Genomic DNA, 355,272 nt, shown 5'->3' on the forward strand with positions numbered 1-355,272 from the left:
GATAAAATTATCCCGGATATTAATTTCTCAAATGATGTGTGGCCAAAGAATATTTACAATAATTAATTTTTGTTTGTCCGTAAAGTATCCTAAACTGAAAAATGATGTCATTCTGAACTTGTTTCAGAATCTCATTTCAATGCGAATCACTGCATTATTGAGACCCTGAAATAAATTCAGGGTGACGAAAGAAATTATAGGAGAGAAAAAGGATATACATGTTTATTTTGATTAAAAACTAAAAACCGGCAAATTAAAGCCGGTTTTTTTATTCCTTTTTCCTGAACATATTGTATTCTTTAATAAGCCTGGCAGTATCTTCAGCTACGGCATTTTCCCATCCTGGCTGGCCTTCTCTTATCATTTCAAATACTTTCCTGGAATTAATCTCGAGAATGTGAGGATCGTAACCTTCTATGTCAACCACCCGGCCGTTATCCTTAAAAAAGCGATAAAGTTCTTTCATCCGTGGTTCAACTTCAAGGTTTTCACTGGTAATTATTTCTCCGGTTTTGGCGTTTTTCTGAGGCTGTAGATAAATCTTAAGGCTTTTAAAGAATAATTTGCCAAATGCTTCCAGAATTCCACCGCTTAAATGGTTATAATATTCCTCTTTAAAAACTTCAATAAAAGTACTAACGCCCATAGTTAGTCCCATACGCTCCCGGGTAAACGAGGAAAAATACTCCACCACCTTGTAATATTCCTGAAAATTGGAAATCATTACCGTCTGTCCCAGGGAGCAGAGTAAATCTGCACGATCCAGGAAATCTTTTTCATCTATTTCGCCCTCATTTTTAAGGTTGAAAAGGGTGATCTCAAAAATTGCCAGAATCCGCTCTTCATCTACTTTATTTTCTTTTTTGAATAGTTCCAGGGATTGCTCAAACATGTTGAGGTTTACCTTTGTAACAGGCCTGAAACTTCCCCTAAGTGTAAGGATATTCTTTTTATAGAGTAAATCTGCCGGCAGTACATTGTTGCCATCCGGGGCAAACATTACAGCATCCGTTTTTCCGGTTTTTACCAGATGAAGGCTCATAAGGCGATTATCCACATCTTTAAAAGCAGGTCCCGTAAAATTGATCATATCGATTTCAATTTTATGGGAGTTCAGGTGGTCATACAACCGGTTAACCAGGTGCACGGGGTCATCATGAAAATAATATGCCCCATAAATAAGATTTACCCCTAATATACCAAGGCTTATCTGTTGTTTGGCTGCATTATTTTCATGAAGCTGTACATGGATTATAATTTCACTATAATCCTCTTTTGGTTTGGTCTGGAATCTGATACCTAACCAACCGTGGCCTTTATATTTTTTGGCGAAATCTATGGTTGCCACGGTATTGGCATAGCTAAAAAAGAGTTTGTTCGGATGGCGATTACGGGTAATACGTTGCTCTATTAATCCCGTTTCATAAGCAAGCATGTTTTTTAATCTTGCTTCAGTAACATACCTTTTATTCTCTCCAATCCCGTAAATGGCATCGCTAAAATCTTTATCATAGGCACTTAGGGTTTTTGCAATGGTGCCGGAAGGATTTTTGGCCCGGAAGAAGTTCCTTACTGTTTCCTGGCCTGCACCAATTTCAGCAAAAGTGCCATATATATTTTCATTAAGATTTAATCTTAAGGCTTTATTTTCAACAGAAACGGTATCCCTGAATTCTCTTTCTTTATCAACGTCTACAGCCATATTTTTTCTTTCTCATAAAAGTAGGAATAATATTTTTTAATAGGTAGTTATGCCTATTAAGGATTTACTAATGTCTTTTGAGGTTTTAAATAACTGAAATTTCCCTGACGGGCTTATCATTTTCTATCTTTAAAGAAATGTTCAATTAATACCAGATCAAATTTATGAATGATAAGAAATTCAAGTTAAAAAAGGACCATGATGCTATAATTGTTAAAAACCTGGATATTTCAACGGAATTTTATTCAGAAATACTTCAGCTGAGGGAGATCCCGAATGGTGGGCTTCCAAAGCATATCACGTGGTTTCAGCTGGATAACAAGGTGCAGATTCATCTTATTGAAGGAAAAGAAGAGGTTGATAAGAACAAAGGGGTACATTTTGCCCTGAATACCACCAATTTGAAGAAGTTTATGAATTTTCTGAAATCCAGAGATATTCATTTTGAGAACTGGGCAGGAGAAGCCGGCACCACCAATACCAGGCCAGATGGCGTGAAACAGATTTATCTTCAGGATCCCGATGGTTATTGGATTGAAGTAAATGATGGTGGTTTAAAGTAAAACAAATGTTTGCCTTAATCTTCAATTATTTTTCAATTCACACCTCCGGCTCTCCCGGTGTTCTTGACATTTTAAAAAATTAATGTATCTTTTGGTTTTCAGTTAGTAAAACATATATATTTTTATTGAAAATGGAACAAATGATTTCAAAAGCTAAAGGTTTGTTGGCTTATACAAGCCTGTTTATTATCACATTATTTATTTTTAGTTGTGGAGAAGAAAAAGAGGACGATACTCCCTGGGTAAATCTTTTTGACGGGGAAGGCCTGGAGGGCTGGACCAAAAAAGGAGGTGAAGCCAATTATGAGGTGAAGGACGGAGCCATCGTGGGTTCCACGGTTAGAAATACTCCAAATACTTTCCTTACAACAAATAAGATGTACGATGACTTTATCATGGAAGTGGATTTTAAAGTAGATTCTACCATGAATTCCGGCATCCAAATTAGAAGCAATAGTTTTCCCTATTATCAAAATGGGCGCGTACATGGCTATCAAATAGAAATAGATCCCTCACCACGTGCTTACAGTGCAGGAATTTATGATGAAGCCAGGCGCGGCTGGTTAAATACATTGGAAAATAATCCTGAGGCCCAGCAAGCTTTTAATCAAAATGAATGGAATACCTATCGTGTAGAAGCAATAGGCGATACCATAAAGACCTGGATAAACGAAGTGCCTGCTTCTCATCTTATCGATGATGAAACCGGCGAAGGTTTTATTGCACTTCAGGTGCACAGCATTGGAGATGAAGAGGAAGAGGGAAAAGAAGTGATGTGGAAAAACATCAGGATTTTAACCGACAGTCTTTCAAAATATTCGAAAGATACTCCCCTGGAACCTGTGGTCACAAGGAACAATCTTACCATGGATGAAAGGAATAATGGCTGGGAGATGCTTTGGGATGGAGAAACCACTTCAGGATGGAGAGGTGCGAGATTGGATGAATTCCCTGAGCAGGGCTGGGAAATAGAAGACGGTAACCTGGTTGTTCTGGCTTCCGGAGGAGAGGAGTCTGCTGCGGGAGGAGATATTGTGACCAAAGAAGTTTACGGCGATTTTGAATTGAAGGCAGATTTTAAAATCACTGAAGGTGCCAACAGTGGGATAAAATATTATGTGGATACTGATATTAATAAAGGCCCGGGCTCTTCTATTGGGCTGGAATATCAGATACTTGATGATGAGCGCCATCCTGATGCAAAGTTGGGAAACCATGAAGGCAGCCGAACTGTTGCTTCCCTTTATGATCTTATTGAAGCAAGCCCGGATAAACCTATAAATCCTGTTGGGGAATGGAATACTGCACGTATTGTTTCCAAAGATAACCATGTAGAGCACTGGCTTAATGGTGTAAAGGTGCTGGAATATGAAAGAAAAAGCGAGAATTACAGAAAACTGGTATCCGAAAGTAAATATGATAAATGGCCAAACTTCGGGGAAGCTGAAGAAGGACACATTCTGCTTCAGGATCATGGAAATCGCGTTGCTTTCAGAAATATTAAAATCAAATCGCTGTAAATTCCAAAGATGACAACAAGAAGAAATTTTATTAAAAAAGCAGGTCTTGGAGGGGTAGGATTAACTGTTGCCGGTTCTGCAATGAATATGTCTGCACAAAGCTATCGCCGCATAATTGGTGCGAATGAAAGATTAAGAGTGGGTATTGCAGGACTTGGGCGCCGTTTGGGCGCATATTACGATCCCATTGCCAGGAATGAAAGCAATGTAGAACTTGCTTACCTGTGTGATGTGATGGAAAGCCAGCGTATAAAAGCACTACAGAATTTTAAAGAGGTAATTGATTATACTCCCAAACTAGAAAATGATATTAGAAAAGTTATAGATAATCCCGATGTTGATATCTTAATTAATGCCACTCCGGATCATTGGCATACCCCCGGCTCGATTATGGCTATAAAAGCCGGCAAGCATGTATATGTGGAAAAGCCCAGCAGCCATAATATGGAGGAAAACGAAATGCTGGTGAAAGCTGCAGATAAATATAAGCGTGTGGTCCAGATGGGAAATCAGCAGCGGTCCTCTACGCATACCATAGAAATAATAAATGAAATCCATAATGGAATTATTGGCCGGCCTTATAAAGCAGTTGCCTTTTATACCAATAGCCGGGGAGAAGTTCCGGTTCAGCAAAAAGCACCTGTTCCCGCAGGTCTGGATTGGGAATTATGGCAGGGACCTGCGCCAAGGAGGGAATATACTTCTGAAACATGGGATTATAACTGGCACTGGTATGGCTGGAATTATGGAACTGCAGAGACAGGCAATAATGCAACACATGAGCTGGATATTGCCCGGTGGGCGCTGCAGGTAGATTTTCCTAATTATGCAAGAACAGAGGCCGCAAAAAGGCATTTTTTAGAAGATGGATGGGAAATGTACGATACTATGGAAGCCACTTTTAATTTTCCTGAAGAAAAAGTAATTCAATGGGATGGCAAGAGCCGTAATGGATATGATACCTACGGCGGAGGCCGGGGCACCATAATTTACGGAAGTAACGGCACTGTTTTTATTGATCGCGAAAAATATGTTTTAACAGACAGGAGCGGCAATGTAGTGCGCGAAAGAAACTCTGCATCTAATGAAGCCGGTACTGCCCTTGGTGGCGGTGGAGATATGTCTACTACCCATATGATGAATTTTTTTGATGCCGTTCGCGGCAAGGAAAAACTCAATGCGCCTATTGATGATGCCAATGTAAGCATGGCCATGGTCCATTATGCAAATATTGCTTCCCGTATAGGAAAAGGTTTTGAAATTGATGAAAATACAGGCCGCATGTATAACCGTGATGCCATGAAGTTTTGGGGCAGGGAATATGCGAATGGATGGAAGCCTGAAGTTTGAAAACCCTGAGCTTTCTGTATTTGTAGAAAATTCGGTTTGCTCAAAAAATAGTTGGTCATTCGAGCGAAATCGGGAACTTCAAAGGAGACTTCTGACTCCGCTCGAGGTGACAACTATGGATTATGGCAATTTAATCACCCGCTCTAAAATTTACAATTTATCTACTGCAACTTTGTAGTGTGGATCTTCTAATACGTTTACTTCAATGATGGCATCTGCATTTTCCAGAAGTTGTCGGCAATCTTCACTCAGATGCCTTAGATGCAGTTTTTTGCCTTGCTTCAGATATCTTTCAGTTAACTTATTTACAGCTTCTATCCCAGACATATCTACAATCCTGCTTTCAGAAAAATCGATAATTACCTCTTTAGGGTCATTAAGAATATCAAATTTTTCATTGAAGGCGGCCACAGATCCGAAGAAAAGCGGACCGTAAATTTCATAATGTTTTACACCGTTTTCATCTACACGCTTTCTGGCACGAATACGTTTTGCATTGTCCCAGGCAAATACCAGTGCTGAAATGATTACGCCGACTAACACAGCCAATGCCAGGTTGTGAAGGAAGATAGTTACCAGCGTTACCAGGACCATCACCAAAACATCAGATTTTGGCATTCTCCTGAAGGTCTTTAAACTGGCCCATTCAAAAGTTCCTACGGCTACCATAATCATTACTCCGGTAAGCGCGGCCATAGGAAGTTTTTCGATAAGATCGGCGCCAAACATGATAAAAACCAGCAGCATTACCGCAGCCACAATACCAGATAATCTTGCCCTGGCTCCTGAAGAAACGTTGATAAGGCTTTGGCCAAGCATGGCGCAACCTCCCATCCCGGAAAAAAGCCCTGAAAGCATATTTGCCGTGCCCTGGGCCACACATTCTTTATTGCCACGGCCACGGGTTTCGGTGATTTCATCTATAATATTAAGCGTTAATAGGCTTTCAATTAAACCCACTCCGGCCATAATGGCGGCATAAGGGAATATAAGTTGAAGCGTATCCCAGGAAAATGGAACTTCGGGAAGGTGAAAAGGAGGAAAACCACCGCTTATCGAAGCCATATCTCCCACGCTTTTAGTATCTACGCCTAAAGCCACTACAATTCCAAAGACTACTAAAATTGCCGCTAAGGAAGAAGGAAATACCTTGGTAAGCTTCGGCAGTCCCCAAATAATAACCATTGCGGTTAATACAAGACCCAGGAATGTCCAAAGCGGCGGGCCCGTCATCCATACCATTTCTCCGGCAGCATTAAGCGTTTTAAACTGGGCCAGCTGTGACATAAAAATAATAATGGCTAACCCATTTACAAAACCAAAAATCACGGAATGTGGGACAAGCCGAATAAGTTTACCAAGACGAAGCACCCCCGCCAGAATTTGAATCATTCCTGCCAGGATAACGGTTGCGAAAATATATTCGGGACCATGAGTAACAGAAAGTCCAACAATAACTACTGCCACTGCTCCTGTAGCACCGGAAATCATCCCGGGGCGGCCTCCTAAAATTGAAGTTATCAATCCCATTACAAAAGCCGCATATAAACCTGTAAGTGGGGAGAGCCCGGCAATAAAGGCAAAGGCAACAGCTTCAGGAATAAGTGCCAGGGCAACGGTTAATCCGGCGAGAATTTCTGTCTTATAATCTACTTTTTGTTTAAAATCGAAAAGATTAAAAATCTTTGTCATAATGAACTATTTAAAATGGTGGTGTAAAAGAAAAATTTCTTTCAACTAAAATTCTGAAATTGAAGGATAGGCGGTTGAGTTCCGGTTTTTATGGCGGAGTAACAGGAGATGATATTAAAGTTCTTCTGTTTTTCATAAGAGCCGGCAAAATTAGATAATTTTATTTAATAGCAAAGCCCCGGCGCAGTTACCTGTTTATTTTTAGCACATTAACGAAAAACTGAGGTCTGCTTTAATGGTTTGATAATCAATTAGCTTAAGATTTTTTAAATTTACGGAAACTGTAATTAACCGTAAGTTTTGAAGATTAAAAATGTTAGGAAGGCGGAATTAAATAAAATACCTTTGTAGAAAATTTCAGTTATGGCACATAAAGCCGGTTTTGTAAATATCATCGGGAATCCAAATGTGGGTAAATCCACCCTGATGAATGCATTTGTAGGGGAAAGGCTATCCATTATTACTTCCAAGGCGCAAACTACCCGTCACCGGATTCTGGGAATTGTTAATGGAGAAGACTTTCAGGTGATTTTGAGCGATACTCCCGGAATTATCAAACCTGCGTACCAACTGCAGCAATCGATGATGGATTTTGTAAAATCTGCTTTTGAAGATGCCGATGTACTTGTCTATATGGTGGAAATTGGAGAGCAGGCTCTTAAAGATGAGGCATTCTTCAATAAAATTATTCATGCTGAAATTCCTGTTCTATTGCTGCTGAACAAAATAGATACTTCCAATCAGGAGCAGCTGGAAGAACAGGTGCAATTGTGGAAGGAAAAAGTACCCAATGCTGAAATATATCCAATATCAGCATTACAGGGCTTTAATGTTTCCGAAGTATTCAGCCGTATTATAGAACTACTGCCAGAAGGTCCTTCATTTTATCCAAAGGATGCACTTACAGATAAGCCGGAACGTTTTTTTGTAAACGAGATCATCAGGGAAAAAATCCTGATGCATTACAAAAAGGAAATCCCTTACAGTGTAGAAATCGACACCCAGGAATTTTTTGAAGAAGAAGAGATTATCAGGATGCGCAGTGTGATCATGGTGGAGCGGGAAACTCAAAAAGGAATTATTATTGGGCATAAAGGTTCTGCTTTAAAAAGAGTGGGCGTGGAGGCACGTAAAGACCTGGAAAAATTCTTTGGAAAGCAGGTACATGTTGAGCTTTATGTAAAAGTGAACAAGAACTGGCGTAGTAACAGCAGTCAGTTAAAAAGATTCGGCTATAGCAAAGATTAGGTGTAGGCTTTTATTAAACACTTATAACTTTACATAGCATCAAAAAGTTTCCTGAAGATGATTATTTGAAGTTGTGCTGTATTTCTGAGTCTGCTTTTGATATTCTTTTAAACTTTTTCAGATGGATAACTCAAAAATATTGATGATCATCAGTTTGTTTGGATCAAATCTTTATTCGTATTTCTTGCAGCAAAGCGGTTTTAATTTTTAACCGGCCGATAATGATTTTAAATTAGATAATTTTTTTTTGAGGCAGGATTGTTTTAAAACCCTTAATTTTGCCATTTTAAAATAATTGATATGGGTAATATTGTAGCCATTGTGGGAAGGCCTAACGTAGGAAAGTCTACTTTTTTTAATCGGTTAATCCAGCGCAGGGAAGCTATTGTAGATGCTGTGAGCGGAGTTACGCGTGACCGCCACTATGGTAAATCCGACTGGAACGGGCGAAATTTTTCCCTCATCGATACCGGTGGCTATGCCAAAGGGAGTGAAGATGTTTTTGAAGATGAAATAGACCGGCAGGTAGAATTGGCCATAGATGAGGCCGATGCCATTATCTTTATGGTAGATGTGGAAACCGGGATAACTCCTATGGATGATGATGTTGCCTCTCTTCTGCGAAAGGTGGAAAAACCGGTATTTTTGGCGGTAAATAAAGTTGATAATAATAAGCGTCTGGCTAATGCCGTGGAATTCTACAATCTGGGCCTGGGGGAATATTTTCCTATAGCAAGTACTAATGGGAGCGGGACGGGAGATTTGCTTGATGCTCTTGTAGCTGCCCTGCCTGAAACTGAAGCTGAAGAAGAAAATGAACTGCCAAGGTTTGCCGTAGTGGGAAGGCCAAATGCCGGAAAATCTTCTTTTATTAATGCTCTTATTGGGGAGGAAAGGTATATAGTTACTGATGTTGCCGGAACTACAAGGGATTCTATAGACACCCGCTATAACAGGTTTGGGTTTGAATTTAACCTGGTTGATACAGCCGGAATTCGTAGAAAATCGAAGGTAAAGGAAGACCTGGAATTTTATTCCGTAATGCGTTCAGTAAGGGCAATAGAGAATTGTGATGTTTGCCTGGTGGTTTTGGATGCGCAGCGGGGATTTGACGGGCAGGTGCAGAATATTTTCTGGCTGGCACACCGTAACCGGAAAGGAATAGTAATCTTAGTGAATAAATGGGATCTTATGGAAAAAGAGACCAATACGCTTAAAGAATACGAGGCTCACATCAGGAGAGAAATTGAACCTTTTACAGATGTACCGATAGTGTTTATTTCGGTGCTTACAAAGCAGAGGGTTTTTAAAGCTATTGAAACTGCGGTAAAAGTTTTTGAAAATAGGAGTCAAAAGATAAAAACACGGGAACTCAATGATATAATGTTACCAATAATTGAAAATAATCCGCCACCGGCTTACAAGGGCAAATATGTAAAAATTAAATTCTGTACCCAATTACCAACTCCACAGCCGCAATTTGCTTTTTTTTGTAACCTGCCACAGTACGTAAGAGATCCTTATAAACGCTTTATAGAGAATAAACTTCGTAAGGAATTTGATTTAAAAGGAGTGCCAATTACAATTTATTTCAGAAAAAAATAACTTTTCTTTAAACTTTTAAGGTTTTGATTAGTCATAAGGATACCGGGAATACCGAAAACTTCCCGAATTCGTTAATCAACCATCAGTTAAATGAAATTTTATCTTAGTCTCGCCCTGATTTTTGTATCAGGTTTTGCATTCTCCCAACAATTTGAAGTTACAGGAAAAGTAGTAGATGAAGAAGGACAACCTTTGGAGGCAGCTACTGTATATCTCGAAAAAGCAGCAGATAGCAGTCTTGTTACCTATACCATTTCAGAAAAAGACGGAGGTTTCCAACTTACCGGAAGAACATCGGGTGCTACCAGAACCAATCTTATAATATCTTTTGCTGGTTATCAACCTTACCGTCAATCGCTGGAACTTCAATCAGGAAACCTTGAGCTGCCGCAAATTAATATGGAAATCCAGGATAATGAACTGGATGAGGTAATGATTACCGCTACCAGTCCTCCTATTAGCGTTAAAAGGGATACACTAGAATTTAATGCAGATTCATTTACCACCCGCCAGGATGCAAATCTGGAAGAATTAATGAAGAAACTTCCGGGGGTGGAAGTGGATAATGAAGGAAATATCACCGTGAATGGTAAGCCAGTGTCGCGGATACTTGTAAACGGAGAAGAATTCTTCGGAAATGATCCTAAGATTGCTACAAAAAACCTTCCGAAGGAAATTATTAGTAAAATTCAGGTGGTTAATACTAAAACTAAATCTGAAGAATTCACCGGGAAAGCTGGAGATCCCGATAATAAAACTGTAAATATCACCATTAAAGAAGATAAGAATCAAGGCTACTTTGCCAGGGCAACTGCCGGCGGAGGAACAGATGATCGTTACGAATTGAGCGGCATAGGTAATTATTATAAAGATGATCTCCGTTTAACCGTTCTTGGAGCTTCCAATAACATCAATACATCAGGTTTTAGCTATGATGAGGTTTTTGGTATGATGGGTAGGACTGCCGGAAGAAATATCTTTGGTGGCGGAGGTGGAGGAATCACAAAAGCAGAAACTGCCGCATTAAATTTTGTAAACAAATGGAAGGAAGAAAAGGAAATTGAACTATCTGCAGATTATTTATTTGAAAGAGGAGATACAGAGACCCGTACCGTAGTGGCCCGGGAAAACATTCTTCCCGATTCCCGTTATTTCACTAATTCAGAGCAGAGCAGCAATGTACTAAATGACGAGCATAATGCCAATATAGGCTTTGAAATTGAATTTGACACACTTACCAGGCTTTCAGTCCAGCCGCGAATGAATATTAACACGGGGCAGAACAATCGCAGCAGGATAGCGGAATCTCTGGATGAGAATCAGGATCTTATTAACAGTACAGAAACCTCAGATAATGAAGAGTTTAATAATGTGGATTTTAGTAATGACATAGATTTTATAAAACGTTTTGGTAGCCGTGGTTCCTACTTACAGTTAGAATTTTCCAATGACCATAACCGCCGGGAAAATGACAATTTTTACTATTCTGAAAGTATGTTTTATGAAAATGGGGAAGCTGTGACTGAGATTCAGGATCAATATATAGATGAAGATGCAAAACAAAACAGCTATTCTTTTGAGGTGAGTAAAAGAAGTGTTCTGGCCGATCAATTCTTTCTGGATATTTCCTACGACTTCGATTATGAGAATTCCACTAATAAAAGGTACGTTTATGAAGGTGATGATGCCGATGAAAGTTTTGATCAGCTAAACGAACTTTTAAGTAGTGACTTTGAGGTGACCAGCAGGAGACATACTCCTAATGTTGGATTAAATTATGAAGGGGATGTATGGCGGGTTAATACTGAAGTGGGCCTGTTAAATACAAGTCTGGAAAATAGTAATTATCTGGAGAAAACTTCATTTGATAATACTTATAATAACTTATTTCTGGAAGCAAGGGTACGTTATGAGATTGAACGTTCCAAAAGTTTTTCCATCCGATATGATACCGATGTAGATATTCCTTCCATCCAACAGTTGCAACCTGTTGTTGACAGGACGAATCCATTAAATATTGTGGTGGGTAACCCGGAACTGGAGCCTACATACCGCCAAAGTATTAACATAGATTACCGTAATTTTGACTTTGCTACACGTAGCGGAGTTTTTAGCTGGTTGAATTTTGACTTTACCAATAACAATGTTGTTTCGGTAACTACGGTAGATGAAGATCTTGTAAGGACCACTACTTTTACTAATGTAGACGGAGCCATGGGGGCCAACATGGGAGTTTTCTATAACAAGCAATATAAAAAAGAAGCCAGAACGTTCAGGTACAATGTTGGGGTTAGTGGGAATTACAGCAAAAATGTTGGGTTTACAAATGCTGTAAAATTTAATTCGGAACGTTACAGTGTCAGCCCCAGGGTACGTTTAAGTTATGAGATAGAAGAATTACTCAATATAGAGCCTAACTACGAGCTTACATTTAATAAAACTGAATATGGTGCTAATCCAGACCGGAATGAAGATTTTCTCAATCACCGGATAGGTTTCGAAACTACTACCTACTGGCCTGAAAATGTGGTTTTCGGAAATGATATTTCTTATAATTACTCCGGAAATGTCTCCCCCGGGTTTGATAACACCTCTATTTTATGGAATATGAGCCTCGGTTATGAGTTCCTGGATGACAATGCAATTATTAAGGTCAAAGTTTATGATCTCCTGGATCAGAATATTGATACCAGAAGGATAATAGGAGATGATTATATACAAGATGTGAGCAGCCTTATCCTTACCAGGTATGCCATGCTTAGCTTTACTTATAAAATCAGCAATTTTGGAGGAAATTCCGGCCCGGGAAGAGGGGCGCCGGGAGGAAGGAGGTAATCTTTAAGAATTGCTATCAGTTGTGGGATACTAACAATTTATCGGATGATCTGCTGCAGATAAAGATCCGGTCTCCTGTCTGTTTAAAAAGGATAATCTTCCATTTATCGTTTTTGGCTGTTGTGATTATAGTTGATTCTCTTTCAGGCAGTTGAATTCAATTTCCTGATCCTTATTTTTTATTTTATATCGCCTTTTCCAATTGCAGTTGACTGTTTTAGACTTAGGTTTTCCTGTTAAAAATTGTTCGTGATTTCTTGATTCTCGGATCCTTGTCTCTTGATTCCATTGAACATTCTTCATTTCCAATGGTCAATTGAACTACCAGCTTCCGCCAGCGCCGCCTCCGCCAAAGCCTCCGCCGCCAAAGCCTCCGCCGCCAAAGCCACCGCCTCCTCCAAAGCCGCCACCTCCGCCGCTGCCAAAGCCACCGCCACCACCAAAGGTGCCGCGGCCCAGTGAACTTAGAATAACTGCATCAAAAAGGGTGCTTCTGCCGCTTCTGCGGCCGCCGTTTCTCCCGCCACCTCTTTTCTTGCTCAGGGCTACCAGAATAACGATAAATACAATAAAGAAAATAATTGTTCTGATAGGAGTTCCCTGAGAATTGTTTCCACGGTTTGGTGTGCCTTCAAAAGTACCGCTAAGTACTTCAAATACTGCGTTGGTTCCCTTATTTAGGCCTGCGTAATAATCATTTTGTCTAAATTCCGGCAGGATAATATTTTCAATAATATCTTTAGTATTGGCATCGGTAAGATATTCTTCCAGACCATATCCGGTAGTGATCCAGACTTTACGATCATCTTCAGCTAGAAGAATCAATAAGCCATTATCATTTTTGCTTTGCCCAATTCCCCATTCCTGTGCCCAGTGCGCAGCGTAAGTGCCGGCATATTCCCCGTTAAGGGATTGAATAGTCGCCACAACAATTTGTGTGGAAGTGGTATCGGCATAATTAACAAGTTTCTGCTCCAACCTTTGTTCATCAGAAGAAGATAACATATCTGCTTCGTCATAGACGCTGGTTTCTTCTGAAGGCTTTGGCGGGATATCCCGTTGCGCAAGAAGAATACCGGTAAAGGCAAAAAGAAATAATAGTGTTAGGTTAAGCTTTTTAGAAAGTATAAGCATCTATCCTTTAGAGATTTTATCAGAAAGTTCGTTTACATCATTTTCTTTCCAGGGGAAGTGTTTTTGCAATTCTTTTCCGGCTTTTAAAACACCGTCAACCAGCCCCTGCTTAAACTTTCCTTGTTTAAATTGCGCTACAATAGCGTCTTTGGTACTTTCCCAGAAATCATTTTCAACCACATCATTTATACCCTTGTCACCATAAATCACAAAATTGCGATCTTCTACGGCAACATATATAAGTACACCATTGTCCTGTTTGGTGTTATCCATCTTGAGCATGTGAAAAACCTCCATGGCACGATCAAAAATATCTTTGCCACCGGTGGATTTCTCAAGATGCACCCGGATTTCTCCCGAAGTATTCTTCTCGGAAGTACGGATTGCTTCTACAATTTCTTCCTCTTCAGTTTTAGTTAGAAATTCTTCAGGTTTACTCATATCTCGTTATTAAAATTCTACTTCAGGGGCGTTTTCTGCTCCGGCTTCTGCTGCAAAAGGCGGTTTTCTCTCAAACCCGAACATCCCTGTAAAAATGTTGTTTGGGAATTTACGAATGTAAGTATTATATTCTCTAACCGATTCATTATATCGGGTTCTGGCGACACTTATACGATTTTCCGTTCCCTCTAATTGTGATTGTAATTGCTGAAAATTCTGATTGGCCCGCAATTGAGGATATCTTTCCACGGTTACCAAAAGCCTGGAAAGAGCTGAGCTTACCCCGCCTTGTGCCTGTTGAAATTGCTGAATTTGTTGCGGGTCCAGGTCATCGGCGTTAACGTTTACCGAAGTTGCTTTGGCGCGGGCTTCAATAACATCTGTTAAAGCACCCCGCTCAAAGTCGGCTGCCCCTTTAACGGTATTCACAAGATTTGGAATAAGATCACTTCTTCTCTGATAAGAAGTTTCTACATTGGCCCAGGTTTGCTTAACGCCTTCTTCAAGTTCCACGGCGGTATTGTTAACACCTGCAGTAAGGCTGTAAATTATAATTGCCACAACAACAATAATAACTGTGGGGATAAGCCATTTCTTCATAATTATAACTGATTTTTGATGTTTGTTAAGGTCGCTTTTATTCGCTCTAACTTACGAATAATTTCAAAATTGTTAAGGGTTTCCTGCTTTTCTTCTTTAAGATGAATCTTGGCACCTTCAAGGGTAAATCCACGCTCTTTTACCAGATGGAATATGAGCTCGAGATTTTTAATATCTTCCTGGGTAAATTTCCTATTGCCTTTGGCATTTTTTTTAGGTTTGATCACGTCAAACTCCTTCTCCCAAAACCTAATTAAGGAGGTATTAACCTTGAAAGCTTCGGCAACTTCGCCAATGCTGTAATAGCGTTTTTCAGGAAGATTGATGTGCATTAATCCAGAGATTGATTTTCTTGTTGTGCTTTTTCCAGAATTTGATCAAACTCTTCAGGAGAAAGGTTGCCGTAGTAAAAATTTATAGGATTTATCCTGTCGTCATCTTTAAAGATTTCGTAGTGCAGGTGTGGCGCTTCAGAACGGCCTGTGCTTCCCACAAATCCAATTACATCCCCGCGCTTCACCCTTTGGCCTGGTCTTACATTATATTTGTAAAGATGTCCATAAAGGCTGGTATAGCCATAGCCATGGTCTATTCTAATATGGTTTCCATACCCGGTTGAGCGGTTATCTGCTCTTTTTATCCGGCCGTCGCCCGTGGCGTAGACAGGAGTCCCCCGGGGAGCACTGAAATCCATGCCGTAATGAAATTTTTTCACTTTGGTAAAAGGATCGGTTCTCCAGCCGTATCCGGAGGCAATTTTCTTTAAATCTTCATTTTTTACCGGTTGAATAGCAGGAATTGCCGCCAGTAAACTTTCTTTTTCTTTTGCCAGTTCCGCAATTTCATCTAAAGATTTAGACTGTACCACCAGCTGCTTGGTAAGTATGTCCATACGTTTGCTGGTTTGGATAATGAGTTTGGAATTATCAAAACCCTCCAGGTCTTTATACCTGTTTATCCCTCCAAAACCTGCTTTTCTTTGCTCTTCGGGAATAGGGTTCGCTTCAAAATAAAGTCTGTAAATGTTGTTGTCCCGGTCTTCCACATTAGCTAAAACGTCCTGGATCTGGTCCATCTTCTTGTTCAGTAGCCCGTATTGCAGTTTCATGTTTTGCAATTCTCTTTTTAGCGCCTTTTCCTGCGGGGTTTCAATCTGGGGAATGTTCAGGTAAATTACCAGCAGGATAAAACCAGCCAGGAATGAACTAAGGATACTCAACAGGATAATTCCTAATTTCCGGCCTTTGCGGCGCTCGATTTTTTTATAGGAAAGGGTCTCGCTATCGTAAAAATATTTAACCTTCGACATGAGTTAAATTTATGCTATTTTTGCCATTCAATACTGCACAATTACTGTGCAAATTTAAACGGTAAACGAACAAATATAACAATTGTTTTATCGCCGTCATAATTTTGTAAAATCAGAACAGAAAAGCTTCATGAAATCGCAGGATATCCGAAACCAGTTTCTCGAATTTTTTAAAAGCAAAGAACATTCCGTAGTGCCATCGGCACCCATGGTTATTAAAGATGATCCAACGTTGATGTTTACCAATGCCGGGATGAATCAGTTTAAAGAATTCTTTTTGGGAAATTCCAAACCTAAAAACTCCCGTGTTACCGATACTCAAAAATGTTTGCGGGTTAGCGGGAAACATAATGACCTGGAAGAGGTGGGCCATGATACCTACCACCATACCATGTTTGAGATGCTTGGGAACTGGAGCTTTGGTGATTATTTCAAAAAAGAAGCCATTCATTGGGCCTGGGAGTTGCTAACAAAGGTTTATAAAATAAATCCTGAAAATCTCTATGTATCGGTTTTTGAGGGAAGTAAAGTTACTGATAAGCTGGAGCTGGATACCGAGGCACTGGAACTTTGGAAAGCTATTGTTCCTGAAGAAAGAATCATCTACGGCAATAAAAAAGACAATTTTTGGGAAATGGGAGATCAGGGGCCTTGCGGACCCTGTTCAGAAATTCATATCGATATTCGTTCTGAAGCAGAAAAAGCTGAAAAACCCGGCCGCGACCTGGTTAACGCAGACCATCCGCAGGTGGTGGAAATCTGGAACCTGGTTTTTATGCAATATAATCGCAAAGCTGATGGTTCCCTGGAAGATTTGCCTGCAAAACATATAGACACAGGGATGGGCTTTGAGCGCCTTTGTATGGTCTTGCAAGGGAAACAGTCCAATTATGAAACCGATGTTTTTACACCGTTAATCCATGAAATTGAAGCGGTAACCAACAGTAAATACGGTACTTCAGAAAAAACAAATATTGCCATTCGTGTAATTGCAGATCATGTGCGGGCAGTAACTTTTTCTATTGCAGACGGGCAATTGCCGAGCAATACCGGCGCCGGGTACGTGATAAGAAGGATTTTAAGAAGGGCGATTCGCTACGGATTTACTTTTCTTGATACCAAAGAACCATTTATCTACAAGCTCGTGGATACTTTAAGCCGGCAAATGGGCGATGCCTTTCCTGAACTGAAATCTCAGAAACAGCTGTGCGAAAATGTGATCAAGGAAGAAGAACATTCTTTCCTGAGAACTTTAGACCAGGGACTGGTGCTGCTGGAAAATATTATTGAAGAGGCTGAAGGAAAAAAGATTTCAGGAAAGAAGGCGTTTGAGCTTTATGACACTTATGGTTTTCCTATAGATTTGACAGCGCTAATTCTAAGAGAGCGCGGTTATGATCTTAATGAAGAGGAATTTGAAGCAGAGCTGAAAAAGCAAAAAGACCGTTCCCGCGCAGCTACACAAATTACCGCCGGGGATTGGGTAGAGCTGAATGACATTGAAAAAGAATCTTTTGTAGGTTATGACCATTTGGAAGCCGAAGTTAAAATTGCCAAATATCGTAAAGTGGAAACCAAAAAGCAGGGAGAGCTATTCCAGATCGTGCTGAATAAAACACCGTTTTATCCTGAAGGCGGGGGGCAGGTAGGCGATAAAGGTTACCTGGAAGCAGCCAACGGAAATGTTACCTACATCATCAATACTAAAAAGGAAAATAACCAGATCATCCATTTTGCCAAAACGCTGCCTGAAGATCCCCAAGCTGGTTTTACAGCAATTGTAGATGCAGAACAGCGTGCCCGCACGGCGGCCAACCATACCGCCACCCATTTGCTGCACCAGGCACTTAGAAATATCCTGGGTGAACATGTGGAGCAAAAAGGCTCTATGGTGCAAAGCGGCTACTTGAGGTTTGATTTTTCCCATTTCAGTAAAGTTTCTAAAGAAAAGCTGGAAGAAGTGGAAGCTTTTGTGAATACAAGAATAAAGGAAAATCATGAACTTTTAGAGCAGCGTGACCTGGTATACCAGGAAGCTATAGATCAGGGTGCTATAGCATTATTTGGGGAGAAATATGGAGATTCGGTAAGGGCCATTCGCTTTGGCGATTCCATGGAGCTTTGCGGTGGAACCCACGTGCAGAAAACTTCACATATCTGGTATTTTAAAATTGTTGGAGAAAGCGCTGTGGCTTCAGGAATTAGAAGAATTGAAGCCATAACCGGAGATGCCGTAAAAGACTATTTTGCCAATCAGGACAAAACTTTGCAGGAGGTAAAATTACTTCTGAAGAACTCAAAGGATCCTGTGAAATCCATAAGCAGCATCCAAGAGGAAAATTCAGAATTAAAAAGGCAGGTGGAAAGTCTGCTGAAGGATAAGGCAAAAGCTTTAAAATCTGACCTTAAAAATGAAGTCAAAGAAATAAATGGCATTAACTTTTTGGCAAAACTGGTAGATCTGGATGCAAGTGGAATAAAAGATTTGGCTTTTCAGCTTGACAATGAAATGGAAAACCTTTTTCTTGTCTTCGGCACCGAGCAGAACGGCAAGGCTTTACTTTCCTGCTATATTTCTAAAAACCTGGTTACCGAAAAAGATTTAAACGCCGGGAATGTTGTGCGGGAGCTCGGAAAATATATCCAGGGCGGCGGCGGCGGACAGCCTTTCTTTGCCACGGCCGGAGGAAAAAATCCTTCAGGCTTAAATGAAGCCCTGCAAAAGGCAAAAGACTTTGTGAAATAAACTTTTTTGCCGCATAAGTTCAATGTTTGGTGCCTTTATCCAAAAGCAAAAGAATACATGAAATTCAGAACAATAATACCTGCAGAGGAACAGCAGCCAAAAATAAATTACCATTCTAAAATTTTTATGCTGGGTTCCTGTTTTACCGGGAACATTGGAGAAAAACTGGATTATTTTAAATTTCAGAATTACCGTAATCCTTTCGGTATATTTTTTCATCCATTGGCTATTGAAAATTTTCTGGAACGCCTGGTTTCCAAATATAAATTTAAAGACGAGGATGTTTTCAGGCAAAACGAGCAATGGCATTGTTTTGAAGCACATTCTGAATTAAGTAGCAGTAATAAGAAAAATCTGCTGCAGGATCTGAATTCAGGTTTAAGAAATTCAGATAAATTCCTGAAATCGGCTACTCATATAGTCATCACTTTGGGAACCGGGTGGGGATATTATCATAAAGATCTTGGTATAACGGTTGCCAACTGCCATAAGGTTCCACAGCAGGAATTTGAAAAACGGCTTATGACGGTAGATGAGATAAGGCAGAGTCTGCTGCAGATTTTATCTTCTATTCACCTGATTAATCCCAATGCCTCAGTTATATTTAATATCTCGCCGGTAAGGCACCTAAAAGATGGATTTGTAGATAATCAGTGGTCTAAGGCTAATCTTATAGCTGCATTGCAACAGTGCCTGGCCGAATTTTCCCAAAATGAGGAATGGAACAGGACCCTCTCTTATTTTCCCAGTTATGAAATTATGATGGATGAATTACGGGATTACAGGTTTTATGCGGAAGATATGCTTCACCCTAATAAAACTGCAGTGGAATATATCTGGAATCATTTTTATGAAGTATGGGTTTCTTCTGACGCTGAGGGAACAATGAAGGAAGTTGAGAAGATTCAGAAAAGCCTTTCACACCGTTCTTTTAACAGCAAATCCAGGGCTCATCAAAAATTCCAGAAACAACTTCAGGATAGGATTAATGACCTGCGGTCACAGTTTTCACATATCAGGTTTTAACATGTTACTCAACTAGCATTTAGGTAGATATAACCTTAATTTAAATTCCAAATTGATTTGGGATTTTAAATAAACTGTATTTTTACATTGCAGATCCTGAAAGTTATACATTTAGTAAAGAATGCGCATTCTTTACTGCTAACTATTGAGGTTTGTAAATCTAAAATTTGTTGGGGTAGATTTTAGTAAGTTAATCTAATGGACGGGTGGGGCCGCCCATTAGTGCTTTATGAAACGAACCTAATTCCTCTTTGAAGCCTTACATAAATGCGTTTCTTACATTTATTACTCCTGAAGGAATTTTCTTTGTATTTTACTCCAAAATTATAATATGAAAAAAGTCCTGTTGGGAGTCCTGGGAATTTTACTTCTTTTCTTTGCATATAAATACTATCAAAATCAAAAAAATGAGCGTGAAAGGCTCCATGAAAATACTTCATTAATACAGGAACAGATCCGCAACGTTGGAAAACTGGTAGTAACCGAAGGCACTTTTTCACAAGTTTATTCCTATAAAGATTCAAAAAAGTTTTATCTGGATATATTTTCTGCCCGCAAAAAAGCGCTAATTATTGTAAACGCGGAAGTAAGCGTAGCATATGATTTAAGTAAGCTGCAGGTTGAGGTGAATGAAGATGAAAAAATTGTGAATATTATCTCTATTCCTGAAGAAGAAATAAATATAAATCCGGATATTCAATATTACGATGTTACCCAGGATTATCTAAATAAGTTTGATGCTTCAGATTATAATAAAATAAAAGAGCGCATCAATAAGTCCATCCGAAGGAAAGTCGAAAACTCCAATTTAAAATCAAATGCAAAAAACCGGCTTATAAGCGAGCTTCAGAAAATATACATTCTCACCAGTTCCATGGGATGGAAGCTAACCTATAATGAAAATCCAATTCAGAATTCAGAAGAACTGGAAGAAATCAAAATGTAGATTAGCTTACCAGCTGTGCATTGACCATGCGTATTCCATCTTCAATTAAATGAGCAGTTTTCGGTCTTTTGGATTTAAGGTTTTCCAGGTGGTCCAGTACTTCATTTGCAAGTTTCTGATCTTTGTAAACAGCAAGCTCATAAATTTCTACGGAAAGCAGCCAGTCCTTTGGGTGATGTTTCTTCAGGATATCAAAAGCAGCATTCAGGGAAAATTTTGTGTTTTTTCCTTCTCGTATATGCCTTACCGCTTCGTAAAGATTTTCCAACTCTTCCCGCTCCGGCGTCTTCTTACTTTTTATGGTTGTGGAAGAAGTTTTGTGAGTAATCAGATCAAATGAATAATTATCGGCTGGTCCAGCAAAAGCCGATATTATTTCTTTTCCAACAGCCATATCAAATCTTCCCCATTCCGGTCTAAATAGAATCTTTTCTCCATTTGTTACAGTGCAATTTTTAAAGCTGATAAGGATGATTTTTCCCTGCAGGTTTCGGGTGCCGGTAATTATTTCTCCTTTTACCACAATGCCACCTTCAAATTCCAGTTTTACATCTTCACCTTCATAAATATCATAAGCCCTTAGATCACGGGGACTCATATCTTCAATAGCAAGATTAATCCCCTTTAGTTTACCAATAGGAGAACCAAAACCATCAGGATGATTTTCGGTGCCATGACCCACCAGTTCCTTTTCCCGGTAAGACAATGCCGTTTTTCCTTTGGTTTTAATGTAAACCGGTTTCCCGTCTTTTTCAATTACATCAGTAAAATCTCCAGATATTTGTAAGCCGGTACTTAATTCAATGGTTCCAATATTTTTAGAGTCTATCAGCTTCTGAATACCTTCCAGTCCACCTTTACGTAATGCCATAGAATTTGCAAATTCTTCCAGCACCAGGCTTAGGTGAGCAAAATCTGGTGTGACATAAAGCTGGGGCTGAGGTTTGGTAATATCAAAATCCTGCTTAACAGCTTCAATAGTGTAGGGCAGTTTTGCTACTTTATCGGTCATGCACCAGGTGCTTTCTCCAATGGAAGATAAAAGTCCGGCACCGTAAATTTTCGGATTTTCAGGCGTGCCTATTAAACCATATTCCACCGTCCACCAGTGCAAATTTCGTATTTGCGCCATTTCACTGGTTGTTTCTATGTTGTTCTGTAGAAAATCCACTTTTTCTTCAGCTGCTTTAATTTCCTCTTCGGGGGTATCTTCAGCTTCTTTTAAGATACTGAGCAGGCGTATGGCTTCATAGATTTCATAATCCCGGGAACTGGAAATTGCCTTACAACCAATTTCACCAAACCTCCTCAGGTATTCAGCATATTCAGGATTGGCAATAATTGGAGCGTGGCCGGCACCTTCGTGGATAATATCTGGTGCGGGGGTATATTCAATATGCTCGAGTTGTCTGATGTCACTGGCGATCACCAGTACGTTAAAGGCCTGAAATTCCATAAATGCAGCTGGCGGAATAAAACCGTCCACAGCAACCGCTGCCCAGCCAATTTCCTTTAAAATTCTGTTCATCCCGTACATATTAGGAATATGGTCTATGGAAATTCCTGTTTTCTTCAATCCTTCCAGATAAGAGGAATGGGCCACTCTACTAAGATATTGCACATTTTTGCGCATTACATAACGCCACACCGCCTGGTTAACGGGCGTATAATTGTCGTAATTCTGCGGTTTTATATATTGCTGAAGGTGTGCCGGCAGCCGGTCCAGTATTTCGTTGGATTGAATTTTATCAAGCATAATTGTGTGGTTTGAACTAAAGGTAAGCAATTTGCAGTTCAAAATGATGTTTCCGGAACGGCTGAAAATTAAAAAAGCCCCTCTAAAGGGGCCGGATAAAGATCTATTCATTTGATCCCGGAGGATATTTTTCTAAAATTTTACTTACAATTTCATTAATTCGCTCCTGTTTCCTTTCAACTTTCTCTGCCAGGGCAGCAGTTCCCATTCCCTGCCAAACCAGTTCCATATCTTCAGAGTCAATGAGGTCCAAATATAAAGTTCCTTCACTTGTACGGTTTACGGTATTATAACCAGATCCCCAGTACCATGGGCTCCATCCCCAACCATATCCCCAGCCGGGCATATTGTTTTGATAAATATTAATATTTTCATTCGTTTTTGTAAAAATGCTTACCAAAAGATCGGGGTTTTCAGATTTTGTAAAGCCTTTTTTGTTCATTTCCTGCTCAATAGCTCTCAGGATCCTTTTTTTATCAAGGTCTGAAATTTCAGCTTTATCAATTCCCGGCTTAAAAAAAGCATAGGTATTATAAGAACCAAAATTGGCTTCGCGGTCATAATCGGAAGCAACCTGTACAGTGCTGCAGGAAGTTATTAAAACTGTGGCAAGCAACAGAAATGGTGTAAATTTTAATATTTTCATTTTCATAAAATTTTAATCGGCCGTTAAACCTCCCTTAGTACTGGTTGCTATTGGCCTTTGTTATCTGCCCGCTAAAGGGCTTATAATTTAAGTTAAAGTTGATATACATCTAATCTTTTAGAAGCGCCTCATCCACCAAATTAGGAATGGTTAATTTTAATCCCGGCTCCATTTGCATAGCTCGCTTTGCCGTAAAGATTGCTCCTTTATTTCTCGCCCAGGAGCGCCTCGCAATGCCATTATTTACATCCCAAAAAAGCATGGACTTTAGTCGCTCTTCAGATAAAGAATTACCCTCAAGAATCATGCCGAATCCACCATTTATTACCTCTCCCCAGCCTATTCCGCCGCCATTGTGAATGCTTACCCAGGTAGCACCTCTAAAGCTGTCCCCAATTACATTTTGTATGGCCATATCTGCCGTAAAGCCGGAGCCATCGTAAATATTACTGGTTTCTCGATAGGGAGAATCTGTGCCGGAAACATCATGATGATCCCTTCCTAAAACTACAGGTCCTATTTCATTTTTTGCAATAGCATCATTAAATGCTTTGGCAATTGCTATACGTCCTATCGCATCAGCATAAAGAATCCTGGCCTGTGAGCCTACCACGAGTTTATTCTCTTGTGCACCTTTAATCCAATTGATATTATCTGCCATTTGCTGCTGAATTTCTTCCGGGGCGTCTTCTTTTAATTCCTGAAGCACTTCCGTGGCGATTTTATCAGTTTTTAGCAGGTCTTCTTCTTTTCCTGAAGTACAAACCCAGCGGAAAGGCCCAAAGCCATAATCAAAACACATGGGACCCATAATATCCTGCACATAACTGGGGTATTTAAACTGCTGCCCGTCTTCAGCCATAATATCGGCCCCGGCACGGGAAGCTTCCAGTAAAAATGCATTTCCATAGTCGAAGAAATAGGTGCCGCGGGCGGTATGTTTATTTATAGCCGCGGTTTGCCGTCTTAAACTTTCCTGTACTTTCTCTTTAAAGGCTTCAGGATCTGCAGACATTAATTGTTGTGCTTCTTCAAAAGTCAGGCCTGCAGGATAATACCCACCGGACCAGGGGTTGTGCAGCGAAGTCTGGTCACTTCCCAGGTCAATAAATATATTCTCTTTATCAAAATATTCCCATACTTTCACAATATTGCCGTGGTAAGCAATGGAAACAACTTCTTTTCCTTCTTTTGCTTTTTTAACTCTTTCAGCTAATTCCGCTAAATCATTAATAACTTCATCTATCCAACCCTGGCTGTGCCTGGTTTCAATGGCTTTTAGGTTCACTTCAGCACAAACGGTGATACAGCCGGCGATATTTCCCGCTTTTGGCTGGGCACCGCTCATGCCTCCCAGACCGGAGGTAACAAATAATTTTCCGCTAAGGTCTTCACCGTTTTTGGCAATTTTCCTGCCTGCATTTAAAATGGTGATGGTGGTGCCGTGAACAATCCCCTGCGGACCAATGTACATATAACTTCCCGCTGTCATTTGCCCGTACTGTGTTACGCCAAGGGCATTATATTTCTCTAAATCATCAGGTTTTGAATAATTGGGAATCATCATACCGTTGGTCACCACTACACGTGGGGCGTATTTATTGGAAGGGAACAGGCCCATGGGATGGCCGGAATAAACAGCCAGTGTTTGGTCTTCTTCCATTTCAGCCAGGTATTTCATGGTAAGCAGGTATTGCGCCCAATTTTGGAAAACCGAGCCATTGCCTCCGTAGGTAATCAATTCTTCCGGATGTTGGGCTACCTGTGGATCCAGGTTGTTCTGGATCATGAGCATGATTCCTTTTGCCTGCAGGCATTTCCCGGGATATTCTTCAATTGGCCGGGCATATATTTCGTAATCAGGCTTAAAACGGTACATATAAATACGGCCGAACTTCTCCAGCTCTCCCTTAAACTCCGGTAGTAAAATTTCATGGTGCCTGGGTTCAAAATACCGTAAGGCATTTTCCAGCGCCAGTTTTTTCTCTTCCGCAGTTAAAATATCTTTGCGTTTTGGCGCATGATTTGCCTCCTCGTTGTAAGGCTTCTTTTCTGGCAATTCTGAAGGAATTCCCTGTAGTACCTGCTTTTTATAATTCATTTTCCCAATTTTAGATTCATACTATAATTCACTTGGCATTTTGGAGAAATAGAAGCTGCATTTTTGCAGGATCGGGAGAAGTTTATTCCTGCCGGTTTGTTTTTTTGTTATAGCCGTAGGGGCAGTGCCGGCAACCGCTTTCGCAGCAATAACCTCTTTTTAGATGATATTGTTCGGTAAAACATTTATAACCTTCCGGTGTAAGATAGTAATCTCCTTCTTCCAACGGAATTCTTTTCTTAGAAAAACTCATAGCACAAAATTACAAATTCTTATCTTGAAAGAATGATAGTGGTGGTGAACAAATATTTACTGGCAAAAGGCTTTAAAGGGGTGAGTTTGTGGCCTTTTATTATCGTGAAATATTCCGGTTATAAAGGAGATGAAATTTTTATTAATCATGAGAAAATTCATCTGCGACAACAGCTTGAGTTGCTTATAATTCCTTTCTACCTCTGGTATACTGCGGAATTTCTTATCCGTTGCCTTCAGTATAAAAATGCTTATAAGGCTTACCGGAACATCAGTTTTGAGAAAGAAGCATATCAGCAGGAAAAGGATTTCTCCTATTTAAGTCGAAGAAATATCTGGTCTTTTCTGAAATATCTCTAGCATTTCATTGTGAGGCAGGAGCGGCTTTTTAATCTTTGTATTATGGCCGATTTTCTTAATGCTGAAATCACCGCAGTCCCGAACCAGTTCATTACAAACTTCGGAACTATTTCGCTTTATCTGAAGCGGGAAGACCTGCTGCATCCTGAAGTTTCCGGCAACAAGTTTAGAAAATTAAAATACAACATCGCTGAAGCAAAAAAGCAGGGAAAGCTCAAAATTCTGACTTTTGGAGGAGCATTTTCCAACCATATCTCCGCAACGGCGGTTGCGGGAAAAATATCAGGCCTAAAAACAATAGGAATTATTAGAGGAGAGGAATTGGGGCATGACCTGCCGAAAACTTTAAAATTTAATGACACGCTTAAATTTGCCAATTCTTGTGGGATGCAACTTAAATTCATTTCCCGGGAAAAATACCGACACAAAGAAGATGCTGTTTTTATTGAAGAATTAAAAAAGGAATTTGGTGATTTTTATCTGGTTTCGGAAGGCGGAACAAATGCTTTAGCAATTAAAGGCTGCGAAGAAATAATCACTTCGGCAGATGAGGAATTTGATTATATCTGTACTTCAGTGGGAACCGGCGGCACGTTTTCTGGAATCATCAATGCCTCCTGTAGCCATCATAAGGTGTTGGGGTTTTCAGCATTAAAAGGAGATTTTCTTACTTCCGAAGTAAAAGAGAGCGTAAATAAAGAAAACTGGAAAATTATTACAGATTACCATTTTGGTGGTTATGCAAAGGTAAATGCTGAATTGATCAATTTCATCAATCAGTTTAAAGAAGAATATAATATTCTGCTGGATCCTGTTTACACGGGCAAATTACTTTTTGGTATTTTTGCGATGATCGAAAAAGGTCAATTTCCGAAGAATTCAAAAATTCTTGCCGTCCATACGGGAGGAATACAGGGAATTGCCGGAATGAACAAACGATTGAAAAAGAAAAATCTGCCCTTAATCCATTTATAAATATGAAGGTTAAACAACTTGTTTTATTATGTATGCTGAGTGTTTTTCTTTTTTCCTGCGGAAGTAAGAAAAAAGCAGCGAACAGGCGTGGTTCCAACAGGGAAATGGTGAGCAGGAGGGTAGTACCTGCTGAAGTGGAAAATAATGTACGTAAAAACAGTGGCCCCGTGACTTATGCCGTAAGTGTGGAACATTACATCCAGCTTTTTGCGCCAATTGCTATGGAAGAAATGAAACTATATAAAATCCCGGCCAGTATTACGCTGGCGCAGGGCATTCTTGAATCTGGAGCTGGCCGTGGCGAACTTTCCAGAAGGGCAAACAATCATTTCGGGATAAAATGCCATGACTGGAAGGGCGCAAAAGTTTATCATGATGACGACCGCCGGCAGGAGTGTTTCAGGAAATATAACGATCCAAAATATTCCTATCGGGACCATTCTCTTTTTTTAGCAAAAAGAGGGCGGTATGCAGATTTGTTTACGCTTGATGCCGATGATTATAAAGGTTGGGCGAGAGGCCTCAAAAAAGCGGGTTATGCAACAGACAGGAGATATCCCGATAAACTTATTGACCTGGTTGAAAAATACCAATTATATAAATTTGATGAAGAGGTGTTGGGGAGACCTTCCCGAAATTATGCTGAACTGGCCGAGGGTAATGATACTTCTACTTCTACCTATGTGGTGAAAAAGGGAGATACCCTTTATTCTATCTCAAAAAGATATAATACAACAGTTGCTGAAATCCAGCGTTCCAATAATCTCGACGGTACCTCCATTTCTATAGGGCAGGTGTTGTACATTAATTAAAGAAAACGAAAGTTATGATTTATAAAAGAAGCAGCGAATTATTCGCTTCAGCTCAAAAAGTAATTCCCGGAGGAGTAAACTCACCCGTGCGTGCATTTAAAGCCGTTGGGGGAGATCCGGTATTTATTAAAGAGGCCAAAGGAGCCTATCTTTATGATGAAGACGGAAATCAGCTTGTTGATTATATCAATTCCTGGGGGCCGCTTATTTTAGGTCATGCACATCAGCCCGTAATTGATGCTTTAGTGGAAAGGGCTAAAAAGGGAACTTCTTTTGGAACTCCTACCGAGCTCGAAACAAAAATCGCAGACCTGGCGGTACAAATGGTGCCGAATATCGATAAAATCAGGATGGTAAATTCCGGAACTGAGGCCTGTATGAGTGCGGTACGCCTTGCCCGCGGATTTTCAGGGAAAGAGAAAATTATCAAATTTGCTGGTTGTTATCATGGCCATAGCGATAGTTTTCTTATCCAGGCGGGCAGTGGAGCCGTAACTTTTGGTACTCCCAACAGCCCGGGTGTGACGCAGGGAACTGCGAAAGACACTTTGCTGGCAACTTATAATAACCTGGAAAGCGTGCAGCAACTGATAGATGCCAATAAAGGTGAAATTGCCTGCCTTATTATTGAACCGGTTCCCGGTAACATGGGTTGCATTCCTCCTAAAGAAGGTTTTTTAGAAGGCCTTAGGGAATTATGTGATGCCAATGATATTTTGCTGATTTTTGATGAGGTAATGACCGGTTTCAGACTGGCCCAGGGTGGTGTCCAGCAGCGTTTAGATGTGAATGCCGATATTGTATGCTTCGGAAAAGTGATTGGCGGCGGCTTGCCCGTTGGTGCTTTTGCTGCCCGAAATGAAATCATGGATTATCTGGCGCCTGTTGGGCCGGTGTACCAGGCCGGTACTTTAAGCGGAAACCCTCTTGCCATGGCAGCCGGTTTGGCAATGCTTGAAGAGCTGAGTGAGCGGTCCGAAATCTATGATTCTATAGAAGAAAAGACCGAATATTTGCACAAAGGAATGGAGAAGGCGCTGAAGGCGAACGATGTAGTGCATACTATTAACAGGATGGGTTCTATGATTTCAGTCCATTTTGCTGAAGAGCCCGTTGTGAATTTTGATTCTGCCGCAGCTGCGGCATCAAACGGGAAGTTCAATAAATTCTTCCACGGATTGCTGGAGAATGGAATTTATATAGCACCCAGTGCTTTTGAAACCTGGTTTATTACTGAAGCTTTATCTTACAGCGATTTGGATAAGACCATAGCCGCGGTAGAAAATGTAGCGAAAGATTTATAATTAAGGCTAAAAAAGATTGAAACCTCACAAGTTTTTAAAACCTGTGGGGTTTTTGTATTAATTTCGAGAAATAAGGTAATAGGAATCGACTGAAAATTAACGAGTAAGTTACTATTTAATATTTTTTAGGTCAAGAAGTTCAACCAGCCCTCCATTGATTTCGTTTAATTCCAACTCATTCAATTGGCCCAATCTACCCAATACCAATTCTTTGCTTATAGTCACCAACTTGCTCAATCTAACCAAAGAGGTAAAAGAAACGGTAATGTCTTCAACAGTTTCAACTAAAATTAGAGCCGGTCTATTTTTTGCTCCCGTGAAATCGGTAAACGGAAAGGGATTAATATAATGTCTCCCTTTTTCATTTATAAACATCCTTCAGGTCTTTGGTAGAATAAAGTTCTTCCTCATCTTTCAGAAATTTATAAGATGTAGAGTTTGTTGCTAAAGTTCTGATGCCTTCAGTCAAATTTTTATCTTCAATTTTTTTCAACAAAAATTCAGCAAAATCAGATACTTCTTCTATTTTGATATCCGGAAGCTTCTCTAACTTGTCCAACGCGTTTTCTATTAAATTTTGTCTTGTCATTATTCCCGGTTTCTTCTAAGATAAGAAATACTGAAATTAGCTATGCAGTTTTTTAATTATTTTCTTGTCTAACTTCCCACTCTTTGCCTTTTACATCATTTCCAGCAATTCTTCCAGGTATTTTCTGGAATTGGAAAGTCGCGGAATTTTATGCTGTCCCCCTAATTTGTCATTTTTCTTAAGCCAGTCATAAAAAAGATTTTCACGAGCGCTATGAATAACGGGCATATTCAGCGTCATATTATTATAACGTTTGGCCTCATAATCGCTGTTAATTTCCTGAAGGGATTTATCCAGTTGTATTTTAAAATTCTCAAAATCCCTGGGTGGAGTTTTGAATTCCACTATCCATTCATGTGATCCTTTTTCTCTGCCTTCCATAAAAACAGGGGCAACGGTATAATCTTTAATTTCACAATTTGTTACCAGAGAGACTTTTTTAAGTGCTTCTTCAGCATTTTCAATAATCAGCTCTTCTCCAAAAACATTAATATGATGTTTGGTCCTGCCGGAAACCTTTATGCGATAAGGATTGGTTGAAGTAAACCTCACCGTATCGCCTATTTTATATCGCCACAACCCTGCGTTTGTAGTGATAACCACGGCGTAATTTTTACCAATTTCAACTTCCCCCAGGGGAATTACCTTTTCTTCAGATGTATTATAAGTGTCCATGGGAATAAATTCATAAAAAATTCCGTAGTCCAGCATCAGCAGTAAATCTTTAGAGTCATTTTGGTCCTGGCAGGCGAAAAATCCTTCACTTGCGTTATAGATTTCGTAAAATCTGAAATCTTCATTAGGAAGAATTTTTTGATATTGCGGCGCATAAGGATTAAAGCTTACTCCCCCGTGAAAATATACTTCCAGGTGTGGCCATACTTCAAAAAGATTTTCTTTGCCGGAGGTTTCCAGAACGTTATTCAGTAAAACCAGCATCCATGAAGGTACGCCGGCGAGACTGGTCACTCTTTCCTTTATGGTTTCATCTACAATCGCCTGCATTTTCACTTCCCAGTCGTGCATAAGGGAAACTTCATTGCTGGGTGTGCTGCTGAATTCTGCCCAAAACGGCATATTATCTATAAGTATAGCCGAAAGATCTCCGTAAGCTGTTCCTTTATCCCTGTAAATTTCCTTGCTCCCGCCCAGCCGGAGATTTTTTCCGGTGAACATTTGCGACTGTGGATTATTGTTCAGGTACATGCATAGCATATCTTTTCCTGCTGAAAAATGGCAGGTTTCAAGAGAATCATCACTTACCGGGATAAATTTGCTTTTGGCATTTGTTGTACCACTGGATTTGGCGAACCATTTTATTGGTGTAGGCCAGAAAATATTATTTTCGCCGCGCCTGCTTCTTTCTATGCAGGCTTCATAATCTTCATATTTTTTTATAGGAAGGCGTTCCGCAAAAGTTTCATAATTCTTTATAGAATCGAAATCATATTTTCTGCCAATTTCAGTATTTTTTGCTTTTGAAATAAGGGTTTTAAGAAGCTCATTCTGAACTTCCTCAGGATATTTCATGAACAGCTCCATCTGATGGATCCTCTTTTTCAAAAACCAGGATGCGACGGAATTTACTAAGGGAATTGGCATTATTTATTTTTATCTTTATGCCCTTTAATTCTTGGGACAATTTTGGTTGTGCGGCTAAAAATAATCTAAACTTTGAAGCCGGCAAAAATTTCGTTTCAACTAAATTTAAGCAAATTTTATGAGGTACGAAGGAGTGCTTACAAAAATGAAGACGGAGCTCACCGATACCGTTCAATATTATCTGATTTTTGAATCTGATTTTATCAATATGAATCAGCTGCTAAATAAGAAGATCAGCATTAATTTTCTCAAATTTCAATGTCTTAACTGCGGAAGGCAAAAGAAAGTTTTTCGCACAGGATTTTGTTACGACTGCTGGAGCAGTATTCCGCAGGCGGGAGACTGGATTATGCGACCTGAATTAAGCAAAGCGCACCTGGGCCAGGAAGATCGGGACCTGGAATTTGAGAAAAATTCTCAATTGCGACCGCACGTGGTATATTTGGCAAATTCCAGTAATGTAAAGGTAGGTGTTACCCGTGCCAGCCAAAGCCTTACCCGGTGGATAGACCAGGGTGCACATGAAGCCATAGAGATAGTAGAAGTGCCTAATCGATATCTTGCCGGTATTACCGAAGTGGCGCTGAAAGACCATGTTTCTGACAAGACTAACTGGCGTAAAATGCTCACCAATGAATTACTGGATTTGAATTTAGCCGAAGAAAGGGATAAACTGAAAGATTTTATTCCTGAAGAAGCTAAACCTTACTTCCTGGCGAACAATAGGGAAACAGAAATTACATTTCCGGTTTTAGAATTTCCGAAGAAAATTAAAACCCTGCCACTTAAGAAAAATCCTTTTTATGAAGGTGTGCTAAAAGGAATAAAAGGCCAGTATCTTATTTTTGAAGACGGCACCGCATTCAATGTTCGTGCGCATGAAGGTTATGTGGTAGAGCTGAAAGTTTTCTAAAATCAGCTTCATCTTTCTTATTTCACTATAAAATTTGATTATCCATAATTTGTAATAATGGTAATCGGCGTTATTCTTAGCTGGACTTTGAATCTCATACTATTTTGGAAAAAACATCTTCTAATTAGACCCTGAATCAAGTTCAGGGTGACGATGTAATAATGACTGATTTCGGATATTCAAATAATATTAAACCTCACAGGTTTTAAAACCTGTGAGGTTTTTATTCTCAGATGTCTCAAATCTCACATCTGATATCTCAATCCTAATTAGTTGTATCTTTCTTTTTCTGAGTATTTTTTAAAATTCCCCCCAAAATATTCCGGGCTGCTTCCTGTACCTGTTTTTCAGGAGCCGGTGTGTTATTACTATTATTTGGAGTTGCTGTACTGTCTGTTGCAGTGGAATCCTGTGGGGTCGTTTCCTGGTTTTGACTTTTTTTCCCGGTAAGTATACCTTTAACCGCATCAATTCCCTTCTGCTGCAGTTTTCCTTTTTGATTTTGGGCTACCTTTTGTGTAAGATTTGTAATAGCCTGCTGCATGTTCAGGTTAATCTGTGGCCTACCGAAACTTCCGGTAAGGTTTATGGGTAAAGCAACAGTGGTATTTTGAATATTTTCACCACTTAATTGTGTAAGGGCACCGCCAACTTCATTGCCCAAATACCTGGCTGGAACATCCAACACTACATCATAATTCATATCCATATCAAAACCGTGACTTCCGCCAACCTGCACATTTACTCCTTCCACGTTAAAATTAAATGGCTCAATTTCTACCATTCCCTCATTAAAGGTAAGATTGGTTTTTACATTGTCCAGGTTGATGTTGTTCAAATCAAAAAAGTTAAGTTGCTGATCCAGTTTTGATAACAAAGGCATTTTGGCGGGATCAACTTCAGCCGTTAGAATTTGTGCCAGAGCGTTCCCGGCGAGCGTGGAAAGATCTGGAGCAAAATTATTGTCCAGGTTTCCGCGCAGGTTCAGGGAAGTTTGTAGTTCCCCCTCCAGAGCATTGGCTATAGGCGCCAGGCCTTGCAATAAATCCATTCCGTTAAATGACTGGGCGATGTTCAATTTATTCAGGTTAAGGTCCATCTGGAATGTAGGCGTGGAATTTTTGGTTGAAACATTCCCATTAAGGGCAATGCTTCCGCCGAAAATATTTGTAGTTACATTTTGCAGGGTAGCGGTTTCATCCCTTAGAATCAGGGTTCCCGAAGCATTTCGCAACTCGAGGTTATCATATAAAACTCTGTTTGCCCTAAAGCTCAATTCAGTATCAAGAAAAGAAGGAATTTTTATCGCTTCTTCGCCGGTAGTCGCCGGGGTATCTTCTTCGGAAGCGGCTTCGCCTTCAGCTGAAGCTGTTTCCTGAGTTTCAGCAACTTTAAAATCATTTACCGCAAAAGTATCGGAATTAACCTGAAAATTTCCCTTTAAAACCTGATTGGTAAACAGAAAGCCCATAAGGTTTTCAATATTTCCTGAAGCAGTAATATCGGTTTGACCTGTAGTAAGCTTCAATTCAGGAACACGAACAGTGCCCTGGTTGAAATTCATTTGGGCATTGGAAATCTGGATCACCTTCGGAATTTCAGGAGATTTATAACTAAAATTCCTGATGTTGGCTGTTCCCCGGGAATTCACGTTTTGATACTGCTCATTTTCAATGGAATTCATGTCAAAACTTGTGGTAAGATCGGCGGTGAGGATTCCATTTAAATCCAGATCCATGTCCAGCGGATATGCCTGCTCAATATTTGCCAGATTTATGGAGCCGTTTACCGTCATATTTATCAGCATATTTTCCATAAGGTTTCGAACACTTCCATTGGCGGCAAAACGGTCTTCATCTATGCGGAAAGTTACATTGTCAAAAGTAATATAGGTATCGTCCATAAAGCCGGTTTCATTAATTACTTGGAGGTCCAGGTTAATATCCTGCACGGCTTTTGGCAAATCCGGATATTTAAAGGATGCACTGTTAGAACTCACCTTTATATCCATCATTGGGATATGCTCTTCATCTATAGCCCCGTTTACCTTACCGTCAATAATAAAATCCCCGCTGGTTTGGACATCCTCAATATTCCTGGCATATGTTTCAGGAATAACCTGCAGGAAATTTTTAAAGTCTGAAGACGGGGTTTTGAAGGTGAGGCTAACTTCGTTATTATTATCATTTATATCCACAAAACCGTCAAAAGTAAGTGGCAGCTGATTGATAAGGGCCTGGTTTTCAAGAAAAGAATATTTCATCTCTTGCAGGTCCATCTGGATAACAGCATCCAGGGCTATTTTATTTCGGTTTAAATAATTAACGCTGTCCAGTTCAAAGGTCACAAGTGCGTTGGTTTCTGTATCAAGTTCGCTCTGGTCTAAAGAAAAATCTCCTGTCCCCTGGTGGTTTAAATCTTCAATATCAAGAAAAATTTTGGCGCTTTCATCTAAATATTTAAGCCTGGAATTGTTAATCTCATAGTGTTCCAGGTCAAAACTGAGACCTGTGGAAGCTGTATCTGTGGTAGCGGTTGCTGCTGTAGTGTCTTCTACAGCAATGTCATAATTGGCATTTCCAAGGGAGTCTACTTTTATGTTAACATAAGCATTATTAAGGCGGAACTCATTAATGCTCTTTGGCTCTTCGCTGCCTTTAAATAGTTCTTTAATAGACATTTCCAATAGCACCTCTTCGCTTAATGCCAGTGTGTCCCCGGCAAAAGGCTCTTTATTGATCACGCTTACATTGTTTAATACAACAGTTGCCTGCGGAAAGCCCCGGAACAGGCTTAGATCAATATCTGTAAATTCCACCTGGGCATTTACATTTTTATTGATGGTTTTTTTTACAAAATTTTCAATTTGCGTTTCAAAAACCAGGGGTGCTGCTATTAATATAACAAGCACTACTAACACAAAAATTCCAACAATTTTAAGCGCTTTTTTCATAATAATAATTATTTAATTTTTAATTGGGGCTTCTAATTTCAATTCTTCCCCTTTATGCAATCTGAACCTTTTTCTTAAGGCATAAACAGCAAGGTATAGAAAGGGCGTATCTATTACGGCAACAATTACCTTAAACAAGAATCCGCTTAGCAGCAAGCTGCCAAACAGCTTCCATTCTATCTTATTAAAACTACAAAGCAAAAACAAGACCGAAAAAGTATCTACAAACTGTGACAGGAAAGTGGAAAAATTATTCCTTATCCAGAGATGTTTGCCTTTGGTAAGTTTTTTCCAGAAATGAAATAACTGTATATCGATGTATTGTGCCAGCAGATAGGCAGCCATAGAGGCAAATACTGCTATTGCAGTGGCGCCGAATACAGTTTTAAACATTTCATTGCCAATTGGAGACCATTGTGTTGCCGGAGCGGCATCGGCGGTAAAAACAATCAGTAAAGAAAAGAACGAAGCAAAAATTCCTGCGGTCACTACTTCATTTGCTTTCTGTTTCCCATAGATTTCGCTAATAATATCGGTAATTAAGAAAGTAACGGGATAGGGTAAAATCCCCACTGAAATCTCAAAAGTGTAGATTCCAAAAAAATCCCAGTAAAAGAATTTTTGAAAAATAAGGTTGGAAACAACAAGTGAAGCAATGAACAAGGCTGCAAGAATTAAGTAGATTCTTTGAGCAGCAATTTTATCTTTAAGATTAAGTCTGGTCAAATTATTTTATTAAAGACTTGCGGCAAAATTAAGGTATGTGATTTTGTTTTGCTTAATTTGCTGTGAAATTTTTCACCCGTCCTATAAATTTTCTTTTTAAGTTGAATCCCCCTAAAATAGTACATATTGCGCTGGGAAGCAATGTTGGCGACCGATTTGTAATTCTACAACGAGCTGTAAACCGTCTTTATGAAAAAGTTGGTGATATCTTAATTATTTCTGGAATTTATAAAACTCCCGCCTGGGGTTTTGAAGGGAATGAATTCTTAAATACCTGTGTTGCTGTTTCCACGCGTTTTTCTGCCGAAGAAGTGCTGCGGAAATTGCTGCAGATAGAAACTGAATTGGGCCGAAATCGAAGCGGTTCCACAAACTATCAAAACCGTACACTGGATCTTGATATTGTGCTTTTTGAAGATGAGGTTATTCAAACCGAAAATCTCGAAATTCCGCATCCCGAAATGCAAAACCGAAGATTTGTACTTCAGCCTTTGCAGGATATTGCGGCCAGGGAAATTCATCCTGTCATAAAAAAGAGCATTGCTCAATTATTGAAAGAAACCAATGATATTTCTGGAATTAATCGAATTACTGAAGCGTTAGTGGTGCCTCGCAAAGGTTATAAATTTAAAAACTGCAGTTATATAGCGGTTGAAGGAAATATTGGTGCGGGAAAGACCAGTTTCTCCACTATGGTTTCGCAGGATTTTAATGCCAAACTTATTTTAGAGCGGTTTAAGGATAACCCGTTTTTGCCAAAATTTTACGAGAATAAGGAGCGTTATGCTTTTCCGCTGGAAATGTCTTTTTTAGCAGATCGTTATCAGCAACTTTCTGATGACCTTGCGCAGTACGATCTTTTCAAGGATTTTGTAATTTCAGATTACGATGTTTTTAAGTCGCTGATTTTTGCAAATATCACCCTGCAGGAAGATGAATATTTACTTTACCATAAGCTGTTCCATTTAATGTATAAAGAGCTGGTAAAACCGGAATTATATATTTACCTCTACCAGAATACAGGAAGACTGCTTGAAAATATTAAAAAGCGCGGCCGTGAGTATGAACAAAATATACAGGCGGAATATTTAATGGAAATCAATCAGTCTTATCTTAACTTTATTAAATCTCAAACCGGGATGAAGGTGCAGATTATCGATATTTCAGATAAAGATTTTGTGAATAACCGTAAAGATTATTTGCAGCTTTTAGATGAAGTGGATAAAGCCGTCATAATATAGTATTTTAATGGGAAAAGTATGAATTTCGTGAAGTATGGGAAGAAATCTTTACGAATAAATCCCATAAAATCACTCCCGTGCTTACGGCAATATTAAGAGAATGTTTGCTGCCCAGTTGCGGAATTTCAATAATCCCGTCACTGGCAGAGACTACTTCCTGTTGTACACCTTTCACCTCATTTCCAAAAACCACCGCACAGGTTTCTCCTTTTTCGGGTTGAAAATCATTTAACATCACAGCACCTTCAGCCTGCTCAACAGAAAAAACCTTTACTCTGTCTTCCTGTAATTTCCGGATAACTTCCAGGGTATTTTCAGTATATTTCCAGTCTACAGTTTCTGTTGCTCCCAAAGCCGTTTTCTGAATGTCTTTATGAGGTGGTTTTGCAGTAATTCCGCAGAGATAGATTTTCTGAATCAAAAAAGCATCGGCAGTTCTAAAAACCGAACCAATATTGTTCAGACTTCTTATATTATCCAGAATAACGATAATTGGCGTTTTTTGGGCCTCTTTAAATTCTTCTACAGATTTACGCTCCAGTTCACTGTTTTTAAGTTTCCTGTTTTCCATAGCACAAAAATAGGATTTTCTTAATCGCAGGTCGAAAATTATTACAGGTATTGCAGTTTTCAGAATAATTTCTGAAACATTGGTATTCCTTCTATCTTCATCAATTTTTTAGCATCTTTGGGTACTCTTTTTAAAGCCGAATTACTAATCTTCTTTTTATTACATGAAAAATATATTTACCACGCTGTTCATTATTTTAAGTACGGCCACGCTATGGTCCCAGGTAACCCCAAAATGGATACGTTGTCAATCCATTTCTCCCAACGGGCAAACTATTGTATTTACCTATAAAGGCAATCTTTACCGAGTGCCTTCTGCCGGGGGCGAGGCCAGGCAACTCACTTTTCATGATGCGCATGATTATATGCCGGTTTGGAGCAACAACGGTGATAAAATAGCTTTCGCATCCAACCGTTATGGCAATTTTGATATTTTTCTAATGGATGCCCTGGGTGGTCCGGCCGAGCGGCTTACTTTTCACAGTAATGATGAAAATCCTTATAGTTTTTCAGTAGATGATAAAAATGTGATTCTTGGTGCGGTGCGCCAGGATCTTGCCAGCCACAGGCAATTTCCCAGCGGTTCCCAGCCGGAGCTATATAAGGTGCCTGTGAAAGGAGGAAGGGTAGATCAAATGCTCACTGTTCCTGCGGAAGACGTGCAGGTAAGCAAAGATGGTTCTTTCCTGGTTTATCACGATAAAAAAGGAGGTGAAAACGAATGGCGAAAACATCACGTTTCAGCTATTACCCGCGATATCTGGCGGTATGATATAAAAGCCGACACTCATAAAATGCTCAGCAGTTTTAATGGAGAAGACCGGCAGCCGGTTTTTTCCGAAGATGAAAAATCGCTATATTATCTAAGTGAACAAAGCGGAAACTTTAATGTTCACAAAATGTCTATTGATAATCCTGAAAAGCAGGAACAATTAACCAGTTTTGATACTCATCCCGTTCGTTTTTTAAGTTATGCAAACGGAATCCTTTCCTTTGGCTACGATGGTGAACTTTACACTATGGAGGAAGGGAAACAACCTGAAAAAGTAAATGTAAGTCTACGAACCCAGGAACAGAATAATCCGGATAAATACATCAGCATAAATGGAGACGTTGATGAAATGGCAGTTTCTCCAAATGGAAAAGAAATAGCTTTTATTGCCAGGGGAGAAGTTTTTGTGACTTCTGTTGATGGCTCCCTTACTAAAAGGATAACCAACACACCGGAACAGGAAAGGTTTCTGGCATTTACGCCAGATGGTAATGGGATGGTTTACGCAAGCGAGCGTGAGGGAAAATGGAACATTTATAAATCGACAAAAACCAGAAAAGAAGAGCCTTTCTTTTATGCCGCCACCCTTTTAGATGAAGAAGTGCTGGTGAATAATGAAACGGATAGCTACCTGCCCTCTTTTTCCCCTGATGGTAAAAAACTGGCTTTTATTGCAGATCGCAGAATCTTGAGGGTAAAAGACATACAGTCCGGAAAAACCACCGATCTGCTTAACGCTGAAGATCTCTTTACCATGAGGGACGGGGACAAGTATTTTACCTGGAGCCCGGATAGCAAATGGCTGCTGGTGGATTGGAACAAACTGCTTAATAACAGTGAAGTTTTGCTGTTGGCTGCAGACGGCAGCAGGAGAGTGAACCTGACTGAAAGCGGGTATTACGATTCCCATCCTAAATGGACTAATGATGGTAAGCAAATGATTTGGTTTAGCGATCGCAATGGATTAAAAAGTTATGCCACCAGCGGCAGGACAGAAGAAGATGTTTATTCTATGTTTTTTACCCAGGATGCGTGGGATAAATTCAATATGGGCGAAGAGGAATATAAACTGCTGAAGGAAATTGAAAAAGCAAACAGCCCGGACAGTACTTCAGAAAAGGCAAAAAAGAAAAAAGCAAAAGAAAAAGAGCAGCTTGTGGAAATTGACTGGAATGGCCTTAAAGATAGAAAAGCGCGCCTTACTATTCATTCCAGTTCTCTTAGTGACGCCGTTTTGTCCAAAGACGACGAAAAACTTTATTATCTGGCAGAATTTGAGGATAAAATGAACTTGTGGGAAACCGATCTTCGCAGCCGTGAAACGAAAATGATTATTAAGCTGAATACCCGTGGCGGAAGGTTAAGCTGGGATAAAGAAAAGGAAAATCTTTACCTGTTGAGTGAGGGCGAAATTTCAAAATTGAACCCCGGGGAAGGTGAGTCGGAAAATATTAAAATTTCAGGGGAGATGACTTATGATGAAGTCGCCGAGCGCCAAAATATGTTTGATCATGTTTACAACCGCACCAAAAATGTATTTTATGAGCCTACGTTTCATGGCAACAATTTGGATACACTGTATAAAGAATACAAAAAATATCTGCCTCATATTGGCAATTCTTATGAATTTGCCGAAATGCTTTCTGAAATGTTAGGTGAGTTGAATGTATCGCATTCCGGAGCAAGATATAGCAGCGATAAAGAAAATGGTGATGAAACAGCTTCCCTGGGCATTTTTAAGGATTTTCACCATACAGGAAATGGGATTCTTATTGAAGAAGTGTTGGATGGAGGTCCTTTAGACAAAGCTGCCTTTAATGTAGAGCCGGGGATGATTATAGAAAGTATAGATGGGGAAACCATAGCTGCAGATAAAGATGTGGCAGGCTATCTTAACCGAAAAGCCGACCGTTTTGTGCTTCTCGGGATCTATAACCCTGAAAACAAAGAGAGGAAACAAATTACTGTTAGACCTGTTTCCTTAAATGAAGAAAGGAAATTGCTTTATGATCGTTTTGTGAAAATTAATGAGGAAGAAGTTGAAGAAAAAAGTAACGGGCAGTTAGGTTATGTACATATTCCGGGAATGAGTGATGGCCCCTATCGTTCAATTTTTGAAGATATGCTGGGCAAGTATCTGGATAAAAAAGCGGTTATAATTGATACCCGTTTTAACGGCGGAGGAGATCTTGTTGCAGATCTGGCTATGTTCTTTACAGGTACTCCCTTTATAACCTATGCAACTGCAGCTAAGGAGGTGGGAGGAGAGCCTACTTCCCGCTGGACTAAACCCACGCTTTCGCTGTATAATGAGAGTATGTATTCAGACGGGCATTGTTATGCCAACAGCTATGAGGCCCTTAATATTGGTACAACGGTAGGTATGCCCGTTCCCGGTACCTGTAGCTTTGCCGGCTGGGAAAGCCTGGCCGATGGCACTCGCTGGGGGATAGTTCCTGTTAGTGCCCGGGATTTTAATGGTGAATGGATGGAAAATAATCAAACTGAACCGGATATAATTGTCAAAAATATGCCGGGGGTAATTTCTGAAGGAAGAGACCAGCAGCTGGAAAGAGGAATAGAAGAACTGCTGAAAGAGGTTTCCGGAGAAGAAGAGGTGAAAAAATAACAATTTTGCTAAACCGAATTATAAGACCATGAAAATATCAGGATTTAAGAAGCTGTCAGGATGGACATTTTTGTGCCTGTTAACCTTTACTCTTTCTTGTGAAGATGATAAAAAAGAAAACTATGATTTACTGATTTCCAATGTTAATATTATAGATGTGGAATCTGGTAATGTGGCAAAAAATCAGCTTATTTTTATAAATGGCGATAGCATTAGTAGGATTGATGATGCTTCAAATATGGATAAATATGAAGCTGGACAAAAACTTGATGCCAATGGAAAATATGTGATGCCTGGCCTGTGGGATATGCATGTGCACTTCAGAGGTGGGGATAGTTTAATTGAGGAAAATAAAAACCTGCTGCCGTTGTTTCTTTCCTACGGAGTAACTACAATACGTGACGCCGGTGGCGATATGACCCCGGAAGTTTTGAAATGGCGGGCGGCAATTGAAAAGAAAGAGATGGATGGCCCGCGTATTTTTACTTCCGGTCCAAAACTTGACGGGGATAATCCTGCCTGGCCCGGTTCTATTTCGGTAACCAGTCAGGAGGAAATTAATGCAGCTTTAGATTCCTTGCAGGTACTGGGGGTGGATTATGTAAAAATGTACGATGGTAGTCTTACTCCTGAAGCATATTATGGAATTATACAGGAGGCCGAAAAAAGAGGTTTAAAAACCACAGGCCATATGCCATTGGCCGCAGATTTTATGAAAGCCGTTAATTTTGGCTTAGATGGGGCAGAGCATATGTATTATCCTTTAAAAGCTACTTCTCCTGTAGCCGATAGTCTTTCAGAATTGAATATGGGCTACGGGATGATGGATGAAATAATCAATACTTATGATCCTGTTTTAGCTGAAAAGGTCTTTTCAGAAATGAGCCGCAACGAAGTATTTATTACACCTACATTACATATTGGAACCACGCTGGCCGAAATTCTGGAGGTAGATCATACTAAAGATACGGTGCTTCCTTTTGTTGGGAAGGGTATTCAGAGAACCTATAAAGGCAGAATTGAAGGGGCAAAAAGAGCGAAGGCTTCGGGTAGTACGATGCGGGAAAAAATGGAAGAAAAAAGTGCGGAAATGATCCGGCCAATGCAGGATGCGGGGATGAAAATTGTGGCAGGTTCAGATAGTGGGGCATTTAATTCTTTCGTCTATCCGGGCGAATCACTTCAAAAAGAAATCTATGCGTTGGTGGAAGCAGGTCTTAGTCCGCAGGAAGCCTTGCAAACTTCGGTAATAAATGGGCCTGAATTCTTTGATATTTTGAATAAATACGGGGCGGTATCTGATGGAAAAACAGCAGATTTACTCTTGCTGAACAATAATCCGCTTGAGGATATTAATAATCTAAACGACATCTTTGCAGTTATAAAAGCCGGAAAAGTTTACACCCGGAAAGAACTTCAGGAAATGCTGAATAATGCTTCAGGCAATTAAAAAAGATCTGAATTTATTGTCAGCAGCTCCATTACCATCGATATCAATACTAAGACTGAAGCCGAATTTATTGCTTTATGAAGTAAGCCATTATAAAAGTATTGGTAATCGTAATCAATTTGAAAAGCCCGAAGTACTTGTTGAAGGGCATGGATTATCACTCAAAAATTCTCCTTCAATTACTCCGTTTTCAGGGGAATTAAATGTAATCTCCCCGGAAACTGTGGAGCAATTTTCCCCCGTTTCCAGATTTTTTTTGTAACGGTGGAATCCCGTCCAGGTAACAGGAGCATTGTTTCCATAAATTCCGTTGGAAAATTCACAAACGGTATATTCTCCCACAGTATTGCAGCTCTGCTGTAAAACAACCTCCGTGTCAATTAGAATTTCCAATACTGCTTGTATGGACATACTGTTGTTTCCATCTTTAGAAGTGAGCAGCATGTTAAAAGTTCTTTCGTCGTTATTAAGGGAGGTGCCATTTATAGAATCTTTCTCTTCGCAATTGGTACATTGATATGTTCCGGTAACCGGGGTAACAGTTTTATCTTCAGTCTCTTCCGAAGCTATTATAGCTCCAGATTCATTTTTAAAAACCACATCACTTATCACCGGCTCATCATTCACGTCCAGTGAGAAGATAAAGGAGAAATCGGCTGAATCAAATGTGAGTTTGAAATTACTGCTTTTGCTTACTTCTTCTGCCCTTATAAGATTTGCACTAAAAACTTCTCCCGTTGGAAGAGTAAGGTTTGCTTCAGCAAAATAATCTGACTTTTCGTATTCAAAAGTAGATTCCGAAATTTCCAGGTCAAAGATTCCACGGTACCTGGAATCTTGTGTTGTAAAAACTCCGCGGTAAATTGCGCTGGGCCCGTAATCATTATCTGCAGATGATCCTGTTGCAAATACTCCTTCATCTGGTGTACAGGAAAAGGAAAGAATACCAAAAGCAAGTACTGCAATAAGTTGCAAAGATCTTGTAATTAATCGCGGTAGTGTTAAATTTTCCATAAGCAAATCCAAATTTCAAACAACATTTATATGTTTAATTAACAGCTTCTTATCAGGTTCAAAGTCTTTTGTAAAACAATAGCTTCTTTTCATTTTATGAAGACTAAAATGGTTTTATCTAATTTTCAGTAAAATAGACTCTGAAATCTGGTGCAAGTAGCTATAATATTAGTTTAAATGCAAATTTAATCGATGAAATACATGTTAAAATTTTAAGATTACTTATCTGTAAGAAAACATGCTTAGTTGTACCTGCCAGGTAAGGGAAAGAAAAAATCGAATTACAGAACTTCTACAATTATTATATTAGCTTCTCTTATTGATAATCCACTGGAAGCAGATTCAATTTTCCTCCTTAACTTGCCAAAAAATCAGCTTTTGCCACGAAAAAAGAAATCTATAGAACCTAACAAAATCAATCTTAGGGAAAGTTTTGCCTCACTGAAATTTGTACCAAGGTTTTTTAAAGAAATCAGGAAAGTTAATCCCTTGCTGTTTCACTCTAATGTGATATGCAGAGTCATTAATGCCAGTTTGCCGGTACTTATTTTGTATGTGGGAAAGCTTATTATAGATGAAGTGGTGGTGCAAATTGCCGCCGAAGAAAAAAACCTTGATCATTTATGGATATTGGTGGCGGCTGAATTTGGATTGGCAATTTTATCAGATTTGATCAGCCGCGGGATTAGCCTTAGTGATGCGCTGCTGGGAGACCAGTATTCTATTGATACCTCTGTTAGGATTATAAAGAAAACTTCAGAATTAAACCTGGACCAGTTGGAGGATTCCGAATTTTATGATAAGCTGGAGAGGGCAAGGCAGCAAACCACTGGCCGGGTAGCATTAATGTCCAATATTTTTACCCAGGGCGAGGATGTGGTGGTAATCCTCTCGCTTCTTGGCGGGGTAGTGGCTTATGAACCCTGCCTTATCATATTGTTGTTGGTGTCTATAATTCCTACTATTATAAATGAAATAAAATTTAGTGGCACCAGCTATTCACTGGCACGAAGCTGGACGCAGGAAAGGCGGGAGCTGGATTATTTGCGTTATGCCGGTGCAAGTGATGTTACCGCCAAAGAGGTGAAATTATTCGGCCTTTCCGGGTATCTGGCGCAGCGTTTTAAAAGCTTGTCAGATAAATACTATACCCAAAGCAGGAAACTTGCCAGGCAACGTGCCGGCTGGGGCTCTTTTTTTAATATTATCGGCACCTCCGCTTATTACGGTGCCTATATTTATATTATTTTCAGGACGGTTGCAGGAGTGTTTTCTATTGGTACGCTGGTTTTTTTATCAGGAGCCTTTAACCGGTTAAGGTCTAAACTGCAGGGTTTTTTCACAAGATTTACCGCAATTACCGAAAGCGCTTTATACCTTCAGGATTATTTTGAATTTATTGATCTATCTTTTGCTGAAAATGCTTCCGCAGAATGTCTGCCTTTGCCGGATAAAGTAAGTAGCGGATTCGAATTTAAGAATGTAGGCTTTAAATATCCTAAATCTGAAAAATGGGTGGTCAGAAACATCAATTTTAAACTGAAGGCGGGGGAAAAGCTTGCTTTTGTTGGGGAGAATGGTGCCGGAAAAACAACGCTTATCAAACTATTGCTTCGGTTTTATGAACCTACTGAAGGAGAAATTTTGTTGGATGGGATTCCCGTGAAGCAGTACAAACCAAGCGAATATCAGCAGTATTTTGGAGTGATTTTTCAGGATTTTGTAAAATTTGAATTAACGCTGCGTGAAAATATTGCTATGGGTGAAATTGAAGAAATTAAGAATCAGAAGAGAATCGATAGTGCAGCGCAAAAAAGCCTGGCGCAGGAAGTTGTCTCCGAATTGCCGCTGGGATATAATCAGCAGCTGGGGAAAAGGTTTAAAAACGGAAAGGACCTTTCAGGTGGCCAATGGCAAAAAATCGCTATTGCCAGGGCATATATGAAAGATGCTGAAGTTTTAATCCTGGACGAGCCTACTTCCGCACTGGATGCGCGGGCTGAAACCGAAGCTTTCCAAAGATTTATTCAGCTTACGGAAGGAAAAACAGCGGTGATTATTTCCCATCGTTTCAGTACAGTTAGGATAGCCGATAGGATAATGGTATTAAAAGACGGTGCCGTTCTGGAAATAGGAACTCATGAAGAGTTGATGCAAAATGATAAGCTTTATGCAGAATTGTTTAATTTACAGGCAGCGGGTTATAAATGAATAATGGATAATGGATAATGGATAATTTAAATCAGGAGATAAGAGCTAAGAAACAAGAATAGGAATGGAAAATTTGCAATTGTTTGCCGCAAAAAAATTGCAGTAAGTCTCCAGATTGGAGAATAACTTTTTCTCACAGGAGGTGAGCCTCAAAATATTCCGCAACAAACAACAAACAACCGCTACCCACAACTAAAAATAATGAAAAAACATATTCACTTCTTTATATTCGTATTAGTAACAACTACATCAATTATGGCACAAGACCACACGCTTCCTCTATGGCCGAATAGTATTCCGAACAGCCAGCCTTCTGAAGAAAAAGAAAAAGCGGATAAGGGTGATATCTTATGGATAAGCAAGGTACAGGAACCGGAAATCCAGGTGTTCCTGCCGCCAAAAAACATTTCTACGGGCCAGGCGGTAATCATTTGCCCGGGCGGTGGTTACGAAGGTCTTGCTTTTGATTGGGAAGGAACACAAATTTCAAAATGGCTGAATACCAAAGGAATCGCCGGGATTGTCCTGAAATACCGCCTGCCGTCTTCAGCTTCCGTAAAAGTCAGCCATGAGGCGCCATTGCAGGATGCACAAAAAGCGATGCAGCTGGTACGGGAAAATGCCGATTCCTGGAATATAAATAAAGACAAAGTAGGTATAATAGGATTTTCTGCCGGGGGGCACCTAGCTTCTACATTAGGGACGCATTTGAATAAGGAGGATTCGGTAAATTCAAGGCCAGATTTTATGGCGCTAATCTATCCTGTTATTAGTATGAAAAACGGAATTACCCACCAGGGTTCCCGAAATGCCTTATTGGGAGATAACCCTGATAAAGAACTTGTAGAGCAATTCTCTAACGAAACCAGGGTTTCAAAGGAAACACCGCCAACTTTTATTTTGCACGCAACAGATGATGAATCGGTGCCGGTAGAAAATTCCATTCTTTTCTATAAAGCCTTAAAAGAAAATAATATTTATGCCGAAATGCATATTTATCCTGAAGGCGGGCATGGTTTTTCACTCGGCAACGGCAATCCTGTTTTGGAAAGTTGGCCAAAATTATTTTGCAACTGGTTAAAAAATATTTATTCCGAAGACAGGCAAAAATAGTAATCTTTCAAAATAAAGTTAATCCTCAAAAATATTGATTTGAAGCATTTCGGAATTTATGGATACGGTTTTCCAGTAGATGAGCATTGGCTAAAAAATCCTGTAGTAAAGAACAGCATTTTGGAACTACAAAATTTGCCTTTAGGAGAAGCAGCGGTATTTTCTGAAAAAGTGCTTGCGCGATTTATAGAAGAAGATCAGCGGCATGGCAATTCCCGGCTTTTGGATGCTGGGAACAGGTCTTTACGAAGTTTTTCCAGCGGGGAAAAGCGAAAGGTATTGCTGAATTATTTATTGCAACAAAATCCTGATATTTTGATTGTTGATAGTCCTTTTGATAATCTGGACCGGCAATCTGTTGAAGAACTAAAAATCACGCTGAAGGATATTTCAAAAGGAACCTCAATTATCCAGTTTTTTAAGCGGAAAGAAGATTTGCTTCCTATTATAGATAAGGTAATTAGGATTGAAAATGAAAAGATCGGCAAGGTTTATACTACTGAAGAGTTTATAGCCGAATCTGCTTCCGAAGAAATACGTGATCAGCTTAAGAGCATTCCTCCAGCCCCTGGTGAATTTAAAAACATCCCGAAATCCTTGATGAAACTGGAAGATGTTTCGGTTAAATATGAAGATCGGCCAATTTTAACCAATATCAGCTGGGAAGTTATAAAAGGAGAATTCTGGAAACTAACCGGTCCAAACGGCTCAGGAAAAACCACAATTTTGAGTATGATCTACGGCGATAATCCCAAAGCTTACGGAGAGAATGTTTTTCTCTTTGGAAATAGAAAAGGCAGCGGGGAAACGGTGTGGGAAATCAAGAAGAAAATCGGTTATTTTTCGCCTGCGTTAACTGAACTTTTCAGCAGAAGAAATACCGCACTGGAAATGCTGATTTCGGGATTGGTGGATAGCATTGGTCTATATCAAAGACCTACCGATAAACAAGTGGCACTGGCCAAACAATGGCTAAAAACTTTAAACCTGGAACACAGGCAAAATAAGATTTTCATCAAATTGCCTTTGCTGGAACAACGGCTGCTACTTATAGGGCGCGCCATGATAAAACACCCACCCTTGTTAATTTTAGATGAGCCCACAACGGCGCTTGATGATGAAAGTGCAATGAAAATCATAAACCTTATTAATTTAATTGCAGCCGAAAGTAATTCCGCAGTAATTTATGTATCGCACAGAAAAGAAAAAGGTTTAAAGCCAGATTTCCATTTTGAATTGATTCCTTCAGATAAGGGTTCTGTAGGAAAAATAGAGGCCTCTGGACTGCGCTCGGGGTAAGCGTGTCTTTGTGGTTGTTGCCTGGAAGCTTCCATCTTTTTTAAGAAGGGGAGGCCGTCATTCGTGGCGATTAGATTGATTTGATATATCATAATTCAAAATATAAATTTGGCAAAAATATCTCTAATATAAGCTAGCTGGCCTAATTAGTAATTGGGATAAAACCTGTGGATAAAAATAAATAACTTCTAAGGCTTCTTTTCCATTAAAAAAACACGATTCTTTACTTTAGCATAAATTTAAACTTCCGGATTTTGGCAGCCAAAAAAGCACAACAGGTGACCCCTTTGATGAAGCAGTATAATGCCATAAAGGCAAAATATCCCGATGCTATGCTGCTATTTAGGGTTGGAGATTTTTATGAGACTTTCGGGGAAGATGCTGTGAAAGCGGCACGTATATTAAATATTGTGCTTACCAACAGGAATAATGGCGGAGAACGCAGTGAACTGGCCGGGTTTCCGCACCACTCTTTAAATACATATCTTCCAAAACTTGTAAAGGCAGGGCAGCGGGTAGCTATTTGTGACCAGCTGGAAGATCCGAAAATGACCAAAAAAATAGTGAAACGCGGTGTGACAGAATTAGTTACTCCCGGCGTTGCACTAAGCGATGAGGTGTTGAGCAGCAAATCCAATAATTTTCTTTGTGCCCTCCACTTCGGAAAGAAAAATACAGGAATTGCTTTTCTGGATGTTTCCACCGGAGAATTTCTTACTTCCCAGGGCACTTCGGAATATATTGATAAACTGCTTCAAAATTTTGGGCCCAGTGAGGTACTGATTCAAAAAAAATATAAGAAAGATTTTGCGAAGGAATTTGGAGATGATTTCCACACATTTTACATGGAAGACTGGGTTTTTAAACAGGATTTTGCGACCGAAGCTCTAAATTCCCATTTTCAGACTAAATCTCTAAAGGGTTTTGGGGTGGAGCACCTGGAAGAGGGGGTGATCGCTTCCGGAGCAATTTTAAATTATTTAGCCGAAACCCAGCATCATAAACTTCAGCATATTACTGCAATTAGCCGTATTGCTGAAGAGGAATATGTTTGGATGGATCGTTTTACAATCAGGAACCTCGAACTTTACCATTCTGCCGCCATGAACGCGGTGACGCTGCTGGATGTAATCGATAAAACAATTTCTCCCATGGGAGGAAGGCTTTTGAAGCGTTGGCTGGCCCTGCCGCTAAAAAATGCCGAGAAAATCAGGAAACGGCATGAAGTAGTAGAGTTCCTGATCCAAAATTCTTCAGTTTTAGCTGAAATTCAGCAGCATATTAAGGAAATTAGCGATCTGGAAAGGTTAATCTCTAAAGTGGCTACGGGCAAGGTGACTCCGCGGGAGGTGAATCAGTTAAAAAGTTCCCTGGATGCGGTGATTCCTATTAAAAAAACAGCTTCAGAATGTGAGAATGAGGCGCTCAAAGTGATTGGGGATAATCTGCAGGGTTGTGATTTGATGAGGTCCAAAATTAAGGAAAGTCTTACGGAAGATGCGCCGGTAAATGTGCAGAAGGGGAGTGTAATTGCTAAAGGTTTTTCTTCGGAACTGGACGAGCTGCGGAAAATTGCTTTTTCGGGCAAAGATTACCTGGATAATATGCTGGAGCGTGAATGTGCAGCCACGGGAATCACTTCGTTAAAGATTGGCAGCAACAACGTTTACGGTTACTATATTGAAGTGCGTAACTCTCATAAAGATAAAGTGCCTGAAGGTTGGACCAGAAAACAGACTTTGGTTAATGCCGAAAGGTATATTACCGAAGAACTGAAGGAATATGAAGCGAAAATACTTGGTGCCGAAGAGAAAATTCTCCAGCTGGAACAGGAAATTTTTAATAAACTGGTGCTTTGGATGAACGATTATATACAGCCGGTACAGCAAAATGCGCAGCTTATCGCTCAACTGGACTGCCTTGGTTCCTTTGCGCAGCAGGCAAAAATGGAGGAATACTGCAGGCCGCAGATTGAAGAAGAGTATGAACTGGATATTCAGGAAGGGCGGCATCCTGTAATAGAAAAGCAGCTGCCGATTGGTGAAAGTTATGTGGCAAATAATGTGCAGCTGGACCGGGAGAACCACCAAATTATCATGATTACAGGGCCTAACATGAGTGGTAAATCAGCTATTTTAAGGCAGACTGCTCTTATTGTACTTATGGCGCAAATGGGAAGTTTTGTGCCAGCAAAAGCTGCCAACATTGGACTGGTAGATAAAATTTTTACCCGGGTAGGGGCCAGCGACAATATTTCTATGGGCGAATCTACTTTTATGGTAGAAATGAACGAAACAGCCAATATCCTGAACAATATTTCCAAAAGAAGCCTTGTACTTTTAGATGAAATTGGCCGCGGAACTAGTACCTATGACGGGATTTCTATCGCCTGGGCCATTAGCGAATATCTGCATGAACATCCTGCCCGGCCAAAAACGCTTTTTGCCACGCATTATCATGAGCTGAATGAAATGGGCGACACCTTTACCCGAATAAAGAATTTTAATGTTTCGGTAAAGGAGTTAAAGGACAATGTGCTTTTTCTACGGAAACTGGTACCGGGAGGGAGCGAGCACAGTTTCGGGATCCATGTGGCAAAAATGGCCGGTATGCCTCAGCAGGTATTGCATCGCGCCAATAAGATCCTGCAGAAACTGGAAAAATCCCATGCCATGGAAGATTCGGGTGAAGTTTTAAAAAAATCAGCTGAGGATGAAATGCAACTGAGTTTCTTTAACCTGGATGACCCTCTGCTAGAAGAGTTGCGGGATGAGCTGCTGCATATTGATATAGACACGCTTACACCGGTGGAAGCTTTAATGAAGCTGAACGAGATCAAACGTATGCTGGCCAGTAAGCAGAAAGCGTGAGCAAGAGAAAATTTTTAATGAATAATAAATTGATGGTTGAATATGGACAGGAAGAATTTGTTAATGTTTCTGGCGTAAGGCGAAAATTGATAATTTAAGCTTTAAATTTATTAAACTTTGTTTTCCTTATTTTTTTAAAAAGTTCTTTGCTGTTATTTAAAATGTATTAAATTTGCATCCGCAATACAGATTTGTGGCCCTTGGAAGCAGGGGGAAGTTCATTAAAAATGCGAAAATAGCTCAGTTGGTAGAGCGCCACCTTGCCAAGGTGGAGGTCGCGGGTTCGAATCCCGTTTTTCGCTCAGGATTATTTAAAATGAACCCTGAGTTATTGGGGTTTTATTTTTCGCTCGGATGGTGGAATTGGTAGACACGTTGGACTTAAAATCCAATGACCAGCAACGGTCGTGCGGGTTCAAGTCCCGCTCCGAGTACCAAAAACCCTCTTAATCTTCTGATTTTGAGGGTTTTTTGTTTTTATGTCCTTGGTTTTCTCCGTAGTTTCTTTTCTTTTTAACAATCCGCATACAACATGGTACTCCTGGGATGATGGATAGGAGTGTTCTTATCATTAATATCATATTTTAGGGCATTTGTGAATTACTGATCAGTGGAGATAAATGGAATCAAAATGCCTACAATTCCTCATCAAAGATTTTTGGCTATATTTTTGTGGTGCATCTTCAAATCTTAAGATCATGATAAAATATACTTGTGTTGCCATTATTGTTGCGATCCTCTTAACTTCCTGTTATTCCACTAAAGCACCTGCCATAAAAATAGGAATGTCTGTAGAAGAGTTTAAGAAATTAGCCAAATATGAACAATTAGTAGCCATGGATCAGGAATCGTGTGTGTATAGGGTTATATATGGTATAGGAGCTAACAGGGCCGGATATTATTATTTTGAAGATAATAAGTTTGTGCGAATGGATAGTGAAGAAGATCATGAGGATTATAGAATCAGCATTGACAGAAGGTAGTTTATCAATTCTCAGAAAACCCGAATAGCATGGAAGTTCCTGCCTATGAATCCATCCGTTTAAGCAATTTTCACTTGAGCCTGCCTCTATGGAACCAGCCAGTTTCTACTATAGCTTTCATAAAATTTAGCGCCCTTTTTATTTTTTCTCTATAAAACCCTTATTTTAACAGAATCGAAAAAATGAGGTATGCAAAAAAGGGTAATAATTATTGGCGGTGGTTTTGCCGGAATAAACCTGGCGAAATGTCTGGCCGGGGATTCACAATTTAAAGTCACGCTGGTAGATAAAAATAACTATAATTTTTTTCCTCCTTTGCTTTACCAGGTTTCTACAGGATATCTTGATCCATCTTCCATTACTTATCCCATTCGTAATTTGTTCCGTGGAAAGAAAAATTTCCATTTTTGGATGGGAGATTTACAGGAGGTTGTTCCGCAGCAGAAAAAGGTGATTTTAGATAACGGGGAATTGCCATACGATTATCTGATCATGGCAACCGGGACACAGACTAATTTTTTTGGACTGGAACAGCTGAAAAATCATGCCATTCCCATGAAGACTCTTGAAGATGCCCTTAGCATGCGTAACGTACTTTTGCAGCGCCTGGAAGCAGCTTCGCGTATTAAAGACAGGTCTGAACGATTGCCCTGGCTTACCATGGTAATTGGTGGCGGAGGTCCTACCGGGGTGGAAATTTCGGGGATGTTCGCCGAGCTGAGGAATAATACTATCAGAAAAGAATTTCCTGAACTTCAGGATGCGGGGGCCAGAATTTACCTGGTTAACGGTGGTAATGAACTGCTTTCCCCTATGAGTAAAAAGAGTCAGGAATACGCCTTGAAAAGCCTTCAGGAAATGGGGGTGGAGGTAATGCTGAATACTCGGATTATTGATTATGATGGGGAAAAAGTAAGCCTTAAAAACGGAAAATACATAAGGAGTAAAAACCTTATCTGGGCAACGGGTGTAACGGGCATAATATTTAAAGGAATCCCTTCTGAAGCCTATGCTAGAGGAAACCGGTTAAAGGTGAACGAGATAAATAAAGTGGAAGGAGTTGATAGCATTTTTTCCATAGGTGATAGCTGTATTCAGTACACAGATCCTGCTTTTCCTGAGGGGCATCCGCAGCTGGCGCAGGTTGCAATTCAACAGGGGAAAAATCTGGCGAAGAATTTTAAGAAAATTGAAAAAGGAGAACACCCTAAAGCATTCAGGTATAATGACAAAGGGTCTATGGCAATTATTGGAAGTATTAAAGCAGTGGCCGATATTCCAAAACCTAAATTACATTTAAGCGGCTTTATTGCCTGGTTTATATGGTTGTTTATACACTTGTTCTCGCTCATTAATTATCGCAACAGGATTCGTACTTTCTATAACTGGTCTATTGAATATTTTACCAAAAATCAGGATCTAAGGTTAATCATCAGGCCGTCAAAAAGTGTTGCCAGGCAGGAGATTCATGAAACCAAGAGTGAAAAAGAACATTCCCGAATCTAGTAAAGTATCTTTAAAAACTCTTTAAGGCACAACATCACGGGTTGAATTTGAAGGTATAGAGTTATAGTACTTACTTAGTGAAAACTGAAATTCTAAACATGGTGGTGTGATTTTGAAGGATTGCAGACTTTTCAATTAATAAAAAAGCGAAATCCCTGAACTACTGTTCCGGATTTCGCTTTGGAAAAAGCAATTTGCTACATGTTACTTTTTAGATCTTCTTGAAAGCAGCAATATAGCTGCTGTAGTTAATGCAGCTGCAGTGGCTGCTTTTATAACAAAATTTTTGCGGTTGTACTTCCATTCAGAATTCCATCCTCTTTCCTTATAGATATTAGGGATATGCCCGTGTTTGAGGTCATCTAAAACGCCTTCCACCATTCCCACACGATCTGCGAGCACCAGTGGCAGCCATCGCCCATAACTGGATTCGCTTTTAGTATATGCATACCTTCTAATCATCCCACTAAGGCCGGAAGGCGGTGCGGCTGTACCAAATACAGATGTAATATTGGGTCTCTCAATAGAATGAAGAACTTCAATATTGGATTGCTGTTGTTCTGGACGTTCCCATGAATAACCTTTTATTTCTTCATCTGTTCGTTTTTTTACAGGATAGGTGGGGTCATTCTTTGGATCTGCATCTATTCCCCATCCTTTGATGTGGCTATGGTCTCCCCCTCTCTTATTTTTAAAATCTTCATTTTTGGTTTCGTCTGTCATGATCTTCAAAATTTTGAATTTTTATTAAAGCTTTCCTTCTTAATTTATGCGGAAGGAGGGATAAGTACAGGTTTAATACAATTGTCCAGTTTTCTTGAAAAGATATGATAGCCTTCTGCAACTTCTTCCAGCGGAATACGATGGGTGATCATAGCCTTTGGGTCTATTACGCCAGATTCCACATGTTTAATCAATCTTGGCAGAAGCCTTTTTACTGAAGCCTGGTTGGCGCGGATGGTAATTCCTTTGTTCAGCACATTACCAATAGGTACAAGTGCATCTGTTGGCCCGTAAACTCCAACAATAGAAACTATTCCTCCTTTTTTTACCGAATTGATCGCCCAATGCAGCGCTGTGGTAGAGCCTCCCTGTAGAAGTAGTTTTCTACCCATTAAAGAATTCATTTTGTTTCCGGCTGCTTCAGCCCCCACGGCATCTATACAAACATCGGCCCCAAGGGAATCAGTTTGTTTTTTAATGAAAACAACCGGGTCCTCCAGCATTTTAAAATTATACACTTCACACTGGGCATAATTTTCAGCAAATTCCAGACGGTAATCCAATTGATCAATAACAATTACACGGCCTGCACCAAAAAGCCATGCACATTTTGCAGCCATAATTCCAATTGGGCCGGCACCAAATACTACTACAGTATCCCCTTCCTGTATACCGCCCATTTCGGCTGCCTGGTAGCCTGTTGGAACAACATCTGTAAGAAGTACTGCATCATCGGGGTCCATCCAATCCGGGATTACTGTAGGCCCCACATCGGCGTAAGGTACCCGCACATATTCTGCCTGACCGCCGTTATATCCTCCCGCGGTATGGGAATATCCAAAAATTCCTCCTGCTGCGGTAGATTGTGCGTTTGCTTCATGACAGTTTCCATATAATTCCTGTTTGCAAAATGCACATTTTCCGCAGGCAATATTAAAGGGTACCATTACTTTATCGCCCACTTTTACATTTTGAACAGAAGAACCAGTTTCTACTATTTCTCCTACAAATTCATGCCCAAAGGTAGAACCCACGCGCGTATCGGGCACCAGTCCATGATAAAGATGCAGGTCTGAGCCACAAATGCAGGAACGAAGCACTCTAACAATTGCATCTCCAGGATGCTCTATTTCTGGGTAAGGCTGGTCGTAATCGGCACGGACTCGAAATGGCCCGCGAAAATTCATTGCTAACATAATGATTGGTTTATAATTCTTAATTCGGCTAACCAGGTATGGGGAGAAAAACCTGTTTTCAGGTAAATTACAAAATCAAACTGCTGGTGGAAATAATTTAACGATACTTTAATCCCACTATGATTGCCTATGTCCCGAATCTTGCTTCAATCCTTACAAATAATTTTTCCGGTTTACACCTTATGATCTTGCTTCAGGATTATTATTGTTTGAGAATATTACAGCACTTTATAAGATGCAACATCAATTTCCGGAGTTACAGGAATTGCGTAAATTCATCTTAAAAATAGGAGAATGGAAGATGAAGCTTTAGAATTTGCACAAAAAGCCCATGGAGATCAACAGCGAAAATATACAAAAGAGCTGTATATGGAGCATCCGAAGCGGGTGGCAGAAATTGTGAGAACTGTTCCCCATTCTTCCGAAATGATATGCGCGGCATATCTTCATGATGTGGTAGAAGATACAGGGGTTTCGCTTCAGGATATACAAAGAAAGTTTGGCAGGAAGATAGCCGGGCTTGTTCATGAACTAACCGATGAGTTCACAAAAGAAAATTATCAGCATTTAAACCGCAGGCAGCGGAAAAACAAGGAAGTAGAGCGACAGGCGAATATTAGTGCGGAAGCGAAAACCATTAAACTTGCAGATGTTGTTGACAATACCCGGGACATTGTAAAAAATAATCCCGGTTTTGCCCGGCGTTATGTTCCTGAAATGTTCGCGCTTACCAAAGCTTTGCAGGGCGGGAATTTTGAATTGCTGATGAGGGCATGCTATGAGGTGCAGCGGGCAAAATTTATCTTGCAGGGCAGGTTGAAGGAGTAAGTGCTTATAGCATAAAGAGTATGGCGAATTCAAAAATTAATATCTGTAGCTCCTGTACCGTGATTTTTGAATTATACAGCGATAATCTGCTATTTTCCTTTCGTATTTTTGGCAATCCTTCAAATTAGGCGGGTAGCTGGGGACTTAACAGATTAGTACGCTCTATTTTTAGTATGTTTGTCTCTCTCCATATATAAAAATAAGAAAAAGATGATTAAAAAATTGACTGTCGTTGGACTTATGGCTGCTGTTGGACTAGGCTGCCAGAGCCCGGGGCAAATTTTCAATAAAAACGAAAAACAAGAAGCCGGGGAAGCTTCAGGAAAAACTTCTTATAATAAGTTTATCAATTCTACTACGAAAAGCGATGAGGGCCTTTTTACCACTCATTTTGCAGATAATAAATTGTTTTTTGAAGTCCCGGTGGATCTGCTGGAAAAGGATATACTTTGGGTAAGCAGGATTGCAAAGGTTCCCTCTGGATACGGGGGAGGTTATGTTAACGCCGGCTCTAAAGTGAACGAGCAGGTGGTGCGCTGGTCTAAAAGGGGAAATTTTATAGACGTGAAAGTGGTGAGTTTTAAGAATGAAAGTGAAGTAGATTCTCCAATATATAATTCTGTTCTTGCCAATAATTTTTCTCCTATTCTTTATTCTGCAGAAATTAAAAATTACACTCCGGATTCCACTAGTGTTGTAATTGGTGTGAGCAGTTTATTTGAAAATGAAGTAAATGCCATTAACGGACTTTCATCTTCATTGCGCAAGCGTTATAAGGTAAAAAAATTAGATAAAAGCAGGTCTTATATAGAATCTGCCCAATCTTATCCTGAAAATGTGGAAGTTAAGCATGTGATGACTTACGAAGCTGAAGAACCACCGGAAAGGGGACAGGCCGGAACCATTACCATGCTTATGAACCAGTCTATGGTACTGCTGCCTCATGATAAGATGCAACCAAGGCTGGCTGACGATCGCGTAGGCTGGTTTAGTGTAGAAAAGTATAATTATAATTCGGATGAACTTAAATCTGATGAATATGAACTTATTAGAAAATGGAGGTTGGTTCCAAAAGATATAGAAGCCTATAAACAAGGTGAACTTGTGGAGCCGGTAGATCCTATTATTTATTATTTAGACCCCGCAACTCCGGAAAAATGGAGGCCGTACTTTAAGCAGGGAATAGAAGACTGGAATGTGGCGTTTGAAGAAGCGGGCTTTAAAAATGCAATTATCGCCAAAGATCCGCCAACTCCTGAAGAAGACCCGGAATTTAGCCCGGAAGATGTAAGGTATTCTGTGGTAAGATATGTAGCCAGCACTACCCGGAATGCAATTGGACCTTCGGTTATAGATCCGCGTACCGGTGAAATAATAGAGAGTGATATCATCTGGTATCATAATCACTTGCGTTCTTACCGTAACCGGTTCATGATAGAAGCAGGAGCTCAAAATCCTGCCGCAAGAACTTTAAATACTCCTGAAGCTGAAATAGGAGAAATGATGAGGATGGTTATAGCGCATGAGGTAGGGCATGCATTAGGCTTACCTCATAATATGAAAGCCAGTGCTGCGTATCCTACCGATTCTTTACGTTCAGCCAGCTTTACTCAAAAATATGGCCTTACACCATCTATTATGGATTATGCACGGGTAAACTATGTTGCGCAACCGGGAGATGATGGGGTACGTTTTATAAGGATGATGGGTCCTTATGATTTATATGCGATAAACTGGGGGTACCGTTATTTGCCTGAAGCACAAAATCCTGAAGATGAAAAAACAACCTTGGATAGCTGGATCATGGAAAAAGCAGGAGACCCGGTTTATGAATTTGGAAATGGCTATGGAGCAGTAGATCCGCAGGCACAGCGCGAAAGTCTGGGCGCTGACCAGGTGAAGGCAAGTGAGTACGGGCTTGCCAATCTAAAAAAAGTAGTTCCTAATCTTGTGGAATGGACTTCCAGAGAAGGCAGCGGTTACGATGAGCTTGATGAGGTATATTCAGAATTGATTAACATGTGGCGCGGCTATATTAATCACGTGGTGACCAATGTAGGCGGGGTTTATGAAACCCGAAAAACTTCAGATCAGGAAGGCGTGGTTTATAAAGCAGTTCCCAGGGAAAAACAAAAGTCGGCAATAAATTTTATAAATACTCATGCTTTTAATACACCGCAATGGCTTCTAAATGATGAAATTCTTGACAGGATTGCATCCTCAGGAGCAGTAGAGAAAGTTCAGAATTTGCAGGCAAGGGCTCTTAATTATCTTCTGGATGAAGAAAGGCTGAACCGAATGTTTGAAAATGAACAACGAACTTCTGAAGATGTTTATTCTACTGTAGAATTGATGGGAGATTTACGGCAGGGAATTTTCAAAGAGTTGTATAATTCAGAAGAAGTGGATGTTTACCGCAGAAATCTTCAAAGAGCCTACGTGGATGCGGCTGTGGATTATGTAGAGGAATTAAAAGCTGATGGAGAAGAAGAGATAGCTTCAACAGATATTGTAGCGCTAATGAGGGGAGAACTTCAAAATTTGAAAACTGACCTTAATCAAAGAAAAAATCGAACAGGTGATACCATTAGTCGTTACCACTGGCAGGATTTAATTGCCCGGATAGAGGCCGGATTAAATCCACAGGCGTAACTTTGCTTAAGAAATATAGAAAGGGATCTGAAAAAAACCTGATTTATTTTTGACTGAAATTCATCCCGGTAATTTTAAGTACCGGGATGTATTTTTAAAAAGAGCTGAAAATAATTTCAGCATAATATTCAATGTTTTTGAGGTGCCCGTTTCTTATTTTCTTAATCACAAGGAGTGGTTTCAGAAATGGTATGGAGGAATATGTCCTGAGCATCCCTTCGGTCAATATTGATAAGTTCTACATCCTGAACATTTTCATCTAAATCTATATCTCCCGCACAATTCTGGCCATTGTTATCGGAATCCCATTGAATAGTAATATAAAAACGGGCATTACTGTTTTCTTCAAGATTTTCAATTTTAGCATAAGGATTTGCCGGAATATCCATCCTGATTATAAAGGGGAATTCCTTAGCACTAAAATTCTGACTGGTTATCAGGTTGGCCCCGGTATCAGCAATAGTATCATTATGCCCGTATAAGCTAATTTCAAACTCCGGATTCTCATAATCCAGGTTTTCATCAGTCTGCATTTCCAGAAGAATAAAATTATTATCAAAATCATCACGATCTTTATCGCAGGAAAGCAACAAGATAAATAAAAAGTTGAAAAGTAGGATTCCAGTTTTCTTCATAGGTTTTTTAATTAGAACGGTTGGCGGGGTATTTTCTGTATAAAATTTAGGAAAAATTAATTTCCTCTAAAAACTTCTGATATATATTTTTTGCTATTTGTTATCTGTAATTATTAGAAAAAGAGATTCTCTCATGCTGAACCTTTAAGACGGCAGGCTGGGAGCGGGGATTACTGTGGACGTTTAGCTAAAATTCATTATAATATAGGAAAAAATCCACAAATTTAGAATTTTATTGGATTATTTCCTAAATTAGCTTAATTATGAAAACACCATCAACAATAGAGATCAAGCACTTCAAGGAAGTAAGAGAAGAAAACAATTTTACCCAAGCCGAATTTGCCGAACTTTTGGGCATTAAAAATTCCACGGCAGATATTGAGAGGGGAAGAACAAAGCTTTCAGGAAAAGTGGTAGCAGAATTGCTGCGGCAATTTGGTATAAATCCTTTATGGCTTTTTGGAGACAGCGGGCAGAAATATTTGCAAATTACCCGGGGTGATGTGAGTCCAAAGGTGGTTACGGTGAACAGTGCCGATAATGAAAATATTGTAATGGTAAATCAAAAGGCTGCTGCAGGATATCCTCATAATGTACAGGATGTGGAATGGTATAATCAGTTGCCCGCTTTTGATATTCCTTTGCCGGAGTTTAGAAACGCCACTTACAGAGGTTTTCAAATAGAAGGTGATAGTATGCTGCCAAATTATCGTCCCGGTGAATGGGTAATGGCGAAAGCTATAGGAGGAATTGATGAGATGAACAATAATAAAATTTATGTGGTGGTGCTTTATGATTCTGTGCTGGTAAAGAAACTCCAGAAATTACCAGATCCTTCTAAACTTTTACTTGTTTCCCTGAATGAAGAATATTTGCCTATTGAAGTAAAATTGAACGATATACAGGAGCTTTGGCAGGTAAACAGTAAACTTACGTTTAACCTGGACAATCCTTCAGAAAATGGCCTTTTTCAACAACTGCAGCAATCTATGGAAGAATTGAAACAGGAACTCAGAACGTTTAAAGGTGAAAAAGGAATTTCCTGAGGTAAATCCTTTTCTGCCTCTAAATACGAGTATTAAAATAAGAAAGGCCCCGAATTTTCGGGGCCTTTTCTTTGGTTGGTAAGTTGGAACTATCAATTAGTTCATAATTGTAAATTCACTTCTACGGTTTTTGGCATATTGCGCTGCTGTACAACCTGTGGGTTGAGTACAATCGTTCAACGGCATGCTTTCACCATAGCCCTGTGAGCTCAACCTGTCTCTTGAGATTCCTTGCTCTACAAGATATTCAAGGGTTGAGGCCGCACGTCTTTCAGAAAGGTCCATGTTGTATTGATCACTACCTCTTGCATCTGCATGAGATCCAATTTCAATTTCAAGAGTTGGGTATTTATTCATGATAGATACCACTTTATCAAGAGTTGCCTCAGATTCCTTTTTAATCGTGGCTTTATCAAAATCAAAGTAAATGTTACCCACATCACGAAGTTGTTGTCTTCCTGTTTCAAGATTAGTTTCCCTGTCCTCAAAATCAACCACAGGAGGAACATAATCTTCTCTTACAAAAGTGTAAAGATTATCAGACCCTCTCCTGTTAGATGCGAAAAATCCTTCTTCCTGGCCTTCTTTAATTACAAAAGCAAAATCATCACGATTACTGTTTATGGAAGAACCAAGATTTTGAACTTCAGAAAAATCGCCTTCACTTCTAAAGATATCAAGGTTTCCAAAACCAAGATGCCCATCTGAAGCAAAATAAAGTACGTCATCTTCTCCTATAAATGGAAACTGTTCACGATTGGGAGTGTTAACCCCAGCTCCCAGATTTTGAGGGGTACCAAAAGAACCGTCTTCATTTACATCTACCGAGTAGATATCAAAAGATCCTCCGGTAGAACCAGGCATATCGCTTGCAAAATAAAGTTTGGTGCCGTCCTGGCTAAGGCTTGGGTGCTCTACAGAATATTCTTCGCTACTAAATGGAAGTTTCTCTACATTGGTCCATTCACCATCTACCATTTCAGCTTTGTAGATACTTATATGGGCTACTCTGATGCCACTGGTATCCTTCACTCTCTTTTCATTAGTACGGTCAAAATACATGGTTTGACCATCCTGGGTAAAAGTAGCTGAACTTTCGTGCTCATCAGTATTAATATCATCTGAAAAAAGTACAATATCATCCAATTCACCTTCGTCAGAAATAGAAGCGCTGTAAAGATCTAAAGTAGGCTTTTTATTCCATGGATAAATAGGACGCTCCTGGTTACGGGTAGAAGCAAAGGCTATTTTATCCCCGAAATAAGAAATACCAAAATCAGCCGAAGCACTATTACTCATAACCTGATTTGTGGTATAGGTATGCGGAACAGCAGTATCAAGTTGCTTCTCAAATTCAGAAAAATCTACCTGCTCTCCTTTGTAATTGCTCAGGTATTCATTGGCCTGGTCATATTGGTCCATTCCCATAAGAGTATGAGCATATCTAAATTGATATTCAGGAGCAATATTCCCTTCGTGTCTAAGGAAAAGCAGCCTGTAAACTTCAGTAGCGTTCTCCAGCTGATTTGTGAAGAAGTAAGCGTCTCCCAGGTTTTGCAATACCTGCTGATCTTTATCTGCCACATCTTCGTAAGCATCTGCGGCATCAACGTAGGCTCTTTGAACAAAAAGTTTATTAGCCTTTTTGATTTGCGAACTTTGTCCAAAAGCAGAAAAGCTTACAAGTGTTAATAAAAGTATTTTATATATATTTTTCATGTTATCCATTTTTTAGAAGAATCGAGGTGATTTGTCATATCCTTTAGTCAGGCCGAATAGATCAATATCAAACAGCACCATGATTTCATGAGTGCCACCAATATCAAAACCGGCATAATCTGAAGTGTAATGATCATAGGCATATCCCACACGTAGTTGGGGAGTAATTTTGAAGTTTACCAATCCGGTAAGGGTTTCATTAAACCTATAGCCTATCCCAGCTTCTAATCTATCGTATAAAAGTACGTTTGCAGTTGCATCTACTGTAACAGGTGAATCCTGCACACCTCTAACCATAAAGGCAGGTTTTAATCGCACATCTTCACTAAGATCGAAAACATACCCACCGGTAAGGTAGTAATGAATATTTTCTTCACCCACGGCTTGAACACCATTAAAATTTTCGAGATGTTTTGTGGTGAAAAGGTTAGGTGCAGAAAGTCCTAAATAATAATTATCTCCAAACCAAAAAGCACCAACTCCAAAAACAGGAAAAACTTCATTTAGATTCTGGAATGCTAAATCAGGGCCTTGATTTTGGTCAACACCATTAATACCGGCAGTATTAGAGTCAAAAGTACTAAGCCCCGCCTTGGCTCCGAATGATATTTTACTATTGTTGCTTACCGGTAGAACATATGCAAAATCTGCAGTAATATTATTTTCCTTTATCCAGTCGCCAATTTCATCATGAACAACAGTAAGTCCCAGTTCCACGCGCTCATTAATAGGAGTGTGGGCAAAGAAGTTGGCGGTGCTTGGTGCACCGTCAACATTCTGCCATTGGGATCTGTAAATACCCCCCAGGTTTAACATGCCAGGATCATCTGTGGCATAAGCAGGGTTTATTACACTCATGTTATACATATATTGAGTGAATAAAGGGTCTTGTTGAGACATTCCTTTTACAGAGAAAAGGATAATGCCTGTAAATATTAGATATTTAAATATAGATTTTTTCATTTCTTTCTAGTTTATCCTTTAGACTATCGGCTTAGGTAAATTTTACCTTGTTTTGGAGCTCTTTCCCCATCATTGAAATCAATCACATAGAAGTAAACTCCTACCGGTAACACATCATCCCCAAGATTTCCTGATTGGTTTGACGTTCCATCCCAGGCGTTGCTTTGTGATGCTTTTCCTTTATAAACAGTATTGCCCCACCTGTTGAATATGGTAATTGAGTGATCTGGATAATCAATATCAATTCCATCCACATACCAGGTTTCGTTCATTGAATCTCCATTTGGAGAAATACCCTCAGGAAATACAAGTTCACATGTTTCTAACTGAACTGTTACAGCTAATCTCTCTGAGCTTTCACATTCGGAATCTTCAGTTAATAAACCTGCATAGTAGGTAGTGCCATCTTCAAGTACTGTGTTCTCGCTTAAAACGTCGTCACCTTCTGCAGAAGTATACCAGGTAATATCTCCTGTTTCATTAATGTTCTCCCGTAGATCTGAAAGTCTCAAATCATCAGATTCACATAATTCCTCTGTAAGAGTGATTGTTGGAGCATCGGTATCATTGATAGTGACATTAATCACGGCTGCATCAGATTCACACTCACCTTCAAGTGTTTGAGTAATATAATAATCACCAGCTTCAAGGAAATCATCAACTTCTACCATCATCGTCATTGCCTCGTCAGAATAATAAGTAAGTCCATCCTGAGTAAAGCCAAGGTCAGCAACTGTTGGGGCATCGATAGCACAGAATGTTTGATCTGTTACTTCCGGAGCATCAGAAGGAGCGCTTACAGTAACTGTAAACTCTGCTGTATCCTCACCACAATCACTGATAGCTGGAACAGTATATATAACTGTATAAGTTCCGGCTTCAAAATCGGCTGGATTCATCGTAGCGTCAGCAATAACTTCTCCATCAAGGCTGAATTCGCCATCTTGATTTGCTTCTTCAGAAATGAAATCAGACAAGTTTTGCACTCCGTCGTTTGAACATACGCTAATGTTCATATCCATACCGGCATTGGCGCTTTGAAAGACTTCAACTGTAAGAACAACTGAATCTTCACAATCTCCACTACCTACAGTGTAAGTAGTACTAAAAGTTCCAATTTGATTGTCAAGGTAGCTTTCACGAATTTCCTGAATGCCAGGTGAAAAAGTACCATTTGTTGCTAAACCGTCCTCTAGTAATCCTATAAAATAATCTCTAACTGTACTTGTTGACGGGTTACTATTAAGGTTAGCGGAGCAAGCTGTAATATTAACATCTTCACCTGCATCAAAAGCTTCAGTTGTAACATTAATGGTAAACGAAGCGGTAGCTTCCCCAACGATACAATCTGCGTCTTCTGAACTTACGGTATAAGTGAAATTATAACTACCCTCTTCTACACTTGTAGCATCAAAAGTGCTTCCTTCATAAGCTTCACCATTAAGGAAGAAAGAACCTCCTCTTGTGCTGTTTTCAGTTAATGCAGTGAATAAATCATAAGAAGTTTCACTAGTGCACACGTTAATTTGGGCATCTGTAGCTTCAGCTACTGCGTCCTCGGAATCAATTACTGTAATAGTGAAAGAAGTTGAATCTTCAGTTCCTTCATTAACACAATCCGCAGAATCATCTACGGTATAAGTAATTGTATATTCTCCAACTCCTGTTGAAGGATCGAACTGTCCATCAGCAACATTGTCACCGGAGAAAGTTCCTCCTGTAGTTGCAGTAAGGTAATCGGAAAGGTCAACAATTCCCTGAGTCAGACAAACTGTTTGATCAGCGATGTCGCCTGCCTCTGCATCTTCTGTTGGAGTAACAGTTACAGAAACTTCAACTGAACTACCACAATCTTCATCACCTGGTACAGTGTAAGTAGTAGTAAAGGTGCCTATGGGATTTGCCTGATAATCTGCAAAGATTTCTGCCGGAGTTGGATCAAAAGTTCCTCCCTGTGGAAGGTTATCCACCAATCCGTTATAATATTCTTCAACACCCTCAGCATTGAGGTTTGGATCAATATCAGCGGCACATAATGTAGTGGCGATTTCCTCTCCAAGATCTAAGCTTTCCGTTACGGTTATCACAAAAGAAGTAGAATCTTCAGTTCCTTCAGTCACACAATCAGCAGAATCGTCTACCGTATAACTGATTATATACTCTCCAACTCCTGTTGAAGGATCGAACTGTCCATCAGCAACATTGTCACCGGAGAAAGTTCCTCCTGTAGTTGCATCAGCAGTTAGGTAATCGGAAAGGTCAACAATTCCCTGAGTCAGACAAATAGTTTGATCAGCGATGTCGCCTGCCTCTGCATCTTCTGTTGGTGTAACTGTAATGGTGAAAGAAGTAGAATCTTGAGTTCCTTCAGTCACACAGTCAGCAGAATCGTCTACAGTATAAGTGATTGTATATTCTCCAACTCCTGTTGAAGGATCAAACTGGCCATCAGCAACATTGTCACCGGAGAAAGTTCCTCCTGTAGTTGCATCAGCAGTTAGGTAATCGGAAAGGTCAACAATTCCCTGAGTTAAACAAATTGTTTGATCAGCAATGTCGCCTGCATTAGCATCCTCTAATGGATTAATAGTTACCGAAACTTCAACTGAACCGCCACAATCTTCATCACCTCCTGGTACAGTGTAAGTAGTAGTAAAGGTTCCGATAGGATTACTTTGGTAATCTGCTAATAGTTCAGCAGGAGTCGGGTTAAAGGTACCTCCCTGTGGCAGGTCAGCAATTAATCCGGTGTAATAAGCTTCCACTCCGGCAGCATCTAAGCCAGGCTCTACTTCAGAAACACATAATATACTGGTAATAGGATCTATAGAATCCAGCCCTTCTGTTACGGTAATGGTAAATGTAGCCGTATCCTCAGTACCTTCTGTTGTACATTCGGCAGAATCGTCAACTGAGTAGGTAATGGTGTAAGTTCCTTCACCTCTTGTTGACGGGCTAAAAGTACCATCTTCAATCTCGCCATTTTCATCAGAAAAAGTTCCGCCTGTAGTTGCGTCATCATTTAAAAGGCTTGAAAGGACAATATCTTCATTACTGAAACACACAGTTTGATCAGCGATGTCGCCTGCATTAGCATCCTCTAATGGATTAATAGTTACCGAAACTTCAACTGAACCGCCACAATCTTCATCACCTCCTGGTACAGTGTAAGTAGTAGTAAAGGTTCCGATAGGATTACTTTGATAATCTGCTAATAGTTCAGCAGGAGTCGGGTTAAAGGTACCTCCCTGTGGCAGGTCAGCAATTAATCCGGTGTAATAAGCTTCCACTCCTTCAGCATCTAAGCCAGGTTCTACTTCAGAAATACATAATGTACTGGTAATAGGATCTATAGCATCGATTCCATCTGTTACGGTAATGGTAAATGTAGCCGTATCCTCAGTACCTTCTGTTGTACATTCGGCAGAATCGTCAACTGAGTAGGTAATGGTGTAAGTTCCTTCACCTCTTGTTGATGGGCTGAAGACTCCATTTTCAATCTCGCCATTTTCATCAGAGAAAGTACCCGTGGTAGAGGCGTCATCACTTAAAAGGCTTGAAAGGACAATATCTTCATTACTGAAACACACAGTTTGATCAGCGATGTCGCCTGCATTAGCATCCTCTAATGGATTAATAGTTACCGAAACTTCAACTGAACCGCCACAATCTTCATCACCTCCTGGTACAGTGTAAGTAGTAGTAAAGGTTCCGATAGGATTACTTTGGTAATCTGCTAATAGTTCAGCAGGAGTCGGGTTAAAGGTACCTCCCTGTGGCAGGTCAGCAATTAATCCGGTGTAATAAGCTTCCACTCCGGCAGCATCTAAGCCAGGCTCTACTTCAGAAACACATAATATACTGGTAATAGGATCTATAGAATCCAGCCCTTCTGTTACGGTAATGGTAAATGTAGCCGTAGCCTCAGTTCCTTCTGTTGTACATTCGGCAGAATCGTCAACAGTATAAGTTAAAGTATATGTTCCTTCACCTCTTGTTGAAGGGCTAAAAGTACCATCTTCAATCTCGCCATTTTCATCAGAGAAAGTACCCCCAGTAGAGGCATCATCACTTAAAAGACTTGAAAGGACAATATCGTCATTACTGAAACATACCGTTTGATCAGCAATCTCACCTGCATTAGCATCCTCTAGCGGATTAATGATTACAGAAACTTCAACTGAACCGCCACAATCTTCATCACCTCCTGGTACAGTGTAGGTAGTAGTAAAAGTTCCGATAGGATTACTTTGGTAATCTGCTAATAGTTCAGCAGGAGTTGGATTAAAAGTACCCCCCTGCGGCAGGTCAGCAATTAATCCGGTATAATAAGCTTCCACTCCGGCAGCATCTAAGCCAGGCTCTACTTCAGAAACACATAAAATACTGGTAATAGGATCTATAGAATCCAGCCCTTCTGTTACGGTAATGTTTATTTCGGAACTATCTTCACATTCGGTTCCGGCACCCACAGTGTAAGTAGTAGAAGCTGTAAATGGAAAATCATTATTTTGAACAGCGATGAAATATTGTGTAGCAATTTCCTGTACAGAACTGTTGTTAAATTCGCCATCAGTATCTACATCCTCTCCTATTTGCTCAATAAGCAAAGCTTGAGCTGCATCAGGATCTGTAAGAGCTAATTGAATTATTTCTTCTATTTGGGACTGGCATAATTCTAAACTTGTGTCTTCTCCGGCATTAGCATCCTCTGAAACAGTTATAGACAAAACCACACTATCTGTACATCCCAAATCATTGGTAATGGTATATGTGGTAGTAAAGGTCTGAATAGGATTGTTATTAAAAGCAGCAGAAATTTCAGCAATAGAATCATCTGCAAAAGTTCCATCTGTAGGGACTTCCGGTGCCAACAATCCAAGGAAAAGTTGTTCAGGAGTTGCTCCATCTGCTAATCTATCCTGAATTTCAGATAAACAATATTGTCCGTCACCAACCTGTTCGCCAGCGTCAATCTCGTCCAGTTCAACCAATACAGCAGTTCTTTCTTCACTTTCGCAAGGAGGAAATGGGCTGTCTCTGTCGTTTACAACCTGACTGGCATAATAGGTTTCCCCGTCTAAAAGAACTGTTTCCTCTGGTAAAGGAGAATTGGCAGTTTCAGATCTATACCATCTAATGGCCTGGGTATTAGGATAAGTGGCAGTAGCCTCCAGATCTGCAACAGTAGATCCTTCACAAAAAATTTGCGTAGCTTCCGCAACAGGAGCGTCGGGATCGTTAGGATCATATCCTACGGCTGCTCTTATAGAAGGGCAACCGGCACCTGAAGAAGGTGTTTGACCAATAAAATAGCTCGCGCCGGGAACTAATTCTCCTTCAGCAGTAGCATCTCCAAATTCTGTAGCGTAAACTTCAACTTCATAACCGGATTCTGTAGCAGCAAAATATCCGGCCAAATCATCTGCCGTAAAATTTGTGGCAGAACAAGGGCTTATTGAAAAGCTGTTGCTGTTTGGGAAGATAGTGTTAGTGGGAGCAGGGACAGTATTAACTGTAACACTCACAGGTACTCTTTCACAATCTCCTGAAGTAGTACCAACGAAATAAGTTGCTCCGTCAGTTAAAACTTCGTCCCCGGGTATAGGTTGTGTGTCATTTAAATTATCACTGGTCTGATAAACCGCAGTTTCAGAACCATCACTGGTAATTTGACTTACCGTATCCAGGTAGCAGAACTCCTGGGTGTTGTCCGTCCCATCCTCGGTGGGACAAGTTTGCCCGAACGAGGGGAAACTTCCGATAAATAAAATAAAGGTAAAAATGGATAAATAATTCCATTTTTTACCTAAAGTAAAATTGTGCATAGGCTAGGTGTTAAATTCAACTTTTAATTTTAGGTTTAAATTCATTTAAAAAGTATCGCAAATATTAAAATAATTTTTAACATAAGGGATCGAAATATACTGGTTTTTAACAATTTTTAAAAAATTCCTGGGTCTGGCAACTAATTGTTAATAACTCATGCCTGAACTTCATCACATTATAGTACATTTTAACAAATGTTTTAGAAAAGTTACTCAAATTAGGTATTTCGTCTGGAAATAAATAACTTTAGACGAACTAATTCTCTGTCAATTTGGTTTTATGATCTGGATGAAAAAATGTTAATCACAGGTTGAAGATTAAATCAATATCTAACTTCTGAAGCTTAAATGTGAAAATGCGGACAGGGAAATTCCTTACTGTTGGAACCTAAGGTATGGCATCTTCTAAAGGTTATGATATGGCTTCTTATCTTCTGTCCTTAAATAGTTATATTTGCCAAAAATTTAGCTTTATGAAACTTCATTTTATAGCTATAGGCGGAAGTGCAATGCATGCCTTGGCTATAGCCCTACAGCAAAAAGGATATGAAATAACCGGCAGTGATGATGCCATTTTTGAGCCTTCCCGTTCCAGGCTGAGAAGTTTTGATATTTTACCTGTGGAAGCTGGTTGGTTTCCCGATAAAATTTCAGGAGAAGTGGATGCTGTGATTCTTGGGATGCATGCTAAAGCCGATAATCCTGAATTAGCGAGAGCTAAGGAATTAGGAATTCCGGTTTATTCATATCCCGAATTTTTATATGAACAATCTAAAAATAAAACCCGCGTGGTTATAGGTGGTTCCCATGGCAAAACGAGTATAACTTCCATGATTCTTCATGTGATGAACTACCACGGGAAAGCGGTTGATTTTATGGTGGGAGCTGCTCTGGAGGGTTACACGAATTCTGTTCATCTTACTGAAGAAAATGATTTTATAGTTATTGAAGGAGACGAATATTTGTCGTCTGCATTAGACCGGCGACCCAAGTTTCATTTATATCAGCCTAATATTGCGCTTTTAAGTGGCATAGCCTGGGATCATATTAATGTTTTTCCCAGATATGAAAATTATGTGGAACAGTTTGAAATTTTTGTGAATTCAATCGTGAACGGAGGGATCCTTGTATATAATGAGGAAGACCCTGAAGTTAAAAATATTGCTGAAGGAACTGCAAATCCCATTAGAAAACATCCGTATCATACTCCTGAGTATGATATTGAGGGAGAGCAAACGCTTCTTACAACTCCTGAAGGAGATTTGCCTCTTGAAATTTTTGGGCATCATAATCTTAGTAACGTAGCTGGTGCTAAATGGATTTGCCAGCACATGGGAATAGATGAAGATGATTTTTATGAAGCTATTGCCACCTTCAAAGGTGCCTCTAAAAGGCTGGAAAAGGTTGCCGAATCATCTTCGGCTGTAATTTTTAAAGATTTTGCTCATAGTCCTTCCAAAGTGAAAGCTACCACAGCGGCAGTAAAGGAGCAGTTTAAAAACAGAAATTTAATAGTATGTTTTGAATTGCACACCTATAGCAGTTTAAATGGAGAATTTTTGAAATACTATGCCGATAGCCTGAAGGAAGCTGATAAAGCTTTTGTTTTTTATTCTCCTGATGCCGTAAAACTTAAAAATCTTGATAACATTTCTGCGGAACAAATTTTTTCGGCTTTTAAAAAAGAGAATCTGCAGGTGTTTACCAACCCACAGGACCTGCACCAAACCCTTAGAAATTTGGACCTTAGTAATTCTGCTTTGCTCTTTATGAGCAGCGGGAATTATGGAGGACTGGACTTTGAAGAAGTAAAATCATGGCTTAATCCCTAATTGATGGTTTAGGGTTTTACCTGAAATTTTGAAGTTGTTATTATTCATATCCCATGGGCTTGCTCCGGAATTTTAATTTAAGTTTTTCATATTGGTTTTTTTGTGCATTGTGTAAAAGGGTTTTATATCTTTAGCATAATGGAAAAAGAGCGGGTAACCTTCAGTATTAAAAATTGGGCAGAAGATGACCGCCCCCGGGAAAAGCTATTGCAAAAGGGTAGGACCAGCTTAAGTGATTCAGAACTTATTGCTATCTTGATTGGTTCGGGAAACCGGGAAGAAAGTGCTGTGGAATTAAGTAAACGCATTCTTGCTTCTACGCATAACAACCTCAGTGAACTTGGCCGCCTATCCATTAACCAGCTTTGCACATTTAAGGGAATTGGGGAAGCCAAAGCTGTTAGTATTGTGGCTGCATTAGAACTTGGCCGCAGGAGAAGGGTAGAGGAGGCGTTGGAGAAGAAAAAAATCACTTCCAGTCATTCTGTTTTTGAACTTATGCAACCTGTAATAGGTGAACTTCCTCATGAGGAATTCTGGATTATCTACCTCAATAATTCAAATAAAGTGCTGGAGCAGATTCAATTAAGCAAAGGTGGTATTACAGGAACCCTGGTGGATGTACGAATCACCCTTAAAAAAGCTCTGGAATTAGGTGCTACGGCCCTTATTCTTACTCATAATCATCCCTCAGGAACCCTTAAACCCAGCGAGGCAGATAAACAACTTACTTCTAAATTAAAAACCGCTTCAGAAAGTCTGGACATTAAAGTGCTGGATCATATTATTGTAACTGAAAAATCATATTTTAGCTTTGCAGACGAAGGTATCCTTTAATTTTTCCTGAATGTTACTTATCTATACCCAGAAAATTACACCCAGAATTATCTATATTTTTAAACATTTATGTACGGGGATTCTAGGTATTTCCATAAAATTCACCACAAAGATTGAGGAATTTATCGCTCATGACGGCATGAAACTTTCTTATGGAAAGCAGCCTTTGGGAAAGGAACTTTTTTTTCAGAAAATAGATCTTCTTACTGAACAGGGCTTTTCTGAAGTTGAAATAAAAGTACAGCCCTGGGAAGACAGCGTTTGCTTTTTTCCCGTTCCGGAAGCCAGTGCATTACCTTTTGATATTTTTGCAGCATCCTTCTATTTGCTTAGCAGATACGAAGAATATGCTCCGCATGTAAAAGATGAAGCTGAACGTTTTCCTGTTTCAGAAAGTCTGGCTTATCAGGAAGGCTTTCTTTCTTCTCCGGTTGTAGATAAATGGGCTCTTAAATTCAGAAATGTTTTAGCTGAACGTTTTCCGGATATTAAACTTCAGGAAAGGTTTTTCGAGGCAAATGCCGTGATGGCTGTTGAAAATATTTTCGCCTATAAAAATAAGGGAGTTCTGAGAAGTTTTTCGGGAATGCAGAGGGATTTTTTTCAATTGAATTTTAATAAAGTTTTTGATCGGCTACAAGTGGGTTTCAGGATAAAAAAAGACCCGTTTAATATTTTTGAAGATTTAATAGAGCTTATAAAAAAATACAAGCTGGAAATGTATTTTATGTTTCAGCTAAGTAACTTCAGTATCCACGACCGAAACATAAATTATAACAGGATTCCGGGTAGATCGGTGATAAAATCTGTTGGAGATTATGCCAGGGTGGGACTGCTGCAGGGATATTACGCTGCAAAAGACATGAAGACCCTTAGAACAGAAAAGCTTCGTATGGAAAATATCGTACATAGTTCACTGGATCATGTACTTAATTCCCGGCATGATCTTGGGCTACCTGAAAACTATAATAATCTGGTGGAGCTGGAAGTTCACAATGATTTCTCGATGGGTTACCCTGATGCTATGGGTTTTAGGGCAGGTACCTGTACTCCTTTTTTATTCTATGATATTAACATGGAAGTAACCACCCCTTTAATGTTGCACCCTTATGTTTTTAATTCTGGTATATATGAAAATGTGAAAGCAGAGCAGGTTCATCAGGAGGTAGCTAAAGCATTAAGGCAGGTGCAGGAAGTAGGAGGTAAGTTTAGGGCTGTGTTTAAAAATCAGGATTTTTCAAGTTATTCTAATAAGGTGATGTTCTACAGTGTACTGAAGCAAATTTATGAAATTAAAGATTTTTGAGGATGTTTTATTAACCTGGAACATTGAATTCCGGATTATTGATAGATTGGGAACGGGATATTTATGAGATTTTAAAAGAAGCACCTTGCTCGAGGATGTGCAATTTCCTGCAGTAAAAATTTATTCTTAAATACATTTGTCGAATAGCTGAACCTGATTCGAAATGGATACTCACTGCCTAAAACCTATAAAGTAAGAAAATTACTACATAATTATTTGTGAAACTTTTCGATTTTATTGCTACTTCAGAAGAAGCTCAAATGAATATGGTCAATGCATTAAATTTAGAAAAGTTCTCATTAAACATTTGTAAGATGCTGAAAACCCGGTTATGACAGGGGCTAATTATAAAATTAATATTTTTCGATCAGAAAATCAGGAGATGTGCTCCTACATTAGTTATTTCTGTGCCCGCAAAAAAGAACGGTGTAAGACAAATTAAAACGTTAAAATAACTTCTAAAATTTTTATAAATTTTAAGTTTTACTAATTTCGCCAATATAATAGTAATCTCTAAGTCAGATATCTATGTGCGAGCGTTTAACATTTTTTAAAAGGTTTCTTGTAATCCTGTTGGTGGTGATTTGTGCGGGCTGTGTAAAAGATGTAGACCTGAACCAGGCAAAGGATATTACCCTGAGTCCGGACCTTCAGACCAATTTAGTGCTGTATGAGGTAGGGGAAACAGATTTTGTTGATCCTGATACTAAGCGAATGCGTACGGTAATAAGGGACACTGTTCGACTGGAATTTCTGGATGACGATTATATTCAGAATGATTTGGAATCTGTAGAGTTTTATTTTAGAAATATTAATACCTTCCCTCAGGTCTTTTTAAATAAAGTACATTTTTTATCAGCCTCGGGCAGGAAACAATTTAGCGTAAATTATCTCGTTTCTCCTGGAAGCGAAGATGATCCGGTTACAACTGAAAGAATTGAAGTGATGGGGAAAGAACGGGTAACACAGGTTAAAAATTCAATTTTCATGGTAATCGAACTTGAAGTCCAGCCAAATGAAGAAGATTTTAAAGGCGATCTTGAATTTGCTTCAAAAGGACTTTTCAAGTTTGAATTTTAGCTATGCAGCGACTTTTTGTTGTTTTTTTTCTGATTTTTTCTAAAATTTCCATTTCTCAGAATAAACCTTTACTATATAATGTAGATGCTCTTCCACAAACGCTTTTAAGCAATCCGGGAGCCGAAATTAATTTCAGAGGGCACATTGGGATGCCCTTTTTTTCGCAATTCCATATTTCTGCGGGTTTTACCGGTGTTACACTTTTTGATATTTTTGATGATTCCAATCCAAACGTCAACTTGCGGGTGCGAAATGCTATTCGCAATTTAACCCCGCAGGATTATTTTTCAATTAACGAGCAGTGGGAAATTTTCTCTTTTGGATGGAAACTCAATCGCAGGGATTATCTTTCTATAGGTGTTTATCAGGAAACCGATGTTTTTTCTTATTTCCCTAAAGATCTGGCAATTCTTATAAATGAGGGTAACAGCAGTTACATTGGTCAGCCATTTGATTTTTCCCAGGCTGCTTTTACGGCAGAAGTACTTGCTGTTTATCACATGGGGCTTACCAGGCAAATCAATGATAAGCTAATAGTGGGGGTGAGGGGGAAACTCTATTCCGGTATTTTTAATGTTGAAAGCACTAATAATCAAGGCACATTTACCACCACGCTTAACAACCAGGGAGCAACCGGCATTTATACTCAAACTGCATCTAATATTGATGTACTTATAAAGACTTCAGGTTTTGCACCTTTAAATAATGCAGAAGGAAATACTGTAGAACAAGCCGCGGCCGATGTGTTGAAGCGGTCCCTTTTTGGTGGCAATGTTGGAGTAGGGCTTGATATTGGTGCTACTTATGAAGTTAATGAGCAATTTAAGGTGACCGGAGCCGTTCGGGATATTGGTATAATGTTTCAGCGTACCGATGTGGAAAATTACCGGTATTATGGCGATTATCAAACAGAGGGGCTTGAACCCTTATTTCCCGAATTGGATGAAGATGAAGAAGCTATTCCTTACTGGGATTTGTTTGAGGATGAAGTTGACGAAAATTTGCAGGACGAGACACTTTATGATTCCTATACTACCTGGAGACCGGTAAAATTTAATACGTCTATGGAATTTGGGTTTGGAAGAGCCCTGGTTCCCTGTAATTATCGTCTTAGGGAAGAAGTAAGATACTTAAATGCCGTAGGTATGCTTCTTTCCGGTGTAAAACGTCCAAAGGGAATTACACTTGCATTTTCGGCATATTACGACAAATTAGTGACTGAAAAATTTGGCTTTAGGGCAATGTACAGTATAGATGATTATTCTTTTACCAATATTGGGGCGATGGTGCACCGTACTTTCGGCAACTTTAATGTGTACATGGCAGCTAATAATTTGTTAGCTTTTCCTAATTTAGCGAAAGCCAACGGAACTTCAGTTCAATTAGGATTGCAGTTTATTTTTGACAGAAGGCTGGGCTATTATTAAGATTTATGTTATAGTTCAAGATATTTAAAAATCATACTAAAAATGAAGAAATTATTATCTGTATTTTTGCTGATATGCTCTTTTGCATCAGCAAATGCTCAGGACCTTAATGATTATCAATATGTAATTGTTCCGGAAAGTTTTGAATTTTCTGACTCTAAAAATGAATATCAGTTAAACGCCCTCACCAAATTTTTACTGGAGAAATATGGGTTCAAAACTGTTATGAAATCAGCAGATAAGTCAGCTGTGCTTCAGGGAGATCCCTGCCGGGCTTTATATGCAGATGTATCAAATGATTCCGGTCTTTTTGTTACTAAATTGAAGCTTGTCTTAAAGGATTGCTACGATAAAGTAGTTTATGAGTCACCGGAAGGCAGGAGCCGGGAGAAGGATTTTAAAGTTGCATATCAGGAAGCATTGAGGAATGCTTTTTCTTCATTGGAAGAACAGGGGTATGAGTATAATAATTCTGTAAAAACACAAGAGACAGAAGATATGAATGGTGAAGTAGCTGTAGAAACGCCTGAAAGTGAGCAGGAAGTTGTGCCGCAAGAGCAGGAAGACCGGGAGGTGGAAATTAAAAAAGAAGTTTCGGCTGATTTTGTAGCAGGTAAATACTTTGTTTTAGACAATGCTGAATATTATCTCGAGAAAACCGGGGAGGGCTACTCTTTTCATCAGAAAGGTATGGCAGAACCTTTCGCTGCTTTAATAAAATCTGAAAAAGATAATTCATTTATATATTCTTCAGTAACCAAACAGGGTCTGGCTTACTTTGACAATGCAGGAAATTTGGTAGTGGAATATTTTGATAGAAATCAAAATAAAACGGTAAAGTCAGTGTACGCACTTCAGGATTGATCCTTCAATTTTGAAGGCTTGTTACTATTGAACTCCAATGTTGAAAGCTTTAATTTTCAGAAAAATATTTAATAGGGGTATTTATTTTTCCAACGCTTTTTTAAAAATTCACGCTGGGCATTTTCCCTTTGGTTATGTCCCGGATTGTAAAGAATGGTATTCTTTATCTCTTCGGGTAAAAATTCTTCCTGGGTAAAATTTCCCTCATAGTTATGGGCATACTTGTAGCTATCTCCATAGCCAAGATCTTTCATTAATTTGGTAGGCGCATTTCTTATAGCTAAAGGGACAGGTAAGTTGCCTGTTTTTTTAACCAGGCTTACAGCATTGTTAATAGCCATGTAAGCAGCATTACTTTTTGCAGAAGTCGCCAGATAAGTAGTACACTGGCTCAGGATAATTCGTGCTTCGGGATAACCTATGGTATTAACAGCCTGGAAGGTGTTATTAGCAATTACCAGGGCAGTGGGATTGGCATTTCCAATATCTTCGCTTGCTAATATGAGCAGTCTTCGGGCAATGAATTTTACATCTTCTCCGCCTTCTATCATTCTGGCCAGCCAATAAACCGCAGCATTGGGATCGCTGCCCCGAATAGATTTAATAAAAGCAGAAATAATGTCGTAATGTTGCTCTCCTGTTTTGTCATACAAGACAGTATTCTGCTGTACCTTTTCAAAAACCAGATCATTGGTAATTTCTACTCCTTCTTCAGAAGAAGTTACCAGTAATTCAAAAATGTTAAGAAGTTTACGGGCATCTCCGCCACTAAGCCGTAGAAGTGCTTCGGTTTCCTTTAGTTGAATTTTCTTTGCTGCAATGGTATTGTCTTCAGCAATGGCACGGTTTAACAGAGCAATAAGGTCTTCTTTGGTAAACGGCTTTAAAACATATACCTGGCTCCGGGAAAGGAGTGCAGAAATGACCTCAAAACTAGGATTTTCAGTTGTTGCTCCAATTAATGTCACCCATCCTTTTTCTACTGCACCCAATAAAGAATCCTGTTGTGATTTGCTAAAGCGATGAATTTCATCAATAAATAAAATAGGACTTTTGGTGGTAAAAAGTCCGTCACTTTTTCTGGCTTTTTCAATTATTTCCCTAACGTCTTTTACACCGCTGCTAACTGCGCTGAGTGTAAAAAAAGGACGTTCAGATTCAGTAGCAATAATATTTGCCAAAGTGGTTTTACCTACCCCGGGAGGGCCCCAGAAAATCATGGAAGGAATTATTCCCTGCTTTAACTGCTGCCGTAATGCTCCTTTTGGGCCTATAAGGTGTTGCTGACTTAAATAATCTTCCAGTTTCTTTGGCCTTAAACGCTCTGCTAATGGTTCATTCATGCTGCAAAATTAGTAATTATGATGACAAAATATCATCAAGTCTGTGTTTGGTTGCTTTTTTGATATATTGGATTGAGATGAAACAAAAACCTGATCATTCCAGTCCATTTATTTTTTCCCCAGGTGTGGTGGCCTATCCTGTTATTTTTGTTTTGACAATATGGATCGTTTTCTGGTTTGAAATAAAGTTTGGGTATGATTTTAACAATTTTGGAGTTTATCCCAGGACATTTGAGGGTTTAAGAGGAATTCTTTTTTCTCCTTTTATTCATGGTAGTATGAAGCATTTGTTTAATAATACCATCCCGCTTTTTGTATTATCAATGGCTTTGTTCTATTTCTATAGGAAAATAAGCTGGCAAATTTTAATTTACGGGCTGTTGCTTTCCGGATTAATGACCTGGATTATTGGACGGCCCTCGAACCATATTGGAGCCAGCGGATTAATTTATGTATTGGCCGCATTTCTTTTTTTTAAGGGAATTTTTTCAAAACATTATCGCTTAATTGCCTTATCACTTATTGTTGTTTTTCTCTATGGCGGAATGTTATGGTATGTAACCCCTATTGATCCAGAAATTTCCTGGGAAGGACATCTTTCCGGATTGGTAGCCGGATTATTCCTTTCTATTGTTTATAGGAAGAACATAGTGAAGGTTCCAAAATATGAATGGGAGAGACCTGAGTTTAAGGAAGAGGACGATGAGTTTATGCGGCATTTTGATGAGAACGGGAATTTTATTGAGAAATTACCAGGTGAAGAAAAGGAGGAGCCGGAGGAAGAGTTATTTTATCGGTATACCTATAGAAGTAATACTGAAGGAGAAGATTAAAGTCTTTGTCTTACCGCCTCGTACAATACAGCACCACAGGCTACGGAAACATTCAGTGACTCTGTTTTTCCCAGTAGGGGTAGTTTAGCTTTATAATTCACAGTTTTTAATATAGAATTGCTTACTCCTTTAGCCTCATTTCCCATCACTAAAGCTGTAGGTTTCCTGAAATTTATCTCGTAAATAGTAATATTTGTCTTTTCTGTAGCAGCCACTAATTGGACCTGAGAGGTCTGTAGGTAAAATAATGCATCTTTAATATGATTTACTTTGCAGATAGGAATATTAAAAGCAGCTCCGGCTGAAGTTTTAACTGCATCGGCGTTAAGAGGCGCTCCTCCTTTTTCAGGAATAATTATTCCGTTAACGCCACAGCATTCTGCAGTTCTTATAATCGCTCCGAAGTTGCGTACATCGGTAAGCTGGTCCAAAAGTAGGAAGAGGGGAGTGGAGGTAAGGCTGAAAGCTTTTTCAACCATCTCTTCAATAGATTGGAAAGCGATAGGAGAGATAGTGGCTACCACTCCCTGATGGTTTCCTTTACTGAGTTTATTTAGCTTTTCTACAGGAACGTAGGAAATATTGTATTCTTCTTTTTTTATCTTTTGTTCCAGCTCCTTAATAAGGCTTCCGGAAAGATCCTTTTGAAGATAAATTTTATCGATATTTTTCCCGCTGTCGATAGCTTCTATAACTGTACGTATTCCAAATATTCTTGTTGTCTCGCTCATATGGCAAAGTTAGGATTAAAATTGATTTCCAAAAGGCAGCAATAAAAAAACCACCCGGGTTGGGTGGTTTTATATTCTTAAGAAGAAAATGGAATTATTCTGTTGTATCTTCTCCTTCTCCTTCTCCTTCTCCTTCTCCTTCAGCTTCTTCTTCTTCTTCAGTATCTGTGTCTTCATTTGAATCTGTTCCTTCTTCCTGAACTTTTTCAAAAATGATTCTAAAGGATCCAAAAGACCCAGCATTAACAGTATAAGCTGATGTAATATCTAGGTTACCAATACAATTTCCAGGTGAAGCACTTGATGTTCCGCTACCTTCCCAGCTCAAATCACCATATTGGGTTCCACCTAAATTATTGTAGTTAAATGCTACCTGTTTAGGGATTGTTAAATTCCCTGTGTTTGGATCCACATCTACTACAACGTCATATCCCGGGGAGTGACCTGCAACATTTTGCAAGGTAATTTGATTGTCACCAGGCCCGGCAACTACTTCAAATGGTACAGGATCTCCTGAATAAATTCCAAATTGATCAGTTGTAGCTATATAAGTACCTGCGTAGTCAGATATATTGAAAGGGCATGCATAAGCTAAATTTACAGCAAGCTCTTCATTTTTACCATTTATTACCACATTGGCATCAGAAGAAATTTCTGTTATTGTTAAATTCAAAACGGGAGTTTCATCTAACGGGGCCTCTAACCCATCAGTAATGATTGTAATTGGTAAATCCTTTGGTAAATCGTCCCCGGGAGAGATAGTCATTGTGGTTGACTCTAGCCGGTAATGAACTCCTTCAATAGCCGTTGAACTAGGGTCTACACTAATTTCTACAGTTACAGGTTCCTGTATCTCATCATAGGTAGGTCCTATTATGTCAACAGGTATTCCTCTTTGAAATTCCTCCCCATTAGTTTCTGCACCAAGTATTATACTTTCGTCAGTAAAACTAACAAGATTTGGACCCTCACCATAAGAGTCACTTATAACGCTATCGTCTACCAGACAGGATGTTAAGGACATGCTTAACAATCCTGCTAATAGGAAATAAATATTTAATTTTTTCATCTTTATCTTTTTTAATTTGCCCAAAATATTTTATCGGAGAAAGCATCTGGTTGTGCAGGTACGTTACTTGCATTAATAGATCTTTCAGACGAAGGGTAGGATAATCTTACCGGCCTGTTGTCTCCAGGGGCTAACCTTGAAATTGGTAAATCATCTGGATATCCTGTTCTATTAAACTCTATCCAGGCTTCAAATCCATTAATCCCATTTAAAGCGATCCATTTCTGAGTGATGATAGCTTCTAGTTTATCGCTTGAAGCGGTCCATCCAACATTTTCAATATTCTGTGAATAATAGTCTGCAGGATCTGCTTCCAGTAGTTCCTCAGGTGTAGAAGGATCATTATCACTGTCAACTAAGTCCATTGTTTCCAGATATTCGAATGAGGCGGCTATACCAGATTCATATAAGGCCTGAGCATCATCGTTTAGATATCCTTTTAAAGCCGCTTCAGATTGAAGAAAATAACTTTCTGCAGCAGTTAGAATAGGAGCATCCTGTTCTGGAGATTTTAGTAATCCAGGCCCTAAATTGGAAACAAATTCAGAAGTAAATTCATCTGGATAAGCCTGTAATCCCTGAGTTACTCCTTTATGACCTGAATCTGGTTCTTCGTATATATAATTTATACGGGGATCGTTAGTATTGCTTAACATATCCAAAACAAAAGGGGTGGCTGTTGTCGCCTGAAAATTATTTTGAGTATTTCCGGCAACAGTAAGTCCAAAGCTTCTCCAGAAAGGATTTTGTTTTCCTTCCTCATTTTGATAGCCAGGATTTACAGATGCATTTTCAGTGATGAAACCGGACCCTTGATCTATAATTTGGTTAATCTCTTCCTGGATATAGGCTTGTTTATCGCTTAAGCCAGATTCTCTTATAAGAATCCTTAACTTAACTGTATTGGCCAATCTTTTCCACGCTTCCATATCTCCCTGATACATAACATCGGCTGCGCCTGGGTTTAAAACATTTTCTACATTATCGGCTTCGTCAATCAAATCAATAGCATCTGATAGATCTACAATTAAACTATCATATACTGCCTGTGCATCATCGTATGCCGGGGTGGTATTATTACCTCTCTGGAGAGCTTCTGTATAAGGAATATCGCCATAAGCATCTACCAGCATCTGGAAGTGGTAAGACATCATTACTTTGGCAATGGCTTTGTAATTGTTATATGTAGGGCCTTCATAATTTAGAAGTTCCTGATAATTCCTAAGAGATTGGTTATAGGAATCATCCCAAATTTGATCATAAAAATTTGCATTGGCGAGATATTGGAATTCATCATAATACCAGGAATAGCCATCGGCCTGGCTCCAGTTGTAAACCATTAAATTACCCAGTGTATTGGCATGCCGGGCTCCGGCAGCATCATAGAATATAAGATTGGCAGAATATGATTGGGCAACCGGAAGTATTAAATCCGGGCTGACTGACGTTGGATTATTTGGATCATCATTCATGTCCAGATAATCGTCGCTGCATGAGGTGACACCTAATGCAGCCACAAGCAGGATGAAATATATACTGAAATTTTTCATTTTCTAAATTTTTTAAAATTCGATATTAACATTAAATCCATAGGACCTTGTTGGCGGAGACTGAAGATAACCACTGATTCCCTGAGTGTTGGTGTTAGCAAAAGAGTTGTTAAATTCAGGGTCAGAAAATCTATTTTCTTCAGGCAACCACGTAACGAGATTCCTTCCTACCAAACCTATAGATATTTTAGAAATTGCTGTATTTTGAAATAAAGAATTTGGTACTCTGTAATTCAAAGCAACTTCCCTTAGCTTCAATGCTGTAGCATCTCTTACATAATTTTCTTTAATAACATTATACTGGTCAGTCCAATAGGTCTGTAGTCCTCCATTAACAGGAATATTATTGTTTTCCACATAAACTGGATCACCGTCAGCATCAGTTCCATTTTGATAAACCGTATTAGGAACAACAAAATCACGGCGGTTGGCAGATACGCTTTCCTGAGATCTTCCTGTAAACTCCATTAAATCGGCTAACTGAGAGTAGAATACGTGGCCGGTACGATAATCGAGTGTTGCAGCTAAGCTAAAACCTTTATACCGAAAAGTGTTAACCAGTCCCACTGTATAGTCAGGTGTAGTTTTTCCGAATGCTCTTTCTTCACCACTACTAACAGGATATCCTGTATTAGGGTCTATTACTATTCTTCCCTGTGGATCTCTCTCATAAGCTATCGCTTTAACTTGTGGGAAGGCCATCCCTTCTATAGCATGAATTCCGTAACCTCCGGAATAGGATGCGATTGAAATTTCAGTAGCATCAGGATTGTTAGGGTCCACATCTACAACCGTAGTTTCAAAATGCGTAAAGTTTGCATCTATATTCCATGAGAAATCATTACTCTGTACCAATCGTGCCCCCAAAGAAAATTCATAACCTTCATTCTTAAGTTCTCCTAAATTTGTGGCAAGGGTATAACTACCGGCAGATGGCGCGGTAGAAGTCCGAGTAATTAGATCCTCGATTTTAGTATTAAAGTAAGAAGCGTTTAAGGTTATCCTGTTGTTAAGGAAACCAAAATTGGCGCCTAGCTCTATACTGCTAACCTTTTCCTGCTTAATGTTAGGGTCTACAGCAGTATTCCCTACGGTAAAACCATTAATATTGCCATATGGGAATGAAAGATCGTCATAAGCAGTTTGCCCTGGACCCGGCTGTATAAAAATTTCATTTGTCTGATAAGGATCAAGATCATTATATACAATAGATCCATTAGCTGTTAATTTTAAATAATTTAGAGCATTTCCTTTAATTGCTGGAATGGCTTCTGTAGCGATAAAAGATAGACCAGCAGCAGGATAAAAATAACTGTTGGCGTTGTCTTCAAAAGGTAGTGTTGATGTCCAGTCGTTTCTACCTGAAATATCTAGGAATACGAATTCCCTAAAACCTAACGTGAAATCACCATATACCCCGTAGTAACGCTCGTTTTCTTCATTTACATTTCCTACAAGGGCTCCTGTTCCATTTGAAATGTCATAAAAACCTGGAATACTTAAATTGTTAGCTCTAACAGATTGGAAGCTATACTTGCTAGTGAAATTTGAAGCTCCCAGAATTGCTCTCAGGCTAAAATCTTCTGACAGATCAAATTCACCTGTTAACAAAAGGTCACTGGTGTACTGAAGAGATCTGTACTGACTTTCTTCAACAAATGAAGATACAGGATCAGGCCTTGTATATGCCGTAGTATAATTTTGTTCTGCTCTCCATTCTTGGCCTAGCCCTGTGGTAGAGTTAACACCTAATCTTCCTGTTAAATTCAGCCATTCATTTATATCCCAGGATGCCTGTAAGTTGGAAACGAACCTTTGAGTTTCATCATTATCCCTGTTGGTATCTACTGCCCAATAAGGATTTTGATAATATCCGTTATAGTATCCATCAGGAGAGGCATATAAATCATTCTGCCAGTCTCTATAGTTACTTAAAGGTATATTATTGGGAGTATTTAGAACAAACCAGTAAAGAGGCCTTTCCTGAGATCCTATGTCATCTCCAACAACGCTTGTATTATCACGGAAATATGTAGAATTTAGATTTAATTCCAGGTTACCAACTTTTTGGCTCGCATTAACCCTGAAAGTTTGTCTTTCATATTCATCTCCGGGTACAATACCCTTAGTAGTCTGGTCTCCTATTGAGGCATAAAAACTGCTGTTTTCACCACCACCGGATGCATATACAGTGTTTTGTAATGTAATACCGGTGTCATAAAAATCTTTTAAGTTGTCTTCTACCGCGGAATATGGAAGCTCCTGAAAAGATCCATCCTCAAAAGTAGGTCCTACCTGTCTTACCGTCCCGTCAAATCTAGGGCCCCAGTTAGTGTTTTCTATTGGTTCATAAGCACCCTGCCATCCTGTACCATACTCATTTTGAAAATCAGGCATATAAGCTACTTCCTGAAATGTGGATGTAGTAGTTACTCCAACGGTAAAGCGATCATTAAAAACACCTCTTTTCGTATTGATAATAATAGCCCCATTTGCAGCCTGAGAACCATAAAGAGCTGCTGCGGTTGCACCTTTAAGGATGTTCATATCCTGAATATCATTAGGATTCAAATCATTAAAAGCTCCTGAGGTGGCTATAGCTCCATCAATTACATACAAAGGAGTACTTCCCTGGGAAATTGAGCGAAAACCACGAAGATTAATTTGGGTATCAGGGTTAACACCATTGTTTTGAATATTAACCGCCATACCTGCAACTTTACCTACTAAACCTTCAGTTGCAGTAGTGGGTTGGGAGATGTTAAGCATTTCATTGTCCACCTGTTCTGTTTGGTAGGCAATTTCTTTTTGTTCTCTCTCAATCCCCAGAGCAGTTACAACAACTTCGTCTAACTGTGCCGCATCTGTTGAAAGAGTGGCATTAATTTGATTGTTGTTACCTACAGTGTATTCTGCTGTTTCCATTCCTATAAACGAAAAAACCAGAACATCTCCCATCGAGGCTTCAATGGCATAGTTTCCATCAAAATCTGTCTGTACACCTGTTGATGTTCCCTGAATTATAACATTTACCCCCGGTAGCGGTAAACCGTCTTCATCAGTTACCGTCCCCGTGACGGTCTGTTGTTGTGCAAATGTTAGCTGCACAACAAACGCCAGTAATAGCGTTAAAATACTACTTAACTTTGTTTTCATTTTAAAATTTATTTGAATTAGCCAACGCCAAAAGTGGTAATAAATGGTTAATTAAGCAAGTAATTATTTTTAAATGTTTTAGCAGTATCAATAATTTGTTAATTTTTAATGCTATATAGTTAATTTACAGTTTCTAAGCACAGAATTGTAATTTGTTAAATTATTAGGCGAGGGTTTAAAAACAGAAATATTTTTAGTGGAAAATCGGTGAAATGCAAGATTTGTTAGAAAAAATTTAGGCTTTAGCTCGCTTCTTTTAATTTTCTTTAAGTGATTTTAGATGAATGTAGGGGCAGATAAATGATTAAGTGGAGAATTAGCTTCTTGAAAATTAATAATTTATCATTTGAATTATTCGGTTTTATTTCTACCTTTGCAAACCTTTAAAAAAGGGAGGTAAAATTTAATTAATAATTAGGTAAGAGAAATTATGCCAACAATTTCACAATTAGTACGAAAAGGAAGAGCTAAAATAACCAAGAAGAGTAAATCGGCTGCTTTGGATTCGTGTCCTCAAAGGAGAGGTGTTTGCACGAGAGTGTATACCACTACTCCTAAAAAACCTAACTCGGCAATGAGAAAAGTTGCCAGGGTGAGGTTAACAAACGGAAAAGAGGTGAATGCCTACATTCCGGGAGAGGGTCACAATTTGCAAGAGCACTCGATAGTATTGGTTAGAGGTGGAAGGGTGAAAGATTTGCCTGGAGTTAGGTACCACATCGTGCGTGGAGCTTTAGATACCGCTGGTGTTGAAGGTAGAACGCAACGTAGGTCTAAGTACGGAGCAAAACGCCCTAAGAAGTAAAAATCAGTTAAAAGCTGCTTGTTCAGGCAGGGGTTGAAAGTTAATAGTGGAAACATTATTAATATTAGACATTAACAATTAACTCAAAAAGAAGAAATGAGAAAAAGACAGGCCAAGAAAAGACCACTTTTACCAGATCCTAAATTTAATGATCAGTTAGTTACGCGTTTCGTTAACATGATGATGTGGGATGGTAAGAAATCGGTTGCCTTTAAGATTTTCTACGACGCTATTGAAGTTGTAGAGCAAAAGAAACAAGACGAGGAGAAAACCGGATTGGAAATCTGGAAAGATGCACTTTCTAATGTTATGCCTCATGTAGAGGTTAGAAGTAGGCGTGTTGGTGGTGCTACCTTCCAGATCCCGATGCAAATCAGGCCGGATCGTAAAGTGTCAACGGCTATGAAGTGGTTGATTAGCTTTGCCCGTAAAAGAAATGAAAAATCTATGGCGCAGAAACTAGCTGCAGAAGTTCTTGCTGCTGCCAAAGAAGAGGGTGCTGCAGTTAAGAGAAGAGTAGATACTCATAAGATGGCGGAAGCTAACAAAGCATTCTCTCACTTTAGATTCTAAAAATACAACATGGCACAAAGAGATTTAAAATTTACTAGAAATATCGGGATTGCAGCTCATATTGATGCGGGTAAAACTACCACTACAGAGCGAATTCTTTATTATACAGGTATAAGTCATAAAATAGGTGAGGTGCACGATGGTGCGGCTACCATGGACTGGATGGAGCAGGAGCAGGAGCGAGGTATTACTATTACTTCTGCGGCTACTCATTGTACCTGGCCTTACAGAGATCAAGATTATACAGTTAATATTATTGATACTCCCGGGCACGTTGACTTTACCGTTGAGGTAGAGCGTTCTTTACGTGTGTTAGACGGGGTGGTGGCTTTGTTTTCAGCGGTAGATGGGGTTGAGCCTCAGTCAGAAACTGTATGGAGGCAGGCAGATAAATATCGTGTTCCACGTCTTGGCTTTGTTAATAAAATGGACCGTCAGGGAGCTGACTTCTTTAATGTTTGCCGTCAGGTAAAAGAAATGCTTGGTGGTAATCCGGTTCCTCTTCAGGTTCCAATTGGAGATGAAGTTGACTTTAAAGGGGTGGTTGATCTTATTTCAAAGAAAGCTATTATCTGGAATGATGAGGATCATGGGATGACTTATGATACTATTGATATTCCGGAAGAGCTTCAGGAAGATGTAAATAAATATCGTACAGAGCTTGTAGAGGCTGTTGCTGAATATGATGAAGCGTTGATGGAAAAATTCTTCGAGGATGAAAATTCTATCACCGAAGATGAAATTATAGCTGCGCTTCGTGCTGCAACTATAGATATGTCCATTATCCCAATGATGTGTGGTTCAGCATTTAAAAATAAGGGTGTGCAGGCAATGCTTGATGCAGTTATGCGTTATTTGCCTTCCCCGGTAGATGTTGAGGCTATTACAGGTACAAATCCTGATAGTGGTGAGGAAGAAAGCCGTAAGCCTAATGTGGATTCACCTTTTTCTGCGCTTGCGTTTAAAATTGCAACCGATCCTTTTGTGGGTCGTTTAGCATTCTTCCGTGCTTACTCAGGTACTCTTGAAGCTGGGTCTTATGTGTTAAATGTCCGTTCAGGTAAAAAAGAGCGTATTTCCAGAATCTATCAGATGCACTCTAATAAGCAAGAGCCTATTGATAAGATTGAGGCTGGTGATATTGGAGCTGCTGTAGGCTTTAAGGATATTAAAACAGGTGATACGCTTACAGATATGAATAATCCTATTATTCTGGAATCCATGACTTTCCCTGCACCTGTAATAGGTATTGCAGTTGAGCCTAAAACTAAGGCTGATGTTGAGAAAATGGGAATGGCACTTGGAAAACTTGCTGAAGAGGATCCTACTTTTACTGTTAAAACTGATGAGAATTCTGGTCAGACAATAATTTCCGGTATGGGTGAACTTCACCTGGAGATAATTATCGACCGTATGAAACGGGAATTTAAAGTAGAGGTTAATGTCGGTGAGCCTCAGGTAGAGTACAAAGAGGCTGTTCGCAGAGATGCAGATCAAAGAGAGGTTTATAAAAAACAATCTGGTGGACGTGGTAAGTTTGCTGATATTGTTTTCACTATGGGGCCAGTAGATGAAGATTTTGAAGGTGAAGGTCTTCAGTTTATTGATTCTATTAAAGGTGGACGTATACCTAAAGAATTTATTCCTTCTGTAGAGAAAGGTTTCCGGGAAGCAATGAGAAACGGGCCGTTAGCTGGTTTTACTATGGATACGCTTAAGGTCGAGCTTAAGGATGGATCTTTCCACCCAGTGGATTCCGATCAACTTTCATTCGAATTGGCCGCAAAAATGGGTTATAAGGCCGCTGCTAAACAGGCAGGTGCTGTTATTCTTGAGCCAATAATGAAAGTGGAGGTTGTAACTCCGGAAGAAAATATGGGTGATATAGTTGGGGATCTTAACAGAAGAAGAGGTCAGGTTAATAATATGTCAGACAGATCTGGAGCAAAGGTGATTAAAGCCGAAGTTCCACTTTCAGAAATGTTTGGATATGTTACTACTTTAAGAACACTTTCTTCAGGTAGGGCAACATCAACTATGGAATTTTCTCACTATGCTGAAACTCCTTCAAATATTTCTGAAGAAGTAATGAAAGCAGCAAAAGGAGCAGCTAACGAATAATTTTAGGAAAATGAGTCAGAAAATCAGAATAAAATTAAAATCTTACGATCATAACCTGGTGGATAAATCAGCAGAAAAGATCGTAAAAACCGTAAAAACTACGGGTGCTGTTGTTACCGGCCCAATTCCGTTGCCAACGCATAAGAAAATATTTACAGTTTTACGTTCTCCTCACGTAAACAAGAAATCCAGGGAGCAGTTTCAGTTAAGCTCTTATAAAAGACTTCTTGATATCTATAGTTCATCATCAAAAACTATTGATGCTTTGATGAAGCTGGAGTTGCCAAGTGGTGTTGAGGTAGAGATTAAAGTGTGATAAAAAATTCCGTACACTGTGATGTGCGGTTAACATGTCCGGCGCGTTTCGCAATGGAAAAACGGAGAAAAATATAATCAGGGCGATGGTATTTTTCTGCCCTGATTTTTTTTGAATTAAAACAATTAATAATAAATAGTAATTATGTCTGGGTTAATAGGAAAGAAAATTGGCATGACCAGCATTTTTGACGAGAACGGGAAAAATATTCCCTGTACCGTTATAGAAGCAGGTCCATGCGTAATTACCCAAGTCAGAACCAGTGAGGTTGACGGGTATGAAGCACTTCAACTTGGTTTCGATGACGCAAGGACTGCAAACAAAGCTGCTACAGGGCATGCTAAAAAAGCAGGAGTCGCTGCAAAGCGCAAAGTCGCCGAATTCCAGGGATTTGAAGGGGATTTTAAATTAGGTGACTCTGTGACTGTAGAGCATTTCAGAGAAGGTGAATTTGTGGATATCGCAGGTACATCTAAAGGGAAAGGCTTCCAGGGAGTTGTAAAAAGACACGGTTTTGGTGGTGTGGGTCAATCTACTCACGGCCAGCATAACCGTTTAAGAGCTCCGGGTTCTATTGGTGCTGCGTCTTATCCTGCGAGAGTTTTTAAAGGAATGAAGATGGCCGGTAGAATGGGTGGAGAAAAAGTAAAAGTTGAAAACCTGAGAGTTTTAAAAGTTGTTGCAGATAAGAATCTTTTAGTGGTAAAAGGAGCTGTTCCGGGACACAAAAACTCATACGTAATCATTAGCAAGTAATGGAAGTAGCAGTTTTAGATATTAAAGGAAAAGAAACAGGAAGAAAGGCTAACCTTTCTGATGCTGTTTTTGCTATAGAACCGAATGACCATGCTGTTTATCTTGATGTTAAGCAGTATTTGGCCAATCAGCGGCAGGGAACTCATGCTGCCAAAGAGCGTGCTGAAATTTCCGGAAGTACCCGTAAGATCAAAAAGCAAAAAGGTACCGGTACAGCTCGTGCAGGTAGTATCAAGTCTCCTATTTTTAGAGGGGGAGGCCGTGTTTTTGGGCCGAGACCAAGAAACTACGGGTTCAAATTGAATAAAAACCTTAAACGTTTGGCGAGAAAATCTGCTTTATCTATAAAAGCAAATGATAAGGCTATTATCGTTGTGGAAGATTTTCAATTTGATCTGCCAAAGACTAAGAATTTCAAAGATATTTTGAAAGCCCTAGGTATTCAGAGTAAAAAATCCCTTATAGTGTTGGGAGAGTCAAATAAAAATGTATATTTGTCATCACGAAATTTGGAAACCTCCGAAGTTGTAAATAGCTCAGAATTAAGCACTTACAAAATTTTAAACGCTAATAATATTGTGTTTTTAGAGGGGTCTCTGGAAGGAATTGAGTCGAATTTAAGTAAATAAGCGATATGAGTGTCTTAACAAAACCTATTATTACAGAGAAAGCTACGGCTGATAGTGAGTTGAATAACTGCTATTCTTTTGTGGTAAGTAATAAGGCGAATAAGATTGAAATTAAAGACGCGGTTGAGTCTGCTTATGGAGTTTCAGTTACTAAAGTTCGCACGATTAATGTCCGCCCTAATAGAAAAACCAGATATACAAAATCTGGGATGATCACTGGTAAAACTAGTGCTTATAAAAAAGCAATGGTACAGGTGGCGGAAGGTGAAACTATTGATTTATACAGTAATCTTTAAGATTAAAAAATGTCAGTTAGAAAATTAAAACCAATCACCCCTGGTCAGCGTTTTAGAGTAGTTAACGGGTTTGACTCCGTTACTACTGACAAGCCGGAGAAAAGTTTGTTAGCTCCGATAAAAAAATCAGGTGGTAGAAACAGTCAGGGAAAAATGACCATGCGCTATAAAGGTGGTGGTCATAAAAGACGTTATAGAGTTGTGGACTTTAAGCGTGATAAGCAGGGTATTCCAGCCACTGTTGCAAGTATACAATATGACCCAAACAGAACAGCCTTTATCGCATTGCTGAATTATCAGGATGGTGAGAAAAGGTATATCATTGCTCAAAACGGCCTTCAGGTTGGTCAAAATATTGTTTCCAGAAACGAAGCTGCGGCCCCTGAAATTGGAAATGCGATGCCTTTGGCTAATATTCCTCTTGGTACAGTTATTTCCTGTATCGAATTAAGAGCGGGGCAGGGAGCTGTTATGGCTCGTAGTGCCGGTGCTTTTGCTCAATTATTGGCAAGAGAAGGTAAATATGCTACCATTAAACTTCCTTCCGGAGAGATTAGAAGGATACTTTCTACATGTATGGCTACTATTGGTGCTGTTTCAAACAGTGATCATCAGCTGCAAATTTCTGGTAAGGCCGGTAGAAAACGTTGGTTGGGTATAAGGCCAAGAACCAGGCCTGTGGTAATGAACCCGGTAGATCACCCTATGGGTGGTGGTGAAGGTAGAGCTTCAGGTGGGCACCCACGTTCAAGAAAAGGTTTGCCTGCTAAAGGTTTTAAAACCCGTTCCAGAACAAAAGCGAGTAATAAATATATTGTAGAACGTAGAAAGAAATAATAAGATATGGCACGTTCATTAAAAAAAGGACCTTACGTTCACTATAAGTTAGATAGAAAAGTTACTGAAAATGTTGAGTCTGGAAAGAAAGCGGTTATCAAAACCTGGTCTCGCGCTTCCATGATTACTCCGGACTTTGTTGGGCAAACTATCGCAGTTCATAATGGGAAGCAATTTGTTCCTGTTTATGTGACAGAAAATATGGTGGGTCATAAATTAGGAGAATTTTCGCCAACACGTTCCTTTAGAGGGCATGCTGGTGCAAAAAATAAAGGTAAAAGATAATTGAAGCTATGGGAGTTCGTAAAAGAGAAAGAGCAGAGCAAAGAAAAGAAGCTAAGAAACAGGTAGCTTTTGCAAAGTTGAATAACTGCCCTACTTCGCCAAGAAAGATGCGTTTAGTTGCGGATCTTGTTCGTGGAGAGAAAGTGGAAAAAGCGCTTCAGATATTAAAGTTCAGTCAAAAAGAAGCATCAGGGCGTGTAGAGAAGCTTTTGCTTTCAGCAATTGCTAACTGGCAATCTAAGAATGAGGATGCAAATCTTGAGGAGGCTGAATTATTTGTGAAAGAGATTCGTGTAGATGGGGGAAGTATGCTGAAAAGACTTCGTCCTGCTCCACAGGGTCGTGCACACCGAATTAGAAAGAGGTCCAATCACGTTACATTGGTGCTTGGAGCAAACAATAATACACAAAGCTAAGAAGAGTATGGGACAGAAAACAAATCCAATCGGGAATCGCCTTGGTATTATCAGAGGATGGGAGTCCAACTGGTACGGAGGAAATGACTACGGCGATAAACTAGCCGAAGACGATAAGATTAGAAAGTATATCCATGCTCGCCTCTCGAAAGCGAGTGTATCCAGGGTTATTATTGAGCGTACCCTTAAGCTTGTAACCGTTACTATCACCACCGCCCGTCCAGGTATTATTATTGGTAAAGGCGGCCAGGAGGTAGACAAGCTAAAAGAAGAGCTTAAGAAGATTACCGATAAAGAGGTTCAAATTAACATCTTTGAAATTAAAAGGCCAGAGCTTGACGCACATTTAGTGGCATCCAGCGTTGCTAGACAAATTGAAAATCGTATTTCTTACCGTCGTGCAATTAAAATGGCTGTTGCGGCTGCAATGAGGATGAATGCTGAAGGAATCAAGATTCAGATTTCCGGGCGTTTGAACGGTGCTGAAATGGCACGTGATGAATCCTATAAAGATGGTAGAATTCCTTTGTCAACTTTTAGGGCCGATATTGATTATGCTTTAGTTGAAGCTCATACTACTTATGGTAGACTGGGTGTTAAAGTGTGGATCATGAAAGGTGAAGTGTACGGAAAAAGAGAACTTTCCCCGCTTGTTGGTCTTGCAAAGAAACAAGGAGGTAAAGGAGGATCCGGACGAGGTGGTAATAAATCACGTCGTAGAAAGTAATTTTTTAAAGTAAAGAAAAATGTTACAACCTAAAAGAACAAAATATCGTAAGCAACAAAAGGGCCGCATGAAAGGAAATGCCGGAAGAGGGCATAGACTTTCAAATGGAACTTTCGGTATCAAGTCTCTTGATTCCAGTTTCATTACATCGCGTCAAATAGAGGCTGCGCGTATTGCTGCTACCCGTTATATGAAAAGGGAAGGGTCTATCTGGATTAAAATTTTTCCCGATAAGCCAATTACAAAGAAACCTCTTGAAGTACGTATGGGTAAAGGTAAAGGTGCCGTCGAGTATTGGGCAGCTGTTGTAAAACCGGGAAGAATTATGTTTGAAATTGGCGGTGTGCCAATGGATGTTGCAAAAGAGGCATTGCGTCTTGCAGCTCAAAAACTTCCAGTTAAAACCAAATTTGTTGTAGCTAGAGATTATCAGGCTTAATATATATAATTATGAAACAATCAGAAGTAAGAGAACTGTCTGTGGCAGAATTACAGGAAGAGCTTGGGAAATCCAGAAAAGCATATTCAGATTTAAAAATGGCTCACGCGGTTTCGCCATTAGAGAACCCAATACAGTTGAGAACTGTACGAAGAAGCATAGCGAGACTTGCTACAGAGTTAACTAAAAGAGAACAACAATAATTGTTATTCTGCTGAAAGATGGAAAAAAGAAATTTAAGAAAAGAGCGTATAGGTGTTGTTACCAGTAATAAAATGCAGAAATCTATTGTGGTTTCTGAAGTAAAAAAGGTAAAGCATCCTATGTACGGAAAGTTCGTTTTAAAAACTAAGAAGTACGTAGCTCACGACGAGACAAACAACTGCAACGAAGGAGATACAGTAAGGATCATGGAAACACGGCCTTTAAGTAAATCTAAATGTTGGAGATTAGTAGAAATAATTGAAAGAGCGAAGTAACCATGGTACAACAAGAGTCCAGACTAAAAGTAGCAGATAATACCGGCGCTAAAGAAGTTTTAGCGATACGTGTATTAGGAGGTACAAAGAAAAGATACGCTTCTGTTGGGGACAAAATAGTTGTCAGCGTTAAAGAAGCTACACCTAACGGGAATATCAAGAAGGGTGCGGTTTCAACAGCAGTTGTTGTGCGTACCAGGAAAGAAGTACGCAGGCCGGACGGATCTTATATCCGTTTTGATGATAACGCCTGTGTTCTTTTAAACCCTACCGGGGAGATGCGCGGAACACGTGTATTTGGACCGGTTGCAAGAGAACTTCGTGATAAGCAATTCATGAAAATTGTATCATTGGCACCTGAAGTGCTTTAATACATTAAGAAAATGACAAAGCTTAAGATAAAATCGGGAGATACGGTTCGTGTTACAGCCGGAGAGCATAAAGGGCAGGAAGGTAAGGTGCAGAAGGTACTTCTTGAAAAAAATAAAGCTATTGTGGAGGGTGTAAACGAGATTTCTAAACATGAGAAACCAAGTGCAGCCAATCCACAAGGTGGTATTAAAAAGAAAGAAGCTCCAATTCATATTTCTAACCTGGCACTTATCGATAAAAATGGTAATACCACCAGGGTAGGGTATAGAGTGGAGGATGGAAAAAAAGTAAGATTTTCCAAAAAATCTAATGAAGTAATATAGTTATGGCATACGTACCAAGACTTAGACAAGAGTATAAAGACAGAGTAAAGTCTGCTCTTACAGAAGAATTCAGCTATTCCAATATAATGGAAGTGCCAAAGCTTGAAAAGATCGTTATAAGCCGTGGAGTAGGTGGAGCTGTTGCAGATAAGAAACTAATTGATTATGCTGTTGATGAGTTAACAGCTATTAGTGGTCAAAAAGCAGTCTCTACAATATCTAAAAAAGATGTTGCTTCATTTAAGTTACGTAAAGGGATGCCTATTGGTGCTAAAGTCACTTTACGTGGATATAAAATGTATGAATTCCTGGACAGGCTTATTACCACCGCCTTACCACGTGTACGTGATTTTAATGGTATTAAGGCTAACGGTTTTGATGGTAGGGGTAACTACAACCTTGGGATAACGGAACAAATCATTTTTCCTGAGATCGATATTGATGCGGTAAACAGAATTGCCGGTATGGATATCACTTTCGTTACCACTGCTGCTACCGATAAGGAAGCGAAATCATTGTTAACCGAACTAGGATTACCATTTAAAAAGAGTTAATTATGGCTAAAGAATCAATGAAAGCCCGTGAGGTGAAAAGACAAAAACTGGTAAAGAAGTATGCTGAAAAGCGTCAGGCTCTTAAAGAGGCTGGTGACTGGGAAGGACTTCAAAAGTTACCAAAAAACTCTTCACCTGTACGTTTACACAACAGATGTAAGCTAACTGGCAGGCCTAAAGGATATATGAGACAATTTGGTCTTTCCCGGGTTATGTTCAGGGAAATGGCTAATAATGGATTAATTCCCGGCGTAAGAAAAGCTAGTTGGTAAAATATGAACTGGAGGAAGGTTCTTTTATTAGAAAACCACTTCCGCAAATAAATATAAATGAATACAGATCCAATTGCAGATTACTTAACAAGAATTAGAAATGCCGTTGCTGCCAACCACAGGGTTGTTGAAATTCCGGCTTCTAATCTTAAGAAGGAGATTACAAAAATACTATTCGACCAGGGATATGTGCTTAGTTATAAGTTTGATGACAGTACCGCTCAGGGAATTATCAAAATAGCTCTTAAGTACGATAAAAGTACAAAGGATTCAGTAATTAAAGATATCCAGAGAATAAGTAGACCTGGTTTACGTAAGTATGCCGGTGCCAATGAATTGCCAAGGATTTTAAATGGCTTGGGGATAGCTATTGTGTCTACTTCTCATGGGGTAATGACAGGAAAGCAGGCGCAGGCTGAGAAAGTTGGTGGTGAAGTGCTGTGTTACGTTTACTAATACTTAAAAGACTTAAACAATGTCAAGAATAGGTAAAAGCCCAATTACAATTCCCGAAGGTGTTGATGTAAAAACTGAAGGAAAAGTAATTACGGTAAAAGGAAAATTAGGAGAGCTAAAGCAGGAAATAAATGATATCAACTTTAAAGTTGAGGAAGGAGTAATTTATTTTGACCGCTCTTCTGAAAAAAGTGACCAGAAAGCAAAACATGGTTTATACCGTGCTTTGGTAGACAATATGATTGCCGGTGTCACTGAAGGATATACTAAACAACTGGAACTTGTAGGTGTTGGTTATAGAGCATCTAAACAGGGGCAGAAATTGGATTTGGCAGTTGGGTATTCCCACAATATTGTGCTAAATTTGGCGCCGGAAATTAAAGTGGAAACTATTTCTGAGAAAGGAAAGAATCCTATCGTGAAGCTTACTTCTTACGATAAACAACTGGTAGGGCAGGTAGCTGCTAAAATCCGTTCGTTTAGAGCACCGGAACCATATAAAGGTAAAGGGATTAAGTTTGTTGGAGAACAATTAAGAAGAAAAGCAGGTAAATCAGCTTAATAAAGTTTAGATATGGCATTTTCAAAAGAAAAGAGAAGACAAAAAATAAAGAAGCGTATCCGTCAGGATATTACGGGAACTGAAAGCCGTCCGAGATTATCTGTTTTTAGAAGTAATAAAGAAATTTATGCTCAGATTATAGATGATGTTGCCGGTAAAACTTTAGTGGCAGCTTCTTCAAGAGATAAAGAAATTTCAAATGCAGCTGAAAGCAAAACAGAACTCGCTGCTTTGGTAGGTAAAACTATTGCTGAAAAAGCTAAAGATGCTGGAATTGATACCATTTCTTTTGATAGAGGTGGTTACTTGTATCACGGTAGAGTTAAATCATTAGCAGAAGGTGCTCGCGAAGGAGGACTAAAATTCTAAGAAATTATGTATCAAGATTATAAAAACGTAGAGCACGTAAAACCGGGAGGACTTGAATTAAAAGATCGTCTTGTAGGGGTACAACGTGTAACGAAAGTTACAAAAGGAGGTAGAGCATTTGGTTTCTCTGCTATTGTAGTTGTTGGAGATGAAAATGGTGTTGTTGGACAGGGTCTGGGAAAATCAAAAGAAGTTGCCGACGCTATTTCCAAAGCCGTAGAAGATGCTAAAAAGAATTTAGTACGAATTCCTTTAAATAAAGGTACTTTACCTCACGAGCAAAAAGGTAAATATGGCGGTGCAAGGGTATTATTGCTACCGGCCGCTACCGGTACAGGTATTATCGCCGGTGGTCCTATACGTGCTGTATTGGAATCGGTTGGAGTACATGATGTACTTTCCAAAAATCAGGGATCTTCGAATCCTCATAATGTAGTGAAAGCAACATTTGATGCTTTATTGCAATTGCGTAGTGCAGAGACTGTTGCAAAGCAAAGAGGTATTTCCCTGGAAAAAGTTTTTAAAGGATAAATCAAGGACAGAGATGGGAAATATTAAAGTTACAAAAGTAAAAAGTGCTATTAACCGTTCCAAGAATCAAAAACTTGTTCTTGAGTCTTTGGGGCTTAAGAAAATTGGGCAAACGGTAGAGCATCAGGACACGCCAAATATCCTTGGTATGGTAAATAAAGTTAAACATTTAGTTTCTGTAGAGGAAACAAAATAATAATATACATGGATTTAAGTAACTTAAGACCTGCAGAAGGTTCAGTTAAAAGTAACAGTAAGCGTGTAGGTCGCGGAGAAGGATCCGGAAAAGGAGGTACAGCTACCAGAGGACACAAAGGGGCAAAATCCCGTTCTGGTTACTCTAAAAAAATTGGATTTGAAGGTGGTCAGATGCCACTTCAGCGTCGTGTTCCTAAATTCGGTTTTAGTAATAGAAACCGTAAAGTATATCAGGGCATTAACCTGGATACACTTCAATCTCTCGTAGATGAAGGTAGAATTAAGGATACGGTAGATATGGATGTGCTTGTAGAAAATGGCCTGGCCGGAAAAAACGAGCTTGTTAAGATATTAGGTAGAGGTGAATTAAAGGCAAAGTTGAAAGTATCTGTTCATAAATTTACTGCCTCAGCGAAAGAAGCTATTGAAGCTGCCGGAGGTGAAGTTGTTACTTTATAATAGATAATCACATGAAATTCATCAATACTATTAAGAATATCTGGAAAATCGAGGAGCTAAAAAATAGAATTTTAGTAACCCTCGGTTTACTTCTTGTATATCGCTTTGGAGCACAAATTGTACTTCCCGGAATAGACGCCTCTCAATTGTCAAATTTGGCAAATCAAACCGATAGTGGTTTGCTGGGGCTTCTTAATGCATTTACAGGAGGGGCTTTTTCTAATGCTTCTGTTTTTGCATTGGGGATTATGCCATATATTTCAGCTTCGATTGTAGTTCAATTGATGGGAATCGCTATTCCTTATCTTCAAAAGCTGCAAAAAGAAGGTGAGAGTGGTAGAAGAAAGATCAATCAAATTACCCGTTGGTTAACTATAGCTATTACCCTGGTTCAGGGTCCTGGTTATATCTATAATCTGTTTGCCACCCTTCCGCAGGGTGCTTTCCTGTTAGGGGATACAATAACCTTTGTGGCTTCGTCGGTGGTTATACTTACCACCGGTACAATATTTGCCATGTGGCTTGGAGAGAAAATTACAGATAAAGGTATTGGGAATGGTATTTCATTGTTGATTATGGTTGGAATTATTGCAAGATTGCCGTTGGCCTTTATGCAGGAATTTGCTTCCAGGGTTTTTGAATCGAACGGAGGCCTTATCATGATCCTCATTGAATTGGTTATTTGGTTTGCAATAATTATGGCATCTGTTATGCTTGTAATGGCGGTAAGACAAATTCCAGTTCAGTATGCCAGAAGAAGTGCTTCCGGAGGATATGAAAAAAATGTTTTCGGATCACGTCAATATATACCTCTAAAACTGAATGCATCTGGAGTTATGCCTATCATTTTTGCTCAGGCAATAATGTTTATTCCTATGGCAGTGGTGGGGCTCTCAGACTCGGATACCGCCCAGGGAATAGCAACAGCTTTTAGTGATATATTCGGATTTTGGTACAATGTTGTGTTTGCTTTATTAATTATTATTTTCACATATTTCTACACAGCAATCACAGTACCTACAAATAAGATGGCAGATGATCTAAAAAGAAGTGGAGGTTTTATTCCGGGTATTCGTCCGGGATCCGAAACTGCTGAATTTCTGGACAGGGTAATGTCTCAGATCACTTTACCGGGATCTATATTTCTTGCCCTTATTGCTGTGTTTCCGGCAATTGTAGTGTCATTATTAGGTGTTCAGCAAGGATGGGCATTATTTTTTGGAGGTACCTCCCTTTTGATTATGGTTGGAGTTGCAATTGATACTATGCAACAGGTGAATTCGTATTTGCTTAACAGGCATTACGATGGATTAATGAAATCAGGTAAAAACAGAAAGGCAGTAGCTTAAGATGTGAGAATTTGGAAGTTAGAGAATTCACTATTATATTCTAACAACTGAAGACGAACTACTAAAAACTAATAAATGGCAAAGCAACCGGCAATAGAACAGGATGGAACTATAATAGAAGCATTATCCAATGCAATGTTCCGCGTAGAATTAGAAAATGGTCATGTTGTGACTGCACATATCTCTGGTAAAATGCGTATGCATTACATTAAATTATTGCCTGGAGATAAGGTGAAACTCGAAATGAGCCCTTACGATTTAACTAAGGCGCGAATTACATATAGATACTAAACTCAAATTTTTAGCTATTTAATATATTTTCAGTACTTTTGCAACCTGAAAAAAATATGTAGCCGAACATTATTGGATATAGAGTTACGATTTTATGTCCGGTAAACATAAAAACTGAAGAGATGAAAGTTAGAGCATCAATAAAGAAAAGAAGTGCCGACTGCAAAATAGTACGCAGAAAAGGGCGCCTTTACGTAATTAACAAAAAGAATCCTAGATTTAAACAAAGACAAGGCTAATTATGGCAAGAATTGCAGGGGTTGATATACCTAAACAAAAGCGGGGAGTTATAGCATTGACCTATATCTTCGGAATTGGCAAAAGCAGGGCTCAGGAGATCCTTCAAGCTGCCAAAGTAGATGAGAGTAAAAAGGTTTCCGATTGGGACGATGATGAAATTGGCCGTATTCGTGAAGCTGTAGGTGACTTTACAATCGAAGGAGAATTACGTACTGAGGTTCAGTTGAGTATCAAACGTCTCATGGATATCGGATGTTACAGAGGGATCAGGCACAGATCTGGTTTGCCTTTGAGAGGTCAAAGAACCAAGAATAACTCAAGAACCAGAAAAGGTAGAAGAAAAACAGTTGCTAACAAGAAAAAGGCAACTAAATAGTAAGTAATATGGCAAAGGCAACTAAAAAAACTGTTCAGAAGAAACGTAAAGTTAACGTTGAGGCTAATGGAGAGGCTCATGTTACTGCTTCTTTTAACAACATTATAATATCTTTGACGAATAAAAAAGGAGATGTTGTTTCCTGGTCTTCAGCCGGAAAAATGGGCTTTAGAGGTTCCAAAAAGAACACACCTTATGCAGCTCAATTAGCAGCGGAAGATGCGTCTAAAGTAGCACACGAGGCGGGCTTACGTAAAGTTAAAGTTTATGTAAGAGGACCTGGAAATGGTAGGGAATCTGCTATCCGTTCTATTCATAACAGCGGAATTGAAGTAACTGAAATCGTTGATGTTACTCCGCTTCCACACAACGGGTGTCGTCCTCCTAAGAGACGTAGAGTTTAATTAACAAGTATAATAACGGGGAAAGGAAATTACGATTATCGAAGGAAAGTGACCTTAATTCATAATCCCTTTCTTATAATTTGAAATTTAATGGCAAGATATACTGGTCCAAAGACTAAAATAGCCCGTAAATTCGGTGAAGCTATTTTTGGAGATGACAAATCTTTTGAAAAAAGAAATTATCCTCCGGGACAACACGGTAATAACCGTCGTCGTGGCAAGAAATCTGAGTATGCTATCCAGTTAATGGAAAAGCAAAAAGCAAAGTATACTTATGGTGTTCTTGAACGTCAATTTAGGAACATGTTTGAAAAAGCTACCAGATCAAACGGTATTACCGGTGAGGTGCTTTTACAATTATGTGAATCACGTTTGGATAACGTGGTATATAGGATGGGTGTTGCACCTTCCAGAAGGGCTGCAAGACAATTAGTGTCGCACAGGCACATAACCGTAAATGGGGAGTTAGTTAATATTCCTTCTTACCATTTGAAGGCTGGAGATGTTGTAGGCGTAAGAGAAAAGTCTAAATCTTTACAGGCAATTCAGGATTCATTAGCTAATTCAAGCAGTGTATACGAGTGGATTACCTGGAATAGCGAAACTAAAGAAGGAACTTTCGTTTCTGTACCGGGAAGGGTTCAGATTCCGGAAAATATAAATGAACAATTCATCGTCGAATTATATTCGAAATAATAATTCACAGAAGTCGTAATATGGCAATACTAAATTTTCAGAAGCCCGATAAAGTTATAATGATTGATTCTACAGATTTCGAGGGGAAATTTGAATTTCGCCCCTTAGAACCTGGTTATGGATTAACTGTTGGTAACGCTTTAAGAAGAGTACTGTTATCTTCACTGGAAGGATTCGCGATCACTTCAGTTCGTATTGAAGGTGTTGAGCACGAATTCTCTACTATCCCGGGAGTGGTAGAAGATGTAACAGAAATTATATTGAACCTGAAGCAGGTGAGGTTTAAGAGGCAAATTGATGAAATAGATAACGAAGCCGTTACAATTTCTGTTTCTGGTGAGGATCAGCTTACTGCCGGTCATTTCCAAAAATTTATTTCGGGATTTCAGATTTTAAATCCTGACCTTGTAATTTGTCATCTGGACAAAAAGGTTAACATTAACATGGAGGTTACTATCGAAAAGGGTAGGGGCTATGTTCCGGCTGAAGAAAATAAAAAGTCTAATGCACCTCTGGGTACTATTTTTACCGATTCTATTTATACTCCTATTAAAAATGTAAAGTATAGTATTGAAAATTATCGTGTAGAGCAAAAAACCGATTATGAAAAACTGGTTTTTGAAATTATAAGCGATGGTTCAATTCACCCTAAAGATGCTTTAACTGAAGCTGCCAAGACTTTAATCCATCACTTTATGTTATTCTCTGATGAGCGTATAACACTGGAAGCTGATGAAATTGCCCAAACTGAAACTTATGATGAAGAATCCCTTCATATGAGACAGTTACTGAAAACCAAACTTGTAGATATGGATCTTTCAGTTAGGGCACTAAATTGTCTAAAAGCGGCTGAAGTTGATACCCTTGGCGACCTTGTATCTTATAACAAGAATGATCTTATGAAATTTAGGAATTTCGGAAAGAAATCTCTAACCGAATTGGAAGAGCTTGTGAATAATAAGGGGCTTAACTTTGGGATGGACCTTTCAAAATATAAATTAGATAAAGACTAAAATTTAGACGTGAGAGATTAGAAAAGGGATGTGAGACTTCTTTCAAGCATTAAACATCTAATATCTAAACATCTAACATCTAACATCTTATAAAATGAGACACGGAAAGAAAATAAATCATTTAGGAAGGAAAACAGCGCATCGTAAGTCTATGTTGGCTAATATGGCATGTTCCCTAATTGAGCATAAGCGAATAAATACCACCGTAGCCAAGGCTAAAGCTTTAAGAGTATTTGTAGAGCCTTTGGTGACAAAATCTAAGGAAGATACTACACATAATAGAAGGATTGTATTTCGTAAGCTTCGTAGTAAAGAATCAGTGAGTGAATTGTTTCGTGATGTAGCGCCTAAAGTTGGTGAGCGCCCCGGAGGATATACCAGGATTATAAAACTTGGTAACCGACTAGGAGATAATGCAGATATGGCTATGATCGAGCTTGTGGATTATAATGAAATTTATAATCTTGATAAGCCTGAGAAGAAAAAGTCTACTCGTAGAGCTGGTAAAAGAAAAGGTACCACTTCTACTTCTGAAACTGAGCCAACTGTGCCACAGGAAGAAACAAAATCTGAAGAAACAAATTCAGAACCTAAAGAGGATAAAAAAGAAGAATAGAAATGATTCTTTTAAATCATCAATAATTTTAAAAAGGATAAGCTCTGTGAGTTTATCCTTTTTTTATATTTATATATCAAAACTATTTTTTGTGAATACGAAAGTGGTTATAATGTATATTTTGTTATCCTGAAGTGGAAGGCTTATTTCAGGATCTGTTTAAATCAGTAGAATCTTATTTAACATAATCAACACAACAACAAGTTAAGTAGCAGCAATGAAATACCAGGCAAGAAAAAAAGCGATTATCTTATTGGCAGATGGCACTATTTTCCATGGCAAAGCAGTGGGAGATAAAGACGGTAGTGCCGTGGGAGAGGTATGTTTTAATACCGGGATGACCGGCTATCAGGAAATTTTTACAGATCCTTCCTATTTTGGTCAAATTATGGTTACTACCAATGCCCACATCGGGAACTATGGAACGAACGAAGAGGAGGAGGAGGCCGATACGGCCCAAATTTCAGGATTAGTATGTAAAAATTTTAGTTATTACCATTCCAGGCCTGCAGCTGATATGCCGCTTAAGGATTTTTTGGATAAAAGTGACCTCTTCGCAATTTCAGATGTGGATACACGGGCGCTGGTAACCTATATTCGGGAGAATGGTGCCATGAACGCCATCATTTCTACAGATGTTGATAATATTGAAGGCTTGAAAAAGCAATTGGATGAAGTGCCGGACATGAACGGACTGGAACTGGCTTCAAGGGTTTCTACAAAAGAGCCTTATTTCTTTGGAAAAGAGGATGCGGCGTACAAAGTTGCCGTGTTGGATGTTGGGGTAAAAAGGAGCATTATTAAGCATCTGGCAAACAGGAATGTTTACTGTAAAGTTTTCCCTTACAATGCCAGTTTTAACGAAATGAAAGAATGGGCTCCAGATGGCTACCTGCTTTCCAACGGGCCGGGTGATCCACAACCACTTGATAATGCCATACAGGTGGCTAAAGATATCATGGCCGAAGATAAACCTCTATTTGGAATTTGTCTTGGACATCAGATTATTGCTCTTGCAAATGGAATTGGAACGTATAAAATGCACCAGGGCCACCGCGGAATTAACCATCCTATTCTTAACCTGCAAACCGGTAAAGGGGAAATTACTTCACAAAATCACGGATTTTCAGTTAACAAAGAAGAAACAGAAGCGCATCCGGATGTTGAAGTTACCCATACGCACTTAAATGATCAAACAGTGGCTGGTCTAAAAATGAAAAATAAGAACTGTTTTTCCGTACAATACCATCCTGAAGCAAGTCCGGGGCCAAATGATGCCCATTATTTGTTTGATGAGTTTATGCAGCGCTTGCAGGGGGCAAAGGCATAAGTAAATATAAGCTTTGATTGAAAGGCCGGAATTGTACAATTCCGGCTCTTTTATTTTCACTCTTTCCTCCAAAATACATTTGTTGTTGTTGATTATTGCTCTAGTTTTAGGACTTCAAAATATTTATCAAACCAACAATGAAAAAACTATTACTTGTTTTTGCCCTTTTTGCAGGGCTCAGCTCTTTTGGGCAACAAACCACCAATCAATTTTCTTTAAATTTTTTAACGCCTTCAGCCGAATATGAATTAGCTGTGGGAGATAATGCTTCTGTAGATTTTATTGGAGGTGTCGCTTTTGCCTACCGCCATGTCTTCGATGAATCTGACTATGGTGTTTTTCCTCAGTTTATGGGGCAATACCGGTATTATTATAACTTTAAAAAGAGGATAAAAAAGAATAAGAATGTCTCAAATAATAGCGGGAATTATATTGCGGCAGTAGCTTTGCTTTCCAGCGGGAATTCGGTGCTTGGGGACCTGGACCTTAGCAGTAATTATGATGGGTTTGTAGGACCTGCCTGGGGACTGCAAAGAGTATATGGTAAAACATTCAAACTTAACCTAAATTTGGGTCTGGGCTACGGTTTTAACGATGTTGATTATTATTTGGCGCCGCTGGTTGGCTTACAGTTAGGTTTTAAATTGGGTAAAAATTAATCTACTGGAAAACAAGGCCGGGAAATACTGCCAAAGGAATTTGCGCCTTTCATTGCCTTTACTGTTTTTAATGCTGTGCTTTGGCAGCATAGCGCAAAATCATCCTGTTTTTTATGCCGGCCTGGACCTTTACCGGAATACCAGTTTTAAAGATAATGTTTACGGCAGCTTTAATGTGGGGGCGCAGGTATATCAAATTGGTTTTTTTGCTCCTGAAGTAGGTTATAATTACTATGCGGGATGGCTGCCTGACCGGGAAATTAATAAGTCTAATCAAAATCGTTTTCAGTATCCTGATGCCATTTTTGAACAGGAGTTTAGTTCTTCGGTATTAACCTTAACTCCAAAGCTTAAATTTGGAAAGGAAGATGCTTTCCTGGTAATTTCTCCAAAATATCATATAGGAAATCTTAGTACACGGGCTTCTTATTTTGTTAATGATAATGGCGACGGGAAGTTTCCTTTGACGAAATTCCAGGAATCAAAATCCCACATTTCCTACTGGAGCTTCGCTATTGGTTTTGAAGGCCTGCAGATTTCTTCAAAATATTGGTTCGCCCTAAGTCTTAATTATAATGCTGCCAGAATCGATGATAACTGGAAAGCACTTGATTTTTCATCATATAATCTTAAGGCACGAGCAGCCGGGATTGCATGCCTCGGTTTTGGGATAAGATTTTATTACGATCCTTTTGCTTCCGAAAACGATTAAGTAAAAAGATGTTAGCCAATTCTTTATTACTGCGCGTTTTAGTGTCAATTTTAGCAGTCAATTTGTATCTTGCAAATAAATCAATTAACCAATTTAAACTAAAAATATGAGTGTTATAATAGATATTCATGCACGGCAGATTTTTGACTCAAGAGGAAATCCAACGGTTGAAGTAGACGTAATTACAGAAAACGGAATTCTTGGAAGGGCAGCGGTTCCTTCAGGAGCTTCAACCGGGGAGCATGAGGCTGTGGAGCTTCGCGATGGCGGAAACGATTTTATGGGCAAAGGTGTTACTCAGGCAGTTGAAAATGTGAACAAGAACATTTCTGAAAAATTGCTTGGGTATTCTGTTTTTGAACAAAATCTTATTGATCAGGCAATGATTGATCTTGATGGTACGCCTAATAAATCAAATCTTGGTGCAAATGCTATTTTAGGTGTTTCTCTCGCGGCTGCAAAAGCTGCTGCCAACGAGCTTGGGCTTCCGCTTTATCGTTATGTAGGTGGGGTGAGTGCTAATACGCTACCTGTTCCTATGATGAATATCATTAACGGTGGCTCTCATAGTGATGCTCCTATTGCTTTTCAGGAGTTTATGATTATGCCGGTAAAGGCTAAAAATTTCAGTCACGCCCTAAAAATGGGAACTGAAATTTTTCATAACCTGAAAAAAGTATTGCATGACAGGGGCCTTAGTACCGCAGTTGGAGATGAAGGTGGTTTTGCGCCTACTCTAGACGGAACTGAAGATGCATTGGACACTATTCTTAAAGCTATTGAAAAAGCAGGCTATAAAGGTGGTGATGATGTAATGATTGCCCTTGATTGTGCTGCAGCTGAATTCTTCGAAGACGGAAAATACAACTACAAGAAATTTGAAGGTGATTCCGGAAAAGTGAGAAGCAGCGAAGAGCAGGCTGAATATCTTGCTGAACTTTCTTCAAAATATCCCATTATTTCTATTGAAGACGGTATGGATGAGAATGACTGGGAAGGCTGGCAAGCCTTAACCGGAAAAATTGGAGATAAAGTACAATTGGTTGGTGATGATCTTTTTGTAACTAATGTGGAGAGGCTTTCCAGGGGAATAAATGAAAAAATAGCCAATTCCATACTTATAAAGGTAAATCAAATTGGTACTTTAACCGAAACAATTGCGGCAGTTAACATGGCACATAACGCCGGTTATACTTCTGTAATGTCTCACCGTTCCGGGGAAACTGAAGATAATACTATTGCCGATCTTGCCGTGGCACTTAATACCGGGCAAATTAAAACAGGTTCTGCATCGCGTAGTGACCGTATGGCAAAATATAATCAGCTACTAAGAATAGAAGAAGAACTTAAGGATGTTGCCTATTATCCACAAGAGAAAGCATTCAAAATTAAATAATTTTGACTTAGATATAGTTCTAACCCCTCCATTTGAGAGGGGTTTTTTTATGATTATTTCTATATTTTTAGTTAAAAATTAACAATAGAATAATTAACTTCTCCTTCTAAAACAATGTTAAGTTCTATATGAACAATTTTCTTTTTGTAGCTGCTGAAAATGATGCTATACACCGTTGTAAGGCAGGAGGAATGGGGGATGTGGTTAGGGATGTGCCACGCAAAATAGCTGAGAAAGGGGACAAAGTACAAGTTATTGTTCCTTCATATTCCCGTCTTCATACTGATGCTATTTTAAAAACACATCTTAACTTCGAACTACGGGGAGAAACTTATAATGCCGGCCTTTATGAAGTCCGGCCAAAAAAAGAGGTTGAGAATATTTATCATTATGTAATTCATCACCCTGAAATCCAAGCTGGGGATATTGCCCATATTTATCATAACGATCTAACCGAGCCGTTCTATACCGACGGGATAAAATTTTTTATTTTCTGTACCGCGGTTGCCGAGGCCATAAAATGTGAGGCTTTTGGGAAGCTGGACGTGATTCACCTGCACGATTGGCATGCCAGCCTTATTTTATTTCTTAGAAGGTTTCATCCTGTCTATGAGATGCTGAAAAAAATTAGAATTATTTATACAATTCATAATCTGGCAATTCAGGGAATTCGTCCCTTTTCAGGTAGTTACTCTTCTGTAAATAGTTGGTTCCCCAACCTGGAACTTAATTATGAAGAATTACAGGACCGCAGATATCCAGATTGTATAAATTTAATGGCAATAGGAATTCGTTTTGCCGATGCGGTACAAACCGTATCGCCTTCTTATAAGGAAGATATTTTAAAGCCCAGCGAACCACCGGCATTTATTGGCGGAGAGGGGCTGGAAGAAGATCTGAAAAACGCCGATAATGAGGGACGTTTATTTGGAATTCTTAATGGAGCATCATATTCAAATGTTGAAAAGGTAGAAAAAGGTATTTTGTTCAGGCAGTGCATCAGAAGGTTGTTCAGGTGGTTGCAGGAGGAAAAGAAAGATTATAAAGCTCATTATCTGGCACACACGGGTGAAAAAATTACCAGATTCCAGCAGGACAAGCCAGCTTTTATCTGTGCCAGTATCGCACGGCTTACTGAGCAAAAATTCTTTTTTTTCCAGCAGGACCCTAATCTTTTGCCAAAGCTTATGGAAAAGCTAAATGAGACTAATGGTGTTTTTGTCCTTCTGGGGACCGGCGCACCGGAATATGAATCTATCTTTAGGGCGGCCAGCTATCAGCATAAAAACTTTATTTTCATAAATGCACAATCAGAAAGTATTATAGATATGCTTTATCAGGAATCTGATCTTTATTTGATGCCAAGTTTATTTGAGCCTTGTGGAATTAGTCAAATGTTAGCCATGAGAAATGGTCAGCCATGTTTGGTTCATCATACGGGAGGTTTAAAAGATACTGTAGTTCATAAGAAAACTGGTTTTAGTTTTAAAGGAGATACAATCGAAGAAAAAAAAGAGAATTTTATAAAAGTTTTTTCTGAAACAGTAGATCTATTTTTTAATGATAAAAAAGAATGGAAGAAAATCTCAGCCAACGCCAAAAAGCAGAAGTTCACATGGAAAAAATCTGTGGATGAGTATTACAAATATCTTTATGCACTGAATGTTGATGTATAAAACTGAGCCCAAAGACGCGTCTTCAGGAATTTGAAACGAGCCGCAACATTGCTTTGAATTGAAGTATCAGATGCTAAACCACATCAAGAATCATTAATTATACAATACTAATAATATAAATAATAGTCGGAGTTTTTCTATTACAAGAATTTTTTGAAACCCGCTGTTAATAATACCTTAAATAGATTTTAACAATTGATATCCTTGTTAGTTTTTCTTAAATTCGTGGTCATATAAATTATAACGTAAATATTTAAAATGTCAGATAAAGCCTCACTAGAATATCAAGGAAAAAAATATGAATTTCCGGTTGTTAAGGGGACCGAAAATGAAATTGGAATAGATATTAAAAAACTTCGTTCTGAAGCTGGAATTATTACGCTGGATCGCGGTTACAAGAATACCGGAAGTTGTGAAAGTGCAATTACTTTTCTAGATGGAGAGAAGGGAGTTCTTAGATATCGTGGTTATGCTATAGAGGATCTGGCAGAAAAAGCTGATTTTCTAGAGGTAGCTTATTTACTGATTTTTGGTGAACTACCTACAAAAGAACAACTCGATAAATTTTATTCAGATATTAAAGAAGAGTCTGAAGTAGATGAGGAAATGAAGAAAATCCTTGATGGTTTTCCAAAATCGGCTCATCCAATGGGCGTACTTTCTTCGCTAACCAGTGCTCTTATTGCATTTAACCCATCTTCAGTAGATGTTTCTTCTGAAGCTGATATGTATAAGGCAATTGTTAAGATTCTAGGTAAATTTCCAGTGCTTGCTGCATGGACGCTTCGCAAAAAGAAAAGTGACCCGTTAAATTATGGAGACGATTCTCTTGGTTACGTAGAGAATCTGCATAAAATGATGTTTGAAAAGCCGGGCAAAAAATATAATGTAGATAAAGCAGTTATAAATGCATTGGATAAACTTCTTATCCTTCACGCAGATCATGAGCAAAACTGTTCTACTTCTACCGTAAGAATGGTTGGATCTTCACATGCAGGTCTTTTTGCATCAATTTCAGCTGGTATTTCAGCTTTATGGGGGCCACTTCACGGAGGTGCAAACCAGGCGGTTATCGAAATGCTGGAAAGAATTAAAGAGGACGGAGGCGATACTAAAAAATTCATGGCCAAGGCCAAAGATAAAGAAGATCCTTTCAGGCTTATGGGCTTTGGACACAGGGTCTATAAAAATTTCGACCCTCGGGCTAAAATCATCAAAAAATCTGCAGATGAGGTGCTTGGCCAGTTAGGAGTAAATGATCCTGTATTGGATATTGCAAAGGGGCTTGAAAAAGAAGCTCTGGAAGATGATTATTTCGTAAAAAGAAAACTATATCCAAATGTAGACTTCTATTCCGGAATTATATATCGTGCCCTGGGTATTCCTGTAGAAATGTTTACAGTAATGTTTGCCCTTGGCCGTTTACCCGGCTGGATTGCACAATGGAGGGAAATGAGATTAATGAAAGAACCTATTGGACGTCCAAGACAAATTTATATTGGCGAAGGCCACAGGGAGTTTAAATCCCTTGATAAGAGGTAGATAAATAACACCCTTTATAATTTAAGAAAAAGCTTCATCATGGTATGAGGCTTTTTCTATATTTGCCAAAAATTAGCGGGATGAAATTGCATATTAATAATGAAACTTCGCGGCTTAAAGCCGTAGTACTTGGAACTGCCGAAAGTGCAGGTGGGATCCCTAATATTTCAGAAGCATACGATCCTAAATCTATTGAGCATATCAAGATGGGCACTTATCCCAAAGAAGAGGATATGGTAAGGGAAATAGAGTCTGTTTCAGACGTATTGAAGAAACATAATGTAGAGGTTTACAGGCCAAAACTGATTAAAGATTACAATCAGATATTTGCCAGGGACATCGCATTTGTGATTGAAGATAAATTTATAATGGCCAATATTTTGCCGCACAGGGAGCAGGAAATAGAAGCTATTAGCCATGTCATAAACCAGATTCCTTCAGAGGATGTGGTTCAGTTGCCTGAAAATGCACATATAGAAGGAGGAGATGTAATGCCTTTCGGCGATTATATTTTAGTTGGAACCTATACCAAAGAAGACTATAAAAGTTTTATAACGGCAAGGACCAATAAGGAAGCAGTACAGGCCATAAAAGATCTTTTTCCGCAGAAAAAAGTTGTGTCTTTTAATCTTAAAAAATCTAATGTAGAACCCAGGGATAATGCATTGCACCTGGATTGCTGTTTTCAGCCTGTAGGAAAAGATAAAGCTATTATCTACAAAGGTGGATTTTTAGAGGAGAAAGATTATGAATGGCTGGTGAATCTCTTCGGAAAAGAAAATATTTTTGAGATTACCCGTGATGAAATGTATAATATGTTTTCCAATGTATTTTCCATATCGGAAGACGTGGTCATTTCAGAGAGAAGTTTTAAGAGACTGAATAACTGGCTCAGAGAGCAAAATATACAGGTTGAAGAAGTGCCGTATGCCGAAATTGCCAAACAGGAAGGTTTATTGCGCTGTTCAACATTACCTTTAATAAGAGAATAACAGAATTTTAATGAAGCAGATAACAGATACTTTGTTAATGGTGAGACCTGTAGGTTTCAGAATGAATGAGCAAACCGCTGTAAATAACTATTTTCAGGAAGATATACAAAATGCCGATGTAAACAGGCAGGCCCGGAAAGAATTTGATGATTTTGTAGATAAGTTGAATGGAGTGGGAGTGCAAACCATTGTTGTAGATGATGTTTTAGAGGACAATACACCAGATTCTATTTTCCCTAACAACTGGGTCTCGTTTCATGAAGACGGAAATATTGCGCTTTACCCAATGTTCGCTCCAAACAGAAGAAAAGAACGCCGGCTGGAGTATTTCGCACGCCTTGAAGAAGAAGGTTTCAAAATCAATAATATTGTGGATTATACTTCTGCAGAAGAGGATGACATTTTTCTTGAGGGCACCGGCAGCATGATCCTGGATAGGGTAAATCAAAAAGCTTATTGTGCAATCTCTCCCCGGGCCGATGAGGAGCTGTTCATAGAATTTTGTGAAGATTTCGAATTTACCCCGGTTATATTTAATGCCAATCAAAGTGTAGGCGGTAAAAGAAAGCCAATATATCATACCAATGTAATGATGTGCCTTGCTGAAGAATTTGCCGTTATTTGTCTTGACAGCATAGACAGTGCGAAAGAACGCAAGAATGTTCTTAAACATCTAAAGGAGGACAGGAAAGAAGTAATCGCAATTTCTGAAGCACAAATGCATGAATTTGCCGGAAATATGCTTCAGGTACAGGGCGATTTTAATAAAAAATATTTGGTAATGAGTGCTCGTGCCCATGCCGGCCTTAACGAATCTCAGATTTCAAAAATCCAAAAGCACTGTGAAATTTTAAGCAGTGAACTTCATATGATTGAAACCTGTGGCGGCGGCAGTGCACGTTGCATGATGGCCGAAATTTTTCTTCCGAAGGCTTAACCTATTGAGGCTTTTGGTATAGATTGAACAGGAAAAGAATCAGCATTCCTCCTGTAAAAAGTGCAAACGGGAGGGAGCTGATAATCAGGAATTTTTGCATTGCGCTTAGTACATCACTTTCAGGTTTAATATTTCCAAGAACTATTATTGCTTCGGAAAAAAATAAGATAAGAATAGCCCATATTAGGCGAAACTTCTTTTTTGGCTCCTCTTTGCCTTTATCGCTAAACATGCTCAATACAAAGATTGCAGAATCAACTGAAGTAACCAGAAAACTAATCAGCAACAAAATCACTGCAATATTGGTAAGTTGTGAAAAAGGAAGATTGGCGAAAAACACAAACATTGATGTGAAAACATTTCCAAATTCTCCGTTGTAGGTTTCCAGGCCATCTACTATTTGAAAAGCTGAAGTGCCAAACACGCTAAACCAGAAGAAACTTCCCAGAGAAGGAATTAGTAAAACGCCCAATATCATCTCTCTTAAACTCCGGCCTTTTGAAATCCTTGCGATAAAAATTCCCGTAAAAGGTGCCCATGCTAACCAGAAAGCCCAGTAATAATAAGTCCAGTTGGTTAAAAACTGTTTCCCGGGATTATATTCTCCCCAGGCGAGGCTTAACGGAATAAAATCCACCACGTAACGATATAAGGAGGTCAGGAAATTTGAAAGTATAGTAGAGAAATCATTTAAAAAAAGCACAAAAATCATCAGTACAACCGTTACATAAATATTCCAGTTTGAAATTATTCTTATCCCTTTTTGCACCCCGGCATAAGCGGAAACAAAAGCCAAAAGGCAAATAAGAAATACCATCCCCATTATCGGCATTAAATTGCCGGGAGAATTTCCCGATAAATGGCTTATTCCACCTTCAATTTGTGTAGTCCCTAATCCAACAGCTGCTACAAGGCCAAATACCGTTGTAAGGATGGTAAGAAGATCGGTGATTTGTGGAAGAAATTTAATTTTGCGGAAGGCTCCTAGACCTGAGCTTAACCTTACATCTGTTTTTTCTACGAATATGGAGTAACCTATAACAATAGCGAAAACTCCATAGAAAGCCCACGCTGTAAAACCCCATTGGTAAAACGTGTATTCCAGAGCAATTACTTCATTAGAACCAGAGGTGGAAATGGGAGTATTAAGGTACATGAAAACTGGTTCCTGAACCGCGCGTAGTAAAATACCGGCTCCCATTCCCGCGCTGTAAAGCATTGCAATCCATGAAAGTCTGTTGAACTCCGGCGGGGAATTTCCCAATCTTATTTTTCCAAATTTGGAAAAAGCAATAAATAGTAGAAAGAGTACACAAATAAGTCCCAGCCATAAATAAAATCCTCCAAAAATTTCCCTTACCCAAATGGATCCTTTTTCAATTAATGCATAAAAATATTTTGTAAAGAAGAAAATGAAAAAGGAGAAAGCAACCAGGATCACCGTGGATAAATAAAAAAGCGGATTTTTGGCTATGTAGTTTTTAAAGTTTCTCAAGGATCAGGCAATACTTTTCTGTGGTTCTCCCTTAGCTATTTTATTAAGCATTCCCTCGAATATAAAATAGTGGAAGGGGTACATGGAATACCAATACAACCTGCCCCAGATTCCTTTTGGACGGAAGGTGGCGGTTTGATGTAAAACATTGTTTTCATCAATTTTAAATTCCAGCCAGGCCTCACCAGGTACTCTCATTTCAGCGAACAGCAGTAAGCGCTTTTCCTCCCTGTCGGCCAGTAGCACTCTCCAGAAATCAAGGGAATCTCCACTGGTAATCATAGTGGGATGCGTTCTGCCCCTGCGTAATCCAACCCCGCCAAACAATTTGTCAATATAACCACGGAATTTCCAAAGCCAGTTCCCGTAGTACCAGCCATTCAAGCCGCCAATAGCCCAAATACGATCCAGAACTTCCTCTGTATTTTCTACTTTTGCAGATTGTTCATCGGTTAGGCAGCCATATTGTGGTACCTGAATATATTTGTTAAGTTCCTTTTTAAACCGGCCGCTGCTAAGAGAATCTTTCCAGCTGGAAACTACCTGGTTTTGCTCAATTTTGTAGAAAGCCAGTTTTATAGCTTCATTGTAATGTAGAGGTTCAATCCCCAGAAGTTCCTGCAGGCGGGTATCTTTGGTTACTACTTCCACCTTCATACTATCCACCAGGTTTCGGGCCAGGGTGTAAGAAGTAGAAGTTATAAAATATAACCAATAAGAAGATAGTTTAGGAGACATTACCGGCATACTCCAAATTGCTAATTTAAGGTCACGCACTTTTGCATACTGCTCCATCATTTCCTGATAGCTTAAAACATCCGGCCCCCCAACATCAAAAGATTTATTATAACATTCCTCTTTTCCAATAACACCGGTTAAAAACTGGATTACATCTCTAATGGCCAGGGGCTGGCATTTTGTTCTTACCCATTGCGGCGTAATCATTATCGGCAATTTTTCGCATAAATCCCTCAGGATTTCAAACGAGGAGCTACCGGAACCTATTATAATTGCAGCTCTCAAAACCGTAGTGTGAAAATCACCTTCATGTAAAATCTCTTCCACTTTCTTCCGGGAAGCGAGGTGTTTCGAAAGCTTATCTTCATTAATTATTCCGCTGAGGTAAATAACCTGATTTACCGATGTTTCTGCCATCATTTTATTAAAATTCTGCGCAGCTGTCATTTCATGCTCGTCAAAATCTTTGGTGGAAGCAGACATGGAATGAATAAGATAGTAAGCAACATCGATATCTTTAATTTTCTGAGGTGCTTCTTTATCTTTTAAAAAATCAATTTCTACCAATTCAACCTGTTCCCGTAGTTCTTTTGAAGAGGAAAACCGGCTTTTATTCCTTACTGCACAAACCACCTCGTGGCCCTGCTCTAAAAGTTCGGGGAGCAGGCGCATCCCTATATAACCATTTGCACCAGTAAGGAGAATTCGCATGTGAGGAGTTTATGTGATAAATTAAGAATTAAATTAGTACTTTCCCCCTGCATTAGTAAAATTTTATAAAATGAAAAACGTGCTAAAGGTAGTGTTGCTTCTCATTGGAATTGGCCTTATAGCTTATGGCCTTTATGCGCTAATTAATCCGGAATTTGCTATTAATTCAGGACCGGTAAAGGTGGAGGGGCAGGGTGATAATACTCAATCTTATGCCATGATTGGCTTCGGGATTTTATCGCTTATAGCCGGACTTGCCTTCCGCAAAAGATAATCTGCGCAGGTCAAGCAGGAAAATTGCCGGCTAGAGGTCTTCAATATTAGTGGGTGCATTATCTGCTTTATAATCAATTATTTTTCTGAAGAATTTATGAATAGCCGGTTTGTCTGCTTTTACCTTAATAAAATAGTTATCCCGGTAAATAGAATATTCCTCAGCCTTGCCTTTGTATAGAGTCAATTTGTGGTAAGGAATAATAAGGGCGTAAGTTTCCAGTAAACTTCTGAACATTACAATAATTCCGTTTGGCCGCATCTCCACATTACATGTGTTGGTATATTTGTCCAATATCAGTAAATTATGAATATCTATACTTGCTGCGGTGATATGAAGTTTAGGCGAGCCGGTGCCGTTAAGTTTCATACGTTCCAACAAGGTGAAAGTCTTCCCCACTTCAGTATTAATCTTTCTCTTTATTGCGGGGCGATTGTATGAAATATTCTGCAGCATATTTAAAGATTTTTGTTCGTTATTTGTTGTTTGTGGTTGAATTACCAATGGGAGTTGTTGTTTTCTTTCTCAAGTCAACGCGGTGCGTTTCACTACTTCCCATAAAATGAAAAAAATGCACTGCTATAAAACTTTAGGGAATATGCTTTTTAGCTTTTAAAAAATCCGAACTCCAAACTTTCCACTTTCCTAAGAAATTAAAGATAGGCATTTGAGTCTAAAGCCTGTCCGCATACTTCTAAATTCTCTTATCTTTGCAATTCTTAAACCGAATAAATACAGGATAAAAATGGCAATTCAGAGTATTCTCGCAACTCATGTAAAAGAAGCTGTAAATAAGATTCATAATGTTGAAATTGAGCAGGTGGAATTTCAGCCCACCCGTAAAGATTTTGAAGGCGATATTACGTTAGTCACTTTTCCTATGTTGCGCCAGGTAAAGACCAACCCTGTAAAATTGGGGCAGGAAATTGGTGAATATCTGGAAAAAAATGTCGCTGAGGTTTCTCATTTCAACGTCGTACAGGGGTTTTTGAATATTGTAATGAATAATTCATTTTATCTGGATTTTTTCGGAAGCATGAAAAACCACGAAGATTTCGGAATTGTGCCGCCGGCTTCAAACGCGCAGGGAATTATGGTAGAATATTCTTCTCCAAACACCAATAAGCCTTTGCACCTTGGTCATATCCGGAATAATTTACTGGGTTATTCGGTTTCTGAAATTTTAAAGGCCGCGGGAAATAAAGTCTATAAAACACAAATTATTAATGACCGTGGAATCCACATTTGTAAATCTATGCTTGCCTGGCAACGTTTTGGAAACGGAGAAACTCCACAGTCTACAGGAATAAAAGGGGACAAGCTGGTTGGAAAATATTATGTAAAATTTGACCAGGAATATAAAAAGGAAATTGCTGAACTAAAAGAAAAAGGTATTTCTGAGGAAGCAGCAAAGGCCGAAGCTCCTATTCTTTTTGAAGCAAAGCAAATGCTGTTAAAGTGGGAAGCAGGAGATCCGGAAGTGGTGGCGCTTTGGGAAAAAATGAACCAATGGGTTTATAATGGCTTTGCAAAAACCTACGATGCTCTGGGCGTGGATTTTGATAAAAATTATTACGAAAGCAGTACATATCTTCTAGGAAAAGATGTGGTAGCACAGGGGCTGGAGAAAAGCATTTTTTATAAAAAAGAAGATGGCAGCGTTTGGATAGACCTTACAGATGAAGGTCTGGATGAAAAAATTGTACTTAGAAGTGACGGCACCGCCGTATATATGACCCAGGATATAGGTACAGCTATTCAACGGGTTAAGGATTTTGATATTAACGGAATGGTTTATACCGTTGGGAACGAGCAGGATTACCATTTCAAGGTGCTGTTTCTAATTCTGAAGAAATTAGGATTTGACTGGGCAGATTATCTTTATCATCTTAGTTACGGAATGGTTGATCTACCTGGCGGAAAAATGAAAAGTCGTGAAGGAACCGTGGTGGATGCCGATGATTTAATTGAAGAAATGAAAGAGACTGCCCGTGCTATTTCTGAAGAATTGGGCAAACTGGAAGCTTATTCCGAAGAAGAAAAAGAAGAGCTTTACCGAACCATTGGACTCGGCGCTTTAAAATATTATATTCTGAAGGTAGATCCAAAAAAACGGATTTTATTTGATCCAAAAGAATCGGTAGACTTTCAGGGAAATACCGGTCCGTTTATTCAATACACTTATGCCCGTATCCAGTCTATTCTTAGAAAAGCCAATTTTGACTATAGCAGGGAAATTCCGGCAGATTATCAACTACATCAAAAAGAGAAAGAACTTATAAAGCAACTTCAGCTTTATCCTGAAACTGTACAATTGGCCGCTGAAAATCATAGTCCGGCGTTAATTGCCAATTATACTTACGAACTTGTAAAGGAATTCAATTCCTTTTACCAAAACGTTACTATTCTGGGAGCTGATGAGCTTCAGGAGAAAATCTTACGGGTGCAGTTGTCACAATCTGTTGGGAATGTGATAAAATCATCTTTTGCCCTTTTAGGAATTCAGGTGCCGGAGCGAATGTAGTTTTTGATGTATAAAAATTTAAACACAAAGTTAAGCCTCCCACTGAAATCATCAATTTTGAAGCTTTAGCTTCTTTGCGTGCAGAAGTAAACTATTTGGATAATATCATTTTACCAATCTGAAGAATTCCCACCGGGAAAAGAAGCAGGTGTGTAAGAAGCAGGATGCTAAAAATAGGTTGGTGTACACTAAGCAGGATAAGAAGTGTAACAGGCAGGAAAATTTGGTAATATTCATTCATAAAAAGGCAATAATCCGGTCTTGTATATCTAAACGGGATAATTTCAGTATAAAATTTCCAGCGTCTCATTAAAAGATAGCCCCAGTACAAAAAAAGGCTGATAAAACACCAATATTGTCCGGAAAACATTGTAATTCCGGCAAGTGCAATTATTTCAAAGGTCATTAGCACGTAACCTGCAATTGTGCTCTTTCTGTCACTTAAGTTTTGGGCGAAGGTGGAAATTCCACTTTTTATGTCATTCTCCAGGTCATGAAACTGGTGCCAGAGGATTCCTCTTAACCCAAAACAAGCGGCCCATATCACAATAAGTATAATTTGAGTATTGCTAATCTCATGGCCAGTGCTGCCCAGAACAAGGAAAGTAGCATAAAGGCTGGGGAAAACCTGGGAACCAAAAGCGTCGGCCAATATTCCCCATATTCCCTTTTCTTTTAGCCGGAAGGGTTTAACAGAGTATAAAACAAAAGAGAAGCCGCACAATAGGTAGGAGAACATGGCTAGAGGTTCTGTTCTAATATACCATGATATACCTAAACCAACTATAAATGGAAGCAGCAGAAAAATGCTTCTCTTTAATCTGCCTAATTTTTGCATACGGTTGACTTTACCCGCTTTCTCATCCATTTTAAGATCTGTAAGATCATTAAGTACACTTACAAAAATGCCTCCGGGAACGAGGGACAATAATATAAAAATGAATAGCCAGCATGAGGTTGGGAAACTTAGATCAAGCTGAATAAACAGAAGGTAAACCACCATAAGAACAGGAGTGAATTTGTATTCCCACCATTCAGATGCCCGTATGTACGTTACTAATTTCAATTAAATTGGAAAGAACGCTTTTTAAAATTTTTGATTTTCCTGATAACCGAAAGGAAAGCGAATGAACCTGCTTTCTTGTTAGCTAAAAAAGAGAGAAATGAATATTTAATGCTGCTCTTCAGCCTTTTTTTCATTCTTAATTCATAATATGAATGTTGTAAATAGTTTCGGGAAAGGGTGAGCTTTATTCTTTCTGTTTCTTCTTTTGTAAATTTGGCTTTAAATCTGGAGAACAGTTTGCTCATATCGTGAACCCATAAATCCCGCATAACTTCCATCCTGTCTTTTCCATCATAGATATTTTTTCCATCCCTGTTCTTTGTCCATAAAACTTTCTGCGTAAAGCCGGCTTTACAGGGGCGGGTATAAATCATATCCATAAGAAGGCACCAGTCGTCAGCAATTTTAAATTCTGAACTCCAGTTTGAGCGCAAGCTTTTACGGTTTATCAATAAAGAAGAGGAAGGAGAGGGGCATCCGGTTAAGTATAGTTGTCTTAGCTGCATATTATCAAGTAGAACAGTATCTTCGGTATTTTGTGCCAGAACATCTTTTAATACTTTACACATTGAAAAGCGTTCAATATTCTCATTGGTTTCATTTTTTTCCATCCAGTTGGTAAAAACGAAATCTAATTCGTTTTTACCAATAATTTCAAAACACCTTTCCAGAAATTGTGGTTCCCAGGTATCATCTGAATCAAGGGATGCTATAAATTCTCCTCTTGCAAATTTAAGTCCTTCGTTTCTTGCGTGGGCCTGCCCCCCATGAGCCAGTTTTAGATAGTTTACCTGTGGGTACTTGTCACATATTGCTGAAGTTTCATCGGTAGAACCGTCATCTGCAACAATTATTTGGACAAACGGATAAGTTTGTGCCAAAACGCTGGTAATAGCCTTTTCTACCATAGCGGCACGGTTGTAGGTAGGGATAATTACAGATATCAGTTTTTCATTGCACAGGCTGTCCAGTGACTGTGCGAATTTAAGTTCAGGCAACGGTGGGACTTTTTCTTGTAGAAAATCACAGGCATCGCTACCCATTTGTTTCCAGTCATGCCGTCTATCCCATGCTCTTTCCATAGCCTCATCAAAGGATTTTACTGTGGGCTCTCCAAGAAAGCCTGTATGGCCGTCGCAGATCAATTCAGAAATTCCTCCTGCGTTTGAAGCTATGGCAGTTCTACCGCAGGCCATTGCTTCTAAAAGTGCCAGGGGGGAACCCTCAAAGCGGGATGGTAGTATAAGAGCATGAAAATTGTCCCATATATCTTCAATGTTTTGCTGATATCCTAAAAATTCAGCATTTTCAAGATTACAGAATTTTGCCAGTTCTTTTAACCCCAGTTCATCAATTCCTGCTCCGATAAAACTTATGCTTAAAGGGCGGTGTTTCCATTTTTGTTGAGATAAAATCCTAATGAGAATATCCTGTCCCTTATCCAGTAGAAAATATCTGCCCACGCAGGCAAGGCGAAAACCATCCTGCGTGCCGGGATATGCTCTCGGGTATCGTTTAACTTTAACCGGATTGCAGACTATTTCTGTATTTCTTAAATGAATACTAAATTGTTCTTCGGTTAAGTGACAATTATGCTTTGATACAAAATAGGCTTTTTTTGCATTTAAGTAAACATTTCGCATAGCCGCGCGGTCTATATGTGAAGGCCAATGGATTTCAGCAGCTTTTTGAGCCAACAGGGCATAAGGTACGTTCTCTGCAAGGCAAATATTTCCATATCCCAAACCGTCAAAATTAATACCCTGTGCAATGACGGCCAAAGATACCTCATGCTGTTTTAAATAAGCCAACAGGCCTAATTCGTAGGTTCGGTCATAATCTTCAGAATCTTTTTCCTGCGGAGTATTTCTCAAACTTTTAAAAATCTGTACAGACCTTTTGAAAGGTTCTGTGATACTCTGGCGGCTGCGTTTTGCGTATTTCCCAAGGTCTACAAGTTCAACGTCCAGGTTCATTAGCTTAATGAATTCAGGATGCTCAAAATTGATAGTAGCCTTGCATACCGCTATATTATAATTCATTTTTAGCAGGTGGGGGATTGTTCTGCACCATAATTCTTCACTTCCGCCCCAATCCTCATTCATAGTGGAAACAAACAATATTTTTTTTACAGAATTCATAGCGTTTCGGGATCAGGCGGTTAGAATTTCTTCATTATAGCTTTTCTTATAAAGAGAAGCGTAGGTACCATTACAGCAGATTAGCTCCTCATGGGTGCCACTTTCTACTATTTTTTTATCAGACATTACATAGATATAATCTGCCTGTTTTATTGTAGACAATCGGTGGCTTATAACAAGTGCTGATCTCCTGCCAATCCTTGATCTGAAATTGTTAAAGAGTTCAGTTTCAGCTATAGCATCCAAAGCACTGGTTGCTTCATCAAAGATGAGCAGGTTTGAGTTACCGTAAAATGCCCTAGCAATGGCTATTTTTTGCCACTGGCCTTCACTTAGCTCATGGCCTTCATTAAATATTCTTCCGAGTACCGTATCATATTTCTGCGGAAGTTTTTCTATAAAACTTTCAGCTCCGGCATTTCGGGCAGCTTCTTTTATCCTTTCTTCTGAAACCTGTAAATCCAGATCTCCAAACCTAATGTTTTCTCTTACGGTTAAATTGTACTTTACAAAATCCTGAAATACCACGCTCACCTGCTTTCTGAAATTTGAAGAATTATAATTTTTAATATTCCTGCCTCCAAAGAAAATATTTCCATTATCAGGTTCATATAATTTGCAGAGTAATTTAATGAGACTGGTTTTGCCGGCCCCATTAGTGCCTACTACGGCTATAATTTTACCCTGAGGAATGCAAAGGCTAATGTTTTCAAGAGCATTTTCTTCAGCGTTCGGATATTTAAAGAAGACATTCTGAATTTCAAAATCGCCATTAAACATCGGAAGTCCGGAGGTGCTTTTCTCAATCTTTGGCCTGAATTTAAAAAGTTCAAAAATAAGGGCAACATATCTGGTGTCCCTGTATAGAATGCTGATAGATCCAACCAAAGATTGCATAATCATAAAAGACTGCGGAAAAATCACCAAAAAAAGAGCAATGTCACCCACGCTACTGTTGCCGCTTAATGTACCAAAGACAATATAAGCAGTCACCCCAAAGAAGGCTGTGGTCGCCACTCCGGTGGTAAGTAACTCGTTTAAGGCTCTCTGTTTGCTCAGGCCCAGCTGTTCCGAAATGAGGTGTTCCCTCAATTTTGAGTATTTTGAAAGCATAAAATTCCCAAGGGAAAAGGCTCGTATTTCTTTGGCCGCCTGTTCTCCGGTTAAAAGAGAGCTAAGGTATCCCGCCTCTCTTTCCATAGCTGTATTTTTCAGGTAAAGCTGGAATCCACGATCGGAAAAAATGATTCTTCCTACAAGTATGGGGATTACAAATAATGCAAGTAAGGGAAGCAAAATCCAATCTATTGATATAAGAATATAGCCAACAGAGGAGATCATTATGAAGTTTTTCAAAATGGCGAACAAGTTGCTTACCACCGAAAAAGGTTTATCAATTCCTGCTTCTCTCGCCCTTTTCAGAACATCAAAATATTCAGGGTTTTCATAAAATCTGTAGTCTAATTTTACAATATGGGAATGTATTTTCTGGTCCAGACAATGATTAACCTTTGCTGCCTGAATTTCGCTGTAATAAGATGATATACTTTTAATACAGGCGTATGCGATAGAAATAACTCCGGTTAAAATAACAGCAGTTCTAAGATTTTCAGTTTGTTCGGCAGGGGTTCCGGCAGCAATATTTACGAGTTCTTTTAACATGTACATAGAACCAAGCCAGGCAATATTTTCGAGTAATAAAAGGCTTATCACAATAATTGTGAGCCTTGGGGAAACGGACCAGGTAAGGCTAATGGTGTCCTTTATATGAAGTTCCTGGAGAACTTTTTTCCAATTATATTTTTTTACCTTGCTCAAATTCATCAAGAAAAGCCGTTAATTTTCAGCGGAGAAAAGAAATCTGCAGAAGAGATCGGAGGTGATATTTTACCATTTAATGGCTCCCTTTTTAAAAAAATCCTGGTGCAGCTCCTATTTGTAATCTAAAGTAATTGATTTGTAGTTATTTGAAAGGAGGTAATCCGGCGTTTTCGCTATAGGTGTAAGATTTTTCGTTCTTATTGAGAGTGGGGAAGTTTTTACGACCTACATGAAGGTTTTTACTTACAAAATTTTAAAATGTGAATACGATATCCCTATTGGTAATTTCCTCTTTGGGTTTGATTGCGCGAGACTTACCTTATTTTCCTGAATGAAAAGCAAGAAATAGAATAGCTGAATAATTAACTGTACCTTTGCCGCTTATATAAAAATGGCATCACTTTTGAGAATTGTCATTTTTTAAACAATTTTTATGTCATTTAATGCTTTGGGTTTGTCTGAACCCCTGCTGAAAGCTATCAGTAAAAAAGGACACACTAAGCCTTCAACTATTCAAGAAAAGGCTATCCCATTTATTTTAGAAAGAAGAGATGTGCTGGCATCGGCACAAACCGGAACAGGAAAAACAGCCGGTTTTACTTTGCCAATGCTTCAAATATTATCTGAAGGTGAAACTTTAGGGAAAAGACCGGTGCGGGCTTTGGTATTAACTCCCACACGAGAACTTGCCGCACAGGTGCTGGAAGATGTAAGGAGCTATAGTACTTTTCTGAATTTACGTTCTAATGTTATTTTTGGCGGAGTGAGTGCTGCACCACAAATAAGGAGCCTGCGTAATGGTGTTGATATTTTAGTTGCAACGCCTGGCCGCTTGCTGGATCTGCACCAGCAAAAAGCACTTTCACTGGCCAACATTGAAATCCTGATTTTAGATGAAGCAGACAGGATGCTGGACATGGGGTTTTTGAGGGATATTAAAAAAATTCTTGCTCTAATGCCGGAGAAACGGCAGAATTTGCTTTTTTCAGCAACTTTTTCAAAAGAGATCAAGAAGCTGGCCAATACATTTTTAAATAAACCGGTGTTGGTTGAAGCTACTCCGGAAAATACCACGGCCGAGAAAGTAGACCAGAAAATTTACAAGACCAATAAATCTAAGAAAACTGCCTTGATAACAAAGTTGATTTCAGATGGAGATTGGGAGCAGGTGCTGGTATTTACAAGAACTAAACATGGTGCCAACCGGCTAAGTCAGAAACTGGAAAAGAGCGGAATTACCTCCGCAGCTATCCACGGAAATAAGAGCCAGGCTTCAAGAACAAAATCACTCGATGGGTTCAAGAAAGGAAAACTTCGGGTTTTAGTAGCAACAGATATTGCTGCCCGTGGATTGGATATTCCCTTATTGCCACATGTAATTAATTACGAGCTCCCCAATGTGCCGGAAGATTATGTACATAGAATTGGTAGAACAGGCAGGGCAGGAGCCAGCGGGGAAGCTATTTCCCTGGTGAGCGTAGATGAGAATGAGCACGTACGCGGAATTGAGAAGTTGCTGGGTGAAACTTTGGAAAAAGAAGTACTTAGTGGCTTTGAACCTACTGAAAATCTTCAGGAGGTGCTGGAAAAGAAAGCTGAAAATAAAGCCCGGCATAACAGGGGAAGCAGAAAAAATAAGCCTAAATCTAAAGGTGGGTTTAATAAAAGGAGAAATTAAATCATCATTCTAATTCCTTATTGAGGGTGTAACTCCCCAAGGTTTCGGATCAATTTTAAAACCACTGTGCAACTGTATGGTGGTTTTTTATTATTCAAACATTTTAATCTTCAATCTTTTCCGTTGTACTGTCTTTGTAACTAAACAACCAATCCTTATCTTTGGCATTCTTAAAAAAGGAGCAAGATTATGTTTGATAATTTAAGCGATAAGTTAGATAATGCCTTTCATGTCTTAAAAGGACATGGACAGATTACCGAAATAAACGTTGCCGAAACTCTAAAGGAGGTGAGGCGAGCTTTGGTAGATGCCGATGTTAATTATAAAATTGCCAAGGAATTCACCAATACGGTCAAGGAAAAAGCATTAGGGCAGGATGTTCTTACCGCTTTAAAACCGGGACAAATGTTGGTAAAGCTCGTTAAAGATGAGCTTACAGAATTGATGGGTGGCGAAGCTGCGGGGGTGAACCTTAGCGGGGATCCGTCGGTAATTTTAATGTCTGGTCTACAGGGTAGTGGTAAGACCACTTTTTCCGGTAAACTTGCAAATTTTCTTAAAAATAAAAAAACCAAGAAGCCACTTTTAGTAGCTTGTGATGTTTACAGGCCTGCAGCTATAAACCAGTTACATGTTGTTGGAGAGCAAATTGGGATCGAGGTTTATTCTGAAGAAGGAAATCAGGATCCTGTGGCTATTTCAAAAGCAGCTATTGCTTATGCCAGAGAAAACGGGCATAATGTTGTAATTATAGATACCGCTGGTCGTTTAGCAATAGATGAAGCCATGATGACTGAAATCGCAGATATTCACCGGGCAATTGAACCACAGGAAACTTTGTTTGTGGTTGATTCTATGACCGGGCAGGATGCGGTTAATACAGCCAAAACCTTTAATGAGCGCCTTAATTTTGATGGGGTGATTCTTACCAAACTTGATGGTGATACCCGTGGCGGTGCGGCAATTTCAATAAAATCTGTTGTAAATAAACCAATTAAATTTATTGGTACCGGCGAAAAAATGGAAGCCATAGATGTGTTTTATCCTTCTCGTATGGCTGACAGGATTTTGGGAATGGGGGATGTAGTGTCACTTGTGGAGCGCGCCCAGGAGCAGTATGATGAAGAGGAAGCGAGGAAACTTCAGAAGAAAATTGCCAAAAACAAATTTGGGTTTGATGATTTTCTTACTCAGCTTCATCAAATTAAGAAGATGGGATCTATGAAGGATCTTCTTGGAATGATACCTGGTGCAGGAAAAATGCTGAAAGACGTAGATATAGATGACGATGCTTTTAAAGGAATTGAAGCAATTATCTACTCCATGACACCAGAGGAAAGAAGCAACCCGAAAATTATAAATTCCAGCAGAAAGAAAAGAATTGGCAAAGGCTCAGGAACTTCTGTTCAGGAAGTAAACCAACTGTTGAAGCAATTCAACCAGATGGGGAAAATGATGAAGATGATGCAGGGTGGTGGTGGCCAGCAGATGATGAATATGATGAAGGGAATGAAATAATCCCTAAAGCCTGTGCAATGGTGAAATGCTTAAAGAAATTAAGGGATAAATCATGTTTTTTCTTCGCTTTAAAGAGTCCGGGAGAGGTTTAGATAAATATTATGACAATATTAGACGGTAAAAAAATCAGCAATGAAATTAAAAGTGAAATTGCTGAAGAGGTTTCGAAAATTAAAAAACGCGGAGAAAAAGTCCCGCATCTGGCAGCAATAATTATAGGTAATGACGGCGCCAGTATGACTTATGTAAACAGTAAAGTGAAATCCTGTAAGGAAGTTGGCTTTGAATCTTCACTTTACCGGATGTCTTCCACTATTAGTGAACTGGAATTATTGGATAAAATTGAAGAACTCAACCAGAATGACGATATAGATGGGTTTATCGTTCAGCTGCCTTTACCAAAACAAATAGATACTCAAAAAGTACTATTGGCCGTAGACCCCGATAAAGATGTGGATGGTTTCCACCCTACCAATTTTGGAAAAATGGCTTTTGATATGACTTCCTTTATTCCGGCTACTCCTTTTGGAATTCTGGAATTACTGGAACGGTATGATATTCCTACCAAAGGAAAGCACACTGTAGTAATTGGTCGTAGTTATATTGTTGGAAGGCCTATGAGTATTCTAATGGGAAGAAGTGGTTTTCCGGGAAATTCTACGGTTACGCTTACTCATGAATTTACCAAAAATATCACCCAGATTACTTCCCAGGCAGATATTATTATTATTGCCGTGGGTATTCCTAACTTCCTGAAGGGCGAGATGATCAAGGACGACGCGGTAATTATTGATGTTGGAATTACCCGTGTTCCCGATGAAAATGCCAAAAGAGGCTATGTGATTAAAGGGGATGTGGATTTTGATAATGTTAGCAAAAGAGCATCTTATATTACTCCTGTTCCCGGAGGTGTCGGGCCTATGACAGTTTCTATGTTGCTTAAAAACACTCTTCTTGCAAGGGAAAGGCATAGAAGCAGAGAAAAAGCTTAATCGAAAGTGACATTTAAATATTTAAACATATGTAGTACTTCTTTAGTTCTACATTCTTCAATCTGCCTTCATTCCGTACTTACTTTAGATTAGAGACAGGCGCAGTCAGGAATTCTTTTTAAAGTAACTCCACACTCCGCCTGTAGTTATAACACATGTTTTACTGTGTTTAAAACCTCTTCTATTTTTCTTTAAGTTTCCAATCCAGATATTTATGCAGATCGGTTTCCATAAATCTTAAACCGATTGTCATAATGGCAAAATCATCTACATAACCAAGACCCGGAATAAAGTCAGGAATAATATCCAGCGGGTTCAGAATATAAAGTACTGTAAAGGTAATGGCTGCTATGCTAAACCATGGAATATTTCTATATACACCTTTACGATAATCCTGAAGCATCCCGAACATTAGTTTAATAATTTCGGAATATTTTTTTAGCATGCCTGAGTTTAGGATCTTTTCGGAAACTTCTTTCTGGCTGTTGGCTGCTATCTCTACATCTCCTTCCTTTATCTGTGCTACGCCGCTTTTTACGTATTCTTCGTCAATTTTATCAATCTTCTCTTTGAACATGTTTATAGTTTTTAAGAAATTATAATTTACAATCTGTCATGGGAATTCCCATATTCTTTTTTATAAATTTTTAGAATTAAAAGAAACAGGGAAATCAAAATAGGGCCAAATATCAATCCTATAAAACCAAAAAGCGGAACCCCTACAACCACTCCAAAAAGAGTAATTAGAGGATGCACACTAGCCAGTCTTTCCAGCACATAAAGCCTTATGATATTGTCTGTGGCTCCCACAACCACAAAACCATAAATTAGGATAGCGATGGCCTGCCAGTTATCGCCCTGTGCAAACAGGAGAATGGTAACCGGTAGAATACCTATTGCGGTACCTATAAAAGGGATCATAGAGCCAACTGCAGTAATTACAAACCAGAAAAATGGATCTGGCACTCCTACAATAAGAAAACCTATTAAAGCGATTATTCCCTGGCACAGCGCCACCAGTGGTATACCCAGAGCATTGGATTTTACCAGTTGATTGCTTTCCTCTCCAATTATGGTGATATTTTCCTTCCCGAGGGGAATGTATGTTATTAGGGAATCCCGAAGCGTCTGCCTGTTAATTAGCATATAATAAAGCATAAAATACATGATGCCAATAGCAATTAACGCATCAAATGTACCGCCTGCCAGGCTTTGCAGGTTAGAAGAAACCCAGGTGGTAACAGAGGATGTGTCTATACTACTGCTAATATTGTAGCCTAAATATTCTTCAATATAATTGGTTTGATCTTTTACCGCCCTAATAACCCTTTCTGAATTGGCTACTGCCTTACCTATTTTAGAAGTAAGCATAAGAACTATTAAAGAAACCGGTACAAGTATGCCCACAAAGGAACCCATCATTAGCAGGACTGCAGCAAGGGGAGGTTTCCAGCCTCTGGCCAGCAGTTTTCGCATCCAGTTAATCAAAAGGGCATAAAGGGTTATTGCTCCCAGTACACCGGATAGGTAAGGAATAATTTCCCTGAAAATTAAAACCGTGAGGAATAAAATTAGCAGGAGCACGAAGATTTGCCGTACTAATGCCGGTTTTAATGTGTTCATATGTTAGGGTTAGTTGTTGTTAACTGGCAAAAAGCTGATCCATATTTTTAAAAGCTTTAAACTCTAAAGCATTTCCGCACGGATCTTTAAAGAACATAGTAGCCTGTTCTCCCACTTCCCCTTCAAACCTTATGTAAGGTTCAATAACAAAATTGACTCCTTTCGCCTTCAGTAATTTTGAAAATTCCTGAAAAACATCCCATTTAAGAACTACACCAAAATGAGGTACCGGCACATCTTTTCCATCAACGGGATTTGAATGAGCAGAGGGATTATCTTCCGGAGCTTTATAATGGATAACCAGCTGATGTCCGAAAAAATTAAAATCCACCCAATGCTCACTGCTTCTGCCTTCGCCACATCCGAGGGTTTCTTTGTAAAATTTTCGACATTGTTCCAGGTCAGAGACCGGAATGGCAAGGTGGAAAGGTTGTATCTTCATGATTGGCTGATTTGAAATAATTAAAACTTAACCTTTAAAATATGGAAAATCGTAATTTCTCTAAAATTAGAAAGATAAGTTAACATGCAGCCGGAACAGTGAGCTAATTATGTGTTAAGATTTGTCTTTACGCGTCCTTCTTTTTCTATTGCTATTCTTCGGGAAAGAGTTTGATGTATCCTTGTTCTTTCCCGTTTTGGTCCTGGAAGCTTCTTCTGTCTTTACAGATTCATCAACCATTTTATTAATGGTTTCAAGTTCTTCAGCAGTTAAATCCCTCCATTCTCCGGTGGGAACGTCCAGTTGCACATTCATTATTCGTATGCGTTTAAGCGAGCTTACTTCATATCCCAGAAATTCACACATCCTGCGGATTTGCCTGTTAAGGCCCTGGGTAAGCACAATCCTGAATTCATATTTTCCCAACTGTTCCACCTCGCAATTGCGGGTAATAGTATTTAAAATAGGGATTCCCGAACCCATCCTCGATAAAAAATCAGGAGTAATAGGCTTGTTCACGCTTACTATATATTCCTTTTCATGATTATTGCGGGCCCGAAGAATCTTATTTACAATATCGCCGTCATTGGTAAGAAAAATTAATCCTTCACTGGGTTTGTCCAGGCGGCCAATAGGGAAAATCCGTTTTGGATAGTTAATGTAATCAATAATATTATCTTTTTCAACGCGGGTATCTGTAGTACAAACAATACCAACAGGTTTATTAAAAGCCAGGTAAACGTTGGGTTCTTTTAATTCCTGTTTGGAAACAAGCTTACCATCAACTCTTACCTCATCTCCCGGGGCTATTTTAGTTCCCATTTCAGGAATTTCTCCGTTTAAAGTTATTCGTCCCTGGTCAATTAGTTTATCGGCTTCCCGGCGGGAGCAAAATCCAATTTCGCTCAGGAATTTATTTATTCTGGTAAGTTTTTGTTCAGACATAAAAAAGATTCTGCTACAAAGATACGAGTTTTGGAATCCCTTTGCACAGGCATTGGTGTTCCATTTTTTCGGTATATCCTGAGATTAAAAATAGGCAAATAAGAAATTTCAATAAAAATAAAAGTGGGCAGGCAACCTTTTGTAACTTTTCCGCGTCTATGTAAATAGAAGGCCTTTAATAACTGAAAACAGGTGAAAGTAATTCAACTTTTTAAAAATGAAACGCAACTAATAAAGCGTGCGGCCAAAAATAACCGCGAGGCACAGCAGCGTTTGTATGAGATACACTCCGGAAAAATGTTAAGCGTTTGCCGGCAGTACATAAAGGATATGCACCATGCTGAAGAAGTAATGCTGAATGGTTTTTTTAAGGTTTTTACCAATATAGGATCCTTTAAAGGAGAAGGAAGTTTTGAAGGCTGGATAAGGAAAATTATGGTTCGGGAGGCGATATCCTTTTTAAGGGCAAATAAAAATGTAGAATTTCAGCAGGAGGAAATAACAAATTATTCTGAAAGTGGGAATAATATAAATTCTGAACTGGAAGTAGCCCATATTCAGCAGATGATAGACGACCTTCCCGAGGGTTACAAAATGGTTTTTGTGATGTATGCAGTAGAAGGGTATAAGCATAGTGAAATAGCGAAAATGCTTGATATTTCTGAAGGGACTTCAAAATCACAATTATTTAAGGCAAGAAAGATGCTGCAGGAGCAGCTAAAATCACAAAACGAAACAGGTTATGGCACCAATTAAATTTGAAGAGCATATAAAAGAGCAGCTCGAAAAAAGGCAAATTTCGCCTTCTGAAGCCAGTTGGGATAAGCTTGAAGCCCGGCTTGATGCTGCCGAAAATAAAGATAGAAGAAATTCCAAATGGTGGATAGGTGTAGCGGCTGCGGTAGTAGCGGTACTGGTAATTGCAGGCTCTGTTTTTACTGCAGAAGATGTTACCAACACGCCACAAATTGTAGAGCAGCCGGTAGAGAAAACTTCTTCCCCCTCTGTTAAAGAAGAATTGAAACCTGAAACTCATATTGCTTCGGAAGAAGTGGAAAAAGAACTTTTTGTTGAGGAAGATTCAGAAAAAACATCAGGTTTCCGGAAGCCACAGGAGAATATGAAAACTGAGGTGGCACAAACTGAAACTGTAAATCAACTGAAAGAAAAAGGAATAACAGATTCTACTTCAGTTAATCCTGCGATTCAAAATCAACCGGAAGAAGCGGTTTTCAGAAGTAAACTGGAAGAGATTATTGCGGCGGTAAATTCCGCAGAAAGGGAAAAGGGGAACATTAAGAATGCTGAGGTTAATTCCCTTCTTGCCGAGGCTGCAAAGGAGATTAGCCGTGAAGCCGGAATGGCAAATGCTACTGAAGTAGTAGATGCCAATGCCTTGTTGAGAGCTGTTGAAGGCGAACTGGACGAATCTTTCAGGCAGAAGGTTTTTGAAATGCTTAAGGAAGGCGTAATAAAAGCCAGAACAGCGGTAGTAACAAGGAACAATTAAACTAATAATAATCATCACAATCCTGAAGAGGGTTATTCATCAATCAATGAAGTGCAGAGGTACTTCAGCTAAAAATCAACATCATGAAAACAATTATTTCTTACGTAGTATTTAGTCTTTTTAATTTAGCGGTTGCTAATGCTCAAATGGTTAGCATACATAATGGCAATGAAGATATGTCTAATTCAGAAAAAATAGAAGATCTCGAAAAACGGAAGGAGAATATAGTCGCAAATGAAAAAGAAGCTCTAAAGAAGGAGGCTGAAAAAATTAATCAGCAGGCCGAAAATGGAGAAATCACCTGGGACGAAGCAGAAGAACTTAAAAAAGAAGCCGCAAAAAAGCATGCCCTTAATATTGAAAATAGGGTTGCAATTATAGATAATCGTCTTGAACTGCTTTCCCGTGGGGAAGATTGGCATGAAGGAACAAGTACCTATGTACAGGTGGGCAGGAATGAAGATAGTGAAGATTATTATGCCAGGACGGTTTCTGAACTGGTCATTGCCGCGGGTTTAAATAATGCTCTTCTGGAAGGGCAGTCTATCGAGGATTCTGATTTTAAAATTGGTGGCAGCAGGTTTTTTGAAATCGGTTGGGCCTGGAAAACCCGCGTTTTCAAAAAAAGCAACTGGCTGAGGTTAAAATACGGACTTTCTTTTCAATTTAATGGATTGAAGCCTACAGATAACCGCTATTATGTAGAAGACGGGGATGAGACTTACCTGGTTGAATTTGAGGAAGACCTGGATAAGTCAAAATTTAGAATGGATAATCTTGTTGTTCCGGTACATTTTGAATTTGGCCCATCCAAACGCTATGAGTCGGCAAAAGGGGTGAAGTTTGTGACTGGTAAAATGTTTAAAGTTGGATTGGGGGGATATGCCGGTTTTAACATAGGAGAGCGCCAGAAACTAAAGTATGAAATAGATGGAGATAATAAAAAGGAGAAGCTTAAGAACGATTACAATACTAATGATGTTATATATGGGCTTAGCGGATATATAGGCTGGGGAGACACTTCGCTCTATGCAAAGTATGACATCAATACTATTTTTTCCGATGCTAATCCAGAGTTGAATAATATTTCCTTAGGTATACGATTCGATTTAGATTAGCCGAACTATAATTTTTGTAATTTTGTTTTAAAATGAAAAAGCCTCACAGGTTTTCAAACCCTGTGAGGTTTAAATATTTTAGAATCTTCAAAATTTGATCTCAAAAACTACCATAGACAATGTTTTTGAAACTTCCCGGGTGGAGGAGGTGATTGGGGATTTTGTGCAGCTAAAAAAATCTGGCAGCAATCTTAAAGGACTAAGTCCGTTTAGTGATGAACGTACGCCAAGCTTTATGGTCTCGCCCGTAAAGCAAATATGGAAAGATTTTTCCAGCGGGAAAGGCGGCAATGTAATTGCTTTCCTTATGGAGCATGAACATTTTACCTATCCCGAAGCAATTAAATATCTGGCGAAAAAGTACGGGATAGAAATTGAAGAAACCGAGCAAACAGACGAGCAGAAGCAGCAGGCCGATGAGAAGGAAAGTATGTATCTGGTTTCTGAATTTGCCGCTAAATATTTTCAAAAAATCCTTCATAAAACCGATGCCGGTAATGCTATTGGTTTAAGCTATTTTAAGGAGAGAGGTTTTACCGCAGAAACTATCGAAAAGTTTGACCTTGGATATTGCCTGGACGATTGGGATACATTCACCAAAGAAGCTTTGGGTAGTGGGTATAAACTGGAATACCTGGAAAAGACCGGACTTACTATTGTTAAAGGCGAAAAACAATTTGACCGTTTTAAGGGCCGCGTGATGTTCCCTATCCACTCCATGTCCGGAAGGGTTCTTGGGTTTGGAGGCCGGATTCTCACCAACGATAAAAAAACTGCTAAATATCTTAATTCTCCGGAGAGCGATATTTATCATAAAAGCAAGGTCCTTTATGGAATCTATTATGCCAAACAAGCTATTGCCAAAGAGGATAATTGTTTTTTAGTTGAAGGCTATACCGATGTTATTCAGTTTAACCAGACAGGGATTGAAAATGTGGTTTCTTCTTCCGGAACGGCTTTAACTTCAGAGCAAATACGTCTTATAAACCGGCTAACCCGCAATATTACTGTTCTTTTTGATGGGGATGCAGCGGGAACGCGGGCTTCTTTACGCGGAATAGACCTTATCCTGGAGCAGGGCATGAATGTAAAAGTCTGTACTTTTCCCGAAGGTGAAGATCCTGATAGTTTTGCCAGGAAATACAATGAAGAAGAGCTGAAGCTATATTTAGCTGAAAATTCTAAAGATTTTATTACTTATAAGGCATCATTACTGGTGAATGAAGCCAAAAATGACCCTGTGAAAAAAGCGGAGGTCATAAGGGATATGGTGGGCAGTATTGCAAAAATTCCCGATAATATTCAGCAGGAAATTTATGTTCAGGAATGTTCCCGTTTAATGGATATTTCTGAAGATGTTCTTTTCACCACCCTTGCACAGCTGAATTCAAAAGGATCCGGCAGGACGCCCGGGAAAAAGCGGCCGAAAAAATCTATGGATGTGGTTCGCGAAGATGCCGGTGCGAAGCCTAAAGTAAAAGTAAATGAATTATATGAGCTGGAGAGAAAAATCATCAGTCTTTTGCTGTTGTACGGAAAGCGTGAGGAGGAATTTGAAGATCTTGTCCTGAAGCAAACTGAGAACGGCGAATTAAGCCTGGAACCTGAAAAACAAAACACCCGGGTTTTTGAAAAGATTTTTCTTGATTTACAGGAAGATGAAATTGCTTTTGCTAACCCGCATTTCAGGGAAATTTATAACTTTTTAATTCAGAAACTGAACGGTGAGGAAGAGTTTGCTATAGAGAATTTTATAAATGAAGTGCCGGCGGAAGAAGCTTCAGAAATTACCAGCATCCTAATGGAGGAGGAGCAATATCAACTTCATGACTGGGAGCGGAATGATATTTTTGTAAAAGACAAAAAGGAAGGGGTTTCACGCCTGGTGAGTGAAACTATTCTTAACCTTCGCCGCTACCTTGTTTCACAGAAAATTGAAGAACTCAAACAGCAAATAATGCATGCTGCACAGGAGGATAACTCTGTTACGTTACAGGACGTAATGGATTACCTGAGCCTGAATAAGGTTCTTTCAAATAAGCTAAACCGCGTTATGTGATATTAAGCTGAAGAAGTCTGGATTGCGTAATAAGATCAGCTACATTATCTACCTTTAGTTTTTTAAGTAACCTGGTTTTATAAGTACTTACCGTTTTTTCATTAATATCAAGTGCTTCGGCAATGTCCTTATTTCGCTTTCCTGAGGATAAAAGGTTAAGGACTTCAGTTTCCCTGGTGGACAGGCGCTTAAATTTAGCTACCAAACTTTTATTTTGGGAAATTCCTGAATTAAGACGTTCCGTAATTTTTTTGTTGAGGTAGATCCCTCCACGTGCCACCTGATAGATAGCTTTTTCCAGGGTTTCGGGATCGGTGGTCTTAGATATATATCCGGCTGCACCAGCCTTGATTGTACTTAAGGCATACATCTCTTCAGGATGCGTGCTAAAAATTAACATTCTTGTCCCGGGATAATCCTGCTTGATTTTCCGAAGAGCATTAATGCCATTTATTTGAGGTAAATCAAGTTCAATAATAAGAACGTCCGGAACCCCGTTCTGAAGATATTTAAACAATTCTTCCCCACTGGTGATATTGCCAATAATTTCCAGGGCCGGATTGTTTTGTAGGATACAACCGATCCCTCGGCTAATCACTGGATGATGGTCTGCAACTAATACTTTATACATAATTTTAGGCTGATATAGATACGTATCGAACCGGGGAGCATTTTTAGATACATGATAATTATCTAAAAATAGAGTATAAAACCTTCATATAGCAGTCCTGAAAAGTATTTTCGATAAAATGTTTATTTCTTTAGATGAAGAGGTATTTCGCAAATGGGGACAGGGATCATCTTATGCTTATTCTTAGAATTTAGATTTTGGTATATGTGGATAATCTCTGCTTCCCTTCCGGTAAAATCAGCTTCAGATTTGCCTGCTTCTTTCATTTCCATTGCCCATTCCAGCTCATCATAGCTTGCACCCAATTGTTCTTCATCGCTACGGCTATCTCCAAATAGTCCGTCACTTGGTTTAGCATTTATTATTGAATCTGAAATTTGTAAATAACTACCCAGTTCATATACCTCGCTTTTCATAAGATCAGCAATAGGGCTTACGTCAACTCCGCCATCACCATATTTTGTATAAAATCCAACTCCAAAATCTTCCACTTTATTTCCTGTGCCGGCTACCAGGTAAAGATGTAACCCGGCAAAATAATAGAGTGTTGTCATTCTTAACCTGGCTCTGGAATTAGCCAGGCTAAGGTCCAGTAGTTCATTATTCTGGCTATCTGGCAATACGTTTTTAAATTCTTCAAATACCGAAGTTAGATTAGTGCTTACGCTGGTAACATTTGCAAAATTACGCTTAAGTTCTTCAATGTGTTTCTGCGCCCGTGTGACATGGTCGGGGTTTTGATGAATGGGCATTTCCACGCAAAGTGTTCTGAGGCCCGTTTTGGCACATAGAGTAGAGGCAACGGCAGAGTCCACACCTCCGCTTATTCCTATTACAAAACCTTTCATGTTGGCTTTGGTGGCATATTCTTTCAGCCATTCTATTATATGGTTTGCTACCTTTTCCGTCTGCATAATATTGGGTGCTTTAGTTTGTAAATGATACCTTTGTACACAAATCTACTATTTAAACATAATTTATAAAAGAGGCCGGCGTTAAAGCCTTCACAATTATAGGAGTAGTGAGGAAATTTATCTTTTTTATAGGGCTATTAGCCTTTTTTGCCTGTGAGGAGAAATCCGGCAGGGAAAAGGAAATTGAGAAGACTGAAGTTGATTTTCAGCTGGTAAGGTTTGACAGGCAATTTGCTGAAGCCACAATCCATAATCTTGATTCCCTAAAGACTGAATATCCTTTTTTTTTCCCTTCCCAATACCCGGACAGTGTGTGGGTAAATAAACTTTCTGATACCATTCAGCAGGAAATTGATACTGAAGTGGCCGCTGTTTTCCCGGAATTTTCAGAAGAAACCAATAATTTGTACAGTCTCTTTCAGCATATAAAATATGATTTTCCGGCTTTTAATGCGCCTGATGTTTATACGGTAACTTCAGAAGTTGACTACAGGAATAAGGTAATTTACACCGGGGATAAATTATTTATTTCGCTGGATACTTATCTGGGGGAAGACCATCCTTTTTATATAAGCATGCAGGAATTTCTAAAGAAAAATTTTAGAAAAGAACAAATAGTTCCCGATGCAGCCGGTACGATTGCCGAAGATTTTGTGCCCCGGCCTGATTCCCGCACATATCTTTCCCATATGTTGTACTACGGAAAAGTGCAGTACCTTAAAGATATTTGGCTTCCTGCGGAATCTGATGCTGAAATAATGGGATATACTGAAGATGAAATGAAATGGGCCAGAAATAATGAGGCACAGGCATGGCGATATTTTGTGGAAAATGAAGTTATTTTTGATACCGATTCTGAATTATACAGCCGGTTCCTTTATCCTGCACCTTTTTCAAAATTCTACTTATTGCTGGATAGCGAATCTCCGGACAGAATGGGGCAGTATATCGGCTGGCAGATTATAAGGCAGTATATGGAAGGAAAAGATATAAGAGTTCAGGAAATGCTTAATACAGATGCTGAAAAGATTTTTAATGAGGCCAATTTTAAACCGGCTAAACCTTCCTGAAAATTTTAAAACAAAAATTAAACTGAAAAATTAAAAATGGCAGAATACAAAAAATCCGAGATCAATATAGAAGTAGTAACCGATGCAAACCATGTTCCGGAAGAACTGTATTGGTCTGCAGAAGACGGGAATATTTATAAAGAAGAGGCAAAAGCTTTAATGTTATCGGTGTGGGATAGTAAAGCTCAGGAAACTTTAAGAATTGACCTATGGACAAAAGACATGCCTGTGGATGAGATGAAAAAATTTTTCCACCAAACTCTGGTAGCCATGAGCAATACATTTAATAAAGCCACCCAGGATGAAAAAATGACTGCTACCATGCAGGACTTTTGTGACTACTTTGCTGAAAAGATGAATCTTAAGAAAGAATAATCTGTTGGTTGAAAAGCTTATTTTAGTATATAATGCGCAATCGGGTAAAATAAGTGGTGTGATGGATGCGCTTCATAAAATTCTTAGCCCCCAAACTTATAATTGCAGCCTGTGTAAGATTACTCATGCTGCTTTTGGGGAGAAATCCCGGTGGAAAGAGTATAGGAGACATTCTGGAATCACAATGGAATTTCTTTATGCAGATGAGTTTCGGAAGCAGTATGCTTCTAAATTTGGTCATAAATTCGATTTTCCTGTTGTGCTTGCTGAAGGAGAGAATGGACTGGAAATTTTTATTTCTAAAAATGAGTTAATGCAAATTGGTTCAGAAAAAGAACTTATAGCTCTTATTGAAAACAGGAGAAATTAGAATGCTTTGGCGAGGCCTTTATTTGTTTCTTCAATATAATCAAGTACCTCGTCTTTTCCTGAAGCAGAATTAGAGGAAGTCACAAAATATTGCGGCATCTCCACCCATGTCTGGAGCATTTCCCCTTCGTAAACTTCAAGATTCCGTTGTAATTCTTTAGATTTTAATTTATCGGCTTTAGTGAAAATTATACAAAATGGAATCTGATGTTCCCCCAGCCACTTCATAAATTCCATATCGATTTTTTGAGGAGTATGGCGGGAATCAATTAAAACAAATGCACAAACCATTTGATCCCGTTTTTCAAAGTATGCCGTAATAAACTTCTGAAAGGTGTTTTTTGTAGATTTTGAAACTTTAGCGTAACCATAGCCGGGCAAATCTACAAGATGCCAGTTATTATTGATGAGGAAATGGTTGATTAGCTGAGTTTTTCCAGGGGTTGAAGAAGTCTTGGCCAAAGATTTTCTTCCGGTAAGCATGTTGATTAAAGAAGACTTGCCCACATTACTTCTTCCTATAAAGGCGTATTCTGGCAGTTGACTTTTAGGGCATTGGGCAACACTGCTGTTGCTCACCACAAATTCAGCATTCTTAATTTCCATAAATTCAAAATTTTAAAACCGGAAAAGTTTTTAAAAATGTCTCTCTTTCAGCCAGGAATGAAGCAGTTTATTAAAAAGCTCCGGATGTTCCATCATAGCTGCGTGCCCGCACTTGTCTATCCAGTAAAGACTGGAATCGGGCAGTAGGCGGTCAAAATCTTCTGCGACTTCAGGTGGGGTGACATTATCGTTTTTACCCCAGATAATGCAGGTGGGGGTAAGCATTTTGGGTAAATCCTTTGCCATGTTGTGTCTAATGGCGCTTTTTGCGATGGCCAGAGTTTTTACCAGTTTATTTCGGTCACCTACGGTTTCATAAACTTCATCTACAATTTCCTTGGTGGCCACTTCAGGATCATAAAATACATTTTGAGCCTTTTTTTTGATAAACTCATAATCACCACGGCGGGGGTAGCTTTCCCCCATTGCGTTTTCATATAGTCCTGAACTACCGGTAATTACAAGCCCCTTCACCAGTTGAGGATAAAGCTTTGTTGCCACCAGGGCAATATGGCCTCCCAGGGAATTTCCCAATAGGATAACTTCCTTAAAACCTTTCATTTCAATGAATTCCTTCAGGTATTTTGCAAAAGTTGCCACACTGGTTTTAAGTAACGACATAGAGTATAATGGCAATTCAGGAATCAGCACTTTGTAGCCATGTGAAGGGAAATATTCTATTACTCCGTCAAAATTACTAAGGCCTCCCATTAGACCGTGCAAAATAACTATTGGAGCACCTTCCCCTTCTTCCAAGTATGTGAACTTTCCTTCTTGCTTTAAGTGATTTTTCATTGATACTCTTTGCAGTTTGCAATCGCAAATATAGCGATTTCAATACAAGTATAATCATTTTTGGCTAAAGGCAAAGAGTTTTTAAGTAAAGCTTTCCTCCCGTAATCAGGGCATTTTAAGGTGTTTTTCTGAGAAAAAACTCCCACCGTGACCAACCTTCTGAATCAGAAGGAAATATGGCTATTTTAAAGGCTTTCAAGTAAATACGGTGGTAAAACTTATCAACAATGTGGTAGAAAGTGGTAAAAAGTGGATTTTTTTTCAATATATTTGAATCTACAAACTCAGGAGTGGTAAATCTAATTGGAACATACGAATGCAAGGTGGATGCGAAGGGCCGGTTAATGGTTCCTTCAGCATTAAAAAAGCAGCTTGCTCCTATGCTTCAGGAAGGTTTTGTGCTGAAACGTGCAGTTTTTCAGCCCTGTCTGGAATTATATCCAATGGAACAGTGGAATGAAATGATGCAGAAAATCAACAAGCTTAACCGCTTCAAGAAAAAGAATAACGACTTTATCCGGAGGTTTACCGCAGGAGTGAAAACTGTTGAGGTAGATACCAACGGGAGGTTATTAATTCCGAAGGATCTGGTGGGGTTTGCGGGAATAGGGAAAGAAATTGTGCTTTCTTCCGCTATTAACATCATTGAAATTTGGGATAAGGAGAAATATGAAAATGCTATCGAAGCCGCTTCAGATGATTTTGCAGATCTGGCGGAAGAGGTAATGGGAAATGACGATTTTGATGAAATACCATAATCCTGTACTGCTTGAGGAAACCGTGCGCGGGCTTAATATAAAGCCGGGCGGGGTATATGTGGATGTGACATTTGGGGGTGGCGGGCACTCCCGGGAAATATTAAATCAGCTTGGGCCTGAGGGACGGCTTTTCGCATTTGATCAGGATAAGGATGCTCTGGAAAACAAATTTGAAGATGAGCGTTTCACCCTTATTAATGAAAATTTCCGGTATTTAAAACGCTTTTTAAGGTTCTACGGAATAAAAAAGGTAGACGGGATTTTAGGAGATTTTGGGGTTTCCTCTCATCAGTTTAATAAAGCTGAAAGGGGTTTTTCTACCCGGTTTGATGCGAAACTGGATATGAGGATGAACCAGGGCAGTAAAGTGAGTGCAAACGAAGTAATTAATGATTACGATGAAAAGCAATTAAAGGAGCTTTTCTACGAGTATGCCGATTTAAAAAATGCTCCAAAACTGGCCAGGATGATTGTGGAAGAGCGGGCCAAAAGGCCAATTGTGAGCAGTGAACAATTAAATGAATTATTGAAACCTGCCCTTTTTAAAGGAAAGGAAAATAAAATTCTGGCGCAGATTTATCAGGCTATTCGTATTGAGGTGAATCAGGAAATTGAAGCTTTAAAAGAATTTCTTTTACAAACAGAAGATATGCTGGAGCCGGGAGGGCGGCTAAGTTTGATTTCCTATCATTCTCTGGAGGACCGCCTGGTAAAAAGATATATAAGAAGTGGCCTCTTTGAGGGGGAGCCGGAGAAAGATTTCTACGGAAATATTTCAGTTCCTTTTAAAAAAGTAAATGGATTGATTGTTCCTTCAAAAAAGGAAATTTCAGAGAATAACCGTGCAAGAAGCGCAAAACTTCGGGTTGCCGAAAAGTTATAATCAATGGCTCTCTTTAGAGCTGGTTGGTTGAAAATGTTATAACAATGAAGCAGGGAATTTATAACATATTAAAAGCGAATTTTTTAATTAACAGTGATGCTGTTAATAACTGGCGCTTTATTGTTTTTTGTACTCTTCTAGCTATTATCATGATTGCCAGTTCCCATAGTGCTGAGCGTAAAGTGCACCAGATAGCAGGGCTTAATAACGAGGTAAGGGAATTAAGAAGTGAGTTTGTAGACAGGCGTTCCGCACTTATGCGTATTAAAATGGAATCTACATTAATTGACCAACTAAGTGGAACGGGAATAGCACCTTCCGAAACGCCGCCGTTTAAAATCAGAGTTAATATTAAAGAGTAAGGCTGGAATGGCAACTACTGAAAAAAACATATTAAACCGACTGTATTTTATTGCAGGATGCCTTTTCATCTTCGCAATGGCTGTCGCGTTTAAATTGATGGATATTCAGTTTGTAGACGGGGAGCATTATAAAGAGCTTGCTGAGGAAAGAACTTACCGGAATTTTAAAATTCCTGCCAATCGAGGGAATCTCTACGATGCCAATGGCAGTTTGCTGGCCACCTCCGTTCCAAAGTATGACATAAGGTTTGATGCGGTTACTGTTTCTGATAAGAACTTCGAAAAAAATATAGGACCGCTTTCCGAAGAACTATCAAAATATTTTGGGAAATCTGCCACTTACTATTCTCAGAAACTTCGTGCTGCCAGGGTAAATCATCAACGTTATCTTTTAATTGCCAAAAACCTGGGATATTCTGATTATTTGAAGTTTAAAAATTTTCCCATGTTCCAGCTTGGAGCTTATAAAGGTGGCCTTATTGTGGAGCAAAGGACCGTAAGGGAACATCCGTTAGGTAAAATGGGGGAACGTACTGTGGGTTATGAGCGTAAAGATGAAGAAGGCTATTTTACCCGCGTAGGGCTTGAAGGGGCTTTTGGAGAATATCTTAGAGGTACAGACGGCCGGCGCCTAAAGCAAAAAATTGCCAAAGGCCAGTGGAAGCCTATTAGTGATAATAATGAGGTAGAGCCCAGAGATGGTTATGATGTGATTTCTACCATAGATGTGAATATTCAGGATATCGCGCATCACGCTTTGCTGAAGCAGCTTGAATATTTTGAAGCCGATCATGGTACTGTTGTGGTAATGGAAACTGCTACCGGGGAGATTAAGGCCATGGCCAATCTTGGCCGCACTTCAGAAGGTACTTATTTTGAAAAAAGAAATTATGCTGTGTACGAAGCCAGCGAACCTGGTTCCACCTTCAAATTGATGGCTATGGTGGCTGCACTGGAAGACAACGTGGTGGATACCGCCCAGGTGTTGGATACCGAGAACGGAGTGGTGCGCTTCTATGGCCGTGCAGTGCGGGATTCGCATCATGGGGGCTACGGGAAAATCTCGGCGGCACGGGCTTTTGAACTTTCTTCAAATACCGCCTTTACCAAACTTATTACTCAGGGTTATGAAAATAATCCCGCCAGGTTTGTGAACACGCTTTATGATATGGGTCTCAATCAAAAGATTGGGCTTGATATTAACGGGGAAGGCCAGCCCAGGATTCCACATCCTGGCGATAAAAACTGGAGCGGCCTTAGTTTGCCCTGGATGGCTTTTGGCTATGGGGTTTCCCTAACTCCGTTACAAACATTAAGCTTTTATAATGCCATTGCCAATAATGGCGTAATGGTGAAACCACGCTTTATAAAAGAGGTAAAAGAATGGGATAAGACTATTGTAAAAGTTGAAAAAGAAATTATGAATCCTGAGGTATGTTCTCCTGAAACGGCTAAAAAAGTAAGGCAAATGATGGAGAATGTGGTTCGGCGTGGGACTGCGGCCAATATTTATACCCCTAATTTCTCTATGGCCGGAAAAACAGGAACATGCCAGACGGAGTACTGGATTGAGCCAGGAAGATATATCTCCTCGTTTTCAGGATATTTTCCCGCAGATGATCCTAAATATTCCTGTATCGTGGTAATTCATAAGCCAAAGCGCAGTAAGGGGTATTATGGGAATATTGTTGCGGCTCCCGTCTTTAAAAGTATCGCTCAGAAGATTTATACCGATACTCCTATTATGGATGAACTGCCCGGACTGGAAATAAAAAATGAAAAAGTAGAAAAAGATTTTCAAAAATATTACAGTAAGGTTCAAAATGAGAAAATTTTGATGCCCGATGTAACCGGAATGCCTGCCATGGATGCAATTTCTCTTCTGGAAAACCTGGGTTTTGAAGTAGATATGGATGGGAAAGGCAGGGTGAAGAAGCAGTCTATAGCGGCGGGCCGTGAAATAATTCAGAAAGAAGAACTAAAAGTAAAATTGATATTAAGTTGATCGTTTTAAAGGATATTCTTTACAAAGTTAGAATGGAGGCCGTGGTTGGAAATACCGGCGTTACCATTAATAATTTACATTTCGATTCCCGCAAAGTGGAGTTGAATGATGTTTTTATTGCTGTTAGAGGTACACTTTCCAACGGGCATGATTATATCAAAATGGCCGTAAATAAAGATGCCCTTGTAGTGGTATGTGAAGAGTTACCCACAGATATTGTTAACGGTGTAACTTATGTCCAGGTAGAGGATTCTAAAATGGCGCTGGCACATATGGCATCCAATTACTACGGTAATCCTTCAGAGAAACTGAAACTTGTTGGAGTTACCGGTACTAACGGGAAAACTACAATTGCCACCCTGCTTTATAACCTTTTTACCAAAGCCGGATTTAAGGTTGGTTTACTTTCCACGGTTAAAGTGATGGTGGCTGATAAAGAGTATTCTGCAGTAAGAACTACGCCGGATTCCATAACTATAAATTCTTATTTAAAAGATATGAATAGTGAAGGTGTGGAATTTTGTTTCATGGAGGTGAGTTCTCATGGAATTGCACAGCACAGAACGACTGCTTTGGAATTTGCCGGCGGGATTTTTACAAATCTGTCTCACGATCATCTGGATTATCATAAAAATTTTGCAGAATATCGTGATGTTAAAAAGCGCTTTTTTGATGAATTGCCTGCTTCGTCTTTCGCCCTGGTGAATGCCGATGATAAGAACGGGCCGGTGATGCTTCAGAACACAAAAGCCAAAAAATATACCTACGCTTTAAAATCTTATGCCGATTACCAGGCGCAGATCCTGGAAAATCAATTCACAGGATTGCTGCTGAAGGTGAATGATCAGGACGTATGGTCTAAGCTTATCGGGAATTTTAACGCTTATAATATTCTCGCGATTTATGCTGTTTCAGAATTGCTTGGGCTGGAGACTCTGGAAAGCCTGAAGATTATCAGTGAACTGAATTCGGTAAACGGGAGATTTCAGTATGTGGTTTCTCCAAATGATAAAATAACGGCAATCGTAGACTATGCCCATACGCCCGATGCACTTAAGAATGTGCTGGAAACCATCAATGTTATCCGGACAAAAAATGAAGAATTAATTACTGTGGTAGGTTGTGGCGGAGATAGGGATACATCCAAAAGACCTAAAATGGGGCATATTGCTTCAGCTTTAAGTACCAGGGTGATATTTACCAGCGATAATCCGAGAACTGAAGATCCTGAAAAAATTATTGAAGAGGTAGAAGCAGGAGTGGAACCTCAGAATTATAATAAAACCATGTCTATTACCAACAGAAAACAGGCGATTAAAACCGCCTGCCAAATGGCCGGTAAGAATGATATTATCCTTATAGCCGGTAAAGGCCATGAAACCTATCAGGAAGTAAATGGTGAACGTTTCGATTTTGATGATTTTAAAATCGTGAATGAATTTTTAAAAAAACTGAACAAGTAAAGGGAACATTTCCTTGGGAAATGAAGAAATAGCGAATGTTATACTACTTATTTAAATATTTAGAATCAGAATATGAGTTTCCCGGGGCACAGCTGTTTGGATATTTATCCTTCAGGTCGGCCATGGCCATTATTTTTTCACTTGCTATTTCTACCATTTACGGTAAAAAAATCATCGATTACCTGCTTACCAAACAGGTTGGTGAAAGTGTGCGGGAACTTGGACTTAAGGGGCAAAGTGAAAAAGCCGGTACACCAACAATGGGAGGGATTATTATTATTGTTGCCACTCTTATCCCCGTGCTGTTGTTCGCGAAACTGGAAAACATTTACGTAATCCTGCTGATTGTGACTACCATCTGGATGGGGACTATCGGGTTTATAGATGATTATATTAAAATTTTTAAAAAAGATAAGGAAGGCCTTAAAGGTATTTTTAAAGTTATAGGCCAGGTGGGACTGGGCCTGATCATTGGGGGAACTATGTATTTCCATCCGGGAATTACCGTTAAGGAGGAAGCGAATAATGCGGTGCCGGGTAAGGAGCTGAATGAAGTTGGGAATATTCGTGAAATGGGGCCTGAAGAGAAAAGTACAATTACTACCATTCCTTTCGTAAAAAACAACGAATTTGAGTACTCCAGCCTTATTACCTGGATTGATGCTGACTATGCCAAATATGCCTGGCTGGTATTTATTCCTATTGTTATTTTTATTGTGACTGCTGTTTCCAACGGTGCTAATCTTACCGATGGGATAGATGGTTTGGCGGCGGGCTCTTCAGCAATTATTGTCCTTACACTAGGTATTTTTGCCTGGGTTTCAGGGAACATTATTTTTTCAGACTATCTCAACATCATGTACATCCCCAAATCGGGGGAAATGACTATTTATATTACTGCTTTTGCCGGAGCACTGGTAGGTTTTTTATGGTACAATACTTTTCCTGCACAGGTTTTTATGGGGGATACGGGAAGTTTAACTATTGGTGGTATAATTGCCGTTTTGGCCATAGCTACCCGAAAAGAATTGCTTATTCCTCTTCTCTGCGGAATTTTTCTGATGGAAAACCTGTCGGTAGTAATGCAGGTTTTCTGGTTCAAACTTACCAAACGCAGGTACGGTGAAGGGAGAAGAATTTTCCTGATGTCACCTTTGCATCATCATTATCAGAAAAAGGGGCATCATGAAAGTAAGATTGTAGTGAGGTTCTGGATTGTAGGGATTTTTCTGGCCATTGTAACTGTAGTAACGCTTAAGCTGAGATAGTATGGCGAAAAAAATTGCAATCCTGGGAGGAGGAGAAAGTGGCGTGGGTACAGCGATTTTAGCCAAAAAAGAAGGCTTTAAAATTTTTCTTTCTGATAAAGGAAAGATCAAAGATAAATATAAAGACGTTCTTAAAAATCTTGAGATTGAATGGGAAGAATTACAGCATTCTGAAGAAAAAATTCTCAATGCAGATGTGGTGATGAAAAGCCCCGGGATTCCGGAAACCACACCTTTGGTTTTGAAGCTAAAGGACAACAATATTCCGGTGATTTCTGAAATTGAATTTGCTTCCGAATTTACTTCAGCAGAAACAATAGGGATTACAGGGAGCAATGGGAAAACAACCACTACAAAATTTATTCACCATATCCTGAAGGACGGGAAAATTTCAGCAGGAATGGCGGGAAACGTGGGTGATAGTTTTGCCAGGCAGGTCGCTGAAAATGAATTTGCCTGGTATGTGCTGGAATTAAGCAGTTTTCAGCTGGATGGGATTATAAATTTTAGGCCTAAGATTGCTGTTTTAACCAATATTACACCAGACCATCTGGATAGGTACGAGCACAGCCTGGAAAAATATATAGCTTCCAAATTTAGAATTACGTTAAATCAAACAAAGGCAGATTATTTTATTTACGATGCCGATGATAAAAATATTTCAGACTGGCTGAAGAAGAATCCCATTGAAGCCCAAAAACTGCCTTTTTCATTAGAAAAAAAATTTGAAAACGGCGCATACCTTGAAAATGAACAAATAATTGTAAAAATAAATAACACCAAGTTTTATATGCCAACAACAGATCTTAGCCTTCAGGGCAAGCACAATACAAAAAACGCGATGGCGGCCGCTACTGTGGCGCAACTTTTACGTATAAGGAAGCAGACTATTCGTGAAAGTATGGAAAATTTTCAGGGAGTGGAGCATCGTTTGGAAAAGGTGCTTAAGATTAATAACGTGATGTACATCAACGATTCCAAGGCAACAAATGTAAATGCCACATTTTACGCTTTGGAGAGTATGGAAAGCGCAACCGTTTGGATTGTTGGAGGAGTAGATAAGGGCAATGTTTATAGTGATTTACTGCCTTTGGTAAATGAAAAGGTGAAAGCCATCATCTGCCTGGGTGTGGATAATGCTAAAATTACAAATGCCTTTGGGAACTGCGTAGATATAATGGTTGAAACTCAATCTATGGACGAAGCAGTAAAAATAGCCTATAAGATTGCTGAAAAAAATGAGGCTGTTTTATTGTCTCCTGCCTGTGCAAGTTTTGATTTATTTGAAAATTATGAAGACAGGGGAAGACAGTTTAAAGAAGCAGTCAGGAATTTATAAAAAATGTGAAGTCATCCTGAACTTGTTTCAGGATCTCTATTTGTAAGAAGCTGAAATATGTTCAGCTTAAGGAAAAAAAGGAAAAGGAGCTAAACTAGATGAGCAATATTTTTTCAAATCTTAAAGGAGACAAGGTGATCTGGGCCACTGCGGGATTGTTGGCAATATTTTCGTTCCTGCCGGTGTATAGTGCCAGTAGCAACCTTGCTTATTTGCACGGTGATGGTAGTACCTTTAATTACCTGGTTGTTCATTTTTTCCATTTGCTCCTGGGGTTTTGCCTGCTCTTTGCAGTACATCGTATACCCTATAATTACTTTCGTGGCTTATCTATTTTGATGCTGCCGGTGATTATCGTGCTTTTAATTTACACCGTTGCCCAGGGAACCTTTATTGGAGGCGCTTATGCCAGCAGATGGGTGCAAATTCCCGTATTGGGGGTCACCTTTCAAACCTCTACGCTGGCTTCGGTAGTGCTAATGGTTTATGTGGCACGTTATCTTTCAAAAATCACCGATAAGGCCATCGAATTTAAAGAGACAATTTTTCCTTTGTGGGTGCCGGTATTTCTCATTTTAGCCTTAATTTTGCCGGCCAACTTTTCAACGGCATTCATCATTTTTGCAATGACGCTGGTGTTGATGTTCTTAGGCGGCTATCCAATTAAATATCTCGCCGCTATCGTGGCAGCCGGATTTTTAATGTTAACAATATTTATTCTCACGGCAAAGGCCTTCCCGGGAGTTTTACCCAGCCGGGTAGATACCTGGGCGAGCAGGATAGATAGTTTTACCAACGATGAAGATACTGAAGCCGATTACCAGATTGAAAAAGCAAAAATTGCCATAGCCCGTGGAGGAATAGCCGGTACCGGAATAGGAAAATCGGTGCAGCGGAATTTTTTACCACAGTCTTCTTCAGATTTTATTTATGCGATTATTGTTGAAGAAATGGGCTTGATAGGCGCTTTCGGAGTGATGGCTGCATACCTGATGTTACTTTTCAGGATAGTAATTGTGGCCACAAAAGCAAATACCATATTTGGGAAATTAGTGGTTATGGGTGTGGGAATACCCATCGTTTTTCAGGCGCTGGTAAACATGGCGGTTGCGGTGGAATTATTCCCGGTTACAGGCCAAACCCTGCCGCTAATCAGTAGCGGGGGAACATCTATCTGGATGACCTGTATGGCGCTGGGTATTATTTTGAGCGTAAGTGCTAAAAGAGAAGAAATTAAAGAAGCGGAAGCTCATGAAGATGGTGAGGACAATCCGCTGGATATATTAAGTGAAGCGATTTAAGTGAAAGGGAATTTAAAAGTCATATTATCAGGAGGCGGTACCGGTGGACATATCTACCCGGCCATTGCTATTGCCGATGAAATTCGCAGGCGGAATCCTGCGGCTGAAATTCTTTTTGTAGGTGCCAGGGATCGCATGGAAATGGAAAAAGTGCCACAGGCAGGATATGAAATTGAAGGTTTGTGGATAAGCGGAATTCAAAGAAAGGTATCTCTAAAAAACCTGATGTTTCCGTTCAAGTTAGTGAGTAGTCTGAGCAAAAGCCGGAAAATTATACGAAAATTTCAGCCTGATGTGGTAATTGGTACGGGAGGTTTTGCCAGTGGTCCGTTATTGAGAGTGGCGGTATCGCAAAAGATACCCACGCTTATCCAGGAGCAGAATTCCTTCCCGGGAATTACCAACAGGATTTTGTCTAAACAGGCAAATAAAATTTGCGCGGCTTATGAGGAGGTATTCAGGTTTTTTCCAAAGGAAAAGACCGTTATCACCGGAAATCCCGTACGGTCAGATTTGCTGAAGGTGAATGAAAAGAGGGAGGAAGCACAGCGATTTTTTCATCTGGACAGGAAAAAGAAAACTGTACTAGTGCTCGGTGGAAGTTTAGGTGCAAGAAGAATAAACCAGCTCATTGAGACCTGGGTGCCCAAATTTGAAAAAGAGAACATTCAGTTAATCTGGCAAACCGGAAAGCTGTATTACGATGAGTATAAAAAGTACAATAGCGACCTGGTGCAGACGTATGAATTTTTAAACAGGATGGATTGGGCTTATGCCGCGGCAGATATTATTATAAGTAGGGCGGGAGCGGGAAGTGTATCTGAATTATGTGTGGTGGGCAAACCGGTGCTTTTTATACCGTCACCAAACGTTGCTGAAGACCATCAGGCGAAAAATGCCATGTCTTTAACCAAAAACGAGGCAGCACTTACATTAACAGAGGAGCAGCTGGAACAAAATTTTGAAAAGGAATTCTTCGGATTGGTTAATTCCGAAGTAAAACAAAAAGAACTGAGTGAAAATATAAAAAAAATGGCCCTGCCCGATGCTACCGCAAGAATCGTGGACGAGGTGGAGAACCTGGTAGGGAAATAACCATTACGGGATCTGCAATGTTTTAAAACCTTGTTGGTCGTAGTTTAAAAGGAATAAAAAATAAACAAAGATAAGAATCAGCAAAAATTTGAACGAATCTAATAACATACAAAACTTATATTTTATCGGCATTGGCGGGATAGGCATGAGTGCTCTGGCAAGGTATTTTAATGCCAAAGGCAAAAATGTTTCCGGCTATGATAAAACGTCTACTTCCCTTACAAGAAAACTGGAGGAAGAAGGAGTTACTGTTATTTATAAAGATGAAATAGGGCAAATTCCGCAGCACATTTTAGAAGATAAAAACTCTCTAATTGTCTATACTCCGGCGATTCCCAGCGGGCATAAGCAATATAATTACTTTCTAAGCGAGAATTACAGCCTTAAAAAACGTTCGGTAGTTCTTGGTTTGGTAACCAGGAATAAATTAACACTGGCTGTGGCAGGAACTCACGGGAAGACTACCACCACCGCTATTTTAGCTCATATTTTAAAAGAAACAGGAGCCAAAATAACCGCTTTTTTAGGAGGAATAAGTGAAGATATCCAGAACAATCTCATTATGCAGGGCGATGATGTAATTGTAGCCGAAGCTGATGAATTTGACCGCTCGTTCTTACAATTATCCCCAAATATAGCGGCAATCACTTCTATGGATGCCGATCATTTAGATATTTACGGCGAAAATGAGCAGCTTCAGGAATCTTTTAGAAGATTTGCTTCGCTTGTTCCTGCAAATGGTAAGCTATTTGTGCGTAATGGGCTGCCATTGGAAGGCGCTACAGTAGGAGTAGACGATAAGGCTGATTTTTCAGCGATTAATATAAAAATAGAAAAAGGAGCTTATCATTTCGATTTTAAAACTCCGCAGGAGACCCTAAGGAATTTAAAATTTTATCTACCCGGCAAACATAATTTGCTGAATGCTGTAACCGCTCTGGCAATGGCTGTTGAATATGGTGCTCCTACTAACATGGTAGCCGGGGCTTTATCCAGTTTTAAAGGAGTAAAACGCAGATTTTCCTATAAAATAAATTCTGAAAAACTGGTGCTAATAGACGATTATGCACATCATCCCGCAGAAATTTCTGCGGTACACCAGGCGGTAAGGGAAATGCACCCGGGCAAAAATGTACTGGCGGTTTTTCAGCCGCATTTATTCAGCAGAACAAAAGATTTTGCTGATGAATTTGCGGAAAGCCTTGGTAAATTCGATCAGGTAATGCTACTGGATATTTATCCTGCCAGGGAACTTCCGGTAGAAGGAATCACTTCAGCATGGCTTCTGGATAAAATAAACAATCCTAAAAAAGCATTAGTTCAGAAGGAAAATCTTTCCGCAGAAATTAAAGCAGCAAATGCGGAAGTTGTGGTGATGATGGGCGCCGGAGACATAGGAGAAGAAGTTGAAAAAGTTAAACTTGCATTACAATGATGGGAGGTTTAGGATACATAAAGGCGTTTTTGCTTATTGCGTTGGTGGTGTTCCTTTTTGGCTTTGCTGAAAAGCGCCAGAAATCCCGTAAGATCAGTGAAGTGGCGGTAAATTTTACCGATACGGAGAACCTGTATGTAACGGAAGAAGCGGTTAATAAATTGTTGATACAAAATAAAGTGGCTTCCTCGGGCATAGGCAAAGAAACTTTAGATTTGAATAGGGTAGAGGGACTTCTGAATAAACATGAAATGATTGAAAATGCTGAAGTTTACGTAACTCTTGACGGTAAACTTGAGGCAAACGTGAGCCAGCGAAAACCTATTGGTAGATTAGTGGGCAATTCTTCGTTTTATCTGGACAGAAACGGAGAGCTTATGCCGCTCTCTGAATACTATTCAGCCCGGGTGCCGTTGTTGTTCGGGTTTGACGGTGCTACGGTAAAAGAAGTTTATCCGCTGCTAAAATATATTAAAAATGATGAGTTTTTAACGCAGCATATTACGCAAATAAGTCGAGTAAATACAAACCGGTTTGATCTGCAAATGAGAAAAATGGATTTTACCGTCTATTTCGGGAATGCCGAAAATATTGAGCTGAAGTTCAACAATTTTAAGGCGTTTTATAAAAAAGCGCTAAAGGATAATAAGTTAGATGCCTACAGGAAAGTGAACTTGCAATTTGGTAATCAGGTTGTTTGCACTAAAAAATAATTTATGGAACAGAAGGATATAGCAGTAGGATTAGATATAGGAACCACTAAGATTGTGGCTATGATTGGGCGTAAGAACGAATACGGCAAGGTAGAAATTGTCGGGATCGGGAAGTCTAAAAGTCTTGGTGTGCACAGAGGGGTGGTAAATAATATTACCCAGACTATCCAGTCTATTCAACAGGCTATACAGGAAGCTGAAGCAGATTCAGGATTAAAAATTGAAGATGTGGTGGTAGGTATTGCGGGGCAGCATATAAGGAGTTTGCAGCACAGCGATTACATCACCAGGCCCAACCCTGAAGAGGTTATTGATAATGATGATATTCATACCCTTTGCAACCAGGTACATAAACTGGTAATGTTACCGGGAGAAGAGATTATTCATGTGCTGCCACAGGAATTTAAGGTAGACGGCCAAGCTGAAATTAAAGAACCCATCGGGATGTACGGTGGCAGGCTGGAAGCTAATTTTCATGTAGTGGTAGGACAGGTTTCTTCCATCAGGAATATTGGGAGGTGTGTAAAAAGTGCCGGACTGGAACTTTCGGCCGTAACTTTGGAGCCACTGGCTTCAGCAAATGCCGTTTTAAGCCAGGAAGAGAAAGAAGCCGGAGTGGCTTTAATAGATATAGGTGGCGGTACTACAGATTTGGCAATTTTTAAGGATGGGATCATCAGGCACACCGCTGTTATTCCTTTTGGCGGAAATGTAATTACTGAAGATATTAAAGAAGGTTGCTCAATTATTGAAAAGCAGGCCGAATTATTGAAAATTAAGTTTGGATCTGCATGGCCGGGAGAGAATAAGGATAATGAAATTGTTTCTATTCCGGGTTTACGCGGAAGGGAGCCGAAAGAGATTACCTTAAAAAACCTTTCTAAAATTATCCACGCCAGGGTTGTGGAAATTATTGAGCAGGTGTACCTGGAGATCAAAAATTATGGTCACGAAGAACAGAAGAAAAAACTAATTGCCGGGATGGTATTAACAGGAGGCGGTGCCCAGCTGAAACACCTAAAGCAATTGGCAGAATATATTACCGGAATGGATACCCGTATTGGTTATCCCAATGAGCATCTTGCCGGTACTAATGATTCTGAAACCACCAGTCCCGTATATGCTACGGCAGTAGGCCTGGTTATGAACAGCCTTGAACAAAGCAAAAGTCGTTTTCAGGAAGAAGTGGTTCTTAAAAAAGAAGATGACGCACACGAGCCGGGAGAAGAACTTTCTGATGAGCCTGAAGATCAGATCTCTTCAGAAGAAAATGTTCAATCCCGGGAAAAACAGCCCAGAAAAAGCATTTTTGACAAATGGGCCGAGAAGTTTAAAGATTTTTTAGATAACGCAGAGTAATAGAGATACAACCAGTAAAATTGAATTTATGAGCAGTACAGAATTTGGAGACATTTCATTCGATTTACCAAAAAATCAATCAAACGTCATAAAAGTTATTGGCGTAGGAGGTGGTGGTAGCAATGCCATTAACCATATGTTTCAGTTAGGAATAAAAGGTGTGGATTTCGTTGTTTGTAATACCGATGCGCAGGCATTGGATAACAGTGCGGTTCCCAATAAAATCCAGCTGGGGGTTAGCCTTACCGAAGGGCTTGGTGCAGGGGCAAATCCCAGTATAGGGGAGCAGGCTGCAGTAGAGAGTTTTGACGAGATTAAGCAGATGCTGGATGTAAATACTAAAATGGTATTTATCACTGCCGGGATGGGCGGTGGTACCGGTACAGGTGCTGCTCCGGTAATCGCAAAGCAGGCTAAAGATATGGATATTCTTACTGTTGGGATTGTTACCATTCCTTTTCAGTTTGAAGGGAAGATGCGTAACGAACAGGCCCAGCTGGGGGTTGAAAAACTGCGTTCTCATGTTGATTCATTAATTGTAATAAATAATAATAAACTTAGGGAGGTTTATGGTAATCTCGGTTTTAAAGCCGGTTTTTCAAAAGCCGATGAAGTTCTGGCAACCGCCTCAAGAGGTATTGCTGAAGTTATTACCCATCACTATACCCAAAATATTGACTTGCGTGATGCCAAGACTGTTCTGAGCAATAGTGGTACTGCTATTATGGGTTCTGCGAGTGCTTCAGGGGCAGACAGGGCTAACGATGCCATTCGCAAGGCGCTGGATTCTCCTTTGCTTAATGACAATAAAATTACCGGTGCTCAAAATGTTTTACTGCTAATTGTTTCCGGTGCCGAAGAAATTACAATAGACGAAATTGGTGAAATTAACGACCATATCCAGGCGGAAGCCGGTCATAGTGCAAACATCATTATGGGGGTTGGAGAAGATGACGCTCTGGATGATGCTATAGCAGTAACAATTATTGCCACGGGTTTTAATGTAGAGCAGCAGGATGAAATTGTTAATACCGAAACAAAAAAAATTATCCACACTCTTGAGGATGAACAAAAAGCAGAACATGAACTAAGTACCAAAAAGACGGGTTATTATTCCCCTGCTTTGGAAGAAGGGGCAGAAACTGCACATGAGGAGCCAAAAGAGAACAAAATTGTCCATACGCTGGATGACACAGTTGAAGAAGTAGATGAAGTTGGAAATATTTCCCCTAAAAAACAGGAAGAGAAGAAAGAAAATCCACTGCATACACCTCCATTTGCCAAAAAAATGGACGTGGTTTATGAAGAAATAGATACGGAAGATTTTATTATCAATGATACTTCTGAAGAGGATCAGGAAACTAATATGAATGAACAGGAAGATGAATCTTCAGAAAATGAAGATCAGATCATGTTCACTTTCGATTTTCCTATAAATGAAGAAAAAAAAGAAAGTAATACCGAAACGCCCCAGCAGGAAAGGAAAGAGGAAGGAAGAAAAGAAGATAGCAGGAGCTCAGAAACAAGAAATATTGAGGTGAACGAGCCCGTTGAAATTGTTCCGGTGACTGAAAATTCCCAAAAAGGAGTAAAGCGGTACAGCCTGGATGATTATATGGAATTTGAGCAGAAGCTTGAAAATTCCAAACCTGCAAAGAAGGAAGAGCCTAAGGATGAAACAGTAGCTTTCGAAAAAAAAACGATAGCTCCCCAACCAGAAAAAAGGGAAAATCCAGATGATGAGGATCCTTTTAACAGCCCCATTTCAGACATGTTGATTGAGCGTGCTGCAGAGCGCAGAGCAAAGATGAAGGAATTTAATTATAAGTTCCGTAGCAATGCTGCCCAGATTGATGAGATAGAGAAGCAGCCTGCCTACAAAAGGCAGGGTGTGGATTTAGACCAGAATAAACCGGGAGAAGGCAAACTTTCCAGAACGAGTATAGGGAAGGATGATAACGATGACCTTCAGTTCAGGAGAAATAATTCTTTTCTACATGATAATGTAGATTAAAAAGAATAAGGATTTAAAAGAAAAGGTTCCGGATGTTTCCGGGACCTTTTTTTATACATGAGGGAAAAAATCAGCTTTATTTTTAAGGACTAACTTTCTTTATCGCTTCTTCTTTTTATAAGGGATATGCCGGCAAAAAAGAAAATTACTCCAAGAATAGTCAATGCCCAGGGGCTGAACATCAAAGCTATACTATCAAAAATTCCCAGCACTCCAAATACCAGAGCAATAGCACCTCCAATAGTCATAATTAATCCTATTATCCTAATCATAATGTTAAATAGTTGGTTATGAGGTAAAGTTAGGGAATCATCTGTAATCACCTGTAGGCTTAACAATTTTTGGCATTTATTCTAATTCCAGTAAATCATAAAGTACTTTATCCTTGCTTCATCAGGAATTTGTGAAGCCCGGATCTTGGCTTCGGTGTCATATCTAAGGCTGGATGGTAATTCTTTTTTGTCTATAGTTACATAAGCGTTTATATCATCTAAAAAAATCACCGCAGAAGTCATCGTATTTTCAATCCTGGAAATATTATAGTGGGTGACAATGTCTTTAAAAGTGCTGCTCACATTAAGACCTTCTTTGGTTTCATATCGTGAATCCATAACCCTTATATAACCAATAGTGCTGGTGGAATCAAATTCCTGCAGCGGTTCAAGATACAGTAGCGGCTGCCCGCCTTTTTCATAAACCCTTATTTCATCTGTAGACCTCAGTTGTTCTGCTCCACTGGTTTGGCTAGTGATGGAATCTTCCTTAAAAATTGAATCCAACTGATTGAGCTGAGTTTCTCTTTTCAGTTTTCCTATTTGTGTGTTTGTAATTAAATAAGGGTCATTTTCATCATTATTGCATGAAAACAGTATTGCACCGGATAAAAATAATAGTAGCAGGTTTTTTTTCATCATTAATTATTTCAGTAGAAATTATAAAAATGGCAGATGTTAAAGTTTAAATTTTATTACCTAACGTTGCTTCTCTGATTATTGTATTCTGTTCCCAAAATAAATTCTATATCACTGCGGGAGCGAGCAATCTAATGCTGCCTTTTTCAGCATCAATTTCGGCTTCTATGCCATTTGGAATAGTAACATTATCATCAATATGTCCAATCATGGCGCCGGTAAATGCCGGAATATTTAAAGGTTCTATGTAGGAATCCAGAACTTCTTCCAGGGTTAGTGAGCCGTAACCACTGCCACCGGGATCACAATCGGTGCATTTTCCAAATATAAATCCGCTGATTTGCTTAAGGACTCCGGCTAAACGTAATTGCGACATCATACGGTCTATGGCATAAACCTTCTCACCAACATCTTCTATATAAAGAACTTTGCCTTTCCAGTCCTGCGGAAAATAATCTGTTCCTACTATTCCTGTTAAAACAGAAAGGTTACCGCCCAACAGTTTGCCTTTTGTTATTCCAGGAGTTATAGTGCGAATACGGTTTCTGGTTTGCACTAATTCATCTCCTTTATCTGAAGGGTTCACCAGTGTAGGCATTTCTTTATTAAAAAGAATGTTTCTTAAATGCCCTGAGCTGAAGGAATTCCAGGTAGAAACTGCTACGGGAGCATGAAAAGTTACCAAACCTGTCATTTTATAAATTGCCAGGTGTAAAGCCGTAATATCGCTGTAGCCAATAAAGATTTTAGGATTTTTTTTGATGAGGTCGTAATCCAGTCCATCCAGAATTCGCGAAGAACCCGAACCGCCCCTAAGAGCGATAATTGCTTTTACTGAATCATCGGCAAACATATTATTAAGCTCAGAAGCGCGTTCCTCATCTGTGCCGGCGAGATGCCCATACCTGCTTTTGGTAAATTCTCCAAACTTTACCTTCAAACCCATGGCTTCAAAAGATTCACGGGCAATATCATAAGGTTCAGACTCAAAAATTGCGCTGGCAGGGCTTACAATCCCTATTGTATCTCCCTCTTTAAGTGCCTGCGGACGAATAATTTCTTCGGAAGTGTAAAAATTAAAATTGCTATTGAAAGAACTAAGCGGAATAGCCATTCCTGCTGTTCCTATATTTCTGATAAAGTTTCTTCTTTTCATTTTACGGCATTCAGGTATACCGAAAATAGGCATTTTAGGGCCTTTTTAAAGAATTTATTCTCAATAATTATTTCTAATAATCTTTAGGATACGTTCCATTTCCTGCTTAAGCAGCGAAGTAGAAACCGTGTAATTGCTGTTCATAAAGCTGAAAATAAGGATTTTGCCGCTGTTGGTTTTAATATACCCGCTAAGGCTATGATTGTATTTTAAAGTGCCCGTTTTTGCAAAAATATATGGATGTTCAGCTTTAAAATAATTTTTGAGAGTGCCGGATTTTCCACCTGTAGCCATTATACTGAAAAGTTTTTCCTGTGGGACTTCAGCAAGAATTTTCTCAAGAAGCTTTACCATTGTCCTGGGAGTAAAAAGATTATAACGGGAAAGGCCGGAACCATCATACCACATGGGTTCATCTGGTAAATCAGCCAAATAATGCTCTTTCATATAATCTATGGCAATATCAGATTTTAATGTGTCTGAAATTATTCCTGCAGACATAATAAGGATTTGTTCTGCAATAAAATTGTCGCTCACTTCAAGCATACGTTTATATAAGCTATCACTGGAAATGCTGTAAAGCGTTTTATTTAATCTTTTATTTATATCCAAATTTTCAAGCCTTATAACCGGCTTGTGAAGAGTGTCACTTAGGAGATTAGTAAGAATTTCAGGTGAATATTTAAAAGGTACCGATTGAGCAAACTCTGAATTTTTGAACTGATTGTTGAATTCAAAGCTATTCTTAAAGATTTTTCTTTCTATCCTGCTTGATACCAGATTGTCTTTTATATTCACCAAAGAATCACTGAAAATTGATGGTGAAACTACCGGTAATTTTTTATTTTTTTGGAATTGGAAGCTTACCATATTTCCATAAACGGGAAATGGGGTTCTTTCAGCCGAATAGTATGCATTGTAATCTCCCCAGGACCATCCCGGTCCCTGATGTGTTTCAGTATAAGATGGGGGTATATATACAAGTTTTTCATTACTATTTTTAAGAAAATAAAAAACCTCCGATTCTGGTAAATTTCTATTTAAAAAAGAAGGATCTCCCGTGGCTTTAAAATAAAGCGTATCATTTTCAATCAGATACTTAAGCGCAGGCACCGAATCTCCTAAAATTTTTAGACCGGTGTAAAAGGTAAAGAGCTTGGTATTGGAAGCCGGTGTAAAATATTTTTTAGCGTTATAGCTGTAGATGGTCTTATTTTCCTGAGGATCATATAATGCAAGACCAGCAAATCCCTGGTCAAAAACGGGAGAACCGGTAAAAATGTTATTTATTGGTCTGCTGATTTTTTTTGTAGTGGAACAAGAACCCAGCATTAGAAAAATTAAGGATAGTATTAGAAATTTTAGAGGAGACATAGAACGGTACAGGTTTTTCGCCATTATAAAATTATAAATAGAAACTGATAATTTTAAAAATTTACTTCAAAGTTAAATTAATATTGAAGAAGTTAATAAAAGTTTAATTTTTAAGTCAACTAATTTGTTCGGGTTTATTCTATTTACATATATTAAACTTTTTTATTATGAAATTTTAACATAAAAAGAATGAGAAACAAATTTACAATTTTGGCCTTAATGGCATTTTTCCAAATTACCGGAACTCTTGCTCAACAGTTGGAGGTAAGTGGGACGGTTACTGTTGCTACCGATGGAATGACATTGCCTGGGGTGAATGTCATCGTAAAAGGCACCAGTAATGGAACTGTTACCAATATGGAAGGGTACTATTCTATTGAGGTAGATCAAGACGCGGTTTTGATATTTTCTTCCCTTGGATTTGAAAGTCAGGAACAATCTGTAGATGGCAGAGATGTGATTGATGTTATTATGACTGAAGATCTTGAAGGCCTTGATGAGGTAGTAGTTACTGCCCTGGGAATTTCCCGTGATAGAAAATCTTTGGGTTACGCCACCCAGGAAGTAGAGGGAGAGAATTTTACTCTTACCAATGAGCAGAACGTGCTAGGTTCACTCTCCGGACGTGTGGCAGGGGTTCAGGTTACAGGAGCTTCCGGCTCAAGTATGGGGGGTACCCAGAAAATCAAAATCAGGGGAATTAATTCCCTGAGTGGAGGTGGAGAACCTTTACTTGTAATAGATGGTACACCTATATCTAATGCAAACTTCGCCGAAAGTTCCGGGGCCGATTATGGTAACCTTGGGCAGGATATAAACCCCAATGATATTGAATCGGTTAACGTTTTAAAAGGCCCTACAGCATCAGCTTTGTATGGAATTAGAGGACAATACGGGGTGATAATGATAACCACCAAAGATGGTGCTAAAGGAGTGGAAGATACACGGGTTCAGTTAAGTTCCAGTGTGTCTATAGAAGTTGCCGGTAATTTTATGCCGGTACAAAATATGTATGGGGCCGGCTCTTCTCAAAGTTTTAATACCTTACCCAATGGAGATCCATACGTAGCCGTGGGGGTTGATGAAAGTTGGGGACCAAGGATGGACGGGACTCCTGTAAGGCATGCGTGGAGTTTTTATCCGCAGGATCCAGGCTATGGAGAACTAGCACCATTTAGCCCGCACCCCGATAATATTAAGAATTTCTACGAAACGGGACATAATATCAATAACAACATAAGCATTAGTGGAGGTAGCGAAAATACTTCTTATAGATTGAGTGTAAATGACACCCGAATTGAAGGTGTTGAACCCAATACTTATTTAAAGAGAAACAACATTGGACTGAACACCAGTTTGGATATTAATGATAAGATTACGGTTAATTCTAATATAAACTATGCTCGTAATGATGCACAGCGCCCGCAACAGGGATCTGAATATGGTACCGGTTATTTTGTACAGTGGTTTCAGCGAAATATAGATATGAATAAACTGGAGAACTACCAGTATCCCGATGGAACTTTTCAACACTGGAATTTACGTTCCCCTAGTTCAACTACGGGTGAAATCACTGATTTAAGTCCGCTCTACTGGAATAACCCTTATTTTGAAGCTTATGAAAATACCAATAATGATAGGAGAGACCGCTTTTTCGGAAATATTGGTGTGACTTATGAAGTATTGCCGGAGTTAGAACTTAGCGCCAATGTACGTTCAGATATGTACACCCAAAATATTGAAACCCGAAGAGGTTTTGGAGGAACCGGAATTCCGGGTTACACTGTTGGAAAATATCAGAACAAAGAGATGAACTACGAGTTATTGGCTCAGTACAACAAGGAGTTTGGTGATTTTTCTATAAATGGGACATTAGGAGGAAATATATTCGACAGGAGATATTCATATGTTTACCAGGAAACAGAGGGAGGATTGACCACGCCGGGGTTTTATAACATAGAAGCCTCTATAGATAGGCCAACTACTGAATCTTATTTGCTTAGAAAACAAATTAGAAGTGGATTTGCCATGGCATCGCTTGGTTATCTAGACACTTATTTTGTAGAAGCCAGTATAAGAAATGACAATTCTTCAACTTTACCCGAAGAAAATAATTCTTACTGGTATCCGTCAATTTCAGGAAGTATGGTGTTTAGTGAATTTACAAATTGGGAGCTGCTTAGCTTTGGTAAATTACGGGCAAGTTATGCCCAGGCAGGCTCAGATTTATCACCATATCAAACCAGTAATTTTTATAATGTGGGGACGGTATATAATAATATAAATACCTTAACAGTGCCAAATTCTTTACCTAATCCAAATATTCTCCCTGCTTTTGCACATTCTTATGAAGTAGGTGTAGACCTTAGGTTTTTTAGTAACAGGTTAGGTCTTGATGTTACCTATTATGAGCAAAGAAATATAGATCAAATTATAGATTTAGATATTTCGGGAGCAACGGGTTATAGTTCCAGGATATTAAATGCGGGTGAGATTACAAACAATGGTGTAGAATTATCCCTTACCGGAACCCCGGTCAAGACAGATAACTTTAGGTGGGATGCTACTCTGAATCTAAATCGAAACAGAAGTGAAGTGGTAGAACTTCACCCGGATATTGATGTTTATCAATATGGTTCTACTACCTATTCTTCAGTAAATAGCTATTTAAATTCTTATGAAGGAGAGCCGTTCGGAAGTTTGGTAGGACAGGCTTATCAACGAGATGAAGCTACAGGGCAAATTTTGCTGGATGCCAATAATATGCCTTTGTACACAGATGCCACGCATAATTTTGGAAGTGTATTGCCAGATCTAACAGGTGGTTTTCAAAATAATATCCAGTTTGGAAACTTTAACCTTGCTGCTATGATAGACTTCCAAAAAGGTGGGCAGTTCTTTAGCCGGTCTAAAATGCTGGCAGTAAGAACCGGACAGGACCCATTAACCGTTGCAACAAATTCTAACGGAGCAAATGTAAGGGATCCCCTGGAAGAAGGTGGTGGAGTTGAAGTAAACGGGATATCGGCAGAAACCGGAGAGGAAGTGAACGCATTTGTAGATGCCAGATCTTATTACAGGAATGTTGTAGGTAGAAGGATTTATGAAGAATGGCTATATGATGCTTCTTATATCAAGTTAAGAGAAGTGAGGTTAGGCTACACCTTTGGGTCTAATATTATGGAGAGACTTCCTTTTGAAGCAGTAAATCTTGCTTTTATAGCCCGTAATCCTGCGATGTTGTGGCAAAATGCTCCCGATGGTATTGATCCATCAGAGATTTCTACCGGTAGCCAGGATATTAGCTGGTATGAGTCCGGGCAGTTAATTTCGGTTAGGTCTTATGGCTTAAACCTAAATATTACATTCTAAATAGAAAACGATGAAAAGATTTTATATCATATTATTCAGCAGTTTATTTATTTTAAGCTGTAACAAGTTTGACGACGAGATAAATACTAATCCAAACCTTCCAAGTGAAGCTTCAGGTACCCAGTTAATTGCCAGTGCTCAATTATCACTTCCCGGTTTAAGCTCATCTCCCAAGGGAGCTTTTATGGCGCAGTATCTAGCAGAAACGCAATATGTAGGTCAGTCCCTTTATCCGCAAGAAAGTACTAGTTTTTACTCCTTATATCAAAGTCCATTAATTAATTTACAGACTGTAATAGATTCTGAAGATTTAAACGGAAACGACGGCCCTGTAGCCAATCAAAAAGCTGTAGCTAAGATTCTAAAAGCATATTTTTTCTGGAATATTACCGATAGATGGGGAGATGTGCCTTATTTTGATGCCCTTCAGGGAGGCGATAATTACACCCCGGTTTATGATTCTCAAGAGGAAATTTACAATGATCTTTTTGAGGAACTAAAAGAAGCCGGCGATATGATCGTATCAGGAAATATCAATAACGATATTGTTTATGGGGGCGATATGTCTAAATGGGAGAAACTTGCCAATACCGTAAGGATGCTTATGGCATTAAGACTTTCAGAAGTTGACCCCCAAAAGGGAAGTGCTGAATTTAATGCAGCAATTAGCGCAGGAGTTTTTGAATCCAACAGCGATAATCTTGTGTACCAACATTTGGCAGATGCCAATAATCAAAATTACTGGTTTGACCAGGTGGTAAATCAAAACCGGGAGTGGTGGGCGCTTACCGAAACTTTAGTAGAAGAAATGAAGCCTGTTAATGATCCGCGTTTAGCAGTATATGGAGATCCAACAAGAAGTACCGGTGAATATATTGGTCTTGAATTTGGAGTAGAAGAGGTAACCGGTACTGAAACCGAGGAGTTTTCTTTATTAGGTTCAGATATCTATGAACAAGATGCACCTGTTTATTTGGTTACCTATGCTCAGGTTCTATTTGCTATGGCCGAAGCTACGGAACGAGGTTGGATTACAGGAGATGTTGAAGAATATTACAATATGGCGATTGAAGTTTCTATAGAGCAATGGACCGGTACTACTGAAGGTGTTGAGGATTTTCTAGATAATCCGGAAATAGCTTTTGATGCGAATAATGCTATTGAAAGTATTTCCAACCAGCGTTGGGTACACCTTTATATGTTTGGATATGAAGCCTGGTCTGAATGGAGAAGAACAGGATATCCAAACGATTTGGTAGAACCAAACGGTATGGCAGTTCCAACTCGTTTAAGTTATCCCGATAATGAAGCCTTTAATAATGAAGATAATTATTACGAAGCGATAGAAAGGCAATTTGGTGGCGAGGATAGTATTTATGGCAAAGTCTGGTGGGATCAATAATTGTAGAAATAAGAGGCCGGCATTAACCGGCCTTTTTTAAGTTTTAAATCATATGAAAAGTAGAATAGGCATAAGCTTTCTTTTTCTGTTTTTGTTTCAGCTAAATGTTTTTGCTCAGAAAATAGTAGATAAACCAATAAATTTTAATGAAAAACGAAAAGAACTCACTCTTCAGTATTTAAAAGAACATTATGGGCTGGATCAAAAAACGCCAAATATCGATCCCAAGATGGTGGTGCTCCACTGGACGGCAATTCCAACTTTTGAAGCTTCTTTTAATGCATTTGTAAATCCGGAATTGCCAACTTCCCGCACAGAAATTTCAGGAGCAGGCAGCCTTAATGTATCGGCACATTTTCTTGTGGACAGGGACGGCACAATTTACCGATTGATGCCCGAAACTATTATGGCCAGGCACGTAATTGGCCTGAATCATACGGCAATTGGAGTGGAAAACGTGGGCGGGACTAAAGAAACTCCGCTTACCAGTGCGCAATTAGAAGCGAATATCGATTTGGTAAATTATTTAAGTGAAAGATATAATATAGAATATCTGTTAGGGCATTACGAATATCCACAGTTTGAAGGGCATAAATTATGGCTGGAGAAAGACGAGGGCTATCGAACTCAAAAAACCGATCCTGGAAAAGAATTTATGCAAAAAGTACGTGAAAAAACTACAAGTCATAATTTTAAGCCGGTTCCTAAAAACGATGATTAAATGATGAATTTTAAGAATAAATATTTCCTATATTTTTTAAGCGGTATTTTTGGCATTTTTATTAGTTCAGCGCAAGAAAAAAAGCTTTATGAGGAATTGTATAATTCCTATGAGGATTTTAAAGAAACGTCAATTGAAAAGCGGCGGTTTTCTCAGTCTAAAATTCAACCTTTGATTGATGATTTTAAGCGAAAGGAGAACTTTCAGGTGAGAAAGGTTGGTGAATCTATAGAAGGCAGACCGCTTCAGTTAATTTCGATGGGTAAAGGTGATATAGATATCTTCCTTTGGTCCCAAATGCATGGCGATGAATCTACTGCGACCATGGCTATTTTTGATATCCTCAATTTTTTAGATTCTGAATATTTTTCAGAAGAAAAGGAAACAATGTTGGAAAATGTAAAACTTCACTTTTTACCAATGTTAAATCCCGATGGCGCGCAGCGTTTTCAGCGTAGAAATTTTTTAGGGGTGGATATTAATCGTGATGCTTTGCGTTTACAGTCGCCGGAAAGTAAAACTTTAAAAAAGCTTCGCGACAGCCTGGAAGCTGATTTTGGCTTTAATCTACATGATCAAAGTACATATTATAATGCAGAAAGAACATCAAAACCGGCAACAATTTCCTATTTGGCACCTGCCTTTAACTACAAAAAATCGATTAATGACGTTCGCGGCGCGGCAATGCAGGTAATTGTGCAGATGAACGAGATTCTTCAGGATTATGCTCCCGGGCAGGTTGGACGCTATAATGATGATTTTGAGCCGCGTGCTTTTGGAGATAATATCCAAAAATGGGGTACCAGTACCATTTTAATTGAATCTGGCGGTTACCCAAACGATCCCGAAAAGCAGGAGATCAGAAAATTAAATTTTGTTTCTATTCTCACCGCTGTATTTTCTATTGCTGAGGGAGATTATAAAAATGCTGATATTTCCAAATATGAAGAAATCCCCAATAACGACCGGAAGCTTTATGATTTAAAACTTACCGGGCTTACTTATAAGTTATTGGGGAAAGAATTTATTTTAGATTTGGGAATTAATCGTCGCGAAGTGCAGTACGGAGAAATGGATTATTATTACGATGCATATATTACAGACCGGGGAGACCTTTCTACGTTTTTTGGCTATAAAGAATTGGATGCTTCAGGTTATAAATTAATAGATGGTAAGGTTTATCCGGAGACTTTTCAAAATCTGGCTGAGCTTCAGCAGAAAAATATTTCCGGAATACTGAAAGAAGGTTATGCTTATGTAACTTTAAGTGAACTGCCGGATGAAGATTTTACCGAATTACCCATTAATCTTGTAGCTGAAGAATTCGAAATTCCGGAAAATTTACAACCTGATTTCTTCCTTCAGAAGGATGGAGAATTAGAGTATGCAGTGATAAATGGGTTTTTAGTAGATTTTTCACAAGAAAATAATACCGTGCAAAATGCACTTATTATAGATTAGTCAAATTAGGTGGGAAGTACGGCTTAAAAATATGAAATTCTGTATCTTTGCATGCTATGATTACAAAAGAGACACAGGCATTGGTTGATGAAGGTATTATGCTTCCGTTGATGGAAGATTTTTATACCATTCAGGGAGAAGGATTTTATAAAGGAACGGCGGCCTATTTTATAAGAATAGGAGGCTGTGATGTTGGCTGTCACTGGTGTGATGTAAAGGAAAGCTGGAATGCTGAGCTTCATCCGCCTACCCATATTGGTGAAATTGTGGAAAAAGCGAGTTCCTTAAGCAAAACGGTGGTAATTACCGGGGGAGAACCGCTCACGTGGGATATGACTAAAATTACTGAAGCCTTAAAAGCTAAAGATTGCAATACTCATATAGAAACTTCAGGAGCATATAAATTAACAGGTATATGGGACTGGATTTGCCTTTCTCCGAAGAAAATTAAATTGCCTACTGAAGAAATTTATGAAGTGGCGAATGAGTTGAAGGTAATCATCTTCAATAAACACGATTTTAAATTTGCCGAAGAACAGGCAGAAAAAGTTAATAAAGATTGTATCCTTTATCTTCAGCCGGAATGGAGTAACCGGGATAAGATGATGCCGATTATTGTGGATTATGTAATGCAGAATCCAAAATGGAAGGTCTCGCTGCAAACTCATAAATATTTAAATATCCCATAAAAAAGCGGCTGTCTAAAAGGCTGATTTTCGTCAAGCTGAAGTTGTTTCAACTTCTTAAAATCAGGAATTAATTTCAGGATGACGATTTTCAACTTTTTTGACAGCCGCTTAGCTTTAAAAGAATACTATTTACATAGTCTCTTTAAAAGGAATTTTCACATAACGATCGTCCCAGCCTATTAAAAGGTTGGCACCGTTATCTATCTGTTCAAAAGCCATGGACAAAGCTTCTATATTATTTGGAGCTTTTCTTGCCGGCACACTAATTCTTACAAAATCCTGTTCACTTGAATATTCATAAGCTCCCCACGTATGTGTTTTTTTGTTCAGGATTACAGTCCATTCATTTTCTTTTGGAATTGTGTATAGAGTGTAAGTTCCTTGTGGTACAGTTTCCCCGGCTACCTGCAGATCTTTGTATAGGGTAAGTTCGGTAGCTTCATTGGCACCTGTACGCCATACTTCGCCATACGGCACTAATTTCCCAAATACTTCTCTATCTCTTCTTTGAGGACGGCTGTAAATTACTCTTGCTATAGGTTCATTGTCCGGATTCCTGTAGAGCGCCAAATCCATGGGACTGGCATCTAGTTTAGAAAAGTTAGGTGTTTCAGAAGTGCTGTTCTGAGCCTGCGCGGTGGTAAGTCCGGTGCTTAGCATTATTCCTATTACTGCTATTAAAACTTTTTTCATTACGGTGTGATTATGTTTAATTTCAAAATTTCTATAAAGATACACAGGTGTATCGGCATTATTGTTAAAATACTATTTAGGTGCTGTTAAAATTCAGAAATTTTACATCTGTTAATTTTATACAGAGAAAAGCATATAATGATTTTAATATTAGTGTAAATATCATATTTAATGTTGTCGTTTGAAACCAATGTATCTGGTTGTGTTTAATTAGTGTAACCTTCCGTCCATATTTGTATCAAATTAATAAAGCAAACGACATGTGTGGAATTTTAGCAGTAATCGGAGATCGATTAAGTGAAGAGAAAGTAAGTAGTCTTTCTAAAAGAATGTCTCACAGGGGGCCAGACGAGAGCGATGTGCATGTAACCAAAGAAGGTTATATTCTTAGTCACGAAAGACTTTCTATTGTAGATTTAGAAACAGGTAAACAACCTATCCAGGGAACTTCAGATGCCTGGATGATACATAATGGGGAAATATATAATCACCAGTCACTTCGTGATAATGAGTTAAAAGATCATACTTTCAGGACCACGGGAGATTCAGAGGTTATCGTTCATTTATATGAAGAATATGGTTACGATTTTCTTGATAAACTGGACGGGGTGTTTTCTTTTGTAGTGGTACGCGGTAAAGATTTTATTGTAGCACGCGATCCAATTGGAGTTAAACCTCTTTATTACGGAACAGATGATGATGGTGCCATATGGTTTGCCAGTGAAATGAAAGCTCTTGCAGATCAATGTTCCAGCTTTGCAGCTTTTCCTCCGGGACACTATTATACTCCGGAAACAGGCTTTGTGGAATATTACACTCCCGATTGGTACGATTATAAAAAAGGAAATAAAGCACTGGATTTGTCAAAAATCAGGGAAAGCTTAATAGAGGCAACAAAAAAACGTTTAATGGCAGATGTGCCCCTTGGAGTGCTACTAAGCGGAGGTTTGGATTCTTCTTTAACATCATCTATTGCAGCACGTTTAATGGAAGGATCTGGGCAGAAATTACATTCCTTCTCTATTGGGCTGGATGAAAATGCTCCCGATTTAATAGCGGCGAGAAAAGTAGCCGACTTCCTGGGTACAGAGCATTCAGAACTATACTTTACTGTTGAAGAGGGTATAGAAATTCTTAAAAAACTGGTATGGCACCTGGAAACATACGATGTGACTTCTATAAGAGCAAGTACACCTATGTACTTTCTTTCAAAAGGGATTACAGATAAAGGGGTGAAAGTGGTGCTTTCAGGTGAAGGTGCTGATGAGATCTTTGGGGGTTACCTTTATTTTAAAAATGCTCCATCTCCTGAAGAGTTTCAGAAAGAAACAATTCGCAGGGTACAACGGCTTGCCACGGCAGATTGTTTAAGGGCAGATAAATCTACCATGGCTCACGGGCTTGAGGCGCGTGTTCCATTCCTGGATAAAGGATTTCTTAAGGTAGCCATGGAAACAGAGCCTTCTGAAAAAATGCCAAAGACATATGATGGTGTGGAAAAATTTATACTGCGTAAGGCATTTGATACTCCGGAGCGCCCATTTTTACCAGATGAGGTACTGTGGAGACAAAAAGAACAATTTAGCGATGGTGTGGGTTACAACTGGATAGATGAACTTATTGCCCATGCTTCAGCACAAATAAGTGATGCGCAGTTGGCGGCAGCAGAAGAAAAATATCCATTTAATACTCCTGCAACTAAAGAAGCCTATTTTTACAGGGAAATCTTTCACAGCCATTTTCCACAGGAAAGTGCTGCAAAAACAGTGAAAAAGTGGGTTCCAAAATGGCAGGCAGATTTAGACCCCAGTGGAAGAGCAAACACTTCTCACGTAGCTTCAACAGCTAAAAAACAATTAGAAGAATTAGCCAAAGTTTAGGCAAAAAGTTTCGTGTGGTTTGTTAACCCGTGGTGGTCCGGTTTTTTAACCGGTTCGCTACGGGTTTTTTCCACATAAATTGTTAATAACTTCAGGCCTTTAAGCTTCGCACTTTCAGTCTAAAAAGGCCGGTTTTGTTATATTTGTTCGTTACCAAAATTACACGAATTTAATTTACAAAATACATGAGCGAAGAAGCCAAGAAAAAACTCTACTCGGCAGACAGTATACAGGCCCTGGAGGGTATGGAGCATGTGCGCATGCGCCCTTCAATGTATATTGGAGATACCGGGATAAGAGGTCTCCATCATTTGGTTTACGAAGTAGTAGACAATTCTATTGACGAAGCCCTGGCTGGTCATTGTGATACCATTAAAGTAGTTATAAACGAAGATAATTCTGTAACTACTGAAGATAACGGCAGGGGTATTCCTATTGATCTTCATAAAAAGGAAGGTGTTTCCGCTCTTGAGGTCGTAATGACAAAAATTGGTGCCGGTGGTAAATTTGATAAGGATTCTTATAAAGTTTCCGGAGGTCTGCACGGAGTAGGGGTAAGTTGTGTGAACGCACTTTCTGCCTCACTTAAGGCCACGGTTTACAGGGATGGGCAAATTTGGGAGCAGGCATATGAACTGGGCAAGCCTCTTTATCCCGTGAAACCTGTTGGTGAAACAGAGCTAAGCGGAACTATAGTTACTTTTAAGCCCGATTCAAGTATTTTTCAGCAAACCACTGAATATAATTATGACACCCTTGCCAGCAGAATGCGGGAGCTTGCTTTCTTAAACAAGGGACTTACCATCATTCTTACTGATAAAAGATCTACTGATGAAAAAGGTGAATTTATAACTGAAACTTTCTTTTCGGAGGAGGGATTAAAGGAATTTGTACGATTTTTAGACGGTAACCGTGAGCCTATTATTGGAGAGGTTATCTCTATGGAAGGTGAGAAGAATGATATTCCTGTGGAAGTAGCTATGGTTTATAATACTTCTTTTAATGAAAACCTGCACTCCTACGTAAACAATATCAATACTCACGAAGGTGGAACTCACCTTTCCGGTTTCCGCAGAGGTTTAACATCCACCCTTAAGAAGTATGCCGATGCTTCAGGAATGCTGGATAAATTAAAATTTGAAATTACGGGGGATGATTTTAGGGAAGGTCTTACTGCAATTATTTCAGTAAAAGTAGGGGAGCCACAGTTTGAAGGGCAAACCAAAACCAAGCTGGGGAACAGGGAAGTGACTTCTGCAGTCTCCCAGGCGGTTTCAGAAATGCTTGAAAATTATCTGGAAGAAAACCCCAATGACGCTAAAACTATAGTTCAGAAAGTAATTCTTGCAGCTCAGGCTAGGAACGCGGCCAAGAAAGCGCGGGAAATGGTTCAGCGTAAAACTGCCATGAGTATTGGTGGTTTGCCCGGGAAACTATCTGACTGCTCAGAGCAGGATCCTGCGCAATGCGAAGTATTTCTTGTAGAGGGTGATTCTGCAGGGGGTACCGCAAAACAGGGAAGAGACAGGAAATTTCAGGCTATTCTTCCTCTAAGGGGTAAAATCCTGAATGTAGAAAAGGCAATGACACACCGCGTTTTTGATAACGAGGAAATTAAAAATATCTATACTGCCCTTGGTGTAACTATTGGGACCGAAGAGGATAGTAAAGCTTTAAATTTATCTAAGTTGCGCTATCACAAGATTGTGATAATGTGTGATGCCGATGTTGATGGTAGTCATATTGAAACACTTATTCTTACCTTCTTTTACCGTTATATGAAGGAATTAATTGAGGGTGGGCATATTTATATTGCCACTCCGCCATTATATCTTGTAAAGAAAGGAAGTAAAAAACAATATGCCTGGTCTGAAGAAGCACGTGATGAAATTGCACAAAGCTACAGCGGAGGAATTCAAATTCAGCGTTATAAAGGTCTGGGAGAGATGAATGCAGAACAACTATGGGATACAACAATGGATCCCGAACGCCGGAAACTTAGACAGGTTACTATTGATAATAGCAGTGAAGCAGACAGGATTTTCTCTATGCTAATGGGTGATGAAGTGCCTCCCCGTAGAGAATTTATAGAGAAAAATGCGAAATATGCCAATATTGATGCATAAAAACATGTAATATATTCTATTGTGACAGGCCTGCAAATTTGCAGGCCTGTTTATTTTATGAATTTCTGTAGCAAGCTGAAAATTTATTATTTTTACGGTCAACCCAAATTTAACGACCTATGAAAATAATTTACAAATCTGTTTTTTTATTAAGCTTTTTATTTTCTTTTAATTGTTATTCCCAGGATAATCAGGATCTTATCGTGGCAGACTTACTTCGTATCGCTGATGGCTTTGCAGACCCTGCGGCTAATAGTGTTGCCTATCAGGCAAATGGAGGCTGGTTTTCTTCTGCCCAATCAATGGATCCCTGGCAATTTGAAGTCTCTGTTCACGGAAATGCTGTGTTTGTTCCCAATAGTCGAAAAAATTATATTATTGATAACCTGGAGGTGCTTACAATAAGAGGAGATGAATCCAGGGCAGTAGTGCCTACTGCTTTTGGCTCTTCTTCCGAAGTTGTCTTTGAAGGAGTTTATGAATCAGCTCTGGGGGATTTTCCATTTGATTTTGAGGCTATAGAAGGGATAGATAAAAGCCTTGTAGGGCATCCTTTTGCCCAGATTACTGTTGGTTTGCCTGCAGAAACAGAATTCGCTGTAAGGCTAATGCCTGCAATTACCGTAGGCGATGTAAAGGTTAATACTTATGGAGCAGGAGTAAAACATAATTTCAGCCAGTATCTAAGGTTTAACGAACCTGAAGATTTTCAATTTTCGGCCTTTGTTGCATATAGTTTGTTTGATATCCAGTATGAATTCACTCCTCTTGATCTTCAACCTCTGGTGGAACTGAATGCCATAGAAGTTGATGCCGATGTGTGGGTTGCAGAACTACTGGGTTCAAAAAGATATGCCGATTTTGAAATTTTCGGCGCCTTAGGAGTAGCCAGTTCAAATTTTGCCTATATGATGGAAGGAAGTGGAGCGGCCTTATCAGATATAAATTCAGCTCTTGGCTCCTTAGGGGATTCTGAAGCGCAATTTAAAGGAGATATCGGTTTCAATATTTATTTAAACCGGTTCAAAATCAGCACAATGGCGACTGCGGGAAGATTTTTCAATCTTAATTTAGGTTTACATTTTAGGATATAAGACCGGGGACTTTAACCATTCATTATTATAAAAGCATTAACATTATTTGTATTTTAGTGCCAGTTACTAATCGATAAATAATATTAAAGAATGAAAGTTACAATAGTAGGAGCAGGTGCAGTAGGTGCCAGTTGTGCAGAATATGTTGCCATCAAGAATTTCGCTTCAGAAGTTGTTTTAGTAGATATCAAAGAGGGGTATGCTGAAGGTAAAGCAATGGACCTTATGCAAACAGCTTCCCTTAATGGATTTGATACTAAAATTACCGGAAGTACCAATGATTATTCCAAAACTGCGGGAAGTGATGTTGCCGTTATTACAAGTGGTATTCCCAGGAAACCAGGAATGACCAGGGAAGAATTAATAGGTATAAATGCGGGAATTGTAAAAGAAGTGGCTTCAAACCTTATAAAGCACTCGCCCGATGTAACTCTTATAGTTGTGAGTAATCCAATGGATACCATGACTTACCTTGTTCATAAAACCACAAAACTTCCTAAGAATAAAATTATAGGAATGGGAGGGGCTCTGGACAGTGCACGGTTTAAATATAGATTAAGTGAAGCTCTGGAATGTCCTCCTTCAGATGTTGATGGAATGGTGATTGGCGGTCATAGTGATACCGGAATGGTACCGCTTACCAGGCTGGCTACCCGCAATAGTGTGCCGGTTACTGCATTTTTATCAGAAGAAAGGCTAAATCAGGTTTCTGAAGATACCAAAGTGGGAGGAGCTACATTAACCAAATTATTGGGTACAAGCGCCTGGTATGCACCGGGTGCCGCAGTATCAGGATTGGTGCAGGCAATTGCGTGCGATCAGAAAAAATTATTCCCATGTTCTGCCCTTCTGGAGGGAGAATATGGGCTCAATGACCTTTGTATAGGAGTGCCTGCAATATTAGGGAAAAACGGGCTTGAGAAAATTGTGGAAATTGAGCTGAATGATGCTGAAATGAATAAAATGACAGAAAGTGCAGAAGGCGTGAAGAAAACCAACGGTTTACTTGAGGTTTAAAAGCCTATTATAAGCTGAAATAATAATGAAAAAGACCACTTTGCGGTGGTCTTTTTTTATGCTGAAAAAGTTAAAATATTCAAAAAGAAAATATTGGGATTTCATTTTCGAAACCCTATATTTGTCCGTTTTTAAAAATGACCTATTTAATTATAATTTAAGGAATAATGCAGAACAAGGGACTCATTAAAGTTTTTGCAATTTTATTTGGATTAGTATGTCTTTATCAGTTGTCTTTTACCTTCATTACCGCCGAGGTTGAAGAAGAAGCTGAAGAATTTGCTGTTCAGGAAGTTGGAGAAGGGGTAGAAGATTACTCCGATGTTAGGGATATTAGAGAGCAGAGGTATCTCGATTCTATTGGAAATGAAGAAGTAATTGCAGGGATCACCTATAATGAAGCTAAGGAAAAGGAACTTAACAAAGGGCTTGACCTTAAGGGAGGAATTAACGTAATTCTTCAAATTTCGGTTAGGGATATTTTAAGGGGACTTGCCGATAATACCAATGATCCTGCATTTAACCAGGCTATTGCCCAGGCCGATGAGGCTCAAACCGACAGTCAGGAGGACTATATTGATCTGTTTTTCGAAGAATTTAATAGTATTCCCGATGCAAGTCTTGCCTCGCCGGATGTATTTTTCAATAAAGCTTTAAGTGATGAAATTAATCCTGATATGTCTAATCAGGAAGTAGAGGGAGTCATCAGGGAAAGAGTTGATGAATCTATAACTTCTGCTTTTGAAGTTTTGAGGAAGCGTATTGATAAATTTGGAGTTACCCAGCCTAATATCCAGAGATTGGGGAATTCAGGAAGAATTCTTGTGGAGCTTCCCGGTGCTAAAGATGTAACCAGGATCAAAAATCTTTTGCAAAGTACAGCTCAGCTTGAATTCTGGCATGTTTATAAAAATACTGAACTTGGTAATTTTCTTTATGAAGCAAACACGGTTTTAGCCGATGTTGTTGGAAATCAGGCAGAGGAAACAACCGCTGCTGAAACGGATACCACTCAAACTGCCGCTGAAGATGATGATTTAAGTGAACTTTTAGCTGATGCTGAAGATACTACTGATGTTGCAGCAGGCAATAATCCACTTTTTGAATTGATTAAATCCCCTGGATTTCAGGGAAGTCCTGTATTGGCCACTTTTGCAGTTGCAGATACTGCTAAAGTGAATGAATATTTAAGTGAGTCGCAGGTTCGTTCCTTACTTCCTGCAGAGCATCGTTATGCTAAATTTGTTTGGGGAGTTCCTGACGAAGAAACGGGAACAGTTGGGCTATACGCCCTTAAAGGCAACCGCAATATGGAGCCACCACTTAGCGGAAGTGTTATTACCGATGCGCAGCAGACTTACGACCAATTAGGCAGGGTGGCTGTTTCTATGCAAATGGATGGAAGAGGAGCCAGGATGTGGGAAGAAATGACCGGACAGGCTTCCAGCCAGCAAAGCAATATTGCTATAGTGCTTGATAATATAGTATATTCTGCCCCGGGTGTTTCCACCGGGCCTATTGCAGGAGGAAGAAGTGAAATTACGGGAGATTTTTCTATAACTGAAGGTCAGGATTTGGCCAATGTACTTCGTGCAGGTAAACTTCCTGCTTCCGCAGAAATAATTCAGAGTGAAATTGTAGGTCCGTCTTTAGGACAGGAAGCAATCAACAGCGGTATAAATTCATTTCTAATTGCGCTTGTTTTTGTGCTAATATGGATGATTTTTTACTACGGTAAAGCGGGTTGGTTTGCAGATATTGCACTTGTAGTAAACATCCTCTTTATCTTCGGAATACTTGCCGGACTTGGAGCTGTACTTACATTACCCGGTATTGCAGGTATTGTTTTAACTATTGGTATGTCTGTAGATGCTAACGTACTTATTTTTGAAAGGATTAAAGAAGAGCTTGCAAAAGGTAAAAGCCAGGCTGAAGCTATTAAAGATGGTTTCAGCAATGCTTTGTCTTCTATTCTTGATGCCAATATTACCACAGGACTTACCGGGTTTATATTGTTAATTTTAGGAACAGGACCTATTAAAGGTTTTGCGACTACTTTGCTTATTGGTATTGCAACTTCTTTGTTTACCGCAATTTTTATTACCAGGTTGTTTATTGATGGCTATGGTAAGAACGGTAAATCTTTACCGTTTTCTACAGGAGTAACTAAAAATTTGCTTACCAACATCAATATTGATTTTCTCAAAAAGAGAAAAATAGCTTACATCGTCTCTGGTCTTTTTATTATTATTAGCATAGGATCTCTTTTTGTTCAGAATTTGAACTTGGGAGTAGATTTTGTTGGAGGTAGAACTTATACCGTGAGGTTTGATCAGGATGTAAATCCTACTGAAGTGGAAGGAGATCTTGTTAATGTATTTGGTAATGCCGAAGCAAAAACTTTCGGACCTAATAATCAGTTAAAAATTACCACTAACTACAGGGTAGAGGATGAAGGCTCCCAGGTAGATGAAGAAATTCAGCAGACACTTTTTGAGGCTTTGCAGTCTTATCTTCCTGCTGATATAACTTATGAAGATTTTACTGATGGTTCCGATCAGAAAGAGGTGGGTATCATGCAGTCTATGAAAGTTGGTCCCACCATTGCCGATGATATTAAAAGTGCTTCATTCTGGGCGGTACTTGGATCGCTTATAGTGGTGTTTCTTTATATCCTACTAAGATTCAGAAAATGGCAATTTAGTTTGGGAGCTGTTGCGGCTGTTTTCCATGACGTTTTAATAGTTTTAGGTATATTTTCGTTGCTTTACAGGATTATGCCTTTTAGTATGGAAATTAATCAGGCATTCATCGCTGCAATTCTAACTGTTATTGGTTATTCTCTTAACGATACCGTGGTGGTATTTGACAGGATTAGGGAATTTGTACAGGAGCACGCCACCTGGCCTTTAGGCAAAACGGTGAACAGCGCCCTGAACAGTACATTAAGCCGTACGTTAAACACCTCTCTTACCACATTAATAGTGCTGCTTGCCATCTTTATTTTTGGAGGAGAAAGCATCAGAGGATTTATGTTTGCTCTTATAATAGGTGTAATTGTAGGTACTTATTCTTCGATTTTTATAGCAACTCCTGTAATGTTTGACAGTGTTACGGATAAATCAAAAATCGAAAAAAAGAAGAAAACAGAAGAAGCTGAAACTACAACAGCTTAATTAAATTATTCACAATTATTAAAAGGCTCTCCGCAAGGGGAGCCTTTTTTATTTTCTGCAGGTCCTTAGGATTTATTCATCTAAATGGAAGTTCTGATGGCTAAAATATAGGGGTGCGATGAAGAGCATCGGAAGGAATATGAAGAACTACGGCATAATTTTTTCTGTAAATTATCTATGGTTTCTAATCCAGCATATAATTTTCTTTCGCCCATTCAATTGTTGGTTCAATCCATTCTTTCAAAGGTTTGAATAAAAACCCATGTCCCATTGCTGTATTTAGTTCTACTTCTTTAAAATGCTTGATTTCGCAGTTTGAAGTTGCTTTTCTTTCAATTGCCGAAACTCCAAATGGATCGGATTTTTCATAAATAGTTAAAATATTACCGCAATAGTTGATTTCTGGTATATTTTGGATATCACCATTTCTAAAACTCCCAATAAATACAAAATTCAGATCGGGATTATTAGCTAGTGTTGAGACATATTGAGCTATATATCCACCTTTTGACGTTCCAACAACAGTTATTTTCTGAGGTTCAACTCCGTGTCTAATCAGGCTATCGATATCAGTTAGAACTGTAAAGGCATAATCTCTTGCATTAACATTTCCGTTTCTCTTTTCGCTAATTACAGTAAATCCACTTTTTGTAAACCTGGAAATAATCTCCTGATATTCAACCAGGCCAAAGTCCGGATGAGCTTCATTTAAGGCATGAGTTTCCAGAAATCTGTTATGAAGGAAAAAGATATGCCGATCGCTATTTTCCTGTCCGGAAGTATATAGCACTGAACAAAAAAATCCAATGATAAGGTTTATTTTCATTAATTGCAGTATTTTAAATTAGCAGGAACACCTGTATTACCGCAGAAAATTAACCTGTGATTAGCTTTTAGATGAAGTTATCCTAAGGAATTCTTACTGCGGAAAACCTATCGCCGGTTTCAATATTCCACTTTTCAACCAGTCCGGCATTAATCTCCAGGATAAATTGAGCCGGTTTTCCTGAAGGCAGGTTTTTTTCATTAAGTGGTTCTGCATTCTCCTGAAGGCTCACCACGGTACTATCGGACCCATAGAAGATGAGGTCCAGCGGAATATAAGTGTTTTTCATGTAGAAATTGTGGAGAGTCGCATTATTATAAACAAAGAGCATTCCTCTGTTCTCGGCCATTTCAGTACGGTACATAAGCCCTGTCTCCCTTTCATAATCATTGTCGGCAATTTCTATGTCAAGCTTTTGAATAGTGTCTCCTTCGGCTTTTATAAGATAAAGTTCGCCTTCACTGGTAAATTCAACAGGGTCTTCTATAGGTTCATTTTCGTCTGAAGAATTTTTACAGGAAGCAAGAATTGATCCCGCTAAGATTATAATCAATAGGTGATTTTTTCTGATCATGCTGTTCTTCTTTGCTTTCCGGGGCGATACATAAAATAAAAGCCAGCAAGAATAAAAGGAACGCTAAGCCATTGGCCGGTATTCAGCAGCCATGTAGCTCTTTCTTCTACCTGAGCTTCTTTTATAAATTCAATAAAGAAGCGTACCGTCCATAACAGCACCAGGAACATCCCGAAAATATACCCAATTTTAAATCTTTTTTCAGTTTTCCAGTATAGGTACCATAGAAATACAAAAATTAAAACATAACAGGCAGACTCATATAATTGAGCAGGATGTCTGGGAAAATTTTCACCTAATTTCGCGAAAATAACCCCGTAATCACTATGTGTGGGCTTGCCTATTATTTCAGAATTCATGAAGTTTCCTATTCTTACAAATATTCCTCCACAGGCTACAGGAATAACAACACGGTCTAAAGTCCATAAAACCGGCTTATCCAGCACCCTTTTTTTATACAGAAACATAGCGGTAATAATTCCTATAGCAGCGCCATGGCTGGCAAGGCCTCTGAATCCCGTGAACTGGAATTCCGGTTCAAATCTTACCGGAAGAAAAATTTCCAGAAGATGATGCTGAAAATAATCCCAATCATAGAAAATAACGTGTCCTAGCCTTGCTCCAATCAATGTGGCGAGTACGGTATAAATAAAGAGAGAATCCAGTTTTTCAATTTCTATGCCCTCTCTTACATAGATGCTTTTCATTATATACCAACCAAGGCCAAAGGCAATAAGGAACATCAAACTGTAGTAATGAAGCGTGAAAAATCCCAGATCAAAACCTTCTGAGGGATTCCAGTGTATAGCATTAAATAGCATTAGAGGTACTTTAAGATTGGAAAAGTAAAGATACATATTTGAGCGTTTCCACCATGTTATTTCCCTTCAGATTTTGTAGGCACGGGATCGTAGCCTGAGCCTCCCCAGGGATTACAACTTAGAATCCTTTTTATTCCCAGCCATGTGCCTCTAATAAACCCGAAGCGTTGCAATGCCGTTAGCGTATATTGGGAACAGGTAGGGGAATAGCGGCAGGTGGCAGGTGTGATTGGTGATATAAACTTTTGATAAAGCCTAACCAGATAAATAAAAGGATATGCCAGTATTTTATTGATCATTGGTCATATCCTTTTCATATTAATTTAAAGAAAATGTAGTACCGTCTTTACCGTCTTTAAGCTGAATACCCATTTCCTGCAGTTGGTCACGAATTTTATCACTGGTTGAAAAATCTTTATTGGCCCTTGCTTCGGCTCTTAATCCAATTAAAAGTTCAACAGTACCCGAAAGCTTATCACCCCCTTTATTAGCTTTCTCTTCACCTTCCTTCAGCCCAAGAACATCAAACATAAATGCCGACATGCTTTGAGTAAGATTTGCTTTATCTTCCAGGGTAATTTGTTCGTTACCTTCTTTGATATTATTGATGATTCTAACCGCATCAAAAAGTTTTGCAATTAAAATCGGACTATTAAAGTCATCATTCATGGCTTCGTAGCAGGACTGCTTCCATTCTTCAAAAGAAAACGAAGAAGTCTTACCTGCCGGTAGTTCTTGAATGGAACGATAAGCCTCCATAAGCCGGTTAAAGCCTTTTTCGCTGGCAGAAAGTGCTTCATTTGAAAAGTCAAGAATACTTCTGTAATGTGCCTGAAGAATAAAAAATCTCGTCACATTTGGAGAAAATGCTTTATCTAGTACATCATTGTTTCCGCTAAATATTTCATTTGGAAGAATATTATTGCCGGTACTTTTTGCCATTTTCTTGCCATTGAGGGTAAGCATATTGGCGTGCATCCAGTAATTCACCGGATTTAATCCTGTTGCTGCTTCTCCCTGGGCAATTTCACATTCATGATGCGGAAATTTCAAATCCATTCCGCCTCCGTGAATATCGAATTCTTCTCCCAAATATTTTGTGCTCATCACTGTACATTCCAGGTGCCATCCAGGAAAGCCATCGCTCCATGGGGAAGGCCAGCGCATAATATGCTGTGGTTCCGCTTTTTTCCAAAGGGCGAAATCCTGCGGATTTTTTTTGTCGCTTTGTGCTGCAAGTTCCCTTGTATTTGCAATCATGTCTTCAATAGACCTGCCGCTAAGTCTCCCGTAGTTATGCTCTTTATTAAATTTAAGAACATCAAAATATACAGATCCATTGGCCTCGTAGCCAAAACCTTTATCGATAATGGTTTTAATTATTTCGATTTGTTCTACAATATGTCCTGTAGCTGTGGGCTCGATGCTTGGAGGAAGGTTGTTGAATTTCTCAAGGATATTATGAAAATCTATGGTGTAACGCTGTACCACTTCCATAGGTTCAATTTGTTCCAGGCGTGCTTTTTTGGCAATCCTGTCTTCTCCTGTTTCAGCGTCGTTTTCAAGGTGTCCCGCATCAGTAATATTCCTAACGTAACGCACCTTATATCCCAAATGCCTGAGATATCTGAAAACAAGGTCGAAAGAAATAAATGTGCGGCAGTTCCCGAGGTGTACATTACTGTAAACCGTGGGGCCGCAAACATACATTCCTACATTGCCTTCATTAATAGGGGTAAAAGTTTCTTTTTCACCCGTCATGGAATTATAAATCTTTAAGCTTTGTTCCTGGTAAAGCGCCATAGATACTTTAAAATTTAAAAATGAATACGTGTTTTAGAAAGTGGTATCTAATTTAATGTAATCCAAAAATTCCCGCTTTACTTCTTTTTTACTAAAAGCCCCGCCGAATTCGCTGGTCACTGTACTGCTTTCAATATCTCTAATTCCGCGGCTGTTTACGCAAAGGTGCTTGGCATCTATAACACAGGCAACATCTTTGGTGCCCAGTACACGTTGTAATTCCTGTACAATTTGCATGGTAAGCCGCTCCTGTACCTGTGGTCGTTTTGCATAATAATCTACAATCCTATTCATTTTAGATAAACCAACTACAGAACCATTGGAGATATAGGCCACGTGCGCCTTGCCTACAATTGGCAATAAATGGTGCTCACAGGTAGAGTAAACGGTGATATTCTTCTCTACCAGCATCTCACCATATTTATATTTATTGGCAAATGTGGAGGCTTTTGGTTTTCTTTTAGGATCCAGGCCGGAGAAGATTTCATTTACAAACATCTTGGCCACTCTTTGTGGGGTGCCTTTTAAGCTGTCGTCGGTAAGGTCCAGTCCAAGGGTTTGCATAATCCGGTTTACATCCTGTTTTATAAGTTCGATCTTTTCAAGATCACTTTTTTCAAAAGCATCTTCACGAAGGGGAGTTTCTGCGCTGTTGCTCGCGTGCGCCTCTCCCAATTCATCTATTTCATCCAAAATCTTATCTATTTTCATCTACTTTTACAATAATAGTCGTAAACTGATAGTTTAGCTTGCAAAGATACATATTTATCAGGTTTCTGAAGGATAGTTAATTAAAAGCATTCCCAATCATTTTTAGATTAAATTCTTTATTTTGCGCTAAGAGGAATATTTTGATGAAGAGGGGGCTTTTTATATTTTTAAGTATTGTTTTCGCAATTGCAGGGGGAGATAATTTACGTGCGCAGGGTGGATTTTGTGACGATATAGAACCTTTTTGTGCCGGAGATGAAAAACTGGTATTCGAGAATTCTAATGCCTTTGATGGAGGAGTCACCAATGGCCAGATGGGGCCCGACTACGGTTGCCTGCTTACACAGCCATATCCCGCATGGTTTTTTCTTCAGATAGAAGAATCAGGGAATTTAAACTTCACCATATCACAATTTCAGAATGAAAATGGTACAGGAGCCCAGTTAGATGTAGATTATGTAGTTTGGGGGCCTTTCGAGAACGCTGATGATTATTGCAATAACGCATCTTTAAATGAAGAAAACATTATAGCCTGTAGTTATTCCGAAGCAGCCAGGGAAAATCTTAGCATCACTAATGCACAGGCCGGAAATCTTTATGTGGTTGTAATTACAAATTTCTCCAGGTCGCGGGGTTATATAAGTTTACAGCAAACCAATCCCAACCAGGCCGGGGCAGGTGCTACAGATTGCAGTATTCTTGAAAGTACCCTTGGAGAAGATCGTATAATTTGTGAAGAAAACAGCGTAATCTTAGATGGTACTACTGAAGATGCTACAAATTACGAATGGTATATTTATGATGAAGTCAATGATAGTTATAATGTGCTTCCCGGTGAAACAAACCCTACCCTCGAAGTTTCCGTGACTGGAAATTACCGGGTGGTAGTATCTAATTCCGGGGATGGTAGTACAGATGAGGATGATGTAACGGTGAGTTTCTATGATAAACCAGTGGCCTCTTTGCCTAAAGATTTTGTAGCCTGTGCTATGGAAGAGGAAACTGTGAATTTAACACAGGCTTCTGCTGAAATTCTTGATGAAAATACTTCGGGGGAGAATTATCAGGTTTTTTATTACGCATCTGAAGAAGCAGCCGAAGAGGACCGCGCAATAACTAATCCTCAAACATATGACTGGAGCAATAATACTGAAGTTTTTGCAAACGTAGTGGGGCAGGAAAGTGGTTGTAAGTCTGAAACTATTGCTTTTGAAATTACCACTACCACTTTTAATGATCCCGGGATTGAAGCTATTACTCCTGCATGTTTAGATGAGCAGGGCAACCTTCTCCAAAATATCAATATAGGTTCAGATGTTGGTGAAGAATACTCTTACGAGTGGTATGAAGGGAATAATGTGGTTTCCACTAATCCCGTTTTAACGTTCAATAACACTCCTTCTTCCCGTGATTTCAGGCTTGTCCTTACCGATACTACCACGGGATGTTCCCGTGCTTACGAAACAACAATTGAGTATTTCTCGGCTCCTGCCGGGGTGCTTTTTGAAATTGAAGGGAGCGATTTTACGGGTGGTTACAGGGTAAATGCGGAAGCAGTCCCTGGCCCTGGAAGTGATACTGGATATGAATACCGGATGGATAATGGCTCTTGGCAATCTGGTGCTGTTTTTAAAAATGTACAGCCCGGATCGCATGTTGTATATGCAAGAGAAATAAATGGCTGCGGAATAAAAGCTTCGGAAAGTTTTGACCTGGTAGGTTATAAACGTTTTTTTACCCCTAATGGTGACGGTTACAATGATACCTGGGGTTTAATTTTTGCAGATGAAATGGAAGTGAGGGCACTGTATATATTTGACAGGTATGGAAAACTTTTAAAGCAGATTTCGCCTTACGGCCCGGGTTGGGACGGTACTTTAAATGGAACGAATGCTCCTGCCCGGGATTACTGGTTTAAATTAGAATACTTAGACGAAACAACCGGAATTTTTAGGGAATTCAGCGGGCATTTCAGTTTAGTAAGGTAATAAATAAAAAAGGCTGAATACCTATTGTAAACATAGTATCCAGCCTTTTTGTTTTTTATTTAGGTCTTATTACAAACCAAAGCTCAGGGTTAAGATAATATTAGACAGATTTCTGTCTATTTCAGGAGCATCGGTAAGTCCTACATTAAATAATGGAGTTGCAGTAGAATATTCTGCCCGGCTATAAGCAAGGTCCAGTTTTACTGTTCCGAAATTAAAACCTACACCTCCTGAATACCCGGTAAGATCGCTAACTGTGGTTTCATTTTCATAAGGGCTTTGTTCAAACCTATATCCGGCGCGAAGACTAAAATTTTGTATACGATATTCTCCACCAACTCTGTACGATGAAGCTGCTCTGAAGTCATTCTCAATATTGGCATTTTCAATTTCAAAATCGATGTTGTTTTCGGGGCGAAACTCCATATCTGTATAATCTTTATAAGAATAATCAAAGCTAATTAAACCACTCCCGCCGAATAATACTGCTGCACTTCCGGTAATCTTCCCGGGGGTTTGTAAGGTATAGTCGGGATAAACATTTATTATATTGGGGTCTACAACTGAAGTTCCTTCTGTAGCATGATCAGTTTCCAGGGATTGGGATGCTTCTTCTCTAATATTATACCAGGTGGGAGATTCATAAGCAGCGCCAAGTCTCAACTTTTCTCCAACTTTTGCAATGGCGCCAACCTGAAAGGAAAATCCGTCTCCGGCTGTATTCAGGCGATTTCGAAATTCTACATAATCTACATCACTTGCCGTATTATTATTTGTTTCAATAAAAACACTGCTATTTTCATAATTTAAAAAATGACTGTTTAAATTAATACCCAAATAAAGAAAATCCTGATATTGAGTGGCAAAATTGAAGGACAATTTTCCATTTAATCCTGTTGAAGCAAAAGAATAGCGCTGGTCAAAAGCACTCCCAGCGATAGCTGAAGTATAAGAAGTATTTTCAAGATCGGTACTTACAGGATTAATGATGTATCCCTGGTACCCAAGCAAAGCTTGTTGTTCACCATAGCCATAACTCTCACCAAGATAAGAATAAAGTTCGGCTACAGATTCTCCTTCAACGGTTTCCAACAGGTCCAGCGGAACTCCCTCTGCATATCCCAGAAAATAATTATCAATTGAGTTGTTATTTACACCCTGTGCTATAAAACTGTCATCATAATTATTAGTTTCAGCATAATTTACTCCAAGAGTAAATTTTCTCCAGTTGCTGTCATTGCTCCCATTAAAGACAAGTATACCGCCAGCCTGGGAAAAATTATAATTTGAATCTTCATTAGAAGTATATTCATTGAAGTAGTTTACTTCGTTTTCAGAACTCCTTCTGTCCATAGTGAAACTGGCAAAGCTGTTTAAGAAAACTGCCGATCCCGCTGGGTTAACATTTAAAGCAGAAAGATCTCCTCCCAGGGCACCGAAAGCCCCACTCATAGCCTGAAACCTTGCCGTTCCTGTTAGTTCTTCTGAAGAATAGCGGTAGGCATCGAGAGAGGTTTGGGCTGAAGCCGATAAAGCACCAACCATTATAATGGTAAATATCAAGAGTAGCTTTTTCATAGCATGTATTTTAAAGTAGTTTGTTTCTGATTTTTGATAAAAGACCTTACAGTTTTGGCTGTAAGGTCGGTTATAGGTTTTAGAATTTTTAGGAAATCTGGTTGCTTATCCCCGACCTCCACGGGAAGAAGAGCGTCCCCCTCCTGAGCTGCGTGTTCCTGAACTGCTCCTTGTGGATCCGCCAGAACTTCTTACTGTTCCACTGCTTCTGGTGCTTCTGGATGGTGTGTAAGATCTGGTATTAGAACTTCTGGTGCTACTTCTTCTGGTGTTGCTCCTTCTGGTGCTGGGCTCATAAGAAGAATTACTTCTGGTACGGCTCATGCTTTCTCTCACCGGCGCAGAACGTCGGCTGCTTCTACTGTAAACATTGGAGTTATCATCAGAAGATCTTACAGATCTGCTTCTGGAGTTATTATTGTCCGCTGTCCTGTTACTTCTTATTTCTCTTATACTTCTGGAATAAGAAGAATTTCTTCCGCGGCTGGCATCAGAATAGCTTCTGCTATCTCTGTTGCTTCTGGTAGAGTAGGAAGAAGTTGCATTTCTACGGCTTGCGCTATATGCTACATCATTTCGATTATACCTGTTATATCCTCCAACATAATATGGATAACCATATCCGTTGAATGTATAAGGATTGAAGAAACCGTTGTAACCATAGCTATAAGCAAAGGAAGGACCCCAAAATGGATTACCAAATCCTATTCTCCATGATGGTCCCCAAAAATTGTTATAATATGGGGATCCCCAATAGCCACCATAACCATATCCGTATCCAAATCCAGGAAAACCGTAACCCCCGCCCCAACGGTAGGGATTATAAAATCCGTAGCCAAAATTATTGTTATAAAAATTAATCGTGTATTCGTCCGGGTCTTCTCCCCATGGAGCATAGCTGCCGGTATATGCTATAGAATCATCATAATATGCGCCTTCCTCACCTTCGGTAGAAGAGTAGGTTTCAACATCTGTAAAAATCGCACCGTCCAGGGCATCCTGGTACATCTGGGATTTTTCATTGAATAAGTTTTTATAATAGACGCTGTTATTGTCCTCTTTTTCTGCATATTGATCCAACCGGTTCTCTGTTCTTCTGTTGTTACGGTCTTGTGAATTTGTGTCTCCGTAAATGCCGTCATTTCCATAGCTGGAATATTCATAGGAACCGCAGGATGCTAACAATAGCAAAAATACAGGAGCCAGAAAAATATAGATCTTTCGATATGATTTGTTATTGCGTATCATTAGCTTGTATTTTATTGTTGAACATTACAAAAATAGTTAGTTTTGCCCTAACTAACAGTGTATTTAACCTGTGTTAACTAATTCACAAGTTTTATGCCAAATAAATTAAAATGGGGAAGAAACTAACCACGAGAGCAGAGGACTACTCTAAATGGTATAATGAGTTAGTGGTAAAGGCCGATTTAGCTGAAAATTCGGCTGTTCGCGGATGTATGGTAATTAAACCGTACGGTTATGCCATCTGGGAAAAAATGCAGGCCGAGCTGGATAGAATGTTCAAAGAAACAGGGCATCAAAATGCTTATTTTCCGCTGTTTGTTCCTAAAAACCTTTTTGAAGCTGAAGAAAAAAATGCTGAAGGTTTTGCCAAGGAATGTGCAGTAGTAACACATTACCGTCTAAAAAATAATCCTGATGATCCCGGAAAACTGGTTGTGGACCCTGAAGCAAAACTGGAAGAAGAACTGGTAGTAAGGCCAACTTCTGAAGCAATTATATGGAATACTTATAAAAACTGGGTACAGTCTTACCGGGATTTGCCTTTACTAATCAATCAGTGGGCAAACGTGGTAAGGTGGGAAATGAGAACACGTTTGTTCCTGCGTACTGCGGAATTTCTCTGGCAGGAAGGCCATACGGCTCATGCTACAAAACAGGAAGCTTTGGATGAAGCGATGCAGATGAATGATATTTATGCTACTTTTGCTGAAGATTTCATGGCTATTCCGGTAATTAAAGGAAGCAAAACCGAAAATGAACGTTTTGCAGGAGCTGAAGAAACCTATTGTATTGAAGCTTTAATGCAGGATGGCAAAGCGCTTCAGGCAGGTACTTCTCATTTCCTGGGACAAAATTTTGCAAAAGCCTTTGATGTTAAGTTTGCTTCAAAAGAAGGAAATCTTGAACATGTATGGGCTACTTCCTGGGGAGTATCCACCAGGTTAATGGGTGCTCTTATTATGACCCATAGTGATGACAACGGACTTGTTTTGCCTCCAAATTTAGCGCCTGTTCAGGTGGTGATTGTTCCTATATATAAGGGAGATGACCAGTTGGAACAGATTTCTGAGGTTGCCAATCAACTGGCTGCAGATTTAAGAGCGAAGGGAATTTCAGTAAAATATGATGACCGCGATACACAAAAACCGGGATGGAAATTTGCCCAATATGAGTTACAGGGGGTGCCGGTACGTTTGGCTATTGGTCCTAAAGATTTGGAAAAAGGAACAGTTGAGCTGGCCAGAAGAGATACTTTAACCAAAGAGTTTGTAGAAAGGGATAAAGTAGTGGAAAAGGTAGATGCTTTAATGACTGAAATGCAGCAGAGCTTATTTAATAAAGCCAGAGATTACCGGGATAGCCATATTACATCAGTAGATAGTTTTGATGAGTTTAAAAAAGTACTGAAGGAAAAAAATGGATTTATTTCTGCACATTGGGACGGCACATCTGAAACCGAAAATAAAATAAAAGATCTTACAAAAGCCACAATTCGCTGTATACCATTTAATCAGGAGCAGGAAAGTGGAAGCTGTGTGCTTACAGGTAAACCATCCTCTCAAAGGGTGCTGTTTGCAAAGGCATATTAAATTTTAATTTTTTTTGTTTGACATTTGCAGCATTCAAAAATAGTTGTATTTTTGCATCCGCAATTAAACAAAAAATGGTCCGTTCGTCTAGGGGTTAGGACGCCAGGTTTTCATCCTGGTAACAGGGGTTCGATTCCCCTACGGACTACAGAAAGTACATATTGATTTTGTACAGTCGTTAAGCAATAGAAGCTTAAATTTGAAATATTTTATGGTCCGTTCGTCTAGGGGTTAGGACGCCAGGTTTTCATCCTGGTAACAGGGGTTCGATTCCCCTACGGACTACTTTTAAAAAATAATTAAAAAGAATTTGTAATGGCAAATCATAAGTCATCCTTAAAGAGAATCCGTAGTAATGAGACTAAACGTCTTAGAAACCGTTACCAGCATAAAACTACAAGAAATGCAATTAAGAAACTGAAGGAAGCCGGTAAGGATGAAGCTGAGACTTTATTGCCTTCTGTGGTTTCTATGGTAGACAAATTAGCAAAGAAAAATATTATTCATGATAATAAAGCCTCTAACCTGAAGTCAAAACTGACCAAGCATGTAGCAGCGCTTTAATATAAATAGTGTTCAATTTATAGAAAATGCTTTCTGTGAAAACAGAGAGCATTTTTTATTTAATATAATTCATGTTATGTAAGAATCAAAGAACCCGGTAACATTCAAGAACATCATAAAATACTTGCTCAGGATTAGGTGTTTTTGAAGCCCTTTTAAAATACCGATACGCCGGTTAGTGTAGTTAATTTTTCCAGGGCTTTCATACCAAGTTCAGAATTTCCCTTTTCATTCAGGATGGGGCTCCACACAGCTACCGAATATCTTTCGGGATGTATTGCAACAATTCCTCCGCCCACACCACTCTTGCCCGGCAGTCCTACTTCAAAACTAAATTCTCCGGCTTCATCATAGAATCCGCAGGTTTGCATTAAAGCATTTATACGCTTTACAATTTCCGGCCTCATAATTTTTTCCCCGTTTTCCAGTACTTTTCCTTTATTTGCAAATATCATAAAAGCTTTGGCTAATTGTCTACAGGACATTCTAAGGGAACATTGATGAAAGTAGAAGTCTATAATTGGCTCTACTTCACATTTGATATTTCCAAGGGCTTTCATATAATTCACCAGCGCAATATTTCGAAAACCGGTTGATTTTTCTGAAGAGGCTACGGTCTCATCATATTCTATGTCTGCGTCCCCGGTGATTTGACGTACAAAAGATAATAATTCTTCTTTCGGATTTTCAAGATGATCCACCAGGATATCAGATATCACCAACGCCCCGGCATTGATAAAAGGGTTTCTGGGGATCCCGTTTTCCTGTTCCAGCTGGGTAAGTGAATTAAAAGGATTTCCTGAAGGTTCAACATCTACCCTTTCCCACAGGTCTTCTCCCATTATATTCATTGCCATGCATAATGAGAAGACTTTAGAAATACTCTGAATGGAAAACTTCTCTTCACTATCTCCAAAGCCGTAATGTTGATTCTCACCACAGTAAAGATGCATTCCAAATTTACGTGGATCTATTTTGGCCAGTTCGGGAATATAAGACGCTACTTTGCCACCTACATCGCGGTAGCTCATTTCGCTGTGAATAGTATCAAGAATCTTCTGGTAATTCATTTAATTTAAGTCTGAGATATCGGTTTCTGCATCAATTTCGAAAGGTACCTTATCCTTTTTAAAGATGCGTGCACTAAGACTTCCTTTTAACGATATTTTATTATCCTTTACCTGAAGCCAGCTGCCTTCTCTTAAGCCTACCACAGGTTGGGAATTGATTGAGTGAAATTCCCTAATACGGGTTTCCCTTGTTTCTCCTTTATGGGTGGAGCTGTTATCAGGATCCAGATAATGCGGGTTAATATTAAAAGGAACAATGCCCAGGGTTTTAAAACCTGGTGGATAGACTATAGGCATATCATTGGTGGTTTGCATAGTAAGGCCACCAATGTTTGTCCCTGCGCTCGTACCCAGGTAAGCTGCACCGCGTGAAATACTCTCTCTAAGGGGCAACATAAGATTGTTACGGTAAAGTTCAGAAACAAGCAGGAAGGTATTGCCGCCACCGGTAAAAATCCCACCTGTATTCCTAAGCGCTTCCACGGGAGAAGAATATTCATGTATTCCCTTCAGTTTCTTATTTACCTTTTGGAATGCTTCTGCTGCTTTGGTGGTATATTCATTATGAGTGATTCCTCCCGGCCTTGCAAAAGGAATAAAAATAATTTCTGAAGTGTTCCAGTAAAGTTCTTCTATTACCGGGAGAAGATATTCCAGGTAACCCTGCCCGTGTAAAGTTGAGGTACTGGCTAATATAGCATTGGTCATAATCCTTTTTTGTAAATGTAGCGAAATAGGTTTTTTAACAAAAATTTCCTGCTCCTGAAGTAAAAATTAAAGCAGATAATTGTTTTCTTTATTCAATGAAGAATTTTCTACCAATTATTTGCATTTTGTTTCTCCTGGGAAATTCCAACTTCTGTTTTTCTCAAACCGGAAGGAGCATTATCAACGGTAATGTTCTTGTTCCACCGGGTGACGAGGCAGGAGGGATTACTATTTTTAATAAAAATGCCCGCCGCGGAACAGTTACCGATTACTCCGGAGATTTTCAGATGATGGTGAGAGCGGGGGATAGCCTCGTGTTTTCAGCAGTACAATTTGAAGATTTCACCGTAGTTGTTTCTGAAAGGCTGATAGCCCTGGGAACTATGACAATTAATTTGAATACCGCAGTTAATGATTTGCCCGAGGTTCGTCTTTCAGATCTTAGTGGTATAGTAGAAGTGGATGTAAAAAGACTCTCTGTGGTGGATACCAAAATGAAGGTGGTTTCTAATATTGAGATGCGGAATCTGGCAAATATGCCGCAGCGCTACAGGGCAAACTACGTACGTAACGATGCAATGGGAAATAAAACTGCCAGTGATTACCAGGGGCTTAACTTTGTGAATATCTTTAAATCGGTTTTTGGACTTTTTGGGGAAAATGAAGAAAAAAGCAGGAAGCTTTCCCGGGAAGAACTGGCTGATGAAATCTGGTACAGGCTTGGGGAAGATTTCTTTACAGAAACATTAAAAATAGAGAGGGAATATACGAGCGGCTTTATTTTTTACGTTATTGATAATGGTCTTACGCAGGAAATGATTGAAAATAAAAATGAACTGGAACTAATGCAGTTCCTGCTTGAACAAAAAGAGCAGTACAATCCGGCTGCCCAATAAATTTTCACTTAACTAAATTCATGCTGAAAAAGTTAATTTTAGCCTCAATATTTATTCTCTCACTTTCAGCTTTCTCTCAGGAAACTATTAAACTTAAAGGAAAAATCACCAACGATTCCCTCGAAGGCTCTTTTATAAATATCATCAATAAAACATTGAATACAGGAACCATAAATTCTTCTTCGGGAGAATTTGAGATAAGCGTTAGGCAAAATGATACACTTGTATTTTCCTCAATTCAATATGAAAAGCAGGAAATTCCAATTACTTCTTTAATTTACGAAGCAGGTTTTTTACGGGTTAAACTGGTGCCGGGAATCAATCAACTGGAAGAGGTTAGAATCAATAATATAAGTCTTACCGGGGACTTAAACCGGGATACTGGTAACATGGATAACTACAGCATGTCCGGCTTCGGAATTCCTAATTTAAATCGTGAACCCATAAGCGCAGCCGAGCGACGTCTTTCTACGGCATCTTCATGGAATCCTTCTACCATGGGGGGAGGTGGTGGAGCGGTTGGACTGGATCCTCTTCTTAATGCGCTTTCGGGCCGTACAAAAAAGTTAAAGAAAATAGTGGCAAATGAAAAACTTCAGTCTATGATGCAGCAGGGTGTTGATGCATTTCCTGTGAGCTTTTATGTGGAAGAATTAAAAATTCCGGAAGAGGAAATTACTAATTTTGTTTATTATTGTGCTGAAAATCATCAGTTAAAGTACTTGCTGGAGGATGAGAAGAGATTGGATTTACTGGAATTTTATAAAAAATACGCCGTGGAATTTCTTGAATTTCGTACTTCAGAATAAAATTTTATGCAGAGAAATTTCCCCATATGCATGTTCTTGATTAGATTTTTTTCTGTTAAAGCACTTAAAAGCATCCTGATTGTTGTTCTGTTTCTAACAGTAGGGTCAGTATCCGGACAGGAGAGTATCTTGCTAAAAGGAAAGATTTTGAATGATTCTCTTGACGAAAGTTTTATTAATATTATTAATAAAAGCACTCATACCGGTACCATAAATTCTTCAGATGGAGAATTTGAAATTAGAGTGAGAGAAGGTGATACGCTGGAGTTTTCTTCTATTCAATATGAAAAACTGAAAGTTGAAATTTCTGAATTGCTTTTTGAAACTGCTTACCTGGAGGTGATGCTTGTGCCCGGGCTCACCCAACTTGATGAAGTGAAAATCAGCAATATTTCGCTATCAGGTAACCTGGCAGGTGATATTGGGAATATTGAAGTAAATGCCCTCCCGAACTTTGGAATTGCAAGGCGGAATATGCCGGAGAGAACAATAATTGAAAGAAAAATGACTGCCTACGGTGGATCTCCGGTAGACCTTCTTCTGGGATATTTAAACGGAGATATAAAAATGTTGAAGAAAGCCAGGAAAAACGAAAAGCTGTTTTCCCTGGTGGAGAAGGCGAAAAAAATAGTGCCCGGTTCTTATTATTCCGAAGAACTCAATATTAAAGAAGACAGTATTATGAACTTTCTTTACTATTGTGCTGAAAAATACAATATAAGGCCGCTGCTTCAGGAGGGGATGGAGCTTGAATTTGTAAAGTTTTTAAAGAAACATGCTAGTGAATTTCTGGAACTTCAGGAAATGGACTGAAGTTTGATTAATTTTACAAAAAAATATGGATGAAGAAATTTGCAGTACTCCTGTTATGTTTTCTGGTATTCTCTTCTTTTAGGGCAAAAAAGCATGAATTCTACGTTAGTGTTACCGAAATTGAATATAAAGAGGATCCGGGGACGCTTCAAATAATTACCCGCGTTTTTATTGATGATATGCAGAAGGTGCTCAATAAAAGATATGGTACACAGCTGAGCCTTTCACATGAGAAAGAGGAGGGTAGAGTTAAGGAAACTATAGAAAAATACCTGTCCCAAAAATTGAAGCTTTCAATAGATGGAAATAACATGCAGCTACATTATCTTGGAAAAGAGTATGAAGAAGACCGCTTACTACTTTATATAGAAGTTACAAATGTGTCTTCCTTTAACACAATTAGCGTAACCAATGCAATTTTGACCGACCTGTACAGGGAACAAAAAAATGTAGTACATGTAGAGGTAGGAGATCAGATTAAAAGTTTACTTCTGGAAAAAGACAGGGAAGAAGGGACCATAAATTTTCACGGATAGTTTCGGGAAAGACTGAAATTGGTTAATTTTAGCAATCTTTAAAAATTAAAATTTAATGAAAACAATGAAATTAGTGTCTTTAGCACTTTTTATATTCTTATTTGTTGGTGTTTATGCTCAGGAAGAAGGAGAGGAAGCCCAAGAGCAAACAAGACAGGAAGGTCATATAAATGAGAACAAATTCAGGCAAATGTATATGGAGTTTGCAACTCCTAATCAATACAGGACAGCTTCAGGGGCCCCTGGCCCAGCCTATTATCAAAATGAGGCCGATTATAAAATAAATGTAGTTCTGGATGATGAAAACTCTGTTTTAACAGGAGAGGAAACCATCACTTATCATAATAACTCTCCACAGGATTTGGAATATCTGTGGGTTCAGCTGGATCAGAACATCCGAAAAAAAGATTCTCCTTCTCTTCAGAAAGATAGTCAGGGGCTGGCTCCGGTTGCCACTCCCGCTAGATTTTCAGAAGAATATCTTCAGAAACCATTTGATGGCGGCTTTAATATAATGGAAGTTTCTAAAAACGGTAATGCGTTAAATTATACTATTAATCAAACGATGATGCGTGTAGATTTACCGGAACCATTAAAGTCTGGCGAAGACTATAGCTTTAATATTAACTGGAGCTACAAAATTAACAATCATGTAACCAACAGGGCCCGTTCCGGATATGAGTATTTTCCTGAAGATGGAAATAAAGCTTATGTAATTGCCCAGTTTTTCCCTAGAATGGCGGTTTATAACGATGTTGAAGGATGGCAGAATATGCAGTTTTGGGGTAGTGGGGAGTTTGCTTTGCCTTTTGGTTCTTATGATGTAAGTATTACTGTACCTGCAGACCATATTATGGAAGCTACAGGTTCTCTTCAGAATAGAAAAGAGGTTTATTCAAAAGAGATGATGGGGCGTTATGAGCAGGCAAGGAATTCTTATGATAAGCCTGTTTTGATTGTTACCCCTGAAGAAGCTGAAAAAGCAGAAAAGGGATCTTCCAACAAAACCAGAACCTGGCATTATAAAGCCGATATGGTTCGTGATTTCGCTTTTTCTACTTCCAGGAAATTTATCCTGGACATGATGGCTACAGATGTTATGGGTAAAAAAGTAATGGCCGTTTCTCTTTATCCAAAAGAAGGAAATCCACTTTGGGAAGACTGGTCTACCCGGGTGGTGGCAAGTACTTTAAAAAGTTATTCAAACCATACGTTCCAATATCCTTATCCAAAAGCAGTCTCTGTACATGCCAAAAATCAGGGAATGGAATATCCAATGATTTGCTGGAACTACGGCCGTCCCGATGAAAATGGGGAATTTAGCGACCGCGTTAAGTTCGGGATGATGAGTGTGATTATTCACGAAGTGGGGCATAACTTTTTTCCTATGATTGTAAATAGTGATGAGCGCCAGTGGGGCTGGATGGATGAAGGGATAAATACTTTTGTACAGTATATGGCAGAGCAGGAATTTGGAGAAACTTATCCTGAAGCTATTGCGCCATTGGAAAGTTATCCTTCCAGAAGGGGGCAGCCGCATAAAATTGTGCCTTATATGAAGGGAAACCAGGAATTTATCGCACCAATTATGTCTAATCCTGAAGAGGTTTATCAGTTAGGGAACAATGCCTACGGAAAACCTGCCACAGCCCTGAATATTCTTAGGGAAACTGTAATGGGGCGTGAATTGTTTGATCACGCTTTTAGCATCTATTCACACAGATGGATGTTTAAGCATCCCACTCCCGAAGATTTCTTCAGGACCATGGAAGATGCTTCGGCTACAGATTTGGACTGGTTCTGGAGAGGATGGTTCTATTCTACAGATAATGTAGATCTAGGTATACAGGAAGTAAACAAATATTATATTACAGATAGACCTACTGAAGCCGGTAAGGAAATGCTTGAGCGTTATTATAGTGCCTCGCCGGAAGAAGTGGAAGCATTGTACGTAGTGAAAGAGGAAGATCCTGAATTTAGCGAAGAACTTAAGGAAAAGACAATGCTGGAGAGTTCTTCAACTTTACAGGAGTTTGTAATGGACAATTTTAGTGAAGAAGAAAGAAGAAATCTAAATGCTCCAAAATTTTTCTATCAGGTAACTTTTGAAAAGCCTGGAGGTTTAATCATGCCGCTTATAGTAGAAATTACTTATGCTGATGGAACTTCAGAGAAAATAACTTATCCTGTTCAAATCTGGAGAAGGAATAATAATCAGGTAAGTAAAGTAATCCCAACCAGTAAAGAAATTACCAAAATTGTTGTGGATCCCGATCTGGAAACTGCAGATGTGGATGTGAGCAATAATGCATGGCCTAAAACGGAAACAAAAAATCAATTTGAAGAGTTTAAAGCCAACGCAGAAAACTAAACATAATTTAAGCCGACTTTAACGAGTCGGCTTCTTTTTTTTTCGTGATATTTGTATATATATTTGTAAAGCTATGTTAATACTTCCATTATTTATCAGCGGGGCAGAGATTGCTTTTATAATGTTCATTTTAGTAATGGTGTTTGGTGCTGATAAAATTCCTGAAATTGCCCGTGGACTTGGGAAGGGAATGAAAACGCTCCGGAATGCCTCCAATGATATTAAAGGTGAAATCCAGCGAAGTGCCGAAAAACAAGGGATTGATAAAAATCTATCCAACGATATTAAAGGTGAGGTTGATAAGGTGAAAGAGGATATTGATGAAATCACCGGATCGGTAAAGCGCAGACTTTAAGCCGGGGTTAAATGTGGGATCAGTTAAAACAATGGGATAGGCAATTATTTATCTATCTGAATAGCCTGGGAATAGAATCTCATGACGATTTCTGGATCTTTGTAACTCAACCTGAACATTGGATACCGCTTCATATTCTGTTTTTTGCTCTCTTCTTTATTTCTTTTCACTGGAGAAAAGCACTGCTAACTTCCCTATTCTTACTTGCAGCAGTTTTCACCACCTGGGGGTTTACCAATTTGGTAAAGGGACTGGTTCTCAGGCTGCGTCCAAACAATAACCCTAACCTGATAGAAATTATACGGATTCTCCAGGAGCCGACCAATTACAGTTTCTTTTCGGGACATGCTTCTACATCTTTTGCAGCAGTCACATTTATTGTTTTGGCCTTAAAGGAAAAATCTAATTGGATCTTCCTGGCCTATATCTGGCCAATTATATTTGTGCTTAGCAGGATTTTTGTGGGGGTACACTATCCGGGTGATATAATGGTTGGAGCATTGGTAGGCATAATCATGGCTTATATATTTTTCTGGCTCTATATAAAATCGGGTAAACGTTTTTACGTCTAGTTTATTTTTTTCGGCTTAATGTGAGGCCGTCTCTTATTGGAAGAATAACAGTTTCTATACGGTCATCAGTCGCCAGCAATTTATTATACTTCAGTAATGCCCGGGTAGATTCATCATCTGGGCTTACATCTTTCACAATTTTTCCACTCCATAAAACATTATCAGACAAAATTACTCCGCCCGGATTAAGTTTATCAATAATTATGTTGAAATACTCAGGGTAATTAGGCTTATCGGCATCTATAAAAACAAGGTCGAAGCAACTTTCAATGGTGGGAATTATCTCCAAAGCATTACCCACGTATTGCTTGATATTTGCTTTATAAGGAGAAGCGTTAAAGTATTTTTGCTGAAAATCAAAAAGTTCTTCATTAACATCTATGGTGTGCAGAATTCCATCTTCAGTAAGGCCTTCTGCAAGGCATAATGCCGAGTAACCCGTATAAGTACCAATTTCCAGAATATTTTCAGGCCGGATAATTTTTGATAATAGACTAAGAACACGGCCCTGATAGTGTCCGCTAAGCATCCGGGGTTGCAGAATCTTTTGATGGGTTTCCCGGTTAAGCCGGGATAAAAGTTCCGGTTCCTGCTGGGAATGTTTAACAATATAATTATCTATATCATCTGGCAGAAAATCCATTGATCTAATTTTTTTACAAAGCTACACAAATTGGATGTTCAATTTCAACCAGTAATTTATTTGTGAAATTGTATTTTTACCAAAAACCACAAAGCATGAAATTTGAAAACAGTCTGGAATTTGCCCGAAAATTAGATTCTGAAGATAAAATTGCCAAATACAGGAATGAGTTTATTTTCCCTAAAGTTGATGGGAAGGAAGTAATTTATTTTGTTGGAAATTCGTTAGGGCTTCAGCCAAAAACTGCCAGGGATTATGTAGATGAAATTATGCAGGATTGGGCAAATTTAGGAGTGGAAGGTCATTTTTATTCTGAAAAGCCCTGGTGGGATTATCATGAACGTTTTGCAGAAAAACTGGCAAAAATTGTAGGGGCAAATCCTTCGGAAGTCACCGTGATGAATACCTTAACGGTTAACCTTCATTTATTGATGATTTCCTTCTACCGTCCTTCAGGTAAAAGATTTAAGATTATTTGTGAAGAAAAAGCTTTCCCCAGTGACCAGTATATGATCGCAAGCCAGGTGAGAGTTCACGGTTTTGATCCTTCAGAAGCTATTATTGAAATAAAGAAGAGAGACGGTGAAAATATATTTCGTACCGGGGATGTCTTGAAGAAAATAAGCGAAGTAGGAGAGGAGTGTGCTCTGGTTTTAATTGGCGGAGTAAATTATTATTCGGGGCAGGTTTTTGATATGGAAAAGATAACCAGTGCCGGCCATGAGGTTGGAGCCATGGTGGGATGGGATTTAGCTCATGCTGCCGGGAATGTGGAATTAAAGTTAAGCGAATGGAATGTTGATTTTGCAGCCTGGTGTAGCTATAAATACATGAATTCGGGTCCGGGAAATGCTTCAGGCTGTTTTATAAATAGAAAATATCATAATAAAAAGGATTTACCACGGCTGGAAGGCTGGTGGGGCCATAATAAAGAGAGGCGGTTCCTTATGGAGCCGGAATTTCTTCCGGAACCAAATGCCAATGCCTGGCAAATAAGTAATGCTCCTGTGCTGGCACTTGCCCCGTACCTTGCATCTTTGGAGATGTTTGATGAAGTAGGTATGCCTGCTTTAATTGAGAAAAGAAATAAAATTGTAACCTATCTGGAGTTTATACTGCAGGATATTGATAAACAGATTGACAGTACTTTTGAAGTGATAACTCCCTCAAAACAAGAGGAAAGGGGTACACAGCTTTCTGTTTTTTTACATGGTAAAGGTAGAGAGGTTTTTAATTATCTCATGAAAAATGGGGTTTATATAGATTGGCGGGAACCAAATGTGATACGGCTGGCACCTGCACCTTTTTACTGCTCGTATGAGGATATCTATAATTTTGGACAGATAATGAAAAAGGCCATTTTAAATAGCTGATAGAGGATCAGAAAAAGTGTTTTCTTCATTTATTGCAAGGATACATCACTAAAGAAAAGCTCAAAATTGCCATCTGCAGACTTATGGCTTTTGGCAATTTTCACGCCGTTAAAATCCTGATAATCTTCCCATGTGGTAGCCATTTCCCTGTTGCCGTCTGCAGCTTTATAAACCCATTCCTGGAGCATTAGATCATCATTATAATAAATGTCGTAGGAATCACCGGGAGTATAACCACCTTCATCGGTGTAGGCTACAGTAAGTTTATCCATTTGTTTACCGCTAATTGGGGTTGTAGCATTTTTTTCTTCCGAAATTTCTGCGTTAGACCATACTAACTGGTAAGGAAACAGAAGCCAGTAAGTATCATTTATAAATTTTTGATCTATTTTCTTTTCATCTTCAGAAAGGTCCCCGTCTCTGGTGTAGGTTTGGGAAATATCATTTTCGGTAAGCCTTATTTCGTTAGTTTGCGGGTTCCATTGCCAGCTTCTTTGTGATCTTATAGTATCCTGAACCCTTACGTTAAAGGTAAAATCCACTTCTTTCATCTCCTTAAAATTTTCCAGGCCGTTAGCTTTGGCAATTTCTTCTGCAATTGAAGCGTTTTCTGAAGATGCTGAAGAACTGGTTTTAGTACTGTTTTCATTTTTACAGCTGGTCACCAGTATTATCAGAAAAGAAAGGATAATAAGATTTTTCATAAGTATAGTTTTTAGCTTTGCCTTTGGCCGGTGCTTTATTAAAGATATAAAATTAAGTTTATTAAATAGCATTGATGCTCATTCCGCCATCAGCAACAATATTTTGTCCGGTGATATAAGAAGATTTGTCCATAGCCAGAAATGCTATAACAGCAGCCATTTCTTCAGCTTTGGCAACTCTTTTGAGCGGCGTACGCCGGAGGATAGGCTCAATTTTTTCCTGTTGAGCAAGGTAGGTTTTTGTTAGCGGGGTTTCAGTGAACCATGGGGACATAGCATTTACTCTAATTCCTTCCTGTGCCCATTCTACAGCAAGGCTCCGGCTTTGCTGGAGTAAGCCTGATTTGGACATGGCATATGGTGTGCCTGTTCCTACATCCTGTATGGCTGCAGAGGAGGCAACATTTACTATAGATGCATTTCCGGAATTCTTCAGGAAAGGGTATAGTTTTCGGCTTAATTCAAAAGGGGCAATAAGATTTACTTCCAGGACCTTCCGGTACTCTTCTTCATTATAATCTGCCGCTGTTTTTCTAATATTGATTCCGGCATTGTTTACCAGAATATGCGCCTCTCCCCAATTCTTTTTTATCCATGAACATAATTTAAGCTGGTCTTCTTTAAGGCAGCAATCTGAAACTATGCCCTTAGCAGGTAAACCCTGTGCTTTTAGTTCTTCTTCAAAGATTTTCACTTCATCTTTATTTCTTGCGGTGAAAAGCACTTCTGCTTCCAAATTAAGAAATTCAAGCACGGCTGCCCTGCCAATGCCTTTAGTTCCGCCAGTAATAACAGCTTTTTTCCCTTTCAGGTTCCACATAACTTTTTAAATGAAGATAAGGTTTCTTTTAGAAAGTAAAAACCCTCTGAAAAGCAGAGGGTTTTATTAAAATATCTTAGAGCCTGCGCCCTGTTAGCAATTTATATAAAATAAGAATTACGGCTACCACAATTAAGATGTGGATAATGGAACCTAGATCAGGGAAGGCAAAATAGCCTACAAGCCATCCAATAATTAATAATACGATAATAAGCCAGATTAGATCTCTCATAATAAAGGGAATTAGGCAACTTTTTGTTGCATGTTGGTTAATAATTCAAGTCTTCTGCAGCTTCAAAAACAAAAGCTAGGTAACAGATGTTAAGGAAGTTGTATGACGAAGTTATGGAAGTAATTTTCGGGAAGACCCGATTTTAACGCGTGTTTAACTATGCTGCTAAAAATGGTCAGGGTTTTGAATAACTTCAAAAGCACGGTTTCTAATCTCCTCCATTTCCTTTACAGGCTTCTTATTCAGGAGGCTCATCATCATTTTCATTCTTTTATTTTCACGAAAATATTCTTTCTTCTCATCAAGAAAATTCCAGTAGAGGCTGTTAAAAGGGCAGGAATTTTCTCCTGTTTTTTTCTTAACATCATAATGACAATTTTTACAATAATTGCTCATTTTGTTTATATAGCTTCCGCTAGAAATATAAGGTTTGGTAGCAACCAGTCCTCCGTCGGCAAATTGGCTCATACCGCGTGTATTGGTTATTTCTACCCATTGAATAGCATCAATATAAATCCCGAGGTACCAGGCATCAACTTCATCCGGGTTACAGTGGGTGAGTAAGGCAAAATTGCCGGTAATCATTAGACGTTGAATGTGATGAGCATAAGCCTTTTCCAGGCTTTGTTTTATTGCATGGTGCAAACAACTCATTTTGGTGTTGGCAGTCCAGTAGAATTGTGGCAGGGAATTCCTGTTGTTTAATTTGTTTTTCCGGCTGTAATCCGGCATTTCTTTCCAGTAAACACCACGCATATATTCCCGCCATCCCAAAATTTGCCGAACAAATCCTTCTACCTGGGAAATATCAATTTCATCATAATGATCATGCCAGTAACTCAAAACCGAATTTATTACCTCCCGGGGGCTGATCATCTTACTGTTCATGGCGAATGAAAGCCTGGAATGAAACAGAAATGCTTCCTCCGTGTGCATGGCATCCTGATAATCCCCAAAATGGATGAGCAGGTTCTTACAGAAATAATTCAGCGCGGAAAGGCCATCTTCCCGGCTGGTGGGCCAGTTGAAATTTTTTGCTTCAATGCTTCCCATGGTTTTAATTCCGGCAGCTTTAATTTCTTCCACAATATCGGCAACATCTTTTCTAAAGCCTCTCTCATGCGGAATAATGTCTTTGCCTGTCCATTTCTGCCTGTTGGATTTGTCAAAATTCCACTTTCCACCTTCGGGATCTTTGGCATTGAGCATCAGGATTCCATATTTTTTCCGCATATACCGGTAAAAATATTCCATGGTCAATTCCTTTTTTCCCTGGTAGTATTTTGTCAATTCTGTCCTGCTGGTAAAGAAATGTTCTGTATCAAATGCTTCGGAAGGAATAGAAAGATTTTTACAAATCCTGTTTAGCTGTTCATCCAGGCGGTATTCGTCCGGTAATTGATATTCAAACTTTTCGATGTTGTGCTTTTCTAAAAGGAAATGCAAATTGGATTCTAAATCCTGTTTATTATCGGGGTCATTTATTTGTAAATAAATAACCTCATAGTCCCGCTCTTTAAGATATTGTGAGAAATTACGCATTGATTGGAAAAATGCCGTAATTTTCTGAATATGATGAACCACATAATCAGTTTCCTGCCGCATTTCCATAAACAAATAGATATTATTTTCCTGCTCCTCCTTATACCAGCTATGATTATGGTTTAGCTGATCTCCCAGGATTAATCTCAGTGTTTTACTGGTTTTGGGCATAAGTTGATAAAAGGGAATGAAATTTTAACTGAAATTTTTACCTGAATTTTTCTTTTTGAAGAATGATCTTATTTCCTGTCCGGGCCTGGCATAATGGAAACGATCAAGAAGAGTAGGGAGGGCATAACCATCCAGGCCATTAACGGCCACGGTGCCGGCATCATCCAAACGTAGCCAGCCATCTGGCGCCTGAATTTCTTCATCAAAATAAATATGTTCAATAGCCCCAATAATCATTGTGGTACTATTTTCTTTTATTTCATATTCATTTAAATATTTACAGCCCAGTTTTACCGTGGATTGTTTAACGTAAGGAGCAAAAAATTCATCAAGATATTCTTCTTCCAGTCCGGTTTTTTGAAACTCTGAAATATCTGCGTCATATTTTGCAGCTGTTTGATGCGCACTCTCAATCATGTTTTCCTGAACGTGGTTAACCGTAAAACAGGAACTTTCCCTGATATTTTTATAAGTATTTCCTGAAACATGAGTTGGGCGGGTAATAAAACCCAGAAGGGCGGGATCACTTCCTAAATGTATAACAGAGCTGAATACTGCCACGTTTAAACCATTATTGCGGGATTTGGTGGCAATAAGATTTGCAGATTTATAACCTGTGCAACTATTAATAAGGTTAAGACGGAAAATTTTCTCCATCTCCTTAATTTCACTGGAAGTTATATGTTTCATGAAAAAGGTTCAATATTAATTCAACCTCAAGTTAGTGATCCCTCACAAATTTAATTGTTAATGCTTTTTTAATTTAGTCCTGGTTTTCAAGTTTGTTCATGTTCATTTCAAAATCATCCATAGCCTGCTTAACTTCATCTACATTGTCTGAAGCTTTTTGATGTGCTGCATTCATCGCTTTTTCCAGATCCTTATTGGGATTTTCAAAAAGGTCGGTAATTACGTGGTTTATTTTATCAATAATGCTTTCTTGGCTGTTCTTTATGTCTTCCAGTTTACTAAGAGTGGAGCGCATTTGCTCCAGTTTTTGTTGATCCATATTTATTTTTTTGAATTTTGATAATATAAGCATTATTACCTGATAAACATTTATAAGCAGTACTTAATTTGCTAAATGTAATTTACGGAGGAACAACCTTGGCTTATTTGGAGATATTGGAGTATGACGGCCTGGAAGGAGCATATCATAATTAATGAGTACTTTCGCATTGAGTTAAACTTATGCTTAGACAAAAAAGCAAATGCAGGAACAAAAAAATATTGCACTGGTTGGGTCCGGACTTGTAGGTTCGCTACTCGCCCTATATTTAAAGAAGGCGGGACATATGGTGACTGTTTTTGACCGTCGCCCCGATGTGCGAAAAGTAGAATTTTCCGGAAGATCCATAAATCTGGCAATGTCTAATCGTGGATGGAAAGCTCTTGGAATGGTGGGAATAGAGGAGGAGATCCGTAAGTTGGCACTGCCGTTGAATAAGAGAGCAATGCATGTAAATAATAAACCGCTTTATTTTCAGAAATATGGAAAAGAAGGGGAAGCGATCTTTTCTATTTCCCGTGGCGTTTTAAATCGAAAAATGATAGACCTGGCTGAAAATGCCGGGGTTAAATTTCGTTTTGAGGAAAAAGTCTGGGATATAGATATGCCCGAAGCAAGACTTTATACCGGGGAGACTGAAAAAAGTGTATGGAAAGAGTATAATTTTGACCTGATTTTTGGGGCAGATGGGGCTTTTTCGCGTATTCGACATAAAATGCAAAGGCAAAGCCGCTTTAATTACTCCCAGCATTTTATTGATGTGGGTTATAAGGAGCTAATTATTCCCGCTAATGAAGATGGCAGCCATAAACTTGATAATGCTTCTTTCCATATCTGGCCCCGGGGAAAATTTATGTTGATTGCCATGCCTAATCTCGATGGTAGCTTTACCTGTACGCTTTTTATGCCATTTGAAGGAGAGATTTCATTTGAATCCATCACAACAGAAGAAAAAGCAGATAAATTTTTCGAGAGATTCTTCCCCGACATTAAAGCTGAAATTTCTAATTTAAAGCGTGATTTTTTCAAGAATCCTACCAGTGCCATGGTAACTATTAAATGTTTTCCCTGGACGTTCAATGACAAAATTGCCCTGGTAGGAGATTCGGCTCATGCCATTGTTCCTTTTTACGGGCAGGGAATGAACGCCGGTTTCGAAGATATTTCTGTTTTATTTGAAAAGATGAATCAACATCAAGATAACTGGGAAAAGATTTTTCAGGAATATCAAATGGAAAGAAAACCAAATGCTGATGCCATTGCAGAATTAAGTTACCAGAATTTTATTGAAATGAGCCGTAAAACTGCCGATCCTGATTTTCTTCTTAGGAAGAAGATCGAAAAAAGGTTTGAAGAGCAGCATCCTGAGAGTTGGGTTCCACTATATTCCAGGGTGACTTTTTCAGACAGGCCTTATGCCGAAGCTCTTGCCATAGGGGAACGACAGGGAAAAATAATGGATGAGGTAATGAAAACTGATGATATCAGTAAAAAATGGGATCAACCGGAAATTGAAGAAAAAATCTTAAAGCTTCTCTCTGTAAAATAATTAAACTCTTCGGCTAAAATTAATGAGCTTCTTCTTTTAAAAGCTCCGGAAATTTATTCTTAAACCGGTTAATTCGTGGAATTGATACGTTCTGAATGTATGGATTTTCAGGATGACTTTCTTCATAGTTCTGATGATAAGCTTCAGCTTCCCAGAATTTTTGAAAAGGAAGAACTTCTGCAGCGATGGGAGCATTATAATTTTTAGCTACCTCAGCCTTTACTTCCTCAATAGCTTTTTTTTGTTCATTGTTTTGATAAAATATAAGAGATCGGTATTGGGAGCCAATATCAGGTCCCTGCCCGTTTACCTGTGTGGGGTCCTGGGATCCAAAATATACTTTAACGAGTGTTTTAAAATCTATAACATCGGGATTATAAATTACTTCAACAGCCTCTGCATGGCCGGTACGGCCGGTATTACTTTCTTCGTAAGTTGGATTTTTAGTGTGGCCGCCGGCATATCCAGAGATAACTTCCTCCACCCCTTCAACACTTTCATAAACTGCCTCCACACACCAGAAACAGCCACTGGCAAAATAAGCTCTTTTCATGCCATTCTGTTCCGGAACTTCCACGGGGGTAGCATTGGCAATTTCAGGTTTGGTTGCAGTATTATTTTGTCCGTTACCGCAGGACATAAATAAGAGTAGAATAATACTCAAAATAGTTTTCATAGCCTTTTATTTGTGCAGTTATTTTTTCTCGTAAGTGCCTTCAAGATTTTTTTTGCCGAAAATAGCATAATCAACGGCTAATTCTCCGTTTATGCTAAAGCCTTTCCAGTCTAGGTGTATCTGGCCATTTGGTTGTGGTTCCAGAACAGCAATTGGTTTATCCTTATCAAATTTATCCCAGGGTAAGTCTGAATTTTTATTCTCTTCTGAAGTACTATTATAAAAAACATTGATACGATCTCCGTCTCTTTCGAAAGTTGAAGTAATATACATCTCATTTTCAACCAGGCATAAATTAGAAGTTTCTGAAAGACTAATATTCAGGCAATAGCATTGGCAATTCTGACCGGTTTTATGCCCTGTTTTAATATAATTGCCTGCCTGTATCTCGGGAGAAGTGTTATTCCTGTCTACGGATTCATTATTACTGGCATCTTCTTCAACAGGAATACCGGGGCCAACGGCATTATACTCGTTATTGGTGCCGTTATCCTCTATTTCTACATTTTCATTATCCGCACCGTTTTTGCAGGAAAGCAGAATAAAAAAGAATGCCAGGCTGTATAGCTTTAATTTCATAGTGGATAATTTAGTATTATTAAAGGTAGCCTTTTAAGCAAAAAAATGTGCAAAAGTCTTGTTAATCCCTTAGTTTAAGGAATAGCAGGAATTTTTATTAGGAGATTGTAATACTAATTAAGGTGATGGTGGTTGTACTAATCCTGTATAGGGAGGATAGAGGTTGATTCCAGGGTTTTAACCCGGTAGCGGGAGCAAAAGGTGTCGCTTCAAAAATTGATTTTAGCAAACGTAAAAATCAGGAATATTAAAAAATAGGGTATAAAAAAACTGCCTGAAAAATTTTGCTTCAGATCGTTAGATCCTACTGTTATTTTCAGACAGTTAGTATTTTAGAGAACTCTCTTAAAATTTTTTGAAAAGAGCATCCATTTTCTCCTGTTCTTCCCTTGCTAGATCTTCGTCAACAAGAATTCGTCCACTGTGCTCATCGGTAATCACCTTTTTGCGGCCGGCGATTTCCATGATAATCTGTGGAGGAATTGTAAAGTAAGAACCACCTGAAGCTCCACGTTCAACGGGAACGATAGCCAGGCCATTTTTTACATTACTTCTTATTCTTTTATAAGCTTTTACCAGGCGTTCCTCTATATTTTGTTCATATTCCGCAGATTTATCTATAAGAGCCTGCTCTTCTTTTTCGGTTTCGGCAAGAATTTCATCCAGTTCATTTTTTTTATGATCAAGATGTTTTTTTCTCTCATCCACGCGCTCCTGTGTTTGCGAAATAACTTCTTTCTTTTGCTCAATTTGAGCGCGGTATTCTTTTATATGCTTTTCGGCAAGTTCTATTTCCAGTTCCTGAAATTCAATTTCCTTGCTCAGGGCATTGAATTCGCGGTTATTGCGCACATTTTTTTGCTGGTCAGAATATTTTTTTATTGTAGTCTTGGCTTCATCAATAAGGTTCTTCTTATTTTTAATGTCATTCTCTACAACTTCAATATCTGCCTCTAACTTTTCCAAACGTGTGTTCAATCCTGCTACTTCGTCTTCTAAATCTTCAACCTCCAAAGGAAGCTCGCCCCTTACGTTTCTAATCTCGTCAATTCTTGAATCGACTAACTGAAGATCGTACAGCGCTCTTAACTTCTCTTCTACAGTAACATCGTTTTTTTTTGCCATAGTTAAATATACTTGATTGGATTGGTGTTTGTGTCTCCTAAAATAAGTGCAAAATTACTAATTTTTTTGCTAAGAAAAGAATATAGTAAATCTTTTGTGAATTGCTCACTTTCATAGTGCCCAATATCAGCTAAAACAATTTTTCCTTCTGTTTTATAGAAATCATGGTATTTAAGATCTGCCGTTATAAACACGTCAGCTCCGGCATTTTTCGCGTTATCAATTGCAAAGCTGCCGCTCCCGCCCAAAACAGCAACTTTTTTTACAGTTTTGCCACGTACGGCCGAATGTCTTACCACCCCTGTGTTAAAAACAGTCTTTAGGGATTTAAGAAATTCTTCTTCTGAAGTTTCCTGCTCCAGTTCCCCAATCATACCCATTCCCAAATGTTGGTGCCGGTTTTCAAGAGTAGTGATTTCATAAGCAACTTCTTCATAAGGGTGACTGTTGAAAAGTGCCTGAAGCACCTTTGGTTCCAGATGGGAAGGAAAAGTGATTCCCAGCTGCATTTCTTCTTCAAAATGTACTTTTCCTTTTTCGCCAATGGCAGGATTAGCATCCTTATTTGGTCGGAAACTTCCGCTGCCCTTAAGATTAAAACTACAATTGTCGTAGTTTCCTATGCTTCCCGCACCTGCATTAAAAAGGGCATTTCTCACCTTTTCAGTATTTTCAACGGGAACAAACGTGGTTAGTTTTTTAATGTTTCCTTTTTTTGGAATGAGGATTTCCCGGTTCTTAAGCTGTAGCTTTTCAGCAATCATATCGTTCACACCTTTGTACTGGTTGTCTAGAGCAGTGTGAATGGCATAAATAGCAATATTATGCTGAATGGCTTTTATCACCGCTCGCTCAACATAATTTTTCCCGGTGAGTTTTTTAAGTCCGGAGAAAATAATGGGATGAAAACTGATAATCAGGTTACAGTTTTTTTCGACTGCTTCGTCCACCACGCTCTCAAGCGTGTCCAAAGTAATCAGTGCACCCGTGGCTTTTGTATCTTCATTTCCTACCAGAAGGCCTACATTATCAAAATCTTCAGCGTAATTTAGCGGGGCGAATTCCTCTATATGGTGCATGACTTCCTTTATAATCATATTTTTCCTTTTTTCGTATGTTGATTCGGCACTTTCAAAGATAATATTCTAGATTTATTATACATTGCTGCCCATGGCGATACTTAGAAAAATACTGTTTCCATTTTCTCTGCTGTACGGGGGAATTACTCTGGTTAGAAATTTCCTTTACAACTGCGGAGTCTTAAGATCTCAGAATTACCAGTTTCCGGTAATTTGTGTAGGTAATCTTAATACAGGAGGTACAGGTAAATCTCCCATGATAGAATTTTTGCTGAAAATGTTACTGCCAGATTATAAAGTAGCAAGTTTATCAAGAGGTTATAAACGAAAGAGCAAAGGCTATTTTCTACTTACCGGAAAAGAATCTGCGGAAGAAGTAGGGGATGAGCCCCTGCAGTTTAAATCCAAATATCCTAATGCGCTTATAGCAGTAGATGAGGATAGAAGAAACGGGATCTCTTGTTTATCTGAAGAAGGCGCAGAAGTGGTTCTTCTGGACGATGCTTTCCAGCACCGGAAGGTAAAAGCCGGATTTAATATTTTACTTACGGCGTATCATGATTTATATGTGGATGACGTGATGCTGCCAACGGGAAATCTTAGAGAGCCTTCAGGCGGTGCCGATAGGGCTAATGTAATTATTGTGACTAAATGTCCGTTAAGCCTTGGTGTGGAAAAAATGGAGCATATAAGGGCGAAATTGAACCCGCGAAATTATCAGAAATTATTCTTTAGCTATATTGCTTATGCTGAAGAAATTGTTGGAGCAGGAGTTATTAAACCACTCTCAGACCTTAAAGAATTTAATTTCACCCTGGTTACCGGGATTGCAAATCCTGTCCCGCTTGTAAAATTTCTAGAGGATAAGAACTTATCATTCCGGCATTTAAATTTTCCAGATCACCATAACTTTTCTTCTGCTGAAATTGAAGGAATCTCAACAGAAAAATTAATCCTGACTACAGAAAAAGATTATATGAGGTTAAAGCAACAAATGTCTGTAGATAAGCTTTGGTACCTTCCTATAACTACAGAATTTATAGCCAATGGAGAGGAATTTAACAGCGAATTGGAAACTTTTATAAAAACAAAATGAGGCGCAAAAGCACCTCATTCTTTTTGGCTAATTCAAATTATATATTTTCTATACAATTTTTACTATGTATTAAAATGCAAAGCTTATGCCAGATGCTTAAACGGTTTCCCGTGCAGCAAGATGCTTGTTGATTTTGGTAAAGAACTCTTCAGTTTTGTACGGTTTAGGGATGATGTCATTAAAACCGTTGAGGTAAAATTCATCCAGGTTTTCATCAAGTGTAACCGCCGTTAAAGCAATAACAGGAATTTCTTTATTAAATTTTCTAATTTCAACTGTGGCTTCTATTCCGCTGATGCCAGGCATATGAATATCCATTAAAATAAGATCAAAATCACTGTTTTTAATTTTATCTATAGCGATTGTACCGTTATCGGCTACATCACAATTTACTTTATTCTTTTCCAAAATCTTTCTGGTGATCATCTGGTTGATTTTATTATCCTCTACAATCAGGATTTTCTTATCAATCATAATATCATTGGAAGGAGCTTCTATTTTCTCTTCCTCTTGTTTTTTTGGTCCTGTGGCTGTAGCTGTTTCCAGCACTTCAAATTGAAGTTTAAAAGTGAATTTTGAGCCATTGCCTAATTCACTTTCCAGATTAATTTCGCTATTTAGAAGGCTTAATAAATTTTTAACAATGGAAAGACCCAGGCCTGTACCCCCAAACTTTCGATTGATTTGAGTTGAACCCTGGGTAAAATTCTCAAAGATGGCTTTCTGTTTTTCTTTACTAATTCCTTCACCGTTATCTCTTATCTCAAAACCAAGGCTAGCATATTTATCATTCTGTTCAAGTTTGGTAATATTAATCCAGATATCCCCGTTTTCAGTAAATTTAATTGAGTTGCCAATGAGGTTTATTAAGATTTGCGAAATTTTAAGCGGATCACCTTTTAATTTATTCGGAATTGAATTGTCAAAATTGAAGTGGATTTTAGTCCCTTTTTCATCTGCAGAATTTTTAAGTGCAATGAGTACATCAGAAATTCTTCTTTTCAGGTTGAAAGTAGTTTCCATTAATTCTACTTTATTCGCCTCCAGTTTGTTCAAATCAAGAATATTATTAATAAGAGAGAGAAGATATTCCCCTGAAAATTTTAAAGAATTGAGGTGTTCCTTTTGATTCTCTGTAGGGCTTTCTTCCAGCAAGAGGTGAGTTAACCCGGTTACCGCATAAAGGGGGGTACGGAGCTCGTGGGTAATAGTACTTAAAAACTGGGCCTTTGCCAAAGATGCTTTCTCCGCATTTTCCTTTGCCAGTGTTAATTCGGTATTTTTTTTCTGAAGTAAATCATTAGCTCTTGCTCTAAGGTTGTTGTTTTTGTAGAGCGAAAGTGTTAATAAGGATAGTATTGTTATAAGGGCAACACTTAAAATAGTGGTGAGTTTATTTACTTTAAGGGATTTTTCCTGTTCAGCGTTTTGTAATGTGAGGGAACTAAGTGTATTTTTTAAAGCATCATGTCCATACCTGCTGTTAGCTTCATTAGCCAACTCTTCTTCATTCATATTATAAATAGAGTCCTTCAAAGCAAAACTGGCCTGAAGATGAGCAAGGGCAGAATCCGGCTGCTTCTTTATTTCAAAGATTTCGCTAAGCTTTTTGTTGCCGCTAACAATCATTCCGCCAAAGCTGTGCTGGTGGCTAATCTCCAGGGATTTTCGAATATTCTTTTCAGCTTCATCCAGATTGTTGAGGCTGATGTTGGCTGAGGCCTTAAAATAATTAAGTCGGCTTTTCTCATAAGCATTATCACTTGCGCTTAAATGGACTTCAGCATTATGAAAATTATCAAGGGCTGCTTTATAATCTAAATTTTCATGTATCTGAAGAATTCCACGGTTAAGTGCTACCAGCCCAAGTTGTTCCCTGTTATCATTCTTTTGGTAAATATCTTCAGCAAGAGACAAATATTCCTTTGCTTTTCCAAATTCTCCCTTCATGTCAAGAATTTTGGCGTACTGAATGTAACTGTAAGCCAGGCCAATATTATCACCTGTTTTCTCCTGAAGTGAAATGGCCTCCTTTATAGATTTAGTGCCCGCATCAAAATCATGTTGGATGTATTGGAGGTTGGCTAGGATACTATTGGATAGCGCCAGATAGCGTTCATGATTTATACTTTTAGACAGGGCAATGGAAGAGTCCAGTTTTTTAATGGCACCGTCAAAGTTGTAACGAAGGATTGAAGATTCTGCATCATTTAGCAAACGTTGAATTTTTTCGCCCGTTTCGTCTTCATTTTTAGCCTTGCTGTTCTGGAAGGCAAAAGCATAAAAATAAACAAGGCAAAAAAACAGGGAGAGGGTTAAGTTCTTCATTTAAATTCTAACAACTTAAGGTCGCTAAATATAGCTATTTCTTATTTATGATTGAAATTAAATCGATAAGTCTACTGGAATAACCAATCTCATTATCATACCAGCCTATAAGTTTTACGAGTTTACCACCAATAACCGAGGTCATTTGCGCATCAAAAACACAGCTGGAGGTTTGGTCCAGAATATCTACGGATACTACAGGATCTTCTGTGTAACTTAGAATCCCATTTAGATAAGTATTAGAGGCTTCTTTGAAGAAATGGTTTACTTCTTCAATAGAAGTTTCTTTTTCAACATTTAAAGTCATGTCCGTAAGGGAGCCGTTGGGAACAGGTACTCTTATCCCACAGCCACCAATCACATTGCTCAAATCGGGGAAAATACTTGTTAAAGCTTTGGCAGCACCTGTGGTAGTAGGGATAATTGACTGGGCGGCTGCACGGCTTCTTCTTAAATCCTTATGAGGTTTGTCGTGAAGGCTTTGATCTGAAGTATAAGAATGAACGGTGGTAATATAGGCCTGGCTCACTTTCAGGTTATCATGGATCACCTTAAGCATGGGAGCAGCATTATTTGTAGTGCAGGAGGCATTGGAAATTATTTTTTCTGAACCATCTAACAGGTGCTCATTAACTCCCAACACCACCATTTTTATTAAATCATCTTCAGGAGGAACCGAGAGAATTATTTTTTGTACTCCTTTCTTTAGATGATGTTGCAGATCTTCCGTTTTTTTAAATTTCCCGGAACATTCTATTACATAGTGAACATCATACTTATTCCACGGAATGTCTTTTGGATGAGAATGATTTAATACGGCTGTAGACCTCCCTTCAATGCTTATGCTGAAATTTTCTATCAGGATTTCCTTATTCAGCCTGCCGTGGATGCTGTCGTACTTAAGTAAATGAGTTAGCGTTTCTACATTAGCGATATCATTAATTGCCACTACGTTAACTGCAGGATTATTCACCAGCAGCCTGAACAGGCTGCGCCCAATTCGCCCAAACCCATTAATGGCAATATTAATCGGGGAATTCATAAGAAATGAAATATTAGTTGATATGCTTCTGCGCCTTGTAAGAAGAACGTACCAGTGCACTGCTTTCTACATGGCGAAAACCAAGATCCAAACCAATTGCTTTATACTTATCAAACTGGTCTGGGGTGATAAATTGCTTTACTGGCAGGTGCTTTTTGCTTGGTTGCAGGTATTGGCCAATGGTTACCACATCTACGCCTGCATTGCGAAGGTCGTGAAGGGTTTCAATCACTTCTTCTTCCTGTTCACCAAGGCCAAGCATAATTCCCGATTTTGTACGGTTAATTCCCTGCTGCTTCAAATATCTTAAAACTTCAAGGCTACGTTCATATTTTGCCTGGATTCGTACTTCCCGGGTAAGTCTTTTTACGGTTTCCATATTATGGGAAACCACTTCCGGCATTACTTCCACAATACGGTCTATATTTCGCTCATTGCCCTGAAAATCGGGAATAAGTGTTTCCAGTGTGGTTTCAGGGTTCATACGGCGGATAGCTTTTACAGTTTCTGCCCAAATAATTGAACCCATGTCCTTAAGGTCATCACGGTCCACACTGGTAACTACCGCATGTTTAATTTTCATCAGTTTTATAGAACGGGCCACTTTTTCAGGCTCATCCCATTCCACAGTCTCAGGCCTTCCGGTTTTCACCCCACAAAATCCGCAGGAACGTGTACAAACATTTCCTAAAATCATAAATGTTGCGGTGCCTTCGCTCCAGCATTCACCCATATTAGGGCAGCTTCCGGAAGTGCAGATGGTGTGAAGATCATATTTATCAACCAGGCTCCTGAGTTCGGTGTATTTCTTCCCTGTTGGAAGCTTTACTCTCAGCCATTTTGGTTTTCCCTGAGGTTTGTTTTTTACGGGTGCGATAGTGTCTGTACTCATAGCAAAATTCTGTTGTTCAAAGATACAATATTATAACGAACTGCATAAAGTTAGACACGGGAGTATGGGAAACCTTACTAATGTTTCCGGTCTTCTATTATACCAGCTAAAAGTTTCTTGGCCCTAAGTAGTTTTACCTTCACATTATTCATTGGCTCGTCAAGGTTTTCTGCGATTTCCTTATAAGATTTCTCCTGAAAATACCTTAGGTTGATTACTTCCTGATAATGTGGTTTGAGCTGCTTTATGTCGGTTAAAAGCTGGGCAAGATTTTGTTCACTTATAAGTTTGTCTTCTATTGAAGGAGTTTCGTCTGCAATGGTATAAACCTTATCTTCATCATGATTGGTGGTATGCGATCTTATGGAAGAATTTTTTTTCCGCAGCATATCCACGTGTATATTTTTTGAAATGGCGATAAGCCATGTGCTGAAAGAATAATTTTCATCAAAAGTTTCAATTCGATTGAATGCTTTTGAAAAAGTTTGAATGCTTATGTCTTCAGCCTCATATTCGTTCCGGGTTTTCTTCAGCTGAAATCCGTAAACATCGTTCCAGAAGGTATCTAAAAGGTAATTAAATGCAGTCTGGCTGCCATTTTTTGCTTCCTTTATTTTTTTCAGAAGCTTTTCTGGATTTATTTCCAATGAGTAGGTTTTGAAATAATATTTGCAATAAAGATACCGAATTGGGTAGTGATTAAAAATAATTCCATAATTGGAAATAACCACACCACATCTTTTTCATCAAGTTTTTCTGCAGCTTTAAAATATAGAATACCTTTTATGATGAGTACAACGGCAAAAACAATTAGTGAGAACTGCCAAAAACGGGTAAATGCTAAAAGAGCAAAAAGAAACCATAAAAGCACTTGAGAAATATAAAATAAACCCAGGAGTACTTTGTGCTTTTTCCGGTAATTACCTGCAACTGATACGTGTCTTCTTTTTTGAATAATCCATCTTGTAAAACTCTTTTTGGGTACACTTCGCGTAACTCCCTTGTGCTCATAACAAATGGCAGTGTTCTCCTCAGTGGCACCTTCATTTACAAAAAGATCATCGTCCCCCGATCGTAGATGAAGATGTGTGGCAAAACCATTTTGTTGGTAAAATTGTTTTGAAGTATAAGCAAGGTTCCGGCCTACCCCCATATATGGCATTCCCAGCTTTGCGTATGAAAAATATTGTATTGCTGTAAGCAATGTTTCAAATCTAATAAGCTTGTTTAGTAATGAAGATTTGTTTTTAAAATAGCCTCCATAACCCAGAACAATAGATTTCTCATCATGGAATTTTCCTGACATTTCATGTATCCAGTGTTTGGATTGTGGTACACAATCGGCATCGGTAAAAAGCAGATGTTGATATCTGGCTTTTTTTATACCAAGGGTAAGGGCATACTTCTTATTTGCCCAAAATGTCTCATTGTTCTCTACATTTACAATTTGGATTCTGCCATCAATGCGCTGGAATTTTTCCATGACTTCCAGAGTTTCATCTACGGAAGCATCATTGATCAGAATTACTTCAAAATCCTGATACTCCTGCTCCAGGATGGACGGCAGGAAATTGTTAAGATTTTGAGCTTCATTCTTAGCACAAATAATTATTGAAACAGGTATAGCTGAGGCTGTGGCAGGAGGATTATTTCCCGAAGCAAACCTGAAAAATAGAAGAAAGTAGGTGAGGTTAATTGCTGCAAAAACAAGAAATACAGCCAACAGAATTGTTGTCATTCAATCTAGTTAGCCTTTTTTGCGTCTGAACAATTTCCAATTTCGTCAGGCATTTTTCCGCAGTAACTGCAGGCATCGCCTTCTTTGTTTAAAAATGGACTCTGACTGGCGCATGTTCCTGCAAATTTGCCGTCCTTCTTCCCCCAGATTTTAATTGCAATACCTGCAAAAGCCAGGGCTATTAATATGAAGCTTATTATAAATAGTTTCATGTCTCTTTTTTCTAATTACAAAAATAAGAATAAAAATACCTTTGGAGAAACAAGGCTAAAAAATATGAAAATCTTTATACTATTAATCTCAATTTTTAAGCCACGATCGCTAAAAAAGAAAATTTCTAGAAAATATTGACTTCCGGCTCAAGTTTCACCCCGAATTTCGAATGGACTTCCTGCTGAACTTTTTGCGATAAATGTAAAATTTCCCTCCCGGTGGCACTTCCATAGTTAACCAATACCAGCGCCTGATTTTTATGCACTCCGGCATCACCTTCCCTGTAACCTTTAAGGCCGGTTTTTTCTATAAGCCAGCCCGCCGGAATTTTTACCTTCCCGGAGTTAACAGGATAAGAAGGAATTTCAGGGAATTTTATCTGAAGCTTTTCAAATTCCTCCCGGGAAATTACTGGGTTCTTAAAAAAACTTCCGCTGTTTCCAAGTAGTTTTGGATCTGGTAATTTCTCCTGCCTAATTGAAATCACCGCATCGGAAACATCTTTTATTTTTGCTGAAATTATCTTTCTTTGCTCCAGGGCATTTTTTATGGCGCCGTAATCGGTGCGCAAAACATGATTGCTTTTAGTTAGCCTGAAGGTGACGCTGGTAATGATATATTGTCCTTTCAAAGACTTTTTAAAAACAGAATTGCGGTAATCAAATTCGCTGGCCCGATTGTTGAAAACTTTTTGCTCCAGGGTTTGAATATTTACCGCCTCGCATTCTTCAAAAACATCTTTCAATTCCACACCGTAAGCGCCAATATTCTGAATAGGAGCAGTACCAACATTACCTGGAATAAGTGATAAATTTTCAATTCCACCAAAATCCTGTTTTAACGTCCAGAGAACAAAATCATGCCAGTTTTCTCCCGCGCAGGCTTTTACCAACACCTCATTTTCGGATTCAGAAAGAATTTCTTTCCCTTTAAGGTTTATGTGAAGCACGGTTTTATCAACATTGGCAGTGAGTAACATATTGCTGCCGCCACCCAGTATAAATAATTCTTGGGCATAAGCCTGTTTCAGTACTTCCTTTAACTCATCAACAGTATCAACAGAAATAAGCTTTTTCGCCTTTACATCAATACCAAAAGTGTTGAATCTCTTTAAAGAAGCGTTTTCCGAAACCTGCATTGTTATCTGTTTTTATATTGCGTTAAGGCTTTTTCGAGAATTTCTATAGCACGTTCCAGATTTTCCTTTTTTAAGACGTACGCTATTCTTACCTGATTCATTCCCGTATTTGGGGTAGAATAGAAGCCCGCTGCGGGTGCCACCATAATAGTTTCATTGTTTAGCTGGAAGTTTTCCAGTAACCATTTTGCAAAATCTTCAGCATCTTCTATAGGTAATTCTGCTATACAATAAAAAGCTCCTTTAGGTTTTGCTACTTTTACACCTTCAATTTTTTCCAGCCCTTCAATAAGAATATTTCTTCTAAGGGTATATTCTTCTATCACTTCGTCAAAATATTCCTGCGGAGTATCCAGAGCGGCCTCGCTGGCTATTTGTGCAAATGTTGGGGGGCTTAGCCTTGCCTGGGCAAATTTCATTGCGGCACTAATTACTGCTTTGTTCTTAGAAACAAGGCAACCTATGCGGGCTCCACACATGCTGTAACGTTTTGAAACCGAATCTACCATAATTGCGTGCTGCTCAAGCCCGGGAATACTCATAATGGAATGGTGTGTAATCCCGTCATATGCAAACTCCCTGTAAACTTCATCGGCTACTACAAAGAGGTCGTGTTTTTTTGCCAGATCAGCAATTTGCTGAATTTCTTCTTTTGTATAAAGATATCCTGTAGGATTTCCGGGATTGCAAAGAAGAATAGCTTTGGTTTTCTCGGTAATAAGTCTTTCAAATTCTGAAATGGCCGGTAGGGCAAAGTCATCTTCAAAAGCAGCCTGGATAGGTACAACTTTTACGCCTGAAGCGGTAGCAAATCCATTATAATTTGCGTAGAAAGGTTCAGGAATTATTACTTCATCTCCTGGATCGGTAATGCTTCCCATGGTAAACAGTAAAGCTTCCGAACCACCGGTGGTAATAATAATCTCATCGCTGTTAACGGGAATATCATGTTTGCTGTAATATTGGGCGAGCTTGTTACGGTAACTCTGAAATCCGGCAGAGTGGCTATAAGATAATACTTCCAGATTATTGTTCTTTATCGCGTCCAGAGCTACTTCAGGGGTTTTAATATCTGGCTGGCCAATGTTTAATTGATATATGGTTTTTCCCTTTGCAATAGCTGCTTCCGCATAAGGAACAAGTTTACGGATTGGGGATTCAGGCATTTGAGAGCCCTTTTGAGATATATTAGGCATAACTGTTTGTTTTACGAAGTGCAAAAGTGCAAAATTATTGGAAGAATAATAATTATAAATACAATAAATAGGCGGTGAAAAACCCTTAATCTAAGGGACGGGGAAAGTAGAAATATTTTGATAAAGCATAAAAAAACCTCCCGCTAATGTCAGGAGGTTTAAATTATATAGCAATGAATAAGAAATTAGCTTTGGTTTTCTTCTTCCACAACAGTTCCTTTAATCTTCAGAGCTTTGGTAGACTCCTCAGTATTAGAATAAACGGTTACCGTTTTTCTAATGGGCCCAACTCTTTTTGTGTCGTATTTTACCTCTATCTGGCCTTTTTTACCAGGTTGGATTGGGTCTTTCGGTTTCTTTGGAATAGTACAGCCACAACTTGATTTCACCTCTTCTATTACAAGGGGTGCATCTCCTGTATTTGTAAATTCAAATACACGCACGCCGTCGCTTCCTTTTTTAATAGTTCCGTAATCTATTGTCTCAGATTTGAATTCCATTTTTGCCTGGGCAGTTGCTGTTGCTATTCCGGCCAGAACAAAAATTGCAATCATTGTAATTTTTTTCATAATTCTTAGGTTTAAGATAGATTTTATAAATATACTCTGAAATAGAAAATACACCAAATTATATTCAATTCAACTTCTTTCAAAATCCTTCAGTAATAATTACTTTTGCCATTATTTTCAAAAATCAGACCAAATTATGGCAATTGCTTCCCAATACAATGCAAAACAAGTAGAAGATAAGTGGTATAAATACTGGATGGAAAATAACTATTTTCATTCTGAAGTAGATGAGCGTGAGCCATATACCATTGTAATTCCGCCTCCAAATGTTACGGGCGTATTGCACATGGGACATATGCTGAACAATACTATCCAGGATGTGCTGGTAAGGCGCGCCAGATTAAAAGGTTTCAATGCCTGTTGGGTACCTGGAACCGATCATGCTTCTATTGCTACCGAAGCAAAAGTGGTTGCCAAGCTTAAAGCTGAAGGGATTAATAAAAACGATCTTAGCCGGGAGGAATTCCTGGAACATGCATGGGAGTGGACGCATAAACACGGCGGTATAATCCTGGAACAGCTTAAAAAATTAGGTGCTTCCTGTGATTGGGAAAGGACAAAATTTACGATGGATGAAAAAATGTCTGCTTCCGTAATTAAAGTTTTTGTTGATTTATACGAAAAGGGACTTATTTACCGCGGCTACCGTATGGTAAACTGGGATCCCGAGGCCAAAACCACACTTTCTGATGAAGAAGTAATTTACCAGGAAAAGCAGGGGAACCTTTACTATCTAAATTATAAAATTGAAGGAAGCGAGGAAACTTTAACAATAGCTACCACCAGGCCTGAGACTATCCTGGGAGATACCGCAATTTGTGTTAATCCCAATGATGAAAGGTTTTCGCACCTAAAGGGCAAAAAAGCAATTGTCCCTATTAATAACCGTGTAATTCCAATTATTGAAGATGAATATGTAGATGTGGAGTTTGGTACAGGTTGCCTGAAAGTGACTCCTGCGCATGATGAAAATGATAAAATGCTGGGGGAAAAACATAACCTGAAGGTGATCGATATTTTTAATGATGACGCCACCCTTAATTCCTACGGCCTCCATTACGAAGGAAAAGACAGGTTTACCGTGCGGAAGGAAATCACTAAAGAGCTGGAAGAGCTTGGGGTGCTGCAGAAAATTGAAGAACACACCAATAAAGTAGGAACGAGTGAACGTACCGGTGCGGTAATAGAACCAAAACTGAGTGACCAGTGGTTTTTGAAGATGAAAGATCTGGCAGAACCTGCCATAAAAGCGGTGGTTGGGGATGATATTAATCTGGTTCCAGATAAATTCCTGAATACCTATAAGCATTGGATGGAAAATGTGCGGGATTGGAATGTTTCTCGTCAATTATGGTGGGGACAGCAAATTCCGGCTTACTATTATGGGGATGGAAAAGAAGATTTTGTGGTTGCTGAAACTATAGAATCAGCTTTGGAAAAAGCGAAAGAAAAAACCGGTAATCAAGATTTACAAATTTCAAGCCTTATTCAGGATAAGGATGCACTGGATACCTGGTTTTCTTCCTGGCTTTGGCCAATGAGTGTCTTCAATGGAATCCTGGAGCCGGAAAATAAGGAAATCCAGTATTATTATCCTACCAATGATTTGGTTACCGCGCCTGAAATACTCTTTTTCTGGGTGGCACGTATGATTATGGCAGGGTATGAATACCGTGGAGAACGTCCCTTTAAAAATGTTTATCTAACCGGGATAGTAAGAGATAAGCAACGGCGAAAAATGTCTAAATCACTTGGGAATTCCCCAGATCCTCTTGGTTTGATTGAGCAATATGGAGCTGATGGTGTGAGAGTGGGAATGCTTTTAAGCTCGCCTGCAGGGAATGACCTTATGTTTGATGAAGACCTTTGTAAGCAGGGTAGTGCCTTTACAAACAAAATATGGAATGCCTTCAGGCTGGTAAAAGGATGGGATGTTTCCGAAGAAAAAGAACAGCCCGGAACGGCAAAAATTGCTTTAAAATGGTACAGGGCAAGATTTCAGAAAACCTTGCGGGAGATTGAAGATCATTTTGATAAATACAGAATAAGCGATGCCCTTATGGCCACTTACAAGCTGGTGTGGGATGATTACTGTTCCTGGTTTCTGGAAATGATAAAACCTGGTTTTGAAGAACCAGTTGATGCCGTGACATTTAAAGAAGTAATTTCGATTCTTGAAGATAATTTAAAGATATTACATCCTTTTATTCCTTTTGCTTCAGAAGAAATCTGGCAGGAAATTACCGAAAGAACTCCCGAAGAAGCATTAATTGTTGCTAAATGGCCGGAGACAGAATCTTTTGATGAAAATATTATTGCGGAATTTGCCGTGGCTTCTGAAGTAATTACCGGAATAAGAAAGATAAGGAAAGAGAAGAATATCTCCTTTAAAAATGAAGTTGAGTTCAAAGTCTTGAACAATGAAAAAACTTCAACTTATTTTGATCCGGTAATTATTAAAATGGGAAATCTGTCAGCTTTGGAATATGTAGAAAAACAGGTGGAAGGGGCGTTGTCTTTCCGGGTAAAGTCAAATGATTATTTTATTCCGGTGACCGGGGCCATAGATATGGATGCCGAAATTGAAAAGCTGCAGGAAGAGCTTAATTACACTGTGGGCTTCCTGAAATCTGTAGATAAAAAGCTTTCGAATGAGCGATTTGTAAACAACGCGCCTGAAAAAGTTGTAGCAGTTGAAAAATCGAAAAAGGCAGATGCCGAAGCGAAAATTGAAGCGCTTAAGGCCAGCCTGGCAAGTTTAAAATAAGGAAGTGAAATTTAATTATTGGCAGGCCTACTCCGGTATCCTGCCAATATGTTCTTCTACCAGTTCAATATATTTTATTTGTGCTTCTTCTTTAGTAAGGTCTTTTACCTGTACTAGGGCATTAACCTTAAAAGCAGAACGAAGATCACCATCGCTTGTAGGCGGGATATAGTATCCGTTTTTCTCGGTAGCGCGCTTGTAATAAGCGTAAAAATGGAGTAAAACATCAGGGGGGAATTTCTGTTCTGTTTGATTGGCCAGCTTAAAGGCCTTTTGAAATTTCGAATTGATATCCTCCGGCATAATTTAATTCTGTATTGTTCCAATAACGCTTAATCCGCCTTTTACTTTCTGATTAAGCTCTACATCAATAGGGGTGCCAAGGGGCATAAAGACATCTACGCGGGATCCAAATTTAATGAACCCGCTGTCACTGCCCTGGATTACTTCCTGCCCTTCTTCAGCATAATTAACAATACGCTTGGCCATGGCTCCGGCAATCTGCCTGTAAAGAATTTCTCCTGCCACCCCATTTTCTACAACTACCGTAGTACGTTCATTTTCTTCACTGGACTTTGGGTGCCATGCCACAAGAAATTTACCGGGATGATATTTACTAAATTTCACCTTACCTCCTACAGGATGTCTGGTAACATGTACATTAATTGGAGACATGAAAATCGAAACCTGTAAGCGCTTATCTTTAAAATATTCTTTTTCGTAAACTTCTTCAATTACCACCACTTTTCCATCAACAGGAGCAACAACAGTATTATCATTAATTTCTGTTCTTCTTTTAGGATTTCTAAAAAACTGAATAATCAGCAAAAACAGGATGATAGAAACAACCAGTATGGAAAAACTAATCCAGTATGTGTTAATAAATGTATAGCTTATAATATTTATCGCAATTAGTAAAATTGCGGTAAGTATCATTATCTTGTAACCTTCCTTATGAAACATAATCTAGTGCGTATAAATAAGCATAAACAAATGGACTTGCAAAGATGATACTGTCCAGCCGGTCAAAAAGGCCGCCGTGCCCCGGCATCAATTTTCCGCTGTCTTTAACCCCGGCCTGCCTTTTAAATTTCGATTGTATTAAATCACCCAGCGTACCAAAAATACTTAATATTATGGCTAATCCCAACCATATGGGCAAAGTTAAAAATTGAGTATAATAATAAATAAAGTAGCTGGCAACACAGCTAAAAACCAATCCTCCTAAAAATCCTTCAATCGTTTTATTAGGGGAGATGCGTTCAAAAAGTTTTCTCCGGCCAAAATTCTTACCAACAATAAAAGCAAAAGTATCGTTGGTCCAGATGAGCATGAAAATACCAACCACAAGCTTAGGAATAAAAACACCTTCTATGGTGGGGATAAGCGTTAAAAAAATTACGGAGGAAATGAGGTAAAATATAATAATTATATATTTCTTTTTTTCGAAAACGGGGATTTTATTCACCACCAACAGGTCTTTTACAAGGAACAGGTTTACAAAAATCGTAATAAGAAGTAGCAATACCGTTGCATCCTGATTGAATTTTAAATAGCTAAAAAGATAGAATAGTAATGCCTGTACAGCATACAAAGCATAACTTTTTAGGCGCAGTAATTTTTGCATTTCCACAAGGCATACAAGTCCTAAAATATAAAAAAGCGTGATGAAAATAAATTCCGAAGAAAGAATGGAAGCTACCAAAATGGATATATACAGTAATCCCGAGACGGTTCTGATTATGGCTTCCCTCATAAATTAAAGATCTTCCAGAAGTAGTAGATAGAGATTTTTAGTGCTGCTTCCATAGCTCATAAAATCTCCTTCTTTCTGGGTTTCAAAGTTTTTAATGGTAGTAATATTGGAGGGAATATGTTGTTTATTTCTGAATTTTATTCCTCTTAAACCTTCTCCTATAGTGTCGGTAAGCTGACTTGTGGAAGCTAGAATAACAAAATTAGCCGGTAAATCATGAAGCTTACTTTCTTTAATCTGATTTGAAGAGATTAGAATGGAGCCATCATTAGCGATAAGATATTCACAGGTAGAAAGGAAAAAGGCTGCGGCAGAAGAACGATTAAAATTCAGGTTAAAACCACTGAATTTTTCCTGCAAATTTTGATCGAAGCAGAAACATTCCTTTTCATACCAGTCATTTTCCAGTAAAATATTATCGAAAGCTTCCAGTATTTCCTCCTGATTTTCACAATAGAGAAATTTTCCACCGTTATTTCTGAAGTTAAGCATAAACCTCTCATCTGTAGGTAATTTTACCTCAGGCATATACTTACCCCTATCAGCGTTTTCAGGTTTATCCTGGCTTTTGTCCGATTTAGATTTAGGGTTTAGGAATCTTCTAAATAGACTCATAGAAAATTAGGTGTGGTTCTCAATCTCATTTCTACCAAAGGTAAAAAATCTTAATTTAACCTTGGGTCAAATTAAGATTTTTTACAAGTAGTAGAAAAACTTATTTATTTATAGAATTGTTTTCTTCTAAACCGGCTTCTCCCGTGTTGTTCATGGGGGAAGTGGCTTCAGGATCTCTTCTTTCAGGAGGCGATTTTCTAACCGGTGTCCCTTCCTTATTTTCTTCTTTTACCTGGTAAGGCCTGTCGCCGAATATTCTTTGAAGATCATCCTTGAAAATAACTTCTTTGTCCAAAAGGATGTCGGCAAGTTGGGAAAGTTTGTCCTTGTGTTCGGTTAAAAGATCTTTCGCACGTTGATATTGGTTTTCAATAAGATTTGAAATCTCCTTATCTATTAATTCTGATGTGCGTTCGCTATAAGGTTTAGTGAAATTATATTCATTTTGTCCTGAAGAATCATAGTAAGTTAAATTACCCACTGCATCATTAAGTCCGTAAATGGTAACCATGGCTCTTGCCTGCTTGGTCACTTTTTCTAGGTCACTCAAAGCTCCGGTAGATATTTTATCAAAAATAACCTTTTCGGCTGCCCGGCCTCCCAGTGCCGCACACATTTCGTCCAGCATTTGTTCAGGTCTTACAATCAACCTTTCTTCGGGTAAATACCAGGCTGCTCCCAACGATTGTCCACGTGGAACAATCGTTACTTTTACAAGTGGGGCGGCATGCTCCAGCATCCAACTTACAGTGGCGTGCCCTGCTTCATGAAAAGCAATAGCTTTTTTCTCTTCAGGAGTTATAATTTTATTCTTTTTCTCAAGACCGCCTACAATCCTGTCAACTGCATCCAGAAAGTCCTGCTTTCCTACCGCTTTGTTACCTTTTCTTGCGGCAATAAGAGCGGCCTCGTTACAAACATTAGCAATATCTGCCCCGGAAAATCCAGGAGTTTGCTTAGCCAGGAATTCTGTATCAAGTTCATCTGCCACCTTTTTAAGGGGTTTTAAATGTACTTCAAAAATTTCCCTTCTCTCATTAAGATCAGGAAGATCTACATAAATCTGCCGGTCAAAACGACCGGCTCTCATCAATGCCTTATCCAGTACATCGGCCCGGTTGGTGGCGGCAATTACAATCACATTTGTGTTTGTGCCGAAACCATCCATTTCAGTAAGCAGCTGGTTAAGAGTATTTTCACGCTCATCATTAGAACCGGAAAAATTACTTTTTCCTCTGGCCCTACCAATGGCATCGATCTCATCTATAAAAATAATAGAAGGAGATTTTTCTTTTGCCTGTTTAAATAAGTCACGTACCCTTGATGCTCCAACGCCCACAAACATTTCTACAAAGTCTGAACCTGAGAGGGAAAAAAACGGCACTTTTGCTTCTCCTGCCACCGCTTTTGCCAGGAGAGTTTTACCTGTACCAGGAGGGCCAACCAATAAGGCGCCTTTAGGAATCTTACCACCTAAAGCAGTATATTTTTCAGGCTGTTTCAGGAAATCCACAATTTCCTGAACTTCTTCTTTTGCACCTTCAAGGCCGGCTACATCTTTAAATGAAGTCTTTACATCTGTGTTCTGATCAAAAAGCTTTGCCTTGGATTTCCCAATGTTAAAGATCTGGCCACCGGCACCACCACCGGCTCCGGAACTCATCTTTCGCATAATAAAAATCCAGATTCCTATAATTAAGATAAACGGTAGAAGGGTAAAGAAAATTTCTCCCCAAACGTTTGTTTCTCTCTTAAAATTCAGATTTGCTGAAACTCCATTCTCTTCTTCGATTTCTTCGACATCTTCCTGAAATTTTTCAAGACTACCAAAATTGAAGGTATACGAGGGGCTGTCCCCCCCTGGAAAGATATTTGGATCGGTTTCAGTTGCATGTACGTCTTTTTGCTTAGCTTCATCTGTAAGGTAAACATTCGCTTTCTGGTTATTGATAATAACCAGTTTTTTCACATCTCCATTTCTAAGATATTCCTCAAACTGACTTGGTGTAATCTGCTCGGGTTCATTAAAACCGCCGCCGGTGAAGAAATTAATTCCTAAAAATATAATGATTATAGCTGCGTAGATCCAATATGCGCTAAATTTCGGCTTTTTTGGATCCAGTTTTTTCTTTGGTTGCTGTTTCGCCATTCTTACTTACTTCTGTTAGATTTAATAATTTGTCTCAATGGAGGTTATTTTTGCGTCACCCCAAAGACTTTCAATATCGTAAAACTCTCTTATATGCCGTTGAAAAACATGAACCACTATATTAACATAGTCCATCAAAACCCATTCTGCGTTTTCACTGCCTTCAATGTGCCAGGGTTTATCTTTGAGCGCTTTACTAACTGATTTTTGAACGGAATTTACTATGGCATTTACCTGCGTATTAGAAGAACCATTGCAGATTATAAAGTAATCACAAACTGTATTTTCGATTTCCCTTAAGTCAAGAATATCAATATTATTTCCCTTTACTTCTTCTATTCCTTTTATTATTTGAGCAATAAGTTGATCGCTGTTCGTTTCTTTTTTTGCCATTAAATCTTTTTCTTTACGCAAAGTTATTACTTTTTAGTCTTTTTAGTGTCTGTTCTATATAACATTTTAACGCCTTTATGTCTTTAGTTCCTGCATGCGTATAATCAAAGTTAATGCCATCAATTCTACCAATGAATTTGTGCGCGATTTTTATAACGGAAATAACAAGTTTGAACCTGTGTGTGTTACAGCTTATACCCAAACAAAAGGAAAGGGGCAAAGAGGCGCAGGCTGGGAATCTAATCCCGGAGAGAATCTTACCTTTAGTATATTATATCCTGAAGTCAATGTTGCCGGGTCCAATCAGTTCTTGTTGAGTGCTGCTGTGGCTCTTTCCATTCTGGATGTTCTAGGGAAACATAACATTCCAAACTTAAGGGTGAAATGGCCTAACGACATTATGGCAGCGAATTTGAAAATTTGCGGAATATTAATAGAGAATATTCTTAAAAAAAATACTATATCGGCCTCAATTATAGGGATAGGACTCAATGTTAATCAAACAGAATTTCTAAACCTTCCTAAAGCAGGCTCCTTACAGCTGGTGGCAGGAAAAACTTTTAATACTGACAAGTTGCTTGAGGAATTACTGAATTCTATTGAAAGAAGATTGCAGAAACTAACTAATTATTTGAAACTGGAGATCCTGAAGGAATATCAATCCAAGATGTTTAAAAAAGATGTGGTTTCTACTTTTCAGTTTCCTGATGGAAGCCACCTAACCGGAATTATAAGAGGGGTGAGTAATGATGGTTTATTAAAAGTAGAATTAGAAGATGAAGTTTTTAGAGTTTTTGATCTAAAGGAAATTAAACTTCTTTTTTAGGATAAAGATGGATTGTCTCGAATCCAGAATAGCAGATTCCTAATATTTAGAATATAAATCTTCCATAAATGCCAATTCCCGCACCGAATCAGAATGAGGAAAATTGACTTTTCGGACTGCCAACCAAAATTCAGTAATTTTAATCCTACAGTTTTGAAATATTTTCTGCCAGGCTGTTAATAAATTTCTGAAGGGGACTCTTTACCATCATGCTCATCATGGCATTGAAATTTCCGTGGAATAAAAGCTGTACTTCACTCTGTTTTTCATTTAAAGCATCTATGTGAATGTTTAGAGAGAAATTCAGTTTATCTGAAGTAGAACCTAAAACAACTAATTTGGGCTCCTCGGTATCCTGGATTTTCAGTTTAATTTCCGGCATTCCTTTTAAACCGAATAAAAATGTTTCCTGATCTATAACCTGAAATTTCTCTTTGCTTTCTGGCATTAATTGCTCATAATTTTCAACATTGGTCAAAAAATTGAACATTTCCTGCTGGTTTTTATCAGCTTTTACTTTTGGGCTTTCTAAATTCATAACTAATTTTTCCAGTTGCCCGGGTCATGCCGCCATTCCCTAAGAAGGTCAGCTTCCGAAGCATTAATATATTTTGTTTTCTGCGCCGTTTCAATCAGGTGCTCATAATTACTTAGCGTATGCAGTTCTACTCCGGCTTCTTCAAAGTTGTTCTGCGCGGTTTTAAATCCGTAGGTAAAAATGGCAAGCATGCCTTTTACATTTGCCTTGTCCTCTTTTAAAGCTTTCACTGCATTAAGGCTGCTCTTTCCTGTACTTATAAGATCTTCAATAACAACTACAGACTGGCCTTCTTCAAGATTTCCTTCAATCTGATTTTTTCTTCCATGGCCTTTTGGTTCCGGCCGTACATAAGCAAAAGGCAGGCTTAGATATTCAGCCACCAGCATTCCAATACCTATCGCGCCGGTTGCTACAGCAGCAATAACGTCCGGTTTTCCATAGATTTCCTCCACCTGTTTGGCGAATTGTTCCCTTATAAAATTTCTGATAGGAGGGTAGGATAGTATTATCCTGTTATCACAATAAATTGGCGACTTCCAACCACTTGCCCAGGTAAACGGCTCTTGCGGTTCTAATTTAATTGCTTTAATTTGCAGCAGTAGCTCAGCAGTTTGTTTTGCTGTTTCTTTGTTTAAAATCATAGTACAAATGTATAAAGTTTTTGTAAATGATATTCCAATAATTCTTTCTACTAAGAAAGATATTGGAGAGGAATATACTTCTTTCCCCATTAAAAAGGTGAGGCTGAGGAAGGTGATCAAGAAGATTAACAAAGGAAAATTACATTATGTTAATTTATATCATGAAGATGAAGAAAAACTACTAAAATATCTTCTGAAAAAATTAAGGGTGGTTACCGCTGCCGGAGGAATGGTTTTAAATGATAAAGAAGAAATTCTTTTTATTTACAGAAACGATCGCTGGGACCTTCCAAAGGGAAAAACTGAAAAGGGGGAAAGCATAGAAGCTTCAGCTATTCGGGAAGTGGAAGAGGAAACTGGAGTACAGGATTTAAAAATCACCAGGTTTTTGCGAAAGACCTACCATGTTTTCAAGAGAAAAGGGAAATACAGGTTAAAAGTGACGCACTGGTACGAGATGCGTACTTCCTATGAAGGGGAATTGCGGCCGGAACAAAAAGAAGGAATTGAAAAGGCCAAATGGAAAAACTTTAAGAAAAGCCGGAAAGCGCTTCAGAAGTCATACGCGAATATTAAATTACTTTTTCCTAAGGAATTTTTTTCACCGGGGAATTCTAAAGACAGGGTAGCGTAGGTGCGGTTCTTTGTAATATTTTGAATTTTTATGGATCCAGTCTAATTGAGCATAAGCATCAGTTCTAAATTCAGTATCATTTCTTTTCTTTTCTTCAAACTCTTCTTTTAATTGTGGGTTTGCATTTAGTAATTTGAGCGCCATATCTTCAAAAACGTAAGGCGAAAAATGCTCTTTTTGTTGTAAGACAGAATCGAAAAAATTCCAGTTGAAAAAAGAATCTACAGTTGTAGGTTCAAGGGTTTCTATTAAATATCTGGCACCATCCTGAAAAGTGGTTACATAAAGATCTCCTTTTCTGAAAAAAACGGAATCCATTGTTTTAGACACTTTAGTATTTTGATGAAGATAATGCCCTTCATAAGCATGTTCTACAGTTTCAAAGTCTTCTATTCGTAAACTTTCCACATAAATAGTGGTATCCCTATCCAGGGGCTGCATTTTAATATTATTCAATTCCAGCAGATTGGTTACTTTCCACCATCCCTGAGGAATAATATAGGCTCTGGGAATTTCAATCCTGTCATTGGAAATAAAATTATCGTAATACTCTATCTCTTTGGTAAATGGCTTGGTGCGATCATATTTTAATCGGGGTTGCCCGGTTAACTCACTTTTGATGGTCTCGCCCTCATAGCCAAGAAATTCCCGGGTACTGGGATTTTCCATATCAGGCTCCCAGTCTATGTTATACCATCTTTGGGTAAGGTACTTTTTATTTTCCCGCTCCCGCAGATCTTTAATGGTAGGATTTTCAGCATCGGTAATTGCAACCATGGAACGAAGAAGTTCATAAGTGCCTTCCACTCTTTGATCATATGGTTTTAGCATATGCGTTTCTACCATCATGGCAAGGGTATTCCATAGAGCGGCATATCCGGTGGAATATCTGGGGTGATCTATAAACTGGCTAAACCCATTTTCGGGAACTTCATTAAAAACATTTACATAAGGGGTGATGGGAAGTTTTTTTCTTCTTAAAGAATCTTCAAGGGCAGGCATCATTTGCTTATTCAGATATTCACCTAATTCTCCGCCAAGTTTATTATGCTGGGTAAATAAATGTGTAAGGGTGTATTGATAGTCTGCTCCATTGCTTACGTGAGTATCTATAAAAACATCAGGTTTTACATTTTGAAAAATGGTGTAAAAATTTTTGGTATTTTTAGAATCTGCTTTAATAAAATCCCGGTTCAGATCATAGTTTTGGGCATTGCCGCGGAAACCATATTCCAGCGGCCCATTTTGATTGGTGCGGCTTGTGGAATTCCGGTTTAAAGCGCCACCCACATTATATATGGGAATAGTGGCGATAATAGTGTTTTCGGGAACATGAATGGAATCTCCCGCAAGATCTCTAAAAAGCATCATGGTAGCATCTATCCCGTCACTTTCTCCCGGGTGAATCCCATTATTGATAAGGATTATTGTTTTATCTTCTCGTACTTTTTCCAGATCAAATTCTTCCGAAGGATTAAAAACGGCCAGGTGAAGTGGCTTTCCACTATCGGTTTCTCCAACTGCGGTAAAGCTAATGCTGGGATAAATTTCTTCTAGTTGGGTGTAAAAATCAATTACCTCCTGGTAAGTTGCTGTTTCTGTACCCCCGGATTTTTCAAACTGTGTTTCAAGATCATAATCTACAACAAGCTGGTACTTAGATAAATCGCAGGAGCCAAAAACAATAATTATCAGTAAAAACGTTAATGCCTTTTTCATAAAAAGATTAAGTGAGCGCGGATATAATTCCTAGATCTTTGGGATTGTATCTTCGTTAGGATTATTAAAAATAAGGTGTAAACTTAAATAAATCGCCTAAAGCAGCCAAAAACTGCTTCTTAATGTAAGTCCCGGGCAGCTGTTAAAGGAAACCTAATCAGGTTTAAAAACTTTTATGGCCTCAAATTTCAGAGTATTTTTAAAAAAAAATAGCTAGTAAAATGAAAAGAGTTTCAAGTATTTTAAGTTTATTCCTCGTGACATGTGTTGGCATGACTGCATTTGCCCAGCATGAGGAAGTAAGTAAAGAAGAAAAGGAGAAAATTTCTCAAAGACAACCCAATGTGGTGCAAACCGCTATTGGCGAATTAACACTCGTGCCGCCTTTTTCTTCTGAATCTGTTAGTAATAACAGTAAGGCTGTTGGCTGGTCCAATGGCAATACGCCTAAAGCGCCGGAAGGTTTTAAGGTGAATAAGTTTGCTGGGGATCTTGAACATCCGCGTAATACTTATGTGGCACCAAATAACGATATATTTGTGGCAGAAACTGATGATGCCAAGAAAAGTGCCAATCAAATTACATTATTAAGGGATACCGATGGCGATGGAGAAGCAGACGAGCGTCATGTATTTTTAGAAGATCTTAATCAGCCTTACGGAATGTTGATTTTAAATAATTATTTCTATGTCGCTAATGTAGACGGGCTTAAAAGGTTTCCGTATAAAGAAGGCCAAAATTCAATAGATGCCGATGGGGAAACAATTGTGGAGCTTCCTGCCGGAGGTTATAATCACCACTGGACCAGAAATATTATCGCAAATAAAGATGGTAGTAAAATTTACATTTCTGTAGGTTCTTCCAGTAATGCGGGAGAGCACGGCATGGAAAAAGAAGAGCGCCGGGCAAATATTTTAGAGATAAATCCCGATGGTTCAGGAGAAAAAGTTTATGCTGCCGGTCTACGGAATCCTGTTGGGATGGACTGGAATCCGGTTACCGGAGAGCTTTGGGCTGCGGTTAACGAACGTGATAAACTTGGGAACAGGCTGGTGCCGGATTATATTACCAGCGTGAAAGAAGACGGCTGGTACGGCTGGCCTTTTTCCTATTTTGGACAAATTCAGGATCCAAGATGGGATGGAGATCCACATATGGATATGGTTGAAAAAGCCATAGTTCCGGATGTACCTGTAACTTCTCACAGCGCCTCTTTGGGATTGCATTTCTATACGAAAAATCAATTTCCGCAGAAATATAATAATGGGGCTTTTGTAGGACAGCATGGCTCCTGGAATCGAGCCGATCTTGCCGGTTATAAAGTACTTTTCGTACCCTTTGAAAACGGGAAACCTCAGGAACCACAGGATTTTCTAACAGGATTTATTGCTGAAGAGGATTCCAGCAAGGTATATGGGAGACCGGTTGCAGTAACCACACTACCAGACGGCTCTTTGCTTGTTAACGACGATGATGGAAATACACTCTGGAGAATTTCTGCAGAATAAAATAGATGATGATATTGGAAAAGAAAATAATAGCAGCTTTATTTATACTTTGCTGCGGAAAAATCTTTAGTCAAACCATAGATGGAAGAATTTTAGATGCCACAACTTCGGAAGCAATTTCAGATGCAAGAATTGAAAACCTCGCTTCCGGAGTTGTGGTATATTCTGGTGAAAATGGCAATTTTCAGATTGAAGCTGAAAATTTTCCGGTAAATCTTGAAGTGAGTTATCTTGGGTTTCAGGATAGGGTTCAAACTATCACCGGCCAGGAGCAGAAAGTAATCATTTCAATCAGGCCTCATCGGGACGATCTTTCAGAGGTAGTGATTAGAAGTACCATTATTCCAAATGAACTTCAGGAAATTCCGGCTTCGGTGGGCCTTATATCCGAAAGCGATATGCAGCGCACCGATGCTATTGCAATCCTGGACAATTTTAATTACGTCCCAGGAATGTTTGTAAATCAGGGAGCGCTGAATACCAATAAGATTAACATTCGTGGGATTGGTGCCCGCTCACAATACAGTACCAACAGGGTTCAGGCTTATTTTGACGGAATTCCCCTAACCACTGCAGAAGGCGAACTTACTTTAGATGATATTGACCAGGAATCCTTAGAACGAATTGAAATAATTAAAGGTCCTACTTCCAGTATTTACGGGGCCGGACTTGGTGGTTCTATAAATTTATATTCTGCCCGTCCTGAAGAGGAAGGAACTTCCGGAAAGGTGAAATATCAGCTTTCCAGCTTTAATACTTCAAAAAAGATGGTGTCTGCTGCCCATAATTCTGGTAATACCAATCTTTTTGCCAATTATTCGCACGTAAAGAGCGATGGTTACCGGGAAAACGGAAATTACGACAGGAAATCGGCTTTAGTAAATGCAAAGGTTTTTACTTCAGAAAATAATAGTATTTCATTTTTAGCCAATTTTACCACCTTAAAAGCTTTTATTCCAAGTTCTTTAAATGAAGAAGATTTCATGAATAATCCTGAAACCGCGGCTTTTACCTGGGCTGCTTCTCAGGGCTACGAATCTTATGACAGAGGTTTACTGGGTGTAGCTTATAATCATCAGTTTACTGATAATTTCAGTAACACTACCAGTGTTTATGCAAATTTCAGAAATGGCTATGAACCGCGTCCGTTTGATATTCTGAAAGAAGAAAGGCTTTCTGTAGGTGCAAGAACAAAATTCAGCCTTAATATGGATTTAGGGGATATGGCTTCTCAATTAAGTTTCGGCGCGGAATATTACAACGAGTGGTATGAAATAGGAACATTTGAGAATCTTTATGAAAATTTTGAAAATATGGGCAGTGTGCGTGGTTTGCGCTTGAGCAACAATGAGCAGGAGCGAAACTATGCAAATTTCTTCGGACAGATTAACCTGGAGATTACGGATAAATGGAATGCGGAAGCAGGTTTAAATATAAATACTACAAGCTATAATTTAACCGATCTTTATGCGGAAGATGATGTAAACCAATCAGGAAACTATCGTTTTGAAACTGTTGTTTCTCCGCGTATTGGAACTACTTATGAAATAGGAAACGGAAAAAATGTATATGCCTCCATAAGCCAGGGATTTTCAACGCCTACAGTTTCAGAAACGTTAACTCCGGAAGGCCAAATTAATACCGACCTTAAGCCGGAAACCGGGATCAACTATGAAATCGGATTCAAAGGAAACTGGTTAAATAACCGGTTTTATACAGAATTGGCCTTGTACTCTATTCAAATTGAAAATCTACTCGTTGCACAACGGGTAGGGCAGGACCAGTACGTTGGTGTAAATGCCGGAAAAACTGACCATAACGGGATTGAATTTTTGACAAAATACAATATAGATCTTGGTGGTGGAGTTACCGGAAGACCATATGTAAACGCTGCCTTTAATTTTTTCGAATTTGATGAGTTTGTAAATGAAGAGGAAGATTTTTCCGGCAACGAATTGCCTGGAGTTCCAAAATCTACAGTGAATGTTGGTTTTGATCTTTCTACCAACTTCGGACTTTCATTTTATAGCAATTTTAGGGCAGTGGGCGAAATTCCTTTAAACGATGCCAACTCCATTTATACGGATAATTATGAATTGCTCAATCTAAAAGCCGCTTATAATTTTGTTCTGGCAGAATTTTTTGAAATAGGCCTTAACGCAGGAGTAAATAATTTGTTAGATGAGCATTACGCAGCAAGTGTACTAACCAATGCGGTGGGATTTGGCGGTGCAGCTCCAAGATATTATTATCCTGGCAATCCCATAAATTATTTTGGAGGAATAACAGTGAGGTATAATTTTTAATCTGTTTATAATTTATTGACTAAAGACCTCACAGGTTTCCATAACCTGTGAGGTCTTTTAGCAATTTAATAAAAGTTCTCCTCCTTTTAAGGAGGAGTGCCCGCAGGGGGAGGTGGTTTACTTGCAGAACCTTCCTTGTTCTTCTTTTAGAATTTTGATTTTTTCCTCACCACATCAGGCACCATAAATTCATAGTTGCCGCCATGCCGTATTACATCCCGAACCACGGTTGAAGAAATATGGCTTTTACCGGAGGAGGTTATAAAAAATACTGTTTCAATTCCGGCCATTTTGTAATTCGTTTGTCCAATCGCCTTTTCAAATTCCAGGTCATTGCCATTGCGAAGTCCACGAAGGAGGAAATCTGCTTCCTGTTCTTTACAGAAATCAACTGTAAGGCCTTTGTAAGTCATTACTTTAACCTTCTCTTCATTCTTATATGTTTCATTTAAAAAATGTAGTCGTTCTTCCAGGGAGAACATATATTTTTTATCAGAATTAGTACCTATGGCAAGAATAATTTCATCAAAAAGGGGAAGGCCTCTTTCTATAATATCAGTATGTCCTAAAGTAAGTGGGTCAAAAGATCCCGGAAAAATGGCTTTTCTCATAGGTTAAAGATAAATATTTTCTGCGGAAAAAACCTGCGAATCATTTTTATCAATTTTGAATTTCATATCGGAAAAATATTATTTTTGAGGCTCTTAATTATTCTTATGAAGAAGCTTTTTACTATGGCTTTATGCCTGTTTATACCCGGGTTCTTAATGGCCCAGAATAAAGATCTGGAGCGGGAAATAAAAAACTATTCCGATTCTAAAAGTCAGCTGATTTCCAGAGGCCGAAAGCTTTTGCTCGATACCTTTCTTGAAGGGAATATTTCTAAAGTACGGGATGTTAAGGATTATCTTTTAAATGAGGTTGAAGATGAAGATTATGCCGCGCTTTATCCCGGGGAGGAGTGGACAATTCTATACTGGACCGGCGAATATTACGGTTTAATAAGTGCTGTTACAGATTTTGATGAAAATAATTATACGGAATATCAGCGTAAGGTATTGCCGCCGCAGGACCAGCTATATCTCAAGCTTTTGGAGCGTTCTATGGATAGTATTGAATTCCTCGAAAATAAAATACTTAGTTCAGATATAAATGAAGAAGAGAAAGATTTTTTACTTCTTCATTTAAATTATATGGTCTCTGGGCCACCATTAAACGAAATTTCTCAGGAAGAGGTGAATAAAATGGCCGATCTTTATCTTGAAAAACACCCTTCAGGAAGGTTTCAGGAATATGTTCAAAATAACATCAGGTACAGGTTTAAAGCTTCTAATTGGGGTTTTGCATTCGATTTCTTTCTGGGGTATCAATTTTTAACCGGGGAAATTAGCAATATGTTTGGAAACGGAATGGCCCTGGGCCACGGTTTTGATTTAGAATATAAAGATTTTACTCTGTTTCTTCGAAATTTCATAGGTTTTTCAAAAACCCTGGAAGATATAGAAAACAGTAGTGGCATTTGGAACAAGGGGGCGCAGGCAAGACAATTCATTCCGGAACTCTCCCTGGGTTATGCCATTTTAGATAATGAAAAATTAAAAGTGAGTCCCTTTGCGGGAATAGGCGGCTATGCACTTACACCTACTGAAGTGGATAGAGAAGAAAAGCCTGAACTTGATGACCTGCAAATTGGTTTTGTTACTGCCTATACGCTTGGAGTAAATGCAGATATTAAACTAAAGTGGGGTACAGGTTTATTACTGGAAACATCTTCAAATAATAAAACTTACTGGTTTCTTCGTGGGCGCTACGGCTATGTTATGCCACGGCTGGGAGATTATCCAGACAGTTTTCACGGCAATACTCACTATTTCACCCTGGGTATTGGAGGTGTGTTTAGGACCTCCAAAAGGGACCTGTGAAAAGATACGTACAGTAGCGGCGCGCTACCTGAGTGCTGCTTCAATAGCACTTCCGTAAAGATCTTTTAAACTAATTCCCGCTTTTTCTGCCTGCTGAGGTAAAATACTTGCCTGGCTCAGGCCGGGAGTAGTATTCATTTCAATAAAATGTGGCTCATCATTATGAAAAATAAAATCTGAACGTGTAAGACCTTTCATTTTCAGTTTCTTATAAATAAGTATAGCAATATCCTGAATTTTTTTGGTTTGTTCTTCTGAAATCCTTGCCGGAGTAATTTCCTGGGATTTGCCCAGGTATTTAGCTTCATAGTCAAAAAATTCATTTTGGGAAACAATTTCAGTGGCAGGTAAAGCCATAACTTTGCCTTTATAAGTTACAACGCTCAAAGATACTTCAGTACCATCCAGAAAGGATTCGATAATTACTTCATCATCTTCTTTAAACGCAGTTCTGGTCGCGGGAATTAATTCTTCTCTTGTCTTAACTTTGGTGATTCCAAAGCTGCTTCCTGCCCGGTTCGCCTTAACAAAACAAGGCAGGCCAACTTTGTTAATGATTTCATCTACATTTACACTATCTTCTTTATTGAGAAAATAATTTACCGCCGATTTGATTCCGTAAGGTTTTAAAACACTTATTAAATCCCGCTTATTAAAAGTGAGTGCCGCCTGATAGTATCCGCAGGAAGTTTGCGGAATTCCTACCAGTTCAAGGTAAGCCTGTAAAAGACCATTTTCACCGGGCGTGCCATGAATGGTGTTGAAAACACAATCAAAAGTTATCAGCTGGTCGTTAATTCTAACAGTAAAATTGCTTTTGTTAATGGGGTAAGGAGTGTCATCATCGGTCACTACAAACCATTCGCTTTGTAAAATATGAACGCGGTAAGGCTCATAAAGCTCCCGGTCCAGGTGTTTGTAGACCATATTTCCGCTGTTAATGGAGATGCGGTATTCACTGGAATACCCGCCCATAGCTATGGCAATTTTTTTCTTCATGGTCAATAATTGACATTTTAAATCGTTATCAAAAATATCATTAAAAACGGGTGCATCCAAAACCCACGGGTTTTATATCTTTGTTTTTTAAACCGCTCTATGGGATTATTTAAATTTATCTTCAGCAAAACTTTTTTGATACAATTAGTTTTAGCGGCAATAGCCATTGTGGTTATTGTATTTTTGGCCCTGCAGTGGCTGGATTATTCTACTAATCAGGATCAGCGGATTGAAGTACCCGATCTGGCACGTATGTCCCTTGATAATGTAGATGAAAGGCTGGAGGAGCTGGACCTTAGATTTGAGATTTTGGATTCGGCCAATTTTAATCCTGAATATCCTCGTTATTCTGTAATAGAACAGGTTCCCGAACCGGGGAAATTTGTAAAAGAAAACCGAAAAATTTATTTAACGCTAAACCCTTCCGGTTATAGAAAGGTGACTATTCCCAACAATCTTATTAGAAAAACCAGAAGACAGGTGGAACCAACCCTTCGCTCTTTAGGGTTCGAAATTGGAGCAGTTACTTATAAACCCGACATTGCTGAAGACGCTGTTTTGGAAATGAGACACAATGGAGAACTGGTGGAGCCGGGAGATGAGTTAATGAAAACTTCAAAAATAGACCTTGTGCTTGGGGATGGTTCCGGAAGATATAATCAGCAGGAAGACGAAGAAGAAACAAATGCTGATGCTGAAGAAATTGAACTTTAATGAAGGAAGAAGAAACAAGTGATATTGAAGAACAGGATGATGAACTTTATGAGCATCATAAATTTGTAGCCGAAAAAGGCCAAAATCCCCTGCGGGTAGATAAATATTTGATGAATTACATCGAAAAAGCTACCCGGAATAAAATTCAGAAAGCAGCCAAAAGCGGAAATATATACGTTAATGAGATTGCTGTAAAATCTAATTATAAAGTCAAAGCTGGAGATGTGGTGCAGGTGATGTTTGAGCACCCTCCCTATGAATTTTTACTTACCCCCGAGAATATTCCGCTGGACGTGGTTTATGAAGACGATACATTGCTGGTAGTAAATAAACCTGCCGGAATGGTGGTACATCCCGGCCATGGCAACTACAGCGGAACACTTATAAATGCGCTGGTTTATCATTTCGAAAATTTGCCAAATAACAGCAGTGACCGTCCTGGATTAGTTCATAGGATAGATAAAGATACCAGTGGACTTTTGGTTGTGGCTAAAACCGAAGAAGCCATGACGCATTTGTCCAAGCAGTTCTTCGATAAAACCAGTGAGAGGGAATATGTTGCCCTGGTTTGGGGAAATGTTGAAGAAGATGAAGGCACTGTGGAAGGAAATATCGGCAGGCACCCTAAAAACCGGCTTCAGAATACCGTTTATGAAGGCGATGATGCCGAAAAAGGTAAGCCTGCAGTAACACATTATAAAGTACTGGAAAGGTATGGGTATGTAACACTTGTTTCCTGTAAATTGGAAACTGGAAGAACTCACCAGATTCGTGTGCATATGAAACATATTGGCCATACCCTTTTTAATGATGAACGTTATGGCGGCGAAAAAATCCTTAAAGGAACAACTTTTACCAAGTATAAACAGTTTGTAGAAAACTGCTTTAAAGTACTTCCACGGCAGGCACTACATGCCAAAACCTTAGGGTTTACCCATCCTAAAACTGAAAAGTGGATGAGTTTTAATACGGAAATCCCGCAGGATATGCAGGATTGTATTGAAAAATGGGAGAATTACGCCAAGAACCAAAAGGAGATGCTTTAAGAATTTCCTGATTTTATGCTACACTTAATTCGGGTTTTTGCTATTTTTAATAAAGTTTAGGCATATGGAAAATATCCTTTTAAGAGTTAAGAGTAGAAAAGCTTATAAAGAATTGATGAACCTTCTTCAGGAAGTAGGCGAGAATGAAATTGAGTTGGTTTTAGATACTGAGTTTGAAAAGCAAAAGTATGAGCTTGAAAAGGAGCTCGAGAATATGGATGGAGGGAAAGCTGAATTTACAGATTTAGATGAGGTAGATTTAGAGCTGGAAAGAATTATATCTGAATATGAAGATAAAACTATCCGGTAATTTCAAGTTAAAGCTTGAAAAACAGATTCGCTACATCTCCAAAGACCAACCTGAGGCAGCTCGTAATTTAAAAATGATCTTTTGGCTGAGGTAAGAAAAATTTCAGAACAACGATTTCATACAGAAAATCCATTTATTTTGATCAGGAAGAAATTCGGGATTTAGTATTCAAGGGTTATTGCATTACCTTTAGGATAAATGAAATTCGGCATTGTATAGAGGTTTTTGGATTGAATAATATTCACTCTTCCGATCTTAATAAACCAATTCTATCCTTCAATAAAGAAGTAATAGAACGGTCTTTCTCAATTTATATCATTCGGCTTATCTTTGAGGGAAAATCTTCAGAAAATGAAAATTGTTGTTTCTCCTGCCAAAAGTCTGGATTATGAATCAAAACTACCAACCACAAGAGGCACCCAACCGCAATTTTTAGGAACTACAGCTAAGTTAAATCGTAAGCTTGCCAGGATGACCAAATCTGAAATTTCAGAATTAATGGGAATCAGTGATAAACTGGCAGATCTTAATTATACCCGTTATCAGGAATTTGAAGAAGACCATAATAAGAAGAATTCCCGCCCTGCCATGTATGCTTTTGCAGGTGATGTTTATACCGGATTGGATGCGTATACAGTTCCAACGGAGAAAATTGATAAGCTTCAGGATACACTCAGGATTTTATCAGGCATGTACGGAATTTTAAGACCGCTGGACCTCATGCAGCCTTACCGCCTGGAAATGGGGACTTCTGTAGGAATTGATCAAAAGAAGAGCTTATATGAAGTCTGGCAGAAAAAAGTAACTCAGGCACTGAATGAGGAATTACAGGAGGATGAAATTTTCCTAAATCTCGCCAGTAATGAATATTTTAAAGCCGTAGATAAAAAAGCTTTAAAAGTACCGGTAATTTCTCCTGTTTTTAAAGATTATAAAAACGGAAAGCTGAAGATTATAAGCTTCTACGCTAAAAAAGCACGAGGTTCAATGGTTCGCTATATTATAGATAAAGACGCCACATTGCTTGATGATATTAAAGGCTATGATTACATGGATTATCGCTTTAGTGAAGAACATACTGAAAATGAAAACGAGCCTGTTTTTATTAGATAAAAAACAATGCAGAAATTTAAGATAGTTGAGGGTTGATTGTTTAACTTTAGACAACACACAACACACAACACACAACACACAACACACAACACACAACACACAACAGCTATTTTCCACCACACCCATCCATACCGCCCGTTTATTCCTGAAAATGCCACAAAACTTATTGTAGGTACTTTGCCGCCGCCACGCTTTACCAAAAGACAATTGAAGGAAGGAGACGTAGACTTTTGTTACGGAACCCGGGATGGATTACTCTGGCTGGTGCTGGATAAAATATTTGATATTGGCCTTAGGTTTGAAACCACCGCAGAAGCTGTGGAGCATAGGAAAAAGTGGCTAAAAAGCCGTGGAATTGGTATTTGTGATATGGTGGAAAGTAGCCGAAGGGAAAAAATTGATGCATCCGATCTGGGAATGCAGCAGGTGGAGCTTCGGAATATGGTGCAGATTCTTGGTGAAAATCCTAAAATTGATACACTTTTATTTACGGGTGGGAACAGCAAAAACGGACCTGAATATTTTTTCCGAAGACATTTAAAAGAAATTGGCAGTGACATTAGAATGAAAGTAATTTCTAATGACGTGCCTAAAATCCATCAGTTTGTGCTAGATGGTAGGTTGATTAAAACTGTTTCTTTAACCGCGCCTTCGGGATCGGCAAATCGTGCTATTGGAAGCATGGAGTTCTATAAGGAAATGAAAAAGAAAAACCCTGAATTCAATACAATTGATTTCAGGGTTCTACAGTATAAGGAACATTTTTAACTATTGCTCCAACTGTTTCTTCTGGGTATTTGCCATGGTGGTGGGCTTTACCTTAAACTTTTTACGCTTCGGCCTTAATTTACCATGTGTACCGATTGCTATTTTACCGCGCTTGGTTTTTTTATCACCTCTACCCATTACTTTTTTTCTCCTTTATTTTTTTGATCTTTGATAGTTCTTTCATCAATATCAAAATCATTGTTCTGAGCGTCACGATCTCCTAATTCTCCACTGAGTGGATCGTTATCACTTCTTCTACGGTCAGTTTTTCCTCTGTGCTTATCTTCAATTGGTCCTCCCATAACATTTGATTTTTTAAAGTTCACTCTAAGATAGGAAATGTTTTTGCCGGGGATTCCTAAAGTCCTGTTAGCATTAGGTTAAAGTCCTTTAACAAAATGTACAAAATCTGCAATTTTTCCAGTGCCGGTTTTGTTGAGGTGCTTTATAAAAGCACTGCCAATAATAGCTCCTTTAGCATATTGTGTTGCCTGCTGAAAGGTTTCGTTGTCACCAATTCCAAAACCCACGACCTGTGGGTTTTTAAGCTTCATATCATCAATTCTTTTAAAATAGGCCTTGGTTTCTTCGCTAAAGCCTTTGGTAGAACCTGTTACACTGGCGGTACTTACCATGTAGATAAATCCGTTAGAAACCGAATCTATAAAACGTATCCTTTCTTCGGAAGTCTGCGGGGTTATGAGAAATATATTCTGAAGCCCGTGTGCTTCAAAAATTGCTTTATATTCCTCATTATAGACATCAACCGGAAGATCGGGGATTATCAAACCGTCAATACCCGTTTCTTCACATTTTTGACAGAATTTTTCTACGCCATACTGAAGAATAGGATTAAAATACCCCATAATAATCAGCGGAATTTCCACGGAATTGCGAATTCCTTCTAATTGCTGAAAAAGGCGATTCGTGGTCATTCCTCTTTTTAATGCCTTGGTAGAACTTTCCTGGATGGTGGGCCCATCAGCTAAAGGATCACTGAAGGGCAAACCGATTTCAATAAAATCCACTCCGCTTTTCTCCAGATCTTTAATAATTTGTATAGTGTCTTCAGGTTCAGGATATCCTGCCGTAAAATATATGGAAAGCAGTTTTTTGTCTTCCTGCAGTTTTTTGGTAATTCTGTTCATTACAAAATGATTAATGAGACCCCACAAGTTTTTGAAACCTGTGAAGTCTATATTAAGTATGGTTTATATCAAAGATTAAAATAGTCAATGTACGTGTTGAGATCTTTATCTCCACGTCCCGAAAGGTTTACCACCACAATCTGGTCTTCTTTAAATTTCCGGTCTTCAAAAATAGCCAGGGCGTGAGAAGTTTCTATGGCGGGAATAATTCCTTCCAGTTTTGCCAATTCCAGGCCAGCCTTCATGGCCGCTTCGTCGGTTATGGAAATAAATTCCCCGCGGCCGCTTCGGAATAAGTTCGCATGCATTGGCCCAACTCCGGGATAATCCAGTCCTGCAGAAATAGAATAAGGTTCTGTAATCTGCCCGTCTTCGGTTTGCATCAGCAAAGTTTTGCTGCCGTGAATAATTCCTTCTTTTCCCAAAGCTGAAGTGGCCGCACTTTCGCCACTCTGTATGCCTTTTCCGGCAGCTTCCACGGCAATAATACCAACTTCTGGAGTATCCATATAATGAAAATATGCCCCCGCGGCATTACTTCCGCCGCCCACACAGGCTACCACATAATCGGGATTTTCCCTGTTCTCTTTTTCTTTAAGCTGAACTTTGATTTCCTCGGAAATCACCGCCTGAAAACGTGCTACCATATCGGGGTATGGATGTGGCCCCACAACAGAACCGATGATGTAATGCGTATCTACCGGATTATTAATCCAGTCACGAATGGCCTCATTGGTGGCATCTTTTAAAGTTCTACTACCTGATTTTGCCGGGACTACTTTTGCCCCTAACATTTTCATCCGTGCTACATTTGGTGCCTGTCGCTCAATATCAACCTCACCCATGTAAACAATACATTCAATTCCCATTAAAGCGCAAACAGTAGCAGTGGCCACACCATGCTGGCCGGCACCGGTTTCTGCAATAATGCGGTTTTTACCCAGGCGCTTCGCCATTAGAATCTGGCCAATGGTATTATTTACTTTATGGGCACCGGTATGGCAAAGATCTTCGCGTTTCAGATAAACTTTAGCATTATATTTTTTACTGAAGCGTTCTGCGTAATAAAGTGGAGTTGGGCGCCCAACATAATCTTTTAGAAGGTCTTTAAACTCTTTCTGAAAAGATTCCTCTTTCATTATATCCAGGTACTGCGAACGTAATTCTTCCACATTGGGATATAACATTTCTGGAATATAAGCGCCTCCAAATTCGCCGTAGTATCCTTTTTCGTTTGCCTGATAGGTCATTTTTTTCTGTTTTCTAATCCTGCAGGGTCTTCATGACCTTGCAGGTATTATTTTAGTAATTATTTTTCGCCAGGGAATCTTTAAACAATTGAAGTTTTTCAATATTTTTTAATCCCGGTGCATCCTCAAACCTGCTGTTTACGTCCACCGCATAAAGCAATTGTTCTTTCTTATTCTGCTGAAACCACTGAACGAGTTCCTTTATTTCTTTTGCCTCTTCAATGCCGATACCGCCACTTAGAAAAAAAGGAGTGGTGGAAGGGTAATTTTTCAGAACTTCCCAATTAAATGTTATGCCATTTCCACCTTTATTCTTGCCTTTGGTGTCAAAAAGGAAATAGTCTGCGGTTCCTTCATACTGCTCTAAAACATCAAAATTAAATTCTTCTTTTACTGAAAAGACTTTAATTATTTCAATATTTTTATCTTTCAGTTTTTGTCTTAACCCCCGGCAAAATTCTGCCGATTCTTCCCCGTGCAATTGGATTGCCTGCAACTGGTATTTTTCAAGCTTTTTCAGAATAAAATCTATGGAAGCATTTACAAAAACTCCTGTTTTTTTTACTTCTGAAGAAATTTCAGGAATTTCAGCTTTCACAAACCGGGAAGATTTTTTAAAAAATATTAATCCCATATAATCCGGCTGAAGCTGGACAATTTCCCGAATATTTTCCGGTTGGCACATTCCGCAGACTTTAAGCTTAATATTAGTCATTTGTTTGCTTATTTATTTCGCCATACTCTCCTTACCAAAGGAGTAGAGCTTTAAAGAAGTTTCTTAATAAATTCCTCTGCACTCTTACCAGGACTATCGGTTTTCATGAATTTTTCACCTATTAGAAACCCCTGGTAACCATAAGTTTTTAAATCTTTAATTGCTTCTACTGAACTTATTCCGCTTTCGGAAACCTTTACAAAATCATCAGGAATTCTTTCTGAAAGTGATTTGCTGATATCTGTGCTAACTTCAAAGGTTTTTAAATTGCGGTTATTCACGCCCAGCATATCCAGGCTTGGCATTATAGATTTCTCTAATTCTGCTTCGTTATGCACTTCCAGTAAAACGTCTAATTTCAGTCCTTTTGCAAATTCTGAAAGTTTCTTAATTTGTGCTCTTTCCAGCACCGCGGCAATAAGTAAAATTACATCTGCACCGTATGCCTTCGCTTCCAGAAGCTGGTATTCATCAATAATAAACTCTTTCCTTAAAATTGGCATTTTCACACTGGCTCTTGCAAATAGCAAATCATCCAGGGAACCTCCAAAATATTTTCCATCGGTAAGAACAGACATTCCTGAAACCCCGGCATCCTCATAGCCTCTTGCCACATCTTCCACATTCAGGCTCTGGTTGATAACTGACTTTGAAGGTGATCTTCTCTTGTGTTCGGCGATAATGCCGGCTTTGCTTTTTTTTAATGCTAAAGCCAATGAATTCGTCTGCCGTTCAAAAAGTGCCGATTTCTCCAGCTGTGATACCGGAATAACTGATTTCTTAAGATGTACTTCTTTGTGCTTATCTGCTATTATTTTATCTAAAATATTCATTTTCCTGACTTGATTATGACCGGATCAAATGCATTGTTCCCGGCTGTGCCCAAACTGAAATTTATAATTATTCGTCTTCAGTTCCTAGGCTTATGTTATGTTCCTCTCCTAATAAAGGCCGTTGTTTTTGTTTGTGTACATGCTAAACTGAACTCTTCATTTACTCAGTTCCTGTAATTTGTTTAAAGCTTCCAAACCTTTTCCAGAAGTTATTGATTCCTGTGCTTCTGTAAAACCTTCTTGCGGTGAAATGTTTTTTGCTGTGGAAATAGCCATTCCGGCATTGGCACAAACCACATTCGATTGCGCCTCCGTTCCTTTGCCTTTAAGAATATTCACAAGTATTTCTGCGGAATTTTCTATGGAATCGCCCCCGGCAATTTCTGAAGCTTTTAAAGTTTCCACTCCAAAGTTTTCCGGGCGCAGCATTCCTTCAGAATCATTGGAAATAATTTTAGTTTTCCCGGTCAGGCTTATTTCATCGTAACCATCTATGGCGTGCAAAATAGTATATTTTTTATCGGTATTCTGATAGAGATAGCCGTACATTCTGGTAAGTTCAAGGCTAAAAACACCTACCAGCTGATTTGGTGGAAATGCCGGGTTAACCATTGGCCCCAGCATATTGAAAAAGGTTTTTACCGCCAGTGATTTTCGCACAGGGGCAACATTTTTCATTGCCGGGTGAAATAGCGGAGCATGCAAAACGCAAATTCCCGCGTCAGAAATACAATTTTCGAGAAAATCGGGATTATTGCTGAATTTAATCCCAAGATGCTCCATTACGTTGGAACTTCCACTTACTGAAGAAACACCGTAATTCCCATGTTTGGCAACATTTACGCCTGCACCCGCCGTAACGAACGATGAGGTTGTGGAAATATTAAATGTATTTTTGCCATCGCCGCCGGTGCCGCAAAGGTCAATAGGGTTGTAGGCCTTTAAATCGACCGCAATGCAAAGTTCCAGGAGCGCATCCCGAAATCCTTCAAGTTCTTCAATGGTAATACTTCGCATCATATAAACGGTTAGAAAAGCCGCTATCTGGCTCTCGTTATATTTGCCGTCGGAAATATCAAATATCACCTGCTTTGCTTCCTCTTTGGTGATGGTCTCGTGGTTAATAAGCCGGTTTAGTAATTCTTTCATAAGTTCCTCTGTCTCTCTGTGGAGAGAAGCCTTTGAGGTGTTTTTATGGTTAAACTTCAGTTTTGTTTTCGTTCTTCGTCAAGCTGAACTTGTTTCAGCTTATCTAAAAATATGTAATTTATTCCTTCTGATTATTTCAGAATCTAATATGACCATTCCCAATCCTCGAATAGATCCTGAAATAAGTTCAGGATGGCTTTCTTCAGGAATGGGTATTAATTTATTTTGAGCTATTCACCCAGTTCTTAATCATTTGCTTCCCTTCAGGCGTTAAAACTGATTCAGGGTGGAATTGTACGCCGCGTACATCAAATTTTTTATGGCGAAGCGACATAATTTGTCCTTTGTCATCAAAAGAAGTTGCTTCCAACTCTTCCGGCAATTCCTGAAGAACTACCCATGAGTGGTAACGACCAACTTTAAGATTTTCGGGCATGTCTTTAAACAGGGGTTCATCTTTTACACAGAGTTTTATATCTGTAGCCACACCATGGTAAACCGACTCTAAATTAACTAATTTCCCTCCAAATACCTCACCAATGGCCTGCTGGCCCAGGCAAACTCCAAATATGCTTTTGGTGGATGCATATTTTTCAATGATCTGGTTTAGCAGGCCGGCTTCCCGGGGAATACCGGGACCTGGCGAAAGCAGAATTTTGTCGTACTCCTCTACATCTTCCAACTGCAGCTGGTTGTTTCGTTTTACAGTAACCTGGCAATCCAGTTCTTCTAAATAATGAACCAGATTGTAAACAAAGGAATCATAATTATCTATTACCAATATTTTGGCTCCTTTCCCGGAAGGGGAAAGGGAATTTTTCTCTATGGTTGAATTATCGCTCATGTCTTTTTTCTTTTTTGCGTTAGGGATTGAGGTAGTGTTGGAGCTCTTTTAAAATTGGGAAATTTTAAAAAGCGACTACCGAAAGCCCGGCCAGCAGGGCAACGCCCAAATTATATATCTTCGGCTATGTCCAGTGCTTTTGTTAATGCGCCTAATTTATTGAAAACTTCCTGTAATTCGTTTTCTTCTTTAGATTCTGAAACCACGCCGGCGCCAGCCTGGTAATGCAAAGTGTGGTTCTTGCTCACAAAGGAACGGATGATGATGGCGTGGTTAAAATTGCCCTCAAAATCCATAAAACCAATTGCGCCACCGTAGGCATCGCGGTTTACGTTTTCATACTTCTCTATAAGTCGCATTGCACTGTGCTTGGGTGCGCCGCTTAACGTGCCGGCGGGAAAGGTATCTGCCACCACCTGCATGGTTGGGGTACTGGGGTTTTTGGTACCTGTAACTTTGCTAACGAGGTGGATAACGTGCGAAAAGAACTGAATTTGCCTGTAGTTTTCCACTTTTACATTGTTCCCATGGCGGCTAAGATCGTTACGGGCCAGGTCCACCAACATTACGTGTTCGGCATTCTCCTTTTCGTCGGCGGCCAGTTTTTTAGCAAGTTCTGCATCCTGTTCATCATTACCGGTGCGTTTAAATGTTCCGGCGATTGGATGTATTTCAGCCTGCCCGTCTTTTACCACCAGTTGGGCTTCAGGCGAACTTCCGAAGATTTTAAAGTCGCCGTAGTCAAAATAAAAAAGATAAGGCGAAGGATTTACGCTGCGCAGGGCACGGTAAACGTTAAATTCATCTCCTTTAAATTTTTGCGAAAAACGTCTGGAAAGTACAATTTGAAATACATCGCCACGATAGCAATGCTTTTTGCCCAATTTTACATTTTCTATAAACTCTTCATCAGTAAGGTTTGAAACTGGCTGGTTCTGACGGGAAAAATTATATGTGGCAAAATTCTTTACTTTCAGAAGCTGTTCAATTTCATCTATTTTGCTTTCTGAATTATACGAGTGGTCAAATATATAAGCTTCGTTATTGAAGTGATTTATGGCGATGATATTTTGATATACCGCATAATACATATCTGGCAATTGTAAATCCCCTTTCTTCTTGGTGATTTCGAGATCTTCAAAATACCTGACACCATCGTAGGCAATATAGCCGAAAAGTCCATTATTGATAAACTTAAAGCCTGAATTTTCAGCCTTGAACTGCTGTGAAAACTGCTGAATTTTCTGCGGAACGTTAATTTCTCTGGTGATTTTTGTAGAATTCCGGCTTCCGTCGGGAAAAACTTCAATGATGTTTTCCTTTTCAACCTTGATTGAGGCAATAGGGTTGCAGCAGATATAGGAAAAGCTGTTGTCGCTTGCGTGATAATCACTACTTTCCAGCAGCAGGCTGTTTGGATATTTATCACGTACTTTAAGATAAACGCTTACCGGGGTAATGGTATCTGCAAGCAGTTTTTTATGGGATGTGGTTAATTGGTACATATATTTATTTAAAATAAAAAAGGCCTGTCGTGAGACAAGCCTTTGTATGATTTATATACTATAGCAGTGTTACTTCACGACATTAGGACGTAAGTTACTCCACCACCAGGTATGTACATTAAAAATTTTCATTACTTCAAATATAGAGACGAAATTTTAATTGGCAAAAGATTTTCTGTTTAAAGATGAAGAAAAAGAAAAGCCACAAATTACAACTATTTGCGGCTTTTAAAACGTAGTTATATGAGATTAAAATTTCAGGTTAACATCAAGTTCAAAATTATCGTGAATGGTGTTATTTCCTAAATTGGAGAAAAAACTACCTGAACCATAACGTACATTATATTTGCTGCGATCTATAACCACTTTTGCCAAAGCTGAATTTTCACTCCATTCCTGCTCATAAGTTACGGGATTAGTGTTCTCTTTAATTGTGAGATCACCTAAAACACCGTAAGTGCCGTTGTCTTTTTTAACAATGTTGTTGACTACAAGCTTAGCGGTTGGAAACTTATCTACAGCGAAAAAATCGTCATTTTTAAGATGGCCTTCCAGTTGCTCTTTGCTGTCGCCGGAAAGATCGGTAACTGTAATGGAAGACATATCCATAATAAATTCCCCTCCGGTGGGCTCATTATTTTCCATGGTAAAATATCCCTCTTTTAGGTTTATGGTACCACTATGTGAACCGGCTAGTTTTTTACCTTTCCAGATGACATTACTTTGTTCTGCGTTAACTTCTTTTTTCATGATTTTTTGATATATATAATTGAATAACAATAATTAGTATTACTCCTTAAAATTTCCTTTCATAGCAATTTTTAGAATTAGATAAGGTGAAATAACTGCTCTTTATTTTTTCTTACTTTTTTTGCATGTTGGGCAACATCTTCTTCACTTCGGTAACCAATAGTAGCTATTACTGCTGTAGATAAGCCTTTTTCTTTGAGACCGAGAATTTCATCAAACTTTTCAGCATCAAATCCTTCCATAGGGCAGGTATCAGTTTTAAAGTTTGCTGCCGCTGAAAGTAAATTGCCAAGTGCGATATAAGCCTGTTTTTCTGCCCATATTTTCTGATCTGCAGCAGATTGTTTAAGCACTGTATTTGCCAGCATATCTTTAAAGCCGTTCAGGTTTTCAATATGGATTTCCCGAATTTTACTAATATTATCCAGGTAAGCATTTACATGAGCTTCAGAAATAGAAGTGAGGCTTGCAAAAACAATAAGGTGGGAAGCATCGGTAATTTGAGATTGATTCCATGCTGCCGGAAGAAGCTGTTTTCTTACCTCTAAATCTTCGATAACTAACACTTCATATGGTTGCATTCCATAAGAAGAAGCAGAAAGCTGAATGCTTTTCAGTATATTTTCCAGGTTTTCAGAATCTATTTTCTTTTTTTTATCAAATTTTTTTGTGGCATAGCGCCAATTAAGGTTTTCAATATATGTATCCATAATAGTTGTATATACAATTGTTAAACTAAATTTTTTATTTTTAAATTTTATCGAGCAACTCATTAAGCTGATCAATCTCTTTCCCATTAAGATTTTTGGTGATATTGTTTTCGATGTTTATAACTATAGGATCAAGCTCCTCAAGCAGGTCCAGTCCTTTTTTTGTTATAATGATTTCCACTTTTCTCCTGTTTTCTTCACAAATACATCTATCTACCAGTTTTTTATCCAGCAGCTTATCCACGAGACGGGTAGTATTGCTCATCTTATTGACCATTCTTTCCTGGATGGTATTAAGGTTGGCAGGTTTTCCCCGCTGACCTCTAAGTATTCTGAGAACATTGAATTGTTGGTTGGAAATTTTAAAAGGCTTTAGCCCATCAGCCATTAAAGAATTAGCCTGTGTTGCGGTTAACATCAAATTAATAACCAGCTTCTTTTTCTTTGGAAGCGGTTTATTAGTTTTTAAAATTTTCTCCACCTTCATTGTTCAGACAATATTTGTTTATACAAATGTAATTATATAAATAGTATTTGAGCATGTAAAATTTGTTAAAATTATCATTTGTTATTCTCCTGATAAATTTATCTATCTAAGAATGCATTCTCAGCTATGTTTATTATTTTTAATTTTTGAAAAAACCATTAAAAAATTTCAATCATGAAAGAACTTTCACAAGAAGAGTGGAGCAAGCAACTACAAGATGATAATAATGCTGTAATCCTGGATGTAAGAACAGAGGAAGAAGTAGAGGAAGGTTATATCCCCGGAGCTAAAATAATTGATATATATAAAGGGCAGGAGTTTGTAGATGAAGTGGAAAAACTGGATAAGAACAAAAATTACTATGTTTATTGCCGTTCCGGAAAGCGAAGTGCACAGGCATGTAATATCCTTGATCAACTGGGCCATGCCAATAGCTATAATTTAGAAGGCGGTTTCATGAACTGGAAGGGAGATGTTGAAGATAATACATAGTTCTCTATAAATTAAATATAGCGGAGCACTGAAGAAACTTCTAAAAATCGAGTACTATACTACAGCTTCTTTTCTAACGTTAAAGGTACCAGCTGGATAGTTAAGTTAGTTTTAATATATTTACGGCCTTTATGTACCCTAAACCTACATCATGAATAAAACATTTATTTTCACATTATTATTTTCCTTTTTTGCTGCTTTCACCCATGCCCAGGAATTCAGCTTTGGTTTAAAAGGTGGCGTGAATTATGCCATGGGAGGAGAAGTTCAGGGCCTTTCCTCATTTGTTGGTGGAATGGATCGCTATAGCACGGCAACTTATAATCCTGATTCTAATATTGGATTTCATGGAGGTGCTTTTGTTGAACTAAAATTTGGAAAATTTTTAGTCAGACCCGAGGTTTTATATCTCTCCGCTGAAACCGAATTCAATTTTGTGAATATCACCTCTCCATATACTGTGGATTATCTTATGATTCCTCTACTGGTTGGGTATAATATTTACGGCCCCATAGATGTGTATGCAGGTCCGGCCTATCAAAATGTTATAGACGCTACTTTTGAAGAAAATATTGCGGATCCTATTGTAGTGCAAAATTCCCCTCTTGCGGGTCAGGTAGGTATAAAAGCAGGTGTTGGCAGGTTTGAACTTGATTTGCGGTACTCGCGTTCTTTAGCCTCAGAAGAATTGCAGGAGATAGATGTACAAAATGATAATACTTTAATTGAGGGTACAAATCAGATGGATGGTGTTAACAGGGCAAATTTTGATGGCCGGCTTCATCATGTACTGCTGAGTCTTAGCTTTAAGTTATTTGATAGTGAAGCCAATCCGGGAAGGAGAAGCGGAGGCGGATGTTACTTTTAATTATTTCCTGAAAGTTTTAAAGTTCAAAGTATACCTACCGGGGTCAGATTATCATGTCTGCCCCCTTTTTGTTTTAATACGGTACATACAAGCCTCATGCTTGCTTCATTAGTGATTGTTTTGACTCTCATTTTACCGATTGTCCAGGTTGCTTACTCACAGAGATATCTTAATTACAGAAAGCTAATTTAGAAGTATTTCATTTTTTTCAGAGATTGAAATTTTTATAAAATGAGGATGGCAATGCTTAAAACTATACTTCAAGTTTAATGTAATAGCATTTATTTAAATTTTCGCTATAAGAAGGGCTAAGGAAGTTATTGTAAGATTATCGAACAACCCCCTGATTTTTAGTTCTCATGAGTTAAATTTGACTTTTTTCAGCCAATCAGGGGCATTTTTGTAGCAATTTGCAGGTGATAGGAAATAATTTGAAGGTTACTCGTAGAGATAAAATCACACTTCATCGAGCATAATTTTAGACCTTAAAAAAATGCTCTAATTTAACTTTTTTTTAACTTTAACGCTTGACCTGTAAATTTCATATTTTTTTCTATTTAAAAAATGCTTTCTCTTGTATTTTGATAAGTAAATGTCTTTTTTATTGAATAAAATTTATTTTTAAATTGATTATGTTAATTATTTTACTAAAAATTCATTCTTTTTTTCGGAGAATAGCCCTGGAATAAATTCAGGGTTCAGAAAAAATTATAATTTTATTCCCTGAAACATAGGACAAATTGCCTGCCCCCAATACCTGTGTTAATACCCCCTTATCCTTACCTACACTGTATCCAGTTGAGTCTAGTTTGGGACTCACTGTGGCGAAGCCATGGAATTACACGTTTAATCAAATAATTTTTGTTTGTCCATAAAGTATCCTAAACTGAAAAATGACATCATTCTGAACTTGTTTCAGAATCTCATTTCAATGCGAATCACCGCAATACTGAGACCCTGAAATAAATTCAGGGTGACGAAAGAAATTATAGGATAGAAAACGGATATACATAATAATTTCTATTACAATACTTCAAAACCATTAAATGGATTGAAGCCTGATAAGAATCAAAAGTAAAGCTAAGAACATCATGAAAATCAAAAATATTTGCTGTATAGGCGCTGGTTACGTAGGTGGTCCAACAATGGCAGTAATTGCTCAAAAGTGTCCGGATATTAGAGTGACTGTTGTAGACATTAATGAAAACCGCATTGCTGCGTGGAATGATGAAAATGTTGAAAAACTTCCTGTGTATGAACCCGGACTTTCAGACATTGTAAAGGAGGCAAGGGAAAGGAATCTTTTCTTCTCTACAGATGTAGATTCGGCAATAGATAAGGCAGATATGATTTTTATATCTGTAAATACACCAACCAAAACCTACGGAATAGGAAAAGGCATGGCGGCCGATCTTAAATGGATAGAACTATGTGCCAGGCAAATTGCCAGTATAGCTAAAGATGATAAGATAATTATTGAGAAATCTACATTACCGGTACGTACTGCGGCTGCACTTCGAGATATATTGGATAACACCGGGAATGGTGTAAAATATCAAATACTATCAAATCCGGAATTTCTTGCTGAGGGCACAGCTGTACAGGATCTTTTGAATCCCGATCGTGTGCTGATAGGTGGTGATATTGATACAGAAGATGGTCTTCAGGCTATACAGTCTTTAAGTGAAATTTATGAGCGTTGGGTTCCCAAAGAGCGTATATTGACCACAAATGTCTGGTCTTCTGAACTTTCCAAGTTAACGGCCAATGCTTTTCTTGCGCAAAGAGTCTCCAGCATTAATGCAATGTCTGAACTTTGCGAAAAAACAGGAGCCGATGTACATGAAGTAGCACAGGCACTGGGTATGGACTCGCGAATAGGATCAAAATTCCTACAGTCTTCGGTTGGATTTGGAGGCTCCTGTTTTCAAAAGGACATCCTGAATTTGGTATATATTGCTAAATCATTCGGCCTTAATGAAGTAGCCGATTACTGGGAGCAGGTGATTATTATGAATGATTATCAAAAGAGGAGGTTTGCCAATAATATGATTCAGACGCTCTTCAATACGGTTTCAGGAAAAAAAATAACTTTACTTGGCTGGGCTTTTAAGAAAGATACCAATGATACAAGGGAATCAGCAGCAATTTATGTGGCAGATCATTTATTAAATGAAGAGGCCGAGATTGTGGTTTATGATCCTAAAGTGGAAACAGAGCAAATTTACAGTGATCTTGACTATCTTAAAAGTAGAAGTAAAGAAGCCAACAGGCAGAGCCTAAAAGTTGCTAATAATCCCTATGAAGCCTGTAAAGATGCGCATGCAATTGCAGTGCTTACTGAGTGGGAGGAATTTAAGCATTACGATTGGGAAAAGATATACGATAATATGTTAAAACCCGCGTTTGTTTTTGATGGTCGTAATTTGCTAAATATGGAGGAGCTTATAAAAATTGGCTTTGTGCCGAAAAGTGTCGGGAAACCAGAATATGATGCAAAATCTTTTTCAGGGCCGGCGATCGCCAGCTAAAATAAATAAATCCTGCTCTACGGGTTGATTTGAACTTGAGATATATCCTAAAAAAGCATTATCTCTACGCTAGTAATCTCTAAAAATTTTCTTATGACAGAAGTTTCACATGTTATTTTAACGGGAGGAGTTGGAAGTAGATTGTGGCCCTTGTCCAGGCAGTCTCAGCCCAAACAGTATTTAGAAATTTTTTCAGAAAAATCTCTCTTTGAGCTGGCAGTGGAAAGGAATAAACCGTTTTCAGATCAACTTATCATAGTTGGAAACAGTGGAAACAAAGACTTATCGGAGAAAATATTAAAGAAAATAGATCAGGATAAGTATACTAATATAGTAGAGGCAACACCTCGTAATACTGCTCCTGCAATTGCGTTTGCTGCTTTCTCTACAGATCCTGAGGCTATTCTGCTTGTAACTCCGGCAGATCATATTATACAGGAAGGGGAAAGCTATACTAAAGCTGTTCAAAAAGCCATAGAGCTTGCGAAAAATGATTGCCTCGTAACATTTGGGGTAAAACCAACCACGGCAGAAACAGGGTATGGCTATATTGAATTTGATGGAGATAATGTAATTTCTTTTAGGGAAAAACCAGATAAGGAAAACGCGCAGTCTTTTTTAGAGGCAGGAAATTTTCTTTGGAATAGCGGGATGTTCTGTTTTAAATCACGTGTTTTTCTAAATGAACTTGAAAAACTTGCTCCTGAAGTATATCAAAAATCTCATGAAGCCTGGCTCGCCGCCGAAGATGGCTGTCTTGATTTTGATAATTCTATGGATATTCCTTCAATAAGCGTGGATTACGCTGTTATGGAGAGGAGCAATAGCATAAAAGTGGTACCAGCTAACTTTGAGTGGAGTGATATGGGATCATTCGAAGCGGTATATGAATATTTTAGATCTAAAGGTTATGCGTTAGACTCTAATGATAATATGCATCTTGGTGAACTAAAGCCAACTTTTTTTGTAGGAGTTAATAATTGTATACTTATATCAACAAAAGATGCCAACCTGGTGGTCTCCAAAGAGGCATCACAGGATGTAAAAGCAGTGTATTCTTACCTTGAACAATATCATCCGGACTTGATAAGATAATTGGCACGGTAAAAAGTTAATCGGTATAACATTAAATTACAAAGGGGGTGAAAAATGTTCCCTATCAAATTAATACAACATGAAAAGAATTTTAGTTACTGGTGGTGCAGGCTTTATAGGTTCCCATCTTTGTAAAAGACTTTTGGATGAAGGCAATGAAGTGATTTGTCTCGATAATTATTTTACCGGAAGCAAAGAGAACATTATCCCGCTTATGGATAATCCTTATTTTGAACTCATTCGCCATGATGTTACCATTCCATTTATGATTGAAGTGGATGAAATATACAATCTGGCCTGTCCTGCCTCACCTGTGCACTACCAGTACAATTCTATCAAAACCATAAAAACTTCTGTAATGGGAGCTATAAATATGTTAGGGCTGGCAAAGAGGGTTAAGGCAAAAGTCCTGCAGGCAAGCACCAGTGAAGTATATGGAGATCCGGAAATTCATCCCCAGCCGGAAAGTTACTGGGGAAATGTAAACCCAATCGGGCCCCGTTCGTGTTATGATGAAGGCAAAAGATGTGCGGAAACCCTGTTTATGGATTATCACCATCAGAATAATGTGGATGTAAAGATTGTGCGCATATTTAATACCTATGGGCCTAATATGAATCCTGATGACGGGCGTGTAGTATCTAACTTTATAATGCAGGCTCTTAAGGGGGAAGATATAACTATTTTTGGCGATGGGCATCAAACCAGATCTTTTCAGTATGTAGATGATCTTGTGGAAGGAATGATGAGGTTGATGTCTACTGAAAATTTTACCGGCCCAGTAAATATTGGTAATCAGAATGAATTTACCATGCTGGAACTGGCAGAAGTCATTCTTGAACTTACCGGCTCTTCTTCTAAATTAGTTTTCAGGGATTTACCCCGGGATGACCCAAAACAAAGGCAACCCGACACCAGTCTGGCCAAAAAACATTTGGACGGATGGGAGCCAAAAATTGAATTAAGGGAAGGGCTGGCTCATACTATAGCATATTTTGAAAAGCATCTTCAGGGTAAGAATGGATATCGCCGGACAGAACCGGTATTTGGAAAGTAAATATTCAGTTTAGGCTGATCTAAAGATTACAGATAATAACTTCAGTATAAATTACAGGCAAATGAAAGTAGCATTTATAACCGGAATTACAGGCCAGGATGGCGCTTACCTTAGTGAATTTTTGTTGAAAAAAGGATATATAGTACATGGACTTAAACGAAGGACTTCTCTTTTTAATACAGACCGTGTGGATCATCTTTATCAGGATCCGCATGTGGAAAAGAGAAACTTCATATTGCACTATGGTGATATGACCGATAGTACGAACCTCATCCGGCTAATTCAGGAAATTCAACCGGACGAGATATATAACCTTGCGGCGATGAGCCATGTACAGGTTTCATTCGAAATTCCCGAATATACGGGGAATGCCGATGGTCTTGGGACATTGCGAATACTGGATGCCGTAAGGCTGCTTAAAATGGAAAAGAAGACACGTATATACCAGGCTTCTACTTCTGAATTATACGGTAAGGTGCAGGAAGTTCCGCAATCTGAAACCACTCCTTTTTACCCAAGAAGTCCTTATGCTGTGGCAAAGCTTTATGCTTACTGGATTACAGTTAATTACCGGGAGGCTTATAATATGTTTGCCTGTAACGGCATTCTTTTTAATCATGAATCTCCAATAAGGGGCGAAACCTTTGTTACCCGGAAAATTACCCGTGCAGCTGCCAAAATTGCCCTTGGGCTTCAGGATAAACTATTTTTAGGCAATCTTGATGCGCGGAGAGACTGGGGGCATGCAAAGGATTATGTAAGAATGATGTGGATGATCCTGCAGGCAGAAGAACCTGAAGATTGGGTTATTGCCACAGGAAACACTACTCCTGTACGCGAATTTGTGAAAATGGCTTTTGCTGAAGTGGGAATTGAACTGGAATTTAAAGGAGAGGGAGTTAAGGAGAAAGGATATATCAAATCATGTGCTCATCCCGATTTTCAACTTGAAAAAGGCCGGGAAGTTCTTGCCGTAGATCCAAAATATTTCAGGCCTACTGAAGTAGATCTTTTAATTGGTGATGCAAGTAAGGCCAATAATAAGCTGGGATGGACTCCTGAGTTTGATTTACCGGCATTGGTAAAGGACATGATGGAAAATGACGTAAAACTTATGCAGAAGGACAGGCATTTGCAAGATGGAGGCTATGATACTTTTAATTATTACGAATAAATAAATAATGCAAAAAGATTCAAAAATATATGTAGCGGGTCATAATGGCCTGGTTGGCAGTGCAATCCTTGATAATTTAAAATCAAAGGGCTACCATAATTTAATTACCCGTACACACAGGGAGTTGGATCTAACCAGTGAAAGTGCCGTTATTAATTTTTTTGCAAAAGAAAAACCTGAGTACGTTTTTCTTGCCGCGGCCAAAGTAGGAGGTATAATTGCCAATAATAACTACCGGGCAGATTTTATATATGAAAACCTGATGATTCAAAACCATGTAATACATCAGAGTTTTAAGTATGGGGTTAGGAAGCTTATGTTCCTGGGAAGTACCTGTATCTATCCTAAAAATGCACCTCAGCCAATGAAGGAGGAATATCTTTTAACAGATATTCTGGAATTTACTAATGAGCCGTATGCCATAGCCAAAATAGCGGGTATTAAAATGTGCGAAAGCTACAACCTGCAATATGGAACAAATTTTATTTCAGTAATGCCTACAAATTTGTACGGGCCCAATGACAATTTTGATCTTGAAAGGTCTCATGTGCTTCCGGCATTAATCAGAAAGATTCATTTGGGAAAAGCTTTGGCTGAAAAGAGCTGGGATAATATAAAGAGGGATCTGAATACCAGACCCATAGCAGGAATAACCGGAGAAAATTCCGAAGAAGAAATTCTAAAAGTTTTAGCAGAATACGGGATCTCCTCCGGGAATATTGATTCTGAAGCTTCTGTAGAAATATGGGGGACAGGTAATGCTATGAGAGAATTCCTCTGGAGCCAGGATATGGCCGATGCCTGTGTATTTATTATGGAAAATTGTGATTTTAAAGATATTATTTCGGGATCACAAAGTGAAGAACCTCAAAAAATTGAAACTCGTAATACACATATAAATATTGGTACCGGAGAGGATATAACTATAAAAGAACTAGCCTTTCTTATCAGGGAAATTATCGATGCCCCTGTTGATTTTAATTTTGACACCGGAAAACCGGATGGAACACTTAAGAAGCTTACTGATCCTTCAAAGTTGCACCATCTTGGATGGCACCACCAGATAAATTTAAAGCAGGGAATTAAGAAAATATACGAGTGGTATACTTCCCAGCCTACAGGGGCTATAGCCTAAAGGTGTAATCTTATAGATCCCTTATAATCAGTAAAAATTAGAGTATGCAAAAGTCAGTTTTTATCATACCAATATCAATACTTACGCATTTATTGATAATAAATGGCTGCCTGTATTTGTTTACTCCTGAAACCTATCTGGATAAAAACCACATCCTTTATATTAATTTTGCCTGGCTGCTTATTACGTATAGCCTGGATTTTTACCCTACAGGCAGAAAGGAGCGCTTTATGACCAATATTGCTAAAATGATGCAGCTCTTCATCATATTTGGTCTGGCCTATTTTGCTCTTTTTGGTATTACTCAGAAGCAGGTTTATACTTCCAGATACCATACTTCGGTTTATTTTATCATCTGCTTATTGCTGTTTCTCTATCGCTGGATGTTTTACTGGATGAGAAGCAGGTACAGGTTAGAGGGAGGAAATTTTGTTAATGTTATGGTTGTTGGCAGAGATAAAAACCTCAAAAAGATAAGGAAAGTATTTGATGAACCCGACCTGGGCTATCGATACCTGGGGTATTTTGACAATGAGCCTTCAAATAGCGCCACATATCTTGGTCCTATAGGGCAGTGTTTTAAATACGCTTTGAATAGCCAGGTAGATGAAATTTACTGCATGGTTTCTAAACTTTCACAGGAGGAACTAAAAAACCTGATAACTTTTGCAGATAATAATCTGAAGAAACTTAAAATTATTCCTGATAATAAAGAGATTTTTACACGGGCAATGTCAATAGAACTCTATGATAATGTCCCTGTGCTTAATATGAGAAGAACACCAATAGACGGGCAATACGCCCGGATTGTAAAGAGGATCTTTGATATAGTATTTTCTTCTCTGGTTATTATCCTGATATTGTCCTGGTTAACCCCTATTCTTTACATTTTGATAAAGCTGGAATCTCCGGGTCCATTATACTTTAAACAGGAGCGTAATGGTGTGAATTGCAAAGTATTTTGGTGTCATAAATTCAGGTCCATGACGATGAATACCAATGCCAATTCGGCCATGGCTACAAGAAATGATGCACGGGTTACCAGAATTGGAAAATTCCTTAGAAAAACAAGCCTGGATGAACTTCCCCAATTTATAGATGTTTTCATGGGCCACATGAGTGTTGTTGGTCCAAGGCCTCATATGCGGCAACACACTACAGAGTATGGTTCTTCTGTTGATAAATACCTGGTAAGGCACTTTGCCAAACCGGGAATTACGGGGCTTGCACAGGTAAGGGGTTATCGTGGGGAAATTGTACAAAAAACTGATATTGTTAACCGGGTACGCCTGGACATCTTTTACCTTGAGAAATGGTCTCTTTTACTGGATTTGAGCATCATTTATCAAACTGTTCTTAATGCTCTCAAAGGAGAGGAAAAAGCTTATTAAAATTTACCCAATCTCAATACTATTAACCATTATACGCTAACGTGAAAAACATGAAAATCAAAAACCTTCTTTTGCTGTTATTACCTTTTATTGTATCCTGTTCGGGTTCGAGAGACCTTAGTTATTTCAGTGATTTTTCAGATAAAGAGGTGGTTTATACTGAAAATATTCCTTCAGTTATCGAGGAGCCGGTAATTCAACCAAGTGATATTTTAAGTATTAAAGTAAACAGTTTAAATCCGGAAGCAAATGCACCTTTCAATAGAAATTCTTCAAATACATCTGAAGGTAATTCTTCTTCGGGAGATTCAGAATCCGGATATCTTGTGGATAGTGAGGGCAATATAGATTTTCCGGTTTTGGGGTCCATAAAAGTGGCAGGACTTACAAAATCAGAATTTAAAGAAAAACTAACACAAATGCTGTCAAAATATTTAGGAGATCCCATTGTGGCAGTACGGTATCTAAATTATCGCATTACGGTAATTGGTGAGGTAAATAATCCCTCAACCTTTGTTATACCTTCTGAAAGAGTAAGTATAATAGAAGCACTGGGTATGGCAGGTGACCTTACGGTCTATGGAAAAAGAGATAATGTGCTGCTCATTAAAGAGGCAGAAGGGGTAAGACGAGCCGTGAGGTTAAATCTGAATAAAAAGGAGGTTTTGAATTCTCCCTATTTCTACCTGGGGCCTAATGATGTATTATATGTGGAGCCGGTAAATTATAAAAAGGAACAGGCAAGTTCCACAAGAAATAACATTTCTCTTATCCTGTCAATAATCTCTGTAGGTTCCCTAATTCTACTAAATTTAAACTAACAATTATGATGCAAGGTAATGGCGTTTCGGGAAAAGCCGGTGGAAAAAATTTACTGGATTTAGTTTCAGGATATTTGAAATACTGGTACCTTTTTGTATTAGGTGTAATTATTTGTATAGGGCTGGCGTATCTATATCTTCGATACAAAGCTGTGCCCCAGTACCAGGTAAATAGTACATTGCTGATAAAAGACAAAGATAATGGAGAAGGAGCTTCAGATTTAAAGTCTTTTGGGGAGCTTGGATTAATAAAACCCTCCCGTAACATCAAAGATGAAATTGGCATTCTGCGTTCTGCCGGTCTTATGGAAAAGGTGATAAAAAATCTTGATCTTCAGGTTAGCTACTATCTTCCCGGAAAATTTGATGAAGTTGAAGTTTATAAAGAGGATCTTCCAATCCAGTTAAATCCTGCCGATTCCGCATTTAATCCTGGAACTACATTAGGTATTCGTTTAAAGGATAATCAAAGTTTTGAGCTAAAAGAAATAAATGAAGATGAGAGCGGAAAATTTTCGGTCTACCAGTATGGAGAGACTATTAACAAACCATACGGGACCTTCACTGTAGAACGAAATACTGATGTTTCTACCTCGAAAATTGAGGGGATGATGCTTATCAGATTCCAGGCGGTGGAGAATCTGGCAGATTTTTACACAAGTAAACTCGTGGTGGAACCTGTTAATGAAACCGGTAGCCTTCTTTCCATTAGCTTTCTGGATCACCTTCCAAAGAGGGGGAAAGACATAATGAATAAGCTTATTGAAGTTTATACTGAAAAGTCACTCGATTACCGTAACGAGCTTGCCATGAATACCATAGATATGATTGATGAGCGCCTGGCACTACTTACCAATGAGCTTACCAGTGTGGAGGAGAATGTGGAAAATTACAAGCAGCGGAATGAACTTACAAATGTAAGCTCTGATGCCGAATTATATTTGAAACGTGCAAGTGAAGCCAACAGCCAGCTTGCCGCTTACCAGACACAAATTGATGTGCTGAATTCTCTGGAAAGTTATCTTCAGCAAAATGGGGATAATGCACCGCTTGTGCCAAGTTCGCTTAGTATTGAAGATCCTACTCTGGTTAACCTTATTTCGAGATTAAACGAGCTGCAACTTAGAAAGAGGAGTTTATTGCGTACAACCCCAGATGATAACCCGCTGGTTGTAGAAATTGACCAACAGCTTACAGATCTTCGCACCAATGCCCTTGAGAACCTTAAAAATATCAAAGAAAGTTTATTGATTGCACAAAGGAACCTGCGGCAGGATTCCCGGCGGTATCAATCCCAGGTTCGAAAAGTTCCTGCCGCAGAAAGACAACTTTTAGCAATAAACAGGGAACAGAGTACTAACCAGGACCTTTATTTATATCTTTTACAGAAGAGGGAAGAAGAAGCCCTTTCTCTGGCGGCACCAATTTCGAATATCCGGATAGTAGATGCGCCCAGGGCCGGGGGAATTCCGGTAAGCCCAAATAAGACATCGGTTTATCTGGGAGCACTCATTTTTGGTCTTTTTCTGCCCTTTTCAGTGGTTTATGCCAAAGAAAGAATTAATGATAAAATACAATCCAGGGCAGATATAGAAGAATATACTAATGCACCGGTATTAGGCGAGATAGCACACAATAAAGAAAAGGAAATTCTGGTAGCTAAAGAGGAGAAGAATACTCCCGTAGCCGAGCTTTTTCGGCTTATTAGATTTAACCTAAAGTTCGTCTCAGCCGGAAGAAAAAATAAGATCATTTTAATCACTTCGGGATCTCAGGGAGAAGGAAAAACTTTCTTCAGCATAAATTTGGGGAGCAGTCTGGCAATTTCAGGAAAAAAAGTGGTAGTGCTGAGTTTCGATCTTAGAGCTCCAAAACTTATGAAGGATGTGGGACTTTCTGATAAATTTGGAATAACTAACTATCTTATTGATGATGAACTTGAGGTAAAAGATATAATTACGCCATCTCCGGAAATAGAAGGTTTATACTTCATTGGCTCTGGGGCCATTCCGCCAAATCCGGGAGAACTTATGCTTAGTGAAAAAATTGAATCTTTATTAAAAGAACTCGAGCAAAACTTTGATTATGTGCTTATAGATTCAGCACCTATTGGAAAAGTAGCTGATGCGTTTGCCCTTGCTCCGTTTGCAGATTCCACCATTTATGTAGTAAGGCAGAATTATACTAAAAAGGCAGAACTTAAGACTGTTGAAGATATCTTCGAGAATAATAAGGTAAATCGTCCTATGGTGGTTTTAAACGGTACAAAGTCTAAAGAAGCCTATTCCTACGGCTATGGCTACGGCCAAAAAGCGAATGTGAAAGCTAAAAATCCGGCGGGTGCTTAGTCAGCCCTTTCAAAATAAATGATATTATTAGAAGCGAAAATCCTTTTATCAAATTGAGAATTGCCCTAGAGCAAATAAGCCCTTACTTTACTAAAGCTGCCCTTAAGCCAATAGGCCAGGTTTTGGGTTCTCAAATGATAGGAAAAGCACTTGGTTTTGCCATAAGTATTCTTCTGGTAAGAGAGCTCTCCAAAGAAGATTATGCTATTTACACGGTACTTCTCACAATTCAGGGAATGTTACTTCCCCTATCAAATTCTGCTATATTTATAGGCTTTAAAAAAATAGGAGGGGAAATCTGGAATGATACTTTAAAAATGTCAAGTCTCATTAAAACAGCCAATCATATTGCCCCTTTAATAATAGGATTAGCTTTTTTATTGGTTGGCGGATATGCGGCTTATATCTTATTTGAGCAGGATTTAGAACTAAGCAGGATTATATGGTTTTTACTTTGTCTTCTGTTTATTGTTATTCCTGAAGTTCAAACTGCTTTTCTTCGCACAGCTATGTTGCTGCAAAAGGAAATAGCCCCGGTTCAAATTTCAGAACTTGTAGGACATGTGGTAAGGTTTGTGGGAATTGTGGGAGTTTTGCTTTTTCTTAACCTTGATTATGTAATTGCAGTTATTTTTCTTATTACAAGTTTAAGCGCATGGCTATCATACGCGTATGTAAAAAGGAAAGGTGATCAATTAGGATTGGGAGAAACTTCCCAAATTGATCCTGATTACAAAAGTGTCCTGGTTCATTATATTCGGTTAAACTGGCATAATTCAGCTTTCTTTGCTTTTAAGGGACAAATTTCAATATTCCTGCTGGGTATCTTTGGAACAACAGAATCGCTTGCAGAGATTGGAGCATTGGCAAGATTCTCTCTAATATTTACCGTTATTTCGGCCCTCTTCCGAAGTATTTATGCACCGGCGTTTGCCCGTACGAATAATGGAAGCAGGCTGAAGAAAATGTTTATAGCTGCCGTACTGGCTTCTTTGGTAATATGTGGGATTGTTATTCTGGCCGTAGTGTTATTTCCGCAGCTTTTCCTATGGATACTTGGTTCCGGGTATGAAGATTTATCTTTTGAACTGTTCCTGATGATAATAGGTGGCTCAATAGGATTTTTAATAGGAATTATTCATAATGTAAATCTTAACAAAGGCTGGATAAAATTTACCCCTATGCTGGAAATACCAACTGACGTTGGCGGAATTCTTTTAGGCATTTTTCTTTTTGATATCACAACTTTATCCGGGGTTTTATATATGGGTATTCTTTCAGGGGGGATCAACCTGTTACTTTACATATCAAACAGTGTTGCCGGCCTTAGAGAAGCATAAGCTGAGTTGTAGATATCTTAAACTTGAAAATATGAAAATATCTGTATGTATACCTACTTATAATCGTCCTGATCTTTTAGAAGAAGCCATAGATTCCTGTATGGAACAAACCTATTTGCCGGATGAGATTTTAATTGGTGACGATTCAAAAGACGATAGAACAAGTTCATTGGTGGACACTTATAGAAATCAGTCAGATGTTAAGATTAAATATTTAAGAAACAGGCCCTCTTTGGGACAGGCTGCAAATGTTAATCGGCTATTTGCAAGTGCCGGAGGAGAAAAAGTTGTTTTGCTTCATGATGATGACCTGCTGATGAAAACCGCTCTGGAAAAAATGGTTGAGTGTTTTCAATCTGATAATACCATACATGCAGTTTATGGTAAACAGTATATAATTGATGAGGATGGGGCTATTGATGAGAAACATTCAATAGATCTTAATGCTTATTACTTCAGGACTTCCTATTACAGTGAAAATAAACTTTCACCTCTGGAGGCTGGAATGGTACAACAATTTCCTAACGATTGCTATATGCTGGACAGAGACGTGATTAACCAGATTCAATACCGCACTAAAGATGAAATTGGGCATGCAGGCGATTTTGATTTTGGATTTAGGTTAGGACTTCATGGCTTTAATCTCCACTTTATCAACGAATACACAGCTAAGTACAGAATAACCAAGTCTTCTGTTGCCCGTAATGGTACAGATTCAGGTTATCAGGCTTTCAGAATTATTCGTGAAGCAGGGATTACCGGCAAAAGTGAAAATTCAGATCCCGTTAATGTAGTGCTGAAGAGGAAGGCGCCTGTTGCAATCCTGCAGGCTGCTAAAAAAGGAGAAAAAAAGGAGGCTTTAAATATATACTTTAGTAAATGGCATAGAAGCCAGATTCTCACTTTAGGGGGAATGCGGAGGCTGGTAAATATTATAATCTAAATGAAGATACTTTTTATATGCCCCGGTCTTGAGCCAGGCAAAGACGGAGTTGGAGATTATGTTTCCCGAATTGCCATTAATCTTTTAAAAGAAAGCCATGTTGTGGGGGCTATTGCCTTACATGATCCTTTTATTTCTGAGATAATAAAAGAAAAGAGAATCAGCGGTAAAAATGTACTTCAGGTATTACGTATCCCTTCAGAATATAATACCACAAAGCGGATGAAGACAGCTGCAGATTGGACCAGGCGATTTGAACCAGAGTGGGTAAGTCTGCAGTATGTAGGTTTCGGGTTCAATAAATATGGCCTGCCACTGGAATTGCTTAATCTGAGAAAAAAGTTCGGGGATTTTAAATTGCATATCATGTTTCATGAACTATGGTGTGGGACTCCAAGGGAATCAAAAATTAAAGAGAAAATTTTAGGAACCCTGCAGCAAATTTTTATCAAAAGAATGGCTGCAAGCTTAAAACCAGAAGAAGTTTTTACAAATACTTATACTTCTTTAAAGAATCTCAAAAAAGTTGGCGTAGACTCAAAGTTAACCCCTGTTTTCAGCAATATACCTATAGAAGAAAAAGGCTCCGATAAGCATTGGAATCAGATGGTAAAAGAAAAAGGACTTGATCAATTTTCAACTAATAAGGAAGGCTGGTTAATTATAGGGTTCTTTGGTACCGTGTACAGCTATATGAATTTAAAAAAACTACTTGTTCATGCAGCAATAGCTGCCTCAGATGCAGGCCGAAAATTGGGGATTTTATCCATAGGGCATAGCCGTGGTCAGGAAATAGCAAAAATGGCGCGGGAATTTCAGGCCTCCTACTGGCAAACCGGGATATTGCCCTCTTCTCTTGTGAATAGGGCAATGCAATTGGTAGATTTAGGAGTAGTCACCACCAGATGTGATGGCCTGAATAAAAGTGGTTCGGCACTCGCCTGGTTAGAAAGGGGGATACCGGTTATTATTTCAGAAGAAGACGAAACTTATAATAAAGAAGAAATGGAAATTCTGGGAGTATATCAGGTTTGTAGTGCAAAAGATGTATGGAGCAGTTATAGTTCTAAAGGTGAATTCAAAATTCACAATAATTTAAAAGAAACAAGTGAAGCATATGCTCGGCTGGAATCTCAATATAAAAGCAATTTCAGCTATTGATGCCTTTAAAAAATGAATAGAAAAAGCATGAACAAGCCAGGAACAATACTTATTACAGGAGCTTCAGGTTTTTTAGGGACGTGGTTGTCCCGGGAGGCAGTAAAAGCTGGTTTTCGTATCTATGGTATAGACTTAAGAGCTCCGTTGCAACCCAATATCTGGGAAGGTTTTGCTACTAATTCTCTAGATACAGTAGACCTGGATCAATTAATTGGAAACTGTACTTTGGATGCAGTGTGTCACCTTGCAGGCGGGGCTTCGGTTTCAGCTTCAGTTAAAGATCCTTTTGGTGATTTTTCCAGTTTGCTACCAGGTACAGCCAGGCTAGCCGCTTATTTAAAAAAATCACAGCCGCAGGCAAGGCTTTTTCTTTTTTCCAGTGCCGCGGTTTATGGGAATCCTGAAATTTTGCCAATTACAGAGTCAACTCCTGTAATGCCTATTTCCCCTTATGGGGTTCATAAAGCAACGGCAGAATCTTTACTTAGCAACTATGCCAGAATTTTTGATCTTGGTGTGACGTTCTTCAGAATATTTTCGGTTTATGGACCCGAACTGAGAAAACAATTAATATGGGATGTTAGCCAAAGGGCTCTCTTAGCTCAGGAAGAGGGAAAAGAGGCTATTAGCCTTTTTGGAACCGGGAAAGAAAGCCGGGATTTCATGTATGTTAAGGATGTTTGCCGGGCAGTGCTCACTGTTATTTCTAAACCTGATTCCAGTGGGGTTGAAATTTATAATTTGGGTTCAGGAATAGAAAGTACTATTGCTGAAGTGGCAGAACTGCTGGTAAAGCATTTGGAGGTTGATGTAAATATTCAATTTGACGGTGTTGTTCCCAAAGGAGATCCGGCAAACTGGCAGGCAGATATTTCAAAACTGCAAAAACTCGGGTTTACTCCCAAATACAATCTGGATGAAGGGCTCCATCAGGTAGCTACCTGGGCTAAGTCCATACATTAATTCCTGGTTAAAGAAATAACATCTTTTTTCAAAATTTTATTTTAGTACAATGATTACAATTACAACTCTGGCATGCCATAGAGATATAGCAATGGTCCAGCTTTCTTTAAAATCTTTTGTTCATAATTATAAAGATGATTATCGGGTTCATGTATATGAAGACGGATCATTAACTGAAAGTGATAAGGAAAAATTGCTATCCATATCTGGTGTAACAATTAAAGATAAAAAAGAAGTAGATGCACTGGCCGATGAAGCATTGCGAAATCATCCTTATTGTCGCCAATGGAGGGGGCAGAATGCTTTTACGATCAAATTGTTTGATATGGCTGTTATGGAAAATACTGATTATGTTTATTTTGATTCAGATGTTTTTTTCATTAAGCCATTCGTGGGATTGGAAAGAAGTAAATTCGGAAATGAAGATCTTGTGCTAATGAGTGATAGATTCGATTATTATTCCGTTAATTATTTTGAAAGGTTCATCTATCCAAGGATGAAATTCCCTGATAAAATCAATGCCGGCTTCTATTATTTACGTAATGGCGCTATAGATTTTGATCTTTTTGAGTGGTTGTTCAGCAAGGAAGAATTTTTTCCAAAAGACAAAGATCCCTGGCGGGTTTCCCTGGCAGATCAAACTGCATGGGCTCTACTGGGGGCTAACTGTAACGCGGCAATCTGGAAGAAGGACCAGGTGCTTATCCCGGCTTCAGAGAATGAAATCAAGCCCGATACTATTGGAGTGCACCTAATTAAACGCCTGGAGGGGTTCCAGGACATCTATAAAAATGTAGAGGAGCTTATACACCGTGAAAATTCAGAAATTGATACACTGTACACGCAAAAGCTTAGCTTTAGCAATCCTGTGTCTGCTGCTCTGGAAAAATTAAAGTTTAAGTTTACTGAGAACAAATAGTATTTAGGATATAACTTCAGCATAATTATCAGCTGGAGGGAATTCATCTAAAATTTTATACATGAAGATAGTAGTAATGGGTAATAATGCCCTTATGGGAGGACTCATTGTACATTATATTGTGCTCTGCAGGTATTTAAAAAAAGCCGGTCATGATCTTTTTCTTATTAATGTAAATGATAATGATGCTCATCTTTTTGAAGATGGTAACATACCTGAAATTTCAGTGCCATACATCACAAATACATTTCCTAAAAAATTAGGTAAATATCTGAAGTTACGGAAGGCCTGCAGGAAGGCAAAATCTTTTAATCCCGATCTTTTTATAGCAACCGGGTATGGACATGGCTACTCTATGGTGGCAGGGGCATTACCTGCTTCTACTTTTAAATTTTTTGAGGAAGTGCATTTTGAGGCACATAATATTCCCTTAAAGCTCAAGATGGTAAGGCTATTTGATGCAATAGCACCGCAAACGGAAGGTATGATTGAGATATTTAAGAAAAACGTATCAGCAGATAAACCTGTAGCGTGGCTTCCATGCTTTTCAAAGGAGTATAAATCAAACAGGTTTGAGAGTATTCCTTCTTCTGAAGGGACTATTAAATTAGCCTATTTTGGACGTTTGGAATGGAATAAGGGAATCAGACAGTTTGTTACCGCAACCAGAAAAATTTTTAAAAATAAAGATGTTGTTCTTGATATCTACGGAAAAGGTTCAGAAGCAGAAGATTTACAAAAAACTATTAAAAGTGAAGGGCTGGAAAAAAAGGTGATTATGAGGGGCTTCTATCAGGATGAAGATTTTGCGGGTATTATTAGTGCCTGCCATGGGGTGGTAATCCCTTCTGTAGATACCGAAGGGCTTCCGCTCATTGTGATAGAAGCTATGCGATATGGCCGTCCTATACTGTGTACAACCACGGGTGCAATGCCGGAGGTTGCCCGGGTTAATAAAGATGGAATGGTGGTTTCCGGAAAAGAGCCAGGCGAATTAATAGATAATTTAAAAGTTTTTATTGGTCATATTAAAGCTGAAAGTTTTTCAGCACAGGATATCCACCAGGTGTATAGAAATTATTTTAGTAATGCCGCTTTCTGGGAAATCTGGGAAGAAATGCTGCAGAACCCGAAAGCATATTTTACTGCTCAGGCTTCTCCGGTAGAGGAGCCAGTGTTAACCAGTACTAATTGAATTACTGCTTTATATGAAAGTTATTATTTCTCATCCTACAAGTAATCAATTTAACAGGGCATTGCTACAGGGGCTTCTGGAAGCCGGAATGCTTGATGAATTCCATACGGCAATGGCTACATTCCCGGGAAGTTTTCTGGATAAAATAAGTGCTGTTGGTCCTTTTGCAGACTTAAGAAGAAGAAGCTTTGAGTCCTCTCTAAGTTCCTTTACACACACCAGTCCCTGGAAAGAAGTAGGAAGAATGGCAGCATTAAAGTTGGGGATGGAGAGCTTAATCAGGCATGAGAATGGAGTTTTTAGTGTAGATGCAGTATATGCGAATCAGGATCGTAAAGTTGCTACACGAATAAAACCGGAGACCAGGAAAAAAATTGATGCAGTCTATGCTTATGAAGACGGAGCCTGGTTTTCTTTTAAAGAGGCTCAGAACAGAAGTCTCCGGTGTTTTTATGATCTGCCTATAGGATACTGGCGTACAGCCAGAAAACTGCTTAATGCAGAGCAGGAACGTTGGCCGGAGTGGGCTTCTACCTTAACGGGTTTAAAAGATTCCGAGGCCAAGCTTAAACGCAAAGATGAAGAACTTGCAATGGCAGATCGTATTTTTGTTGCCAGTAGTTTTACAGCAAAAACCCTGAAGGATTATCCTGGTAATTTAGCTCCTGTAGATATTATTCCTTATGGATTTCCGGCACCTGTAGAAAACAGAAAATATGATAATCTTGAGAACAGGAAAAGGTTAAAGTTACTTTTTGTAGGCGGACTTTCACAGCGTAAAGGTATAGCAGATGTTTTTGCTGCTGTTGAAGGATTGGAATCTTATGTTTCCCTCACGGTGCTTGGAAATAAAGCTACTAATGAATGTCCGGCTTTAGATAAGGCGCTGGCAAAACATAGCTGGATACCATCCCTTCCGCACGCTGAAGTTCTAAGGCTTATGCAGGAACATGATGTACTTCTTTTTCCTTCCCTTTTTGAAGGATTTGGAATGGTGATTACTGAAGCTATGTCTCAGGGAACTCCTGTAATTACAACAGATCGTACAGCCGGCCCCGATTTGATTACGCATAATGAAAATGGTTGGTTGATTAAAGCCGGTTCTACAGGAGCATTACGGCAGGCTATAGAAGAAATTATTACAAAACCGGAACAAATAACAGCTGTAGGAAAAGCTGCTATAGAAACAGCACGTTTAAGGCCCTGGGCAGTGTACGGAAGGGAATTGGCTCAGGCAATAAAGAATTCCTGAATCTTATATAAGTCTAAGCAGAATGGCGTACCCATTTGAAAATTATACAACAGAACCTAAGACTCTGCAAAAGCAGACTAAGATACTAAATGGACACACCCCGGCCAGAGTAGAGGTAAATAGCAATAAATATCTAAAAATTGGCATCTGGTGTTATTTTTTGTTACTCATTTTCGAAGGAGCACTTAGAAAATGGGGTATTCCTGCCTTATCAGCACCCCTCTTGGTAGTACGGGATCCAGTTGCTATATGGCTTATTTATAGCGCCTGGAAGAAAGATCTTTTTCCCTTTACTTTTTATCCCGCTGCCATGATTGTCCTGGGTATTACTGGTATGTGCGCTACCCTTGTTGTTGGTCACGGTAACCTGGCAGTGGCGCTGTTTGGAGCAAGGATCTTATTACTGCATTTTCCTTTGATGTTCGTGATTGGAAATGTTTTTAACAGAGAAGATGTTATTAAATTAGGAAAGGCCATTTTGGGGCTTTCTATACCTCTGGTAGTACTAACCGCAATGCAATTTTACAGTCCGCAGAGCGCCTTTGTTAACATGGGCGTTGGCGGAGATGCTGAAGGTTCAGGATTTAGTGGTGCAATGGGATTTTTCCGGCCTTCAGGCACTTTTTCATTTACAACGGGAAATTCTATGTTTTTTAGCCTGGTGGCCTGTTTCGTGCTCTTTTTCTGGGTTAGTAAAGTCCGGATTAACCGGATTCTGCTGGCAGCGGCAACTCTGGCTGTTTTAGCGTCTATCCCGCTGTCTATAAGTCGAAGTTTATTTTTCTCAATAGCAGTTGCCATTATCTTCACAGGATTGGCTATTTCAAGAAACCCACAGTATTTATCGCGAATGCTTATGGCCGCAGTCTGTATGGTGTTGCTGCTTACAGTTTTAAGTCAGACTTCTTTTTTTCAAACGGCTACAGCAGCTTTTGTAGCACGGTTTGAAAGTGCCAGTAGCATAGAGGGAGGGGTGGCCAGTTCATTAATTGAACGCTATTTTGGAAGTATGATAACTGCAATCTCCGGAAATAATGGTTTGCCTTTCTTTGGATATGGACTGGGACTAGGTACAAACGCAGGTAGTGCTATGCTTACCGGTGAGCGTTCCTTTTTAATAGCTGAAGGGGAATGGGCAAGGCTTATTGGTGAAATGGGATTTGTAATCGGGATGCTTGTAATACTTTTAAGGCTGGTATTTTGTCTTGATATTAGTATAAAAAGTTACAAAAGTCTGCAATACGAAAATTTACTGCCATGGATTTTGCTGAGTTTTGCTCTTATCACTATTCCGCAGGGGCAATGGGCGCAACCAACAGCACTTGGTTTTAGTACCTTAATAGGAGGGCTTGTTTTGGGAGCTTTAAAAGTGCCGGAAAAAGAACAGAAATCTAAGGGTGAAAATATTAAAGTTTCCGGAAGGATTTGAATAAAAGATTAATGAAAATAATTTTTTTTGCACACCCGGTTTTTATTAATCATCAAAGTATGCCCCGCTTTGCCCGAATGCTGGCTGAAGGAATGAAGGCAAGAAACCACGAGGTAGAAATTTGGTCTCCCAATGAATATTTTCATAAATATCCATCAAAGGAAAACCTGAAAAAATGGATGGGCTATATCGATCAGTATTTACTTTTCCCTCTGGAAGTACGAAGAAAAAAAAGAAGGCTTGGGGAGAAAGTTTTATTTGTTTTTACAGATCATGCCCTGGGCCCGTGGGTAAAGCTTGTTGAAGACAATCCTCATGTGGTACATTGCCATGATTTTCTGGCTCAGCGTTCTGCAAAAAATGAAATTGCTGAACATAAAACCAGCTGGACGGGTAAGCAATATCAGGCTCTTATCAGAAATGGATATTCCAAAGGGAAAAATTTCATTTCTGTTTCAGAAAAAACCCGGAAAGATCTGGGCAGCTTTCTTAAAGAAAGACCGGTGCGTTCTGAAGTGGTATATAATGGATTGAACCGTTCCTTTGCTCCAAAAGAGCCTAATCGGGCAGGACGGATAGTTTCAGAAAAAACAGGAATTCCATTGGAAAATGGGTACATATTGCATGTGGGGGGCAATCAATGGTACAAAAACAGGATTGGTATAATTCAAATTTATAATGCCTGGCGTATATTAAAAGGGCAGGAAGTACCATTATTGCTAATTGGGCAATCCCCATCAGAAGAATTAAAAAAAATCTATGGAGCTTCTCCTTTCAGAAAGGATATACATTTTATCGAGAATGCATCAGACGAGGTGGTGAAAAATGCCTATGCAGGAGCAAAAGTATTTCTTTTTCCATCCTTAGCAGAAGGTTTTGGCTGGCCTATAGCAGAAGCAATGGCGTCGGGTTGCCCCGTTATTACCACTAATGAAGCCCCTATGACCGAAGTTGGAGCAGAAGCGGCATTTTACATCAACAAGAAGCCTTGTACAGAACCAGAGGTTGAAGCCTGGGCCTCTGAAGCAGCTGAGGTATTAAATACAGTGATAAATTTAGAACAGAAAGAGCGGGAATTCTGGATAGAAAGGGGAATAATTAATGCCCAGAGATTTGATCAGAAAAAATCCCTGGACCGTATTGAAAGAATTTATGCCGATATCCTGAAAAATTGTAAAAGCGCATGAAAATACTTCACGTTATAGACGGTATGGATCCTGAATTGGGAGGGGTTTGCAAAGCAGTGCGCACTATAGTTAATGGACTCTCTGAAGAGGGAATAATTAATGAAGTAGTTACATTGGATTCTCCTGAAGCATCTTTTTTAGATATGGATTCTTTTCCGGTTTATGCTCTTGGACCAACACGGACAGCCTGGAGTTATAGCAAAAATTTTACGCCCTGGCTGGAGAAAAACCTGGGAGCATATAATTTCGTTATTATTCATGGGCTTTGGCTTTATAATTCCTATGCGACATATAAAGTTCTGAGAGAATTAAAAAAAAGATCAGAAATAGATTTTCCACAGTTATACATCATGCCTCATGGGATGTTAGATCCTTACTTTCAAAAAGCAGGAGGTAGAAAATTAAAGGCAATCAGAAATAAATTCTACTGGAAATTTATAGAATCAAAAGTCATTAATGGAGCTGATGGCCTTATTTTCACCTGTGAAGAAGAACGCCGGTTGGCTCATGAACCCTTTAATCCTTACCGGCCGGGGAGGGAGATAATATTAGGTTTAGGTACAGAAGCTCCTCCTGAGTATGAGCTGGCAATGACCAGGGCCTTTATTCAAAAATGTGAAGAACTGGAGGGACGTTCATATTTTCTTTTTCTTAGCAGGATTCATGAAAAGAAAGGAGTGGAAAAACTTTTGAACGCCTATGAAATTTTGATGAAAAAAACAGGAGCCGATACACCGGCATTGGTAATAGCAGGGCCCGGTAAAGAAACTCCCTATGGCAAACATCTGAAGGAACAGGTAGAGAAAAACAGAATTTTAAAAGATTCCGTTTTTTTTCCGGGGATGCTAGTCGATAAGGCTAAATGGGGAGCTTTTTACGGTTGTGAAGCATTTATTTTGCCCAGTGAACAGGAAAACTTTGGAATTGCCATAGTTGAAGCACTTGCTTGTAAAAAAGCGGTACTTATCTCAGATCAAATTAATATTTGGAGAGAAATTTATGAAGCTTCTGCGGGGCTTATTGCACCTTCATCAATTTCGGGAACTCAGGAATTATTAGAGAACTGGATGTCTTTGTCCTGTAATCAAAAGCAGGAGATGGAAAGAAATGCTGTTAACTGTTATAAAAAATTCTATGCGGTAGAATCTTTTGTGCAGCGCTGGAAAGAAAATTTATTAAAGCCCAATATCTCCCCTGTCCATTCTATGGTAGACTAGAGGCTTTTTTAATTAGCTTAGACGCTATATCTCAACTTTTACTTTATGATTTCAGAAGCAAAAAATCCATTAATCACCTTGTACGGTTCTAATTATATAGAAAATGATTGGACACTGCCATGCATGAGAAGCTGGAGAAATATTTTAAACATTTCTCCTTCGGAATTTTACGTGCTTCCGGATAAGCCTCTTAGCAGGAAAGAAAGAGAGACTTTTTCTGCCATGGATTTTCAGGTACTGGATGCTAATTCAAGGGTGGAAAAATTTCTTGCCAATTATCCGGCGTTAGATGAAATAAGAGTAAAAGATGGAACATGGAGGAAAATTATTGATGCCGCCATAATTTTTGCGGAAGTCCCGAAAATAACCATTATAGATACTGATGTTTTTATAAAAGACAAAGTATTTTTACCCATGGAAGGTTTTGATATCGCATATATGCGGGAAGATGTGCCGGCCTACCGGGGGAAATGGAATATGGCATGGAGGGAGAAAATGGTGCCTGCCCTAAATGCTGGTCTGGTAACAGTGGATCCTGCAATTATAGACTTTGATTATCTGGAAAAAATTGTTGCCAAATATTTAAAAAATTGTAAAAATTACTGGTGGTCGGAACAGTCGGCATGGGCCTGTCTTGCCGGAAGAACAAAGAAAAGAGCACTCTATAGCGGGCAACAGGTAAAGGTTACTTCAGGGATGCGAAAACGAACAGTTGTTGAAATTCAAAAAAATGGGTACAAGTATTTTGGGAAAAAAGGGATGATCGAATCCTACGATGAGTTCAGGAATCTTTTGGACGGAGGATCCATCTTTCACTTTGCCGGGCCGGGGAAATATATGTTTAAAGCCAGTTATAAAGATTTTAAAACTTCTATACAGCCTGATCCCGTGCAGATCGTAACTGAACCGGAAAATACCTTAAGTTTATCCGACAAATTTTTTATTTCCATGAGACTCTATCTTAAAGAACATTTTTAAATTTTCCTGTTATGATAAAGTCTGAAACTTTACAATTTTCATCTAAACATAATGAAGACACTTTTTCCGGGCCTTCTTTTAGTTTGCAAAACAGGATAAGTAGGCTTATCTGGAATATCGTGTCATTTTTTTTATTCAGGTTTACTCCTAATCCGCTGCATGGCTGGAGAGCTTTTCTTTTGCGCTTATTTGGTGCAGAAGTAGGGAAAAAGGTTCATGTTTATCCTAAAGTAAAAATATGGGCCCCCTGGAATCTCAGCTTAGGGAATGAGTGCGGGATAGCAAATGGTGTAAACCTGTATTCGCAGGGGCGGATAAATATTGGAAAACGGGTGGTGGTCTCGCAGGGAGCTCATTTAGTAGCAGGTACCCATGATTATACAAAGCCTGGTTTTCCATTAATTACTTTTCCAATAAATATAGGGGACCATGTATGGATTGCAGCTGAAGCTTTTATTCATCCGGGAGTTAGAATTGGGGAAGGCAGTGTAATTGGAGCGCGTTCTGTGGTATCTAAAGATATGCCTTCCTGGATGGTATGTGCAGGCCATCCATGTGTACCATTGAAAGAAAGAAAACTGGAAGGGATAAAGAATTAATTATCAATATCATGATTTCAATCGTAATTCTTACAAAAAATGAAGAAAAAGACCTGCCTCGCTGTTTAGATTCAGTTAGCTGGAGTGATGATGTCCATGTACTTGATTCAGGTAGTTCTGATGAAACTGTAAATATCGCTTTATTGCACGGAGCAAAAATTAGCACAAACCCCTTCAGCAGTTTTGGGCAGCAAAGAAATTTTGCACTTGATGAGCTGGAAATAAGAAATGAATGGATATTATTTCTTGATGCAGATGAAGTAGTTACTTCTGAATTTAGAGCGGAAATGATAAAGGAAATTGAAAATTCCGGGAATGAAGTAGCGGGTTTTTATTGTTGCTGGAAAATGATGCTCTACGGAAAATGGCTGAAATACTGTGATAATTTTCCAAAGTGGCAGTTTAGGTTGATGAGAAAAGGAAGAGCCAGGTTTACAGATTTTGGTCATGGGCAGAAAGAAGACCAGGTAAAGGGTAAAATTAAATATTTAAAGGAGCCCTATCTGCATTACGGATTTTCCAAAGGATGGTTTCACTGGATAGAAAGGCACAATAAATATTCTTCCCAGGAAGCCCTTGCGCGTGCTCAAAAAAAATTACCGTTTAAACAAATATTTGCGCGGGATAGCAGCACTAGAAATCCCGCATTAAAACTATGGTTAAGCAGGCTGCCCGGCTGGCCATTTTTGAGGTTTTTCCAGGCATATTTTCTAAACCTGGGTTTTACAGAAGGGGTGCCGGGTTTCATTTATTGCGTTAATATGGCATATTATGAATTCCTTATTCAAATTAAGATGAAAGAACAAAGAGATGAACTGAAGAAACCTGAAACATACAAATCGCTGTCTTCAGGCATAAAATTGGAAAAAAGCTGATATCTTTTTTTACATAAAACTATTATACTTCTGCTGTGATAACAAAAGAAAAAATAAATCGAACCGGGCAACCTGTTAATGCAGATAATAAAGAGCTGCATTATTACGATCTTGATGGCACCCTTTCTTCATTGAACAGTACTTTTGACTTTATTTATGGTTATTTAAAGTATAGCAAGAAGTACACGAGATTATATTTGGGGAAATTAATAATGCTTGTTCTCATTTATACAAGGACGTATCACCCCATCAAATCAAGAAGACTTCTTATAATGATATTTTTTCGCTATCTGAAAAAAGAAGCTCTTGAAGAATATTTTGAAGAAATTTACAGACCGATCTTCTTTAACTCTTTAACCTCTTTAGGCCATTTATTAATGAAGGATCCAGCCAGGGCAGATGTGATGTTAACAGGATGTACAGAAATACCTGCAAAAAAAATAGCGGCACTTTTTGGATTTAAAAAATTGATTTCTACAGAATTTTTTTATAAAAACGGAAAAATTGAAAGTATTAAACAGGATACTTATGGGAATTTAAAGATAAAGTATATTTCCAAAGAAAGTGAGAGGATGATATACTACACCGATGATCTTCGCTCAGAAAAAAGCCTCATCTCCATTATGGATGAAATACTGGAAGTAAATAAAATTTGACACTTCACACCTAAAATTACCTAATACCCTTAACAACCTCTGCAGTTAAAATGGCTTGTCTTAAATGAAAAGCCTTTTAATGATGAAAGCTATGCGAACAGAATTTGGAATTCCACTTTTATATACAATTAAGCGCTACAAAAAAAGGCATGAAAGTAACTGGGGCACTAGTATAGTCGCCTACTTTTCTTCAATGCTTAGGGATTATATCTGGATACCAATTTATATTCTTCTGGTTACTGATGGTCCTTATTTGTTTCAGGTTTTAGGATTTTTGCTGCATCTGCTGGCGTTCTCTGTAGCGTATGAAGCAGGCTATATATATACAGATAATATTTCTGTTAAGAAAGAAAGCCCGGAAATCAGAAAGATTATTTACAAGCATGCTGTACCCGATACTCATACTTATATAGCCATTCTAATAAGGATTTTGGTGTTGAGTTCCATGCTTATATTTATGCAGCCATGGTTAAGTCCGGAAATTACCGGCATGTATTTTTCTGTTTTTGTCATTTATTATATTTATGGAAATTTAGAGGAAAAATACAGGGTTCCTCTTTTTTTAATCCTTCGTTTTCTGAAAGGATTTGTTCCCTCCGCTTTCCTGCTATTGAGCCTGGAAAGTGTTCCGGTAATGTTGATCACCTTGCTGTTATTGGCTACAGCACTCTTTTTTACGATAGAATACGGAAGTAGAAAACTGGAACTTCCCTATATAAATGTACAGATGATGAAATACGTATGGGTAAGATATCTTATTATTTTTGTATTTCTTGCTCCATACATAATTGTAGATCATATTCCGCTCAGGGATTTTAGTCTGGTCTTTACCATATATGTTGGTGTTCATATAAGTATGATTATCCTTTCACTTTTAAGGAAGGTAGTTAGCAGAGTTGCTCTTGCCGATTTAAAAAAATCCTGACAAGCTTTTAATCTTATAGTTGGTTTCAAAGGAAATTTTTATTCCCTTATAGAAGGTAATTCTCCAATGTTTGGCTCGAAATCTAATTATTAAGTACTTAAAAGCTTTGAACATTTACATATACAGGTTTGCAAATTCAAAATTAGTATGAACAAACGAATTTTATTAATAGGATATAATTTTTCACCCGAACCTACAGGTATAGGGAAATATAGTGGGGAAATGGTGAATTGGCTGGCTAACAGGGGCTATGAATGCTCTGTGATTACCACATACCCCTATTACCCATTTTGGGCTATACAGGAACCTTACAGGAAACACCGGTTCTGGTTTAAAAAAGAAATTCAAAAGTCAGAATCCGGTGAGGAAATAAAAATTTACCGATGCCCCATGTATGTTCCTGCAGATCCCACAGGTGGAAAGAGAATGCTATCCGAAGGTACTTTTTTTAGCTCAGCTCTCCTGCAACTACTAAAAATCACATTTAATAAGAAATATGATGTGGTTATAACAGTGGTGCCTTCTTTTCACCTAGGTTTTCTGGGCAGGCTTTATAAAAAATTACGTAATGCTACTTTTGTTTATCATGTTCAGGACCTGCAAATAGAAGCGGCGAGAGATCTTCAAATGATTAAATCCAACCGGCTTATCAATTTCTTATTGAAAGTAGAGAAATATTTTCTAGACGGAGCAGATGTGGTTAGTAGTATTTCAGAAGGAATGGTTACAAAAATTAAACAAAAAGCAGGAAAGGAAGTTTTTATGCTTCCTAACTGGGCCGATACCGATTTTTTTCATCCTGTACCTGATAAAGAAGGCCTGAAGCAGCAGTTTGGTTTTGGAGGTAATGATAAAATTATTCTGTATTCAGGTGGAATAGGAGAAAAGCAAGGTTTAGAAGCTATAATTCATGTGGCAGAATATTTCAGGCAGGATAGGAATGTGAAATTTGTAATATGTGGCTCGGGACCATATAAAAGAAAACTTCAAAACCTTACGGAAGAACTAAACCTTATAAACGTTATATTCTTTCCATTGCAGCCTATGGAAAAATTTAATCTGTTCCTAAACATGGCTGATGTGCATCTTGTAATTCAAAAAGCAACTGCCAGTGACCTAGTTATGCCTTCAAAATTAACCACTATTTTATCCGTGGGAGGTTTAGCTCTTATAACAGTAAATAAAGGTTCTGGCCTTTATGATGTAGTTAAACAACATGATATGGGATTGCTGATAAAAGCTGAAGATCTGACTGCTTTAAAAGAAGGTGTAATAAATGCTCTGGATTCTTCAAAGCATGCATCAATTCGGAAGAATGCCCGTGCTTATGCACAAGAATATCTTGCTATAGATAATGTGATGACTTCTTTTGAAAATCATGTTTTGCTTCAGGAGGATAAAAAAGTCCTTCATAACGCCTATGATGCCTAAAAAGAAAATTTGTTGAGGTCATATTGAGAATACGCAATTTTTGTAAAAAGTAAATTCTGCCAGGCTAAATCCAATTTGCCGGCATGGCAGACCTGTTTCAGCATCCATTCTACAATTAGAAAATCACCAACCCTGCACTTAACTTACTTTGAAGGCAGGATAATTAAAATTCCTATTTTACTTCCACACATATTAGCTGCTCCTGAATGCTTTCAGTATTAGAAATGCGCCAGCGGTTTACGCCGCCATGTGCATTTTCATCAGCATGGTACAGGTAATAATCATCTCCAATTTTAACGACATTTGCAGAAAGGGCATTTCCGGCAGAGCCATAGGGAGTGCTTTCATTAGCAACATCAGGTCCTAAAACGCCAAATAATTTTAGCATTAAGCCATCATCCCTATAGATATACCACATATTTGCCGTTGAATTTTTCCATAATTCCCCGTGATATCCTGCAAATATAAGATCGTCTATTACTATAGCCGGACCACCGGGGTAATGTACTCCATTGCCGATGTCATACCTTCCATCAGTGGGGAAAGGGCCGGTATAATTTTCCGACGTGCTTGGCATAGCTCGCCATAGCCATTTATCGCTTCCTGGCCTGAGCCCTCCTAAATGATAACCAGTAGTTCCAAGTTCCGGGTGATGATTTTCATAAGAAACAATTATATTATTTTCAGAAACATCAGGAACAGGGGGTGTGTTTTGAAAAATTCCATAGCGGTGATATGGTTGAAGTTTATCCTGATTTTTTAGTTGGGCGAGCTGTTTTAAACTTCCCCATTGTGGATTGTTTTTCTCGTCAAAACCTGTTAGAGGAGCTTCTTCCCAGGTGACGGTACGGGAATTTTCGCTTCCGGAGAGAGTGTATTTTCTAAGGGATCCATCTGGTTTTAGGAACCAGTCCAGTACCCATGGAGCTCCTCCTTTTGGAAACCTGATTCCGGTATTTCTCAAACCATAGTCAGGATCAAGTTCAAAAATGTAAAAGGGGTCATCACTCTTGGATGGATTAATTTGAGCATAGGTTCGACCATTGGAAAGAGTATATACAAATCTTAGTTTGTAATACCAGTTATCAAATCCGTTTGTATGGTACCTCCAGTTTCTTACCGTTTTCCATGAACCATTATTTCCACCAATTTTCTTGCTGTAGTCTACTTTAAATTCCATATAATCAGCAAAAACCCTGGTAGGATCATTGGGGTCAACAGTAGCCGATCGCACTTCCCCCTGGTATTCAATTTTGTCCAGAAGGCGGTCTTCGGTACTAAAATGAAGCACCCTGCGGTTATAGGTGTCGCCAATCCAGTAGCTGCCATCTTCTTCGTAGGTGATAAAAGTTTTTGCACCTCTCAGTAGTTTACCATCATCCCGATGGTCAGAAAAATAGAACTTATTATCCTTAACAGTAGGATTGGAAGCATAACCTCCTTTTTGACCAAACGAATCTACCAGGGAACCGTCAGCAGTTGAAAACCGTTTTATAGTTTGTGTCACTCCATCTGCAATGGCTATAATTTCTCCTGAAGAATCTGCGCCCAAAGCATGCACTTTATTTTTTCCTGCCAGTTGGATTCCGGTAGAATTTATAGTGCCGTCTGAATTTATCGTATGTTTTTCTACTACATTATCCTTAGATTGAATCCACAGATCTCCTGTACCTCGGGAATCAATTACAAGTAGACGTGGTTTGTCTATTGAAATATTACGCAACAATTCGCCGGTTGTTTTGTGGTAGACTTTTATCTGATTAAGGTTTAGGTAAGAGACAAACAAATAATTTCCGTTTCGCTGCACTGCCATTCCCGAAATGAATTTATCATATTCAACATTATCAGTCATTACACCAATTGCTGAACTGTAGGTGTCTCCTCCTGCCGCTGTGGTATACGATTCCCCTTTACTGAACCTTTTAAAAGAATCATCTGAAGGATTAATACCAAAAATGAAACTTACCTTGGCTTTGCCCCAGTCATCATAGCCTCCATAATATACCGTTTTACCATCAGTAGTAGAATATTCTGTCTCCTGGCCATTGCCAAATACTCCTGCCTTAAGAACTTTTATGGGAATTCTTACATTAGGTTCATTCAGGTCAATTTTCCATTGAGCTGCTTTTCCTTCATTAAAACCAGCGGCCAGATATGCTTCATTATCTACTACAGACATTGTACGTATCTGCTCGTAAGAAGTTTGTACCCGTTCACCTGTAAGATCAGGTGAATTATTGCCGATGGGGCCTTCCCATTCTGCGATTAGATTATTGGTGAGCAACTTAATATTATAATTACCAGCCGCTACTTTCTTTCCTGCATCATCTTTTTTATCCCAGTCCACCGGGTACGTGCCGGCGGCCTGTTGTTTATTGTTCCACAGAGTTCTCACAAGAGTGCCATCTTCGGCATAAACTCCGGCAGAGGTTGTGGTTGATTTTTTTAGAGTATAGGAACTCCCGGAAAATGAACTAAGGGCCTGAGGCAAATAATTACACAATTCCGGTACATCACTGTTGCGAGCAGGGCCGTCATTTTCTGTAGAAGAGGAGTTGCCTAAAATTCCTTTTCCTGTCTTGCCAGATAAATCCACAATTTCCCTGCCTGTGGTGTTAAAGTCATAATAGGCAATAAGTCCTGTACCACCGGGGTTGATTGTCTGTCTAAAATTATTAGCTATCTCTTCATAAGAGCGCGCTTTGTTCCAGATCCTTATTTCATCCAGGCACCCTCCAAAGAAACCGGCATTGCCACGGCCAATAGCCTGAATGGGAAAGTTTCCGGACCAGTAGGAGTTAGTGGTTATATCTTTGACTCCGTTTATAAATAAACTCATTGAAGTGCCCTTTCTTACAAAAGCAAAATGCTTCCATTCCCCAGCTTCAATGGTTTGATTGGCATAAATAACCCGCCCTGCAGACCCCTCATCTGGTACATAAATTCTTACCTTCTTCCAATCAAAATTAATATCGGGGCCTTTAGTAATCTGTCCCAGGACAGCATCGTGGTGCGTGATTTCTCCTTCAAGTTTAGCCCAGAATTCAATGGTAAAATCTCCGGTAAGATCAATATCCGGAATATCTATCCAGTCATCCACACCATCAAATTGAAAACTCCGCAGGTTCGCCTTGCAATTATTAACATTTGTAGGAGGATTTAAGGCGTAGTGATAATTTTGCGCAAACAGAGTATTACATAAAAAGAGAAAGATGTAAATCAATTTTTTCATTACATTACAATATAAGTATTTGTGCCTGTTTTCCTAAGAATTCCACCAGTATAGACTTCATCATTACCAATACTTGCATTTCCGGCCGAAACTCCATTTAAGGTAACTCCGGAATCACCTTTAATGCTTAGAACAGTGCCATGAACTTCAAGGTTTATGGTTTCTCCTGCCTTCATTTCTTTAAAATCGGAAGTAATAGATAAGGTAGCAGAGTTGGTGCAGGCAATGGTATTGTTAATGTCAGTAAAAGTAATATTTCTCGAGGAAGAAAAAATTAGAATAGTCGGCTTTTTTATGTAATCTTTTTCAATTTTTTTTCTTAAAGCCGCAGTAACACTGTCTACCTGGTTCTGGGTATAAAGTTTTGGGATATTGGTGAGGCTTGAATATTTTCCATCAAAATCATCTGAACTGTCTCTGTCCCAATTTGTAAAGGCAATAGTATTGCCGTTTGAAATGCTTAGCTTATCTTCATTTAGTGTAAGAAATTGGCTCTCCTGGCCCGAATCGTCTTTAGAAAGTAATTCGTCTACTTCACTTCTGGTGTAAACTTCAGGAATATTCTTAAGACTTGAATAATTTCCATCAAAATCATCGGTAGCATCCATATCCCAGTTGTTAAAAGTAATGCTGTTTCCTCCTGAAATGGAAAGTTGTTCTCCATCGAGTTTTAAGGATTGTACGGTGCCACTTCCTCCTGCGTTGACCATTAGGCTATCGACTTCCGCAGAAGTATAAATATTGGGAATATTGAGAAGGTCCTGATAATTTCCGCTGAAAAGCTCGGGTTTATTTTGCAAATCCTGATACTCTCCTGAAAAATCATCAGTAGCATCCATATCCCAGTTGTCAAAGTTAATGCTGTTTCCTCCTGAAATGGAAAGTTGTTCTCCATCGAGATTCAGGGATTGAACAGTACCGTCTCCTCCTGCATTTACCATAAGGCTATCGACTTCCGCAGAAGTATAGATATTAGGGATATTTTTCAGGTCGCTAAATTCTCCTGAAAAATCATCAGTAGCATCCATATCCCAGTTGTTAAAAGTAATACTGTTTCCTCCTGAAATGGAAAGTTGTTCTCCATCGAGATTTAGGGATTGAACAGTACCGTCTCCTCCTGCATTTACCATAATACTGTCGACTTCCGCAGAAGTATAAATATTGGGGATATTAAGAAGGTCCTGGTAATTTCCGCTGAAAAGTTCGGGTTTATTTTGCAAATCCTGGTAATTTCCCGAAAAATCATCAGTAGCATCCATATCCCAGTTGTCAAAGGTAATGCTGTTTCCTCCTGAAATGGAAAGTTGTTCTCCATCGAGATTCAGGGATTGAACAGTACCGTCTCCTCCTGCATTTACCATAAGGCTATCGACTTCCGCAGAAGTATAAATATTAGGGATATTAAGAAGGTCCTGATACTCTCCTGAAAAATCATCAGTAGCATCCATATCCCAGTTGTTAAAAGTAATACTGTTTCCTCCTGAAATGGAAAGTTGCTCTCCATCGAGTTTTAAGGATTGTACGGTACCACTTCCTCCTGCATTTACTATAAGACTGTCGACTTCGGCTGAGGTATAGATATTTGGAATATTGAAAAGGTCCTGATAATTTCCGCTGAAAAGTTCCGGTTTATTTTGCAAATCCTGATACTCTCCTGAAAAATCATCAGTAGCATCCATATCCCAGTTGTTAAAAGCAATACTGTTTCCTCCTGAAATGGAAAGTTGCTCTCCTTCAAGATTTAGGGATTGAACAGTACCGTCTCCTCCTGAATTTACCATAATGCTGTCGACTTCCGCGGACGTATAGATATTCGGAGTATTTAGGAGGTCCTGATAATTTCCGCTGAAAAGTTCGGGTTTGTTTTGCAAATCCGGGTAATTTCCCGAAAAATCATCAGTAGCATCCATATCCCAGTTGTTAAAGGTAATACTGTTTCCTCCTGAAATGGAAAGTTGCTCTCCTTCGAGATTTAGGGATTGAACAGTACCGTCTCCTCCTGTATTTACCATAAGGCTATCGACTTCCGCAGAAGTATAGATATTAGGGATATTTTTCAGGTCGCTAAATTCTCCCGAAAAATCATCAGTAGCATCCATATCCCAGTTGTTAAAAGCAATACTGTTTCCTCCTGAAATGGAAAGCTTATTATTATTTAGACTCAAAGATTGCATAACTCCTTCTGCCGTTTCCATTTTTAGCACCAGGCTATCTATTTGATCTGCGGTATAAATTATGGGCATATCTTTCAGGCTGTAGAAATTTCCGTCGAAATCATCAGAAGAGTTTTTATCCCAACCTTCAAAAGCTTTTTCCTGCCCGTTAATATCTTCGTCGGAATAATGAAACAGATCAGAAATTTGAGACTCTGTAATGGCGCCTGCAATTTGATCGGCCGATTTTGCATGTAGTGCATAAGGAACACTCATCATCTCACTTACGCCAATAATCGAATAATCGTTGCCGCCTTGCGCATCTACTTGTGTTTCCACAAAATATGGTCCCTGCACCCAGTTTATGGAGCTAAAATTTCCGGTATTAATATTTCCCGAGCCTATTTGAAGAGATACTAATCCATTAGCATTAGTTGATTTATAATGTGTTTCTTCATAAACAATAGCACCTGTGGGAGATTTTCGCCTCAAAATTATCTTTAAGCTGATTTCGCTCCCGGTTATCAGTTTATTGGAGTTATCCCTAATCACCGCCTGATAGCTAATTTTTTCAGGAGTTTGTGCAACAACATTAATTCCGGTGAGGATGATAAGCGTAAGGAGAATCATCTTTTTCATCGCATTTATTTTTTAATGATTGTAAAAGATCTAATAAGTGAACTTTTATTTGAAATTTTAAGGATGTAAAGAGCAGGTTGTAGATGGCCTGGATAAATTTTGGCTGTACTACCTTCTAAAGATCCGTGCATAAGAATTTTCCCCTGCATATCGAATAACTCAAATGAGTATTCCCTGTTCTTATTGAAGGTTTTAACAAAAAAATATTCTGTAAATGGGTTAGGATAAACAGTTATCTCCGGCTCTGCCTGCCGGGAATCTTTTGCGGGTTTTTCCTGGATTACATCCGGTGACTCTCCGGTTTCTTCTGAAAAAAACTGTTGTACACCTTCCTGTATGTGAATAGAATGACTCTGACTGGCGGTGTAAAAAGGCTGTCCGAGGCTAAACGCAATAGAGCCATTTTCTTCGTTTCCGTCACCTCCGGAGGCAGTAAAGGCATGAATAAAATTTTTGTTTGCACTGTAATTTGCAGATGATAAGTCCGCCTGGCAGTTCATCTCAATGCAAAATAGGAATAGCAAGAGTAGGGGGGAATATTTCATAAGTACGGGGGACTACTTATTTATGTTTCTTAAATTTTGTTAACGAAACGCCAAACTTCTATATTACCAATCGACAAAACAAATAAATCATCGCTAAAATACTTAGTAATTATGTTTTAGGATATTATATGAGGAGTATTAAAAAGTGAAATATATAGTGTTCATCAGGTTAAATAACTATTATCTGTAGTAGAAATTTTAAATAAGATAGATTTTTTATAAAATTTATAATGTAAGAAAATTCATATTAAATAAATTAAGATATTGGAGTTAGGAGCATGAATAAATAATATGAGCCCATCGTAATGTTCGTAGCTTTAATTCATTGAAGCAATAATTCCAAGGTATGCCCGGTGTTTTGATGATATAAAAAAGAAAACCCTGCATTTTTCATAACTGCAGGGTTTTTATATTTTATTTAGAAAGGGGATTTACCTCCACTTAAAGCTCTTGTAATCCGGCCGGAAAGTATAAGTTACTTCTTCATCACTTTCAACCTGATCCAATTTTTTCTGGCTTTCAAGCAGGAACATTCCTAATCGATCATCTTCGTATTCCAATATAAAATCACCCGGAAAATCTTCATGAAAAATTTTGTTTGAATCATGTATAGCGGCTTCAAGCTCCGGTGAATCATGGGCAATATTAAGCTTTTCTGCCAGTACATTATTTATCAGCTGATATAAAGAGATATTTCCTTCCTGTTGTACAATATCATAAATTGTACTTTCCCCATCATGGGGGTCATTTTCAGGACAGGCAATAAGCTTTTTCCATTTTTTGAATAAGTTACTAATTTTACTATAGCTGGTGTTTCGTAATGAAAATACCTTCTGTTTTCCGGAAGGGGTGTCAGTATCTTCCAAAGTAGCAGAATATCCATCGCTATAAGATTTTTTTTGTGAATGCACCACAAATAAATCCTGATGGTGATAATTAAAATTGTTGGGGATGTTTTCCATTAAGGATGATTTAATAAATCAAATGTAAGAAATTATCGACATAATGCACATATAGTAGCTGAAAAACATGAAAAATCGTCACTTTAGAATGTGGGGTCAGACAATTACTGCTGTTTTAATTATGAAAGTTTAAGCTTGTTTTATTGGTAGCTTCTGGTTCTTAGAGGAAGAAATTATCTACACCTGTATGTTGAGGTTATAGTAAATGAATTGGTTTATTTTGTAAAGCGGACAAGTATTGAAATTTTTTCAATCTGTATCCGACAGAATAGATTCTGAATTTTTAAAATAAAGAGCATGAATTCCGATAATACAATTCCATATTCAATATTAGAGCTTGCCAGTGTTGCAAGTGGTACAACTCCGGCCGAAACTTTTAAAGATTCCCTTGATCTTGCCCGGAAAGCTGAAGGTTTTGGTTACAACCGTCTTTGGTTAGCTGAACATCATAATATGAAAAGCATAGCCAGTTCAGCTACTTCTGTACTTATAGGCCATATAGCAGGAGGTACCAAAAAAATCAGGGTTGGTTCAGGTGGTATCATGCTGCCAAATCATTCTCCGCTTATTGTGGCCGAGCAGTTTGGTACATTGGGATCTCTATATCCCGGCCGCATTGATCTGGGGCTGGGAAGGGCACCGGGAACAGATCAGGTTACGGCACATGCTATCAGGTCAGACAGAATGCAGGCGGTGCACCAGTTTCCGGAGGAAGTAAGCAAAATTCAGCAATTTTTTTCCAAAGAAAATGCAAACGCTAAAGTTAGGGCCACTGTTGCCGAAGGGGTTGAAATGCCTGTATATATCCTGGGCTCGAGTACAGACAGTGCCCATCTTGCCGCTAAAAAAGGTTTGCCTTATGCCTTTGCCAGTCATTTTGCACCTGCTCAGCTTTTTGAGGCACTTGATATATATTATAATAATTTCCAGCCTTCAGAATACCTGGAAAAACCTTATACGATTGCCTGTATTAATGTTATTGCTGCCGATTCCGATGAGCATGCCGAGAACTTATCTACCTCTCTCATCCGAATGTTCTTTGGGGTAATGACGGGTAATATAGACTATTTACAAAAGCCTACACCAATGACGCAGGAGTTGCGGGAACTTGCCGCTAATCCTGCTTTTCAGCGAATGCTTAAATATGCTTTTGTAGGAAGTAAAGAGAGCGTAAGCCATAAAACAGCGGAATTTTTAAAAAAAACAGGCGTTAATGAACTTATGGTGGCTTCGCACATTTATGATCATCAGGATAGGGTAAAATCATACCAGATATTTTCTGAAATCATGAAGGAATTAAAGCGTTAAAGTAGCTGGTATGAATGAAAAAGGCGGGAAAAGCAGATTTACGGAAGGGAAAATATTTCAGTCATTGCTTAGGCTGGCTCTTCCCATTATTTTTGCAAATATTCTTCAGACCGCTTATCAGCTGATAGATACTTTTTGGTTGGGAAGGCTTGGGGCTAATGCCGTGGCTGCGGTTAGCCTTAGTTTTCCGATACTTTTTCTGGTATTATCTTTGGGAGGAGGTTTGACCCTGGCTGGTACCGTTATTGTTTCTCAATATAAGGGCGCGGGTAACCAGCGGCAGGTAGACTACAGCTCTTCCCAAACCGTTTTCGTTATTTTCTTTATTTCGGTATTTCTTGCCGCTTTGGGATATTTTGCCGCTCCACCATTAATGCGTTTGGTAGGTGCCGGCCCCGAAATACTCACGGAATCTATCAATTATTTTCAGGTAACTTCCTGGGGGTTTATATTCCTGTTCATGTTTTTCGTTTTCCAGTCGCTCATGAGGGGAATTGGTAACGTCCTGCTTCCAATGTACATTGTATTAGCTACCGTTTTCCTGAATCTGGTTCTGGATCCTCTTTTTATTTTTGGATATGGTCCTGTACCCGGGTTTGGAGTGGCAGGGGCGGCAGTTGCCAGTGTTATTACACAAGGACTTTCTGCGGCTGCCGGACTTTTTATACTTTTCCGCGGAAAAAAAGGAATAAAAATTAACCGGGCAGATATGAAGCCGGATTCCTCGTGGACTAAAAGAATGTTCAGGCTGGGAATTCCGGCCAGTTTAGATCAATCTACCCGTGCTGCAGGAATGACCATTATGGTAATGCTTGTAACCAGTTTTGGAAGTGATGTGGTAGCGGCCTATGGAATTGGTTCCAGAATCCTTAGCCTTGTAATTGTACCAGCATTGGGTTTTGCCATGGCTACCACTACCCTCGTAGGGCAAAATGTTGGGGCTTCCAAAATAAAAAGAGCAGAGAAAATAGGAAACCTTAGTAACAAAATTGCCTTTTTCGGGCTTACAGGAATTGGACTGTTAATGTTTGTTTTTGCTGAACAGCTCACGGCTTTCTTTGTGCCGGGGGATGAAAGGGTAATTCGTGACGGAGCATTGTTCATAAAAATTATGGCTCCAAGTTTTGGACTTTTAGGGGTGCAGCAGGTTTTAAACGGTGTTTTTAATGGTGCAGGTTTTACAAAGGCTTCCCTGCTTATTTCGGTTTTTAATTTATGGATTATCAGGTTTCCTTTTGCTTATGTACTTTCCAACAATACTGAACTTGATTTCAAAGGAATCTGGTGGTCATTTCCAGTTTCCAATTTAATGGCTGCCGCTGTTGCTTTTATTTATTTTAAAATGGGTTACTGGAAAGTGAGAACTATTAGAAGAAGGCACATCAATTCCCTGCAAAAATAAATTGCTGATTCGGGGTTTTATTTATGCGGTATATTAACAAGTATTTAGCAGGTGCTCCTGCAGCTTTTTTCTATTTTAAGCCGGGTAGAATTCTTTTTCAGAAGAACAAGTCATAATTATAAATGAACAAGATGGCGAAAAGAATCCATAATCCTTTAAATATCCCGTTTTCAGGTTGGAAGAAAATTGTTTTACATGTTAAAGATGAAATTAGCGCCGACAGTGTGGATATTGTTTCAGCCGGAATCACCTTTTATGCTTTTTTAGCAATTTTTCCTGCTATTATGGCCCTTATTTCTATATATGGCCTTACCACAGATCCACATCAAATCCAGGAACAATTATCACAAATTTCAGCAATGATGCCACAGGAAGCGTTCCACCTGTTGGAAAAGCGCATTGAAAATTTTATCGCTAAATCTAATAAAACCCTGGGCTGGGGTACAGCTATAGGAATTGGGTTTAGTATCTGGAGTGCTAACAAAGGAACAAAATCCCTGTTTAAAGGCATAGACATTGCCTACGATACAATTAATGATCATGGTTTTTTTATGCAGTTATTGCTGGCAACTGTATTTACTATAGGAGGAACCATTTTGATTATCTTATGCATGACCCTGATTATAGGTTTTCCTGCTTATATTCAAAACATAGGCTTGCCTGAAAGTGTAGAGCAGCTTATAAGCTGGCTCCGATGGCCTGTTTTGGCCATAATTGTTGCTTTTTTCCTTTGTCTTATTTACCAGTTTGCACCGGCTAGAAAACGCCCAAAAATGAAATGGGTGGTAATAGGTGCCGTACTTGCAACTGTATTGTGGCTGCTTGCCTCCTGGGGATTTTCATTTTATGTGCGCAATTACGGCAGTTACGGTGAAGTTTATGGCTCGGTCTCGGCTGTGGTAATTCTTTTACTATGGTTGTTTATCACCAATTATATTGTGCTGCTGGGAGCAGAGCTTAATTCAGAAATTATGGATTATGTTCAGAAAGATCCCAATGCTGAAGCTCCATATAAACGTGCGGTTAAGAAGTAATTACAGATGTGGTTTGGGCAATAAACTTTCTTTTCCAGAGATAATACCTTAATGCAATGTATGCTGGTGCTGCCAGGAACCCGAGTGCTATACCCAGTAAGAAGAATAGGAATGTGAGAAATTTGATAAAGAGTTTGGTGAAAAAAGAACTACCCCGCGGAATGTATTTCCGGTAGGGAGAAAACAGGTGGATATTTGCTATCACGGCACTCACAACAAATCCCAGCACAGGTACAAATCCCAGGAAAAAAGAAAAAATGGTGATTTTATAGAATTTCCGGTTTTGGCTTTTGATAAAGTCTTTTAAAGGAGGAGAATCAAAAATTGCAGTTCCACATTCTTTACATTGTTGGTGCGGTTTACTGCTTTGGAGTTTGTTGCCGCAAGTAGGGCACCTCCTGTGGGAAAGCAGGTTTAACCGGTGCTTTTTAACATGCTGAACCAGCGCTTTTTTTCGTTGCCCCAGTATACCAATTTTATGTACATGAGTCATTTCGTGTTTGCAGTTCACACATTTTACTGCAAAAGGCAAATTGCTTTGCCTGCATTGCGGACATTCCACTTTTTGCTTTTCAAGCTTTTTATCATATCTCTTCCCAAGAAAAACCAGAAAGGCTATGACGGCAGCATAAATTATAACCATTAAAATTCCTGTCCAGATAAGCAGAAAAAATCCAAATACTACCAAACTGTCTTCCAGCCAGCTGGTGATTTTGCCTATAAATAGATTATCATCTTCATCTATATCTTCGAGAAAGCTGATAAAATCCCTTCTTAGCCCGGCCAGCCAGTAAACGGCCAGGGTACCAACGGTAAGAAGGATCCAGAGCGGATTAAAAGCGGCCCATTGTACTTTTTCCAGAATATTGGCAGAAGCTTCATCTATAAAACTCAGGTTAATAAGCAAAAAGGACAAAGGCTTCATATAAGTCTCTGCTTCTTTTATAAGGTTCCGTACTTCGGTACTTTTATCTCCTATAATCTCCAGTAAACTTAATCCCCCTAGCAGAAAAAGTACCCAGTCCTGTGAAATAAACGCATCTTCCGGCAATGGAGAGACTTCACCCATTCCGGGGAAGTATTCAGGATAAGAGAGAAAAAATGCGGTAAGAAAGGCCGGAAGAAAAGTTCTTAGGGAAAATAAAGGAATAGAACCTATTATGGCTATGATTTGTGCTACAGACATTTTAAAAAAATCTTTAGCCCAAGATAAGGAAGTTTTGGTGTTGCAGAATAAATTAAGTGGAATTCCTGGCTAAATGGAAGAACGGGAAAAGTGAAATAAATTTAAGAGAAGAATCTGCTATAAAGCATCCGGAAAGAGTACCATTTTAGCGGAGTTAATTTATGAAAAGGCTTCCACTTGAGAAAATCTGCGCCTTACCGGAAATTAGAACACGATCATCTTTTAGGGAACAATAAAGTTCACCGCCACGATCTGAAATTTGCTTTGCAAACATTTCATTTTTTCCAAGTTTTTGACTCCAGTAGGGAATAAGAGAACAATGTGCAGAACCTGTAACAGGATCTTCAAACACCGAAGCTTTTGGAGTGAAGAATCTCGAAACAAAATCACAATCGTGGCCTGTGGAAGTGAAAATAACACCGCCGGTACCTAATTCAAGCTGATCAAAATACAACCTGTTAATTTGAATGTTTTTAATGTCTTCTTCGGAAGGATAAACGAGTACAAAATCCCGCGCTTTTAAAACTTCCATCGGCTGAAGGTTAAGGGATTTTATTAGTAACTCCGGCATTTCTGTTAAGGAGGGATTGCGCGAGGGAAAATTTAGTGTATATCCTGAATTTCCTGCCTGTACCCTCAATTTTCCGCTTTGTGTTTGGAAAATAATTTCCTCTTCAGGATATTTCAGGATTTCCTTCAAGACATGAGCGGTAGCCAAAGTGGCATGTCCGCAGAGGTCAATTTCATATTCCGGAGTAAACCATCTAAGCTCTATTCCTTCAGGAGTAATAATAAAAAAAGCAGTTTCGGCAACAGCGTTTTCTTTTGCAATTTTAAGAAGCAAATTGTCTGGCAGCCATTCCTGAAGGGGTACTACGCAGGCAGGATTTCCGCAGAAAATATTTTCTGTAAAAGCATCTATCTGGTAAACCGGCAATTTCATAAAGTTTATTTCCTGTAAAGTTAATAAATAGGGGAAAGGTTAGAAGCGGGAGGAGCCTTATTACGGCATTAGCACATCTTTATTTCCTTTCTCTTCCCGCTCCGGAACACTCCCATTGGGCAATATCCAGGGCCTGGGCTTGTTAAATGGCATTAATAAAAGATTTTTGATATTCTGTTCCTCCGGTTCCCGGTACGAGGGTACTCCAATGTTTATTTCATCCTGATGAATGTTGAGCCGTAAACTATGGTGCAGCCGGTCCCAGATATTAAAAATAATAGAATAGTTACTGTTGGTTTCACGGTGCACAATGGAATGATGTACGCCGTGCATTCGCGGAGTTACAATGATGTTGCTGATCACTTTTTCAAATTTAAACGGAATCCTCCAGTTGGAATGGTGAAAAAGTGTGGCTGTCTCAAATACTACTTCATAAATAAGTATCAGCCAGTAAGCCGGGCCAATGAGCAGGATTATAAAGCCGCGAAAGAATACCGAAAGAAAAATTTCACCAAAATGAAATCTCACAGCGGTAGTTACATCAAGATCGAGGTCTATGTGGTGAATATTGTGAAACCTCCATAAAAAATTGACCTGATGGTTAAGTAAATGCCAGAGATAATTGCCATAATCCAGCAACAGAAAACCACACAAAAATTCAAGCCATACCGGTAGGGAAAGCCAGTTAAGTAAACCAAAGTTGCTATTTTCAGCCAAAACGGACAGATAGATCAGCGCAGGAATAAGCGCAAGCCGTAAAGCCATAACTGCCGTAAAAGCTATTCCAATATTTCTTTTAATACGTTTCCATCTTTCAGCCTTCAGTTTTCTAAGGCGGCGGTAAGTTTCCGCTAAAAAAAGCAGCAAAAAGGAAGCTGCTAAAACCGGGCCTCCCCATTTATCTAAAATTTCGAAATAGATAAAGTCCTTAAAGAAATCCAGTACTTTCTCCATTACTTTTGCTGTTTTTACTGAAGCCGGTGGACATTTTTATAATATAATCATTATCCTTCTGCCGGCCGTGGATTTCGTTCCACAGTTTTACCTTTTTTAATCATGAGACTAATATCTTCTAATATAAGGTACAGGCAGGGTACAATTACCAGAATTATAGAGGTTGCGAAAATAATTCCGAAACCAAGGGAAATTGCCATGGGAATTAAATAAAATGCCTGGCTTGAAGTTTCCAGAATAATAGGTGTTAACCCTCCAAATGTGGTGAGGGTGGTAAGCATTATTGGCCGGAAACGCCGGAGACCTGCTTCATGAATAGCTTCATAAATACTCATTTTTTCCCTTTGCCTGTTGGCATAATCTATCATAATAAGGGAATCATTTACTACCACTCCAGATAAAGCGATTACTCCCATAAGGCTTACAAGAGAAAGGTCATATCCCAGGATAATATGTCCTATCACGGCACCAACAACTCCAAAAGGAATAGCCGTCATTACAATAATAGGTTGTGTATAACTGCCAAAAGCAATTGCAAGCAGGGCGTAAATAAGTAACATAGCCATGGAAAAACCGCTCCAGAGGGTGTCTGTAGATTCACGCATATCTGCCTGGCTGCCTTCAAAACTCCAGGTCAGTCCCGGGAAATCTGCACGAAGTTGCGGCAACACTTCTTGTTGTGTGGAGGCAAGTACCCTACTTACCGCATTGGCAGGTTCTACATCCATCCCCACATTTACTACTCTGCGGCCGTCCCGCCTGTTAATGGTGGTAAAGGCTTCCCTTTGTTCCACCCGTACCACATCCAGCAAGGGAACTTCCACGCCTTCAGGGGTTCTAACCACAAAATCTTCAAGATTCTGAATATCCTGGCGTTCTTCCAGAGGTAATTTCACCCGGACTTCAATTTCGTTGGTGCCCCGTAATTGACGCATAGCCAATGCTCCGAAAAAGGCATTTCTCACCTGTCGGCCAATTTCGTTGGAGGTGAGGCCCAGGTTCCGGCCCTGGGGCAAAAGCTTAAAATCGTATTGTAGCTTTCCTTTATTATAATTATCACTTATGTCCCTGGTATTATCAAAAGCATCCATCCGCTCAATAAAAGCTGTACTTGCTTGTTCGAGTACATCTATGTTGGAATGGCTTAAATCTACACTTATATCCTGCCGGGCACCGCCGGGACCCCGTTCAGCCTCGAAGGTTATCTGGTCTACTCCTTCAATATCGCCAATATTCTCACGCCAGATGGCAATTAGCTCCCGTGCAGTCATATCCCTTTGGTCTGGCGGTAGCATAACTATTTCCACATCAATAAAATTCTGCCCTCTCACGTTTGTTTTTATACCTTCGGCTACTTCATAAAGATTATGTTCTTCAAACATTTTTTGAGTGGAACGGGTAATATCTTCAGCTACTTTTGCTGCCTGGTGAGGAGTGGTTCCCACCGGCAGGCGTACTCCCGCCTCAATCTCATCTGCGGCCACCTCAGGCATCATAATCATTCCCATATGGTCGCTGTAGCCATAGCCACCAACTATAAGGAGCAGTGTCACTGCTGCACTAAGGGTGATATAGCGGTATTTTAGGCATAAGTCCAGTAATGGTTTGTAATATTTTTCAATAATCCTGTCGAAGCCTTTGGCGAAAGATTGTTGCCATTTTTCCAGACGTACCACCCAACCTCTTTGTTTTTTAGGGGAAAGATGGCCAAGGTGTGAAGGCAGGATAAAAAGTGCTTCCAACAGGGAAACTGCCAGTATAATAATCACTACTGCAGGTAAAGGCCACCAGAATTTTCCTGTTTCCCCAGGCATAAACAATAACGGCACAAAGGCGATAATAGTGGTTATTACACTAAAGGCTACAGGCCTGGAAACATCCCTGGTTCCTTTAATTGCTGCTTCTATAAAGCCCATTCCCTGCTGCTGATATTCGTGCACATTTTCTCCCACTACAATGGCATCATCTACTACAATTCCCAGTACAACCAAAAAGCCAAACATGGAGATCATATTGATGCTTAGACCGAAAAGTGGTAAAAAAATTATTCCGCCTATAAATGATATAGCCATTCCCATCATTACCCAGAAAGCCAGGCGGTATTCCAGGAAAAGTGTAAGAATAACCAGCACAATTACGATTGCCATGATACCATTTTCGGTAAGCAGTGAGAGCCGTTCTCGATAATCTTCAGCTCTGTTGCTGTCAATTCTAAAATTTACGCCCGGTGGTAATTGAAATTCTTCCAGAATGGTTTTAACAGTCTCTTCAATTTCAAGTGGAGACTGGTCGCCAATTCTGAAAATTTCCATGTCTACGGAAGGAGTCTGGTTGAATTGCCCGTGAAATCCTGTTTCTTCAAAGCCATCTGTAATTTCAGCAATATCGGCAAGATTTACTTTTGCGCCTGAAGTAGAAGATATAATAGTAATATTTCCAAATTCTTCAGCCCATTGTTTTCTTTCCTGCATTCTCAGCAGGATTTCTCCGGCCTGGGTTTCCACCGCCCCGGCGGGTACATCTTCGCTGGATTGGGCAATAATATCAGCTATCTGCCCCAGGGTAAGATTATATTTTCTCAAATTATTCCGCGGGATTTCCACATGAGTGACATATTCCGGGACATTGCCTATTTCAACCTGAGTGATATTGGGATTGCTTAAAAACCTGTTCCTTAGCCGCTCAGCTAATTGCCGAAGCGTCCAGATATCCACATCTCCATAGATACCAATTTCCATAACATCCTGCTGCCTGGATTGCAGATTCACTTCGGGCTGTTCAATATCGTCGGGAAAAGTTCTTATCCTGTTAACGGCCTGATCTATGTCCTGAAAAGCCTTCATCCGGTTGGTACCGGCTACAAGTTCTATAGAAACGTTTCCCGAACCTTCGTTGGCAGTGGAAACAATCTCCTTAATTCCCTGGATTCCACGTACGGCTTCTTCCACAGGGAGTAAGATTCCCTGCTCTACTTCGGCCGGTGCCGCACCGGGATAAACCACATTTACATTCACAAAATCCAGCTGAAACTGTGGAAAAACTTCTTTTTGAATTTTGAACATGGTCCATATACCGCCGGCTATAAGAAGGATCATCAAAAGGTTTGCGGCAATAGAATTTCGTGCCATGTAACCTATGGCACCTTCTTTTCTGACTTTCTTTTTATTTTCTTCCTCCATAGCCAATCTATTCTTGCATTTCCTGCTCTTCTGTTCCCATACCCGCAGCCGTAGAATCTTTCGCCTCCCTGAGATCTATGCCTTCAGCAACAGTGCTTAAATTAGTGGTTACCACAAGGTCTCCTTCCTGTAATCCAGTGGTTACATAGGCGTATTCAGCATCAGTCAGGATAATTTCAACATCTCTTATGCTTAATTTATCTTCTTCCATTACCCATACAGATCGGTTGCTGCGTACGTAATCACGATCTATGCGTACCACATTTTCTATTTCTTCCCCCATTATTTGCGCTTCCACAAACGCTCCAATCATAAGTTCAGGTTTGTCCTGCAGTGTATCTCCCTGTGCCAGGGGATCTGGAACCCTTACAAGAACCCGGGCGAGTCTTGTCTGGTCGTCCAGGGCTCCTACCTGTCGGTCCAGATATCCGGTACGATAAGCTTCGCCCCGCCATGCGGTGGAATTTTTAATTTTAACCATTGAACCTTTTTCTTCTTCAGAATCGGGAAAAGATAGCCATTGCAGCTTATTTACCGGTACAGTAAGATTAATCCAGTATGCATCTGTACCTACGAGACGCCCAAGATCATCACCTGGAGTCACCTGGGAGCCTAAAGTAACATTTTGTGCAAGTACATGTGCATCAAAAGGAGCTTTAATAGTGGTGCGATTCAGGTTTAATTGCGCCTGTTCCACAGATGCCTGTGCGGCCTTTATATTTCCCTTTACGGCATTTAGCTGGGGCTGGCGCAGGACAAGTGACCGCTCTTCTTCTGAGAGTGTATCGCCACCAATAAGCTGAAGATCCTGCTGGGCCACCTGTTGGCGCCCCATTTCCATATCCATATTGGTTTGTGACTGCAGTAAATCGCTTTTTCTCATTTCTAAAGTATTGCGATAATCAGAAGGGTCAATTTGTAAAAGAACCTCTCCTTTTTGTACAAATCCTCCTGGTGTAAAGGCATCAGATCTTTTAATAATTTGACCGCCTACTAACGGGCTTAGCATTACATCTTCTACAGGCTGCACTGTTCCCGTTGCCACAATCATAGGCTGATAACTACCTTTTTCTACCTTCACCACATCAACCAGCATAGCAGACTTCCGGGTACTGCCTTCAGACTGCGCCGTTGGCTCTGTACTGAAAATAACAAAGGTTATCGCCGTTCCAATCAGCAATATTCCAATGCAGATGAATATTATTTTTTTGGTACTCATAATTTTTTAATCTTTCTTTTTCTGTTAAGGTTCTGCAGGCCTTTCTGGCTCAAATCCTCCTGCCAGAGCGCGATATAGGGCAACCCTTATCTCAAGTAAACTTTGCCTTGCCTCAAGAATATCCCTTTCCAATTGTTGTTCCTGATCTAAAGTAAGCAATACATCAAGATACTCGCTTATGCCATTTAGAAATTCCAGTCTTAATTGTCTACTGGTTTTCTCGGCTAACTCTGTTCGCCGTTGCAATACTTCAAGCTGTTCTTTCTGTTTTATTTCTCTTACCATTGCATCTTCTACCTCTCTGAATGCGGTAAGTACAGTTTGTCCATAAAGGTAAAGCTGCCGGTTTTTTAAAGCTTCAGTTCTGTCTACTTCTGCTCTTATTCTGCCGGCATAGAATATTGGCGCTGCAATATTACCGGCAAGAGTATATGCCCAGTTCTGGAAAAGTGAATTGTAGTCGTTGGAACGGTTCTGGCCCTGAACATTTAATGACAACTGCGGAAATTTACTCCGTATGGCCTGTGCCATATCCCGGTCTGTTGCTAATACCAAGTTATAAGCCTGCAAAACATCGGGGCGACGACGAATAAGTTCCAGCGGAAGGCCGGTAGCCGGAAGTGGTGGCAGGCCCGGAAGACTGTCCTTAGGTAATTCCATTAAATTCTGTGGTGGAGAACCTAATAAAACTGCCAGCTCATTTTCAAAAAGTTCCACCTGGGTCTCATAAGCAATTTTCTGATTTCTTGTACTTTCCAGTAATTGTTCCTGTCTTAAGATATCTACAGCTCTTATCTGGCCGCCTACAAAACGTGCCCGGATAAGCCTCATGATATTTTCATTGGTTTCAATTTGCTTATTCGCCAGTTCCAGCTGTTTTCTTGCAGTAAGCAGCCGGTACCAGGCGTTGCTTATTTCTGCGGAAAGAGTCATGGCAGCCGACTGGTAATCGTAGTATGTAGCCTGGGCGCGAAATTCCTCAGCTTCAATACCGGATTGAATCCTTCCCCATAAATCTACTTCATATGAAGCAGAAAGTCCTAACTGGAAATTTTCACCACCTGCAAAATCAGGTTGCGGGCGGCTCCTCGCAGTTTGAGCTGAGGCCCCTATTGCGGGCCAGAGATAAGAAGATTCCCTTCTCACTACAGCCAAAGCTGCTCTAAATTGTTCCCAGTTTCCTGCAAGGGCAAGGTTTTCTTCAAGGCCGGTTTCTACGAGTAAATTTAATGCAGGGTCATCAAAAGCTGTCCACCATTTGTCAGGGACTAAATCATCGCCTGAATAGGTGAACTCCTGGGGTTCGTCAATTGGGGCTTCTACATCCTGTAATTTGGGAGCACAGGAATAGATTCCGCAGCAGGTAAAGCAGAGCAGGGGAAGCCATAGCAATAGCCTGCGTTTTTTCAAAATACTGTAAATGGTTAAAATAACTTTAACTTGGTCTTTAAAGGCACATTAAAAATTGGAAAACTTTCTATCAAAATTGCTGCCTGATTTAATTTTTGAATTTCTCCTTGTGGAGTTTCCCTAAAGTTACAGTTTTTTTATATCTGGGCAACGAATTTATATTTTGTTGAAGCAAGATGATAAGAAAATTCTGAATAAATAAAATTTACAGCCTGTTCAGAAAAGGAAAAAATACCTTTACGTACATTAGCTGAAAATTTTCAATAAAGAGGTAGTTTCACTTTAATAAAGAAGGTTAAACTGTCTGCTATAATCAAACGGATTAATTATCTTCATTTCAGGATGAAGTTGCTTAGAATTGTTGATGGCAATTCTGAATAATTAGAATATACATGAAATTATTTAACAGGCTGGGAAATCAATACCTGAAAAGGAGATTGCGGGAAGTGGATGAGATGAAGGAAAATCCATTAAAAATTCAGGAAAGGGTTCTTAGGGACTTGCTGAAAAAAGGGGAGAATACAGCTTATGGTAAAAAATACCTGTTTTCATCCATTTCCGGTCTTGATGATTTCAGGGAAAAAGTTCCGGTGGTAAATTACAGTGATTTAACCCCTTTTATAGAGCGGGCGGTGCAGGGTGAAAAAAATGTGCTTTGGCCGGGCGTGATCAAAAATTTTGCCAAATCGTCTGGTACAACAGAAAGCAGGAGTAAACTTATTCCTGTTTCTATGGAAGGATTACGTAATTGCCATTATCTTGGAGGAAGAGATATGCTGGCGATTTATCTTCGAAATAACCCGGATTCCCAATTGCTTAGTGGAAAAAACCTTTCCATAGGTGGAAGCCAGGAAGGGAATCCCTATAGCGGGAAAAATAACTTCTATACAGGTAATATTTCTGCCATTGTAATGAAAAATCTCCCCTTCTGGGCACAGCTTGGGAGAACACCCGGATTACAGGTTGCCCTTATGAATGACTGGGAGAAAAAAATGAAAGCAATATCAGAAGTCACTTCCCGTCAAAAAATAACCAGCCTTGCAGGTTCTCCCATGTGGATGCTGCTTTTAATTCAGCATATTCAGAAAGAGCAACAGATTGAAAATATAAAGGAAGTATGGCCGCACCTGGAAGTGTTTTTTCATGGGTCGGTTTCTTTTGGTCCTTATAAACCACTTTTCGAAGAACTTGATAAAGCAGGATCACTGCGTTACCAGGAAATTTATAATGCAACTGAAGGATTTTTCGGAATCCAGGAGTTGGTACATGACACTTCAATGTTGCTCATGCTTAATTATGGCATATTCTATGAATTTCTTCCCGAGGAAAATTATGAGGATGATTTTCCTGAAACGGTTTCACTTAGTGAAGTTAAAACAGGCAAAAGGTATTCCCTGGTAATTTCCACAAATTCCGGTTTATGGCGATACAAAATAGGTGATAGTATTAAATTTACTTCAGTAGATCCTTTCCGTTTTAAAATTATGGGGCGTACCAAACATTGTCTTAATGTTTTTGGTGAAGATTTATTTGCAGAACAGGGGGAGGAAGCTCTTTCAAAAAGTTGTAAAAGAACCGGTGCCCTTATGCAAAATTTTACGGTGGCACCTTTTTTCTACAGTCAGGGGGAAAAAGGATATCATGAATGGGTGATTGAATTTAAAAAAGCTCCCGCTAATCCTGAAAGATTTGCAGCGATATTGGATGAAGAACTCTGCCAGTTGAACGAAGACTATCGTGAAAAAAGAAAGGCCGATACGGCTATTCACAGGCCGGTGGTGAGACAGGTGCCCGAGGGTACATTTTATCAATGGCTAAAGAGTAAAGAAAAATTGGGAGGACAGCATAAAATTCCCGTTATGTCCAATGATCGTAAATTTGTAGAAGAAATTCTTTGCTCTTTAAAAACAGTATCCAGATAATTTTTTGGAATTTAATTTGGTACTTTAATACCTTTTCGCAGCCTTATGAACCAAAATTATCCTGGTTTATCCTGAGCTTGTTTAAGAAAATTTAAATTATTTTTTGGTTATAACGGCCATAAATCCAGTAGTTTATTACCTGTAAAAAAGATTATTACGGAAAACCGTAATTATTCTTTTGTCTAATCTCCTAATTTTGAATTATAATCGGATGCCGGATATTGAAAATACTTCACTGAGTAGGGTCGGTTGAAGTCTTAGATTCCGGCATTCTTTTTATACCGGACTGAACTGTTCAAAACCTGCTACAAAAGCAATTAATACATTGTATTTCTAATATTCCAGAGTTTGATTAGATGAAAATAAATTCTGTTCCTCAATTATTTCTTTTACTATTACCTTATTGGCGTAGGAAGTAGCCGTGAAATTTTCCCAGGCATCAAGACCTATATCTGAAGCCTGTTTAACCTCTTTCTTTATTTGAAGCACATTATGGGTTTTCAGGATCATCTGCTTTAAAGAAGGGTTCAGGGAACGAAACATTTTGGTTGAGGCAATATGTTCCTTTTTAATATTTTCTGCTATTACCATTACGGGGGTTTCATTTTAAAAGTCAAAGCCGCAAATGTAAAATCTTTGTGTACAGAGAAATTAAAAAAAAATGACTATTTGTTAACAGATTAATCATACCGAAAGAAAGTATGAGAATAAGAAAAAAGAGGCTGCCCGCAAACTAAATTCAAAGTGCCATCTTAACCCAGGTTCGAAAAATAATAATCTTAAAGTTAATTTTTCACTGGGATCATATTGATGACATAGACAGAAATAGTCTTAGGTAGCCTCTTTTATTTAAATAACTGAATTAATTACAGTTTAACATCAGAAAGTTTAACCTCTTCGCCCTCTTTATTTAGTAATTTAACTTCATCAAAACCAATCTCTCTAAATTGCTGGAATTGTGTGGAAGCATCTCCTACAACAAGATACGCCATTTTAGACTCATCCAGATATTTGTTGGCGAGCTCTTTATGCTGTTCCAAAGTCATACCTCCAATAATTTCTTCCTCATTTTCAATATATTTTGGATCCAGGTCATACGCACTCATTTCCTGAAGCATACCCAATAATGAACCTTGTGTCTCAAATCTACGGGCATTGGATTTAATAAGGGCATTTTTGGTGAATTCCAGGTCTTCTTTAGTGATCCCGTCTTTATATTTGGCAATTTCATCCCTGAATATTTCTACAGATTCTCCGGTAGTATTTGTTCTCACGCTGGAGGAAGCAGTAAAAGTTCCGGGAATTTTAGTTCCGCTAAAGCCAGATCTTGCACCATAAGTATATCCTTTTTCTTCACGTAAAATCAGGTTCACATTTCCAGAGAAAGAACCTCCCAATTTATAGTTCATCACTTCAGCAGGGAAAAAGTCTTCATCTGTGCGTGGTATGGCTATATAACCAATATTGATAACCGATTGTTTTGCATTAGGCACATCAACAAAATATAAAGAAGCCTTATCACGTTCGTTCTTGATTTCAAATTCCGGGATAGTTACTTCTTTGGCTTTCCAGTTTTCTTTAAGGCCTTCTACAGCTGCCAAAGCTTCAGATTCGGATACATCTCCAACTACATGAAAACGCGCTACGCTTGGTGAAAAATATTGATTATAGTGATTCTTCAAATCTTCCATGGTAATTTCCTGCACAGATTCTACAGTTCCCAAAGTGGGGTAGGCCAAAGGATGATTTTCCCCGTAGAGCACTTTATCATAAACACGATCTGCTATAGCATTAGGATCGGCATCGGATCTTTTTATGCTGTTAATGGTGCTTGTTTTAATTCGGGCAAGTTCTTCCTCATCCCATCGTGGTTCCATAAGAATCTCCTGAACCAAATTCATGGTTTTGTTGAAGTTACGCGCTAAAGTATTTCCCCGAATCACTATAGATTCATCGGTGGTATACATATAGATATTAGCGCCAAGCAAATCAATTTCTTCTTCAAGTTCTGCAGGTGTTTTATTGGCAGTCCCTTCCATCATAATATCGGTCATGAGGTTAGCTACTCCATTTTTATCCAGATCGTCCAGTAAATGGCCACCGTCTATTACCATGCTGAAATTTACCAGCGGAAGTTCATTTTGTTCAATCCCATATACTTCCATCTGATTGTCCAATTCCACTGTCCAGGATTCCGGTATACTAAGCTGGGGTGTTTCTCCCATTTCAGGCTGAACCGAACGATCAAATTCAGAAGGGGTTTTCTTGATTTCCTGTTGGTTCTCTGCTATTTCGGTTTTTACATTTTCAGTAATTTCTTCTTCAACAACTTCGGCTTTTTCAGAATTTTCAGCAATAAGGTCCATTTCATCTTTGGGTACAAAGCTGGTGAGGATAAAAGGTTTGTCCTTTATATATTTATTATAAACCCTCATCACATCTTCCTTTGTAACTGCTTTAATATTTTCTATATCTTTTTCAATATATCCGGGATTTCCCGTAAACACATCGTACTGGGCCAACTGAAAAGATTTGCCAAGTACGCTACTTATTCCGTTATAAAAATCGGTTTCCTGTCCTGCTTTTATGCGTTCAATATCACGCTCTGTAACACCTTCTTTTTCAAATAGTGCGAAAGCTTCCTCAATTCCTGCTTCAACGCTGTCAAGATCTACGCCGGCATTCGCGGTAACCGAAATGCGGAATTTTCCGGCAATCTGATCAGCACCGTTAAAAGCATAAGGCTGGGAAGTCAGTTCTTTTTCTTTTACGAGTACTTCATATAAGGGAGATTCTTTTCCGTCTGAAAGCACTTCACCCAAAAAATCCAAAGCATAAGCATCTTTGTTGTACTGTTCTACCGCAGGCCACACCATGTTAAGCTGTGGTGCTGTGGCAAAATTGTCCTCGTGGTACAATCGCTTTGTTTCATCAAGTAATACCGTTTGTGTCTGAAGAGGTTCTACTTCCTGCCGTTTTTTGATTTCTCCAAAATACTTTTCAATCATTTTCCTGGTATTGGACTCATCAAAATCTCCGGCGATTACTAAGGTAGCATTGTTAGGGCCATAAAATTTATCGTAAAATTCCTTTACATCTTCTACGGTTGCACTTTGCAGATCTTCCAATTCACCAATTACCTGCCAGCTATATGGGTGCCCGTCCGGATAAAGATTTTTATCAATCACCCAGTTAGTGTGGCCGTAAGGATTATTGTCCACCCGCTGGCGCTTTTCATTTTGAACCACTTCCTGCTGGTTTGCAAAAGCAGATTCGGTAACGGTATTGATAAGATAACCCATACGGTCAGATTCCAGCCACATCACCATCTCCAAAGCATTCTTTGGAACCACTTCGTAATAAACGGTTCCATCCTGCCATGTACCGCCGTTTAGAGTTCCACCGGCATCCTGAATTTTTTTAAAGAACTGATCCTGCGGAACGTTTTCCGATTCCTGGAACAACATATGTTCAAAAAGGTGGGCAAAACCCGTACGTCCTTTTTTCTCACGGTTAGACCCCACTCCGTACTGAATGGCGACAGAAACAATAGGATCTGATTTGTCCTGATGAAGGACTACGTTGAGCCCGTTATCCAGCTCGTACTTTTCGTAATCGATTGATAAACTTGCATCTGCGGTTTTACTTTCATTTTCCCCGTTGTTTTTACAGGAAAAGAATCCCATCAGAAGCAATGACAGCATGAATACCATCGGTTTAAAATTGATGTTTGTCATGGAATTAAGTTTTAGTTAAAATATTAATCAATATAAAGAATTGCATAATAGGAACTTGGATAAATTTTGGATTAAATAGATAAAATTAAAGGAATGTTTTTGAAATATTTCTTTCTGTATCTGCTATATTACCCTGGAAATTCTGCGCTAACACCTGATAAAATTGAAGCTGGTAAAGATAGGAAGAAGGCTATTCTTATCTATGTTATCATCCTTTTAAACTGTTCATCTCTAATATCCTGAATTTTATATTCAATTACTAAGACATGAAACAGAACGATATGATAAAAATCACCTTTCCTCAACATGTATTGAAGTAAATCTGGGATCTTCCAAAGAAGAAATTAATTCTTCCTTATCTTGAAAAAAATCTTTTAACTTCTTATGTCACCACTAATAGAGAAACAGGCATTGGGCATAGAAATTAATGATTTACTATAGTTAGGATATGGAACAGGTTTAGATAAATTGGGGCTGGCAAGGCTGCCTGTTATGAATAAAACGTACAATTAAGAAATGCTTTAGACATTATGGTTTCGGGAAAATTTCTGATGGAGACACAGAATTGTTTAGGCCAATTAATAAGAATCTCCTGCAGCAGGATCCATACCTGTTATTGAAGAATTACCAGTCTTATCTTGATTATCAGGAACAACTTCATAAATTGTGGAGTAATAAAGAAGAATGGACACGAAAATCGATTCTTAATATTGCGGGAAGAGAAAATTTTCTCCCACCATTCTCTTGAAAAAGACCACCGCATAGATACTTGTCTATCCACTTCTCCATAAAGCTTTTGAGTGATTGGATAAAGCAACTCCAGGTTCAGGGCTTCTTTTAAACGTCTGTAGAAATTTTCTTTTGGAATCTGGTCACTTACTGGTCACTTAACCGGAAGGAAGTGAAGAGTTTCCTGGTAATTTTTCTTACACGACCCCTGTTATTTTTCTATTTACACACCTTATGAGATAGTCCTTCTTAAAAATAAATTTAAGGTAAGTTATAGGATTATACCTTTCCTTTTTCCTTGTTGGGTGCATTATATCTTTTCAGTAAAGCACGTCCCGATTTAGATCGGAGTACAGTTTTCAGAACTTGGTTTCTAACCACGCGACACCAGAGAACTCTTTTCATCTATCGATTCGCGTATCGTTTGATCTGTTGAGAACCTTTGCCTTAAAATAAACGGCCTATCTTGATTTCTTCCCGGTCTTTATATTTTCCAAAGGAGTGGATTCAGTCATGATGGCCACATTTCGTTTTCCGGCAGCTCTCCGGGCAAGTATCCCTTTATCCTGTTCTACTTCAGATGATTCCACAGTAAAGTAGCCCTCGTCCATCTCGATCATCCCTTCTAAGTATAGCGGGCGTCCCTGTTACCCATTTTTTTCGTATTTTGTGCACCATCGCCCAGACCGGTTCATATCTTTTTAGGCCCAGCTGGGTCTGAATCTCTTTGCTGAAAAATCCTTTTTTAGTGGCACTCATCAAAAACATGGTTTTGTACCAAGTCAAAAAAGATAGTTTTGAACTTTTCATGATGGTCCCGCTGCGAAGGGATATCCTACTCCTGCATTGTTTGCACTCGTAGCTCCACCTGCTTTTGATCCAAAAGTGTTCCTTGGCTCTCACATTTGCAAACAACACTCTGCTTATCCCACTGCTCCTTAAAAATAATAAAAGATAAGTTTAGCTTGTGATAAATCTTACAAATTTTCAGGTATTAGTGAGATCGCGGCTAAAAGCTTTCAAGCTAATGATTAACCAAATTATCCTTTTCAATATCTTTATTGGACATTATTAAATTATGATTAATATAATTTCCGACAGCTTTTCCTTGTTCTAAACCAACCTCAATTGCTGCTCTATAATGAATACCACCATATAAACGACTATTTGCAGCTTCTAACGATGCATGGAAAAAAGAGTGAAAGGATCTAACAGGTAAGCCGTATTCTATTTCTGTATCATCATCAAATTCAAAATTATCACCAAATATTTCGGTAAGAACGGTAGCTGCCGAACCTGATATTACAGAATGTCCACTGGTATATTCCGGAAAAGGTGGAGTTTGAAGAACAGATTTCCAATCTTCATTTATAAATTTATTAATTAAGGTTTCTGGTCTTACCAGATTGCTTCTATATTTTTCATCCCAACAACTAATAAAACCGTCAGCAATCGCAATAGAGGTTTTGGTATACGTGTAAATCGATTTGCCCATATCAGCCCCTGTTTTCTCACATGCTATTTGGGTGATACCAATCCAATGTCCGCCTGGAGTAATTTTTTTCGTGGCAAACATCAAATGGCCTTTATTAACAGAAACATAAGGATTGCAATCCCAGAACTTAGCAATAGCCATTTTTTCATCTTTATTTTCACTTTTTCCCATTTCATTTCGCACTTCGTATACTTCCATTAATTGCTTGTGAAATATACTACCTGGTTCCATTGAAAATTCCGGCGGAGGAATTGGTTTAAATTGATTGGAAGAGTCAAGAACGAAAGGACGTATCTTATGCCAATTTGGTTCTATTCCATCCATATAAGCCGGTGGAGTTGGTTTCCATCTACTTACATCGTCGGTTTGCACAACAAATTTAGGCATAGTTCTGGTTTCTTTGTAATTGTCCCGTTGCATCCAATCTTTAATGTGATTGGCTATAATCAACCCGTAAGCTTCCGAAACAGTGAAAACTTCTTCATTTTTATCTTTCCAGGATTGAAATAAGCTATCTCTTTTTTGAATTAATATATCTTCGGAAAAAACTAAACTTCGACCTATTTCATAGAAAGCTACCAATGCTGCAATACTCGGATCAATCACCTTGGAATCAGGTTGAGGCGGAGCGGTTAGACCATTCAATTGTTTTTCTAAACTTACATAATCTGAATTAAATTGAGCTATAACTTCATAAGCGGCAATGTTGGAGTATGCATAAATTCGACTAGCTACTGGTGGCGAAAAAATATCATATACCATAGTTTTAGTAAGATATTCATTAGCCTCATGAAGAGATTTTGATTTAACATCTATTGTACTTTCAGTCTTTTTACAAGAACTGAAAAAAGAAACCAGAACGAGAAGTAAATTAAATCTTTTTAACATTCTAAAAAGTAATAAATTAATTAGTAGTAGACTACGAATCGGAATATATAGCTGGATTGCTATTAGAAATGAAAAGGCATAGATATATAAACAAAATTTTAACAAAATTACAAAAATTTATATAATTTAAGAAATTTAAACGGTACTGTATGTGACACAAATTGTTCGACTGTGGGATATTAAGATCAACTAGGTCTAAGTAATTCTTTATAATTTGCTTTTGGAAAAGTTTTGCTTTTAGAATATCACCTGCCTGGCTATAGCTATTCTTAATTTTTCCGGAACATTATAAATCCCATCACTCCTTAATTAAATTACATAACGATAAAATTATCTTTAATTGATTACCTCTTCATATTTGTTTTTTTGTTATTGCTTTAGGAACCGTTTTTTTACGTTTCCAGGAAATCCGGCCTGGATTTCACTGAATATTTTCTATAAGGGAGAACTATGCTATGGTGGTTACTTGGGATTTCCATGGTAGCCACTAAATTTTCTAGAGATACACCAAATCTTGTGACCGACATAGTTCGTAATCAGGGGGTAGTCAGAAACTGGGGATAGTGGGAATTTTTGCTTACAGGATTACTTACAGTTTTTGTATGCAAAATTGTGGAGAGGATCCGGAGTTACAACCGATATTTAATTTTATGAACTAAAGTACAGTGGGAATGATGCAACCTTGTATCCAATTGAAACTGTGGGGATAGCCGGCTTGTTACCGTAATATTTAGTGCTGTGGGAGGATTTAAAGGAGTGGTATATACTGATTTCTTATTGTTTTTTGTCGCTATCACAGGTAGGGGCTGCAATTTATTGCGTAAACCTGCCGGAAGTCGGGGGAATTGAAAGTTTGATGGCAAACAAAGACGTCACGGATAAACTTTCCATTTTACCAGATTTTTCCATTACTGAACTTTTAATTACTTTATTCATCATCCCTCTGGCAGTGCAATGGTGGTGTCCTGGTGCAGAATCCGGCGGAGGTGGTTATATTATGCAGAGGATGCTGACTGCTAAAAATGAAAATCATGCAATTTGGGTAACCTTCTTTTTCAATATACTTCATTATGAGTTTCGACCCTTGCCCTGAATCCTGGTTGCGTTAGCCTCTCTTGCTGTATACCCTGATCTGGCCAGTTTGCAGGAGGCATTTCCAAATATTTCTGAGGATAAACTTGGTCATGATCTGGCATATTCTGCAATGCTTACCAAGCTTCCATCCGGATTATTGGGGGGAGTGATTACCAGTTTGGTGGCGGCCCATATGTCTACAATCTCTACTCATTTAAACTGGGGGTCCTCCTATATTGTAAGTGATTTTATGGCAGATATATCAAAAGGAATGCTTCCTAGAAAGAACTGGTTAATGTTGGTCAAATCTCTACAGTTCTGCTTATTCTTTTTTCGGCTTTGTTGGCGCTTGCACTTTAAAATGCTTTGCAACTATCCAATATTATTTTAATGTTTGGTGCAGGAACAGGATTAATATTCATTCTCAGATGGTTTTGGTGCGAATAAATGCCTGGAGTGAAATATCGGCAATGTTGATATCAGGAATCTTCTCCATTTTATTAAATCTTAGTGACCTTGGGGTTTATCTTTTTGGTGGGCCAACGCTGAAGGCGGAGTAAATTATACTGGTTTATTTTCCGAATATATGATGTATCCTTTTTAGTTTTACTAACTACTCTTGTATGGCTTCGGGTTACATTTCTTCCCGAACCTGAAGATGAAAAGACCTTAATTAATTTTTATCGGAAGATCAGGCCCGGTGGGCCAGGCTGGAAAAGAATTATAGAAAAATCCAATCTGAGTGATAAAGTAGTTAACGAAAAATGGAATGTTCCTTCGGGCCTGGCAGCAACTTTTGTAGGCTGTATAGTTATTTATAGCGCATTATTTGCAACAGGATATTGGATATATGGAAAACATTCGAGACAGTTATTCTTACTGTAGTTACCATTGTTGGAAGTTTGATTTTAAGAAAACTGTGGGCATCTATTAAAGAAATCACTTTTTAAAAAATATAATTGGATTTCATCCCAAGTTTACCTCAATAATAAAATAAAATTATCAATCTTTCACTGTTGCAAATATTGTTTTATTCTCAGGATACTTAGTGCAATGTTAGGATACTTAAAACTGCTAATTTTGAATTGAATCTATCATTGTTAAATGGAAAAAATTTTACTTGTATCTAATAAGGACAATGTTGCTATTGGTTTTCAGGATCTGCCCTTCAAATCTATTTTATCTATCAATGGACATAATATTGAAGCTCAAGAAAATATTCCTGCTAAACATAAGATTTCTTTAGTAGACCTGAAATCTTTCAATAAGATTTTTATGTACTGTATGGATGTAGACCAGGCTAGATTACCTATTCCAAAAGGGAGCCTTCTAACAACTGAGAATGTGATGCATAGTGCAGGTAATTACAGCATTCCGGAACTTCCAATTTCTGACAATCAATTTGAAGAAAAGCAAAAAGTAACGGATAAAGTATTTGAAGGTTACCTCAGGGAAGATGTCCAGGTAGGAACTGCTAATTATTGGATTTTTATTCCGCTTGTTTTTTGTCAGAATCGGAATATTTCAATTTTAAAGGATGCTTTTGAAGCAGCTTTGGGGTATAAAAAGGAAAACCCTTATAAGTTGCAGTTAATGAACCTAATATATGGTGATAATGGAATAGAGGTTTTAGGTCAGGAATATTCTTTTGTCGAACCGCTTTTTCAGAATATTGACGGGCTTAAGTTTTTAGCTCATGAAGGAGGTTGTGGGGGGACGCGTGAATATTCCAAATTATTGGTTAAGTTATTATCAGGATACATTAAAAACCCCAATGTAGCGGGTGCTACTATCCTAAGTCTAGGCTGTCAGCATGCCCAATTCCGTTTGCTTGAGGAAGAATTAAATTTAAAGAATAATAGTAAAAAAATATTGTTTTTTGAGCAGCAACAGTTCGAAACAGAAAATAAAATGCTGTCAGAAGCTGTTTTGGAAACATTTCAAGAATTAAAAAAGGTGAACAATGTTCATCGTGTAAAGGCTCCGTTGAGTAAATTGTCTATTGGGATGGAATGTGGAGGTTCAGACGGGTTTTCGGGAATTCCAGCAAATCTTTTAATGGGAATTGTTGCCGATAAAGTTACTGCTTTAGGAGGTAAAATAATTTTATCTGAATTCCCGGAATTGTGTGGGGTAGAACAAAATATTATCAATCGATGTGCAAATAATCCAGTGGCTGAAAAGTTTGTTCGCCTAATGGAAAATTATAATAATAGAGCCAAAGCTACAGGATCTGGATTTGATATGAATCCTTCACCAGGAAATATCAACTACGGTCTCATTACAGACGCAATAAAATCGGCCGGTGCAGCCACAAAAGGAGGAAAGGGGCAAGTGAATGATGTCTTAGACTATGGTGAATACGCTGTTACTCCAGGCCTGAATTTACTATGTACTCCCGGCAATGATGTAGAATCTACCCCTGGCCTTGCCGGAGCCGGAGCAAATATTATCCTGTTTTCAACCGGCCTTGGAACGCCTACAGGTAACCCTGTTTGCCCTGTTATAAAGATCTCTTCAAATTCGAAATTGAAGAATAAAATGACGGATATTATCGATTTTGACGCCGGAAGAATTATATCGGAAGGAGCAGATCCATACAAATTGGCTGATGAGCTTTTAGAATTAGTTATCAAAGTAGCTAGTGGAACAAGAAAGCCTGTGCCCGAATTTTGCAACAGGATGATTTTATACCCTGGAAAAGAGGGGTTTCTCTATAAGATATTTATGAAACAAATTTTTAATTTAGAAGGTAAGACAGCAATAGTAACTGGAGGTGCCAGCGGAATTGGAAAAGCAATTTCGGAGAAGTTTATTGAACATGGAGGATTTGTGATTATCCTGGAATATGATGATTCAAAAATTGCCAATTTTCATGAAGAACATAGAAGTGGTTATGAATTTTAACAATGTGATATTTTACGTTTTAAAGAAGTGCAAAAATGTATTATCTGGAATTCAGAAAAAATACACAGTTGATATTCTGGTAAACAATGCCGGTGTTGCGCATATTGGAAATATTGAGCAGACGTCTGAAAAAGATCTTGATAGGGTCTACAATGCAAATATTAAAGGTATTTATAATTGTGTGTACGAAGTGATACCGGGGATGAAGGAAAGGAAAAGGGCTGTATACTTAATATGACCAGTATCGCTTCTGTAGTAGGTATTTCAGATCGGTTTGCTGATTCCATGTCTAAAGGAGCTGTCTTGACGATGACTTACTCGATAGCAAAGGATTATGTTGATTTTGGTATAAGGTCTAATTGCATATCTCTAGCCGGTGCATACTCCGTTTGTTGATGGTTTTCTGAAAGAAAATTATTCTGGTAAGGAAGAAGAAATGCTTGAAAAATTATCAAAAACCTAGCCTATTGGAAGAATGGGATCCCCGGAAGAAATAGCATTTCTGGCTCTCTATTTGTGTTCTGACGAAGCGTCCTTTATTACCGGTTCTAATTATTCAATAGATAGATGGAGGGTTTATAAATTTAAACAGCTAATATGAAATTAATAAGGTTCGGTGAGCCCGGAAAAGAGAAACCGGGTGTAAAATTGCATAATGGAAAGAGGATTGATGTATCTTCTTTTTGTAAGGATTACAGCGAACAATTCTTTGATGGTGGGGGGCTTGCAAAATTAAGTTCTTTGTTGATGCATAACTTTGAGAGTAGTAGGGAAATTGCCAAATCAGAGCGCCTGGGTCCACCTATTGGTAGACCTTCCAAAGTAATTTGTGTTGGTCTTAGCTACGTAAAACATGCAGAAGAAACCGGGCAGAATTACCCAATAAGCCAATTATTTTTTTTAAAGCCACATCAGCAATTGTAGGACCATTTGATGATCTGATCATCCCTAAGAACAGCAATAAAATCGATTGGGAGGTGGGAGCTTGGAGTTGTAATCGGAAAAAAGAAAAGTTACGTCAGGGAGGACAATGCTATGGATTATGTTGCAGGATATTTGTTGCATAACGATTATAGTGAGCGGGAATTTCAGATTGAACGTGGTGGACAGTGGGTAAAAGGAAAAAGTTGCGATACTTTCGCGCCTTTAGGACCTTATTTTGTAACTAAGGATGAGATTGCAAATCCGCACAATCTTAATTTATGGTTAAAGCTAAATGGAAAAATAATGCAGCAAAGTAATACTTCAGGTTTTATTTTTGGAATACAATCTTTAGTGAGCTATTTGAGCAAATTTATGACCTTGCTACCCGGCGACGTTATTTCAACAGGTACTCCTTCGGGTGTTGGGTTAGGTCAAAAACCACCTTTGTACATAAAGCCGGGAGATGAAGTCGAACTTGGAATTGACCAATTGGGAGTTTCAAAGCAAAATGTAAAGTCCTACATGTAGTTTTAGAAATTCAGAAAGATTATAGATTTAAAAATTAAATAAAGTTCAGGTGCAGATTTTAAAAAGTGTTTTCATATTTAGTTTAGTTGTAATTGGATTGCTTGGATGTGTAAGGGCCCCTCAAATTGAACCTGTTGGGCCTCTACCATCTCAACGCCAATTAGAGTGGTATGAAATGGAATACTATGGATTTATTCATTTCAATATGAACACATTTACCAATAAAGAGTGGGGGGAAGGAAGTGAATCCCCTGATCTATTTGATCCAAAAAATATGGATACCGATCAATGGGCACGAGTAATGAAAAATGCCGGTATGACAGGTGTTATCATTACAGCTAAACATCATGACGGTTTCGCGCTTTGGCCTACTGAAACAACTGAACATTCGGTTAAAAATTCCCCATGGAAAAACGGAGAGGGTGATATAATTAAAGAGCTGGCGGAATCTTGTGAAAAGTACGGTCTTAAGATGGGGGTATATTTATCACCATGGGATCGTAATCATCCAGATTATGGTACCGATGCTTATATAGAAGATTTTGTAACTCAGTTAACTGAGTTGCTCTCAAATTACGGTCCTATTTTTGAGGTTTGGTTTGATGGTGCAAATGGTGGCTCAGGGTATTATGGAGGCGCAAACGAAACGAGAAAAATAGATCATCGCACTTATTATCAGTGGGATCGGGTTTTTGACACCGTTAGAAAATATCAGCCAGATGCCGTGATTTTTGGAGATAACGGTCCGGATGTTCGCTGGATAGGTAATGAAGCCGGCATCGCCGGAGAAACAAATTGGAGTATTATAAAAAAGGATGAAGTCTATGCCGGTTCAGGTCGTTATGCAGAACTTCAATTTGGACATGAAGATGGAACTCATTTTGTACCTGGTGAAGTCGATGTTTCCATCAGGCCAGGTTGGTACTATCATCCCTCCGAAGATAACCAGGTAAAAAATCTTAATGAGTTGCTGGATATTTATTACAACTCCATTGGTAGAAATGCGTCATTACTATTAAACGTACCGGTTAATGATGAAGGAGTAATACCAGAAGAAGATATTGTCGCCCTGAATAAATTGAAGGAAAGACTGGACGAGGTATTTAATGAAAATATAGCTTTAAGTGGTAATGTAGAGGCTTCTTCTTTTAGAAAAGGTTACGAACCTAATAATGTAATTGATGAAGTAACTGGGTCTTTCTGGATGCCTACATCAGGTTCGAATAACCCGTGGCTGACAATTAATTTTGAAAAAGAAAAGCTAATCAACAGATTCGTAATTCAGGAGTTTATAGAAAAAGGTCAGCGGGTTAAGAAATTTAAGGTTGAAGCAATGATCGACGGGGAATGGCAAATAATTGAAGAGCAAACTACTATAGGCTATAAAAGGATTTTGCGATTAAATGCATTAAAAACCAATGAAATAAGAGTAACTATATTAGAGAAGAAAGACACTCCGCTTATCTCTAATATAGGTCTGTATTATGCACCACCAATTTTGGACGCACCTAAAATTTCCAGAAACTCCAGAGGAGAAATTGAAATCTCTTCAGGTCCCGAAACCAAAATATTTTATGAGGTAAATACGTCAGGAAAACCAGATAGCAGTTCAAAGGAATATTCAGAAGCATTCAAATTTGCAGAGTCTGCACAGATTTCAGCCATTAGCTATGACCCCTTTACTAATAAATATAGCGAAACATCTAAGGTAAGTATTAATCCTGCTAAGAATAAATGGAGACCCATTGATACTACGAGAAACGTAATTCGGAAATTTTACCGGATTATTGATGAGAACCCAAATAGTACCGGTAGTTTTTCAATGAATAAAGAAATTCTAATTGACATGGGTGAAAATAGGAAATTAAACGGATTTAGTTATCTGCCTCCTAAAGATCTTACAGAACAGATTATTACAGAATATGAGTTTTCAACTAGTGAAGATGGTGAAAACTGGACGGTCGCAAAGAAAGGTGAATTTGGCAACATTAAGAACAATCCAATTTTACAGGAAGTACGGTTTAAGGAAAGAGAAGCTAGGTATTTAAGATTAAAAGCTTTGCAAACAGTTGGTTCTGGTGAAGAATATGGTATTTCTGAATTAGCAATTTTAAATGAAAAATCAGAGTAGTGGATCTCAGAATTAAGGGTAAAGTTTTCATTATTACCGGAGGTGCCGCTGGTATAGGAGGAGGTGTAAGTGAGCAAATAGCCAGAGAAGGAGGAATTCCTGTATTTGTAGACCGTGATAAAGAAAAAGGGGAGAAAATGGAAAAGCTTCTAGGGAAGTTTGCTGAAGCCTACCTATTTATTCCCGCAGATCTTGCAAATGAAGAGATCTATGAAAATGTGGTTGATGAAGCAATAGCCAAATTTGGAAGAATTGATGGCTTGGTTAATAATGCCGGAGTAAATGATGGAATAGGGCTTTCCTCCAGCGTTTCAGAATTCAAAAATTCGTTTAATAATAACCTCATTCATTTTTTGGTATGGCGAAGTTCTGTTTACCCCACCTGAAAAATAATAAGGGCAACATTTTAAATATTTCCTCTAAGGTGGCATTTGCTGGTCAGGGTGGTACTTCCGGATATGCAGCGGCTAAAGGAGCGCAACTTGGTTTAACCAGGGAATGGGCGGCTGAATTGGCCAGCTTCGGAATAAGAGTTAATGCTATAGTTCCAGCTGAAGTAATGACACCTCAATATGAAGAATGGGTTAAAGCTCAAAAGAATGCTGAATCTAAACTGGAGGAAATTCAAAAGCTAATTCCCTTAGAGAACAGGTTTACGACTATTGAGGAAGTAGTCGATTTTGCAGTTTACATTCTGTCAAATAGGGCAGCACACATTACAGGACAGTTTTTCTCTGTTGACGGTAGATATTTGCATTTAGACAGGGCTCTTAGATAATCGAATGAAACATTCAAAAAAAATATTTGTATTGGATTTAAAGGATAATCCGCATCTTATTGCAGAATATCTAGAACATCATAAAAATGTTTGGCCCGAGGTTCTAGAAACTTTCGAGCTAAAGGGAATTGAAGAGATGGAGGTATATCATGTTTATGACAGATTGGTGATGGTTATAAATATTAATGAAAATTATGATGGTTCAGACAAAAATCTAACTGAAAAAGCCATAGCAATTACCGATGAATGGGAAAAGCTGATGTGGAAGTATCAGAAAGCTGTACCGGAAGCAAAAAAAGGTCAAAAATGGGTAGAAATGAAACCTATCTTTAAATATCCCAAATTTTAAATTCGAGAGTTCTGAAGAATTGCTAGTTGAAATTAATGGAAAATCAGGGAAAATCAAATAAACTCATACCTAATAAAAACCTGTTCAGTTTCATATTAATCACCTCGCTTTTCGCATTATGGGGTTTTGCCAATTCCGTAACAGATCCTATGGTGCAGGCTTTCAAAAAAGTTTTGGAACTTAGTAATTCCGAAGCAGCTTGGGTTCAGATGGCCTTTTATGGCGGATACTTTTGTATGGCTCTTCCCGCTGCCTTATTTGTTAGAAAATTTAGCTATAAAACAGGTATCTTAATTGGATTGGCTCTGTATGCAGGTGGCGCGCTTTTATTTTATCCAGCAGCAATATATGAGCAATTCTGGTTTTTTTGTCTTGGCCTCTATATTTTAACCTTTGGTTTGGCTTTTTTGGAAACTACGGCAAATCCATATATTCTTTCCATGGGTTCACCAAAAACCTCCACGCAGCGCTTAAATTTTGCACAGGCATTTAATCCCGTTGGTTTGTTAGCCGGGTTATTAGTAGCCCAATTTTATGTATTGAACAAGCTAAGATCCAATGATCTGGAAAGTTTTTCAGTCTTATCTGAGGCACAAAAAGACGCTGTTCGAACTTCAGATTTAATGACAATAAGATATCCTTATGTAATTCTTGGTGTCGTGGTACTGCTTATGTTTTTCCTTATTCTTTTCAGTAAAATGCCTCAGGTGAAAAGTAAAAATGGACTCCCACCTCTTAGGAAGAGCTTTCTAAGTCTTTTTAAAAGAAAACGGTATACCTATGGAGTTTGGTCTCAGATGTTTTATGTGGGTGTTCAGATCATGTGCTGGACATACATTTACCAGTATGCAGAGTCAATTGGTATTTCTGGTAGTACGGCAGCAAATTATCAGATTGCAGTATTTGTTCTGTTCGCTGTGGGTAGAGCTATTGGGACATGGATCTTAAGATTTGTGAGTTCTGGAAAATTACTTTGGATATTTGCCTTGTTAGGGGGGATGTCCTGTTTAGGAGTAATTTTCATCAATGTGTATCTATTAGTTTCCATTTCGCTTTTTTTATCTGTAATGTTCCCTACCATTTATGGAATTGCTCTGGAAAATTTTTCTGAGGATGATGCTAAAATTGGTGCAGCCGGGTTGGTTATGGCTATCGTTGGAGGAGCCTTAATGCCTAAACTGCAAGGCATGATTATCGATTTGGGGGGTATGCAGTAGATGATGTGGAAATAATTGGTGTGCCAGAGGTGAATTTTTCTTTTTTTCTTCCCCTCATATGTCTGATGGTGATTTTTCTTTACGGCAGATTTAGCGCTAAATTGGAATTAAAGGACACACAATAATGGCTTTTGATAATCAATATCCTTCAGTACAAGATTTGCGGAAAAAAGCAAAGGAGCGCATGCCGGCTTTTGCTTTTGAATATCGAGGCTGTAATGAAGATGTGAATATTACCAGAAATACAGCGGAGATTAGGGAGGTGCAGCTGGAACCACGATATCTTCGGAATTATAGAGAAAGCTCCACTAAAACAAGTATTTTGGGAATGGAGTTCGATGCTCCCTTTGGAATTGCTCCTGTAGGTTTACAGGGATTAATGTGGCGCAATTCACCACAAATTCTGTCAAAAGCGGCTTATAAGCACAATATTCCTTTCATTTTAAGTACGGTGACTACTATGGATATTGAAGAAGGGAGCAGGATTACAGATGGTAGAGCCTGGTTTCAATTATACAACCCGGTTCAGGATGAGGTTAGGAATGATATTTTGAAACGAGCCAGCGATGCCGGATGTCCGGTGTTAATTTTACTTTGTGACGTTCCTACTTTTGGCTATCGGCCAAAGGATATAAGAAATGGTCTGGCACTTCCGCCAAAGATGTCTGCTAAGAACATTCTTCAGATACCCGGAAAGCCAATCTGGGCTTTTAATACGCTGAAATATGGTCATTCAACTTTTGAAAACCTGAAATCCTATACCCCGGAAGGGTTAAACCTGAAGCAATTGGGACGATTTATGGATAAAACCTTTTCCGGCAGGTTGAATGAAGATCTGATAAAACCTATTCGGGATAAATGGAAAGGTAAATTAATATTAAAAGGTGTCGCTTCGGAAAGAGATACAAAGGATGCCATAAGAATGGGATTCGATGGGATAATTGTTTCCAATCATGGAGGCAGACAATTGGACGCCGGGGAATCTACTATTAAATCTCTGCAAAGTATTGCGGGTAAGCATTGTGATCAGATTGAAATAATGATGGATAGCGGACTGCGATCCGGTCCGGATATTGCCCGCGCAATAGCCTGCGGTGCAAAATTTACATTCATGGGTAGATCATTCATGTATGGTGTGGGAGCATTGGGAAACAAAGGTGGTGACCATACTATCAGCATGATGAAAACCCAGTTTAAACAGGTGATGGAACAGCTGTGCTATGACCGTGTAGAATATTTACCAAAACATTTAGTAAGACAAAATGAGATAATTTCAAAGCTTGAAATTTAGAAGTTCTAATGTGGTTTTAGAGTAAAAATTGACATCAAGGTTTATAATACATAAGTATCGTGAATGAATTAACATCCCATCGTATGACAGAGCAGCTGTCTGATATCATTTTCAATAGAACTGATGTTAACGAGTTTAGTAAAGTCAAAAGGAAACGACTTCGTCAGTATCATGAAATAATTGTTTCCCTTTATAATAATGGATCCCTTTCCCTATCAGAAATGAGTGATAAATTGGGGATAAGTGTTCCTACCATAACAAATACCGCAAATTCTTTACTTGAACATAATATCTTAAAAAAGACTGGTACAGGCGAATCAAATGGGGGCAGGCGGCCGGAAGTATATGGACTAGTTGAAAATTTGTTCTATACCTTAAATGTTCATTTTGAAGACTCCAGAGTGCGAATTGTTTTATTAAACAGTCTTCGGAAAGTAATAGAGTCTGCCGAAATGGAATACAATGGTAAGAACTCTCCCAGTTCAATGATACAAGCTATATACAAACAAGTAGATCAAATTTTCAAAACATTTAAACTTCCCTTTGATAAAGTATTAGGAATTAGTGTTATAATGCCAGGTTTAATTAATTCAGAAGAAGGAAAGAACTATACCTATTATCTAAATGAAGATGTAACACAATCATTGGAAAAGAAATTTGAATCAAAATTTGATCTACCAGTAATCATAATGAATGATGTAAAAAGCTGTACGATCGCAGAATTTGTTCTAGGCAAGGCCAAAAATAAGCTTAACGCTCTTGTTATTTCAATGAATTGGGGAATAGGACTTGGGATAATAATGGGTGGTAAAATGCAATGGGGTAAAAACGGATTTTCAGGAGAATTTGGTCATATTCCGGTTCAGGAATTCGGGAAATTATGCCATTGTGGTAAGAGAGGATGTCTGGAAACTGAAGCTTCAGGTGAAGCGCTGGTTAAAAACGTCAGAAAGGAATTAAAAAATGGCCAGTTTTCCATAATCAATATGGATGGGAAAAAGATAGAAGATGTTAATCTTGATTCAATAATTGATGCGGCGAAAAAAGGAGATCAATTCGCAATAGATTGTATTTCGAAGGTTGGAGAGAACCTTGGGAAAGGTGTGGCAGTTTTGATACAGTTATTTAACCCCGAATCAATAATTATTCACGGCGTTTTTGCTGAAACCAAACAATTTATAACCACTCCAATGATGCAATCATTAAACACGCAATGTATGATGCAGCTTGTAGATCAAACTGAGTTTGAATTGTCTGATTTAGGCGCCGATTCTCCTGTTTTAGGAGGTTCAATTGCTATAGTTGATAAATTTTTCAATAAAACATACGAATTATAAACTTACTGAGATGAGCAGATTAAATTTTGTTGAAGAAACAAGGTATGAACGTCTTAAACTAACGGTATTTGAAGACAAAGAAACAGCTTCTGAAGCTGTAGCTCTGCGAATAGCTAACTTGATAGATGAACGGAAAGAACAGGGTAGGACCTGCGTTCTAGGCCTTGCAACCTGAACAACTCCGGTTCCGATTTATAAAGAATTAGTTCGTTTACATAAAAAAGAAAATTTAAGCTTTGATAGTGTCATAACTTTCAATCTGGATGAATATTATCCTATGAATCTTACAGGGGTATCCAAAGTCATGTTCGCTTCATGAATAAAAATCTATTTAATCATATTGACATAAAACGTGAGAACATTCATATCCCAGATGGACAGTTGAAGTTTAAGGAAATTCCTGCTTATTGTCTTGCTTAGGAAAATTTAATCAATCATTATGGGGCTTTTGATCTTCAAATTTTGGGAATTGGAAGAACAATTCATATAGGTTTCAATGAGCCTGGTTCAGCACCTAATTCGGGAACCCGATTGGTTACTCTTGATGATCTTACCAGAAGCGATGCAGCAAGAGACTTTGGCGGAAAAGAAAATGTTCCAAGAAAGCTATTACCATGGGTATAGGAACAATTTTAAAAGCTAAAGAAATTATTCTCCTGGCCTGGAGTCAAAAAAAGGCTCCTATTATAAAAGAGGCTGTTGAAGGTAAAGTCTCAGGCGAAGTGCCGGCCACCTATCTGCAATTGACAGACAATGTAGAATTTATCGTAGATAAGGATGCGGCTGGCCACAAACCTTACAAGATTTGACACGCCCTGGCTGGTAAAAGATTGTAACTGGAATTCAGGATTAGTTAAGAAAGCCGTCATCTGGCTTTCCAATAAAGTTGGAAAATCTATCTTAAAACTCACAGAAGCAGATTATAATTCTAATGGAATGGCTAAATTAATTACATCTGTAGGATCTGCTTACGATATTAACTTAAAAGTTTTTAATCAGCTACAACATACCATAACGGGCTGGCCAGGCGGAAAACCTAATGCAGATGATTCGCAGAGACCGGAAAGAGAATTTCCGCATCAAAAAAGATCTTTAATATTTAGTCCCCATCCGGATGATGACGTAATTTCCATGGGGGGTACTTTTATATGATTGGTAGACCAGGGGCATGATGTTTATGTTGCCTATCAAACTTCAGGTAACACAGCGGTTTGGAACAGTGATGTTCTTAGATATATGGAATTCGCCATCGATTTTGATAAAAGTATTGGTCTCAATTCCACTGAAATTAAAGAACAATATGAAGAAATGAAGTTGTTTTTTAATTCTAAAAAACCCAATCAGGTTGATTTAAAATCTGTTTTAAATGTCAAAGACTTTATTCGCAAAAGTGAGGCTTGCGCGGCAGCACGCTACACGGGTTTAAAAGATGAAAATATTCATTTTATGGAGTTACCGTTTATGAAACCGGGAAAATAATTAAAAACCCTCCAAAAAATGAAGATGTAGCACAAACTGTTGAGCTGCCCCAATCTATCAAACCTAATCAGATTTTTGCTGCAGGAGATTTTCAGGACCCCCACGGTACTCATATAGTTTGTTTTAAAATTATTTTAAAGGCATTGCAGGAATTAATAAATGAAGAGTGGGTAAAGGATTGCTGGCTATGGATGTATAGATGTGCCTGGCAGGAACTTCAAATTAATGAAATTGAAATGGCAGTTCCACTTTCACCCCAAGAGGTAGAACGCAAAAGAAATGCAATTTTTCAGCATACGTCTCAAAAAAATAAATCCATTTTTACAGGTGATGACGAAAGGGAATTCTCGGTGAGAGCTTATGAAAGAAACAAAGAGACTGCCGTTAATTACCATAAGCTTGGTTTGGTAAATTACGAAGTTATGGAAGCATTTGTAAAATTGCCTATAGAAGAAGTAGAAAAGAAATTAAAAGAAATTTCCTAAAAAGTATCAGTTGTATAAATATTCTGATGGAGTTTGGCCCTTGTTTTTTTTAAATATTCTGTTGAAATAAGAAAGATTGTTATAGCCTGATTTAAAACAGGCCATTGATATCACATTTTTGGTTTTCTCTAATTTCAGAATTTTACAGGCTCGATTAATTCGTATTTCATTTAAGTAGGTGATGTAAGTTTTGCCGGTTTTTTGTTTGAAAAACCGGCAAAAAGCGCTTTTGTTCATTCCTATTAAAGAGGCAACTGTATTTAGATCGATTTCCTGATCAAAATTACTCATTGTGTAGTCATTAATCTGCTTTATACGTTCATCTTTTATATCATAATTTTTTATACAATTGATGCCACCTAGTTTAGAATATCCACTATTGGTATCTAATTCGTTTAAAATGGCCAGAGTGTGCAGCGTGCAGGCATTAGGGGATTTATCGACTAAATCTAGCAGTTGTTTTTTAATTAATTTACTTGGAAATTGCTTGAATTTTAAACCATACTTAGAATTAGAGATAATTTCATCTAAAAATCCAAATTCGTTCTCTACCCTTGATAGTTTCTTTAAAAAATCTGGATTAAGGTATAGGATAAGTGCTTCTGAATCATAATCAAGCTCTGCATCACTTCTGAAAACGTGTGGCAGGTTTGATCCTAAAAGAAAGAGATCACCTTCATTAAATTCTCCAATGTAATCTCCAATTAAAGTAACTCCCTTGCCTTTTTTGATATAAACAAATTCCAACTCCGGGTGGTAGTGCCACAGATCTAGGAATCTTTTCTGTTTATGCATTAAACATTTTACATTGCTATAAATATCCTTGTGTAAAAGTTGTAATTTCATAATAAATCACTCTTATTTAAGATAAATTTAAGGTAAAAAGTAATTTCATTCAATGAAAATATTAAAGAAATTTTTAAACAAATTAAAATTTGTTTAAAAATAAGCTTTTATGATAATTATTTTAATATGTAAGATTACCTTTTGATGAAGTTATGCGATAAATAAAGTTTTTTTTCAAAAATTTTCATTTTGCAAATATTGTTCAAAGGATTGCAAAATTAAGCATCTACCTCGCCATTTTTTAATTTTAAATTTGATGTAACAAAACGTTAAAAGATATTTAATGTTCGCTAGCTATTAATCTTATGAGAAAATTTTATTTTTATATGTTTTTGCTTTTATCCTTAAATGTGATGAAAGCTCAACAACAAGAAATTACAGTAAGTGGAAATGTTACCGGTAACGATACTGGGATTCCGGTCCCGGGAGTCAACGTAATTGAAAAAGGTACTTCTAATGGTGTTATTACGGATTTTGACGGAAATTACAGCATTGAAGTTTCTCCCGATGCTGTATTGGAGTTCAGTTTTGTGGGTTATAAAACTCTGGAGATTCCAGTAAATAATCAAACAGAACTGAATGTAACTCTTGAAACTGAAACTGCCGCCTTAGATGAGGTCATCGTGGTAGGGTATGGAACGGAATCCAAACGTAAAGTAACGGGTGCCGTAGAACAGGTAGAAGGAGAAGCAATTAATAAGACTCCAGTTATAAATGCGGCCGCCGCGTTGTCAGGCAGGGCTCCTGGGTTAATAATAAATCAAAATAATTCAGAACCTGGAGATGATAATCCGCGTATACTTATTCGTGGTTTAGGTACAACGGGAAATAATACCCCTTTGTATGTTATTGATGGTGTTGCTAACAGGGATGATTTGGCTAGAATTGATCCTAATGACATTGAAAGCGTGTCCGTGCTTAAAGATGCTTCAGCTGCTATATATGGAGCTCAGGCTGCAAACGGAGTGATTTTGATTACTACCAAAAGAGGAAAAATCGGTAAGCCTACGGTTAGTTATAGCTATAATCATGCGTTTGTAAGTCCTACCAGGGACGTAGAGTTAGCTGATGCTTCACTTTATGCTCAAAGCGTTAATGCTTATGCGCGGCAGCGGGGTCAGGATCCGGTCTATACGGATGAACAGATCACTAATTTTGAAAATGGAACTACTCCTACAACAGATTGGATAAATGAGGTTTACAAATCAAACTCCTCTCAGGAGCGTCAGAGCTTAACAATTAGAGGAGGGGGTGAGGCGGTTAAATATTTCATTTCTTTGGGAACAGCTTTCCAGGATGGACTTATCCGCGGTGATGAGACCAGTGGGTTCAAACAGTATAACTTTAGAACAAACCTTGATGCTAATATTACGGATGATTTAACAGTAAGTCTTGACCTTTTAGGAAGGGAGGATATTCGGTCATTTCTTCAATCAGATGATAATACAATTTATGGGAACACGATAAGAGCAGCACCAGACATTCCTGCTACTATTAATGGTTTGCCTGCTCGTGGTCGCGAAGCTAATAATCCATTGGCCATCGCGCAGGGTAGGGGTTATTTAAACCAGAATAACAATATTTTCAACGGAACAGTAAAAGCAAATTATCAAATTCCTTATATAGATGGCCTTAGCTTATCCGGATGGATGGCGGTAGATATTTATAGAAATGAAAGGAAGCATTTTAACCAGCCATTTACTTATTACCAGGATACTGATAATGATGGGGAAGTTGAAGAATTTACTGGAGGGCCTAGTTTTAACAATAATTTTTTACGCTTGGATTCTCAAAACAGGAAGTCAGTAACTTTAAATGCTAGCTTGAATTATATTAAAAGTTTCGGTGATCATGATATTGATGTGCTTTTGGCATATGAGCAAAATAAGGATGAACAGTCAAGTTATTGGGTACAACGAAATGGTTTTCAGACCGATCAAATAGACCAGCTGTTTGCGGGTAGTGCAAATTCGGCATTGCAAAGTAATAATGGAGCGGCTAGTGTTTTAACTCGACAAAATTATTTCGGGAGGATAAAATATGGTTACGATGATAAATATCTCGCAGAATTTCTCTTTAGGTATGATGGGTCATCAATTTTTCCTGAAGGAAATCGGTTTGGGTTTTTTCCGGGTGTCACCCTCGGCTGGATAATATCCAACGAGTCGTTCCTCGAGGATAATAATGTGATAAGCTTTTTGAAGCTTAGGGCTTCTTACGGAGAATTGGGTAATGATAGAGTAAATCAATTTCAGTATTTGAACTTATTCGAACTTGGAGGAGGTTTAGTGTTTGGTGATCAAAACGTTAATGCATTGTTCCCTGGTGTGGCAGCAAACCCAAATATAACGTGGGAGGTTTCAAAAAGTTATAACCTTGGTGCTGATGCCACATTTTTTAATAATAATTTGAGTTTAAGTGCAAACGTGTTTAAAGAAGTGCGTGACAATATACTAGGTCCAAGAAATCTTAGTGTTCCTGGCTATACCGGTCTTACTTTACCTGATGAAAACATTCGCGAAGTTCATAATGAAGGGGTGGAATTGGAAAGCATGTATAATGGAACCGTTGGAGAAATCAATTTTTATTTAGGAGGTAATTTTACATATGCTAAAAGTAATCAGGTTTATTTAGATCAGGAAGGTTTGTATCCTGAGGAATACCAAAGTGCAGAAGGTTATCCAGTAGGATCTGAACTGGCGTATGAATATCTTGGTATCTATAGAACAGAGGAAGAAGTAGATAATTTACCAGGTTATGGAGGAGGAATAGGAGATCCAATTTTTAGAGATGTTAATGGTGATGATGTTATTAATAATGCAGATAGAACAAGGCAGGAACTCACTAATATTCCACAAATTCAGTATGGAATTCAAATAGGAGGAGATTTTAAAGGTTTTGAGTTAAATACAGTATTTGCAGGTCAGGCCAGAGCTACTCAATATCTTAGATATAGTTTTGCGCCAGGAAATAACGGGTTAAGATATTTTTTAGAAACTGCTTATGATCCTGTATTGAATCCCGAAGGTATTTTTCCTGCTCTCAATCGAGGAAATGTTGTAGATAGGAGTACCATGTTTTATCGCGATATATCGTTCTTGAGGTTAAGATCAGCTGAATTAGCTTATAATCTTCCAACAGGATGGATAGCCCCTGTAGGGCTTAGTAGTGTAAGGGTATTTGTTAGTGGATACAATTTAATAACTTGGGATAATCTGGACGATGATGGACTCACAGATCCTGAAGCAATAAATATTGAGGCTTGGCAATACCCTATTACTAAAAATGTAAGTTTAGGTTTCAATTTAACGTTTTAAAAAATCATATGATGAAAAAGATTTATAAACTGTTTTATATAGTCGGATTTATAAACATTGGGTTTATGATGTCATGTTCCGAAGATATTTTGGATACAAAACCTTTGAATGGTTACAGTGATGTTGACGTATTTTCAGATGCCTCCCTATTAAGGAATTATGTTAATGGTGCTTATGGTACCTTTAGAACACCTTTTAGGGATGAGAACACTTTTACAGATGGTCTCACTGACAATGCCTATAATCAACACGGAAGTGCTGAAGCACAAGTGCGCCGTTATAATCAGGGGGAAGTTACTCGTGACAATGGAGAAAGTGTAACATTCAGTCTGTGGTATCATTCCTATACTTACATTAGAAGGGCAAATTTATTCTTTGAGCAAATTCAGGGATCTCCGATTAATGAGAATGAATTAACCACGATGAAAGGAGAAATGCATTTTATTAGGGCTTATAATTACTTTCAATTACTTAGTTGGTATGGAGGTGTCCCGCTTATAACAGATACCTTTGAATTAGGTCAAGACTCTTACAGTGTTGATCGTAGTTCTATAGAGGAAACAGTAGCATTTATTGTGGAAGAATTAGATATGGCAATATCACAACTTCCTTCTAAAAGCTCTGTACTTGATGGACGAGCTTCTATGGAAGCAGCCATGGCTCTTAAAGGTAGGACCCTCTTATACGCTGCGAGTCCTCTCTTTAATGAAAGTGGTGACCAAAGTAAATGGCAAGCTGCTATGGAGGCAAATCGTGAAGTAATGGATCTCAGCTCTGTTTCTTTAGTAGATATGGATAATTGGGGTCCTATGTTTAGAGGAGAAAATGATCAGGAAGTTATTTTTAGGAGACAATATAGTCAGCAAAATAATCAAGGCTATGGTGTAAATGTATGGTTATTCCCTAATAGTAATGGGGGATGGGCTACAATTACTCCGACTCAGGACTTAGTAGATAGTTTTGAACTTGTAACTTCAGGAGAGCTTCCGGAAGAATCTCCTTCTTATAATCCACAGGAGCCATATGAAAATAGGGACCCGAGGTTTTACGAAACCATTTTATATAATGGTGCATCTTTCAAGGATGGAACGTACGATCCGTATCTTGATAAACAAGAACCTGATAATCAGGATTTAGCGGGCCTTGATTCCAGAATTTCTCCTATATCCCCACATAATGCTTCCAGAACAGGCTATAATTTCTTAAAGTGGTCTCAGCCTTCGGTAGGCGAATTTGACGGAAATACAGGGCCTTACATTTTCTTTAGGAAAACCGAATTTTATTTGAATTACGCCGAAGCACAAATTGAATTAGGTAACGAGGAAGAGGCTAGAAATGCCATAAATGAGGTTAGAAGAATGCGAGAAATGCCTGATATTAATACTTCGGGTCAAGAGTTGATGGAAGAATATCGAAATGAAACAAGAGTTGAATTCGTTTTGGAAGATCATAGATTCTTTGATATTAGACGCTGGATGATAGCAGATGAAGTTTTGGATGATCCTGCAATGGGGGTAGAAGTTTTTAGGCTTTCAGACGGTAGCTTTGAATATAATTATGATTTTACTACGCAGGCAAATAGGCAATGGGTGGATCGGCAGTATTTCCTACCTATTCCTTTTGAAGAAATTCAGCGAAGTGGAGGGGCAATAGAACAAAATCCCGGATATCAGCAATAATTTTTACAACTAAATTTGGTGAGGTTAGTTCCTCACCAAATTCTTTCGAATATGTTATCATTCCTGAAAAAAAATTCTGTTCTCATTCTTTTCTTTTCTTTTTTAGGTTGTAAAGATGGTCACCTTTTTGATAAAAAATCAAATGCATCATCGGGCCTTGATTTTGTAAATCATATTGAAGAGACCCAGGAAAATAATGTAATGACTTATGAATACTTCTACAATGGTGGGGGGATTGCTGTAGGGGATGTTAATAAAGATGGACTGCCAGATGTTTATCTATCTGGGAATTCAGTTAATAATAAGTTGTTTGTTAATAAGGGAGATTTTAAGTTCGAGGACATTACTGTAAAAGCTAATATCACTGAAAGAAACGGTTGGAAAACGGGAGTTACTATGGCAGATGTAAATGGTGACGGATTATTGGATATCTACTTATCCTATTCTGGAAATTCTTCCCGTGAAGGTTTTGATAAACCTGTTATAGTAGACTATGCTGGTCGTGCGAATCAATTGTTTGTAAATCAAGGAATAGACGATGATGGAATCCCGTATTTTTCAGAAAAGGCAAAAGAATATGGTTTAGATGCTCCGGGTACATTTTCAACCCAGGCTTACTTTTTGGATTATGATAATGATGGAGACCTGGACATGTTTCTTCTTAATCATGCTAATAAGTTCTACACAACATTTTATAATATAAGGAAACTAAGAAATATGCGTCATCCTGTATTTGGCAATAAATTGTTCGAAAACAAGGGCGGAAAGTATGTGGATATTTCTGAAAAATCAGGTATTTATGGTAGTGGGGTAAATTTTGGTTTGAGCGCTGCAGTTAGCGATATAAATAAGGATGGTTATGCCGATATCTATGTTACAAATGATTATGATGAACAGGACTTTTTATATCTGAATAATAAGAATGGCACATTTCGTGAAATTTCTCATTCGGCCTTTGGTCATATGTCAAAGTTTGGTATGGGATCAGACATAGCTGACGTAAATAACGATCAACTGCCCGATATTTTTGTGGCTGATATGCTACCGGAAGATAATTACAGACAGAAAGTTTTAAAAGGTCCTGATGAATATAATAAATATAAAATGGCTGCAGATAGTGGTTATCACCATCAGTATATGAGAAATACTTTACAATTAAATCGAGGTATTTCACCTGATAGTCTTTTAAAATTTAGTGAAATAGGGCAGCTATCAGGTATTTCAAACACTGATTGGAGTTGGGCCCCGCTTTTTGCAGATTTCGATAATGACGGTTACAAGGATTTATTTATTACAAATGGTTATCTAAGGGATTTTAGTAATCTCGATTTTGTTAATTTTAAAGCTAATATGGCCCTAGCCGAAGCCCAATCTAAAAATGAAGAAGTAGATTTCGTATCGCTTATAAAGGAAATGCCTTCAACTAGAGTAAATAATTACATTTTTCGAAATCTTGACGGTACCAAATTTGAAAAGAAAGTTAAGGATTGGGGAATGGAAGAAAAAACAGTTTCCAATGCTGCGGCTTATGCTGATTTTGACAATGACGGAGACCTGGATCTTATCGTAAATAATTTGAATTCTCCTGTTCTTTTGTATGAGAATAAACAAGAAAGAATTAAAAAAAACAACTTTATCAAAATAAAACTCCAAGGAGCTAATAAAAATACCTTTGGATTGGGGAGTAAGATATTACTCCAACTACCCGATGGGAAAGAAATATATCAAGAAGCTTACTTTGGAAGAGGTTATCAATCATCCGTAGAACCCGTTTTAACTATCGGTCTGGGGGAGTCAGATGAAATTTCGGAATTGAATGTCGTATGGTCTGATAATAGAACTACGTCACTTCAAAATGTAAAAGTAAATCAAAGTTTGACCTTAAATCAAAATAAAGCTAATCTATCTAAAGATGATGTATTTAAAACTAAGGAGCCTAATATTTTAACCGAAGTTACTGATGAATCAAACTTGAATTTTGTGCATCGGGAAAATGATTATGTAGACTTTTATCACCAAAGTTTGATCCCTTATCAAACATCTCGTTTGGGAGGTCATTCCAGCGTTGGAGATGTAAATAATGATGGATTTGATGATGTATATTTTGAAGGTGCTAAGGGGCAGGCTGGAGAATTATTTCTTGGAGATGAAAGAGGTTTTTTAACAGCGCATAACGAAGGTCAGCCTTGGAATTCTAGTTCAGATGCAGAACATGAAGATGCTAGCTCCATATTTTTTGATGTTGATGGGGATGGCGATTTGGACCTTTATGTGGTTAGTGGAGGAGGTGAACAAGAGGAAGGTTCTGCTTTTTTTAAGGATAGGCTGTACGTTAATGGCGGTACAGGGAAGTTCCAGAAGTTTAATGGTAGGTTACCAGGGACAAATTTTAGCGGAGGAACGGTGAAAGTTGCAGATTATAATAAAGACCAGAAACCTGACCTATTCATTGGAGGCAGAGTGCAAGGTGATAATTATCCTTTTACTCCAAAAAGTATTTTGCTTAAAAATACTAGTTCGGCTTCCAAAATAGATTTTGAATATATTTCAAACAATGAAATTGAAAGGGTGGGGATGGTCACCGACGCTATTTGGACAGATATTAATAACGATTCATGGAAGGATTTGATAATAGTAGGTGAGTGGATGCCCGTAACCATCCTTAAAAATGACAAAGGAGAATTGCATGATGCCACTAGTAGTTACGGTCTTGAAAATTCTTATGGTTGGTGGTTGTCTATTACAGAAGCTGATTTTGATAATGACGGCAATTCTGAATTTATTTTAGGGAATCTGGGGAGCAATACACAATTTTCTGCATCTGAAGACGAACCGATGGTTTACTACGTTCAGGATATAGACAATAATGGCAAGTTTGATCCTTTATTAAGCTATTACATTCAAGGCTCCAGTTATATGTTGCCTAGTCGTGACGAGCTATTGGGCCAGGTCCCATCTTTAAAGAAAAGCTTCACTTCTTATGACGCATACGCTAAATCGACCACTCAGGAAGTTTTGAAGAGCGGTGGAGTACAATCCTCTTCCATCTTGCAAATCAATACTCTTGAATCTGCTTTGTTAGATATCAATAAAGATGGCAAAAAGAGTATTACATCCCTTCCGGAAGAAATTCAGGTATCTGCGCTTCAAACTGCCCTTTATGAAGATTTTGATAACGACGGAAAGAAAGAGTTGTTAACCGCTGGAAATTTTTATCCATTTAGAGTTAGCTTAGGTAAAATGGATGCATCATTCGGAGGGCTAATGAAATTTGAGAATGGAAAATGGGTTTTGAATAAAAATCATCAAAACTTATGGTTGGATGGCGATGTTAGGGATATGAAGCTGATGAAATTTGGGAAAAATCACGCAAAGCTCTTAGTCACACGTAACAATGATAAGGCAAGTCTTTATCAAATTAAGTGACTCGGGAATCCAGAAATTTACTTTTTTATGATCAACATTTTAAATAGAGAAGGCTTAGCTCTCTTATTGGGTGTGCTGATTTTTATCAGTACCGGGCTTACCGCTCAAGAGGGGTTGAATGATGATGTTTTTGAAGATCCATCCAGACAGGAGGAAAATAGATTACCGATGCGGGCTTCTTATTTCGCTTATGAAAATGAAAAAATGGCCCTCGATGGAAATAGGGAAAATTCTTCCAGATTTCTTAGCCTTGACGGAACCTGGAAATTTTTCTGGACTGGACATTATAAAAATTTACCTGAAAATTTTGAACACATTAGTTTCGAAGATACCGGTTGGGATGACTTCAAAGTTCCCGCAAATTGGGAATTTAATGGCTATGGCACGCCAATATATGTTAATACAAAATTTGAATTCGCCACAGAAAACCCTACACCGCCATTTGTCAAAAAAGAAACGCAACCCACCGGTATCTATCGAAAAAAAATTCAGTTACCAGATTCATGGCAGAACCAACAGGTGTTTATTCATCTTGGTGCGGTTAAATCGGCTTTTCGACTCTATGTAAATGGAGAATATGTAGGATTAGGAGAAGATAGCAAGTTGGAATCGGAATTTGATTTAACCGAATTTTTAAAACCAGGTGAAAATCTGATTACTGTAGAGGTAAGACGATGGAGCGATGGAAGTTATCTGGAAGCTCAGGATTTTTGGAGAATAAGTGGAATCCAACGTAGTGTCTATCTATATACGCGTCCCAAAGCTCATGTTTATGATATGTTCATTAAAACTAAGTTAGAAAATGAGTACCGTGATGGAAGGCTCGTTGCAGATATCGAGTTGTGGAGTCATGTAAATGAAAACTTAGGCAATACAAGGCTTAATGTGAAGTTGCTCAATCAAGAAGGTTTAGATATTTATTCAGAATCCCAGCGAGCTATTGGCCTGGCCAGAAAAGGAGGAAAAACTATATTAAGATTTGAGACACTACTTCCAAACGTTCAGTCGTGGTCTGCCGAAACTCCAAATTTATACGATTTAGTCATTACACTAAAAGATCCTCAGGGTAGACTTCAGGAAGTAATTAACCAGAAAGTAGGATTTCGATCGTATGAAATCGTAGGGAATGAATTCCTGGTTAACGGAAAACCGGTATGGTTTAAAGGTGTAAATAGACATGAATCTCACCCTGAAACGCATCATGTGGTGACCAGAGAGCAAATGCTTACCGATATTAAAATTATGCAGGAGCTCAATATCAACGCTGTAAGACTATCCCATTATCCTAATGATCCTTTGTGGTATGACCTCTGTGATCAGCATGGTTTTTATGTTATCGATGAAGCGAATTTGGAGTCCCATGGTCTTTTTTATTCCCCGGAAAAAACACTGGGTAATGATCCCGATTGGGAGTATGCACATTTTTTGCGCATAAAAAGAATGGTAGAAAGAGACAAAAATCATCCTTCGGTAGTCGCATGGAGTCTGGGAAATGAGGCTGGCAATGGTTATAACTTTTACAAAGCTTATAACTGGCTAAAAGGGTTCGATCCCACAAGGCCTGTACAGTATGAACGTTCTACTACAGAATGGAATACGGATATCATTGTTCCACAATACCCACATCCAGATTATTTAGAATATTATGCCACTCACAATCCTAAGCGACCCTACATTATGAGTGAGTATGCTCACGCCATGGGAAACAGTATGGGCAATTTCCAGGAATACTGGGATAATATCGAAAAATATCAGTCTCTCCAAGGCGGTTACATCTGGGATTGGGTAGATCAGGGAATTTATAAAGAGGTTGAAGGAAAAACTATTTTTGGCTATGGAGGAGATTGGGGTGACGAAAATACGCCAAGCGACAATAATTTTCTGATCAACGGATTATTGATGCCAGATCGTGAATGGAATCCACATGCTTATGAAGTACGAAAGGTGTATCAGGAAGTTGGTTTTCAGATAAATAGGGATAGTACCCGACTCATCATTCAAAACAAACATTTCTTCAAGGATTTGTCGAATTACCGCTATGAGCTACAACTGCTTCAAGATGGAGAAGTGATTGAAGTAGAGGAATGGGAATCTATAGCTCTTCCGGCAAAGAATACTACGGAAAAAGAAATTCCTTTTACGATTCCGGAAGATAATGCAGAATATGCTTTGAGAGTAAAAGCATTCACAAACCAGCAAATTGGTCTTTTGGATTCCGGAACGCTCATGGCAGAAGAAGAATTTTTAGTAAAACAGGGATATAATTCAGCTACACCACTGGAAGCAGAAGAGTTTGACGTAGAAGATTTAAATGAAATTTTAAAAATTTCAGGCAGGAGGTTTTCTTTTGAAATAGATAAAAAGACCGGGGTTTTAGAAGACTTTATTTATAGAGGAAAAATAATTATTGAAGAAGGTCTGGAACTTTCTTTATTCCGTCCTTTAAATGATAATGACTTTGGTGCGGGCTACAATAGGAAATTTGATTACCTGAAGCAGCCAGATCAAAAGCTCAAGGATATGGAATATGAAACCAATTCTGAAGGAGTACTTCAAATATCCTTAATCTTCGACATTCTGAATGGGGATGCTGAGCTGGTACAGACTATTTCCGTTTTCAAAGAAGGAAAAATAAAAATTGATAACGATTTTCAGTCCCTTTCAAATAAACATGAGTATCTAATGAAATTCGGAAATCGCTTTATCCTCCCAGAGCAATTTGATGAGGTGAAATGGTATGGCAGGGGCCCCTGGGAAAGCTATAAAGACCGGAAAACCAGTGCTATGTTAGGTGTTTACGGAAAATCTGTAGAAGAAATGTATCATCCATATATAAGACCTCAGGAATCCGGTAACAGGACCGATACCCGTTGGTTGCAAATCATCGATTCCAGAGGTAATGGTTTTCGAGTAGTTATGGATGGTGAAATGTTCAATTTTTCTGTAATTCCTTACAGCTGGGATCAGCTTTATCCTTCTGCTGAAAAAAGCCAGCAGCATTCAAGATTGTTAGAGCCTTCTGGTAAAACTTATTTGAATATTGACCTGGATCAAATGGGTGTGGGAGGAATACAAAGCTGGGGTGCAACGCCTATGGATAAAAATATGATGCCGTTTAAGGCATATCAATTCAGCTATATTATTGAACCTGTAAATTAAATTGAATGTATCAAGAATTAAAAAGACAAAAGTTCTCGATAAAATTGAAATTTTTGCTACTTCTTTTTTTGGGATTTACTTTATTCTCCTGCCAGGAGAGAACAGATGAAGAAATTGATCCTAGCACCACTTTTTCCGCCAATAAATTTGTAAATCCCTTTATTGGTACTGGCGGCCACGGACATACCTTTCCCGGAGCATCATCTCCATTTGGTATGATCCAGGCGAGTCCTGTGAATGGTTTGAGTGGTTGGGACTGGTGTTCCGGCTATCATTATTCCGACTCCCTGGTAGCGGGTTTTACTGCGCTCAATTTAAGCGGAACCGGGATTGGAGACCTTGCAGACTTATTGGTCATGCCGGTGAATAAGCCTATTGATCTTTCAAAAAAGGTCAAGGAAAGAAACGATATTCCCTATATATCAAAATTCTCCCATGAAAAAGAAAATGCAGAGCCTGGTTATTATAGTGTTTTTCTGGATGATTTTAATGTGAAAGTGGAAATGACCACTTCAGAAAGAGTGGCCTATCACCATTATACATTTGATTCCGGAGAACCTTCGGTAATTATGGATTTGGGTTTTGCGATAAACTGGGACCGGCCTGTAAACACCAATATCAAACTTGAAAATGATAGTACGTTAGTTGGCCACCGCCATAGTAGCGGATGGGCAAAAAATCAGAAGTTATTTTTTGTGCTGAAATTTTCTGAACCTGTAGTTAGAAGCGAATTCTATTCAGATTTAAAAAAATCAGATAGTATTGAAGTTACCGGACGAAAGTCATCTGTTCAATTATTTTTTGATCCTGAAAATGTCAAAGAACTGGACCTGAGGTTGGCTATTTCCTCGGTAAGCATTGAAAATGCAATAGTAAATTTAAACTCTTCGGAAAATTCATTTAGTTACCAAAAAGAGGAGTCCTTCAATAATTGGAATAACGTTTTGAATAAGATTGAAATAGAGACACCTCAGGATTCTTTAAAAACAATTTTTTATTCAGCCTTATATCATACCCAACTTTCACCTGTTTTATTTAGTGATACAAATGGTCAGTTTCGATTAGAAAATGACAGTATTGCCACAGGTGACTTCAATGCCTATTCTACCTTGTCCTTATGGGACACTTTCAGGGCAGAGCAGCCTCTATTAAGCATTCTACAGCCGGAAAGAGTTGCGGATATTATCAAATCTATGCTTGTTTATTATGAAGTAAACAAGAGTCTGCCTGTTTGGACCCTTTATGGTAATGAAACCAATACCATGACGGGTTATCACTCGATCCCTATTATTACCGAAGCCTATTTTAAGGGCATCCGTGATTTTGATGTGGAAAAGGCTTATGATGCCATGAAAAACACCATGATGCAGGATAAACGTGGTTTAGAAGCCTATAGAAAGTATGGATTTATCCCGTATCAGCAGGACGAATCGGTCACCATGACCCTGGAATATGCCTACAACGACTGGTGCGTGGCCCAAATGGCTAAAGCCCTAAATAAGACTGAAGATTATGAGTACTTCCTGGAAAGATCCAGGGCTTATGAGAAGGTTTTCGATCTGGAAACAAAGTTTATGAGAGGTAGAGATACTACGGAGAATAGTTGGAGGGAACCGTTTGATCCAAAATTCTCCAAGCATATGACCGAAACCGACTATACCGAAGGTAATGCATGGCAGCACAGCTGGTTTGTGCTTCATGATACTGAAAATTTTGTTGAAATTTTTGGCGGTGCTGATGCTTTTACTGAAAAACTGGAGCAACTTTTTACCGAAAGTTCTGAAATCACCGGAGAGGAGGCTTCTGCAGATATCTCGGGATTAATAGGGCAATATGCTCATGGAAATGAACCTAGCCACCATATCGCTTATCTTTTTAACAGGGCAGGGAAACCCTGGAGAACGCAATACTGGGTAAAACAGATTCTGGATTCACAGTACAATACCACACCTAACGGCTATAGTGGAAATGAGGATGCAGGGCAAATGTCTGCCTGGTATGTGTTTAGTTCTATGGGTTTATATCCCTTCAATCCGGCTGGTGCCAGTTATGAAATAGGAACGCCACTGTTCGAAAAATCAACGATAACTCTGGATAATGGGAAAACCTTCGTTATCGAAGCCAAAAATGTTTCTTCTGAGAATTACTATATCCAATCTGCCGAATTTAATGGGGAGCCGTTCAACCGAACCTCTATTAGTCACGAGGAGATTTTAAATGGTGGGAAACTGCTTTTCGAAATGGGGAATAAACCGAATAAAAACTGGGGCCTTAACAAAGAGTATTAAATGCATATCATAGATGTAATTATTATTTTCATTTATATAGTTCTTACTCTGGGAGCTGGTGTCTGGGTTTCCAGGAAGGCTAGCCGCGGGCTTGATTCTTATTTTCTTGGAGGTAAAAGCATCAAATGGTATTACTTGGGTTTGGGTAATGGCTTAGGAATGTTTGATGTTTCCGTAAAAAGTTTTATGTTTATGTGGATGTGGCCTATTTGGAACCTGGTGTTTGTTATGATGTTTTTGGCCGTTTGGATTAGGAGATCTAAAGTGATGACCGGTTCGGAATGGATTCTTACCCGGTTTGGTGATGGAAAGGCCGGAAGGGGTTCTCATCCTATCGTGGCTGTTTTTGCAGTAGTGGCATCTATTGGTTTTATTGCATATTTTTTTGAAGGAGCAGGAAAATTTATGACTGTCATCCTGCCATGGGATTTAAGTCTGAATTTTAATAATAGCACGTTATTGAATTCTGAACAATCCTATGCTCTGCTTGTAATTTTTTTCACCACTATTCATACGGTCAAAGGGGGAATGTTTTCCGTAGTGACCACAGAAGTTCTACAATATTTAATTATGGTTTTGGCAGGATTACTGGTAGCCGGCTATACTTTTTTTGCTTTCACTGATCTTGAAATTGCCAGATTAATACCGGGAGAATGGAAAAATGTGCTTTTTGGCAAAAAATTAACTGGCTTTTGGACCGGTGATTATTCAGAATTTAACAGGTTTATTGATACGCAGGGCTATAAAATGTTTGGTGCGTTTATAGGGATGACTCTTTTCAAGGGTTTCTTTGCGAGTATTGCAGGTCCACCCTTCGAGTGTGATATGCAGCGCATCCTTTCTACAAGAAGCTTGATAGAGGCAGCATATATGAGCGGTTTTACTAATCTTATTTTGTGTATTCCGCGATATCTGCTTATTGTATTGGGATTGGCTTTCGTAGCACCGGAGATGGCAACTAATAGCGGGGTAACAGGGAATGATCTGGAAGTAGTTCTTCCTAAAGTGATTAATAATCATCTTCCGATAGGGATCAAAGGTCTTTTACTTGCAGGGTTGCTCGCTGCTTTTATGTCTACTTTTTCAGCATTTGTGAATGCCGGATCCGCATATATCGCAAATGCTATTTATAAAAAATATTTTAAACCTTCCGCTTCAGATAAACATTATGTGAAAGCTAGCTATCTGGCTTCTTTTGGTGTTGTAGCACTAGGTGTCTTCATGGGCTTCTTTGCAGAATCAATCAACTCCATTACCCTATGGATCACCAGTGCGTTCTATGTAGTATACATTGCTGCTAATTTCTTGAAGTGGGTATGGTGGCGATTTAATGGTTGGGGTTATTTCTGGGGAATGCTGGCCGGCCTTTTCTTAACCAGTGTACAATTTATTTTGGACCAGAATAAGAATAATCTAAATCCTGGTTCTACCTTACATGAAATTTCTGAAATCCCGGCAATTTATCTTTTTTCGATAATCTTTGGTTTCTCACTTCTTGGCAGCCTTTTGGTAACCTACCTAAGCAAACCAACAGATATAAAGACTCTAAAATCATTTTATACAGTGGTTAGGCCATGGGGTTTCTGGAAGCCAGTGAGGGAGCATATCGAGGATAAAAATATACAGAAAATGACATGTTCTGGTTGGATATGTTCAATTGTCGATTGGGATTATCTGGCAGTCCAGTATGATCTTGCTGCCTATTTATTTATTTATAAGAGACGATGAAAATTTCGGAATTATATTCCTGGTGTTCATTTTAAGTACAGTTATTTTAAAATTTACCTGGTTGGATAAAGTAAAAAATCTTAAAGAAATTAAGAATGAAAAATATACCCTGGCAGGATAGTCCTGAGAACTGTAAGGATGTTTTATGGCGCCATGCCAGCAATCCGATAATCGACAGGTACGCAATACCCAGTTCTAATAGTATTTTTAACAGTGCGGTTGTACCCTTCAAGGATGGATTTGCCGGAGTTTTTCGTTGCGATAACAAAGCGGTACAAATGAATATATTTGCCGGCTTTAGTAAGGATGGGATCAATTGGGATATTAACCACGAGCCGATAAAAATGCAGCCTGGTAATACTCAAATGATCGAATCAGACTATAAATATGATCCCCGGGTCACTTTTATAGAAGACCGCTATTGGATTACTTGGTGCAATGGTTATCATGGTCCAACGATTGGTATTGGCTACACTTTCGACTTTGAAGAATTTTTTCAGTGCGAAAATGCCTTTTTGCCCTTTAACAGGAATGGAGTTCTCTTTCCGAAAAGAATTAATGGAAAATATGCCTTGCTCAGCCGACCAAGTGATAACGGCCATACTCCTTTTGGTGATATTTATATAAGTTACAGTCCAGATATGAAATACTGGGGCGAGCATCGCTGTGTGATGAAGGTTGCCCCTTTCGAACAGAGTGCGTGGCAATGCACTAAAATAGGGGCTGGCCCTGTACCAATTTTAACTGCAGAAGGTTGGTTGCTTTTTTATCACGGGGTCATCGCTACCTGCAATGGTTTCAGGTATTCTATAGGGGCAGCAATTTTAGAAGAAAATGAACCCGATAAAGTCAAATTCCGTTCAAAGCCTTATCTCCTTGCACCGGCAAAATTATATGAGCTCACCGGTGATGTTCCCAATGTTCTCTTTCCCTGCGCAGCTTTGCATTCAATAGAAGAAGATAGACTTGCTCTTTATTATGGTGCTGCAGATACAGTGACCGGAGTAGCCTACGGAAGAATCAGCGAAGTTCTTGAATACGTAAAACAAAACACTTTAAAATGAGATTTCCATTCTTATTTTTTTTAATTCTCGCCAGCTATTCACTCATGGCTCAAACGCCCAGGAGTTACGCTGCTTATAAGACCCTATCCGAAATTGTAATTGACGGTAGGGCCGATGAAGAGGATTGGATTGATACTAGATGGACGGAAGAATTTACAGACATTGAAGGGGATAAAAAAACAAAGTTTAGTACCAGAGTCAAAATGCTCTGGGACGAGGATTATTTCTATATCTATGCAAGAATGGAAGAACCACATATTTGGGCAACATTAAAGCAAAGGGATACTGTAATTTTCTATAACAATGATTTCGAAGTTTTTTTAGATCCCGATGGTGATTCACAAAAATATATGGAACTGGAGATGAACGCTCTTAATACGGTTTGGGATTTAATGCTGGTGGAAGCATATCGCGAAGGTGGACACGCCGTAGATAGCTGGAATATTAATGGACTCAAAACAGGAGTTAATATTAAAGGTTCCCTCAATAACCCTGAGGATGAGGATATATTCTGGGAAGTTGAAATCGCCATGCCTTGGGAGGTGCTTACCGAAGCTTCGGAAACAGGGGAAATCCCGGTTAATGACTTCTGGCGTGTTAATTTTTCACGTGTTAATTGGGATCACAGTTTAAAGAATAATCGATATTTCAGAAAACAGGATGAAAATGGCAATTATCTTCCTGAATATAACTGGGTCTGGTCGCCGCAGGGTGTAATAAATATGCATGAGCCGGAGCATTGGGGCTATGTTTACTTCAGTGATGTGCCACCTTCTGAAGAGATAGTTTTCGAAATACCAAAGGATGAAGCCATTCGCTGGAAAATGTATGAATTATACCGGGCACAGAAATCTTATTTTAAAAGGGATGGTGAATGGGCAACTTCTGTAGCTGAATTAACTGGATTACCCATATGGGTTGAAGGTAAAAGAGTTGAATTTCAAATTGAAAAGCATTCTGCAGGATATAATATAATTGTAGAAAGCCCTTTTTCTGGAAATAAGTATTTGATTAAAGAAAATGGGGATTTTATGGATATAACGAAAACTAAAGAAATCGTAAATGACTAAAAGTATTATGAAATATAAATTGATTTTTATTTTATGCTGGTTTTACCTTTTTTGCTCCTGTAAAAAGGAAGCTAATTCGGTTGAACAAAATCTTGATAGGGATGTAGCCCGGGAAACATCGAACGAGTCCAATTTTAAATACTGGACTTGGATCACCGCAGATACAAAAAGATCTGATTTATCTTATACCCAGGAATTCAGAAAGTATAAGGATAATGGGCTGGATGCGGTCCTTATCAACACCAATACCGATCCAGAACTTCTGTCTAGGTTAACCCCCCTGGCTAAAGATGAAGGCCTGGAAGTCCACGCTTGGATTATGGCTATGAACCGGCCGGGAGATACTATTGCATTACAGCACCCGGACTGGTATCAGGTAAACAGAAACGGAGAATCCTGTTTCGACCACCGTCCATATGTAGATTATTATCAGTGGCTTTGTCCTACAAGGGAAGCTTCGAGGAACCATGTTTTAAATCTTGTTGAAGGACTCTCGAAAGTGGAGGGTATAAAAACCGTTCATCTGGATTATATAAGATTTCCGGATATTTTCCTGCCTATTGGGTTACTGCCAAAATATAAACTCGAGCAAAATACGGAGCTTCCTCAGTTCGATTACTGTTACTGCGATGTTTGTGTGGCCGAATTTGAAAAAAATCATCATAAAAATCCGCGACAGATGGAACATCCTGAACTGGATATAGAATGGAAACAGTTCCGCTTGAATAAAATAAGGGGTGTTGTGAACGATTCGTATAAAATTGTTCATGAGAACGGAAAGAATATGAGCGCAGCGGTTTTTCCATATCCTGAAATGGCAGATCATATGGTACGTCAACGCTGGGATAAATGGGATATCGATATGGTCCTCCCAATGATCTATAACAATTTTTATAATGAAGAACTGGAATGGATAGGTTTTGCCACCAGGCAAGGGGTAGAAGATTTAAAAGCCAAAGATGTAGAACTGCATACTGGAGTTTATATACCTGAAATGTCTCCCGAAGAACTTCTGGAAGCAATAAATCAGGCAAAAAATAATGGAGCCAGAGGTGTTTCATTCTTTGATGGCGGTGCCTTTACAGATGAGAAATTAAAAGTTGTACGATATTCAAAAACTAAATAAAATGAAAAGTATTTGTAATAAATTAAGATTCAGAATCGGAATATTGGTTCTATTATCAGCCATTTTCATGCAGGGTTGTGAAGAAACCGAAAGAAGATCTTTTACTGAAGATGACTTGGTCCTTATCCCAAAGCCTAAAAATTTGGAATTAAGAGAAGGAAGCTTCAGCGTAAATTCAGAAACTAAATTGGTACTTGCCGAGGATAGTCTGCAAATAATAACACCAATAATCACTGATCTTTTTGACCAGGCTGCAGGTTTTCAATTGCAAACTGTTAAAGAAACTCCGGAGGAGAATTTTATTCAGTTAAAGTTCAATTCAAAACTTGGTAATGAGGCCTATAATCTTGATGTTTCTAATGATCAGGTAATTCTTGAATCGGGTTCCCACCTTGGTTTTGTATATGGTCTGGAAACTATCCGGCAGTTGCTCCCTAAGGAGATAGAAAGTCAGTCATTTGTGGATAATACAAACTGGCTTATTCCTAATGTTTCCATTTCAGATGTTCCGCAATATAGCTGGAGAGGTAACATGCTGGACGTTTCGAGGCATTTTTTCGATAAAGAATATATAAAAAAACACCTTGATCGTATGGCTTTCTTAAAGCTGAATACTTTTCACTTCCATCTTATTGACGATCAAGGTTGGAGAATCGAAATTAAAAAGTATCCAAAGCTTACTGAAGTCGGAGCTTTCCGGGTAGACCAGGAAGACAAGCACTGGAATGCCAGAGCTGAAAATGATTCGAATGCCGAGGCCACTTTTGGAGGCTTTTATACACAGGAAGAGATAAAAGAAATTGTGGCTTATGCAAGCGATTTGGGTATTCGGGTTGTACCAGAAATAGAAATGCCAGCGCACGTAATGAGTGCCATAGCAGCTTATCCTTGGTTATCATGTACGGGTGAAGCTATTGCGGTCCCTTCGGGGGGCGTCTGGCCTATTACCAGTATTTACTGCCCTGGGAAGGAAACAACTTTTGAATTTCTGGAAGATGTGCTTACTGAAGTAATCCCTCTTTTTCCGGGGGAATATATTCACGTGGGTGGTGACGAAGCCACCAAAACAAATTGGGAAAGTTGTCCCGATTGCCAACGTAGAATCCGTGAAGAGGGGCTTTCCGGGGTTGAAGAATTACAAGGCTATTTTATGCAGCGAATGGAGAATTTTCTTGCGGAAAATGACAGAACCCTGATTGGCTGGGATGAAATTCTGGAAGGAGGATTGCCTGAAGAAGCCACCGTAATGAGCTGGCGCGGTTTTGAAGGAGGCTGGGAGGCTTCCAAAGAGGGGCATGATGTGGTGATGACTCCAACTAGTCATATGTACTTTGATTATTATCAGGGTAATCCAGATAATGAGCCTATTGCATTTAATGCCTTTACACCGCTGAGCCAGGTTTATAAATTCAGACCTGTTTTGGATTCCATGAGCACAGCACAAAAAGAACACATTTTAGGGGGGCAGGCTAATTTATGGGCCGAATATATTCCTACAGAAGAGCAATCAGAATATATGCTATTTCCCAGACTAACAGCTCTTTCTGAAGTAGTCTGGACTCCTGAAGAGAAATTAGACTGGAATGCTTATGCGAGAAGGGTTCAAAAGATGATGGAGCGTTTTGATATTATGGGGATCAATTATGCAAAAAGCGCTTATGCTATTACCCCCTCTTCTAAAATCAATCTCGATTCAAAAAGTATTGAAATAACCATGGAAGCGGAATTTCCCGATCAGCAAATCCGTTATGCGCTGAATGAGGAATTAAATAACAATTCTCCTGTTTACGAAAATCCAATATCTCTGGATACCTCTGCTATTCTAAAAGCGGCAGTATTTAAGAATGGTCAACCTATGGGAACTAAATTGGAAAAAGAATTTGTATTCCATAAAGGTGTAGCCTCTGAGGTTGATTACAAAAATGAATTTAGTGACCGTTATAAAGGAAGCGGAGAAACTACACTGGTAGATGTTTTAAGGGGAAGTAAAAATTTTCATGACGGTCGCTGGCAGGGTTGGATTAGAAGGCCAGCAGTGGTGACTTTAGATCTAGAAGAAAATAAGTCAGTTCAGGACATAAAAGTAGGCACCATAGAACACCAGGGAGCCGGAATCTATTTTCCGCAGAATATTATTGTAGAAGTTTCCACGGACAATTCTGATTTTAGAAAGGTGGGCGAAATGGATATTGATTTCGAGAATAATCCAGAATCCCTTATTAAAGATTTTTCCGTAGACTTTGAAGAACAGGAAGCTCGATACATCAGAGTTAGCGTTGAACCTCGAAGCTTCTCCGGGCGCAGGGGTTCCTGGCTATTTATTGATGAGATATTAGTAAACTAGATATGACAAGTTTAAAAAATACATCTTTATTTTTCGTTATGCTTTTTGCAATTAATATTGTAAAAGGCCAGGAGGAGATGCAATTATTAGACTATGTAAACCCATTCATCGGGACTTCCAATTTTGGCGCAACCAATCCCGGAGCGATAGCCCCCAGAGGAATGGCAAGTGTTTCCCCGTTTAACGTGGCCGGAGCAGAGAATAAATTGGAAAAAGACAGCCGATGGCTTTCCAATCCCTACGTACATGAAAATACGTTTTTGACCGGCTTTAGCCATGTGAATATGAGTGGCGTGGGATGTCCTGAACTGGGAGTTATTGTTAGCATACCAACAACCGGAGAACTGGAAACAAATCATTTAAAATATGGAACCACCTATTCTGAAGAAACGGCCGAAGCAGGTTATTATTCTGCACAATTAGATAAATATAAAGTAAAAGCAGAAGCTACTGCAAGTACCAGAGTAGGGGTTAGCCGCTATTCTTTTCCGGCCGGAAAATCCAATATTCTATTAAACCTGGGTTTAGGTTTAACCAATGAGCAGGGAGCGATGGTTCATGTGGTTTCTCCTACAGAGATTGAAGGGATGCGAATGGTGGGTAGTTTTTGCTACAATAATCCTGAGGCTGCTTATCCGGTATATTTTGTGGCAAAATTCTCTAAACCTGCCGATGAATTTGGGGTATGGAAAACACCTTATAAATACAACGGCCTAGAATCCCAATGGATGCATTACAACGGTGAAACCCGTATCAAAAAAGGATTCACTCGGGAAGTGGTTGGCGATAGTATAGGAGCCTATATGACCTACAATTTTAAAAAGCCACAACAGGTGGAGATGAAAATCGGTATTTCTTATGTGAGTTTGGAAAATGCAAAGGAGAATCTGGAAAAGGAAGTCGGGAATTCTAATTTCGAATCGGTTTACGCGAACACCAGAAAAGCATGGAATGAAAAATTACAGGTTGTCGAAATTGAAGGCGGAAATAAAGATGAAAAAACAATTTTTTATACCGCCCTTTTCCATACGCAGATCCATCCCAATATCCTGAACGACATTAACGGGGAATATCCTGAAGTAGGGACTGGCAAGATCGGTAGAACTGAAGGTACCCGCTACACCACTTTTTCACTTTGGGATACTTACCGGAATTATCATCAGCTAATGAGCCTGCTTTATCCCGAAGAGCAGCTGGAAATGGCAAACTCCATGCTGGACATGTATAAAGAAAACGGATGGCTGCCTAAATGGGAATTAAATTCAACTGAAACCTTTACTATGGTTGGGGACCCAGCTGCGATAGTGTTCGCTGATACTTATTTGCGAGGTCTTACAGATTTTGATGTCCAAACTGCTTATGAAGCGATGCTTAAAAGCGCTCTGAATACTGTTTCCAATCCGTTGCGGCCAGGTTTAATACAATATATTGAAAAAGGTTATATTGGAGTTGACAGTCATGTGAAGGGACCAGTCTCTGTGACGCAGGAGTATAATATCGCAGATTACGCCATTGCTCAGATGGCTAATGAACTCGGTAAAAATGAAGATTATCAGAAATTTTCAGAGCGTTCTACTTCCTATAAAAACCTGTATAATCCGGAAACTGGATTTTTACAACCAAAAAATACTGACGGAACCTGGTTTTCAGAATTCGATCCGCTTGCAGGAACTAATTTTGCCAGTAATCCCGGCTACATCGAAGGTAATGCCTGGCAATATCTTTTTATGGTTCCGCATGATATTGAAGGTTTAAAAGAAGAGATGGGCGGAAATTCGAAATTTGAAGCCAGGCTTGATGAGTTATTTGAAAAGGATCAATTCGATATGGCAAATGAACCTGATTTTGCGTACGGCTATCTGTACAATTTTATTCCAGGTAAAGAATATAAAGCTTCAGCAAAAATTAATGAATTAATTCATCAATATTATAAAAATGCTCCTGAGGGAATTCCGGGAAATGACGATACTGGTACCATGAGTGCATGGGTGATTTATTCCATGATGGGTTTCTATCCCATAACTCCTGCAAAACCGGTGTATACTATTGTTGCTCCAACTTTTGAAAAAGTTAAGCTAAACCTAGATCCAAGATTTTATAACAAGACTCATCTGATCATTGAAAAAATAGGAAATGGGAATGCGATAAAATCCATGGAATTAAAAGGTGAAGAAATCAACAACTATACAATCCAGCAAGACCCGCTTTTGCTCGGCGAGAATTTAATTATTCAAACCTATAAAACAAATGAAAATGAATAAATCCACCGCCTTAGTAATACTTCTTGTCGCAATTTGCTTTTTACATACAATAAATACAGAATCACAGGAAAGAGAAGGGAATATTGTAGAATATTTTGGGAAGGAAAAAATCAATGAAGTGAGTGAAGGTGAAATTCTTCACCTTTTTGAAGAAGGTTTAATACTGAGCGGTTTAAGAGGAAGCTTCGCCGTGAAGGCTGTTGAAAGCGATCCTGTTATCGCAACTTTTTTAGGTAAACCAGGGAAGATGATACAAAAAGGGGATTCCTTTGAGGATAAGAATGGCACTACCCTATCATGGGATACAATTAGCGTAAATAAAACCAACGAGTTTGAAGGTAATTTCAGGTCGGGATATCTCTTTTTGAACTTCGAATCAGATCAGGATCAAATGGCAGTGTTGGAAGCTTCCGGTCATACTACGGCGATTGTCAACGGAATGCCACACGAAGGTGATCATTATGATTACGGCTGGAGTCTCATTCCTGTTCAATTAAAAAAGGGAAATAATCCTATTTTACTTACCGGTGGAAGATTTAATCGTATTCGCGCCAGATTATTAAAAACCGACGCTCCCGTTCAATTTACAGAAAGGGATATGACCCTGCCGGATCTTATTGCAGAAGAAAATACAGAATTATGGGGTGCATTAAGAGTTATGAACGTGAGTTCAAATGAGTTTGCTGGAGGAAGCATTTTAGCCAGCCTTCATGGCAATGAAATTGGTTATGATCTTAAGCCTATAGCACCGGATTATGTAAAAAAAGTTCCTTTCAAAATTCCTGCAATTCAGGGTTTGGAAATAGATACAAAACAGGATGTTTTTCTTGAGTTGAGAGATAAAAAGGGAAAGTTGCTGGATACTCTAACGATTAGTCTGGACGTGAAATCGGCTTATAAACATCATAAAGAAACATTTATCAGTGATCTGGATGGTAGTGTCCAATATTATAGTGTTGCCCCTTCATTAACCAAAAACACCTCGAACCAGGCGCTTACTTTAACCGTTCATGGTGCTTCTGTAGAAGCTGTCAATCAGGCTGCTGCTTACCAGCAGAAAGATTCTATGCACATTGTAGCGGCTACCAATAGAAGACCTTTTGGTTTTGCATGGGAAGACTGGGGAAGGATGGATGCCATGGAAGTTCTGGGGATTGCCGAAAAGAAATACGAAACCGATCCGCAGCATACTTATTTAACAGGACATTCTATGGGCGGTCATGGCACATGGTATTTAGGGGTTACTTATCCTGACAGATTCGCAGCGATTGGGCCTGCCGCGGGATATCCCGATTTGATCAAATATCGAAGAGGTTTTGTAGAGCGTATGCGGGAAAGACCGGAATCTGATTTCGAGAGGTTTGGAATGACCAAGCAGGAATTTATGGATCAGGCGGATGGGAAACAGCCTACGCAAAACCTTCAGGATTTATCAGATATTATACAGAGAGCGGGTAACACAAGTCGTTCTTTAAAACTGAAGGAAAATTATTTGCATTACGGAGTGTATGTGCTACATGGCGAAAAAGATAATGTGGTGCCCACCGATATTGCTCGCGAAATGCGACAGGTGCTAGGAACATTTCATGATGACTTCGCCTATTATGAGTATCCCGATGGGGAGCATTGGTTTGGAAGTGAAAGTGTAGACTGGCCGCCATTGTTTGAGTTTTTTAACTTTAGAAAAATAAAGAAAGATCCTGAAATCGATGAACTTCAGTTTAAAACAGCTTCTCCGGGAGTTTCAGAAGGATCGCATTATCTTGAAATCTGGCAACAACAAACGCCATTGGAGATCAGCTCGTTTTCCATGGAAAAGGAAGCAGATACCGTATATGTGACTACCGAAAACATCGCTCTTTTTAAAGTTAATTTTGAAAAGGCCGGGGATTCCTTGCTTGAGCTAAAACTTGATGATACATTCTTTCCGGTTTCAGAAATGAAAGCGGAGCAATTTTTCAGATTTAAGGATGGAAATTGGATAACAGCTGAGAAACCATCTTCATCAGTAAAAAATCCAAAGCGAAACGGCACCTTTAAGGACGCCTTCAAAAACAATATGGTTTTTGTATACGCCACAAAAGGAACGAAAGAAGAAAACCAATGGTATCTGAACAGAGCGCGGTATGATGCCGAGAAATTCTGGTACCGCGGGAATGGCACCATACATCTTGTTAAAGATACCGATTTTAAGGAATCGGAATATCCTGACAATAATATAATCCTCTATGGGAACAGCGATAATAATGCTGCCTGGAAGAAACTACTTAAAAATGCGCCGTTTAAGGTGAGTAATAACTCGTTTACTTTCGGAACTAAAAAATGGTCTGGTAATGACCTTGGCGCCTATATGGTTTATCCCCGAACAAATACTGAAAAAGCTACTATTGGCATAATTACCGCCACGGGAAGGGAAGGGATGCACGCTGCATATGCCAATGACTATTTATTGAATGCGACATTTTTTCCTGATGTAATGATATTTGATGCGGAAATGCCTGCTAAAGGTTTGGAAAGTATCAAAGCTGCCGGTTTCTTCGGAAATTCATGGCAGATTGAAGATGGAGATTTTGTATGGGGAGAGGAGAATAACTAAAAATTACGTGCATGATTGGGAGGTTTAAATTTTTATTGTTTTTAGCCTTATGTTTTTGCTTAGATCTAACTGCACAGGATTCAGCAGCAGTGGATAACACCTATCTGGATTCGGACTTGCCGGTTTCCGATCGTGTAGAAAATCTGCTTATGCAGATGTCTGTGGAAGAAAAAGCAGGGCAATTGCTTTTTCCCTTGGGCTGGCCTATGTATGAAAAAACGAACGATCAGGTTTCGGTTAGCGAGCTTTATAAAAAAGAAATAACCGAAAGGCATATTGGCGGCCTTTGGGCGACGCTTCGTGCCGATCCCTGGACTCAAAAAACGCTTGAAACAGGGTTAAGTCCTAAACAGGCTGCCAAGGCTACAAATGCGATACAGCGATATGCGGTGGAAGAAACTCGGTTGGGAATCCCGTTACTTTTAGCTGAAGAAAGCATGCATGGACACATGGCAATAGGGGCAACTACATTTCCCACAGGAATTGGCCAGGCCAGTACATGGAATCCAGATTTGATCGAAGATATGGCAACCGCTATTGCTGCAGAAGTTCGAGCGCAGGGGGGTAATATTGGATATGGCCCGATCCTGGATATTTCCCGTGATCCAAGATGGTCTCGTGTGGAAGAAACTTTTGGAGAAGATCCTTTTTTAACCGCTGAAATGGGTAAAGCAATAGTTTCCGGTTTTCAGGGAGATGACGTTTCTCAAAAGGATAAGATTGTGGCTACAATGAAGCATTTTATTGCTTATGGGGCTTCCGAAGGAGGCCATAATGGTGGAGCCGTAATAACCGGAGAACGCGATTTATTTCAGAATATGTTATATCCTGTAAAAGAAGTGGTCGATGCTGGAATTCTTTCCGTTATGACAGCCTATAGTTCTGTGGATGGTATTCCAAGTACTGCGCATGAAAAGCTGTTAAAAGGACTACTTAAAGAACAATGGGGTTTTGATGGATTTGTAATTTCAGATTTAGGAAGTATTGAAGGTTTGCTTGGTAGTCACCATATTGCCGGCTCATTGGAAGATGCTGCTGCCATTTCCATAAAAGCAGGAGTGGATGCAGATCTTGGGGGAAAGGCTTATCACGAACCCTTACTTGAGGCGATCGAAGATGGAAGAGTGGATATGAAAACGCTTGATAATGCCGTTCGAAAAATTCTGGAAATCAAATTCAGATTAGGCCTTTTTGAAAATCCGTATGTTGATGAAAATGAAGCGGTTTCTATAGTAAACAATGAAAGAAACCAGGAACTGGCCCTAGAAGTTGCCCGACAGTCTATCACCCTTTTAAAAAACGAAGGTAACCTGCTTCCTCTAAACAAAAACATTAAAAAGATTGCTGTTCTGGGGCCTAATGCGGATGTGCAATATAATCAACTAGGAGATTACACTGCTCCCCAGAGCGAAGAAAAAGTTTTTACGGTTCTGGATGGAATTCGCAATGCCCTGCCAGATGCGGAGGTTGTTTATAGCAAAGGAACGGGGGTAAGAGACACCATACAAACAGATATTAGGGCTGCTGTGGAACTGGCCAGGTTAAGTGAGGTGGCTATTGTGGTTTTAGGTGGTTCCAGTGCGAGAGATTTTAAAACAGAGTATCAGGAAACTGGAGCGGCAAGCATTTCTGAGAATGAAGACATTCTGAGCGATATGGAAAGCGGTGAAGGTTTTGATCGTTCTACGTTGCATCTTATGGGCAAACAATTGGAACTGCTTGATGCGGTGGTCGCCACAGGTACACCTACAGTTCTTGTACTCATAAAAGGACGACCATTATTGCTGAACCGGCCTGTTGAAAACGTTTCGGCTATCCTCGATACTTGGTATCCCGGTGAGCAGGGTGGTAATGCGATAGCCGATGTTCTTTTTGGAGATTACAATCCAGCTGGAAGGTTACCAATTTCTGTCCCAAAATCTGAAGGGCAATTGCCGGTGTATTACAATCAGTTAAATCCTCATAGAAGGGATTATATTGAAATTGATTCAAAAGCACTTTTCCCTTTTGGTTTTGGTCTTAGTTATACCAATTTTTCCTATAGTAACTTGCAGGTTAAAAATAATGCGTCTAATAATGATAATTTGGTTAATGTTCAGTTGGATATTCGGAATACCGGGCATATGGGGGGTGATGAAGTAGTCCAACTGTATGTTAGTGACTTACGAAGTAGTGTAGTGACTTCCGTAAAACGACTGGCCGGTTTTCAAAGAATTAATCTGAAACCTGACGAAAAGAAAACGGTAAAATTTACACTTCAGCCGAAGCATTTGGCTTTATATAATATTGATATGGATAGGGTTGTGGAGTCGGGAAAATTTCTATTAGAGATAGGGGCTTCTTCAGAAGATCTTCGGGTTTCGGAAACTTTCGAAATTGAGCAGGAGATTAAACTAGATTAAGGAATTTGCATTTGAGATTATGAAAAAAATAAATCAGTTTTTAATAGCGCTTTTGGTGAGTGTTTCAGTATTCGGCCAGGAAGATAATATACACCAAAGATCTTCAGAATATCAAAAACCCGATAATCCAGAGGTATTGGAAAAGCTTGACAAATGGCAGGATCAGAAATTTGGAATGCTTATACATTGGGGGCTTTATGCGGTACCCGGAATTATGGAATCATGGACCCTTTGTTCGGAAGACTGGATTGACAGGCCGCCAAATATTAGCTATAATGATTATAAAAAATGGTACTGGAACCTGAATTCGGTTTTTGATCCCGTTAATTTTGATCCGGACGGATGGGCTGAGGCTGCTGAAGCTGCGGGAATGAAATATGTGGTTTTTACTACGAAACATCATGACGGGTTCAACATGTTCGATACGAAGCAAACGGATTTTAAAATCACCAATGGTCCGTTTCAAGATCACCCAAAAGCCAATATTGTCAAATATGTTTTTGAAGCTTTCCGAAAAAAAGATTTTATGATTGGAGCTTATTATTCAAAACCGGACTGGCACAACCAAGATTTTTGGTGGGATAAATACGCGACACCCAATCGAAATGTAAATTATGATATCAGAGAATATCCTGAAAAATGGAAATCTTATCAGGATTTTACGTTTAATCAGATTCAGGAACTCATGACGGGTTATGGTGGTGTCGATGTTCTTTGGTTAGACGGTGGCTGGATAAGGCCAAAAAGTACGGTCAATGATGAGGTGAGAGCCTGGGGTGCACCTATTCCGGAATTTAGCCAGGAAATAAATATGGATAGTATAGCAGAAATGGCAAGAAAAGCCCAACCGGGATTGATAATTGCCGACAGGACTGTTCAGGGGCCTTATGAAAACTATCAGACACCGGAGCGCAGGATACCCGATTCAAAATTGGATAATCCCTGGGAAAGCTGTTTGCCCTTTGCCAATAATTGGGGATACGTTCCAAATGACGAATTTAAGTCGGTAAGATCTGTTATTCATAGTCTTGTGGAGACGGTAGCCAAGGGTGGAAATATGTTATTGGGTGTGGGGCCTACGCCGGATGGGATTATTCCTTTAGAAGTGGTCAAGAAGCTGGAAGAAATTGGAGCCTGGCTGGATGTTAACGGTGAGGCTATTTACGGTACGCGTGCAATGGATCATTATCAGGAAGAGAATGCTTATTTCACCAAAAAAGATAATCAGGTTTTCGCGATTGTACTACAGAAGGAAGGAGAGAACCTGAAGAGTGCGAAATGGACAAATAATGTTCCAACGGGCAATAAACTGAAATTAGTAGGCTTCGATAAGTCCTTAAAATTCAAAAATGAAAATGGAGAAATTAGTGTAGTTATTCCTAATAATCTTCCGCAGCACTTAAAGAATTCACCGGCACTGGTTTTTTCTTTTAAAATGAAATAAATGAAACGTAGAAAATTTATTACCAAGAGTAGTTTAGGAAGTATTGCATTTTTCAGCAGCGGAGACATTTTCAAATCTTTTGCATTTGAAGATGAAACTATCAAAAAAACGCGTCCTGTTTGTATTTCAACCTGGAATTTTGATAAAGCCAATTTAAAAGCAGGTCAGTTGCTGAATGAAGGTACTGGCGCTCTTGATGCCGTTGAAGCTGGTGTAAGAGTGGAAGAATCTAATATTGAAAATACTACGGTGGGCATTGGGGGAACTCCGGATCGTGACGGAAATGTAACGCTGGATGCTTGCATTATGGCGCCAAATGGTGAAGCCGGTTCTGCGGTATATTTAAAAGGAATTGAACATCCTGTTTCGGTAGCTAGAAAAGTAATGGAGGAGACTCCGCATGTGATGCTGGCTGGGGAAGGAGCGCTACAGTTTGCGTTAAGTAACGGATTTGAAAAGAAAAATCTGTTAACGAAAGAAGGAAAGGAGAAATGGAAAGAATGGCTCAAAGAGAAAAACTATCAGCCTGAAATAAACGTAGAAAACCACGATACTATCGGGATGCTTTGCCTGGATAAAAATGGCAATATCGCAGGTGCCTGTACCACCTCTGGACTGGCTTATAAGATTGCGGGCAGAATAGGAGATTCACCAATTATTGGTTCCGGTTTGTTTGTAGATAATAAAATTGGTGGGGCAGTAGCAACGGGTTTAGGTGAAGAAATTATGAAAAATGTGAGCAGTTTTTTAATTGTGGAAATGATGAGGCAGGGTAAGAGTCCGCAAAAAGCTTGTGAAATTGCCCTAAAGCGAATTACTGATTTGAGCCCCGATAATAAAAACTTCCAGGTGGGATTGATCGCTATCAATAAAAGCGGCGAAACAGGAGGAGCCTGTATCCATCCTGGATTTATGTATATGCGTCACCAGGATGGTAAAAATGAACAGGTGAAAGTAAAATCTTTTCTGAA

Annotated in this window: 300 protein-coding genes, 4 tRNA genes and 7 pseudogenes (1 of these 311 running past the window's edge); 195 read left to right on the top strand and 116 right to left on the bottom strand. The window is 38.8% G+C overall.

Annotated features, from left to right (window positions below):
* Positions 1-66 carry the final stretch of a M1 family metallopeptidase gene (locus tag RM539_RS03200; protein WP_311501991.1) on the top strand. 1,881 nt of this gene lie to the left of the window's left edge, so the window shows 66 of its 1,947 coding nt (coding positions 1,882-1,947); its start codon lies beyond the left edge, outside the window; it ends in the stop codon at positions 64-66.
* Positions 67-268: 202 nt separating this feature from the next.
* Here RM539_RS03200 and RM539_RS03205 read toward each other — a convergent pair whose 3' ends face one another.
* A complete protein-coding gene (locus RM539_RS03205; protein WP_311501992.1) occupies positions 269-1,702 on the bottom strand; it encodes a TonB-dependent receptor in 1,434 nt (477 codons plus the stop codon).
* Positions 1,703-1,866: 164 nt separating this feature from the next.
* Here RM539_RS03205 and RM539_RS03210 point away from each other — a divergent pair, with 164 nt between their 5' ends.
* From RM539_RS03210 to RM539_RS03220, 3 genes are all read left to right on the top strand, one after another.
* Positions 1,867-2,265, top strand: coding sequence for a VOC family protein (locus RM539_RS03210; protein ID WP_311501993.1), 399 nt, complete (start codon positions 1,867-1,869; stop codon positions 2,263-2,265).
* A gap of 140 nt (positions 2,266-2,405) precedes the next feature.
* A complete protein-coding gene (locus RM539_RS03215) occupies positions 2,406-3,785 on the top strand; it encodes a 3-keto-disaccharide hydrolase (RefSeq protein WP_311501994.1) in 1,380 nt (459 codons plus the stop codon).
* 9 nt (positions 3,786-3,794) lie between these two features.
* Positions 3,795-5,135: a Gfo/Idh/MocA family protein gene (locus RM539_RS03220; RefSeq protein ID WP_311501995.1), complete on the top strand. Its 1,341-nt coding sequence runs from the start codon at positions 3,795-3,797 to the stop codon at positions 5,133-5,135.
* Between the two features lie 150 nt (positions 5,136-5,285).
* On the opposite strand, the gene RM539_RS03225 is transcribed toward RM539_RS03220, so the two are convergent.
* Positions 5,286-6,827 carry a SulP family inorganic anion transporter gene (locus RM539_RS03225; RefSeq protein ID WP_311501996.1) on the bottom strand — a complete coding sequence of 514 codons (1,542 nt, stop codon included), beginning with the start codon at positions 6,825-6,827 and terminating at the stop codon, positions 5,286-5,288.
* 363 nt (positions 6,828-7,190) lie between these two features.
* Between RM539_RS03225 and era the strand changes: the two genes are divergently transcribed.
* The 3 genes from era (at position 7,191) to RM539_RS03240 (ending at position 12,515) form a co-directional block, all read left to right on the top strand.
* A complete protein-coding gene (gene era, locus RM539_RS03230; RefSeq protein WP_311501997.1) occupies positions 7,191-8,075 on the top strand; it encodes a GTPase Era in 885 nt (294 codons plus the stop codon).
* Positions 8,076-8,375: 300 nt separating this feature from the next.
* Positions 8,376-9,680, top strand: coding sequence for a ribosome biogenesis GTPase Der (gene der, locus RM539_RS03235; RefSeq protein WP_311501998.1), 1,305 nt, complete (start codon positions 8,376-8,378; stop codon positions 9,678-9,680).
* A 90-nt stretch (positions 9,681-9,770) separates the two neighbouring features.
* Complete coding sequence (locus tag RM539_RS03240; protein ID WP_311501999.1) at positions 9,771-12,515, top strand: outer membrane beta-barrel protein; 2,745 nt, start codon at positions 9,771-9,773, stop codon at positions 12,513-12,515.
* A gap of 321 nt (positions 12,516-12,836) precedes the next feature.
* On the opposite strand, the gene RM539_RS03245 is transcribed toward RM539_RS03240, so the two are convergent.
* From RM539_RS03245 to RM539_RS03265, 5 genes are read right to left on the bottom strand one after another with little or no spacing between them, the layout of a single operon-like run.
* Positions 12,837-13,649, bottom strand: a complete 813-nt coding sequence (locus RM539_RS03245) for a TPM domain-containing protein (protein ID WP_311502000.1) — start codon at positions 13,647-13,649, stop codon at positions 12,837-12,839.
* Positions 13,650-14,090, bottom strand: a complete 441-nt coding sequence (locus RM539_RS03250) for a TPM domain-containing protein (protein ID WP_311502001.1) — start codon at positions 14,088-14,090, stop codon at positions 13,650-13,652.
* A gap of 9 nt (positions 14,091-14,099) precedes the next feature.
* Entirely contained in the window at positions 14,100-14,690 is a 591-nt protein-coding gene (locus RM539_RS03255; protein WP_311502002.1) for a LemA family protein, read from the bottom strand.
* Between the two features lie 2 nt (positions 14,691-14,692).
* On the bottom strand, positions 14,693-15,022 hold the full coding sequence (locus tag RM539_RS03260; RefSeq protein WP_311502003.1) for a MerR family transcriptional regulator: 330 nt from the start codon (positions 15,020-15,022) through the stop codon (positions 14,693-14,695).
* On the bottom strand, positions 15,022-15,999 hold the full coding sequence (locus RM539_RS03265) for a M23 family metallopeptidase (protein WP_311502004.1): 978 nt from the start codon (positions 15,997-15,999) through the stop codon (positions 15,022-15,024). The genes RM539_RS03260 and RM539_RS03265 overlap by 1 nt, the downstream gene beginning before the upstream one ends.
* Before the next feature lie 130 nt (positions 16,000-16,129).
* Here RM539_RS03265 and alaS point away from each other — a divergent pair, with 130 nt between their 5' ends.
* The 3 genes from alaS to RM539_RS03280 all read left to right on the top strand — a co-directional run bounded on the left by alaS (position 16,130) and on the right by RM539_RS03280 (position 20,717).
* Complete coding sequence (alaS, locus tag RM539_RS03270; RefSeq protein ID WP_311502005.1) at positions 16,130-18,745, top strand: alanine--tRNA ligase; 2,616 nt, start codon at positions 16,130-16,132, stop codon at positions 18,743-18,745.
* A gap of 57 nt (positions 18,746-18,802) precedes the next feature.
* Positions 18,803-19,771 carry a GSCFA domain-containing protein gene (locus tag RM539_RS03275; RefSeq protein WP_311502006.1) on the top strand — a complete coding sequence of 323 codons (969 nt, stop codon included), beginning with the start codon at positions 18,803-18,805 and terminating at the stop codon, positions 19,769-19,771.
* A gap of 331 nt (positions 19,772-20,102) precedes the next feature.
* Positions 20,103-20,717, top strand: a complete 615-nt coding sequence (locus tag RM539_RS03280) for a DUF4230 domain-containing protein (RefSeq protein WP_311502007.1) — start codon at positions 20,103-20,105, stop codon at positions 20,715-20,717.
* 1 nt (position 20,718) lies between these two features.
* Here the strand turns inward: RM539_RS03280 and RM539_RS03285 are convergent, their stop codons facing one another.
* From RM539_RS03285 to RM539_RS03300, 4 genes are all read right to left on the bottom strand, one after another.
* A complete protein-coding gene (locus tag RM539_RS03285; RefSeq protein WP_311502008.1) occupies positions 20,719-22,473 on the bottom strand; it encodes an aromatic amino acid hydroxylase in 1,755 nt (584 codons plus the stop codon).
* A gap of 103 nt (positions 22,474-22,576) precedes the next feature.
* The gene (locus RM539_RS03290; protein ID WP_311502009.1) at positions 22,577-23,119 is read right to left on the bottom strand and encodes a DUF4136 domain-containing protein; all 543 of its coding nucleotides are present in this window, start codon (positions 23,117-23,119) and stop codon (positions 22,577-22,579) included.
* A gap of 109 nt (positions 23,120-23,228) precedes the next feature.
* Positions 23,229-25,220 (bottom strand): urocanate hydratase, encoded by a 1,992-nt coding sequence (hutU, locus tag RM539_RS03295; protein ID WP_311502010.1) that lies wholly within the window; start codon positions 25,218-25,220, stop codon positions 23,229-23,231.
* Positions 25,221-25,302: 82 nt separating this feature from the next.
* Positions 25,303-25,473: a C1orf53 family protein gene (locus tag RM539_RS03300; RefSeq protein ID WP_311502011.1), complete on the bottom strand. Its 171-nt coding sequence runs from the start codon at positions 25,471-25,473 to the stop codon at positions 25,303-25,305.
* A 32-nt stretch (positions 25,474-25,505) separates the two neighbouring features.
* Between RM539_RS03300 and RM539_RS03305 the strand changes: the two genes are divergently transcribed.
* Genes RM539_RS03305 through hemL form a run of 4 tightly spaced genes read left to right on the top strand, consistent with a single transcriptional unit; the run spans position 25,506 to position 28,923 of the window.
* Positions 25,506-25,832 carry a hypothetical protein gene (locus tag RM539_RS03305; RefSeq protein WP_311502012.1) on the top strand — a complete coding sequence of 109 codons (327 nt, stop codon included), beginning with the start codon at positions 25,506-25,508 and terminating at the stop codon, positions 25,830-25,832.
* Positions 25,833-25,874: 42 nt separating this feature from the next.
* Entirely contained in the window at positions 25,875-26,807 is a 933-nt protein-coding gene (locus RM539_RS03310) for a 1-aminocyclopropane-1-carboxylate deaminase/D-cysteine desulfhydrase (protein ID WP_311502013.1), read from the top strand.
* Between the two features lie 2 nt (positions 26,808-26,809).
* The gene (locus tag RM539_RS03315; protein WP_311502014.1) at positions 26,810-27,619 is read left to right on the top strand and encodes a glucosaminidase domain-containing protein; all 810 of its coding nucleotides are present in this window, start codon (positions 26,810-26,812) and stop codon (positions 27,617-27,619) included.
* Positions 27,620-27,633: 14 nt separating this feature from the next.
* Positions 27,634-28,923, top strand: a complete 1,290-nt coding sequence (gene hemL / locus RM539_RS03320; RefSeq protein WP_311502015.1) for a glutamate-1-semialdehyde 2,1-aminomutase — start codon at positions 27,634-27,636, stop codon at positions 28,921-28,923.
* A gap of 111 nt (positions 28,924-29,034) precedes the next feature.
* Here hemL and RM539_RS03325 read toward each other — a convergent pair whose 3' ends face one another.
* The 3 genes from RM539_RS03325 to RM539_RS03335 form a co-directional block, all read right to left on the bottom strand.
* Positions 29,035-29,298, bottom strand: a complete 264-nt coding sequence (locus tag RM539_RS03325; RefSeq protein ID WP_311502016.1) for a hypothetical protein — start codon at positions 29,296-29,298, stop codon at positions 29,035-29,037.
* Positions 29,285-29,512: a DUF2281 domain-containing protein gene (locus RM539_RS03330; RefSeq protein ID WP_311502017.1), complete on the bottom strand. Its 228-nt coding sequence runs from the start codon at positions 29,510-29,512 to the stop codon at positions 29,285-29,287. The genes RM539_RS03325 and RM539_RS03330 overlap by 14 nt, the downstream gene beginning before the upstream one ends.
* Before the next feature lie 90 nt (positions 29,513-29,602).
* Positions 29,603-31,114: a GH3 auxin-responsive promoter family protein gene (locus RM539_RS03335; protein ID WP_311502018.1), complete on the bottom strand. Its 1,512-nt coding sequence runs from the start codon at positions 31,112-31,114 to the stop codon at positions 29,603-29,605.
* Between the two features lie 118 nt (positions 31,115-31,232).
* Between RM539_RS03335 and RM539_RS03340 the strand changes: the two genes are divergently transcribed.
* A complete protein-coding gene (locus RM539_RS03340) occupies positions 31,233-32,027 on the top strand; it encodes a DUF2797 domain-containing protein (RefSeq protein WP_311502019.1) in 795 nt (264 codons plus the stop codon).
* Between the two features lie 265 nt (positions 32,028-32,292).
* Here RM539_RS03340 and RM539_RS03345 read toward each other — a convergent pair whose 3' ends face one another.
* Together RM539_RS03345 and RM539_RS03350 are read right to left on the bottom strand one after the other, a co-directional pair.
* On the bottom strand, positions 32,293-34,980 hold the full coding sequence (locus RM539_RS03345) for an AsmA family protein (RefSeq protein ID WP_311502020.1): 2,688 nt from the start codon (positions 34,978-34,980) through the stop codon (positions 32,293-32,295).
* Between the two features lie 12 nt (positions 34,981-34,992).
* Complete coding sequence (locus tag RM539_RS03350; protein WP_311502021.1) at positions 34,993-35,706, bottom strand: queuosine precursor transporter; 714 nt, start codon at positions 35,704-35,706, stop codon at positions 34,993-34,995.
* 101 nt (positions 35,707-35,807) lie between these two features.
* Here RM539_RS03350 and folK point away from each other — a divergent pair, with 101 nt between their 5' ends.
* Complete coding sequence (gene folK / locus RM539_RS03355) at positions 35,808-36,947, top strand: 2-amino-4-hydroxy-6-hydroxymethyldihydropteridine diphosphokinase (RefSeq protein ID WP_311502022.1); 1,140 nt, start codon at positions 35,808-35,810, stop codon at positions 36,945-36,947.
* Between the two features lie 4 nt (positions 36,948-36,951).
* On the opposite strand, the gene RM539_RS03360 is transcribed toward folK, so the two are convergent.
* Positions 36,952-37,518 carry an RNA methyltransferase gene (locus tag RM539_RS03360; protein WP_311502023.1) on the bottom strand — a complete coding sequence of 189 codons (567 nt, stop codon included), beginning with the start codon at positions 37,516-37,518 and terminating at the stop codon, positions 36,952-36,954.
* Between the two features lie 163 nt (positions 37,519-37,681).
* Between RM539_RS03360 and RM539_RS03365 the strand changes: the two genes are divergently transcribed.
* Together RM539_RS03365 and RM539_RS03370 are read left to right on the top strand one after the other, a co-directional pair.
* The gene (locus tag RM539_RS03365) at positions 37,682-40,918 is read left to right on the top strand and encodes a S41 family peptidase (protein ID WP_311502024.1); all 3,237 of its coding nucleotides are present in this window, start codon (positions 37,682-37,684) and stop codon (positions 40,916-40,918) included.
* A 28-nt stretch (positions 40,919-40,946) separates the two neighbouring features.
* Positions 40,947-42,368 carry an amidohydrolase family protein gene (locus RM539_RS03370; protein WP_311502025.1) on the top strand — a complete coding sequence of 474 codons (1,422 nt, stop codon included), beginning with the start codon at positions 40,947-40,949 and terminating at the stop codon, positions 42,366-42,368.
* Between the two features lie 114 nt (positions 42,369-42,482).
* Here RM539_RS03370 and RM539_RS03375 read toward each other — a convergent pair whose 3' ends face one another.
* On the bottom strand, positions 42,483-43,382 hold the full coding sequence (locus tag RM539_RS03375; RefSeq protein WP_311502026.1) for a hypothetical protein: 900 nt from the start codon (positions 43,380-43,382) through the stop codon (positions 42,483-42,485).
* 378 nt (positions 43,383-43,760) lie between these two features.
* Between RM539_RS03375 and RM539_RS03380 the strand changes: the two genes are divergently transcribed.
* From RM539_RS03380 to RM539_RS03415, 8 genes are all read left to right on the top strand, one after another.
* Positions 43,761-45,593, top strand: a complete 1,833-nt coding sequence (locus RM539_RS03380) for an ABC transporter ATP-binding protein (protein ID WP_311502027.1) — start codon at positions 43,761-43,763, stop codon at positions 45,591-45,593.
* Positions 45,594-45,794: 201 nt separating this feature from the next.
* Positions 45,795-46,706: an alpha/beta hydrolase gene (locus tag RM539_RS03385; RefSeq protein WP_311502028.1), complete on the top strand. Its 912-nt coding sequence runs from the start codon at positions 45,795-45,797 to the stop codon at positions 46,704-46,706.
* Between the two features lie 39 nt (positions 46,707-46,745).
* Positions 46,746-48,005, top strand: a complete 1,260-nt coding sequence (locus tag RM539_RS03390; RefSeq protein ID WP_311502029.1) for an ATP-binding cassette domain-containing protein — start codon at positions 46,746-46,748, stop codon at positions 48,003-48,005.
* Positions 48,006-48,259: 254 nt separating this feature from the next.
* Complete coding sequence (gene mutS, locus RM539_RS03395; RefSeq protein ID WP_311502030.1) at positions 48,260-50,875, top strand: DNA mismatch repair protein MutS; 2,616 nt, start codon at positions 48,260-48,262, stop codon at positions 50,873-50,875.
* A 229-nt stretch (positions 50,876-51,104) separates the two neighbouring features.
* Positions 51,105-51,177: transfer RNA gene (locus RM539_RS03400), tRNA-Gly, on the top strand.
* A 46-nt stretch (positions 51,178-51,223) separates the two neighbouring features.
* A tRNA-Leu gene (locus tag RM539_RS03405) sits at positions 51,224-51,312 on the top strand.
* A 261-nt stretch (positions 51,313-51,573) separates the two neighbouring features.
* Positions 51,574-51,858 carry a hypothetical protein gene (locus tag RM539_RS03410; protein ID WP_311502031.1) on the top strand — a complete coding sequence of 95 codons (285 nt, stop codon included), beginning with the start codon at positions 51,574-51,576 and terminating at the stop codon, positions 51,856-51,858.
* A gap of 189 nt (positions 51,859-52,047) precedes the next feature.
* On the top strand, positions 52,048-53,364 hold the full coding sequence (locus RM539_RS03415; protein ID WP_311502032.1) for an NAD(P)/FAD-dependent oxidoreductase: 1,317 nt from the start codon (positions 52,048-52,050) through the stop codon (positions 53,362-53,364).
* Positions 53,365-53,568: 204 nt separating this feature from the next.
* Here the strand turns inward: RM539_RS03415 and RM539_RS03420 are convergent, their stop codons facing one another.
* Together RM539_RS03420 and RM539_RS03425 are read right to left on the bottom strand one after the other, a co-directional pair.
* A complete protein-coding gene (locus RM539_RS03420; RefSeq protein WP_311502033.1) occupies positions 53,569-54,087 on the bottom strand; it encodes a hypothetical protein in 519 nt (172 codons plus the stop codon).
* A 44-nt stretch (positions 54,088-54,131) separates the two neighbouring features.
* Complete coding sequence (locus RM539_RS03425; protein WP_311502034.1) at positions 54,132-55,283, bottom strand: zinc-dependent alcohol dehydrogenase; 1,152 nt, start codon at positions 55,281-55,283, stop codon at positions 54,132-54,134.
* A 294-nt stretch (positions 55,284-55,577) separates the two neighbouring features.
* Here RM539_RS03425 and RM539_RS03430 point away from each other — a divergent pair, with 294 nt between their 5' ends.
* Complete coding sequence (locus RM539_RS03430) at positions 55,578-56,111, top strand: HD domain-containing protein (RefSeq protein ID WP_311502035.1); 534 nt, start codon at positions 55,578-55,580, stop codon at positions 56,109-56,111.
* 210 nt (positions 56,112-56,321) lie between these two features.
* Positions 56,322-58,763, top strand: coding sequence for a zinc-dependent metalloprotease (locus RM539_RS03435; protein ID WP_311502036.1), 2,442 nt, complete (start codon positions 56,322-56,324; stop codon positions 58,761-58,763).
* A 161-nt stretch (positions 58,764-58,924) separates the two neighbouring features.
* Here the strand turns inward: RM539_RS03435 and RM539_RS03440 are convergent, their stop codons facing one another.
* Positions 58,925-59,398 (bottom strand): hypothetical protein, encoded by a 474-nt coding sequence (locus RM539_RS03440; RefSeq protein WP_311502037.1) that lies wholly within the window; start codon positions 59,396-59,398, stop codon positions 58,925-58,927.
* A gap of 263 nt (positions 59,399-59,661) precedes the next feature.
* On the opposite strand from RM539_RS03440, the gene RM539_RS03445 reads away from it, so the two are divergent.
* On the top strand, positions 59,662-60,444 hold the full coding sequence (locus RM539_RS03445; protein ID WP_311502038.1) for an XRE family transcriptional regulator: 783 nt from the start codon (positions 59,662-59,664) through the stop codon (positions 60,442-60,444).
* Positions 60,445-60,540: 96 nt separating this feature from the next.
* Here the strand turns inward: RM539_RS03445 and RM539_RS03450 are convergent, their stop codons facing one another.
* The 3 genes from RM539_RS03450 to RM539_RS03460 are packed head-to-tail and all read right to left on the bottom strand — an operon-like array spanning position 60,541 to position 68,954.
* Positions 60,541-62,163, bottom strand: a complete 1,623-nt coding sequence (locus RM539_RS03450; protein ID WP_311502039.1) for an OmpA family protein — start codon at positions 62,161-62,163, stop codon at positions 60,541-60,543.
* Positions 62,164-62,175: 12 nt separating this feature from the next.
* A complete protein-coding gene (locus tag RM539_RS03455) occupies positions 62,176-63,126 on the bottom strand; it encodes a PorP/SprF family type IX secretion system membrane protein (RefSeq protein ID WP_311502040.1) in 951 nt (316 codons plus the stop codon).
* 23 nt (positions 63,127-63,149) lie between these two features.
* Positions 63,150-68,954: a gliding motility-associated C-terminal domain-containing protein gene (locus tag RM539_RS03460; protein WP_311502041.1), complete on the bottom strand. Its 5,805-nt coding sequence runs from the start codon at positions 68,952-68,954 to the stop codon at positions 63,150-63,152.
* A 473-nt stretch (positions 68,955-69,427) separates the two neighbouring features.
* Here RM539_RS03460 and RM539_RS03465 point away from each other — a divergent pair, with 473 nt between their 5' ends.
* From RM539_RS03465 to RM539_RS03490, 6 genes are all read left to right on the top strand, one after another.
* Positions 69,428-70,786 (top strand): UDP-N-acetylmuramate--L-alanine ligase, encoded by a 1,359-nt coding sequence (locus tag RM539_RS03465; protein ID WP_311502042.1) that lies wholly within the window; start codon positions 69,428-69,430, stop codon positions 70,784-70,786.
* A 138-nt stretch (positions 70,787-70,924) separates the two neighbouring features.
* Positions 70,925-71,623 (top strand): RadC family protein, encoded by a 699-nt coding sequence (gene radC, locus RM539_RS03470; RefSeq protein WP_311502043.1) that lies wholly within the window; start codon positions 70,925-70,927, stop codon positions 71,621-71,623.
* Positions 71,624-71,633: 10 nt separating this feature from the next.
* A complete protein-coding gene (locus RM539_RS03475) occupies positions 71,634-72,929 on the top strand; it encodes a DUF7033 domain-containing protein (protein ID WP_311502044.1) in 1,296 nt (431 codons plus the stop codon).
* 528 nt (positions 72,930-73,457) lie between these two features.
* Complete coding sequence (locus RM539_RS03480) at positions 73,458-74,009, top strand: hypothetical protein (protein WP_311502045.1); 552 nt, start codon at positions 73,458-73,460, stop codon at positions 74,007-74,009.
* Positions 74,010-74,011: 2 nt separating this feature from the next.
* Complete coding sequence (locus RM539_RS03485; RefSeq protein ID WP_311502046.1) at positions 74,012-75,436, top strand: DUF5723 family protein; 1,425 nt, start codon at positions 74,012-74,014, stop codon at positions 75,434-75,436.
* 42 nt (positions 75,437-75,478) lie between these two features.
* Positions 75,479-76,300, top strand: a complete 822-nt coding sequence (locus RM539_RS03490) for a hypothetical protein (RefSeq protein WP_311502047.1) — start codon at positions 75,479-75,481, stop codon at positions 76,298-76,300.
* A gap of 68 nt (positions 76,301-76,368) precedes the next feature.
* Here the strand turns inward: RM539_RS03490 and RM539_RS03495 are convergent, their stop codons facing one another.
* Positions 76,369-77,643 (bottom strand): replication-associated recombination protein A, encoded by a 1,275-nt coding sequence (locus RM539_RS03495; RefSeq protein WP_311502048.1) that lies wholly within the window; start codon positions 77,641-77,643, stop codon positions 76,369-76,371.
* A gap of 77 nt (positions 77,644-77,720) precedes the next feature.
* Between RM539_RS03495 and RM539_RS03500 the strand changes: the two genes are divergently transcribed.
* Positions 77,721-78,476 (top strand): rhomboid family intramembrane serine protease, encoded by a 756-nt coding sequence (locus tag RM539_RS03500; RefSeq protein WP_311502049.1) that lies wholly within the window; start codon positions 77,721-77,723, stop codon positions 78,474-78,476.
* Here RM539_RS03500 and rlmB read toward each other — a convergent pair.
* From rlmB to RM539_RS03520, 4 genes are all read right to left on the bottom strand, one after another.
* Entirely contained in the window at positions 78,473-79,207 is a 735-nt protein-coding gene (gene rlmB / locus RM539_RS03505) for a 23S rRNA (guanosine(2251)-2'-O)-methyltransferase RlmB (RefSeq protein WP_311502050.1), read from the bottom strand. The two genes, RM539_RS03500 and rlmB, sit on opposite strands and share 4 nt — an antisense overlap.
* 94 nt (positions 79,208-79,301) lie before the next feature.
* Positions 79,302-80,276, bottom strand: coding sequence for a hypothetical protein (locus RM539_RS03510; RefSeq protein ID WP_311502051.1), 975 nt, complete (start codon positions 80,274-80,276; stop codon positions 79,302-79,304).
* Between the two features lie 11 nt (positions 80,277-80,287).
* Complete coding sequence (locus tag RM539_RS03515) at positions 80,288-81,826, bottom strand: SusD/RagB family nutrient-binding outer membrane lipoprotein (protein WP_311502052.1); 1,539 nt, start codon at positions 81,824-81,826, stop codon at positions 80,288-80,290.
* Positions 81,827-81,838: 12 nt separating this feature from the next.
* Positions 81,839-84,982: a SusC/RagA family TonB-linked outer membrane protein gene (locus tag RM539_RS03520; protein WP_311502053.1), complete on the bottom strand. Its 3,144-nt coding sequence runs from the start codon at positions 84,980-84,982 to the stop codon at positions 81,839-81,841.
* A gap of 430 nt (positions 84,983-85,412) precedes the next feature.
* On the opposite strand from RM539_RS03520, the gene rpsL reads away from it, so the two are divergent.
* The 40 genes from rpsL to ctlX all read left to right on the top strand — a co-directional run bounded on the left by rpsL (position 85,413) and on the right by ctlX (position 111,986).
* Complete coding sequence (gene rpsL / locus RM539_RS03525) at positions 85,413-85,787, top strand: 30S ribosomal protein S12 (RefSeq protein ID WP_010230128.1); 375 nt, start codon at positions 85,413-85,415, stop codon at positions 85,785-85,787.
* 96 nt (positions 85,788-85,883) lie between these two features.
* Entirely contained in the window at positions 85,884-86,360 is a 477-nt protein-coding gene (gene rpsG / locus RM539_RS03530) for a 30S ribosomal protein S7 (RefSeq protein ID WP_311502054.1), read from the top strand.
* Between the two features lie 9 nt (positions 86,361-86,369).
* Positions 86,370-88,481 (top strand): elongation factor G, encoded by a 2,112-nt coding sequence (gene fusA, locus RM539_RS03535; RefSeq protein ID WP_311502055.1) that lies wholly within the window; start codon positions 86,370-86,372, stop codon positions 88,479-88,481.
* 10 nt (positions 88,482-88,491) lie between these two features.
* A complete protein-coding gene (rpsJ, locus tag RM539_RS03540) occupies positions 88,492-88,797 on the top strand; it encodes a 30S ribosomal protein S10 (protein ID WP_007094989.1) in 306 nt (101 codons plus the stop codon).
* A gap of 144 nt (positions 88,798-88,941) precedes the next feature.
* Entirely contained in the window at positions 88,942-89,553 is a 612-nt protein-coding gene (rplC, locus tag RM539_RS03545) for a 50S ribosomal protein L3 (protein ID WP_311502056.1), read from the top strand.
* Positions 89,553-90,182, top strand: a complete 630-nt coding sequence (rplD, locus tag RM539_RS03550; protein WP_311502057.1) for a 50S ribosomal protein L4 — start codon at positions 89,553-89,555, stop codon at positions 90,180-90,182. The genes rplC and rplD overlap by 1 nt, the downstream gene beginning before the upstream one ends.
* A 5-nt stretch (positions 90,183-90,187) precedes the next feature.
* Positions 90,188-90,478: a 50S ribosomal protein L23 gene (gene rplW, locus RM539_RS03555; protein WP_311502058.1), complete on the top strand. Its 291-nt coding sequence runs from the start codon at positions 90,188-90,190 to the stop codon at positions 90,476-90,478.
* Positions 90,479-90,487: 9 nt separating this feature from the next.
* Positions 90,488-91,315 carry a 50S ribosomal protein L2 gene (gene rplB, locus RM539_RS03560; protein WP_311502059.1) on the top strand — a complete coding sequence of 276 codons (828 nt, stop codon included), beginning with the start codon at positions 90,488-90,490 and terminating at the stop codon, positions 91,313-91,315.
* A gap of 6 nt (positions 91,316-91,321) precedes the next feature.
* Positions 91,322-91,600, top strand: coding sequence for a 30S ribosomal protein S19 (rpsS, locus tag RM539_RS03565; protein ID WP_311502060.1), 279 nt, complete (start codon positions 91,322-91,324; stop codon positions 91,598-91,600).
* Positions 91,601-91,608: 8 nt separating this feature from the next.
* Positions 91,609-92,016, top strand: coding sequence for a 50S ribosomal protein L22 (gene rplV / locus RM539_RS03570; RefSeq protein ID WP_311502061.1), 408 nt, complete (start codon positions 91,609-91,611; stop codon positions 92,014-92,016).
* Between the two features lie 7 nt (positions 92,017-92,023).
* Positions 92,024-92,743, top strand: a complete 720-nt coding sequence (gene rpsC / locus RM539_RS03575; RefSeq protein ID WP_311502062.1) for a 30S ribosomal protein S3 — start codon at positions 92,024-92,026, stop codon at positions 92,741-92,743.
* 19 nt (positions 92,744-92,762) lie between these two features.
* The gene (gene rplP / locus RM539_RS03580) at positions 92,763-93,182 is read left to right on the top strand and encodes a 50S ribosomal protein L16 (protein ID WP_311502063.1); all 420 of its coding nucleotides are present in this window, start codon (positions 92,763-92,765) and stop codon (positions 93,180-93,182) included.
* 11 nt (positions 93,183-93,193) lie between these two features.
* Positions 93,194-93,385 (top strand): 50S ribosomal protein L29, encoded by a 192-nt coding sequence (rpmC, locus tag RM539_RS03585; RefSeq protein WP_311502064.1) that lies wholly within the window; start codon positions 93,194-93,196, stop codon positions 93,383-93,385.
* Between the two features lie 18 nt (positions 93,386-93,403).
* Positions 93,404-93,661, top strand: coding sequence for a 30S ribosomal protein S17 (gene rpsQ / locus RM539_RS03590; protein WP_311502065.1), 258 nt, complete (start codon positions 93,404-93,406; stop codon positions 93,659-93,661).
* A gap of 2 nt (positions 93,662-93,663) precedes the next feature.
* Positions 93,664-94,032: a 50S ribosomal protein L14 gene (rplN, locus tag RM539_RS03595; RefSeq protein WP_081208845.1), complete on the top strand. Its 369-nt coding sequence runs from the start codon at positions 93,664-93,666 to the stop codon at positions 94,030-94,032.
* Positions 94,033-94,044: 12 nt separating this feature from the next.
* Entirely contained in the window at positions 94,045-94,356 is a 312-nt protein-coding gene (gene rplX, locus RM539_RS03600; protein ID WP_311502066.1) for a 50S ribosomal protein L24, read from the top strand.
* Positions 94,357-94,358: 2 nt separating this feature from the next.
* On the top strand, positions 94,359-94,910 hold the full coding sequence (gene rplE, locus RM539_RS03605) for a 50S ribosomal protein L5 (protein WP_311502067.1): 552 nt from the start codon (positions 94,359-94,361) through the stop codon (positions 94,908-94,910).
* A gap of 2 nt (positions 94,911-94,912) precedes the next feature.
* Entirely contained in the window at positions 94,913-95,182 is a 270-nt protein-coding gene (gene rpsN / locus RM539_RS03610; protein WP_311502068.1) for a 30S ribosomal protein S14, read from the top strand.
* Between the two features lie 57 nt (positions 95,183-95,239).
* Positions 95,240-95,638 (top strand): 30S ribosomal protein S8, encoded by a 399-nt coding sequence (gene rpsH, locus RM539_RS03615; RefSeq protein WP_311502069.1) that lies wholly within the window; start codon positions 95,240-95,242, stop codon positions 95,636-95,638.
* Between the two features lie 19 nt (positions 95,639-95,657).
* Positions 95,658-96,200 carry a 50S ribosomal protein L6 gene (gene rplF / locus RM539_RS03620; RefSeq protein ID WP_311502070.1) on the top strand — a complete coding sequence of 181 codons (543 nt, stop codon included), beginning with the start codon at positions 95,658-95,660 and terminating at the stop codon, positions 96,198-96,200.
* Between the two features lie 12 nt (positions 96,201-96,212).
* Positions 96,213-96,569 carry a 50S ribosomal protein L18 gene (rplR, locus tag RM539_RS03625; RefSeq protein WP_311502071.1) on the top strand — a complete coding sequence of 119 codons (357 nt, stop codon included), beginning with the start codon at positions 96,213-96,215 and terminating at the stop codon, positions 96,567-96,569.
* Between the two features lie 6 nt (positions 96,570-96,575).
* Positions 96,576-97,100, top strand: a complete 525-nt coding sequence (gene rpsE, locus RM539_RS03630; RefSeq protein WP_311502072.1) for a 30S ribosomal protein S5 — start codon at positions 96,576-96,578, stop codon at positions 97,098-97,100.
* Positions 97,101-97,113: 13 nt separating this feature from the next.
* The gene (gene rpmD / locus RM539_RS03635; RefSeq protein WP_311502073.1) at positions 97,114-97,296 is read left to right on the top strand and encodes a 50S ribosomal protein L30; all 183 of its coding nucleotides are present in this window, start codon (positions 97,114-97,116) and stop codon (positions 97,294-97,296) included.
* Positions 97,297-97,304: 8 nt separating this feature from the next.
* Positions 97,305-97,757, top strand: a complete 453-nt coding sequence (rplO, locus tag RM539_RS03640; RefSeq protein ID WP_311502074.1) for a 50S ribosomal protein L15 — start codon at positions 97,305-97,307, stop codon at positions 97,755-97,757.
* A gap of 11 nt (positions 97,758-97,768) precedes the next feature.
* Positions 97,769-99,106, top strand: coding sequence for a preprotein translocase subunit SecY (gene secY / locus RM539_RS03645; RefSeq protein ID WP_311502075.1), 1,338 nt, complete (start codon positions 97,769-97,771; stop codon positions 99,104-99,106).
* Between the two features lie 75 nt (positions 99,107-99,181).
* Positions 99,182-99,397 carry a translation initiation factor IF-1 gene (infA, locus tag RM539_RS03650; RefSeq protein ID WP_014031991.1) on the top strand — a complete coding sequence of 72 codons (216 nt, stop codon included), beginning with the start codon at positions 99,182-99,184 and terminating at the stop codon, positions 99,395-99,397.
* Between the two features lie 122 nt (positions 99,398-99,519).
* On the top strand, positions 99,520-99,636 hold the full coding sequence (gene ykgO, locus RM539_RS03655; RefSeq protein WP_010519235.1) for a type B 50S ribosomal protein L36: 117 nt from the start codon (positions 99,520-99,522) through the stop codon (positions 99,634-99,636).
* Between the two features lie 2 nt (positions 99,637-99,638).
* Positions 99,639-100,013 (top strand): 30S ribosomal protein S13, encoded by a 375-nt coding sequence (rpsM, locus tag RM539_RS03660; protein WP_311502076.1) that lies wholly within the window; start codon positions 99,639-99,641, stop codon positions 100,011-100,013.
* An 8-nt stretch (positions 100,014-100,021) separates the two neighbouring features.
* Positions 100,022-100,417 carry a 30S ribosomal protein S11 gene (gene rpsK, locus RM539_RS03665; protein ID WP_311502077.1) on the top strand — a complete coding sequence of 132 codons (396 nt, stop codon included), beginning with the start codon at positions 100,022-100,024 and terminating at the stop codon, positions 100,415-100,417.
* Between the two features lie 90 nt (positions 100,418-100,507).
* Positions 100,508-101,113: a 30S ribosomal protein S4 gene (gene rpsD, locus RM539_RS03670; RefSeq protein WP_311502078.1), complete on the top strand. Its 606-nt coding sequence runs from the start codon at positions 100,508-100,510 to the stop codon at positions 101,111-101,113.
* Between the two features lie 20 nt (positions 101,114-101,133).
* Positions 101,134-102,126, top strand: a complete 993-nt coding sequence (locus tag RM539_RS03675) for a DNA-directed RNA polymerase subunit alpha (protein WP_311502079.1) — start codon at positions 101,134-101,136, stop codon at positions 102,124-102,126.
* 94 nt (positions 102,127-102,220) lie between these two features.
* Positions 102,221-102,742 carry a 50S ribosomal protein L17 gene (gene rplQ, locus RM539_RS03680; protein ID WP_311502080.1) on the top strand — a complete coding sequence of 174 codons (522 nt, stop codon included), beginning with the start codon at positions 102,221-102,223 and terminating at the stop codon, positions 102,740-102,742.
* Positions 102,743-102,959: 217 nt separating this feature from the next.
* Positions 102,960-104,072, top strand: a complete 1,113-nt coding sequence (gene carA, locus RM539_RS03685) for a glutamine-hydrolyzing carbamoyl-phosphate synthase small subunit (protein WP_311502081.1) — start codon at positions 102,960-102,962, stop codon at positions 104,070-104,072.
* 137 nt (positions 104,073-104,209) lie between these two features.
* On the top strand, positions 104,210-104,731 hold the full coding sequence (locus RM539_RS03690) for a DUF3575 domain-containing protein (protein WP_311502082.1): 522 nt from the start codon (positions 104,210-104,212) through the stop codon (positions 104,729-104,731).
* A 40-nt stretch (positions 104,732-104,771) separates the two neighbouring features.
* Positions 104,772-105,443 (top strand): hypothetical protein, encoded by a 672-nt coding sequence (locus tag RM539_RS03695; protein WP_311502083.1) that lies wholly within the window; start codon positions 104,772-104,774, stop codon positions 105,441-105,443.
* 106 nt (positions 105,444-105,549) lie between these two features.
* Positions 105,550-106,839, top strand: coding sequence for a phosphopyruvate hydratase (eno, locus tag RM539_RS03700; RefSeq protein ID WP_311502084.1), 1,290 nt, complete (start codon positions 105,550-105,552; stop codon positions 106,837-106,839).
* A gap of 128 nt (positions 106,840-106,967) precedes the next feature.
* Positions 106,968-108,515 carry a glycogen synthase gene (locus RM539_RS03705; RefSeq protein WP_311502085.1) on the top strand — a complete coding sequence of 516 codons (1,548 nt, stop codon included), beginning with the start codon at positions 106,968-106,970 and terminating at the stop codon, positions 108,513-108,515.
* 258 nt (positions 108,516-108,773) lie between these two features.
* Positions 108,774-110,057, top strand: coding sequence for a citrate synthase (locus RM539_RS03710; RefSeq protein WP_311502086.1), 1,284 nt, complete (start codon positions 108,774-108,776; stop codon positions 110,055-110,057).
* Between the two features lie 80 nt (positions 110,058-110,137).
* Positions 110,138-111,049, top strand: a complete 912-nt coding sequence (locus RM539_RS03715; protein ID WP_311502087.1) for a dimethylarginine dimethylaminohydrolase family protein — start codon at positions 110,138-110,140, stop codon at positions 111,047-111,049.
* A 10-nt stretch (positions 111,050-111,059) separates the two neighbouring features.
* A complete protein-coding gene (gene ctlX / locus RM539_RS03720; protein WP_311502088.1) occupies positions 111,060-111,986 on the top strand; it encodes a citrulline utilization hydrolase CtlX in 927 nt (308 codons plus the stop codon).
* A gap of 1 nt (position 111,987) precedes the next feature.
* Here ctlX and RM539_RS03725 read toward each other — a convergent pair whose 3' ends face one another.
* Both RM539_RS03725 and RM539_RS03730 read right to left on the bottom strand, forming a co-directional pair.
* A complete protein-coding gene (locus tag RM539_RS03725; RefSeq protein WP_311502089.1) occupies positions 111,988-113,481 on the bottom strand; it encodes a BCCT family transporter in 1,494 nt (497 codons plus the stop codon).
* A 3-nt stretch (positions 113,482-113,484) separates the two neighbouring features.
* The gene (locus RM539_RS03730; protein WP_311502090.1) at positions 113,485-114,930 is read right to left on the bottom strand and encodes an SDR family oxidoreductase; all 1,446 of its coding nucleotides are present in this window, start codon (positions 114,928-114,930) and stop codon (positions 113,485-113,487) included.
* A gap of 70 nt (positions 114,931-115,000) precedes the next feature.
* On the opposite strand from RM539_RS03730, the gene RM539_RS03735 reads away from it, so the two are divergent.
* A complete protein-coding gene (locus RM539_RS03735) occupies positions 115,001-115,204 on the top strand; it encodes an LPXTG cell wall anchor domain-containing protein (RefSeq protein ID WP_311502091.1) in 204 nt (67 codons plus the stop codon).
* A gap of 30 nt (positions 115,205-115,234) precedes the next feature.
* Here the strand turns inward: RM539_RS03735 and RM539_RS03740 are convergent, their stop codons facing one another.
* Positions 115,235-115,660, bottom strand: coding sequence for a hypothetical protein (locus RM539_RS03740; RefSeq protein ID WP_311502092.1), 426 nt, complete (start codon positions 115,658-115,660; stop codon positions 115,235-115,237).
* Positions 115,661-115,949: 289 nt separating this feature from the next.
* Between RM539_RS03740 and argS the strand changes: the two genes are divergently transcribed.
* On the top strand, positions 115,950-117,728 hold the full coding sequence (gene argS, locus RM539_RS03745) for an arginine--tRNA ligase (protein WP_311502093.1): 1,779 nt from the start codon (positions 115,950-115,952) through the stop codon (positions 117,726-117,728).
* Between the two features lie 91 nt (positions 117,729-117,819).
* Here the strand turns inward: argS and RM539_RS03750 are convergent, their stop codons facing one another.
* The 3 genes from RM539_RS03750 to RM539_RS03760 are packed head-to-tail and all read right to left on the bottom strand — an operon-like array spanning position 117,820 to position 122,759.
* On the bottom strand, positions 117,820-118,794 hold the full coding sequence (locus RM539_RS03750; RefSeq protein WP_311502094.1) for a UbiA family prenyltransferase: 975 nt from the start codon (positions 118,792-118,794) through the stop codon (positions 117,820-117,822).
* A complete protein-coding gene (locus RM539_RS03755) occupies positions 118,791-120,935 on the bottom strand; it encodes a glycosyltransferase (protein WP_311502095.1) in 2,145 nt (714 codons plus the stop codon). The genes RM539_RS03750 and RM539_RS03755 overlap by 4 nt, the downstream gene beginning before the upstream one ends.
* Positions 120,936-120,947: 12 nt before the next feature.
* A complete protein-coding gene (locus tag RM539_RS03760; protein WP_311502096.1) occupies positions 120,948-122,759 on the bottom strand; it encodes an ABC transporter ATP-binding protein in 1,812 nt (603 codons plus the stop codon).
* A 430-nt stretch (positions 122,760-123,189) separates the two neighbouring features.
* On the opposite strand from RM539_RS03760, the gene RM539_RS03765 reads away from it, so the two are divergent.
* The 3 genes from RM539_RS03765 to RM539_RS03775 all read left to right on the top strand — a co-directional run bounded on the left by RM539_RS03765 (position 123,190) and on the right by RM539_RS03775 (position 126,944).
* On the top strand, positions 123,190-124,434 hold the full coding sequence (locus RM539_RS03765; protein WP_311502097.1) for a DEAD/DEAH box helicase: 1,245 nt from the start codon (positions 123,190-123,192) through the stop codon (positions 124,432-124,434).
* A 189-nt stretch (positions 124,435-124,623) separates the two neighbouring features.
* Positions 124,624-125,952 carry a signal recognition particle protein gene (ffh, locus tag RM539_RS03770; RefSeq protein ID WP_311502098.1) on the top strand — a complete coding sequence of 443 codons (1,329 nt, stop codon included), beginning with the start codon at positions 124,624-124,626 and terminating at the stop codon, positions 125,950-125,952.
* Between the two features lie 101 nt (positions 125,953-126,053).
* Positions 126,054-126,944, top strand: coding sequence for a bifunctional 5,10-methylenetetrahydrofolate dehydrogenase/5,10-methenyltetrahydrofolate cyclohydrolase (locus RM539_RS03775; RefSeq protein WP_311502099.1), 891 nt, complete (start codon positions 126,054-126,056; stop codon positions 126,942-126,944).
* Between the two features lie 181 nt (positions 126,945-127,125).
* On the opposite strand, the gene RM539_RS03780 is transcribed toward RM539_RS03775, so the two are convergent.
* The 4 genes from RM539_RS03780 to rluF form a co-directional block, all read right to left on the bottom strand.
* Positions 127,126-127,521: a YkvA family protein gene (locus RM539_RS03780; RefSeq protein WP_311502100.1), complete on the bottom strand. Its 396-nt coding sequence runs from the start codon at positions 127,519-127,521 to the stop codon at positions 127,126-127,128.
* 26 nt (positions 127,522-127,547) lie between these two features.
* Positions 127,548-128,567 carry an AI-2E family transporter gene (locus RM539_RS03785; protein ID WP_311502101.1) on the bottom strand — a complete coding sequence of 340 codons (1,020 nt, stop codon included), beginning with the start codon at positions 128,565-128,567 and terminating at the stop codon, positions 127,548-127,550.
* Positions 128,568-128,586: 19 nt separating this feature from the next.
* Positions 128,587-129,009 carry a VOC family protein gene (locus RM539_RS03790; RefSeq protein WP_311502102.1) on the bottom strand — a complete coding sequence of 141 codons (423 nt, stop codon included), beginning with the start codon at positions 129,007-129,009 and terminating at the stop codon, positions 128,587-128,589.
* 114 nt (positions 129,010-129,123) lie between these two features.
* Positions 129,124-129,954 carry a 23S rRNA pseudouridine(2604) synthase RluF gene (gene rluF / locus RM539_RS03795; protein WP_311502103.1) on the bottom strand — a complete coding sequence of 277 codons (831 nt, stop codon included), beginning with the start codon at positions 129,952-129,954 and terminating at the stop codon, positions 129,124-129,126.
* Between the two features lie 192 nt (positions 129,955-130,146).
* On the opposite strand from rluF, the gene RM539_RS03800 reads away from it, so the two are divergent.
* The 4 genes from RM539_RS03800 to dnaG all read left to right on the top strand — a co-directional run bounded on the left by RM539_RS03800 (position 130,147) and on the right by dnaG (position 134,641).
* Complete coding sequence (locus RM539_RS03800; RefSeq protein WP_311502104.1) at positions 130,147-130,710, top strand: RNA polymerase sigma factor; 564 nt, start codon at positions 130,147-130,149, stop codon at positions 130,708-130,710.
* Positions 130,697-131,464 (top strand): hypothetical protein, encoded by a 768-nt coding sequence (locus RM539_RS03805; RefSeq protein ID WP_311502105.1) that lies wholly within the window; start codon positions 130,697-130,699, stop codon positions 131,462-131,464. Before RM539_RS03800 ends, RM539_RS03805 begins: the two co-directional genes overlap by 14 nt.
* A gap of 83 nt (positions 131,465-131,547) precedes the next feature.
* On the top strand, positions 131,548-132,582 hold the full coding sequence (locus RM539_RS03810) for a hypothetical protein (protein ID WP_311502106.1): 1,035 nt from the start codon (positions 131,548-131,550) through the stop codon (positions 132,580-132,582).
* Between the two features lie 94 nt (positions 132,583-132,676).
* Positions 132,677-134,641, top strand: coding sequence for a DNA primase (dnaG, locus tag RM539_RS03815; RefSeq protein ID WP_311502107.1), 1,965 nt, complete (start codon positions 132,677-132,679; stop codon positions 134,639-134,641).
* Here dnaG and RM539_RS03820 read toward each other — a convergent pair.
* Positions 134,634-135,272 (bottom strand): response regulator, encoded by a 639-nt coding sequence (locus tag RM539_RS03820; RefSeq protein ID WP_311502108.1) that lies wholly within the window; start codon positions 135,270-135,272, stop codon positions 134,634-134,636. The two genes, dnaG and RM539_RS03820, sit on opposite strands and share 8 nt — an antisense overlap.
* Before the next feature lie 122 nt (positions 135,273-135,394).
* The gene (gene nadE / locus RM539_RS03825; RefSeq protein ID WP_311502109.1) at positions 135,395-136,186 is read right to left on the bottom strand and encodes an NAD(+) synthase; all 792 of its coding nucleotides are present in this window, start codon (positions 136,184-136,186) and stop codon (positions 135,395-135,397) included.
* A 98-nt stretch (positions 136,187-136,284) separates the two neighbouring features.
* On the opposite strand from nadE, the gene gldB reads away from it, so the two are divergent.
* From gldB to RM539_RS03840, 3 genes are read left to right on the top strand one after another with little or no spacing between them, the layout of a single operon-like run.
* Entirely contained in the window at positions 136,285-137,256 is a 972-nt protein-coding gene (gene gldB / locus RM539_RS03830; RefSeq protein ID WP_489752678.1) for a gliding motility lipoprotein GldB, read from the top strand.
* 36 nt (positions 137,257-137,292) lie between these two features.
* Complete coding sequence (gene gldC / locus RM539_RS03835; protein WP_311502111.1) at positions 137,293-137,631, top strand: gliding motility protein GldC; 339 nt, start codon at positions 137,293-137,295, stop codon at positions 137,629-137,631.
* Positions 137,632-137,635: 4 nt separating this feature from the next.
* Positions 137,636-138,001: a GTPase gene (locus RM539_RS03840; RefSeq protein ID WP_311502112.1), complete on the top strand. Its 366-nt coding sequence runs from the start codon at positions 137,636-137,638 to the stop codon at positions 137,999-138,001.
* Here RM539_RS03840 and yihA read toward each other — a convergent pair.
* Together yihA and RM539_RS03850 are read right to left on the bottom strand one after the other, a co-directional pair.
* Positions 137,998-138,606, bottom strand: a complete 609-nt coding sequence (yihA, locus tag RM539_RS03845; protein ID WP_311502113.1) for a ribosome biogenesis GTP-binding protein YihA/YsxC — start codon at positions 138,604-138,606, stop codon at positions 137,998-138,000. The genes RM539_RS03840 and yihA overlap by 4 nt on opposite strands.
* Before the next feature lie 30 nt (positions 138,607-138,636).
* Positions 138,637-139,401, bottom strand: coding sequence for an alpha/beta fold hydrolase (locus tag RM539_RS03850; RefSeq protein WP_311502114.1), 765 nt, complete (start codon positions 139,399-139,401; stop codon positions 138,637-138,639).
* 290 nt (positions 139,402-139,691) lie between these two features.
* Here RM539_RS03850 and mraZ point away from each other — a divergent pair, with 290 nt between their 5' ends.
* The 13 genes from mraZ to ftsZ all read left to right on the top strand — a co-directional run bounded on the left by mraZ (position 139,692) and on the right by ftsZ (position 155,396).
* Positions 139,692-140,159 carry a division/cell wall cluster transcriptional repressor MraZ gene (mraZ, locus tag RM539_RS03855; RefSeq protein WP_311502115.1) on the top strand — a complete coding sequence of 156 codons (468 nt, stop codon included), beginning with the start codon at positions 139,692-139,694 and terminating at the stop codon, positions 140,157-140,159.
* A complete protein-coding gene (gene rsmH, locus RM539_RS03860) occupies positions 140,146-141,042 on the top strand; it encodes a 16S rRNA (cytosine(1402)-N(4))-methyltransferase RsmH (protein ID WP_311502116.1) in 897 nt (298 codons plus the stop codon). The genes mraZ and rsmH overlap by 14 nt, the downstream gene beginning before the upstream one ends.
* Before the next feature lie 44 nt (positions 141,043-141,086).
* A complete protein-coding gene (locus RM539_RS03865) occupies positions 141,087-141,404 on the top strand; it encodes an FtsL-like putative cell division protein (protein WP_311502117.1) in 318 nt (105 codons plus the stop codon).
* Between the two features lie 7 nt (positions 141,405-141,411).
* Positions 141,412-143,409 (top strand): penicillin-binding protein, encoded by a 1,998-nt coding sequence (locus RM539_RS03870; RefSeq protein ID WP_311502118.1) that lies wholly within the window; start codon positions 141,412-141,414, stop codon positions 143,407-143,409.
* Positions 143,406-144,872 carry a UDP-N-acetylmuramoyl-L-alanyl-D-glutamate--2,6-diaminopimelate ligase gene (locus RM539_RS03875; RefSeq protein WP_311502119.1) on the top strand — a complete coding sequence of 489 codons (1,467 nt, stop codon included), beginning with the start codon at positions 143,406-143,408 and terminating at the stop codon, positions 144,870-144,872. Before RM539_RS03870 ends, RM539_RS03875 begins: the two co-directional genes overlap by 4 nt.
* A 35-nt stretch (positions 144,873-144,907) precedes the next feature.
* On the top strand, positions 144,908-146,140 hold the full coding sequence (gene mraY / locus RM539_RS03880) for a phospho-N-acetylmuramoyl-pentapeptide-transferase (protein ID WP_311502120.1): 1,233 nt from the start codon (positions 144,908-144,910) through the stop codon (positions 146,138-146,140).
* A gap of 1 nt (position 146,141) precedes the next feature.
* A complete protein-coding gene (gene murD / locus RM539_RS03885; protein WP_311502121.1) occupies positions 146,142-147,479 on the top strand; it encodes a UDP-N-acetylmuramoyl-L-alanine--D-glutamate ligase in 1,338 nt (445 codons plus the stop codon).
* Between the two features lie 98 nt (positions 147,480-147,577).
* A complete protein-coding gene (locus RM539_RS03890; RefSeq protein ID WP_311502122.1) occupies positions 147,578-148,780 on the top strand; it encodes an FtsW/RodA/SpoVE family cell cycle protein in 1,203 nt (400 codons plus the stop codon).
* Positions 148,781-149,875 carry an undecaprenyldiphospho-muramoylpentapeptide beta-N-acetylglucosaminyltransferase gene (murG, locus tag RM539_RS03895; RefSeq protein ID WP_311502123.1) on the top strand — a complete coding sequence of 365 codons (1,095 nt, stop codon included), beginning with the start codon at positions 148,781-148,783 and terminating at the stop codon, positions 149,873-149,875.
* An 88-nt stretch (positions 149,876-149,963) separates the two neighbouring features.
* Positions 149,964-151,310 (top strand): UDP-N-acetylmuramate--L-alanine ligase, encoded by a 1,347-nt coding sequence (murC, locus tag RM539_RS03900; RefSeq protein ID WP_311502124.1) that lies wholly within the window; start codon positions 149,964-149,966, stop codon positions 151,308-151,310.
* Positions 151,307-152,023, top strand: a complete 717-nt coding sequence (locus tag RM539_RS03905) for a cell division protein FtsQ/DivIB (RefSeq protein ID WP_311502125.1) — start codon at positions 151,307-151,309, stop codon at positions 152,021-152,023. The genes murC and RM539_RS03905 overlap by 4 nt, the downstream gene beginning before the upstream one ends.
* A gap of 3 nt (positions 152,024-152,026) precedes the next feature.
* The gene (gene ftsA / locus RM539_RS03910; RefSeq protein ID WP_311502126.1) at positions 152,027-153,382 is read left to right on the top strand and encodes a cell division protein FtsA; all 1,356 of its coding nucleotides are present in this window, start codon (positions 152,027-152,029) and stop codon (positions 153,380-153,382) included.
* Between the two features lie 28 nt (positions 153,383-153,410).
* Positions 153,411-155,396, top strand: coding sequence for a cell division protein FtsZ (ftsZ, locus tag RM539_RS03915; protein ID WP_311502127.1), 1,986 nt, complete (start codon positions 153,411-153,413; stop codon positions 155,394-155,396).
* 89 nt (positions 155,397-155,485) lie between these two features.
* Here the strand turns inward: ftsZ and RM539_RS03920 are convergent, their stop codons facing one another.
* From RM539_RS03920 to RM539_RS03935, 4 genes are all read right to left on the bottom strand, one after another.
* On the bottom strand, positions 155,486-155,668 hold the full coding sequence (locus RM539_RS03920) for a hypothetical protein (protein WP_311502128.1): 183 nt from the start codon (positions 155,666-155,668) through the stop codon (positions 155,486-155,488).
* 81 nt (positions 155,669-155,749) lie between these two features.
* A complete protein-coding gene (locus RM539_RS03925; protein ID WP_311502129.1) occupies positions 155,750-156,310 on the bottom strand; it encodes a hypothetical protein in 561 nt (186 codons plus the stop codon).
* Positions 156,311-156,413: 103 nt separating this feature from the next.
* Positions 156,414-157,463 carry a S66 peptidase family protein gene (locus RM539_RS03930; RefSeq protein ID WP_311502130.1) on the bottom strand — a complete coding sequence of 350 codons (1,050 nt, stop codon included), beginning with the start codon at positions 157,461-157,463 and terminating at the stop codon, positions 156,414-156,416.
* Positions 157,464-157,523: 60 nt separating this feature from the next.
* Entirely contained in the window at positions 157,524-158,861 is a 1,338-nt protein-coding gene (locus RM539_RS03935) for a D-alanyl-D-alanine carboxypeptidase/D-alanyl-D-alanine-endopeptidase (RefSeq protein WP_311502131.1), read from the bottom strand.
* Positions 158,862-159,026: 165 nt separating this feature from the next.
* Here RM539_RS03935 and RM539_RS03940 point away from each other — a divergent pair, with 165 nt between their 5' ends.
* Genes RM539_RS03940 through RM539_RS03960 form a run of 5 tightly spaced genes read left to right on the top strand, consistent with a single transcriptional unit; the run spans position 159,027 to position 166,482 of the window.
* The gene (locus RM539_RS03940) at positions 159,027-162,209 is read left to right on the top strand and encodes a SusC/RagA family TonB-linked outer membrane protein (RefSeq protein ID WP_311502132.1); all 3,183 of its coding nucleotides are present in this window, start codon (positions 159,027-159,029) and stop codon (positions 162,207-162,209) included.
* A gap of 10 nt (positions 162,210-162,219) precedes the next feature.
* Positions 162,220-163,611 (top strand): SusD/RagB family nutrient-binding outer membrane lipoprotein, encoded by a 1,392-nt coding sequence (locus RM539_RS03945; RefSeq protein WP_311502133.1) that lies wholly within the window; start codon positions 162,220-162,222, stop codon positions 163,609-163,611.
* Between the two features lie 52 nt (positions 163,612-163,663).
* Positions 163,664-164,332, top strand: a complete 669-nt coding sequence (locus RM539_RS03950; RefSeq protein ID WP_311502134.1) for an N-acetylmuramoyl-L-alanine amidase — start codon at positions 163,664-163,666, stop codon at positions 164,330-164,332.
* The gene (locus RM539_RS03955; protein ID WP_311502135.1) at positions 164,333-165,793 is read left to right on the top strand and encodes a M14 family metallopeptidase; all 1,461 of its coding nucleotides are present in this window, start codon (positions 164,333-164,335) and stop codon (positions 165,791-165,793) included. It begins immediately after the preceding gene.
* Between the two features lie 56 nt (positions 165,794-165,849).
* Positions 165,850-166,482, top strand: coding sequence for a 7-carboxy-7-deazaguanine synthase QueE (locus RM539_RS03960; protein ID WP_311502136.1), 633 nt, complete (start codon positions 165,850-165,852; stop codon positions 166,480-166,482).
* Positions 166,483-166,611: 129 nt separating this feature from the next.
* Here RM539_RS03960 and RM539_RS03965 read toward each other — a convergent pair whose 3' ends face one another.
* Positions 166,612-167,175, bottom strand: a complete 564-nt coding sequence (locus RM539_RS03965) for a DUF2911 domain-containing protein (protein ID WP_311502137.1) — start codon at positions 167,173-167,175, stop codon at positions 166,612-166,614.
* A gap of 260 nt (positions 167,176-167,435) precedes the next feature.
* On the opposite strand from RM539_RS03965, the gene asnB reads away from it, so the two are divergent.
* The 5 genes from asnB (at position 167,436) to secDF (ending at position 176,468) form a co-directional block, all read left to right on the top strand.
* A complete protein-coding gene (gene asnB / locus RM539_RS03970; protein ID WP_311502138.1) occupies positions 167,436-169,055 on the top strand; it encodes an asparagine synthase B in 1,620 nt (539 codons plus the stop codon).
* Between the two features lie 185 nt (positions 169,056-169,240).
* A complete protein-coding gene (gene gyrB, locus RM539_RS03975; protein ID WP_311502139.1) occupies positions 169,241-171,181 on the top strand; it encodes a DNA topoisomerase (ATP-hydrolyzing) subunit B in 1,941 nt (646 codons plus the stop codon).
* A gap of 119 nt (positions 171,182-171,300) precedes the next feature.
* On the top strand, positions 171,301-172,275 hold the full coding sequence (locus tag RM539_RS03980) for a DUF6588 family protein (protein WP_311502140.1): 975 nt from the start codon (positions 171,301-171,303) through the stop codon (positions 172,273-172,275).
* Positions 172,276-172,365: 90 nt separating this feature from the next.
* Positions 172,366-173,292: a malate dehydrogenase gene (locus RM539_RS03985; protein WP_311502141.1), complete on the top strand. Its 927-nt coding sequence runs from the start codon at positions 172,366-172,368 to the stop codon at positions 173,290-173,292.
* A gap of 167 nt (positions 173,293-173,459) precedes the next feature.
* Positions 173,460-176,468 carry a protein translocase subunit SecDF gene (secDF, locus tag RM539_RS03990; RefSeq protein WP_311502142.1) on the top strand — a complete coding sequence of 1,003 codons (3,009 nt, stop codon included), beginning with the start codon at positions 173,460-173,462 and terminating at the stop codon, positions 176,466-176,468.
* Between the two features lie 184 nt (positions 176,469-176,652).
* On the opposite strand, the gene RM539_RS03995 is transcribed toward secDF, so the two are convergent.
* The 6 genes from RM539_RS03995 to folE all read right to left on the bottom strand — a co-directional run bounded on the left by RM539_RS03995 (position 176,653) and on the right by folE (position 181,203).
* On the bottom strand, positions 176,653-177,294 hold the full coding sequence (locus RM539_RS03995) for an alpha/beta hydrolase (protein ID WP_311502143.1): 642 nt from the start codon (positions 177,292-177,294) through the stop codon (positions 176,653-176,655).
* An 82-nt stretch (positions 177,295-177,376) separates the two neighbouring features.
* Positions 177,377-177,847, bottom strand: coding sequence for a DUF192 domain-containing protein (locus RM539_RS04000; RefSeq protein WP_311502144.1), 471 nt, complete (start codon positions 177,845-177,847; stop codon positions 177,377-177,379).
* A gap of 17 nt (positions 177,848-177,864) precedes the next feature.
* A complete protein-coding gene (lgt, locus tag RM539_RS04005) occupies positions 177,865-178,689 on the bottom strand; it encodes a prolipoprotein diacylglyceryl transferase (protein WP_311502283.1) in 825 nt (274 codons plus the stop codon).
* Positions 178,690-178,745: 56 nt separating this feature from the next.
* Positions 178,746-178,988, bottom strand: coding sequence for a membrane protein insertion efficiency factor YidD (yidD, locus tag RM539_RS04010; RefSeq protein ID WP_311502145.1), 243 nt, complete (start codon positions 178,986-178,988; stop codon positions 178,746-178,748).
* A gap of 19 nt (positions 178,989-179,007) precedes the next feature.
* Positions 179,008-180,492, bottom strand: coding sequence for a cysteine--tRNA ligase (cysS, locus tag RM539_RS04015; RefSeq protein ID WP_311502146.1), 1,485 nt, complete (start codon positions 180,490-180,492; stop codon positions 179,008-179,010).
* 33 nt (positions 180,493-180,525) lie between these two features.
* Complete coding sequence (folE, locus tag RM539_RS04020; RefSeq protein ID WP_311502147.1) at positions 180,526-181,203, bottom strand: GTP cyclohydrolase I FolE; 678 nt, start codon at positions 181,201-181,203, stop codon at positions 180,526-180,528.
* A gap of 143 nt (positions 181,204-181,346) precedes the next feature.
* Between folE and RM539_RS04025 the strand changes: the two genes are divergently transcribed.
* The gene (locus tag RM539_RS04025) at positions 181,347-183,191 is read left to right on the top strand and encodes a T9SS type B sorting domain-containing protein (protein WP_311502284.1); all 1,845 of its coding nucleotides are present in this window, start codon (positions 181,347-181,349) and stop codon (positions 183,189-183,191) included.
* A gap of 69 nt (positions 183,192-183,260) precedes the next feature.
* Here RM539_RS04025 and RM539_RS04030 read toward each other — a convergent pair whose 3' ends face one another.
* Positions 183,261-184,769: an OmpP1/FadL family transporter gene (locus RM539_RS04030; protein ID WP_311502148.1), complete on the bottom strand. Its 1,509-nt coding sequence runs from the start codon at positions 184,767-184,769 to the stop codon at positions 183,261-183,263.
* 105 nt (positions 184,770-184,874) lie between these two features.
* On the bottom strand, positions 184,875-186,017 hold the full coding sequence (locus RM539_RS04035) for a hypothetical protein (protein WP_311502149.1): 1,143 nt from the start codon (positions 186,015-186,017) through the stop codon (positions 184,875-184,877).
* A 110-nt stretch (positions 186,018-186,127) separates the two neighbouring features.
* Between RM539_RS04035 and proS the strand changes: the two genes are divergently transcribed.
* The 4 genes from proS to rpsT all read left to right on the top strand — a co-directional run bounded on the left by proS (position 186,128) and on the right by rpsT (position 188,170).
* Positions 186,128-187,606, top strand: a complete 1,479-nt coding sequence (proS, locus tag RM539_RS04040) for a proline--tRNA ligase (protein WP_311502150.1) — start codon at positions 186,128-186,130, stop codon at positions 187,604-187,606.
* Between the two features lie 76 nt (positions 187,607-187,682).
* A tRNA-Glu gene (locus RM539_RS04045) sits at positions 187,683-187,754 on the top strand.
* A gap of 65 nt (positions 187,755-187,819) precedes the next feature.
* Positions 187,820-187,891 (top strand) — tRNA-Glu (locus RM539_RS04050).
* A gap of 30 nt (positions 187,892-187,921) precedes the next feature.
* Positions 187,922-188,170, top strand: a complete 249-nt coding sequence (gene rpsT, locus RM539_RS04055; RefSeq protein ID WP_311502151.1) for a 30S ribosomal protein S20 — start codon at positions 187,922-187,924, stop codon at positions 188,168-188,170.
* Between the two features lie 155 nt (positions 188,171-188,325).
* Here rpsT and RM539_RS04060 read toward each other — a convergent pair whose 3' ends face one another.
* Both RM539_RS04060 and pepE read right to left on the bottom strand, forming a co-directional pair.
* Complete coding sequence (locus RM539_RS04060) at positions 188,326-189,240, bottom strand: glutaminase (protein ID WP_311502152.1); 915 nt, start codon at positions 189,238-189,240, stop codon at positions 188,326-188,328.
* A complete protein-coding gene (gene pepE / locus RM539_RS04065; RefSeq protein ID WP_311502153.1) occupies positions 189,241-189,948 on the bottom strand; it encodes a dipeptidase PepE in 708 nt (235 codons plus the stop codon). It lies immediately after the preceding gene.
* Between the two features lie 95 nt (positions 189,949-190,043).
* Between pepE and RM539_RS04070 the strand changes: the two genes are divergently transcribed.
* From RM539_RS04070 to RM539_RS04100, 7 genes are all read left to right on the top strand, one after another.
* Positions 190,044-190,844, top strand: a complete 801-nt coding sequence (locus tag RM539_RS04070; protein ID WP_311502154.1) for a hypothetical protein — start codon at positions 190,044-190,046, stop codon at positions 190,842-190,844.
* A 20-nt stretch (positions 190,845-190,864) separates the two neighbouring features.
* Positions 190,865-191,653 (top strand): hypothetical protein, encoded by a 789-nt coding sequence (locus RM539_RS04075; RefSeq protein WP_311502155.1) that lies wholly within the window; start codon positions 190,865-190,867, stop codon positions 191,651-191,653.
* A gap of 147 nt (positions 191,654-191,800) precedes the next feature.
* Positions 191,801-192,466, top strand: a complete 666-nt coding sequence (locus tag RM539_RS04080) for a peptidase associated/transthyretin-like domain-containing protein (protein ID WP_311502156.1) — start codon at positions 191,801-191,803, stop codon at positions 192,464-192,466.
* 29 nt (positions 192,467-192,495) lie between these two features.
* Positions 192,496-193,002, top strand: a complete 507-nt coding sequence (locus RM539_RS04085; protein WP_311502157.1) for a DUF6702 family protein — start codon at positions 192,496-192,498, stop codon at positions 193,000-193,002.
* 55 nt (positions 193,003-193,057) lie between these two features.
* Positions 193,058-195,373, top strand: a complete 2,316-nt coding sequence (locus tag RM539_RS04090; RefSeq protein ID WP_311502158.1) for a M1 family metallopeptidase — start codon at positions 193,058-193,060, stop codon at positions 195,371-195,373.
* A 73-nt stretch (positions 195,374-195,446) separates the two neighbouring features.
* Positions 195,447-195,728 carry a Sec-independent protein translocase subunit TatA/TatB gene (locus tag RM539_RS04095; RefSeq protein WP_311502159.1) on the top strand — a complete coding sequence of 94 codons (282 nt, stop codon included), beginning with the start codon at positions 195,447-195,449 and terminating at the stop codon, positions 195,726-195,728.
* Positions 195,729-195,739: 11 nt separating this feature from the next.
* Entirely contained in the window at positions 195,740-196,300 is a 561-nt protein-coding gene (locus RM539_RS04100; protein ID WP_311502160.1) for a phosphatase PAP2 family protein, read from the top strand.
* A 1-nt stretch (position 196,301) separates the two neighbouring features.
* On the opposite strand, the gene RM539_RS04105 is transcribed toward RM539_RS04100, so the two are convergent.
* A complete protein-coding gene (locus tag RM539_RS04105; RefSeq protein WP_311502161.1) occupies positions 196,302-196,943 on the bottom strand; it encodes an O-methyltransferase in 642 nt (213 codons plus the stop codon).
* A gap of 95 nt (positions 196,944-197,038) precedes the next feature.
* On the opposite strand from RM539_RS04105, the gene kynU reads away from it, so the two are divergent.
* Positions 197,039-198,316: a kynureninase gene (gene kynU / locus RM539_RS04110; RefSeq protein ID WP_311502162.1), complete on the top strand. Its 1,278-nt coding sequence runs from the start codon at positions 197,039-197,041 to the stop codon at positions 198,314-198,316.
* 29 nt (positions 198,317-198,345) lie between these two features.
* On the opposite strand, the gene RM539_RS04115 is transcribed toward kynU, so the two are convergent.
* The 6 genes from RM539_RS04115 to RM539_RS04140 all read right to left on the bottom strand — a co-directional run bounded on the left by RM539_RS04115 (position 198,346) and on the right by RM539_RS04140 (position 202,794).
* On the bottom strand, positions 198,346-199,020 hold the full coding sequence (locus RM539_RS04115; RefSeq protein ID WP_311502163.1) for a hypothetical protein: 675 nt from the start codon (positions 199,018-199,020) through the stop codon (positions 198,346-198,348).
* A gap of 61 nt (positions 199,021-199,081) precedes the next feature.
* A complete protein-coding gene (locus tag RM539_RS04120; protein ID WP_311502164.1) occupies positions 199,082-199,840 on the bottom strand; it encodes an SDR family oxidoreductase in 759 nt (252 codons plus the stop codon).
* A 76-nt stretch (positions 199,841-199,916) separates the two neighbouring features.
* Complete coding sequence (locus RM539_RS04125) at positions 199,917-200,072, bottom strand: lmo0937 family membrane protein (protein WP_311502165.1); 156 nt, start codon at positions 200,070-200,072, stop codon at positions 199,917-199,919.
* 165 nt (positions 200,073-200,237) lie between these two features.
* Entirely contained in the window at positions 200,238-201,785 is a 1,548-nt protein-coding gene (locus RM539_RS04130) for a cryptochrome/photolyase family protein (protein WP_311502166.1), read from the bottom strand.
* A 24-nt stretch (positions 201,786-201,809) separates the two neighbouring features.
* Positions 201,810-202,475, bottom strand: a complete 666-nt coding sequence (locus RM539_RS04135; protein ID WP_311502167.1) for a flavin reductase family protein — start codon at positions 202,473-202,475, stop codon at positions 201,810-201,812.
* A 73-nt stretch (positions 202,476-202,548) separates the two neighbouring features.
* On the bottom strand, positions 202,549-202,794 hold the full coding sequence (locus RM539_RS04140; protein WP_311502168.1) for a hypothetical protein: 246 nt from the start codon (positions 202,792-202,794) through the stop codon (positions 202,549-202,551).
* A 202-nt stretch (positions 202,795-202,996) separates the two neighbouring features.
* On the opposite strand from RM539_RS04140, the gene RM539_RS04145 reads away from it, so the two are divergent.
* The gene (locus RM539_RS04145) at positions 202,997-204,343 is read left to right on the top strand and encodes an FAD-dependent oxidoreductase (protein ID WP_311502169.1); all 1,347 of its coding nucleotides are present in this window, start codon (positions 202,997-202,999) and stop codon (positions 204,341-204,343) included.
* 19 nt (positions 204,344-204,362) lie between these two features.
* Here RM539_RS04145 and msrA read toward each other — a convergent pair whose 3' ends face one another.
* The 4 genes from msrA to RM539_RS04165 all read right to left on the bottom strand — a co-directional run bounded on the left by msrA (position 204,363) and on the right by RM539_RS04165 (position 207,820).
* Entirely contained in the window at positions 204,363-205,019 is a 657-nt protein-coding gene (gene msrA / locus RM539_RS04150) for a peptide-methionine (S)-S-oxide reductase MsrA (protein ID WP_311502170.1), read from the bottom strand.
* Between the two features lie 18 nt (positions 205,020-205,037).
* Positions 205,038-205,598 (bottom strand): hypothetical protein, encoded by a 561-nt coding sequence (locus RM539_RS04155; protein WP_311502171.1) that lies wholly within the window; start codon positions 205,596-205,598, stop codon positions 205,038-205,040.
* A gap of 345 nt (positions 205,599-205,943) precedes the next feature.
* Positions 205,944-206,723 (bottom strand): zinc ribbon domain-containing protein, encoded by a 780-nt coding sequence (locus RM539_RS04160; RefSeq protein WP_311502172.1) that lies wholly within the window; start codon positions 206,721-206,723, stop codon positions 205,944-205,946.
* Between the two features lie 2 nt (positions 206,724-206,725).
* Positions 206,726-207,820 (bottom strand): Nif3-like dinuclear metal center hexameric protein, encoded by a 1,095-nt coding sequence (locus tag RM539_RS04165; RefSeq protein ID WP_311502173.1) that lies wholly within the window; start codon positions 207,818-207,820, stop codon positions 206,726-206,728.
* A gap of 73 nt (positions 207,821-207,893) precedes the next feature.
* Here RM539_RS04165 and lpxK point away from each other — a divergent pair, with 73 nt between their 5' ends.
* Positions 207,894-208,898, top strand: coding sequence for a tetraacyldisaccharide 4'-kinase (gene lpxK / locus RM539_RS04170; RefSeq protein ID WP_311502174.1), 1,005 nt, complete (start codon positions 207,894-207,896; stop codon positions 208,896-208,898).
* A 96-nt stretch (positions 208,899-208,994) separates the two neighbouring features.
* Here the strand turns inward: lpxK and RM539_RS04175 are convergent, their stop codons facing one another.
* The 9 genes from RM539_RS04175 to RM539_RS04215 all read right to left on the bottom strand — a co-directional run bounded on the left by RM539_RS04175 (position 208,995) and on the right by RM539_RS04215 (position 218,014).
* Positions 208,995-211,226, bottom strand: coding sequence for a tetratricopeptide repeat-containing hybrid sensor histidine kinase/response regulator (locus RM539_RS04175; RefSeq protein ID WP_311502175.1), 2,232 nt, complete (start codon positions 211,224-211,226; stop codon positions 208,995-208,997).
* A gap of 34 nt (positions 211,227-211,260) precedes the next feature.
* Complete coding sequence (gene gap, locus RM539_RS04180) at positions 211,261-212,268, bottom strand: type I glyceraldehyde-3-phosphate dehydrogenase (RefSeq protein ID WP_311502176.1); 1,008 nt, start codon at positions 212,266-212,268, stop codon at positions 211,261-211,263.
* A 13-nt stretch (positions 212,269-212,281) separates the two neighbouring features.
* Positions 212,282-213,160 (bottom strand): lipoyl synthase, encoded by an 879-nt coding sequence (gene lipA, locus RM539_RS04185; protein ID WP_311502177.1) that lies wholly within the window; start codon positions 213,158-213,160, stop codon positions 212,282-212,284.
* A gap of 77 nt (positions 213,161-213,237) precedes the next feature.
* Positions 213,238-213,807 carry an RNA polymerase sigma factor gene (locus tag RM539_RS04190; protein ID WP_311502178.1) on the bottom strand — a complete coding sequence of 190 codons (570 nt, stop codon included), beginning with the start codon at positions 213,805-213,807 and terminating at the stop codon, positions 213,238-213,240.
* On the bottom strand, positions 213,798-214,898 hold the full coding sequence (locus RM539_RS04195; RefSeq protein ID WP_311502179.1) for a glycosyltransferase: 1,101 nt from the start codon (positions 214,896-214,898) through the stop codon (positions 213,798-213,800). Before RM539_RS04195 ends, RM539_RS04190 begins: the two co-directional genes overlap by 10 nt.
* 5 nt (positions 214,899-214,903) lie before the next feature.
* A complete protein-coding gene (locus RM539_RS04200; RefSeq protein ID WP_311502180.1) occupies positions 214,904-215,110 on the bottom strand; it encodes a membrane or secreted protein in 207 nt (68 codons plus the stop codon).
* A gap of 125 nt (positions 215,111-215,235) precedes the next feature.
* Positions 215,236-216,249: a UDP-N-acetylmuramate dehydrogenase gene (gene murB / locus RM539_RS04205; RefSeq protein WP_311502181.1), complete on the bottom strand. Its 1,014-nt coding sequence runs from the start codon at positions 216,247-216,249 to the stop codon at positions 215,236-215,238.
* Positions 216,250-216,251: 2 nt separating this feature from the next.
* Entirely contained in the window at positions 216,252-217,445 is a 1,194-nt protein-coding gene (locus RM539_RS04210) for a pyridoxal phosphate-dependent aminotransferase (protein WP_311502182.1), read from the bottom strand.
* Positions 217,446-217,630: 185 nt separating this feature from the next.
* A complete protein-coding gene (locus RM539_RS04215; protein WP_311502183.1) occupies positions 217,631-218,014 on the bottom strand; it encodes a DUF1573 domain-containing protein in 384 nt (127 codons plus the stop codon).
* Between the two features lie 136 nt (positions 218,015-218,150).
* Here RM539_RS04215 and RM539_RS04220 point away from each other — a divergent pair, with 136 nt between their 5' ends.
* Positions 218,151-220,781 (top strand): valine--tRNA ligase, encoded by a 2,631-nt coding sequence (locus RM539_RS04220; RefSeq protein WP_311502184.1) that lies wholly within the window; start codon positions 218,151-218,153, stop codon positions 220,779-220,781.
* A gap of 27 nt (positions 220,782-220,808) precedes the next feature.
* Here the strand turns inward: RM539_RS04220 and RM539_RS04225 are convergent, their stop codons facing one another.
* The 6 genes from RM539_RS04225 to rsfS all read right to left on the bottom strand — a co-directional run bounded on the left by RM539_RS04225 (position 220,809) and on the right by rsfS (position 225,694).
* Positions 220,809-221,084 (bottom strand): acyl-CoA-binding protein, encoded by a 276-nt coding sequence (locus RM539_RS04225; RefSeq protein WP_311502185.1) that lies wholly within the window; start codon positions 221,082-221,084, stop codon positions 220,809-220,811.
* Between the two features lie 3 nt (positions 221,085-221,087).
* Positions 221,088-221,744: a phosphatidylserine decarboxylase family protein gene (locus RM539_RS04230; protein WP_311502186.1), complete on the bottom strand. Its 657-nt coding sequence runs from the start codon at positions 221,742-221,744 to the stop codon at positions 221,088-221,090.
* On the bottom strand, positions 221,734-222,537 hold the full coding sequence (locus RM539_RS04235; protein WP_311502187.1) for a phosphatidate cytidylyltransferase: 804 nt from the start codon (positions 222,535-222,537) through the stop codon (positions 221,734-221,736). The genes RM539_RS04230 and RM539_RS04235 overlap by 11 nt, the downstream gene beginning before the upstream one ends.
* Before the next feature lie 3 nt (positions 222,538-222,540).
* Positions 222,541-223,152 (bottom strand): LUD domain-containing protein, encoded by a 612-nt coding sequence (locus RM539_RS04240; RefSeq protein ID WP_311502188.1) that lies wholly within the window; start codon positions 223,150-223,152, stop codon positions 222,541-222,543.
* Between the two features lie 100 nt (positions 223,153-223,252).
* Positions 223,253-225,301, bottom strand: a complete 2,049-nt coding sequence (gene ftsH / locus RM539_RS04245; RefSeq protein WP_311502189.1) for an ATP-dependent zinc metalloprotease FtsH — start codon at positions 225,299-225,301, stop codon at positions 223,253-223,255.
* Positions 225,302-225,322: 21 nt separating this feature from the next.
* Positions 225,323-225,694, bottom strand: coding sequence for a ribosome silencing factor (gene rsfS / locus RM539_RS04250; RefSeq protein WP_311502285.1), 372 nt, complete (start codon positions 225,692-225,694; stop codon positions 225,323-225,325).
* A gap of 94 nt (positions 225,695-225,788) precedes the next feature.
* Here rsfS and RM539_RS04255 point away from each other — a divergent pair, with 94 nt between their 5' ends.
* Positions 225,789-226,520, top strand: a complete 732-nt coding sequence (locus tag RM539_RS04255; protein WP_311502190.1) for a biotin--[acetyl-CoA-carboxylase] ligase — start codon at positions 225,789-225,791, stop codon at positions 226,518-226,520.
* Positions 226,521-226,665: 145 nt separating this feature from the next.
* Here RM539_RS04255 and RM539_RS04260 read toward each other — a convergent pair whose 3' ends face one another.
* Both RM539_RS04260 and pyrE read right to left on the bottom strand, forming a co-directional pair.
* Positions 226,666-227,058 carry an SRPBCC family protein gene (locus tag RM539_RS04260; RefSeq protein WP_311502191.1) on the bottom strand — a complete coding sequence of 131 codons (393 nt, stop codon included), beginning with the start codon at positions 227,056-227,058 and terminating at the stop codon, positions 226,666-226,668.
* Between the two features lie 2 nt (positions 227,059-227,060).
* A complete protein-coding gene (gene pyrE / locus RM539_RS04265; RefSeq protein WP_311502192.1) occupies positions 227,061-227,702 on the bottom strand; it encodes an orotate phosphoribosyltransferase in 642 nt (213 codons plus the stop codon).
* Between the two features lie 7 nt (positions 227,703-227,709).
* Here pyrE and RM539_RS04270 point away from each other — a divergent pair, with 7 nt between their 5' ends.
* On the top strand, positions 227,710-228,336 hold the full coding sequence (locus RM539_RS04270) for an NUDIX hydrolase (protein WP_311502193.1): 627 nt from the start codon (positions 227,710-227,712) through the stop codon (positions 228,334-228,336).
* On the opposite strand, the gene RM539_RS04275 is transcribed toward RM539_RS04270, so the two are convergent.
* Positions 228,304-230,055: a M14 family metallopeptidase gene (locus RM539_RS04275; protein WP_311502194.1), complete on the bottom strand. Its 1,752-nt coding sequence runs from the start codon at positions 230,053-230,055 to the stop codon at positions 228,304-228,306. The genes RM539_RS04270 and RM539_RS04275 overlap by 33 nt on opposite strands.
* A 221-nt stretch (positions 230,056-230,276) precedes the next feature.
* On the opposite strand from RM539_RS04275, the gene RM539_RS04280 reads away from it, so the two are divergent.
* On the top strand, positions 230,277-231,563 hold the full coding sequence (locus tag RM539_RS04280) for a PQQ-dependent sugar dehydrogenase (RefSeq protein WP_311502195.1): 1,287 nt from the start codon (positions 230,277-230,279) through the stop codon (positions 231,561-231,563).
* A 5-nt stretch (positions 231,564-231,568) separates the two neighbouring features.
* Positions 231,569-233,869, top strand: coding sequence for a TonB-dependent receptor domain-containing protein (locus RM539_RS04285; protein WP_311502196.1), 2,301 nt, complete (start codon positions 231,569-231,571; stop codon positions 233,867-233,869).
* Positions 233,870-234,015: 146 nt separating this feature from the next.
* Here RM539_RS04285 and coaD read toward each other — a convergent pair whose 3' ends face one another.
* Positions 234,016-234,480 (bottom strand): pantetheine-phosphate adenylyltransferase, encoded by a 465-nt coding sequence (gene coaD / locus RM539_RS04290; RefSeq protein ID WP_311502197.1) that lies wholly within the window; start codon positions 234,478-234,480, stop codon positions 234,016-234,018.
* Positions 234,481-234,585: 105 nt separating this feature from the next.
* Between coaD and RM539_RS04295 the strand changes: the two genes are divergently transcribed.
* Positions 234,586-235,791, top strand: a complete 1,206-nt coding sequence (locus RM539_RS04295) for a hypothetical protein (RefSeq protein ID WP_311502198.1) — start codon at positions 234,586-234,588, stop codon at positions 235,789-235,791.
* A 24-nt stretch (positions 235,792-235,815) separates the two neighbouring features.
* Here the strand turns inward: RM539_RS04295 and RM539_RS04300 are convergent, their stop codons facing one another.
* Entirely contained in the window at positions 235,816-236,790 is a 975-nt protein-coding gene (locus RM539_RS04300; RefSeq protein WP_311502199.1) for a D-alanine--D-alanine ligase, read from the bottom strand.
* Positions 236,791-236,889: 99 nt separating this feature from the next.
* Between RM539_RS04300 and RM539_RS04305 the strand changes: the two genes are divergently transcribed.
* The 5 genes from RM539_RS04305 to RM539_RS04325 all read left to right on the top strand — a co-directional run bounded on the left by RM539_RS04305 (position 236,890) and on the right by RM539_RS04325 (position 240,741).
* On the top strand, positions 236,890-237,504 hold the full coding sequence (locus RM539_RS04305) for a PASTA domain-containing protein (protein WP_311502200.1): 615 nt from the start codon (positions 236,890-236,892) through the stop codon (positions 237,502-237,504).
* Positions 237,504-238,550, top strand: coding sequence for an RluA family pseudouridine synthase (locus RM539_RS04310; RefSeq protein ID WP_311502201.1), 1,047 nt, complete (start codon positions 237,504-237,506; stop codon positions 238,548-238,550). Before RM539_RS04305 ends, RM539_RS04310 begins: the two co-directional genes overlap by 1 nt.
* Before the next feature lie 64 nt (positions 238,551-238,614).
* The gene (locus RM539_RS04315; RefSeq protein ID WP_311502202.1) at positions 238,615-238,860 is read left to right on the top strand and encodes a hypothetical protein; all 246 of its coding nucleotides are present in this window, start codon (positions 238,615-238,617) and stop codon (positions 238,858-238,860) included.
* A gap of 351 nt (positions 238,861-239,211) precedes the next feature.
* Positions 239,212-239,973, top strand: a complete 762-nt coding sequence (gene yaaA, locus RM539_RS04320) for a peroxide stress protein YaaA (protein WP_311502203.1) — start codon at positions 239,212-239,214, stop codon at positions 239,971-239,973.
* Between the two features lie 108 nt (positions 239,974-240,081).
* Positions 240,082-240,741, top strand: a complete 660-nt coding sequence (locus RM539_RS04325) for a uracil-DNA glycosylase family protein (protein ID WP_311502286.1) — start codon at positions 240,082-240,084, stop codon at positions 240,739-240,741.
* On the opposite strand, the gene RM539_RS04330 is transcribed toward RM539_RS04325, so the two are convergent.
* The 12 genes from RM539_RS04330 to RM539_RS04385 form a co-directional block, all read right to left on the bottom strand.
* Positions 240,742-240,879, bottom strand: coding sequence for a 30S ribosomal protein THX (locus RM539_RS04330; protein WP_311502204.1), 138 nt, complete (start codon positions 240,877-240,879; stop codon positions 240,742-240,744). It lies immediately after the preceding gene.
* Entirely contained in the window at positions 240,879-241,043 is a 165-nt protein-coding gene (locus RM539_RS04335; protein WP_311502205.1) for a hypothetical protein, read from the bottom strand. The genes RM539_RS04330 and RM539_RS04335 overlap by 1 nt, the downstream gene beginning before the upstream one ends.
* 78 nt (positions 241,044-241,121) lie before the next feature.
* Positions 241,122-241,889, bottom strand: a complete 768-nt coding sequence (trpA, locus tag RM539_RS04340) for a tryptophan synthase subunit alpha (RefSeq protein ID WP_311502206.1) — start codon at positions 241,887-241,889, stop codon at positions 241,122-241,124.
* A 68-nt stretch (positions 241,890-241,957) separates the two neighbouring features.
* Positions 241,958-243,139 carry a tryptophan synthase subunit beta gene (gene trpB / locus RM539_RS04345; RefSeq protein WP_311502207.1) on the bottom strand — a complete coding sequence of 394 codons (1,182 nt, stop codon included), beginning with the start codon at positions 243,137-243,139 and terminating at the stop codon, positions 241,958-241,960.
* A 52-nt stretch (positions 243,140-243,191) separates the two neighbouring features.
* Positions 243,192-243,854, bottom strand: a complete 663-nt coding sequence (locus RM539_RS04350; protein ID WP_311502208.1) for a phosphoribosylanthranilate isomerase — start codon at positions 243,852-243,854, stop codon at positions 243,192-243,194.
* A gap of 50 nt (positions 243,855-243,904) precedes the next feature.
* Entirely contained in the window at positions 243,905-244,687 is a 783-nt protein-coding gene (gene trpC / locus RM539_RS04355; RefSeq protein ID WP_311502209.1) for an indole-3-glycerol phosphate synthase TrpC, read from the bottom strand.
* A 156-nt stretch (positions 244,688-244,843) separates the two neighbouring features.
* Positions 244,844-245,836, bottom strand: a complete 993-nt coding sequence (trpD, locus tag RM539_RS04360; RefSeq protein ID WP_311502210.1) for an anthranilate phosphoribosyltransferase — start codon at positions 245,834-245,836, stop codon at positions 244,844-244,846.
* Positions 245,837-246,056: 220 nt separating this feature from the next.
* Positions 246,057-246,680, bottom strand: a complete 624-nt coding sequence (locus tag RM539_RS04365) for an anthranilate synthase component II (protein ID WP_311502211.1) — start codon at positions 246,678-246,680, stop codon at positions 246,057-246,059.
* 110 nt (positions 246,681-246,790) lie between these two features.
* Positions 246,791-248,185: an anthranilate synthase component I family protein gene (locus tag RM539_RS04370; protein WP_311502212.1), complete on the bottom strand. Its 1,395-nt coding sequence runs from the start codon at positions 248,183-248,185 to the stop codon at positions 246,791-246,793.
* Between the two features lie 249 nt (positions 248,186-248,434).
* Positions 248,435-248,935, bottom strand: a complete 501-nt coding sequence (locus tag RM539_RS04375; RefSeq protein ID WP_311502213.1) for a YceI family protein — start codon at positions 248,933-248,935, stop codon at positions 248,435-248,437.
* Positions 248,936-249,012: 77 nt separating this feature from the next.
* Positions 249,013-249,645, bottom strand: a complete 633-nt coding sequence (locus RM539_RS04380) for an NAD(P)H-dependent oxidoreductase (RefSeq protein ID WP_311502214.1) — start codon at positions 249,643-249,645, stop codon at positions 249,013-249,015.
* A gap of 40 nt (positions 249,646-249,685) precedes the next feature.
* Entirely contained in the window at positions 249,686-250,132 is a 447-nt protein-coding gene (locus tag RM539_RS04385) for a MarR family winged helix-turn-helix transcriptional regulator (protein WP_311502215.1), read from the bottom strand.
* Between the two features lie 174 nt (positions 250,133-250,306).
* Between RM539_RS04385 and RM539_RS04390 the strand changes: the two genes are divergently transcribed.
* From RM539_RS04390 to RM539_RS04515, 26 genes are all read left to right on the top strand, one after another.
* Positions 250,307-250,624, top strand: coding sequence for a rhodanese-like domain-containing protein (locus RM539_RS04390; protein WP_311502216.1), 318 nt, complete (start codon positions 250,307-250,309; stop codon positions 250,622-250,624).
* 151 nt (positions 250,625-250,775) lie between these two features.
* Complete coding sequence (locus RM539_RS04395; RefSeq protein WP_311502217.1) at positions 250,776-251,492, top strand: outer membrane beta-barrel protein; 717 nt, start codon at positions 250,776-250,778, stop codon at positions 251,490-251,492.
* A gap of 1,091 nt (positions 251,493-252,583) precedes the next feature.
* Positions 252,584-254,023: a UDP-glucose 6-dehydrogenase gene (locus RM539_RS04400; protein WP_311502218.1), complete on the top strand. Its 1,440-nt coding sequence runs from the start codon at positions 252,584-252,586 to the stop codon at positions 254,021-254,023.
* 93 nt (positions 254,024-254,116) lie between these two features.
* Positions 254,117-255,118, top strand: a complete 1,002-nt coding sequence (locus tag RM539_RS04405) for a mannose-1-phosphate guanylyltransferase (RefSeq protein WP_311502219.1) — start codon at positions 254,117-254,119, stop codon at positions 255,116-255,118.
* A 79-nt stretch (positions 255,119-255,197) separates the two neighbouring features.
* Positions 255,198-256,175: a UDP-glucuronic acid decarboxylase family protein gene (locus tag RM539_RS04410; RefSeq protein ID WP_311502220.1), complete on the top strand. Its 978-nt coding sequence runs from the start codon at positions 255,198-255,200 to the stop codon at positions 256,173-256,175.
* 61 nt (positions 256,176-256,236) lie between these two features.
* The gene (gene gmd, locus RM539_RS04415) at positions 256,237-257,349 is read left to right on the top strand and encodes a GDP-mannose 4,6-dehydratase (RefSeq protein WP_311502221.1); all 1,113 of its coding nucleotides are present in this window, start codon (positions 256,237-256,239) and stop codon (positions 257,347-257,349) included.
* Positions 257,350-257,356: 7 nt separating this feature from the next.
* Complete coding sequence (locus tag RM539_RS04420; protein ID WP_311502222.1) at positions 257,357-258,484, top strand: GDP-L-fucose synthase family protein; 1,128 nt, start codon at positions 257,357-257,359, stop codon at positions 258,482-258,484.
* Between the two features lie 44 nt (positions 258,485-258,528).
* Positions 258,529-259,875, top strand: coding sequence for an exopolysaccharide biosynthesis polyprenyl glycosylphosphotransferase (locus tag RM539_RS04425; RefSeq protein ID WP_311502223.1), 1,347 nt, complete (start codon positions 258,529-258,531; stop codon positions 259,873-259,875).
* A gap of 50 nt (positions 259,876-259,925) precedes the next feature.
* Positions 259,926-260,696, top strand: a complete 771-nt coding sequence (locus RM539_RS04430) for a polysaccharide biosynthesis/export family protein (protein WP_311502224.1) — start codon at positions 259,926-259,928, stop codon at positions 260,694-260,696.
* Between the two features lie 5 nt (positions 260,697-260,701).
* Positions 260,702-263,044: a GumC family protein gene (locus tag RM539_RS04435; RefSeq protein ID WP_311502225.1), complete on the top strand. Its 2,343-nt coding sequence runs from the start codon at positions 260,702-260,704 to the stop codon at positions 263,042-263,044.
* Positions 263,045-263,097: 53 nt separating this feature from the next.
* The gene (locus tag RM539_RS04440; protein ID WP_311502226.1) at positions 263,098-264,384 is read left to right on the top strand and encodes a lipopolysaccharide biosynthesis protein; all 1,287 of its coding nucleotides are present in this window, start codon (positions 263,098-263,100) and stop codon (positions 264,382-264,384) included.
* A 31-nt stretch (positions 264,385-264,415) separates the two neighbouring features.
* The gene (locus tag RM539_RS04445) at positions 264,416-265,327 is read left to right on the top strand and encodes a glycosyltransferase family 2 protein (RefSeq protein ID WP_311502227.1); all 912 of its coding nucleotides are present in this window, start codon (positions 264,416-264,418) and stop codon (positions 265,325-265,327) included.
* Positions 265,328-266,488, top strand: a complete 1,161-nt coding sequence (locus tag RM539_RS04450; RefSeq protein WP_311502228.1) for a hypothetical protein — start codon at positions 265,328-265,330, stop codon at positions 266,486-266,488.
* A gap of 12 nt (positions 266,489-266,500) precedes the next feature.
* The gene (locus tag RM539_RS04455; RefSeq protein WP_311502229.1) at positions 266,501-267,451 is read left to right on the top strand and encodes an NAD-dependent epimerase/dehydratase family protein; all 951 of its coding nucleotides are present in this window, start codon (positions 266,501-266,503) and stop codon (positions 267,449-267,451) included.
* 49 nt (positions 267,452-267,500) lie between these two features.
* The gene (locus RM539_RS04460; RefSeq protein ID WP_311502230.1) at positions 267,501-268,370 is read left to right on the top strand and encodes a hypothetical protein; all 870 of its coding nucleotides are present in this window, start codon (positions 267,501-267,503) and stop codon (positions 268,368-268,370) included.
* 61 nt (positions 268,371-268,431) lie between these two features.
* Positions 268,432-269,565 (top strand): glycosyltransferase family 4 protein, encoded by a 1,134-nt coding sequence (locus RM539_RS04465; RefSeq protein WP_311502231.1) that lies wholly within the window; start codon positions 268,432-268,434, stop codon positions 269,563-269,565.
* Between the two features lie 13 nt (positions 269,566-269,578).
* Positions 269,579-270,817 carry a glycosyltransferase family 4 protein gene (locus RM539_RS04470; RefSeq protein WP_311502232.1) on the top strand — a complete coding sequence of 413 codons (1,239 nt, stop codon included), beginning with the start codon at positions 269,579-269,581 and terminating at the stop codon, positions 270,815-270,817.
* A 22-nt stretch (positions 270,818-270,839) separates the two neighbouring features.
* Positions 270,840-272,246 (top strand): hypothetical protein, encoded by a 1,407-nt coding sequence (locus tag RM539_RS04475; RefSeq protein WP_311502233.1) that lies wholly within the window; start codon positions 270,840-270,842, stop codon positions 272,244-272,246.
* Between the two features lie 11 nt (positions 272,247-272,257).
* Complete coding sequence (locus RM539_RS04480; RefSeq protein WP_311502234.1) at positions 272,258-273,433, top strand: glycosyltransferase family 4 protein; 1,176 nt, start codon at positions 272,258-272,260, stop codon at positions 273,431-273,433.
* Positions 273,430-274,650 (top strand): glycosyltransferase, encoded by a 1,221-nt coding sequence (locus RM539_RS04485; protein ID WP_311502235.1) that lies wholly within the window; start codon positions 273,430-273,432, stop codon positions 274,648-274,650. The genes RM539_RS04480 and RM539_RS04485 overlap by 4 nt, the downstream gene beginning before the upstream one ends.
* Positions 274,651-274,695: 45 nt before the next feature.
* The gene (locus tag RM539_RS04490) at positions 274,696-275,628 is read left to right on the top strand and encodes a hypothetical protein (protein ID WP_311502236.1); all 933 of its coding nucleotides are present in this window, start codon (positions 274,696-274,698) and stop codon (positions 275,626-275,628) included.
* An 11-nt stretch (positions 275,629-275,639) separates the two neighbouring features.
* On the top strand, positions 275,640-276,227 hold the full coding sequence (locus tag RM539_RS04495) for a WcaF family extracellular polysaccharide biosynthesis acetyltransferase (RefSeq protein ID WP_311502237.1): 588 nt from the start codon (positions 275,640-275,642) through the stop codon (positions 276,225-276,227).
* An 11-nt stretch (positions 276,228-276,238) separates the two neighbouring features.
* The gene (locus RM539_RS04500; protein ID WP_311502238.1) at positions 276,239-277,102 is read left to right on the top strand and encodes a glycosyltransferase family 2 protein; all 864 of its coding nucleotides are present in this window, start codon (positions 276,239-276,241) and stop codon (positions 277,100-277,102) included.
* Positions 277,103-277,137: 35 nt separating this feature from the next.
* The gene (locus RM539_RS04505; RefSeq protein WP_311502239.1) at positions 277,138-277,758 is read left to right on the top strand and encodes an HAD family hydrolase; all 621 of its coding nucleotides are present in this window, start codon (positions 277,138-277,140) and stop codon (positions 277,756-277,758) included.
* A 64-nt stretch (positions 277,759-277,822) separates the two neighbouring features.
* Positions 277,823-278,683, top strand: coding sequence for a hypothetical protein (locus tag RM539_RS04510; protein WP_311502240.1), 861 nt, complete (start codon positions 277,823-277,825; stop codon positions 278,681-278,683).
* 147 nt (positions 278,684-278,830) lie between these two features.
* Positions 278,831-280,114, top strand: coding sequence for a WcaI family glycosyltransferase (locus RM539_RS04515; protein ID WP_311502241.1), 1,284 nt, complete (start codon positions 278,831-278,833; stop codon positions 280,112-280,114).
* 172 nt (positions 280,115-280,286) lie between these two features.
* On the opposite strand, the gene RM539_RS04520 is transcribed toward RM539_RS04515, so the two are convergent.
* From RM539_RS04520 to RM539_RS04535, 4 genes are all read right to left on the bottom strand, one after another.
* Positions 280,287-283,346, bottom strand: a complete 3,060-nt coding sequence (locus RM539_RS04520; RefSeq protein ID WP_311502242.1) for a LamG-like jellyroll fold domain-containing protein — start codon at positions 283,344-283,346, stop codon at positions 280,287-280,289.
* The gene (locus RM539_RS04525; protein WP_311502243.1) at positions 283,346-286,138 is read right to left on the bottom strand and encodes a DUF8740 domain-containing protein; all 2,793 of its coding nucleotides are present in this window, start codon (positions 286,136-286,138) and stop codon (positions 283,346-283,348) included. The genes RM539_RS04520 and RM539_RS04525 overlap by 1 nt, the downstream gene beginning before the upstream one ends.
* 5 nt (positions 286,139-286,143) lie before the next feature.
* Positions 286,144-286,638, bottom strand: coding sequence for a T9SS type A sorting domain-containing protein (locus RM539_RS04530; RefSeq protein WP_311502244.1), 495 nt, complete (start codon positions 286,636-286,638; stop codon positions 286,144-286,146).
* A gap of 476 nt (positions 286,639-287,114) precedes the next feature.
* Positions 287,115-287,645: a hypothetical protein gene (locus RM539_RS04535; protein WP_311502245.1), complete on the bottom strand. Its 531-nt coding sequence runs from the start codon at positions 287,643-287,645 to the stop codon at positions 287,115-287,117.
* 297 nt (positions 287,646-287,942) lie between these two features.
* On the opposite strand from RM539_RS04535, the gene RM539_RS04540 reads away from it, so the two are divergent.
* The 3 genes from RM539_RS04540 (at position 287,943) to RM539_RS04550 (ending at position 291,389) form a co-directional block, all read left to right on the top strand.
* Positions 287,943-288,953 (top strand): LLM class flavin-dependent oxidoreductase, encoded by a 1,011-nt coding sequence (locus RM539_RS04540; protein WP_311502246.1) that lies wholly within the window; start codon positions 287,943-287,945, stop codon positions 288,951-288,953.
* A gap of 10 nt (positions 288,954-288,963) precedes the next feature.
* On the top strand, positions 288,964-290,355 hold the full coding sequence (locus RM539_RS04545; RefSeq protein ID WP_311502247.1) for an MATE family efflux transporter: 1,392 nt from the start codon (positions 288,964-288,966) through the stop codon (positions 290,353-290,355).
* 131 nt (positions 290,356-290,486) lie between these two features.
* Positions 290,487-291,389, top strand: coding sequence for a YihY/virulence factor BrkB family protein (locus RM539_RS04550; protein WP_311502248.1), 903 nt, complete (start codon positions 290,487-290,489; stop codon positions 291,387-291,389).
* On the opposite strand, the gene RM539_RS04555 is transcribed toward RM539_RS04550, so the two are convergent.
* The 6 genes from RM539_RS04555 to RM539_RS04580 form a co-directional block, all read right to left on the bottom strand.
* A complete protein-coding gene (locus tag RM539_RS04555; RefSeq protein ID WP_311502249.1) occupies positions 291,379-292,575 on the bottom strand; it encodes a hypothetical protein in 1,197 nt (398 codons plus the stop codon). The two genes, RM539_RS04550 and RM539_RS04555, sit on opposite strands and share 11 nt — an antisense overlap.
* Before the next feature lie 154 nt (positions 292,576-292,729).
* Positions 292,730-293,518 carry a PhzF family phenazine biosynthesis protein gene (locus RM539_RS04560; protein WP_311502250.1) on the bottom strand — a complete coding sequence of 263 codons (789 nt, stop codon included), beginning with the start codon at positions 293,516-293,518 and terminating at the stop codon, positions 292,730-292,732.
* 60 nt (positions 293,519-293,578) lie between these two features.
* Positions 293,579-294,472, bottom strand: coding sequence for a sterol desaturase family protein (locus RM539_RS04565; RefSeq protein WP_311502251.1), 894 nt, complete (start codon positions 294,470-294,472; stop codon positions 293,579-293,581).
* Positions 294,473-294,522: 50 nt separating this feature from the next.
* Positions 294,523-297,651 (bottom strand): efflux RND transporter permease subunit, encoded by a 3,129-nt coding sequence (locus RM539_RS04570; protein WP_311502252.1) that lies wholly within the window; start codon positions 297,649-297,651, stop codon positions 294,523-294,525.
* 7 nt (positions 297,652-297,658) lie between these two features.
* Positions 297,659-298,870 (bottom strand): efflux RND transporter periplasmic adaptor subunit, encoded by a 1,212-nt coding sequence (locus RM539_RS04575; protein WP_311502253.1) that lies wholly within the window; start codon positions 298,868-298,870, stop codon positions 297,659-297,661.
* Between the two features lie 24 nt (positions 298,871-298,894).
* Positions 298,895-300,280: an efflux transporter outer membrane subunit gene (locus RM539_RS04580; RefSeq protein ID WP_311502254.1), complete on the bottom strand. Its 1,386-nt coding sequence runs from the start codon at positions 300,278-300,280 to the stop codon at positions 298,895-298,897.
* 392 nt (positions 300,281-300,672) lie between these two features.
* Here RM539_RS04580 and RM539_RS04585 point away from each other — a divergent pair, with 392 nt between their 5' ends.
* On the top strand, positions 300,673-302,202 hold the full coding sequence (locus RM539_RS04585) for a GH3 auxin-responsive promoter family protein (protein WP_311502255.1): 1,530 nt from the start codon (positions 300,673-300,675) through the stop codon (positions 302,200-302,202).
* A gap of 333 nt (positions 302,203-302,535) precedes the next feature.
* Here RM539_RS04585 and RM539_RS04590 read toward each other — a convergent pair whose 3' ends face one another.
* A complete protein-coding gene (locus RM539_RS04590; RefSeq protein ID WP_311502256.1) occupies positions 302,536-302,793 on the bottom strand; it encodes a hypothetical protein in 258 nt (85 codons plus the stop codon).
* Positions 302,794-303,068: 275 nt separating this feature from the next.
* The gene (locus RM539_RS04595) at positions 303,069-305,939 is read right to left on the bottom strand and encodes a M16 family metallopeptidase (protein ID WP_311502257.1); all 2,871 of its coding nucleotides are present in this window, start codon (positions 305,937-305,939) and stop codon (positions 303,069-303,071) included.
* Between the two features lie 508 nt (positions 305,940-306,447).
* Here RM539_RS04595 and RM539_RS20065 point away from each other — a divergent pair.
* Complete coding sequence (locus RM539_RS20065; protein ID WP_432264608.1) at positions 306,448-306,687, top strand: glycogen/starch/alpha-glucan phosphorylase; 240 nt, start codon at positions 306,448-306,450, stop codon at positions 306,685-306,687.
* A gap of 375 nt (positions 306,688-307,062) precedes the next feature.
* Here the strand turns inward: RM539_RS20065 and RM539_RS04600 are convergent.
* Together RM539_RS04600 and RM539_RS04605 are read right to left on the bottom strand one after the other, a co-directional pair.
* Positions 307,063-307,659, bottom strand: a pseudogene (locus RM539_RS04600) (IS1595 family transposase); the annotation flags it as partial.
* Between the two features lie 33 nt (positions 307,660-307,692).
* Positions 307,693-309,051, bottom strand: coding sequence for a vanadium-dependent haloperoxidase (locus RM539_RS04605; protein WP_311502258.1), 1,359 nt, complete (start codon positions 309,049-309,051; stop codon positions 307,693-307,695).
* 784 nt (positions 309,052-309,835) lie between these two features.
* Here RM539_RS04605 and RM539_RS04610 point away from each other — a divergent pair.
* The 12 genes and pseudogenes from RM539_RS04610 (at position 309,836) to RM539_RS04665 (ending at position 323,551) form a co-directional block, all read left to right on the top strand.
* Positions 309,836-310,144 carry a hypothetical protein gene (locus RM539_RS04610; protein WP_311502259.1) on the top strand — a complete coding sequence of 103 codons (309 nt, stop codon included), beginning with the start codon at positions 309,836-309,838 and terminating at the stop codon, positions 310,142-310,144.
* A 1,085-nt stretch (positions 310,145-311,229) separates the two neighbouring features.
* Entirely contained in the window at positions 311,230-313,032 is a 1,803-nt protein-coding gene (locus RM539_RS04615; RefSeq protein ID WP_311502260.1) for a UxaA family hydrolase, read from the top strand.
* Positions 313,022-313,428 (top strand): annotated as a pseudogene (locus RM539_RS04620) (SDR family NAD(P)-dependent oxidoreductase). Before RM539_RS04615 ends, RM539_RS04620 begins: the two are co-directional and overlap by 11 nt.
* Before the next feature lie 79 nt (positions 313,429-313,507).
* Positions 313,508-313,633, top strand: a complete 126-nt coding sequence (locus RM539_RS04625) for an SDR family oxidoreductase (RefSeq protein ID WP_311502261.1) — start codon at positions 313,508-313,510, stop codon at positions 313,631-313,633.
* Positions 313,630-314,484: pseudogene (locus RM539_RS04630) on the top strand (fumarylacetoacetate hydrolase family protein). The gene RM539_RS04625 and the pseudogene RM539_RS04630 overlap by 4 nt, the downstream one beginning before the upstream one ends.
* Positions 314,485-314,533: 49 nt before the next feature.
* Positions 314,534-316,615, top strand: coding sequence for an alpha-L-fucosidase (locus RM539_RS04635; protein WP_311502262.1), 2,082 nt, complete (start codon positions 314,534-314,536; stop codon positions 316,613-316,615).
* Positions 316,615-317,393, top strand: a pseudogene (locus RM539_RS04640) (SDR family oxidoreductase). Before RM539_RS04635 ends, RM539_RS04640 begins: the two are co-directional and overlap by 1 nt.
* Before the next feature lie 4 nt (positions 317,394-317,397).
* Positions 317,398-317,742 (top strand): L-rhamnose mutarotase, encoded by a 345-nt coding sequence (locus RM539_RS04645; RefSeq protein ID WP_311502263.1) that lies wholly within the window; start codon positions 317,398-317,400, stop codon positions 317,740-317,742.
* A gap of 35 nt (positions 317,743-317,777) precedes the next feature.
* Positions 317,778-319,084 (top strand): annotated as a pseudogene (gene fucP / locus RM539_RS04650) (L-fucose:H+ symporter permease).
* Positions 319,084-320,250, top strand: a complete 1,167-nt coding sequence (locus RM539_RS04655; protein ID WP_311502264.1) for an alpha-hydroxy acid oxidase — start codon at positions 319,084-319,086, stop codon at positions 320,248-320,250. The pseudogene fucP and the gene RM539_RS04655 overlap by 1 nt, the downstream one beginning before the upstream one ends.
* 83 nt (positions 320,251-320,333) lie before the next feature.
* Positions 320,334-321,587, top strand: coding sequence for an ROK family transcriptional regulator (locus RM539_RS04660; RefSeq protein ID WP_311502265.1), 1,254 nt, complete (start codon positions 320,334-320,336; stop codon positions 321,585-321,587).
* Between the two features lie 10 nt (positions 321,588-321,597).
* Positions 321,598-323,551, top strand: a pseudogene (locus tag RM539_RS04665) (6-phosphogluconolactonase).
* Between the two features lie 6 nt (positions 323,552-323,557).
* Here RM539_RS04665 and RM539_RS04670 read toward each other — a convergent pair.
* Positions 323,558-324,346 (bottom strand): AraC family transcriptional regulator, encoded by a 789-nt coding sequence (locus RM539_RS04670; RefSeq protein ID WP_311502266.1) that lies wholly within the window; start codon positions 324,344-324,346, stop codon positions 323,558-323,560.
* Positions 324,347-324,702: 356 nt separating this feature from the next.
* Here RM539_RS04670 and RM539_RS04675 point away from each other — a divergent pair, with 356 nt between their 5' ends.
* The 15 genes and pseudogenes from RM539_RS04675 to RM539_RS04745 all read left to right on the top strand — a co-directional run.
* Positions 324,703-327,714 (top strand): SusC/RagA family TonB-linked outer membrane protein, encoded by a 3,012-nt coding sequence (locus RM539_RS04675; protein ID WP_311502267.1) that lies wholly within the window; start codon positions 324,703-324,705, stop codon positions 327,712-327,714.
* A gap of 8 nt (positions 327,715-327,722) precedes the next feature.
* A complete protein-coding gene (locus RM539_RS04680; protein ID WP_311502268.1) occupies positions 327,723-329,393 on the top strand; it encodes a RagB/SusD family nutrient uptake outer membrane protein in 1,671 nt (556 codons plus the stop codon).
* Between the two features lie 51 nt (positions 329,394-329,444).
* Positions 329,445-332,819, top strand: a complete 3,375-nt coding sequence (locus tag RM539_RS04685; protein ID WP_311502269.1) for a VCBS repeat-containing protein — start codon at positions 329,445-329,447, stop codon at positions 332,817-332,819.
* Positions 332,820-332,846: 27 nt separating this feature from the next.
* Positions 332,847-335,978, top strand: a complete 3,132-nt coding sequence (locus RM539_RS04690; protein ID WP_311502270.1) for a glycoside hydrolase family 2 TIM barrel-domain containing protein — start codon at positions 332,847-332,849, stop codon at positions 335,976-335,978.
* 38 nt (positions 335,979-336,016) lie between these two features.
* The gene (locus RM539_RS04695; protein WP_432264609.1) at positions 336,017-338,266 is read left to right on the top strand and encodes a GH92 family glycosyl hydrolase; all 2,250 of its coding nucleotides are present in this window, start codon (positions 336,017-336,019) and stop codon (positions 338,264-338,266) included.
* A pseudogene (locus RM539_RS04700) lies at positions 338,267-340,115 on the top strand (sodium:solute symporter family transporter). It abuts the gene before it with no gap.
* Complete coding sequence (locus RM539_RS04705) at positions 340,090-341,058, top strand: glycoside hydrolase family 130 protein (protein WP_311502272.1); 969 nt, start codon at positions 340,090-340,092, stop codon at positions 341,056-341,058. Before RM539_RS04700 ends, RM539_RS04705 begins: the two are co-directional and overlap by 26 nt.
* The gene (locus RM539_RS04710; RefSeq protein WP_311502273.1) at positions 341,055-342,128 is read left to right on the top strand and encodes a carbohydrate-binding family 9-like protein; all 1,074 of its coding nucleotides are present in this window, start codon (positions 341,055-341,057) and stop codon (positions 342,126-342,128) included. Before RM539_RS04705 ends, RM539_RS04710 begins: the two co-directional genes overlap by 4 nt.
* Before the next feature lie 7 nt (positions 342,129-342,135).
* Complete coding sequence (locus RM539_RS04715) at positions 342,136-343,254, top strand: putative glycoside hydrolase (protein WP_311502274.1); 1,119 nt, start codon at positions 342,136-342,138, stop codon at positions 343,252-343,254.
* A gap of 1 nt (position 343,255) precedes the next feature.
* Entirely contained in the window at positions 343,256-345,598 is a 2,343-nt protein-coding gene (locus tag RM539_RS04720; protein WP_311502275.1) for a glycoside hydrolase family 20 protein, read from the top strand.
* A gap of 2 nt (positions 345,599-345,600) precedes the next feature.
* Positions 345,601-347,859, top strand: a complete 2,259-nt coding sequence (locus RM539_RS04725) for a GH92 family glycosyl hydrolase (protein ID WP_311502276.1) — start codon at positions 345,601-345,603, stop codon at positions 347,857-347,859.
* Positions 347,852-350,455, top strand: a complete 2,604-nt coding sequence (locus RM539_RS04730; RefSeq protein WP_311502277.1) for an alpha/beta hydrolase-fold protein — start codon at positions 347,852-347,854, stop codon at positions 350,453-350,455. Before RM539_RS04725 ends, RM539_RS04730 begins: the two co-directional genes overlap by 8 nt.
* An 11-nt stretch (positions 350,456-350,466) precedes the next feature.
* Positions 350,467-352,857: a glycoside hydrolase family 3 N-terminal domain-containing protein gene (locus RM539_RS04735; RefSeq protein ID WP_311502278.1), complete on the top strand. Its 2,391-nt coding sequence runs from the start codon at positions 350,467-350,469 to the stop codon at positions 352,855-352,857.
* Between the two features lie 19 nt (positions 352,858-352,876).
* Positions 352,877-354,301: an alpha-L-fucosidase gene (locus RM539_RS04740; protein ID WP_311502279.1), complete on the top strand. Its 1,425-nt coding sequence runs from the start codon at positions 352,877-352,879 to the stop codon at positions 354,299-354,301.
* Positions 354,302-355,272 (top strand): glycosylasparaginase (locus tag RM539_RS04745; RefSeq protein ID WP_311502280.1); only part of this gene is annotated, 971 nt, incomplete at its 3' end. It abuts the gene before it with no gap.

The sequence above is a fragment of the Autumnicola musiva genome (assembly GCF_031846585.1).
GTDB classification, from domain to species: domain Bacteria; phylum Bacteroidota; class Bacteroidia; order Flavobacteriales; family Flavobacteriaceae; genus Autumnicola; species Autumnicola musiva.

What these genes read in the sequence shown, in the direction of transcription:
- RM539_RS03205 (WP_311501992.1), bottom strand. Translation starts at nt 1,702, where the DNA reads ATGGCTGTAGACGTTGATAAAGAAAGAGAATTCAGGGATACCGTTTCT.
- RM539_RS03210 (WP_311501993.1), top strand. Translation starts at nt 1,867, where the DNA reads ATGAATGATAAGAAATTCAAGTTAAAAAAGGACCATGATGCTATAATT.
- RM539_RS03215 (WP_311501994.1), top strand. Translation starts at nt 2,406, where the DNA reads ATGATTTCAAAAGCTAAAGGTTTGTTGGCTTATACAAGCCTGTTTATT.
- RM539_RS03220 (WP_311501995.1), top strand. Translation starts at nt 3,795, where the DNA reads ATGACAACAAGAAGAAATTTTATTAAAAAAGCAGGTCTTGGAGGGGTA.
- RM539_RS03225 (WP_311501996.1), bottom strand. Translation starts at nt 6,827, where the DNA reads ATGACAAAGATTTTTAATCTTTTCGATTTTAAACAAAAAGTAGATTAT.
- era (WP_311501997.1), top strand. Translation starts at nt 7,191, where the DNA reads ATGGCACATAAAGCCGGTTTTGTAAATATCATCGGGAATCCAAATGTG.
- der (WP_311501998.1), top strand. Translation starts at nt 8,376, where the DNA reads ATGGGTAATATTGTAGCCATTGTGGGAAGGCCTAACGTAGGAAAGTCT.
- RM539_RS03240 (WP_311501999.1), top strand. Translation starts at nt 9,771, where the DNA reads ATGAAATTTTATCTTAGTCTCGCCCTGATTTTTGTATCAGGTTTTGCA.
- RM539_RS03245 (WP_311502000.1), bottom strand. Translation starts at nt 13,649, where the DNA reads ATGCTTATACTTTCTAAAAAGCTTAACCTAACACTATTATTTCTTTTT.
- RM539_RS03250 (WP_311502001.1), bottom strand. Translation starts at nt 14,090, where the DNA reads ATGAGTAAACCTGAAGAATTTCTAACTAAAACTGAAGAGGAAGAAATT.
- RM539_RS03255 (WP_311502002.1), bottom strand. Translation starts at nt 14,690, where the DNA reads ATGAAGAAATGGCTTATCCCCACAGTTATTATTGTTGTTGTGGCAATT.
- RM539_RS03260 (WP_311502003.1), bottom strand. Translation starts at nt 15,022, where the DNA reads ATGCACATCAATCTTCCTGAAAAACGCTATTACAGCATTGGCGAAGTT.
- RM539_RS03265 (WP_311502004.1), bottom strand. Translation starts at nt 15,999, where the DNA reads ATGTCGAAGGTTAAATATTTTTACGATAGCGAGACCCTTTCCTATAAA.
- alaS (WP_311502005.1), top strand. Translation starts at nt 16,130, where the DNA reads ATGAAATCGCAGGATATCCGAAACCAGTTTCTCGAATTTTTTAAAAGC.
- RM539_RS03275 (WP_311502006.1), top strand. Translation starts at nt 18,803, where the DNA reads ATGAAATTCAGAACAATAATACCTGCAGAGGAACAGCAGCCAAAAATA.
- RM539_RS03280 (WP_311502007.1), top strand. Translation starts at nt 20,103, where the DNA reads ATGAAAAAAGTCCTGTTGGGAGTCCTGGGAATTTTACTTCTTTTCTTT.
- RM539_RS03285 (WP_311502008.1), bottom strand. Translation starts at nt 22,473, where the DNA reads ATGCTTGATAAAATTCAATCCAACGAAATACTGGACCGGCTGCCGGCA.
- RM539_RS03290 (WP_311502009.1), bottom strand. Translation starts at nt 23,119, where the DNA reads ATGAAAATATTAAAATTTACACCATTTCTGTTGCTTGCCACAGTTTTA.
- hutU (WP_311502010.1), bottom strand. Translation starts at nt 25,220, where the DNA reads ATGAATTATAAAAAGCAGGTACTACAGGGAATTCCTTCAGAATTGCCA.
- RM539_RS03300 (WP_311502011.1), bottom strand. Translation starts at nt 25,473, where the DNA reads ATGAGTTTTTCTAAGAAAAGAATTCCGTTGGAAGAAGGAGATTACTAT.
- RM539_RS03305 (WP_311502012.1), top strand. Translation starts at nt 25,506, where the DNA reads ATGATAGTGGTGGTGAACAAATATTTACTGGCAAAAGGCTTTAAAGGG.
- RM539_RS03310 (WP_311502013.1), top strand. Translation starts at nt 25,875, where the DNA reads ATGGCCGATTTTCTTAATGCTGAAATCACCGCAGTCCCGAACCAGTTC.
- RM539_RS03315 (WP_311502014.1), top strand. Translation starts at nt 26,810, where the DNA reads ATGAAGGTTAAACAACTTGTTTTATTATGTATGCTGAGTGTTTTTCTT.
- hemL (WP_311502015.1), top strand. Translation starts at nt 27,634, where the DNA reads ATGATTTATAAAAGAAGCAGCGAATTATTCGCTTCAGCTCAAAAAGTA.
- RM539_RS03325 (WP_311502016.1), bottom strand. Translation starts at nt 29,298, where the DNA reads ATGTTTATAAATGAAAAAGGGAGACATTATATTAATCCCTTTCCGTTT.
- RM539_RS03330 (WP_311502017.1), bottom strand. Translation starts at nt 29,512, where the DNA reads ATGACAAGACAAAATTTAATAGAAAACGCGTTGGACAAGTTAGAGAAG.
- RM539_RS03335 (WP_311502018.1), bottom strand. Translation starts at nt 31,114, where the DNA reads ATGCCAATTCCCTTAGTAAATTCCGTCGCATCCTGGTTTTTGAAAAAG.
- RM539_RS03340 (WP_311502019.1), top strand. Translation starts at nt 31,233, where the DNA reads ATGAGGTACGAAGGAGTGCTTACAAAAATGAAGACGGAGCTCACCGAT.
- RM539_RS03345 (WP_311502020.1), bottom strand. Translation starts at nt 34,980, where the DNA reads ATGAAAAAAGCGCTTAAAATTGTTGGAATTTTTGTGTTAGTAGTGCTT.
- RM539_RS03360 (WP_311502023.1), bottom strand. Translation starts at nt 37,518, where the DNA reads ATGGAAAACAGGAAACTTAAAAACAGTGAACTGGAGCGTAAATCTGTA.
- RM539_RS03365 (WP_311502024.1), top strand. Translation starts at nt 37,682, where the DNA reads ATGAAAAATATATTTACCACGCTGTTCATTATTTTAAGTACGGCCACG.
- RM539_RS03370 (WP_311502025.1), top strand. Translation starts at nt 40,947, where the DNA reads ATGAAAATATCAGGATTTAAGAAGCTGTCAGGATGGACATTTTTGTGC.
- RM539_RS03375 (WP_311502026.1), bottom strand. Translation starts at nt 43,382, where the DNA reads ATGGAAAATTTAACACTACCGCGATTAATTACAAGATCTTTGCAACTT.
- RM539_RS03385 (WP_311502028.1), top strand. Translation starts at nt 45,795, where the DNA reads ATGAAAAAACATATTCACTTCTTTATATTCGTATTAGTAACAACTACA.
- RM539_RS03410 (WP_311502031.1), top strand. Translation starts at nt 51,574, where the DNA reads ATGATAAAATATACTTGTGTTGCCATTATTGTTGCGATCCTCTTAACT.
- RM539_RS03415 (WP_311502032.1), top strand. Translation starts at nt 52,048, where the DNA reads ATGCAAAAAAGGGTAATAATTATTGGCGGTGGTTTTGCCGGAATAAAC.
- RM539_RS03420 (WP_311502033.1), bottom strand. Translation starts at nt 54,087, where the DNA reads ATGACAGACGAAACCAAAAATGAAGATTTTAAAAATAAGAGAGGGGGA.
- RM539_RS03425 (WP_311502034.1), bottom strand. Translation starts at nt 55,283, where the DNA reads ATGTTAGCAATGAATTTTCGCGGGCCATTTCGAGTCCGTGCCGATTAC.
- RM539_RS03430 (WP_311502035.1), top strand. Translation starts at nt 55,578, where the DNA reads ATGGAAGATGAAGCTTTAGAATTTGCACAAAAAGCCCATGGAGATCAA.
- RM539_RS03435 (WP_311502036.1), top strand. Translation starts at nt 56,322, where the DNA reads ATGATTAAAAAATTGACTGTCGTTGGACTTATGGCTGCTGTTGGACTA.
- RM539_RS03440 (WP_311502037.1), bottom strand. Translation starts at nt 59,398, where the DNA reads ATGAAGAAAACTGGAATCCTACTTTTCAACTTTTTATTTATCTTGTTG.
- RM539_RS03445 (WP_311502038.1), top strand. Translation starts at nt 59,662, where the DNA reads ATGAAAACACCATCAACAATAGAGATCAAGCACTTCAAGGAAGTAAGA.
- RM539_RS03450 (WP_311502039.1), bottom strand. Translation starts at nt 62,163, where the DNA reads ATGAAAAATATATATAAAATACTTTTATTAACACTTGTAAGCTTTTCT.
- RM539_RS03455 (WP_311502040.1), bottom strand. Translation starts at nt 63,126, where the DNA reads ATGAAAAAATCTATATTTAAATATCTAATATTTACAGGCATTATCCTT.
- RM539_RS03460 (WP_311502041.1), bottom strand. Translation starts at nt 68,954, where the DNA reads ATGCACAATTTTACTTTAGGTAAAAAATGGAATTATTTATCCATTTTT.
- RM539_RS03465 (WP_311502042.1), top strand. Translation starts at nt 69,428, where the DNA reads ATGAAACTTCATTTTATAGCTATAGGCGGAAGTGCAATGCATGCCTTG.
- radC (WP_311502043.1), top strand. Translation starts at nt 70,925, where the DNA reads ATGGAAAAAGAGCGGGTAACCTTCAGTATTAAAAATTGGGCAGAAGAT.
- RM539_RS03475 (WP_311502044.1), top strand. Translation starts at nt 71,634, where the DNA reads ATGTTACTTATCTATACCCAGAAAATTACACCCAGAATTATCTATATT.
- RM539_RS03480 (WP_311502045.1), top strand. Translation starts at nt 73,458, where the DNA reads ATGTGCGAGCGTTTAACATTTTTTAAAAGGTTTCTTGTAATCCTGTTG.
- RM539_RS03485 (WP_311502046.1), top strand. Translation starts at nt 74,012, where the DNA reads ATGCAGCGACTTTTTGTTGTTTTTTTTCTGATTTTTTCTAAAATTTCC.
- RM539_RS03490 (WP_311502047.1), top strand. Translation starts at nt 75,479, where the DNA reads ATGAAGAAATTATTATCTGTATTTTTGCTGATATGCTCTTTTGCATCA.
- RM539_RS03495 (WP_311502048.1), bottom strand. Translation starts at nt 77,643, where the DNA reads ATGAATGAACCATTAGCAGAGCGTTTAAGGCCAAAGAAACTGGAAGAT.
- RM539_RS03500 (WP_311502049.1), top strand. Translation starts at nt 77,721, where the DNA reads ATGAAACAAAAACCTGATCATTCCAGTCCATTTATTTTTTCCCCAGGT.
- rlmB (WP_311502050.1), bottom strand. Translation starts at nt 79,207, where the DNA reads ATGAGCGAGACAACAAGAATATTTGGAATACGTACAGTTATAGAAGCT.
- RM539_RS03510 (WP_311502051.1), bottom strand. Translation starts at nt 80,276, where the DNA reads ATGAAAAAATTAAATATTTATTTCCTATTAGCAGGATTGTTAAGCATG.
- RM539_RS03515 (WP_311502052.1), bottom strand. Translation starts at nt 81,826, where the DNA reads ATGAAAAATTTCAGTATATATTTCATCCTGCTTGTGGCTGCATTAGGT.
- RM539_RS03520 (WP_311502053.1), bottom strand. Translation starts at nt 84,982, where the DNA reads ATGAAAACAAAGTTAAGTAGTATTTTAACGCTATTACTGGCGTTTGTT.
- rpsL (WP_010230128.1), top strand. Translation starts at nt 85,413, where the DNA reads ATGCCAACAATTTCACAATTAGTACGAAAAGGAAGAGCTAAAATAACC.
- rpsG (WP_311502054.1), top strand. Translation starts at nt 85,884, where the DNA reads ATGAGAAAAAGACAGGCCAAGAAAAGACCACTTTTACCAGATCCTAAA.
- fusA (WP_311502055.1), top strand. Translation starts at nt 86,370, where the DNA reads ATGGCACAAAGAGATTTAAAATTTACTAGAAATATCGGGATTGCAGCT.
- rpsJ (WP_007094989.1), top strand. Translation starts at nt 88,492, where the DNA reads ATGAGTCAGAAAATCAGAATAAAATTAAAATCTTACGATCATAACCTG.
- rplC (WP_311502056.1), top strand. Translation starts at nt 88,942, where the DNA reads ATGTCTGGGTTAATAGGAAAGAAAATTGGCATGACCAGCATTTTTGAC.
- rplD (WP_311502057.1), top strand. Translation starts at nt 89,553, where the DNA reads ATGGAAGTAGCAGTTTTAGATATTAAAGGAAAAGAAACAGGAAGAAAG.
- rplW (WP_311502058.1), top strand. Translation starts at nt 90,188, where the DNA reads ATGAGTGTCTTAACAAAACCTATTATTACAGAGAAAGCTACGGCTGAT.
- rplB (WP_311502059.1), top strand. Translation starts at nt 90,488, where the DNA reads ATGTCAGTTAGAAAATTAAAACCAATCACCCCTGGTCAGCGTTTTAGA.
- rpsS (WP_311502060.1), top strand. Translation starts at nt 91,322, where the DNA reads ATGGCACGTTCATTAAAAAAAGGACCTTACGTTCACTATAAGTTAGAT.
- rplV (WP_311502061.1), top strand. Translation starts at nt 91,609, where the DNA reads ATGGGAGTTCGTAAAAGAGAAAGAGCAGAGCAAAGAAAAGAAGCTAAG.
- rpsC (WP_311502062.1), top strand. Translation starts at nt 92,024, where the DNA reads ATGGGACAGAAAACAAATCCAATCGGGAATCGCCTTGGTATTATCAGA.
- rplP (WP_311502063.1), top strand. Translation starts at nt 92,763, where the DNA reads ATGTTACAACCTAAAAGAACAAAATATCGTAAGCAACAAAAGGGCCGC.
- rpmC (WP_311502064.1), top strand. Translation starts at nt 93,194, where the DNA reads ATGAAACAATCAGAAGTAAGAGAACTGTCTGTGGCAGAATTACAGGAA.
- rpsQ (WP_311502065.1), top strand. Translation starts at nt 93,404, where the DNA reads ATGGAAAAAAGAAATTTAAGAAAAGAGCGTATAGGTGTTGTTACCAGT.
- rplN (WP_081208845.1), top strand. Translation starts at nt 93,664, where the DNA reads ATGGTACAACAAGAGTCCAGACTAAAAGTAGCAGATAATACCGGCGCT.
- rplX (WP_311502066.1), top strand. Translation starts at nt 94,045, where the DNA reads ATGACAAAGCTTAAGATAAAATCGGGAGATACGGTTCGTGTTACAGCC.
- rplE (WP_311502067.1), top strand. Translation starts at nt 94,359, where the DNA reads ATGGCATACGTACCAAGACTTAGACAAGAGTATAAAGACAGAGTAAAG.
- rpsN (WP_311502068.1), top strand. Translation starts at nt 94,913, where the DNA reads ATGGCTAAAGAATCAATGAAAGCCCGTGAGGTGAAAAGACAAAAACTG.
- rpsH (WP_311502069.1), top strand. Translation starts at nt 95,240, where the DNA reads ATGAATACAGATCCAATTGCAGATTACTTAACAAGAATTAGAAATGCC.
- rplF (WP_311502070.1), top strand. Translation starts at nt 95,658, where the DNA reads ATGTCAAGAATAGGTAAAAGCCCAATTACAATTCCCGAAGGTGTTGAT.
- rplR (WP_311502071.1), top strand. Translation starts at nt 96,213, where the DNA reads ATGGCATTTTCAAAAGAAAAGAGAAGACAAAAAATAAAGAAGCGTATC.
- rpsE (WP_311502072.1), top strand. Translation starts at nt 96,576, where the DNA reads ATGTATCAAGATTATAAAAACGTAGAGCACGTAAAACCGGGAGGACTT.
- rpmD (WP_311502073.1), top strand. Translation starts at nt 97,114, where the DNA reads ATGGGAAATATTAAAGTTACAAAAGTAAAAAGTGCTATTAACCGTTCC.
- rplO (WP_311502074.1), top strand. Translation starts at nt 97,305, where the DNA reads ATGGATTTAAGTAACTTAAGACCTGCAGAAGGTTCAGTTAAAAGTAAC.
- secY (WP_311502075.1), top strand. Translation starts at nt 97,769, where the DNA reads ATGAAATTCATCAATACTATTAAGAATATCTGGAAAATCGAGGAGCTA.
- infA (WP_014031991.1), top strand. Translation starts at nt 99,182, where the DNA reads ATGGCAAAGCAACCGGCAATAGAACAGGATGGAACTATAATAGAAGCA.
- ykgO (WP_010519235.1), top strand. Translation starts at nt 99,520, where the DNA reads ATGAAAGTTAGAGCATCAATAAAGAAAAGAAGTGCCGACTGCAAAATA.
- rpsM (WP_311502076.1), top strand. Translation starts at nt 99,639, where the DNA reads ATGGCAAGAATTGCAGGGGTTGATATACCTAAACAAAAGCGGGGAGTT.
- rpsK (WP_311502077.1), top strand. Translation starts at nt 100,022, where the DNA reads ATGGCAAAGGCAACTAAAAAAACTGTTCAGAAGAAACGTAAAGTTAAC.
- rpsD (WP_311502078.1), top strand. Translation starts at nt 100,508, where the DNA reads ATGGCAAGATATACTGGTCCAAAGACTAAAATAGCCCGTAAATTCGGT.
- RM539_RS03675 (WP_311502079.1), top strand. Translation starts at nt 101,134, where the DNA reads ATGGCAATACTAAATTTTCAGAAGCCCGATAAAGTTATAATGATTGAT.
- rplQ (WP_311502080.1), top strand. Translation starts at nt 102,221, where the DNA reads ATGAGACACGGAAAGAAAATAAATCATTTAGGAAGGAAAACAGCGCAT.
- carA (WP_311502081.1), top strand. Translation starts at nt 102,960, where the DNA reads ATGAAATACCAGGCAAGAAAAAAAGCGATTATCTTATTGGCAGATGGC.
- RM539_RS03690 (WP_311502082.1), top strand. Translation starts at nt 104,210, where the DNA reads ATGAAAAAACTATTACTTGTTTTTGCCCTTTTTGCAGGGCTCAGCTCT.
- eno (WP_311502084.1), top strand. Translation starts at nt 105,550, where the DNA reads ATGAGTGTTATAATAGATATTCATGCACGGCAGATTTTTGACTCAAGA.
- RM539_RS03705 (WP_311502085.1), top strand. Translation starts at nt 106,968, where the DNA reads ATGAACAATTTTCTTTTTGTAGCTGCTGAAAATGATGCTATACACCGT.
- RM539_RS03710 (WP_311502086.1), top strand. Translation starts at nt 108,774, where the DNA reads ATGTCAGATAAAGCCTCACTAGAATATCAAGGAAAAAAATATGAATTT.
- RM539_RS03715 (WP_311502087.1), top strand. Translation starts at nt 110,138, where the DNA reads ATGAAATTGCATATTAATAATGAAACTTCGCGGCTTAAAGCCGTAGTA.
- ctlX (WP_311502088.1), top strand. Translation starts at nt 111,060, where the DNA reads ATGAAGCAGATAACAGATACTTTGTTAATGGTGAGACCTGTAGGTTTC.
- RM539_RS03730 (WP_311502090.1), bottom strand. Translation starts at nt 114,930, where the DNA reads ATGCGAATTCTCCTTACTGGTGCAAATGGTTATATAGGGATGCGCCTG.
- RM539_RS03735 (WP_311502091.1), top strand. Translation starts at nt 115,001, where the DNA reads ATGAAAAACGTGCTAAAGGTAGTGTTGCTTCTCATTGGAATTGGCCTT.
- RM539_RS03740 (WP_311502092.1), bottom strand. Translation starts at nt 115,660, where the DNA reads ATGCTGCAGAATATTTCATACAATCGCCCCGCAATAAAGAGAAAGATT.
- argS (WP_311502093.1), top strand. Translation starts at nt 115,950, where the DNA reads ATGGCAATTCAGAGTATTCTCGCAACTCATGTAAAAGAAGCTGTAAAT.
- RM539_RS03755 (WP_311502095.1), bottom strand. Translation starts at nt 120,935, where the DNA reads ATGAATTCTGTAAAAAAAATATTGTTTGTTTCCACTATGAATGAGGAT.
- RM539_RS03760 (WP_311502096.1), bottom strand. Translation starts at nt 122,759, where the DNA reads ATGAATTTGAGCAAGGTAAAAAAATATAATTGGAAAAAAGTTCTCCAG.
- RM539_RS03765 (WP_311502097.1), top strand. Translation starts at nt 123,190, where the DNA reads ATGTCATTTAATGCTTTGGGTTTGTCTGAACCCCTGCTGAAAGCTATC.
- ffh (WP_311502098.1), top strand. Translation starts at nt 124,624, where the DNA reads ATGTTTGATAATTTAAGCGATAAGTTAGATAATGCCTTTCATGTCTTA.
- RM539_RS03775 (WP_311502099.1), top strand. Translation starts at nt 126,054, where the DNA reads ATGACAATATTAGACGGTAAAAAAATCAGCAATGAAATTAAAAGTGAA.
- RM539_RS03780 (WP_311502100.1), bottom strand. Translation starts at nt 127,521, where the DNA reads ATGTTCAAAGAGAAGATTGATAAAATTGACGAAGAATACGTAAAAAGC.
- RM539_RS03785 (WP_311502101.1), bottom strand. Translation starts at nt 128,567, where the DNA reads ATGAACACATTAAAACCGGCATTAGTACGGCAAATCTTCGTGCTCCTG.
- RM539_RS03790 (WP_311502102.1), bottom strand. Translation starts at nt 129,009, where the DNA reads ATGAAGATACAACCTTTCCACCTTGCCATTCCGGTCTCTGACCTGGAA.
- rluF (WP_311502103.1), bottom strand. Translation starts at nt 129,954, where the DNA reads ATGTCTGAACAAAAACTTACCAGAATAAATAAATTCCTGAGCGAAATT.
- RM539_RS03805 (WP_311502105.1), top strand. Translation starts at nt 130,697, where the DNA reads ATGGCACCAATTAAATTTGAAGAGCATATAAAAGAGCAGCTCGAAAAA.
- RM539_RS03810 (WP_311502106.1), top strand. Translation starts at nt 131,548, where the DNA reads ATGAAAACAATTATTTCTTACGTAGTATTTAGTCTTTTTAATTTAGCG.
- RM539_RS03820 (WP_311502108.1), bottom strand. Translation starts at nt 135,272, where the DNA reads ATGTATAAAGTATTAGTTGCAGACCATCATCCAGTGATTAGCCGAGGG.
- nadE (WP_311502109.1), bottom strand. Translation starts at nt 136,186, where the DNA reads ATGCAGACGGAAAAGGTAGCAAACCATATAATAGAATGGCTGAAAGAA.
- gldC (WP_311502111.1), top strand. Translation starts at nt 137,293, where the DNA reads ATGGCAGAATACAAAAAATCCGAGATCAATATAGAAGTAGTAACCGAT.
- yihA (WP_311502113.1), bottom strand. Translation starts at nt 138,606, where the DNA reads ATGGAAATTAAGAATGCTGAATTTGTGGTGAGCAACAGCAGTGTTGCC.
- RM539_RS03850 (WP_311502114.1), bottom strand. Translation starts at nt 139,401, where the DNA reads ATGAAAAATCACTTAAAGCAAGAAGGAAAGTTCACATACTTGGAAGAA.
- rsmH (WP_311502116.1), top strand. Translation starts at nt 140,146, where the DNA reads ATGAAATACCATAATCCTGTACTGCTTGAGGAAACCGTGCGCGGGCTT.
- RM539_RS03865 (WP_311502117.1), top strand. Translation starts at nt 141,087, where the DNA reads ATGAAGCAGGGAATTTATAACATATTAAAAGCGAATTTTTTAATTAAC.
- RM539_RS03870 (WP_311502118.1), top strand. Translation starts at nt 141,412, where the DNA reads ATGGCAACTACTGAAAAAAACATATTAAACCGACTGTATTTTATTGCA.
- mraY (WP_311502120.1), top strand. Translation starts at nt 144,908, where the DNA reads ATGTTATACTACTTATTTAAATATTTAGAATCAGAATATGAGTTTCCC.
- murD (WP_311502121.1), top strand. Translation starts at nt 146,142, where the DNA reads ATGGCGAAAAAAATTGCAATCCTGGGAGGAGGAGAAAGTGGCGTGGGT.
- RM539_RS03890 (WP_311502122.1), top strand. Translation starts at nt 147,578, where the DNA reads ATGAGCAATATTTTTTCAAATCTTAAAGGAGACAAGGTGATCTGGGCC.
- RM539_RS03905 (WP_311502125.1), top strand. Translation starts at nt 151,307, where the DNA reads ATGATGGGAGGTTTAGGATACATAAAGGCGTTTTTGCTTATTGCGTTG.
- ftsA (WP_311502126.1), top strand. Translation starts at nt 152,027, where the DNA reads ATGGAACAGAAGGATATAGCAGTAGGATTAGATATAGGAACCACTAAG.
- ftsZ (WP_311502127.1), top strand. Translation starts at nt 153,411, where the DNA reads ATGAGCAGTACAGAATTTGGAGACATTTCATTCGATTTACCAAAAAAT.
- RM539_RS03920 (WP_311502128.1), bottom strand. Translation starts at nt 155,668, where the DNA reads ATGATTAGGATAATAGGATTAATTATGACTATTGGAGGTGCTATTGCT.
- RM539_RS03925 (WP_311502129.1), bottom strand. Translation starts at nt 156,310, where the DNA reads ATGATGAAAAAAAACCTGCTACTATTATTTTTATCCGGTGCAATACTG.
- RM539_RS03930 (WP_311502130.1), bottom strand. Translation starts at nt 157,463, where the DNA reads ATGAAAAGAAGAAACTTTATCAGAAATATAGGAACAGCAGGAATGGCT.
- RM539_RS03935 (WP_311502131.1), bottom strand. Translation starts at nt 158,861, where the DNA reads ATGGCGAAAAACCTGTACCGTTCTATGTCTCCTCTAAAATTTCTAATA.
- RM539_RS03940 (WP_311502132.1), top strand. Translation starts at nt 159,027, where the DNA reads ATGAGAAACAAATTTACAATTTTGGCCTTAATGGCATTTTTCCAAATT.
- RM539_RS03945 (WP_311502133.1), top strand. Translation starts at nt 162,220, where the DNA reads ATGAAAAGATTTTATATCATATTATTCAGCAGTTTATTTATTTTAAGC.
- RM539_RS03950 (WP_311502134.1), top strand. Translation starts at nt 163,664, where the DNA reads ATGAAAAGTAGAATAGGCATAAGCTTTCTTTTTCTGTTTTTGTTTCAG.
- RM539_RS03955 (WP_311502135.1), top strand. Translation starts at nt 164,333, where the DNA reads ATGATGAATTTTAAGAATAAATATTTCCTATATTTTTTAAGCGGTATT.
- RM539_RS03960 (WP_311502136.1), top strand. Translation starts at nt 165,850, where the DNA reads ATGATTACAAAAGAGACACAGGCATTGGTTGATGAAGGTATTATGCTT.
- RM539_RS03965 (WP_311502137.1), bottom strand. Translation starts at nt 167,175, where the DNA reads ATGAAAAAAGTTTTAATAGCAGTAATAGGAATAATGCTAAGCACCGGA.
- asnB (WP_311502138.1), top strand. Translation starts at nt 167,436, where the DNA reads ATGTGTGGAATTTTAGCAGTAATCGGAGATCGATTAAGTGAAGAGAAA.
- gyrB (WP_311502139.1), top strand. Translation starts at nt 169,241, where the DNA reads ATGAGCGAAGAAGCCAAGAAAAAACTCTACTCGGCAGACAGTATACAG.
- RM539_RS03980 (WP_311502140.1), top strand. Translation starts at nt 171,301, where the DNA reads ATGAAAATAATTTACAAATCTGTTTTTTTATTAAGCTTTTTATTTTCT.
- RM539_RS03985 (WP_311502141.1), top strand. Translation starts at nt 172,366, where the DNA reads ATGAAAGTTACAATAGTAGGAGCAGGTGCAGTAGGTGCCAGTTGTGCA.
- secDF (WP_311502142.1), top strand. Translation starts at nt 173,460, where the DNA reads ATGCAGAACAAGGGACTCATTAAAGTTTTTGCAATTTTATTTGGATTA.
- RM539_RS03995 (WP_311502143.1), bottom strand. Translation starts at nt 177,294, where the DNA reads ATGAAAATAAACCTTATCATTGGATTTTTTTGTTCAGTGCTATATACT.
- lgt (WP_311502283.1), bottom strand. Translation starts at nt 178,689, where the DNA reads ATGCTATTTAATGCTATACACTGGAATCCCTCAGAAGGTTTTGATCTG.
- yidD (WP_311502145.1), bottom strand. Translation starts at nt 178,988, where the DNA reads ATGATCAATAAAATACTGGCATATCCTTTTATTTATCTGGTTAGGCTT.
- cysS (WP_311502146.1), bottom strand. Translation starts at nt 180,492, where the DNA reads ATGGCGCTTTACCAGGAACAAAGCTTAAAGATTTATAATTCCATGACG.
- folE (WP_311502147.1), bottom strand. Translation starts at nt 181,203, where the DNA reads ATGAAAATAGATAAGATTTTGGATGAAATAGATGAATTGGGAGAGGCG.
- RM539_RS04025 (WP_311502284.1), top strand. Translation starts at nt 181,347, where the DNA reads ATGAAGAGGGGGCTTTTTATATTTTTAAGTATTGTTTTCGCAATTGCA.
- RM539_RS04030 (WP_311502148.1), bottom strand. Translation starts at nt 184,769, where the DNA reads ATGAAAAAGCTACTCTTGATATTTACCATTATAATGGTTGGTGCTTTA.
- RM539_RS04035 (WP_311502149.1), bottom strand. Translation starts at nt 186,017, where the DNA reads ATGATACGCAATAACAAATCATATCGAAAGATCTATATTTTTCTGGCT.
- proS (WP_311502150.1), top strand. Translation starts at nt 186,128, where the DNA reads ATGGGGAAGAAACTAACCACGAGAGCAGAGGACTACTCTAAATGGTAT.
- rpsT (WP_311502151.1), top strand. Translation starts at nt 187,922, where the DNA reads ATGGCAAATCATAAGTCATCCTTAAAGAGAATCCGTAGTAATGAGACT.
- RM539_RS04060 (WP_311502152.1), bottom strand. Translation starts at nt 189,240, where the DNA reads ATGAATTACCAGAAGATTCTTGATACTATTCACAGCGAAATGAGCTAC.
- pepE (WP_311502153.1), bottom strand. Translation starts at nt 189,948, where the DNA reads ATGACCAATGCTATATTAGCCAGTACCTCAACTTTACACGGGCAGGGT.
- RM539_RS04070 (WP_311502154.1), top strand. Translation starts at nt 190,044, where the DNA reads ATGAAGAATTTTCTACCAATTATTTGCATTTTGTTTCTCCTGGGAAAT.
- RM539_RS04075 (WP_311502155.1), top strand. Translation starts at nt 190,865, where the DNA reads ATGCTGAAAAAGTTAATTTTAGCCTCAATATTTATTCTCTCACTTTCA.
- RM539_RS04085 (WP_311502157.1), top strand. Translation starts at nt 192,496, where the DNA reads ATGAAGAAATTTGCAGTACTCCTGTTATGTTTTCTGGTATTCTCTTCT.
- RM539_RS04090 (WP_311502158.1), top strand. Translation starts at nt 193,058, where the DNA reads ATGAAAACAATGAAATTAGTGTCTTTAGCACTTTTTATATTCTTATTT.
- RM539_RS04095 (WP_311502159.1), top strand. Translation starts at nt 195,447, where the DNA reads ATGTTAATACTTCCATTATTTATCAGCGGGGCAGAGATTGCTTTTATA.
- RM539_RS04100 (WP_311502160.1), top strand. Translation starts at nt 195,740, where the DNA reads ATGTGGGATCAGTTAAAACAATGGGATAGGCAATTATTTATCTATCTG.
- RM539_RS04105 (WP_311502161.1), bottom strand. Translation starts at nt 196,943, where the DNA reads ATGGATTTTCTGCCAGATGATATAGATAATTATATTGTTAAACATTCC.
- kynU (WP_311502162.1), top strand. Translation starts at nt 197,039, where the DNA reads ATGAAATTTGAAAACAGTCTGGAATTTGCCCGAAAATTAGATTCTGAA.
- RM539_RS04115 (WP_311502163.1), bottom strand. Translation starts at nt 199,020, where the DNA reads ATGAAAAATCTTATTATCCTTTCTTTTCTGATAATACTGGTGACCAGC.
- RM539_RS04120 (WP_311502164.1), bottom strand. Translation starts at nt 199,840, where the DNA reads ATGTGGAACCTGAAAGGGAAAAAAGCTGTTATTACTGGCGGAACTAAA.
- RM539_RS04125 (WP_311502165.1), bottom strand. Translation starts at nt 200,072, where the DNA reads ATGAGAGATCTAATCTGGCTTATTATCGTATTATTAATTATTGGATGG.
- RM539_RS04130 (WP_311502166.1), bottom strand. Translation starts at nt 201,785, where the DNA reads ATGCCCAAAACCAGTAAAACACTGAGATTAATCCTGGGAGATCAGCTA.
- RM539_RS04135 (WP_311502167.1), bottom strand. Translation starts at nt 202,475, where the DNA reads ATGAAACATATAACTTCCAGTGAAATTAAGGAGATGGAGAAAATTTTC.
- RM539_RS04140 (WP_311502168.1), bottom strand. Translation starts at nt 202,794, where the DNA reads ATGGATCAACAAAAACTGGAGCAAATGCGCTCCACTCTTAGTAAACTG.
- RM539_RS04145 (WP_311502169.1), top strand. Translation starts at nt 202,997, where the DNA reads ATGCAGGAACAAAAAAATATTGCACTGGTTGGGTCCGGACTTGTAGGT.
- msrA (WP_311502170.1), bottom strand. Translation starts at nt 205,019, where the DNA reads ATGAAAACTATTTTGAGTATTATTCTACTCTTATTTATGTCCTGCGGT.
- RM539_RS04155 (WP_311502171.1), bottom strand. Translation starts at nt 205,598, where the DNA reads ATGAAATTAAAGCTATACAGCCTGGCATTCTTTTTTATTCTGCTTTCC.
- RM539_RS04160 (WP_311502172.1), bottom strand. Translation starts at nt 206,723, where the DNA reads ATGGCAAAAAAAAACGATGTTACTGTAGAAGAGAAGTTAAGAGCGCTG.
- RM539_RS04165 (WP_311502173.1), bottom strand. Translation starts at nt 207,820, where the DNA reads ATGATTATAAAGGAAGTCATGCACCATATAGAGGAATTCGCCCCGCTA.
- lpxK (WP_311502174.1), top strand. Translation starts at nt 207,894, where the DNA reads ATGGCGATACTTAGAAAAATACTGTTTCCATTTTCTCTGCTGTACGGG.
- RM539_RS04175 (WP_311502175.1), bottom strand. Translation starts at nt 211,226, where the DNA reads ATGAAGAACTTAACCCTCTCCCTGTTTTTTTGCCTTGTTTATTTTTAT.
- gap (WP_311502176.1), bottom strand. Translation starts at nt 212,268, where the DNA reads ATGAATTCCCCGATTAATATTGCCATTAATGGGTTTGGGCGAATTGGG.
- lipA (WP_311502177.1), bottom strand. Translation starts at nt 213,160, where the DNA reads ATGAGTACAGACACTATCGCACCCGTAAAAAACAAACCTCAGGGAAAA.
- RM539_RS04195 (WP_311502179.1), bottom strand. Translation starts at nt 214,898, where the DNA reads ATGACAACAATTCTGTTGGCTGTATTTCTTGTTTTTGCAGCAATTAAC.
- RM539_RS04200 (WP_311502180.1), bottom strand. Translation starts at nt 215,110, where the DNA reads ATGAAACTATTTATAATAAGCTTCATATTAATAGCCCTGGCTTTTGCA.
- murB (WP_311502181.1), bottom strand. Translation starts at nt 216,249, where the DNA reads ATGCAGGTTTCGGAAAACGCTTCTTTAAAGAGATTCAACACTTTTGGT.
- RM539_RS04210 (WP_311502182.1), bottom strand. Translation starts at nt 217,445, where the DNA reads ATGCCTAATATATCTCAAAAGGGCTCTCAAATGCCTGAATCCCCAATC.
- RM539_RS04215 (WP_311502183.1), bottom strand. Translation starts at nt 218,014, where the DNA reads ATGAAAAAAATTACAATGATTGCAATTTTTGTTCTGGCCGGAATAGCA.
- RM539_RS04220 (WP_311502184.1), top strand. Translation starts at nt 218,151, where the DNA reads ATGGCAATTGCTTCCCAATACAATGCAAAACAAGTAGAAGATAAGTGG.
- RM539_RS04225 (WP_311502185.1), bottom strand. Translation starts at nt 221,084, where the DNA reads ATGCCGGAGGATATCAATTCGAAATTTCAAAAGGCCTTTAAGCTGGCC.
- RM539_RS04230 (WP_311502186.1), bottom strand. Translation starts at nt 221,744, where the DNA reads ATGTTTCATAAGGAAGGTTACAAGATAATGATACTTACCGCAATTTTA.
- RM539_RS04235 (WP_311502187.1), bottom strand. Translation starts at nt 222,537, where the DNA reads ATGAGGGAAGCCATAATCAGAACCGTCTCGGGATTACTGTATATATCC.
- RM539_RS04240 (WP_311502188.1), bottom strand. Translation starts at nt 223,152, where the DNA reads ATGAGTCTATTTAGAAGATTCCTAAACCCTAAATCTAAATCGGACAAA.
- ftsH (WP_311502189.1), bottom strand. Translation starts at nt 225,301, where the DNA reads ATGGCGAAACAGCAACCAAAGAAAAAACTGGATCCAAAAAAGCCGAAA.
- rsfS (WP_311502285.1), bottom strand. Translation starts at nt 225,694, where the DNA reads ATGGCAAAAAAAGAAACGAACAGCGATCAACTTATTGCTCAAATAATA.
- RM539_RS04255 (WP_311502190.1), top strand. Translation starts at nt 225,789, where the DNA reads ATGCGTATAATCAAAGTTAATGCCATCAATTCTACCAATGAATTTGTG.
- RM539_RS04260 (WP_311502191.1), bottom strand. Translation starts at nt 227,058, where the DNA reads ATGAATTTAGAAAGCCCAAAAGTAAAAGCTGATAAAAACCAGCAGGAA.
- pyrE (WP_311502192.1), bottom strand. Translation starts at nt 227,702, where the DNA reads ATGATTTTAAACAAAGAAACAGCAAAACAAACTGCTGAGCTACTGCTG.
- RM539_RS04270 (WP_311502193.1), top strand. Translation starts at nt 227,710, where the DNA reads ATGTATAAAGTTTTTGTAAATGATATTCCAATAATTCTTTCTACTAAG.
- RM539_RS04275 (WP_311502194.1), bottom strand. Translation starts at nt 230,055, where the DNA reads ATGAAAAAGGCATTAACGTTTTTACTGATAATTATTGTTTTTGGCTCC.
- RM539_RS04280 (WP_311502195.1), top strand. Translation starts at nt 230,277, where the DNA reads ATGAAAAGAGTTTCAAGTATTTTAAGTTTATTCCTCGTGACATGTGTT.
- RM539_RS04285 (WP_311502196.1), top strand. Translation starts at nt 231,569, where the DNA reads ATGATGATATTGGAAAAGAAAATAATAGCAGCTTTATTTATACTTTGC.
- coaD (WP_311502197.1), bottom strand. Translation starts at nt 234,480, where the DNA reads ATGAGAAAAGCCATTTTTCCGGGATCTTTTGACCCACTTACTTTAGGA.
- RM539_RS04295 (WP_311502198.1), top strand. Translation starts at nt 234,586, where the DNA reads ATGAAGAAGCTTTTTACTATGGCTTTATGCCTGTTTATACCCGGGTTC.
- RM539_RS04300 (WP_311502199.1), bottom strand. Translation starts at nt 236,790, where the DNA reads ATGAAGAAAAAAATTGCCATAGCTATGGGCGGGTATTCCAGTGAATAC.
- RM539_RS04305 (WP_311502200.1), top strand. Translation starts at nt 236,890, where the DNA reads ATGGGATTATTTAAATTTATCTTCAGCAAAACTTTTTTGATACAATTA.
- RM539_RS04310 (WP_311502201.1), top strand. Translation starts at nt 237,504, where the DNA reads ATGAAGGAAGAAGAAACAAGTGATATTGAAGAACAGGATGATGAACTT.
- RM539_RS04315 (WP_311502202.1), top strand. Translation starts at nt 238,615, where the DNA reads ATGGAAAATATCCTTTTAAGAGTTAAGAGTAGAAAAGCTTATAAAGAA.
- yaaA (WP_311502203.1), top strand. Translation starts at nt 239,212, where the DNA reads ATGAAAATTGTTGTTTCTCCTGCCAAAAGTCTGGATTATGAATCAAAA.
- RM539_RS04330 (WP_311502204.1), bottom strand. Translation starts at nt 240,879, where the DNA reads ATGGGTAGAGGTGATAAAAAAACCAAGCGCGGTAAAATAGCAATCGGT.
- RM539_RS04335 (WP_311502205.1), bottom strand. Translation starts at nt 241,043, where the DNA reads ATGGGAGGACCAATTGAAGATAAGCACAGAGGAAAAACTGACCGTAGA.
- trpA (WP_311502206.1), bottom strand. Translation starts at nt 241,889, where the DNA reads ATGAACAGAATTACCAAAAAACTGCAGGAAGACAAAAAACTGCTTTCC.
- trpB (WP_311502207.1), bottom strand. Translation starts at nt 243,139, where the DNA reads ATGACCTATCAGGCAAACGAAAAAGGATACTACGGCGAATTTGGAGGC.
- RM539_RS04350 (WP_311502208.1), bottom strand. Translation starts at nt 243,854, where the DNA reads ATGACTAATATTAAGCTTAAAGTCTGCGGAATGTGCCAACCGGAAAAT.
- trpC (WP_311502209.1), bottom strand. Translation starts at nt 244,687, where the DNA reads ATGAATATTTTAGATAAAATAATAGCAGATAAGCACAAAGAAGTACAT.
- trpD (WP_311502210.1), bottom strand. Translation starts at nt 245,836, where the DNA reads ATGAAAGAATTACTAAACCGGCTTATTAACCACGAGACCATCACCAAA.
- RM539_RS04365 (WP_311502211.1), bottom strand. Translation starts at nt 246,680, where the DNA reads ATGAGCGATAATTCAACCATAGAGAAAAATTCCCTTTCCCCTTCCGGG.
- RM539_RS04370 (WP_311502212.1), bottom strand. Translation starts at nt 248,185, where the DNA reads ATGTACCAATTAACCACATCCCATAAAAAACTGCTTGCAGATACCATT.
- RM539_RS04375 (WP_311502213.1), bottom strand. Translation starts at nt 248,935, where the DNA reads ATGAAAAAAGAAGTTAACGCAGAACAAAGTAATGTCATCTGGAAAGGT.
- RM539_RS04380 (WP_311502214.1), bottom strand. Translation starts at nt 249,645, where the DNA reads ATGGATACATATATTGAAAACCTTAATTGGCGCTATGCCACAAAAAAA.
- RM539_RS04385 (WP_311502215.1), bottom strand. Translation starts at nt 250,132, where the DNA reads ATGAAGGTGGAGAAAATTTTAAAAACTAATAAACCGCTTCCAAAGAAA.
- RM539_RS04390 (WP_311502216.1), top strand. Translation starts at nt 250,307, where the DNA reads ATGAAAGAACTTTCACAAGAAGAGTGGAGCAAGCAACTACAAGATGAT.
- RM539_RS04395 (WP_311502217.1), top strand. Translation starts at nt 250,776, where the DNA reads ATGAATAAAACATTTATTTTCACATTATTATTTTCCTTTTTTGCTGCT.
- RM539_RS04400 (WP_311502218.1), top strand. Translation starts at nt 252,584, where the DNA reads ATGAAAATCAAAAATATTTGCTGTATAGGCGCTGGTTACGTAGGTGGT.
- RM539_RS04405 (WP_311502219.1), top strand. Translation starts at nt 254,117, where the DNA reads ATGACAGAAGTTTCACATGTTATTTTAACGGGAGGAGTTGGAAGTAGA.
- RM539_RS04410 (WP_311502220.1), top strand. Translation starts at nt 255,198, where the DNA reads ATGAAAAGAATTTTAGTTACTGGTGGTGCAGGCTTTATAGGTTCCCAT.
- gmd (WP_311502221.1), top strand. Translation starts at nt 256,237, where the DNA reads ATGAAAGTAGCATTTATAACCGGAATTACAGGCCAGGATGGCGCTTAC.
- RM539_RS04420 (WP_311502222.1), top strand. Translation starts at nt 257,357, where the DNA reads ATGCAAAAAGATTCAAAAATATATGTAGCGGGTCATAATGGCCTGGTT.
- RM539_RS04425 (WP_311502223.1), top strand. Translation starts at nt 258,529, where the DNA reads ATGCAAAAGTCAGTTTTTATCATACCAATATCAATACTTACGCATTTA.
- RM539_RS04430 (WP_311502224.1), top strand. Translation starts at nt 259,926, where the DNA reads ATGAAAATCAAAAACCTTCTTTTGCTGTTATTACCTTTTATTGTATCC.
- RM539_RS04435 (WP_311502225.1), top strand. Translation starts at nt 260,702, where the DNA reads ATGATGCAAGGTAATGGCGTTTCGGGAAAAGCCGGTGGAAAAAATTTA.
- RM539_RS04445 (WP_311502227.1), top strand. Translation starts at nt 264,416, where the DNA reads ATGAAAATATCTGTATGTATACCTACTTATAATCGTCCTGATCTTTTA.
- RM539_RS04450 (WP_311502228.1), top strand. Translation starts at nt 265,328, where the DNA reads ATGAAGATACTTTTTATATGCCCCGGTCTTGAGCCAGGCAAAGACGGA.
- RM539_RS04455 (WP_311502229.1), top strand. Translation starts at nt 266,501, where the DNA reads ATGAATAGAAAAAGCATGAACAAGCCAGGAACAATACTTATTACAGGA.
- RM539_RS04460 (WP_311502230.1), top strand. Translation starts at nt 267,501, where the DNA reads ATGATTACAATTACAACTCTGGCATGCCATAGAGATATAGCAATGGTC.
- RM539_RS04465 (WP_311502231.1), top strand. Translation starts at nt 268,432, where the DNA reads ATGAAGATAGTAGTAATGGGTAATAATGCCCTTATGGGAGGACTCATT.
- RM539_RS04470 (WP_311502232.1), top strand. Translation starts at nt 269,579, where the DNA reads ATGAAAGTTATTATTTCTCATCCTACAAGTAATCAATTTAACAGGGCA.
- RM539_RS04475 (WP_311502233.1), top strand. Translation starts at nt 270,840, where the DNA reads ATGGCGTACCCATTTGAAAATTATACAACAGAACCTAAGACTCTGCAA.
- RM539_RS04480 (WP_311502234.1), top strand. Translation starts at nt 272,258, where the DNA reads ATGAAAATAATTTTTTTTGCACACCCGGTTTTTATTAATCATCAAAGT.
- RM539_RS04485 (WP_311502235.1), top strand. Translation starts at nt 273,430, where the DNA reads ATGAAAATACTTCACGTTATAGACGGTATGGATCCTGAATTGGGAGGG.
- RM539_RS04490 (WP_311502236.1), top strand. Translation starts at nt 274,696, where the DNA reads ATGATTTCAGAAGCAAAAAATCCATTAATCACCTTGTACGGTTCTAAT.
- RM539_RS04495 (WP_311502237.1), top strand. Translation starts at nt 275,640, where the DNA reads ATGATAAAGTCTGAAACTTTACAATTTTCATCTAAACATAATGAAGAC.
- RM539_RS04500 (WP_311502238.1), top strand. Translation starts at nt 276,239, where the DNA reads ATGATTTCAATCGTAATTCTTACAAAAAATGAAGAAAAAGACCTGCCT.
- RM539_RS04510 (WP_311502240.1), top strand. Translation starts at nt 277,823, where the DNA reads ATGAAAAGCCTTTTAATGATGAAAGCTATGCGAACAGAATTTGGAATT.
- RM539_RS04515 (WP_311502241.1), top strand. Translation starts at nt 278,831, where the DNA reads ATGAACAAACGAATTTTATTAATAGGATATAATTTTTCACCCGAACCT.
- RM539_RS04520 (WP_311502242.1), bottom strand. Translation starts at nt 283,346, where the DNA reads ATGAAAAAATTGATTTACATCTTTCTCTTTTTATGTAATACTCTGTTT.
- RM539_RS04525 (WP_311502243.1), bottom strand. Translation starts at nt 286,138, where the DNA reads ATGAAAAAGATGATTCTCCTTACGCTTATCATCCTCACCGGAATTAAT.
- RM539_RS04530 (WP_311502244.1), bottom strand. Translation starts at nt 286,638, where the DNA reads ATGAACTGCCAGGCGGACTTATCATCTGCAAATTACAGTGCAAACAAA.
- RM539_RS04535 (WP_311502245.1), bottom strand. Translation starts at nt 287,645, where the DNA reads ATGGAAAACATCCCCAACAATTTTAATTATCACCATCAGGATTTATTT.
- RM539_RS04540 (WP_311502246.1), top strand. Translation starts at nt 287,943, where the DNA reads ATGAATTCCGATAATACAATTCCATATTCAATATTAGAGCTTGCCAGT.
- RM539_RS04545 (WP_311502247.1), top strand. Translation starts at nt 288,964, where the DNA reads ATGAATGAAAAAGGCGGGAAAAGCAGATTTACGGAAGGGAAAATATTT.
- RM539_RS04550 (WP_311502248.1), top strand. Translation starts at nt 290,487, where the DNA reads ATGGCGAAAAGAATCCATAATCCTTTAAATATCCCGTTTTCAGGTTGG.
- RM539_RS04555 (WP_311502249.1), bottom strand. Translation starts at nt 292,575, where the DNA reads ATGTCTGTAGCACAAATCATAGCCATAATAGGTTCTATTCCTTTATTT.
- RM539_RS04560 (WP_311502250.1), bottom strand. Translation starts at nt 293,518, where the DNA reads ATGAAATTGCCGGTTTACCAGATAGATGCTTTTACAGAAAATATTTTC.
- RM539_RS04565 (WP_311502251.1), bottom strand. Translation starts at nt 294,472, where the DNA reads ATGGAGAAAGTACTGGATTTCTTTAAGGACTTTATCTATTTCGAAATT.
- RM539_RS04570 (WP_311502252.1), bottom strand. Translation starts at nt 297,651, where the DNA reads ATGGAGGAAGAAAATAAAAAGAAAGTCAGAAAAGAAGGTGCCATAGGT.
- RM539_RS04575 (WP_311502253.1), bottom strand. Translation starts at nt 298,870, where the DNA reads ATGAGTACCAAAAAAATAATATTCATCTGCATTGGAATATTGCTGATT.
- RM539_RS04585 (WP_311502255.1), top strand. Translation starts at nt 300,673, where the DNA reads ATGAAATTATTTAACAGGCTGGGAAATCAATACCTGAAAAGGAGATTG.
- RM539_RS04590 (WP_311502256.1), bottom strand. Translation starts at nt 302,793, where the DNA reads ATGGTAATAGCAGAAAATATTAAAAAGGAACATATTGCCTCAACCAAA.
- RM539_RS04595 (WP_311502257.1), bottom strand. Translation starts at nt 305,939, where the DNA reads ATGACAAACATCAATTTTAAACCGATGGTATTCATGCTGTCATTGCTT.
- RM539_RS04605 (WP_311502258.1), bottom strand. Translation starts at nt 309,051, where the DNA reads ATGTTAAAAAGATTTAATTTACTTCTCGTTCTGGTTTCTTTTTTCAGT.
- RM539_RS04615 (WP_311502260.1), top strand. Translation starts at nt 311,230, where the DNA reads ATGGAAAAAATTTTACTTGTATCTAATAAGGACAATGTTGCTATTGGT.
- RM539_RS04625 (WP_311502261.1), top strand. Translation starts at nt 313,508, where the DNA reads ATGGGATCCCCGGAAGAAATAGCATTTCTGGCTCTCTATTTGTGTTCT.
- RM539_RS04645 (WP_311502263.1), top strand. Translation starts at nt 317,398, where the DNA reads ATGAAACATTCAAAAAAAATATTTGTATTGGATTTAAAGGATAATCCG.
- RM539_RS04655 (WP_311502264.1), top strand. Translation starts at nt 319,084, where the DNA reads ATGGCTTTTGATAATCAATATCCTTCAGTACAAGATTTGCGGAAAAAA.
- RM539_RS04660 (WP_311502265.1), top strand. Translation starts at nt 320,334, where the DNA reads ATGACAGAGCAGCTGTCTGATATCATTTTCAATAGAACTGATGTTAAC.
- RM539_RS04670 (WP_311502266.1), bottom strand. Translation starts at nt 324,346, where the DNA reads ATGCATAAACAGAAAAGATTCCTAGATCTGTGGCACTACCACCCGGAG.
- RM539_RS04675 (WP_311502267.1), top strand. Translation starts at nt 324,703, where the DNA reads ATGAGAAAATTTTATTTTTATATGTTTTTGCTTTTATCCTTAAATGTG.
- RM539_RS04680 (WP_311502268.1), top strand. Translation starts at nt 327,723, where the DNA reads ATGATGAAAAAGATTTATAAACTGTTTTATATAGTCGGATTTATAAAC.
- RM539_RS04685 (WP_311502269.1), top strand. Translation starts at nt 329,445, where the DNA reads ATGTTATCATTCCTGAAAAAAAATTCTGTTCTCATTCTTTTCTTTTCT.
- RM539_RS04690 (WP_311502270.1), top strand. Translation starts at nt 332,847, where the DNA reads ATGATCAACATTTTAAATAGAGAAGGCTTAGCTCTCTTATTGGGTGTG.
- RM539_RS04705 (WP_311502272.1), top strand. Translation starts at nt 340,090, where the DNA reads ATGAAAAATATACCCTGGCAGGATAGTCCTGAGAACTGTAAGGATGTT.
- RM539_RS04710 (WP_311502273.1), top strand. Translation starts at nt 341,055, where the DNA reads ATGAGATTTCCATTCTTATTTTTTTTAATTCTCGCCAGCTATTCACTC.
- RM539_RS04715 (WP_311502274.1), top strand. Translation starts at nt 342,136, where the DNA reads ATGAAATATAAATTGATTTTTATTTTATGCTGGTTTTACCTTTTTTGC.
- RM539_RS04720 (WP_311502275.1), top strand. Translation starts at nt 343,256, where the DNA reads ATGAAAAGTATTTGTAATAAATTAAGATTCAGAATCGGAATATTGGTT.
- RM539_RS04725 (WP_311502276.1), top strand. Translation starts at nt 345,601, where the DNA reads ATGACAAGTTTAAAAAATACATCTTTATTTTTCGTTATGCTTTTTGCA.
- RM539_RS04730 (WP_311502277.1), top strand. Translation starts at nt 347,852, where the DNA reads ATGAATAAATCCACCGCCTTAGTAATACTTCTTGTCGCAATTTGCTTT.
- RM539_RS04735 (WP_311502278.1), top strand. Translation starts at nt 350,467, where the DNA reads ATGATTGGGAGGTTTAAATTTTTATTGTTTTTAGCCTTATGTTTTTGC.
- RM539_RS04740 (WP_311502279.1), top strand. Translation starts at nt 352,877, where the DNA reads ATGAAAAAAATAAATCAGTTTTTAATAGCGCTTTTGGTGAGTGTTTCA.